Raw genomic sequence first — 461,373 nt, forward strand, 5'->3', positions numbered from 1 at the left:
ACGTAGGCGTGCAGGCGGTTGGCGCCAGGCGCGCTGCGGCCGAGCGAACCGGTGGCCACGCCATGGACCAGGATTCCCAGCGGCACGGCCAGCAGCACCGCCAGCGCCATCAGGTGACCAAGGGCGCTGGTCAGGACCGGCGCAAGCAGTGATGCGCGTACCGTCGTGCTGCCCGAGCTGACATTGCCCTGATAGAACGGCCCAAGCAGGCTGAGCCCGGCGTCACCGGCCAGCAGCCAGCCAAGGCCGAATTTCAGTGCCACCGTCATGACAGTTGCCGTGAGCGCCGCACCCAGGCCACGTGCCAGCCACTGCAGCGTGGCGCCGCCCTGCAACCAGCTCGCATACAGCAGGTACAGGCCCAGCGCCGGGATCAAAAATAGCGCATGCACTTTCACCAGGCTCATCGCGCCGAGCACGATGCCGGCAGCCAGTCCCAGCGGAACGAGGTGCCATGCGGTGCGGGTCAGCACAATCCAGCCGAGCAGGCAGAAACCGAACCAGTAGGTGGTTTCCGGCATGAAGTACATCGTGTAGACATTGAGCGGTGCGGCCGCCGCCAGCAGCGTGATCAGGCCGGCCCAGGGCGGCGTCGTGAAGCGGCGCGCGACCAGATAGACGAAGGGAAGGCCGGCCGCAAACAGGAGCAGGTTGCCGGCCCGGGCGCACTCGAGGAAGCCGGCGCCGCAGGCATTGGTGGCGCTGAACAGCCACAGGTACAGATAGGACGGCAGCAGCGAATCGGCCAGCGGCATCAGGCGCGACATCTTGCTGTAGTACCACTCGTCAGCGAAGACGGCCGGATACAGGCCGTGGTTGCGCAGGTAGACGAGGATGAGGGTGGCGGCGAGCGCCAGGAACAGTGCGCCGCGCGCACGCGCAAAGGTGGACGAGATCATGGCACTCCCGGCAAGGGACAGTGGAACCACGGACGGCATCGGCGACGCTGCCGCCGATGCCGTGGCTTGTATCGCTGACGCGCCTACCTGGCGGCGCTGGACCCGATGCTGACTTCGGCGATACCGATGCCGAGTTCGCGGTTGTCCGGCCACTCGCCCAGCGAGCTCGGCGCAATCGGTCGCGGCACGTCGATCGTCAGCGTGCGCTGCGTTCCGTCGGTGACGAAGCGCAGACGCACTTCCTGGAAGCTGGCCGGCAGGCGGAAGGTGGCGCTCGGCGCAGCGTCGCCGCTGCCCACACGCATCGTGAACGGCAGATTGGTGTTGTCGGCATACGCGCGGCCTTTCAGGATGACGTCGAGTTGCGCCGGCAATGGGCGGTCGAAGTGCAGCACGACCTGCTTGGCGTCGGACCAGCGGCCCCACGGTTCGGAAACCGACAGGCCGTCGACCTGCGTCAGCATGCTGCCCGCGCCATACGCTTTGGACAGTTCGACGGAGCCGATCGGCTGGAAGTCCGACGCCAGTTTCACCAGCGCATACTCGTTCGTTTTCGAGACGACCTCGACGCCATCGGGCAGCGCGTGGTCACCGACGACCAGCAGCCACTTGTGGCGCGCCGGCAGCTGGTAGTGTTCGATCGGCGCGCCTTTGACCAGCTCGAGCATGCCGGCGTCCTTGTCGTCGATGTGGAATTGCGCGCGCATGATGTCCATCACGCTGTCTGCAGCGATGGTGATCAGCTTGTGCTCGTTCTTCGGCACGGTGTCGCGCGCCATCTTGCCGGCGTTATCCGGTGGCCAGCCTGGCGGTGCGAGCTGGCGCAGGTAGTTCCCCGTCGCGTGCGTACCCAGCACGAGCATGGCGGGCAGCGCCACGAACAGGAAGGCCGAGCCGGCCCAGCGCGAACCGCGCGCCCACAATGCCAGCACGATCAGGTCGAGGGCGACGATGACCCAGCCGGTCCAGCTGGCCAGATGGATGGCGGCGATTTCAGGGCCGTCGATATCGGTGGCGGCGTAGCGCGGAATCATCACCAGGGCAGCCAGGACGGCGGCGCCCACCATCAGCGCCACGACGGTGCGGGCGCGCCCGGCCGTCATGCTTGCCGGGACACCGACGATGGCCGCGGCCAGCGCCAGCAGCAGCGGGAACGTGAAGCTGTAATAGCGCAGGTGCAGGCGGATGACTTCGAGCGGGCCGACGCCGGCGATCGAGGCGGTATAGGCCACCGTCATGCCGACCGTCGATCCGAGCACCAGCAGCGTGTACAGCGCCAGACGGTTGAACGGCGCGCTGGCTTCGCGGCGCGTGCTGCGGCTGACGACCGACAGCAGCAGCAAGGCCATCGGCAGCGGCATCAGCAAGGCCAGCACCATCACATGTCCGCGGCCGTTGATGAAGCCGGGCGCGACGAGGTGGAACACCGAGCGCGTGGTGCTCGAGCTGGCGGTGTTGTTATAAAAATCGCCGAACACGCTCAGCGCCGGTGCGCCGGCGAGCAGGAAGCCCAGGCCGAAGCGTACCGCCAGCGTGACCGCCACGCACAGCACGGCGCCGGCCAGGCCGGTGACGAGCCAATGGCGCGATCCCGGCTGGCGTGCCTGCAGCCAGCCGGCGCAAACCAGAAACAGCGCAATAGCGGGCAGCAGGAACATCGCGTGCACTTTCACCAGGCTCATCATGCCAAGCACGAGGCCGGCGGCCACGCTCATCGGCGCCCAGCCCCAGCCTGACCGCGTGAGCAGCACCCAGCTCAGGACGATGAAGCCGGCGTAATAGGTCGCTTCCGGCATGAAGAACGCGGTGTACAGGTTGACCGGCCCCAGCAGTGAGAACACCGTCACGGCCACGGCCATCGTCGGCCGCGCCACCGTGCGCGTGATCAGGTAAATGAACGGTCCGGCGCCAACGAACAGGATCGCATTGCCGATGCGGACACAGTCAAGAAAGCCCGTGCCGCACGACGAACTGGCGCTGAAGACCCACAGGTACAGGTACGACGGCAGGATCGACTCGCTCAGCGGCACCAGTCGCGCCATCTTGCTGTAGTACCACTCGTCGGCAAAGATGGCCGGGTTCAGGCCGAGATTGCGGTACAGCAGCCAGGCGAACACCGCGCCCAGCACCGCGACCAGGATCAGCCAGTCGCGCCTGGTCGTTACAGGCGCGGCAAGGGGGGAGGACGCAGGCAGCATCGTGGTATCCATCGTGGTGAGTGAAGCGGCGCCGCGCGCCGCGATTAGCGAAAAATCCAGAACCGGCCAAGCAGATAGCCATTGACCGCCACCAGCGGCAGCGACACGATCTTGCCGGCCATCGGGCTGTCGAACATGGCCACGGCCAGCGCAACGCAGCCGAGCGTCAGGCAGTAATTCAGGCCCACCACGCACATATAGCGCGCAAAGCTCGCCTTCGTGGCGGCCTGTGAGAACGTGACCTTGCTATGGAATGCGTAGTTCACCACCAGGCCCGCAACAAAACCGACGCTGGCCGCGCCTGCCGGGTGCACGCCGTTGGTGATCAACAGGTGCATCAGGCCGACGTCGATGGCCGCGCACAGCAGCCCCCCGGCGACGTAGATGAAGAACTGGCGCAGGCGCGCCGATTCAACCATTGCTGCGGCGCCGGAACAGCGTCTTCTTGTGCAGGGGGCGCGTCGGCACCGACGCGATGTCGTAGTTCAGGAAGCCCAGGATGAACTGCACGCCCATGATCACGGGCAGGGCAGCGAGCATCACGGTGCCGGCCGGCGTGGCGACGTCGCTCTGGGCCGAGGCGATCCAGTGGGTGATGCCGAAGACGGTGCCGAACATGCTCAGGGCCACGCCGATCGGCAGTTCGAGCGACGCCACCGACAGGTTGCGCAGGTAGTAGTTGTAGAACAGGCGCTTGAAGAAGTTGCGCACGTTCTTGGCCGCGAACTCGGTGATCACTTGCGAGACCTTCAGGTTGCTCACCTCGTCGCCGTAGACCGCGTCCATCGGCACGTCGACCGCCACCGCGCCCAGCGTATTCAGGCGAAACAGCATGTCGCTTTCGAAGAAGTAGCGCTTGCTGATTTTCTCGAACGGCAGGTAGCGCGCCGCATCGGCATGGATCGCGGTGTAGCCGTTGGTCGGGTCGAACAGATGCCAGTAGCCCGACGAGAGCTTGGTCATGAACGAGAGCATCGCGTTGCCGAACAGGCGGATCGGCGGCATCGCGCCGATGCGCTCCAGGTCGAAGAAGCGGTTGCCCTTGGTGTAGTCGGCTTCGCCGGCCAGGATCGGTGCGACGAACATCGGGATCAGCGACGCGTCCATCTGGCCGTCGCCATCGAGCTTGACGATGACGGTGGCGCCATCAAGAATCGCGGCGCGGTAGCCGGTCATGACGGCGCCGCCCACGCCCTGGTTCTCGGTGTGGGTCAGCACGGTCACGCGCGGGTCGTGGCAGTTTGCGGTGACGAACGCGCCGCTGCCGTCGGGGCAGCGGTCGTCGACGACGTAGACGCGCGACACTTCAGGGCCGATGCCGGCGATGACGCCGATGATGTGACGCGTGACGCGGTAGCTCGGGATCACGACTGCGATCTGCGCCGCCGCGAGGGCGGGCAGTGGCGCTGCCGGGGCGGTAACGTTCATATCGTTCACGGGGGAATCGGTCAAGGAGTGCATTATCGGGTATTTATTGTTGAGTTGACTACTGGTTTGCTTCCCGGCAGGGTTGTATACCAGCGCTGTCGCACCAGCGCATCGAGTGCCTGCTGCGCGCTGCCATCCCAGGTCAGCCACGGCATGCCGGTCGACGCCGGTGCCTTGCCCTCGCGGTGCAGCGCCAGCCAGGCCGTGATGGCGTCGGCCAGGTCGCTCGGGGCCAGGCCATCGAAGTACGACGCGTACTCGCCCGCCACTTCGCGGAACACCGGCAGGCTGCGCGCCAGGATCGGGATGCCATGCTGGGCCGCTTCGATCAGCGGCAGGCCGAAGCCTTCGCCTTCGGAGGCCGCCAGGAGGGCGGCGGAGCCAGCGTACAGCTTGAGCAGCATCTCGTCCGAGATGCCCGGCAGCCAGAACAGGCGCACCGATTTCTCGGGATGGGCCGCCATGCGTTCGCAGACCTTCTCGACCATCCAGCCCTGTTTGCCGACCACCACCAGGTTCACGTCCACGCCGGCTTCCCACAGCAGCTCGAATGCGGCCAGCGCCTGGGCGTGGCCCTTGCGCGGTTCGACCGTGCCGACCATCAGGAAGCTCGGGCGCGCGGCCAGTTCGGCCAGCACGTGGTCCGCTTCCGGCGGCAGGCCGAAGCTCGGCGCGCTGGCGTCGATGTCGGCGCCGAGGTGGAAGTGGGCCAGCTTGAATGGCGTGGTGCGCGTCAGATTCTGGCTGGCGATCCAGCCGGCGAATTCGTCGGCCACGGCGCGCGAGATGCACAGCACGCCGTCGGCCACCTTGTGCACGGTGCGCAGGAAGTCGCCGAAATACTGCTCGGTCCCGAACGGGAAGACTTCCGGACGCAGCATCGGCAGCACGTCGTAGATGACGAAGTACACCTCGACGCCGCGCATGCGCATGTCGAGCAGGCGTTCTTCGTTCTGCGACGTGCCGTTGGTGAACAGGTCCAGGCCAAAGAAGATGTCGCCCGGGCGGATGTCGGCCGGCGCGTCCTCGAGCACCAGGTCGGTTTCGTCGACGACCTTCATGCCGAAGCTGCGCGCGTAGATATACGGCTGGTTACCGCCGTGCGAATACACCGGTTCGATGCGCAGGCCCGGCGGCGGATTGGCGATCATCGAGCGCAGGATGCTGCGCACCACGCGCTGGATGCCGGTGCGCAGGTCGGACTGCATCAACGCCGAGACGTCCACCAGCAGCTGGCGCTGCGGCGTCGGCGCGCGGTTGAAGGCAATCGCGGCGGCCAGCGCCGGCAGGTCGGCCGCGCTGCACAGCGGCGCGGCCTGCGTCACCAGGCGGCGATACACGGCGTCGCGGCCGTTGTGCGCAAACGCTTCGATCGCTTCGGCGTACTGGCGCCCGACTTGCGCCGGCGCATGGTGGGCCGCCATGAATTCGAGGGCGTGCTGCGACAGGCGCTCGCGCAGGCCGCGGTCCAGGCGCAGGCGGCCCAGGCTTGCAGCCAGGTCGGCGGTGGCAAAGCGGTCTTCCAGCTTGATCAGCACGTCGTCCGGCAGTGCGGCGGTCGAGCCGTGGGCGTTGACGATCGTCGGCGCGCCGTACAGCAGGCAGTCGAGCACCGAGGCCGACGTCTCGCCACGCGTGACGCCGCGCAGCTGCACGGCGCCGTCGCAGGCAGCAAGCCAGTCGGCGTAGGCACCGGCATCGACGAAGCCGGTGATGCGGATGCGCGCGGCCGCGGCGCTGGCCTTGATCGTTTTCGCCAGCACCTCGCCATACGGGCCGGGATCGTTGGCGCCGACGAACACCAGGTGGCAATGCGGATCGGCCGCCAGCGGCGAGGCCAGGAAGGCGTCGAGCAGTTCGGCATTGCGCTTGGTACTGCCCAGCATGCCGAAGGTGCAGACGACGAAATCGTCGTCGGCCAGTTTCAGGCGCTTGCGCGCGGCGCGCCGCGCCTTGTGGCAGGCTTCGTCGGTGACGCAGCCGTCCGGCCGGCCACGCAGCAGCGGGATCGTGCGCCAGTCGTCGGCGGCGCCGTCGCCATACCATTCGGCGGCGAGCTGGCGCGAAAAGTCGGAATGCACGATCACGCCATTGGCGGCATCGAGCACGCCCTTATTGAGCGGGAACTTCCAGATCGACGGGTTGCGGCCTTCCTTGCGGTGCGACAGCAGGCCCGAGTAGCCATGCGACGCATACAGCGCGCGCAGGAAGCCCTTGGGCAGGTATTGCTCGCGTTCGAGGTTGTCGAGCACGCCCGAGAAGAAGAAGTCGTGCAGCACCACGACGCCTGGCACGTCGCGCACCAGCTCGAACATGTGCTGGTGGGCGTGCGAATTGCCGAAGTGGTAGACCACGCGTTCGAACTGGTGCGCGTGGGCGCGCAGCCAGGCCGGATCGCGCAGCAGCATGCCGTCCAGGCGCGCGTCGACCATCGTCTCTTGCGCGACCACGAGTTCGACGTCGTAGTATTTCGCCAGCTCGGGCACCAGTTCGGCGCTGTAGTCGGCGATGCCCGAATGAACGGGCGGCAGCGGCGACACATAGGCCAGCTTCGGCCGCCCGGTCGGGAGCGGCCGGGCCGGTGCCTCTCCCAGCGCGGACAAGCGCGCCAGCAGGCCGGCGGCATCCTGCGCGGTGTCGGCGGCGTCGTGCGCCAGCACCGGATACGGCGCATCAGCATCTGCGGCGTTGGCGCCGGCGCCGATGGCCAGTACCGCGTCGGGCGCCAGGCCTGCCACGGCATGGCGGCGCAGCAGCGCATGCACCGGGCCGGCCGGCAGGTCGAATGCGCGCACGCGGGCCGCCAGCGCCGGTTCGAGGCGCAGCAGTTCGAGGGTGACGGTGTCGTGCAGCGGGGCCGCGATCCACAGCGTGTGATGGAGGCTGTCGGCGGCCGCGAGGCGTGCCAGGGCAGTGGACAAGGCCAGGGCCGGCGCCGGCACGCTGGCGCGGTCGGCGGCGCCGAGAAGGTCGATAACGATACGCATGGAGTTCAACTGCCTGTAGGAAGATTGCGGGCGCGCTGCAGGTCGGCCAGCACGGTGCGGACCGACTCTGGCAGGCCACGCAGTTCGTCGGGCACGGGCGGCACGTCCGCCGGCAGCGGCGCAGGGGCCGTCTGCTTGATCGTGGCCAGCTGCACCGACACGCGGCGGGCCAGCCACGGGAAGCGCAGCAGCACCGGGATCAGCGTGCGGCGCAGCAGTTCGATGCGGGTCAGGCGCGTGACGACGCGGCGCAGCAGATGCGGGCGGCGCAGCCCGTGCAGCGCCGTCCCGGCGCGGCGCAGCGGACGCGTGACGCGCCACGAAGTGCTGTGCTGGATTGCGACGATGTGCGCTTCCATGCCCTTGGCCCAGTTGGTCAGGCGTTCGGCCTGCGCATGGACTTGGGCCAGGTCGTGGGTCAGTGCCGCATTGCGTTGTTCGGCGTCGTTGGCGCGCTGCGCTTCTTCGCTGGCGCGGCGCGTGGCGTGGTCGGCCCGCTCGCCCAGGTCATTGACGCGCGCATTGGCTTCGTCGAGCCGGCGGTAGGCGCCGTCGAGCTGCTCGAGCAGGCCCCTGGCCTGCGCATCGACGCGCTCGAGGTGGCCGTGCAAGGCCTGTTCGCGCGATTCGACGTGATTGATCCTGGCGGTCAGTTCACGTGCATGCTCGTTGGATTCGCCCAGCGCCTTGTTCAGTGCATGTTCGCTGGCCCAGGCTTTCTCGAGATGGTGCGAGACGAAGCCGTCGAAGACGTTGGGCTGGATGTCCAGCTGCGTCATCAGCGCGGCATGTTCCTCGGCCACGTAATACCGGTTCAGGCCATCGAACCAGGCGTAGTGATAGCGCTGGCCCAGCACCATGTGCTCCCAGCTGGCGTGGTTGGTTTCGCGGCTGTTCGGCAGCGTCGCCTCGATCACCAGCACCCATGGGCGCCAGCGTCCGAAGTCCATCCCGCGCAGCACTTCGCCTTCGAAGCCTTCGACGTCGATCTTCAGAAAATGGATCTCGCCCCGGACGTGTTCGGCGCAGATGCCGGCCAGCGTGCGCACGGGGACCGTGATCTCGGCCACGTCATGGCCTTCGGCGCGGTGCATCTCGGCGACCGATGCTTCGGGCGAGGCCCAGCCGCGCACGGCCGGTACGTCGTACAGCGTCAGTTCGCCATCCGTGGCGCCGGCGGCAACGGCCAGGTTGACGTCGCGCGGGCGCTGCTCTTCGAAGGCCTGGTGGAACGAGGGCAGCGGCTCGATGCTGATGCCGTTCCAGCCCGCGTCGTAGAACGCCTTGGTGACCGAGTGCTCGACCGGGTCGTTGGCGCCGACGTCGATGTAGTAGCCATTCTTGATGTGGCCGAGCGCGCGCCACAGCAGCACGTCTTCATTGTTCTGGGAATACGAGATGAAATAGCTCATGCGGTCTTTCATGCCTGCGCCTGCCCGAACAGGTGGGCCAGTGGCGTATTGCCGGCGTCAGTACCGGCGCCGGCGGCATCGGCCTGGCGCGCCAGCGCATGCGCGGCCGACGGTTTGTCATACACGAGCAGCAGCACCAGTGCCTGCGCCAGCAGATCCTGCTGCGCCGTGGCTTCGCGCACGAACACCGCGTCGCCCCAGCCGAGGCGGTCGCGCGAGCGCGCCGCGCTGCCGGCGCTCGGGTAACGGCACAGCGATGAAAAGTCGAGCAGGTAAAAGCCCGCGGCGCGCAGCAGCGTCTCGATCTCCGAGAACAGCGCCTGTCCTGCGTAGATCGGCGCAAACGAAACTTCGCAGTGCACGACGTTGGTCCGCGCCAGCACCGCCGTCGCGTGGCGCAGCGTCGGCAGCTCAAACCCCTGGATGTCGAGTTTCAGGAAGTCGATCGGGCCGGCATCCGCCAGCACGTCGTCCAGGCGGCTGGTAGCCACGCTCTCGGTCTGCACCGTCGCCAGGTGATCGAGGTCGCGCAGTTGCGCGGTCAGGGTCCGGTTGAACGGCAGCAGCGACGACGTGGCGTCGTCGTTGTTGATGTGGAAGGTGTGCTGGCCGCCGTCGCCGATGAAGGTCGGGTACAGCGTGACGTGGCTGTCCGGGTTGTTGCGGCGGCTCGCGTCGATCTTGTCCTGCTGCGGCTCGAAGCCGATGATGCGATACGGCAGGCCATGGCGCGTCAGCGGCGCATACACGTGGTCTTCGTTTTCCAATTCCTGGGCGCCGATGTCGACCACGGTGAGCGGGCGTGTCAGCAGCGGCGCAGCGGCGGCCGCGACCTGCGCCTTGACGGCATCGATGCCGGCCGCACCGGGCGCGCCGTGACCGAGGCCGTATTCGCTCGACGCCATCAGGGCGGCCAGCAATTCGTCGGCGGCGGCGCCTTCGGCCAGCCGCGCGCTCCAGTAAGCCAGGCCGGCCGGATCGGGCTCGCGGCCCAGGAAGCCCCGGTACAGGCCGCGCACGATGGCGGCGTGGTCCTGCCGGGATGAAGTGGAATCGTGTTCAGGCATGGTGGTATCCAATCGGGTCAGCGGATGCTGAACTTGAGCTGCGGATGCAGGTTGACCAGGCCGCCCCAGACGATCGCTGACGGATTCGGCGCGACCACGAAGCTGTGCGCCTCGTGCAGGTAGTTCAGCACTTTTTCGAATGCGCCTTCGCCATGGCCGCCGGCACCCAGGCCGACGGTGAGCGTGTACTCGTCCGGGAACAGCGACAGGTTCAGGGCGAAGCTGGCGCTGATGATCGCGCCGCGCGCGGTCGGGCCGGGCGCGTGGCGCATGCAGTAGCTGTTGGTCTCGAACAGCGTGGCGCCGTAGCGGTTGCGGATCTTGAAGCCGATGTGCGGATCGGCGACGTCTTCGTGCAGCAGGTAGTCGACCTGCAGCGTGACCATTTCGTCGGCCATCAGCGTGGCGCGCTCGGCGCCATGGCGGTCGAGCAGGCGCACGCCGACGCAATCGGCGCCGGGCGTGGTGATGCTGCCGGTCTTGCCGCCGACGACCGTCAGGTGCTCACGCTCGATCGGGGCCAGCGGCGCCGCGTCACCCTGAATCTGGATCGCATCCGGCGCCTGGTCGAGCCGGCCCAGCAATTCGGCCTGGTACAGATCGAGCGCATCGGCCGGCGAGCCATCGAAGGCGACCTTGCCGCCGCGCAGGAAAATGCAGCGATTGCAGATATTCAGTACCGTGCCGGCGCTGTGCGACACGAACAGCAGCGTGGTGCCGGCCTTGATGAAGCCTTCGATGCGGGCATAGCACTTTTGCTGGAAGAACACGTCGCCCACGGCGAGGGCTTCGTCGACGATCAGGATGTCGGGCCGCACGCAGGTGGCCACGGCAAACGCGAGGCGCACCTGCATGCCGCTCGAGTACACGCGCACCGGCTGGTCGATGTACTCGCCGATGTCGGCAAAGGCCAGGATCTCGGGCATCAGCGCTTCGACGCGCTCGGCGTCCAGACCGATCATCTGGCCAGCCATCAGCGCATTCTGGCGCCCGGTGAAGTCGGGATGAAAGCCCAGCCCCAGTTCGAGCAGGGCGGCGACGCGCCCTTCCAGGGTCACCGCACCGGTGGTCGGCTGCGTCGTGCCCGTGATGAGCTTGAGCAGCGTGCTCTTGCCGGCGCCGTTCACACCGATCAGGCCGACGGCTTCGCCCGGCCTGATCGTGAAGCCGATGTCTTCGAGCACCCACTTGAGCGTGTGGCGCTGGCCCGGCAGGGTCCAGTCGGCCAGGCGCGCCCAGCGGTTGTTATATTGTTTGTAGGCCTTGCCCAGGCCACTGGCGACGATCGATCCCATTACAGTTCATCCACGATTTCGCCGGCGCGCTTGCGGAACATGCGCAGACCGAGCGTGCACAGCAGCAGTGCGACAACCAGCGGATAGACCAGACTGCCCCAGTCCGGCGGCGTGCCCTTGACCAGCACGCCCTGCCAGGTCGCGATGATCGGGGCCATCGGATTCCAGTCGAGGATCGGGCGCACGTGCTCGGGCAGGATGCTGGCCGGATAGACGATCGGCGTGAGCCAGAACCAGAACTGCAGCGTGATCGTCATGAACTGGCCGACGTCGCGGAAAAACACGTTCAGGATGCCGACTACCATGCCGATGCCCAGCGCCAGCATCACCTGCAGCACCAGCACCGGCAGCAGGGTCACGAACACCGCGCCCGGGAAATTGCCGGTGACGATCAGGAACACGACGAACAGCCCAAAGATGATGCCGAAGTTGACCAGCGCATTGAGCGTGACGATCACGGGCAGGCAGATGCGCGGGAAACTGACTTTTTTCAGCAGATTGGATTGTTCCAGGAACATCGTCTGCCCGCGCCCGACCATCTCGGCGAACAGGCCCCAGGTCAGGATGCCGGCGCACAGGTAGATGGAATAGGCGAAGGTCGAATCCGAACCCGGCATCTTGGTGCGCATGACCTCGGCGAAGATCACGGTGTACACCAGGATCATCGCAAGCGGACTGAGCAGCGACCAGACGGCGCCCAGGATCGCATTGGCGTATTTCGACTGGAATTCGCGTTGCACGCTGCCCAGGACGAAACCGCGATAGGCCCACAGGCCGCGCAGCATCAGGGGCAGGATCATGGAATGAGGGTGTTCGGAAGCGCCTCGCAAGAGGGCGGAAGTGTTGTCGTCATAGTAATGCAGGCTGCAATAAGAGCGGAATTATACCGCACGGTCCTGCCTACAAATTGTTCAATTGTAACGACGTGTCATCGACTGTGGCAGGTGGTTTGCTTCGCCAAGGCACTTGTCAGCCACCGCTATTTGATCTCTGTTAAACCATTGGATCAGCATAAAAATCTTTCCGGTTTTGTCAGGTCTGACTCGATTACATGCACTTTCTGCAGTAATTCACCAACGAGGAGTACCTTATGACATTACGAAAAAGTCTGATTGGCGCGGGTTTCTTGCTGCCACTTTGCATGCAAGCTCAGGCGGCTGAGAAAACGACAATCTATTACGCACCGTCCGGCAATACTGTCATCGTGGTCGACGGTCTCGTTATCGGCAGGGCCACAAATTTTCAGCCTGTCAAACAACTGAAATTCCGGCCCACGATTGTTGTCGGAGATACACCCGAAGACCCCGGCGTTCCTGACACGCCCAATATTCCCGAACCAAGAGAGCCCAAACCTCCCAAGGATCCAACGCCCAAGGATCCAACGCCCAAGGATCCGCCGTGTTCAAGCGGTTGCTGCGACATTCTGTGCCCGCCTGGTCCGAAGATCGACCAGCGTGACCTGATCAAGTGGGCACCTGTCATCAAAAACACGAATGTCGTCAATATCAGCGACAGGGCGCTGAAAGGAATACGCTAGCAGTTTTCGCCGGGAGTACCCGCGGTGCCTGCCGAGGTGATCGTCACGAAGCGGGAGGGCGCGTCTGTACAGGATTCAGGATGAACCTTGTGCCAGCCGCTGCAGTGCGTCCGGATCGAGGATCACCAGGCGGTGCGCGTCCTTGAGCACGACCCCCTGCTGCGCCAGCACCAGCAGGGCGCGGGTGACCGTTTCGCGGCTGGTGTTGATCATGTTGGCGATGTCCTGGTGCGTTGGCAGGTTCTCGACCACACGCTGGCCTTCCTTGTCCTCGGTCTGCGGCATCAGCGCGATATAGGTGTAGATGCGGCGCGTCGTGTTGTTGATGCTGAGAAGCGCGCGGAATTCGGAATCGCGCTGGATCTTCTGGGCCAGGTGGCCGAGCATCTTGTGCGCCACCGACGGCGAGTGCGAGAACAGGTGCATCGCGGTCGAGGCTGGCAAGAACGCGACCAGCACCTCGGTCATGGCCACCACCGACGCCGAGCGGGTCGAGCCGTTGATCAGGGCGATCTCGCCAAAGAAGTCACCGGCCGCCAGCATGCGCAGGCCGACCGCGCGCCCGTCTTCGGTCACGTCGACCACTTGCAACTGGCCCGAAAGCAGGAACAGCAGTGCATCGGCGACGCCGCCCTTGTGCAGGACCACCGTGCGTTTCGGGAAATGGCGGTAACGCATCTCGCTCTTGACGCGCGCGATGTCTTCGTCACTCAGCTCGGAAAACAGCGGAATCTTGCGCAGGTGGACCTGGACCTGGTGTTCCTGGAGTTGCGGCGCAGCGCCAACGGCCGCTTCTTGCGCAGGCGCGGCAGCGGCGGCAGCGGCGGATTTCAGGGAAAGCTTGGCGCTGGTACTCATGGATGTGTCGGTCTCGTCAAAAATGCCCGGCCACGAAGACGGCCAGGGCGGCGCAGCCGATGCCGGCCGCATTGGCAGCCAGATCGCGCCAGCAGAAGCGGCGATCCGGCACCAGGGCTTGCAGGCATTCGATCAACCAGCCGAACACCAGCAGGCCAGCCATCCACCATGCTGCCTCGACACCGTCCTGCGCAATGCGCAGGGCCAGCACGGTCAACAGCGCGAAGGCGCCAAAATGCATCAGTTTATCGTTCGGCAGAGGCGGCAGCCAGCGGTTGGGCACCAGACACCCGGCCAACAGTCCGAGCGACGCGCAGACCAACAAAATCGCTTCCAGTCTCACCAGAGGGTCCTCTACAAATCAGGACCGCGATTGTACCGCCTATGGCGTATGCCATTGCCAGCTCAACTGCAGTTGGCGATTATTGTACTGAAAGATCGAGATGTTCTCGCGGTTGCGCACTGCGCGGGCCTCCAGAACGATACGCTGCTGCTTGCCGATCTGGTACGTCAGCGAGGCGCGCAGCACCTGCGTGCGCTGGGCGCGTACCTGGTCGATCAGGAGCTCGGGCGAATAGGGACTGGCGCTGTCCCAGCTCTGGCGGGTATAGGCCAGTTCGCCGGTCGTGCTCCAGCCGAGCGGGCGGCGCAGGTTCAGGCTGACATAGGCGCCATGCCGGTTGCCGCCGGGGCGATCGGCCAGCGCGCGGTCGGACTGTACGCCCGCAGTCAGGGTGGCGCTGAGGTCACCCGTGTAGTGGCTCAGCAGCGCGCGTGCCTCGATCAGGTTGGCGTCGAACGCGCTCAGAGTGGCGTAGTCGGTGCGAGTGGCCGCGCCGATCAGGTGCAACTGGGTGCGTGGCGGCAGCGGCACGGGTGGCGTCACGCGCACCTGGGCCTGGCCCTGGCGCTGGTACAGATGGCCGCCCATGCCCGTGAGTCCGAGCGAGGCGGTGCCGCGTACCAGCCATGTACCCAGCCGCCACGGCGATTCGACGCCGCCGAACAGTGCCGTGGTGTCGTAGTCGTGCAGGCTGTCGTAGCGCCGGCCCTGGAATTGCAGAAAACCGAGTGTGCCGTTGGCCGTGATGTCACGCAGGTAGTCGGCGCTCACTTGCGTGTAGCCGTCATGCTTGGGCAAAAAATCGGCCAGCAGTGGCAGTTCGACCGTACCGTCCGGACCTTCGACGATGAACGTCGAATTGCTTGCGCCCTGGTTCACGTTATCGTCGACGCCGCGGCTGACGCTGATGGCGGCAGTGCTCGCCGGCGTCCAGCGCACGCAGCCGGTGTCGCGCGCCTCGGCGATCAGTTCGAGGATTTCACGGCGCGGATTGAAGCGGGTTTCGACATTGGCGAACAGGCGCTCGGCTTCATCGCCCTGGCCCAGGCTGCACTGGATCAGCGCCAGGTCGAGCCAGGCGCCGGCGTGCTGCGGCACGATGCCGATCAGGCGTGTCATCTGCTCCGACGCATCGCTCTTGCGGCCTTCGGCCAGCGACTGCAGGGCTTCCTGATACAGTAGTTCTTCCGCCGTATGCCCGGATGGACGGGGCAGGGCAGCGTCTTCAGGGCTGGCGCCAGGCGACGGGCTGCCCGATTGCGCGAGCGCACCGTTGCAGGCCAGTGCCAGGCAGAGGCCCGCTATCGCGCGCACGATGAGGGTCTGGTTCACGATGCCTGCTCCGGCGCGGCGCTGCTGGCTTGCAGACTGGGTTCGAATGTATACAAAGGGGTAGCTCTTTCTTTGCCGCGCAGCAGGCGCTCGCCCAGGGCGAGGAAACGGTGGCGCTCACTGCGCTCGACCGTTCCCGGACCGATAATGACATTGTGCGTGAAATCACGCGCGACCTGCTCCAGGCGGGCGGCCGTATTGACGCCGTCGCCGACCGCAGTATAGATGCTGCGAAACATCGTGCCAAAGTCGCCCGCCATCGCGGCGCCGCTTTCGATCCCGATCCGCACCCGCAGCGGTTGGTAACCCTGACGCACCCGGCTTGCGCTGAGTTCGTCGACGCGCACCTGGATCGCGCGCGCCGCATCGAGCGCCAGGTCGGCATGCTCGGCCTGCGGCAACGGTGCGCCCCAGAACGCCATCATCCCGTCGCCCGTGTATTTGTCGAGCGTGCCCTGGTGATCGATCACGGGGCCGGTCAGGCAATCGAGGAAGTCGCGCGTGAGCGTGGCCGCTGCTTCCACCGGCAGCGTCTCGACCTGGCTCGTGTACCCTTCCATGTCGGCCACGAGCGTAGTCACGTCGCAGCGGCGCGGGCGCAGCGGGTCTTCTTCTTCGCTGCGCAGCAATTGCTCGACAACGGCTGGCGCCACGTATTGCCGCAGCGTCTGCAGCAGGTGGCGCGAGCGGCGCTGGGCCTGCTGCCAGCCGTAGGGCACCGCCACCGCCAGCAGGAACAGATTGGTGCCCAGCGGCCCCACTGGCGCGAACACCGGGTCGTGCGGCGCCACGATGTAAGCCAGTCCCAGCCACAAGGCCGAACTGGCGCCCAGCAGCAATACGCAATTGGCGGCCGACAGGCGCGGGAAGGCGAGCGTGCAGGCGACGCACGACGCCAGCGCAAACAGGCAGGCGATCAGGCGCCCCGGCCACGGCGCCGGTTGCTTGCCTTCCTGGCGGTCAAGCAGGGCCGACAGGATGGTGGCTTGTACACCGAGCCCCGGGCGGTTGGCGGCGAGCGGCGTCGAAACCCGGTCACCCATGCCCAGCGACGATGAGCCGATCAGCACCAGGCGCTCGCTGGCGCCCTCGGGGGCAATGCGCTGGGCCAGGATGTCGCCGGCACTGACCACCGTATAGGCGCGCCAGTCCCGTGTATAGGGAATGCGCATCAGGCCGGCGTTGTCGACGGCCAGCGCCGGCTGCCCGGTGCAGCAGTTGACCAGGGCCAGTCCAAGCGCCGGATACGCCTTGCCGCCAAAGCGCGTCACCAGCGGCACATGGCGCAGGGCGCCATCGGCATCGGGGATGAAACCGATCGCGCCGACATGCGGCGCCCGCGCCAGCCCCGGGTAGTTGCCGATGAAGCCGGTGGCCGGCACGCCGCCGGCCTGGCCGGCGATCGCGCCGCCCAGGTGGCCGTCGAGCACCGGCTGCGGCCGGTTGCCGGCAAAGTCGAAATCGAAGGCCTGGGCCGGCACCAGCGGACCGTGCGCGGCGAGCAGGGCCAGGCGCATGTCGCCATCGGTACCGCTCGCGGCCGGCAGCAGGATGTCGAGGGCGACGCCGCGCGCGGCGTAGCGGGTGAGCAGGATTTCTACAAGGTGCGCCAGGCGCTCGCGCGGCCAGGGCCATGGACCGAGTTCGCGCAGCGAGGCTTCATCGATATCGACGACCAGGATGCGCGCTTCGGGCGCAGTGCTGACCTGCAGGCGCAGAAACGCATCGCGCAGCCATTCATTGGGCAGGAAGGCCACCTGGTTGAGGCCAATCCGCGACCACCTGTTGTCAGATGGCGACACGCCCGCCGTGGTGCTCCACTGTGTCCAGAGAGTGACCATCAAAGCCAGCGCAGCGATGATCCAGCGGCCACGGGTACGTGCTTGCGTTCTCGGTTCAGCCACGCGCTGCGCTCTTGTCAAAGAATTGGTTGGTGAAGTGTAGTGACGCAGTATAACTGGTCGCATTGCCCGATTGCATTGTTTATTTGGAAATATCGCACACTGAAATGCCCATATCGGCACGGTTCCTTTACGATAGAATGTGATAACCGTCACAGCAGCGCGTCAAGGCGACGCGGTACAGTGGGAAGGAAAGGGGTCTATCTTGCACAAATTATTCATTACCGCCACGCTTGCATGCGCCGCGCAGTTTGCCCATGCCGCCGAGGCGGGCAAGATCATTTTCGTAACCGGCGCAGCCTCGGCCGGCGAGCGCGCGGCCGTCGAAGGCGCGCGCGTCGAAGAAGGGCAGATGCTGTCCACGGGCGCCGATGGTTATATGTATGTGAAGACAGCCGACAATGGCCTCTTCATCCTGCGCCCACAGACCCGGGCCCGCATCGTCACGTACCAGATCGACAAGCAGAACCCCGCCAACACCCGCGTCAAGTTCGAGCTGCTCAGTGGTACCGCGCGCAGCAAGTCGGGCGAGGCCGTCAAGCAGGCGCGCCAGAACTTCCGCTTCAATACGCCCGTGGCGGCCATCGGCGTGCGCGGCACCGATTTCACGGTCACGACCGACAACGACACGTCGCGCGTCTCCGTGTTTTCGGGCGGCGTCGTCGTGAGCGGCTTCGTGGGCAGTTGCCGGCCAGACGGGGCAGGGCCGTGCGAAGGCGGTGCCAGCCGTGAACTGAGCGCGGCCCAGCGCGGGCAACTCGTGCAGGTCACGCGTGGCCAGGCTGCGCCGCAGGTGCTTGAAGCGGGCGGCCAGAGCCCGGACCAGGCCGCCCCGCCGCGTCCCGATGAACCCCTGACCAAGAAGGATGCCGACCAGCCAAAGGTCAATGTCGAGGTAGCCAAGAACATCGGCCTGAACACCGCCATCGACAAGGTCGTCAATCCTGGGCCTGCCGAGCCGGCGAACCCGCCGGTCGACCTGCCTGACGTGGAAACGCCGGTCGTGGTGGTCCCGGTGCCTGAAACCCCGGTCACGCCAGGGCCTGCGCCAACGCCGGTACCCGAGACGCCGGTGTCGCCGCTGCCGCCGGTCGGTGTGCCGAACCCGGCCGAGCGCTTTGCCATCTGGGGACGCTGGCAACCGGTGAACGGCGATGCGGCGCCGTTCGACTTTGCCGCACAAGATGCAAAGAATGAACGGATTGCGCTCAATGGTTATTTCGCACTGTTCCGTACGCCAGGTAAAGAGTATGTCGCGCCAAATAACGGCAGCGTCGGATTCAGCCTGCGCAGCAGTGAGGCATATGTCATGACCGAATATGGCAACGGCATTATCGTGACCGCGCCAGCGACCTTGTCGAATGGTGCGCTGAACGTCGATTTCGCGAAACGCAGTTTCAACACCAATATGGATCTGACCACGCGCAGCGATATCGTCAAGCTGCGTGGTGACGGCACGGTCAGCAGCGACGGTCGCCTGCGAGGTGATGCTGCCGGGCGTCAGGGGTATTTGAACATTCAGGGACTGCTGACCAATGAACGGGGTTCGTCGTCGACTGCGGCAACGATCTTCGACGGGCGCATCGATGATCGCCGCACCGTCAATGGCGGTGCGACCTGGCGTTGACCTTTGTCTATCCGATAATAAAAAAACCCGGGATTCCGGGTTTTTTTATGTAATGGGAATTAATGGCTGAGTATATTTAACCTGGTTTTTGTTTCAAGATGTAACGACGAGAATGATTATCAAAGTACAAGATTCTGAGTGTACCCTGTGATAATTGAAGAGAATCTCCGGAGAGAATCGGTTTGATCCCGCAACTTTGTCTGGAAATTGTCATTTTTTAGGAAAACTTGGTCATTACTGTGATGGCCGTCACACGAGTCATGCCGACGTATCTGTCATGATGCGGCTCGTTGGACTTCAAGAGTGTCCTCGGCTCTTGCAATAAAGAATCAACATTCGATCGATCGATCTCATTTTTTTTGGAGTTACACATGGCTATCGTCACCACCCACGTTGCAGCAGTTCAACAAATGTACGTCGCTTACTTCGGTCGTCCTGCTGACACCGCAGGCCTGGACTACTGGACCAACGTCGTTGAAGCCAACGCCGGCGCAACCGCTGCAGTGTCGGCCGCTTTCGCCGCATCGCCAGAATACATCGTGACCTACTTCGGTCAGACCAACACCCAGATCGTCAACAACATCTATCAAAACCTGTTCGGTCGCGACGCTGATGCAGCTGGCCGCACCTACTGGGCAAACCTGCTGACCAACGGCACCATCAAGGTCGACACCATCGTTGCTGAAGTTGCAAAAGCAGCACTGACCACCGACGCAGAAGCCGTCGAAAACAAGGTCGCTGCTTCGACCGCCTTCACCGCTCAGCTGGACACCGCCGCTGAAAACGCAGGCTACGCTGGTAACTCGGCACTGACCCTGGCTAAAGCGTTCATCAAGTCGGTCACCACCGACGCAACCCTGACGACCGCAATCACCCCAGCTAATCTGACCGCACAAGTTGCTGCTGTCGTCAAAGCCGGCACCCCATTCACGCTGGCTGGCGGCCTGGCTGCTGTCGAAGCTGCTGATGACAACCTGGCTACTTTCCTGGAAGACAACTCGTTCGCATCCGCAGCTGCTGCTTCGACCGCAATCACGACTGCTGAAACCAACGCAATCGCTGCAGTTGACGCTGAAGTCACCGGCACCTACACCGGTGCAACCAGCTCGGTGCAAGCTGCTCTGATCGCTGATCAGCGCACTGCCAACACCAAAGCACTGGCCGATGCCAACACCGCACTGACCACCGCCAATGCTAACGCTGCTGCCATCACCGGCCTGAGCGCTGCAATCGCTAACCAGCGCGCTGCAGTTGCTGCTAACGCAGCTGCAATCGAACTGGCTGAAGAGACCCAGGTTGAACTGAACGTTGCTTCTGCTGCACTGGAAGCGCGCGTTGGTACCCTGGAATTCGCTCCAACCATCACCGCACCTGCAACCGGCTCGACCGTGGTTGTGATGTTCGACAACGCTGGTACCGACGTCAACCTGATTTCGATCAACGCTGCTGGTAACTTCGTCCTGGCACCCGGCGCGACCGAAGCCAAGTACCCAGGCGTGACCGCTCTGCGTGACGCACTGGCTGCTGACTTCACCGCTGATGCTGATGCTGTCTTCGCTGCTGACGACCTGGCCGACGCAAACGCTGACCCAGTCCTGGGTGGTGCCAATGCAGATGAAGTCGCTGCTGTCACCGCTGCTTACACCGCAATCACCGCTGCCAACACCAACATCACCGAACTGGCTGATGCGATTGCTGACCTGACCGAAGCGCGCGCTCTGAAGACCGAGCTGGCTGCTCTGAACAAAGCAATCGTCGATGCTGACGCTGCATTCACCACCGCTGGCTACGCTACCCCAGTGACCCTGGACAATGCTTCGGCAGCTGCAACCTCGGGTTCGGACATCTTCCTGCTGGGCGATGAAGCTGCTGTTACCATCAGCGCCTTCGGCCGCTCGGGTTCGGACGCTCTGGTCATCGGCAACGGCTACACCGTGAACACCGGCGCCCTGAGCACCGGCGTTGACACCGCCCTGGAAGTCTTCTTCATCCAGAACGGTACCCGTACCGAAGTCCACGTCGAAGACAAAGCCTTCGGCTCGGCTAGCGGCGACGTCACCGTCATCACCCTGATCGGTGTCGACGCAACCGACCTGCAACTGACCGACGGCATCATCTCGCTGAAGGCAGGCGCCTAATTATCCAGCCCGCTTCGGCGGGCTTGGTAACGCCAAAACCCGCCACCGCAAGGTGGCGGGTTTTTTTACGCCTGTCTTGTGTGAGTCTGTTGTGGACGCGATGCGACTGAATGTAGTCAGAAAGCTCATAATTTGTGATCTCTGTCACAAATTTTGAAGGTTATACGGCATAATGAACGCGCTAAGTGGTTGCTTGTATTCCGGCAACATGCAGGGTCAACCAGCCCTGGCCCGATTCTGCCTTCAGACCATCGTCCATGAAAAAACTGCTAAACGCTAATAACGAAATCGAACGCGCATTGCTCGCGTTCAAGAGCACCTTCATTACCATCGGGGTGTTCAGCGCGATCATCAATGTCCTGATGCTCACGCCGTCCCTGTACATGCTGCAGGTGTACGACCGGGTGCTGGCCAGCCGCAATGAGATCACGCTGCTGATGCTCACCTTGCTGATGCTGGGCGCGTTCCTGTTCATTGGCTGCCTCGAGGTCGTGCGCTCGTTCGTGCTGGTGCGTGTTGGCGCCAAGTTCGACATGATGCTCAACAAGCGCATTTACACCGCTGCGTTCGAGCAAAACCTCAAGCAGAGCGGCGGCAATGCCGGCCAGGCGCTGAGCGACCTGACCAGCCTGCGCCAGTTCTTGACTGGCAATGCGTTGTTCGCCTTCTTCGATGCGCCATGGTTCCCGATCTATTTGTTCGTCATCTTCCTGTTCGAGCCGGCACTTGGCTGGTTTGCGCTGGGCGGCACGATCATTCTGATCGTCCTGGCCGTCGTCAACGAACGCGTCACGCGCGCGCCACTGTCCGAGGCGAACTCGATGGCCGTGGCTGCCAGTGCGATGGCCACCAACAATCTGCGCAATGCCGAAGTCATCGAATCGATGGGCATGCTGCCGAACCTGATGGGCCGCTGGTTCAAGACCCATGGCAAGTTCCTGTCGCTGCAGGCCGATGCCAGCCAGAAGGCGGGCACCATTGGCGCCATCACCAAGTTCGTCCAGACCGCGTTGCAATCGCTCGTGCTCGGCTTTGGCGCACTGCTGGTCCTGGAAAACAAGATTACCCCCGGCATGATGATTGCCGCATCGATTCTGGTCGGCCGCACGCTGTCGCCGGTGCAGCAAGTGATTGGCGTCTGGAAGAGCTGGAGCAGCACCCGCAGCGCGCATGAGCGCCTGACCAAGCTGCTGGAAACCAACCCGGCACGTGCTGCCGGCATGGCGCTGCCGAAACCGGAAGGCAAGCTGACGGTCGAAGCCATCACGGCAGCACCACCGGGCGTCACCACGCCGATCGTGCGCAATCTGAGCTTTGGCATCGTGGCTGGCGACGTGCTGGGCGTGATCGGCCCGAGCGGCTCGGGCAAGTCGACGCTGGCGCGCCTGCTGGTGGGCGTATGGCCGGCGATGATGGGCAAGGTCCGTCTCGACGGCGCCGACATCTATCAGTGGAACAAGGCGGAGCTGGGCCCGAACATCGGCTACTTGCCACAGGACATCGAACTATTCAGCGGTACCGTCAGCGAAAATATCGCCCGTTTTGGCGAAGTCGATGCCGAGAAAGTCGTCACCGCCGCCCAGCGCGCCGGTGTGCACGAGATGATTCTGCGCTTGCCGAAGGGTTACGACACGCCGCTGGGCGACGCGGGTGGCGGCCTGTCCGGCGGCCAGAAGCAGCGCCTGGGCCTGGCACGCGCCATGTACGACGATCCGGCCCTGATCGTGCTCGACGAACCGAACTCGAACCTCGATGAAGTCGGCGAACAGGCACTCGTCACCGCCGTGCTCGAACTGCGCAAGCGCGGCAAGACCATCGTGTTGATCACGCACCGTCCAAGCATCCTGGGCGTGACCACCAAACTGCTGGTCATGAAAGATGGCATGGTTCAGGCCTTTGGCCCGACCCAGCAGGTAATGACGGCGATGCAGGAAGCGAGCCAGAAAGCCGTCGAAGCGGCCCAACAGCGCGTTGCACAGCAGGGTGGCGCGAAGCCGGCTGCCGAGAAAACTCACCGGTCGCGCTATGCCGTGCCCGAGCGCCTCGCCCCCGATGCCGCCGCCACGCCACCGCAAGCCCCAACCGCACCCGCTGCCCCGGCAGCCCCTGCAGCGCCTGCTGCCCCCGTTGCGACTGCAGCGCCAGCACCTGGAGAAACTAACTGATGAAGTTGCTTAAGAAAGATGCAGCGGACGTCATTACCCATGACGTGACCCCGCTCGAAGTAAAGACGGATGCGCGCGCATTTGCCCGCATCGGCTGGCTGGTCGTCCTGCTCGGCTTTGGCGGCTTCATGCTGTGGGCCCTGCTGGCGCCGCTCGACAAGGGCGTGCCATTGTCCGGCACCGTGGCCAGCGAATCGAATCGCCAGGCCGTGCAGCACCTGAGCGGCGGTACCGTTCAGGAATTGCTGGTGCGCGATGGCGATGTTGTCAAGAAGGGCCAGGTGCTGGTGCGCATGAATCCAATCGTGGCCCAGTCCGCAGTGCAAGCCACTGAAGCGCAATACCTGTCGGCTCTGGCGAGCGTTTCGCGCCTGCTGGCCGAGCGCGATGGTTCCCGCACGATCAAGTGGCCCGCCGACCTGGAATCACGCCGCAGCGAACCGCGCATCAGTGAGCTGATGAGCTCGCAAGAACAATTGCTGATGTCGCGCCAGGGTGCGCTGCAAAACGAATTGTCGGGTGTCGACGCCAGTATCGAAGGCCTCAAGATGCAGATCACCGGTCTGCAGGAATCGCGCGACAGCAAGAAGGAGCAGGTCGGTTTCCTGAAAGAGCAGCTCGGCGGCATGCGCGACCTGGCCAAGGAAGGCTACGTCGCCCGCAACCGCCTGCTTGATCTGGAGCGTACCTATGCCCAGCTCGGCGGCGCCATTTCGGAAGACATCGGCAATATCGGCCGCTCGCAGCGCCAGGTGGTCGAACTGACCATGCGCCGCGCGCAGCGCCTGCAGGAATACCAGAAGGAAGTGCGCAGCCAGCTCAACGACCAGCAACGCGAAGCCGAAGGGCAGCATGCCCGCCTGATGGCCCAGCGCTTCGAGCTGACCAACGTCGCGGTGCGCTCGCCTGCCGACGGCACCGTGGTCGGCCTGGCCGTGTTTACCAACGGCGGCGTCGTACCGTCTGGCTTCAAGATGATGGACATCGTCCCGAGCAACGCACCGTTGATCATTGACGGCCGTCTGCCGACCAATCTGGTCGACAAGGTTCATGCAGGCTTGCCGGTCGAGCTCATCTTCTCGGCTTTCAACACCAACAAGACCCCGCACATCGACGGTGAGCTGACCCATATTTCGGCCGACAGCGCCGTCGATGAAAAAACCGGTGTCCCGTATTACAAGGTGCACGTCAAGGTGGCACCGGCCGGTGAAAAGAAAATCATCGCGAACAATATGGATATCCGTTCCGGCATGCCGGTCGAACTGTTCGTCAAGACGGGTGAGCGCACGATGATGAGCTACCTGTTCAAGCCGATCATGGACCGTGCCCACACGGCCCTGAGCGAGGAGTAAGCGATGACGTCCATTCGTACCTCCCGCCTGCGCACCCTGGTGGCCGGCGCGCTGCTGGCCGCTGCTGCGGGCAGCGCCGGCGCGATCACGCTCGAGCAGGCCTACCAGGCCGCGCTCAAGAACGATCCGGTGTTTCGCATGCGCTACTTCGAGAACGAGAGCGGCAAGGAAAACCGCATTCTCGGCCGCGCGCAGTTGCTGCCGCAGATTTCGGCCAGCCATTCGTTCAACCGCAACATCACGGACCTGCTGCAGCCTACCAACGTTCCGAACGTCCAGAGCCTGAGCCACCCGCGTTACCTGAGCCGCTCGTCGGTCGTGCAGCTGCGCCAGCCGTTGTTCAATATGGATGGCATCCAGCGCTACCGCCAGGGCAAGGTGCAAAGCGAGCAGGCCGAACAAGCCTACGAAGCAGGCCTGGATGAAGTCTCGGTGCGCGTCGTCAGCGCCTATATGGACGCACTGTTTGCCGAAGACCAGCTGGCGCTGGCGCGTGTGCAGCGCGATGCCTACGTCGAGCATCAAAAAGTAAACACCCGCCTGTTTCAGCTGGGCGAGGGCACCCGCACCGACATGCTCGAAATCCAGGCCCGGCTCGACCTGGCCGAGGCCCAGCTGGTCGAGGCGCAGGACAATGTGGTCGCCGTGCGCAACACGCTGGCCGGCGTGATCGGCACCGACCCCGGCTCGCTCGACCAGCTGGCCGAGAACTTCCGTCCGGTCACGCTCAATGTGGGCAGTTTCGAAGAATGGCGCAGCCTGGCGCTGGCGCGCAACAACACGCTGGCCGCCACGCGCCTGGGCGTGGAAAACGCGCGCCTGGACATCAACCGCAACCGCGCCGGGCACCTGCCACGCGTGGATCTGGTGGCTGCCTACAGCAAGAACGACAGTGAAACGCTGAATCTTCGTGGCACCGAATCGACCAACCGCGCGGTGGGCTTCCAGGTCAACTTCCCGATCTATTCAGGTGGTTCGGTCAATGCCACCACGCGCCAGGCCGCAGCCAATCTGGGCCGCGCCCAGGCCGAGCTCGATGCACGCAGCAACGAGATCCTGATTGAGCTGCGCCGCGCGCACGACCTCGTGCTCAGCAGCGGGCGCAAGATCGATGCGCTGGTCAAGGCCGTCGATTCGGGCAAGCTCCTGATGACCGCCACCCAGCAGAGCATCAAGGGTGGCGTGCGCATCAACCTCGACCTGCTCAATGCACAGCAGCAGTTGTTCACCAGCCAGCGCGACCTGGCCCAGGCCCGGTATTCCTACCTCGTCGGCCTGATGCGCCTGCGCTCTGCCGCCGGCACGCTCGAGCCGGAATCGATTCGCGAAATCGCGGCGTTCTTCCGCTGATCCTGCCGGACGGATTTGCACTGCACTTGCCTCGATTGGATTAATATCAATTTATTACCAATCGAGGAACGCTTCCATGGCCGTCAATGCACTCGAAGTCCAGCAACTCTACGTCGCCTACTTTGGCCGCCCGGCCGATCCTGTCGGGCTCGATTACTGGATGGATACACTGGCCGGGAATGTGGTGACACCCGATGATATTTCGCGCTCCTTTGCCGAGTCAAAGGAATACCGCGACAACTACAGCCACATGGACAGCCGCACCGTGGTCACCAAAATCTACGACCACCTGTTCGGGCGCGACGCCGAAGCCGTCGGTATCACCTATTGGGCTGACCTGATCGACCGTGGCGTCATCGCGATCGACGACGCGGTCAGGGAAATTTCAGAAGCGGCGGTTGGCGCCGATGCAATCGTGTTCAACGGCAAGGCGGCTGTGGCCACCGTCTTCACGCTGCGCCTCGATACGCCGAACGAAGTAGCAGCCTACGGCCGCGATGCGGGATTGGCGCTGGCCATGGAATTTCTCGCCACCGTCAAGGATGCCAAAAGCGCGCTCGACGCGGCCGACCCGGTCGTGGTCGATGCGTGGATCGCGCGCATCGTGGGCGCCGACGGCACCGCCATCGAGGATGTGGGCCTGGTCGGCGTGGTGCCGCTGGCTTGAATCAGGCCGCGGCCTCGCCGGCTGCTGCCTCGCCGGCTGCTGCCTCGCCGGCTGCAGCCTGGCCAGCGTTGCTGCTGCCGATGCAGTGCGGGCATGACACGCCATACACATAACTCGGCGCAAGTTGCTGGCGCGGCGTCACCACGGCGCGGCAGGCGAAGCACTGCACGGTTTCGGTCGGCTCGAGCTTCGGATTGAGCGCGGTGCGGTAGTCGAACACGAAGCAGTCGCCCGTGTAGTGCGCGCCGCCGACGTCCTCGAAGTACTTCAGGATGCCGCCCTCCAGCTGGTACACGCGCTCGTAGCCGATTTCTTTCATGTGGATTGCCGCTTTTTCGCAGCGGATGCCGCCGGTGCAGAAGGTCACGACCGTCTTGCCAGCCAGTGCATCGCGGTGCTGCGCCGCGACCTCGGGGAACTCGGTGAACTTGTCGATGCGGTAGTCGAGCGTGTTTTCGAACGTGCCGACGTCGACTTCGAAGGCATTGCGCGTTTCCATCATCACAACCTCGACGCCGTCGTCATCGTGGCCCTGGTCGAGCCAGCGCTTGAGCGTGACGGGATCGACCGCCGGCGCCCGGCCCAGTTCGGGCTTGATGAGCGGCATGCGCATCGTGATGATCTCTTTCTTGATCTTGACCAGCATGCGCTTGTGCGACTGTTCGGTCGACAGGCTTTCTTTCCATGTCAGGTCGGCCAGGCGGGCATCGCTGCGCACCCAGTCCAGGTACGCGTCGATGTGCTCGCGCGTACCCGACAAGAACATGTTGATGCCTTCCGGCGTGAGCAGCACCGTGCCCTTCAGGGCAAGCTCATTGCACAGCGCCTGGTATTGCGGGCGCAAGGTTTCCAGATCGTCGAGCGTGACAAATTTGTAGGCGGCGATGTTGACGTACTGTTGAGCGGAAGACATGGCGATAAAGAAGAAAAAGCGGTGAACGGACAGGCCGATATTATAAGTCAGTCAGCCGCGCCAACCGTCAGGAGCCTGCCATATGCTTGTCGAATAGATTTACACTATTGCTTCATAGCATTGATGAATATCAAATAAGTCATTGATTTGTATGGTAGGTAACTGCCTGGCATCAAGTTTGCTTATAGGAGGGCTGCGCTGTACAAACTTTGATCAACTAGGAAAACAACAATGATCCGTAATATCGCTCTGCTGGCCCTTTCGCTGACTGCCGGTGCCGCTTCGGCCGCTACCATTCCTGCAACGCTGACCTTCAACTCGGACAGCAACACTGCCTACACCAATGTGATGCCGGCAGCCCAGAGCGGCAGCGTGCTGATCGACTTCAACTTCACCTACACGGGCGCAACGGTCGACAACAACGATTTCCTGGCTCTGTGGTTTGGCAACTCGAATAACCTGGGTCAAGCCTACAAAGGCCCGAACGTCGGCTTCAAGGCAAACTGCGGCACTGGCCGCTGCACCAATGACCTGTTCGCACGCCTGGGCGGCGAAAGCGGCCCGTTCATGAACAACAGCAACCTGGTTGCAGGCACCACCTACAACATCTTCGCGAACCTGTACAAGGCCGCTGGCTCGACGACCTACAACCGCTTCGACATGTGGCTCAATGCAACGGCTGCCGAAAAGGCGTCGCTGACCGGCGCCGACCTGAAGGCAACCGGCAACACGAACCTGGCGTCGTTCAACACGATCGGCGTTCGTACCCTGGGTCTGGACAAAGGCCTGAGCGTGAACGTGAATAATCTGCGCGTCACCGGACTCGAGTCTGAAGTGCCTGAGCCAAGCAGCGTTGCCCTGATGGGTCTGGCACTGGCTGGCCTGGCATTCACCCGTCGCAACAAGCGCGGCTGATTGCCGCACGGCGCGCCAGAAATATCGGCGCGCTGCTGACAGCAGANTACCGGGTGGCCGCGCAAGGTCGCCATATGCGTCCCGGATACGCCGTGCTAGAGTGCCTCGCATTGCCCCATCACCGACAGGAACGCCATGCACGACTGGTCCGAAGGCTACATGACCGAGTTAGCCTATACCTACGGCTACTATCCCGAACTCAACCCATTGCGTGCCCGGCTGGCCCTGCTCGAGGCAGGCATCGTCCCACCGGATGTCCAGACCGCTTGTGAGCTGGGCTTTGGTCAGGGCATGAGCATCAATATCCATGCAGTCGCGGCCGGCGCGGCCTGGCATGGCACCGACTTCAATCCGGCCCAGGTCGGTTTTGCGCGCGAGCTGGCGCAAGACTTGCCGCTGGCAGCCAATCTGTCCGATGAGGCCTTCGAGGCCTATTGCCAGCGCGCCGATCTGCCGCAGTTCGATTTCATCGCGCTGCACGGCATCTGGAGCTGGGTGTCGGACGCCAACCGCCGCGTGATTGCCAGCTTCATCGAGCGCAAGCTCAAGGTGGGCGGCGTTGTCTATGTCAGCTACAACACCCAGCCCGGCTGGGCCGCGACCGGACCGCTGACCGAGCTGATGGCCGGCTTCGACGCGGCCCTCAATCCGCCCGGTATCGGTCCTGCGGCGCGCATCGACGCGGCGCTCGACTTTGTCGACGGGCTGGTCGCGAGCGGGGCGCTGTACGGCAAGGTCAATCCCCAGGTGGCCGAGCACCTCAAGCGCCTGCGCAGCCAGGACCGGCGCTATCTGGCGCACGAATATTTCAACCGCGACTGGCAGCCGATGCCGTTTGCGCAGATGCGCACCTGGATGGAAGGGGCGCGGCTGAGCTACGCCACGTCGGCCCAGTTCATCGACCACGTGCCGATGCTGAATCTGACCGCGCAGCAGCAGGACCTGCTGGCCGCGATCCCGGATGCGGGCTTTCGCGAAACGGCGTGCGACTTCATCGTCAACCGCCTGTTCCGGCGCGATTACTGGGTGCGCGGCGCGCGCCGGCTGGCGCCAGCCGACCGCACCGAGCGCCTGCGCGCCATGCGGGTGGTGCTGGCCACGCCGGCCGCCAAGGTCAAGCTCAAGGTCAGTGGCGCGCTGGGCGAAGCGAACCTGCACGAGGACGTCTATCGCCCGATCCTCGACGCGCTGGCCGACCACCGGCCGCACAGTCTGGGCGAACTCGAAGTCACGCTGGCCCCGCACGGCGCCACGCTGACCCGGATCGTCGAGGCAGTCATGCTCCTGACCGGCGCCGGCAACCTGCACCCAGCCCAGGCCGACGAGGCCATCGCCGCGGCCAGGGCCGGCGCACTGCTGCTCAATACCCGCCTGTGCGCCATGGCGCGTTATGCCGAAGATGTCGGTTGCCTGGCCTCGCCGGTGACGGGCGGCGGCTTCCCGGTGCGCCGCATCGACCAGCTGTTTCTGCTGGCGCGCAGCGTTGGTGCGGCCAGCATCGAAGCGCTGGCCGATTTCGCGACTGCCGCGCTGCAGGCGCAAGGCCAGCGCATCATGAAGGATGGTCAGCCAGTGCTGGACGATGCCCGCCAGACCGAGATGCTGCGCAGCCAGGCGCATGCGTTCGACACAACGCGTTTGCCCGTTTTTCAGGCATTGGGCGTGGCTGTCTAGAACCCAGTCCCAAAAAGACGATTGCCGGTCGATACAGGCAACGGCGATGGCACCTTGTCAGTTACTATATTGCATTGTGCAAAAGCGCCAGGGCATGCCATGCGGTCACTGAACATCCAGTACAACCCACGTATCGATCAGCTACGCTGGCTGGCGGCGACGCTCGTGTTCCTGTTCCACTTTCACCTGGAATATCGCCGCCTCGGCGGTAATGGCCTGGTCAATCCGTGGACCTCCCTGATCATCGAAGGCCATACGGGCGTGGGCCTGTTCTTCACGCTGTCGGGCTTTTTGTTCATGCAGATCGCGCTGCGCCAGCGCCAGATCCGGTATGGCGAGTTCCTGCGTAACCGCGTGCTGCGCATTGCGCCGCTGTACGTGGTGATCTTCCTGGTGGCCACGTCGATTTCGCGCGACAAGTTCCAGCCGCAAGACCTGCTGTTCTTCTTCGCATCCAACCTCGGCATGCCGCCCACGTCGCAGACCGTGATTACCGGCGCAGCCTGGACGATCTCCCTTGAATTTTTGTTTTACCTGGTGTTTCCATTTCTGGCGCGTTTTGCGATGGAGCGGGGCGTGCGCTACCTGGCCGGCTGGCTGGTGCTGCTGCTGTTCTTCAAGGCAGCGGCATTCACCGTCAATACCAACAGCACGCTGATGTATTTCAGCACCTTCGTCGGGCGCTTCGACCAGTTCATCATCGGCATGATCGCGGCGATGACCTACGCGCGCCATGAAGCCACGTTGCGCCGCTGGGCGCCTTTCCTGGTGCTTGCCAGCGCCGCGCTGGTGGTCTTGAATACGCGGCTCATGCACATCAATGCCAGCTTCCTGACCGCGCCGCATGCGTCGTTCTGGATCATCTGGACGATGCTCGAAAGCGCCGGCTGGGCGCTGCTGATCCTGGCCTGGGTCGCCTTCAAGCCCGGTGTGCAGGGTCGGTTCGGGCGCATCTTCAGTCACGGCGGCAAGATCAGTTTTTCGTTCTACCTGCTGCACATGGCGGTGCTGCACGTGCTGGCCGAGGCGGTCGGCCTGATGCGCCCGACCGGTATCGGCTGGCTGAACGCCGCTTTCATGGCCGCGTGCGCCTATGCCGTCACCTGGGCGCTGGCCACCCTCAGCTTCAATATCGTCGAAGAGCCATTCCTGCGCGGGCGCCGCAGCTATGGGGCACTGCCTGCCGTTGGCGAGAACGCCACGCTGACCCGCCCCCCGGAACCGCCAACCCCGCCAGCCCCTCCGCGCGAAGCCCGAGCGCGGTAAAATGCGGGGATGACTTCCCCGACTTTTACCCATCTGCGCATCCACTCCGAATACTCCATCGTCGACGGCCTGGTCCGTATTGACGAGCTGGTCAAGGCGGCGGTCAAGGATGGGCAGCCGGCGCTGGCCGTGACCGATCTGGCCAATACGTTTTGCCTGGTGCGCTTCTACAAAGAGGCGCGCGGCAAGGGCGTCAAGCCGATCGTCGGGGTCGATGCCTGGATCACCAACGACGACAACCGCGACAAGCCGCACCGCCTGCTCATTTTGGCCAAGAACCACACCGGCTACCTGCAGCTGTGCGACCTGCTGGCGCGTGCCTGGCTCACCAACCAGCACAAAGGCCGCGCCGAACTGCGCGCCGAATGGCTCGAAGCGCTGGCCACGTCCACGTCCACGCTCAATCCCGGGCAGTCGCAGGCCAATGGCCTGATCGTGCTGTCGGGCGCGCATTTCGGCGACATCGGCCAGGCCATCGAGAACGGCGACATCGCCCGCGCCGAGGCCAATGCCGCGCGCTGGGCGCGCGTGTTCCCGGGCCATTTTTATATCGAGATCCAGCGCGCCGGCCAGCTCAATCAAGAGCAGCAGGTACGCCATTCGGTGGCGCTGGCCAGCCGCCTCGGCTTGCCGGTCGTGGCGACGCATCCGGTGCAGTTCCTCGACAAGGACGAATACATCGCCCACGAAGCGCGCGTCTGTATCGCCGAGGGCGAGATGCTGGCCAACGCCAAGCGCGTGCGCCGCTTCAACGAGAACATGTGCTTCAAGTCGCAGGCCGAAATGGCCGAGCTGTTCAGGGACCTGCCGGGCGCGCTGGCCAACTCCGTTGAAATCGCCAAGCGCTGCAATGTCACGCTCACACTGGGCAAGCCGCAGCTGCCGAACTTCCCGACCCCCGGCATGACGATCGACGAATTCCTGATCGCCGAAACCAAAAAAGGCCTGGAAGATCGCCTGCTGCAGCTGTACCCGAACGAGGCGGAGCGCGAACGCGAGCGCCCGCGCTACGAGGCGCGCCTGGACTTCGAGAACCAGACGATCATCAACATGAAGTTCCCCGGCTACTTCCTGATCGTGGCCGAGTTCATCCAGTGGGGCAAGAACAACGACGTGCCGATCGGCCCGGGCCGCGGTTCGGGTGCGGGGTCGCTGGTGGCGTATGCGCTCAAGATCACGGATCTGGATCCGCTCAAGTACAACCTGCTGTTCGAGCGTTTCCTGAATCCCGAACGCGTCTCGATGCCCGACTTCGACATCGACTTTTGCCAGGAAAAGCGCGAGCTGGTGATCCAGCACGTGAAAGACCTGTACGGGCGCGATGCGGTGTCGCAGATCGCCACCTTCGGCACGATGGCAGCCAAGGGCGCGATCCGCGACGTCGGCCGCGTGCTCGATTTCGGCTACAACTTCTGCGACGGCATCTCCAAGCTGATTCCGTTCAAGCCGGGCAAGCAGGTGTCGATTGCCGAGGCGATCGAAGAAGAACCGATGCTCAAGGAGCGCCTCGAGAACGAAGAAGAGGTCAAGACGCTGCTTGAACTGGCGCAGAAGGTCGAGGGCATCACCCGCAACATCGGCATGCACGCCGGTGGTGTGCTGATCGCGCCGGGCAAACTCACCGACTTCTGCCCGCTGTACACGCAGGGCGGCGATACCGGCGTGGTCTCGCAGTACGACAAGGACGACGTGGAGGCCGTGGGCCTGGTCAAGTTCGACTTTTTGGGCCTGACCACGCTGACGATCCTCGACCGCGCGGTCAAGTACATCAAGCAGCTCGATCCGGCCGAGAGCGAATTCGACCTGGCCAAGCTGGCGCTGGACGACCGCGCGTCGTACAAGCTGCTGTCCGACGCCAAGACCGTCGCGATCTTCCAGCTGGAATCGCGCGGCATGCAGGGCATGCTCAAGGATGCGCGGCCCGACCGCTTCGAGGACATCATCGCGCTGGTCGCGCTGTACCGCCCGGGTCCGATGGACCTGATCCCCGACTTCTGCAAGCGCAAGCACGGCGAAAAGTTCGACTACCCCGATCCGCGCACCGAGTCGATCCTGTCCGAGACCTACGGCATCATGGTCTACCAGGAGCAGGTGATGCAGATGGCGCAGATCGTCGGCGGCTACTCGCTGGGCGGCGCCGACATGCTGCGCCGCGCGATGGGCAAGAAGAAGGCCGAAGAAATGGCCGAGCACCGCGAGATCTTCCGCGCCGGCGCGGCCAAGGATGGCCTCACCACGGCCAAGGCCGACGAGATCTTCGACTTGATGGAAAAGTTCGCGGGCTACGGCTTCAACAAGTCGCACGCCGCCGCCTACGCGCTGCTGTCGTACCACACGGCGTACCTGAAGGTGCACCACACCGCCGCGTTCATGGCAGCCAACATGTCGCTGGCGATGGAAGACACCGAGAAGATCAAGATCCTGGTCGAAGATTCAAAAGAGGTCTGCAAGCTCACCATCCTGCCGCCGGATGTCAACGAATCGCAGTTCCGCTTCACGCCGGAAGGCGAAGCGCGCTCGAAAACAGGCAAGCAGGTCACCAATATCCGCTACGGCCTGGGCGGCGTGAAGGGCGCGGGGCAGGGCGCAATCGAAGCCATCATTGCTGCGCGCACGGCGGGCGGCAAGTTCAAGGACCTGTTCGACTTCTGCAACCGGGTCGACCGCAAGCAGATCAACCGCCGCACGATCGAATCGCTGATCCGCGCCGGCGCGATGGACGCCTTCGGCGTGGATCGCTCGGTGCTGCTGGCGTCGGTGTCGTTCGCGATGGAGGCGGCTGGCCAGGCTGCAGCGGCCATCAACCAGGTCAGCCTGTTCGGTGGCGACGATGCGGATCTCGTGGCCCCGCCCGAGTACGTGAAGGCCTTGCCATGGACCGATCGCCAGAAGCTGTCCGAAGAAAAGATCGCACTCGGCTACTACCTGTCGGGCCATATGTTCGACTCGTACGCGCAAGAGGTGCGCCGCTTTGCCAAGACGCGCATGAAAGACCTCGAGCCGTCGCGCGACCCGCGCATGATGTGCGGCGTGATCTCGGGCATCCGCACGCAGATGACGCAGCGCGGCAAGATCCTGATCGTGGCGCTGGACGACAAGACTGCCGTGCATGAGGTGACGGTCTACAGCGAAGTGTTCGAAGCCAACAAGAACGCGTTCAAGGAAGACGAATTTTTGCTCGTGGTGGGCAAGGTGTCCGAAGACCGCTTCAACGGCGGTCTGCGCATCACGGCCGAGAAAGTGTTCGACCTGGCCACGGCGCGCATCCAGTACGGGCACAAGCTGGAGATGGACCTGGACAAATCGGTCAGCGCGGCCCGCCTGGCCGAGATCCTGCAGCCGCACCGGGTGCATGACGGCATGCCGGTAAGCCTGCGATTGCAGACGCAGGATATTCCGTTCACCGTGCAACTGGGCGACGACTGGCGCGTGGCGCCATCCGATACGCTCAAGGCGGCGCTGGAGTTGTCGCTGGGTGCGAAGGACGTCGCAGTTGAGTACTAGCGCACGTTCGACCGACGGCAGATCGGCCTTTGGCCGCATCCTGATCTGCCGTACCGACAATATCGGCGACGTCGTCCTGACGCTGCCGCTGGCCGGCTACCTCAAGCAGCGCTTTCCGCAGGCGCAGATTGACCTGCTGTGCCGTGCCTACGTGGCCCCGGCCATGCGCCACAGCCGCCATCTCGACCGCGTGATCACGCTCGAAGCGTCGGACGATCTGGCCCGCCTGTTTGCCGAGGGCGACTACGACACCGTGATCTTTGCGTTTCCCGACCGGCGCCTGGCGCGCGCGGCGCAGGCAGCGCGCGTGCCTAACCGGGTGGGCACCAGCCACCGCGTGTATCACTGGTTCACCTGCAACCGCCTGGCGCGTTTCAGCCGCGCCAAGTCCGACCTGCACGAGGCCCAGCTGAACTTTCTGCTGCTGCGCCCGCTGGGCATCGATCATGTGCCGACCTTGGCCGAGATCCCGCAGTTGTACGGGCTGGATGCACCACGGCGCGCCGCCGTCGACGCCTTGCTGGCGCCGGGGCGGCGGCACATCATCCTGCATCCCAAGTCGAATGGCAGCGCCCGTGAATGGCCGCTGGCCCATTTCACGGCGCTGGCGCGTGACCTCGGAAGCGACCCGGCCATGCGCCTGTTCGTCACCGGCAGCGCGGCCGAGGGCGTGCTGCTGGCCGCGCAGGCGCCGGCCTTGCTGGCGCTGCCGAACGTGGACAATCTGTGCGGCCGGCTCGACCTCGATGAACTGCTGGCGCTGATCGGCGCCTGTGATGGCCTGGTGGCGTGCAGCACCGGCCCGATGCACCTGTCGGCGGCGCTGGGGCGGCCGACACTGGGGCTGTTCCCGCCGATCAAGCCGATGGATCCGGGCCGCTGGGCGCCGCTGGGCGCGCTGGCCGAGGTAGCGGTCGCCCGCCAGCCGTGCGCCGGCTGTGCGGACTCGGCGACCTGCTCCTGCATGCGGTCGATCACGCCGCAGGACGTTGCCGCGCGGGTGCGGGCCTGGGGTGGGGCACAGCGCGGCGTGGCCTGAGGTTCATTGGTACCTCAGTCGATCGGGACCTTGCTTAACCGCGCATAGGACTGCACGATCAGAACGCCGGGAATCCCGGCATATAGCGATACGGTGCTGTTTTGCGGTGCGAACCCAGCAAAACTCACCGCTTTTGCCACCGTGGTAACGACGCCGGAAGGCGTGATCTTTCTCACGTTTCCGGTAACGCTGTGCTTGTAGAGGTTACCTGCGGCATCGATGGCCATCGGGCCATTACCCCTGAAGAGAGCGGCGCTACCTGTGCCATCCACATCATCGACGAAATCAAAGTTCCGGTTTGTTCGACCGGCAAGCGTCGTGACTGCGCCTGCAGGGGTGATCTTCCGGATCAGCATGATATCGCTGACGTACAGGTTCCCGGCTTTGTCGGTGACGATCTGCGCTGGCCCCATGAATCGTGCCTGTGTGCCAGAGCCGTCCACCGGATTGACTTGGGGTACGCAGGTCCATCCTGGAATGGCACCGGCCTCGCAACCGCCTCCAGCAAACGTCGACAACGAACCGTCTGGCGCGATCTTGCGAACCCGCGACCCGTCGGTTGCGTAGACGGTGCCGTCCGGCGCCACCGCGACCCTCAATGTCGCGGCGGTGGCGACGCCGGAGGCGCCATCGATCGTCCCTGTTGCCGCATCATACGGCGCGGTTTGGGTCAATGTGGACACCGTCCCGTCGCCTGCGATCCGGCGGATCGCGTACGCGGCGGTGCCAATCTGGTCCACGACGTACAGCAGGCGGTCCGGCCCGAAGGCCAGCGAGATCGGTTCGCCCACGTTGGCATAGGTCGTGATGCTGCCGTCCGTTGCCACCTTCTTGATGTCCGACACGGGCGATGAATACGCGATGTACAGATTGCCGGATTGATCGGCTGCCAGGTCAACCGGGCGCGGTCCGTAAAGATAGGGCGGATCGCCGAACGGAACCTCCCACGTGACCGGCAGGGTAACCCACGGCACCAGCACCGGCGCTGGCTTCACGTTCAGCTGAATCGAGTTCGAGATGCCGCCTGCGCTGGCCGTGATCGTGACCTTGTCCGTCGCCAGGTCGTAAGGTGTCGCGTAGACGGCGGTCGCCTTGCCTGGATCCGTGTACAAGGTCTCGCCAATATTCGCCTTGGGCGTCACCGACCAGGTGACCGGCCCCGTGACACCCGTCAGCGTTGGGGTAATCTCGGCCGCCGCGCCGTTGAGCATCATCGACGTTGTCGAAGCGGCCAGTGCAATCGTCGGCGGTGGTGGCGACGATGACACCGGCGCGGTGTCATGCTTGCCGCCACCGCATGCAGTCAGGAGTACTGCCGAGAACATCGCAAGATGGCGCGCATTGAGCATGACAAGTCCTTCGTTATATGGCGATAGCATGCAGCTTACACATATGGCGCGGCGCAAAATACACGAAAACTTTCACTGGTCCCACAGTCAAACCCGTTGAGCGCTCACGGCCAGCCGCAGGAAATCCACAAACGCACGCACCCGCGCCGACATCCCGGCGCTGGATCACAAGGACTAACGCAATCCGGTTGACGATTCATGCCCACGTCATATTGAAAAAATAAGCTGGTCGGCTCTTACATGAACGGAGCTGGCATGACTTCATCGCATTCGCGTCGCACTTTCCTGGCCCAGGGCGGGGCATTGGTGGGCAGTTCGGCATTGGGCGGCACCTTGCTGCTCGGGGGCTGCGGCGGCAGCAGCCATGCGGCCATCGGTGTCAGTGAAAGCGAACGCCCGAAGATGCCATCGGGGATCCAGTTCGGCGACATTACCGATCAACGGGCGATCATCTGGAGCCGCAGCGACCGCACCGCGCAGATGATCGTCGAATACGATACCAGCGAGCGTTTCAGCAACGCCAGCCGCATCGTCGGCCCCACGGCCAGCGACGCGACCGATTTCACGAGCCGTATCGACCTGAGCGGCCTGCCCGCCGGCCAGACGGTCTTCGTGCGCGTGCGCTACGTCGATCCCAATAATGCAAAGATCGAAAGCGAAACCATCTCGGGCCAATTCAGGACCACGCCGGCTGCGGATAGCACCCGGGCCGTGAGGTTTCACTGGAGCGGCGACCAGTGCGGCCAGGGCTGGGGCATCAACACCGATTTTGGCGGCATGAAAATCTATGAAGTGATGCGCTTGCGCGACCCGGACTTTTTCATCCACAACGGCGACACGATTTATGCCGATGGGCCGATCCTGGCCCAGGTGACGGCAGAAAACGGCCAGGTCTGGCGCAATGTGGTCACGGAGGAAGTGAGCAAGGTCGCCGAAACACTGAAGGAATACCGCGGCCGCCACGCCTACAATATGCTGGATACGAACTTTCGCAAGTTTGCGGCCCAGGTGCCGCAGATCTGGCAATGGGACGATCACGAAGTCACGAACAACTACAGCGCCGCCAAGGATTTGTCGGGCGACGCACGTTATACCGAAAAAAGCATCGCCACCCTCACGGCCCGTGGTCGCCGCGCTTTCCTCGAATATGCGCCGATGCGCTACTACAAGCAAAGCGAACCGCAGCGCATTTATCGCATCATCTCGCATGGCCCGCTGCTGGACGTTTTCGTCGTGGACATGCGCACCTATCGTGGCCCGAACAGCACGAATCTGCAAACGGCGGAGGACGCGAGTTCGGCATTCATGGGCCGTGAACAGCTGGAATGGCTGATCGCCGGGCTGAAAGCCTCGACCGCCACCTGGAAAGTCATTTCCGCCGACATGCCCATTGGCCTGAACGTTGGCGACGGCAAAAATGCCCGGGGTGAAGACGTGTGGGAAGCGATCGCCAACGGCAACGATGGCGTGCCGCTCGGCCGCGAACTCGAAATGGCGCGCCTGCTCAGCAGTATCAAGGCGATCCCGAATGTGGTCTGGATCACCACCGACGTGCACTACTGCGCGGCCCACTATTACGATCCAGCCCAGGCCCGGTTCACGAATTTTTCGCCATTCTGGGAATTCGTTGCCGGCCCGATGAATGCCGGCGCCTTCGGTCCGGGCGTGCTCGACAAGACCTTCGGCCCCACGGCGGTTTTCTCGAAAAGTCCGGTGATCCAGAATTCTTCGCCGTTTTCTGGCTACCAGTTCTTTGGTGAGGTCAATATCGACCCGCGCACCAAGGCGATGAAGGTCGAGCTGTTCAATCTCGACGGCGTCTCGCAGTTTGCGCAGACACTGCCGGCGGTGGGCGTCTAAGGCCTGGTCAGGTCAGGTCAGGTCAGGTCAGTTGGGGGCAGCGTGTTCACGCAGCCCGACACTGGCCTGCGTGGTGCCGTTGACGGCGCGCTCGAGCACGGTGCGCCGGTTGCTCGATGCCTGGTCGCGCTCGGCTTCAGCGTGCCACAAATGCAGCACTTCAGTTGCCATGGCGCCATCCTTGCGCAATACGCCGGCATGGAACAGGCGCACCACGAGATCCGAATCTTCGTGGCCCCAGCCGGTAAAGCTTTCGTCGAAGCCATTGACTGCTATTAGGTCGGCCTTCCATACCCCGAGATTGCAGCTCTTGATGCGGCGCCAGCTGAACTTGCGGCGCACGCGGCCAACGTCGGGCCAGCGCACGATCGTCTGCAGCACCTTGTTCATGTCGCCAGCCAGCCGCAGGCGCAGGCGCTCGGCAACGCTCAGGCCGGCCACGTCGATGCCGCCCTGCAGCGCGCGTTCGGTCAGCGCCTGGCTGAGCAGGATGCGGCTGCCCGACACGAGGAAGCCCTGCTGGGCCAGCGCGCGGTGGCGGGCGATGAAGTCGCGCTGCGGCACGCAGTCGCCGTCGAGGAAGATGATATAGTCGCCTGTTGCCGCCAGCGTGCCGCGGTTGCGGGCCATGGCGGCGCGAAAGCCGTCGTCCGGTTGCCACACATGCTTGACGGGCACCGGGGCGCCTGCCGCCAGCCGCGTGACGCAGTCCCGCGTGTTGGCAGTCGAGCCATCATCAGCGATAATGATTTCAAAATTCTTGTCGTCCTGCAAGAAACAGGCGGCCAACACCGCCGCCAGTGCGTCGGGCCGGTTGTACGTGGTGATCACGACCGACAATGTCTGTGTTTGCTGCATGGTGTCCGATACAAATGCTCTCTAGGCCGCAAGAATAGCCCACAAGAACAAGAATGAACAATACGTCGATCATGGCCCGGGAGCCGCTGCAGTTGTTGGTTGGCTTCCAGATGTTCCTGTTTCCCCTGATTAGTCTGACCACGCCGTCCGGCATCGGTTTTTCCAGCCTCCTGTTTCTGCTCACCGCATTGTTCGTGCCGCGCAAGGCTTGGGCGGCGATGACGCCGTACTGGAAAGAGATCCGCTGGGTGCTCGCGGCCTTCGTGTTCCAGTTTGCGCTGGCCGTGGCCGCCGTGGTGCTGCGGCCCGAGGCGCACCTGGATTCGCTCGACAAACCATCACGCCTGTTGCTGGCCATGAGCGCGATGGCGCTGGTCGTGCTGGCCAGGCCGCGCGCCGCGATGCTGTGGTGGGGCGTGGTAGCGGGCGCGATCGCGGCGCTGCCGTTCGTGGCCTGGCAGCGCATCGCCATGGGCGTCGAGCGCCCGGGCGGCTTTCTCAACGCGATTACCTTCGGCGACCTGGCGCTGTGCCTGGGCCTGGTGGCGCTGGCGGCGGCGATCGATTATCGGCATCACGCCGGCAAGGCGGCGCTGGCGGGCCTGGGCGCGCTGGCCGGCCTGGCCGCCTGCCTGCTCACCGGTACCCGCGGCAGCTGGGTTGCGCTGGCGCTGGCCGCCGTGCTGTTTCTCAGTTACGCGCAGTTGCTGCACAGCCGCAAGCTGCGCCTGCTGCTGGCTGGCAGCTTCGCGCTGGTTGCCGCTGCATTCCTGGTGCCGGCCACCGGCATGCAGGAGCGCGCGCTGCAGGGCGTGGACGATGTCCAGACCTGGGTCGATGGCGGCAATGTACATACCAATGTCGGCACCCGGCTCGAGTTGTGGAAGGGCGCGGCGATCCTGATCGAACAGCGGCCGCTGTTCGGCCTGGACCGCAACACGCTGCGCACCGAAATCCGCAACATGGTCGAGCAGGGCACGCTCGATCCGGCGATCCTGTCCCTGGAACACCTCCATAATGACGGGTTGCAGGCGCTCGCTACGGGCGGCATCTTCGGGCTGCTGGCCTGGGCCGGCATCCTGGTCGCGCCGTTCGTGTTCTTCGCGCGCCAGCTCGGCCGCGGCGCGCAGGCCCAGGCGCATGCGCGCGGCGCCGGCCTGCCGCAGTTCGCGCCGGCGCTGGCGGGCATGCTGGTGGTGCTGAGCTATTTCAGCTTCGGCCTGACCGAGGTGATTTTCTGGTCGCTCAAGGGCAGCATGTTCTATGCGCTGATGGTGTTCCTGCTGATGGGACTGTGCCTGGTCGCGAAGACGCGCCAGGCGAAAGCTGCAATGGTTGAAAAGAAGGTTGAACAACGTGGAAACTAAGGTCATCGTGCGGCGCCTGCTGGCGCTCGTCAAACCGTACAAATCGCGCGCGGCGCTGGCGCTGCTGTCGATGGCGATCACCGCCGCGACGCAGCCGCTGCTGGCCAAGGCGATGCAGCTGCTGTTCGACCGCGGCTTCGAAGAGCGCGTCTCGTTCAGCCTGTGGCTGATTCCTGCCGTGCTGGTGTCGATCTTCGTGCTGCGCGGGATCGGCACCTTCGGCACCGCTTACTTCAACAACTGGGTGCTGTCGCGCGTGCTCAACGACATGCGCGCGATGGCCTTCGAGCGCGTGCTGCGCCTGCCGGTCGCGCGCTACCAGGACGAGAGCACCGGCAAGATCATCAACACGGTCGTCAACGACGTGCGCCAGGTCGTCGACATGATCCAGTCGGTGTTCGTCGCCTGCGTGCGCGACGTGCTGGTCGTGATCGGTTTGCTCGGCAGCCTGCTGTACCTGAACTGGCAGCTCACGCTGATCGCCATCGTCGTGATCCCGCTGACTGCCGTCATCGTGCGCACGACCACCAAGCGCCTGCGCAACCTGAATCGCGAAAGCCAGCGCGTCACCGCCGAGATGACCGGCGTGGTCGAGGAAGCCGCGCGTGGCCATCAGGTGATCCGTGTGTTCGCCGGCGAAGCCTACGAGCGGCGCCGCTTTCATCAACGCAGTGTCGCGCTGCGCGGTTTCTCGCAGCGCATGACGGTGGCCTTTGCCGCCACCACGCCGGTGACCCAGATCGCGACCTCGCTGGCGCTGTCGCTGGTGGTCGTGCTGGCGATGCAGGCCGACATGACCGTCGGCGAATTCACGCAGTTCGTCACCATGATGCTGATGCTGCTCACGCCGCTCAAGTCGCTGGCCGAAGTGAATGGTCCGATGCAGCGGGGGATGTCGGCCGCCGAGACGGTGTTCGGCATCATCGACGCCGAGCCGGAAGTCGATACCGGCAGCCGTGAGCTGGGCCGTGCCAACGGCCATCTGGTGTTCGAACGGGTTGCATTCCAGTACCCGAATGCGGCCGGTCCGGCGCTCGACGATGTCTCGCTCGAGGTGTTGCCGGGGCAGACCGTGGCGCTGGTGGGGGTCTCGGGTGGCGGCAAGTCGACGTTCGTGAACCTGGTCACGCGTTTTTATGATCCGCAGGGTGGCCGCGTGCTGCTCGACGGGGTGCCGTACACCGACATCAAGCTCGCGTCGCTGCGCAGCCAGCTGGCGATGGTGAGCCAGAACGTCGTGCTGTTCGACGACACGCTGGCAGCCAACATCGCCTACGGGGCCGAGCACATCGACCACGAGCGCCTGGCCGGTGCGATCCGCGCGGCGCACCTGACGGACGTCGTGGCGCGCCTGCCGGATGGCATCGACACGCGTATCGGCGAGAACGGTTCGCGTCTGTCGGGCGGCCAGCGCCAGCGCGTGGCGATTGCACGCGCGATCTACAAGGATGCGCCGCTGTTGATTCTGGATGAAGCCACGTCGGCGCTCGACAACGAGAGCGAACGCGCGGTGCAGTCGGCGCTCGACACGCTGATGGCCGGGCGCACGACCATCGTGATCGCGCACCGCCTGTCGACGATCGAGCGGGCCGACCGGATCGTGGTGATGGAAGCAGGGCGTATCGTGGAGCAGGGCACGCACGACGAACTGCTGGCCATGAAGGGCATGTACGCGAATCTGTACTATCTGCAGTTCACGGCCGAGAAGAAACAGGCGATCTAGCCTGTGTGGCGTGGACGGGAAACCCGTCTACGCTACATCAAGCTCATCGTCTCAGCGCGCGTAATGCGCCGCTTCGCCCGCCTGCCGAATGCCGGCGCCGCCGGCAGCTTCCTGCACCGCGTGCGCATAGCGCTGCAATGCATTGTCCAGCGATGGCAGCAACAGCGCACGTTCGCTGCCCAGTGCACTGAACGCCGGCCGCTGCGCCGGGTAATCGATAGCATCAGCCGCAATCTCCTGCAAGCCATCCGCTGACATCCCCGCTGCCGCGCAGGCGCGCCGCGCCAGCTCGGCCCAGCTCACGGCATCGCCATTGGTCAGGTGCCAGATGCCGCGCTCACGGTCGATCATGAGGTCGAGCGCTACCTTCACCAGGTCCGGCACATAGGTCGGCGAGACGATCATGTCGCCCGCCGCCTCGAATGGCTCGCCATTGGCCAGCGCGCCCAGCGCCTGGGTCACGAAGTTGTGCCGGTCCCATGGCCCGAAGAATGCACTGGTGCGGATCACGAGCGCCTGCGGATCGGCGTCCAGCACGCGCGTTTCGGCGTCGAGTTTGCTGCGCCCGTAGACGCCGAGCGGATTGGTCGCATCGGATTCGACATACGGCGCGCCCTTGGCACCATCGAACACCAGGTCGCTCGAGAACGTCATGAAGCGCAGCGCGTGGCGCATGCAGGCCAGCGCCAGTACGGTCGGGCCCAGCGTGTTTTCGCGCATGCAGCGTTCGCTGTCGGTCTCGGCCTCGTCGACGCGCACGAAGCCGCCTGCATTGATGATCGCCCACGGCTTGAAACGCACGATTGCCGCGTCGACCGAGGCCGGGTCGGTGATGTCCATTTCTTGCCGCGTGAGTGCGTGGCAAGCCAGGTTGCGCGCTTCGCAGATGCGCTTGAAGGCTGCGCCCAGCGTGCCGCTCGCGCCCGTGATCAGGATGGGCTGCACGGGCGCCGACTTGAACTGGCTGCGCACGGCGATGTCAGCCACCGCCGTGCGGGTGGCCACGGGTTTGCACCAGAAGCGACCCGGCCGGCGCCACCAGCCTTCGCCCTGCAGGACGGGGTTGGACAGCGCGCGCTTGCTGGCCAGTTCGCGCATCAGGGTTGCCAGCGCGGTCGGGCGGGGCGTGGGCGAGCGCACATCGAACGGGCCTGGCTCGTAGTAGCCGTGGCAGGCGGTCACCAGGCTGTTCCAGTCGAACGAGCCCAGCAGCGCCCAGACCGTGACCGCGCGGATGTCGGCGCCCTGCTGGCGCGCCTTGAGTGCGGCGTTCCAGATTTCGACGAGCCAGCGCAGCTGGTCTTCGCGGTTGGCATCGATGTGCGCTTCGGTAATCGCGATCGGGATGCCGTAACGTTCCCAGGTCTCCATCAGCAGCGGGGCAATGCCGGGCGTGGGCGTGGCCAGCGCGCGCGGCGCCTCGATATCGGCATGCGCCACGCCCCGGTACATATGGCGGTGGCTCTCGGGATAGCGTTCAGGGCGATGGTCGAGCCAGCGCTCGCTGGTGACGTAGTAGTTCACGCCGATCACATCGGGCGGGCACGGGTTGTCGCGGAACCAGCGCAGCTCGTCGGCCGTGGCGCCCGAGTCGAGCAGGTAGTCCCACAGCTTGTGGTTCGTGTCGACCATCCCGCACAGCAGGTCCCAGGCGAGCCAGCGACGCTCGTTGAAGTAGTTTGCGATGTCCTGCATCTCGGGCGTGCCGTAGGTCTTGGACAGATCGTCGGTCTGCACCAGCTTGGCGGCCGGATTGACGGCGCGGATCGCGCGCATCGACAGCACCGTCGCGCGGCACTGGATCAGCAGCGCGCGGATGAACGTGGCTTCATCGCCGCCATGCGGGTACCAGACGCCGGCCAGACCCGAGAAGCGCGCCGTCGTGCAGATCTCGTTGACGGGCGTGTAGTGCTCGACCCACGGATAACGGACGGCCACGGCGCCGGCGTACTCGGCCAGCTGAGCGGGGAAGGCGGAATCGACAAGGCTCGTGTGACGGGGGCCGCTGCCGTGGTGGATCAGGCCGACGATCGGGTTGACCCCGAGGTCGCGCAGGGCCGGCAGCCGTTCGTCGGCCCACGACCAGTCGGCCTTGTCGATGCCGTCGGGCGCAGTGCGCTCCCACAGCACCGGATAACGGATCGCCTGGATGCCGAGCGATGCGAAGCGTTCAATATCTTGCAGGCGGCCAGCATGGCCGTTGCGGTCCATCTGGCTGAAATAGTCGTCGCGTACGCGGTTAACCGTGCATTCGAGCCCGCCCCACAGGGCGAGGTCGGGCTGGGAATCGGTGCGAAGAGTCATGAAGGCTTACCTGCGTAGTGAACATGACAACAGACTAACGGTCACCGGGCAGTCACTATGTTAAGTGATTCACATAGCGGGCGTTTTTCGGACCAGTCCTACCTTCTTGCGCCGGTTTTTTCGGTAGCGTGGCAGTTCTGCAGAGCAGATCTATTCAAGCGACAATGTCTGTCATCACAATGCAGGGGGAAATCCAATGTACATGGTCTACTGGACGGTGGTGGATGGCGCAGCCACGCACGCGCATGCGCAGGGCTTCGACACGGCCGCCATGGTCCCGGCGATGGGATTCATGGAGGCGCTGCGCAAGCGCCAGCGCGAAGGCGAAGGCATACGCTTCATCACCATGTGCTCGGAGCATCCGGACGTCGTGGGTCATCCCGGCGTGGACGTCACGGGCGCCGACTACAACTGGAAGAAGCGGCGCAGTTAGCGCGATGGATCGTTCATGCCGGTCAGGCTCACGACCTGGCCGTCGGTGCGCACGACGCCGTCTTCGAACACCGTCGTCGACGCGCCGTTTACGTCCGGCAGCTTGATGGTGATGATGTCGCCACGCTGCGCGATGCTGCCTTGCGCGGCGCAGGTGCCGAACAGCGGCGTGGGCGTGACACCGGATGCGTCGGCAAGCAAAAAGTAGAACAGCGTCTCGCAGCTGTTGCCGCGTCCACCGCTGCTGGCAACCAGGATGGCCTCCTTGCCGCCGGAAAGCTTGAAGCTGCGCAGCGGGAATTGCCAGCGCGCATCCTCGCCCGTGAACAGCGCCTGGCCATCGAGCAGCAGCGTGCCGGCGCCATCGGCGCCAGTCTTGCGTTCCAGCAGGCCGGCCACGGTGCGCAGCGACGTTGGCAGGTTGTCGGCATTGCTGTCGATGCTACTTCCGCCAGTGAGCGGCGCAGTGTCTTCGGCCTGGTTGGCAGCGCGCTGCACGTCGCGCTCGCGTGTCGCGTAGTCCTGATACGCAGGGACGGCGATGGCCGCAAGGATGCCGACGACAAATACGAACACCGTGATGCCGACACCCCACTGCGACCACTTGCGCTGGACGCGGTTGAAGTGCTCGAGGCTGTCCCACTGCTTGTTTTTCCAGGCCATTTCGCGGCCCTTGAATCCCAGCCAGAACACCATGAGCCAGCCCACGTAGGGCACCAGCGCCAGCAGGCCAATCCAGGAGCGGTTGCCGATGGCCCAGATCCAGTTCAGGAAAAATGCGCCCCAGCTCCAGCCTTTGACGCCATCGGGAATATCACCGCTGGCCCCGCGAGGCGATGGTTTTTCGAGGCTGACTGCCGGCGCTGCGAGGACCGCTGCCGCCTTGCCGCACACGGCGCACGCAGCAGCATCCGGCGCCATCGGAGCGCCGCAATGAGAACAGAACATGGGAGGCTTTCGTGAAAGTGGGAGAAGGGCACAATGCTGTGCCAGTCAATGCCGCAGGACAATTATAGCGATCGTGGCACTGCGGAAGTCTCACCCAATTCCACGTATCAATATTGATGGCCGTCTATGCAGATACTCACCGTGGTGGTGGAACGAGCAAAAAAAAAGACACCAGCTGGTGTCTTTTTTCTTACTGCTCATTAAATTTTTGCCTGTCCCGCCTGCCGGCAATCACAGGGGTGATCGCTGACAGGCGGGCTGGACTGAGTTACACCGATGGTGGATCGGTTTCGCGTGCAAACACGCGGAAGCCGGCGAGCGCCGTCTTGAACGCGGCCAAGGCCGCATCGGCATTGGCAGCATCGCCCATGATCAGGCCCGGGTCATCCGAACCGTCCGGCAGCGTGGTCGGGATCATGGCCTTGGTCAGCAGGTCCGAACCGGCGCCGAACACGAGGATCGGCTTGCCATGACGGTATTGCTCGCGCAGGAATTCCAGCACCTGTGCGTTCTTGGCCAGCGTGGCCACAGCCTGGTCGCCGTCCGGCAAGATCACAGCGTCGTACATGACCGATGGGCCAGCTTCAACCGAGATCTCGACGTCGATCGGGTCACCGTCAAGCGCCTTGACCTTGCCCAGCATATTGCCGACCATGCGTGGCACGGCGCCATCCTTGAGCAGGCTGCCGTACTGGCTCTTGACTGCCTTGTCATCGACACCCGAGGCGATCAGCACCGCGACGCGGCGGCCCTTGATGCCGGTGACACCCGGACGGCTCATCAGCGACAGCGCTGGCGATGGCGGATAGGTTGGAATCGGCGCATCGGTGGCCAGTGGCAGCGGTGCAGGCACATCCATGCCCAGACCTTCGGCCACACGCGACACCAGCACGTCATCCACGTTGGCCAGCAGCGCCAGCACACGCTCGCGCACGGCCGGCGTCTGCACGCGGGTCAGCTCGAAACGGAATGCGTTGACGATGTGGTTCTGCTCTGGCGTGCTTTGGCTCTGCCAGAACAGGCGTGCCTGCGAATAGTGGTCAGCAAACAGTTCCGGGTTGCCGCGCACTTTGTCCGCTGCAATCGTCTCCGGGAAGCTGGTGAAGCCTGCAGGACCAGCCTGGTATGGCACACCGCCGCCCAGCGAATTCGGTTCGTAGTTCACGCGGCCACGGTTGATGGCCTGGCGATGGAAACCGTCGCGCTGGTTGTTCTGGATCTGGACGATCGGCGAGTTGATCGGGATCTCGTGGAAGTTCGGGCCGCCCAGACGGGTCAGCTGGGTATCCTGGTACGAGAAGTTACGACCTTGCAGCAGCGGATCGTTCGAAAAATCGATGCCCGGCACGACGTGCGAGGTGCAGAATGCAACCTGCTCGGTTTCGGCAAAGAAGTTATCCGGATTGCGGTCCAGGACCATCTTGCCCACTGGCGTCAGTGGCACGAGTTCTTCCGGAATCAGCTTGGTCGGATCGAGTACGTCGAAGGAGAAGCTGGCAGCCTGCTCTTCGGTAAAGATCTGCAGGCCCAGTTCCCATTCAGGGAAGTTGCCGGCTTCGATGGCTTCCCACAGGTCGCGGCGGTGGAAGTCGGAATCGGCACCCGAGATGCGCACGGCTTCGTCCCACACCAGCGAGTGCGTACCCTGCATTGGCGTCCAGTGGAACTTCACGAAGCGTGCTTCGCCCTGTGCGTTGATCAGGCGGAACGTGTGCACGCCGAAGCCCTGCATCGTGCGGTAGCTGCGCGGAATGGCGCGGTCGGACATCGCCCACATCAGCATGTGCGCGATTTCAGGCGACAGCGAGGCAAAGTCCCAGAACGTGTCGTGGGCGGTGGCAGCCTGCGGCATCGCGTGGTGTGGTTCCGGCTTTGCTGCGTGCACCAGGTCAGGGAACTTCATGGCGTCCTGGATGAAGAACACGGGCATGTTGTTACCCACCAGATCCCAGTTGCCTTCTTCGGTATAGAACTTGACGGCGAAACCGCGCACGTCGCGTGCGGTGTCGGTCGAACCACGTTCGCCGGCCACGGTCGAGAAGCGCAGGAACACTGGCGTGCGCTTGCCCTTCTTGGCGAACGGGACAGCGCGGGTCAGGGCGCTGAAGTTGTCGTAGGACTCGAAATAACCGTGGGCAGCCGAGCCGCGTGCGTGCACGACGCGCTCAGGGATGCGCTCATGGTCGAAATGGCTGATCTTTTCGCGCAGCACGAAGTCTTCGAGCAGGGTCGGACCACGCAGGCCGGCCTTCAGCGAATGCTGGTTGTCCGAGACCGGCACGCCCTGGTTGGTCGTCAGGTGACGGTCGGCCGGATCGACGCGCACGCGGTCGAGCGGATCGACGGTGGCGTTTTCGCCTTTTGGCGGGTTGCCGTCGCCAACCTTGTCGTTGGCGATGATTTCGGTCGTCGTGCTGCCAGTGGCGGCGTGGGTCGACGGCTTGAAGGTCTCGCCAACTGCCGGCGTGCGCGATGCGTCGCCATACTCGCTGGCCTTGTTGGCATTGAATGGACGTGCCGCTGCGAGCTCTTGCTCAGCAGGGATTTTATCGAGCAGACGATCCGCGATCGGGTTGCTGACGCCAAGGCTCTGGGGCGGCTTGGCATCGGATGGACCGGCTACCGTGCTCAGGACCGAACCGGCGCCATCGAAGGAGCTGGGGTGCTTGGATGTTGGCATGCTGTTCCTCGTTTGTTGTAGAGATAATTAAACTCCCAATAACATAGCCCAGCACGTTGGATCTCCACTGTGAGTTCACACACACACAGGAGGATCAGTATTTAATTATTCCTATGATATCGATCAGGATTTTCAATCACTGGCTTGCTCCGAAATAAACAAGATAGTCGTGCAGCATTGATGTGCATTCAACATGCATGCGGCATCGCATGAGGGTGTCAGCAGGTTATCAGGTCAGCCGATCAACGCACGTCAAAGTGGCTTGCTGCGCGATCAGGGGCAGGCGCACGACGAGGCGAGCTCCTTGCATGTGGGCACTGTTGATGGCCAGTGTGCCGCCATGCGCAGCCACTTGCTCCTGCTGCGTGGCCAGGCCAAAACTGCCGGACTTGCACGGAGCATGCGGGTTGAACCCGATACCGTTGTCGCTGATGCTCAGTTCAAGCATGCCGTCGACGCTGGCCAGATGCAGCTGAACCCGGCTGGCAAGCGAATGACGACGCACATTGTCGAGCGACTCGCGCAGCACGCGGTGTAAGCTCATCAGGATATCTTCATCGATCTGCAGATCGTCGAGATGCCCGTCGACCTGTACGTCGCAGGCGATGCCACTCGCACGGGTAAACTTGCGCGCCTCGATCTCCAGCGTGGCGACGACGCCCAGTTCAAGGCCGGCAGGCCGTAGTTCGCTCAGCAGGTGCTTGACGGTGCGCAGCGTCTCGTCGACATTGCCCAGCGCTGCACTCACCCAATCGTGCAGGCGGCCATGGTGGTCGTTCGTTTGCTGGTGCAGGGTGACAATGTCGAGCCGCAAGGCCAGCAGGTTCTGGCCAAGGCAATCGTGGATCTCGCGCGAGATCCGCTTGCGCTCAGCCTCACTGCTGGCGCGCTGGTGGGCCAGTAACGAGTGCAGTTGCTGCTCGGATGCGCGTAACGATGCTTCGGAATGCTGGCAGGCGATGATCTTTTCGACCAGCGCCTGGTTGACGAGCATTTGCCCTTCGGTCAGCTGTCGCATGGACGCTTCGAGTCCGTCATCGGCAACCACATCGGCATAGCGCGACGGCGCCAATGCATCGCGCAGTTGGTCAGGTGCTTTGCTGTGACGATTGCGGAGTCGGGTTCGCATGGCAATCACCTGTTGTTCTCGCGCGAAAAAGGGATGAGTTTCCTGCTGCCTGTTGTGAGACGCTAAGTATTTTGCTGACGCAAGTCAAGCGGAACCGATGGGAACGCACGCAAAATCACGCGCGCATGTTGGGTGCATGCTTGTTCGCAGGTGGCAGCAACGGCGCACCATGCAGCTTGGATGGACTGGATCTCAATAGGTTTGCAGGCGCGTTCGTCAAGCAGGCTGGAATCGATCTGGATCAATCTTGCTGCCTGTTGATGGATCGTTGTTCAGAGCGACGAAATGGCCTTGGTCAGATTGTCTCTGGCGCGCTGCTCCAGGCGCTGCGCGACGGCTGGCGTCGTGTAAATCTGTTCGCGATCGAGAAAGCCTTGCAGCACGGCGCGGCGCTTGACGGCGTAGACATCCGCCAGCACCCACGCGTATTCGGCCCGGATCTGACGCGTGTACTCGGCAAAGCGCGCGGCGGGCGCGCCCAGGATGGCCAGGTCGATGTCGACCAGCAAAGCCTGGTCTGGCGAAGCGGGCAGGGCAATGTGGCAGGTGGCCATGATCAGGTCATGCACGCGCTGGCAGCGGGCCGCATCGACGCCGCCCGCCTTTATTGCGTCAATGGCCCAGTGCGCCGAGCGTGCTTCGTTATCGTGGCCCTGCACGTCGTAGACGGCATCGTGGAACCACAGGGCCAGCTCGATGTCGGCAGGCTGCTCAGCGTGCACGCGCAGCGTGTCGAACAGCGCCAGGCATTCGTTGAGGTGTTGCAGTGTGTGGTAGTGGCGCTGGGGTTCGTCCCACGCGCACAGCAATTGCTCGCACAAGCCGGGGGGCGGGGCCAGGTTCAGGGCTGTCCAGGTGGCGCGCCAGCGCGCCAGGTTATCTTGATGGGGCATCAATGGCGAAAACGTCAGTTAAACACCTTGTTCTTGGGACGTACGCGACGCTATAGACACCTGATGCCGACCTGAGTCTCTCCTGCATGCGCGCCTTTCGTGCCTGTCACTATGCACTTGCTAATCTCATCGGGAAGTCGTTTTGCTAACGACACCTCGCCGAATGCACCGTAGTCGCACCTGAGCCATTTACCGTCAGGGTACTGACCATCTAGTGCGTATGTCCGTCTCCAACCCGTTTTGGTTTTCGTGGCATCGCGTTCACGAAGCACGCCGAGACGTTCCGGCGGACCATCAGCCGGTGCAGCGCTGCTCAAGTACAGCGGCGAAGAGACAAACGGTGTCCACTCCTCACCAGGCGCGGCCAGGTGAAGAGATGCCTCAGGGATCGATTGTGGACACACATAGCTTGTTGGCGCTGCGTGGGCCACGAGGTGGGCCGACAGCGAAGCTGCTGCAACTGCATATCGAATTTTCATGGATCACTCGATCACGAAAAATGCATCGGCATTGTTGGACGGGTCGATAAAGTTGCCATTACTATCTTTCCCTTTTCGACGGATGAAGCGCTTGCCGATTGCGGCCTTTGAACGCCACTGATCCATTATGTAAATGCCGTCAGATACTTGTCCCATGTAAAAGGCAGCATGATTACCATGAGACTGATTCGCATATCTGCCGTTGACAAAGGTCGCGATCGCAGTGCCCTGCGCAAGGCTGTTGGCGCTAACGACGTTGTCACCTTGTCGCCAGTTGCCGGTCCATCCAACGGACGTGTGATTTTTGACGAGCGTAACACACTCACCGTTCCCCTCCTTGGGCTTCCCTTCGAGGCTTCGAACGGCCGAATAAACTGTTGACATGATTCTCTCCTGTCGCTCAGCAGATACGATTAACAGCCAGATCCCATCCGCCGGCAGTGAGGCCTTTGGCACCACCACCAACCTTCTGCTGTGTATATCGCCACTTCACCTTCGAGTATTTGAGGCTCAAATGCTCAGACAAGATTTCGCCTTCGTTGATTTCAGGTGCTACTTCGCTCACCAGGACATTGGTCATTTCCACTTCAAAGTACTTGATCCGTTCGCCAAACCCATCGGCACGGAAAAACTCAAGGCGACCGGAGGGAATAGTCCTTCCAATTGCACAGTGTTGAAGAAGGATTGGCGTGGCCAAGTCGGAGATTTTTCGAAGTGCCAAGCTGGAATGTTCACAACGCTCCGCGGTGTGACCGCCTCCAGTGGAACTGGTAGCAGATTTAGGCTGAACGATCATCCAGTCAGCCATCGTGCATTCAATCCAACCTGGGTGCTGACTATCGGCGGATTCGCCCTTGATACCGTCTAACTGAAGATACACATCGATGGCCATGGAAGCTCCTTTAAAGGGCTTCAATGTTGCAGCGAAGTCTCTCCACTAATATTGAAATGACGCAAGGGCGCTTAACATGCGATCTCGTCGCTGCTAGCCGATGAATGGCGTGGGCAACGCAAAAACGCGTGCCTGGTGATCAGAAATGCGCAATCAGCCTTGCCCATAATTGCTACATCAAAATCACATCGTACTGTTCCTGGTGATACCCCTTCTCGACCTGCAGCGAAATGCGCTTGCCGATGAAGTCCCCCAGCATGGCCAGGTGTTGCGACTCTTCTTCCAGGAACAAATCGATCACTTCCTGTGAAGCGACGATGCGGAATTCGCGTGGATTGAACTGCTTGGCTTCGCGCAGCAGTTCGCGCAAAATTTCGTAGCAGATCGTGCGGCTGGTTTTCACTTGGCCCTTGCCCGAGCAGGCCGGGCAGGGTTCGCACAGGATGTGGGCCAGCGATTCGCGCGTGCGCTTTCTCGTCATTTCCACCAGGCCCAGTGCCGAGAAATTGCTCACGGAGACCTTGGTGCGGTCGCGTGCCAGGGTTTTCTTCAGCTCGGCGAGCACCTGGTTGCGGTGCTCGTTGTTCTCCATGTCGATGAAGTCGAGGATGATGATGCCGCCCAGGTTGCGCAGGCGCAGTTGACGGGCGATGGCGTGCGCCGATTCGAGATTCGTCTTGAAGATCGTGTCGGCAAAATTGCGCCCACCAACGTAGCCGCCCGTGTTGACGTCGATGGTCGTCATCGCCTCGGTCTGGTCGACGATCAAGTAGCCGCCCGACTTCAGGTCGACGCGGCGCCCGAGCGCGCGCAGGATTTCTTCTTCGACACCGTACAGGTCGAACAACGGGCGCTCGCCCGTGTAGTGCGCCATGCGCGACAGTACGCTCGGCGTGTAGACCTGCGCGAATTCGACGAGCTTCAGGTAGTTCTCGCGCGAGTCGACCTGGATGGTGGCGGTTTCGTCGTGCACGAAGTCGCGCAGCACGCGCTGGGCCAGCGATAGGTCTTGATAGAGCAGGGTGGTCGGCGGCCGGGTGCGGGCGCCCTGGACGATGGCGCCCCAGGTCTTGCGCAGGTAGTCGACGTCGGCGGCCAGGTCGTCGTCCGGCGCTTCTTCGGCCATCGTGCGTACGATGTAGCCACCTTTTTCGTCGGACGGCAGCATGCCTTGCAGGCGCGTGCGGAGGCGTTCACGCTCGCTTTCCTTTTCGATTTTCTGCGAGATGCCGATGTGCTGGTCTTGCGGCAGGTACACCAGCATGCGCCCTGCAATGGAGATCTGGGTCGACAGGCGCGCGCCCTTGGTGCCGATCGGGTCCTTGATGACCTGGACGGTCAGCACCTGGCCGTCGAACAGCAGCTTTTCAATCGCGGTCGGAGGAACGTTGGCGCCGTCGTGGCTGCGCGCTTCCCAGATGTCGGCCACGTGCAGGAAGGCGGCGCGTTCCAGGCCGATGTCGATGAAGGCCGACTGCATGCCTGGCAGCACGCGCACGACCTTGCCCAGATAGACATTTCCCGCCAACCCACGCGTGAGCGTGCGCTCGATGTGCAGTTCCTGCACCGCGCCTTGCAAGACCAGCGCGACGCGTGTTTCCTGCGGCGTGATGTTGATGAGAATATCTTCGTTCATGGACCCTGCCGCACGTATTGTTCAGGGTGATCATGATACACGCTCACGGCGCATCGCCGGGGCGGGAAGGCGATCAATTCAGACCGTCAGGCCCGCCTTGCGCAGCAAACTGGCGGTCTCGAACAGGGGCAGGCCCATGATGCCCGAGTGGCTGCCTTCAATGTGCTCGATGAACAGTGCGGCCGGGCCCTGGATGCCGTAGCCGCCGGCCTTGTCATAGGGTTCGGACGTCGCGCAGTAAGCGCGGATCTGTTCCGGCGTGAGTTTGGCAAAACGCACGTTCGATACCTGCGTGACCTGCTCGGCCACGCGTTCAGCGTGCACGGCAACCGAGGTCAGCACCTGGTGCGTGCGACCCGACAGGCGCTCAAGCATGGCGATCGCCTCTCGGTTATCGGCTGGCTTGCCGAGAATCTCGCCATCGATCGTGACGGTCGTATCGGCCGTCAGTACCGGGCGCAGCGGCTGGCGCCGTTGCAGCAGCAGGTTGAAGGCAAACGCGCCTTTTTCCTTGGCAACGCGCGCTACATAATGGTGCACGTCTTCGTTTGCCAACACGTCTTCGCTGACGTCCACTACGCGGGTCGGATCGCTGCGCAGCAGCATCAGCTCGAAGTCCACGCCGATCTGGCGCAGCAATTCACGTCGGCGCGGGCTTTTCGAAGCGAGGTAGATCTTGTTCTGGTTGTTTCTCATCGATTCGGACGATCAGGCAGGGCTGTCGGGCAGGTAAAGAATTACTGCAGAAGCAAAATTCAGACCCGGTGATAAGGGTGATTCTGGGTGATCGACCAGGCACGGTACAGCTGCTCGGCCAGCATCACCCGCACCATACCGTGCGGCAGCGTCATGCTGGAAATACGAATCAAGCCTTCGGCACGCGCCTTGAGCTCGGGATCGAGGCCATCGGCGCCACCGATCAGGAACGCGGTGTCGCGCCCGTCACGTTGCCAGGTTTCCAGCTGCTGCGACAGGCCGACGCTGGTCAGGTCGCGGCCACGCTCGTCGAGCGCGATGATGCGTACGCCCTTCGGCAAGACCGCCTCGATACGCTCGCGTTCGAGCGCCATCGCCGTGGCAGCGGTCTTGCTGCCGGACCGTTCGACCGGCTTGATTTCCTTGAGCACGATGCGCAGCTCGGGTGGCATGCGCTTCGTGTACTCGGTGAAACCCGACTCAATCCAGGCCGGCATCTTGTGACCGACCGCGGCAATGATCAGTTGCATGAACGCTTACTCGGCATCCTTCTTGATACGACGGATCACTTTTTTGGCCGGCGCTTCGACCGCTGGCGCTTCTTTCGGCGCGGCAGCTTTCACGGCGCGCTTCGGCGGCTTGGCCTTGGTTGCTTCGACAGCGGCGGTCTCGGTCTTGCTCGGGTTGACCTTCACGGTCTTGCCGGTTGGGACAGCCTTGGCGGCGACCTTCTTGGCAGCCGGCTTCTTGGCAGCAGCAGGGCCTTCGGCAGCGATGGTCTTGGCGACCGTGGCAGCGCGCTTGGCGGCAGGCTTGCGTTCGTTGACCGGCTTGGCCTCGACCTTGTCCTGGTTGGCGGCAAGGTGCTTCGACTTTGGCTTGGCTTCGTCGGCTTCAGCGCCTTCAGCGGTCGACTTGCGCTTGGCGGCGCCCAGCTTGACCGGCTTTTCGCCCCAGATTTCTTCGAGACGGTAGTACTGGCGAATGGCCGGCTGCATGATGTGGACGATGATGTCGCCCAGGTCGACCAGCACCCATTCGCCGGTGTCCTCGCCTTCCATGCCGATGACGTCGCCGCCGGCAGCCTTGACCTTGTCGCGCACCGATGCGGCCAGCGACTTGGTCTGGCGATTCGAAGTGCCCGAGACGACGGCGATGCGGTCGAACAGGCTGGTCAGGTGCGTCGTGTCGAACATGACGATGTCCTGGCCCTTGACATCTTCCAGGGCGTCAACGACGAGGGTTTGAAGTTTCTTGAGATCCATTAGTTTTTGTACAGGTTATGTTGTTGAATATAGTCTAGCACTTGCGCCATTGCGAGCGCGTTTGCGTCCGCTTCGAGGCCCGCGTGCAAGGCCGCACGAATGCGGCTTGACGAAATGTCGACGTCCAGCGTCGGTGCGAGGCAAACTTTTCCGTGGCTGCTTGCGCGCACGGTGTCGGGCGTCGCAAGGCGCGTCGACAATTCTTGTGCCACCGGTGGTGGCAAGGTTTCTTGCGCCAGGTCGTAACCCGGGCGCGTGGCCACCCCCAGATTGGCCAGCGCGAACAGCTCGCGCCATTCATTCCAGGTATCCAGATTGCGCAGCTGGTCGGCGCCCATCAGGAATACGATCGACGCCTGCGGGCCGAGTTCCCGCCGCAGCGCGCGCAGGGTCTCGACCGTGTAGGTTGGCGTCGTGCGTTCAATTTCCTGCAGGTCGAACACGACGTGCAACTGGTCGTTGTTCAGTGGCTTGAACGCCAGTTCGAGCATCGCGATGCGATGCGCGTCACCGGCTTCCATGCCGTTCTTTTGCCAGGGCCGGCCGGCCGGCAGGATGCGCAATTCGTCCGCCTGCAGCAAGCCGCAAAACAATTGGCCCAGCGCGACGTGGCCAAGATGCACCGGATCGAAGCTGCCGCCCAGCACGGCGATGCAGGCCATCACGGCGCGAGCCAGTCCCGGTGCGGCAAAAAGTCGGTCGCCAGGCGCGCTTCCGGGCTGCCCGGCTCGGGGTGCCAGTCGTAGCGCCATTTCACGATCGGCGGCATCGACATCAGGATCGCCTCGGTGCGTCCGCCCGACTGCAGGCCGAACAGCGTGCCGCGGTCCCACACCAGGTTGAACTCGACATAGCGGCCGCGTCGGTACGCCTGGAAATCGCGCTCGCGCTCGCCGTACGGGCGGTCCTTGTGGCGCGCCAGGATCGGCAGGTAGGCCGTGGTAAAGCTGTTGCCGACGCTTTGCATCAGCGCGCACGACTGCTCGAATCCCAGTTCGTTCAGGTCATCGAAAAAGATGCCGCCCACGCCGCGCGCTTCCTTGCGGTGCTTCAGATAAAAATACTCGTCGCACCAGTTCTTGAAGCGCGGATGCAGCGTCGGGCCAAACGGCGCCAGTGCGTCATGGCAGGTCTGGTGGAAGTGGCGCGCGTCGGCCTCGTCGCCGTAATACGGCGTGAGGTCCATGCCGCCGCCGAACCACCAGACCGGCTCTTCGCCGGCTGCGGTTGCTTCGAAAAACCGCACGTTCATGTGCACCGTCGGCGCATACGGATTGCGCGGATGCAGCACCAGCGACACGCCCATCGCTTCCCAGGCGCGGCCCGCCAGTTCGGGGCGCACGGCGCTGGCCGACGGGGGCAGGGCGGCGCCCATCACGTGCGAGAAGTTCACGCCGCCGCGCTCGAACACATTGCCTTCTTCGATCAGGCGCGAAATGCCGCCGCCGCCTTCGGGCCGTTCCCACGCATCGCGCAGGAACGGCTTGCCATCGACCTGTTCGAGGTCCTGGACAATACGCGCCTGGAGGTCGAGCAACCAGGCCTTGATGGCTGCGCTATGGAGGGAAGGCATGGAACGATCGCGGTCGGGAAATGAAAAGAGCGCAGATTGTACACCTGCGCACGTGGTGGTCACTCGTTGTGAGGATGGTGCTTACTTAATGCCGCGCCAGCCGATGTCGCGCCGGTACTGCGCGCCATTGAAGTGGATCTTCTCGACCGTTTCGTAGGCGCGCTTCTGTGCCATCTTGACGCTGTCGCCCAGACCCACGACGCATAGCACGCGGCCGCCACTGGCTTGCAGCGTGCCGCCCACGACGCGCGTGCCGGCGTGGAAGGTGACGCATTCGGGCGCTTCCGGCGGGATACCGTCGATGACATCGCCCTTGCGCGGACTGTCGGGATAGCCGGCGGCGGCCATCACGACGCCCACGGCGGTGCGGCGGTCCCATTCGAGTTCGACCGTGTCGAGCGTGCCGTTGCAGGCGTGTTCGAGCACAGTGGCGAAGTCGCTCTTCAGGCGCGCCATGATCGGCTGGGTTTCCGGGTCGCCCATGCGGCAGTTGAATTCCAGCGTGCGCGGATTGCCGTCGGCATCGATCATCAGGCCGGCGTACAGGAAGCCCGTGAACGGAATGCCGTCGCGCGCCATGCCCTGGATGGTCGGGTTGATGATTTCGCGCATTACGCGTGCATGCATCGATGGCGTCACGATCGGCGCCGGCGAATACGCGCCCATGCCGCCCGTGTTCGGGCCCTGGTCGTGATCCTTGAGGCGCTTGTGGTCCTGGCTCGTGGCCAGGGCCAGCACGTTCTTGCCGTCACACATGACGATGAAGCTGGCTTCTTCGCCGGCCAGGAACTCTTCGATCACGATGCGCGCACCGGCGTCGCCGAAGGCGTTATCGGCCAGCATATGCTCGACCGCGCCATGTGCTTCTTCCAGCGTCATGGCCACCACGACGCCCTTGCCGGCCGCCAGGCCGTCGGCCTTGATGACGATCGGAGCGCCGTTGGCGTCGATGTAGGCGTGGGCGGCAGCAGCGTCCGAGAAGGTTTCGTACTTCGCGGTCGGGATGCCATGGCGCTGCATGAACGACTTGGCGAAATCCTTCGAGCTCTCGAGCTGCGCCGCTTCGCGGGTGGGGCCGAAGATCTTCAGGCCGCGCGAGCGGAACAGGTTGACGATGCCGGCGGCCAGCGGTACTTCAGGGCCCACCAGCGTCAGCGCGATGTGCTCGGCCGTGACGAAGTCAGCCAGCGCCTGCGGCTCGTGCAGGTCGACCGTCACCAGGCGCGTGTCGAGTTCCGTGCCGCCGTTGCCGGGAGCGACGAAGACCGTCTGGACGCGTTCCGATTGGGCCAGTTTCCACGCCAGAGCGTGTTCGCGGCCGCCCGAGCCGACTACGAGAATTTTCATATTGCCTACCAGGTTATTCGTCGATCACGGCGTTGGTGAACACTTCCTGGACGTCGTCCAGGTTTTCCAGTGCATCGAGCAGCTTTTGCATCTTGATCGCGTCGTCGCCCGTGAACACCGTTTCGGTGGCGGGTTTCATGATGACTTCGGCCACTTCGGCCTTGAAGCCGGCCGCTTCGAGCGCTTCTTTCACCGATGCGAAGGCGTGCGGATCGCACAGCACTTCGAAGCCGCCTTCGTCGTCGGCCGCGACATCGTCGGCGCCGGCTTCGAGCGCCGCTTCCATCAGCTTGTCTTCGTCGACGCCCGGCGCGAACAGGAACTGGCCCGTGTGCTGGAACATGAAGGCAACCGAACCTTCGGTGCCCATATTGCCGCCGTTCTTGCTGAACGCGTGGCGCACTTCGGCCACGGTCCGCACGCGGTTGTCGGTCAGGCACTCGACGATGATCGCCGCGCCGCCGATGCCATAGCCTTCGTAGCGCACTTCTTCGTAGTTGACGCCTTCGAGCTCGCCCGAACCGCGCTGGATGGCGCGCGTGACGTTATCTTTCGGCATATTGGCATCGGCCGCCTTCTCGACTGCCAGGCGCAGGCGCGGATTGGACGGGATGTCGCTGCCGCCCATGCGCGCGGCGACGGTGATTTCCTTGATCAGGCGCGTCCAGATCTTGCCGCGCTTGGCGTCAGTTGCGGCCTTTTTGTGCTTGATATTGGCCCATTTGCTGTGTCCAGCCATGTCGAGAATTCCTTAGACGGTATGCAAGAGTGGCCGACATTCTAGCATAGCGCCCCCTTGCAAAAAGGTCCAAGGGCCATCGAGCCAGGGTCACGAATCGGCATGGAAACAACAGTCTGGCGCGCCGGTGCTTTCGCCGGCGGCGAGCACGAATACGGTATTCTTGGTGCACACAAAGGAGAACTGCATGCACGCCAAAGCAATCCGCATCGCCGCCAATGGCGGCCCCGAGGTGATGGAGTATGTCGATGTTGACGTCGGGGCGCCCGGCCCGGGCGAAATCCTGCTGCGCCAGCACGCGATCGGCCTGAACTTCATCGACGTGTACTTTCGCACCGGCCTGTACCCGCAACCGCTGCCCGGCGGCCTGGGCAAGGAAGGCGCGGGCGTGGTCGAGGCGGTGGGCGAGGGCGTGACCAATGTGCAGCCGGGCGACCGCGTCGCGTACGCCGGCGGGCCCAACGGCGCCTACGCCGATCTGCGCGTGCTGCCGGCCGCGGTCGTCGTCAAGCTGCCCGACGCGATCTCGTTCGAGACGGCAGCGGCCATGATGCTGCAGGGCCTGACGGTGCAATACCTGTTTCGCTCGACTTACCCGCTGCAGGCCGGCCAGACGATCCTGTTCCACGCTGCCGCCGGTGGCGTGGGCCTGATCGCCTGCCAGTGGGCGCGCGCCCTTGGCGTGCAGCTGATCGGCACCGTTGGCTCGAAAGAGAAAGGCGAACTGGCGCTGGCGCACGGCGCGGCGCACGTCATCAACTACAACGACGAAGACATCGTCGCGCGCGTGAAAGAAATCACGGGCGGGGCCGGCGTGCCGGTGGTCTACGACTCGGTGGGCAAGGACACGTTTGCCGCATCGCTCGACTGCCTGCAGCGGCGCGGCCTGATGGTCAGCTTCGGCAATGCCTCGGGCGCCGTGGAGCCGTTCACGCCTGGCGAATTGTCCAGGCGCGGTTCGCTGTACATCACGCGCCCGACGCTGTTCGACTACATGACCAATCAGCAGGAAGCCGAGGCGATGTCGGCCGAGCTGTTCGAGATGGTCACGAGCGGCAAGGTGACCATCAACGTCAACCAGACGTTCCCGCTGGCACAGGCGGCCGAGGCGCACCGCGCGCTCGAGTCGCGCCGCACCACCGGTTCGACGGTGCTGCTGCCATGAGGGATACCCGGGACGAGCCGCCGTTTGCGCCGCCATCGCGGCCGGCAAACGATGGGGCGCCGAAGTTCGGGCGGCTGCTGGTCGTGCTGGTGCTGGCCTTGCTGCTGGTCGTGGCCATCACGTTCGGGTCGGAGGCGTATTTCAGCTAGCGGTCAATAGACGGACGTAAAAAAAGCCAGGCAGCGTTGCCTGGCTTTTTTACGTCCGTCTTCAAGGCCTGGTCAGGTGCCCGGTTCTTTTGTGACCACCACGCGGCGCGCGACGCCCGACTGGCCAGGGAAGCCCTCGAAAGCGCTTTGCACCAGCGCCGGCATGACTTCGGGTGTCGACATATTGCGGCTCGTGTTGTGCACGGTCACTTCGAACAGGCGCTTGCCGTCGCGCGATGACTTGATCGCCACCTGCAGCTCGCGCCGGTACTGGTGCTCGATCGACGTCTGGTAGGACGGGTACGGGCCCCAGAACGGATCGTAGAACGGGCTGTACCAGCCGCCCCAGTAGCGGCGGTTGAAGCCGCCGCGATAACCGCCGTAGCCGAAGCGCGCGCTCGGATAGAAGTACGGCGTCATCACCGGTTCGATCACGCGCACTGGCACGTCGGTGGTGGTAAAGCGCATCGCCACGGTCAGCGCCGGCGTGGCGCCGTTGGCATCGCGGAAGCCCTGGCGCGCCAGCTGGGCACGCACCAGGTCCTGGTAGCTGCGCCACTCGAGGGTATCGTCCTGCGGCGACGGCACTTCAAACACATAGCTCTTGTCGGCAATCTGCGCCGGCCATTGGTGGAACGTGGTGACATCGCTGCGGATGCTCGTCGCGCAGCCGCCCAGCAGCAGCGCGAACGCGGTACCCAGAGCGATGGTGATGAAGCGTTTCATGCAAATCTCCCGTTTGTCTTGTCGGTCTTTCCCCGATCTTCAAGATTACCCCTTGTTCAGATTCAGGGGAGCCACTTTTACACCCGGTTACCGTGCCTACAAAGCGATACATGGCAATTCGTCGGCGGCGATCCAAAAGCTTGTTGGTAAAATAAGCCCCTCATCCACTGTGTCAGCCCGAGCCGATCATGCGCACCGATACGCCCCAGACCATCTTCCGCAAGGACTATACCCCGCCCAGCTATCTGGTGGATACCGTTGAACTGGGCTTCGACCTGGACCCGGCGCGCACCGTCGTGGCCAGCCGCCTGACGCTGCGGCGCAACCCGGCCGCCACTACGCGCGGCATCGAACTGCATGGCGAAGACATCGAGCTGGTGGCGCTGCGCCTGAATGGCAAGCTGCTGGGCAAGCGCGACTACACGCTGGCCAATAACCTGCTGACGATCCGTTCGGCGCCCGACGACGTGGTGCTAGAGATCGAGTCGCTGTGCGCACCCGATAAAAACACGACGCTGAGTGGCTTGTACGTGTCCAACGGCAACTTCTTCACGCAGTGCGAAGCCGAGGGCTTCCGCCGCATCACGTACTTCCCGGACCGCCCGGACGTGATGGCCAAGTTCACCGTGATGCTGCGCGCCGACAAGGCCCGCTATCCGGTGCTGCTGTCCAACGGCAACCTGATCGAAGAAGGCGACCTGGACGATGGCCGCCACTATGCATTGTGGGAAGACCCGTTCAAGAAGCCGTCATACCTGTTCGCCCTGGTCGCCGCGCAACTGGTCTGCCAGGAAGAAACCTTCCGCCTGGCCGATGGCCGCGACGCGCTGCTGCAGGTGTGGGTCGAGGATGGCAACCTGGACAAGACCGACTACGCGATGCAGTCGCTCAAGCACAGCATCCGCTGGGACGAAGAAAAATACGGGCTCGAACTCGACCTGGACCGCTTCATGATCGTCGCCACGAGCGACTTCAACATGGGCGCGATGGAAAACAAGGGCCTGAACATCTTCAACACCAAGTTCGTGCTGGCCAACCCGCGCGTGGCCACCGACATCGACTTCCAGGGCATCGAAGCCGTGGTGGCGCACGAATACTTCCACAACTGGACCGGCAACCGCGTGACGTGCCGCGACTGGTTCCAGTTGTCGCTGAAAGAAGGCTTGACGGTGTTCCGTGACCAGGAATTCACGGCCGACATGATCGGCACCGCCACCGGGCGCGCCGTCACCCGCATCGACCAGGTGCGCACGCTGCGCCAGGCGCAGTTCCCGGAAGACGCCGGCCCGATGGCGCACCCGGTGCGGCCCGACTCGTTTGTCGAGATCAACAATTTCTACACCGTGACGGTGTACGAAAAAGGCGCCGAAGTCGTGCGCATGTACCAGACGCTGTTTGGCGTCGACGGTTTCCGCAAGGGCATGGACCTGTACTTCGCGCGCCATGACGAGCAAGCCGTCGAGTGCGATGACTTCCGCCGCGCGATGGCCGATGCCAACCACCGCGAACTGGGGCAATTCGAGCGCTGGTACAGCCAGGCCGGCACGCCGGTGCTGCGCTTCGAAGGCCGCTGGGACGAAGCCGCACAGACCTACACGCTCACGCTGTTCCAGTCGTGCCCGGCCACGCCCGGCCAGCCCGAAAAACTGCCGTTCCACATCCCGGTGGCCGTTGGCCTGCTCGACGCCGCCGGCGCCGACATGCCCCTGGTCGTCGATGGCCAGCAGCGCGGCACGACTGCCGTGCTCGAACTGACCGAGGCCGAGCAGACCTTCGTCTTCACCGGCGTGACCGGGCAGCCGGTGGCCTCGGTGCTGCGCGATTTTTCGGCGCCGGTCATCCTGCAGGGCGGCTACACCGATGCCGACCTGCTGCACCTGTTCAGCCACGACAGCGACCCGGTCAACCGCTGGGAAGCAGGCCAGCGCCTGGCCATGGAACGCCTGTTGAAACTGACCGGTGAAGCAGGTAGCAAGGACGATGCAGCCGCCAGCCTGAACCTGGACGAGACCTTCATCGAAGCGCTGCGCAAGATCCTGGTCGACGAAACGCTCGATCCGGCCTTCCGCGAGCAGTGCCTGACGCTGCCCTCCGAATCGATGGTGGCCGAGCAGCTCGACTGCGTCGATCCGCTGGCCGTGCACATCGCGCGCCAGTTCGTGCGCGCCGACCTCGGCGCGCGCCTGCGCAGCGAGCTCATGGCCCAGTACGAGGCCAACGCCACGCCCGGCCCCTACAGCCCGGACGCCGCCTCGGCCGGCAAGCGCGCGCTGAAGAACCTGGCCCTGGCCTACTTGAACGCCGCGCCGGACGCCGCCAGCGTCGCACTGGCGCAGCGCCAGTTCGATGAAGCCGACAACATGACTGACCGCGCCGCGGCGCTTTCTGCCCTGGTCGCCGCGCGCGTGCCGCAGGCGGCCGACGCGCTGGCCGTGTTCTATGATGAATTCCAGAACGAGGCGCTGGTCGTGGACAAGTGGTTCGCGATGCAGGCGTCAAGCCCGACCACCGATCTGGCGGCCGTGCGCGCGCTGATGACGCACCCGGCCTTCACGCTGCGCAACCCGAACCGCGCGCGCAGCCTGGTGGCGATGTTCTGCGTGAACAATCCGGTACAGTTCCACGCGCCGGACGGCAGCGGCTACGCCTTCTGGGCCGAGCAGGTCATCGCGCTCGACGCACTGAACCCGCAAGTGGCCAGCCGTCTGGCGCGCGCGATGGATCGCTGGCGCCGTTATGCGCCGTCGCTGCAGTGGCAGATGCGCGAAGCCTTGCAGAAGGTGGCGGGGCAGGTCAAGCTGTCGAACGACGTGCGCGAGATCGTCGGCAAGGCGCTGGCCAACTAAACACATTCAACACAACCTGAGGAACCCATGAAACGCGTAAGTCTGACGCAGTACCTGGTGGAAGAGCAACGCCAGCACCAGAGCATCAATGCGGAGTTGCGCCTGCTGATCGAAGTCGTGGCCCGCGCCTGCAAGCGCATCAGCTATTCGGTGAGCAAGGGCGCGCTGGGCGAAGTGCTCGGCAGCGCCGACACTGAAAACATCCAGGGCGAAGTGCAGAAAAAGCTCGACGTGATCTCCAACGAGATCCTGCTCGAAGCCAACGAGTGGGGCGGCCACCTGGCCGCGATGGCGTCCGAAGAAATGGAAACCATCCGCCAGATCCCGAGCCGCTATCCGAAGGGCGAGTTCCTGCTGCTGTTCGATCCGCTGGATGGCTCGTCGAACATCGACGTCAACGTGTCGATCGGCACGATCTTCTCGGTGCTCAAGGCGCCGGAAGGCATGCAGGACCCGACCGAGCAGGACTTCCTGCAAGCAGGCAGCACGCAGGTGGCCGCCGGTTACGCGGTGTACGGCCCGCAGACGATGCTGGTGCTCACGACCGGCAATGGCGTGCACTGCTTCACGCTCGACCGCGAGCAGGGTTCGTGGGTGCTGACCCAGAGCGACATGCAGATTCCGGCAGCGACCAAGGAATTCGCGATCAATATGTCGAACCAGCGCCACTGGCATCCGCCGGTCCAGCGTTACGTCGACGAGCTGCTGGCAGGCTCCACCGGCCCGCGCGGCAAAGACTTCAATATGCGCTGGGTCGCCTCGATGGTGGCCGACGTGCACCGCATCCTGACCCGCGGCGGCGTCTTCATGTACCCGGCCGACCTGCGCGACACCAGCATGCCAGGCAAGCTGCGCCTGATGTACGAAGCCAATCCGATGGCGATGATCGTCGAGCAGGCGGGCGGCGCGGCCACTGACGGCAAGGGCCGCATCCTCGATATCCAGCCGACCAAGCTGCACCAGCGCGTGCCGGTGTTCCTGGGCTCGAAGGACGAAGTGGATGTTGTTACGGGCTATCACGCTGCGTGAAGACGTGCTGATAAATTAGGCAAACCGGAAATCTTGCGAAAGTGACGCGATACACACTAGCAAGGTTGCCGGTTTGTTTGCTAGAATACGGCTCTTTCGTGAGCGACGGCTTGTTTGTCGGGCATGATGGAAGGCGAAGCACAGGTTTCGCCGCTGTAGCTCAGTCGGTAGAGCAGCGCATTCGTAATGCGAAGGTCACCAGTTCGATTCCGGTCAGCGGCACCAAAATTAGTTAGTCAGATCAAAGGGTTACAGGCTTCGGCCGGTAACCCTTTTTTCTTTTTGGCGTGACCGTTGCCCGATCTGACCGCTGGCCCATCCCTGGAAAGACGATGCGCGGCGAATCCCTGGAATGTGAGCGTTCTGGCTGCCTGGTGTCTGGCTTTATCACCGTATGCCGGTATTGCCGCAGCGGCAGGCGCTCATCCTGTTCGTCTTCAGCGCGCTTGCCGCCTTTGCATTTTTCTGGACTGGCACGTCGCAGGCAATCCGTACCGCTCTCAACGGCGAGAATGGTGGCAATTCTTCAGCCGGGACTGCACATCACCGCTACGCCGCTACTGATGGTGTAGGAAGCCATGACCAGTTTGCCTGCGGCATCCACGCTCAGTTCGACATGGCTCTGGTCGGCATATTTGGCACCATATTGCAAGGAGCTGTCATCCGCTTCGACGCTGATCGATTCCTGGACCACGTTGGCATCGAACCCCAGCTGATGCTCTCCAAAAGCGACACCTGCCGAAGCTGGCTTGACGACCATCTTGCGCAGGGCGCCGCCCTCGACGCATGACATGGTGGCGCCAGCGCCGGTGAAGTATTGCGCCACCGCCGGATACAGCGGTTTGGCCGCAAGGTTTGATGCCGACGATACATTGGTGCATTGGGCTACATGTCCACCCTCGCCAAACATGGCGCTGCCGCCGCCGGCACTATTTACGATCAGCTGGAACGGCCGTTCACCGCCGCTGGCATCGAAGGTGCCTGCCGGCGCTGCGCTGCCATCGAGCGTACGTACCAAACTCATGCGCGTGCCTGTCAGGTTGATCGTCCAGTCGGCGGCAACGACCTTGCCGTCGCGTCCAATGGTGACCCCCTCTGGCGGCATGGGGCCACCGATGCCGTTGCATGTGCCGCCATAGCTGCCGGCAGCCAATCCCAGCATGGTAGCGCGGTAAGCCGGATGCTTATTGTCACCCTTGGTGACTGGAGTGGCCTGGACTGCGGCGTCATCGCCAGACGGCGCGTCGTCGGTCGATTTGCTGCATCCTGCCAGCAGCAGGGCCGCGCAGGCGACGGTCAATATGCTCTTCATCGCGCCCCCTTCGCCGACGACGCGCTGACCGCCTTGCATTGACTGCCGATGCGTGTCAGCCGCGTTACCAGGACGCTCGAACGTGTGGCGGCGCCGGCAGCGCCGGTGCCGCCGCGTTCAGCAGCAATCGCGCGCATGTCGGCCTTGTGTTCCTCCCAGTTCTCGAGCACGTAGCGCGCATCCTCACGCTCATCGGCGCTGGTGGAATTTTTCAACGCGTTTTCGAACGTTTTGCGCTGTTGATCGAAGTCGAGCAGGCCTTGTTGCCCCATACGTTCGGTGACCGATGTTTTCATTTCCCAGGTAGTGGCATTGACCTTGCGGACGGCAACGGTGGTATCGGCGCTTGGGCAGCGCGAACTGAACGTGGTGCTGCCGGCTGCATGCACTGGTGCCGAACTCGTGCATTGCTGGTCAGCTGGCGGCAACAGGCCGCTGCCCGTGGCGCCAATGCACAGTTGCCCCGGAGTGGGAAGCGCGCTGACAACGGCCGCCCCACCTGGCGCCTGGACTCGCATACTGGCCATGCCACTGGCGCTGTCGTTTTTCTGCTTCAGCACAGCGCCATTGCTTTGTATGACATTGGCATCGGCGTCGATCCGGTACAGGCCAGGCGGTGGCAAATTGACCAGGGCGGGCGCCGTCGCGGCGCTTACGTCAGTTGCGCCGAATGGCAGCAGGATTGCCGCGATCATGGCCGGCAGGCGAGGGGGAAAGGACGTGGTGAACAAATAAATCTCCTGAAAAATTGTTATCGAGCCGCTCGGTGAGGAGGTGGCTCAGCGGACGACCATTTCGACGCGTCGGTTTTTTGCGCGTCCTTCATCGCTCTCGTTGGTCGACACCGGTGCCAGATTGGCGACACCGCGCGCCACCAGTCTTGTCGAGGCGATCCCATACGTGGAGGCCAGCGCTGCACATACCGCTTCAGCACGTTTTTGTGACAACGTGCTGTTGGCGGCAAACTCGCCCTGGTTGTCGGTATGGCCAACAATGAATACTTTCATGGCCGGCGTGGCTTTCAGCACGTTCGCCATCTGGGCCAGCTGACTGGCCGAATCGCTGCGCAGGACTGCCTTGTTGGTGTCGAACTCGATACCGTACAGGGCCATCTTGCCGTCGCGCTTGAGTCCTGTCGTGATGGCCGCCGCGTCGACCTCGACGTTGCCCAACTGGGTTGCTGCCGGTTCGATGATCTGCACGAACTGGCGTTTGCGACTCATGATTCCCGAATTTGGAAAGCCGGAGACGATCCCGATCGACACGTAAGTGACGCCGGAAGGTCCTTTGCGCTGGCCACTGTAGTAATGAAAACCCGGCTGATTGGCGCTGTTGAACGTGCCAAGAACGGCATTGTCGTAGCCGTTCCAGTGCGCCTTGCGCGGAAAATTCTCTACCAGTTGCTGCACATTGGCTTGTTCGCATGCGGCGGTTTCGCAGGCATACAAGGTCTGGAAGCCTGCGGCTTCGAGCGCATGGCGGTAGTTGCGGTAGATCTCGAGCGGACTGCTGTCATCGGGCGCAAGATACAGGCGGTTGCTGATCTTGCCCTCGACCGGGATCAGTACCGGTTTGCCTTTCTGCACAGTCACGACCGACGCCTGCTCCAGGCGGCTGTCGCCGTACATGTACAGGATCGACCCCTTGTACCGGCTCAGTAGCGGACTGTCGGCGCCACCCTTGCGGTCGACGGCCGTCTTGTCGGCGGCCAGCACAGGGGCCGTCGTCAGCAGCGCTGCGCCCAACCATATGGCCGCGTGAAGCTTATTGCACACTGCGGGTGCGTCGCAGTTCCGAATTGAGTGCCTGAATATTTTTTTGATGGTCATACAACTCCTGGGTAAGTCGCTGGCTGTCGGTAGCGGATAACTTGTTGGTCTTGTTGCCGGCATTCTGCGCACGCTGCATTGCGGCAGCATACTTGCGCGCTTCAGTCGCGAGTTCTTCTTGCAGGATACCAATACGGTCGCGATCACGCCTGTCCTGTTCGGCAGCGCTGATGCGCAGCATGGGCTCGGGTGCCGCACGCACCGCCGGAGCGCCAGCGGCAGGGGAGGTCAATCCTCCATCGGCTGGTTGGGCTGGTTGCGCCAACAGGCTGTTTCGCGCTGCGGCGTTGCGGTTGACAATGACTTCGACGCCCTGGTCGTCGATGTAGCGGGTAGCTGAAATCTGTGCATGGGCCGGGCTTTGCCAGCCGATCTGGACCAGCACCGGTATCAGCAGCTTGAATATCGAGCGGGTCATAGATTGGACTCGTGAAAAGGTGATTGCATGCGTACCATTGCTTCGCTACGAATGACGATGCGCGGACCTCGGGACAACGGGCTGATGCACCCAGTGGACACCGTCGTGCCACCAGTTCCGAAAGGATCTTGCATGCCATTGGCCGACAGCACCTGCGACATCGGCGACAGCGCATTGACTCCCGCATGGATGACGCGGTCGAGCACGGGGACGATCAGGCGCAGGCAGTAGCTGACCCGCACGTGCAGTATGTTGGCATCCTGCACCGAGATTTTCGAGGCACTGCCGGGCGCGCTGTTGCGATAGCTGAGGGTATCGTTGGGCAGCTCACGCCCAGCCTGGCCGTCAACCCGCGTACGTCCGAAATCGTTCAACGCTGCGCGGTTGGGATTGAGAACATCGATGCGCGTCAGGTTCGGTGTCGTTTCGAGGTTGGCTTCCACGAGCGCGCGGCCATAGCCTGCCATGCTGGGCTGCGTGGCAAACAGCGGCGCCAGGCCCGACGCCAAGGCTGTACGCATACTGCTGTTGCTGCCGTTGTTCACCGCGCCGGCGCGCGCCGCCAGGAGCGTCGCGTTGTTCAGAGTCGCGCGCGCCTGGTAAATCAGGGCAAACTGGATGATGCCAAACACCAGAAGAATAAGCATGGGAAAGATGATCAGGAACTCGGTCATCGACTGGCCGCTCTGGGACTGTCTAGCGCTCATCAAAATCTCCTGCTGCTGCCGCCGTCATCGATGCCAGCGGCAAATGGCGACCGACAGCGATGCCGTAATACGCCGCCGCGCCAGCAGCCATTTCGAGCACGCTGTGCGCATGCCAATGGCCATCGATACGACGTGCTGGCAGGGCTGGCGTTACCTTGAGGACCGTACCATCCTTGCGCAAATACACCAGGTCGAGCGGATAGGTCATACCGATGGTATGGATCAGGCGGCACGATCGCAGCAGCATGGCCTGATCGGGGCGCAAGGGTGGCCGCCTCAACAGCCCCTGCATCCGCTCAGGCGCCGTGGCCGCTACCATGATCTCGAGCGTCTGCAGACCGCGGTCGAATTCAAAATGGAGTAGTTGCCGTTTCATGTCATCCTCAGAAAGCACCTGATTGCATGAATTTCACGGCAATCGGAAACATCAGAACCAAAAACGTCACCGGGAAAATAAATGCCACCAGCGGGAAAATCAATTTGACCGGGGCTTCCATCGCCAGCTTTTCGGCTTGCTGAAAACGCTCGGTGCGACGCTGGTCGGCCTGGCTGCGGAAGGTCGAACCGAGACTGGCGCCCATGCGCTCGGCCTGGATCACGGCGCTGATGAAGCTGGTGACCTGGGGGATGCGCACGCGTTCGTCCATGCGTCGCAAGGCATCGGCGCGGGTAAGACCGGCACGCAGATCGCGCAGCACGAAGGCGAATTCATTCTTCAGCGGGCCAGTTGGCCCTTTGGCCACGGCCTGACCGATGGCGCCTGCCATGTTCAGGCCTGCTTCCACGCCCATCGTCAAGAAATCCAGGTACACGGGCAGTGCCTTGACCATCAGCTTGCGCCGCTTCTTCAGCGATTCCTTGAGCCACATGCGTGGATAGACGAAGCCCAGCAGGGCTGCGCCCAGCAACGCCAGCATACTTTCAAATTCAACTACCCTAAGCGCCATCCAGGCCAGCAGGAAGAAACCGACCATGCCCACCAGACACAGGGCCAGAAACTGGGTAGGGCTCATCAGGTACAACAGGCCTGAGAGGCGTAATTTTTCCGCTGAACCAGCGAGGTAACGTTTGGGCAGGCGCTGACAGATGTGGTAATCGATCAAGCGCAGCAGAGGCCACAGGAACCGCAAGAGTTTTGGCAGGGGATCCAGGTACTCGCGGTTTTCGGCAGGGACTTCGGCCTTGAGGCGCATGGCGCTGTAGATCACGGCTGCGGCGAAACAGACGAACGCCAGACCGACCAGTATTGCAATGAGCAACTGTGCAATCATGAAATTATCCTACACATCAATATTGGTAATTTTGCTGATGAAGTGATAGCCGATCGCAACCGCCACCGCAATGACTGCCAGCGTGCACCAGCCATACCATTCGGAAAACAGCGGTTCCATCGCTTCGGGTTCCATGACGCGCAGGATCACGATCAGGAAGATTGGCAGGCCCGACATGACCAGTCCCTGCATTTTCCCCTGTGCAGTCAAACTGCGGATCTTGCCTTCCATCTGTAATTTGGCGCGGATCGTACGACCGATCGATTCGAGCGTTTCAGCCAGATTGGCGCCGACTTCGCGCGCCAGCGCCATACCGGCTGTGACCATGGCCAGATCCTGCAGCGGCACACGACGCTCGAGGTTTTGCAGGGCAACGCCGAAATCGGTGCCCAGCTTCATTTCGCGCAGCAGCAGTTCGAATTCTTGCGACACCGGTGGCGCGCTCTCGTTGGCCACGCTCTCGAGGGCGATCGGTAGACTCGCGCCGGCACGCAGTGCGCCGGTGATCATCGCCAGCGCATCGGGCAACTGCGCTTCGAACTGGCGCAGGCGGCGTTGCGCGATATAGCGCAATACGTAGCGCGGGGCAATGAAGGCCAGTACCATGCAAGCGGCAACGATCACGCCATTTCGCGACACGATCCACGCCAGTACCGGCAAAAAGACCAGTACGCCGATATTGATGAGCAGGATGCGATTGGCGTCGGTAAAAATGAACATCCCTTCCAGCTCGGTCTTGGCAGTGCTGGCTTGGCCCTTCTGTCGGTGCGAAAACCAGCGCGAGCCAAAATGCAGCGCCATCCAGATCAGGCCCAGCATGCAGAAGAAGATGATCGCGATGACAAAATACGGGCTGTCCATCAGAACACCCTCTTGACTGAAGCAGGTAACGACGGCGCTTCGCGCGAATAGATCGACATGTCGACCTCGATACCGCGCGAGACCAGATCCTGAATGAAATCGGGTACGTGGCCGGTAGGCACAAACCGGCCACGTACCTTGCCCTCGGGCGTGAAGCCATCCTGTTCGAAACGGAAGATATCCTGCATCGACACAATATTGTTCTCGATACCGGTCACTTCGGTGATGTAGGTGACGCGCCGGGTGCCGCACGAAAATCGTGTTTGCTGCACGATCAGATTGACCGCCGAACAGATCTGCTCACGGATTGCCTGCATGGGAATATCCAGGCCGCTCATCAGGGTCATCACTTCCAGGCGCGACAGGCAGTCGCGCGGATTATTCGCGTGCGCGGTCGTGAGCGAGCCGTCGTGCCCCGTGTTCATTGCCTGCAGCATGTCAAGCGCTTCACCACCGCGGCACTCGCCGACGACGATCCGGTCCGGTCGCATGCGCAAACAATTCTTCACCAGATCACGGATGGTAATGGCACCCTTGCCCTCGATGTTCGCCGGGCGCGCTTCGAGCGAGACAAGATTGGGTTGTGATAGCTGCAGTTCCGCGGCGTCTTCCACGGTAACGATGCGCTCGTCGTCAGGAATGAAACTCGACAGTACGTTAAGCAGTGTTGTCTTGCCGGAGCCGGTACCTCCCGAGATGACGATGTTGGCGCGCTTCTCGACTGCCACGCGCAAGAACTCGATCATGGCCGCGTTGATGGCGCCGAAGCTGATCAGATCGTCGCCAGTAAGTTTTTTGCGGGCGAACTTTCGAATCGTCACACTCGGCCCCTTGATTGCCAGCGGGGGAATGATGGCATTGACGCGCGAACCATCCTTGAGGCGGGCGTCGACCATTGGCGAACTTTCGTCGATGCGCCGGCCCAACGGCGAGACGATGCGTTCGATCGCCGCCAGCACCGAGGCGTCGTTCGAGAATGACACCGTCGAGCGGGTCAGCTGGCCATTGCGCTCGATGAAGATATCGTTATGGCGATTGACCATGATCTCGGTGACGGAGTCGTCGCTCAACAAGGCCTCCAGGGGGCCGAGTCCGACCACTTCGTTCAGCACCACGTCGCGCAGCATGCTTCGCCAATGGCGCATCGCGCCGAAAGCGGCATCGGTATCGATGATCTCGTTGATGATCTTGTGTACCGTCTCGCGCAGTTCGGCGTCTCCCATTCTCGACACGTTCACGCGCCGCAAATCCATTGCGCCGATCAGTTTCTTGTGCAAGGTGCCGCGCGCCGCAATGCCCTCCGGGCGCTCGAGCGGGTTCGGGCCTGCTTCCTGATCTGACATGCGTGGTGTCAACCGCCGTTCAACGCCGGTGGGCAGATGCAATGTGGCGGTCTGAACGACACCGGAAGCGCCCGATACCGGTTCGGGCGCCGGGGCGGCCACCGGGACCGGATGCAGCCCGTCGTCCGGCGCCACGCGCTTGACCGGCATCGCACTGATATTGACGCGAAAGCTGTAGTCGGCGAGCTCGATCACGTCGGTGCTCGACACGGGGCCGTACTCGTTAACCGCGGTCCCATTGACCTTGATTGGCGCCAGCCCACCGCCATCCTTGAGAAACACCTCGCCATTGCGCGCCGTGAGCTGCAGTTGGCGTCGTCCGACCCGCCAGCCCTGTAGTGGCATCAAGCTGTCGCCATCTTTGCCCAACATACATTCCTCGAGTTCGCACTGGGGTTCACCCAGAAGTTCCTCGCGGCGAAATACTTTTACGCGAATCATGTCATTCCTTCCGATCGAGCGGTGCGGATGGGGGGCCCAGGGGGACGGGTGCTGGTGACTGGCGGATCTTCTCTTCGAACTGGCTCTGCTGGTCCAACCCGCGCGCGCGCAGTTGACTCGACAAGCCATCGCCGGCGGAGATGACCTCTGCCTCAACAAACACGACGAGTTCAGTTTTACGGTTGCGGAAATCGTCGGAACGGAACAGGCGGCCAAAAATCGGGATATGCGATAACCCTGGGACGCGGTCGATCGTGCTCGACAGCTCACTGTTGATCAAGCCGGACAGGGCCACGATTTCTCCGGGCTTGATGCTGATTTCAGTGGCCGTATTGCGCGTGATGAAGCCCGGAATTCCGCCGACCGTCACTGAGGGGTCGATCTGTGAAAGTTCAGTCGAGAGGCGTGCAGTGATCGTGTTGCTGGCATCAATTGTTGGCTCTACTGCGAACAGAATGCCATACGGCTTGAATTCGACGGTGGTGGCGCCAAACGCGCCGGCGATCGGAATCGGTACCTCGCCACCCACTTGCAGCCTGGCCTTGCCACCGCTTTTCGCAGTCAGTTCGGGCGATGCGAGCACACGGGCATCGCCGTCACTCACGCCCAGGTTCATACGCGAGGTAATGGTCGTGGCAAGGCCAAGAAACACGCCGCCGGTGGTGCCGTTGCGGTTCAGAAAGCCCGGGTTCGGCGAAAGCAGGTTGGTACTCTCTGTTGCGGGCGCAATATTGGCATAAATACCTGTGTTTTTTGCAACACCCGAGGCACCGAAGGTGGGGCCCTGGGCATCCTTGGCCCAATTGATCCCGATCTGTTCGAGCAGCGCCTTCTTTACTTCGACAAAAGTCAGGCGAAACAATACCGAGCGGGTATAAGCACTGCCCTGGTCTTCAACGACGTTGTTGACGACATTCGGCAGGTCACCGATCAGGGCATTGAGTCTGGCCAAGGCTTCCTTGTGGGCCATGCCTGACAAGATCAGGTCAGGCCCGACCTTGGTCACCAGAATGCCCGAGTTGGCACCGATCAAGGCGTCAAGCTTGGCCCGCACGGCAACCATGTCGCGGCTGAGTACCTGGATGTTGTAGCTCTGTACCTTGTTGCCGCTCCATACGAGCAGATTGGTGTCGCCGGTTTTCTCGGCGATCAGAAGCAGGTTGCGATCGACTGAGGTGGCACTGACGATGTTGCCGTTGCCAAGCGCTACCCTGGTTATCTTGCCCGGAACCGGCAGAAGCCGGATCTCGCCCACCACGATGCTCAGGGATTCGGTCGGGGCGTAACTTTGCTGAGCCGCAGTCATTATCGGTGGCGCCGTCCTGGCCACCGGTGCGGCGCGCCTGATCGTACGCCGCACCACCGGTGGCGCGGGTGCCGCACAGTTTTGCGCCAGTGGCGGCGTGGTACACACGGGAACGGCAAGCGCGGCACTTGTCGGCACTGGCGGCTTGTTGCCGATCTTGGCCGGAGCTGGCACGAGGACCGCTGTCTTCGGTGGTAGCTTGACGGTAGCAGTGACGGACCCAGTATCTGTCTGGCTGGCCGCATGCTGACCGGACGCCAAGGCGCAGGGTGCTGCAACGGTGGCCGCAAGCGCGATCGGCAGGCCGGGCATGAGAAGGGATTGCAGTGGGCGCAGCAGGAAGCCAATCAACGTCGGGGCAGGGCTTGGCAAAGCGTTGTTTTTCATGTGGACGCGATATATTGTATTTTGAGAAAGCGGACTGGCTGCAGGCCGCGTGGCGGCGATTAGTTGCTGAAGGATGGGACCGGGCTATTGGCCCGCGTGGTCGGCATCGGTACTGTGAGCGTCATGGTGTTCGGCGCAGGCGCAGGCGCGGCAGCAGCGGCAGGTGCAACTTGCGACGCCGCGCGCGCTGGCCCCTGTCCTGCGTTGGCCTGCGCAAGCTGCTCGGCCTGACGGATGGCCTTCCCGATGTCTTGTGACGGCGCCACATCCATCTGCGAGATCAGGTTCCCCTTGCCGCCTACGATGAACTCGATCCCGCCATCTCGCTGTTTTTGCGCGCCCGGCAACAAATCGCTGCCACGCAAGGTCGCCAGACGTACCGGTGAGCGGTCTTCGGTACCGCGCAAGACGACACGGAAGCTCCCCATTTTTTGACCGACAATCAGCCTTGCTGCTTCTTTTGGGCTAACCAGTACGGTAACGGTATCGTAGGTTCTTTCCTTGCCAGGGACTTCGCCCGGGCGCGCCATCTTGGCCGCTGCGGCGTCGTCCAGTTGGTTGACGTCCTGGAAATCGGTGCCGGTCGCCAGGACCACCAGATTCTGCATATACAAGGTTGCCTGCTCGGCCGCTGATCCGTCTTCCTCACCGTTATCCCCGCTGGCGCTGCGCGGCGTCTTTGACAGCAGGAAAACGTCAATGCGATGATTCGGGCGCAAGGTCTGGGCAATCGAATTGATATTGTCGATATCGATCGTCAGGGCGCGCTGGCCAACGGGCAAGATTGAGGCGACGTCGCGGATTTCCGGCGCGGTCAGGTCGGTCAGCCGTACCGGACGGCCGCGTAATACGGGCCGGGCCAGCTTCATCCCTTCCATCGAAGCAAAATCAGCGGCCAGAATGCTGTCTGGATATACCAGGTCTGCTTCCACCGGCCGGGCAACAAAATTATTATTGTTCAGTACCGTGCCGGCTGCCACATCCTTGATCGGTACAGCAACTTCGACCCGGGGCGTGCTGGATCGCTTGCCACGAGCATCGATCTCCGCCTTCATTGTTGCCTCGCGTTGCTGCAAGTAATAGTAGGCAACCCATGCTACGAGGCCAGCCATCAAGGCTGCAGCTACCAAAAGAAACAAGGGACTTTTTAATCGAGCAATTCTTACAGCGGGAGTCGTTGCCATTTTTGCCAGTTTCACTTTCAGGAAGTCACGGAAATTGCGTAGGAATAAGCACGAAAATAATTTTTGACTGCGTCGATCAATTCTTGAATTGGCTGTGGTCCCAGCGAAACTGCTAACAGCAAGACGACACAAAACACCGCAACCACCAGGTATTCGGTCATTGCCTGCCCGCGCTGTACGGTTCGCGCTGTCACAGCTCGGTAGCCATATTGATCACGACCTTGGCGCCGCCGTCTTGAACGATGACGATCTCGACACGTTCCCGCCCGAGCTGGCCGCTGACCGTGGCACGGCTTGGCATGTCACTGTTGTCGGCACCAGTCAGGGTACGCACGCCGGACCAGCGCGCGTCCTTCAGCACCTGCTGGTAGTAGCTGGCAAGCTGCGCCACTGGCTGGCTGGCAGCCAGTACCATCGTGCTGGCCCTGCGGCCGTCGTCGTCGCTCAGCACATCCGATATGATCCGCGCCCCGCGCGGAAGCGGCAGGGCGGGAAGGCGGGCCTTTATCGGCTTGGCCAGGCGATTCACGGCCATGTAGCCAAACGATCCATCGCGTTCGATCAGCTGCAATGTGGTCAGGCATTTTTCACTCAGCGCCGAAACCACCTGCCAACCTTCGGCCTGGTTCAGCCTGACGGCATAGCCGGCGTCTTGCCACTCCTTGCTCATGCGTTTGAGCAACGTCGGCATTTTTTCACGGCCCTCGACTTGCAGGATCGATACGCCAATGGCATTTACGGACAAGCCCTCGCCGACGGAAACTGCTTTCATGCCAGAGGGAATTTTTTCGGGGCATGCCTGCGCTGCAGAGCCAAGGAGCACGACCATGGGTAGACAGGCAGCGCAGGAAGCGCGTCGCAACAGCGGTACGATCCGGATGTTTTGGCGGCTCATCGCAAACGGTCTCCGGGCACCACGTCCGGCGCTACCTTGCCGAATTCGGCATCCCAGGATTTCACATCCCATGCTTTTAATCCCAGCAATACGGCATCGGCGGCGGCCCTGGGTGCCGCCTGGGCAAACGGGACGCTCGCCTGCACCATTTCCGTAGTTGCCTGCGAGCCATTGGCGTACCAGGTATTGGACAGGATGGCGCTGGTAGCACCGAAATCCACACCATTCCACTGTTCGTTCCAGACGCTCGTGCGCGGCCACAGCACCTGGTAGGCTCGGCTGTCCTTCGCCACTTCACGAAAATCGACACGTGCCACGGCAAAGGTGTCGCGTGGTACCGGCGGTGCCAGTGAGCCGGTCACGCCGGGGATCGACAGGGCGCCCAGGGCACTGACTGCAGCGCCGGTTACATCGGCCGACAAGGTGGCGCGTTGGACCGACGACTGCTGCTGCTCATAGCGACTCAGGTAGGCTGTATTGGCATTGTCATGCCACATCGGATCGATACCATTGGCGAAGGTCGTTGCCGCGCGGTCCGTATCCGCGATGACGCTGTTGGCTTTCGAGCGGTCGTTGATGACGCGCACGCCAATCTCGCGCCCAATTTCTGTCGCGCTTTTTTGGTTGCTGGAATTAATGGTGTCGAAGGAGGTTCCGCTGTCGTCATACCATACGGTACGTTCCCACGCGCCATAGCGACCCGCCATTTGCGTGGTGTGCTGGACATCGCTGAATTTGCCAAGCACCACAATTGCAAGGAACAAAGGCACGAGGAAAAACAGTGCCGCGACGATGAATTCGACCATTGCTTGGCCGTGCTGGGCCGGACAGCGGCGGTGCATCAGGCGCGTCATGGTGCCGTCACCGAGAGCAGCAGCGCGGCTTGCGGATTCTCTACCAGTTGCGCCTGCCAGTAAGGATTGAACAAGTTCGCCATTTCAGTGCGACTGTCTTCGCGCTGCCAACCGGCACGATTGAATGCAGTGCTGTCGCGATTGGCGCGGAAAAAGTATGCAGCGCCCGATGCCATTGCGCGCATGGTGTCTCCTTTTAGCGCTTCCTCAGCCTTGATGGTTCCGGCGCCATTGCCAATCACGCGGGTGGAGGTGCGAATTTGCGTGCCTGCATGGCGCACTTCGATGGTGAATGGTTTGGCAGCGCCGTTTTCGAACGCACTCTGGTTGGCGGGTGTGGACATATCGGTAACGTCGCGATAGTAATTCTGCAAACCACCGGTGCTGGCATCCAAGCTCTGACCGGGCCCGCGGCGAAAGCGCGCCGTGCCCGGGACGGTTGTCAAACCCGTGGTGGCGCCACCAAAGTTGCGTGTCTCTGACGGGTTACCGGCAAAGCCGACCCGGGATCCATAGCCGCCGTTGGTACCTGCCAGGGCGCCAGCCGAACCACCCCGGCCATCCTGGAGCAGGGGTACTGGCAGTGGAAAGCCTGCAGGCGTAACACAGATCAACACGCCGACACCCTGGGTGGCATCGAGCGCCATCCAGCGTTGTTGATTGGCTGACAAAATCGTGCCGCCTTTGTGGTTGAAGTTATAAACGGTGAATAAAGGGACCGCAGCGCCGGCGCAGGCGCCTGGCCTGGGTACCGAGGCCCAGCTTGCTGTCAGCGTCGATTCACGGTCGCGGATAAAGGTATCGGTCGAGTCGGCATCGACGACCACGTTGGCGAAGCGGTCAGACTCGGCCGAACGATTGTTGGCGCGATGATTATTGGTGTACACCGCCCACTCCCTGACCTGATTCGCGGTGTATGCCGCAGTCTGGAAATTCATCAGGCTCACACTGGCGTCCGGATCGTTGCGCTGCACGACCTGGTTAGCGACCAGCGATACATTGACGGCAGTCGCCGTATGATGGGCTTCCTGTGCTGTCTCGAGGATTCGGATAAGTCGATCGAGCCCGACGACCAGGCCCGGCGCAGCAGCGTCATAGGCCGCCGCGATGGCCTGGATCGGCATGATCTTGGCCAACAGCCAGGCCGGCTTTATTGCAGGAACCACGTTCGATGTTGTCGTGTGCGCGGTGTTACCCATTCGTCTGTGGGTAGCAGCGGCGTCATCGACATACGATTTGAGACTAACTAGTTGCGCGACTGAAACTTGATTGGCAACCATCGCCCGATTGGTATAAGCGGCAAAATTATGATCGCGCGCCAAGAGCACGGCACCGCTATATGCGCCAGCATCTGCGGCATTTTGCAGCTGCGTCTTGGTATTTGCAAGTTTGCCGCTGTTATACAAGATCAGGCAAACAATCGCCGTTACTGCTGCAAATAACAGCGTGAATATCAGGGCCTGGCCGGCTTGCGTCTTTTTCTGCAAGCCGGCCAGACTTTCCTGAGGCAATTGGAGCGTCGAAATCATGTCGAGCGTCCGCGCTTTCCTTATTTACCGCCAGCTTGATCGTTCTGATCGTTATATTGGCTCATGCCTTTGTTCGCATTGCCACGTGTTCCGGCCGTTTCAGCAGAGGTACCTGCATTCGAGATCTGAGTGCTGGCATTTTGGCCGGCAACCTCTTTCGACAGACCGGCGGTTTGATTACGGATCGTCTTGCCAAACATACTGTAGACACCGATGGCGGCGACGGCGATCAATGCAACGATGATGATGTACTCCATCATGCCCTGGCCAAGTTGCTTATGGCTGCGATTGAATTTCATGTTCTTAACTCCTAAATTGGTTAAAAAAGGTTTGATTTTGCGACGTGGTTACAGCTTCCCGCCAGCGCAGTTACCGCCAGCGGATCTACTAGCCACCGATTCAGAAAGAACCGGCAGCGCGTTATGGTGGGTTACTGGTTTCCACCCTGATCGTTGGCGTAGTTGTACTGACCCATACCGACCTTCTGTGGATCGTTCGCGCGCCCACCTGCTGCATTTGCCGCATCGGTCGCGTTGGCGGTGCTCGCCGTTTTGCCGGCTACTTCCTGTGCCATGCCCGCCGTTTGCACGCGTACCGTGCGCCCGAGGGCCGAATAAACACCGATGGCAGCGACAGCGATCAGCGCCACGATAATGATGTACTCCATCATTCCTTGACCGGACTGACGTTCGCAGCGATAAGAGCAAATGCGATCCATGATTGACCTTATATGGTTAAGCGGGGCAATACGGGTTATCTCATCAAGCACTGTTATTACGACATAAGTCGAAAAGAAAATCCGTCGTGTGCCTGTATTTATTGGGCGTATCCTATATGAGATTTTGAACATGCACTATGCATATTCAATAGTGTGCTTCTATCAAATTGAAACTGTAAATATATTATTTTAATACTTGATTAACTCGTGTTTTTAATCCGCGGTATACGATCGGATGGAGGAAATAGTTAATATAAAAAAATGAAAATTACTTTATAAAATCTTTTGGCAGTCCTGTCCGCTTTGGGCAGTTTTCGGAAACTGCCTGGCCGCGCGACGCCTTCTCAAGCGTGAACATGCACCGACGGATCGAGAGAGTGGGGGCTGAGTTATTTGTTTCTTGCGCACGCTGATTGCAGCACACCGTTACGTGCTGCTGCCATTGCGTGTATCCGTGCGCTAGTATCTTTTGGGGGGATGCCGGCACGCTGAAAGTGGCGCTGGCAATGACGATTGCGGCGCTGGCATACCAGCGGCGCACGACCGCTGAAGTGGGCGGCTGTGCAACGTGCCAACAAGGCGGTTGCTCACGGTCGATCAGACGGGGATGGCGTCAGAGATGACATCGTCAAGTCCTGCGGGGGAGGCCGTCGTTGCGGGCAACAGGCGCTGGCAGCGGGGAGCGCCTCAGGCTTGTCGTCCATCAGGATGCGGCTGGATCGCACGGTGGCGGCGATCCGCCTGCCGGCAGCATGGGCGCCGGACGTCTTTAGCCGGGCTGGGTGGCTTCAGTCGCTGCTTCCTGCAACCCGCGTGCCAGGCTCGATACGCTCGGATTGTCGACGAACACGCAGCGCTTGCCATGGCGCTTGCAATGGTCCTTCACACGCCAATAGGCGCTGTGGCTGATGCAGCCAGTCTGGCAGATCACCAGGTCGGCGGCCGCCAGGCTGGCATCGAGCTGGCTGCTGCTGTCTTCCAGGCCGCCATCATGGTGCGCGAACTGGGCACCGACGCGCTCGATCATCGTCCGGTAGATCGGCACGCTGCTGCTGCGCCCGCCCACGCACAGCACGGCGCGGTTGTGCAGTCGTACCGGCATCGCCACGGGCACGGCGACGGGTTCCGGCGCGGGCGCTTCGTCGGCATCCGGCGCTGTGGCACGTGACGCCTTCAGCTCGGCCACCTGCGCGCGCAGGGCCTGCTCGCGCGCTTCCAGCTGCACGATGCGTTCGGCCATGCGCTCGCGGGTGTCGAGGTCTGGGATGCTGGCTTGCAGACGCGCCAGCTCGGCGCGCAGGGTGGCGACATCGCCGTCGCGGGCAATGGTGGCAGCGCGCGCCGTCATCAGGAGCTGCTCATGGCGCTCGGCGTCGAGCGCTTTTTCCTGCGTCAACACGTTGCACCGTTCCTGCAGGCGGACGACCTCGCGTTCGAGCCGGGAATGGTCGGCGACGATCGCATTGAACTTGTTGATGTCGGCGCGGGCACAGGCGCCGGCCTGGTGCTGGACCATGTGGATATCCCGGCACATCTTTTCTTCGAGCGACACCGTGCAGCGGGGATGGGACAGGCCAGCCCAGAATGCGCCAGCCACGTCACCGGCTGCAACAGCTGCCGCCCACATGGCCTCGACCTGCTCGGTGGTCTTGGCCGCGCGGAAACGCTGGACATGCTGGGCATAACGGCGTTCAAGTTCCTTCTGGACGGCATCCGCAACAGGCGTGCGCAATGCGCATTCACTGACGGTGCCGACGTGAATATCGTAATCATCATGCAGCACCTTCCCACCCGTGACCTTCTCGACCAGCTTGCGCAAGCCATTCAACGGCAATCCCACGCCCACCAGCGGACAATGCGACGCATGCGACAACTCCCAGACGCGCCGCCGCCGCGAGCTCTGAGCGCCATCGTTGGAGCAGGGTACGGTCGAAGCGTGTTTGTCGCACATGGCAGATCCTTGGCACAGAAAGTGGCAGGAGGACAGCGCCCTCCATCAAATGATAATGATTCTCATTTATTCTATCGCAGTCTGCGCGCCGTGCAAGCAGAATTTACATCTCCCTGACTATTTCCGAAAACGCATCTGACGTGATCCTGCGTGCCCGCGCGCGTGCATGAGCAACTTTGATTTCCAGATGGCTCTGTTACACTGACCCGACTTTTTTCACAGCCAGCCGTCGTCCGCGTGATCCACCTACACACCCCCAACGGCCTCCCATCCGTCCTCGTCGGTCCCCTGTTGCGCCGCCTCGAACCTGGCCGTCTCGTCCTTTGGTTGGTCGGCAGCACACCGTTGTCCTTCACCCTGGTACTGGAACCGCATGGCGGCGAGGCACAGCGGCTGGTGGTGGGTGAAGATTCGTGCCGCATCATTCCGATCGGGCGCGATGCGCACATTCACTTCATCGACGTCACGCTGCCCGCGCCACTTCCGCAGGACACGCTGATCGACTACGACCTGTTGCTGACGGATGTCGAAGGCGTCGAGCAGGGCATTGCGTCTTGGGCGCCGCACCTGGTACACGATGGCGCATCGATGCCCAACATGGTGCTGCGCAGCCGCTCCGACAACATCCTGTATGGCTCGTGCCGCAAGCCGCATCACCCGTCACGCGACGGTCTGGCGCGGGGCGACGATCTGATCGCCGGGCACGTGGATCAGGCCGGCGAGCGCCCATCGATGCTGCTGCTGGCCGGCGACCAGGTATATGCCGACGATGTGGCCGGCCCGATGCTGGGCGCCACCCACGCGCTGATCGAACGTCTTGGCCTGTTCGGCGAATGCGTCGAAGGCGCCATCGTCGCCGACAGCGACGAGTTGTACGCCCATCCCGACGGCTACTATGGCCGCCAGCGCCTGCTGCCGGCCCATAAGTCGAGCGAGGCGCTGCGCGAGAAGTTCTTCGGCGGCGTCGAAAAACCGATCTTCACGACGGCCAATGCCGACAACCACCTGATGACGCTGGGCGAAGTGCTGGCCATGTACCTGCTGGTCTGGTCGCCGGTGCCGTGGCAGGTGATTGGCGAGATCGCGATGCCCCAGCTCGACCCCAAGCACCAGGAGCGCTGGCACGAGGAAGCCGGCATCCTGCACGGCTTCTGCGACGAATTGCCGCGCGCAGCGCGCCTGATGGCGCACGTACAGACCTTGATGATCTTCGACGACCACGACGTCACCGATGACTGGAATCTGTCGTACAAGTGGGAAAAGACCGCCTACGGCCACCCGTTTTCACGCCGCATCATGGGCAATGCGCTGGTGGCCTACATGCTGTGCCAGGGCTGGGGCAACCGGCCCGATGTCTTCGGCGAGGTGCTGGACGACATGGCCGCGATGGCCGCCAGGCCGGATTCCCGGAACCGCCTCGAACCCGAACCGCATGGCGCGCTGATCGAGCGGCTGCTGACGTTCCGCCAGTGGGATTACATGCTGCGCACGCAGCCGGCCGTGATCGTGCTCGACACCCGTACGCGGCGCTGGCGCAACCAGCGCCGTCCGAGCCATCCGTCCGGCCTGATGGACTGGGAATCGCTGACCGAGTTCCAGCATGAACTGATCGATGAAACGGCGGCAGTGATCGTGTCGGCGGCGCCGATGTTCGGCGTGAAGCTGATCGAGGTGGTGCAGAAGATTGCCACGCTGATGGGCCAGGCCCTGACCGTCGACGCCGAGAACTGGATGGCGCACCGCGGCGCAGCCCGCAGCCTGCTCAATATCTTCCGCCACTCGCGCACACCGGGCAACTATGTGATCCTGTCGGGCGACGTCCACTATTCATTCGCCTACGACGTCGAAGTGCGCGACGACACCCGGCCGCCGCACATCTGGCAGATCACCAGCAGCGGCTTCAAGAACGAATTCCCCGAAGACCTGCTCAACTGGCTCGATCGCCTCAACCGCTGGCTGTATTCGCCGCGCTCGCCGCTGAACTGGTTCACCAAGCGGCGTGCGATGTCGATCACGCCGCACCTGCCCGATCAGCGCAAGCACGGCGAGCGCCTGTGGAACGGCTCCGGCATCGGCCAGGTCTGGCTCGATGCGAAGGGCCGGCCCGAACGCATCGTGCAGCACAATGCCGATGGCGGGCCTTCCACGCAGTTCTTGAAGCTGGGCGAGGAAAAGTCGGCCGAGCACGCGGTCGAGCAGCCGACAACGACCGCCTAGCCTAACCGGGCTCCCGGCCCGCCAGTGCCAGCGGCAACCCGCGCGCCCAGCGGTTCGACGACAGCGAAAACTCCAGCGCGCGCACCTGGTGGTACCAGCCGGCCGGCACATACAGCATGTCGCCCGGCCGGACGATCACTTCCACCAGCGCCGCCTGGCGCGCCAGCGGAAAGCGCGCGTCGTCCAGCGCTTCGGGGTCGACGGGTGACCCGAACAGGAGCGGATTGGCTTCCCGCGTATACAAGAACGCATCGTGGTGGGGCGGGGCCAGGAAGATGCGCTTCACGCCGCGGATCTGGGCAAAGATATTGTCGTCGTAGTCGCAGTGCAGCGGCGTGATCGTGCGCGCCGGGCCGATCCAGAAGCGGGGCGGGCCCATCTTGTCGAAATACGCCGGCCAGTGGCACAGCCGGTTCAGTTCACGCAGCGCCAGATTGCCCACGTAAGGCGGCAACCCCGATTCGACCGGGGTGGACAGATCGAGATAGTCGCGCAGCAGCATGTCCTGCATGGCCCGGTCCGGCGCGAAGGCGGTATGCACGTAGTCGCCCACGCGTGCACGCACGGGCAGGTGGCCGTACTGGGTGCGCAAGGTGGTGATGTCGAGTTGCACGATCGGCCAGCGCCCGACCACGTCCGTGACCAGAAACGGCATGCCGGCCAGCGCATGCGTACGGAATGCCGCCGCATCGAGCCGCGCGAGGCGCGGCACCTGCGTGAACGGGGGCAGCGCCCGCGCCGCTTCCTTGATCGCCTCGCGCATGGCCGGAATCGAGTCCACCCCACGCACCTGTGCATCGCGCTGCGCGCGCGCCGCGGCGTCCTGTTCTGCCTGCGCCGCGTCCGTGCGCCGCAGCGGCGGCAGGCGCGCGGCGCCCGGGTCCTTCTCTACTGCCATGTCAGGCGTTCCTGTCTGTGATGAGGGGGCGTATGGTACCGCCAGCTGCCGCAAAGTGCGCCTAAATCACCCAAAATGACCGCTTTATGAACCGATGTGATGGTTCTGTTAGTCAGCGCACGGTCTGCGCAGGGTGCCCATTGTATTTTTTGTATCGCGACGCAGTGAATCCGATACTGCGACTCGGAAAGTTGCCGCAAGGTGGCCAACCGGGATGGGACGCAAAGAAAATGTACAGAGATGCCGAGTCAAATCGATGTTGATGTAGCGCAGTCAAAGATCGTTCCCGCTTGTTGTATCGGACTTATTCAATCAAAGATGTGGTGCTAGTCGAATTTCGTTCTACTCCGCGTTGATCACTATTTTATGAGGGTTACATCATGGATAATCAAAAGTCTACCGAGGGTAAAGGCATCAACGCAACCAACGCTTCGAACCCAGGTTCGGGCAACCAGCAAAACGCGTCGTCGTCGAGCACCAGCACCGGCACCGGTTCGCTGGGCACGAGCAGCGTGACCGGCAACAGCGGTCTGGGCAACAGCGGCAGCAGCGCCAGCACCGGCGCCGGCAACACGTCGGGTTCGACCATCGGTTCGTCGTCGACCCCATCGACCTCGTCGGCTTCGTCGGCCGCATCGTCGATCAGCGACACCGCAGCAAACGCCGCTGGTAGCATCAAGGCAGCAATGTCGTCGATCACGCCTGAGAAAGCACATGGCGCCATCGACAAGGCAGCGCAAGCCGCTCAGCCAGTCGTCGACAACATCGCTTCGAAAGCACACGCAGGCGTCGAAAAGGTCACTGGCCTGATCAGCACCGCGCAAGAAAAATTCGGCGACCGTTCGACCCAGATCACCGAGAAGTACTCGGATCTGTCGGCACAGGGCAAGGAATACGTCAAGAACAACCCAGGCAGCGCACTGCTGGCTGCAGTGGGCGTGGGCTTCATCCTGGCCAAGCTGCTGGGTGGCTCGAGCGACCGTAGCGACTATCGTGACGATTATCGCAACGACTACCGCAAAGACTACAACTCGTACCGCGATTAATTCTACGCGCAATTAATCCACGGTTTATTCCGTGGATTGATTCCGGCGCATCATCGATGTGCCGATCCAAAGCCCGACCAGCATCTGCTGGCCGGGCTTTTTTCATTCTGATCTTAACGCTTTCTTAACGTCTGATTAACGTGACGATGACGGTGGGCAATCTAGCATTCGTAGCGCATCAGAAGGCGCGTTGGATCCAGGTCCGCGTGATCGATTCATCGCCGGGCAGCGCATGGCCCGGCCTATCCGACGGATTCATGAAGACAGACGAGCTCTACCTGCATGAGGCGCCCACCGCCCCGACACGCCCTGCATCTTCATGGCTGGCACGCAGCACACGCATCGCCGGCCCCTTCGCACCGCTGGTGCAGATGCTGCTCATCGGCCTCGTGCTGCTCTCGGGATTTCGCCTGGCAATGCTGGCCTGGCAATGGGACCGCGTGCATGCCACCGGCGCCGTGCTGGAGATCATCGTGCAGGGCGTGCGCGCCGACCTGATTCTGCTTGGCTATTGCCTGGCCATTCCATTGCTGCTGGCGCCGTTGCTGGCGCATCGCCGTACGGCCCGCCTGTGGCAACGCTTCACGCTGGGCTGGACGATGCTGGCCCTGATCTTCATCCTGTTCATGGAAGTCGCATCGCCGCAATTCATCATGCAGTACGACGTGCGACCCAACCGCCTGTTCATCGAATACCTGAACAATCCCCGGGAAGTCTTTTCCACGCTGTGGCATGGCTTCCGCACGGCAGTGCTGCTGGGTTGCGCAGTCACCGTGCTCGTGGGTGTCGCACTGGTGCGCCTGCTGAAAGGCGCATCCGCCGGCACGCTGATGTGGCCGGGCCGCAGGATGCTGCTGGTGTGGCCGGTCCTGTGCCTGCTCGTGTTCATGCAGATCCGCTCGACCACCGGCCACCGGCCTGCCAATCCGGCCATGTTCGCGCTCACGGGCGATGCGATGGTCAATTCGCTCGTCATCAATTCGGCATGGTCGGTGCTCGACGCGATGCGCTCGATGGACAACGAAGCCAAATCGTCCGATATCTACGGCGACTTCCCGCGCGCCAAGGTGTTTGCCGAAGTGAAAGCGGCGCCATGGCTGCGCGATTATCAGTTCGCTAACTCAGAGCAGCCGACGCGGCACTACCAGAGCGCGGCCGTCACGCGCGCCAGGCCGCTGAACCTCGTCATCGTGCTGCAGGAAAGCCTGGGCGCGACGTTCGTCGAGTCGCTGGGCGGCCTGGCCGTTACGCCAGAGCTCGAAAAGCTGAAGGGCGAGGGCTGGTGGTTCGAGCAGTTGTACGCCACCGGCACCCGCTCGGTGCGCGGCATCGAGGCAGTGGTTGCCGGTTACGCGCCCACGCCCGCGCGCAGCACGGTTAAGCTGTCGCTGTCGCAGCAGAATTTCTACACGCTGGCGGCCGGCCTGGGCGACCAGGGCTACCACACCGAATTCGTCTACGGCGGCGAAGCGCACTTCGACAATATGCGCAGCTTCTTCACCGGCAACGGCTTCCAGAAGATCGTCGATATCGGCGACATGAAACCGACCTTCGTCGCCAGCTGGGGCGCATCGGACGAAGACCTGTTCGACAAGTCGCTCGAGCGCCTGAACACCCTGCACGCCGCGAACAAGCCGTTCTTCAGCCTGATCTTCACGTCGTCGAACCACGAGCCGTTCGAATTCCCGGACGGTAAAATCGCGCTGCACGACGGCGACAAGCAGACCGTCAACAATGCCGTCAAGTATGCCGACTACGCGCTTGGCAAGTTCATCCGCGCAGCCAAACAGCAGGCCTACTGGAAAGACACGGTGTTTCTGATCGTGGCCGATCACGACAACCGCGTGTACGGCGACAGCCTCGTGCCGATCAAAAAATTCCACATTCCGGGCCTGATCCTGGGCGCGGACATCGAACCCAAGCGCATTGCAACCATCGCCAGCCAGATCGACCTGGCGCCGACGCTGCTGTCGCTGCTGGGCGTGTCGAGCACGCACCCGATGATCGGGCGCGATCTTGCGAAAGACAGCACGACGCCGGGCCGTGCACTGATCCAGTTCAACGATTATTTCGCCTACCTCGAAGGCGCCTCGGCCACCGTGCTGCGGCCCGGTCAATCGCCGCTGGCGGGCCGGTACGACGCAGCCAGCGGGCACTTCAGCCCGGGCAGCGGCAGCCCGACGCAGGCGCAGGTCGACAAGGCGATGGCGCATGTGATCCTGCCGTCGATCCTGTATCGCGAGCAGCGCTATCGCCCGCGCTGAAAACGGCGACAGATTCGCCTTACAATGACCAGCATGCGCATCCTCATCGTCGAAGACAACCCTGACATCCTGGCCAACCTGTACGGGTTCCTTGAACCGAAGGGCTACGCTGTCGATTCGGCGCGCAACGGCTACGGTGGCCTGGCGCTGGCGTCCGAAAACAACTACGACGTCATCGTCCTCGACGTCATGCTGCCCGGCCTGAGCGGGCTGGAGCTGTGCCAGAAGCTGCGCACCGAGCTGTCCAGCGCGACGCCGGTGCTGATGCTGACGGCGCGCGACAGCCTGCAGGACAAGGTGCTGGGCTTCGACAGCGGCGCCGACGACTACCTGGTCAAGCCGTTTTCCCTGGTCGAACTCGACGTGCGCCTGAAAGCGCTGGCGCGCCGTGCGGGCGGGCAGCACGCGTTCAGCCGCGTCCTGCGCTTTGGCCCGCTCGTGTTCGATCCCGACCAGCAGCAGGCTTCGCGTGACGGCGTCAGGATCGTGCTGACCAAGACCGGGTATGTCCTGCTGCGCTGCCTGATGGCCGCGGCCCCGCGCATCGTGCCGCGCGAAGCGCTCGAGCAGGCGGTCTGGGGCGAAGACCGCCCCGAGAGTGACGCGCTGCGCACGCACATCCACGCGCTGCGCCAGGCGGTCGACAAGCCGTTTGCCTCGCCCCTGGTCCATACCATTGCCGGTGTCGGCTACAAACTGGCGATGCCCGATGCGCCCGGCTAGTTCGCTCAGCCGGCCAATCGTCGGCGCCTTCATCCTGTTCGGCGTGGTCCTGTCGCTGTTCTTCGCCGTGCTGGCCGCGCTGGTGGTCGAGGGCATCGAAGTGCACCTGGTCGACGAGCGCCTGGCCGAAGTCGAAAAATGGGCGCGCCCCCGGGCCGCCGCCGGGCTGCCGGCCGACCTGCCGGCCGGCCTGCGCTTCCACCGGGGCGACGATATCCCGCTCTCGCTGCGCGCGTTGCCGACCGGCGTGTCCGAAGCCGAGGTCGATGGCATCGGCCTGCATGTGCTGGCTGGCGCCGACGAACGGGGGCCGTATGTCGTGGTCGACCATGAAAGCGATTACGAGCAGATCGAGATCCTGGTGTACTCGATGTTCGCTGCCTTTTTTGCCGGCTTCGTCACGCTGGCGCTGTTTCTCGGTCGCTTTGTCGGCAGGCGCATCGTCACGCCGCTGCGCGAACTGGCCGACGCCGTGGGTCAGGGCGCATTTGCCTTGCCGCATACCGAACGGGCCGACGAGCTGGGAACGCTGGCGCGTGCGCTGGCTGCGCACACGCGTGAGTTGCGCGAATACCTCGATCGTGAACGCCTGTTTACGGGCGACGTCAGCCACGAGCTGCGCACACCGCTGACCGTCATCATGGGCGCGGCCGAGATTCTCGTCGAAAACGGCAGGACCCCGGCGGTGCAGGCGCCTGCGCAGCGCATTTACCGGGCTGCACAGGAAGCGACAGAGTGCGTGACGGTGCTGCTGGTGCTGGCGCGCGCACCCCAGCTCGCCCTGTTTTCTCCCGTCTCGGTCAACGAGATCGCGCGCCGCGAAACCGAGCGCTACCAGGCCATGGTGACGGGCCGGCCCGTCACGCTGCGCTGTGTCGGCGATGCCGCGTTCCGCATTTGCGCGCCTGCCGAACTGTGCGTGTCGGCCATCGCCAACCTGATTCGCAACGCCTGCCAGTACACCGAGCAGGGCGAAGTCACGGTCGTGATCGAACCGGGGCGCATCACGGTCGAAGACACGGGGCGCGGCTTGCCCGATGCGGTACGGCAGACGCTGGGCGAAGGCGCACGCCCGATCCCGTCGAGCGGATCGGCCGGCACCGGGCTCGGCCTGTCGCTGGTCAAGCGCATCTGCGAATACCTGGGCGCGTCGCTCGTGTACGAGAACCGCCCGAGTGGCGGCAGCCGCTTCACGATCATTTTTCCTGTAGCGTTCACGCCATCCTAACGCCGCGTTGACGGTGGCTTGCCATCATCCTTTCTATCCTTGAAGCACTGCAGCGATGATTGCTGCAATGTCGACAAGGGCGTGAAATGGATAAACTGTTTACAAAACGGATCGATGCATCGCTGCTCGTGCTGGGCGTGGCGCTGTTGCTGGCAAGCCTGGGCAATGTCACGTTCTGGACGGTGCTGGTCCGCGCCACCGGTGGCGTGTCGCTGGCCAGCCTGCCCACGCTTGCCGGAACGTTTTTGATCGTTGTCCTGTTCTTCAATGCCTGCCTGACACTGGCCAGCTTCCGCTACCTCGCCAAGCCGGTGCTGATCGTCCTCGTGCTGGCGGCATCCGCCGCAGGCTACTTCATCGCGGCTTACGGGATCGTCATCGACAAGGCGATGATCCAGAATATGTTCGAGACCGATACCCGCGAAGCGACCGAATTGATCAGCTGGCAGATGGCCGCCAGGATCGGGTTGCTGGGCGTGCTGCCATCGCTGTGGATCGCCCGCGCGAATATCCAGTTTCCCAGCGGCGTGAAAGGGCTGCTCAAGCGCAGCAGCAATGCCGGCGGCTCGCTGCTGCTGGCGTTTGTCCTGCTGGCGCTGCTGTTCAAGAGCCTGGCGCCGACGTTGCATGAGCACCGCGAACTGCGCTTCCTTCTCACGCCCACCAATTTCATCCAAGCCGTGCACGGGTATCTGCGCAGCCGTTGGGCGGCCGAGATCGTGGTTGCGCCGCTGGGCCGCGATGCCGTGAAGGGCGCGGCCTGGGCCGGTCATCACCGCAAGACGCTGACGGTGATCGTCGTGGGCGAAACGGCGCGGGCGGCGAATTTTTCGCTCGATGGCTACGCCCGCAACACCAATCCGCTGCTGGCACGGCAAGCTGGCCTGATCAATTTTTCGCGTGTCAGTTCGTGCGGTACGGCGACTGCGGTGTCGGTGCCGTGCGTGTTTTCCGCCTTCGGCCGCAACGATTACAGCCAGTCGAAGGCAGCGAGCCAGGAAGGGCTGCTCGACGTGCTGGCGCATGCGGGTTTCACCGTGCTCTGGCGCGATAACAATTCGGGCTGCAAGGGCGTCTGCAACCGCGTCGGGTTCGAGGATCTGTCGCGGCCCGATGGCAAGAATATGCACTGCAGCGGCGACGAGTGCTACGACGAGCGCCTGCTCGATGGCTTGCCTGATTTGCTCGCCAACAGCAGCAAGGACCTGGTCGTCGTGCTGCACCAGAAAGGCAGTCATGGCCCGGCGTATGCCAGCCGCTATCCGCGCGGGTTCGGCCGCTTTGGCCCGGTCTGCACGAGCAATGACTTCGATACCTGCTCGCGCGAATCGATCCGCGCTGCCTACGACAACACGATCCTGTACACCGACTACTTCCTGAGCAAGACCATCGACGGCTTGCGCGCGATCGCCGCCGCGCAGGACGCCGATACGGCCATGCTGTACTTCTCGGACCATGGCGAGTCGCTGGGCGAGAACAATGTGTATCTGCACGGCGCGCCGTACCTGTTCGCGCCGCGCGAGCAGACCGAGGTGCCGATGATGCTGTGGATGTCCGACAGTTTCAGCGAGCGTTTCCGCATCGACCGGCGTTGCCTGGCCGCGCGGCGCAACGAGCCGCTGTCGCATGACAATGTGTTCCACTCGGTACTCGGCATGCTCGACGTGAACACGGCGGTGCTCAATCCGCGCCTGGACCTGTTCCATGCATGCGTGCGGGGAGCGTGAAATGCGTGAGATGCTTGAGATGCGTGAGCTTCATCAGATGCGGGCCGAGCCTGGGCTGCACGCGCCGCTGCTGTCGGCGCACGCCCTGCGGCGCCTGGCCATCATGCTGGCGGCGGGCGCGCTGGCCATCCTGTGGCTGGGCCGCTATACGGATCTCGACCTGGTGCTGGCCGATGCCGTGTTCGACGCAGAGCGCCGCGTCTTTCCCTGGCGCGATGCGTGGCTGACCGTCACGTTCAACCACGTGATCGTCAAGCAGCTCCTGATGCTGCTTGCCGTAGGCATCGTCGGCTACGCGCTGGTCGATGCCTGGCGGCCCCGCGCAGCGCTGGGCGCCCTTGGCCGCCTGCAGCTGCGCATCGTCGCGCTGGCGGCCATCCTGGTGCCGGCCGTGACCAGTACCCTGAAACACCTGAGCGCATCGCACTGCCCGTGGGACCTGCTGCGCTATGGCGGCGAGCAGCCATACGTGCGCCTGTTTGGCGTCTTCCCGGCCGACACGCTGCCGGGCCAATGCCTGCCTGCCGGCCATGCGTCGAGCGCGTTGTGGCTGGTGGCGCTGGCCGTCTGCTGGTTGCCGGCGCGGCCAGCGCGGGCGCGCGCCGCCGCCTTGCTGGCGATCGGCGCCGGCACCACGGTCGGTTATCTGCAGCAGCTGCGTGGCGCGCATTTCATGACGCATACGCTGTGGTCGATCTGGATCGCATGCACGATCGTCGTGGCGCTGATCGCCACCTTGCAGGGCAGGCCATCATGAGCATGCTGCGCACCGTCGTCGATCCTGCCGAGCAAGCCCTGTCACGCGGCGACCATGTTCGTCTGCAGGGCGTGGTGAACCGGCTGGCAAGGGCGTATCCACCGGACTGGCTCGAACGGTGCGGCGCGCTGTTATATGGCGCGACCATCGTGGCCAGTCTGGGATTGACTGGCCTGGTCGGCGCGCTCTGGTCGCCCTGGTGGACCTACCTGATTCCCGTCGTGTGCCCGCTGCTGCTGGCGGGCGTGCTGCCGGTCTGGCTGTTCGGCCGCGAACCGGGCCGCCCGCGCTGGGCGCATCCGCTGGCCATCGTCAGCGCCGACGATGCGGCGCTGATCGGGAGGATCGTCGATACGATGAACGAGCAAAGCAGAACCGGGCTGTTGCAGTACTGCCCGGCAAACGATGGCGCGAAGGTCTTCGCGCTCTGGCAGCTGCTGCAGGCTGCCGGCGTCGAAGAACCTCGCTGAAGGCGCGCGCTCAGGCCGGGGTGTTGTCCACCTCGACGGCCCGCGCCGGCTGGCGCCGCATCTTGCGCCCGGTGCGCTTGAGCCAATTCTCGAAGTCGTCGACATACGTGAACACGGCCGGCACGACCAGCAGGCTCAGTAACGTCGACGTGATCAGGCCACCGATCACGGCCACCGCCATCGGCGAGCGGAAGCTCGGGTCGCCCGAGAAGCCCAGCGCCAGCGGCAGCATGCCGGCGCCCATCGCGATGGTCGTCATCACGATCGGCCGGCTGCGCTTGTGGCAGGCATCGACCAGCGCGTCGAAGCGGTTCATGCCCGCCTGGCGTGCCAGGATCGCGTAATCGACCAGCAGGATCGAGTTCTTGGTCACGATCCCCATCAGCATGATCAGGCCGATCATCGTCGGCATCGACAGCGCATTGCTGGTCACGAGCAGCGCCACGAAGGCGCCGCCGATCGACAATGGCAGCGCGGCCAGGATCGTCACCGGCTGCATGAAGTCCGAAAACAGCAGCACCAGCACGCCGTAGATGCACAGCACGCCGATCAGCATCGCCAGGCCGAAGCTGGCGAACAGCGCCTGCATTTCCTGGGCGTCGCCCAGTTCGGCGATCGTCACTGACGACGGCAGCGACTGGAACACGGGCAGCGCGCGCGCTTCGGCATTGACTTCACCGAGCGAGCGGCCCGACAGCTCGACGTCGAGCGTGACATTGCGGGTGCGGTTCAGGCGGTTGATCTGCGCCGGGCCGCTTTCCATCGTGATGTCGGCCACGGTCGAGAGCAGCACCGGCCCGTTCTTGCCAGGCACCGTCAGGCGTCCGATCGCGTCCAGGTCGGCCCGCACGGCATCAGGCAGTTTCACGCGGATCGGTACCTGGCGCTCGTCCAGGTTCATCTTGGCCAGCGACTGCTCGTAGTCGCCGGCGGTGGCCACGCGCACCGTCTCGCCGATGGCCGCCGCCGTCACACCCTGGTCGGCCGCGCGCGCAAAGTCAGGGCGCACGATGATTTCGGGGCGCACGAGAGAGGCGCTCGAACTGACGTTGCCGATGCCGGGCAGGCCGCGCAATTCACGCTCGGCCTGGCGCGCCGCGGTGCTCAGCGCATTGGCATCTTCGCTGCGCAGCACCAGCTGCATCTTGGTGCCGGCGTCGGGAATGCCGACCGTGAAGCGCGCGCCGGGAATGGCGGCCACGCGTTCGCGGATCGTGTTTTCGATGACGCCCAGCTTCACGTCGCGGTCACTCCGGTCCACTGTTTTTACCGTCAGCACCGCGCGCCGCGCTTCGGCAGCGGCGCCCGGCGAGAACGCGTCGCCGCTCGAGCCGCCACCGATCGAACTGAAGACGCTCGTCACGCCCTCGACCTTCATCAGCTCCAGGCGCACCTGTTCGGCCACGGCGCGGGTCTGGGCCAGCGTGGCGCCCGGCGCCAGTTCGACATTGACCTGCGTCTGCGAGCGGTCGGCTGGCGGCATGAAGCCGGTCGGCAGCAGCGGCACCAGCGCCAGCGAGCCCGCAAAGAACACGGCTGCGCCCAGCATCGTCAGGCCACGGCGGCGCAGGCACCATTGCATCACGGCCAGGTAGCGCTGCATGATCGCGCTGTCTTTCGGCTCGTGACCGGCCACGCCGGCGTTCTTCGGCGCCTTGAGCAGGTACGCGCACATCATCGGCGTGAGCAGGCGCGCCACCAGCAGCGAGGCCAGGATCGCCAGCACGGCGGTCCAGCCGAACTGCTTGAAGAATTTGCCGGGGATGCCGCCCATGAAGGCGGTCGGAAGGAACACGGCCACGAGGGCGAACGTGGTGGCGATCACCGCCATCCCGATTTCGTCGGCCGCTTCGAGCGAGGCCTGCATCGGCGACTTGCCCATGTGGAGGTGGCGCGAGATGTTTTCGATCTCGACGATCGCATCGTCGACCAGCACGCCGATCACGAGGGCCAGCGACAGCAGCGTGACCATATTGAGCGTGTAGCCAAACAGGTACTGGCCCAGGAAGGCCGGAATCACCGACAGGGGCAGGGCGGCCGCGGCGATCAGCGTCGCGCGCCAGTCGCGCAGGAACCACCACACCACCAGCACCGCCAGCAGCGCGCCTTCGTACAGCATGTGCATCGAGGCGTCGAAGTTCTCGTCGACCGACACCGAGTTGTCGATCACTTCATTGACGATCAGCTTCGGGTTTTCTTTCTTGAGCTGTTCCATCGCGGCACGCGCGCCGGTGGCGACATCGATCTCGCCTGCCCCGCGCGTGCGGAACACTTCGAAGGCGACGACGCGGCGGCCATCCTGCTCGGCCAGCGCGCGCGGTTCTTCCACGGTGTCGAGTACGCGCGCCACCTGGTCCAGGCGCACGTGGCGTCCGTCCGGCAGCGGGATCTCCATGGCGGCCAGCGCCTGCGCGGTGCCGACGGTGGCAAGCGTGCGCACCGATTGCTCGACGCCGCTGACGTCGCCCCGGCCGCCCGGTGCTTCGCGCTGCACATTGCGCAGCTGGCGCGAGATATCCAGCGCCGAGACGCGCAGCGCCGCCATCTTCTGGTCATCGAGCTCCACGCGCATCTCGCGCGTGACGCCACCCACGCGCCGGATTTCACCGAGGCCCGGCACACCCAGCATGCGCTTGGCGACGTCGTTGTCGACGAACCAGCTCAGGTCCTGGTCGTCCAGGCCCGAGCCTTCAGCCGCGGCGATCGTGAAGGTGGAGACGACGCGCCCGGCAGTGGCGGCCTTGGTCACGGTCGGCTCACGCAGTTCGGCCGGCATGTCGGCGCGCACGCGCGAGACCGCGTCGCGCACGTCGTTGACGGCTTCGGCCGAATCGCGCTCGAGGATGAATTCGACGGTGACAGTGGCCACGCCGTCGAGCACGCGCGTGTAGATGTTCTTGATGCCCTGCAGGGTGGCGACCGAGTCTTCGATCTTGCGCGCGACTTCGGTTTCAAGCTGCGCCGGCGCGGCGCCGTCGAGGACGGCGGTGACGGTGACGATCGGCAGTTCGATGTCGGGGAAGTCCTGCACCTTGCTGGCATTGAAGGCCATCAATCCCGCCACGGTGAGCAGGACGAACAGCATGATCGCCGGGATCGGATTGCGGATCGACAGGGCGGAAAAATTCATCGTGCAGCCTTTGCCGGTGCAGCTGCCGGCGCGACTGCGGGCGTGGCAATATTGCGTACCAGGTCGCCGTCATTCAGGAACCCGGCGCCGGTGACGACGATGGGCGCGTCGGCCGCCAGGCCGCCGACAATCTCGACCCGGTCGCCCAGGCGACGACCGGTGGTGACTTTCAGCTGGCTCACGCGGCTGTCCGCATTCAGGCGGTACACATAACTGAAGCCGTCGCGCACGGCGATCGACTGCTGCGGCACGGTCAGCGCATTCGACGTGCCCAGTTCAAAACGGCCGCTGGCGAACATGCCGGCCTTGAGCGGCATGTCGCCCGACAGCGCCGGCGGCAGGTCGACATAGACCAGCGCAAGGCGGGTCTGCGGATCGACCGACGGCGCCACGACGCGCACCTTGCCCGTGACTTCGAGCCCGCTGGCGCCGCGCACGATGGCGCGCGTGCCCGCCTTGATGCGCCCAAGGTCCTGCGCCGTTACTTCGGCGCGCCATTCGAGGCGGCCCTGGCGGATCATGCGAAACAGTTCGGTACCCACGCCGACGACGGCGCCGACGGTGGCGCCCCTAGCCGAGATCACGCCGCTGTCGGGCGCCGTCACCTGCGTGTACTTCAGGCGCAGCTGCTGCTGCGTGAGCGTGGCCTGGGCCGACTGGACGCGCGCGGCGCCGGTCTGCTCGCCCGTCACGTATTGCGTGACCTGCTGGGCGCTGAGGGCGCCGGAGCTTTCCAGTGCGCGGGCGCGGTCGGCATTTGCCTTGGATTCCAGGGCATTGGCCTTCGCTTCGAGCAGCGCGGCGCGCGCGCCCTCGATGTCGGCGCGCACGGTTTCATCCGCGAACACGGCCAGCACCTGGCCCTTTTTGACCACGTCGCCGACATTGACGCGCACTTCGTTCAGGCGCAGTCCGTTCGATTCGCTGCCGATGACGGCGTCCTGCCAGGCGGCGATGCTGCCGTTGGCGGTCAGGCTGATCGGCAGGCTGGTGGTGGCGGGGCGGGTGGTGGTGACGCTCAGGGCAGGGCGCGGGGCGGCCTTTTCTTCCTTGGCGTCGGCGCGGTTGATCGTGGCCAGCGCAATGACGGCGCACAGCGACGCGGCCCCGAGGGCGATGGCAAGGGCACGTGGATGTCGAATGGTTTTCATGGTGTCTGGGTGATCGCGGCCTGGTCCAGCAATCCGGTGATCCGGCGCTCCGGCAAGCAACTGAGTGTAGCAAATGTGACGCCCCCGGCAGGGCTGCACGGGTGTCATTACAAATAGTGCAGTGCGGAAAAATGGGCGGTTTGGCAGGGCGTTCTACAAATTTACAACAGTAGATCTACCGTATTGCACTGCACAATAAAAAGAGATATATTGGACCTGTCTCCTCCAGTTTTCTCCGAAAATTGGATTTGCCGCCCGCCAACCAACAGGTTCTGCGGGCGTTTTTTTTGCTCTATTTAAGCGTTTTCGCCCTGGAACGACCCTGCGCGCCAGGTCAGCACCAGCGTATCGCGGTAACCATGCTCGCCCAGCGGCTGGATCGGTGTCGATTCGTGGATCACGGCGGCGTCGTCCAGCAACAGCAGCGTCCACGGGTCGGTCATCGTGAAGCGCTGGCCAGATGGACCATCGGCGTCAAATACGCGCGTCTCGCCGCCCTTGATGCCATGGCGCCCAATCATGATCACGGCCACGAAGTTCACGCCGTCGCGGTGCGCGCCTTCGGGTGTCGGGCGGCCGATGCCGTCCGCCGTGTCGATCCTGAACTGGTGCGCTTCGACGAACCATGGCTGTGCTGGCGTCACCGCCGAACAAACCGCTCCGAGCGCATGCAGCAGGCGTTCCCAGGCCGGGTTGGCGACGGTCGCCGTTTCCATCGGTGCGAACAGGCGGTGCATGCCGCCGTGCAGCGCGTTGTACTCGACCGGCTGCCAGTGCGCGCGGTGCGGCGTCTGCACCAGGCTGGCGCCATCGTCGATGAAGCACGAGTGACGGCGGCGCCGATAGCGCCCGCCATCCTTCAGGTAATCGTCGAGCTCGAGCCGGTCCCAGCTCGGCACGAGCGTGGCGAGCTCCTGCAGGCTGCAGCCGGCCAGCAGCGCAACGTCGTCAGGGCGCAGCAGGGCGTAGCCGGTGTCGCGCAGTGCGGCCGTCAGGTGCGACGGATCGAGATAGGGCAGGGGCGGTGTGGTCATTCCGCTAGCCTAGCACTTTCATTGCCGCCCGGCCAGACTTCACCAGGTCTTGACCAGGGTCAGGCGCAGCGAGCGCGGTTCGATCGGGTGAAAATGCACGTCCGCGACCGGCGCGGTTTCGCCCGCCAGTTGCGACTCATAGAAGTAGTCGATCGCCGAGGCGCGCCGGTTCGTCAGGTTGAACGCTTCGAGTTCCAGCTGCAGGTCCTTCGCCAACTGGTAGCCCACACGCCCGTTGAGCGTCACGCTCGCCTTCGAGCGCACGCTGTCGTCTTCGATGAGCGGGCGCGGACCGAACCAGCGCAGGCGCAGGGAACCCGACCACGGGCCGCTGCGGTCGACCGTCACACCTAGTTGCGCGACGCCTTCGATCGCGCCCGGGATCCGGTTGCCCAGCGAGCGGGCGCGCGCCCAGGCGGCGTCGAAGTCGACCGACAGCCATTTGTAGGGCCGGTAGTAGTTCGAAAACTCGATGCCGTAGCGGCGGCTCGGATCGCCCGCCTCGGTGTTGCCGGCATCGCCGATATAGGTCAGCTCGGAATCGAAGTCGAGACGGTACACGGCCAGCGACATCTGCATCTTCGGAATCGCCTCGGTGCGCAGGCCGAACTCCACGCCGCGCGAGCGCACGAGGCCCGGGGTGCGCTCCACCGCATCGAGCGTTTTCGGATCGACCGTGGCGACCGTGCCGCGCGCGTCGTTGCTGTGAAAGCCGTGGCCGTAGTTGGCATACAGCTCGGTGGAGGCCCACGGGCCGTAGGCGATGTTCAGCGTCGGCGTGACCAGGGTGTCGTGCGCCTTGCCGGCGTTTTCAGGCCGGTCGCCATCGACGCGGAAGCGGTAGTTATTCGCGCGCACACCGACGACCGTGCGCAGCGCATCGCTCCAGCGCGTCGCATTCTCGACGAACACCGCGCCACTCGTTTCGACGATGTGGTCTTCGCGCGTGGTGGCAATCCGCGCGCGCTTGCGGGTGTCGTACAGGCCGTTGTAGATATTGTCGTTCTGGAGTTGCGCGCCCACCGTCAGGTCGGACGACAGCGTGTCACTGCGGTGCATGTGCCAGGTGTGGGTGGCGTCCAGGCCCGTCGTCACGCGCCGGTCGGGCTGGGCGAACTGGTCGCCGTTGACCGGATCGTTCAAAAAGTAGGTGAAATTCGAGAACAGTTCGAGCTCGTTGCGGATCACATAGGCGCTCACTTTCGAGGCCGAATCGGTGTCCGTGCTGCGCCAGATGCCCGAGATGCTCTGGCGGCGCGCTTTGCCACCATCGCTGTCGTCGATGAGGTCATAGCGCCCGATGCGGCCATCCTCGACGGCCCGCAGCGGAATCTGGTCGGTCGAATTCCAGTGGCCGCTGTAGCTCATCGCGGTGACGTTCCAGCCATTGTTGGCGTAACCCTGGCTGTAGCGCAGCACGGCGTTGACCTTGCGGTAGCCGTCGGGGCGCGTCCATGGGCCGTCGTTCTTCATCAGTTCCAGCGCGTACAGCAGGCTGCCGCCGGCAACCTCGGGCGAACCGGCCAGCATCGTGCGGGCATAGCCGTCCTGGCCGACCGTCGCGGAAGCGATGCTTTTCACCAGACGATTGGCATAGCTGAGCGACGCCACGCCGGCCGACGAGAAATCGCCTTCGCGCGCCGAATACGGCCCCTTGCGGTAATCGAGCCGGCCCACCAGTTCGGGAATCAAAAAATTCAGGTCGGTCCAGCCCTGGCCGTGCGCGTGGCTGCGCTGGTTGACGGGCATGCCGTCGACCCAGGTGGCCAGATCGGTGCCGTGGTCGAGGTTGAAGCCGCGCAGATAGAACTGGTTGGCCTTGCCTTCGCCGCTGTGCTGGCTGGCGATCAGGCCGGGCGTGACTTCGAGCAGCTCGCCCGGCCGGTAGGCGATGCGCCCGGCCAGGTCCTTCGCACCGGCGCTGCCGGCGCCGGCCGAATCGGCGATGCCGAGCTGGCTGGCGCGGGCGCCTTCGACCAGCACGCGCTGGAGCTGGAAATCATCGGCATGGGCGGTCGATGAGGCGAACAGCGCGGCGAGCACGCAAACGATTGGGCGAAGAGGCATGGGGCAAAGCAGCATGGGCAGATTCAGAATAAGGTTCAGCGCGCAGGCTGTTCGAGCGCCTGGCGCAGGAAGGTCAGCGAACGCACGGCGCCGCCTTCGTTGAGGTTCACGGTGTTGACCTGTTCGGCCAGGAAGTCGACCAGCATCCCCTGGCGAATCACGGCCGCTGCCGACAGCGGCGTGGCGGCCAGCTCCTGGTAGATCACGACGCTTTGCGCATCGGCCGTCATGCCAACCCAGGTCACGGGCAGCTTCTTGCCGTCCTTGTCGGCGAGCCAGAAGTGGCGCTCGACGTAGGTGCGCAGCACCGCCTGGTCTTCTGCGTCGCTCAGGTCGAACTGGCGTCCGTACAGATTGAGCAGCAGCGCGTCGATATCGTGCGCCGTGTAGGTGTGGACGATTTCCGTGCTCTCGGTGCGCGCGTTGTACGAGATGTCGGTCATGCCGAAGTGGAAGCGGTGCGCGCTGGCCGCAGCACTGGCGCACAGCAGCAGGGCCAGGAGCAGCGATTTCAATCCGCGCACGTTCATTGGGCCGCCTTCGGTGCCGCTTTCAACGGCGTGGCCGCGTCGCGCATCAGGTTGTTCGGATCGCGCTCGGTCTTGAACAGCTCCAGGCGCGACGGCGTCGCCTTGCGTGGCCAGCTATTGTTGCTGACATCGATGTCGGCCGTTTCCCAGTACGGGTCCTGCGTCAGGCCGACGATCGGTTCATCGGTGACGAACAGCTTCGTGATCTTTTTGGGCGAATAGCGCCAGACTTCGGCGGGAATGCGCTCGATCGTTTTTTGGCCGCTCTTGAAGGTCAGCTCGACGATCAGTGGCATCACGAGGCCACCGCGATTGGAAAAGTCGACCAGCGTCAGGTGCTTGCCTTCCTTGAGCAGCGCCTTTTCCCAGTCTTCCAGGTCGGCCGTCGTTTCGGCAAACTTGTTGCGGTCCTTGTTGGTGACGGTGAATTCGTCGTGTTCGTTGTAGAAGTCCTTCAGCTCGGGATGCGCATCGACGCGGCGGGGCATCCCCTGGTTGCGCTGGTCGGTCACCGACACCGGCTCGGCGGCGCGGCGCGCGCGCTGCCAGGCTTTTTCGACTTCCGGGTCTTTCGACGACACCGTGTACTCGCTGATGCCGTCGACGCTGATGTCCACCGCGTCCGTCGTGTAGAACCAGCCACGCCAGAACCAGTCGAGGTCCGTGCCTGATGCATCTTCCATCGTGCGGAAGAAGTCGGCCGGGGTGGGGCGCTTGAACTTCCAGCGCTCGGCGTATTCCTTGAATGCGAAGTCGAACAGCTCGCGTCCCAGCACCGTCTCGCGCAGGATGTTGAATGCGGTAGCCGGCTTGGCATACGCGTTGGCGCCGCGCTGCAGCGTCGACTCGGCATTCGTCATGATCGGCGCCTGGTTCGTGCTGCGCATGTAGTCGACGATGTCGCGTGGCTCGCCACGGCGCGCCGGATAGTTCTCTTCCCAGGCCTGCTCGGCCAGGAACTGCAGGAAGCTGTTCATCCCTTCGTCCATCCAGGTCCACTGGCGCTCGTCCGAATTGACGATCATCGGGAAGTAGTTGTGGCCCACCTCGTGGATGATCACGCTGATCAGGCCGTACTTGGCGGCCTGCGAGTAGGTCAGTGCGCCCGTCTTGGCGTCCTTGACGGGGCGGCGGCCGTTAAACGACAGCATCGGGTATTCCATGCCGCCCACCGGGCCGTTGACCGAGATCGCCACCGGATACGGGTAGTCGAACGAGTACTTGTTGTACTGCTCGATCGTGTGGATCACGGCGGGCGTCGAGTACTTTTCCCACAGCGGATTGGCTTCGGCCGGGTAGTACGACATCGCCATCACGTCCTGCCTGCCGCTCTTGATGCCCTGCGCATCCCAGATGAACTTGCGGCTCGACGCGAACGCGAAGTCGCGCACGTTCCTGGCGTTGAAGCGCCAAGTACGGTTGCTGGTGGCGCGCCCCTTTTCGGTCGCCTGCGCTTCGGCCTGCGACACGATCATCACGGGCTTGCCCGCCTTCTTCGCCTGCTGCAGGCGCTCGCGCTGGGTGCTGCTCAAGACCTCGCCCGCGTTCTGCAGCTCGCCCGTGGCGGCCACGATGTGGTCGCCCGGCACCGTGATCGCCACGTCGTAGTCGCCAAATTCCAGCGTGAATTCGCCGTCGCCCAGGTACTGCGCATTCTGCCAGCCGGCCGCGTCGTAGTAGGCGGCCATGCGCGGGAACCACTGCGCGATTTCGTAGATGTCGTTGCCATCCTTGAAGCGCTCGAAGCCCATGCGCCGGCCCAGCACGTTCATCTCGGGGATGTTGAAGCGCCAGGCCACGTTGAACGACACCTTTGCGCCGGGTTTCAATGGTTGCGGCAGGTCGATCCGCATCATCGTCTTGTTGATCGTGTGCGCCAGCGCGCGGCCGTCGCTGCCGGTCACGCTCTGGATGTCGATGCCGCCGGCGAAATTGCCTGCCTCCAGCGTGAAGCGCAGCGCGTCGAACTTCACGCCATCGTTGCCCCTGGCCTGCCACGCGCTGCGCGACGGCAGCGTGGTGATCTTGCGGTTGTCCGAGTCGCTGCGGAACATGTTCTGGTCCAGCTGCACCCACAGGTACGACAGCGTGTCGGGCGAGTTGTTGTGGTACGTGACCGTGCCGGCGCCGCTGATCGCGCGACTGGCTTCATCGAGTGTGACGCGCAGCTTGTAGTCGGCGCGCTGCTGCCAGTAGGCGTGGCCCGGTGCACCGGCCGCGTTGCGCGTGACGCCGGGCGTCGGCAGCAGCTCGTCCAGCTGGCGGAACTTGTCGTCGAAGGCCGGACCGGCCGCGCCGGCGGTCATCGCAACGCCAAGGGTGAGGGTCGCGAAGGCCGCATGCAGGTGAGGGATATTCATGATCGTAGTACCCAAAAAATGACATCGGGCGGATCGCTCCGCCCGGGTAATGAACCAACCGGATGCTGCGTTATTCCGCCGGCGTTGGCGCCGTCTCCGGCGCTGGCGTGCCTTGCGCATCCTTCGTCTTGAGCTTCGAATTGAAGTCGCGCATCAGGTTGTTCGGATCGCGTTCGGTCTTGAACAGTTCGAGACGCGACGGCGTCGCCTTGCGTGGCCAGCTGTTGTTGCTGACGTCGACGTCGGCCGTTTCCCAGTTCGGGTCCTGCGTCAGGCCGACGATCGGTTCATCGGTGACGAACAGCTTCGTGATCTTGGTCGGCGAATAACGCCACACTTCGGCCGGGATGCGCTCGATGGTTTTCTGGCCGTTCTTCAGCGTCAGTTCCACGATCAGTGGCGTGACCAGGCCGCCCACGTTCGAGAAGTCCACCAGCGTCAGATGCTTGCCTTCCTTGAGCAGCGCCTTTTCCCAGTCTTCCAGATCGGCCGTCGTTTCCGCGAACTTGTTGCGGTCCTTGTTGGTGACGGTGAACTCGTCGTTTTCGTTGTAGAAGTCCTTCAGTTCCGGGTGCGCATCGACGCGGCGTGGCATGCCCTTGTTGCGCTGGTCCGTGATCGACACCGGCTCGGCGGCGCGGCGTGCGCGCGCCATGGCTTTCTCGACTTCAGGGTCCTTGGACGACACCGTGTACTCGGTGATCCCATCGACGCTCACGTCCACCGCATCGGTGGTATAGAACCAGCCGCGCCAGAACCAGTCGAGGTCCGTGCCCGACGCGTCTTCCATCGTGCGGAAGAAGTCGGCCGGCGTCGGGCGCTTGAATTTCCAGCGTTCGGCGTATTCCTTGAACGCGAAGTCGAACAGTTCGCGGCCCAGCACCGTCTCGCGCAGGACGTTCAGCGCGGTGGCCGGCTTGGCATACGCGTTGTTACCGAACTGCAGGACCGATTCCGAGTTGGTCATGATCGGCACCTGGTTGGTGCTCTTCATGTAGGTGGTGATGGCGCGCGGGTCGCCGCGGCCGCCCGGCCAGTTGGCTTCCCAGGCTTCCTGCGCCAGGAACTGCACGAACGAGTTCAGGCCTTCATCCATCCAGGTCCACTGGCGCTCGTCCGAATTGACGATCATCGGGAAGTAGTTGTGGCCGACTTCGTGGATGATCACGCCGATCAGGCCATACTTGGTGCGCTGCGAGTACGTCAGTTCGCCGGTCTTCTTGTCCTTGCTCGGACGCGGGCCGTTAAACGAAATCATCGGGTATTCCATGCCGCCCACCGGACCGTTGACCGAGATCGCGGTCGGGTACGGGTAGTCGAACGAGTACTTGTTGTACTGCTCGATGGTGTGGATGATCGCCTGGGTCGAGTACTTCTCCCACAGCGGATTGCCTTCCTTCGGGTAGTACGACATCGCCAGCACGTCCTGCTTGCCGCTCTTGATCGCCTGTGCATCCCAGATGAACTTGCGGCTTGACGCGAACGCAAAGTCGCGCACGTTCTTGGCCTTGAAGTGCCAGGTTTTCATGGCCGTGCTACGGACCTTCTCGGCCGCTTCGGCTTCGGCCTGGGTCACGATGATGACCGGCTTTTTCGCGGTCTTTGCCTGTTGCAGGCGATCGCGCTGGGCCGCGGTCAACACCTCGCCGGGATTTTGCAGCTCGCCCGTGGAAGCCACGATGTGGTCGCCCGGCACCGTGATGCGCACGTCGTAGTCGCCAAACTCCAGCGTGAATTCGCCCGAGCCCAGGAACTGCTTGTGCTGCCAGCCGTACACGTCGTAGTAGGCGGCCATGCGCGGGAACCACTGCGCGATTTCGAACAGGTCGTTCTTGTCGTCGAATTTCTCGTAGCCGGCGCGTCCGCCGAGCACCTTCTGCTCATTGATGTTGTAGCGCCAGTCGATACCGAAGGTCACCTTCGCGCCCGGTTTGAGTGGCTGCGGCAGGTCGATCCGCATCATCGTCTTGTTGATGGTGTATGGCAGCGGGCGACCGCCCGCATCCTTGACGGCCAGGATGTCGAAGCCGCCCGGGAAGGTGCGCCCCTCGAGCACGGTGCGCAGGGCATCGTATTTCAGGCCGGTGGTCTGGGTGCCGTTGGCCCATGCCTCGCGCGAAGGCAGGATGGCGCTCTGACGTGCATCCGAATCGGTCTTGTAGATGTTCTGGTCGAGCTGCACCCACAGGTATTTGAGGGTATCCGGGGAATTGTTGTGGTAGGTGACCGTGCCGGCGCCGGAGAGCGCGCGCTTGGCTTCATCGAGCGTGGTGCGGATCGTGTAATCGGCGCGTTGCTGCCAGTAGGCGTGGCCCGGGGCGCCGGAGGCGGTGCGGATCGTGCCTGGCGTCGGCAGCAGCTCATCGAGCTGGCGGAACTTGTCGTCGAACGGTGCTGCGGCAAACGATGATGCTGCGAGGCATAGAGCTGCTACGCCGATTGGCAAACGAAACATGATTCCCCTGGATTTGTTGTTGGAATATGACAGGAATTCTATCGTTGATATTCTTCAATTGCTTAACGTATTTGTAAAAATCCGGATACATGTGGCGCACGCCACACCAATGGCGCGCGCCTGCATGGTATTGCCCGATCAGTACATGCTCATTGCATGTTGGCCACGCGTGCATACCCCCGTACCCACGTGCCCATGACGATCTGGCCATTGTCGGCATCCTGCTGGCGCAGCTCGATGTCGCGCGACAGGACAAACAGCACCTTGTCCGATTCGGCGTACAGCGGTTCCCACTGGCCACCCTGGTTGACCATCAGCTGGCCCTTGCGCTCGGCGATGTCGAAGTCCGGCGCGCCGTCCAGCTTGTAGCGGCCCACCAGCGTGCGCTGCGTTTCCGGCGCGAGCGCGACGGCCTTGCGCAGTTTGGTCTGGTTGCTGTTCCATTGGTACTCGTAGGCGATGGCGCGCATCAGACCTGCTGCCACGTCAATGCCATTGTCGCCGTTGGTCAAGATGACCGCGCCGCTGCCGTCAGCGACGGCAGCGTAGAACACCGCCTTGAAGCCCTGGTTGCTGCCACCGTGGCTGAAGCCCTTGCCGCCGTCCTGGATGCTCAAGCCCAGCGCATAGTCGTTCTTGACTGACTGGAGCATCGTGCGCGTCATGGCGGGCGTGAGTACGCCGTCCGTTGCCCCGGCCGCGCCTTGCTGGATCGCGATCGCGAAGCGCGCCAGATCGTGCGGCGTGGTCCACAGGCCGGCGGCAGCCTGCTCGGGATAGGTGTAGGCGCCACCGGGGAAAGGCTTGCCGTTTTCGTCATGCGGCCGCGCGGCATTGGGCGCCAGATCCGGCGGAAGCGGCTGGGCATAGGTGCTGGCGGTCATGCCCAGCGGCGCCAGCACCAGTTCGTGCAGGATCGCGTCGAACGGCTGGCCGGCGCGATCGATCATCGCCTGCTGCACCACGGTGTAGCCGCCGCCCGAGTAGCGAAAGGCCGACCCCGGCGCCGCACTGACCCGGATGGCCTTCGTGTTGGCGGGGCCGGCGCCATCGAGCACCTGCTGCAGCGTCGGCACGGTCTTGCCGGCAGCGTAGCCGGGAAAGCCCGAGACGCTCATGCCGCCGGTGTGCGACAGCAGCTGGCGCAGGCTCGGCGTGCCGTCACCCTTCGGCAGCGTCCAGCTGGTGAGCGCCTGGTCGATGCCGGCGTCCAGAGCGAGCTTGCCCTGTTCGACCATGCGCAGCGTCGCCATGGCCGACACGGGTTTGCTGAGGGAGGCTGCCTGAAACAGCGTCTGCGGCGTGACGGCCGGTCCGCCGGTCCAGGCCACGCCATAGCCGCGCGTCCAGGCCACCTTGCCGTCCTTGATCACGGCCACGCTCACGCCCGGCACGTTCAGCCGTTTCATTTCGTCGATGAGGGCCAGGGGCGCTACCGGCACATCGGCCAGGGCGACTTCCGGGCGCAGGCCGGACTCGATGCGGGCGATGGCGGCGCTGTCGTCGGCGTATGCGCCGGCAGCGGCCAGCATTGCAATGCAGGCGGCGAGATAAACAACATGGGAGTGGCGGCGGGGCAGGGCGGAACGCATCTTCTTCTCCAGACATGGTTGCACAAATGGCAAACAGTATGGGTACCCGCAGTCAGGCCGGCAAGGACCGAAAGAAAGCTATGCCGCCGGCATGCTGAAGGTGAACGTGATGCGTCCGTCCGTTGATGTGACGCCGATCGCGCCGTCGTGGCCGCGCGCGATCTGGTCGACGATGTACAGGCCGAGTCCCAGGCCTTCGTCGCCGGCGCGCGAGGTGGCGCGCCAGTAGGGCTTGAACAGCTGGGCGATGATGGTCTGGCTCAGGTCGGGGCCGGCGTTGCTCACGGCGAGCACGAAGCTGGCGCCGTCGATGCGCGCGTCCACATGGATCGGCTCTTCGCTGTCGCCATGCAGCAGCGCATTCTTGAGCAGATTCGACAGCAGTTGGGCGAGCCGCTGCGGATCACTGCGCAGCGCGATGTCACGCGCGATGTCGGACCGGATCACGCGGTCGGGGTACACACCGCGCAGCTCGTCGACCACCTGGTCGAGCATCAGGTGGACGTCGGCGCTCTGGCACAGTTCGAGCGCCAGGCCCGAGCCCATGCGCCCGCGCGTGAAATCGACCACGTTGTCGACCAGGCCGGCCATGCGCAGGGCGCTGCTGCGCATGCGTTCGACGATCTTGTCGGTGGCCGGATCGGTGCTGCGGCGCTTGAGCAGTTCGGCCCCGGTCAGGATGGCACTGAGCGGCGTGCGCAGGTCGTGGCCCAGCACCGCGATGAACTGTTCGCGCAGTTCGGCCGTTTCGCGTTCGGACAGCAAATCCGAGCGGGTGGCGCGCAGCGAGCGGTCGGTTTCGAGCTGGCGCGAAATGAGTTCGGCGAACAGCGTCAGCGCCGACATTGTGGCGCCATCGCTCAATGCCGCCGGCTCGGGATCCAGGCCGCACAGCGTGCCGAAGTAGTCGCCGTCGGGACGGAAGATGGGGATCGAAAAATAGCTCTGGAACCCATACAGGCGCGGCGTGTGGTGGTCGCGGTACGAATCGCTGTCACGCACGCTGTCGATGACGATCGGCTCACGCGTCGCGCGCACTTCTTCGCACAGCGTGGTGGTGACGTCGAGCGGATCGCCCGCCTGCAGGCCGAACCCGAGTTCGTCGTGGACGGCGCAGGTGGTCCAGGTGGTGTCGGTGACGTGCGCGATGCAGACGAACCCCAGCCCGGTCATGGTCGCCACGGTTTCCAGCACGCGCGGCACGGCGGCAATGGCCTGGATTTCCCTGACATGCTGGGAGACGGTGTCTGGCATCATGGTAGCTCGGTGACTGAGGTCGAAATCATACCACCGGCCGCCGCGCGTGGTCCGGTTCAGGCCAGCCAGCGCCCGTCGGCATACACCTGCACGTCGCCCAGAAACACTGCATCGGTGACCGCGAACACGTCGATATGAAAGCGCGCATCCTTGCGCTTGAAGCCCGGCTTCGTGTACACGCCATGCTTGGCTCCGAGCGACAGGTGGATGCCGCACATGCGCTCATATGTCCCGATATCGTCCACCCGCAGGTCGCGCGTGAAGGCGCGGTTCAGCCCGAAGCCCAGCTCGCGCACCCAGACATCGCCTTCTTCGAGGCGGATGTTCTCGAGCACCTGCAGGAAGGCGGGTGTGGCGTTTTCTGTGCCGGTCACGCGGCCCGCTTCGATGATCAAGGTGACCGGTACGTCGGGATGGTTCGAGCGGTAATTGGTGTCGCCGAACACATGGATCTGGACCCGGCCATGCACGGCTTCGAGGTCTTGCGCTTCGGTGAACACTTCGCCGATCGGGAACTGGCCGCCGACGTTGTTCATCTCGCTGTAGTCGCCGATATTGAGCTTGGCCGGTTCGAAGGGCGAGGCAAACGTGAGCGTCTCGCCGCCGCCGACCACGCGGCCATGCGGCGCGCTATCGATCAGCGCCTTGAGCGCGCGCCCGGTGCCGCGGAAGTAGGCGGGGTCGTAGGCCAGCGCGTTGACATAGTGTTCGCCCTGGATGCCGGGCATGCGCGACAGGTGCACGTGCTCGATCACTTTCAGATCGAGCTTGAACAGCTCGACGCGGATGCGAAAGCCGTCGAGCCGGAAATTGGTCGACTGGACCAGCACCACCAGGTCGTGCGGGGCCATCGAGCGGAACGCCGCCAGCACCGCATCGGGCGTCACGCTGTCGAAGTCCACGAACGCGGCCTCGGGCAGATTGCGCCGGTAGCCCGCGAGCAGGGCGCGCGCCAGCGGCGTGCGCGTGTCGTACACGACCAGCGCCTTGTGCGCCGGGCCGTGTTCGAGGGCGATCGACAGCACGGCCGCCAGGTGCGCGGTCGCGGCGTCCACCACGGTGGCGGGCAGGTCGTCGTCGGAAAGGAGGGGGGCGGCAGCGGTCATCGGCGCACAGGAAGGAAGAGGGAAGCGGCCATTATACGTTCCGGTGCACCGTGAGGGATCAGGCGGCGCTACCGGGCAAACAGCGCGACGCGCGGCCGTGCGGGGCGCTATCATGCGGCCTTCGATCACGATCAAGACAGCAGTTGGCAGGCCGTCTTTCGGCATGTACGGCAACAGCGAAACACGGGGCACCATGGCACACAACGATTCCTGCATCAATATCGGCTGCGGCCGCGCGTTTCCACAGCCGGTCGATTTTTGTCCGTGGTGCGGAACGGCGCAGGCGCCGCTCAACGCCGTGCCGGCGCCGCCGGTCGTGATGCCACCCGTGCTTCCCGTGCTTCCCGTACCACCTGCGCCATCCGTGCCGCCGGCGCCAGTCATCGCGGCGCCAGTCGTTCAACCGCCGCCAGCGCCGAAGCCGATTCCGGCGCCGACGCCACCAGCACCACCAGCGCCGCCGGTGCCACCCGTGCGCGCTACCCCTCCACCACGCCAGGCCGTCCCGACGCGCAGACCGATCCGCCTGCGCTGGTGGCTCATCGGCCTGGCCCTTCTGTGGCTGGCCTGGATGCTGACCAAGCCGACCGCGGCCCGCATCGAGCGCCGCATGGCGTCAGCCATTGCCCTGGCCAAGGAGTGCAAGCCGAAGGAAGCGCAGGACGAGTTGATCGCGCTGCGCAAGACACGCGCGACGCCCGAGCAGCTGCGCCAGGTCCAGAGCGGGCTCAATACGGCGGCAGCGGCCTGCACGCGCGCCGAGCAGCGCCGCACCGCGTGGACCACCGCCAACAACGCCATCGAGCGGCTGCTGAATACGGGCAGCTTCGAACAGGCGCGCACCCGCCTTGCCACGTTTACCAAGCGCTGGGGCGAGGACGCGCGCACGCGCGAAGTCAAGGCGCGCATCGACGCCGGCCGGCGCGACCATCCGCTGGCAGATCCTTCGCGCTGAACCCGTAAGGACAGCCAGGCCGCCACGCCTTGTGTATCATCGAACGCGTTGAAATCAAGGAGCACAGCATGAACGCGACGATGACGAATACGCTGCTGGTGTCGGCAATGCTGCTGGCGCTGGCCGGCTGCGCGCGCGACGACGAAGGCAATGGCCCGGCCGAACGCATCGGCAAGGCGCTCGATCAGGCCACCGCCGGGGTGACCAATTCGGTCAAGGATGAAATCGCCCGCGCCGACGACGCCGTCGAGGATGCGCGCGACAAGGTGGGCAATGCGACAAAGGAAGCCAGCCGTGGCCTGGAGCGCGCCACCGAAGAAGTGGGCCGGTCGGTCGAACGTGCCGGCGAAGCGATGGGCAAATCGGTGGAGCGGGCCGGCCAGGAGATCCAGGAAAACGCTGGCAAGGACAAGGAAGACGACTGAGCGCCTGCCCTGTCGGCAGGCGCTAGGCGCTGGCGGCCCGCAGCATGTCCGGATCGCCGTGCACGATGGCCATGTCGACCTGGCCCGAGCGCCAGGCGTGCTCCAGGTTCTGCTCGACCACATCCAGGTTCACACGCTCGCCATCGGCGAAACCGCGCACGCCGTAAGCACGGTTGCGGCCATGCGACTTGGCCATGTACAGGGCCATGTCCACCAGGTTGACCACGCGTTCCCAGGCCATGGCCTGCTTGCCGATGGCAAGCGGGAACGGCGCGAAACCGATCGACACGGTCACTGCAATCTCCACGCCGGCATGGTCGATGACGGTGGCGTTGATGCCGCCCAGGATGCGCGCGGCCACTTCATCCATCCGATGGCGCGGCACCGAGGGCAGGAAAGCCAGGAACTCTTCGCCACCCCAGCGCACGATCATGTCGGTCTCGCGCAGGATCTCGGCCAGGTTGGCCGAGATCGTGGTCAGCACCGTGTCGCCGGCCGCGTGGCCGTGGGTGTCATTGATATGCTTGAAGTGGTCGACGTCGAGCAGGAACAGCGCGCCGACGCCATCCGTCCCGGCCGCTGACGGCGTCGATGGGGGCAGCGCGCGCATGTACTCCAGGAAGTGACGGCGGTTGTACAGGCCCGTGAGCGGATCGCGCACGCTCTGCTGTTTCAGTTCCCAGTTCTTCGCGTGCAGCTGTGCGTTCGCATGGCGCACCTTGCGGTACAACAGACCCACCACGATCGCCGCCAGTGCGATCACGACGAGCACCAGCCACCAGACACGCTGCTGCAGGCGGCGGTTGTCGATCTCGGCCGATTTGATCGTGTTTTCGCTGCGCAGCAGTTCGATCTGGCGCTGCTTGCGTTCGGCCTCGTACTTCTCTTGCAGCTCGAGCATGGCCTGCTGGCGGCGCTTTTCAAACAGTTCGTTCGACAGCGTGCGCTCGCGGTGATAGGCCTTGAGTGCCCCTGGCATGTCGCCCACGCGCTCGAGCGCCAGGCCGTATTCCACCAGCGCGGTTTGCAGTTCGGGCTTGTCGCCAATTTCTTCATAGCCGGCGATACCGGCTTCGATATGGCGCTTGCCCTCGACGAGGCGGCCGGTGGCCAGGAAGGCCTGGCCCAGGTTCAGGTGCGCGATCGCGTCGAGCCGGCGATCGTTCAGGGTTTTCAGCGCGTCGATTGCCTGCTGCGCATAGACGACGGCGTTGCGGTAGTCGCCCATCTTGAGATACCAGTCCGACAGGTTGACCAGGGTGCCGGCGATGCGATTGGTCGCGCCGATCTTGCGCTCGAGCGCGAGGCCTTCCTGCAGCGCGCGCAGGGCGCGCTCGTTCTGGCCGGTATCGATCGCCAGGCCATACTCGATCCGCTTGAGCAGCGCCGTACGTCCGGGCGAGTTGGCGCTGGCTGCGGCGGCATAGGCCTCGTCGAGCACGTCGAAACCTTTTTCGGGTTCGCGCATCTGGGTGTACAGGCGCGCCAGGGAATACAGCGCCATCACGATATGGACCGGATCGCCGTTTGAACGCGCCAGTGCGGCAGCGCCCTGCAGGCCCTGCAGGGCGCGCGGCAGATTGCCTTCCTCGGCATACGATTCACCCGACGAAATCGCGGCGCGCACGCGCAGGTCGATATCGTTCGTCGTGTTGGCCAATTTCTCGGCCTCCCAGATCAGGCGGTGGGATTCACCCGGGCGGTGCTGCGCGAACGCAGCGTACCCCTGCATCAAAAGGCCTTTGGCCAGTGCGCCGGTGTGATCGTGCTGGCGGCCCAGGACAATGAGCTCGTTGGCCAGCGCGACTGCCTGCGCATGCTGGCCCATCCCGTGGCGGGCGGCGGCCAGCTGGTTCAGGAATTCGATCCGCTGCGGCAGCGGTGCCACGCGTGCCTGGTCCTCGATGGCTTCGAGCATCGGCAGGGCGCGTTCGGGGACGATGCGGTTGACTTCGCGGATCTCGGCCAGGCGCGTGTCGAGCGCCGGGCCGTCACCGGCGAGCGCGCAGGCCGAAGCAACGCACAGTGACAAGGCCACGGCGTTGAATCGGGAGCGCGACAAGGCGCGATGCAGGATAGCGAACATGCCGTGGTTTCGTCGCACCGGGGAAGCCGGCGGAAGTTGGTTTGGAATATTATATTGCTGTTGCAAACAAGAAATTCAGTTTGTCGTGAAATGTCACAAAAATGACACAGCGGCATCGTTTCCAAGTGTCTCACGCGGCGCAGGCAAGCGTGCGTGCGCCGTCGGACCATCGACCTATACTGGCCGGACAATTATCCGGACAGAGGTCAGCCATGTGGACATCACCGTGGGTCAGGTGGGGCGTAGCACTGGGCTTTGCCCTGGGCGGTTTTTTCGACGGTATCCTGCTGCACCAGATCCTGCAATGGCACCATCTGTTCAGCCTCGTGCCCGGGATGGACGACCTGCGCCTGCAGGTGCTGTGGGATGGTTACTTCCACCTGCTGATGTACGTGGTCGCGCTCGTGGGCCTGGCGGGCCTGTGGCGCGCGCAGCGGCGTGGCGCGGTGCACTGGGGCCGGCCGCTGGCGGGCGCCATGCTGGCCGGCTTCGGATCGTGGCATGCGATCGATGCACTGCTGTCGCACTGGCTGCTGGGCATCCACCGCATCCGCGTCGACAGTCCCGATCCGCTGCTGTGGGACCTGGCCTGGCTGGTCGTGTTCGGCATCGCGCCGCTGTTGCTGGGCCTGCGCTGGCTGCGTCGGCCGGGCGCTGGTGGCACCGGCGCGCGCGGCTCGGTGGCCGGCCTGCTGCTGCTGGCTGCCGGCAGCGCGGCCCTCGGTGGCTGGGCGCTCGTGCCGCCGCCCGGCCAGAACCTCACCACGGTCGTGTTTCATCCGGGCGCCGGACCGCGCGAGGTGTTCGCCGCGCTCGACGCCGTCGACGGGCGCCTGGTCTGGAGCGACCGCGCGATGGGCGTGGTCGTGATGGCCATCCCGGCCCGGCACCACCTGACCCTGTACCGGCACGGCGCGCTGCTGGTGAGTGGGGCAGGCGCGCCGGGCGGCTGCGTCAACTGGAGCCGGCCCTGAGCCGCCCCTGAGCCTGGCCCGCCGCGAATACCCTACAGCGCGATCTGCTGCAGCAGATACAGGCGCTGGTACAGGCCGCCCTCGATGCGCATCAGTTCTTCGTGCGGCCCGGCCTCGGTGATCTTGCCGTGGTTGAGCACGATGATGCGGTCAGCGTCGCGGATCGTCGACAGGCGGTGCGCGATGGCGATGATGGTCACCTTGCCGCGCAGTTCTTCGAGTGCCTGTTGCACCACCTGTTCGGTGGCGCTGTCGATGCGCGACGTCGCTTCGTCGAGCAGCAGGATGCGCGGCTCGCCCGCCAGTGCGCGGGCAATCGCGATCAGCTGCTTCTGGCCCGACGACAGGCGCGAGCCGCCTTCGCCCAGCTGCGTGTCGTAACCCTGTTCGAGCGCGCTGATGAAATCGTGCGCATGCGCCGCGCGCGCTGCATCCATCAGGCGTTCGAGCGGCAGGCCGCGGCCCATGTCGATGTTTTCGCGCGCGCTGGCAGCCAGGATGAACGGGTCTTGCGGCACCAGGCCCACTTCGTTGCGAAAGCGCTCGTTGCCGATCTTCGCCAGCGGCACGCCGCCGATCTCGATGCTGCCCTGTTCGACGACGTAGTAGCGCAGCAGCAGCGACAGCAGCGTCGACTTGCCGCTGCCCGTGTGGCCGACGATGCCGAAGAACGCGCCCTGCGGGACGTCCAGCGACAGGTCGTGCAGCACCGGCTGGCCGGGCACGTACGCAAATTCGACGTTGCGCACACTGACTGCCGGAGCATCGGGCGAGAACGCGTTCTGGCCATGGATGCGGTCCACGTCGTGTTCGGGCGCGCCGGCTTCGTCGAGCAGCGTGTTCACGCGCGCGGCCGCGACCACCGCCTGCTGAAGGCCGCTGAACTGCATCGTGATCTGGATGAGCGGCTCGACCACGCGCGCGATGTAGCTGACGAACGCATACAGCACGCCCACTTCGACCGCGCCGATCTCGCGCTGGCCAAAGGCGAAGATCACCAGCGCCAGCAGCGCCACGTTGAGCAGGTCCAGCGCAGGGCGCAGCAGGAAGGCATTGGCGCGCAGCTCGGCCAGGCGCGCCGTGTAGTGGGTGCGGTTGGTGACCAGGAAGCGTTCGCCGAAGCGCAGCTCGGCATTGCTGGCCTGCAGGACGGTCATGCCGCCGATCGACTCGGCCATCTGCGCATTGATGTCGCTGCGCAGGGCGCGCGCACGGGTAACGGCCGGCGCCGACAGGCGCTGATACAGCCAGACGATGCCGACCACCGCCGGCACCAGCAACAGCACGATCAGCATCAGGCGCCAGTCGAGCCAGGCCATCGCGACCATCGTGCCAATCAGGACGATCGAGTTGTCGAGCATGACGTACAACACCTGAATGTAGAGCGTCTTGACGGCCTCGGTGTCGTTGGTCACGCGGCTGACCAGCTGACCGGTGATGGCGCGGTCGAAGAAGGCCATCGGCAGGCGCAGCACGTGGCCATAGACCCATTCGCGCAGGCGCTGCACCGAGCGCATCGCCACGCCGGACAGGCGGATCAGCTGCAGGTAACGCACCCAGCTCGACACCCAGCCGGTGACGACCAGGCCACCCAGCAGCAGGGCCATCTGCGGCCAGTCGAGATTGCGCGGCAGCAGGTGGTCGTCGATCAGCGCCTTGCCCAGCAGCGGACCGACCACTTCGAAGGCCGCCGCCAGGATCAGCCACAGCGTGGCGATGATCAGGTGGCGCTGTTCGGGCGCGGCGGCGCGGCGCAGCAGGCGCGTGGCCAGCTTGGCCTGGTCGCGCATGACGCCGCGTTCCAGGCTGTTGTCGGTCTTGGGCGGCGGCGTCGTGGTGGATGCGTCGGCTGTGTCCAGCGTTGCTTCAGGTTGCGTCAAGGCTGGCCTCCAGTTGTTGATAGCGCCACTGGCTGGCGTACCAGCCATCCAGCAGCAAGAGTTCGTCGTGTGTGCCGGCTTCGATCACGCGTCCGGCGCGCAGCACCACGATGTGGTCGGCCCCGACCACGGCCGACAGGCGGTGGCTGGCGATGATGGCGGCGCGCTCCGGCCGCGCACGGCGCAGCTCGGCCAGGTGTTCGAGGATGCGTGTTTCGGTGCCGGTGTCCACCGCCGACAGCGCGTCGTCGAGCAGCAGCAGCGGATTGTCGGCCAGCAGCGCACGGGCAATCGCCACGCGCTGGCGCTGGCCGCCCGAGAGCGTGATGCCTTTTTCGCCGACCGGCGTGTCGTAGCCATACGGGAAGCGCAGGATGTCGTCGTGGATGGCCGCCATGCGCGCCGCGTCTTCAATCTCGGCGCGCGTGGCGTCAGGCCGGGCCAGCGCGATGTTCTCGGCAATCGTGGACGAGAACAAAAACGACTCTTGCGGCACCCAGCTGGTGGCGCCCCGCAGGGCGCTCAGGCGATAGGCGTCGAGCGGCTGCCCGGCCCAGCGCACCTGGCCCTGTTGCGGCGTCGCCTGGCGCAGCAATACGCGCAGCAGCGTCGATTTGCCGGAGCCGGTCGGGCCGACGAGACCCAGCGTCTGGCCGGGTTCGAGCGTGACGGATACGCCGGAGAGGGCGGGCGCCTGCGCCGTGTCGTCAGCGGCCGCGCCGTCTTGGCCGGCGCCGTTCACGCCATACGTGAACGTGACGCCTTCGAGCACCAGCGGGCCCTGGCCCACCTGGTCGATGGTGCCGGCGTCTTCGACCGACAGCGGCGCCTCGAGCAGCGGCTGCAGGCGCGCCATGCCGGCGCGGCCCCGTTCGATCAGGGTGACCACCCAGCCGGCGGCGAACATGGGCCAGATCAGCTGGCCCAGGTACATCGTGAAGCTGGTCAGCGCGCCGACCGTCAGCTCGTTCTGCCAGACGAGATAGCCGCCCAGGCCCAGCGTCAGGCCGGTGGCGGCAGTCAGCGCCAGGCCAACGGCCGGCTCGTAGGCCGCTTCCCATTTCTGCGCGGTGAGGCTGGCCTCGGCCGCGTTGGCGGTCAGCACGCCAAACTGAGTGCTGCTGCGCGCTTCGAGGCCCAGGGCGCGCAGCGTGCGCACCCCCGACAGCGACTCCTGCACGTGGTCGTTCAGCTTCGAGAAACCCTTGAGTGCATCCCCCTCGGCCTTTTGGATATGGGTCGAGATGTACCAGAACGCGAGTCCCATCAGCGGGAACGGCAGCAGCGCGACGAGCGCCAGGCGCCAGTCCACGCCCAGCGTCATGATCCCGAGGACCATCACCAGCGTGAGCGTGCCGTCGAACGCGGCCAGCAGGGCTTCGCCGGCGGCCATCTCGATGGCATCGATATCGTTGGTGGCCAGCGCCATCAGGTCGCCGGTGCGCTGGCGCTGGTAGAAGGCGGGGCCTTGCGCGGCCAGGCGTGCATACAGCCGCGTGCGCAGCTCGACGCCGAGCTGGTAGGCGGCCGAATACAGGCGGATGCGCCAGCACACGCGCAGCACGTAAATGGCCACGCCCAGGCCGAGAACCTGGGCGATGCCGAGCAGGAGGTCCTGCTCGCCGAGGCGGTTGTTGGCGAGCGCGTCGACCAGTGCGCCGACCTTGCGGGGGATGAGAACCGTGCAGATCGCGACGCCGACGAGCATCACGGCCGACGAGGCATAGGACTGCCAATGACGGCGCACGAAGCCGCCGATCAGCCTGGACAAACTCATTCGAATTCCTTGCGGTTGCGCCCGAAAAAAAAGCGGGCCAGAGCCCGCTAGTGTAGTCGTTTTGCCTAGTTGGCGCAGCGCGGGGCCGTGGTGGCCGCTTGTCTACTGCCGTCCTGGCTGTGGCGTCAGGTGCCCGTTACTTGCGGCGCCGGCGTGGCGTGGCCGCCGTGGCAGGGGCGTCCGGGTCGCGTCGCTCGATCGGCGCGGCCGCTGGCGCCGGTGGCGTTGCGGCCAGGACGGCGCCGTTGCCGGCAGCCTGGGCGATCGGCGTGGGCTTGGCCGCTGCAGGGCTGGACAGCACATTGAGCGCGGCGTCATCGGGTGCTGGTTCCTGCAGCATGCTGGCCACGGCTTCGATGGTCGGGGCAGGCTGGGGCGCCGCCTCTGCCTGTGGCGCTGCTTCGACGTGCGGCTCGGGCGCTTCGGCAACCGGCGCCGGGGCGACGGCGACGGGTTCCGGCGTTGGCGCCGCTGCAACCGCATCGATCGTGCGCTCGGCTGCTGCCTGCACGGTGTCGGCGGTGGCCTTGCCGGCATCGACGACGGCCTGCGTCATCTCGGCGGCCTGCGTCATCTCGGCGACCGGTGCCATCTCGGCGATCGGCGCCGGTGCCGGCGTTGCGCTGCGCAGCAGGAATGGCTGGGCGCCGACAGCGATACCGAGCAATTCGCGGCTATACGCAAACAGGCTGTGGACCTGTTCTTCGGCATGGCTGCGCAGCACGGCGAGGTCACGCGCATCGCGCGCGCCGATCAGCTGGCGGGCAGTCTGCGCCGAGCGCTCGAGGACTTCCTGGGACGTGGTCAGATTGAGCGCCGTGATGCGGCTGGCGCTGTCGATTGCCTGGGTGGCCAGTGCATTGAGCACCGTGAGTTGGGCATTCATCGGTGCAGTCAGGTAATTGTTGGGTGCTGCGGACAACTGCTCGGAGAGTGAGGTCATGAAGTTTCCTATCTATCAAGTATGGCGCGCTGCAATAAAGTCAGTGTACCCACGATTGTTGGCCGGTGCAATGAACGTTGGTCGCTTATTCGGCGCGGATGATATTGCGTTGCAGCATTGCCATACGGTTGTGCCACAGTTGCTACAATCGGACAACCACTCAATGGAGTCACCATGGACCTCGTGATCCGCAACACCACGCTGCCCGATGGCCGTACCGGCATCGACATCGGCATTCTGGACGGCCGCATCGCGGCGCTGGCGCCGCAACTGGCAGCACGGGGCGTGCGCGAAATCGATGCCGCCGGCGACCTGGTCAGCCCGCCGTTCGTCGATGCACACTTCCATATGGATGCGACGCTGAGCTACGGCCTGCCGCGCGTCAACCAGAGCGGCACATTGCTGGAAGGGATCGCGCTGTGGGGCGAACTGAAACCGCAGCTGAGCCAGGATGCGCTGATCGAGCGCGCGTTGCGTTATTGCGACTGGGCGGTGGCGCGTGGCCTGCTGGCGATCCGCACCCACGTCGACGTCTGCGACGACCGGCTGCTGGCGGTCGAGGCGCTGCTGGAAGTCAAGCGCCGCGTTGCGCCGTATCTCGACCTGCAACTGGTCGCGTTCCCGCAAGACGGCCTGCTGCGCAGCGCCAACGCGTTCGAGAACCTGAAGCGCTCGATCGACATGGGCGTGGATGTCGTCGGCGGCATTCCCCACTTCGAGCGCACGATGGCGCAGGGCGCCGAATCCGTCAGGCTGCTGTGCGAATTCGCGGCCGAACGGGGCCTGCGCGTGGACATGCACTGCGACGAGAGCGACGACCCGATGTCGCGCCATATCGAAACCCTGGCATATGAAACGCAGCGCCTGGGGCTGCAGGGCAGGGTGGCCGGCTCGCACCTGACCTCGATGCATTCGATGGACAATTACTATGTGAGCAAGCTGATTCCGCTGATCGCCGAGAGCGGCGTGGCGGCCATTGCCAATCCGCTCATCAACATCACGCTGCAGGGCCGCAACGACACCTACCCGAAGCGGCGTGGCATGACGCGCGTACCCGAGCTGATGGCAGCGGGCGTCGACGTCGCCTTCGGCCACGATTGCGTGCTCGACCCGTGGTACGGCATGGGCTCGGGCGACATGCTCGAGGTGGCGCACATGGGCCTGCACGTGGCGCAGATGACGGGACTCGAAGCGATGCAGTCGTGCTTTACCGCCATCACCGAAACGCCCGCACGGATCCTTGGCCTGGAAGGCTACGGTCTGGCGCCGGGCTGCCACGCCGACCTGGTGATCCTCGACGCCGGCTCGACGGTGGAAGCGATCCGCCTGCGCGCCCCGCGCCGCTTCGTCTTGCGGCGCGGCCAGGTCGTGGCCGAAGCGCCATCGGCCGCCAGCCGCCTGCATCTGCCGGGCCGGCCCGACAGCGCCGACTTCCGCCTCGGCCGTGGCTAAATTGTCAATATAGCGCGTGATAATTCGTGGTTTTTCAGGCAAAATAGCGGACCGCCCTGTCCTGGCACTCCCGTAGATTGTTGTGAAAGACCTTGTTATCCGCCCTGCGCTCGAAGCCGATTTCGAGTCGATTTGGGCTATTTTTTGCGCCCATATCGAGGCGGGTGAAACCTATGTCTTCAGCACGGCGACGTCCCGCGAAGCCGGTTACCACTACTGGCTGGGCGAGGGCGTGGGCAGTTTTGTCGCCGTGAGCCCGGGCGGCCGGGTGCTGGGGATGTACCGCCTGGTGCCGAACCAGGTCGGGCGTGGCCACCACGTGGCCAATGCCTCGTACATGGTCAACCCGGCGGCGCAGGGGGCGGGCGTGGGCCGCGCGATGGGGCAACACAGCTTGGACGAAGCGCGCAGCCGCGGCTATCTGGCGATGCAATTCAACCATGTGGTCAGTACCAATGGGCCGGCCATCGGATTGTGGAAGAAGCTGGGGTTTTCGATTGTCGGCACGCTGCCCAAGGCGTTTCGCCACAAGCGCCTGGGCTATATCGATGCGTACGTGATGTACCAGTTGCTGCAGGATCCGGATCACTGGCCGACGGCTGATGACGCGCCGGGCGGGTGACGGGTGCTGCGGAGGCGGAACTTCCTGTTCGGCAACCATTCACAGTGGAGCGCTAGCTCGTGAGGTGTAGGCAGGTAGGTCACCGAGGGGGCGCCTCGGCCGGGGCCCGAAAGCCAGTTCTGCTCGTAGCGAAACGATGCTGCCTTGTCGAACGGATTCGTAGTGATGACGTTCTGTAGCTCGACTAGGTAGTCCTCGCTCAGTTCGCGCGGCTCGTGCGCCTGCTTGAGAAGTTCGACAAATTGACGAGCCTTGTCTTCAGACGGCGCCTCCTTTTCGATTGCAAAGGACGAGATGTGAGGATCAGGTCTGACATTTGGACCCGGACTCTATCTTGGTCCTTCACGAGGGCTATCACGAATGGACCTATTGTTGAGCTCGTGTCTGAATGTCAGACCTGACCCCGATTGTGGGATAGATCTATTGTTGAGCTCGTGTCTGAATGTCAGACCTGACCCCGATTGGATTGTGACCCCGATTGGATTGACCCGATTGGAGCACTTGATCCAATTGGAGCCGGGTAGCAATCACAGGGCCGCCACCATTTGAACAACGACGTTCAGCTCTCGCGCTGCACGGTGCCCTGGTCGTACTGGTCGTCGTCAGTCTCACTCGGCGGCATCGCTGCCTGCTGGTCGTCTTCAGTTGCGGCCGGCTCGCCTGCGGTGTCCTCGTTGCCTGTGCCGTCACCCATACGCTGCTGATCACGATTTGCCTGGACGTCATTGACTTCATTTTGCATCGCCATGCTGGTCTCCTTGTCATGAAATATGACCTCATGATAGTCAGGTATCTTCAGCACACGAATAGTCCCGTGGCTGGCGCGAATGTAGGATTGCACTGTCTACACTCCGCCTGCATGGCCCTGCAACGTCACCTGGATCAGGCTGACAGTTCCCGCCGAATGATCTCTGCGCCCGCGTTCAGTGCAGCCAGCTTGGCTTTCGCGACGTGCCGCGACAACGGCGCCATTCCGCAATTGGTGCAAGGGCACAGCTTGTCGGCGTCGACGAACTTCAGCGCCTTGCGCAAGGTATTGGCAACTTCTTCCGGCGTTTCGATAACATTGCTGGCCACGTCAATTGCGCCAACCATTACCTTCTTGCCGCGAATGAGTTCCAGCAGATCCATTGGGACATGCGAGTTGTGGCATTCCAGCGAGACGATATCGATGTTCGATTTTTGCAGCTGCGGGAAGATGGATTCGTATTGGCGCCACTCCGAGCCCAGTGTCTTTTTCCAGTCTGTATTGGCCTTGATGCCGTAGCCATAGCAAATATGGACCGCCGTTTCGCATTTGAGGCCTTCGATTGCCCGTTCCAGCGTGGCGATGCCCCAGTCATTGACCTCATCGAAAAACACATTGAACGCCGGTTCGTCGAACTGGATGATGTCGACACCGGCTGCTTCCAGTTCGCGCGCTTCCTGGTTCAGGATTTTTGCGAATTCCCAGGCCAGCTTTTCACGGCTTTTGTAGTGGCTGTCGTAGAGCGTGTCGATCATGGTTATCGGGCCGGGCAGGGCCCATTTGATCGGCTTGTTCGTTTGCTGGCGCAAAAATTTGGCATCGTCGACGAATACCGGCTTCGGGCGGCTGACGGCGCCAACCACGGTTGGTACGCTGGCATCGTAACGATTACGGATCCTGACCGTCTCGCGCTTCTCGAAGTCGACACCGCTCAGGTGTTCGATGAAGGTCGTGACGAAATGCTGGCGCGTCTGCTCGCCATCGCTGACGATATCGATGCCCGTCTGCTGCTGGTCTTCAAGTGACAGGCGAAGTGCATCCTGTTTGCCCTCGACCAGTTCCTCGTTCTGTAATTTCCAGGGCGACCAAAGGGTTTCTGGTTCTGCGAGCCAGGCGGGTTTCGGCAGACTGCCGGCGGTTGAAGTGGGCAATAATTTTTTCATGTCAGATCGCTTTGCGTGTTGAATCGTCAAAAGGTGTAGCTGGCTGCCCAGCGCTCGAGGATTGGCTGGTATGGCTTGATGAAATGTTCTTCAGCAAATTTCCCCTGCTTGACGGCGAGCTGGCTGCGCTCTTCCCGGTCGTACACGATCTGCGTCAGTGAATAATCCTGGTGTTTCAATTTCGGCTGAAAGTGTTTCGCTGCCGAAGCATTGGCGTTATAGATCTCGGGCCGGTAGATCTTCTGGAATGCCTCCATTGTGCTGACCGTGCCTGTCAGCTCCAGATCGGTGTAGTCACCCAGCAGATCGCCGACAAAATAGAAGGCCAGTGGCGCAACGCTATTGGGCGGCATGAAGTAGCGCACCTTCAATCCCATCTTGCCGAAGTATTGATCGGTCAGGGAGGGTTCATCCTGGAGGTATTCCACGCCCAATACAGGATGTTGATGGTCGGCGCGGTGGTACGTCTTGTTGGTTGAAATACTCAGGCAGATCACCGGCGGCTTGCCGAAATGTTCCTTGTACGCCGCCGACGCAATGAAGCACTGGAACAGCTTTCCGTGCAGGTCGCCAAAGTTATCCGGGACGCCAAAATCCTGTCGATCCTTGTTGTGATCCGACAGCAGGACGCTGAAGTCATAATCGCGCACGTACGAAGAAAAATTATTTCCCGCGATGCCTTCGATGCGCTGGTTGGTCTCGCGATCGACGATCGTGGTTTTCAGTATTTCGATCAGCGGGAACGCATCACCACCGCCTTCGGCCGACAACGCCATCTCGACCGACACGATATCGAGTTCGAGGGCATAACGATCGCCCCTGGGATTGTCAGCCTGGGCCAGCGCGTTGAAACGCGCGTCCATCATGTTCAAGGCTTTGCGCAGATTGTCCTGCCGATGTTCTCCCCTGGCCAGGTTCGCGAAATTGGTCGTGATCCGCGTGCCATCGGCCGGGCGGTAATGTTCATCGAACCGAACGGTCTTGATCGCAAACGTAAAATCTTCATTCATCATAGCCAGCTGCTCCGGGATTGAGAGCACACCTGTGTGTGCCCGGTCCGTCGATTATGACCAGCCAGTCGATTGAATAAAAGTGATGTTAACTCATTCAACGATGAAATTCGCTCATGGTTCACGTCCTGCGTTCAGGGCCCTGGCCCCTGCACGCGAGCGTTGCGTAACGCACCCAGCGGCGTCTGCGCCGGTGATACGATGGCTGCATTCTCGATCAACCACTCTTACCGAATCGACCCTGCGATGCCAGCCAACGAGTTGCTACCTGACGCTCCTTTCTTCATTGTTCTGAACGCGGGATCGGGTCATTCCGAAACCGAAATGCGCATCTCCACGATCAACGAGGTCATGGACGCCGGCGGCCGCGTGTGCCATCTGGAAGTGGTGGACGAGCCCGAGCGCATTGAACAGATCGCCAAGGACATGGCAGCCAAGGCCGTCGCCAGCGGTGGCGTGCTGGTGGCCGCTGGCGGCGATGGCACCATCAACACGGTCGCGCACCAGGCGGTGCTGGCCGGGTGTGCGTTTGGCGTGCTGCCGCAAGGCACCTTCAACTACTTCGGACGCACCCACGGGATTCCCGAAGATCTGGCCGAGGCCGTGCACGCGCTGCTGCGCGGCAAGATCAAGCCGGTGCAGGTAGGCGTGCTCAACGACAAGATCTTCCTGGTCAATGCGAGTGTGGGCCTGTACCCGGCACTGCTCGAAGAACGCGAGCACGACAAGCGCGAGTTCGGCCGCAGCCGCGTGGTCGCGTTTCTGTCAGCCATCAAGATGACGCTGCGCGCGCATCGCCACCTGCAGATCCGGCTCGAGCTGGACGGCAAGGAGCAGCGTTTGCGCACGACGACGCTGTTCGTGGGGAACAACCGGTTGCAGATGGAACAGGTCGGCATGGAACAGTTGACCGATGCCGTCGAGGATGGCCAGCTGGCGGCGCTGGCGCCCAAGCCGATGGGTAAACTTGGTCTGCTGGGCCTGCTGGTGCGCGGCGCGCTTGGCAAGCTGGGCAACGCCGACGACGTCGTGGCATTTTCGTTCAAGCGCATGACCGTGCGCACGCCGTCGCTGTACGGGCGCAAGCGCCTGAAGGTGGCCGTCGATGGCGAGGTCAGCAAGATGGCGACGCCGTTTGAATTCCGGGTGCTGGAAGGGCGGCTCAAGCTGCTGCTGGCGCCGCCACAGGCAGCCGCCGCCACACCCGACGCCGCTGCCTGAGCCAGCTGGCTTACTTCACCCGCAGCAGCCGCACGCCATGGATGTCGAACCGGTTGGCCGGTTCGGCGCCACCGGCGCCCGTGAAGGTGCGGTTGCTCTCCAGGTAGCTCATATTGTAGAAGTCCGTCATCTCCAGGCGGTAGCTGCCGGCCTGCAGGCGCGCGGCCAGCGGCGTCGAATACACGGTTGGCGTCGCGCCCTTGAACAGCGGCGTATGCGGCAGCTGGATCACGCCTTGGGCCACGATCTTGCCAGCGCTGTTCTTCAACGCCAGCCACTTCACGCCGCCACTGATCCCCAGATTCACCTGGTTCGCGCCATTGTGATAGCGCACCTGGATCCGGTAATCACCTGTGCTTTCGACGCGCATCCCGTCCACGGCAAAGCGGTCTTGCGGCCGGCCCCAGTCGCGGATCGCGGGTAGTGAAAAGCGCGCATCCGGCGCGGTGCTTGGCAGGTTCGACGTCACGCGCGGGTCGGTCACGCCGATGTCGATGCCAGTGCCAGCAACCCCGTCGATGCAACGCGGCTGGCTGTGGTGGCTGACATTGCCGCTGTCGGCAAAGCGCGCCTCCACCGCATAGCACGACGCCACGCCGGCCTTGTCGTCGGTCCAGGCGCCGGCCGGCAGCTTGTCGGCCACCAGTTTGCCGTCGCGGTACACGCGGTAGGTCACACCTGGCGCATTGCCATTCGCGCCGATCGTCAACCCCACGGCGCCGGACGATGCACGCGTCAGCGCCTCGATCACCGGTTCGCGCGGCCCGAACGTGACGGACGATTCTTCATACGGATTGGCCTGCACGCGGCGAATGCCCTGCGCGCCGGCGACCAGTTTGCCCAGCACGATCTCGATGCGATTTTCAGCTTGCAAATCACCCGTGCGCAGCGTGTCCTTGACCTGTTTGCCATTCAGCAGAGTGCGCTCGACCTGGTGATAGCCGTCGCCCTCGGCCACTGGCGGCAGGCGCAGCACCACGTCAATGCGCTTGCCGTGCAGGCGCAGGTCGTGCAAGGCAATCTCGTTGGTCGCGCCAAAGGTCTCGCGCCGCAGTTTGGCGGTCACGAACGGCCGCAGCGCAATGCCGTCGTCCTGCACGCTCACGCCAAATACATTGTCGATCACCATGCCCAGATACCCGCCGACCGACCATAACTGGCGCCGCGAGTTGATCACGGGGCCGCTCAGCGCCGGGGTCTTCTCGTCGAGCAGCAGCGGCTGGCCCGACAACCACTCGAGGTTTTCCATGTTCGACAGGTTCACCGCTGCGCCGCGCATCAGCGTTGCGTAGGCGGCATCGGCCACCGCTGCGTTCTTGCCCTGCACCGCAGCGCGCAAGCCATACGCGGTGACGAAGGGCCAGATGGCGCGGTTGTGATACACCGGCGCGCCGATCTGCTGCGGCCAGATGACCGGTGCGCCCATCGGACCATGCGGATAGCGGGCCAGGATCGATGCTGTTTGCTTGCCGTCGGCCACGCCGCTGACAATCGCCAGCGCCTGACCGAGCCAGTCGAACTTGTGCAGCGGCGCGCCGTCCAGGTGGCCGGCGGTGAGGCTGCTGTACATGCCTTCGTCGGCCAGCCAGAGTTCTTTGTTGATCGCGCGTTTCAGCTCAAGTGCCCAGCGCGTGTAGCGCGCGGCCTTTGCTGCATCGCGCTGTTCGCGCGCCAGTTGCGCCGCGAGCTTGAGGGCCTGGAAGATCACGACGTTGGTCGACAGCGCCTTCGAGCTGGCCATCGACGCCAGGTCGCCCGGGATCCACGCAGCGTAGGTCTGGTCGCGCCAGTCGAGGAACGATTCTTCGCCCGTGTACAGGCCGGTGGCTGCGTCAAATGCCGCCACGCGGTCGATCTCGAGCGTGTTCGACAGCGCCTTTAACGCCTTGCTGGCGAACGCTGCGCGTTCGGCAGCGGGCAGCGTGCGCAGTGTTTCTTCGGCCGCGAAGGCCCATGTCAGGCGGTCGGTGCTGACCGGCCAGCTGCCGCCACTGCCGGTGTCCTGCACGATCTGCAGGCCGTCCGCCGTGGCAGGGATCTGCGTCACCGGCGTGACGCCGGCGCGCCAGCCAGAGAGTTTGAAATCGAGCGAATTGCGCACGCGCTGCGGGTCGAGCAGGGCCAGGCCCAGGTCGGCCGCATACGACAGGTCGCGCGTCCACACATACGCCCACTTCTCGCCGGTGGAGAAGCACTCACAATCGATGGCGTTGCCGCCGTTGTAGTTACCGTCCTTGATCTGGCTGACCGAATTGAGGCGCATCTCGGCGCCGGCCAGCGCGAACAGCGCGTCGAAGGCGAGGTTGCCGGTGCGGGCGCGCGGCAAGCCTTCCTGCTCGGCGTAGGCCACATACTGCGGACCGGGATCGCGCAGGCTCATGGTGCTCGACTGGACATACTGGCGTAGCAGCGCCTGTGCATCGGGCGTCGAGTAGCGCACCGTCTCGGTCTTGCCATCCCACGTTGGCCAGGCTTGCGTAGCGACCGCGGCGTGGCCCGCATGCGGATCGGGCGCGTTGGCACGGTCGGCATCGGGAAGACGCGTGACCTTCAGCGCAGGTTTGGCGGGATCGCTCGCGTCCAGCGTGAAGCGGTAGGTGCCGGACGTGCGCACGAACAGGAACGTCTCCGGCCCCGACAGGCGTTCGAGCTGGTACGCGGTATCGGGCGCCACATTGACGCTCTTGTCCGGATCGATGACCCACTCGGCAGCCCAGTCGCTGCTGCCGAGTTTGAAAGCGTGGTTGCCCGGCGCGACGGCGATGTCGGCCTGGTAGATCCCCTTGCCCTTGGGCGCCAGCGCATCGGCCGTCCCCCAGCCATTGAACGCGCCACGCACGAACAAGGCGGCATCCAACTGCGCATGGGCGCCGCCGCAGGCGAGGAGGGCGGCCAGTGCGATGGCGCTGCGCATCATCGCGCTGCCTCCAGCTCCAGAATCACGGAAGCACCTGGAGGCAGTGTGAGCTTCGAGCGCAGGTCGAACGTCTTGCCGGTCAGGACATCCACGCCGCTGGTCACGCCAGTGAGCATTTCGCGGAAGCGGTCGACATCGAGCGCCATTTCTTTTGCGTTGTTGTTGAAGGCGATCAGCACCTTCTTGTCCGCGTTATAGCGGAAATAGACGTAGGTATTGTTCTGCGGCCCGTAATGCATCATGCGGCCGCTGTGGATCACCGGCTGGCTCTTGCGCCAGTTGGCCAGCTTGCGCACGAACGCCTGCGCCGCGCGCGGCTTGTCCTTCAGGCCCGTGCCGGTAAAGGCATTGACCTTGTCGCCGGCCCAGCCGCCCGGGAACGGGATGCGGTAGCTGGCGTCGTCGCGGTCTTTCGTCGGGCTGGTAAACAGCAGCTCGTCACCCACGTAGAACTGCGGGATGCGCGGCGCCGTCATCATGAACACCATCGCCATCTTGTACTTGTCGAAGTCTTCGCCGGCGACGCTGTAGATGCGCGACATGTCGTGGTTGTCCGCAAACAGCACCAGGTTGCCTGGCTCCGGATACAGGTAGTCGAGCGACAGCATCTCATACACATCCGAGAACACGTTGCCGCCTTTCTTGTCCGCCAGCGCGGTACGCATTGCCTCGGCCACCGGGAAGTCCATCAGGCTTGGCGTGTAGGCGCGGTAACCGTCAAAGTTGTCCTTGCCGCGCTGCCAGCGCGCGACGACCGGCACCTTGGTGCTCCACTCTTCGCCGACCAGGTTCAGGTTCGGGTATTCGGCCATGATGCGGCGCGTGTACTCCGACAAAAACGCGCTGTCCGAGTAGCCGAAGGTGTCGATGCGCAGGCCCGAGAGCTTCGCGTATTCGATCCACCAGATGTTGTTCTGGATGATGTAGTTGGCCAGCAGCGGATTGGACTGGTTCAGGTCGGGCATGCTCTTGACGAACCAGCCGCGCGTGAAGTTGTCGGCGTCTTCCTTCGAGCCGTACGGGTCCTGCACCGCCGTGTGGTAGTGCTGGGTCGGGACGAACTTGTCGCTGTAGTTGATCCAGTCCGGCGCCGGTACGTCCTTCATCCACCAGTGGTGCGAACCGATGTGCGACAGCACCACGTCCTGGATGATGCCGATGCCGCGCTTCTTCGCTTCGGTCGACAGGCGCACGAAGTCTTCGTTGCTGCCGTAGCGCGGGTCGATCTTGTACAGGTCCGTGGCCGCATAGCCGTGGTACGAGTAGCCCGGCATATTGTTCTCGATGAGCGGCGTCGGCCACAGCTGCGTGAAGCCCATGTCCGCGATGTAATCGAGGTGGTTGATCGCGCCCTGGATGTCGCCACCGTGGCGGCCCAGGCCACCCTTGCGGTCGGCCTTGTCGAGCATGCCGGCGACGTTGTCATTGGACGGGTCGCCATTGGCAAAGCGGTCCGGCATGATCTGGTAGATCGCGTCCTTGCTGGAAAAGCCCTGGCGGGTCGCGGAACCCGGGTCGCGCGCCAGCAGGCGGTAGGCATGCGTGGTCGTGCGGCCGGCGCCGCTGAACGTGATGTCGAACGTACCGGGCGCCACCTTCGGATCGAGCACGAGGTCGATGAACAGGTAGTTGCGGTTCGGCGTGCGCGTGACCGATGCAATGCGCGCGCCGGGGTAGGTCAGCGTTGGCGTCAGGTCGCCAATTGCCTCGCCATGCACCATCAGCTGAACCTTGTTGTCGTGCATGCCGGCCCACCAGAACGGCGGCTCCATGCGGTCGATGGCGGGGGCCTGGGCGAAGGCGGCAAGCGAAGCGCTGCCGAGCACGATGGTGGCGAGGAGTTGTCTCATGAGTAGTGGGGCTGGTGCCAGTCGTGATACTGCTGACGTAGTTGGACTACAGAGTCAGCATGTCGACGGTGGAACGCTTGGCCGGTTATTGTTGTGTTGATGGAAGGTTACTATAAACCCTGCGGCCCAACAATCATGCGGGACGGATTCGATTTCACCCCGACTACATAGGCTCAGGACAGTCCAACCTTCAGATTGCCTTCAGATCCGGTGCGAAAGTCGTATAGAGGGCCTGAAAACACCGCAAATGTGTAGCCCAAGTACAACGTGCACAATGTTGTTGTCGTGCAAAGCATGCCATGATCCTCGCCACACATTGCTGCCCTGTTCAGGCTCTAGTTTTAGTACAGAGTCGTGACCAGCAGTTAAGAAAAACCGAGGAGACACATGAACGCCACCGCTACCCGGGCCACCCAGGCCCGTCGCCGTACTGCAGCCACTTTTGCATTCCCGTTGAACCCGTTCGCCGCCGGTTGCGCCGTGCTGCTGTCGGTCCTGGCAGGTAACGCGTATGCGCAAGCCTCGGGCAGCGAAGAAGCCACCCCCGTCGCACCGAACACGCCCGTGGCCGCCGCCACGGTGCAGACGCCGGCTGAAGCACCGGCCGCTGCACCCACCGCGTTCCCGAACGGCGCCGTCTCGAAAGTGACCGTGACCGGCATCCGTACCGGCATCGAAGCGGCCATCTCGATCAAGCGCAATTCGAATTCGATCGTTGAAGCGATCTCGGCCGAAGACATCGGTAAATTGCCGGACACGTCGGTTGCCGAATCGATCGCGCGCCTGCCTGGCGTGACCGCCCAGCGTAGCCGCGGTTCGGGACGTGCATCGGAGATCTCGGTGCGCGGCCTGTCGCCAAGCTTCAATGGCACGCTGCTCAACGGCCGCGAAATGGCCTCGACCGGCAATGCCCGCAATCCTGAATTCGACCTGTTCCCATCGGAGCTGATGGGCGGCGTCGTGATCTACAAGACGCCGGACGCAAGCGTCATCGGCCAGGGCCTGGCCGCGACGATCGACCTGAAAACCGTGCAGCCGCTGGACTTCGGCAAGCGCGTCATTGCTGCCAACTACAAGCGCAGCCGCCTGGGCGTGCGCACCGCCGAAGAAGGCAGCGGCGACCGCGTCTCGTTCTCGTACATCGACCAGTTCGCCGACCGCAAGTTCGGCATCGCGCTGGGCATCACGTCGTACGACGAAACCGGCGGCGAGCAGCGCAAGTTCGACGCCTGGGGCGGCAACACGGCAGCCCTGCCATTCAACGGTCAGAACGTGCTGGTGCCGCTGGGCTTTACCGCCGACACCGAATCGACGTCGCACAAGCGTGACGGCGCCTTCATGTCGCTGCAGTTCCGTCCGAACCGCGATTTCCGCTCGACCCTCGACCTGTTCTATTCGGCCGGCGAGACGGGCCTGAAGCGCAGCGGTTTCGAAGGCGCGGTCGGCTCGAACACGTCGGGCCTGTATGACCCGGCCGGCGTGCTGCAGAACGTCGTCGTGCAAAACGGTGTCGCCACCAGCGGCACGCTGACCAACTACAAGGGCGTGGTGCGTAACCACGTCGAGACGTCGGAAGACGACCTGAAGACAGTCGGCTGGAAGAACGAACTGAAGCTTGGCGACTGGAGCACCAGTGCCGACATCACCTGGTCGAAAGCGACCAAGCTGAGCGCGCGTTACGAAACCACCGCCGGCCTGCCGGGCAATGCGAATCCGCTGGACACGATCTCGTGGACGGGCTTTAACGGCGGCAATTTCACCGACGTCGCTTGGCGCACGGGCCTGAACTATTCGGACCGCGCAGTTGCGCAACTGACCGACGTGAACGGCTGGTCGGGCACCGCCACCAACATCCTGCCGCAGGCCGGTTACCTGGCCCAGCCGTACGTGGAAGACACGCTCAAGGCAATCCGCCTGAACGCCAAGCGTCCGGTGGAGTGGGGCCCGATGTCGGCCGTGCAGTTTGGCTACAACTTCACCGACCGCGAAAAAGCGCGCAGCGGCGAAGAAGGCCGTCTCGAGATCCTGGGCGGCGCCCAGTTCGCCGCGCAGACGATGCCGGGCACGGGGACCGGCGTGGCCGGCACCACCGGCCTTCCGATCGCCACGTGGAATCCGTCCGGCTCGCTCGGCACCGTGTACCAGCTGGCCACGAAGGTCAATGCCGACATCCTGACCAAGTTCTGGGATGTCAAGGAAACGGTCCAGACCGCTTACCTGATGGGCGACCTGAACGGCGAGCTGTTCGGCTTCGAATACCGCGGTAACGTCGGCTCGCAATTCGTGCACACGAAGCAGACGGGCGGCGGCTACAACAGCGGCAACTGCACCGGCGAAACGGCCGATGCGTGCCCGGCCGTGCGCGTCGTCGACAGCGTCAGCTACTGGGACGTGCTGCCAAGCCTGAACCTGTCGTTCGACCTGAAGAACGACCAGGTGCTGCGCATGGGTCTGGCGCAAGTGCTGTCGCGTCCGAACCTGGACGACCTGCGCGGCGGCATCGGCTTTGGCGTGAACACCGGCGTGACCAACCCGTTCATCAGCGGTGGTGGCGGTAACCCGGGCCTCAAGCCGTTCAAGGCCAAGGCGTTCGACCTGTCGTACGAAAAGTACTTCGCGAAGAAGGGCTATGTCAGCGCAGCCGTGTTCTACAAGAAGCTCGACACGTTCATCCTGCGCACGCCGTCGGAATACGACTTCGCGCCATGGGCGACCTCGACCACGCCGCTGCCGACCACCGGCGACTTCGCCGGCTCGACCGTTGGCGTGCTGAACCGTCCTGAAAACGGCGAAGGCGGCAACATCAAGGGTTACGAGCTGGCGGTGAACATTCCGCTGAACATGGTCAGCGACTGGCTGGACGGCTTCGGCATCATGGCCAACCATTCGTTCACCAGCTCGGCGATCGACATTCCGGCCCTGGGCTTCGGCAACGTGCAGACCTCGGCGCAATCGATCCCGCTGCCGGGCCTGTCGCGCAAGGTCAGCAACCTGCGCGTGTACTACGAAAAGTACGGCTTCCAGATCGCCGCCGCAGCGCGCAAGCGTTCGGACTTCCTGGGCCAGTCGCCGGACTTCTCGGACACGCTGCAGTACACGTTCGTGAAGGGCGAGACGATCGTCGACTTCCAGCTGTCGTATGAAATCCAGTCGGGCTTCGCCAAAGGTTTGTCGGTGTTTGCACAGGCCAACAACTGGAACAACGCGCCGTACCAGGAGTACACGAACAGCAGTGATTCGATCACCCGTCGCGTCGACTACGGCCGCACCTACCAGTTCGGCGCCAACTACAAGTTCTGATGACCGGCAAGGCTGCCTAGCAGCCTCTGATTCGCGCCGAGACATCCCCGACAGCCTCCAGGCTGTCGGGGATTTTTTTTGTCTGTTGTAAAAATACAAAATTCATGTAGTGAAGTTACAACGTGGCGTTCAGGGCATGAATGTTTTACTACATCCTGCGCACCGATTCGGTGCAATCAAGCATAAACCGTTGCTTTTTAGAGCGTTTGTAGCCCAACTACACGCGTTAAAAACCACAGGTGAGCTGCTCATCAGTTAATAAGTCATTGTTTTTATTGGATATCGTGTCAATGGATGACCCGAGTTCGTTTGAAACCAACTCCCGTTGACAGTGCATCTAGTTTTAATACAGAATCCCGCCGAGCGTTGATGTTGAGGCGTGTCATAACAAAGTCCCGAACATGCGGTCGAAAGCTGCTCTAGGGAAATTACGTCGTTCTGAGGAGATCATGAAAACTTTCGCCAACAAGCGTTCCGCGTTCCAGCTGAGCCCAGTGGCCGCCGGGTGCGCCATCTTTGTCACCATCATGGCCGGCAGCGCGCAGGCGCAAACCGCCACGACGACTGACACCGCCATCAGCGATGCGCCGGTCACCACCGTGACTGTCACCGGTATCCGCCGCGCCATCGAAGACGCGATTGCCGTCAAGCGCGAATCGACCGGTATCGTCGAAGCCATTTCGTCGGAAGACATCGGCAAGCTGCCGGACGTGTCGATCGCCGAATCGCTGGCCCGTCTGCCGGGCCTGTCGGCGCAGCGCGTCAACGGCCAGGCCCAGTCGATCAGCATCCGCGGCACCTCGGGCGACCTGTCGACCGCGCTGCTCAACGGCCGCGAACAAGTCACCACCAGCTCGGACCGTACCGTCGAATACGACCAGTACCCATCCGAACTGATCAGCGCCGTCACCGTGTACAAAACCGGCGACGCCGCCGTGATCGGCCAGGGCCTGTCGGGCACGGTCGACCTGCAAACCATCAAGCCGCTGTCGCTGCGCGAACGCGTCGTCACCGTCAATGTGCGCGGTGAAAAGAACTCGAAAGGCGAAATCAGCGCCGGCTCGCCGGACACCGGCAGCCGCGTCAGCGCGTCGTACATCGACCAGTTCGCCAATCGCACGCTTGGTGTGGCCATCGGCTACGCACGCCAGGACAAGCCGAACGTCGGCGAACAGTTCGAAACGTGGGACTGGGTGGACGACACCAATGTCGTGCCAGGCTCGACCGTCAAAGTGCCAAAGGGCATGAAGTCGATCGCCACCACCGGCAACCAGGTGCGCGATGGCCTGATGGGTGTGCTCGAATGGCGTCCTAACCGCAACTTCAGCTCGACCTTCGACGTCTACCACTCGCGTTTCGACCAGGAAGAAATCCGCCGCGGCATCGAAATGCCACTCAAGGACGACGGCGAAGTGCGTTTCTCGAACCCGACCGTCGTGAATGGCACGATGATCAGCGGCACCGCCAACAACGTCAATCCGGTCGTGCGTAACAACCGCCTGACGCGCGACGACAAGCTGACCGCCTTCGGCTGGAACAACCGCTACACGACGGGCGACTGGGTCGGCATCGTCGACATCAGCCGCTCGAAGGCTGATCACAAGGAACAGCTGATCGAGATCAACGCCGGCCGCGCTGCGCGCCAGACGCTGAACTACAGCTACAACGGCGGCACGATTCCAGTGCTGGGCCTGTCGGGCACCTACGACGATCCGTCGCAGATCGCCATCGGCGGCCAGTTCGGCGAAGGCTATGTCAACGCCCCGAACATGACCGACAAGATGACCTCGTTCCGCACGAGCATCGAGCGCAAGTTCGACAACGCGCACTTCAGCAGCATGGAAGTCGGCTTCAACTACTCGAAGCGCGAAAAGGAAAAAGCGCACCTGGAAACGGGCTTCTCGAAGATCGGCAACGGCACCTTCGGCGCCAATGTGCTGAACGATTCGCAAGCGCTGTACGGCCTGCAGAACAGCCTGAGCTGGGACATCGACGGCGTGCTCGCCAACAACTTCGGCCCATTCACGCCAGCCGTGCTGGTGCCATGGGGCGCGACCAAAAACTGGACCATCGAAGAGAAGGTCAAGACCGGCTACGCCAAGCTGAACATCGACACCGAACTGATGTCGATGCCACTGCGCGGCAATATCGGCATGCAAGTCATCGAAACCGACCAGAGCTCGACCGCGAACACGCTGCGCGCCTGGCCATTCGCCGACCTGGTGCCACTGACCGACGGCAAGAAGTACACCGACTATCTGCCAAGCATCAACCTGGCATGGAGCCTGCCTGACCAGCAATTCCTGCGCTTCGGCGCCGGCAAGACGCTGGCCCGCGCCAAGCTGAACCAGCTGAACGCGGCGCTGGAAGTGGGCCTGACCGCCCAGACCACCGGCACCCCATACGGTAACGGCGGCAACGCGCAGCTCGATCCATGGCGCGCCAAGCAGGTCGACTTGTCGTACGAAAAGTACTTCGGCAACAAGGGCTATATCTCGGCCGCTGGTTTCTACAAGGACCTGTCCTCGTACATCTACAGCGTGACCGTGCCGCGTGACTTCTCGGAGTTCAACCTGCAGGGCGCCCTGACCAACATCGGCACCATCACCCAGCCGCGCAACGGCGAGGGCGGTAGCCTGCGCGGTCTGGAGTTTGCGGCATCGACCCCGCTGGACATGATCCACCCGATGCTCGACGGTTTCGGCATCACCGCCAACGCGTCGTTCACCAACAGCGAAATCTCGATTCTCGACCAGCGCTTCGGCAATGTCGCGATTCCGCTGCCAGGCCTGTCCAAGCGCGTGTTCAACTTCACGGCGTATTACGAGAAAGATGGCTTCTCGGCACGTATCAGCCAGCGTTATCGCAGCGATTTTGTGGGTGAAATCGGCGGAATTGGTGGTGCAACCGAGCTGACTTACGTAAAAGCTGATAAAGTAGTCGACCTGCAATTGGGTTATGACTTCAAGCAAGTCGAAGGTCTGTCCGTGCTGTTCCAGGTCAACAACCTGACCGACACCGCCTTCCGCAGCTACGCTGGTACCGAAGACCGTCCGCGCGGCTATGCCAAGTATGGCCGCCAGATGCTGTTCGGCCTGAACTACAAGCTGTAATCCGGTATCAAGCGAAGGTAGCGCCACCCAACGGGGCGCTGTCGCGATCGCCAATGCCCTTGCAGGTGTGCCTGCAAGGGCATTTTTCATTGTTCGGATTCTGTGGTTTCGGCCGCCCGGTCCATTGTATTTAGCGCCCCCAACGAAGCAACGGTGTAAACTGTCGCATTCGTACTTACTTAATAAGAGCAACTTCCTCTATGTCAGACACCCCAATCCCATCGTTTTCCGACCTCAATCTTTCGGCGCCTGTCCTGAAAGCATTGAAAGACGTCGGATACGAAACGCCGTCGCCGATCCAGGCAGCCACCATTCCCCTGTTGCTGGAAGGGCGCGACGTGCTGGGACAAGCGCAGACCGGTACCGGTAAAACCGCCGCCTTCGCACTGCCAATCCTGTCGAACATCGACGTCAAGCAGACCGCGCCGCAAGCGCTGGTGCTGGCGCCGACGCGCGAACTGGCGATCCAGGTCGCCGAAGCATTCCAGAGCTACGCCGCCCACATCAAGGGCTTCCACGTGCTGCCGATCTACGGCGGCCAGAGCTACGGCCCGCAACTGTCGTCGCTGCGCCGCGGCGTGCACGTCGTCGTCGGCACGCCAGGCCGCGTCATCGATCACATCCAGAAGGGCTCGCTCGACCTGTCGAAGCTGACCACCCTCGTGCTGGACGAGGCCGATGAAATGCTGCGCATGGGCTTTATCGACGACGTCGAGCAGATCCTGCAAAAGACCCCGGCCACGCGCCAGACCACGCTGTTTTCGGCCACCATGCCGCCAGCGATCAAGCGCATTGCCAAGACCTACCTGCGCGAGCCGCAAGAGATCACGGTCGCGGCCAAGACCGGCACCGCCGACAATATCCGCCAGCGCTACTGGCTGGTGGCCGGCATGCACAAGCTCGACGCGCTCACCCGCATCCTCGAAGCCGAAGCCTTCGACGGCATGATCATCTTCGCGCGCACCAAGCTGGGCACCGAAGAGCTGGCGACCAAGCTGCAGGCACGCGGTTTCTCGGCCGCTGCCATCAACGGCGACATCGCCCAGCAGCAGCGCGAGCGCACGATCGATAACCTCAAGAAGGGCAAGATCGACATTCTGGTTGCGACCGACGTTGCCGCGCGCGGCCTGGACGTCGAGCGCATCAGCCACGTCATCAACTATGACGTGCCGTCGGATCCTGAGAGCTACACCCACCGCATCGGCCGTACCGGCCGCGCTGGCCGCAGCGGCGAAGCGATCCTGTTCATCACCCCGCGTGAGCGCAGCCTGCTCAAGCTGATCGAGCGCACGACCCGCCAGCCGGTGTCGCCACTCGAGCTGCCGACCGTCAAGGCCGTCAACGAAGTGCGCATGACGCGCTTCAAGGACCAGATCCGCGCCACGCTGGCCGAAGGCAACCTCGAAGTCTTCCGCGCCCTGATCGAAGACGTCGAGCGCGACGACAATGTGCCGGCGATCGACATCGCCGCCGCCCTGGCCAAGATGGCACGTGGCGACGAGCCGCTGCTGCTGACCAAGCCTGACCGTGACGTGCGTCCTGAAAGCATGCCATCGCAGCGCGAATTTGGCGGCAGCCATGAGCGCGCTCCACGCGAGCCGCGTGGCGACTGGGAAGAGCGTCCAGCGCGCCCTGCGCGCGAGCCGGGCTTCAAGAAAGAGCGCGTCATGCGCGACCCTGAGCCGGGCATGGCCACCTTCCGCATCGAAGTGGGCTTTGCCCACGGCGCCAAGCCGGGCAATATCGTCGGCGCGATCGCCAACGAAGCGAACATCCCGTCGAAGCAGATCGGCCGCATCGAGATCTATGACGATTACTCGACGCTCGACCTGCCATCGGACATGCCGGCCGAGCTGTTCACGCAGCTCAAGTCAATCTGGGTCGCCGGCCGCCAGCTGTCGATCACGCGTGACGGCGAAACGCCGGCCGTGCCAGCCGCCGGCGCCAAGAAGCCGTTCACGAAAAGCGGCGCCGACCGCCGCGTGACGGACAAGCCGATGCCGGGCAAGAAGCCGCATCGCAAGGGCGAGGGCAGCAAGGACTGATCCTTTCACCGTAAGCTGAAAAACGTCGCTCCCGCGCAAGCAGGAGCGACGTTTTTGCATCTGCACGTCGAATGACAGGCGTTACTGCCCATGTTGTTTGACTACAAAACCCGACATGTTCCGCAGGTGTCTCACCCATCTCACTATGAGATCTCCACGATTGACACCCCGATACCCCCATGTTATTTTGCTACAGATACGCTGGCAGGATTGTTGTCTGTTCCGGCACGCCTCTGCATCAACGGCGCGCACCACCAGTGCGCCGCGCATTCACATAACAGCGCCCGCTCCCGTGTCGGGCCAGATTGGGGACACACATGGATATGCAATCGACCGTGCTCAAACCACGCCTGTCGTTCTGGCAGCTGTGGAACATGAGCTTCGGTTTCTTCGGCATCCAGTTCGGCTTCGCACTGCAGAACGCGAATACCAGCCGCATCTTCGCCACGCTCGGCGCTGACCCCGAAAACTTTTCCCTCTACTGGCTCGCTGCGCCCGTTACCGGCTTGCTGATCCAGCCGATCGTCGGTTACCTGAGCGACAACACCTGGCACCCGAAGTGGGGCCGCCGCCGGCCGTTCTTCTTCATTGGCGCCGTTCTGGCCGCCATTGCGCTGTTCCTGATGCCCAATTCTACTGCGCTGTGGATGGCCGTGGCCGTGCTGTGGATGATGGACGCTGCGATCAACGTGTCGATGGAGCCGTTCCGTGCCTTTGTCGGCGACAAGCTCGATCCGTCGCAGCAAACCGCCGGCTACGCGATGCAGACCTTCTTCATCGGTTGCGGGGCGGTCATCGCGTCGCTCTTGCCGACCTTCTTTGAAAGCATGGGCGTGTCGAATGCCGTCATCGGCGGCGTGATCCCCGACACCGTGCGCTACTCGTTCTACGCCGGTGGCCTCGTGTTCTTCCTGGCCGTGACCTGGACCGTGGTGTCCGCCGACGAGCTGCCGCCGCCCGACATGGAAGCGTTCAACAAGGAGCGCGCCGCCTCGCGCAGCGTGGGCGTGGCCATCGCCGAGATCTTCGGCGGCTTTGGCAAGATGCCGCGCACGATGGTGCAACTGGCGTTCGTGCAGTTCTTCACCTGGATCGCGCTGTTCGCGATGTGGATCTATACCGGCACTGCCATTGCCGACAGCGTCTACGGCACCACCGACGCGCAGTCAACTGCGTACCAGGACGCCGGCAGCTGGGTCGGCATCATGTTCGCCGTCTACAGCGGCGTGTCGGCACTGGCCGCGTTCATCCTGCCCGTGTTTGCCCGCATGACCAGCCGCAAGATCGTCCATGCGACATGCCTGACCATCGGCGGCCTGAGCCTGGCCAGCGTATTCCTCATCACCGACAAGAACATGCTGGTCGTGCCGATGATCGGCATCGGCATCGCCTGGGCCTCGATCCTGACGATGCCGTACGCGATCCTGGCCGGCTCGCTGCCCGCCAAGCGCATGGGCTACTTCATGGGCCTGTTCAACTTCTTCGTCGTGATTCCACAGATCGTCAGCGGCCTGCTGCTGGGTTTCGTGACCAAGCACCTGTTCGATGGCCACGCGGTGCTCACGCTCGTGCTGGGCGGCGTCTGCATGCTCATCGCCGCGCTGCTGACCCTGCTGGTGACGGACAAGGCGGCGCCGGTACGCGCTGCCGTGTGACGTCAGGCGTACATGGTGCGCGTGTGCGCGCCTTGAATCCGGCGTCTGTCGTATCGTAACGTTTTATCAACATTGTCCGGCTCTGTCCGGCGATGTTGTGAACGCTTACATTGACAGGAGTAGAGCATGACCATCCAGACCGTCGCGACCACCCCGTTCGCCGGCCAGCGGCCCGGCACATCGGGCCTGCGCAAGAAAGTGACCGAGTTCCAGCAACCCGGCTACCTCGAAAACTTCGTCGAGTCGATCTTCCTGACGCTGGGCGAAGGCGCGTGCCGTCACCTGGTCGTCGGCGGCGATGGCCGCTACTTCAACCGCGACGCGATCCAGACCATCCTGCGCATGGCGGCCGCGCACGGCGTCGAGCGCGTGCTGGTGGGGCAGGGCGGCATCCTGTCGACGCCAGCGGTCAGCTGCGTGATCCGCAAGCACGGCGCCCAGGGCGGCATCGTGCTCTCGGCCAGCCATAATCCGGGCGGCCCGGACGGCGACTTCGGCATCAAGTACAACATCGACAATGGCGGTCCGGCGCCCGAGAAAATCACCGACGCCATCTTCGCGCACACGCAGACGGTCACGCAGTACCGCATCAGCGACGCAGCGGCCGTTGACCTGGACGTGCTGGGCACCACGCATCTGGAAAACATGCAGATCGAGGTGATCGACCCGGTGGCCGACTACGCCGAGCTGATGAAAGGCCTGTTCGATTTCGACGCAATCCGCGGCCTGTTCGCGAGCGGCTTCCGGATGCGCTTTGACGCGATGCACGCAGTGGCCGGCCCCTACGCGACCACGATCCTCGAAGGCATTCTCGGGGCACCGGCCGGCACGGTCGTCAATGGCGTGCCGAGCGAAGACTTCGGCTGCGGGCATCCCGACCCGAATCCCGTCAACGCTGCCGAGCTGATCGCAGCGATGGCTGCGCCCGACGCGCCGGACTTCGGCGCCGCCTCGGACGGCGACGGCGACCGCAACATGATCGTCGGGCGCGGCATCGCCGTCACGCCTTCGGACAGCCTGGCCATCATCGCCGCCAACGCCACCGTGGCGCCGGGTTACGCGGGCGGCATCAAGGGCATCGCGCGTTCGATGCCCACGTCGATGGCGGCCGACCGCGTGGCCGAAGCACTGGGCATCGCCTGCTTCGAGACGCCTACCGGCTGGAAGTACTTCGGCAACCTGATGGACGCCGGTCTCGTCACGCTGTGCGGCGAAGAGAGCTACGGCACCGGCTCGTTCCACATCCGCGAAAAAGACGGCGTGTGGGCCGTGCTGTTCTGGCTCAATCTGCTGGCCGTGCGCGGCCAGACGGTCGAACAGCTGCTGGCGGCGCACTGGGCCCGCTTCGGCCGCAATTACTATTCGCGCCACGATTACGAAGCCGTGGATGCCGGCGCTGCCGGCGCCATGATGGACGCGCTGCGCGCGCGCCTGCCCGAGCTGGCAGGGCAGACGCTGGCCGGCCACCAGATTGCGCTGGCCGACGACTTTGCCTACACCGACCCGGTCGACGGCTCGGTGTCCACGAAGCAGGGCATCCGCATCATCATGGCGGACGGCTCGCGCATCGTGTTCCGCCTGTCCGGCACCGGCACCGAAGGCGCCACCGTGCGTGTGTACCTCGAACGCTACGAAGCCGATCCGGCGCACCACAACCTCGATACGCAGGCCGCGCTGCAAGGCCTGATCGATCTGGCCGACAGCCTGTCCGATCTGCGCCAGCGCACCGGCCGCAGCGAACCCACGGTCGTCACCTGACCTCTTCACCACACAGGAACCCCGCATGAAACTACCCGTCCTTGCTTCCGCCATGCTGCTCGCCTTCGGTGCGATGGCCTCTGCCAGCGCCCAGTTACCCGGCCCGGCGCCCGCCGCCAAGCCGTTCGTCTGGGAGAACGCAACCGTCTACTTCCTGCTGACGGACCGCTTCAACAACGGCAACCCGGCCAACGACAAGGCCTATGGCCGCAAGGACGATGCAGCGCCGCTGCGCGGTTTCATGGGCGGTGACATCGCCGGCATCACGGCCAAGATCAAGGAAGGGTATTTCACCGACCTGGGCGTGAACGCGATCTGGCTGACGCCCGTGATCGAACAGATCCACGGCGCGACCGATGAAGGCACCGGCAAGAGCTACGCCTTCCACGGCTATTGGGCCAAGGACTTCACGGCGCTCGACGCTGCGTTTGGCACCGAGGACGAGCTGCGCACGCTGGTGGACACGGCGCACGCGAATGGCATCCGCATCGTGTTCGACGTGGTGATGAACCACACCGGCCCCGTCACGCCGCAGGATAAAGTCTGGCCGGCGTCGTGGGTGCGCACCGGCCCGACCTGCACCTACAAGGATGCGCGCACGACGGTCGATTGCACGCTGGTGGCGAACCTGCCGGACTTCTTGACCGGCAGCGACAAGCCGGTCGACCTGCCGCCGCATCTGGTGGCCAAGTGGAAGAAGGAAGGGCGCTACGAGCGTGAGGTGAAGGAGCTCGACGCCTTCTTCAAGCGCACCGGCTACCCGCGCGCACCGCGTTACTACCTGATGAAATGGCATGCCGACTGGGTGCGCAAGTTCGGTATCGATGGCTTCCGCGCCGATACCGTCAAGCACACCGAGCCTGGCTTGTGGAAAGAACTTAAAAAAGAAGCGAGCCTGGCGCTGGCGGACTGGAAGCGCGCCAACCCGGCCAAGAGCATCGACCAGAAGCCGTTCTGGATGGTGTCCGAGGTCTACAACTACGAGATCAAGCACGCGCGCAAGTTCGATCTGGGCGGCGGCGAATTCGTCGACTACCTGGACCAGGGCTTCGACAGCATGATCAGCTTCAGTCTGCGCAGCGACGCCAAGCGCCCGTACGAACAGGTGTTCTCGGAATACTCGACTATCCTGCACGGCGAGATGAAGGGCTTCTCGGTGCTGAACTACATCAGCTCGCACGACGACAGCAGCCCGTTCGATCCGCTGCGCCAGCAGCCGTTCGAGTCGGCCAACAAGCTGCTGCTGGCACCTGGCGCGGCGCAGATCTACTACGGCGACGAAACGGCGCGCATCCTGAAGTTCGATGGCGCCGAGGGCGACGCCAACCTGCGCACCTTCATGAACTGGGACGAGCTGGCGTCGAACGCCGAGCGTGGCCTGCACCGCGTGGCCGATATCCGCGCGCACTGGGCGCGTCTGGGGCGCTTCCGCGCCGCACATCCGGCCGTCGGCGCCGGCAAGCACCAGATGATCGGCTCGAGCCCGTACACGTTCAAGCGCACGTGGGAACAGAATGGCGTGAGCGACCGCGTGGTCGTCGCGCTGGGCCTGTCGACGCAGCAGCCGGTGGCCATTTCGGTGGGTGGCGTCTTCAACGACGGCGCCACGGTGCGCGACTGGTACACCGGCAACACCGCCGTGGTCAAGGACGGCAAGGTGCGGTTCGCGACGGCCGCACAGGTGGCGCTGATCGCGCAGGACTGACCGGGTTCCGGGGTAGACTGGCCGTTCTGTTAACTCTCCGGCTGCCAGTCTGCCCACCTCCATGCCCGTCTTTACGCACATTGCCCGCGCCATCGCGGGCCTGAGTCTCGTCCTCGCGCTGGCCCCGGCGCAGGCACAATCGGCCGCCGCGCCAGTCTACGGCGCCGAACTCGAAGAATTCGCCTATCCTGCACCGACGCAGCAATACCGCTTCACGTCGCAGCGCGTCGACCTGCAGATGACCTATATGGACGTCAAGCCGGCCAGCCCGAATGGCCGCACCGTCGTCCTCATGCACGGCAAGAACTTCTGCGGCGCGACCTGGGCCGGCACCACCAAGGCACTGAGCGACGCCGGCTACCGCGTCGTGGTGCCCGATCAGATCGGCTTTTGCAAATCCACCAAGCCGCAGCACTACCAGTACACGTTCCAGCAACTGGCCGACAACACGCGCAAGCTCCTGGCCTCGATTGGCGTGAAAAAGGCGATCATCATCGGTCACTCGACTGGCGGCATGCTGGCCACGCGCTATGCGCTGATGTATCCCGAACTGACGGACCAGCTGGTGATGATCAACCCGATCGGCCTGGAAGACTGGAAGAACCTGGGCGTGCCGTCGCTGGGTGTCGATCAGTGGTACGAGCGCGAGCTGAAATTGTCGGCCGAGCGCGTGCGCGAGTACGAGCGCACGACCTACTACAACGGTCAGTGGAAGCCGGAGTATGAGGTGTGGGTCCAGATGCTGGCCGGGATGTACCGTGGCAAGGGCAAGGAGCTCGTGGCCTGGAATTCGGCGCTCATCTACGACATGATCTACACGCAGCCGGTCGTGCACGAATTCCCGCTGATCAAAACGCCGACCTTCCTGCTCATGGGCTTGAAGGACACGACCGCGATCGGCAAGGATGCGGCGCCCGCTGACGTGCGCCCGACACTGGGCAACTACAAGGTGCTGGCCGAGACCACGCGCAAAGCAATCCCGGGCTCGGTGCTGGTGACATTCCCCGAGATGGGGCACGCGCCGCAGATGCAGGACCCGGTACAGTTCCACAAGGCGCTGCTCAAGGGGCTCGTGCGCTGATCAGCGGCCATTCTTTTGTCATTCGGTCAATGGTATCCTTGTGGTATGACAGAAGACCCTGATCCGAAGAGCAAACCACCGCGCGCCGCCTTTGCCGACGGCCCGCGCCTGCTGGCCGACATCGGCGCTACCCATGCGCGCCTGGGCCTCGAGACCGCGCCCGGCGTGCTGGGGCAGGTTGCCGTGCTGTTGTGCGACGACTTCGACGGCATCATCCCGCTGCTGCACGCTTATCTCGAACAGCATCCGGGCGGGCGCATTCACCATGCCGCCTTTGCGCTGGCCAATCCGATCAGCGGCGATTTCATCCGAATGACCAACCGCGACTGGCAGTTTTCGACGGATGCCGTGCGCCGCGCGCTGGGCCTGTCGACGCTGTTGATCGTCAACGACTTCACCGCGCTGGCAATGGCGCTGCCGGGTTTTCAGCCGAAGGACCTGCTGCAGATCGGCGGCGGCGCGCCGCAGACCCATGCCGTCTCGGGCGTGCTGGGACCGGGCACGGGCCTTGGCGTTTCGGGTGTCATTCCGACCATCGACGGTTTCGTCACGCTGGGCAGCGAGGGCGGGCACGTCAACTTCGCACCGAGCGACGAGCGCGAGTTCGCGATCCTGCAGTACGCGTGGCGCGAGTGGAAGCATGTGTCGAACGAGCGCCTGATTTCCGGCCCCGGCATCGAATTGATCTACCGCGCGCTGGCCGAGCGCAATGGCGTCGCGGCGCCGCCGCGCAGCACCGCCGACATCGTCAGCGCGGCGCTCGATGCGCACGATGCGCTCTGCCTCGAGGTGCTGGAAACCTTCGCCGGCATGTTGGGCAGCGCGGCCGCGAATCTGGCCGTGACCCTGGGCGCGTTTGGCGGCATGTTCATCGGCGGCGGCATCGTGCCGCGCATGGGTGCCTGGTTTGCGCAGTCGCCGTTCCGTGCGCGTTTCGAAGCCAAGGGGCGATTCCGGGACTACATCGCCCAGATCCCGACTTACATCATCATGACGCCCAACCCGGCGCTGTACGGCGTCTCGGCGATCCTGTCCGAGCACCTGCGCGGGCGCAGCGGCGCCAACACGCTCACCGACCGTGTGCAGCAACTGCTGCACGAGCTCTCGCCGGCCGAGCAGCGCGTGGCCGCGCTCGTGATCGAGCATCCGCGCAAGATGCTGTCCGAGCCGATCGCCGAGATCGCGCGCCTGGCCGACGTGAGCCAGCCGACCGTGATCCGCTTCTGCCGTTCGCTGGGCTTCCAGGGCCTGGCCGAATTCAAGCTCAAGTTCGCCGGCAGCCTGACCGGCACCATCCCCGTGCGCCACAGCCAGGTGCGCATGACCGACAGCACGCATGACCTGTCGGCCAAGGTGATCGACAACACGGTCTCCGCGATCCTGAAGTTTCGCGATGCGCTCGACGTGCACGCGATCGACCGCGCCATCGAACTGCTGCGGCGCGCGCGCCGGGTCGAGTTCTACGCGCTGGGCAATGCGCGTGCGGTGGCGCTCGACGGCCAGCACAAGTTCTTCCGCTTCCGCATCCCGGCGGCGTCGTATGGCGATTCGCACCTGCTGAACCTCGCGGCCGGTTTGCTGGGGCCGGGCGACGTCGTCATCGCCATTTCCACCGGCGGGCAGCTGCCCGAGCTGCTCGAGGCGGTCGACACGGCACGCGCACGCGGCGCTGACATCATCGCCATCACGGCCAGCCGCTCGCCGCTGGCGAAAAAGGCCAGCGTGTGCCTGGCGGTGGACCACAGCGAAGACAGCACGAGCTTCCTGTCGATGATTTCGCGCATCCTGCAACTGCTCCTCATCGACATCATGTCGGTCGGGATTTCCCTTGGCACGCAAGGGGAGGGCAGCCCGGACCACCAGGGCGACATCGATGCGCGCCGACTGCTGATCTCGCATCTGGACATCTGACAGCGCATGTCACGCGCATGTCACGCGCGCTGACGAGAATGCGCTGCATCGGGTCACGCATGGCTTGTGCGCATGCTTTTGTACCGATGTATCGCTAAAAGTTGTCAAAAAAACGTCAACGCCACGCGACGCACGGGACGGAACGTGTAGTTTCCGCACGGCACTGCGTGCTACCATTTCATGTGGCTCCCCCAATCCCCGGCGCCGTGTCGACAGGGCCGTCCTGCCTTGTCGTCTCCGCTCCGGACCATGGAAGAGGTTTTATCATCGTCAGCCAAATGTTAATTGAACAGGCCCGCCTTGCCGCGCTGGCCGAACTGCAGATTCTCGACACCCCTGCCGAGACCCGCTTCGACCGCTTTACCCGCTTGGCCGCCATGACGTTCGATGTGCCGATTGCGCTGGTGTCGCTGATCGATGCTGAGCGCCAGTGGTTCAAATCGCACCATGGCCTGGAAGCCTCGGAAACCCCGCGCTCGCTGTCGTTCTGCAGCCACGCGGTACAGGCACGCGCGCTGCTCGTGATCGAGGACGCGGCGCAGGATCCCCGCTTTGCCGAGAACCCGCTGGTCACCGGCGAGCCGCATATCCGCTTCTACGCCGGCCATCCGGTCTACAGCGATGGCGAAGCCGTGGGCACGCTGTGCATCATCGACCGCGCGCCGCGCCGTCTGAACCAGGAGCAGCGCCAGGTGCTGGCCGACCTGGCCGGGCTGGTCGAAATCGAAATCAATCACCTGAAGGCAGTCACCGCGCGCATGCTCGCCGAACAGGCGCTCAAGTCGCTCAATACCGATCTGGAAGCGCGCATCGTCGCGCGCACCGCCGAACTGGAAGACAAGGTCGGGCAACTGTCGCGCGAAGTGACGCAGCGCGAAGCGGCCGAAGCGCTGCTGCGCGAGAGCGAAGCCTGGAACCGCACGATCATCGACTCGTCGTTCAGCGGCTTCATTGGCGCCGACAGCAACGGCGTGGTGGTGGCGTGGAACACGTCGGCCGAGCGCATCTTCGGCTGGTCGGGCGAGTACGCGCGCGGCCGTCAGCTGTCCGAGCTGGTGATGCCGGCGCAGCAGCGCGAAGCGCATGACGCGAACATCCGCAGCCTGCTCGATACCGGCGCCGGCCCGTACCTGAACCAGAATGTCGAACTGCCGGCGCTGACCCAGAGCGGGCGCCAGATCACGATCCAGATGACCGTGGCGGCCCACGAGTGGAACGGCGCGCGTTATATCGGCGCCTTCGTCAACGACATCTCGGAGCGCATCCGCACGCAGCAGCAGCTGGAAGAAAAACAGGAACTGCTCGACGCGGTGCTCGAATCGATCGATGTCGGTGTGGTCGCCTGCGACGCCGTCGGCAACCTGACGCTGTTCAACCGCACGGCGCGCGCCTTGCATGGTCACGACCTGAAGGCGATCGCGCCATCGGAATGGCCGCAGTTCTACTCGCTGTATCACGGCGATGGCCAGACCGCGATGGCGATGGACGACGTGCCGCTGGTGCGCGCGCTCAAGGGCGAAGTCGTGCGCGACGGCGCGATGGTCATCGCGCCGGCCGGCCGCGCGCCGTACACGCTGCTGGCCAGCGGCCGGCCACTGCGCAGCGCTCAGGGCAAGACCCTCGGCGCGGTGGTGGCGATGAAGGACATCACCGAACTGAAGGCATCGCGCGACCGCCTGGCCGACAGCGAAGAGCGCCTGCGCACGATTACCGACAACCTGCCGGTCCTGATCGCGCATCTCGACCAGGATCACCGCTACATGTTCGCCAATGCGGTGCATCAGTCGTGGCTTGGCAAGGCGTCCGAGCAGGTCGTCGGCCAGACCATGGTGGAAGCCTTCGGTGAAGACTTCTACCTGCAGCAGAAGGAAGCGCTGGACGACGCCTGGCTCGGCAAGGCGTCGCAGTGCGAGCATGACATCGTGCGCAAAAAGCACATCCGCATCGTCCACTCGACCTTCCTGCCGCATCTGCGCGACGGCGAAGTGGTGGGCGTGTATATCCTGACGACCGACGCCACCGCCGCCCGCATGCACGAACGCAACCTGCACGCGCTGGCCCATACCGATGCGCTGACCGGCATCCCGAACCGGCGCCAGTTCGAGCTGGCGCTGCAGGGAGCCGTCGAACGTGCGCCGCAACGCGAGCGCGCCTTTGCCCTGTTCTATCTCGACATCGATTTCTTCAAGCGGATCAACGATACGTACGGCCACGCGGTGGGCGACATGGTGCTGGTCGAATTTGCGCGGCGCGTGCGCAAGGTGGTGCGCAGCTCCGACATGGTGGCGCGCCTGGCCGGCGACGAATTCACGGTGCTGCTCGACGAAGTCAATTCGCCGCGCGACGTCGAGCTGGTGGCCAAGAAGATCATGCAGGCGATGGAAGCGCCGTTCATGCTCGGCTCCCAGCCAATTTCCGTCAGTGCGACGATCGGCATTGCGCTGGCCGACGCACCGGGCGTGACGGCGCTGACGATCAGCGAGCTGGCTGACAGCGCCTTGTATGAGGCCAAGGACAAGGGGCGCAACACGTTTGCGATTGCGCGGCTGGCGATGGTGGCGGCGCCGGCGCCCGTGCTGGAGCACGCTGGCTGATCCCGCTGCCAGCGATCACCGCGTGGACGGCGTAGCCGTTCACCCTACTCGACGAATACGACCGCCGTGCGCGGCGGCACCGTGAAGGTGCCGCTGGCGCTGTCGAAGCGCGCCTTCAGCGCGCGCTTGTCGGCCGCGCCAGGTGCGCTGTGCACCGGATGCAGCTTCAGGCGCTTGCCGCGCAGCGTGGCGTCCTTGATCGTGTGCGCCCGTTTGTCGACGTTCACCAGGTAACCCATCCCGGCAAAGCCGGCCCCCGGATAGCCTTTGCCATCGAGCCAGGCAGCCAGCACGGTCGGCTCCTGCTGCGGCCCCGTATTGAAGAAGCGCAGGCGCGTGTTGATGTCGTCGGCCGTGCGCAGGCGCAGCAGCGTGCTGCTGGCGCGGATGCGCAGCAGGTCGCGGAACGCGTCGCGCGCGAACGCGATGTCGGCGGGCGCCGGCTTCAGCGCGGCATTGGCCAGCAACGGCTTGAACAGCGGCCAGTCTTTGGCATTGTCCGGCGCCGGCGGCAGGCCGGTACCGAAGAAGTTGTCCTGGTAGGTCCAGTCGATGCGGTTGAACCAGTCGCCCGAATTGAAGCTGTTGCGGTCCAGCGATTTCGAGCGCAGCGTATCGATGCCGGCGTGGTAATACGCCACGCCCTGGCTGAACGCATTGATCGCCATCCCCAGCACCTGCACCCGCGCGCGCTCCGCGCTGCTCGTTGCCACGGGCAGCTTGAGCACGTTGATGTCGTACAGCGTCTGATTGTCGTGGTTCTCGACGTAGTTGACCGCCTCACCCGGCTCGCTCGCGTAGCCGGCCGGCTGGTTGCCGCCGTAGACCATGGCCTGCAACTGGCGCACCTGGCCATCGTGCGCCTGCATCGGATACGTGCGCACCGAGCCGGCCAGGCCGACGCGGATCAAATCCGCTGCGCGCAGCAGGTCAGCCTTCTTTGCATCGCCGCCAAGGGCGTTCGCGTCGTACACCAGGCCATTGATATAGCCCTGCTGCCTGATCACGGGCTCGCCCGAGTCGCCGGGCGAGCCGCCGCGCACGGCGTCGCGTGCGCGGTCGCTGAAGGTGCCGATGCCGGTGCCGTTCAGCGACAGCTGCGACGCCTGCACGAAGCGCGCGCCGTCGGCCACTTCACCGAAGTTCCAGCCTTCGCCGATCAGTTGCACGTGGCGGCCCGCCGCCGCATCGACGGCCTGTTGCAGCCGCACCATCGCCTCACGCGGCTGGTGGCCCATCAGGTCGAAGCGGAACGAATCGATCTTGTACTGGCGCGTCCACAACACCGACGAGTCGATCATCAGCTTGGCCATCATCGTGTTCTCGGTCGCCGTGTTGAAGCAGCAGGTCGACGCTTCGATGCCGCCGACCGCGTTCAGGCGATGGTAGTAGCCCGGCACCACGCGGTCGAGGATCGATTTTTCTTCCTGGCCGGCGATGAAGGTATGGTTGTAGACGACGTCGGTGCCCACGCGCAGGCCGGCCTTGTGCAGGTCCATCACCATCTGGCGGAACTCGATGATGCGGCGCGCGCCGTCCTGCGGGTCGCTCGCGTAACTGCCTTCGACGGCGTTGAAGTGCTGCGGGTCGTAGCCCCAGTTGAAGCAGTCGGTGTGGGCGGTCTTGACCACCAGCGCCTGCTGGCTCTCGCCATCCGGCGCGCCGGCAGGGGCGGGCTGCGCGCACGCCACTTCGGGGATGCTGCCAATGTCGTACACGGGCAGCAGGTGGATGTCGGTGAGGCCTGCCTGTGCCAGCGCGCGCAGATGCCGCATGCCGTTCGAATTGGCTTCGCCGAACGCGCCGTACTTGCCGCGTTTGGCCGGCGGCACCGTCTGGTCGATCAGCGAAAAGTCGCGCACGTGCAGTTCGTAGATGACCATGTCGGTCTGCGCCTTGACCGTGGCCGGTGGCTGCGTGCCATCCCAGCCGGCGGGCTTCAGGTGCGGCGCGTCCAGGTCGGCGATGTAGCTGCGTTTGGATTCCGCATTCAGGCTGACCGAATACGGGTCGGTCACGAGATTGCGTACCAGCCCGGCGCCATCGGCGACGACGTCGACCGCGTACTTGTAATAGGTGCCGGACAAATCGCGCGGGACACTGGCAGCCCAGGCGCCGGTACGGGCGTCCAGTGCCATTGGCAGCACGGCGTTCGCGCGCCCCGTTGCGCTGTCATACGTGCACACCGCGACATCGCGCGCGGTTGGCGCCCACAGCTTGAAATCGGTCTTGCTGCCGGTGGGCGTCGCGCCCATGTCCGGGATGCGTTCAGCCGCCGCATACAGGTCGTCGAGCGCGCCGGCCGCCTGCACGCGCGTTGCGTCGCGCACGGTGCCATCCGGGTTCTCGTGGACCAGCACCAGCTGTTCGCGGTGCAGGGCAGGCAGGCGCGCCAGGTCGGCTTCCTGCACGCTCAGGGTCGGGCCGCTGGCGACCCATTTGAAGCGGGTGGCGACGGCTTGCGGCACCGCGACGCGCGAGACGGCCAGCGCGATCGAACCGGCGCTGCCGGTGACCTTGCTGCCGGCCGTGGCCTGGATGCCGCCGGCAGGGGAGTGGTACAGCCGATACACGCCATCGGCAGCCGCGCCGGGCCAGCGCACGAGGCGGCGGTCGAGCCAGACGGCGCGCGCATCGAGCTTGGTGGCGGAGGCGCTGAGCACCTCCTGGAAGGCCGGACTGTCGCAGGTGGCGAGAGGAACAGCAGCGTACGCGCTGGAGGACAGCGATGCTGCCAGCAGGACAAGGTGACGTTTCATGGACCGCTTACCCCGCGACGCTGCTGCGATAGTGGTCGACCATGCGGTAGCGCGTCGCATACCACCCGAACGCCGCCGCCGACAGCAGCGCAAACGCGGCAAAGAAGTACATCTGGAACGCCATCACCCCCACGCCCGAGCCTTCGATATACGCGATCACCGTTTCATTCTTGACGCTGGCATTGACGATCAGCACCCACAGGTTGCCGACCGTGACGGCCAGGTACCACAGCGCCATGATCACGCCCTTCATCGAGGCGGGCGCCTGGCTGTATGCGAATTCGAGGCCCGTGGCCGAGACCAGCACTTCACCCAGCGTGAGCAGCGCATACGGCGCGATCTGCCACGCGATCGAGACGGCGTCGCCGGCGTCGAGCGCCACCTGCAGATTGCCCACGACGATCCAGGCCGCAGCCGACAGTGCGATGCCGGCCGTCATGCGGCGCAGGGGTGTGGGCTCGACGCCCATCTTGCGCATCAGCGGGAACAGCGCGAGGTTGTTGATCGGGATGAGCAGCATCACGAGCAGGGGGTTCAAGGCCTGCATCTGGGCCGGAATCACGTCGAAGGTCCAGCCCAGCAGGTTCACCTGCGTGGTCATCGTGTTGGCCTGCACGATCCAGGTCGAGGCCTTCTGGTCGAACAGCGACCAGAACGGCGTGACGAGCGCGAACACGATCAGGATGCGCAGCACGGCGCGCACGCCGTCCACGGCGTCGTCCGGATGCAGGCCGCGTGCGCGGTCCAGCTGCATCGAGGTGCCCATGCCGCCAAAGGCCATCAACAGCACCAGGGCGGTACAGGCGGCGATCACGAAGCCCCATTGCGCGGCCATGGCCAACGACGCCAAGGCGCCGGCTGCACCCAGCAAGGCCAGGTTCAGGCCTGGGCGGCCCTGGCCGGGCTGCCTGGCCAGCAGCGCGCTTTTCGCCACGCGCATGAAGGAGTGCGGATTGGCCGGTGCCGGCGGTACGTGCACGTACTTCTTTTTACCGCTCCAGAACACCATCGTCGCGATGAACATCAGGATGCCAGGCACGCCGAAGGCCCAGGCAGGACCGTAGTCGCGCAGCAGCAGCGGCATCAGGAGCGAGGCGAAGAACGAGCCGAAATTGATGATCCAGTAGAACGCGTCGAAGACGACTTTCGCTTTGTCCTTGTTGGTGTGGTCGAACTGGTCGCCCACGAAGCTGGCCACCAGCGGCTTGATGCCGCCCGAGCCGAGCGCGATCAAGAACAGGCCGAAGTAGAAGCCGTTGACGTTGTCTTCAAAGATGGCCAGGCAGGCGTGACCCAGGCAATACACGAGACTGAGCCAGAACACCGTGTTGTACTTGCCGAAGTAGCGGTCGGCCAGCCAGCCACCCAGCAGCGGGAAGAAGTAGACACCGATGACGAAGGTGTGGAACACGTGCTTCGCTTCGCCGGTGCGCATGTCTTCCGGCAAAAACATCAAGAGGGTCGTGATCAGGAACGGCGTCAGGATGTTGCGCATCCCGTAAAAACTGAAGCGTTCGCACCCCTCATTGGCAATGATGTAGGGGATTTGCCGGGGCATGCGCCCGGTGCCTGGTTTTGCGAGAGATGTCATCGAACCGCTTCCTTGAATTGGCAAACAGACGCGATGCTATGACGGGGACGCCTCTCTTTGCAACATAAAAATTGTCGTGAAACAAACTAGAAACAAAGTGGCAACATGGCCACGTAGTTTAGGTACGGGAGCGGAATTGAAACAATCGCGTTTTACAGTGCAAGTCATTGAAATAGAAAGATTAAATACGATTTATTGCTGACTGGCTGGAATTGTCAAGACGAGTCGCCTGATGTATATTGCCTAGAATTCCACATCACGCATCCGCCCGGACCAGCCAATGACCCAGATCTCGACGACCGACAACCCGAACTGGTGGCGCGAAGCCATCATCTACCAGGTGTACCCGCGCAGCTTCCTCGACACCAACGGTGACGGGGTCGGCGACCTGGCCGGTGTGACCGAAAAGCTCGACTACATCGCGAGCCTGGGCGTGGACATTGTCTGGCTGTCGCCGTTCTTCAAGTCGCCGATGGCCGATTTCGGCTACGACATCGAAGACTATTGCGACGTCGATCCGCTGTTCGGCGACCTGGCCGACTTCGATCGCATGGTCGCCAAGGCGCACAGCCTGGGCCTGAAGATCATGATCGACCAGGTCATGTCGCACACGGCCGAGACGCACAAATGGTTCGTCGAAAGCCGCGCCAGCCGCGACAATCCGAAGTCGGACTGGTATGTGTGGGCCGACCCGCTCCCGGACGGCAACCCGCCCAACAACTGGCTGTCGGTATTCGGCGGCTCGTCGTGGCAGTGGGACACGCGCCGCAAGCAGTACTACCTGCACAACTTCCTGGTGAGCCAGCCGCAGCTGAACTTCCACAACCCGCTGGTGCAGCAGGCGCACCTCGATGCGCAGCGTTTCTGGCTCGAGCGCGGCGTCGACGGCGTGCGCATGGATGCGTGCGTGTTCCACTTCCACGACCGTCAGTTGCGCAGCAATCCGCCGGCGCTGGTGCGCGACACGTCGACCGTGACGGACGTGAACCCATACGGCATGCAGGCGCACCTGTATGACAAGACGCAGCCCGAGAACATCGCGTTCCTCGAGCGCGTGCGCGCACAACTGAATGAATTCGGCGCCGTCTCGATTGGCGAGATCAGCTCGGATGATGCGCTGGCCCAGATGAGCGAGTACACCGAAGGCGGCAACAAGCTGCACATGGCCTACAGCTTCAACCTGCTCACGCCGGTCTTCAACGCCGGGCATGTACGCCGCCAGGTCGAGGAATTCAATGAGCGCGTCAAAGATGGCTGGGCGTCCTGGTCGGTCGGTAACCATGATGCGATCCGCGTCGCCACGCGCTGGGGCGGCGTCAACCCGGCGCCTGGTTTCACCAAGCTGGTGCTGGCGATGCAGCTCTCGCTCAAGGGCACGCCATGCCTGTACCAGGGCGATGAACTCGGCCTGACCGAAGCCGATGTGCCCTACGAACTGCTGCAGGACCCGTACGGCAAGACCTTCTGGCCCGAGTTCAAGGGCCGTGACGGCTGCCGCACGCCAATGCCATGGGTGGCTGATGCGCCGCACGCGGGCTTTACCGACGGCCAGCCGTGGTTGCCTGTGGACGCCGCGCACGTCAAGGCCGCCGTCGATCTGCAGGACCGCGACCACGATTCGATGCTGAACTTCCAGCGCCGCTTCATCGCGCTGCGCCGCAGTCTGCCGCAACTGACGCGCGGCGAGATCGCGTTCTTCGATGCGCCCGAGCCGGTCCTGGCGCTGCGCCGCGACCTGGCCGGGCATGACAGCGTGCTGGCGGCGTTCAATCTGTCGGGTGAGGAAGTCAGCTTCGACTGGCCGGCAACCGACGGCGTGGCGCAGATGCCGGTCGATGGCCTGCAGGGCAGCGCGCAGCAGGGCCGCATCACGCTGGCGCCTTTCGGCGCCTGGTTCGGCACCGTGGCGGCGAACCGCTGATGGCCGGCGCGCAGCCCGAGAAATTCGCGCGCACGGCGTTTGCCGATGGCCCGCGCCTGCTCGCGGACATTGGCGCCACGCATGCGCGCTTTGCGCTGCAATGCGCGCCCGGCGTGTTTCGCGACGTGGCGGTGCTGCGCTGCGACGACTTTGCCGGCATCGTGCCGCTGCTGCGCCATTACCTGCTCGACCACCAGGACGTCACGCTGCACCACGGCGCCTTTGCGGTGGCCAACCCGATCAGCGGCGACTACGTGCGCATGACCAACCGCGCGTGGGAGTTTTCCACCGATGCGGTGCGGCGCGAGTTGGGCCTGGCCACGCTGTTGATCGTCAATGACTTCACGGCGCTGGCCACGGCCTTGCCCAATTTTGCGCGCGACGACCTGATGCAGGTCGGCCCGGGTAAGGCGGTGCCGGGCGCCGTCATCGGCGTGCTGGGCCCGGGCACAGGTCTGGGCGTCTCGGGCGGCATTCCGACCGCCGACGGTTTCGTCACGCTGGGCAGCGAAGGCGGGCACGTGAACTTCGCGCCGTTCGACGAGCGCGAATTCGCGATCCTGCAATACGCCTGGCGCGAGTGGCCGCACGTGTCGAACGAACGCCTGATTTCCGGGCCCGGGATGGAAGTGATCTACCGCGCGCTGGCCGATCGCAATGGCATCGACGCCGCGCCGCGCACGGCCGCGACGATCGTGGCCGGCGCGCTCGAACAGAACGATGCGCTGTGCCTGGAAACGCTCGAGTGCTTCTGCGGCATGCTGGGCGGCGCGGCGGCCAATCTGGCCGTCACGCTCGGCGCCTTTGGCGGCGTGTACATCGGCGGGGGCATCGTGCCGCGCCTGGGCGAGTGGTTTGCCAGCTCGCCGTTTCGCGCGCGCTTCGAAGCCAAGGGCCGTTTCTCGGATTATCTGGCCGACATTCCGACCTGGGTGATCACGACCCCGAATCCCGCCTTCCATGGCGTGGCCACCATCCTGGCCGAACACCTGCGCGGACGCAGCGGCGCCAACACGCTGATGGAGCGCATCACGCAGCTGCGCCACGAGCTCTCGCCGGCCGAAGGGCGCGTGGCCAGTCTCGTGATCGACCAGCCGCGCATGGTGCTCAATGAACCGATTGCCGAGATTGCGCGCCTGGCCGACGTGAGCCAGCCGACCGTGATCCGTTTTTGCCGCTCACTGGGGTTCCAGGGTCTGGCCGACTTCAAGCTCAAGTTCGCCAGCAGCCTGACCGGCTCGATCCCCGTGCGCCACAGCCAGGTGCGCCTGAGCGACAGCACGCACGATCTGTCGGCCAAGGTGATCGACAACACGGTGTCGGCGATCCTGCGTTTTCGCGACCAGCTCGACGTGCGCTCGCTGGACCGCGCGATCGAGATGGTCAGCCGCGCCAAGCGCGTCGAGTTCTACGCGATGGGCAATTCGCGCGCGGTGGCGCTCGATGGCCAGCACAAGTTCTTCCGATTCCGCATTCCTACAGCGCTGTATGGCGACGCGCACCTGTTCACGCTGGCCGCCGAATTGCTGGGGCCGGGCGACGTGGTGATTGCGGTATCGAATTCGGGCGGCTTGCCCGAACTGCTGGAGGCGGTGGACATCGCGCGCGCGGCCGGCGCCGACGTCATCGCGATCAGCAACAGCCAGTCACCGCTGGCGCGCAAGGCCAGCGTGTGCCTGGCGGTCGATCACGCCGAAGACAGCACGAGCTTCCTGTCGATGATTTCGCGCATCCTGCAGTTGCTGCTGATCGACATCATGGCCGTCGGGATCTCGGTCGATGGCCAGCATGGACCGGCGCCGGGCCAGGATCCGCGCCGGCTGCTGATCTCGCACCTGGATAGTTAATCCGCGCTTTTCAGGTTGACGCGCTCGATCGTGCGGCGCCATTCCTGCAGGCTGAGGAGGGTGTCGGATTCGGTATCGTCGACGAGGATTTCGCTGCCGTCCTGCGCAACCAGGAAGCTCTCGTGGCGCCGCGCGTCCTGCGCGCGGTTCTCGACAAAACTCAGCTGGTAGTACGTCTTGCCGTTCACTTCGCGCGGCGCCGGGTTGTCCTCGACCACGGCGCCATGCGCCTTGCCGCCGGTGCGCCGTTCGATCTGCGCTGACCAGGCCTTCAGTTCCGGTAACGCCAGCAATGCGGTCATTGCCTGTTCCTTGCTCTGCACAGGTGCCTGCACGACAGGTGCGGCCGGCGCCGGGGCGGGCGGCGGCGCAGGCCGCTCGGCCCGCTGGCAGGCAGCAACTGCGCAGCACAGGGCAAGCGTCGCAAGAGTCGTGCGCAGGGTAGGGAAGGCGGCGGTGCGAGGGGACATGGCAGGTTCCGGGAGATAAGACGGCCATACTAAACCATGCTTGTTTTAGCGGCAATATGCGCCGTCTGCAACGTCCATACGGACGTTATTATTTCCACATGGAAATGCTTTCGTGGTTTTCGCCACGCTCTGCATGTGTTTCATGTTGGCATCTGATTTAGTTGATGTGAGTAATGATATTCTGTAGGAACATTCCTACCAGTCAGTACACCGCATGGACAACCGCGCTACTTACCAACGTCGTCTCGAACGAAGCTCCCACCGCGAAAAACGCCTGATGACGCTTGCCGTGCTTGGCGTTGCCGCCGGTGTGGCCGGCGTGGTGCTGCCATCGCCATCGATCAGCTGGCCAATGTTCGGACCGGCGTCGAACGCGACCCCGGTCGCTGGCGCACCGGCGCATGCATTGAGCGCGACGCCGCCAACGGCGCAGCAGACAGCTGTGGCACGGCGCATTTACCGGCACTCGGTCGTGCCGGGCGGCGTGGCGGACAAGGTCGAACTGGCGCAGATCTTGCGATCCGACCGGCTCGTGGCGGCGCACTATGCGAGCTTCAATGTCGGCAATGCCCGTGCCGTGACGGTGACGGCCCCGCGCGCAGTCTATGTGTCGTACCGGAAGAACGATCAAATCTACTGGACCTCGAAGAAGGTCATGCTCGAAAAGGGCGAGACGCTCCTGACCGACGGCGAGCACGAGATCCGCGCCCGCTGTGCCAACCGCATCTCGGACGTGCCGCAATATCCGGTCGAACCCCACGGGCCAACCGAAGCCGAACTCGATACCGTGGTTGCTGTCGGCAACTTCTCCGATACGGCTGGCGCGATTGGTGAGGAAGGCAACATGCTGCCCGTGGGCATGGACGACCTGATCACCAGCGAGGAAGGGGGGCAGCGCTACAATGCCATCAGCTTCCCCAATGGCGCTGGTCTGCTGACGCCGGAAAATACGACGCCAATGCCGACGCCGTCCCGCCAGGGTCAGCCACCTGGCGTGCCGAACTGGTATGGCACGCCGATCTATGCTGGCGGCGTGCTGGGCCCTGCCAGCCCTGTCGGCGGTCGCGATGACGTGCCAGCGCCGGCCACGGATGGTGGCGGAAGCACGGTGCCGGGAAGCGTCAGTCCGACAGTCGGCGCCGGTGACACGGGTGGCACGGATCGCCCCGGCGTTAAAGAGGTCCCGCCCCCGGTTCCCGTACCGGACGGCGGCGGCAATGACGTGCCCGAACTGCCGGTCAAGACGCCGCCGTCCCCGCCGACGCCAGGCACCGGTATCGACACGCCGGGGACTCCTGGCACGCCGGGGACCCCTGGTACGCCGGGGATCCCTGGTACGCCGGATACTCCTGGTACGCCAGGTATCCCGACTGTACCGGCGACGCCAACGACGCCAACCACGCCAACCACGCCAACGACGCCAACGCCGCCGGGCGACACCGTGGTCGAACCGGAGGTACCGACCGAAGTGCCTGAGCCAGGCACGCTGTGGCTCGGCGGTATCGCACTGGCTGCGCTGCTGTGGCTGCGTCGCAAGGGTCCGCGCGCCCGCTGAAAGACGCAGACAACACAGACAACAAAAAACCCGCGAGGTGTGAACCTCGCGGGTTTTTTATCGTGGGTAGCTGGGGCGAAGCCTGCAGCGTGCTTCGCCCGGACTGCCCCGGCAATTACATCATGCCGTCCATACCACCCATGCCGCCCATGCCGCCCATACCGCCCATGCCACCGGCTGGCTTGTCTTCAGCCAGTTCCGACACCATGCAATCGGTGGTCAGCATCAGGCCGGCGATCGAGGCTGCATTCTGCAGTGCCGAACGGGTGACCTTGGCTGGATCCAGCACGCCCATTTCGACCATGTCGCCGTAGGTGCCGTTGGCTGCGTTGTAGCCGTAGTTGCCGGTGCCGGCCAACACTGCTGCAACGACGACCGATGGCTCTTCGCCGGCGTTCTGGACGATCATGCGCAGTGGCTCTTCCATTGCGCGCAGGACGATCTTGATACCAGCGTCCTGGTCAGGGTTGTCGCCCTTGACGGTGATGTTGGCACGAGCGCGCAGCAGGGCCACGCCGCCGCCGGCAACGATGCCTTCTTCCACGGCAGCGCGGGTAGCGTGCAGTGCATCTTCGACGCGTGCTTTCTTTTCCTTCATCTCGACTTCGGTGGCTGCACCGACGCGGATCACGGCAACGCCGCCGGCCAGCTTGGCCACGCGCTCTTGCAGTTTTTCGCGGTCGTAGTCCGAGGTCGCTTCTTCGATCTGGGCGCGGATCATCTTGACGCGGCCTTCGATCGATTCAGCCTGGCCGGCGCCGTCGATGATGATGGTGTTTTCCTTGCCGACTTCGATGCGTTTGGCCTGGCCCAGCTCTTCGAGCGTGACCTTTTCGAGCGTCAGGCCGACTTCTTCAGCGATGACCTGGCCGCCGGTCAGGACAGCGATGTCTTCCAGCATGGCCTTGCGACGGTCGCCAAAGCCTGGGGCCTTGACAGCAACGGTCTTCAGGATGCCGCGGATGTTGTTGACGACCAGAGTCGCCAGCGCTTCGCCGTCGATGTCTTCAGCGACGATGACCAGTGGACGGCCAGCTTTCGCGACTTGTTCCAGTACCGGCAGCAGGTCACGGATGTTCGAGATTTTCTTGTCGCACAGCAGGACGAATGGGTTTTCGTGCACGGCGACTTGCTTGTCCGGGTTGTTGATGAAGTACGGCGACAGGTAGCCGCGGTCGAACTGCATGCCTTCCACGATGTCCAGCTCGTCGTTCAGCGACTTGCCGTCTTCCACGGTGATGACGCCTTCCTTGCCCACTTTTTCCATCGCTTCAGCGATGCGCTCACCGATCGAGGTTTCCGAGTTGGCCGAAATGGCGCCGACTTGTGCGATCTCTTTGGTGGTGGTGGTTGGCTTGGCGATCTTGCGCAGTTCTTCGACGGTGGCAGCAACTGCCTTGTCGATGCCGCGCTTCAGGTCCATCGGGTTCATGCCGGCGGCAACGAACTTCATGCCTTCGCGAACGATGGCTTGTGCCAGCACGGTCGCGGTGGTGGTGCCGTCACCGGCGTTGTCGCTGGTCTTGGAAGCAACTTCCTTGACCATCTGCGCGCCCATGTTCTGCAGCTTGTCTTTCAGTTCGATTTCTTTGGCGACCGAGACACCATCCTTGGTGACGGTCGGCGCGCCGAACGAGCGCTCGAGCACGACGTTACGGCCTTTCGGGCCCAGGGTGACTTTGACTGCATTGGCGAGGATGTTGACGCCTTCGACCATCTTGGCGCGCGCTGCGTCGCCGAATACTACTTCTTTAGCTGCCATTTGTTATTTCTCCGAAATGTTCGTGAGTGGGGTCAGAAATTACAGTGCGACGATCGCGAGGATTTCTTCTTCGCGCAGCACCAGCAGTTCCTGGCCATCGATCTTGACGGTCTGAGCGCCATACTTGGAGAACAGCACGCGATCGCCGACTTTCACTTCCAGAGGGCGGAGCTGGCCGTTATCTTGCACTTTACCGTTACCAACGGCGAGAACTTCGCCTTGGTCCGGCTTCTCTGCCGCGGCATCAGGGATGATCAGGCCGGACGCAGTTTTGGTTTCCTGGTCGAGACGCTTCACGATTACGCGATCGTGCAGAGGGCGAAGGTTCATGCAAAACTCCTTAATATTCAATGGATTAACTGGCGTTTTTGACGCCGTCGCAGCAATTTCATGATGCTGCGCCGGTCTGCAAAGAGTTGTTAGCACTCTCAGCTAACGAGTGCTAATTATAGGGACGATAACCTGCCTTTTCAAGGCGCATGATGGCGAAAACATTTTAAACACTTGATATAGCGCAATCATGACATTGGCATATGCGCAATGTTTGCCGGCGTTTGTCCGCCGCACATGGCACGACAGAAGGGCGGCAGCGTACACCGCCAGCCACATCGACGCCGCACGCCAGCGTGCTATTACTGCCGCACGGCAATGGGCACCGGTTGACGGAAAAAGCAACTCGATCCTATAGTGTCGGATGATTTCCGAATTCCAAGACCTCTCAGACAAAATCGACCGGCTTGCGCAACTGACCCAGTCGTTGCGCGCCGAGAATTACCTGCTCCGCCAGGCCAATACCTTGCTCAGCACCGAGAACCTCGCGTTCAAGGAGCGCCTGATCGAGGCGCAGCGCCGCGTCGAAGCATTGCTCGACGAATTGCCGAAGCCGCCGGACGCATCGGACGAGGCCGACGAATCTGCCGCGGACGAACCAGCCGACGAAGCGCCGCCCGATCCCAATGCGCCGATCCCGCCGCATCTCGCCCACGCTCGTCGTCAGGGGGCGCTATGATCCATCTCGACGTGCATATCATGGGCCAGTCCTATCGCCTCGCGTGCCGCGACGGCGAACAGCGCACGCTGCGTGAAGCGGTGAGCTACCTCGATGGCAAGATGTGCCAGCTGCGCGATTCCGGCAAGGTCAAGGGCACCGACCGCATCGCCGTGATGGCGGCGCTGAGCGTGGCCGCCGAATTCCTGTCGGTGAAATCGCCGCAGGGGCCGCTGTCGGACATGTCGATCCTCGAGGTCAAGCAAAAACTCGAGTCGATGCACACGGCCCTCGACCGGGTATTGGCGGGCCAGGAAAATCTGTCCTGAAAGGCCGAATCCGTTTGACAGGGCTGGTCAAAGGAGTAAACTCTCTTCTGCCCTGCGGTGTTCGAGATTTGCCATATATTCCTTGAACCATTCTTACGCATAGGTCGTGGAACAAGTTCGATGGGTGTGAGCGTCGCTAGTCCGACGAACCCGAAATTGATCTGACCGTGACCGCCTTGAACCGTTGTGGTTCAGGATGCCGGCAAAAACGGCACAGGCGGGGACTAAACATACAAGCGGTTGCGCACTCGGTACGCAGCCGCTTTTTTTATGTGCGCATTCACTGATGCATCCGGTGCATCGTGTGCTGGCAGGGAGAACAGCGCGATGCGCTACTGGTTGATGAAATCCGAGCCCGACGAAGTCAGTTTCGACGACGTCCTCGCCGCCCCCGGCGCCACCGTGGCCTGGTTTGGCGTACGCAACTACCAGGCGCGCAACTTCATGCGCGATGCCATGGCCGTCGGCGACGGCGTGCTGTTCTACCACTCGGGCGGCAAGCTGCCCGGCGTGGCCGGCATCGCCGAAATCGTCAGCGGCCCGTACCCGGACGCCTCCCAGTTCGACGCCGCCAGCCATTACCACGACCCGAAGGCCACGCCCGAAACGCCGCGCTGGATCTCGGTCGACGTCAAGGCAGTCGAAGCGGGCCGCTTCGTGCCGCTGGCCGAACTGCGCACGGTGGCTGCGCTGGACGACATGGTGCTGCTGCAGAAGGGCAGCCGGCTGTCGATTTCGCCGGTCACCAAGGCCCAGTACACGACCATTGTCGCCCTCGTGCGCGGCAAGGGAACGACATGATGGCGCCCGCATTCGATCCGCTGCTGATCCTGGCCCTGCTGGCGATGGGCGCGTTTGGTGGCTTCGTGGCTGGCCTGCTTGGCGTCGGCGGCGGCATGATCCTCGTGCCGTTCATCACGATGATCTTCACGGCGCGCGGCTTCCCCGAAGAACTCGTGGTGCACATGGCGATCGCCACGTCACTGGGCACCATCTTCTTTACCTCGTTGTCGTCGGTACGTGCGCATCACAAGCACGGCGCCGTGCTGTGGCCGATCGTACGCCTGTTCACGCCAGGCATCCTGCTCGGTGCGTGGATCGGGCCCTGGATCGGCAAGCAGATGAACACGTCGGTGCTGGCCTTCTTTTTCGGCTGCTTCGTGGCGTACTCGGCGATCCAGATGCTGATCGGGAAAAAACCGGCAGCGGCGCGTGAGCTGCCCGGCAAGCCGGGCATGTTTGCCGCGGGCAGCGTGATCGGTATCCTGGCGGGGCTCGTGGGGGCCGGCGGCGCCTTCGTCTCGGTACCGTTCATGACGCGCTGTAATGTGCGCATCCATAATGCGGTGGCCACGAGTGCGGCGATCGGCTTTCCGGTGGCGCTGATGGGCACCCTGTCGAACGTCTATTTCGGCTGGGGCGAACCCGGCTTGCCATCCTGGTCGCTGGGCTTCATCTACGTGCCGGCGCTGGCGATCATCGTGCTGGCCAGCGTGTCGATGGCGCCGCTGGGCGCGCGCACCGCGCACAAGATGCCAGTACGCCAGCTGCAGCGCATCTTCAGCGTCATCCTGTGCGCGCTGGCCGCCTACATGTTCTGGAAGGCGTTCAACTAGACTGTAGCTAGGCCTTGCGCACCCGCGCGCGGTCCAGCGGCAGGTCGCGCATGCGCAGGCCGCAGGCGTCGAACACCGCGTTGGCAATCGCCGCTGCGGCCGGGCCCTGCGCCGCTTCGCCGGTGCCCAGGAACGGCTGGCCGGGGCGGTCGATCAGGTGCACGTCGATCTGCTCCGGCGCCTGGGCAAAGCGCAGGATCGGGTACGACGCCCAATCCACCGTCAGCACGCGCGACTCGTCGAAGCGCACCTGTTCCAGCAAGGTCCAGCTGGCCGACTGGATGATGCCGCCCTCGATCTGGTTGCGCACGCCATCCGGGCTGACGATCTCGCCGCAGTCGACGGCGCTCACCGCGCGCGTGATGCGCACCAGGCCCGTCTCGCGCGCCACCTCGACTTCCACCGCGATGGCGCAGTACGAGGCCAGGTTCTTGTAGCGCGCAAACGCGAAGCCGCGCCCGCGCCGGGCAGGGCGCCGGTAGCCATCCCAGCCGAACTTTGCTGCCGCCAGCTTGACCACGTCAAGGGCGCGTGGATCGTCCAGATGCCGCAGCCGGAACGCAACCGGGTCGCTGTTCGCGGCGCGCGCCAGTTCATCCATGAAGCTTTCGATGGCAAACACATTGCAGTAGGCGCCCAGGCCGCGCAGCGCCGATGAGCGCAGGACCGGCTTTGGCTGGAAGTGGTGCACCACGCGCGCATTGGGCAGCACGTAGTACGGAATCGCATTGCGGTCGCCACTGCCTTCGGGTTGCGGCGCAGGCTTGGCAACAGGTGGCGCAAACGGGCGCGCCAGGTGCGTGGCCGCCAGCAGGTTGCCGGCCTTGCCGGGGCGGGTGTTGTGCGGCGGCGTGAAGACGTCGTGCTGCCAGTCGGCGATGCGGCCCGTGCTGTCCAGTGTGGCGGCCACCTGCACCACCATCGCCGCGCCGAACGGCTCCCACGCGTGTTCTTCTTCGCGCATCCACTGCACGCGCACCGGCCGCCCCGGCAGGGCGCGCGCGAGCAGGATGGCGTCGGCCGCGACATCGTCGGCGCCGTTGTGGCCATAGCAGCCCGACCCTTCGACGTGGATGCAGCGGATCGTGTCTTCGTTCACGGCGATCAGTTCGGCCAGGGCCGTGCGCAGCGGGTAGACGCCCTGTGCGTGGGTCCAGACCGTGTAGCGGCCGTCGACCAGCTGCGCCACGGCGCACGAGGGGCCGATGGACGCGTGCAGCTGGAACGGGCGCGTGTAGCGGGCGGCAAATCTGCGGCCCGCTTGGCCTGCTGCGCCACGCGCCAGGATCGGCAGCGCCTCGGCGGGCTGGGCGCGGATGAACGCATTCACGTCGGGATGCGCCGGCAACGATGCCGGCGTCTCCCAGCGCGTGGCCCGCGCCAGCGCCGTCGCCGCCTTCACGGCGCGGTACTCGCCCTCGGCGATCACGGCGAGAAAGCGCCCGTCCTGCACCACCTTGAGCACGCCCGGCAGGCGTTCGATCGCGGCGACGTCGACGGCGATCAGGCGCGCGGCCTGCGACGGTGGCCGCACGATCCGCGCATGCACCATTTGCGGCAGGCGCAGGTCCTGCACATACGCTGCGCCGCCCGTGACCTTGGCGGGGATGTCGACGCGCGGCACCGACTTGCCGATGGCCGTGCGCGGGCCTGGCGGGGGTGGTGCGGGCGTCGGCGTGGCGCGCAGGTGCAGTTCCTGGCCCGTCACCAGCTGGCCGAACGTGACGCGCCGGCCGCCCGCGCTGAATGCGCCATCCTTGAGCGCCAGGCTGCCCGCGGGCGCGCCCAGGCGCGTGGCAGCCAGTTCGCCCAGGCGCAGACGCACCTGGCCGGCCGCATGGCGCAGCGCCGTGCCACTATCCTTCATCGAGTTGCTGCCGGCGGTGATGCCTTCGTCCGGCGTGCGCGCCGTGTCGGCAGTGACGAGCTGCAAGCGACCAGGCGCCAGGCGAAGTTCGTCGGCCACCACCTGCAGCAGCGCAGTCTTGATGCCTTGGCCCAGTTCGGCCTTGCCGGTAAATACCGTGATACGTTCATTGGCCTCGATGCGGATCCAGGCGTCGAGCCACGGCGACTTGTCCAGGCTCTTGGGCAGTTCGCCGGGGGTGGCAAAGGCTGCCCCCGGCATCGCGAACGACAGTGTCAGCGCGCCGCCGCCAGCGAGAAAGGCACGGCGGCCGGTATCGATCATCATGGCTTGCCCTTCGCTGCCAGCGTATTGGCGGCGCGCCGCACGGCGCGCAGGATGCGCATATGCGTGCCGCAGCGGCACAGGTTCGACGACATGTGGGCGCGGATCTGGGCATCGGTCGGCGCCGGCGTCTTTTCGAGCAGCGCCGTGGCCTGCATCAGCATGCCGGCGATGCAGTAGCCGCACTGGGCAGCCTGCTCGTCGATGAAGGCCTGCTGCAGCATGCCCGGGGTGGTGGCATTGCCCAGACTTTCGACTGTGCGCACTGGCCGCTGGCCAACGACCGATACGGGCACCATGCACGACATCGCCGGCTTCCCGTCCAGCAGGACGGTGCACGAGCCGCACTGGCCCAGGCCACAGCCGAACTTCGCGCCATTGAGTTCCAGGTCATTACGCAGCACGTACAGCAGCGGCGTATCGGCATCCTGGTCGACGGCGTGCACCTTGCCGTTTACCTGCAGGCGGTAGGTCGTCATTCTTTGCTCGCTTTGCGCACGGCCTTGTCCAGATCGGGCCACACGGGTTGGTTCGCGCCGTACTTGCGCAGGTAGGCTGCCAGGGCGCCAGTCTGTTCGTCGGTGAGGATCGTTTTAAAGGCCGGCATGAAGCGCGACGGTTCGCCATCGGGCGGGGTGATGCCATCCAGCGTGATGTGAATCAGGTCGCGCGGGTCGGGGTCATACAGCGCGATCGCCTTTTGCAGCGGCAGCGCGGTGCCGGAACTGGCGTCGCGTCCGGCGTCATGGCAACGCGCGCACGCATTGTCGTAGACCGCGTAGCCGAGCGTCATGCGCTGCAGGTCGGGATCGTCCTTCGCGGGCTGAGGCAGAGGGCCGGCCTGCTGCGCCGGTGTCTTGCGCGGCGGCGCCTTGGCTAATTGGCTGTGGGTCCAGGCGGCCAGCGCCGCCACGTCGCGCTCATCGGCTTGCGCCAGGTGTGTCACCACATCCTGCATCGGCCCGGCTGCCATCGCGTGGTCGCGCGCGACGCCGGTGCGCAGATACGCGTGCAGCTGGTCACGGGTCCATGGCAGGGGCGACGGCGAATGTTCGTTCAGCGCCGGCGCGTACCAGTCGTCGGCTTCGCCGCCGCCAAGCTGCTTCTTCAGATCGGGGCCGCCCAGCAGCGTGCGCGGCGTATGGCAGGCCGCGCAGTGCGCGACGGCGTCTGCCAGGTACGCACCACGGTTCCATTCGGCCGATTGGCCGGCGACCGGCTGCCATGGTGCGTCGTCCAGGTACAGCACGTTCCAGAACGCCACCAGTGGGCGGAACCCGAACGGGAACGTCATCCGGTTCTCGCGCGCCGGCGCCACGATCGCGGGGCGCGTCATGAAGTAGGCGTATAAATCCTGGATGTCGCCGTCTGTCATCCGCACGTAGTGGTTGTACGGGAAGGCCGGATACAGCAGGTGGCCATCGCGCGCGACGCCTTCGCGCATCGCGCGTGTAAAAGCCGCTTCGCTCCAGGCGCCGATGCCGGTGCTGGTGTCGGGGGTAATGTTGGTGCTGTGAACCGTGCCGAACGGGGTGTTCATCGGCTTGCCGCCGGCGAAGGGCCGCGACAGATCCGGCGTGTGGCACGAGGCGCACATGCCAAGGCGCGCCAGGTTGGCGCCGCGCCCGATGCGGGTGGTGTCGAAGGATGATTGCGCGGTCTGCGGCGCCAGTGCGGGGCGCCACATGATGGCAAACGCGATGCCGCTGGCGACGATGACGGCTGCGAGCAGCAGCCACCAGCCGGTATGTCGTTTGCGCTGGACTTGAACCATCGGGACTCCGTGTCGGGGAGGCCCATTGTGGATGCAGCAAGGGTGGGCGCTCTGTGCGTTCGCCCACCCAGGGGGTACTTATGCCGTCACGGGGCGCGCCGGCGCTTTGCGGTATGCCCACACCAGCATGGCCAGCGCAGCGACGATCATCGGCAGCGACAATACCTGGCCCGACGTGATCGGCAAGCCGAACACGGTGGTTTCCCAATCCGGCACGCGGAACCATTCGGTGAAGAAGCGCGCGCAGCCATACAGCAGCGTGAACATGGCGCCGACGGCCAGACGCGGACGCGCCTTGCGCGCGAACAGCCACAGGATGATGAAGACCAGCACACCGTCGATCAGCGCCTGGTACAGCGGCGACGGATGGCGCGGGCCGGTCACGCCCGGCCACAGCATGGCCCACGGCAGGCTTGGATCGGCCAGGCGACCCGGCAGTTCGGCGTTGATGAAGTTGCCCATGCGGCCGGCGGCATACCCGAGCGGCACGAGCGGCGCGATGAAGTCGTACACGTCGAGGATGTTGCGGCGGCGCTTGCGGGCCCACAGCGCCATCGCGATCAGCACACCCAAAAAGCCACCATGGAACGACATGCCACCGCGCCAGATCATGAAGATCTCGAGCGGGTGGGCCAGGTAGTACAGCGGCTGGTAGAACAGCACTTCGCCCAGCCGGCCGCCAATGATCACACCGAGCATCCCGTAGAACAGCATGTCGTCCAGGTCATCCTTGGTCCAGCCCTGCACTGCCACGTGCGGCATGCGGATGCGCACGCGGCCCAGCATGATGAACAGGGCAAAGGCGACCACGTACATCAGGCCATACCAGTGGATTTGCACCGGCCCGAGCGCGAGCGCGATCGGGTCCGGCTGCGGATGAATCAGCATAATCAGTCTTTCTTCAATAGGTCCAGGAAGCCCTTGAGGACGGGCGAATCGTTATCGCGCCGCCATGCCAGGCCTGTTTCGGCCAGCGGCGCGGCGTCGCGCAGGGCACGGTATTCTACGCCGGGGCGCATCAGGTTCGACACGGATTGTGGCACAAGTGCCAAGCCCATGCCGCCGGAAACCAGGCTGACGATGGTCTGCATCTGGATTGCCTCCTGCCCGATCGTGGGCAGCACGCCGGCGGCGCGGTAGCAGGCCAGGATCGCATCGTGCAGGCTGGGCGCCACCGTGCGCGGGAAGATCACCAGCGGCAGCGGGGGCAGGTCGCGCAGCCACACTGGCCCCGGTGCGGCCAGCGCCGCCAGTCCGCTGGGCGCGCACAGCACCAGCGGCTCGTCGAGCAGCTTGCGGTAGTCGAGTGCAGGATCGGCCATGCCCGCCGGTGCGCCCGGCTGCAGCGGGATCACGAAGCCGGCATCGATGCGGCCGGACAGCAGGTCGTCGAACTGCACGTCGGACGTCGCCTCGTGCAGCACCAGGCGTACGCCTGGGAACGCAGCGCGGTAGCGGCGCAGTACGTCGGGCAGCATGCCCAGGCCGGCCGTGGAAACAAACGACAGCGCCAGGCGGCCCGCCTCGCCGCTGGCCGCGCGCCGCACCAGTTCGGGCAGTGCGCCGGCTTCGTCGAGGATGCGGCGTGCTTCGGGCAGCAGCGCGCTGCCGGCCGCCGTCAGGCCGACCATGCGGCGATTGCGCAAAAACAGCGGTGCGCCGAGCAGGTCTTCGAGATTGGCGATGCTTTGCGAGAGGGGCGGCTGCGTCATGTGCAGGCGCTGCGCGGCGCGGCCGAAATGCAGCTCTTCGGCCACGGCGACAAAATGGCGGAGCTGGCGCAGTTCGGGGTGCATTGATGACTTGATGATTGGACAGGACTCGGTGAGTTGTCCAATGTATCACAGCACAAGTATCACAGCGCAACCGTGGCAGCGCCGGGGTCTTGTCAGCGGCGCTTTTCCAGCGACTTCTTCACGCGGTCGGTGCGGCGCTGTTCATCGACATCGTGCGCCTTGCGCTTGTCCAGGCCCAGCGCCTTTTCGATGTACTCGAACCAGATGAAGGCGACCACCATCAGGCCGATGATGTACCACCAGGACAGGTCGGCAAAACGCCAGACCTCAAAGCCACGCAACGCGGCAAGCAGGGCGATCAAGAGGATCAGGGGCATGGTGAAAACTCCTTGTAGCCACACATCTTACGGCGTAAATGATGCCCGTGGGAAAATCTGGCAGTTTTCTGTTACACCGTATGAGCAAATGTGGTGATCGCGTTACAGAGTGTATCGCTTGCAGATGCCCCGGAGGATTGCCGGTAAAATTCACTCAGTCACTAATCCGGAGAATTCCATGAAGCGGTCCCTGTTGTTGTGTGTCGTGCTGTCGGCGTTTGCGTCCGGCAGCGCCCTGGCCCAGGCCGACCTGGCCAAGGCCAAGAATTGCATGGCCTGCCACACCTCAGCCACCAAGCTGGTTGGCCCGGCCTACAAGGACGTCGCCGAGAAATACGCGGGCCAGAAGGGCGCCGAAGACAAGCTGGTGCAGAAGGTGCTCAAGGGCGGCTCGGGCACCTGGGGTCCGATCCCGATGCCGGCCAATCCGCAGGTCAGCGAGGCCGAAGCGCGCTCGCTGGTCAAGTGGGTGCTCGCGACCAAATAAGCCAGCCGGCTGCTGCACGACATGAAGCGCGCCTGCGTGAGCAAGGCGCGCTTTTTCATTGGCGGTTGCACAGGCGGCGTGGTGTAAGATCGCCCCTTGTTCGCCTGCCACCCCACTGACCAAAGCATGACCACCATCGATTCCGCCGCACCCTATACGCCCCGCCAGGTCGTCAAGCCCACCATCGGTGTCTACCGCCGCCACCTGCTCGTGTGCACCGGCCCTCGCTGCAATGCCGATGGCGCTGCACAGGCGCTGTTCGACAGCCTGGGCGAGAAGTTCAAGGCCAGCGGCCTGGATGGCGGCCCGCTGCGCGTCAAGCGCAGCCGGGTGAGCTGCTTCGCGGCGTGCAAGGGCGGGCCGATCGTCTGCGTCCAGCCGGACGGCACCTGGTACTACGACGTCACGCCGGACAATATGGACCGCATCATCGACCAGCACCTGTGCAAGGGTGAGCGCGTGGAAGACCTGGTGTTCCACCAGGCGGGCACGGAGGCGTGACGACGATGGCGCACCGCTTCGACGACGCCCAGGTCGACGGCGTCTACCGCGCGATCGCCGAGCGGCGTGACGTGCGCCACTTCATCCCCGGCGCGATCGACGAGGCAGTGTTGCTGCGCCTGCTGACGGCGGCGCACCAGGCGCCCAGCGTCGGCATGATGCAGCCATGGCGCTTCATCCGTATCGCATCAACGCTGCTGCGTGAGCAGATCTGCGCTTTGGTCGAAGCGGAGCGCGTGGCCACCGCCGATGCCCTGGGCGAGCGCGGCACCGAATTCATGCGCCTGAAGGTCGAGGGCTTGCGCGAATGCGGCGAGGTGCTGGTCGTGGCGCTGATGGACGGGCGCGAGCGCCACGTGTTCGGGCGCCGCACGCTGCCGGAGATGGACCTGGCCTCGGTGTCCTGCGCGATCCAGAACATGTGGCTGGCGGCGCGCGCCGAAGGGTTGGGGATGGGATGGGTGTCGCTGTTCGATCCCGTGCAGCTGGCAGCCTTGCTCGGGATACCGGAAGGCGGCAAGCCGGTGGCGATCCTGTGCCTGGGCCATGTCGCCGAGTTTTATCCGAAGCCGATGCTGGAACTCGAAGGCTGGGCCCAGCGGGGTACGCTGGGTGACTTTGTCACGCTCGACCGCTGGTAGCGAGCGCCGGTAGTAAGCCCCGGTAGTGAGCGCCGATGCAGCGTCAGCTCGCAAACATCTTGAGTAATGCCACGGCCGGGGCCGCCGAGCCGATGCGCCGGTTGGCTTGCGCAGCTTCCAATACCTCTACCAGTTCATCGTATTTGTCGGCCTGACGATCATTCAGGTTGATCATGTTCATGCTCCAGCGCGGGAATGTGCGAAACTTGGCTGGTTCGTTATAGAGAACGCGCGAATTCTTGTGGCGGGGATCGAGTTCAATCTTCTGGTACAGCTTGTCGAGCGTTGCTACCGGACCCTCCAGCACCTGGAGGAACCAGCCGCCGTTGTAGAACAAACTTCCGGTCACGTCGAGAGGGGCGTTGTTATTCTTCGCCGTGTCCTGGATTGCTGCCAGGTCGGTAGGGGACATCTTGCGGGTGGCCTGGCTGACGTAGACGAGTTGATTGATCGACATAACAGAATTTCTTTCTTATTGGAAAGAAAGAACGATAGCGCGACATACAGCGGTTGTCGATGCAATGTTGCCGATTGGAAAATTGGAGCGGGTCAAAGATGCGCGCTGCATCCGTCGGTGCGACGCCCGCTATCGCACCCATCAACATTGCCAATCCACGAGTACACGAAGTTTTTCTATAATTTTGTCAAATCTTACCGATCAGACAGGAGAAACAAATGAGTGTGGACAATATCCCGGCCAAGTGCCCGTTCAGCGGCGCAGCCGGCACCGGCACCACCAATCGTGACTGGTGGCCAAAGGCGCTGCGTCTCGATCTGTTGGCACAGCATTCGGCCAAGTCCGACCCGATGGGGAGCGACTTCGATTACCGCGCTGCCTTCAACAGCCTCGACCTCGAGGCAGTCAAGGCCGATCTGGCCAAGGTGATGACGGATTCCCAGGACTGGTGGCCGGCCGACTTCGGTCACTACGGCGGCCTGTTCGTGCGCATGGCATGGCACAGCGCCGGCACCTACCGCATCGGCGACGGCCGTGGCGGCGCTGGTCGCGGCCAGCAACGCTTCGCGCCGCTGAACAGCTGGCCCGACAACGTCAGCCTCGACAAGGCACGCCGGCTGATCTGGCCGGTCAAGCAGAAGTACGGCGAAAAGATTTCGTGGGCCGACCTGATCATCCTGACCGGTAACGTCGCCCTCGAAACAATGGGCTTCAAGACCTTCGGCTTTGCCGGCGGTCGCCAGGACGTGTGGGAACCCGACCTCGACGTGTACTGGGGCCGTGAAAACAAATGGCTGGGCAGCGACGAGCGCTACACGGTAGGTTCGCCCGGCGTCGAAGGCCGCGGCGTCATCGACAAGGACGACGACAGCGAGATTACCCATTCGCGCGACCTCGAAAACCCGCTGGCGGCAGTGCAGATGGGCCTGATCTACGTGAACCCGGAAGGCCCGGACGGCAAGCCCGACCCGGTCGCATCGGCGCGCGATATCCGCGACACGTTCGGCCGCATGGCCATGAACGACGAAGAAACCGTGGCGCTGATCGCCGGCGGCCACACCTTCGGCAAGACGCACGGCGCGGGTCCGTCCGAGCACGTCAAGGAAGAGCCGGAAGCAGCCGGCCTGCACGCCCAGGGCTTCGGCTGGCAGAACAGCTTCGGCAGCGGCAAGGGCCCGGACACGATCACCAGCGGCCTGGAAGTCACCTGGACCAGCACGCCAACGCAGTGGGGCCACGACTACTTCACGTACCTGTTCGGCCACGAGTGGGAACTGACGAAAAGCCCGGCCGGCGGCCACCAGTGGGTCGCCAAGGACGCCGATGCCACCGTCCCGGATGCGTATGACGCCGCCAAGCGTCATCGTCCGACGATGCTGACGTCCGACCTGGCACTGCGCATGGACCCGGCCTACGAGGCGATTTCGCGCCGCTTCCTGGAAAACCCGGACCAGTTCGCGGACGCCTTCGCCCGTGCCTGGTTCAAGCTGACCCACCGCGACATGGGTCCGCGCGCCCGCTACCTCGGCCCGGAAGTTCCGGCTGAAGTGCTGATCTGGCAGGATCCGGTGCCGGCCGCCCAAGGCGCGGCGATTGACGACGCCGATGCGAAAGCACTGAAAGACAAGGTGCTGGCCTCCGGCCTGGGCATCGGCGAGCTGGTGTCGACGGCGTGGGCCTCGGCCGCAAGCTTCCGCGGTTCGGACAAGCGCGGCGGCGCCAACGGTGCCCGCATCCGCCTGGTCCCGCAAAAGGACTGGGCCGCCAACGAGCCGGAACAGCTGGGTCGTGTGCTGGCGCAGCTCGAAAGCATCCAGGGCGAGTTCAACGGGGCGCAGACGGGCGGCAAGCAGGTGTCGCTGGCTGACCTGATCGTCCTGGCTGGCAATGCAGGCGTCGAGGCAGCAGCCAAGGCGGCGGGCCACGACATCACCGTGCCGTTCACACCGGGTCGCACCGATGCGTCGCAGGAGCAGACCGATGTGGAATCGTTCCATGCCATGGAACCGGTCGCAGATGCCTTCCGCAACTTCGAGAAAGCCCTGTACAGCATACCGGCTGAATCGCTGATGATCGACCGCGCCCAGTTGCTGACGCTGACGGCGCCGGAAATGGCCGTGCTGGTGGGTGGCCTGCGTGTACTGGGCGCCAACACGGGCGGCAGCGCCGATGGCGTGCTGACGCAGCAGAAGGGTGCGTTGACGAACGACTTCTTCGTCAACCTGCTCGACATGGCCACCGAATGGCGGCCTGCCACGCGGCCGGGCCAGGGTGTCGAACGCTTCGAAGGCCGCGATCGCAAGACCGGCGAGAAGAAGTGGACTGCGTCGCGCGTCGACCTGGTGTTCGGCTCGAATGCGCAGCTGCGTTCGATCGCCGAGGTGTATGCCAGCGCCGACGCCGGCCAGAAGTTCGCGAAGGACTTCGTTGCGGCCTGGACCAAGGTGATGGAGCTGGATCGCTTCGACGTGAAGTAATATTGGACTGACGTCCTACCCGGCGCCTGCGGGCGCCGGGTTGTCGTTCAGCGAATCACATCCATCCGCGTACGCTTGCCGCCCTGGTAGGTGTACAGCGTCAGCGCGCCATTCAGAATGTCCCCCGACGGGTCGAACTGGATCGTGCCGGTCACGCCCTCGTACCTGATCTTCTTCAGCTCCGGCAGATACTTTGCCGGCTCCGCCGATTTTGCGTTCTGCATGGCGGTCGCCATCACCATCACCGAGTCGTACACATACGGCGCGTACAACTGCACTTCCTGGCCCGTCTTCTGCTTGAAGCGCGCGCGGAACTCGGCCATCTTCTGCTCTTGCACGCCTTTCACGCCACCGGCTTCGGCGCACACCACCTTGCCATCGCCCACCGCGTCGCCTGCCAGGCGGCCCAGCGCTTCGGTGCACATGCCGTCGCCGCCCATGAAGCGGGCCGTGATGCCCAGCGCCTTCATCTGCTTGAGCATCGGGCCGGCCACCGCATCCATGCCCCCAAAGAAAATCAGGTCGGGCTTCTTGGCGCGAATCGCCGTCAGGATGGCGGTGAAATCGGTCGCGGTAGCGCTGGTGAACTGCTTGTCGACGATGCGCACGCCGGGCCCCCGGGCCGCTTTCGCAAATTCGGCAGCCACGCCCTGGCCGTAGGTGGTGCGGTCGTCGATGATGGCAATGTTCTTGACCTTGAGCGTCTCGACCGCATACTTGCCCAGCGTGCCGCCAAGCTTGGCGTCGTTGGCCACCACGCGAAACACGCCGGGGAATTTCTGCTTGGTGAACTGGGTCGCGGTGGTGGCCGGCGAGACCTGTACCAGGCCGGCATTGTGATAGATGCGCGAGGCCGGCACGCTGGTGCCCGAGTTCAGGTGACCGACAATGCCATTGACCTTGGCATCGACCAGTTTCTGGGCCACTGCCGTACCCTGTTTCGGGTCGCTCGCGTCGTCTTCGGCCAGCAGTTGCAGCTTGACCTTCTGGCCGTTGATGGTGAAACCCTTGGCGTTGAGTTCATCGATCGCCGTGCGCGCGGCGTTCTCGTTGTCCTTGCCGAGGTGTGAATTGGGCCCGGACACCGGGCCCACGTGCCCGATTTTGACGACCTGCTGGGCGCTGGCGCCGCCGGCAAAGGCGATGGCGATGGCGAACGGGATAAGCCTGGTGCAAAACCGCATGGAGAGTCTCCGCAAGATGGTGATGGTCACGACGCCGCAAACGCGGCGCAAGGCCCGTTACAGGACGACGTTACAGCAAATCCCAGGCGGCGCAAAGTGATCGAGAAGTGATTTACAACGGCGCGGGGCGGCGAGCACCGGAGCAGTGCGGCGCTGCGAAATGGCGGTGCGCGCATGGTGCAAACGTGACAATGCCCCGCGCTGTGGCGGGGCATCGGCTGGCAAAGCAGTCAGCGTGACCTGGGCAGATCAGCGCGTGATGCGGCGCTTGGCGACATCGGCCAGCACCTTCGACAGCCCCTGCGCATCGGCCTCGCCCGTCGCCGCGATATAGCCGCGCACATAGGCCGCCTGCTTGGCGACCTGGCTGCTGCCACCCTTGAGTTCTTCGAGCAGCTGGTCAGCCACGGCCAGGTCGTTCAGCGCGCCCAGGCGGTCCTGCAGCTTTTCGAGATGGCCCAAGTAGCGCTTGACGCGCTGCGCCGGCAGCAGATCGCGGAAGAATTCGGCCGCATAGCGCGCCTTCTTGGCCGCGATGCGCACGCGGTGACGACCCGGTGCATCGGCTTCTTCCAGCCCGTCGATGCGTTTGGCCAGCCGCTTCTCGGCCGTGCGCAGCAGGGGCAGGGCGCTTTTCGCGGCGCGTTCGAGCAGCGGCGACTCCTTCGGCAGGCCACCTTCGGGCTGCCAGCGGCGCTCGCCCAGCCAGTCCTTCAGTTGCGCCATCAATTCGGTATAGCGCGCATCGCGCAGCACGTGCAGGATCTGCGCGTGGTGGCCCGTGGCGCGGTCGTGCGCGGCCTGGCGCAGTGCGTGCGCATCGATGCCCGGCACACGCTTGATGGTGGAATCGGCCAGCACGTCCCAGTCGCGCGCGGGACCGAGTTCGCCGGACAGCCACTCGATGCTTGCATGCAGCGGCACCGGTGGCGGCGCCAGTTCCTCGAACATCGCCAGCAACGCGCGCAGGCGGCGCAGGCCAACGCGCATCTGGTGCAGGCTCTCGACGTGCTGTTTCAGCACGCCCGGCACGTTTGCTTCGATCTGCGCCACGCAGTTGAGGCCAATGGCCTGGAACGCGTCTTCGAGCGTCATGCGCCCGCGCAGGTGGACCGGCTCGGCCTTGACGGCGCCGATCGGCGCTTCTTTGACGTCGGGTGCTGGCTCGGTTGGCAGCGGCTGGTCCGTTTGCGGTTCGTCGGCTGCCTCGGCCACATCGGTGTCCTCCGTGATGGTGACTGCCTCCGTCAGGTCGGGTGTCGCGACCGCCGCGATCCCGGGCGTCAGGTGCTTCGTTTTGTGGTGCTTGCTCATGCTGGTGCCTCTCGTGGACAGTGGATGATTCCATCATACGCCTGAGCACTCATCCGTTCACGTCTCCATGACAGGCACGTGACATTGCGCACGGCAAGACGGGCCAGCTTACTTGCCGATCCGGTAAATCACGTCCACGCCCTGCACGAATTTCTGCACGCCCACCAGCAGCGGATCGCGTGGCGACGACAGCGATGGGTAGCGGGGCGCATCGCTGGCCAGTCCCATCGCGTTGGACAGGTTCTTCAGTGGTGCCAGCGCCACGCCACCCGCCGGACCCAATTTGGCGCCAATGCCGCGGGCGATGTTCTGCGCTTTCACGCGTGCCGCCCCCAGCGCCTGGCTGACCAGTTCCGCCTCGATCCTGTCGGCGTCGCTGCGGCTGAAGGCCACGGCCAGCGCTTCGACATTGGGCAAACCCAGCAGGCTCTGGATCAGCGCCGTCCACCCGTTCAGGTCGCGCACTGTCGCGTGCACGGCGGCGCGGGTTTCGATCGCCGTCACCCGCTCGCCCTCCTTGAGCGGGCGTCGCAGCACGTCCTGCACCGAGATGTCCTCGACCTTCACACCCTGTTCGGCCAGTAGCGCGCGGCTCGCTGTCAGGCGCTCGTGGACCAGCTTCCATGCGGCGTCCAGGTCGGCGTCGGTGGTAACGATCTCGAAGTCGATCTCGCCGGTATCCGGCATCACGTGCAGGTCGGCAGCGGCCGTCACGTGGATGAAGGGGTAGGCGGGCAGATCGGCGGCGCGGGCAGCCGCAGCGTGCAGCATGGCGGCGACAGCCAATGCGGTAGCAAACATCTTGAGCATGATGGTCCTTGTCGTAGCGGGAACATTCCCGTGGCAAGGCCAGCGTAAAGCTTCTAGACCTTGATGTCTATATAAAGTAGATCTCAAGGTCTAGATTATGTGACGTGCATGACGACAGTTGGCCGCCGGTGCGCGTCTACTCGATCTCGAACGCCAGGTCGCGGCTGTTCTGCGCCACCTGGCCCGCATAGTCGGCGGCGTGGATGCGCAGCAGGTACTCGCCGGGTGCCAGGTCGGCGATGCGCCAGCTGCCCGTCTCGATCCTGCCATCGCGCAGGCGGTTGTTGAGGGCGTAGTCGAACTGGGTCGATGCGCTGCCGTAGACCGTGATGCCACTGGTCGGTGCATAGACCGCTTTCACGGCGTCAGGATTGCGCGGCAGGCGGTCGTAGACCTGCGTGATGACCGGCTGCTCGAAGCCGGGCAGCGGCGTGCCGTCGGCGCGCAGCACCTGGTAGCCCAGCTTGTACAGGCCCAGCTTGCGGCGCGCCAGGTTGCCATCCACCTGGTCGTAGGCATTCACGACGATCTGCAGCTCGCCCAGCGTACGGTCGAGGCGCAGGGGCTGACCCTTTTTCGCCATGATGCGCTTGCCGGCCGTGTCGTACAGCGCGATGCGCGAGATTGTCGGCGTCACCGTGTCGACAAAGCCGGTGAACGGCAGCGTGAGCGCATTGACGAGCGTGCCGCCCTGGTAGTAATCGAGGTGCACGTGCGACAGCGCATTGAGCGTGCCGAGCTTGTCGCCCACGGCAAAGCGGGTGCCGCGCGGCACCCGCACGCGCACCGCCTTGCCGGGTTTGCCATTGGCGGTTTCTTCGCGCTGGATCTGGAAGCGCGGATCGAGCGCGCGGCCTTGTGGATCGCGGCCCACGCGCATGTGGATGTAGGACAGCGGCCCCACGCTCATGCCCTCGCCGAGGTTGTTGAACCCCCAGTTTGCATACGGATCGGTCACCTTGGCCGGCAGGATCGCCAGCACGGTTGCGCCGACGTCGCCGCGCACATCCAGGCCCGCGTGGAAATGGTCGCGGCTGTCGCCGCCATATGTACCGCGCACTTCGCCCATCACGCCCACGACTTCATGGACCATGTCTTGCGGGCCAAGCGGCCAGGGCATCGGTGCCGTACGCCGTTGCAGCGGTGGGCGCGCCAGCACGGGCGCGGCTTCGCCCGCACGCGGCGGCGCCAGACGGTGCAGGCGATGGGCGTTGGCGTCGGCGACCACCAGGCTGCCGTCGCGCGCAACGGCAATGCCGCGCGGGCCGTTGAGCTGCACGGTGCCGTCGCTGCCGAAACCGTTCGGCTCAAGCGGGTGGTCGGTATCCTCCAGCGGGCGGAATTCGCCCGTTGGCGTCATTTGCAGGATGCGCCCGCCGGCACTGGCGACGATGTACAGGTAGCCATCGCGTGTGACGGCCAGGCCGACCGGGCGGCGCAGCGCAGGCCGGCGTTCGGCCTCGGGTGGCAGCGCGAGCGTGTCGACCGTGCCATCGGGCCGCAGGCGGCGCACTGCGTTGTTGCCGGTGTCGGCGATGTACAGGTTGCCATCGTGATCGACGGCCAGTGCGCTTGGGGTATCGAAGGCGGCGGCCGTGCCGGGGCCGTCGAACAGGTTCGGCTTGCCGGTGCCGGCCAGCGTGGTCACCGTGCCATCCTGGGCGATACGGCGGATGCGGTCGTTGTAGGTGTCGGCCACATAGACGATGCCGGCGTCATCCACTGCAATGCCGACCGGGCCGTTGAACTGGGCAGCACGGCCGATGCCATCCACGTAGCCGGGACTGCCGTTGCCGGCCAGCGTCGTCACGGCGCCACCCGGCGCGATGCGGCGGATCGCATGGTTGCCGGTGTCGGCCACGTACAGGTTGCCCAGGTGGTCGAGCGCGATGGCGGACGGCGTGTTGAAGGCCGCAACCGCGCCCAGGCCATCGACAAAGCCTTCCTTGCCGCCAGCCAGCGTCGAGACTGCGCCATCGGGCTGCACGACGCGGATGCGGTTGGCCTCGCCCCCGTCGGCAACGTAGATTGCGCCGCGCGGGCCAATGGCCACGCCGTACGGATCGCTGAAGCGACTGGCCAGTGCCGCGCCATCGAGCGCGCCGTCCTGACCGTCGCCAGCCAGCAGGTGCACGCGGGCAGGCCAGAACGGTTGGGTGCTGGCCACCGGGGCGGTCAGTACCGGGGTGGCGCCGGTGTGGGGTTCGACCCGGTCGGTGTACCAGAAGACGGTGCCGACGGCCAGAATGGCGGCGCCGGCGAGTGCTGCGATGAGGGGAGTGCGTTTCACGACGACGACCGGCTGATTGCTGAAGTTGCAATCTTAGCCGAAACACGTGAATGGATGGGGCGGGCAAAAATGCGAACGCCGCCGGACGAACGTCGCGGCGGCGTGCAGGTCTTGCGTATTTACGAGGCTCAGATGCGCAGGTCGTCCAGCGACTTGCCTTTGCCCAGAGCATCGACGACCCATTTTGGTTGACGGCCACGGCCGGTCCAGGTCTGGGTATTGTCCGCCGGGTTGTGATATTGCGGATTGACTTTGGCGCCGCCCGTCTTCTTGGCTTTGGTACCGCCCTTGGCCAGCAGTTCCTCGACCGAGATTCCCATATTCTGGGCGATCTCGAGAATTTGCTCACGCGCTTTCTTGACGTCTTGATGCTGGCGGTTTTTGATCTCCTTTTCGATATCGAATTGAAGACCTTTCAGTTCGGCGAGGTTATAACCCGACAGATTGATGTTTGCCATTTTGTTTCTTCCTTGATTAGGTGATTCGATTCGTTTCGAAGAGCCGCGCAGGGATTTTACTATTGAACCGCCAATTTGGAATGACAATCGTGCGCGGGGTTAATTTCGAATCAAATGGAAGGCAGAGCAACATGTAGCGCCGGTTTATTTTTCCAGCATTCTGATGTGTGCAATTTCTTGCGAAACTGCGCGCGTCACGACATCGCTCAGCGTTTCGCCGAGGCTGTTGCGAATATCGGCCGAGAAATTGGTCATTGCTTTGTCGACGGCATCGGCAATACCGTCGCGCAGGCGCTGTTCGAGCACGAAATCGATCCGCCCCTGCAATTGCTGCAGGATGCGCTCGGTAACACGTCGCTCCATGACGCTCCATTGCTCACCGCTCCAGTGGTCGACAGCGCGCCGTTCCAGTGCCTCTGGCGCATCCTCCGGTGCGGCCACCACGGGCGCAGGCGGTGGCGGGGCCTCTGCCTCAACGATCGGCGCCGGCTGCGCGACTGGCGCGCCCGGCGCGTTTGGTTCCGCGACCACTTCGGTCAACACGGGAATACTGGCATCGAAAGCGGGATCGTGGTTCATGATTGTCCTGCGACGAAGTGGGTCAGCGGATAGGATTCTTTTTTATACGCGACATAGCGTTTGCGGCCTTCGGCGGCATCTTCTTCATCGATCGAGATAATTTCAAACACGCGCGCGAATTGCGTGAAATTGCGCGGCCTGCGACGCGTCAGGTTCACGAGCATATCGTGGTGCGGCAGCTCGCTGTCTTCATTATCGGTAATCACGATCGGCGTTTGCGCCGCCAACCCGTCGCCTGCCATCACGTGCGGAATGAAATCAGTATCCGATACGGTCCACATGGCGGCATTCAAGGCGTCGGCTTGTTCGGGGCTATCGGCCAGCACCACGATTTTGGCGCGCGCGCCATATGCCTTGCGCGCAAGGCGGCAGGCATAGGCCAGCTTATCCGGGATATTGGTATGAAAGTCGATGCGGGTCATGGGCGCTTATGGAAAATCGGGAGTGCGCTGGCACTCCCGACAGGGTCAATCCAAATGGTCAGGCATTCATGCCGCTATGGCGCAGCAAGGCATCGATCGATGGCTCGCGGCCGCGGAAGGCCTTGAATGAATCGAGCGCCGGCCGCGAACCGCCCACCGCCAGAATCTCGCGCTGGAAGCGCCGGCCCGTTTCGAACAGGTCGGCGCCGCCATCGACAACGGCTTCTTCGAATGCGGCATAGGCGTCGGCCGACAGCACCTCGGCCCACTTGTAGCTGTAGTAACCGGCCGCGTAACCGCCCGCGAAGATGTGGCTGAACGAATGCAGGAAGCGGTTGAACGACGGCGGCGTGATCACCGCGAAGTTGCGGCGCACGTCATCGATCAGCGCCTGGACTTCCCCGTTGTGCGCGTCGAAGTCGTAGTGCAGGTGCATGTCGATCAGCGAGAACTCGACCTGGCGCAGTGTCTGCATCCCGGACTGGAAGTTCTTTGCGGCCGTCATCTTGTCGAACAGCGCGCGTGGCAGCGGCTCGCCGGTTTTCACGTGCGCCGTCATCTGCTGCAGCTTGTCCCACTCCCAGCAGAAGTTTTCCATGAACTGCGACGGCAACTCCACCGCATCCCATTCGACGCCCGAGATGCCCGAAACCGACAGCTCTTCGACTTCGGTCAGCATATGGTGCAGGCCGTGGCCGAATTCGTGGAACAGCGTGGTCACTTCGTCGTGCGTGAACAGCGACGGCTGCAGCACGCCATCTTTCATTGCCGGCGGCGTGAAGTTGCAGACCAGGTACGCCACTGGCGTCTGCACGGTGCCGCCGTGCAGCAGGCGGCGGCCGCGCGCATCGTTCATCCACGCGCCTTGCGCCTTGCCGGCGCGCGCATACAGGTCGAGGTAGAACTGGCCGACCAGCTGGCCATCGCGCTCGATGCGGAAGAAGCGCACGTCCGGGTGCCAGGTTGGCGCGTCGTCCGGACGCACGGTCACGCCAAACAGCTCCTGGATCACGCCGAACAGGCCCGCGACCACCTTCGGCTCGGGGAAGTATTCCTTCACTTCCTGGGCCGAGAACGCGTAACGCTGCTCGCGCAGCTTTTCGGAGGCGAAGGCCACGTCCCACGATTGCAGGTCGTCGATCGCCAGCTCGTCGCGCGCAAACGCGCGCAGTTCGGCCAGGTCTTTCTCGGCATACGGGCGGGCGCGGCGCGCCAGGTCTTCGAGGAATTCGATCACGTGCTGCGGGCTTTGCGCCATCTTGGCCACCAGCGAGATATCGGCAAAGCTGCCGTAGTCGAGCATCTTCGCTTCTTCATTGCGCAGTTGCAGCAACTTGACGATGTTCGACGAGTTGTCCCACTTCGCGACATCGGTAAACATGATGCCGGCGTCGGACGCCTTGGTCGCGGTGGCGCGGTAGATCGTTTCGCGCAGCGCGCGGTTGGTACTGAACTGCAGGATCGGGAAGTACGACGGGAAGTGCAGCGTGAACAGCCAGCCGGTCTTGCCATCGCGTTCGGCGGCGGCCTTTGCAGCAGCCTTCACGTCGTCCGGCAGGCCGGCCAGTTCGGCTTCGCTGTCGACCACGAGCTTGTAGTCGTTGGTGGCGTCGAGCACGTTTTCCGAAAAGCGCGTCGACAGTTGCGACTGCTGTTCCTGGATCTCGGCGAAGCGTTCTTTTTTATCGGCGGCCAGTTCGGCGCCCCCCAGGCGGAAGTCGCGCAGCGCGTTCTCGACGATGCGCTTGCGGGTGTCGCTCAGCGCCTCGAAACCGGCGCTTTCGCGCAGCTGCTTGTATTTGGTGAACAGTGCTTCGTTCTGGCTAAGGGCGGTCGAGAACTCGACGACCTTCGGCTGGTTCTCATTGTAGGTGGCGCGCAGCTCGGGGGTGTCGACCACGTGGTTCAGGTGGCCGACCACGCCCCAGGCGCGGCCCAGGCGCTCGCCGACGTCGTCGAGCGGGGCCAGCGTGGCCCAGGTAACCTCATCCAGCGGCGCCTCGAGCTGCGCCACAACGGCGTTCGCCTCGGCGATCAGACTGTCGATGGCGGACGTGACATGTTCGGGCCTGATCGCGTCAAAGCGCGGCAAGTCGGAAAAGTCGAGGAGGGGATTGCTCGTTTCGTTCGTCATCAATAGTCCTTCCAGATTGGTTAGCGTTGGTTCTTCAGTTCGCGTTCCGCCGATTCCACCGTGTTTTGCAGCAGCATCGTGATCGTCATGGGGCCCACACCGCCCGGCACCGGGGTGATGTGGCCGGCGACTTCACGCACGCCGGCAAAATCGACGTCGCCGCACAGCTTGCCCGCGTCGTCGCGGTTCATGCCCACGTCGATCACGATCGCGCCCGGCTTGACCATATCGGCGGTCAGGGTATTGCGGCGGCCGACAGCGGCCACCACGACATCGGCCTGGCGGGTGTGGTAGCCCAGATCCGCGGTCGCGCTATGACATATGGTCACGGTGGCATTGGCTTGCAAGAGCAGCATGGCCATTGGTTTGCCGACGGTGTTGCTGCGGCCGATCACGACAGCGTGCTTGCCGCGCAGGTCGACACCCGTGGTTTCGATCAGCTTCATGCAGCCGTATGGGGTGCATGGGCGGAAGCCTTCCAGGCCCGTCATCAGTTCGCCGGCCGACAGCACCGAGTAGCCGTCGACATCCTTGGCCGTCGAAATCGCTTCGATGACCTTGTTCGGGTCGATGTGCTTTGGCAGCGGCATTTGTACCAGGATGCCGTGGATGGCCGGGTCGGTATTCAATGCTGCAATGCGATCAAGCAGGGCGGCTTCGCTCAGGTCGGCGTCGTATTTTTCGAGCACCGAGTGGAAACCCACGTCGCCGCAGGCCTTGACCTTGTTGCGCACATAGACCTGGCTGGCGGGATCTTCGCCGACCAGGATCACGGCCAGGCCGGGCTGCTTGCCGGCTTCAGTAAGCCTGGCGGTACGCGCGGCGATGTCGGCGCGCAGTTGTTGGGAAAGCAGGATTCCGTCGATGTGTTGGGCTGGCATGGTGGGAGGCTCGTCGCTGGGCAAAAACAGAATTATACGGCCCGCGCCTGCCTTGCCGTTCGCTGTCGCCCGCTCCGCATGGCTGAAAATGGCCTTTTTTGCCGTGTTTCAGGCGCTTCGGTATACAGTGATTGGTGGCAGGAAGTTCAACATTTCCCTATACAAATTGTGCAGTTGCAGCATAGTTTTTCACATTATGAAATCGAATATCATAGTTTGAAAATGCGGAAGTCCACTGTTAGAATCTGATGGTTTAGCTAAAAGTTAGTTCGAATTTCATCAACCGCCGCCAGCCTGCGCAGGGATCGGATGGGGCGTACCACACTAGGAGACGCATGACATGGCAGCTCAACTCGACCAGTTGACCTCGCAAACCGCCAACGATCCGGATGCAATCGAGACCAAGGAATGGCTCGATGCGCTGGAGGCGGTGATCGAACATGAAGGAACGGAACGCGCCCATTACCTGATGGAGCGCCTGGTGGACCTGGCGCGCCGTCGCGGCGCGCACGTCCCGTTCTCGAGCAACACCGCGTACGTCAACACGATTCCCGCGCACCTGAACCAGAACTCGCCCGGCAACCTCGAATACGAAGAGCGCCTGCGCTCGTGGATGCGCTGGAACGCGATGGCGATGGTGGTCAAGGCCAACCGCGCCGACGGCGACCTCGGTGGGCACATCTCGTCGTTCGCCTCGCTCGCCAATATGCTGGGCACGGGCTTCAACCACTTCTGGCACGCCCCGACCGAAGACCACGGCGGCGACCTGCTGTACATCCAGGGCCACTCGTCGCCAGGCATCTACGCCCGCGCCTTCCTCGAAGGCCGCCTCACCGAAGAACAGCTGCTGAACTTCCGCCGTGAAGTCGACGGCAAGGGCCTGTCGTCGTACCCGCACCCGAAACTGATGCCGGACTTCTGGCAGTTCCCGACCGTCTCGATGGGCCTGGGCCCGCTGATGGCGATCTACCAGGCGCGCTTCCTGAAGTACCTGCACGCACGCGGCATCGCCAAGACCGACAACCGCAAGGTCTGGGTCTTCTGCGGCGACGGCGAGATGGATGAGCCGGAATCGATGGGCGCAATCGGCATGGCCGCGCGCGAGCAGCTGGACAACCTGGTCATGGTCGTCAACTGCAACCTGCAGCGCCTGGACGGTCCGGTGCGCGGCAACGGCAAGATCATCCAGGAACTCGAAGCCGACTTCCGCGGCGCCGGCTGGAACGTCGTCAAGGTCATCTGGGGCTCGCAGTGGGATCCGCTGCTGGCCCAGGACAAGGACGGCATCCTGCAGCGCGTGATGATGGAATCGGTCGACGGCGAATACCAGAACTACAAGGCCAAGGACGGCGCCTACGTGCGCAAGCACTTCTTCGGCAAGGATCCGGCGCTGCTCGAGATGGTGTCGAAGATGAGCGACGACGACATCTGGCGCCTGACCCGCGGTGGTCACGATCCGCACAAGATCTACGCCGCGTTCAAGAACGCGCAAGAAAACAAGGGCACGCCAACCGTCCTGCTGGTGAAGACCGTCAAGGGCTTCGGCATGGGCAAGTCGGGCGAGGCGCGCAACACCGCGCACCAGACCAAGAAGCTCGATGACCAGGCGATCCGCGACATGCGCGACCGCTTCAACATCGCGATTCCCGACGACCAACTGGCCGACATCCCGTTCTTCAAGCCGGCCGACGATGCGCCCGAAATGGTGTACCTGCACGAGCGCCGCAAGGCACTGGGCGGCTACCTGCCACAGCGCCGTGAAAAGTCGGACGAAAAGCTGACGGTGCCGGCACTGGCGTCGTTCAAGGGCGTGCTCGAGCCAACTCCGGAAGGCCGTGAAATCTCGTCGACCCAGGCGTATGTGCGCGTGATCACGAGCCTGCTGAAGGACGAAAGCATCGGCCAGCGCATCGTGCCGATCCTGGTCGACGAATCGCGTACCTTCGGCATGGAAGGCCTGTTCCGCCAGATCGGCATCTTCAACCAGCAGGGCCAGTTGTACGAGCCGGTCGACCGCGACCAGGTGATGTACTACCGCGAAGACAAGGCAGGCCAGATCCTGCAAGAGGGTATCAACGAAGCGGGCGGCATGAGCTCGTGGATCGCCGCGGCGACGTCGTACTCGTCGAACAACCGCACGATGATCCCGTTCTACACGTTCTACTCGATGTTCGGCATGCAGCGCGTCGGCGACCTGGTCTGGCTGGCGGGCGACATCCGCGCGCGCGGCTTCCTGATGGGCGGCACTGCCGGGCGCACGACGCTCAATGGCGAAGGCCTGCAGCACGAAGATGGCCACAGCCACATCATCGCTGCGACCGTGCCGAACTGCCTGCCGTACGATCCGACCTTCGGTCACGAAGTCGCGGTCATCATCCAGGACGGTCTGCGCCGCATGGTGGAAGAACAGGAAGACGTGTTCTACTACATCACCATCATGAACGAGAACTACCCGCAGCCGGGCCTGAAGCCTGGCCAGGAAGCCGGCATTCTCAAGGGCCTGTACTTGCTGCAAGAGGGTGGCAAGGACAACGCCCAGCGCGTGCAGCTGATCGGTTGCGGCACCATCCTGCGCGAGTCGATCTTTGCGGCCGAACTGCTCAAGAACGACTGGAACGTCGATGCGGACGTGTGGTCGGCGCCGTCGCTGACGCTGCTGGCACGTGACGGCAACGATTGCGAACGCTGGAACATGGTCAATCCGGAGCAGCCGCAGCGCGTGCCGTACGTGACCGAGATGCTGGGCGCCACCAGTGGCCCGATCGTCGCGACGACCGACTACATGCGCATGTTCGCCGAGCAGATCCGCGGCTTCATGCCGAAGGACCGCACCTATAAAGTGCTGGGTACGGACGGCTTTGGCCGCTCGGATTCGCGCGTCAAGCTGCGCGAGTTCTTCGAAGTGAACCGCTACTACATCACGGTGGCTTCGCTGCGCGCACTGGCCGACGAAGGCAAGATCGACCGCGCCATCGTGTCGCAGGCGATCGCCAAGTACGGCATCGACCAGAACAAGCCGAATCCGGTGACCCAGTAATGCTCACGTCCGCCACCCCGCGCTGTTCGGGGTGGCGGGTCGAGGCTAACTCACATAACAATTGGAGCTAACACTATGAGCATTGTGGAAGTCAAAGTCCCTGATATCGGCGACTTCAAGGAAGTGGAAGTGATCGAGCTGATGGTCAAGCCGGGCGACACCATCAAGGTGGACCAGTCCCTGGTGACCGTCGAGTCGGACAAGGCCAGCATGGAGATTCCGTCGAGCCACGCCGGTGTGGTCAAGGAAATCAAGATCAAGGTCGGCGACAAGGTTGCCGAAGGCTCGCTCGTGCTGCTGCTCGAAGAAGCGGGCGGCGCGGCTGACGCGCCAGCTGCTGCCCCGGCTGCCGAAGCTGCACCTGCTGCTGCACCGGCTGCCCCTGCGCCAGCTGCCGCAGAAGCGCCAGCCGCTGCGCCAGCGGCATCCGGTGGCCTGGTCGACGTGACCGTGCCGGACATCGGCGACTTCAAGGAAGTCGAAGTCATCGAACTGATGGTCAAGGTAGGCGACACGATCAAGGTCGACCAGTCGCTGCTGACCGTCGAATCGGACAAGGCCAGCATGGAGATCCCGTCGAGCCATGCCGGCGTGGTCAAGGAAATCAAGGTCAAGGTTGGCGACAAGGTGGCCAAGGATTCGCTCGTGCTGGTCGTGGAAGCGACTGGCGGCGCACCTGCCGCTGCTGCGCCTGCGCCAGCCGCTGCTGCAGCACCGGCCGCCGCGCCTGCTGCACCGGCACCGGCCGCTGCGCCTGCACCAGCCGCCGCACCAGCACCTGCACCAGCCGCACCAGGCGTGACCGGTTCGAAAGCGCACGCGTCGCCATCGATCCGCAAGTTCGCGCGCGAACTGGGCGTGGATCTGGGCCGTGTGCCGGGCAGCGGTCCGAAAGGCCGCATCACCCAGCAGGACGTGCAGAACTTCGTCAAGGGCGTAATGGCAGCACCACCTGCTGCAGCACCGGCAAAAGCCGGCGGCAGTGGCGTCGGTCTGGATTTGCTGGCCTGGCCATCGCTGGACTTCTCGAAATTCGGTCCGACCGAAACGGTGCCGCTGTCGCGCATCAAGAAGATCTCGGGTCCGAACCTGCATCGCAACTGGGTCATGATCCCGCACGTGACGCACTTCGACGAAGCCGACGTGACCGACCTGGAGCAGTTCCGCGTCGACACCAACGCGTCGCTGGCCAAGCAGAAGTCCGCCGTCAAGCTGACCATGCTGGCCTTCGTCATCAAGGCAAGCGTCGCCGCGCTGAAGAAATTCCCGCAATTTAATGCGTCGCTGTCGGGCGATGGCGCAGCGCTGATCACGAAGCAGTACTACAACATCGGCTTCGCGGCCGACACGCCGAACGGCCTGGTGGTCCCTGTCGTCAAGGATGCGGACAAGAAGACCATTTCGCAGATCGCCACTGAAATGGGCGAACTGTCGGCGCAGGCGCGCGACGGCAAGCTGCCGCCGACCGCGATGCAGGGCGCAACGTTCACCATCTCGTCGCTGGGCGGCATTGGTGGTACCGCGTTCACCCCGATCATCAACGCACCGGAACTGGCGATTTTGGGCCTGTCCAAGTCGGCGATGAAGCCGGTGTGGGATGGCTCAAGCTTCCAGCCGCGCCTGATGCTGCCGATGTCGCTGTCGTACGATCATCGCGTGATCGACGGCGCCGGCGCCGCGCGCTTCTCCGCCTACCTGGGCGAAGTGCTGGCGGACCTGCGCAAGACCCTTCTGTGATTGGAGCGCACTGATGAGCACTGTTGAAGTGAAAGTCCCGAATATCGGTGACTTCAAGGACGTCGAAGTCATCGAGTTGATGGTCAAGGCCGGCGACACGATCAAGGTCGACCAGTCCCTGGTCACCGTGGAATCGGACAAGGCCAGCATGGAAATCCCGTCGACGCACGCGGGCGTGGTGCAGTCGATCACGGTCAAGGTCGGCGACAAGATCAATGAAGGTACGCTGCTGCTGACGGTGGAAGAGGGCGCCGCTGCCCCGGCCGCGGACAAGCCAGCCGACAAACCAGCCGACAAACCAGCCGACAAGCCGGCTGCCGCGCCTGCGCCCGCTGCTGCTTCAGGCGGGCCAGCCGCGCCGACCGAATCGCAGGCGCCCGCCAAGCCGGCCCCTGCGCCGGCGCCAGCCGGTCCTGCACCGACCCCGTCGAGCTACACCGGCGCGGTCGACATCGAATGCGACATGATGGTGCTGGGCGCCGGTCCTGGCGGCTACTCTGCTGCGTTCCGCGCGGCCGACCTGGGCATGAACACCGTGCTGGTCGAGAAGTACGCAACGCTGGGCGGCGTGTGCCTGAACGTGGGCTGCATTCCGTCGAAGGCGCTGCTGCACGTGGCGTCCGTCATGGATGAAACGGCGCACATGGCTGACCTGGGCGTGGCGTTCGCCAAGCCAGAAGTCGACATCGACAAGCTGCGCGGCTACAAGGATGGCGTGATCAAGAAGATGACCGGTGGCCTGGCCTTCATGGCCAAGGCGCGCAAGGTCAACACGGTGCAGGGCGTGGGCCAGTTCGTCAGCCCGAACCACATCGAAGTCACGGCAGCCGATGGCGGCAAGAAGGTCATCGCCTTCAAGAAGGCCGTGATCGCGGCCGGTTCGTCGGTGGTCAAGCTGCCGTTCGTGCCGGAAGACCCGCGCATCGTCGATTCGACGGGCGCGCTGGAATTGCGCCAGGTGCCGAAGAAGATGCTCGTCATCGGTGGCGGCATCATCGGCCTGGAAATGGCAACCGTGTATTCGACGTTAGGTGCGCGCATCGACGTGGTCGAGATGATGGATGGCCTGATGCAGGGCGCGGACCGCGAGGCCGTCAAAGTCTGGCAGAAGTACAACGCGCACCGCTTCGACAACATCATGCTGAAGACGAAAACCGTCGGCGTGGAAGCGCTGCCGGAAGGGATCAAGGTCACGTTCGAAGCCGCTGAAGCCGGCGCCACCGCACCGGAACCGCAGCTGTACGACCTGGTCCTGGTGGCCGTGGGCCGCAGCCCGAACGGCAAGAAGGTTGCAGCCGACAAGGCCGGCGTGACGGTGAGCGACCGCGGCTTCATCGCCGTGGACAGCCAGATGCGCACCAACGTGCCGCACATCTTCGCCATCGGCGATCTGGTGGGCCAGCCGATGCTGGCGCACAAGGCGGTGCACGAGGCGCACGTGGCGGCCGAGGCGGCTTTTGAGAAGAAGACGCACTTCGACGCCAAGGTCATTCCATCGGTGGCCTACACCGATCCGGAAGTGGCATGGGTCGGCCTGACCGAAGACGAAGCCAAGCAACAGGGCATCAAGGTCGAGAAGGGTCACTTCCCGTGGAACGCCAGCGGGCGCGCCGTGGCCAATGGCCGCGACGAGGGCTTCACCAAGCTGCTGTTCGACGCTGAAACGCACCGCATCATCGGCGGCACGATCGTCGGCACGCATGCCGGCGACATGATCGGCGAGATCGCGCTGGCGATCGAGATGGGCGCCGACGGCGTGGATATCGGCAAGACGATCCACCCGCACCCGACGCTGGGCGAGTCGATCGGCATGGCAGCCGAAGCGTACGAAGGTGTCTGCACCGATTTGCCGCCACCGCGCAAGCGCTGATCGGCAACGTGGCAGGCGAGACCGGGACCTTTATGGTCCCGGTTTTTTTTTGCAGCGTGCGTGCCGCTTGCAGCACGCCGCCAAAGGTCTAAGATGAAGTGATACGGCGGCAGCAGCGTTGCCGCCTTTCTCGCAACATGCCGGAGGGCATATGGACGAGTACAGCAATGAATACATCGGCACCGTATACGTGCTGCCGCAATCGCACGCATTCGAACTTCATACCGTGCTCCACGGCGCAGCCACCGTCATCACCGGCACCGTTGCCCAACCGTTGGCGCAGCAACTGGCCGATGCCATACCGGGCGGTGGCGGCGTCGCCGATCCATGCCAGCTTGCCCTGCGGCCGCGCCGTGTCGAGGTGGTTACGCGTGTACTCCACGAACGTCACCGGGCGCCACACAAGATGCACTTCCTGACCCGCGTTCACGAGGTCGAAGAGCAGGGCAGGCCAGTCCCACTGTCGGCCGTCTGAAGGCGTTCCACAAAAAAAATGCCGCCCGGTTTGTACCGGGCGGCATGCATGGAGACGTATCGCAGGCTTCAGGCGAAGCTGACGAAACGCTCCGGAATATCGATTGCGCCATTCTTGGCGGCTGCTGCGTAGGTACGCATGTCAGCGATGACTGCTTCGAGCTGGTCATCGCCCGGATTTTCGATAAAACTCTTCATACGCTCTTGCAGGGCAGCTGCCTGATCACGCCATTCATATCTGGACGACTTGCTCATACTTTCTCCTCGCGGTCACACCGCTCTTATTTGAATTCACGACACCCGTTGTGAACATTTACATAATGACATAGTTTAGTGGTAATAGTCGGTACGATGGCACACTGAACTTTCCACCAAGCTACATGCATAAGCTCAGCCGGGTTTGAGCACGCTGCTATAGAACAGTTCCATCCGTGCCGCCAGTTGGCGTTGCGCTTCCTCGCCCGACGGCTCGGCATCCGGAAACAGGAAACGCCCGACCGGATCGCCGTTGATGCAGCCGATCAAGTGCGTCAGCATGACCGACGGCGGCACGTCGTCGCGCAGTTGCTGTCGAATATCGGCACGTGCGAAAAAGCGCGCCAGCATGTCGCGCGTCATGCGCGGGCCGCCCTCATAAAACGCTTCGGCCAGTTCGGGATTCGTGCTCGCCTCGGCGATCACTACCCGCTGCAGGGCGATGGCATCGGGCTCGATCAGCAGCGCGTAGAAATCGCGCGCAAATTCATCGAGGATCGTGCGCAGCGGACGCGTGTCGAGATCCATATTGCGCTCTGCAAACAGGCGCTCGCGCCGCGACGCGAGCACGGCCTTGAGCAGGCCGGCCTTGCCGCCGAACTTGACATAGATGGTGCGCACGGCTACCCGTGCTTCGCGCGCGATCGATTCCAGACTGGTACGCGTGTAGCCGTTTTTCAGGAACAGCCGACAGGCAGCCTCAATCAGTTCCTGATTGCGCGTTTCGACGTCGGCTGCCTTGGGCCGCCCGGCAGATTTTATACATGTCAATGCTGTGTTCATACATTGGACTCTAGAGCAAAATAAAATGAAATGCAACCGTTTCATTTCTTGACTTCGTTGTATTGATGGCGAATAATGCGACGAATCCATTTCATTTCATTTCGGAGCAGCACCATGGCAGAGAACGACATCACGGCACGGCAGGCGAGCGCAGCGCAACCGAAGGCGGACGCTCCCGCCGCCAAGAAGCCGCCCAACAAGCGCGTGCTGATCGTCGTCGGCCTGATTGCACTGCTGGCCATCGGTGCCGGTGGGCGCATGTGGTATCGCAGCTCCCATTTCGTGGAAACCGAAAACGCCTACGTGACCGGCCGCATGCACCAGGTCTCGTCGCGCGTGGCGGGCGTGGTCACCAAGGTGCTGGTGGAAGACAACCAGATGGTCAAGGCGGGCGATGTGCTGGCGCTGCTCGATCCGGCCGACCAGGCCGTGCGCGTCGAGCAGATCCAGGCGCAGATCGCCAGCATGGAGCAGCAGGTCAAGCAGTCCGATGCCCAGCTGCTGCAGGTGCGCGCCCAGGCCGGCGCCGCCGGCGCCCAGGTACGCCAGGCCGAAGCCCAGTTGCTGCGCGCCCGTCAGGACGCCGAGCGTTTCGGCCAGCTGTACAACGACACAATGAAAGCCGTGTCGAAATCCGAAGTCGATGCATCGAGCGCAGCACGTGCGGGCGCCGTGGCCGACGTGGCCGCGCGCCGCGACAACGCCGCCGCCGCGCAGGCACAAATCGGCGCCGCCGAAGCGGGCCGCGACGTGCTCAAGGCCGAAATCAAGGTGTTGCAGGCGCAGCTGAAAGACGCGCGCCAGCAGCTGGCCTACAACAGCATCGTGGCGCCGGTGGCAGGCCGTATCGGCCGACGCAGCGTCGAAGTCGGTGCGCGCGTGCAGCCGGGGCAAGCGATGCTGGCCGTGGTCGAAGACAACGTCTGGGTCGTCGCCAACTTCAAGGAAACACAGCTGGGCGGCCTCGCGCCAGGCCAGGCGGTGAGCCTCGAAGTCGATGCGCTGCCTGATCATCACCTGGTTGGCCGCGTGGACAGTTTCTCGCCGGCGTCGGGCAACCAGTTCGCACTGCTGCCGGCCGATAATGCAACCGGCAACTTCACCAAGATCGTCCAGCGCGTGCCGGTCAAGATCACGCTCGATCCGCAGGACGTCAAGAAGTACGCGGGCCGCCTGGTGCCGGGCATGTCGGTCGTAGCCGAAGTGGAGCTGGGCCAGGACGTGAAGCCGACGCAGACTGCAGCCGCGCGCTAAGCACACCATGACCAGCTTGAGCAAATCAGCCCCGTCGGGCGCGATGGGCAGCGGCATGCCGGGCGCACCCGCGAATGGCGCCGCGGTGGACCTGCGCACCTGGGTCGCGATCGCCGCCGGCATGCTGGGCGCCTTCATGGCGGTGCTCGACATCCAGATCACCAATTCGTCGCTGCGCGACATCCTTGGCACGCTGTCGGCCACGCAGGAAGAAGGCTCGTGGATCTCCACCGCCTACCTGTGCGCCGAGATCGTCGTGATCCCGATGACGGCGCTGTTCACCCGCGCCTTCGGCATGCGCAACTACATGATGGGCACGACCGCGCTGTTCCTCGTGTTTTCGACGCTGTGCGGCGCCGCCTGGAGCCTCGAGAGCATGATCGTGTTTCGCATGCTGCAGGGCTTCACCGGCGGCGCGCTGATCCCGATGGCGATGATGCTCGTGATGACGCGCCTGCCGCCCTCAAAGCGCGCCACTGGCATGGCCATCTTCGGCCTGACCGCAACGCTCGCGCCGGCCATGGGTCCGACGCTGGGCGGGTATCTGACCGAGCTGTATGGCTGGCCGTCGGTCTTCTACATCAACTGGGTCCCGGGCGTGCTGCTCATCGCCGGCATGATGTGGGGGATGGATGCGGAGAAGTCCAACGTCCGCACGCTGATCAAGGCCGACTGGCTCGGCATCGCGCTGATGGCCATGGGCCTGGCCTGCCTGACGATCTTCCTCGAAGAAGGCAACTCGAAGGACTGGTTCGATTCGAGCTTTATCGTGACCTTCGCCGCGCTGTCGCTCACCGGCATCCTGGGCTGGATTGCGCTGAGCTTTACGCGCCCCGATCCGTTCGTGAACTTGGCGCTCTACGGCCAGCGTAACTTCCTGGTGGCGACCACGCTGTCGGCGGTGATCGGCATGGGCCTGTATGGCTCGGCCTACCTGCTGCCGCTGTACCTGGGCCAGATCGCCGGCTACACGCCGATGCAGATCGGCGAAGTGATCGCCTGGGTCGGCCTGCCGCAACTGCTGGTGATGCCGTTCGCGGCCAAGCTGTCCTCGAAAGTGGACAATCGCATCCTGTGCAGCTTCGGCCTGTTCATGTTTGGCATTTCGTGCATCATGAATTCGTACATGGATGCGACGACCGGCTACGACCAGCTGATGTGGACGCAGGTCGTGCGCGCCATCGGCCAGCCGTTCGTGATGCTGACGCTGTCGAACTTCGCGATGTCCGGCCTGCCGCCGCGCGAAATGGGCTCGGCCTCGAGCCTGTTCAACATGACGCGCAATCTCGGCGGCTCGGTCGGCATCGCGCTGCTGGCCACCACGCTGACCAACCGCGAACACTTTCACTCGGCGCGCCTGGGCGAGGCCGTGTCGACTTATGCGCCGGCCACACAGGAGCGTCTCGACATGCTGACCCAGGCCTTCATTGCCAAGGGCATCGACCCGGCGGCTGCGGCCAACCAGGCGCTGGGCGTGGTCGACCGCCTCGTACGGCGTGAATCGTATGTGATGGCCTACAACGACGGCTTCTGGATCATCGGCATGATCCTGCTCGGCTGCATCGCGGCGATCTGGATGGCCGACAAGGTCAAGTCGCCCGGCGGTGGCGGCGGTGGCCATTGAACCCGCATTCAATTGAAGAGACAAACCATGTTCAAGCCTGTACTTAACGGCGTCCTCGCGATCGCCATCAGCACCCTGTTCGCCGGCTGCACCACGCTGGGCCCGGATTTCAAAGCGCCGCCGGCGCCCGCCGATGCGGCATTCCGCCATGTCGACGCCAGCACGGACGGTGCGCGCCTGCCGGCCACCTGGTGGCAGGTGTTTGGCGATGCAACGCTCGATACGCTGGAGATGCGCGCCTTGCGCGACAACCCGGGCGTCGAGGCGGCAGCGCAGCGCCTGCTGCAGGCGCAAGCGCAACTGGGCGTCGTGCGCGCAGGGCAGCTGCCGTCGGTGTCGGTGGGCGCGGGCGTGTCCAATGCCCGCACGTCGAGCGAGACGTCGCAGGGCCTGGCCCTTGGTGGCCGCTCGATCGAAGGCAATAACTACAGTGTGGCTGCGTCGTTCTCGTATGAGCTCGACCTGTGGGGCCGCGTGCGTCGCATCGTCGAAGCCAGCGACGCGCAGGCACTGGCTGCGCAGATCGATCGCGATGGCGTGCTGCTGATGCTCTCGGGCCAGGTGGCGTCGAACTACTGGCAGTTGCGCGGGCTGGACGCCGAGCTGGCGATCCTGCGCGACGCGCTGGCCACGCGGCGCGAATCGCAGGATCTGATCGAAGCGCGCTTCAATGCCGGGCTGTCGAACGAGCTCGATGTGTCGCGCACCCGCATCGAGCGCGCCAACGCCGAAGCCGACCTGCACGAAGTCCAGCGTCAGCGCAACCTGGTCGAACACGCGCTGGCCACGCTGGTGGGTGCTTCGCCCACTGCGCCGCTGCTGCCCGAGACGGCAGCCGGCGCATTGCCGCAGCCACCAGCGATCCCGGTGGGCCTGCCGGCCAGCCTCGTGGGCCAGCGCCCTGATCTTGCGGCCAGCGTGGCGCAGCTGAAGGCGGCCAATGCGCAGATCGGCGTGGCCGAGGGCGCGTTCTATCCGGCGCTGTCGCTGACGGGGAATTTCGGCTATGCGTCGCAAAGCCTGAACGACCTGACCACCGGCGGCGCGCGCCAGTTCTCGGCCGGGCCGTTGGCCCTGTCGCTGCCAATCTTCGACGGTGGCCGCAACCGCGCCAATCTGGCGCTGGCGCAGGCACGCTACAACGAGGCGCGCGCGAATCACGACACGCGCCTGCTGACGGCGCTGCGCGAAGTGGAAGATGCGCTGTCGGACGTCGAGCAGCGCTCCAAACAGGGTGATGTGCAGGCCCAGTCGCAACAGGCGGCGGCGCGCGCGCTGCTGGTGGCACAGGCGCGCTACGACCGCGGCGTCTCGACCTATCTGGACGTGACCGACGCCCAGCGCAGCACGCTGGCCGCCGACCGCGCCGCGGCGCAGATCCGCACTCAACGCCTGCTGGCAACGGTGGCGGTGGCGCGTGCCCTGGGCGGTGGCTGGGAGCAGGGCGCGGCATTGGCCACCGTGCGCTGAGACGCGCCGACCCGTGGTTGTCACGACCAACCATGGGCAGGTGTTGCATAATGGTGCACACGAGGTGCACACGATTCAGATTTGATTCCAATGGGCAATATCGGGTGATATATTTGCGCTCGCTGAAAGAAAACAGACAGTTTTCTTTGCGACCCACTGATCTCGACCCCCCCCATGAAAAACAAGAACCTCACGATCGGCGCCCGGCTGGCTTTCGGCTATGGCGTCGTCTTTTTGCTGATGATTGTCCTGGTTGCGCTGGGCGCGAGCCGCGTGGGGCGCATCGAACATGTCCTGAATTACATCAATGACGTCAACAGCGTCAAACAGCGCTACGCAATCAATTTCCGCGGCAGCGTGCATGACCGCGCGATCGCCTTGCGCGACGTGGTACTGGCGGCCGACCCGGCTGGCGCCGCGACGCCCATCGCGCTGATCAAGACGCTGGACGACAACTACGCGCGTTCGGCCGGCCCGCTGGACGCCCTGTTCGCCGAGCGCACCGACATGCTCCCCGAAGAGAAGGACGCGCTGGCCGCCATCAAGGCGCAGGAAAGCCTCACCAAGCCGCTGATCGAGCGCGTGGTCGCGCTGCACGCCGCCGGCCAGGGCGTCGAAGCCGCGGCGCTGCTGTCGCAATCGGCCGCACCGGCCTTTACCGGTTGGCTCGCCAGCATCAACCGCCTGATCGACCTGGAAGAAAAACTGAATAACGAAGCGGCCGCCGATGCACGCGCGATGGCCAAGGGCTTCGTTGGCTGGATGGCGCTGCTGTGCCTGGGCGCGATTGCCGCCGGTTCGCTGGCGGCCTGGTACACGGCCCGCGGCCTGCTGCGCCAGTTGGGCGGCCAGCCGGATTACGCGGCGTCGATCGCTTCGGCCATCGCCGGTGGCGACCTGGGCGTGGCAATCGTCACCCGTCCGGGCGACAACACGAGCCTGCTGTTTGCGATGCAGGGCATGCGCGACAGCCTGGTGCGCATCGTCTCGCAAGTACGCAATGGCACGTTGGCAATCAGCGCCGTGTCGACGGAAATCGCCGACGGCAACCGCGACCTGTCGAGCCGCACCGAACGCCAGACCGGCACGCTGCACGCCACCGCTACGTCGGTCACCCAACTGACCGGCATCGTGCGCCAGAACGCCGAGAATGCACGCCAGGCCAACAGCCTGGCCGAGTCGGCATCGGCCGTGGCACTGCGCGGTGGTGAAGTCGTCGCGCAAGTGGTCGACACGATGGCGTCGATCAACGAATCGTCGAAAAAGATCGTGGACATCATCGGCGTCATCGATGGCATCGCGTTCCAGACGAACATCCTGGCACTCAATGCCGCCGTCGAAGCAGCACGCGCCGGCGAGCAGGGCCGTGGCTTTGCCGTGGTCGCCACCGAGGTGCGCAACCTGGCCCAGCGCTCGGCCGCAGCAGCAAAGGAAATCAAGGTGCTGATCGGCAGTTCGGTCGAGCGTGTCGATGCGGGCGCCGTGCTGGTCGACCGCGCTGGCGCGACCATGGGGGAGATCGTCACGGGTGTGCGGCGCGTCACCGATATCATGGCCGAGATCAGCCATGCGACCGTCGAGCAGAATGCCGGTATCGAGCAGGTCAATGGCGCGATCGCACAGATCGATGAAGCCACACGCCAGAACGCGGCGCTGGTGCAGCAGGCCAGCGGCTCGGCCGCCACGCTCGAGGATGAATCGCAGCGCCTGGCGCAACTGGTGAGCATCTTCCGGCTGAACGACGGCGCACGCGCCGTACCGAAAACATCAGGCTATCAACCGCATTTGCTTAATTGATTTTTTTGCAAGTGTACGGTGTCGCACAGAGCGGTTGTTGAGGATGGCGTTTAATGGCTACACCAACAACCTAATAAGGGACTTCACCATGAAATCGTTCATCGCCACCTTGATCACCGCCGCTGCTTTCGCCGCCGTTGGTATCGCACCTGCAGCTGCCCAGACCGTCAACAAGGCTGCGCACAAAACGGCCATGGACAAGGCCAAGGCCGACTACAAAGTCGCCAAAGACAAGTGCGACGCCATGAGCGGCAACGCAGAAGACATCTGCGAAGATGAAGCCAAGCTGATGCGCGCCAAGGCCGAGCACGATGCAGCGGTGAAGTTCGACAACACCGGCAACAACGTGATGAAAGCCCGCGGTAACGTCATCGAAGCCGAGTACGACCTGGCCGACGAAAAATGCGACGCCCTGAAAGGCGATGCAGAAGACAAGTGCGAAATGCAAGCCAAGTCGACCCGCGACGCAGCACGTGACGCCAACAAGGCAAAGTAATTCCTGACCCGGGCCTGGCCGCACCTCACTGCGGCCGGCACCTGTCATGAAAACGCCGTCCCCGGACTAGTTCTGCGGACGGCGTTTTTTTATTCGGCGTACGTGTGGCCTTGACGCCACAGTTGGCACCTACCAGGCATGCCGGGCGCAGACACGCCCGGTGGGGCAGATGGCGGGCGCTATAATCGCCCGGTGAATAAACTCGAAGCCTTTGGATATATCGCCGCGCAAGCTGTTCGCGGCGAAATCACGTTCCCCACCAGCGTCAATGCCGTGCTGCGCCTGCAGCAGGCGCTCGACAATCCCGATTGCCATATCGATGAGGCCATCAGGCTGGTGCTGGCCGAACCACAACTGGCCGCGCGCACGGTCGCCCTGGCCAACACGGCCGCATTTGGCGGCGGTGGCTCGGTACCCGTGACCAATGTCCGCACCGCCGTGACGCGCATCGGCTACCGCCGCCTGCAGGCGCTGGTCGCGAGCCTGGTGGTGCGTCAGTTCGGCAACCGCATCAACGATCCGCAACTGCGCGCCAAAGCCGAACAATTGTGGGAGCACACGACCCACATGGCCGCGATCGCCTATTCGCTGGCGCGGCGTGTGACGGGCGTCAATCCCGACACCGCTCTGTTTGCTGGCATCGTGCACGAGGTGGGCGCTTTTTACCTGCTGGCGCGGGCCGATGAATTTCCCGGCCTGCTCGACGACGATGCCGACAACTGGGGCGCGCTGTGCGAGGACGTGGTCAGCGCCGAAGTCATGAAGAAGCTGTCGATTCCACCGGCTGTCTCCGACGCCATTGCCGACATGCGCGGCGGCTGGCTCAACATGCCGCCCGGCACGCTGCTCGACACGCTGCTGATGGCCAATCAATATGCGCCAGTGCCATCGCCGCTCGATAGCCGGCGCGAGCCATTGCCGCCGCATGGTGAAAACGCGATCGACTTCGTGTTCGATGAAACCACGCTGGCCGAGATCCTGGAAGAAGCGGCCGAGACCGCTCGCGCGATGGGTGGCATCTCGTTGGTGTGATCTGATTTCTGTGTAAATACAATGTTGGAAGTGATACTATTGATCATTACCAATTCCCACATGGAACTATCGTGATCAAGCTTGGCGTATGTCTGACGGCGTTACTGGCAATGACCGGTGCACACGCAGGTGTGCTCGATATCGGTTCGGTCATGGGCGGCGCAAATGTCTTCACCGCGGGCAGTTTTACGGCCAATTCAAGCGACGTCGAAGGCGCCATCGTTTCGGGCGGCAATGTCTCGATCGCCAATTACGCGGTCAACCAGAACGGCAAGGCTGCATTTGGCGGTTATTCAGTGGCTGCTGGCGGCAATCTGTTTCTGCAAAATGGCGCCATCAGCAACGGCAAGACCTATGCCGGCGGCACGACTACCCTGAACAATGCGGCGCAAACACCGGCGACCAATGTCAGCCCGGTCGATTTTGCCGCTGCAGCCCAGCAGTTCAAGAATATCGCCAGCGGCCTGAGCATGATTGCATCCACCGGCACGATCACGCGCGAGTACAGTGCCAACAAGGTCACCGGCAGCGGCAAGGGCGGCGTCGACGTGTTCAATGTGAATGCCGACTTTTTCAATGGCGGCAACAACTGGATGCTGACTGGCCTGAGTGCAGGGCAGACGCTGATCTTCAATATCGGCGGCAAGCAGGGCGGGTTCAATGGCGGCAATATCGGCTTTGATCCATTGAGCGGCTACAACGTGCTGTTCAACTTCTATGAAGCCGAGTCGGTCAACGTCAAGGGCATCATCGGCAGCGTATTGGCGCCGTATGCCACGGTCGAAAATGGCTGGGGCGTGATCAATGGCCAGGTCATTGCCAATACGTGGAACTCGAGCGTCCAGGTGAACTCGAACCATTACTTCAAATCGGTGGAAGTCGCAGGCTTCGAGCTCGTCAAGGACGTGCCGCCGACCGATGTGCCCGAGCCGGGCACGCTGGCATTGATGCTGGCCGGCGCCGCAGGTGTCGCCGGCGTTGGCGCCTCGCGCAGACGCCGTCTGCGCGAAGCCTGCGCCTGAATCGATCTGGCCGTTACGCCGGCGGCGAGGTGGCCGGCTGCGCTTCGCCCAGCATGCGCTCGACCGTCCGGGCCAATTCGCGTGCCTTCCAGCGGCGACGCGTCAGCATCAACGCCGTCAAGACCACACCACACAGCGCCATTGCCGCTGCGACCCACTGCGGCGCAGTGTAGGCAAAGCCCAGCGTCAGCGGAATCCCGCCCAGCAGGGCGCCCAGCGCATTGCCGACATTGAAACCCGCCTGGCCCAGCGACGAGCCCAGCATCTCCGCTTCGCGCGAATGCTCGATCAGGAGCACCTGCACCGGTGGACCAATGGCCAGCGCATTGGCGCCGGTCAGGAACGCCAGCACCACCATTGCGATCTTCGACTCGGCCATCAGGCCATTGCACAGCAGCAGTACCACCATCGAGACCATCAGGATCAACAGGGCTGGCAGCGGATGGAACTTGTCGGCCAGATAACCGCCAAACTGCACGCCGACCGTCATGCCCACACCAACCGCCGTCATGATCAGCGGCAGCGCACTCGTGCTGAAGCCCGTGACATCGGTCAGCAGCGGCGCGATATAGCTGAACCACGCAAAGAAGCCGCCGGTGCCGATCGAGACGATGCCCAGGGCCAACCACAGATCCAGGTGCCGGAAGATGCGCAGGTCTTGCATGAGGCCCGTACGTTTGCTTGGCGCGATCGGTGGCACCCACTGATACAGGCTCCACATGGTAAGTAAACCAATGACCGCGACGATCAGGAACACCATGCGCCAGTCGAACGCATGGCCGATCCAGGTGCCGAGCGGCACGCCCAGCACGTTGGCCAGCGTCAGGCCGGTAAACATCATGGCCATCGCCGCCGCCGTCTTGCCGGGCTCGGCCAGGCGGCTGGCGACGACCGCGCCCACGCCGAAGAAAGCGCCATGCGGCAAGCCGGCCAGGAAGCGCGACGCCATCATCGTCTCGAAGTTCGGCGCGAACGCCGACATCGCGTTGAACACGGCAAACATCAGCATGAACCAGATCAGCACGGTGCGCGGCGGACGGCCGGCGACAATGGTGACGAGGGTGGGCGCACCGACCACGACACCGAGCGCGTAGGCGGTGATGAGATAGCCGGCTTGCGGGATCGTGATCTGCAGACCACGGGCGATATCGGGCAGGATGCCCATCATGACGAATTCGGTCATGCCAATGCCGAAGCCGCCAAGGGCGAGGGGAAGTAGGCTTTTCTTGATCACAGGGGAGGTGGTTGTACTGCGGTGGAAAATGATCCCTGCCGACGGAGGAATTTGCGGCTGGGTCTGTCACTATACCGGCTGCAAGAGCAAACGTCCGCTCACCAGTCGTGATGACAGGTATAGGGTGCCCGAATGGGCCGCCTCAAGCGGGCAGTGGCTCGTCGTCGTCCGGCGGCCAAACAATGCGGCCATGGCCCACGTCGCCCAGCCGCGCGCGGATGTCGTCAGCGTCGCTTGCCGGCAGGCTGAACGTGAACTGCACGTCGTCGCCGTGCGCTACCTCATCGAGCGTGGCGCCGGCCGCATCGAGCTCGCGCCGCAGCATCCCTTCCATCGCATACGGCGCGCTGCAGCGCAGCTGGCGCAGCTTGATGATCGGGATCTTCGGCGCGCCGAGCAGCGCCTGCGCCACACTGTCAGTGTAGGCCCGCACGAGGCCGCCCGCGCCAAGCTTGACGCCGCCGAAGTAGCGTACCACTGTGGCCAGCACACCATCGAGATCCTGATGGCGCAGCACATCGAACATCGGCCGCCCGGCAGTGCCACTCGGCTCACCATCATCGACCGCCGCTGACTGGCCGCCGGCCAGCAACGCCCAGCACACATGCGCCGCGCCAGGATGCTGCGCGCGCAGCGCCGCCACGACCTGTTGCGCACCAGCACGGTCAGCCATCGGCTGCACGCACGCGATGAAGCGGCTTTTCTTGATGATCAGTTCGTGGTGGACGGCGCTAGCAATGGTCTGGGGCATGGGGCGCGCAGTAAAAGGGGAACGAAAACGACAACGCCAACCCGAAGGTTGGCGTTGTCGATGAATCTTTGGTAGGCCGTGCGGGATTCGAACCTGCGACCAACGGATTAAAAGTCCGCTGCTCTACCAGCTGAGCTAACGACCCGAAGAAGACGAGATTATAGCGGCACTTGGCAGATTTACCAAGTGCTTCCGCTCATTCTTTCTTTTTGTCTACGTCAGCGTGGTAGTCCTCGCCCTGTTCTTCGGCGTGTTGCTCACCTTCTTCGGATACATCTTCGCCTTCGATGACCTTGTCTTCAGCCTGCACATCGTGCATGGCATGCGGTTCAAGTTCTTCGGCGCTGACGTTCATCCGGACGAACAGACCCCAGGTAGCGAGCAGGGCGGCAGCAGCCACACCAATCGACGCTGCGTGCGGCAAGTATTCCGGGCTGCCATGGACGAACTGGAACACCCCGATCAGGCACTCTACCGACAGGGACACGACGACCACGATCAGGAAGCGCGACAAGAAGCGACGCACGCGGGTAGGCGAGCTGATGTTGGCTTCGCGCTGGATTTCTTCTTCCAGCACGGTTTGACCAAGACCGAGCGCGGCAACGGCGATGGTCAGCATGCCGATGCATTCAAGGATGAGGTCGAAGCGTTCGCGGGCAACGGTATCGGCGGAAGGGCTGAGGGCAGACCAGATTTCGACGCCAGCCAGCACGACGAGGCCGATGCCGCAGGCGAAGAACAGGATGACGATGAACACGTAACCGAGTTCGAAGAGTTTTGTTATGGCTTTCACGGGGGGAGCGGTGGTTGTAAAGATGCGAGACTTTAGCAGTAAAGGCTGAGTTGGCGATGTTCAGGAGGTGGTGGGTGTGGACGTTGTGCGACAGCGGGTGGCGGGCATGCGTGACAAGCAGGTGAAACCGGCCCCTCAATTGGTGTGCCTATGCGTTAGAGTCAATCTGCAATTGCAATCTGTAACACTCGGAGTAAATTTTCATTTCTAGCTCCAGCCCTTCCAGCATCAATATCAACGGAGATGTTTTCACAGATACAGTATTCATTATCCAAAGGGATCGATCTTAGAATGCTCCAGCAACTCACGCACTGATAGAACGTCCGGTCCGAAACTGGTAAAGCCGCTCCGGCTAAGTAATTTAGGTCTACAATTTTCAACTTATTCTTTGTCATAGTAGCAACTCCCGCATGCCTTTTACTGCATTATGCTACTGGCATTTCTGCCGTACGCCTTGAACGCTTCCGTCTTGGGGAACCAAATTATCCTACAGTCTGGCTTCATCATCAGGGTATTCTACCTAAAAGTAAAAATGGATTTTTATTTATTCTTTAAGACTGCCTCAATTTGCATAATCTCATAATCTACAAGGCTATCGCAACCAAACTCCAACCCATATTCAAAATCAAGTTTTGCATAGATTTCGCCAGTACTTAATTTTATTTTTCCGATTTCTGCTCCTGGCATCGCGATCCATTCGACTTTGGATTTTAATTTTGATGCAAGATCTTTCATTATTGATCTAAATTCATTTAAATTAATTTTTTCATCAACCAAAAATTGCGATACTCTTGGTTTCTTAGTGGTTTTTATATATTTCATATGTGCATTTCAATGACAGCCAAATTTTTCTGGATCGATTTCGAAACTTGGTCGCAGTCCGCATCTCCTATTATTTTTTTTTCACGCTCCCACGGGATTGCTGTGCCGAGCCCATAATATATTCATAGGCTTCAGAACCAGTTTTTTCCTTACTTTCACCTTTGCCATCGCCTGTTTCCAAGTTAGCATTGGTTCAGGTTTTCCTGTTGTTGAGCCGGTGTAAAGGTCAATCGCTTTTTGCCGATCCTCCATCAATAACCGAGCTCTAATTCTGGCCTCATTCCTCAATCTATGGGCTTGTCTAGCCTTTTTTTTTAGGTCTGCTATGCACTGCTTTCCAATTGCCATATTTTTTAGACTCACTCAGATGGTTAGCGTCTGTTTCGATGACTTGCCATCTACTCCAGGGCAAGCAAAAACTATTATTCTACTCAATCTTTCTGACAAATACTCTCATCGAGGTTTCATGAAAATGGCTACATCAAAGGAACGTATCTCATAACTCAAATTTAGTTGACCCCACTTGAAAAGCCACGTACGCGTCCCGGTTCTAATATTATTGGGTGAGGCTCCGATGTTCTTCTTCATAAAATTCGATAGTAGATGATATTCATCTGTCATCGCCTTTTCACTTACGTCATCCCAACTTTTAATAGGACGGTCTAACCATCGCAGTAGCAGCCACTTAATACTCGTTTCTTGCAAGGAGATGAAAACGCCAAACCTCATTGTATCCTCTTGAGCCTCTACGTAGTAATAAATACCTCCCGCGCATTCTCGTTTTTCAATCAAGTATTTTTCGGCAAGGTTTTCCAACTCCTCATAATTGGATGAGACTGATAATATTTTCTCGCCAATATTGATTTTCCCTTCGGTAAAGTCAATCATGGGATTATCGACTCCGTCAGTGGATCTTCTTCAATAATGATACGATACTTTAAATTGATGCAATACTATTGCACGCCTTATTGGTTCATTGACTAACTTGTACGCTCTTCCTACACAAGGACCTCTGTTTAATATGAATGATTTTATCTCTGCTTCAGACTAAATAAAAATAATATCGAATGCGCGAACTGCCCCTGCCGGCCTAGTCGAACCGTTGGCCCGAATGGCTGACCTAACACCCTTGCCTTGCCACGAGCACAAACATTAATTCTTGAGCCCGCATGCGTAATATTCACATTAGTACCGACGATATTCGTCCCAACTTGTTAGGTCAACATTGGTACTGTTTTCAAAGCTGTCACAACCGACTAATATTGAGTTGCCACAAGGGTCATATATGCTCGCCATATACCCGCCCGGCGTCATTGCCAAAAAATCAAAATGAACTTCTTGCTCACGTAGTGACATACAATATTCGGGGAAGTCATTTTTGATATTGAACTTAAATAACGGATTTTTACTTGGATCAATCTTGATTTCTGAATATTGCAACTGCCCGCGAACAGTTCTAATATTATTTACTAAGAACTCGCTTCCATTTATTGTGAAACGAAGAATCTGACCGTAGAAGTTCTTCATCTGCGCCATCATTCCCTTACTCACTGGGATGAAAATTGTAATCACTTCATCTTCTTCCATATCGTCCCTTTGATGCTGGTCTGTCACTAACGCTAGTGTCATTTCGCGCCTCCTTTGCGGCGCATCGATTTGGCGGAAATATTTTCGCTCCAATTCTGCCAAGCGCCTTTTTTTCAGCGGCGTAGAATGGACTTCTGTTGGCAGCCGAATCGTTTCCTATATCAATGAATTTGTAGCCTTCTGCTGCTCGTTCACGAATCCAAATAGCGTTTCCACCAACTGCTTTTTCCTCCCAAACTTTTGATCCAAATTTCGCTTCAAAAGCGCCTGAACTTCGTATTATGTCGCTCCAGTCTTTTTTAATGGTCCTAAACTCCTCGCACGGGTATTTTTTACGCATCGCTTTAGCATAAGCCTCAATTGATGATTGGCCTTCACCAATGATCACATATTTGGTCAAGCCTAGAGGATCGATAAATGCAGTCGGGTTTGGACTATATTGGTACGAGTTGATGCCACCCGAAAGCTTTATCGGATCGCTCGACAAATATCTTCCTAGAAGCGGGTCGTAGTAACGATACCGGTTGTAGTGTAGCCCCGTTTCTTCATCAAGATGCTGCCCCTGAAATCGTACTGGATTTCTCACCCCCGTCTTAAACGCAGCCTCGCTGATCGCTTCCCTCGCCTGTCCCCACGCCTTGTATTGAGCCGACCACGCAACCTTGCCCTCATGGTCGGTTAATTCCTGCGGCGTGCCTAGATGATCACATTGAAAGAAGGTGATTTCATCTTTGCCAAATGGTCCGGCGTCTTGCTCAAGTTCGCCGTTCCATAGAGGATCAAGCTCAATATCGTACTTGCCATAGTTACCTGCTATTAGCGCCTTGACATCAGTGCTGGACGCCAGTCGTAGCGCCTGGCTTCTAGTCGCCTGCGCGAGAGGTACAAAACTATCGCGCTCGTATACATAGTGAACGGTTCGTTCGACCGCGGTATGGCCCCCATACACGCTGCTTTCCAGCGCCAGCGTGTCGCCATCCCAGCCGTACATTGTCCGAGTTGGCTCCCGGAAAGCACCACCATCCATCGCAGTATGGTGCTTGGCGATGCGCCGCCCCAACGGATCATAGGCAAAGGTGGTGACGCCTTGCGACGTCGTGCCGCGGTTCATTCGGTTGAACGCATCCCATGCATACTCGGACCGCTTGCCGTGCTGCGTGTGCTCCACGAGATTGCCGCGTTCGTCGTAGCGATAACTGACGCCCGCATATTCCTTGAGCAGGTTGTCGAGCAGTTTCGGTAGCGGGGCGCGTTGGGAAATGGGCCCCTGCTGCTCGGTATCGGGTACCTGTATGTTCCCCGCTGGATCGAAAGCGAAGGTTTCGTAGCCCATTGCACTGTTTGCCGCCAGAAGCCGTCCAACCGGGTCATAGCGGTATTCAATGTGGCCGCGCCGGTTGTCTTCGACGCTGGCCAGTTGGCCGGACGGGTCATAACGGTAGCGGCGGACGATTGCGGCGCGCATGCCGACCTGAACGTCGGGACGGTACGTATCGGGGTAGAACAGCCGATCCTTCTGGCCGACCTGGGCGATAGGGCCGAGCTGCTGTTCGATCAGGCGGCCCACCGGGTCATATTTCATCGTTTGCCGCAGGCCGTTAGCCTGGGTGCGGCTGGTTTCCTGGTACAGCGCGTCGCGTTCGAAGGCCACCAACTCTTGCCCGTCGAGCAGCAGGCCATGCACGTGGCCAGCGCCGTAGGTCAGCCATTCGGTGCTGTGGCCGTCGGGACGGACCGTGCCGATGCGGCCGTTCAATTCGTCATGCTGGTGGTGCCAGACTGCGGTGCCTTTATCTGGATGGAACGGCCCCTGGTAGTGCTGGTGCTCGCGCACCAGGTTGCCAGCGGGGTCGTAGAACCATTGCAGTCTGGCGTGTTCGTTCTGTGCTTCGGCCAGTTGGCCATTGGCGTTGTAGGCGAAGGTTTCGGTTTGCTCCGGCTGGCCGGGGGCGGCGGCCCGGCGTTGCACAAGCCGGCCCATGGCGTCGAAGTTGAGGCGCGTGGTCACGCCGGCGTCGACGGTCTCCATTAGCACGCCACTATCGTCGTCGTAACGGTACTCGGTGACCTTGCCGTCAAAACCTTGTTCCTGCAACAGGCGGCCGGCCGGGTCATACCGGAAGCGGTAGACGCTGCCATTTTCGTTTTCCAGCGCGGCCAGGCGGCCGAGCGCATCCCAGCGATAGTGCAGGCCATGTCCAAGGGCGTCGATGCGCCTGGCGATCAATCCGGCTGCGGTGTAGCGGTAGGCGGTGGTGCGTGCGAGAGCGTCAGTGTGCGCGAGCAGCCGGCCTTCGGCGTCATGGACCAGCTGCTCTTGCTTGCCATCCGGGTAGATGACGGCTTCGAGCTGTCCGGGATGGTTGCCCCTGTCGCTACCGTCATTGCGGGCTTGCGCCAGCGTGTCGGCGCTAAGAGGTGTGTAGCGGTATCGGGTGACATTACCGGCGGCATCGATGCTCTTGGTAAGCCGTTTGCGATCGTCGTATTCCCAATGGCTGCTGTGTCCTGAACAGTCGGTGTAGCTGGCGAGTCCGCCGTCCAGGTTGTACGTGAGTTTCGAGATGCCACCCTTGGCGTCAATGATCTCGATGGGCTGGCTGCGCTTGTCGTACACATACTGCGTCTTGTTGCCGCGCGGGTCTGTCTCTTCAACCAGATGGCTCTGGACATTGTAGTCACGCTTCCAGGTGCCACCTTCGCCATCGCGGATGCCGGTGACGCGGTGCTGGTTGTCATACTCGAAGTGGACTTGACTGCCGTCAGCGCGCGTATGCGTGAGCAGGTTGCCATGGGCATCGAAACGGTAATGCTCGCTGCTGCCGTCGGCGTCGATGTGGCGCACGACGTTCTTGGCGGCATCGCGATAGAACCATTCCTCGCCCCCGTCCGGGTACACGATGCGGTAGGTGTAGCCTGCGATGTCATAGTAGTAGCGGCTCTCTTGATCAAGCGCATCGATGACGTAGGCCAGCCGAATGTTCTTGTCCCACTTGAGCCGGGTGTCGAAGCTGCCGTCATCAGCCCACTCGCGGATCGCCTTCGCATTGGCGCCGCTGTCAGTGCTGGTGTCGTAGGCGAGGTTCATACCGCGCCCGGTGCGGTCGGTGTAGCGGGTAATGAGATGACGATCGTACCCGTACTGCCAGGTGGCGCCGTTGTCGTCCTGGGCGCGGACCAGGTCGCCGTGCTCGTCGTCATAGTCGTAGGCGGCGAGCTGGCGCACCAGCTTGCCGTCCCGGATTTCCCACAGAGCGCGGATGCGGCCGCTATTGGCGTCGACCTGGGTGCCAGCATGGGCGATGATGGTCTCGCCTTGCTTGCTGATGATGTCGCTGAGCACCGCTTCGCCGGCATGGGGACCATGGGCAACGACGTGGTCGTAGCGCAGGCCGAGGGCGGCGCCGTCGCGGGCATGCAGCGCGATCAGTCTGAAGTGCTGTTTGCCCATCTCGGCGGCCTTGGCGCGTACGGTGTCGATCAGCTCGTAGGTTTCGCGCCAGGCGCTGGCTTCGCCTTCTGGCAGGAACTTGCCGAAGTCGAGCGCGAGCAGGGAGACGCTGATGCGCGTGAGCGTGATCAGCTCGACCGGATCGTGGTGCCGCTGGCCGATGTCAAGGCACGGGTAGCGGTGACTGCGGCCATCGGCGGCGTGATAGAGCAGGGCGGCGCTCTTGCCCTGGCCAACCACGTCGACACGCGTGCTGTACGGGGTAAGCCAGCGCGCGCCGAGATGGCCGTGGTCATAGGTGGTCAGCTGGCTGCGGTAGGTGCGGCTCCATTCGATGGGAAGCGGCGCATCAAGGACGAAGTCGGTATGCGTGAAGGTTTCGGCGCCGGTGGCGAAGCTGATCGAGTGCGCGGTACCGCCCTTTGCCGGACACAGCTTGCAGGCATTGGCGTCGCCCTTGGCCGGAACTTGGCGGCCGATGGCGCCCAGTTCGTGGCCGGGATTGTCCTTCTGGTGCTGCGCGCCCTTGCTTGACGGGACCAGTGCCGGATAGCGCTTCTTGTGTTTTTTAACCGCATCGCGCAGCCGCATCAGTATCCAGCGGATGCTCATCTGCTCCTGTTCGTCGGCCAGTGCCGCGAGCTTGCCGCGAAACATCGGCTTGAAGTCGGTCAGGTGGTTGACCATGCCGCTCACGCCCTCTACGGCGCTTTGCGGCAGGTGACGGGCTGCCACGGCAACAATATAGTTGGCGCTCTTTTTGTATTCTTGGCCAAGTGCGCCAAGCATGCGCAGCAAGCTGCTCTTTGCCTTGGGATCGTACACCCTGGTCTCCACGTCAGCCGGGGTGGCCACGTCGAACAGTGGTTCCTTGCCGATGCAGCTATTGAGAACCTTGATCAGGTCATCGGCAACGCCGTCAGCAGTAGTGGCGCATTCACTCAGAATGGTGGGCAGCTTGTCCATCGCTTTGTCGACAAAGGTGTCGATCTCGCCGGCCAGCTTGGCGTTAAGGTGCATGATCAGCACTTCGATGAGCGCGCTGCCGAGATCCTTAACACCCGATGCCAGCTTTTGTCGGACCAGATGCAGTGTTGGCCGCAGGGTCATGCGCGCTGCGCCACCCGCTCCTGGGACCACACCGATCAGGTTGATACCCAGGCTGACCCACTGCAGGATTTCGATTTCTTTCTTGTTGATGAGCTTCTGGATCACGCCCACGATGTCCATGACGGCGTCGATCAACGCCATGATGTTGCCAATCACCGGCAAGCTGCCCGCTACGGTGAGCAAGCGCTCCAGCGTGATGTAATCATGGCTGAGCTCGCGCAGCCATTTGTCGAAGGCGGCAGCGCCGGCACTGACGTCTTGCTGGTCGATGGTGTCGAGCGGCGCCACCGCAACTTCTGGCGCGCGTTGGGCGGGCTTGGATGGGGCTTGCGCGGGTTCGGTCATGGTGGCTTCTTATTGAAAGGACTTTTTCAGGGCCGAGGTCACGACGTCGGCACCAATGCGCGGCAACGATCCGGGCAACCCGATGGCCTCTGCGCCGCCCGGGAGCTTGCCCGCAACATGGGTCATGGCCGCCTGGCCAGCCTGCGCCAGCAAGACTTGCGCGCCGCCCTGTTTCAACGACTGCACCGCGCTCGCCCCTTGCTCTGCTAGCTGCGCGACCGCGCCTGATTTGTCGGCTGTGTCCTCTGGACTGCCTGTCACCGTGTCGGCGCCCGCCTTGGACTGCGCCACGACCGGCCATTCGGTTCCATCACCGAAATAGCTGCCTTCGTCCCACGGGTCGCGCGGGTCCCTGCCATAGCTGACGGTGGCCATTCCCATCGGCAGACCGGCCACGCTGGCAATGCCCTCGCTATCGAGCGTCCCCTGGTGGACGCCACCTTCGGCGTCGACGACGGTGTAGTCGCCTTGCCCGACGCCTTGCTTCTTGCTGCCTTCCTGGTTCACATACCGGTGAAGCAGGTCGAGCTGTCCCAGCGGCAGCTTCACGGTCTGCGGCAAGGCTGGCGTGCCTTCGCTCTTGCCAGGATCGAGGTTGTGCTGCGCCGCGTGCTGGCGCCAGACGCCGCTTGTGCCATGGACGATGCCGGACGCGTTCCAGCGGCTGAAGCTGGTTCCGCCGTTGATCACCACTTCTTCTTTTGCCGTGATCGTGATCCGGTTGGCGGTATGGGTGATGTTGAGCTTGGCCAGGATGTTGACGCTGTCCTTCAGGGCGGTGATGTCGATGTCGGCGCCCGCCGCCACCAGCTTCATGCCGGCCTTGTAGGCGAACATGCGCACTGCTTCCTTGACACTGACGAGCAGGCTCTTGCCCGCGCTCAGGCTGGCATGGCCACCACTGGTCAGGGCGGTGTGTTCCATGCTCATCAGATGGGTTGAACCCTGTGTGCTGGTTTCGATGCCGGCGGGGCTTGCCAGAACCAGGTGAGGCGCCTGGAATTCCGGGAATTCACCTTGTGCAGGCTCGCCGCCCTGGCCTTTGACGGCATCGACCTGCGATTTCAGAGCGGCGGCGACCTGGTCCTGGTCGCCCGGCTGATGCGCCTGCGCCTGCTGTGCGACCTGCGACAGGCTGTCGTGCAATGCCTGGCCCTGCGCCATATGCGCCAGCGTCTCGGCCATATCGGTGATATGGGCGCGGGCGTTGGGCCGGGCTTCAGTACTTATTAAGAGGCCTTGCTGCGCGCGCAGCACGCCATGGCCATCGGTGCGCAGCTCGAAGCCCTGGCCACGTGGGCCCTTGCGGCCGGCGTTGTCGTCGATGCGGTTGATATGGCCCAGGCTGAGCTGGCTGGCCAGATGATCGCTCTTGAGCTGCGCCTGGATCTGTCCTTCCGTGTCATCCAGCACCACGTGGTTGCTGCGCCCGCCAGGCGAGTTGCCGCCGCTGGTGGTCAGCTCGCGGCTTCTGAGCCCTGTCAACGCCCGCTGGCCGGGCAGCTTCCACGGCGGCATATAGCCCTGGTTGTAGACGGAGCCAGTCACGATCGGGTGATCGGGATTGCCGTCGAGCCATTGAACGATGACTTCCGAGCCGACCCGCGGATGGCTGGCCAGGCCCTTTTCGCCGCCGGCCCAGTTGCTGCCTACACGTACCCAGCAACTGCTGGTTTCGTCCCGATCCCAGTGAAACCTGACCTGGATACGGCCGTACTCGTCGACATTCAGGCTGCTCTGGCCTTCCGGGCCGACCACGATGGCGGTCTGCAGGGCCAGCAGCCTGGTCGTCGTGCTGTTGAAGCCGCGCCCGGGAAACCAAGGCACGGTCTTGTTCTGGCAAAGCACGCGATTCTTGTACTCGGCAAGTACATTCTTGCCTTGCAAATAATTGTTGCTGGCTTCGTGATGCACTTCCAGAATCAGGAATTCGCTGTCTTCGCTTTCACTGAAATGGTCAAGCAGCTTGAACCACCTGCCGGCAGCGATGCGCCGATTATTGCCGCGTGCTTCGTACAGCTCGCCGCGGGCTTCGATTTCCTCCATGCGCAGCCGTGAAAGCCGGGATGCGCCCGGGTGGTGCAGGAAGCCGTAGTGGCCCTCATAGCTGTGCACCTCGAGTTTCGGTACATCGCCCTGCTGGGCAATGGTGACGGTACCGGCGTGGATCGGGTAGGGATGCTTGAAGTCGAAGCCGCTCACCGTCGCTTGGCCGGACGCCCACTGGCGCAACGCACTCCAGTCGCTGAATGCATCCTCTTCGATTGCGCCACCGGCGCCATGGAAGCGGATGCCGGGCGAGGGCCCGTCGATCGGGTCTGCGGTGCGCGTGTCGTCGCAGACCTTCAGCACGTGACCTTCGCCCGTATGCTCGTACCAATAGCTGTAGCCGGCGGCTTCCCAGCGCCGGCACAAGTAGTTGTGATCGGTCTCGTCCCACTGCGTGGCCATCGTGAACTGCGGCTGCTCACCGGCGACCTTCCAGTCATAGTCCGGCAGGCTGCCGTAGCCGGCAAAGATCTTCTCCGTTTGCTGGCGCACGCTTTGCCTATGGAACAAGCGGTTGTTGCGGCGCAGGCGCGTGTACGCCAGCCATGGCCGCAGGATGGCTTCGTAGAACGCCACGCCGCCGTCCGTCTTGACCAGTTTGAACGAACTCACATAACCGGTGAAGGGACGCAGGCTACCGTCAGCCTGTACGAGCGAGATGCACAGCAGCTTGCCGTGGATCGCTTCGCGTTCGATCCTGGCGTCGTCGCTCAGGAGTTCCACCGTGTAGGCGAAGTCACGGGACACGTATTCGGTGCCGACGAACTGGTTTACCATCAGCATGGCTTGCGGGCCATCGTTCTCCGGAAACGCCATGCGCAGCAGGCGGGTGTTCTGGTGGGCGTCCAGCAGTGCGTGCAAGTCAGTCATCGTCTCGCTCATCGGTTGAGCTGCGGATTGTTGACGTCGGGCTGCGCGCGTGGCGACGTAAGCGCGCTTGAACGTACGACGAATTTCTGACTGTAGTTATTGAGTTGCGGGAACTTACTGATGAGGCGCAAGGCCGTGCGACGTTGCGCCGCGTAGTAGCCAAGGTGGGTATGCCGAGCCCTCAGGCGCTACGACGGCATGGTGCAAGCGTTGTGAAAATCGGACGAGCCAAAACAAAAAAGGCGTCACGATTTCTCGTAAAGCCCTCATTGCAACAACGAATTTTGGCAGGCAGCTTGGCGGCGACGTGGTAGTGATCCTATGACGTCATCCCGTGCGACATCGACCTGCCAGGCGTCGATGCTGCGGGCCCGCAGTGTGGTGGAACACCGCGACGATCAGGCGCCGATTTTCTTGCGGCATTCTTTGATGGCTGCCTGAAGGCGGATCTGCACATTCTTGTCCATGTTCGGGGGTGCCGGCGTACCCAGAAACATGCTGTTAAGTTCTGGCTTGGTGAAGTTGTCGAAGTGGGTCTCATAGACACAAGTGCAATAAGGCTTCGCCAACTTGGGATCCTTGGGCGCATCTTTGTCTATCTGGATAACACTCATGCATCCATCGATGTTCCCTTTCTTCAGTATGTCCAACTTCTCATCTGCATGGGCGGGAAGATGCAGGGCGATGGCAGCGATCATGCCGACGAGTTTCAATCCGTGTTTCATGTCGTTCCTTTGATGAATAGCTTCTGGAATGGATGGGTGCAGTTGGTCTGCCCGCGAATCAGGTGCGTTTGACCAGTTCGACGCGTCGGTTTTTGGCACGTCCCGTGTCGTCCTGATTATCAGCCACGGGCTTGGCCTCGCCCAGACCCACGGCACTGAGGCGGTCCTTGGCAATACCCCCTGCAAGCAGTGAACCCATCACGGCATCCGCTCGCTGCTGTGACAAGGCCTTGTTGTGGGCCGGATCGCCAACATTATCCGTATGGCCTTCGATGGTCAGCTTAAGGGAAGTGTCCTTCTCCATGAGTTTGGCGATCTCGTCTACAGCCGGCCGGCCGTCCGGGCGAATGGTGGCCTTGTCCGTATCGAAGTTGATATACAGGGCGATGTGTCCGACTGAAGCCAGTTGGCTTTGCATTGCATCAGCCGTGACAAAGGCAATCGTCTGCTTGAACGGCTGTTCGGCTACGACGAGTGTGCTGACAGCGCTTCTGCCCGACATGAGCACGATCCATACTAACTGGTCGGGTTTCCGTACCAGATAGACGTCGTAAGTCATACCCAGGTCCGCGAAGCGGGTTTTCTGCTCGTTTGCCGTATTCTCCGCGCTTAAGGCGGGAGCCAGTTCGGAAGGTGTCGCACTGTTGACCTTCACACCGCCCATTTGTGCGATCAGGTTTTCGTAGTTTCGTCGCGCTTCCGCTTCGCTCATGTTGACATCACTGAGGTAAAACTTGTGGGATTCGAAACGACCTTCCACTTTCCTGAGTTGCTTCCCAACGACTACATGGAGCGAGTCAAAATTCGCCTTGTTAGTAAAGCGTCCCTCTTCACTGAGACCTGAAGGATATTCGAGATACGGAAAGGGGGGCATCACACCGCTGCTGACCGGGACTTTTTCGATATCGAATTGTGCCTGGGATGCTGGCGTGCCGCTGGCGACCGGTGCGTCAGTCGTGCCATTCTCTTCTTGCGAAGAGGTCACTGTGGTGGCTGGAGCGTCTGAGTTTGGCGAAGATGTTTCAGGTTTGCAGGCGACCAAAGAGAGGCTTATGACGATCAGAGCACTGGCTGCGGAATATTTTGGCATATTTTTTTTTGCAAAATGGAATCCGCTGGATTCTAACGGATTTTAGTCAATGTCATCACAGGGAGTAATGTCATTTTCTCGACAAAATGCATCAATTAACGTTCGGCAACCCTCAAATATCTTCTTCTTCCAAATCGCTTACTAAATTCTGATAAATGAATTCTATGAGCACTACGGGTGAGCCAATCCAGAGTTTGATCAAGTGATATTTTGTGATATTTTTTTATGGAAATATAAAAGTCTACATGGATGTATTTCTAATTTTTCCCAAGTAAGAAAGGCGTTAAAGTTCGCCTGGAATAACCCTGCATCAGCCATTTTGCATAGAAAATTGCATGATTGTTAAAACCTGCGCATGGTTATCCGTCGTATTGATTAATTATTATCTTCGACTGAGTGGCTCGGAAAGATGTTCTTATCCCATTGACGTCAGGTTTGTTATATAGGCCACGGTAGCCGGAATTTTTTGACAATGATTTAGATACAGAGATGTTCTGACCTGACGACGGATTACCCAATTTGGGTCACGCACAGGCAAACCCGCATGGCCTACGGGCGTCGGATTTTTGCACAGGTGTTATTTAGGGAATTCACGCCGATGCCTGCAGCAAGAAGACGCGACAGGATCTGCGAAACAGTACTAACAGATGCTCATGCGGATCGGCTTACCCGAAGGGCATCCAGGTTACTTGGAACCTGGCGACGCCAGGCGTTATCCAAAGCAACCAGAGCGTGACCAAAACGCAAAAAGCCCACGAACCGAAATTCGTGGGCTTCTCGATAATTCTTGGTAGGCCGTGCGGGATTCGAACCTGCGACCAACGGATTAAAAGTCCGCTGCTCTACCAGCTGAGCTAACGACCCAAGGAGGCAGCATTATAGCGGGCGATCCGGCATCGCGCTAGGTCTCTCGCATAAATTTCTTTGAGGAACTGCTCAAGACAACGCCGACGTCACCTTCAGCACCTCGTCCGCCGTGGTCACGCCTTCGACCACCTTCATCGCGCCGGCAATGCGCAGTGGCTTCATGCCATCGAGAACACTCTGCTGGCGCAGCGCCACCAGGTCGCCCGCACCCCGCATCAGCTTGCCAAATCCCTCGCTCACGCTCAACAGCTCATAAATCCCGGTCCGCCCCCGATACCCGGTCTGCCGGCATTCTGGGCAACCAATCGGCCGGTATACGATCGCAGGCTTGGGAATCTTCCACGCACCGCCAACGCTGTCCCACACATCGTCGCTCAACTCGCCACCGGGCGTCTTGCAGGCAGGGCAGAGCGTGCGCACCAGGCGCTGGGCCATCACGCCGATCAGGGTGGCTTCGAGCAGGTAATCCGGCACGCCCAGTTCGATCAGGCGCATCACCGCTGATGGGGCGTCGTTCGTGTGCAGCGTCGAGAACACCAGGTGCCCGGTCAGCGCGGCCTGGATCGCCATCTCAGCCGTCGGCAGGTCGCGAATCTCGCCGACCATGATGATGTCCGGGTCCTGGCGCATCAGCGAGCGCACGCCGTCGGCGAACGACAAATCGATTCCCGGCTGCACCTGCATCTGGTTGAAGGCCGGTTCGACCATCTCGATCGGGTCTTCCACCGTGCAGACATTGACTTCGCTTGTCGCCAGCGCCTTGAGTGTCGTGTACAGCGTCGTGGTCTTGCCCGAGCCAGTTGGGCCGGTCACGAGGATGATGCCGTGCGGGCGCTTAGTCAGGCGATCCCAGCGCAGGGCGTCGTCAGCCGGAAAGCCCAGCTCGGGCAATGTCTTGACGACGACTTCAGGGTCGAAAATACGCATCACGAGCTTTTCCCCGAACGCGGTGGGCATCGTCGACAGGCGCAATTCGACTTCCTGGCCGCCGGCGGTGCGGGTTTTGATGCGGCCATCTTGCGGGCGGCGCTTTTCAATGACGTCCATCCGCCCCAGCAATTTGATCCGCGCCGTCATCGCAATCATGACCACGGCCGGTACCTGGTAGACCTGGTGCAGCACGCCGTCGATGCGAAACCGTACGACAGCAAATTCACGCTTCGGTTCCAGATGAATGTCCGAGGCGCGCTGCTCGAAGGCGTAACCCCACAGCCAGTCGACGATATTGACGATGTGCTGGTCGTTGGCATCGAACTGCTTGTTCGCTTTGCCCATTTCGACCAGCTGCTCGAAGTTGTTGCGCATCGCGACGTCTTGCCCACTGCTGCGGTTGGCGTCGCGGATCGACTTGGCCAGTGCAAAGAATTGCGAAATATACTGGGCGATGTCGAGCGGATTGGCCAGCACCAGTTCAATGCGGCGCCGCGCGACTTTCGCGATCTCGGCTTCCCATTCTGTCAGCGCCGGATCGGCCGTGGCCACCACCAGCGTCGTGGCCGTCATTTCCACCGGCAGAATATTGAAGCGCGCCGCATAGCCGGCCGACATCACATCGGCCACTTTCGTGAAATCGATCTTGAGAGGATCGATCCGGATGAAGGGCAGGCCGACCTTGGCCGCGCACCATTCGGTCAGCACGTCCAGCGTGAGCAGGCGATTGGGGGGCAGTTCCGAAACCAGCTTGCATTGCGCGACCGCCGTAAGCGGGTGCATCGAGCCGGGCGCATTCTTGAGAATGCCCTGGGCTTGGGCAAATTGCGCCCTGACGTTGTCCTTCGTGACGATCCCGTCGGCCAGCAGCCACGAAAAAATCGATTGCAGGTCGAGCTTGCGCAGACTGGCGGGTTTTTGCGGGATGGCGTTCACGGTGGCCCTTGGCAAATCAATCGGTGGCGAACAATCCCTTGACCCAGGACGCGGCGGGCAACTTGGTCTGGAGTTTGATCTGCGCTGCCCGTTTGGTCAGCGCGTCCTCGTCGAGCGTGGGGCGGGTCTTGAAGCACAGCGCGACCACATTACCATCGTGCACCTCGGGCAGGCACAGCACGTGGCCGAAGGCGAACTTCATGGCCTTGAGGTTCTTGGCAAAGCTCGGGTGGTCACCAAACAGGTTGACGGTCATGATGCCGTCGTCGGTCAGGCAATTGGCGCAGGCCACATAGAACTCGGGCGTGTCGAGTACCGGGCCGCGCGCGGTAGCGTCGTAGAGGTCGCATTGGAACACGTCGAACGCGTTGTGGTGTTCTGGGTCTTCGACGAAGTCCAGCGCATCCATCTCGAGCACCGTCAGGCGTTCGTCCAGGCCCGGCAGCTTGAACATCGAGTTGCAGATGGCGATGACCGACGGGTTCAGTTCGATGGCGGTGACGGTGGCCTCGGGAAACTGGCGGTAGCAGAACTTGGTCATCGTGGCCGCGCCCAGGCCGAGCTGGACGATGGCGCGTGGCGACTCGATGAACAGCATCCAGGCCATCATCTGCTGCGCGTACTCAAGTTCCGGCCAGTCAGGCTTGCGGATGCGCATGGCGCCCTGGACCCATTCGGTGCCGAAATGCAGATAGCGCACGCCCTCCTGTTCGGACAGCGTGACGGGCGCGTACTTGGGTTTGCGGGAAGGGCGGCGCGACGATTCGGCCTGTTCGATGGATTTGCGTTTGATGAGCATAAGACTGCCTGATGGAATCGCCCTATTATCGGCGGTTGCGTTCCCGCAGCGCAAGCTCGGTCCACGATCCGCACCCTGCATACGACAACGCGGCCACTGGGGCCGCGTTGTTGTTCATGAATGACGAATCTTAGCGCTGATACTGGCTGTAGGCCTGGCCGTCGTCGTAGCTGTCCAGTGGCTGGACCGACACGCGCAGGCGCACGCGGTTGCCCGGGTCGTTGCGCATCAGCGACGTGTAATTCTGGCCACGGTATTCGTAGGTCACGTTGTAGCCGGCAGTGCGCGATTCGATGGCTTCCACGGTGCGGCATTGCTGCACCGCTTGTTCTTGCACGCTGCTGCCCTGACGGCCATTGTTCTGGACGCGGTCGCCCACCATGGCGCCGGCGATGGCGCCAGCGGCCGACGCGGCCACTTTACCGTTGCCGCCGCCGATCTGGCTGCCGAGCAGCGCACCGGCGATACCGCCGACGATCGTGCCGCCCGCGTTGCGTTCTTGCTGCACCGGAACTTGCACGTATTCAGTACGGCATTCCTGGCGCGGGGTGCGGACTTGTTCGACGCGTGGCTCGACGCGCACCACCCGGCCGAAATCTTCAAAGTCGGCAGCCTGTGCCAGCGGCAGGGTGGCCACACCCAAGGCTGCGATGATCAGTTTGGCTTGGAATTTCATGATGGTCCTCGTTCAGTGGTGCGATGTTGGTTGAGACAATAAATACAGTCTTCGTTCAAGTCTTGATAGTACGCCGATCGCAAAAACGCATCGAGTCCCCGTGGCAACAAAATGTAACAGCCAATGGCGACGCAGTTGAAGCGCGCCAGAATGAATCCGCCCGATTTGCCTTGTTTTTGAGGCACTCGAGGTGGTACCGATTCTTACAAATGACTATTCGCAATGCACATTTGGGTTGCTTCCAATACCACAAAACGTTACCCTTACACAAATCATGGACTTATTGGCGTATAGCAACGACAGCGAGGTAAGCGGCAGCAACGCCCCATGGCGTCGCGACAGGTTGCGCGATGGCGCGTTATTGACAGGTCAACTTGAGGAAAAAATGAGTTTGTTGATGAGAGTGGCGCCGAATATTGTGCAAGCGATCCGCGCGTTTAACGTTGGCGATCTGCAACAGGAGGCGGGGCAACTCGGACATCATTTTCTGTACGCACATTGCGCCAACACGCTCACCAAACAACAAGTCTGCGCCCGCATCGGCGAACAATTTTATTTCCCCAAGCCCTGCAGCAAGAACTTCGATGCGCTGCGCAAATGCCTGACCGAAACCGTCCACGAAGCAGGTCCGCAGCCGGGCTTCATCGTGGTGCTGGAGCAGCTGCCAAGCGCCCAGAAGTTCGACAAGGAAGCGCGCGAAAACCTGCTTGACGTATTTCGCGATGCGGCCGAATTCTGGGCCGAAAAGAAGGTCCCGTTCCGCGTGTTCTACTCGTTCGCGACGGTGCCGCCAACCGCCTGAGCCAGGGCCGAGGTCGTCATTTCAGGCAGCATTTGGTGCCCGTCGTTACGGTACAATGCCGGCTATGAAAAATATCGTGATCCTGATTTCGGGCCGCGGAAGCAATATGGAAGCGGTCGTGCGAGCGCTTGATGCCGAAGGTTGGCCAGCCCGTATCGCCGCCGTTATCAGCAATAAACCTGAGGCTGGCGGCCTGACGTTTGCGCAGGCGCGCGGCATTCCCACTGCGGTGGTGCCCAGCAAATCGTTCGCCACCCGCGCCGAATTCGACGCCAAGCTGCAGGAAACCATCGACGTCTTCGAGCCCGACCTGGTCGTGCTGGCCGGTTTCATGCGCATCCTGACGGCGCCGTTCGTCGAGCATTATGCAGGCCGGATGCTCAATATTCACCCGTCGCTGCTGCCGCTGTTTCCGGGATTGCACACGCACCAGCAGGCGCTCGACGCCGGTTGTGTCGAGCATGGCGCGACGGTCCATTTTGTCACGGCCGAACTCGATCACGGCCCGGCTGTCTTGCAGGCACGCATTCCCGTGCTGCCGGGCGATACCGAAGCCACGCTCGCTACCCGCCTGCTGGTCGAAGAACACAAGATTTACCCGCGCGCGGTGCGCCTGTTCGTTGAAGACCGTCTGGTCGTCGAGAACGGTGCGGTGCGCATCGTCGAGCCTGGCTTTGACGCCATTAGTACTTAAAACGCATTGTTTTAAGTAAGCAGTTTACAACCCAAGGATTTACATGAGATTGCCTCCAGCGATCGTCGCCAAGACTGAAGAAGTCCTGCGCGAGATTCTCCGTTTTACCTCCCCAGCCGACGTCACCCTGTCGCGTTTCTTCAAGGACAACCCGCGTTTTGGCGGCCGTGAGCGTGGCGTGATTGCCGAAGCCGTGTATTCGGTGCTGCGTAACAAGTCGTTCTTCACCGATTTCGCTGGCCATGGCAGCACGCCATCGATGCGCCGTCTGGCGCTGCTGGGCCTGGCCGAAACGGCTGGCATCGATTCGATCGGTGGCCTGACCGAAGATGAAACCCACTTCCTGACCCGCATCAAGGAAGTCGACCGCACGCTGCTGCCAGGTCCGGTGCAAGCCAACCTGCCGCAATGGCTGTACGACAAGCTGGTGGCCCAGTTCGGCGAAGCCGAAGCCCTGGAACTGGCTGCCGTCCTCAACACGCCGGCGCCGCTTGACCTGCGCGTCAATTCGATCAAGGCCGAGCGTGACGCCGTCATCGCCACGCTGCTCGAAGCGCCGATCGTCGCCGAGCCGATGCCGTATGCGCCGCTGGGTCTGCGCGTCAAGCAAAAGCCTGCGCTGCAGAATCTGCCGCTGTTCAAGGAAGGCGCGATCGAAGTGCAGGACGAGGGCAGCCAGGTGCTGTCGCAGATCGTCGGCGCGCGCCGCGGCGAGATGGTGGTCGACTTCTGCGCCGGTGCTGGCGGCAAGACGCTGGCACTGGGCGCACTGATGCGCAATACCGGTCGCCTGTACGCGTTCGACGTGTCCGAAAAGCGTCTGGCCAAACTGAAGCCACGCATGGCGCGCAGCGGTTTGTCGAACGTGCATCCGGTGCTCATCGCGCACGAGCGCGATGCCAAGGTCAAGCGCCTGGCCGGCAAGATCGACCGCGTGCTGGTCGATGCACCATGCTCGGGCCTGGGCACCTTGCGCCGCAATCCGGATGTCAAGTGGCGCCAGCAACTGGGCGCGATTGCCGAGATGCAGGAAAAGCAAGCCGCGATCCTGGACGGTGCTGCGCGCCTGGTCAAGAACGGTGGCCGCCTCGTGTATGCCACCTGCAGCCTGCTGAATGAAGAAAACGACGTCATCGTCGAAGGCTTCCTGGCAACGCACCCCGACTTCGATCTGGTGCCGATGAGCCAGGTGCTGGCCGAGCAAAAGATTCCGCTCGAGATGGACAAGTACCTCAAGCTCTTGCCGCACAAGCACCAGACCGACGGCTTCTTCGCTGCCGTGCTGCAACGCAAGGCGCTGGTCAAGGCTGCACCAGTCAAGGCAGATGCCGATGCTGACGCCGATGTGACGGCAACCGACGAAGAATAAGGAAACCTGCGATGCCCTTGTCCGACCTCTGGAATGTCATGATTGTCGACATCCGCAACCCGGCCCTGTTGTGGCAGGCGCTTGCACTTGTCTTCTGTGTGGCGGCGGGCTGGGGGTTGGCAGGGTTGATCGGGCGGTCGCTGCTCAAGAACCGGGATGAACAGGGCCGCTTGATGCGTGTCGGGCTGGGCGGCGTTGCCCGTGTGCTAGGGCCGCTGTTGACGGTGGCGCTGCTGTCGCTGAGCAAGGTCATTCTGGAACACTTCCAGACCGTGAACCTGCTGCGGGTGGCGCTGCCGCTGTTTGTGTCGCTGGCGGTCATCCGCACCTTCTTCTACCTGCTGCGCCGCGCTTTTGCGCGCCGCGGTCAGGTGGGCGAGGCGCTGCAGACGTTCGAGCGCGTGTTTGCCTTCACGGCCTGGATCATCGTGGCGCTGCACCTGACCGGCATCCTGCCGGACGTGTTGCGTGCGCTCGAGACGACCAAGTTGCCGGTCGGGGCCAAGTCAACGTCGCTGCTCGACCTGTTGCAGGGTATCGTCTCGATCGTCGTGCTGATGATCCTGGCGCTGTGGGCCGGCGCCGCGCTCGAAGAACGGCTGATGCATGTCGAGCGCATGCACTCGTCGCTACGCGTCGCGTTGGCGCGCGTGGGCCGTGCCGCGCTGATCCTCGTTGCTGTGTTGTTCAGCCTGTCGCTGGCGGGCCTCGACCTGACCGTGCTGTCGGTGTTTGGCGGCGCGCTTGGTGTGGGTCTGGGTCTGGGCATGCAGCGCATTGCCAGTAATTATGTGTCCGGTTTCATCATCCTGTTCGAGCGCAGCCTGGCGATTGGCGATCCGATCACGCTCGACAAGTATTCCGGCAAGGTCTCGCGCATCAATACGCGCTACACGGTGTTGCGTAGCGCCGACGGTACGCAGACCCTGTTGCCGAACGAAATGCTGATCACGGGCGTGGTGCTGAACCAGTCGGTGACGAACAAGAACGTACGCGCCGTCACCAAGCTGGTGGTGTCGTACGACAGCGATCTGTCGGTCGTGATGCCGTTGCTGGAAGAGCAACCGAAAGGCGTTGACCGCGTGCTGGAGACGCCGGCGCCGAACGTGCTGCTGACCGCGTTTGTCGCCGATGGCTACGAGCTGGAAGTCGGTTTCTTCCTGGGCGACCCGGAAAACGGGCAGGGCGGGCCGATCTCGGAAGTCAACCGCAAGATTTATGCGCTGGTACATACGGGCGCCATCAAGCTCGGCCATCCTTCGATGGACACACGGCTGCTCGATGCGCACATTACGTCGATGATGGCGCGTACCCCGGAGGGTGCGTCAGACGCTACCGAAGGTGGCGTAAAACAGACTGGCGCGGATTTAGGCAAAAATTGAAGACGTGCTGCTGCCGTGCGGCAGTAGAAACACGTAAAATGCAAGGGTTATGCATGTGCGATCTTCCTGATCGACGTCATACAAGCCCTGCATTGGAGACTGAATGAATTTCTTTAACGACACTTTGCACGCTGTGCTGTCGTTCTTGTCGACCGGCCTGCTGGATTTTTCGGCATGGGAAGTCGTTCTGTACACGCTGGTGGTCACGCACATCACCATCATCAGTGTCACTGTGTACCTGCACCGCCATCAGGCGCACCGCGCGCTTGACCTGCATCCGATTCCAAGTCACTTTTTCCGCTTCTGGCTGTGGCTGACCACTGGTCAGGTCACCAAAGAGTGGGCGTCGATCCACCGCAAGCACCACGCCAAGTGCGATACCGAAGAGGATCCGCACAGCCCGCAAACGCGCGGCATCCGCAAGGTGCTGTTCGAAGGCGCCGAACTGTACCGCGCTGAGAGCAAGGTTCAGGAAACCATGGACAAGTATGGCCATGGCACGCCGGACGACTGGATGGAGCGCCACGTATATACCGGCCGCAGCATGATGGGTGTGGTCGCGATGCTGGTGATCAACATTGCGCTGTTTGGCATCATCGGCTTGTCGGTGTGGGCCGTGCAGATGATGTGGATTCCGATCACCGCTGCCGGCATCATCAATGGTCTCGGCCACTGGTGGGGCTACCGCAATTTCGATTGCAGCGATGCCGCGACCAACATCTTCCCATGGGGCATCCTGATTGGTGGCGAAGAGTTGCACAACAATCACCACACGTATGCCACGTCGGCCAAACTGTCGAGCAAGTGGTATGAGTTCGACCTGGGCTGGGGTTATATCCGCATGCTCGAGATGGTGGGCCTGGCCAAGGTCAAGAAAGTGGCGCCGAAGCCAAAGCTTGCAAAGAACAAGGAACAGGCTGACTTCGACACGCTGCAATCGGTGATCGCCAACCGTTACGACGTGATGGCCAAGTACGCGAAATCGGTGCGTCACGCGTTCCATGAAGAATTTGAGCAGCGCAAGCACGCAAGTGGCCTGGAAACGCGCTTCCTGAAAAGCTCGCGCAAGCTGATGCAACGTGAACCTGCGAAGCTGGAGTTGTCGCAGAAAGAGCAGCTGGTCGAGCTGTTCCAGCACAGCAAGGCGCTCGAAACCATGCACACTATGCGTGTGGAACTGGGCGCAATCTGGGAACGTTCGCACCACACCCGCGATCAGTTGCTGCATCAGTTGCAAGACTGGTGCAACCGCGCCGAGGCGTCGGGCATCAAGGCGCTTCAAGAGTTCTCATTGCGCCTGCGCACCTATGCCTGATTCCGTATCAGCGCATTAAAAAGAAACGGCTCCTTCGGGAGCCGTTTTGCATTTGGCCGCTCCCGCACACCACAGCCGGGGTCAGGTCTGACATTCAGACACGACCTCAGCTTTAGCCACTTCTACAGCCGGGGTCAGGTCTGACATTCGGACACGACCTCAGCTTAAGCCACTTCCTATGGTGTCTCGCCCATCGTTAGCAGGTAGCAGTTCCGCCTGTTTTCGACTACCCGACTACTTGACTGTCGAGATCGTGTCCGAATGTCAGACCTGACCCCGGCTTTTTATGGGTCTGACATTCAGACACGACCTCAGCCTTTGCCACTTCTACAGCGGGGGTCAGGTCTGACATTCGGACACGACCTCAGCTTTAGCCACTTTTTGTGGTGTCTTACAGCGGGGGTCAGGTCTGACATTCGGACACGACCTCAGCTTTAGCCACTTTTTGTGGTGTCTCGCCCATCGTTAGCAGGTAGCAGTTCCAGCTGTTTTCGACTACCCGACTACTTGACTGCCGAGATCGTGTCCGAATGTCAGACCTGACCCCGGCTTTTTTGACCCCGGCTTTTTTTGCGCATTGGTGGCAAGGTCAGATAGGTCAGTGCGCGCCAGAGCCATTCGGCTGGGCCGTACTGGTAACGTGCCAGCCACCAGTGGCTCAGGCCGATCTGCAGCGCGCATAGTCCTAGCGCAATGCCGACTTGCGCTGTCCGCCCGATGCCCCATAGCCCCATTCCGTGGGCATAGAACAACAGTGAAAATACGAGCGATTGCGTCAGGTAATTGCTCAGTGCCATGCGTCCGAACGGCGCCAGCAGGCGGATTCGTGTCAACGCGCCATGGCTGTACAGCATCAGCATAATCAAGCCAATATAGCCAAGCGCGGCGGGCAAGCTGCCCAGTGACAGCAGGGCGTGGGCAAGATCATGGCCACCGTCGTTGACGCCAGGCGGCCGGCCCGTCGCGATCAGGCTGCCAAGCAGGCCAAGTCCGATGCCTAGCGGGATCCCAACAATGGCGAGGCGTCGGTAGAGCGGTTTGTGCTCGGCTGCATGTGCAATCACCCCCGATCGCACGAACCAGATACCGATCAGGAACACGCCCACCAGCAACACCGAGAACCCGACCTCGTCCACCATGCGTTCGTCCAGTTGCTTGAACCGCATTGCGACTGCATCCGGATAGCTGCCCTGCGTCAGCACGACGCGTTCTTCAATGCTGCGTGCGACTTGTTCTTGGTAGCGCAAAACGCGGCCACTGTCGGCAGACAGGGACTTGCCATCAGCATGGGCGCTACCAGCGCTCCCAACGCTATCGGTGCTGCTGGCGCCCGCGGTCTGCCCAACGGCAGGTGCAAAGTGCCGCATGCCGGCTTCTACCGCGATCAGGCAATAGGTCAGCATCACGATCTGGACGCCGATGCGTAGCGGCTTCTGCTCGGCCGGTCCGCGCCATAAGGCAAGGAGGCCAAGGCCCGTGAAGATGGCGCCCACCGCGGTCAGCATCGTTGTGTCGTCGCCCTTGCTGCCCGAGGCGGCGATCAGTGCCGCCAGCAACATCAACAGACCGGCGCCGATCGTCACCAGTGGAAACAACCAGGCTTGCCGCGTGCGCAGGTACAGCGCGACCAGCGATGCCAGGACGACGGGTGCCAGCAGCCAGCCCAGCAGGCCCAGCCCTGGAACTTGCGGCAGCGCGAGGCAGGCAATGAGGGCAATCACCAGCACGCGCGCTGGCGCCAGCAGGGCGAGCATCAACGCGAGCGCGCCAGCCGCATAACTGATCAGGATATCGCCGCTCCACAGCAAGGTGTGGTGCAACAAGCCGATCGCCAGCAGCACGCCGACCCGGCGGCCGTACGTGGGTGCAAACGGCCGCCCGGCCACGCGGGCGCGCTCGAGCATCAGCGCGAAGCCAATGCCGAACAGCAGCGAAAAGATCGTCCAGAACTTGCCGCTGACCAGGTACGCGACAAGAAACGCCACGAGCCAGTCCAGGCCGTAGAGGCCAGCTGGGATGCCTTGCCCGGATTCGACCACGGGCCGGTTGAAAAATTCGACGTTGGCGATGCAGATGCCGATCAGCGCAAAGCCGCGCAGTACATCCAGGGCGTCGAGGCGGTCGTTGGTGGGGGAGAGGGCGGGCAGGGAAGAGCTGGTCATGCCGCCATGGTAACGCGGACGGTCTCCGGCCATAAAAAAAGCCGCCAGGCTTGCGCCAGCGGCTTTTTGAAAGACAACAGGATCGATTACTTGATCTTGGTTTCTTTGTAGATCACGTGCTTACGTGCCTTAGGGTCGAATTTGGTAATTTCCATTTTCGCCGGCATCGTGCGCTTGTTCTTGGTGGTGGTGTAGAAGTGACCCGTGCCTGCAGTCGATTCCAGCTTGATTTTGTCGCGGCCAGTTTTTGCCATGATAGCTCCCTAATTAAACTTTTTCGCCACGAGCACGCATGTCGACCAGCACGGCATCGATGCCGAGCTTGTCAATCAGGCGCAGGCCGGCGTTCGACAAACGCAGCGAAACCCAGCGGTTTTCCGATTCGACGTAGATACGACGATTCTGCAGGTTAGGCAGGAAACGACGCTTCGTTTTGTTGTTAGCGTGGGAGACGTTGTTACCAACCATCACACCCTTGCCGGTTACTTGGCAAACACGTGCCATAGTGCACTCCTTAAATATGTTCCAGGACTGGAAAAACGAGAGTATAGCGCGAAAAATGAAGCGGAATCAATCACTTGCGAAAAACAATGGTTAATTGGACTTGATAAAAAATTTAACAATCAAGAATTCGAGCACATTTGCACGGGTAAGCCCCTGTTTACTCGATGTAATTCATGCCAATGACCAGGCCAGGCGCCGGTAGCAAATCCGTCACAACTGCCCATTCTCGGCAAACGAATGCACATGACTGCCCGCCACCACGAAATGGTCCAGCACCCGGATCTCGACCAGTGACAGCGCCTGCGTGAGCGCGCTTGTCAGCCGCAGATCCGCGTCGCTTGGCTCGGCCACGCCCGATGGATGGTTGTGCGCCAGGATCACGGCCGCCGCGTCGCGCCGCAGCGCCGCCTTGACGACTTCGCGGGGATAGACGCTGGTATGCGTGAGCGTGCCCCGGAACATTTCATCGCAATTGATCAGGCGATTCTTCACATCCAGAAACAGCACGATGAACGATTCATGCGTGCGCAGTGCGAAGTGGCTGCGCAGATAGTGCCGCACCGCCTCGGGCGAGCACAGCGCCTCGCGCCGGAATTGTTCGGCCACCGCGCGCCGCGCCAGCTCGAGCGCTGCCTGGAGCTGCGCATACTTGGCCGGCCCGAGCCCGTGCAGTTGCCCGAACTCGCCGGCATCGGCATGCAGCAGCCGCTGCAGCGAGCCAAAGTGGGTGAGGGTGTCGCCCGCCAGCGTCACGGCGCTTTTCCCGGCCACGCCTACGCGCAAAAAGATCGCCAGCAATTCGGTGTCGGACAATGCCCCCGGGCCGTCGCGCAGCAAGCGCTCCCGGGGGCGGTCCTGCTCGGGCCAGTCACAAATTCCCATCGTGATTCCTCGCCAAAAAAAGAGGCAGCCCGGGCGCAAGCTGCGCGCGTGGCTTACAATAGCGGTTTGCCCCACCGGGGCTGCCCGCACTCATACGAAACGTCGCAAAGAACATGGCCAACGCTGCTCCTGTCGTCAATGAATCCTCGTACCTGACACTGCATTACCGCCTGGCTGTTGCCGGTGGTTCTGATGTGATCACCACCTTCAATGGCACGCCGGCCACGCTGTTGCTCGGTCAGGGCCAGCTCGCGCCATTCCTCGAAGAGCGCCTGATCGGCCTGCCCGAAGGCACGCACCAGACCTTCGAGCTCAGCGCGCAGGAAGCGTTCGGTGAACGTAACCCTGAGCTGATCCAGTCGGTGTCGAAAGCGACGCTGGAAGAAAATTCGGTGCCGGGCGCCGATTATCTGGTCGGCGAAGTGGTCGAGTTCAATGCGCCGAAGGGCGGCCGGTTTGCCGGCGTGCTGCTTGAAATGCGCGATGACTCGGCCCTGTTCGACTTCAACCATCCGATGGCTGGCCGGGCGCTCCAGTTCGAAGTGAAACTGATTTCGGTGCTGTAAAGGAAGACTATGGAAAACGAAATTCTGCTTGCCCAGCCACGCGGCTTTTGCGCTGGCGTGGACCGCGCCATCGAAATCGTCGAGCGCGCCCTGACCCAATTCGGCGCCCCGATCTATGTGCGCCATGAAATCGTGCACAACGCCTATGTCGTGGCCGACCTGCGCACCAAGGGCGCGATCTTCATTGAGCAGCTCGAAGACGTCCCGCCGGGCAACACCCTGGTGTTTTCGGCCCATGGCGTCTCGAAAGCGGTGCGGGCCGATGCCGAAGCGCGCGGCCTGACGATCTTCGACGCCACCTGTCCATTGGTGACCAAGGTGCACGTCGAAGTGGCCAAGATGCGCAAACTCGGCGCCGAGATCATCATGATTGGCCACGACGGCCACCCGGAAGTCGAAGGGACGATGGGCCAGGCTGAAGAAGGCATGCACCTGGTCGAGACGGTTGCCGATGTCGAGAACCTGCAGGTGCGCAACCCTGACCTGCTGGCGTATGTGTCGCAAACCACGTTGTCGGTCGACGACACGGCCGACATCATCGACGCGCTCAAGGTGCGCTTCCCGAACATCATCGAGCCGAAAAAAGGCGACATCTGCTACGCCACCACCAACCGCCAGGAAGCCGTCAAGTTCCTCGCGCCGCAGGTCGAAGTGGTGATCGTCGTCGGTAGCCCCAACAGCTCGAACTCGAACCGCCTGCGCGAAGTGGCCGACAAGATGGGCACGCCTGCCTATATGGTCGACAACGCTGCCGCCATCGATCCGGCCTGGATCTCCGGCAAGAAACGCATCGGCGTCACCGCCGGCGCATCGGCGCCCGAGGTACTGGTGCAAGCCGTGATCGACCGCCTGAAGCAACTGGGCGCGGCCAGTGTGCGCGCCCTCGAAGGCGTTGAAGAGAATGTCACGTTCCCGCTGCCGAAAGGCCTGGATGGCGTTCGGCAGGTTGCCTTCAAGGCGGAAGGCTGAACATTATTTTTCGTTCTGGCAGAAAACAAAAATTAGCTACTGCCGCCATTTACCGTTGTTAGTTTTCCGGCAGCCAAGCTATGATGGCGGCGCTCGGATTTGTCGTAGCGATGCGCCCACCAGCGCGCCGTTCGGCCGCAGACAACGGTAAAGCAGCAGCTTCAGACCATGAGCGGCACGTCGGGATACCCCGGCGTGCCGTTTTTTGTTATTGCACAACAGGCGGAATGATGGAAACCTTTATCCAACAACTACTGAACGGGCTCGTGCTCGGCAGTATGTATGCGCTGGTCGCGCTCGGCTACACGATGGTGTACGGCGTCCTCAACCTGATCAATTTCGCCCACGGCGACGTGTTGATGATCGGCGCAATGATCGGCCTGACCATCCTGCAATTGCTTGAAGCTTATGTGCCTGGCCTGCCTGGCTATGTACAGCTGGCACTCGCGATCCTTGGCGCCATTCCCGTCACCATGCTGGTCAATATCCTGATCGAACGCATTGCCTACCGCCGCCTGCGCAATGCACCGCGCCTGGCGCCGTTGATCACGGCCATCGGCATCTCGATCCTGCTGCAAACGTTCGCGATGATGATCTGGGGCCGCAGCCCGTTGCCGTTCCCGCAGTTGCTGTCGTCCGAACCGATCATGATCGGCGGCGCCATGATCTCGCAGACCCAGGTCTTGCTGCTCGTGCTGGCCGCGCTGGCGATGGGCAGCCTCGTGCTGCTGGTCGAGCGTACGCGAATGGGCCGCGCAATGCGCGCCGTGGCCGAAAACCCGCGTGTGGCTGGCCTGATGGGCATCGATACGAACCGCGTGATCGTCGCCACCTTCGCCATCGGCGCGGCGCTGGCCGCCGTGGCCGGCGTCATGTGGGGCGCCAACTACGCGTCGATCACGTTCACGATGGGCGTGCTGCCGGGCCTGAAGGCATTCTGCGCCGCAGTGCTGGGCGGGATCGGCAATATCTATGGCGCCATGATCGGTGGCCTCGTGCTGGGCATCATCGAAGCGCTGGGCGCCGGCTATATCGGCGACCTGACCGGTGGCTTCCTCGGCAGCCACTACCAGGACATCTTCGCCTTCGTGGTGCTGATCCTCGTGTTGACCCTGCGCCCGTCCGGCATCATGGGCGAACGCGTGGCCGACCGCGCTTAACCGGAGCACACCATGGCACTCCTGACGTTCGACACCCAGCACAAGCCGCGCCAGGCCTACACTAGCATGGCGATCGTGCTGGTGCTGCTCCTGATCTTCCCGTTCTTTGCCGCGCAATTCGGTAACTCGTGGGTGCGCATCATCGACATCGCGCTGCTGTACATCATGCTCGCGCTTGGCCTGAACATCGTGGTGGGCTTCGCCGGCCTGCTCGACCTGGGCTATATCGCGTTCTTCGCCGTCGGCGCCTACCTGGTCGGCCTGTTCTCGTCGCCGCAGTTCGCCGCGCTGCTGGAATCGGTGATCTATTACTCGCCCGCCATCGGCGAGGCACTGGTCGCGTTCTTCGGCCCCGAGATCCAGCAGAACGGCATCCACCTGTCGCTGTGGGCGATCGTGCCGCTGGCAGCCTTGTCCGCCGCGCTGTGCGGCGCGCTGCTGGGCGCTCCGACGCTCAAATTGCGCGGTGACTACCTCGCCATCGTGACGCTGGGCTTTGGCGAGATCATCCGGATCTTCATGAACAACCTGAACGACCCGATCAACTTCACCAACGGGCCGCAGGGGATCAATATGATCGACCCGATCCGCGTCTTCGGGGTGTCGCTGGCGGGCGAGGCGGGCTCCAACGCCACCGTGCACATCGGCAGCTACGCGATGCCGTCCGTGAACGCGTATTACTTCCTGTTCCTGGCGCTGGTGATTGCGTCGATCTTCATCACCGGTCGCCTGCAGCATTCGCGCCTGGGCCGCGCCTGGGTGGCGATCCGCGAAGATGAGATCGCCGCCAAGGCGATGGGCATCAATACCCGCAACGTCAAGCTGCTTGCCTTTGCGATGGGCGCCTCGTTTGGCGGCGTGGCCGGCGCGATGTTCGGCGCGTTCCAGGGTTTTGTTTCGCCGGAATCGTTCTCGCTGACCGAGTCGATCGCCGTGCTGGCCATGGTGGTGCTCGGCGGCATCGGCCACATCCCGGGCGTCGTGCTGGGCGGCGTGTTGCTGGCGGCCCTGCCGGAAGTGCTGCGCCACGTGGTCGACCCGGCCCAGCAGGCGCTGTTCGGCAAGGTGATCATCGAAGCCGAAGTGCTGCGCCAGTTGCTGTACGGCCTGGCGCTGGTATTGATCATGCTGGTGCGCCCGGCCGGCCTGTGGCCGTCGCCCAACAAGGAAGAGCGGCCCAACGCCGCGCTGGCGCGTGACGACGAAGAAGCGAGTACCACATGAGCGAACAAGTCATTCTCAATATTGCCGGCGTCAACAAGCGCTTCGGCGGCCTGCAGGCGCTGACCGATGTCGGCATCCGGATCAAGCAGGGCCAGATCTACGGCCTGATCGGCCCCAACGGGGCCGGAAAGACCACGTTCTTCAATGTGATCACGGGCCTGTACCAGCCCGACAGCGGCACGTTCGAGCTGGCCGGCAAGGCGTATTCGCCGTCGGCCCCGCACGACGTGGCCAGGGCCGGTATTGCGCGCACGTTCCAGAACATCCGCCTGTTCGGCGAAATGAGCGCGCTGGAAAACGTCATGGTGGGCCGCCATGTTCGTACCAAACAGGGCGTGCTTGGTGCGATCCTGCGCCACAAGGCGGCGCGTGAAGAAGAACGGGCTATCCGTGTGCGCGCCCAGGAACTGCTCGATTTCGTGGGCATTGGCCAGTTCGCCAACCGCACGGCAAAATTTTTGTCGTACGGCGACCAGCGCCGCCTGGAAATTGCGCGCGCGCTGGCGACGGATCCGCAATTGCTGGCGCTGGACGAGCCGGCGGCCGGCATGAACGCCACCGAAAAACTGGGTCTGCGCGAACTGCTCGTCAAGATCAAGGCGCAGGGCAAGACCGTGCTGCTGATCGAGCACGACGTCAAACTGATGATGGGTCTGTGCGACCGTATCACGGTGCTCGAATACGGCAAGCAGATCGCCGAAGGTGTGCCGGCCGAGATCCAGAAGAACCAGGCGGTGATCGACGCCTATCTGGGAGGTGCTCACTGATGGACGCAACGATGGACGCAATGAAGAGTGAAACGATCCTGCAAATATCGGGTCTGAAGGTGGCGTATGGCGGCATCAAGGCGGTCAAGGGGATCGATCTGCAAGTGGCGCGCGGCGAACTGGTTACACTGATTGGCGCGAATGGCGCCGGCAAGACCACGACCCTGAAGGCCATCACCGGCACGCTGCCGCCATGCAAGGTCGAAGGCGACATCAGCTACCTGGGGCAGCCGCTGCGCGGTACGCAGTCGTTCCGCATGGTCCAGCAAAAGCTGGCCATGGTGCCGGAAGGGCGGGGCGTGTTCACCCGCATGTCGATTCACGAAAACCTGTTGATGGGCGCCTACACGCGCAATGACAAGGCCGGCATCGACGCCGATATCGAAAAATGGTACAGCGTGTTCCCGCGCCTGAAGGAACGTGCGGCCCAGTTGGCGGGGACGCTTTCGGGCGGCGAGCAGCAGATGCTGGCAATGGCGCGCGCGCTGATGTGCCATCCGACGCTGCTGTTGCTCGACGAGCCGTCGATGGGCCTGTCGCCGATCATGGTCGAAAAGATTTTCGAGGTGATCCGCGATGTATCGCAGCAGGGCATCACGATCCTGCTGGTCGAGCAGAATGCCAAGCTGGCGCTGCAGGCCGCGCACCGCGGCTATGTGATGGAGTCGGGCGAGGTCACCATGACTGGCAATGCGCGCGACATGCTGACCGATCCGCGCGTGCAGGCGGCGTATCTGGGCGAATAAAGTACGCGCACGTAAAAATGGCCGGGACGCTTGCGCGCCCCGGCCATTTTTTTACCGGTCAGTGATGCTGCAGTATTACGCAGCAGCAGCCGTTGCGGCGTTGGTGGCTTTGGCAGCGGTGGCCGAGAATTGCGACACGGCTGCGTTCACATTGGTTTCGATGGCTTCGACAGCCTGCTTCGAGGTCTTGCTGAACTGCTCGTAACCGGCATTGGCGTTGCTGATGGCGGTCTTGACGGCGGCGACGAAGTTCTCCGAACCGGCCGGTGCATTCTTGCTCACTTCGTCGACCAGCGAAATCACCTTGCGGTTGGCTTCGACGATCTGGCTTTCGGCTGCTTTCGAGAATTCAGCGCCGGTGCCGCTGGCGATCGACGCCAGCTGACGGCTGTAGGCCATGGCTTTTTCAGCGTTTGGCTGTGCCTGGGTAGCGGCCAGCGAGAAGAATTCTTGTGGATCCTTGGCGCTCAGCAGCTTGCTGGTGAGTGCCGACGATTCTTCGAGGCTGGCGCGTGCGGTGCTGATGTTCAGGGCGACCAGTTTTTCCATGCTTTCGAACGTCTTCGACGTCAGCGACGAAAACAGGGCGAACTGCGACTCCAGGCTGGTCTTGGTGGCGGTCGAAAACTGCTCAGGGATTGCAAACATGTGTCTCTCCAAAATGTTACGTTTCGTGAATGGACTATTGCTCGGGTGGGGCAGGCTCTTCGGCAAACGCGATGAAACTCTTCTTTTGTGCACCGCAACAGGGCAGATTTTGTGCCACTTCGTTTGAGGCGTCAAGCGATTTTGATGCGATGCACAATCCGTGGTACAGAAGTGACAAGAATGCATTTGCTATGAGAAAGCTCAATTGATCTACCGCAAACGAACATTCTTTTTCGCTGTTTAATTGCACTAAAACGGTGTGCTAGACTCGGTTCTTGTCTTTACCTTAACTCTGTCATTTCTTTCGGGACATTACTGCGCTCATGTCACAGCCTGCCATTCTGCCGCCGGTTACCGCTCCCGTCCCGACTGCTCCATGGCTGTCGCCGGTACCACTGTTTTTTGTCCTGTTGTGGAGCACCGGCTTCATCGTCGCCAAATTCGGCCTGCCCTATGCGCCGCCGCTGACCTTCCTGATCGTGCGCTGCCTGGGCGTGCTGGCCGTGCTGCTGCCGATCGTGCTGATCTGGCGTGCACCCTGGCCGCGCGGCCAGGTAATGCACGTCGCACTGGCTGGCTTGCTGTTACAGGCGGGGTACCTGGGCGGCGTCTGGGCAGCCATCGACCTGGGTATGCCGGCTGGCCTCACGGCGCTGATCGTCGGCATGCAGCCCATCCTGACCGCTGCAGCCGCGCCGCTGATCGGCGAGCGCGTGCGGCGCCTGCAGTGGCTGGGCTTGCTGTTGGGCCTGTCCGGTGTGGCCCTCGTCGTGTATGCCAAGCTGGGCGTTGCCGGCATGTCGCCGGTCGCGCTGGCCCTGTGCCTGTTTGCGCTGCTGTGCATCACGACCGGCACGCTGTATCAGCGCCGTTTCTGCCCACAGTTCGATCTGCGTACCGGCACCGCGATCCAGTTCAGCGCCACGGTGCTTGTGCTGATTCCACTGGCCATCTGGCTGGAAGACCTTGATCCCGGGTTCAGCCGCATCACCTGGAGTGCCGACTTTATCCTGGCGCTGGTGTGGTCGGTGCTGGCGCTGTCGATCGGCGCCATCTTCCTGTTGTTTACCCTGATCCGGCGCAGCCAGGCCACGGAAGTGACGAGCCTGATGTACCTGACCCCGCCCACCACCGCCATCATGGCCTGGCTGCTGTTCGGCGAATCGTTCAGTCTGCTCGGGCTAGTCGGGATGGTCGTTGCCGTGACCGGCGTCGCGTTTGTCGTCAAGAAACCAAGGAACCCTCAATGATCAGCAGTCCCAGCCAGGAAGCGGTCGATGCCGCCATCACGTCGCGCCGCTCGATCCGCGCTTTTCTCGACAAGCCGGTGGAACGCGACGAGATCGCGCGCATCCTCGACGTTGCCGCGCGGGCGCCGTCCGGCACCAATACGCAGCCGTGGAAGGTGTATGTGCTCACTGGCGCGGCGCGTACGCGGCTGTCGAATGCGATCCTGGCGGTCAATGCCGATCCCGAACAAGCGCGCGGGCACACCGAGGAATACGCCTACTACCCGCGCGAATGGACGTCGCCGTATATCGACCGCCGGCGCAAGGTCGGCTGGGATCTCTACAGCTTGCTTGGCCTGGGCCGCGACAACAAAGCCGGCATGGCGGCCCAGCATGCCCGCAACTACGCGTTCTTCGATGCGCCGGTGGGGTTGATCTTCACGATCGACCGCATCATGGCGCAGGGTTCGTGGCTCGACTACGGCATGTTTTTACAGAACATCATGGTGGCAGCGCGCGCGCGGGGCCTCGACACCTGCCCGCAAGCGGCGTTCACGCAGTATCATCGGATCATCAGCGCCGAACTTGATCTGCCGGCCAGCGAGATGGTGGTGTGCGGCATGGCGCTGGGCTGGGCCGATCCAACGCGCATCGAGAATACTCTGATGACCGAGCGCGAACCGATCCACGGCTTCGCCCGCTTCATGGAGTAATGTAAATACCGTCAATATCCTGTTGATATCAAAAGGAAAATGGTTAACAGCTTCTTGTTGTATTAAGTCGCTTATTGCCGCACGGAATGTGAATTTTGCTTGCGATCGGACGTCGTTCCGCTACACTTCACTACGTATCTCATCTGTTCGGGTCAGGGGCTTCATCATGTTCAAACTTGCTGTGGCTGCTGTGGTTGCCGCTTTATTTGCCTTTTCCCCAGTCCAGGCCGCCGGTGCTGGCGCAGGCGCGGGTGCGGGCGCCACCGAGCAGGCGAAGAAATCGTCTGCCGCCAAGAAAAAAGTCAAACGCAAGGTCGTGCGCAAAACCACGGCCACACGCACCAAAAAAGCCAAACGTCAGGAACTCGCCGCCGCAGGCGACCGTCCGCGCATGATCCGCCGCGTCAAGACAGTGCGCGGCAAGCGCGTTGTTACTTACCAGCCGGTGCGCACTGCTGCCGCTGCGGTTGCAGTTGGCGTTGCCGCCAAAACCGTCGGCGACATGGCTGGTCTCGACAACACCGTCGATCCGCTGGCGCTGCGCTCGAATGTGGCTTACGTGGTCGATCAGAACAGCGCCGAAGTGCTGTTCGAGAAAAACGCCAATGTCGCACTGCCGATCGCGTCGCTGACCAAGCTGATGACGGGCATGGTCGTGATGGACTCCAAGCAAGACCTCGACGAAGTATTGCGCGTGACCGATGACGACGTCGATCGCCACAAGTTCAGCAGCTCACGCCTGCCGGTCGGCGCCAGCATGACGCGCCGCGAATTGCTCCATATTGCCCTGATGAGTTCCGAGAACCGCGCCGCGTCGGCGCTGGGCCGCAACTATCCGGGCGGCATCAGCGCCTTCGTCGGCGCGATGAACGCCAAGGCACGCCAGCTGGGCATGCGCGATACCCATTACGTCGACTCCAGCGGCCTGTCGAGCCGCAACGTCTCGAGCGGGCGCGACCTGGCCAAGCTCGTCATGGCGGCACATGGCGACCCGGTACTGCGCGAATTCTCGACCACGCCCAACTCCACCGTGCAAGCCAGCGGCCGCACGATGCACTATCGCAATACCAACTATCTGGTATCGCTGCCTGACTGGAATATCGGCCTGCAGAAGACCGGCTTCATCAACGAAGCAGGGCGCTGCCTGGTGATGCAGGCCATGATCCATGGCCGCAATGTGGTGATGGTGTTCCTGGATTCGAAGGGCAAGATGTCGCGTACGGCCGACGCCGGCCGGATTCGCCGCCTGATCGAGTCGCTGCCCGACCGCATGGATGTCGATGCGATCCGGCCATCGACCATTACCGCCAGCGCGCCAGGCCTGGCGCGCTAAACAACAAGGGCAGGCCGCGCGCCTGCCCTTGTTGTGTCTGCTCTCGTGTTTTACACCGTCGGCATCGGCCGATAGCCGAGCGTCGCCGAAATGCGCGCCGCCGTCTGCACCAGATCATCGAGCCAGTCTTCCTGCAGGCGGTCGGCCGGCGCCGAAATCGACAAACCCGCCACCAGCTTGCCGCTGTCATCATGGATGCCTGCCGCCATGCAGCGCACACCCAGTTCAAGCTCTTCATTATCGCGCGCATAGCCGCGCGAGCGCACCAGGCTCAGCTCGCGCTCCAGCCGCGCCAGCTCGGTGATCGAATTGCGCGTGTGGCCCGAGAGGCCCGTGCGGGTCGCGTAGGCGCGTGTGGCTTTCACATCGTCCACGGACAAAAACAGCTTGCCGGTGGAGGTCAGGTGCAGCGGACCGCGCCCGCCAATGGCGCGCACGACCTGCATCCCGGAACGCTCCGAGAACGCCCGGTCGATGTACACGATTTCGTCACCCTGACGCACCGACAGATTGACCGTCTGCTGCGTCTTGCGGTGCAGGGCGCGCATGGCGTCGAGCGCCGCTTCGCGCACCGACAGCCGGCTCTTGACCACATTGCCCAGTTCCAGCAGGCGCATGCCGAGCCGGTAGGTGCCTGGCTCGACACGGTCGACGAAGCGCGTGACCACCATATCGTTGAGGATCCGGTGCGCCGTGGACGGGTGCAGACCCGATACGCGCGCCAGCTCCTTGAGGCTGACCGGGTCGGAATAGGTGGCCAGGGCGTCCAGAAGTAAGGTCATGCGTTCGATCACCTGGATCGAGGTCTTGGCGGGTTGGGGCGTTTCCATTTTCATATGATGGTTGTGCGGTGCAGTAGGCCCATTCTTTATACCATGATGTGAAACGCTCGCGCAAACCCGCCCTTGCATTGTGGGCCTGCATGCCACATGCTGATCGGGAGGCGGCATAATGGTGTTCCTGCATCCTCACTGGACAACGATGGACAACCCGATCAGCGAATTCAAGACCTTGCGCGGCCTCGAGCGTATTGGCGCGGCGTGCCGCAACACCTGGGACGGCCTGCGCTGGGCCTGGCGCAGCGAAGCGGCGTTCCGGCAAGAGGTGGTGCTGATCGTCGTGGCCAGCGTGATCGCACTGCTGTTGCCGGTCTCGGGCTTCCAGCGTCTGGCCATGATCGGCGTGCTGATCGTGGTGCTGATCGTCGAGCTGATCAATTCAGCAATCGAAGCGGTCGTCGACCGTATTTCGCTCGAGCGCCATCCATTGTCGAAAGCGGCCAAGGATATCGGCAGCGCTGCCGTCGCACTGACGCTGCTGCTGGCGTTCGCGACCTGGGCCGTCGTCCTCTACAATCGCTTCATGTAGACCATGCAACGCGCCGTCCGTGCCGGATGGCGCTCCGAACAAGTTTGATCAATCACAGGAGATGACCATGACCTTACGCCTCGGCGATACCGCCCCCGATTTCGAACAAGACTCCAGCATTGGCAAGATCCGTTTCCACGAATGGGCAGGCGACTCGTGGGTCGTGCTGTTTTCGCACCCGGCCGACTTCACGCCGGTCTGCACCACCGAACTGGGCCTGACCGCCAAGCTCAAGCCTGAATTCGACAAGCGCAATGTCAAGGCGATCGCGCTGTCGGTCGACGCGGCCGAACAGCATCGCGACTGGATCCGCGACATCGAAGAAACCCAGCAAACTGTGGTGGGCTTCCCGATCATCGCCGATGCCGACCGCTCGGTCTCGACGCTGTACGACATGATCCACCCGGAACAGTCGGCCACTGCCACCGTGCGTTCGCTGTTCATCATCGATCCGAACAAGAAAGTGCGCCTGACCATCACCTACCCGATGAGCACCGGCCGCAACTTCGACGAAGTGCTGCGCGTGATCGACGCCCTGCAACTGACCGACGGCTACACGGTCGCCACGCCGGGCAACTGGAAAGATGGCGACGACGTCATCATTCCGCTGACCGTGACCGATCCTGACGTGATCAAGCAAAAGTATCCAAAGGGCTTTGAAGCGCCGCGTCCGTATCTGCGCATGACGCCGCAGCCGAACAAGTAAGCATCTCTTTGCGGTGCCAGAACGGTGGATTGGGCAATTGCCTGACCACCGTTTTTTTATTGTACCTACGAATTTTTACGCATATCGCCATGCAAGCGCTGCACGTCTACATAGCGTTTCGTGTCTATACAAATAAGGATTGCTTCGTTTGCGTTATAAAGTTCACGTGAGAATATAAGCGTCCGATAGAAGAATTTGTAATAAGGACTCGCATGACATCGCTTGCCATGCCAGGCAGCACGGCAGCGTCGAAGTCGTCGAAAGCACCGGGCCGGGTCATTCCCGGCTTTGGCATTTCGCTCGGCTTTACGCTGTTTTACCTGGCGCTGATCGTTCTCATCCCGCTGTCGGCGGTGTTCCTCAATACCTTCAGCATGACCTGGGCCGAGTTCTGGGCCACCGTCACGTCCGATCGCGTCATGGCGTCCTATCGCCTCAGCTTTGGCGCGTCGCTGATCGCAGCCGCCCTGAACGTCGTGTTCGGCGGCATCGTCGCCTGGGTTCTGGTGCGTTATAAATTTCCCGGCAAGCGCTTCATCGATGCGCTGGTCGATTTGCCGTTCGCGCTGCCCACCGCCGTGGCCGGCATCACGCTGACTGCCCTGTATGCGCAGAATGGCTGGATCGGCCAGTACCTGGCCACATGGGGCATCAAGGTTGCGTTCACGCCGCTGGGCGTCGTGGTCGCGCTGACCTTCATCGGTCTGCCATTCGTCGTGCGCACGGTGCAGCCGGTGCTTGAAGAAGCCGAACGCGAGCTCGAAGAAGCCGCTGCCAGCCTGGGCGCGCCGCCGCTGCAGACGTTTACCCGCGTGGTGCTGCCAACGATCGTGCCGGCGCTGCTGACCGGCTTTGCGCTGGCCTTTGCGCGCGCCACCGGCGAATACGGCTCGGTCATCTTCATCGCCGGCAACCTGCCGATGGTGTCCGAGATCACGCCGCTGCTCATCATCTCCAAACTCGAACAGTACGATTACGCCGGTGCCACCGCGATTGCCGTCGTGATGCTGGTGTTTTCGTTCATCCTGCTGCTGACGATCAATCTGCTGCAGGCCTGGACACGCAAACGGGCAGGCAAATCATGAGCGCCGTTCTGGATAAAGCCACGCCGCCACGCCCACCGGCGGCCCGGGGCAAGCGCCTCGACACGAGCGTGCTCGAGCCGCGCTGGGTCAGCTATGTGCTGATTGCCATTGCGCTGGTGTTTCTCACGCTGTTCCTGTTCATCCCGCTCGCGGCGGTGTTTACCGAAGCGCTCAAGAAGGGCTGGGAAGTGTATGTCGAGTCGGTCATCGATCCGGATGCGATCTCGGCCATCAAGCTCACGCTGATCGCCGCCGTGATCTCGGTGCCACTGAACCTCGTGTTCGGCGTGGCCGCCGCCTGGGCGATCACCAAGTTCGAGTTCCGTGGCAAGAGCATCCTGCTCACGCTGATCGACCTGCCGTTCTCGATCTCGCCCGTGATCGCGGGCCTGATGTACGTGCTGCTGTTTGGCGCGTCGGGCTGGTTCGGTCCGTGGCTGGCCGAGCACGACATCAAGATCCTGTTCGCGGTGCCGGGCATCGTGCTGGCCACCGTGTTCATCACGTTCCCGTTCGTGGCGCGCGAGCTGATTCCGCTGATGCAGCAGCAGGGCACCGAAGAAGAAGAAGCGGCGCTGGTGCTGGGGGCGTCGGGCTGGTCGACGTTCTGGCGCGTGACGATGCCGAACATCAAATGGGGCCTGCTGTATGGCGTGATTCTGTGTAACGCCCGTGCGATGGGCGAGTTCGGCGCCGTCTCGGTGGTCTCGGGCCACATCCGCGGCGAGACCAACACGATGCCGCTGCACGTCGAGATCCTCTACAACGAATACAACTTCACGGCCGCTTTTGCTGTGGCGTCGCTGCTGGCGCTGCTCGCGCTGGTGACGCTGGCCATCAAGTCCTTTATCGAATGGCGTCTGCACCAGGCCAAGTCGGCCTCGCTGGACGCCCCTCACTGAATATACGCCGGAGCCACGCATGACGATTGAAGTCCAACATATCCGTAAAAATTTCGGCCAGTTCAAGGCGCTCGACGACGTGTCGCTGCAGTTCCCGGACGGCGAACTGACCGCCTTGCTCGGTCCGTCGGGCTGCGGCAAGACCACGCTGCTGCGCATCATCGCGGGCCTGGAATACCCGGACTCGGGCACCGTGCTGCTCGATGGCCAGGATTCGTCGCACCGCCACGTGCGCGAGCGCCAGGTCGGCTTCGTGTTCCAGCACTACGCGCTGTTCAAGCACATGACCGTGTTCGAAAACGTCGCGTTCGGCCTGCGTGTGAAACCGCGCAGCGAGCGCCCGAGCGAAGACCAGATCCGCGACAAGGTCAAAAAGCTGCTCGAACTGGTGCAGCTCGACTGGATTGCCGACCGCTATCCGCCGCAGCTGTCGGGGGGCCAGCGGCAGCGCATCGCCCTGGCGCGCGCGCTGGCCGTCGAGCCGCGCGTGCTGCTGCTCGACGAGCCGTTCGGCGCGCTCGACGCCAAGGTGCGCAAGGAACTGCGCCGCTGGCTGCGCCGCCTGCACGACGACCTGCACGTGACGTCGATCTTCGTCACGCACGATCAGGAAGAAGCGCTCGAAGTGGCCGACCAGGTGGTCCTGATGAACAAGGGCCGCGTCGAGCAATTGGGCAGCCCCGACCAGGTCTATAACCATCCGGCGTCGCCGTTCGTCTACGGCTTCCTGGGCAACGTCAACCTGTTCCACGGCCGCATCCACGAAGGCGTGCTGGCCAGCGGCGACGTCAACTTCCAGGCGCCGCAGCACATCGATGTGCGCGACGGCGCCGGCATCGGTTACGTGCGCCCGCACGATCTGGATGTCGAGCGCTACACCCCGGGCGCCGCAGGCGTCGTGGCCAAGCTGCGCCGCGCACATGCGATCGGACCGCTGGCCCAGCTCGATCTGGAGCGCGCCGACAATGGCCAGATGATCGAAGCGGTGCTGCCGAACGAACGCTTCGCCAGCCTTGGCCTGAAAGAGGGCGACACGCTGGTGGTGCGCCCGCGCCGGATCGAAGTGTTCGTCGATCACGGAAGCGCCGCATGAACTTCCAGCAGCTGCGCTCGGTGCGCGAAGCGGCCCGGCGCGACTTCAACCTGACCGACGTGGCCAATGCCCTGTTCACGTCGCAACCGGGCGTGTCGCGCCAGATCCGCGAACTCGAAGATGAGCTGGGCGTCGTGATTTTCGAGCGCAACGGCAAGCGCCTGACAGGCCTGACGCCGCCCGGCAAGGGCATCCTGCGCATCGTCGAAAAGCTGCTGGTCGAAGCCGAGAACCTGCAGCAGGCCAGCCGCGAATTCGCCGGCCAGGACAGCGGCACGCTGACGGTGGCCGTGACTCACACGCAGGCTCGTTACGCGCTGCCGCAGGTGGTGCAATCGTTTCGCGCCGCGTTCCCCAATGTGCGCATCGCCTTGCAGCAAAGCGCGCCGGAACACATCGCGGAATGGGTCGCCTCAGGCAAGGCCGATATCGGTATCGCGACCGAAGGCCTGTCGGCGTTTCCCGACCTGGTGTCGTTCCCGTGCTACCGCTGGAGCCACGTGATCGTGGCGCCGGAAGGCCATCCGATCTTTGCCAGCGGCTCGCCGCTGCGCCTGGAAGACCTGGCCGAGCATCCGCTCATCACGTACGACCAGGGCTTTACGGGCCGCAGCCATATCGATGCGGCCTTCCTTGAAGCCGGGCTGGCGCCGGACATCGTGCTCACGGCGATGGATTCGGACGTGATCAAGCAGTACGTGTCTCTGGGGATGGGCGTGGGAATCGTGGCGTCGATGGCCTTTGACCATGGCCGCGACAAGGGCCTGCGCGCGATCGAGGCATCGCACCTGTTCGCGCAGAACGTGACGCGCCTGGCGGTGCGGCGCGGCTCGTACCTGCGCTCTTACGCGTTTCACTTCATCGAGCGCTTCGCGCAAGGCTATACGCGGGCCGATATCGAAAAGGCGATTGCGACTGCGGAATAGGGTGGTGCTGCCGGCACGCCACACTGGCGCGCCGGCCGGGTTTACTTCTTCTTTTGTTCGCGCAGCGCGTCCGCGCAATCACGCACCAGGCCCGGCCCGGCGTAGATCAAGCCACTGTACAACTGCACCAGCTTGGCGCCGGCCGCGATTTTTGCACGTGCATCGGCGCCGCGCATGATGCCGCCCACGCCGATGATCGGGATGTCGTCGCGCAGCTCGGTCTTGAGCGCGCGGATCACGATGTTCGACTGCTCGAACACGGGCGCGCCCGACAGGCCGCCTGCTTGCTGCGCGTGCTTCATGCCCTCGACATCGCGCCGGTTGAGCGTGGTATTGGTCGCGATGACGCCGTCGATCTTGTGGCGCAGCAGGGCGCCGGCAATATCGCGGATCTGGTCGCCGTCGACGTCCGGTGCAATCTTGAGCGTAAGCGGCACGTAGTGGCCGTGCTGGTCGGCCAGGCGTATCTGCTCCTGCTTGAGCTGCGACAGCAGGGCGTCGAGTTCGGACGCGCCCTGCAACTGGCGCAGGTTCTGCGTGTTTGGCGACGAGATATTGACCGTCACGTAGCTGGCATACGGGTACACCTTGCGCAGGCATTCGAGGTAGTCGTCGGCGGCCCGCTCAATGGGCGTATCGGCGTTCTTGCCGATGTTCAGCCCCAGGACTCCCTGCTTTTCCTGGAAAAAGCGCGACGCCTGCACATTGGCCACGAACGCGTCGACGCCGCCATTGTTGAAGCCCATGCGATTGATGATGCCGCGCGCACGCGGCAGCCGGAACATGCGCGGTTTCGGATTGCCGGCCTGGCCGCGCGGCGTGACCGTGCCGATTTCAATGGAGCCGAAGCCCAGTGCCGCCAGGCCATCGATATACGCGCCATCCTTGTCCAACCCGGCGGCCAGGCCGACAGGGTTGGGAAACGTGATACCCATGACGGTGCGCGGATCGGGCCGTGGTTTCCGGAATGCGCCTGTCAGGCCAAGCGCAGCTGCGCGACGCAGCATGGGCAAGGTCAGGTTGTGCGCCGCTTCGGGATCGAGCGAGAACAATGCGGGACGAACGAGGGTATACAGAATTTTGTCTGGCATGGGGTACTCGGTTGACGTATCCCCATCATTCTAACGTGCGGCGAGGGGACGTACGTAACGAAGTATCAAGGCAATTGTTAGCGGTTGTGTCCGCGGACCCGGCACGCAACAGGTTCAGGCGTCCAGAACGCCCCATTGTCCGTCGATGCGTGCTTCGAGTGGTCGGAAGTTGATCTTGTAGGCCATCTTGGGGCTTTGCGCGATCCAGTAGCCCAGATACACATGCGACAACCCGAGTTCGTGCGCCTGGTTCACCTGCCACAGAATGTTGTAGGTGCCATACGACGCGTTCTCGACATCCGGATCGAAGAAGGTGTACACCGACGACAGGCCGTCGGACAGCACGTCGATGATCGACACCATGCGCAAGGTGCCATCGGGCTCGCGAAATTCAACCAGGCGCGTATTGACGCGGCTTTGCAGCAAAAACTGCGCGTACTGGTCGCGGCTGTCCTGGTCCATGCCACCGCCCACGTGGCGCGTGGTCTGGTAGCGCAGGTAGAGTGCGTAGTGCTCGTCCGAAAACGCCAGGTTGGCGACCATCGCGACCAGGTTGCCATGGCGCTTCCAGGCGCGGCGCTGGGTGCGGTTGGGGGTGAAGTCGGCACATTTGACGCGCACCGGGATGCAGGCCTGGCAACCATCGCAATACGGGCGGTAGGTGAAGATGCCGCTGCGCCGGAAGCCATTTCTGACCAGCTCGGAATACACATCGGCATTGATCAGGTGCGAGGGCGTCGCGACCTGCGAGCGCGCCTGGCGTGCATCGAGATAGCTGCACGGGTAGGGCGCCGTGGTGTAGAACTGCAGCGTGGCAAAGGGCAGGTCGTGTAGGTGCGTCATGCAAGGAGCTCTCGGGACGACGTGGGGTTGCCGCCTATTCTAGCGAAAACCGCGCTGCGATTCCGTTAGCCAGGCAACGGTGCCGCCACTGTCCATGACCCGATGCCCGGCCTGGCGGTCGCGCGGTGGACGTGCTCGAGAAAGCGGCTGCGCGGGATCGGCGCCGCGCCGAGCGAAGCCAGGTGGCCGGTCTCCTGCTGGCAATCGACCATCTCGACGCCATGGCGCTGCAAAAACGCCACCAGATAGGCCAGCGCGACCTTGGATGCATCGGACACGCGCGCAAACATCGATTCGCCATAGAACATGCGGCCGATGCACACGCCATACGCGCCGCCCACCAGTTCGCCGTCGAGCCAGACTTCGGCCGAGTGCGCGTAACCCAGCGTGTGCAGGCCCGTGTAGCCGGCGATGATCTCATCCGAAATCCAGGTGCCTGGCCCGTCGCGCCGCGGGGCAGCGCAGGCGCGCATCACGTCGTCGAACGCGCTGTCGAAGCGCACGTCCCAGCGCCCGCCATCGAGGCGGCTGCGCTCGATCTTGCGCAGCGTTTTTGCCAGGCTGTTACTGACCTTGAACTGGTCGGTGTAGAGCACCATGCGCGGATCGGTGCTCCACCACAGGATCGGCTGGCCTTCGGAAAACCACGGGAAGATGCCGTTGCGGTAGGCCTGCAGCAGGCGCGCCGGCGACAGGTCTGCGCCGGCCGCCAGCAGGCCCGGTGCTTCAACGGTCAATGCCTTCGACACGTCGGGGAACGGCGTATCGATGTCGAGCCAGGGGATCATGTCAGTCCGGTTCGCGTGGGGCCATCATGGGGCGGTTGACGGCCACGCTGTGAAAGCCGAAGTCGCCACCCTCGCGCACTTTGATCCGGTCGGCAAAGAACAGTTCCAGCGTCGTGCGGATCGTGGGGAAGGCCAAATCGTCCCAAGGGATGGTGGCTTCGGTGAACAATTGCACGTCCAGGCTTTCAATGCCCGCCGCATAGTCGAGGTCACGCAGGCGCGCCAGGTAGAACAGGTGGACCTGGTGCACGTGGGCGACGTTCAGCAGCGAAAACAGCGGGCCAAGTTCGATATTGGCACCGGCTTCTTCTTCGGTCTCGCGCTGCGCCGCCTGTTCGGTGGTTTCTTCGTTTTCCATGAATCCGGCCGGCAGCGTCCAGTAGCCGTAGCGCGGCTCGATCGCGCGCTTGCACAGCAAGATCTGGAGTTCGCCATCACGTTCCCATACGGGAATCGAACCGACGACCAGCTTCGGGTTCTGGTAATGGATCGTGTTGCAGTGCGTGCACACGTAGCGCGGCCGGTTGTCGCCTTCGGGAATCGCCAGCACGACAGGGTGGGCGCACTCGGAGCAGAATTTCATGGTGGATAGGGCAGGTTGGTCGTGGCAATACTGTACACCGAATGCGGCGTCGACAGGGGCAGGGGGCGCGTTCGCAGCTGGCGCCCGCGCGCTCCACCGAGATATAAGTTTCTTCAATAAGCCATGCAATGAGGATTGGATTTGCTAAATGACGCGTGGGGGCGTATAATTCATTTCACAGACGCGGGGTGGAGCAGTCTGGCAGCTCGTCGGGCTCATAACCCGAAGGTCACAGGTTCAAATCCTGTCCCCGCAACCAAGATTAGAGGCCGTTGATTCGAAAGAATCAGCGGCTTTTCGTTTTTCTGACGTCGTTCCAAGGGCTTTTGCTTGGCTGTAACGGCCTCGATCCAGCGCAACGTCACGCGCCTCTGCTGCAATGCACGGCAGCTTGCCAGGTCCAACTTGCAACGGACGACAAGTCAGGGGCAAGCCATGATCGATGTAGACGACATCAACCAATCCTGGGGCTGGGTCGGCATGAGCGCGGTCGAAGTGCTCGGCGCCAATGCCTTCGGCAATCTCATCATCCGCGACGAGGATGACCGGTTCTGGTGCCTGCGCCCGCACGAACTGTGCTGCGAGCCGCTGGCCAGCAACCGCGCCGCGCTCGATGCGCTGTCGTACAACCAGGATTTTCTCAACGACTGGTACATGCCCGAGGCAGTGTGCCTGGCCGAAGCCGCGCTGGGGCCGCTCACCGACGGGCGTACCTACTGCCTGAAGATTCCCAGTGCGCTCGGCGGCAAGTACGGGTGCGATAACCTGGCCACCGTACCACTGGCGGCGTTGATCCGGTTTTCGGGGGAGGGCGCGCAGCAGTTTGATGGGCTGCCGCGCTGGAATTAGCTCTGCCTGACTGTATTCTTCATCCTGCCTTCGGCCAGGCAAGTGCGCAAACAACTGGAAGAACGGCCGCAGTGCAGATGCGGCCGCCCAAAACTGGGTTAATCGTCGTTTACTTCTGAATCTGTATCCTGATCGCCCTGATACCGTTCATTGTTCGGATTGAGTTGCTCCGAACGATTGTCCTGGCTTGCATCGTAGGCATTGTTGTTTGGGTTCAGATTATCACTGCGGTCATCGTTCGGTGTTCGTCCCATGATCTTCTCCTGAATTGGCCAGAAAATACCGGCATGCTTCATTTTGCGCGACAGCGGTTTTGCATGTCGCACTTGTCAGCACCGGTCTTAATCTACGCTGCGTGATTCACTGAAGAAAAAGTTCATTGCCCATCGAACGCACCAATCTGATACCGTAATTGCGTGCCATTTCTTCCATTATGTAGAAAATTCGAAGATGGTTAAATATGCGGTTGTGGTTGATAAGCAGACTCTTGTGCGCAATAAGATGGTCAAGCGCCGCCGGCGTTGGCGAAATCCGTTGAGACAACGAGAGTGAACCATATCGCTGCACATACGGTGGAATGAGATTTTCTGGCAATTCCTTGCTCGACGACTGCATCAGCCCGGCAGCAAACAGCTCGCAATCGGACCAGCTTTGACGGTGCACTTCAAGACTTCCGTCCAGGTGAGTCAGGCGCGGATGCTCGATATGGACGAACCAGCTTGCCGGAATCGAGCGCGTAATGACACCAGAGCGCCAACGGTTCCACACCAGCTCGGCCTGATCTTCGAGAAGTGCCAAAGGCACACGTTGTTCAACGGGATAGCTGCCGTCAAACACGTAATCCTCATCGGCCAGCAGTTCGCAGTCTTCCTGAAGTTCGATTGTGATTACCAGCGGAAATGCCATCGGTGCAGCAGGCAGCACCAGCTTGCGGATATCTGCTGGAGCGACCACGGAACAGATTGCCGCCTTGATCATTTCTGGTTCATGCATATAACCAGCGATTTCGGCCGCGAAGTTCGCATACGCGCCAAAATAGGCGGTTAATTCTCCCACATAGACACCTTGAGTCTCCGGTGCAAGTTCGATCGTTGACCGGTCATCATTACGCTGCGCATTCGGGATCAACCCAGTTTCAAGGATGCTCCGGATTCGCGCGAGCGAAGTACCATGCTTGATCAGAGTGCCTTTTTTCAAAACGAACTTCGCCATATTAATACCTGTTACCCCATCGAATTATAGGATGACGAGAATATGTACCTCGTCAGCTTGGCTGGTTGAATCGCGCCAGCACGTGGGACACATTATGTCCATCAAATTCAATAAGGAAACTTATGTTGCATTAGGGGCGTGGCATGCGCTGATTGGTAGCATCTGGTGGTACTGCCCGGGGGAGACTGATGAACGTGCGCGCGACGAGTTCGTGAAGCCGTATAGCCTTGGTCAAGTCTCAGGCTTTTTATTCCCAAGACCTGCTGGCGATGTTGTCAGGGGCTTGAAGCCGGTCAATTCGCAGCCTGCGTGTCGGCCAGACTCGCCCACAGGTAGGCCGCTGCCATCGTGCGGTGCGGCGCGTAGCGCGCCAGCATGCGCTCGGCGTCCGCGACGGTTGGCCGGGCTGCGCTGCCAGAGAGCTTGTGCAGCGCGGCGCGTACGGCGACGTCGCCTTCCAGCGAGCAATCCGGATAGCCATAGCCGCGCAGCAGCACGTAATTGACGGTCCAGGGGCCGATGCCCTTGATGGCCAGCAGTGTTTCGCTGACCTCGGCGCTTGCCGAGCCAGAAATATCCTCCACGCCAGCGTGCCGTTCAAGCACCAGGCTGCCATCGACCACCATGCGCGCCACGCGCAGGATCGTCTCGGCCTTGGCATTTGAAAACTTGCGGCCCGTGAGTTCGCCGATGTCGAGCCGTGCCACATCGGGCGCCTCCGGATAGCACCACAAGCCGGACGAATGCGCGCGGCCCGCCAGTTGGATCAGCGTGCGGCGCAGCGCGATGGCAAATGTCAGGTTGATCTGCTGGCCGATGATGGCCCAGGTCAGCGCCTCGAAGATCGTGGCCGACTGCACGATGCGCAGGCCCGGCTGGCGCGCCACGACCGGCCCCAGCCATGGATCGGCCAGGACGGCTGCGCCGAATGCTGTCGGATCGATCCGCAGGCCGAGCACGTTCAGCAGCGCCTCGTGCGCCTGCGCCTCCAGGGCTGGCGTGACCGGCCCGTCGAACGTCACGCGGCAGTGCGCTGCGCCGTCCTCGAACCGGATGGCGAACAGCGTCGGCACGCCACCGAGCAGCACGCCCTTGCGCAAGCCATCGGCGTCGACCTGCTCGGCCACGCGTTCAGGATCGCGGCCGTGAAATGCTAGCACGTCGGCGACGCGGTAGCCGGGCGGCAGGGCGATCGCATTGGATGCAGTCATCAAATTCCCGTTGGCGCCGGCACGCGCCGCCAGGTTGGCTTGAATCCGGTCACCAGCGCCGTGCCGAGCAGGACGATCGCCGAACCGGCGATCGTGTGCCAGCCGATCACCTCATGCAGGAACAGCGAGCCCCACAGGATGCCGAACACGGGGCTGAGGAACGTGACGGTCAGCGCCGACGTGGCGCCGACATCCTCGATCAGCTTGAAATAGACGATGTAGGCGATGCCGCTGCAGACCACGCCCAGCGTCACCACGGCAGCCATGATGCCAGCGGTCGGCTCGCCCGGCGCCGGGAAGAACGCGACGAGCGGCAGCACCAGCAGGGCCGAGGCCCACATCGAGCCATGCGCATTGGCGAATGGCGCCACGCCGCCCTTGCTGGCAGCGGCCGACTTCGTGTACTGGCTGGCGACGCTGTAGCTGAACGCGGCGATCAACGCTGCAGCCACGGCCAGGCCTGCACCGGGCCGCTCGGCCACGTGATCGAAGCCGACCAGCAGCGCGACGCCGGCGGTGCCCAGCAGCAGGCCGAGGGCGCTGCGCCGCGTGACCTGCTGGCGCGCCCACACGGCGCCGACGAGCGCGCCCCACATCGGCGCGGTGGCGTTGAGCACCGCCAGCACCGACGCCGACAGCGTGCGCGCCGCAAACGCGAACAGCAGGAAGGGCAGAGCAGAGTTGAACAGGCCCAGGATCAGGTAATGCTGCCAGTGGCGCCGCACGTTCAGCGGCGCGCCGCGCCCGCGCAGATGCAGCACCCAGCTCACCAGCGCAAGAAACACGGCCGCCAGTGCGAGCCGGTATTCGATCAGCACGGCCGGGCCGAGCACCGGCGCGGCGATGCGCATGAAGAGGAAGGAGCCGCCCCAGATGGCGGCCAGCGCAACGAGGCGCAGCATGTTCGCGGTGTTCATGAGGTCGAAAAAAAATGGCCAGTTGTCAGGCTGACCATTGTGGCAGGGCCGGCATCAATGTGCCAGCCGCTTCTTGCCATCGATACCCGTGCGTCAGGCGGCGCTGGCGAGTGTCAGCGCGGCCGCATGCGGCATGAGTAGGGTCTGTGGCACCGCGTTCTTCACTGCCGTCATTTCGGCCATGATCGAGACCGCGATTTCAGCCGGCGTCTTGCTGCCGATGTACAGGCCGATCGGCCCATGCAGGCGCGCGAGTTCCACATCGGTCAGATCGAACAGCTTGAGACGCTCGCGCCGCTTGGCGTTGTTGGCGCGCGAGCCGATCGCGCCGACGTAGAAGGCTTCGGACTTGAGCGCTTCCATCAGCGCCAGGTCGTCCAGTTTCGGGTCGTGCGTGAGCGCCACCACGGCGCTGCGCGCATCGAGCTTGGCGTCGATCACCAGATCGTCGGGCATCGCATGCACCAGCGTTACGCCGGGGATGTGAAAGCCGCTGCGGTATTCTTCGCGCGGGTCGCACACGGTGACGCGGTAATCCATGCCGGCGGCGATCTGCGCCAGGAAGCGCGACAGCGGGCCGGCGCCGATGATGTACAGGCGCCAGCGCGGACCGTGCAGCGTGTGCAGCACGCCATCCTCGACGCGCTGGATGGCGGTGGCCTGCGCCGTGGACAGCGTGACGGCGCCGGTATCCAGCTGCACGCTGCGCTCGACCAGTTCACCCTCGCCGAGACGCGCGAGCAGCTCCTTGATGCCGCTGTCGACCGACAGCGGTTCGATGGCCAGCTCGATGGTGCCGCCGCAGGGCAGGCCGAAGCGGTGCGCTTCGTCGGCGCTGATGCCGTAGCTGATGATGTCGGGGAGGGTGATTTCGATGCCGTTGTCGCGCACGCGGGCGATCAGGTCGTCTTCGATGCAGCCGCCGGAGACCGAGCCGACCACCTGGCCATCTTCGCAGATGGCCAGCGTGGCGCCCACCGGGCGTGGGCTGGAACCCCAGGTCTTGATGACCGTGACCAGCTGGCAGCGCTGGCCGCCGTCAAGCCAGGCGGCGCAGGTTTTCAGTACGTCGAGGTCGATGCTGTCCATGGTGTTCGTGTCGCCGGGGCGGGTGAATAAGATGGACAATCATACAAAAAAAGCGCCGCACGTGTCGGCGCGCAGGCCAGCCGTCAAGGCACCAGCGGTTTCTTGGCGCTTTGCTTGGCCTTGACTTCCGCCACGGCCTTGTCGATCGCCGCCACGCGCATTGGCATGGCTGGGTGGTTCGCCGTGTAGCCATTGAGGATCTTGGCCGGGTAGGTCGCCGCCAGCCGCTTCCAGAATGCGGACGCACCCTCGTAACGGTAACCGGCGCGCGCCAGCAGGTAGACCGCAAGGCGGTCGGCCGCCACGTCGTCGGCCGCCGGCGTCGCCCTGATGCCGCCGCTGCCGATGAGCATCGAGGTATCCGGCGTGATGGCGGTGAGGTTGTCGATGATGCTGCCGATGGTGGCCGCATTGCGCTGCGTGGCCGCGTGGCCCAGCATATTGTGCGCCATCGTGCGCGCCACCACGTACGCCAGTTCGTCGTCGTTCTGGGCGAAGCCCAGCATGCCGCGCGTGACCATCACGCGGCTGCCGTCGGCGTACGCGTTGATGTTGTCGGCGTTGCCCAGCTCAATGGCGAAAGCGCAGGCGCGCGTGACGGGAATGGTCAGGTCGCGCGGCTTGCCGCTGCGCTCGATCGATAGTGGCAGGCTGGCCTGCTTGGCCATGATCGGGCCGAACACGGCGCCGGCCTTGCTCAGGGCATTCGGCCCCACCGGGAGCGGCGTGCCAGCGGCGGCCAGCAGGCGGTCGCCCTGACGCAGGCCGGCCTTGGCTGCGCCGCTGCCGTTCAGGACATTCGTGACCTGCAGGTGCTCGTCCATGCCCAGCACCACCCACGCTGCCTCGTTGTACTGGCCCGGATAGGTGTAGCGGTTCTTCGCGGTGAAGCCCAGCAGGTTGCGCGCGTGCTTGGTGCACAGCGCGGCATTGTCGATCAGGAGGGGGGCGGCGACGCGGTACAGGCGGTCGTGTTGCGTTGCCATGCGCTGGAGTACCTCGGCGGCAGCGGCCATCTGCGGCGTGACCTCGGGCTTGCCCGACGCCTGTTCGACCGGCACGGCGCCCGGTTCGGTCGACGATTGCATTGGCCCCGGCGTGCTGCAGGCAGCGAGCAGCGCTGCCGTGGCGACGATCAATGCCGGGGAAGTGAATCGGTGCAGACGCTGGATGCGCATCAGGGTGCTCCTCATGGTTTGTTATTGTTTGCCGGTGCTGCCGAAGCCACCGACGCCACGGTCGCTCGACGCGAAGTCGGTCACCACGTTGAAAGCCACTTGCAATACCGGCACGATGATCAGCTGCGCGAGCCGATCCATTGGTTGCAGCACGAAGGCGGTGCTGCTGCGATTCCAGGTAGAGACCATCAGCTGGCCCTGGTAATCGGAGTCGATCAAGCCTACCAGATTGCCCAGCACGATGCCGCTCTTGTGGCCAAGGCCACTGCGCGGCAGGATCATCGCGGCGTAACCCGGATCGCCGATATGGATCGCCAGACCGGTGGGCACCAGCACGGTTTCGCCCGGCGCGATGGTCAATGGCGCATCGAGGCAGGCGCGCAAGTCGAGGCCGGCGCTGCCCGGCGTGGCGTAGGCCGGCAGCAGGTCCTGCATGCGCGGGTCGAGGATTTTGAGGTCGATATGTTTCATTGCAATTTCTGGGTAATCAGGTGAGCAGGGAGCGCTGTTCGAGGCGTTTGCCGATCTCGGACACCAGCTGGCGCGCCAGCGTGAGCTTGTCGGCGCGCTCGAGCAGCACGTGGCCGTGTTCATCGAACAGGATGATCGTGTTGTCGTCCTGGCCGAAGGTCTGCGGGCCGATATTGCCGACCAGGAGCGGGATGCCCTTCTTTTCGCGCTTGGCCGCGCCGTAGGCTTCGAGCTGCTCGGATTCGGCGGCAAAGCCCACGCAATACGGCCAGCCCGACAGCGACACGGTTGCCGCGACCGAGGCCAGGATGTCCGCGTTCTGCGCGAACTCCAGCGCCGGCGGGGCGCCATCAGGCGTCTTCTTGAGTTTCTGGTCGCTGGCATTGACCACGCGCCAGTCGGCCACCGCGGCCACGCCGATGAACACGTGCTGGCCCGTGACGCCGGCCATCACCGCGTCGTGCATCTGCTGCGCGGTGAGCACGTCGATGCGGCGCACGCCATGCGGCGTGGGCAGCGACACCGGCCCGGAGACCAGCGTGACGTCAGCGCCGGCTTCCCGCGCAGCGCGCGCGATGGCGTACCCCATCTTGCCGGACGACAGATTGGTGATGCCGCGCACCGGATCGATCGGTTCGAACGTCGGCCCGGCCGTGATCATCACGCGCCGGCCCGCCAGCACCTTCTGCTGGAACGAGGCAATCAGCTCGTCGACCAGTTCATCCGCTTCGAGCATGCGCCCCATGCCCGTTTCGCCACACGCTTGCGCGCCGCGGCCCGGGCCGAACAGGCAAATACCGTCAGCGCGCAGCTGCGCCACATTGCGCTGCGTGGCCGGGTTGTCCCACATCTCGACGTTCATCGCCGGCGCCACGTGCAGCGGCACGTGACGCGGGCGCGCCACGCACAGCAGCGACAACAGGTCGTCGGCGGCGCCGTGCACGAGCTTGCGGATGAAATCGGCCGAGCAGGGCGCGATCAGGATCGCATCCGCATTGCGGGTCAGGTCGATGTGGGCCATGTTGTTGGCCATGCGCGCATCCCACTGGTCCAGATAGACCGGGTTGCCCGACACCGCCTGCATGGTGACCGCACCGATGAAATGCGTTGCCGCCTCGGTCATCACCACTTGCACGCTGGCGCCGTGCTTGACCAGCGCGCGACACAGTTCGGCCGCCTTGTAGCAGGCGACACCACCAGTCAGGCCCAGAACGATGCGCTTGCCTTTCAGGTCCATGCTCATGGCTTCGTCCCGGTCACGACTTGTTCACGCGCCGGAATTCATCCAGCACGAACAGCACGGCGCCGACCGAAATGCCGATGTCGGCGATATTGAAGGCCGGGAAGTGGCCGATGCCGGTCCAGTAGAAATCGAGGAAGTCGATCACGTGGCCGTGCACGACACGGTCGATGCCGTTGCCGACCGCGCCGGCCATGATCAGCGCGAGCGCGAAACAGAACAGGCGCTGTGTCGCGTTCTTGCTCATCATGTACAGGCAGAACACCACGGCGCCAATGGCGATACCCAGGAACAGCCAGCGCTGCCAGCCGCTCGCGTCGCCCAGGAAGCTGAATGCCGCCCCCGGGTTGTACACCTTGATCAGGTTGAAGAAGCCCGTGATCGGCACCGTCTCGGCGTAGGCAAACGTGCGTTCGACGGTGAGCTTGGTGACCTGGTCGAGCAGGACAATGATCAGGGACAGCCCGATCCAGGGGAACATGCTGGCGCCGACGCTCTTGTTCGTGCTGCGCTTGATCAGGGTGGCGCCGGACGGCGCTGGTTTCTTTTTGGTTGCCATGGTGTCTGGACCCGGTACTTATGCGAAGCGGCGCGCTTCGCCGGCGCCGAAGAGGTTGCTCGTGCAGCGGCCGCACAGCGTTGGATGTGCAGGGTCGTGGCCGACGTCGCGGCGGTAGTGCCAGCAGCGCTCGCACTTCTCGGCGTCCGACGGCACCACGGCCACGGCTTCTTCAGCCTCGCTTGCCACTTCCGTGACGCTCGCCTGCGATGTGATGAAGACGAACTTCAGGTCGTCATCCAGGCTGGCCAGCGCGCGGTACTTCTCGCCCGAGGCCTTGATCGCCAGTTCGGCCTGCAGCGACGAACCGATCGCGCCCGAGGTGCGCACTTCTTCCAGTTGCTTCGTCACGTCCAGGCGCACCTGGCGCAGCAAGGCGTACTTGGCCAGCAGCGCATCGCCATCCGGCAGCTCGGGGAAGGTCCACAGCGTCTGCGTGAAGATGGTTTCATCGCTGGCGTTGAACGTTTCCTGGTCCGCAAACACGGCCCACGCTTCTTCGGCCGTGAACGACAGCACCGGCGACATCACGCGCAGCAGCGCATGCGCGATGTGCCATAGCGCGGTCTGCGCGGAGCGGCGTGCTGCCGAATCGATGCCGGTCGTGTACAGGCGGTCCTTCAGGATATCCAGGTAGAAGCCGCCCAGGTCTTCCGAGCAGTAGTTCTGCAGGCGCGAGACGACCGGGTGGAATTCGTAGCGCTCGAAGTGCGCCGCCACGTCCTTCTGCAACTGCGCCATCGAGGCAATCGCGTAGCGGTCGATCTCGAGCAGCTCGCCCATCGGCACCGCGTGCTGCGCCGGGTTGAAGTCCGACGTGTTGGCCAGCAGGAAGCGCAGCGTGTTGCGGATGCGGCGGTACGATTCGGTCACGCGCTTCAGGATCTCTTCGCCGATCGACAGCTCGCCCGTGTAATCGGTCGAGGCCACCCACAGGCGCAGGATGTCGGCGCCGAGCGTGTCGGAGATTTTCTGCGGTGCCATCGTGTTGCCGAGCGACTTGGACATCTTCTTGCCATGCTCGTCGACCGTGAAGCCGTGCGTGAGCAGCGCCTTGTACGGTGGCTCGCCATTGAGCATCGACGACGTCAGCAGCGATGAGTGGAACCAGCCGCGGTGCTGGTCCGAGCCTTCCAGGTACAGGTCGGCCGGGAAGCCCAGCTGCTCCTTGTGCGAGCCGCGCAGCACGGTCTGGTGGGTTGCGCCCGAATCGAACCAGACGTCCAGCGTGTCCCTGTTCTTTTCGTAGATGGCGGCGTCGTCGCCCAGCAGCGTGACCGGGTCGAGCGTATGCCAGGCGTCGATGCCGCCCGTTTCGAACAGCTTGGCCACTTGCTCCAGCAGTTCCGGCGTGCGCGGGTGCAGCGTGCCAGTTTCTTTATGGATGAAGAAGGCCATCGGCACGCCCCACTGGCGCTGACGCGACAGGGTCCAGTCCGGGCGGTTCTCGATCATGCCGTGCAGGCGCGCCTGGCCCCAGTCCGGGAAGAACTGGGTCTTGGCGATGCCGGCCAGCGCGGTCTGGCGCAGGGTCTGGCCGCCATCCTTCGGCGTGAGGTCCATGCCGGCAAACCACTGGCTGGTGGCGCGGTAGATGATCGGCGTCTTGTGACGCCAGCAGTGCATGTAGCTGTGATCGAACATCTTGAGTTCGAACAGCGCACCGGCTTCGGTCAGCGCGGCGCAGATCGGTTTGCTCGCTTCCCAGATCGTCAGGCCGCCGAACAGCGGCAGCGTCGACACAAAGCGGCCGTCGCCCATGACCGGCTTGAGGATGTCGTCGTCCTGCATGCCGTGCGCCTTGCACGACACGAAGTCTTCCAGACCGTAGGCCGGCGCCGAGTGCACGACACCGGTACCGCTGTCGACCGTGACGTAGTCGGCCAGGTACAGCGGCGAGAGGCGGTCGTAGAACGCATCCTGCGCATGCAGCGGGTGCTTGAAGTTGATGCCGGCCAGCTTTTCGCCGACGGTGGTAGCGACAACCGTGCCTTCGAGCTTGTAGCGCGCCAGGCATGATTCGACCAGCTCGGAACCGAGGATCAGGAGCAGCGGCTTGCCGTCACGCTCGGCCTGCACCAGCGAATACTGGACTTCCGGACCGGCGTTGAGCGCCTGGTTCGACGGGATGGTCCAAGGGGTCGTGGTCCAGATGACGATGAAGCCGTCACCCGCGGGCAGTTTGTCCAGGCCGAAAGCAGCAGCGATTTTTTCCGGTTCGGCAAACGGGAAACCGACGTCGATTGCCGGGTCGCGCTTGTCCTGGTATTCGACTTCGGCCTCGGCCAGGGCCGAACCGCAATCGAAGCACCAGTTCACGGGCTTGAGGCCCCGGTAGACATAGCCTTTTTCGAGCAGCGTGCCGAGCGCGCGCAGCTCATCGGCCTCATTGCTGTAGGCCATGGTCATGTACGGGTTGTCCCATTCGCCGAGCACGCCCAGGCGGATGAAGCCGGCGCGCTGACGGTCGATCTGTTCGAGCGCGTAGGCGCGGGCCTTTTGCAGCACCTCGGCCGTCGGCAGGTTCTTGCCGTACAGTTTTTCGATCTGGATCTCGATCGGCATGCCGTGGCAATCCCAGCCCGGCACGTACGGCGCGTCGAAGCCGGCGATCGTGCGCGACTTCAGCACCATGTCTTTCAGGATCTTGTTGACGGCGTGGCCCAGATGGATGTCGCCATTCGCGTACGGCGGCCCGTCATGCAGGATGAAGGTCGGACGGCCCTTGGCGGCCTTGCGCACGCGCTCGTAGATTTTCTTGTCTTGCCATTGCTTGACCCAGCCCGGTTCGCGCTTGGCGAGGTCGCCGCGCATCGGGAACGGGGTGTCGGTCATATTGACCGGGTATTTGCTCTCCGGCTTTTTGCCGCCCTTGGCAGGGTTGTGCTGTTTGGTATCGGACATAAGGTTCTTTTGTTGGGTGTTCGTGTGCACGGCGCCGTGCGCCGCGTCGAATGGGGTCTGGCAAACAGGGGAGAGGCGCTTCCTGCCAATCGTCGACTGGCCGGGAAGCGCACTCAAATTCGGTCGGTCGCGTTCAGCGCGCCGTTACGCCGGTCGAAGAACGCGCGTGCCTGCAGCGCATCGTTGTCGATCGCAGCCGTGAGCAGGGCCAGGTCGGCGTATTTTTCTTCATCGCGCAGCTTGGCGAGAAACTCCACGCGCACGAGCTTGCCGTAACACTGGCCGGCATAGTCGAACACATGCACTTCAAGCAAGGTGCGGCCGGCGTCTTCGACGGTGGGGCGCACGCCCAGGCTGGCCACGGCCGGCAGCGGATGCTCGGCCAGGCCATGCACCTGTACGACGAAGATGCCGGACAGGGCAGGGCGATGCGTGACGCGCAGGTTCAGGGTCGGGAAGCCCAGCGTGCGGCCGAGCTTGGCACCATGGATCACGTGGCCCGACATCGCGTAGGGATGACCGAGCAGCCGGCTGGTGGCGCAAAAGTCGCCATCGGCCAGCGCCGCGCGCACGGCCGACGATGAGATGCGTTCGTCGCCATGCATCACGGTGCCGAGCGTGTGAACCTCGAACCCGTGTTCACGGCCGGACTCGGTCAACATGGCAATGTTGCCGGCGCGGCGCGCGCCGAAGCAGAAGTCGTCGCCCACCATCAGCCATTTGACGTGCAGACCGTCGACCAGCACACGCTGGACGAAATCCTGCGGCGACATGGCGGCAAACTGTTCGTTGAAATGTTCGACGATGACGCGGTCGATGCCGGCCTGGTCCAGGTCTTCGAGCTTGTCGCGCAGATTGGCCACGCGCGCCGGGGCTTTGGACGGGTCGCCCAGCTTGTGGGCAAAGTATTCGCGGGGATGGGGCTCGAACGTCATCACGGCCGCGTCAAGACCGAGCCGGTCAGCTGCGCCGCGTACTTGCGCCAGCAAGGCCTGGTGGCCGCGATGGACGCCGTCGAAATTGCCGATCGTGAGTGCGCAGGGTGCGCGCGCCCTGTCGTTGGGAAGTCCGCGAAATACCTTCATCAAGTCTGGTTCCGGTTGCGCGCCATGCTGTCGGTATGCGGCGCCAAAAGCCTGATTATACGGGAACTGCGCGGCAACTCCGACGTTGCATAGAAGGAATGGTTTGTATTCACCTTCGTGCACGGTGGCCTTCAGATGCCGACCAAATGAAAACGCCGCCCGAAGGCGGCGTTTTTGGTCGATTGCAAGGCCGTCGACCGCATATGCGGATGACGGCAACGTGCGCTTACGACAGTGGGTGGTTGACTGCCAGGATCCAGTAGCGGGCCAGTTCGGCAGTGCCGTCCTTGCCGCCAACGGTCTTGAACGCAGCGATGGCTTGCTGCTTCTTGCCAGCAACGGCGTAGGCTTCGCCCATGCGCAGCTTGGCTTCTTCGGCATTGCGCAGGCCGCCGGCCTTGATCGCTGCTTCCATCATCTTCAGGCCCTTGTCGGCCTGGCCAGCCTGCACCATCGCGTAACCCAGGCCAACCATCTGGTCTGCGTCCTTGGCGGCGGTGTACTCGGCTTCGAGCGCAGCAAAGTTCTTGTTTTGCTCGGCCAGGTTTTTCTCGGCCAGTTCCTTCAGGCGCTGGTGGCGCGCGGCATCGGTGCCGGTGCCCAGTGCGCCGGCCTTGTAGCCGCGGTCGATGATCTTGAGCGCTTCGGCCGGGGCTTTCGCCTGCAGCACCAGCTGGGCCATTTCCATGAACTCGCTTGGCTTCTTGAGCAGGTTATTGGCCAGCTTCAAGCGGTAGACGTCGATGTTCAGACGCTGCGAGTAGCCTGGCTGACGCTGCACGCGGTTCAGCAGGTCGGTCCAGTACTGGGCTTTCGGATAGCTTGCTGCCAGCTTCTCGATGGTGCGGACATAGCCGGCCGTATCGTTTTTCTTGAGCTGGATATTGGCGAGCATGCCGAGCTGATCTTCGCTCAGGCGGCCGCTTTTTTCGATGGTGCGCAGTTCCTGCTCGAGCGCAGCGGTGTTGCCTTGCTTGTAGTAGTTCTGCAGCAGGTAAGCGCGCAGCTTCGGATCATCCTTCTGCTTGAGCAGGGACTGGATCGTGCTGTTGGCTTTGTTCAGATCGCCGGCGCGCATATAGATGCCGACCAGGCCTTCCGAGAATTGCGAACGCTCGCTGGCGTTCAGCTTGCCCGAATCGAGCAGTGCTTCAAACGATTTGGCGGCGGTATCGAAATCACCGGCCGACGAGGCTGCAGCGGCGCGCACGCGCTCGATCGTGTAGGTTTCGTTGGCGGTCTTGTTGCCCACTTTGTCCAGTCCACGCAGGGTCGCCAGTGCGTCCTTGTGCTTACCTTGTTTCATTTGTGCCTGGGCTTGCTGCAGTGGTTTGCCGATCTCCGCACGCAGTGCTTCTGCAGCGACAGCGGAGGACAGGCCGATCACCGGAGTGGCGGCAACGAAGCCGAGTGCGGCCATCGCGATACTGAGGTGAGCGAGACGGAACTTGATCATCTGAAAAATCCTTATTTCAAAATGGACACGGCAGGGGGTAGCCCTGCCGTGTTGGTCAAAACATGGAACGATTACTGGAATTGCTCGTTACCGACCATGCCGATTTTGGTGACGCCGAGGCGCTGGGCAGATGCCATCACGCCGGCTACAACTTTATACTCTACCAGCTTATTTGGACGCAGGTGCACTTCAGGCTGGTCAGCCATCGCTGCGACTGCATTCATCTTTGCTTCGAGGGCTGCACGATCCGGAATCACTTCGCCATCCCAGAGGATGGTGCCGTCAAAGTCCACGTCGATGGTGACCACGACCGGCTTGACATCCGTCAGCGGTGGCGGGGTACCCGTCGGCATGTTCAGATTGACCGAGTGGTTCTGCTTCGGAATCGTGATGATCAGCATAATGATCAGAACGAGCAGGACGTCGATCAACGGCGTCATGTTCATTTCCATCATCGGTTCCGGATCAGCATCCTTAGCGGAGCTCGAACCTACGCTCATACTCATGGTGTTTCCTTTTCAAATGTCCGGAGAAGGGCGCGGCGCCCGGCTCGATGAGCCTGACGCCGCGTGCAGGGCTATCAGCCCGGTGGCTCGATCACGAAGCCAACCTTCTGCACCCCGGCACGTTGTGCCGTGTAGATGACCCGACCGATTGCTTCGTAGCGTGCTTCCTGATGGCCACGAACTTTTACTGCCGGTTGCGGCACCTTCACCGACTGCTCCGCGAGAAACTTGAACAGTTCATCCGTGTTCGCGAGGTGCAGCTGGTTATAGTACATATCGCCGTCTTTAGTGACGGTGATGTTAATGTCTTCCGGTTTGGTCAACGTGACCTGGTTCTCTTCTGCAGGCAGTACAACCTGTTGCAGCTTCAGAACCACCGGACTCGTGATCAGGAAGATGATCAGAAGAACCAACATGATGTCAACGAGTGGCGTCGTGTTGATCTCTGAATTCAGCTCATCTTCTCCGTTATCGGATCCGACACTCATCGACATAATTTATCCAATCTTCTTGGCGCTGATTGCTGCGTTCGAGGTCGACATTGCGCCCGAGATCAGGACCGAGTGCACGTCAGCCGAGAACGAGCGGATGTCTTCCAGCGCGGTCTTGTTACGACGAACCAGCCAGTTGTAACCCAGGACGGCAGGAACTGCAACGAACAGACCGAAGGCGGTCATGATCAGTGCTTCACCGACTGGACCTGCAACCTTGTCGATCGATGCGTTACCCGACATGCCGATGGCGGTCAGTGCGTTGTAAATACCCCAGACGGTACCGAACAGACCGATGAACGGTGAGGTCGAACCAACGGTTGCCAGGAACGACAGGCCATCTTGCAGACGCGACTGAACACGGTCAACAGCGCGCTGGATCTGCATGGTAACCCAGGTCGACAGGTCGATCTGCTCGAGCAGGGCGCCATCGTGGTGCTGGGTAGCCTTGGTGCCGGTTTCAGCGATGAAGCGGAATGGCGAACCTTCTTTCAGCGTAGCCGAACCAGCGACGATCGACGGTGCTTTCCAGAACTTGGCTTTCATGTCTTTAGCCTGGTTCATCACTTTTTGCTGATCGATCAGCTTGGTGATGATGATGTACCACGAACCGATCGACATCAGCGACAGGATGATCAGGGTGCCCTTGTTGACGAAGTCGCCGTGTTCCCACATAGCCTGCAGGCCGTACGGGTTGTAGACTTCTTCGGTTTTTTCGGTGCCTGGTGCAGCAGCTGGCGCGCCGGCATCGGCCGGAGCAGCGGTAGCAGCAGCATCAGTAGCAGGCGCAGCAGCCGGATCAACGGCTGGTGCAGCTGCGTCGGTCGCCGCTGGAGCAGCTGCGTCGGTTGCCGGGGTTTGCGCGAAGGCTGGTGCCGACACCAGCGCCGATGCTGCGGTTACCGACAACAGGACAGCCGCCAGGAAAGCGGACAAACGGGTATTCTTAAACATGCTTCCTCCAAAATATTTAAATAGACAGTTCGCTGAACTTACGACAACGACAATCAAAGTTTGAGACGGTGTTTTGTCCCGGTTTTATTCCAGCGTCCAGACGTACTGCACCGCTGTCCACGCCTGTTCCGGCTTGCCATCGATCATGGCTGGCTTGAATCGGCATTTGCTCAGAGCCGATTGCGCGGCCCGGTCCAAGTCTCGGAAGCCACTTGACTTCGCCAGCTTGGCTTCCAACACGCGACCATCGACACCAATCAGGAATTGCAGGGTCGTGGTACCCGTTTCTTCATTGCGTTGCGACGAACGCGGATATTCCGGACGTGCGCAAGTATTAAAGTCTGCTACTGCTTCGCTACGGCTGACGCCACGCGGTGCCGGTGGTGCTGGCGGCGCCGATGGTGCCGGTGGTGCAGGCGGTGCCAGCGACGTGGTCGGTGGCGGCGTCTGCGTCGCAGCGGCGATCACGTTTTGCGGCGGTGGCGGCTGCTGCACCTGCACTTCGACCGGCGGGATGAATGGAGGCGGTGGAGCCTTCATTTCCGGCGGTGGCGGCGGTGGCGGGGTTTCCGGTGGTGGCGGCGGAGCCACTTCTTCAATCAGCTTGGTCTCCACAGCTTCGGTCACCGTGCTGACGATCCGGGTCCCCAGGCCAGCAACGAGTGCCCAACCCACGAGGATGTGGAAGATGAGCACAACGATGAATCCTGTGAAATTTTTCCCGGGTTGCTTTTCGTTCGAAAAATTCATGCCATATTTCTCCAATGCCAACTCTTTTTTGTTGCTACCAAACCCACTAAATACGACGGAAACCTAGAGCCGCATCCGGGACATTCGAGGAATTATACCTACGAATTCTTTTTTGCACATACATTTTTACAGCAGCGAAAGGACCGCTAACTGCTTGTAAAAGCAGGCAAACCTGCTCATCTATACAAGAACGGATGGGCTGTACAGCGGGGTTTGGAGGTCCGGAAAATGTGTCGTCTTATCTATGGATTCTCCTCATTACGTGGAAGATCAATGCTCAGGCTGGTTTAGCCAAATTATTGTCGTTAATTGTGCAGTTTGGCAAATTTCCTATGAGTAAGCGACGGCTTTTGTACAAACTATCGCTGTTCGCCGGGTCTTGCATCGGAGAACGAATCACCTGGAACAGGTACCTTCCTTCACAAGCTATAGATAAAAGTTATACGACTTCTCACCATTGAGATAACTCAACCGTGCGCCTAACAGAGGTTCAACTTGGCAGGAATAAAAGCTGCGAGCCTCTACACCTGCTTCGCCAAACTATATTACTTAGTTTTGCTAGGTACTTCACCACCATATTGCCATGACGTAGATGTGACAGCGCCAACATGTGATGACGGCAACATACCATGAAATTCCGATATTGGCGATACCAAGCGTACACGAGTACGTACGTGTTCCTACGCACGCGTGGTATTGACAGGTGATGAGGGCTGAAGAGCGGGGCGGGAAGGATCGGCGTGAACGCCGATCCTGTATAGGGACAGGCAATCAGCGCGTGCGTTTTTCGCGCCGGCAATCGATGAAGCTGACCACGTGGCCATCGGGATCGGCCGTCTCGAGGCGCACGTCGAAGCCCCACAGGCGGGCCACGTGCTTGAGGACCTCTTGCGCCTGCTGATTGAGCGGGCGCCGGTTGTACTGCGTATGACGCAGCGTCAGCGCGCGGTCGTCGCGTGTATTGACTTGCCAGACCTGGATGTTCGGTTCGCGGCTGCCCAGGTTGTATTGTTCGGCCAGCTTGTGACGCACGTAGCGGTAGCCGGCGTCATCGTGGATGGCCGAAATCGAGAGTTTGTCGCTGCGATCGTCGTCCAGCACGGCAAAGAAGTGAAATTCGCGGATCAGCTTTGGCGACAGGTACTGCGCAATGAAACTCTCGTCCTTGAAATTGCGCATCGCAAAGTCCAGCGTCTTGCGCCAGTCGCTGCCGGCGATGTCAGGGAACCAGGTACGGTCTTCGTCAGTGGGATGTTCGCAGATGCGGCGGATGTCGCTCATCATCGCGAAGCCGAGCGCATACGGGTTGATCCCGCTGTAATAAGGGCTGTTGGCCGGCGGCTGGTAGACGACATTGGTGTGGCTTTGCAGGAATTCGAGCATGAAGCCGTCGCCGACGATACCTTCCTGATACAGGTCCTGCAATATCGTGTAGTGCCAGAACGTGGCCCAGCCTTCATTCATCACCTGCGTCTGGCGCTGTGGATAAAAGTATTGCGAGATCTTGCGCGTGATGCGCACCAGCTCGCGCTGCCATGGCTCCAGCAGCGGGGCATATTTTTCAATGAAGTACAGCAGGTTTTCTTCGGGCTCGGGCGGAAAGCGCACGGGCGCGGCGCTGTGCACCTGCTCTTCGCGCAGCGGCAGCGTGCGCCAGATGGCATTGACCTGCGACTGCGCGTACTCTTCACGCTCCTTGGTGCGCGCCGCCTCTTGCGCCACTGACAGCTTGGCCGGGCGCTTGTAGCGGTCGACGCCATAGTTTTGCAGCGCGTGGCACGAATCGAGCAATTCTTCCACCGCATCGATGCCATGCCGCTGCTCGCATTCGGCGATGTAATTCTTGGCAAACACCATATAGTCGACGATGGCGTCAGCGTCAGTCCAGCTTCGGAACAGGTAGTTGCCCTTGAAAAAGGAGTTGTGGCCGTATGCCGCGTGCGCGATCACCAGCGCCTGCATCGTCAGGCTGTTCTCTTCCATCAGGTAGGCGATGCAGGGATTGGAATTGATGACGATTTCATAGGCCAGGCCCATCTGGCCACGGCGGTAGCTTTTCTCGGTGCTCAGGAAATGCTTGCCGAACGACCAGTGGTTGTATGACACCGGCATCCCAACCGAGGTGTAGGCATCCATCATTTGCTCGGCGGTGATGATCTCGAGCTGGTTCGGGTAGGTGTCGAGGCCGTAGCGTTTGGCCACACGCCTGATTTCTTCGTGCGCCTGCTCGATCAGGTCGAAAGTCCATTCCGACTGTTCGGGCAGGGCGCGCGGGTTGTCCGGATCTCTTGGCATGAGGCACCTCGCTGCTGTTGGCTGGTTGGGCTGTTCGCGCGGCTACTTGGCCTGCTTTTTAAACAGTTCCCGGAACACCGGATAGATATCGGCCGGGGTCACGATCTTTTGCATCGCGAAGTTGCGGTGCTGGCTGGCGACGTCGCAGTATTGTTCCCACAGATTCTGTGGCGGGCCGTCCGTGATTTCGACATACGTGTAGTACTGAACGCGCGGCATGATCGCATTGGACAGGATCTGCTTGCACAGCACCGAATCGTTGTCCCAGTTGTCGCCATCGGAGGCTTGCGCCACGTAGGCATTCCAGTCGGCGCTGCCGTAGCGTTCGTTGATGACTTTTTGCAGCAGGTGCAGGGCCGACGACACGACGGTGCCGCCCGACTCGCGCGAATGAAAGAACTCGTTCTCGTCGACCTCGGCCGCCGCCGTGTGGTGGCGAATGAAGACCACATCGATTTTCTCGTACACGCGTTTCAGGAACAGATACAGCAGGATGAAGAAGCGCTTGGCGGTGTCCTTGCGGGTTTCGTCCATCGAGCCTGACACGTCCATGATGCAAAACATCACGGCCTGGGTACTTGGCTTGGGAATCTTGATCCGGTTGGCGTAGCGCAGGTCGAACGGGTCGATGAACGGAATCGCATTGAGCCGGATCCGCAAATGGTGAATGCGATCCCGTAGTTCGACGACGCCTTGGTCGTCGGCCGGTGCACCTTCGTCGAACAACGCCTGCAATTGTTCCTGGGCTTCGGCCAACTGGCGCCGGGTCGGCCCGCCCACGGCGATGCGCCGGCCCAGGGCCCCGCGCAGCGAGCGCAGCACGTGGATATTCGAGGGCGTGCCCGAGACGTTGTAGCCAGCGCGCTGATTCTTGTACTCAATGGTCTGGGTCAACTGCGTCTTGACCATATTCGGCAGCTCAAGATCTTCGAAGAAATAATTCATGAATTCTTCGCGCGACAATTCAAAGATGAAATCGTCTTCGACGGTCTGGTCGCTGTTGCCGGGGCGGCCGCGGCCAGCGCCGGCGCCACCGCCGCGCGGGCGGCTGAACTGGTCGCCTTTTTGATATTCGGTATTGCCGGGGTTGACGGTTTCCCAGACGCCGCCATGGGCGTGGCCGAAGTGGGGCTCGTTCACGTCCTTGACGGGGATGGTGACCTTTTCGCCGTTTTCGATGTCGGTGATCGAGCGGCCCTTGATGGCGCGGCCGACGGCATCCTTGATCTGCGCCTTGTAGCGGCGCAGAAAGCGTTCGCGGTTGACCGCAGACTTGTTCTTGCCCTGCAAGCGACGGTCGATGAGGTAAGTCAAAACAGGCCTCCTGCTCAATGTAAGCGCGGATCTGGCGTTTTGGACACGCCCGTTGGCGCTGTGGCGCTGCCTTTAAACAGCAGCGCCCTTATCTTAATACGCTACGCGAACGGACGTGCGACGCACGTACAGCGCGGGACGTTGCCGGCGGGCGGCCTGCGGCCAGCCGGCAACGCTGTTACTTATATACTGCTGCTTGTACGCTGTTGCTTACGACGATTTGCGCACGCGCAGATACCACTCGCACAGCAACCGCACCTGCTTCGGCGTATAGCCTTTCTCGACCATGCGCGCCACGAAATCGGCGTGCTTGTTCGCATCCTCGGTATTCGCCTTTGCATTGAATGAAATCACCGGCAGGAGTTCCTCGGTATTCGAGAACATTTTTTTCTCGATCACGCTGCGGAACTTTTCATAACTGGTCCAGGCGGGATTTTTGCCGGCATTGGTGGCGCGCGCACGCAGGCTGAAGTTGACGATCTCGTTGCGGAAATCCTTCGGATTCGAAATCCCGGCCGGCTTCTCGATCTTTTCCAGTTCGGCGTTGAGCGACTCGCGATCGAAACTCTCGCCGGTATCGGGATCGCGAAATTCCTGGTCCTGGATCCAGAAGTCGGCGAACGTGACGTAACGGTCGAAGATGTTCTGTCCATATTCGGAATAGCTTTCCAGGTACGCTGTTTGAATCTCCTTGCCGATGAAGTCGACGTAGCGCTGCGCCAGGTGTTCCTTGATATACGACAGGTAGCGCTGCTCGGTCTCGGGCGGGAATTGCTCGCGCTCGATCTGTTGCTCGAGCACGTATAGCAGGTGCACCGGATTGGCCGCCACTTCGGTATTGTCGAAATTGAATACCTTCGACAAAATCTTGAAAGCAAAGCGGGTCGACAGGCCGTTCATGCCTTCGTCCACGCCTGCGTAATCGACATATTCGTGCAGCGACTTGGCTTTGGGGTCGGTGTCCTTCAGGTTGTCGCCGTCATACACGAGCATCTTGGAATAGATGCTGGAATTGTCGGGATCCTTCAGGCGCGACAGCACGGCAAACTGCGACATCATGCGCAGCGTACCCGGCGCGCAGGGCGCCTTGTCGAGCGACGAATTGCGCAGCAGCTTGTCGTAGATTTTCACTTCGTCCGACACCCGCAGGCAATACGGCACCTTGACGATATAGATGCGGTCAAGGAACGCCTCGTTATTGCGGTTGTTGCGGAAGGTCTTCCATTCGGACTCGTTCGAGTGCGCCAGCACGATGCCGTCGAACGGGATCGCGCCAAAGCCTTCGGTGCCCTTGTAATTGCCTTCCTGCGTCGCCGTGAGCAGCGGGTGCAGCACCTTGATCGGCGCCTTGAACATCTCGACGAATTCCATCAGGCCCTGGTTGGCCAGGCACAGGCCACCCGAATAGCTGTAGGCGTCCGGATCGTCCTGCGAAAAATCCTCGAGCTTGCGGATATCGACCTTGCCGACAAGGGACGAGATATCCTGGTTGTTTTCGTCGCCCGGTTCGGTCTTGGAAATGGCGACCTGCTTGAGGATCGACGGATAGCGCCGCACGACGCGGAACTTGTTGATGTCGCCGCCGAATTCGTGCAGGCGCTTGACGGCCCAGGGACTCGGCACCGCGCGCAGGTAGCGGCGGGGAATGCCGTAATCCTCTTCGAGGATCTTGCCGTCTTCGTCTTCGCTGAACAAGCCCAGGGGCGACTCGTTGACGGGCGAACCCTTGATCGCATAAAAGGGCACCAGCTCCATCAGGCTCTTGAGCTTTTCGGCAATCGACGACTTGCCGCCACCCACCGGGCCCAGCAGATACAGGATCTGCTTGCGTTCTTCCAGGCCTTGCGCCGCGTGGCGGAAATACGAAACGACCTGTTCGATCACTTCTTCCATGCCATAAAACTCGCGGAACGCCGGATAGATCTTGATGACCTTGTTGGCGAAGATGCGCGACATGCGCGAATCGAGACGGGTATCGACCAGCGTGGGTTCGCCAATGGCGGCGAGCATGCGCTCCGGTGCGCTGGCATACGTCAGCGGGTCACGCTTGCACATCTGCAGGAACTCGGACATCGAGTATTCCTCTTCGCGAGTACGCTCATAGCGGGCCGTGTAATTTTCAAAGATGCTCATTGAATTTCCTTTAATGTGCCAACAACGAATCACTGTCACAGCAGCGCATGGCGCTGCCCGGGGGCCCGGTTATTTTTGGCGTACTCCTTGTTCGGTCGTCACGTGCGGCGCCAGTGTGGTCGGCGTCGTGGATGGTGCGCGTGCGATTGCTTGTTGTCGATCCGGAAATATCGAACTAACCGCAGTATGGAGAGCGTCTTTTTGCGTTACTGAAATTTATTATGTGCCTAATAGTTTCCGAAGTCAAAGTCGTGTTGCACGACCTGATGAAGTGGTAACAAGTGCTTGATTCAACTACAAAAAGTTGGCTTTTTACCTTCGCCATACGTGCGTGCGGGCCGTGCTGCAAAGCGTAGCGAGTTTTCGTCAACGGTACAACAGGCGGTGCACGCGCATCGTGCGCGGCCCCATGATGAACTCACGCTTTTTCGCTGTGGCATGAGCCGATTGCACGCATGCGTTACACTTGCCGGTCGCCTCAACGCGACCTTATTCACTGAACACCTGTTGGAGAACACCATGCTTGACGATCGCTTGCGCACCCTGCTGCAGAACATGCCCAAGGCTGAACTGCACATCCATATCGAGGGCTCGCTCGAGCCAGAACTGATTTTTGCTCTGGCACAAAGAAACAACGTCCAGCTGGCCTATGCCTCGGTCGAAGCGTTGCGCGACGCCTACGCTTTCAGCGATCTGCAATCGTTCCTCGACATTTATTATGCAGGCGCCAGCGTGCTGCTGACCGAGCAGGACTTTTATGACATGACCGCCGCCTACCTGGCGCGCGCCCATGCCGACAATGTCCGCCATACCGAAATCTTCTTCGACCCGCAAACGCATACCGCGCGCGGCGTGCCGTTCGAGACCGTCATCAACGGCATCTGGCGCGCCTGCCAGGATGCGCCGCTGAGCGCTGAACTGATCATGTGCTTCCTGCGTCACCTGTCGGAAGACGACGCGATCGCCACGCTGGACGAGTCGCTGCCGTACCGCGACAAGTTCATCGGCGTGGGCCTGGATTCGTCCGAGGTCGGCCATCCACCCGAGAAGTTCGCGCGCGTGTTCGAGCGTGCCCGCAATCTGGGCCTGCGCCTGGTCGCGCATGCCGGCGAAGAAGGCCCGCCGGCCTATATCGAAAGCGCACTCGACGTGCTCAAGGTCGAGCGCATCGACCACGGCGTGCGCAGCCTGGAAAGCCCGGCGCTGGTCGAGCGCCTGGTGCGCGAGCAGATGGCGCTGACCGTATGCCCGCTGTCGAACATCAAGCTGCGCGTATTCGATGTCATGGGGTCGCACAATCTGCGCACCTTGCTCGACGCTGGCCTGGCCGTCACGGTCAACTCGGACGATCCGGCCTATTTCGGCGGCTACGTCAACGAGAACTACTTCGCTGCCTTCGACGCCTTGCCGCTGGATGTGACGCACGCGCGGCAACTGGCGCGCAACAGCTTCCAGGCCGCCTTCATCGACCCGGAGCGCAAGCGCGCCTTCCTGGCCGAAGTCGACGACTTCTTCGCCAACGCCTGACCTTAACCACGGAGCGACGCCATGTTCGTCCAGGCACTTCGCATGACGGCGCGCGACTGGCGCGCCGGTGAACTGCGCTTCCTGCTGGTGGCGCTCATCGTCGCCGTGGCGGCGCTCACGTCGGTCGGCTTTTTCACTGACCGCATGCGCGCCGGCATGGACCGCGACGCGCACCAATTGCTGGGCGCCGACCTTCTGGTCAAGACCGATGACCCGGTGCCCCAGGCCTGGCGCGATGAAGCGGCGCGGCGCGGCCTGCTGCTGGCCGACACCGTCACTTTCCCGAGCATGGCGCAGGCAGGCGAGGGCGATGATTCGCTGGCGCAGCTCTCGTCGATCAAGGCGGTATCAACAGGCTATCCGCTGCGCGGCCAGATGAAGATCACGACCGACCCGGTCGCGGCCAGTGGCGCGCGCGGCGAACCGACGCGCGCCGTGCCGGCGCCCGGCACCGTGTGGGTCGACCCTGGCCTGCTCGCGCAGCTGTCCACGCAGGTGGGCGGCATGCTCACGCTGGGCAACAGCCAGTTGCGCATCACGCAGCTGATCGCCACCGAGCCCGATAAAGGCGCGTCGTTCGCGAACTTCGCGCCGCGCGTGATGCTGTCGATGGCCGATCTGAAGGCCACGGGCCTGGTGGACGATTTCGCGCGCGTGGACTTCAGGCTGCAGATTGCCTCGACCAACCGCAACGACCTGGCGGCCATCAAGGCCTACGAAACCTGGCTGCGCGCGCAGATCAGGGACGGCAACCTCAAGGGCGTGCGCATCGAGACGCTGGAGAACGGGCGTCCCGAAATGCGCGCGACGCTCGATCGGGCCGGTTTGTTTTTGTCGCTCGTGGGCCTGTTATCGGCGATGCTGGCGGCGGTGGCCGTGGCGATGGCGGCGCGCCGCTTCATGAGCCGCCACCTGGATGCCTGCGCCATGCTGCGCTGCCTGGGCCTGACCCAGAACCAGGTCACCGTGATGTACGTGACTGAATTCGCCCTCGTCGGCTTGCTGGGCAGCGTGCTCGGTGTGCTGGTGGGTTTTGGCGCGCACTTCGTGCTGCTCGAACTGATCGCATCGCTGATCCGCACCGAGCTGCCGCCGGTCTCGATCCTGCCGGCGCTGCAGGGCGTGGCCACCGGCATGCTGCTGCTGGTGGGCTTTGCGCTGCCGCCGATTCTGCAATTGCGCAATGTGCCGCACAACCGCGTGATCCGGCGCGAAGCCGGCGCGCCGCAACCGGCCGCGCTGGTGACCTATGGCCTGGGCGTGGGCGCGTTCGTCCTGCTGCTCTACTGGCAGGCGCGTGACCTGACGCTGGCGCTGATCACGGCCGGCGGCTTCCTCGGCGGCTTCGCCGTGTTCGCGCTCGTGGCCTGGCTGGGCCTCAAGCTGTTGCGCCGCATGCGCAACCTGTTCCCGCAGCAGGCCTGGCGCTTTGCCGTCACGTCGCTGCAGCGCCGGCCCGGCGCCACGGTCGTGCAGGTGGTCTCGCTGTCGCTGGGTCTGATGGCGCTGCTGCTCCTGACCGTCGTGCGGGGTGACCTGATGGCGGCCTGGCAGTCGGCCACGCCGGCCGATGCGCCGAATCGCTTCGTCATCAACATCCTGCCCGAGCAGACGAAGGGCGTCGAAGACCAGCTGCAGGCGGCCAACGTGAAGGAGCCGGTGCTGTTTCCGATGATCCGCGGGCGCCTCACGGCGATCAACGGCGCCGCCATCAAGAGCGACACCTTTGCCGATGGCGAGGCGCGCCGCCTGGCCAACCGCGAATTCAACCTGTCGACGACCAATGCGCTGCCGGAGGGGAACGAGGTCGTCGAAGGCGCGTGGTTCAAGGATGCGCCCGGCCTGGCCGAAGCGTCGGTCGAGAAAAGCATCATGGACCGCCTTGGCCTGAAGCTGGGCGACAGCCTGCGCTTCGACATGGCGGGGCTGATGGTGGACGCGAAGATCACCAGCGTGCGCAAGCTCGAATGGGGCTCGATGCGCGCCAACTTCTTCGTCATCATCAATCCGGCCGCGATGGCCAATGCGCCGACCACCTACATGACGGCATTCCACGTGCCGGCCGAAGGCGCGAACCTGGGCAATGCGCTCACGCGTGCATACCCGAACCTGACCGTGGTCGATGTTTCGGGCATCATCCGCCAGCTGCAGGACGTGCTGGACCAGGTGGTGGTCGCGGTCGAATTCCTGTTCCTGTTCACGCTGGCCTCGGGCGTGCTGGTGCTGTATGCGGCGTTGATGGGATCGACCTCCGAGCGCACGCGTGAAGGCGGCCTGCTGCGGGCGCTGGGCGCGACGCGCCAGCAACTGGCGCGGGCGCAGCGGATCGAGTTCGTGCTGGTGGGCGGGCTGTCAGGCCTGCTCGCCGCGACGGGCGCCGCAGCGCTGGGCTGGGCGCTGGCGACGTACCAATTCAAATTCCCGTGGACGTTCGCGCCAGGCGTGTGGCTGGCTGGCCTGGTGGTGGGCATCCTGTGCGCGATCGTCGGCGGCTGGTTCGGCCTGCGCGGCGTGCTGCGCCAGCCGCCGCTGCAGACGTTGCGGGAGGCGTGAGCATGCAAGATACCCAAGCCGACACGCCAACGCTGTACGAGGTCATGGGCGGCGCTGAGCGCCTGCGCGCGCTGGTGGACCGCTTCTATGACCTGATGCAGCTGGAGTCGGAGTTCGCCAACATCCACGTGATGCACCCGGTGCCCAACGACAGCTCGCGCGACAAGCTGTTCATGTTCCTGTCCGGGTGGATGGGCGGCCCCGACCTGTATATCGAACGCTATGGCCATCCGCGCCTGCGCGCGCGCCACCTGCCGTATGCGATCGGCACCAAGGAGCGCGACGCGTGGCTGCGCGCGATGGCGTGGGCGATGGAAGACCTGGGCTACGATGAGGCGCTGCGGGTGCGCCTGCTGACGTCCTTCTTCGAGACCGCCGACTGGATGCGCAACAAGGCCGATTGACACGATGACGACAGCAGAAATCCTGATCCTGGTGGGCCTCGCGCTCATCATCGCGTTGCTGGTACTGGTCTTGCTACGCCTGCGCCTGCGCGGCAGCGGCAGCGGCGACGGCAACGGCGCGCACATCGAACGGCTCGAGCGCGAGCTGCGCCAGGAACTGCAGGCCAGCGCGCAATCGACGCGCCAGGAGACCGCCGGTCACCTGGCCCAGTACCACAATGCCTCCGTCCAGCAATTTGACAGCATGCGTCAGCAGATGCAGCTGCAATCGAGCAGCGGACGCGAAGAGCAGGCGCGCGCGCTCAAGCGCTTCGCCGACACGCTGCAGCAAACGCTGGGAAACCTGACCGAATCGAACGCCCAGCGCATGCTCGAAGTGCGCAACACGCTCGAATCAAAAATTCGCGACCTGCAGGCAGACAACGGCAAGCGCCTGGAAGAGATGCGCCAGACGGTCGACGAAAAGCTGCACGCGACGCTCGAGACGCGGCTGACGGAATCGTTCCGCCAGGTGTCGGAGCGGCTGGAAAAAGTCCACCAGGGCCTGGGCGAGATGCAGCAGCTGGCGATCGGCGTGGGTGACCTCAAGCGCGTGCTCACGAATGTGAAGACGCGCGGCACGTGGGGCGAGGTGCAGCTGGAGATGCTGCTCGAGCAGGTATTGACGGTCGAGCAGTATGCGAAGAACGTCGAGACAGTGGCAGGCTCGAACGCGCGGGTGGAGTTCGCGATCAAGCTACCAGGCACCGTCGACGGCGGCGCGCCGTTGTGGCTGCCGATCGACGCCAAGTTTCCGAAAGAGCAGTACGAGCGCCTGCAGGCCGCGGCCGACATTGCGGATGCCGAAGGCGTCATCCGCGCCGGCGCCGAACTGGAACGGGCAGTGCGGCGCGAGGCGCAAACGATCTGCGACAAATACGTCTCGCCGCCACAGACAACGGATTTCGCGATCCTGTTTCTGCCGACCGAAGGCCTGTACGCCGAAGTAATGCGGCGCCCGGGCCTGGCCGACGACCTGCAGCGCACGCTGCGCGTGACGATCGCCGGCCCTTCGACGCTGAGCGCCTTGCTCAACAGCCTGCAGATGGGCTTCCGCACGCTGGCGCTGGAAAAGCGCTCATCCGAAGTGTGGCAGGTGCTGGGCGCGGTCAAAACCGAATTCACAAAGTTCGGCGACGTGCTGGCCGCCACCAAAACGACGCTGGAGCGGGCAGCGAAAAACATCGAAAACGCCGAAGTGCGCAGCCGCCAGATGGCCCGCAAACTCAAATCCGTCGAAGCCCTCCCAAGCGAAGCCGCCCAATTACTCCTGGGCTCTGACGGCCTGGAACGCGAAGACTGACAGCACCCCTACAATGTCCCCCAGGTTACAAAAACAATGAGGGTCAGAGTAGAATTAATGGGCAATTACCCAATGTTGTCAAACAATTCGACTCTGACCCCAATTGTTTTGTAAGGGTATGGGGGCAACAACTTGGTGGTTGCGGTAGGTGTGGCGCTGCGTTTGGGGGTTAGAACAGGCCTTCGAATGGCAGGATGTCGACCATGTCGCCGGCGGCCACGCTGCCTTGCTCGTCGTGCAGTACGACCATGCAGTTGGCTTCGGACATTGAGCGCAGAATGCCGGAGCCTTGGGCGCCGGTGAGGCGGACTTCGGCGGTGCCGTCGGCGCTGCGCGTGACGATGCCGCGCTGGTATTCGGTGCGGCCTGGCTTTTTGCGGATCGCTTCGGACGAGCGCGCCTGCAGTAGCGGCAATGGGGCGTTCGCGCCCATCATCTGCAGCAGTGCGTCGCGTGCGAAGAAGTAGAACGACACCATGACGGCGACCGGATTGCCCGGCAGGCCGAACAGGAAGGCGCTGCGGCCGTTCGATGTGACGCGTCCGAATGCCAGCGGGCGGCCCGGGCGCATGCCCACTTTCCAGAATGTCACGTCGCCCAGCTGCGCCATCACCTGTTTGGTGTAGTCGGCCGCGCCGACCGAGACGCCGCCCGACGTGATGATCGCGTCGGCGTTTTCGCAGGCGGTGCGCAGCGCGTCTTCCAGTGCTTGAGGGCTGTCGCGCACGACGCCCATGTCGATGATCTCGCAGCCCAGGCGCTGGAGCATGCCGTAGATCGTATAGCGGTTGCTGTCGTAAACGCAGCCTTCGTCCAGCGGCTCGCCGATCGAGCGCAGCTCGTCGCCAGTCGAGAAGAACGCCACGCGCAGGCGCCGTTGCACGGGGATTTCGGCAAAGCCCAGCGATGCGCACAGGCCCAGGTCGGATGGCCGGATGATGCGGCCGGCCTTCAGGGCTGCGCTGCCGGCTTTCAAATCTTCGCCCGCCAGCCGGCGGTTGTCGCCGGCGCGGATGGCGCCGGCGCGCACGGTCATCGTGACGTCGTCGCCGCTGTCGGTAAATTCCTGCGGCAGCACGCTGTCGCAACCGGCCGGCATCACGCCGCCCGTCATGATGCGCACGCACTCACCGGGGCCGGGCACGACAGCGGACGGCTTGCCCGCATAGACAATATCGACCACCTTGAACGTCGCCACGCCAGCCTGCGGCAGGTCGGTGCCGCGCAGTGCGTAGCCGTCCATTGCCGAATTATCGTGCGCCGGTACGTTGATCGGCGAGACCAGGTCGCGCGCCAGCACGCGGCCCAGGCTTGCGCGCAGCGCCACCATCTCGACGGCGCGCACCGGCTGGACGAATTCGCGGATGATGCGCTGGGCGTCGCGCACCCGCAGCGCGTCCGGATCATAGCCATTGATGCAGCTGGCCACCTGGGCCAGGCTGGCGGGGAAGGTGGGTTGTTCGAGCCTGCGCAGCTCGTCGAGCGTGTTGATATTGCGGAACGCGTCGGCGTCATCGAATACGACCTCGACCGCGTTGAGATCGCGCAACCAGCCCTCGACGCTGCGACCGCTGCCCGCGAGATAGGCTGACAACGAAGCCAGCCGGTCAGCGCGCACCAGGCAGAACACCGGATGCGGCTGGACCAACATGCCTGCTTCTTGCGTCGCGGCATAGGCCACGTCGGCGTTGTGCTCTTGCAGCGCAGCGAACAGGCGCTCGGCCAGATCAGGTGGCAGGAATGGGGAATCGCATGGTACCGTCAGCAGATACGGTGTGGCGCAGTGGCGCAAGCCCGTTTCGAGCCCGGCCAGCGGGCCCGGAAAATCCGCCATCTCGTCAGTCAGCACCATCGCGCCAAACGCGCGGTACGTGTCGAGATTACGGTTGGCGCTGATCGCCAGCGGCCCCACCTGTGGCCGCAGCCGCGCCAGCACGTGCTCGACCATGGTGCTGGAATGGAACGGCTGCAAGCCCTTGTCCACGTTGCCCATGCGCGAGCCACGCCCGCCCGCCAGAACCAATCCGCTGATCAAGTGTGCTTGCATCGTCAATTAGCCACCGATATACGACATTTCAACCCGCCGCGGCCCATCCAGCTGGCCGGTACCTGTCTCAGCCGAGCGGGTTTCGGAATAGCGGTCAGCCCGGCCGCGCCAAAGTTGCGCGATGGCGCCACTGAGTGCCAGATCGTCGTGCCCTTCGCGCAGCAGCGCGCGCATATCGTGGCCGCGCGTGGCAAACAGGCAGGTATACAGCTTGCCTTCGGTCGACAGACGCAGACGGCTGCAGTCACCGCAGAACGCCTGCGTGACGCTGGAAATCACGCCGATCTCACCGTCGCCATCGAGATAGCGCCAGCGCGAGGCGGTCTCGCCGCTGTAGTTGGCGGCCACCGGTACCAGCGGCAGCTCGGCCGAGATGCGGCGCACCACGTCGCCCGACGGCACGACGTCGCGCATGTCCCAGCCGTTTGACGCGCCCACATCCATGAATTCGATGAAGCGCAGGATCGTCGGCGAACCCTTGAAGTGGCGCGCCATCGGCAGAATCTGGTCGACATTGGTGCCGCCCTTGACGACCATATTGACCTTGACCGGCCCCAGGCCCACCGCATGCGCGGTATCGATGCCGTGCAGCACATCGGCCACTGAAAAGTCGACATCGTTCATGCTGCGGAACACGCCGTCGTCGAGCGCGTCGAGCGAGACCGTGACCCGGTCCAGCCCCGCGTCTTTCAGGGCTCGCGCCTTGCGCGCCAGGATCGAGCCGTTGGTCGTTAAGGTGAGGTCGAGCGGACGGCCACTGGGCGTGGGCAACGCGCGCAGCATGCCGACCAGGCGTTCGAGATTCTTGCGCAGCAGCGGTTCGCCGCCCGTCAGGCGCAGCTTTTCGACGCCGTGCGCGACGAACAGGCGCGCGACGCGCGTGATCTCTTCGAACGACAGCAGGTCGCCGTGTGGCAGGTATTGGTAATCCTTGTCGAACACTTCCTTCGGCATGCAATACACGCAGCGGAAATTGCAGCGGTCGGTGACGGAAATGCGCAAGTCGTGCAGCGGCCGGCCGAGCGCATCGCTCAGCAGGCCCGTAGGTGCTTCCGGCACGGCCGGGACCCGCAGCTTCGATGAGCGCAGGTCATTGATAAGGATGATTTTTTCAGCCATTCCAATACGATAGCATGCGCCCGGGAATACTGCCGGGCGCGCTGCTGCATGGAGAGAAGGGATGGGGTCCGGCGTACGTTGTTCGCGCCTGCGCGAGGGGCGACGTACGCCGGATGTACTACCTGGTGCTTACTGACGGCTGGTATCGACCTGTACCAGCGGCTCGTCGACCGGCACGACGACCGGCTTGCGGGCACGGCCAACGCGCACCGGCGTGGCCGCCTGTGCTGCTGCGGCCTGGGCGGCGCGCAGCTTTTCAGGATCGGTCGCGGCCAGTTGCAGGCCCGCTTCGGCCAGCATGTCGTCCAGCTTTGGCGCAGGGGTAGCAGCCACTGGCGCAGGCGCCGTGGTCACTTCCGCTGCTGCCACTGGCGCTGGCTCGACTGCCACGGCTGTAACAGGCTCGACAACTGGCGCAGGGGCGACTTCCACCACCGGCGCCGGCTCGACAGGCGCTGGTGCATGCGCAGCCTCGGCCATGACCGGTTCAGCAACATGTTCAGCCGCCACCGACGCCGCCGTCGGGAACATGACCGGCTCGGTCGATGCCGGTGCCGGTGCTGGTGCCGAAACCTCTGCCGGCGCCCCCATCGATGCCGCCGTCGGGAAGTTGACCGGCTCGACATTGGCAGGCGCCACATCAGCCGTCGTTGCCGCCATCGAGGCCGACGTCGGGAACATATTGCCTTCGACCAGCGCCGCTTGCGCAACCACCGGCGCAGTTGCTGGCGCTGGTGCTGCAGCTGCAGCTTGCGCCGCATCATCCTTGGCCGCGATCGATGCCGAGGTCGGGAACGGCCACGGCGCCTGGGCACCGGACTGCGCCTGCTTGCCCTTCGCGGCGCGGGCAGCGGCTGCCACCTTGGCCACTTCTTCGTCCGCTACCGGCGCGAAGGCTGGTGCGTCTTCATTGCCTTCGCCGCCTTCGCCTTCGATCTGATCACGATCGCGACGGTTGCGGTTACGGCCACCGCGACGACGACGACGGCGTGGCTCGTCGCCATCCATCTCGACTTCTTCGCCATCCGGGCCGATCGTGGTCACCGATTTGATGACTTGCTGCACGACTTCCTGGCTGCCTTCCGGACCGGTGGTGGTCACGGCGACGGTGGTGTTCGACATCACCTGGCTGACATTGATTTCGTCGAGCTTGGCTTCGATGACCTGGGTGGTGCGTTCCGTACGCTCGGTGCGCTCGCGCGGCTGACGTGGCTGGCGCTCTTTGCGTTCGCCGCGTTCAGGACGCTCGCCACGTTCAGGACGCTCGGCGCCTTCGGCACGTGGCGCGGCGTCGGCCGGCTCGCGTGGTTCACGCGGCTCGCGGCCTTCGCGCGGTGGACGTGGAGGACGCGGCGGGCGTGGTGGACGCGCTTCGGCGTCCGGGCCCTTGGCCAGCTCTTCGCCCGGTGCGGCCGCCTTGGCAACCGGCTCGCGCTCTTCGCGTTCACGGCCTGGCTTGCCACCTGGACGGCCACCGGTACGGCCATTCTTGGTGCGGTTGTTGCGGTCGCGCTCTGCCTGCGCAGGGGTGGTGACAGGCACTTCCACCAGCACGGCGGGTGCGGCGCCTTTTGGTTCTGGCTTGCCGAAGAAGAAGTTGCGCAGTTTGGCGAAGAAACCTTCTTCTTCCACCGGTGCAGCCACCGGCACCGCAACAGAAGGGGCGGCGGCGGGCTTGGCTGGCTTGGCCGCTTCGCTGCGGTCGACCAGCGGCGCAGGCTGGGCCGGGGTGATCGTCTTGACGACGGCTTCCTGGCGCGGCTTGGCTTCTTCTTTCTGGCGCTTCGCGTAGGCCATGTCGGTATCGGCCGACTCGGCCATCGCGTAGCTGGCGTGTGCGTCTTCGAGGCGTGGATCGTCGTGCTTGATGCGCTCGAGCTTGTAATGCGGCGTGTCCAGATGCTTGTTCGGGATCAGGATCACGGTGATGCGATGGCGGTTCTCGATCTTGAGCACTTCGCCACGCTTTTCGTTCAGCAGGAAAGCAGCGACATCGACGGGCACCTGCACGTGGATGGCGGCCGAATTTTCCTTCATCGCCTCTTCCTGGATGATGCGCAGGACTTGCAGGGCCGACGATTCGGTATCGCGGATGTGGCCGGTGCCCGAGCAGCGCGGGCAGGTCACGTGGGAGCCTTCGGACAGCGACGGACGCAGGCGCTGGCGCGACAGTTCCATCAGACCGAAGCGCGAAATCTTGCCCATCTGAACGCGGGCGCGGTCATGGTGCAGCGCATCCTTGAGGCGCTGTTCGACTTCGCGCTGGTTCTTGGCCACTTCCATGTCGATGAAGTCGATCACGATCAGGCCACCCAGATCGCGCAGGCGCAACTGGCGCGCCACTTCGTCGGCTGCTTCGCAGTTGGTGTTGAAGGCGGTCGTTTCGATGTCCGAACCACGCGTGGCGCGGGCCGAGTTGACGTCGATCGAGACCAGCGCTTCGGTGTGGTCGATCACGATGGCGCCGCCCGATGGCAGCGGCACGGTGCGCGCGTAGGCGGTTTCGATCTGGTGTTCGATCTGGAAACGTGAGAACAGCGGCACGTCATCGCTGTAACGCTTCACGCGGTGCGCCATGTCGGGCATCACGTGGCTCATGAACTGCTGCGCCTGTTCATAGATTTCGTCGGTGTCGATCAGCACTTCGCCGATGTCCGGCTGGAAGTAATCGCGGATCGCGCGGATGACGAGCGACGATTCCTGATAGATCAGGAACGCGCCGTTGGACGACTTGCCGGCGCCTTCGATCGCGCGCCACAGTTGCATCAGGTAGTTCAGGTCCCACTGCAGTTCTTCGACATTGCGGCCGATGCCGGCAGTGCGGGCAATCACGGACATGCCTTGCGGCAGGTCGAGCTTGTCCATCGTTTCGCGCAGTTCCTGGCGCTCTTCGCCTTCGACGCGGCGCGAGACGCCGCCGCCACGCGGGTTGTTCGGCATCAGGACGAGGTAGCGGCCGGCCAGCGAAATGAACGAGGTCAGGGCAGCGCCCTTGTTGCCGCGTTCTTCTTTTTCGACCTGGACCATGATTTCCTGGCCTTCGCGCAGTGCTTCCTTGATGGAGCAATTGCGCACGTCAACACCTTCACGGAAATACGTGCGGGCGACTTCTTTGAAGGGGAGGAAACCGTGGCGGTCTTCGCCGTAGCTGACGAAGCAGGCTTCGAGGGAGGGTTCGATGCGGGTGATGACACCCTTGTAGATATTCGACTTGCGCTGTTCGCGACCGGCAGTCTCGATATCGATGTCGATCAGCTTCTGGCCATCGACAATAGCGACGCGCAGCTCTTCTTGCTGCGTCGCGTTAAACAACATGCGTTTCATTTTTAGTACTCCGTGACCCGGGGGCCGTGTGAAGGCCGCCCTCGCGGGCAGCGCAGCTACAGGGATGTATGCGGGGACGGGTGACAGGAGGGGGTATGCCCGGGCGTGCGGTACAGCAAAGTAATTTCGCTGCCGCAACGGGGCGCTGTGGGGCCGAACGTCATTGTCTAAACACGCCGCAACTTTTGTCCGTTACCTGCCACCACATTGGGGTTGGCACAGCAACGAACAAGGGAGGGTGTGCCACAGCCAGCCGACCCTGGGCGCCAGCAACCGACCGGCCTGGAGGCGAAGAGACAGCCTTGCTCAAGCGGTGTGGATGCTGCAGCAGCGGGGTCGGCGAAAACGACAAGCGTTATCGACACCATCAACCGGCAAGCACTTTGTTAAGGATGCTTGCTGGTACTTATCCTTAAGAATCCTGACAATCCAATCCGGCATCATTGCGCGCAATCCGATTACAAATCGGTTGCAACCTTGATTGGCGCAAGGATGTGCGTACACGTTCTTTCCATCGAATTTGCACTTGGCGGGGCCGATGGGGCGTGCCCCAGTGTAAAATTTCATTTTAATTCTTACACCAGCAGAGGTTTGACCGCCGCCTGTCGATTATATATTCAAAATGAAGGACTTAGAGAGAATTTCTGGGAAGACAGACCGAATGGCAATGCAGAACGATAGTGTCCCCCCTTCATCCCCCGCAGCACTGCAAGCGCAGTTCGTGACAATCGACGAAGAAGAAGCCGGCCAGCGCATCGACAACTACCTGTTGCGTGTCTGTAAAGGCGTACCAAAGAGCCACATTTACCGCATCCTTCGCTCCGGCGAAGTCCGTGTCAACAAGGGCCGCATCGACCAGTTGTACCGCCTGGTTGCCGGCGACACCGTCCGTATTCCACCGATCCGCATCGCCGAAAAGTCGGCCGAGCACGCCGCACCGGGCGCCGAATTTGCCGTCGTCTATGAAGACGCGCATCTGCTCGTGATCGACAAGCCCTGCGGCGTGGCCGTGCATGGCGGCTCCGGCGTGTCGTATGGCGTGATCGAACAATTGCGAGCCGCGCGCCCGCAAGCGAAGTTCCTGGAACTGGTGCACCGGCTCGACCGCGAAACCTCGGGCCTCCTGTTGATCGGCAAGAAACGCAGCGCGCTGACGCACCTGCATGACCAGATGCGCGAAGGCACGACCGACAAGCGTTACTATGCCGCTGTGAAAGGTGACTGGGTCAACAAGCGCCAGCACATCCGCTTGCCGCTGCATAAATACACGAGCGCGGAAGGCGAGAAGCGCGTGCTGGTCCAGGCCGGTGGTCAGGAAGCGCACACGATTTTCAGTTTGTTAAAAAAATGGCACAATTTCGCCTTGCTCGAAGCCGAGCTCAAGACAGGGCGCACGCACCAGATCCGGGTGCACCTGGCCTCGTCGGGCTTTCCGATCCTGGGCGACGAAAAGTACGGTGATTTCGCGTTCAACAAGCAATTGCACAAAGCGAATGAAAGCCGTGGCGCGCTCAAGCGCATGTTTTTGCACGCGCACCAGATCACGTTCACGCATCCGGACTCGGGCGAGCGCATGACCTTGCGCGCGCCGATGCCGGCCGAGTGTGAGCGCTTCCTGACAAGTCTGGGCGCCCCGGTGTAATACCGTCAGGCGCAGAGCAACCACATCGCGCAAGTACGACAGCGCACCAATAAAAAACAACAGGGGACCGGCGGCCTGGCCGCCACTAATTATGGCTAGAAAACAATTCGACCTGATCGTCTTCGATTGGGACGGCACCTTGATGGACAGTACCGCCGCCATCGTCAAGTGCATCCAGGCGGCCGCGCGCGACCTGGGCTTGCCGGTGCCAACCGACTCGTCGGCCGCGCACGTCATCGGCCTCGGCCTGGCCGAAGCGATGCAGGCGGTGATGCCCGATATCCAGCCGGCGCTGTATCCGCGCATGGTCGAGCGTTACCGGCACCATTTTCTGACCAAGGACCACCAGCTGGTGCTGTTCAAGGGCGTGCCCGAGATGCTCAATGCGTTGTCGAACGAAGGTTATTTTTTGGCGGTGGCGACCGGCAAGAGCCGGGTCGGTCTGAACCGCGCGCTCAATGCGACCGGGCTGCTGTCGATCTTCGATGCAACACGTTGCGCCGATGAGACATTCTCCAAGCCGCATCCGGCGATGCTGCAAGAGCTGACGCGCGAGCTTGGTCAGGATTTGCGGCGCACGGTGATGATCGGCGACACGACGCACGACCTGCTGATGGCCACCAATGCCGGCGCGGCCGGTATCGCGGTGGAGTTCGGTGCCCATCCGGTCAGCCAGCTCCACGCCTGCCAGCCACTGTTCTCTGCCAAGAACATTCCCGAGCTGCATGACTGGCTGCTCGAGCACGCCTGAGGTCGGGCTCACTGAAGCCTGAGAGCGGCTGAAGTGGACCAGCGGCGTACGGGTGGTCTTGCCGACCGTACGCGAGGGCGCTGGCACGATATACTGATTGCCGCACGAACAGCCCCGCGCGTGACGCGCGGGGACGGCGTTTCGTCGTCCACCTTCCCGACTTTATGAGTGACCATACGAGCATTGACCAACCCGGCGACAGCCGGCTCGCGTCGAATCCGACGATGAGCAACTGGGAGCGCGACACGCTCGAGAAACTGGTATTTGCCACCGTCCAGGAGCGCCGCTCTGCGCGCCGCTGGAGCATCTTCTTCAAGCTCGGCTTCCTGATCGTGGCGCTGCTGGCCCTGTGGGCCTACTACGACTTCAACTTCGCCAGCGGCGACACCGAAAACCTCGGCCGCCATACGGCGCTGATCGAAATCAACGGCGAGATCGAAGCCGAAGGCAGCGGCGCGGCCGACACCGTCATCCCGTCGCTGAACAAGGCGTTTTCCGATCCAGGCTCGGCCGCTGTCGTGCTGCGCATCGACAGCCCGGGCGGCAGTCCGGTGCAGGCCGGCATCATCGTCGATGAAATCCAGCGCCTCAAGCGCGGCTATCCCGATAAACCACTGTATGTCGTGGTCGACGAGATCTGCGCTTCGGGCGGCTACTACATCGCCTCGGCCGCCGACCGTATCTACGTCAACAAGGCCTCGATCGTCGGCTCGGTGGGCGTGCTGATGGACAGCTTCGGCTTTACCGGCACGATGGAAAAGCTGGGTGTCGAGCGCCGCCTGCTGACGGCCGGCGAGAACAAGGGGTTTCTCGATCCGTTCAGCCCGCAATCGGAAAAGCACCGCGAACATGCCCAGGCCATGCTCAACGAAATCCACCAGCAGTTCATCTCGGTGGTGCGCGCCGGGCGCGGCAAGCGCCTGAAAGAGACGCCCGAGACGTTCTCGGGCCTGTACTGGACCGGTGCACGCGCGGTCGACATGGGCCTGGCCGATGCCTTTGGCACCGTCGATACGGTGGCACGCGACATCGTCAAGGCCGAAGACATCGTCGACTACACGGCGCACGAAGGCTTGCCGGAACGGGTGCTGAAGAAATTTGGGGCGTCGGTGGGCGAGAGCGCCGTCCGTGCGGCGTATCACAGCGCCGTGCCCAAATTGCGCTAAGCATGTTGTCCTTGAAACCAGAGGATATGCGGCTATAGTGAAACGGTGGCCGACGCTGCGGTGGATCAGTCAAGCTGCTTGCCCATTGATCCCGGACGGTGAACGCTGGCGACCGCACCCCTGTGCGGTTTTCGAGAGAATTTTTATTCCTCGCGGTAAGACTGTCCCGGGCGCGTGCATGCGCGCGGCGGGAATGGAAACGACGGCTCAGGCCGTCGTTTCCTTTTGGTGGACCAGTTGTGCATCGATGCGTGCAACTCGCCTTTGCATGTCATGGAGCGATGTTGGTTTGAACGCGTGGGCGGCGCAGCCGCCCACCCTACGTCTGCCGACCAGGCTGCTGTGTTTTTTTTGGTGGACAGGGGAGTGCGGCTGGCGCTGCGGTGACGGGCGTTGCAGGAATCAGGTCAGGCTGCCGCACTAGCGGCGTCGCCATCGCGGCCGGTGCGGCGTGACGGGTGGTCCAGATCGTTGTCGTTGCAGTGGTCGGTCATGGTGTCATTCGCCTGAGGCGTCGAAGGTGACACGAGGCGCGGCGGGTGCCACATGGTGGGCTGGCGCAGTGGGGGCAAATCGTCATGCTGGGCAAAGCCGCCGCGTTCGAGCCAGTCCTGATGGTCGCCGCCAACGCGCGCAAACCACGCAGCACGCAGCCGGAACTGGTCGTGATGTGGCAAGGGTCGGGCGCCGCTGCTCCAGCGCGACAATGCCATCAGCGTGGGAAAAAGCGCCGCATGTACTCGTGCGACGCGCTGGCGCGCGCAATGCACTTCGTGCGGTGAAAGCTTTTCATAGCAGGTGTCGAGATCATCGTTCACGTTCAGTCCTGTTCTCTGGCGGAATTGCACCTTGATGTATGGCAAACAACCATCATGGTCGTTAGGCGGATTCCTAACATGTTGAAGTCTATCAATAAGAATTTCTGCAGACTTGACGCTGCTCAAATGAACCGCGGCATGCAAGTTGACTAAAAAACATTGCTCTAATTGTCAGTCTGTCCGCGCCGGACCTGTTCTGGTAAAGTCTCGCCCCATGAGTAAACTGTCCCTAGACCGCATCCTGCAATCGCAGGGATTCGGCACCCGCAAATACTGCCGCGCCCTGATCGAGGATGGCGACGTCACCATCAATGGCGAGGTCGCCGATAATTTCAAGGCCACGTTCGAGACCGACGGCCTGGTGCTGACCGTCTTCGACGAAGAATGGGCGTACCGCGAGCATGTCTATATTGCGCTGTACAAGCCGGCCAACTTCGAATGCTCGCGCAAGCCGAGCCACCATCCGGGCGTCCTGACCCTATTGCCAGAGCAATTTACCTGGCGCGATGTGCAGCCCGTCGGCCGGCTCGATCATGACACCACCGGCCTGCTCCTGATGTCGGACGACGGCCCGTTCATCCACGCGCAATCGTCGCCCAAGCGCCACGTACCGAAGGTGTACCACGCCACGACGGCTGAGCCGGTGACCGAGGAACTCGTCGCCAGGCTGCTCGCCGGCGTGCAACTGCACGATGAGCCGGCGCCATTGAAGGCAGTGTCGTGCGTCAAGCTGGGCGAACAATCCATCGAGATCGTGCTGGAGCAGGGCAAATATCACCAGGTCAAGCGCATGCTGGCAGCTGCCGAGAATCACTGCAGCGCGCTGCATCGGGCCCAGATCGGCGGCTTGACGCTGGCCGCGCTGGGACTCGAAGAAGGCGAGTGGTGCTTCCTCGACCAGGCACAGCTCGACCTGCTCGTACCAGGCTGACATACCACATCCGCATGCTGTTGTGGAAATTTCACAACGGAACATGCTTAACCACAATATTCGTGCGACATAGTCAGCCGATTTCCGCGACACTCCGTTCCGACGGCGTCCGGGCACCGGTTGTCGCACGAATGAATTTTCCAGAAAAATAACCATGTACGCATACCGACCGAGCCTCTCCCATTCCCTCGCCCTGATTCCATTGCTGCTGGCCCTGCCAGTCATGGCACAGAGCCAGCCGGCCACCCTGGCCGAATGCACCCCGATCCTCGACAGCGCCCAGCGCCTGGCCTGCTTCGACCGCGTTGCGAGCACCGGCAGCGCCGCTGCCGCGAGCACCGCATCGACCCCGGTTGTCGCACCGGCCGTGGCTGCCCAGAGCGCGTTCGACGCACCGCTGAACAGCGCCGTCGATCACACCGCCACCGTCGATCCAACCGTCCAGGCCGCCGCTGAATACACGCTGAGCAGCCATTGGGAACTCGATCCACGCGACAAGCGCGGCGCGTTCAAGTTCCGTCCGCACCACCCGAACTACCTGATCGCGACCCGTACCCACCGCCCGAACGAAGCGCCGTACGCCGACTTCCTGGCGACCGACCCGGATGCCGAAGGCTTGTCGAAGGCCGAACTGGAATTCCAGCTCAGCGTGAAGATGAAGCTGGTCGAGACCCTGTTCGAGCAACCGATCGACGTCTGGTTCGGCTATACCCAGAATTCGTTCTGGCAAGCGGCCAACCACAAGGCATCGAGCCCGTTCCGCGAAACCAATTACCAGCCGGAGATCATGGCAGTCATGCCACTGGACTTCGCCCTGGCCGGCATCAACGTGCGCTTCCTGAACCTGGGCTTCGTGCACCAGTCGAACGGTCAGTCGTCGAGCCTGTCGCGCAGCTGGAACCGCTACTACGCCCAGGTCGGCCTGGAACGTGGTCCGCTGACCATGACCGCCAAGCTCTGGAAGCGTGTCAATGAATCGCTGGAAGATGACAACAACCCGGACATCACCGATTTCATGGGCCGCTTCGAACTGGCCGGCAATTACCGCATGGGTAGCGGCCATGAAGTCTCGGCCCTCGTGCGCCGTAACTTCAGCACCGACAAGGGTGCAGTCCAGGTCGGTTGGGCATTCCCGCTCGTCGGCCCGATCAAGGGTTATGTCAATGCGTTCGCCGGCTATGGCCAGAGCATGATCGACTACAACTACTTCCAGCGCAGCCTGGGCGTCGGTGTCATCGTCAAGTATTGATCGTTTCACACCTGCCGTACCGTAGAATGGCGGGCTTGTTCCCACGAGCCCGCCCATGAAACTTGCCTCGCTGGACGACGGCACCCGCGACGGCCAACTGGCCGTGGTGTCGCGCGACCTGTCCACTGCCCACATTGCCGATGGCATCGCGCCAAGCTTGCGCGCCGCGCTCGATGACTGGGTTTTCATTGCCCCGCAACTCGATGCACTCTACCGTCAATTGAACGACGGCAAGGGCGACGCCAAAGCGCGCCGCGCATTCGACTTCGACCCGACCCAATGCATGGCGCCACTGCCGCGCGCCAGCGCCCGCGTGTGCGGCGCCACCTATCTGCACCACCACGACCTGGAACAGCGCGCACTTGGCAGCAGCTTGCCGGCCGCATGGCGCGACGCGCCGCAGCTGCGCCAGGCCGCAGCCGATGGGTTGCTTGGCCCCACGCAGGACCTGGTGCTGGCGCGCGAAGAATGGGGTATCGACTTCGGCGCCGAGCTGGCTATTGTGAGTGGCGACCTGCGCCAGGGCGCGACGCCCGATGCGGCGCTGGGCCAGATCCGCCTGTTGTTGCTGGCCAATGACATCACGCTGCGCAACCTGGCGCCGGATGCGCTGGCGGCGGGTTTCGGCCTGCAAGCCAAACCGGCCACCGCGTTTGCGCCAGTGGCGGTCACGCCGGACGAGCTGGGCGACGCGTGGACGGCCGCAAAAGTTGCGCTGCCGCTGCGCGTGCGCTTCAACGGCAATCCGGTTGGCACGCTCGAGGCGGGCGAAGACATGACGTTCAATTTTGCGCAGCTGCTGTCAGCGCTGGCAATGACGCGGCCAGTAACGGCGGGGACGATTGTCGGCTCGGGCATCGTGTCGAACCGGGCAACCAGGCGCCATACGCCGGGCTATGCCAGCCTTGCCGAGGCGCGCTGGATCGAGATGGCCACCGGCGGCGACGCGGTCACGCCGTTCATGCGCTTTGGCGATACGGTGCGCATCGAGATGCTCGACGAGAAAGGCAGATCGCTGTCCGGGGCGATCGAGCAGACGCTCAGGGCCGCGGTGGCTTGACGCCGGGCTCGTCCCAGAAGCCGTCATTATCTGGCACGCCACGCAGATCGACGCGCACCGGCCGGCTGATCCGGCGCAGCGCATCGGCGCGCACCAGCCGCCCATCCGGTTCATGCAGCCGGTACCAGAGAAACGCCACGCCGGACAAGGCCAGCCGCTCGCCCGTGAACAGGTGATCGCGCTGTACGGCAAGGCCTTCGAGACGCAGATCGACATCGAGCACCAGCGCGCCGGCGCTGCGTTCGGCCTGGCCAAGATAGCGCGCCGTCGTCAACAAAGGACTCTTGTCGCTGACTTCGCCAGCGCGCAGAGCGTCGATGAAGCTGTCGACTGCCTTGAGCTGTACCGTCGCAGCGGCCGCAATAGCGGCGAGCTCTTTTTTGCGCTCGCCCTTGGCGGAGGCGGCCAGTGCGTCGAGTGCGTCGATGTGCTGCGCGAGCGCGGCGCGTTCCAGCCCCACCAGCCGCACCCGTTCCAGCAGCGCCGCATGGCGCGTGACGTCGAGTTCGCCCATATAGCCGCCACTCAGGCCAGCTAGGCGGGCAGGGCAGCTGCGCGCCATGGCACTGGCAAACAGGGCGCGGGCGCCGTCGCCGTAGGCGGCGCCGGCCAGCGTGGTGTCGGTCTTGAACAGGCTGGCCAGGTCGGCCCCGGCGCGCAGGATCATCGTCGGCGCCGTCAGCCAGGCCAGCAGCAGGGCGCTGCGGCGGCGCGCGGCCGCCGGCGTGCTGGCCTCGATGTAGCGTTGTAGCGCGGCATTGCGCACGGCCAGCTCTTGCGCCTGGCGGACCAGCGTGGCATCGACGGTGCGTGCCACCACGATGCCCTGGCTGACAAGCGGGTCATACAGGATGACGACACGGTCGGGCGGCAACATGTGGCAGACCACGGCTGCCAGTTCGAGCGTCAGGTCGAACGCACGCGCCAGACCGGCGGCGCCGAAGCCGCGCGTATCGACGCTGCCGCCCAGCGCTTTGGCTTGCGCCGGTGGCAGGCGCGCCAGCAATTCGGCGCGCTCTGCTTCGGCGATTGCCTGCCTGGCTTCGGCTTCCTGCAGCCGCGCCCGTGCTTCGAGCAGGTCGGACGACGTAGAGCTCTGGGCCATTGAATGTGCAGAATGTACAACGCCCAGACATAACATGACGATCGAATAGAACGCTCGTACGGTTGAATATCGACGCGCCATGATTCGCCCCAATTGGGTAATAAGAAATAAATCTATCTAAATATCACTATGGAAAAGTGTAACAATTTGTGGAGAAATGGTAGGAGAAGTATCTGTACTATTGATTGTTGCAGCGCAACGTACCTAAAATCACTAAATAAGTCTTTGATAATCAAGGGCTTGCAATGCACCATTAATGATGAGTGAAATTGCGTGAGAAACCCTGCAGCAACACGATTGGGGAAGAAATGACCCGAAATGCGATAGAATTGACGAGTTAACAAAGTGGTTCTATGAGTATTTATAACCTGCCATTAGCCGGCCTCGAAATCGGCTTCGCCACATCGCTGATCGTATCGCTCCTGCTCGTGCTCACGACACGCTGGCATGGCCGCTACTCGCTTGATGCAACGCGTGGCGTGCAGAAATTCCATATCACCCCAACCCCGCGCATCGGCGGCGCCGCCATCATGACCGGCCTCTGGCTGGCGCTGGGCGTGTTGCCGCAGGCGCAGCGCGATTTGCTGCTGCCGGTCCTCATTGCCTCGCTGCCAGCCTTTGTCTTTGGCCTGGCCGAAGACCTGACCCGCACCGTCTCTGTGCGCACCCGCCTGCTGGCCACGATCGGCAGTGGCGTGGTGTGCTGGTTCCTCACCGGCGTCACGCTGCAGCACACGGGCATGCCACTGCTCGATGGCATGCTGGGCTGGCTGCCATTCTCGGTGCTGTTTACCGCGTTTGCCGTTGGCGGCGTGGCCAATGCCGTCAATATCATCGACGGTTTCAATGGGCTGGCCAGCGGCACGGTCGTTATCGGGCTTGGCACGCTGGGCCTGATCGCCATGGGCGCCGGCGATATTCACCTGGCGCAGTTGTGCTTCGTGATCTGCGCCGTGACCGCGGGCTTTTTCGTTGTCAATTTTCCGTTAGGCAAGCTGTTCCTCGGGGATGGCGGCGCCTATCTGCTTGGCTTCCTGCTGGCCTGGCTGTCCGTGATGCTGGTCTACCGCAATCCGTCGGTGTCGGCCTGGGCGCCGCTGCTGGCCTGCGCTTACCCGGTTTTTGAGACCGTCTTCACGATCATGCGTCGCCTGTGGTGCCGTCGTCATCCGGGGCATCCGGACAGCTGGCACCTGCACAGCCTGGTCAAGACGGCGATCACGGCGCGCTACCTGCGCATGCTGCCACCGCCGCTGCGCAATGCCTTCGTCTCGCCGGTCTCGTGGGGTATCGCCCTGGTGCCGGCGGCGCTCGCCGTCAATTACGCGGGCGATCCGGCCGTGCTGGTACAGGGCGCACTGGCCAGTTTCGCGCTGTATCTGGGCGTGTACGCGCTGGTCGTTTCGGCCTGGCGTGCCCGCCGCCGCCATGCGCCGTTCATCATGCCGGTCGCGACCGCGCCGCTGGCACCGAAGGCGGCTACCGTCGCCGTCAAGCCGGTGGCAGTCAGCCCCCTCATTACGACCAGCAGCAATGGCCAGGGCGCCACGTCCGGCCTGGTTGCTGCCCGCATTGCTGCCAATCCCTCCGCCAACCAGCCTGGCGGCCTGGCCGATCACAGCCACAAGCAGGCAGCGCCGGTTCTCGCGCGCCGCCGCATGTAATCTCCCACGCAATCCGCAGTCCGTAGTACGCACGACGCCGCCCCTGAACTGGGGCAGGTTTCCCCGCTTGTTCTCGATCTGTCTGCACGGCAATTTCAGCGATAATCTCGCACGCGCAGTACAAAGGCGCCGGTGAGACATTCAAGAGCAATCGAGCGGGGGCACCATGTCGGATGATAGCGACGCAGAAAAGACCGAAGACGCATCGCCCAGAAAGATCGAGAAAGCGCGCGAAGAAGGCGACGTTCCCCGATCGCGCGAGCTGGCGACGTTCACTGTCCTGATGACGGCCGGCGCCTGCCTGTGGGCATTTGGTGGCATGCTTGTCGGCAGACTGGCGACCTCGCTGAAGTCCGGTCTCACGCTCGACCGCGAACAGATCTTCAATCCCAATATCCTGCTCGAACGCATTCTCAACGACATCGTCAGCGTCATGCTGGCCTGCCTGCCGATTGCCGGGGCCGTCATGCTCATCGCCCTGATCTCGCCGATGTTGATCGGCGGCTGGCTGTTCTCGTCGAAGGCGTTCATGCCCAACTTCGGCAAGCTCAACCCGATGAAGGGGATCGGCAACATGTTCTCCAAGAACGCACTGGTCGAGCTGCTCAAAGCCATCATCAAGACGATCGTCATTGGCGTGGTCGCGTGGATCGTTGTCAGCGGCCAGAAGGAAGCGATGCTGGGCCTGGCGGTCGAGCCGCTCAATGAAAGCAGCGCCCATGTCGGCGACATGATTGGCCGCTCGTTCCTGTTCATCACCGGCGCGCTGGGGGTAATTGCCCTCATCGACGGGCCGTATCAGTTGTGGCATTGGAAAGACAAACTGAAAATGACGCGCCAGGAAATGATCCAGGAATCGAAAGAATCGGACGGCAATCCTCAGATTAAGGGGAAGATTCGGCAGATGCAGCGCGAAATGGCCCGGGGCCGGATGATGCAAAATGTCCCTACTGCTGATGTGATCGTCACTAATCCGACGCACTACGCAGTCGCACTGAAGTATGCGGATGGCAAGGGAGCACCGCGGGTAGTGGCCAAGGGCGTCGATGACGTCGCGGCCAAGATCCGCGAAATGGGCGCCGAGAACAAGGTGCCCATGCTCGAAGCCCCGGCCCTGGCCCGCGCCCTGTTCAAGCACACCGAGATCGATGAAGAGATTCCGGAAAAGCTGTACTCGGCGGTGGCGGAAGTGCTGGCCTACGTGTACCAGCTGCGGGCTTACAAGAAAGGCGAGGGCGACTATCCGGATCGCCCGACCAGGTTGAAAGTACCTGCCGAGATGGACCCGCTGAACCCGGCCTCGCAACAGCGACCGGCACCCGATAATGGAGCAACTGAATGACCAACAGCATGAAACTGCCAGCCTGGATGAGCGGCCTTGGAGCACAAGGCGGCAAGGCGGCAGCCCCGATCCTGATCATCATGCTGTTGGCGATGATGATCTTGCCGTTGCCGGCGTTCGTGCTGGACGTGTTTTTCAGTTTCAATATTGCGCTGTCGATCATCGTGCTGCTGACCGCGCTGTACACGGTCAAGCCGCTCGACTTTCTGGCCTTCCCGGCCATCCTGCTGGTCTCGACGATGCTGCGCCTGGCGCTGAACGTCGCGTCGACCCGTATCGTACTGACCGAAGGCCACACGGGCGGCGCTGCTGCCGGCAAGGTCATCGAAGCATTCGGCCACTTCCTGATTGGCGGTAACTACACCGTCGGTATCGTCGTCTTCATTATCCTGACCATCATCAACTTCTCGGTCGTGACCAAGGGCGCGGGCCGTATCGCCGAAGTCGGCGCACGCTTCGCGCTGGACGCAATGCCGGGCAAGCAGATGGCGATCGACGCCGACCTGAACGCCGGCCTGATCGGTGAAGACGAAGCGCGCAAGCGCCGCCAGGAAGTCTCGCAAGAAGCCGAATTCTATGGCGCGATGGACGGTGCCTCGAAGTACGTGAAGGGCGATGCCGTCGCCGGTATCATGATTACCGTCATCAACATCATCGGCGGCCTGATCGTTGGCGTCGTGATGCACGACCTGGCCATTGGCGAAGCGACCAAGATCTACACGCTGCTGGCCATCGGTGACGGCCTGGTGGCCCAGATTCCATCGCTGATCATCTCGATCGCGGCCGGTATGGTGGTCTCGCGCGTAGCCAACGATGAAGACGTCAGCTCGCAGCTGACCACGCAACTGTTCGCCCGCCCTGAATCGCTGTACATCACGGCCGCCATCATCGGTGGCCTGGGCATGATCCCGGGCATGCCGAACTTCGTGTTCCTGCTGCTGGCGGGTTCGCTGGCTGCCGGTGGTTATTTCATCTCGAAGCGCAAGAAGGAAGCACCGGCGCAGGCGGAAGCCGCCGCCGTGGCCGATGCTGCCGCCGCTGCCCGTACGGCGCCGGCTGAAAGCGAAGAAGCGACCTGGCAGGACGTGATGCCGGTCGATACGCTGGGCCTGGAAGTGGGCTACCGCCTGATTCCGCTGGTCGACAAGAACCAGGGTGGCGAGCTGCTCAAGCGCATCAAGGGTATCCGCAAGAAGTTTGCGCAAGAAGTGGGCTTCCTGGCGCCGCCAGTACACATCCGCGACAACCTGGAACTCAAGCCATCGGCTTACCGCATCACGCTCAAGGGCGTCGAAGTGGGCAGCGGCGAAGCACTCAACGGCCAGTTTTTGGCGATCAACCCCGGCATGGCCAGCGGCACGCTGCCAGGCGTGGTCACCACCGACCCGGCCTTCGGCCTGCCGGCGACCTGGATTGAAGCCAGCCTGCGTGACGAAGCGCAAAGCATGGGCTACACGGTGGTCGATGCCGGCACTGTCGTTGCCACGCACCTGAACCACCTGATCACGCTGCACGCGTCGGAACTGCTGGGCCGCATGGAAGTGCAGGCACTGCTGGACCACCTGGGCAAGGAAACGCCGAAGCTGGTCGAAGACCTGGTGCCGAAAGTCGTCTCGCTGTCGACGCTGCAGAAAGTGCTGCAGAACCTGCTGGTCGAAGGCGTGCACATCCGCGACATGCGCTCGATCATCGAATCCCTGTCGGAGCACGCCGGCATGACGCAGGACCCGGCCGAACTGACCGCCGTGGTGCGCGTGTCGCTGGGCCGTGCGATCGTCCAGCAATTGTTCCCGGGCGAGAACGAGTTGTCGGTAATGACCCTGGACAACCGCCTCGAGCGCCTGTTGATGCAGGCGATGGGCGCGGGTGGCGACGGTACCGGCATCGAGCCAGGCCTGGCCGACACGATCGCCCAGCAGGCAGCGCACGCCGCCAACCAGCAAGAGCAGATGGGCCTGTCGCCCGTGCTCTTGGTACCGGCGCCGCTGCGCGTGCTGCTGTCGCGCTTTTTGCGCCGCGCCGTGCCTGCGCTCAAGGTGCTCTCGCATGCCGAAGTGCCCGAGACCAAGACGATTCGCGTGACGAGCCTGGTGGGTGTGCCGATGTAACAGGGATGGGGCAGCGCAGGCGCTTCCCCCGTGTTCATCATGCCGGAGCAGGGCGATGGACGTGACGCCAGACCAGCCAGCCAAGCGTCGTGACCGTCAGAATTGCGCCCAAGGCCAGCCCCAGGGCGACGAGTATTTCAAGATCGGCCAGCTCTTCGCCATCCCTTGAGCCGTACAGGTCGATCAGCCAAATTGCCCACGCTTCCGGGAACGGTGGGAAAAGGTCGTGATGGAGAATCAGAAAACGAGCGAGCACAACAGTGCCAGCAAGGATCCAGATGATCAGAGACAGTCGTATCAGTGCTCTCTTCATTGGACAGTGACTCGGCCATAAGCGTGTAATGAGGTGCCTGGAATGAGAACCTGACCGCCTGCGATGAGTTGATGTCGCAGTACGTCGAAGTCAGTCCGGGTTGTCAGCGTAATGCACCCTTGACTGATGCCGCGCGTACCTGCCGGATGCAGCCTGAAATTTCCTCGTTTCACGGTATTGCAAAAGACTTCATCGTCAATGTGCTTGTCGGCTGCGTACAGGGCAAACCAGTCGGACCTGTCCTTGATGAAATCAAGTAGCGGACCGAGCCTGCCGCCTGACTGACGATTCACGATGTAGTAGGCCCCTGGCGGAATTGGGCCGACGCCTGCTGCACAAGCGAACTCGCGTCGATTTTTATGTTCGCCAAGGCCCGAGAAGGCTGGAAATCTTAACGAGCTCATTTCAAACGTACTCAGCGGTTTACCGTTGAGTTTGAATGTACATTCGACCATGGAGAACTCCTTGAAGCCTGATTGAGAAGCTTCTGATCATAGGTAGCTGATGCAGGCACCCGCTGACGTGCCACAACGATGCCGCTGCCAGGTTCCAGGGCCAGGTGGCCTATTCCATCACGATCTGCTTCTCGATGAAACCGAGGTCGGTAATCGTGACAAGAATGTGCAGCGGACTGTCCCAGTCGACATGCAGATGAAACTCGACACCGCCGGGACCGCCTTCGGGATCGTGCGGCCCGATATTGGTGACATACACATTGGCCTCGCCCAGGTGAGGGCGGCCGGGCGGTGAATCGAAGGGGTCGGCTGTAGGCTTCCATTCTGCCGCCGTGATCAGCACGGCCGAGCTTTCGGTGAGACCGGGCCAGTTGAAATTGACGCGTACACGGCCCTGTACATTGCGGTAGATCAGCCGGATCGAGCGTGCCATGGGGTTCTCCTGATGAGCGTTTGCGGCACGCCAGCCGTGCCAGTCATGATTCGACCTGGCCGGCGTTCGCAAGATCGGCGCCCGAACGCCACCTGTTTGCGCCAGCACAAACCCGGGCGGCCGCCGCACCAATCCTGTCTGATTTCAATAAACCGGTATCACTTTTTCTGGTTGCGGGGAAATAGGCCCTTTTCCCCATCCTTCTCGGTTGATCGTTTCCGCACGGCATCGACAATAATGATTCCTATCGATGGGCATGTGCCCGTCATGCAGAACATAGATTGAAGTGCGGAGAACCACGATGAAAGTGAAGAAATTTACAGCGGCAACTTCCCGGGATGCCTTGCGCAAGGTGCGCGAAGCCCTAGGCCCGGATGCCGTCATCCTGTCCAACCGTCCGGTCGACGGCGCCGTCGAAATCCTGGCACTCGACAATGACGATGTCGCGTCGCTGTCCGCGCCCGTGGCCGACTCCGAGATGGCGCAGCCAAAACCGCAGCTGCAGCACTTCGACGAACTTGCACCAACCGCGCCGCGCGCTACCCCGGCACGCCGCTACCAGGATGCCGGTCCGGTCATGAACGCGCCGGTCGCGCCAGCCTACGTCGCACCCGTGGCGCCGTTGGCCCCGGTCGAGCCGGCCGCAACCTACGCCGAACGCCGTGCCCCTGCGCCTGAACCGACCATCGACATGGCCGCGATGACCGCCATGATGAGCGCCGCCATCACCCAGGCCAAGGAATCGGCGACCTCGGAAGTCAGCAACATGATGAGTGAGATCCGGGCCATGCGCGGCCTGATGGAAACCCAGCTGGCCGAACTGTCGTGGGGCTCGACCGCCCAGCGCGAGCCGCACAAGGCCACCGTGCTGCGTGAAATGCTTGCTGCCGGTTTCTCGGCCACGCTGGCACGCTATATCATTGAAAAAATGCCAGCCATGAACGACGCGGCGCAAGCGATGCGCTGGGTGAAGACCGTGCTGGCACGTAACCTGGCGACCATCGGCAACGAAGACGCGATGCTGTCCGAAGGCGGCGTGTTCGCACTGGTCGGCCCGACGGGCGTGGGCAAGACCACCACGACGGCCAAGCTGGCCGCGCGCTGCGTGATGCGCCACGGCCCGGACAAGCTGGCCCTGATCACCACCGATGCTTACCGTATCGGCGGTCACGAACAACTGCGCATCTACGGCAAGATCCTCGGCGTCATGGTGCACTCGGTGAAGGACGAGGCCGACCTGCGCATCGCCCTGAAAGAACTGCGCAACAAGCACACGGTGCTGATCGACACCATCGGCATGTCGCAGCGCGACCACATGGTGGCCGAGCAGGTCGCGATGCTGTCGGGCTCGGGCGCCGAGGTCAAACGCCTGCTGTGCCTGAACTCGACGTCGACCAACGAGACGCTCAACGAAGTCGTCCGCGCCTACCAGGGCAGCGGCCTGCACGGCGCGATCATGACCAAGATGGACGAGGCGGCCTCGACCGGCGGCGTGCTCGACATCGTGATCCGCCAGAAGCTCAAACTGCATTACGTCTCGAACGGCCAGCGCGTGCCGGAAGACCTGCACGTGGCCGACAGCGCGATGCTGATCGACCGCGCGTTCCGCAACCGTGGCACCGCCCCGGCGGACGCCGATCTGCCGATGCTGATGGCAGCCACCGCCCAAGCCAACCGCCGCGAGGTGTCGCATGGCTAGTTTCGACTTCGACCAGGCTGAAGGCCTGCGCCGCATGCTGCAAGGCCCGCGTCCGCGCGTGGTCACGTTTCTGTCGGCCACGCCGGAAGACGACAAAGGCGCGATGCTGGTGAACCTGGGCGCCTCGCTGGCCCAGGCCGGCAACGAAGTGCTGATCGTCGATGCCTGCAATGTCGAATACGGCGTCGCCCGCCGCCTGGGCCTGAACCGCGGCGCCTCGCTGCTGCAGGTCGCGCGCCAGGAAAGCGCGCTGAACCAGGTGATCCATCCAGCCCCGCAAGGCTTCGCGGTGGTGCCCATGGGCACGCCCGAATCGGCCGACGATGTGCGCCGCCTGAGCAAGACCTTCGACGTGCTGGCCACGCAGGCGGGCATCGTGATCGTCGATGGCGAACTGGGCCCGGACGGCGAATTTCCGGTGCCCCTGATGTCGAGTTCCGAGATCGTGATCCAGGTGTCGACCAGTGCGGCCTCGATCACCAATGCCTACTCGCTCATCAAGCGCCTGACGCAGGAACTGGGCCGCCGGCCATTCGGCATCCTGGTCACCGGCGCGACTGAGGGGGAGGCCAAGGTGGTATACGATAATATGTCATTGGCAGCAACACGTTACCTGGCCGTCAAGCTCAGTTTCATGGGCGCCGTGCCGGCCGACGAATACCTGCACCGCGCCGCGCGCCTGGGCCGGGCCGTGGTCGATGCCTTCCCGCTGGCCGGCGCATCGGTTGCGTTCCGCCAGCTGGCCGGCAAGTTCGCACTGCCTGCACTGCCGCAGTTCGGCCGCCAGGGCAGCGCGTCCATCGGTTCCTGACACAGTCGCCATCGACATATAAAGAAAAAGACATACGCCAGCATGTATACGGTCAAAGGGAAAGCGGACAAGAATTCTTTGCTGACGGAGCATATGCCGTTGGTAAAGCGTCTTGCCCACCACATGAAGGCGAAGCTGCCGCCTTCGGTGGAGGTCGATGACCTGATCCAGGCCGGCATGATTGGGTTGCTCGACGCGATCAACCGCTACGAAGACGACCACGGCGCGCAGTTCGAGACCTATGCCGTGCTGCGCATCCGCGGCGCGATGCTCGACGAGCTGCGTTCGAGTGACTGGATGCCGCGCAGCACGCGCCAGAACATGCGCAAGGTCGAGGGCGCGATGCAGTCGCTGCAGCAGCGTCTGGGCCGCCCGCCCAGCGAATCCGAAGTGGCCGCGTCGCTCAAGATCTCGCTCGACGAGTACCAGGACATGCTGGCCGATTCCGGCGGCCACCAGCTGCTGTACTACGAAGACTTCCACGCCGACGAAGGCAGCGACAATTTCCTCGACCGCTACGCAGTTGACGATGCCGACCCGCTGCGCAGCCTGATGGAAACCGATTTCCGCCAGGCCGTGATCGACGCGATCGACAAGCTGCCGCCGCGCGAAAAACTCCTGATGGGCCTGTATTACGAAGAAGAACTGAACCTGAAGGAAATCGGCGCCGTGATGGGCGTGAGTGAATCGCGGGTGTCGCAGCTGCACACCCAGGCCGTCGCACGTTTGCGCACCACCTTACGGGAGCAATTATGGACTGGGCCAGCGTAATCGGCCTGGTGCTGGCAATCGCCGGCATCTTTCTCGGTTACACCCTCGACGGCGGCAAGTTCTCGTCGTTGATCCAGCCTGCCGCATTTGCCATCGTGGTGGTCGGCACCTTCGGCGCCGTGCTGCTGCAAAGCGAGACACGCACCTTCTTGCGCGGCATCACCATGCTGCGCTGGGTGTTCGTGCCACCGAAAAACGGGCGCCAGAAACTGTCGCGCGAGATCGCGCTATGGAGCCTGACGGCGCGCCGCGATGGCTTGCTCTCGCTCGAACAATTCATGAACAAGGCCGACCCGTTCGTCGCCAAGGGCTTGCGCCTCGTGGTCGACGGCATCGCGCCCGAGAAGGTGCGCAGCCTGCTCGAACACGAAATCAACGGCTACGAATTCGCCCAGCGCCAGGCGGCGCGCATCTGGGAATCGGCCGCCGGCTACTCGCCGACGATCGGGATCCTGGGCGCCGTGCTGGGCCTGATCCACGTGATGGAAAACCTGTCCGATCCGGCCCGCCTGGGCTCGGGCATTGCGGTGGCGTTCGTCTCGACCGTGTACGGCGTGGGCATGGCCAACCTGTTCTTCTACCCGGTCGGCAACAAGCTCAAGGCCATCGTCAGCGACAAGGTGTCGCAGTACGAGATCCTGGCCGAAGTGTTCTCTGACCTGGCCAGTGGCGACCATGGCCGCGTCGTCGACGAGCGCGTCGCCAGCCTGCTCACGCACCACTAGGCCAGCGCCATGGCCCGCAAGCGCTACGACGACGATGTCCCCACCGAAAACCACGAACGCTGGCTGATTTCGTACGCCGACCTGATCACGCTGCTGTTCGCGTTCTTCGTCGTCATGTACGCCATCTCCATCGTCAACGAGGGCAAGTACCAGGTGCTGTCCGATGCGCTCGGCGATGCGTTCGGCGGCCGTGGCGCGGCCACGAAGGTCAACACCAATGTCGAACCGGTGCTGCCACTGTCGCACATCATCAACCGCCGCCGCAACGAAGCAGCGCGGCGCGAGCAGGAAAAGATGGGCGTGATGGCACGCGAACTGTCGGCGACCTTGCTGCCGCTGGTGAAGTCGGGGCAGGTGCGGGTGATCCAGAACGCGCGCGGCATCAGCGTCGAGATCAACGCCAGCGTGCTGTTCCCGCAGGGCGAAGCAGTGCTGGACGGCGAAGGCCAGGAAATCCTCGCGCAGGTGGCCGGCCTGCTCAAGAACGACACGCACCGCATCGAGGTCGAAGGCCACACCGACGACCTGCCGATCGCCAATCCGCTGTATCCATCGAACTGGGAACTGTCGACCGCGCGCGCGAGCAGCGTGGTGCGGCTGTTCGCCGCCAACGGCGTGCCCGAGGTGCGCCTGTCGGCGATCGGCTTTGCCGCGACGCGGCCGGTGGCGCCCAACACCGACGAGGTGGGCAAGGCGCGCAATCGGCGCGTGGCGGTGATGATCCTGGCGGCGCTGCCCGAGACCGGCGGTAACATACTTCCGTGAATGTATTGAAGGAATCATGTCATAATCGACAGGCAGCGTCGCGCGGGTGACGCCTGCCGTGAATCCTCGAGGAGTCGCAATGCATGTCAAACGAAGCTCGCCGGCGGCCAAGCTGGCAATGGTGCTGTCGCTGGTCGGCCTGGTTGGCGTGGTCAAGGCCGTGGAGGCCAAGGTGAACGTCCAGCATCGGCTCGAAGTGGAAACCGGGGCCGGCAAGGTCAAGGTGCGGGTGCTGATCGAGAACCGGGGCGATGTACCGATATGGATCCCGCGCGAGATCGCGCTGGGCGACGATCTGAGCGCTCCCCGTTTTGCGCTCAGCTCACTGACGGACACGGTCGCCTACACGGGCCGCATGGTCAAGCGCGGTCCGCTCGGGCCAGCCGACTATCTCGAGGTCAAGCCGCAGACGACTTATCTGAACACGCTCGACATCACGCAGGCCTATGCGTTCAAGCCGGGCCAGCACAGTTACGAGATCCGCTACGCCGGCCCATGGGTGACCGATTTGCGCAAGCTCGACGCGGGTGGCATCAAGAGCAGCCCGGCGCTACCGGTGAAGTTTTCGCACACGGTCAGGATGGCCGCGCGCTGATTCAAGGCGCTTTGCAGTTGGTGGCGCTGGCAATCAGCGTCGCGCCACAACTCGTCTTGTCGCCATCGAAGGCAATCAACTTGCCGTCGATTTTGTGCTGCGCCGAGCCGCTGACGATCTTGCAGCCATTGTGACCTTTGATGGGGCAACTGCAGGTGTCGCCCACGCACGCCACGGGAATACCGCCCACCTTCACATGCCGCGCGCTGACGCTGAGGACCTTGCCGCCATGCGACGTGGCGTCGCCGAGCCTGATGATGTTGCGCATGATTGAGCCTTTCTTGTGACGGTGATTCAGTCGGATGGGGTCTCGTGTTCGGGAATCGCGTCGGCGCCCAGTACCGACGCCACTGTCGGTGGCTTGTAGTTGTCCGGGTCGATCGACGGCTGGACAATGTGCTTAAAGATGTTTGGGCCTTGCGACTCGCGCCGTTCCTTGCTCGGCGGGCTGATGAACACGATGCTGGCGCCGGTCGGATCGCGCAGATTGATCGCGGCCGAGGCGCCGCCGTCGATATAGCTGCCCATCACGCCCACCGCCATCTGGACGAAGAAGGTCGCGGCGCCGGTATTGCCCATGCGCTGGTCGGTATCGATGAACTGCGACGTCTTGCCGGTGTCGATGTCCGGGCCACCCTTCGCGGCATACGCGTGCAGCGTGCCTGCCAGCGCGATCTTCTGTTCGGTGTCGTGGTTGAACGCGGCGATGATGCGCGCCGGACCTGCAGCGCGCTGCGCTTCGGGCAGCGTTTGCAGCGCCTGCTGCCAGCCGGCTTCCAGCAGCGTTTGACGCGCGTCGCGGCGCTTGACCGGCTTGCCTTGCTCATCCTCGAACTTGACGAACACGGGGCGGTGGATGAATCCCATCGAGGGGAGGGCGTCGAAGGCGGCAAGCTGATTGCGGTTCCACGGGACCGGGAACCAGGGGGTGGGCTTCCAGTCTTTCGGAGGCGGATTGGCCCAGCGCTTGTAGTCGTCGAGCAGAGTGCTTTCGGGGCGGTCGAAGACGGGGTGTTTGGCGAATTTGGCGGCGGCGGGGAGCCATTCGTCGACGGTGGGTTGTCTGGTGATGCCCGGGAATCTCTCCGCTACTCTGGCAGGTATTGGCACATTGTCTTGAAGCTGGTAGTACATCTGGCGCAGGGTCTCTTGCAGATAGTCGTTGTCCGGATCGTCCCACGTATAGGGTCGCAATGGCTCAACACGTTCACGTCGAGCCAGTATGAAGACTGCACTGGCGTCGGTATATTCTGGGATGTAATAACCATCCTGAACACGAAATTCTTTGCCGGCCGCTTTCCCGTAGTCACGACTTGAATCGCTGTCCGTACTAAGCAAAACCAGATACGGAAGGTCAGGGTTTGCATCGAAAAATGTGAATGCTTGCTCCAGTAGTTGGTCCGGGCGTTCACCGAGTCGCCAAGGACCGATCGCAAATAGATGCCATGCCATGCCGGTGCCTTCTGCGTTACCCGCCAATCCAGCCATTGGCCAGGTTTCACTAGGCTGCTTCTCAGGGTCGTCCATGGGACCACGTGCATACATCGATGGCATGCCCCAAAACATCGGTGACGCATCTGCACCATTTTCCAAAGCATCATTAGTGCGATTGCCAGTCTGGCCGCTCTTGGCCGTCCCGGACCATGGGTACTTGTTGGGATCAGGCTCGCGAATGCTCGTATTGGGCCTTCCATGTTGCAGTACATTCCATAGTTTGCCTTGGCGATGCTGTTCGACCGTGACGCCCAGTCCCAGCACTTCCAGCACGTATTCACGTTTCAATTGTTCGGATGTTGCAGCGGAGTTCAGTTTCTCTAGCTGTTGCGTTTTCAGCTGCCACTCACGTGCGCGGCTATCAGCTGCGTGCGCGTCCATCAGCCACTTGCCACCAAAAATCGTAGTCACCAACAGCAGAGGAATCCCGAGCCATCTAACTTTATTCATTGTCGTCCCCATGTCGATATTGAGAAGCTCAGGGCGCAAGACCCAAATATCAAAAAGCATCCAAAGTAAAGATAGAACTGGATATGCAATTAGCGCTCCCAACACGTATTTCCATGTCGCGTGGCGCTTGTAGGTGATGCTGTGTGTTGATGTGCTGTTCATGACTTTCCTTTCGATTGGGATGCCATTACGCGCGCCCCTGTTATCGTCTCGGAAATAACGATCTCCCATAATTTCCCTGTCAATAGCGGTAATCCCGCTGGAAGAGCACCACGTGAGTAATATTTCGCATTGCCTTCGATCGTCTGCTTACGCCAATCGGGTTCACCCGCAAGGTATGTATGAAACAAGGTGAGGAATTTGTCCCAAATGAGTATCCCGTCTCGCGGCTGCCCATCGTTGTCCATAATCTTGAGACGCCAATCCGCCACCGCGCACAAATATGCGCGAAACGTCGGATCACTCACTGCTTTGCCACTCCCAATCGATAAATCGTATGCAGTGACCTGCCGATGATTCTTGCTACTTGCGAAAATCACGCTATGAAACGATTTCGGACTTAACTCTTTCTGCCAGCGTAGCCTTGCCGCATTAGGGCTCTCCTGTATCTGTGCCTTGATCGAACCGTTAGCGAAACGTTCGCCTGACACAATGCGTTCCCTATCCTCGGGGTTTGTGTTGCCGGGACGCTTGACCTGGTTGTACGCGGCTTCGAGCCTCTTCAGATCAGACTCCACTACATCGCCGGTCCTCCATGTCCGCAATGATGCAATGACAGTCGCCTGTAGCCCTTCATCCCTGACCTGAAGACCTTTATTGCTTGTGACGGCAGTGGCGGCGTCAATCGCATCAACTTCCTCGCAAGGCCCGCGATCCTTGGATTCGATGCTGGATAGCATCGAATGTGCCGGAATCTTGTGGGCATCAATTTGATTACCCTGAATGTCGGGTTGGCATGGTGTTTTGAGCGCCTCGCCGTTGATCGTCCTGACACCTCGCCGGTCAATTTCCCGCTCGAGCGTCGCTGATGACGTCACCGGCAATGACTCGCGCAGGGTGCGGCCGCTTGCCGCAACGTGGGCATGGTCGTCTTCGTTCGGTAGCCTCAGGATGAAATCGTGCGGCGCTTGGCCTACTAGCACTGGCGCGGCCTTTCCCGTTCCCGAATGTGGTCGCAGCTTTGCTGTGAACACCCTCTGACGGAAGGCAAGGCCGAGTTCGCCAAGAGCCTTGCGCCGCCGCGGCGTAGGTGCATTGTCATGACTTCTGGCGTAAGCTCTTACCTCTTCCGAGGTGACTACGTTTGCAACGGTATCCGGCACGCCTTGCCAGCCAATGCCGCGCATATTGTCGAGTGCGACCGTCATATCCTCTGGGCTGAAATATAAGTAGACCTTGCCACGGTTGTCTCGGTCAGAATTCGGTTTCCAGCGGCCATGCACCATGCCGCCGGAGTCTGTTTCACTAATGCGGGCGAATACGGGTGACGTTGTCTTGGACTTCGCGACGCCTGTAACGATATTGACTAGTGTCTCCAAGCGAGCCCTGATCGTTTGTCTGTCAGAGATCAGGTCATAGAAATTGCTCATGGCTTCGTCCATATCGCCCTTGACGAATGCGGCAGTCCGCATCGACAAACCTATCCCTTGATCCAGGCTATACGGCGGATGCATCAGAATCAACGTATCCGCCGTACGCTCACCCATCTCCATCAGGAAAGCCTGTGCCAGCAAGCTGATCAAACAACCCTGGCTGTGCGCGACGATGTTGACAGTGTCAGTGGGCTCATACTGGCGAATCATCGCGACCAGCGCCGCCAGGCGCCGGGCCGCAAGCACCATGTACATTCGCCCCGGTCCATTCTTGACAGGTCGGAGCGGGTCACCCGCTGGATCGAATGGAGCATATATGCCCTTGTTCCACATATCGGGCAGGGTGCTGGTGGCATTGCCAAACGGGCCGCCTCCTTTGGACAGGTCCTTGTCGAGGCGATTGCCGTTGCGGTCTGTCTTCTGACCATTCACGGTCTTCGTCAGATTGCCCACTTCACGAAAGCCCCAGTAAAACGGGATCACCGGACTATCCGTGTCGGACGCCGTGTTGCGCTTGAAAAACACCGCATCAGGATCATCCAGCAGCGTCTCCTTATCCTTCGCGCCAGGCATCCGGTACGTCCCGGGCTTGAACTTGCGCAGCAGGCGATCCTGCAGTCCCGCGCACAGCCCTTCCTCGACTGCGCTATAGCTGGTGCCCACATCATTTACGCCATGTACCACGATGATGTTGCATGGCTGCTCGCGTGGTACATCGACAATTTTGTCGCCGATGCGACAAGGTTGCAGCAGCGCGTTATCGCGTTTAATAACGTATTCACTTTTCAGATATTTGCCGGCCATCTCGGTCTCCTATTGGTCTTCGCCGCCGCGCGACAGCACGATTTCTGCCATGTGCATCGCATCGCGTGCCATCAGTTCGGACTTGCCCTGCGCATCGCTGACACCCTCCAGGCTCGTGCCGTCGCTGAGCGCCACGTGCATCTTCATGTCCTTCACCAGCGCGCCCAGCGGCTCGGCGCCGTCGTCGTCCGCCACGCCCCGTGGATAGCGCAGTTCCAGTTTCTGATCCGCACCGCCGGCGCCAAAATCAGGGAACTGCGCCGCCATCGATTCAGGCCCGTCGAACGTGTAATCCGGCGCATGAAACCGCAAAGGCGCCTTGCTGCCCAGCACAGGCGGGCCGTCGCCCAGCTTGAGGAACGAGCCGTCCGCTGCCACCAGCAGGATGACCTTGCCTGTCACCGTCACCGTGCCCTCCGTCGCCGTGAGCTGCATGTTCTGCGCCGATTCGATGGCCGTGTCGTCGTGCTGGCTTTGCATCAGGAGCTTGCCGTGGTGGGCGATCGCATGCAGCCCGCCGTGATGCGCGAACAGCGACAGCCCTTTGCCAGCATTGACCGAGAACCGCTGGCCCGCGGTCAGTTGCATGTGCTGCTGCGCGGCTGTGTCGACGTTGGTGCCCGCGTAGCTGACCACGGCTTTCGAGCTCGCAAAGCCGATCCCTGCCGGGGATGTCACGGCGATCACCGGTTCGCCCGACTGCGCTGCCTCCGGCTTGGTATTGCTGCCGTCCTCCCACCCCGTGAAGCGCGCGAGCAGCGCCTCTTGCTCGGCCGTGTCGATGGCCAACGCATTGTGCTGCGCCGCGTAGTTGCCCAGTGACGCGCACAGTTCGCCGCAGTCGCGCAGCAGGCCAAGATAATCGTCGCGGGCCAGCTGCACACCCTTGTCGCCGCCACCCAGCAGCTTCCAGGCGCTGAGCAGGATGCCGCGCGCCGCGTGCAGTGCAATGGCTTCCTCGGTACGTAATTCGGCCCCTTCGCCGCGCGCCCTGGCACTGCCTCCCTGGCGCGGTTCGGTCAGGTAGCCCAGATTGAGTTCGCTGGCACCATGGTCGCTCTCCAGCTGTGCGCTGATCTGTCCGGACGTGTCATCGAGCCGCAACTGGTTGCCACGCTGGCCGTGGATTTCGCGGCTGCGCAGGCCCGACTGAAAGCGGTTGGCGGGCAGGCCGTCTTCGCGCCGGAAGGCCGGTGGTGGGGCGGCGCCGTTGTAGACCTGGGCGATGATGACCGGCTTGTCGGGATCGCCACCGGCGAACGCCACCAGCACCTCGGCGCCCACGGGTGGCAGCAGGCGCGCGCCACACTGGTTACCGGCGCCGTTACCCGCCCAGCCGGATGCGACGCGCACCCAGGCCGAGTCGCGATCCGAACCCGACGCGCCGGCGCCGTCCGCGTGTTCCTGTGCGCGCGTCGCCGGGAAGCGGATCTTGACGCGCCCCAGGTGATCGCACCACACGGCCTCGTCCTTCGGACCAACGACGATCGCGCTTTGCAACTGCGGCTGCGGAATCACCGGTGGTGGCGGCACGATCCGTATGCCGCGCCGCACACAACTGAAGCTGGACCGGTAGCGTAGCGCTTGCGCGGTGTCGTCAAGCCGCACGATGTCCCAGCCGCTGCGCGCAAACAGCCGTTCGACTTTGGCACTGATGTCCGCCGGCAGGTTATTGGTGGTATCGATGCGCTGCGCGGTCACCACGAATTCACGCTCCTCGGGCTGGTGCTTGTCGATCTCGGGATGGCCGGTCAGAGCGAACCACTGGCCAACGGCCAGGTCGCGTACCGCGCCTTCGCCATGGAAGCACTTGCCGACGAATTCGTGGTACGCCACCAGCGCATCGCTGATGGCCAGCATGTCGGGCCAGTTGTCGCCAAGATGCGGCGCCGTCACCTGGTAGTGTTCCAGACCGGCAGCCAGCGCATTCCCGGTCTTGCCCTGATCGAAGCGCAGCGGCGAACTGGTCGTCGATCCGCCCTTGCCGGGGTTCAGGTAATCCCAGCTGTGCAACGACGTATGGCCCGGCACCAGCGTGCGCTCGGCGCTCCAGAGCGTGATCGCGTCGCGCTCCTCGGTCGCGCCGTCGCGGTGAAAGCGGATGGCGCCGGCCGCATTGCGCTCCAGTTCCCTGTCATCGTCGAACAGCACCAGCGTGTGGCCGATGCCGGCGACATCGCCGCCGGCCTGACTCTGCCTGTCGGTTCTGCCCGGGCGGAAAAACCAGGCGATGCCGCGGCGCTGCATCAGGCGGCGCACGAAGCCTGCATCCGATTCGTTCATCTGCATCGTGAGCGCGCGCTTCGGGAGATTGCGGTTGAGCAGGCCGCTGTGGATATCGAAGTCGAAGGTCGACGCGATCACGGGATTGTTTCTTTGCCACTCTTTGAGAACCAGTTCGATGATCTCGAGCTCACTCTTGTCGCGGAAAACGCGCGTGGTGCGCGTCGCGTCCATCACCGACAGCGCGTCGCGCACGGTCAGCCTGTAGCTCGCGATGCCGCCATCGCTGTGGCCCGACGCAGCCGCCGTGACGATCCCGCACAGCCTGCGCAGGTGGCCCCGGTCGGTCACGATCTGCAGTTCGCACGGCACGCCGATGAAACGCTTCAGTTCGAGCGTTGCGTTTTCGGACAGGCACAGAATCTGAAGCTCGAGGCCGCCGCACACCGCTTCGCTGGCGCTGGCATGGTGTGGCAGCAGGGCATTCGCATCGGCGGCGCCGGCCAGGCCCAGCACCATGCGCAGGGGCCGGTTTCGCGTGTCGAGCCGGTAGTCAGCCAGGGCGGCGGCAAGGGTCGTTGGAAGCAGTGTCATGGTCGATCACTCCCCGGCAGCCTTGGCCACAGTCGCCTGCCGCGGCGTGTTCTCGCCGAAATACTCGTACGAATCGGCGTTGTTGATTGCCCGCTGCGGCGCGCTGCGCGCCATCTCCGCCGCCGCAGCCTGGCCGTACACGTGGTCATCGGTCGCCGCCACCACGTCGAAGTGGCTCAGTTCGTGCAGCAGGGTGCCGCCGCGCGAATCGGTCCCTGTCGCCGCTGCGGCCCAGAACGCCTTGCACACCCAGACCGTGTACGGCCGCGCGGGATACACGTAGGCAAAATACGGCTCGTCGCAATCGCAGTCGATCTTGAGGGGCTTGTTCTCGAACGCATCCTTGATCGCCGTGACATTGGCCGTGACCTTCGCGCCGCGCGCAGCGTCCTGCGCCCCGAACCACATCGCATACCGCGCGCCGTATGGCGCCCCCGAGGTCAGGTAGGTCTGGCTGTCGGCCGCCATCGCGCGGGCGGCGTCGATGGCCGTCACCAGATGCTCCTGCTGCGCATTGCTGCAATTGGCAAACCCCGTGGCAGGAGCCGCTGCCTCCGGCAGGATCGTCGTCCTGCTGCCGCGCGGCAGGCGGCCGTCGATCCAGATCGTGACGGGGTTGGAGGCCAGCTCGCCCACCACCGCGCCGACGGTCGTGCCCGGCGACGGCATGGCCGGACTGCGATAGCGGATCGTGTAGTTGCCGGTAATGGTCATCTCGTAGAACCGCGAGAGCTCGACCGTGTGCGTGAGCGCCGCGCCCGGGGCCAGTTGCAGGTAATCAGCCGGCCCCGGCGCGGCGCGCTTGATGCGGCGGCCCAGGTAGCGCACCGGCTGACCGTCGCGTTGCACCTCGAACAGCGGCGCCTCCAGCACCTGCTGCGGCGTGCGCCAGCGCAGCAGGTGCTGGACCGTGTTCGAGGTATTGGTCAGCGTGACGCTCACCAGAACGTTGTCGCCGCGACCAACCGCCGGCTGCGCCTGGCTCAGCGTGACGTTGACCTGGGCATGCGCCGCGCCAGCCCCGCACACAATAACGAGTGCGCCAGCGGCGCGCGACAGCAGAAAGCCTGGATGCATGGTGGACTCCGGTTGGGTTGGACCGGACAACTCTCACCTTATTTTTTCTGCCCATATTGAGCCGCTGCAGCATCGGGCAATGGCGAGCTTGAATCGTGTCTTCTGCTACACAAAAATCTCATACGAAATAACAACAGAGGAGCGACAACCATCGCCTGAGCAGGCTTAGTTTGCTATTATGCAACAATCGTATCCAACAAAAAATAACACTCGATTACGTTGCATAGCTACAGGTGCTTCCCATGATGATCCAGCCGAATGAGACTTCCGCACCGCAAGCTTTTGCGGCAACCAACCTGGGCGCCACAACCGGCCAATTCGCCTGGGACACCAGCGAAGCGCATGCGCTGCGTGACGCCCATGCTCTGCTCGGTCACAACCGCAACTACCTCGAGCAGGTGATCGACGGCATGCCGGCAGGTTTGCTGGTCATCGACGCCGAGCGCTGCGTGCGCTCGATGAACCGCATGATGGCCGAGCTGATCGACGCACCGGAAGAGTCGGCCAGCGCCGGCCATCCACTCGCGCGCTGGCTGCCCGACGCCGGCCTGGCCGCGCGCGTCAGCGATGCACTGGCTACCGGCATGCCGCAGGACCACGTGCTTGTTTCGCTCGAAGGCCATCCGGACGGCGTGCGTCATCTCGAATTCAATATCCGCCGCACCGAGCAGCCCGGTGGCTGCATGCTGTTGCTGATCGGGCAGGACATCACCTTCCGCCGCAAGGCGCGCCTGCGCCTGCAGGAGAGCGAGGAATTTTTCCGCCTGACCTTCAGCCAGGCGGCGGTGGGCATCGTGCTGCTGGGCCCGGACGGGCGCCTGCTGCGCGTGAACGGCAAGATGGCGCAGATCCTGGGCTACACCGAAATCGAACTGCTGCAGCGCTTCTTCCAGCAACTGACGCACGTGGACGATCTGCCGGACGAGCTGACGCTGGTCAAACGCTTGCGCGACGGCGAGATCAGCGACTACCAGCGCGAGCGGCGCCTTCTGCGGCGCGACGGCACGCCGATCTGGGTCAATGTCAGTGTTTCGACGATGCGCGACGCCTATGGTAACCAGCGTTTCATCTCGGTGGTGGAAGACATCTCGCGCCGCAAGGGCGCCGAAGAAGCGCTGCTGCGCGTGATCAACCACGACGCCCTGACCGGCCTGCCGAACCGCGTGCTGCTGCAGGACCGGCTCGAGCGCGCGATTGCCCACGCGCACCGCGCCGGGAGCCAGGTGGCGGTGATGTTCATCGACCTGGACCGTTTCAAGCACGTCAACGACACGCTCGGGCACGACGCGGGCGACCAGCTGATCGTCGAGATCGCACGCCGCCTGTCGAGTTCGCTACGCGAGAGCGACACCGTTGCGCGCCAGGGCGGCGACGAATTCGTCGTCGTGCTGCCCGAGATGAACGGGGAGACCGACGCCGCGCGCGTGGCCCGCAAGCTGCTCGACAACCTGTTCCAGCCGCTGCTGCTGTGCGGGCAAGAGGTGTTCCCGACCGGCTCGATCGGCATCGCCATGTACCCGCGCGACGGCACCGACAGCGCCACGCTGCTCAAGTGCGCTGACAGCGCCATGTACGGCTCGAAGGGCGAGGGCGGCAACGGCTTCAGCTTCTACATGGCCGACATGGGCGCGCAGACCGCGCTGCACCTGCGCATGGAAAGCGAGCTGCAACGCGCGCTGCAGCGCCGCGAATTCGTGCTGCACTACCAGCCGGTGGTCGACATCGCCACGGGCCACCTGGGCGGCGTCGAAGCGCTGCTGCGCTGGCAGCCGCTGGGCAAACCGATGGTGTCGCCGGCCGACTTCATCCCGCTGGCCGAAGAAACCGGCCTGATCGTGCCGATCGGCGAGTGGGTGCTGGAAACCGCGATGGCCCAGCAAGTGGCCTGGCAGCAGGGCGGCCTGCCGCCGGTACGCGTCAGCGTGAACCTGTCGGCGCGCCAGTTCCTGGGCCAGGACGTGGCCCAGCGCGTCGCCGTGTTGCTCGAGAAAACCGGGTGCGACCCGCGCGCGCTGACGCTGGAAATCACCGAGAGCGTGCTGATGCAGAACCCGGTGGCGGCCACAGCCACGATGGCGCGCCTGGCGGCAATGGGCGTGCAACTGGCGATCGACGATTTCGGTACCGGCTACTCGAGCCTGGCCAGTCTGAAACGCTTCCCGATTCACAGCCTCAAGATCGACCGCTCGTTCGTCAGCGACCTGATCGACGATGCCGATGACGCCGCCATTGTCGACGCCGTGATCGGCCTGGCCCACTCGATGAAGCTCAACGTGATTGCCGAAGGCGTCGAAACGGCGGACCAGCTCGCCTTTTTGCTGGCCCACGGATGCGACCAGATGCAGGGCTTCTGCTACAGCCGGCCGGTGGCGCCGGACGCCATCGAAGCGCTGCTGCGCGCGGCACCTGCTGTGCAGGGTCAGCAAGGCCATATCACGGCCGCTGCGTAGGCGTACGCGCAAGCGTACGGACGTCTTGCTGTGGGCGATTACCCTTGCATTCAGCCGGTCGTTGGACTCATCGTAACAGTGCACCAAGGCGCAAGAGTCCCAGCTACACTGATCATTCCCATTTACGGCAAGCCTGGCAACGTCATTGCAGGCAGCGACTTCTTACGGAAACCGATCATGCACCGCACCCGCTCGAGCAACTGCCGCACCGGCCGCACCCGTCGTACGCTCCCCATCCTGCTGGCTTGCCTGTCGGCGCTGACGCTGCTGTCATCCGCCAGCATCGATGCCGTGGCACAGCCAGCGACCGCCGATACGCGCTATGAACGTGTCGCACCCAGCCCGGATGGCATCGGCAAGCGCTACATGGGCCGCGAAATCTCCGGTGTGATGGGATGGGAGGGTGCGCAATGGCTCGAGCGCGAAAGCCGCGCACACGAGGAGCGGCCGGCATTGCTGTTGCGGGACCTGGCGCTGGCGCCCGGCATGACGGTGGCCGACATCGGCGCCGGCACCGGCTACTACACCTGGCAGCTGGCGAAAAAAGTCGGCCCCAATGGGCGTGTGTACGCCGTCGATGTGCAGCCGCAAATGATCGCGATGCTCGACAGCCAGATGGCGAAGCGCGGCGTGCGTAATGTGGTTTCGGTACTGGGCAGCGAAACCACCGTCAAACTGCCGCCGGCCAGCGTCGACCTGGCAATCATGGTCGATGTCTATCACGAGCTCGCCTATCCCGCGGAAGTCCTCGAGAGCATCGTCGCTGCCCTCAAGCCGGGCGGGCGCGTTGTCTTCGTCGAATATCGCGCCGAGGATCCGGCAGTTGCGATCAAGCCGCTGCACAAGATGAGTGAGTCACAGATACGGCGTGAAGCCACGGCGCATGGCCTGACGTGGGAGCGCAGCATCAAGTCGTTGCCGATCCAGCATGCGGTCGTGTTTCGCAAGCCCTGAGCGCCAGGTTTTCTGGCTGCTGCTGTCGATGGGGCGCGGCCAAGGGCGGAAGTGGCATGGCTAAGACATGGGCTATTTTGTAGATTCTCCATCCTTTACGGCAAGTGTGGTCGGGCCAGCGCTCTGGGTAGTCACGATCAGCGTCCGCGTGTCTCGTTGGGTTGACGCGCTTTGCTGTACAACCTGCACTGCGACCACACGGCCATCAACGACCGGCTTTGGATAAAAGAAATTAAACATCGGGTCCCGAGAGTGAAGGTATGGAGTCAAACGAAAATGCATGGGGTCACGGTTAAACCTGCCCAAATGAGGTCTCGGTAATCTCTGCTTCACGGCGCTGATGCGCGCGCAGCATTGCTGGAACTGCGGTCAGGGGCGCCCCGGCGTGGATCACGATCAACCACCACAGGCTATGCGTCATGGCATAGGCGATCGTGAAGACAAAGGCCGCGACAATTGACGCGATCAGCTGTTTTGGATTCGTATATCCATGACCGATACCATACGCAAGAGCTGAGATGGCAATGGCGAGCGGCATGCCGGTCGTTGGCGTCAGCAGCAGCAGAACGAAACCACGATAAAGAATTTCCCACGTGGCGGTCATGAGCGACATGCTGATGACGAAGGCCAGCGTCTCGGCGCCGTTTCGCGGCCAGGGGAGCGACGAATCGAGCAGCTTGCGTTCGTTTTCTGCGCGAACCTGCGGCGTCTTGCGCTTTTCGATGATGCTGCCTGCCGCCCAAAGGCCACCGAGAAGCAGCACGGCAAGGCACAGGCCCCAGACGCCAGCCCTGGACAGGGGGAGATCGAAGCCGATGTCCCGTAATGTATAGCCTGCCTGCCAGGAACCGCACCACAGCACGGCCAGCAGTACCAGGGCATGCCAGCTCATTGACCAGTAACGACGCAGCAGCGCACGAGGCGGCTTGTCACTTTTCGGACGCAGGCTACGCCACATGTTAAGTGCGGGAGACAACACCAACAGGTAGGCCGCGAGTAGGATGTTCAGCATGGCCGAGGCGGGATAGGAAAGCGGAATGCACAAGGCCGTGGGCGGTCGGGAAACGCCCGGCGATGAACGCGTGAGCGCGAGGATAGCATCCGCACAGGCATCGAAAATTCAACAATTCCCACGCCTGCATACTACCGCTGTTGCCCGATAACCGACCGTCAGCACGGCTCAGTGCATGGCCATGGCGCGCCAGGGTAATTGGCAGGCGCGCTGGCAAACTGCGGTCGCTCTGGCAGAATTGATTCTCTTGCGGCGAATTTCGTCAGCACGGCATACTGTCCAGGCAGATGTCAGGATTACCTCAACGAAACCTACAGACTATCCGGCATTGACAGAATACCTATAGTGCCCGGAGAATGTGGCGACATGTCACATTTTTGCGACCTAGTCACCATAAAATAGAAGCAACGCCGCATGAGCGGCCGACGCCGTTCGTCCACGACAATTCTCAGGTTCGCGCAGCGCCCAGGGCGCCGCGCAGCCACCGACACCTTTACCAGGAACTGCAGGCATGACTATCCTCGTGACTGGCGGAGCGGGCTTTATTGGCTCGAACTTCGTCATCGACTGGCTCGCTCACAATGATGAACCTGTCGTCAACCTCGACAAGCTGACATACGCCGGCAATCTCCAAAACCTGACGAGCCTGGAAGGCGACAGCCGCCATCACTTCGTGCACGGCGACATTGGCGATGGTGCCCTGGTGGCGCGCCTGCTGGCCGAGCACAAGGTGCGGGCCGTGCTGAACTTTGCGGCCGAGAGCCACGTCGACCGTTCGATCGAAGGCCCGGGCGCCTTTATCCAGACCAATATCGTCGGCACCTTCAACCTGCTCGAAGCCGTGCGCGCCTATTGGAATGGTCTGGACGAGCAGGCCAAGGCGGATTTTCGCTTCCTGCACGTGTCGACCGATGAAGTGTATGGCACGCTCGAGAGCGATGCGCCGGCCTTCACCGAGCAGCACCGCTATGAACCGAACAGCCCGTACTCGGCCACCAAGGCAGCGTCCGACCACCTGGTGCGTGCCTACCACCACACCTACGGCCTGCCGGTCCTGACCACCAACTGCTCGAACAACTACGGCCCGTACCACTTCCCGGAAAAGCTGATCCCGCTCGTGATCCACAACGCGCTGGCCGGCAAGCCGCTGCCGATCTACGGCGATGGCCAGCAGATCCGCGACTGGCTCTATGTCACCGACCATTGCAGCGCGATTCGCCGCGTGCTCGAAGACGGCCGCCTGGCCGAAACGTACAACGTCGGCGGCTGGAACGAGAAAGCCAATATCGACGTCGTGCGCACGCTGTGCGCGATCCTCGACGAACTGCAGCCGCGCGCCGACGGCGCGTCGTACGCAACGCAGATGACGTTCGTGAAAGACCGCCCAGGCCACGACCGCCGCTACGCGATCGATGCCGGCAAACTCGAGCGCGAACTGGGCTGGCGCCCGGCCGAAACCTTCGACACGGGCATCCGCAAGACGGTCGAGTGGTACCTGGCCAACGGCGCCTGGGTCGAGAACGTCACCAGCGGCGCCTATATGGAATGGGTCGACCGCCAGTACACGGCAGAAAACGCCGCCGCATGAAGATCCTGCTACTGGGTAAAGATGGCCAGGTCGGCTGGGAACTGCAACGCGCGCTCGCGCCGCTGGGCGAACTACGCGCGCTGGGCCGTGCCGACGCCGATTTCACCGATCCCGAATCGCTGCGCGCAGTCGTGCGCGCGTTTGTGCCTGATGTCATCGTCAATGCCGCTGCCTACACCGCGGTCGACAAGGCCGAGAGCGATGCGGCCATGGCGCACAACGTCAATGCCGTCTCGCCGGGCGTGCTGGCCGAAGAAGCCGCCGCCGGCAATGCCTGGCTCGTGCATTACTCGACCGACTATGTCTTCGATGGCACGAAAGAGGGCGCCTGGGTTGAAACCGACGCCGTCAATCCGCTGTCGGTGTATGGCCGTACCAAGTACGACGGCGAGCAGCGCATTGCCGCCAGCGGCGCGCGCCACCTGATCCTGCGTACCAGCTGGGTGTTCGCACCGCGCGGCGGCAACTTCGCCAAGACGATGCTGCGCCTGGCCAAAGAGCGCGAGACGCTCAACGTGGTCGCCGACCAGCATGGCGCCCCCACCGGCGCCGAGTTACTGGCCGACGTCACCTCGTTGGCGCTGCACCGCATCGCTGCACCGGGCACGGATGCGCAGGGGTTGTCGGGCTTGTACCACCTGGCCGCCGCCGGCGCCACCACCTGGCATGCCTACGCCCAGCACGTGCTGGCACAGGCGCAAAGCCACGGCGCCGTGCTCAAGGCCGGGCCGGATGCCGTGCAGCCAATCGCGGCCAGCGCGTTCCCGACCCCGGCTGCGCGGCCTGCCAATTCGCGGCTCGACTGCAGCAAGTTCAGCGCCAATTTCGGTGTGAGCCTGCCCGACTGGCGCCACCACGTCAACCGATTGATCGCCGAACTGTCGGCGCAAGGAAATCTATGAGCAACGCTATGCAACGCAAAGGCATCATCCTCGCCGGTGGCAGCGGCACGCGCCTGCACCCTGCCACGCTGGCAATTTCAAAGCAGCTGCTGCCCGTGTTCGACAAGCCGATGATCTACTACCCGCTGAGCACCCTGATGCTCGGCGGCATCCGCGACATCCTGATCATCTCGACGCCGCAAGACACGCCGCGCTTCCAGCAACTGCTGGGTGACGGCGCGCGCTGGGGCCTGAATCTGTCGTACGCGGTGCAGGAGTCGCCCGACGGCCTGGCGCAAGCCTTCATCATCGGTGAAGACTTCATCGGCAATTCGCCATCGGCACTGGTGCTGGGCGATAACCTGTTCTACGGCCACGATTTCAACCAGTTGCTCGAGCGCGCCAATGCCCGCGCCGAGTACGCCAGCGTCTTCGCCTACCACGTGCAGGATCCCGAGCGCTACGGCGTCGTGGAATTCAGCGACGACGGCAAGGCCATCAGTCTGGAAGAAAAGCCGGCCACGCCGCGCTCGAACTATGCGGTGACGGGCCTGTATTTCTATGACGAGAACGTCGCGAAGATGGCGCGCACGCTCAAGCCGTCGCCACGCGGCGAGCTCGAGATCACCGACCTGAACCGCATGTACATGGACATCGGCAAGCTCAACGTCGAGATCATGGGCCGCGGCTACGCCTGGCTCGACACCGGCACCCATGAGTCGCTGCTCGACGCCGGCCAGTTCATCGCGACGATCGAACGGCGCCAGGGCCTGAAAGTGGCTTGCCCCGAAGAAATCGCGTTTCGCAAGGGCTGGATCAACGCCGCCCAGCTCGAAGAACTGGCAGCACCCCTGCGCAAGAACGGCTACGGCCAGTATCTGGTGCGTGTTTTGAATGAAAAGGTATTTTGATGCAGATTACTCGCTTGGCAATTCCAGATATCCTGAAGATCGAACCGCGCGTGTTCGGCGACGACCGCGGCTTTTTCTACGAAAGCTTCCACCAGGCCCGCTTTGAAGAAGCGGTAGGCCGCAAGGTGTCGTTCGTGCAGGACAACCATTCGAAATCCACCAGCAACGTGCTGCGCGGCCTGCACTACCAGATCAAGCACCCGCAGGGCAAGCTGGTGCGCGTGGTCTCCGGTAGCGTCTACGACGTCGTGGTCGACCTGCGCCGCGCGTCGCCGACGTTCGGCCAGTGGGTCGGTGAAATCCTGAGCGCCGAGAACAAGGCCCAGCTGTGGGTGCCCGAAGGTTTCGCGCACGGCTTCGTCGTGCTGTCCGAAACCGCCGAGTTCGTCTACAAGACCACCGACTACTACGCGCCCGAGCACGAGCGCTGCATCGTCTGGAACGATCCGAGCCTGGCGATTACCTGGCCGATCAGCGCGCCGCCATCGGTGTCGGCCAAGGACGAGAAGGGCACCATGTTCGCTACCGCGGAAGTGTTCGAGTAAGTGGTCGCATAGACCCGGGGCCCTGGCACGGCCCTAGCGCTTCCTGCCTTTCTTCTCGCCGCCGGCGAACAGCTCGATCTTCTTGGTCGGGCCCGACACGATCAACAGGTCGCCCGGCAGGATGCGGGTCTCGCCCAGCGCATGCTGGAAGTCTTCGTTGAGCCGTTTCACGCCCACCACCGTCACGCCAAAGCGCGCGCGCACGTGCGATTCGGCCAGCGTGATGTTGTGCGTCTCGGCCGGCGCATTGATCTTCGCGATCGCAAACCCGTCTTCGAACTCGATGAAATCCATCAGCCGCCCGGTGATCAGGTGGGCCACGCGCGCGCCCATGTCGGCCTCGGGGTAGACCACGTGATGGGCGCCGATGCGCTGCGCGATCTGGCCGTGCTCGGGCGTCATCGCCTTGACCCAGATATCCTTGATGCCCAGTTCGGACAGCACCATCAGCGTCATCAGGCTGGCCGCGAGGTCCGAGCCGATGGCGACGATGGCGTGCGAAAAGTCGGCCACGCCCAGCTGCAGCATCACGTTCTCGTTGGTGGAATCGGCCTGCACGGCGTGCGTGAGCCGCTCGCTCCAGAGCTGCACCAGCTCTTCCTTGCGGTCGATGCCCATGACATCGTGCCCCAGGCGCATCAGCGATTGCGCGACCGCGCCGCCGAAGCGGCCCAGTCCGATCACGACGACGCTGTCGCCCGCCGAAAAAGCGAACTGTTCTGTGAAAATTCTACCCAACAATTGGATGGTCCTCCGGATAACGATAGGGCATGCGCCGCTTGCCCAGAACGAGCGAGGTCGCGAGGGTGATCGTGCCGACCCTGCCGATGAACATGAGTAATGCCAGTACCACCTGGCCGGATGCCGGCAGCTGGGCAGTGATGCCGGTGGACAGGCCCGCGCTGCCGAAGGCCGCGATGACTTCAAAGATAATCTGATCGGTCGGAAAATGCGAGATCCGCAGCAGCGCCACCGTGCCCAGCGCCACGATCACGCTGCCCAGTACCAGCACGGTCACGGCCTGGCGCTGCGCCGCCATCCCCACCCGCCGGCCGAAGGCCTCGGTGTCAGACTGGCCGCGCGCCTCGGCCACGACGAGCAAAACCAGGATCATGACAGTGGCCACCTTGACGCCGCCCGCCGTGCCTGCGCTGCCGCCGCCGATGAACATCAGCAGATAGTGCAGCGCCCAGGTTTCGGGCGTCAGCACGCTGTAGTCGACCGTATTGAAACCCGCCGTGCGCGACGCCACCGAGATGAACATGCTGTTCATCAGTTTGTCTGGCGTCGACAGGGCGCCCAGCGTGGCGGCGTTGTTCCACTCGAACAGCAGCACCGTGACGAAGCCGCCCACGAGCAAGAATAGCGTGCCGGTGAGGGTGAGCTTGGTGTGCAGCGACCAGTGGCGCGGATCGCGCAAGCGGTGGCGCAGATCGTGCAGCACCGGGAAACCAATGCCGCCGACCACGATGGCGATCATGATCGGCAGCAGCACCAGCGCATCGCTCGCATAGCGGGTGAGACTGTCGGCATGCAGTGAAAAGCCGGCGTTGTTGAACGCCGAGACGGCGTGGAAGAGGGCGCTCCAGGCCGCATCGCCCCACGCCAGATCGTGCCCGGCGCGCAGGCGCACGAACAGGATGACGGCGATCACGAGCTGCAGCAGCACCGACACGGTCAGCACGACCCGGGCCACGCTCGCGATGTCGCCCATGCCGAGCGAGCGCGTTTCGGTCTGCGCGATCAGGCGCGTGCGCAGGCGCGACGAGCGGTTGACCATCAAGCCGAGCAGCGTGGCGGCCGTCATCATGCCGAAGCCGCCCAGCTGGAACAACACCATGATCGACGCCTGGCCGAACCCCGACCAGTAGGTGCCCGTATCGACCACGGCCATGCCGCTGACGCACACGGCCGATACCGCCGTGAAGAATGCCACCATGAACGGCGCGCCATGGCCGCTGGCGCTGGCCAGCGGCAGCATCAACAGCAGCGTGCCGGCCAGGATCGCGCCTGCAAACAGCAGGACGACGACCCTGGCCGGATGCAGGATGGTGGTCATGCCGTCCGGGCTGGCCCGGTGTCCGTGGTGCCGTCATCGAAGTCCATGGTGTCCGGATCGGTATCGCCTTCGGCCGGCGCGCCGAACAGCTTGAGCCAGACGAAGCCCAGGATACCCGCCGTCAGCGACGCCGCCAGGATCGCCATCTTCGACGCGTTGATGATCTCGGCCTCACCGACAAAGGCCAGGTTGGTGATGAAGATCGACATCGTGAAGCCGATCCCGCCCAGCAGGCCGGCGCCAATCACGTGGCGCCATGCCAGATCGAGCGGCAGGCGGCATACACCGAGCATCACGGCGGCAAAGGTGAACAGGAAGATGCCGACCGGCTTGCCGGCGACCAGACCGGCGATGATGCCCATGCTGTTCGACGACATCAGCTCGCCGGCCCAGCCGGCGCCGATCACGATGCCGGTATTGGCCAGCGCAAAGATCGGCAGGATCAGGAAAGCGACCGGCGTGTGCAGCACGTGCTCCATCCGGTGCGCCGGCGACGCAGGATCGTCCTGCGTGTGCGAATACGGGATCGTGAAGGCCAGCAGCACGCCGGCAATCGTCGCGTGCACGCCCGACATCAGCATCAGGAACCACATCACGGCACCGCCCAGCAGATAGGGCCACAGCGCCAGTACCCGCAGGCGGCGATTCATCAGGAACAAGGCGACGAACATGCCCAGCGCGCCGACCAGGTAGCCGACCTTGAGCTCTGCCGTATAGAACACGGCGATGACGATGATGGCGGCCAGATCGTCCATGACGGCCAGCGCGGTCAGGAAAATCTTGAGCGACGCCGGCACCCGGCTGCCCAGCAGGGCCAGCACGCCCAGCGCGAACGCGATGTCGGTGGCCATCGGAATCCCCATGCCCGGCTGGGTGTGGGTGCCGCCATTGAGCGTGAAGTGAATCAGCGCTGGCACCGCCACGCCGCCTGCCGCGGCAATGATCGGCAGCAGCGCATTGCGCAGGTCGGACAGCTCACCGTTATTCAGTTCGCGCTGCAGTTCAAGGCCGATCAGCAGGAAGAAGATGGCCATCAGCGCATCGTTGATCCACAGTTCGACGCTCAGGCCGGCCAGGTTGATCTGCCAGAATGCCAAGTAGGGCGCGCCCCACGGTGAATTGGCGACCATCAGCGACAGGATGGTGCACAGGATCAGGATCGTGCCGCCCGCTTTGCCAGATGCGGCGAATGCCTTGAACGTGTTCGATAGACGCTTTTCAATGCGCATGGTGGATCTCCAAAAGTGCTTGGGCGTCATCTGGCAACCCCCGTGTGGAATGAGGCGGCGCAGCTGCTGCCGGGGCGCTCGTGAAAGTAGGGTATGACGTGAGGTGTGACGAGTGGTATGGCAAGACCCGGCCATGGTGGCCGATCGGATCGTGGACAGCGGATGTTGGCCCGTAAGCCTGGTAGAAGTGCAGGTGCATGGTGGTCGCGTAGTGGCCCGCGTGGCGGCCCGACCAGCGCAAATCCTGTCATGCCTGGCGGCATGAACACCCTGGTCGGATTATAACGTAATTATTTGACATGCCGCCCACGCTACGGCGCGGGTTGCGCGTCATGGCGCACGCTCGGGCGGTTCGCCCGGACTCGCCGGGTGAACGGGGCGCGGCGGCAACTGGATCGTCGCCAGCGCGCTGTACAGCGGCGGCGTGAGCACGCGCGAGACCGTACTGGCAACGACCGCGCAGGCCATCAGGCTGAGCACCATGCTGTGGCCATCGACCATTTCCATGACGATGATGAAGGCCGTCAACGGCGCCTGCGTGGCGGCCGCCAGAAAACCCACCATGCCCAGCGCGATCAGCGCCGCGCCATGCGGGTAACCGGTGAGCGAAGCAATGTTCTGACCCATGGCCGCGCCAATGGACAGCGATGGCGCGAAGATACCGGCCGGCACGCCCGACCAGGCGGTGAGCCAGGTCGCGACGAACTTGAAGAGCGCAAACGCCGCCGGCACGTTGGCTTCGTTCTCCAGCAGGCTGCGCGTGGCTTCGTTGCCGCTGCCATAGGTCGCCCCGCCGCTGAGTACGCCGATGACCGCGATCAGGAAGCCGCAGCCCAGTGCGAAGCGCACCGGATAGCGGGCGCGCCAGCGCGTGGGCAGGTCGGGCGAGACACCCCGCAGGCTGGCAATCAGCACGCGCGCGAACAGGCCACCGGCAAAGCCGCAGACGACGGCGGCCAGCAAGCCCGGCCACAGCAGCGACAACCCGATCGGCCCCGGATGGATGACGCCGAAATGCGGGCCATTGCCATGGACGGACACCGCGATCAGACCAGCCAGCACGATCGCCGCGACGATCAGGCCGCTGTTGCGCTGCTCGGGTGCGCGCGACAATTCTTCGATCGCGAACATGATCCCCGCCAGCGGCGTGTTGAACGCGGCCGCGATACCCGCCGCGCCGCCTGCCACCAGCAGCGAATGGGCGCTGATGCCGCTGCCGCGCGGCAGCCAGCGGCGCGCGGCGAGCATCACGCCGGCAGCGATCTGGACCGACGGCCCTTCACGACCGAGCGACAGGCCGCCCAGCAGGCCAGCCGAGGTCAGGCCGATCTTGGCAAAACTGATTTTCAGCGACACGAGCAGGGGCCGCCGGCCGCCGGATATAGCCGGGTCGAGCGCCGCCATCACTTGTGGAATACCGGAGCCGCCGGCGCCGCGCACGAAGCGCCGCGTGACCCAGACGATGGTGGCGCACAGGAGCGGCGTCCAGATGAGGGGCACCCACCAGGCGAAGTCGGCAATCTTGTTGAACTGGGCGAATGCCGACTCGGCCAGCCAGGTAAATGCCACGACCACGAGGCCGGCGATGGAGGCCGTGCCGACGACGACGATGCGGGTGCGCCAGAGATTGGCAGAAATGAGTTCGCGTTTGAAGGCGGATCGTACGTCGTGCGGAGAGGGGTCGTGGGACATGGTGGGCTCGAGGGGACGAGGCCGTATTATATAGATTTGTGCGAATGTATTTGCGCCCACACTGTTGTAATGACACAAATATGGAAGGAATTCTGCACGCATCGCCAGCCAGGCCGTTACGAACAGTTACAGACCATACAGGCCAGTATGACCTGCCGGGGTGGTGACGGTTCTATACTCGGAACCATGATCAACGATTCCATTGCGCGCAACCGCCTGGGCCTCGGTGCGCGACCGGACGACCAGCCCGTTGCCGATCTACTGCGCTGGTTGCTGGCGCAGCTCGATGATTACGAGCCGTTGCCGGTTCCATGGCGTTCCATCGAGCGCACGTCAAAGCGCGCCGCGCAGTGGACCGAGCAGCAAGCCGCCATCCGCAACGCACCCGAGGCGCAGCGTGCGAGCGTCCGTGCAGACTACCAGCGCGCGGGCAGGGCAGCCTATCTGGCCGGCGTGGAAGCACGCACGAACAGTGCCTTGCAGAGCAGCACGCCGTTCGTCGAGCGCCTGGTCCACTTCTGGGCCAACCATTTTGCGATCTCGGTCGACAAAGTACCGGTGCTTGGCTTCGCCGCCAGCTTCGAGGCCGACGCCATCCGGCCCCATGTACTGGGGCGGTTCGAGGATTTGCTGCTCGCCACGGCGCGCCATCCCGCCATGCTGTTGTATCTCGACCAGTCCGCCTCGACCGGGCCGGACAGCGTTGCCGCGCGCCGGGCCAGCGCGAAAGCGCCGGACCGCCCGACCCGTGGCCTGAACGAGAACCTGGCGCGCGAAATTCTCGAACTGCACACGCTGGGCGTGCGCAGCGGCTACACCCAGGCCGACGTGCTGGAATTCGCCCGCGCGCTGACCGGCTGGACGCTGCCTGGCCAGCAGTCGCTTGAGGACGCCGAGCAAACCTTCCGGTTCCAGGCAAACCAGCACGAGCCCGGCGTGCGGACGGTGCTTGGCCGCAGCTATGCCGACGATGGGCAGCAGCAGGCAACGGCCATCCTGCGCGATCTGGCCAGAGCGCCTGCCACAGCCAGCCACATCGCCACCAAGCTCGCGCGCCACTTCATCACCGACGATCCACCGCCGGCATTGGTCAAGCGGCTGGCGGAGCGGTTTCTGCAGACCGGCGGCGACTTGCCGGCGCTGTACCGGGAACTGGTGAGCGCAGCAGGTGATTTGCCGCCAGTGGCCGCCAAGTTCAAGTCGCCCTGGGACTGGACGCTGTCCGGTCTGCGCGCCATGGGCGTGCAGACCGTGCCGGCGGCGCGCATCCAGTTTCTGATGGCCCGGCTTGGCCAACCCGTCTGGCGGCCTGGCTCGCCGGCCGGCTATGGCGACGTGACTGCCACCTGGGCGGCGCCCGATGCGCTGCTGCGCCGGGTGGAAATCGCGCAGCGCCTGGCCACGGAGTTTGGCAACAAGATCGACGCGCGTGCGTTGGCGCCGCGTGTCCTGCCGGGTACCTTGAGCGGCGCGACCGCCACCGCGATTGCCCAGGCAGAAAGCCCGGCCAATGCGCTTGCGTTGCTATTGGCATCGCCTGAATTCCTGAGAAGGTAAAACATGCTCAACCGACGAGGTTTTATTTCCAGCGCAGCCGCATTGCTTGCCGCGCCCCGGATCGTATTCGCAGGCGCCGAGACCGAGCGCCGCTTCGTGTTCATCATCCAGCGTGGCGCTGCCGATGGCCTGCATACGGTGATCCCTTACGCCGATCCCGCGTATGCCAGGTTGCGCGGCGCGCTTGCCATCGATCCTGCCGAAGCATTGAAGCTGGACGGCACGTTTGCGCTGCACCCATCGCTGACCGGCATTGCCGATCTGTACAAGGCAGGGCAGGCCAGCCTGTTCCATGCGGTGGCGTCACCGTACCGCGATCGCTCGCACTTCGACGCGCAAAATGTCCTCGAGACGGGCGGCAAGGCGCCATTCGACATCAAGGATGGCTGGATGAACCGGCTGGCCGGCATGCTGCCACGGCGCAGCAATCAGGCCATCGCCTTTGCGCCCACATTGCCGCTGGCGCTGCGCGGCGCGATCGATGTCGCGTCGTACGCGCCATCCGGCCTGCCGCACGCCAACGACGATCTGCTGCTGCGCGTGCAGAAGCTGTACGAAGGCGATGCCCAGCTGAGCGGACTCTGGTCGACGGCGCTCAAGGCGCAGGGCATGGCCGGCGCGGCTGCCGGCGGCAAGGGCCAGCAGTCGCCGGCTGAACTGGGCAAGGTCGCTGCCGGCTTTCTGGCGCGCGCAGATGGCCCCCGGATTGCCATGATCGAAACGAACGGCTGGGATACGCACAGTGCGCAAAAAGGGCGCATGGCCACGCAGCTGACCAACCTCGATAACTTGATCAGCGGACTGCAGCAGGGGCTTGGCGATGCGTGGCGGCAGACGACGATTCTCGTTGCCACCGAATTTGGGCGCACCGTCGCGGCAAATGGCACGGGCGGGACCGACCATGGGACTGCATCGGCTGCCATGCTGATTGGCGGCGCGGTGAAAGGCGGGAAGATCGTCGCAGACTGGCCGGGACTTGCTGCCGCTGACCTGCTCGACAATCGTGACTTGCGACCGACCCTCGGCCTTGACACGCTGGTAGCGCAAGCCTGCGCAGATGCGTTTTTGCTTGATCCGCAACGCACTGCGCAGGTGTTGTTCCCTGACTCGCGGCCGGACAAGGCGTCATCGCGTCTATTGCGCGGCTGAGCCAGGTAGCGGCCGCGTATCGACACATGGCCGCCATTGCTTCAGCTCAGGGAAGCAGCCGGCGCTTTTCACGTTTCCCATGCTCCAGGTAGTGCTGCTCTGGATCGACGCCAGCTGCAGCCACGTCCGGATTGGCCAGCACGTATAGCTGGGGATCAAAGACGGGCGCGGCATGCCAGTTTGTTTGACCCGGCGCTGTCGCTTCAATAAAACTCTCGGGTATCTCATACCCGGCGACACGGTTGGGGACAGATTCACCGGTCACGATATTGGTGAGCGTGCGGAACGCGATGCTGCCATAAAAGGGGTCGGACATCATCGGCGTGTAATACGCGCAGTCGTCGAAAAAGTAATGGGTAACCTGTGACCAGCGGGTGCGGCTCGGATCGAGTTGCTTCGTGCCGCCATGCATCAGGTTGGCCGCCCAGATCAGCGCCTGTCCCTTCTTCGCATGGAAATAATCTGGCTGCGCATCATGTGCTTCTACCAGGTCGCGCCACATTGACTCGTAAATGGCCTGTGACTTGGTACCTTCCAGCTCCGCAATACATTTGCCGATGTGTTCGTTCGTATAGATCGGCCAGCGATGGCTGCCGGGGAAGTACATCAGTGGACCGTTGGACGCATCGATATCTTCCATGGCGACCCAGACACCGCACATGAAGCGTTCAGGGCTGGAGCTGAAGTGGATCGAATCGGTGTGAAAGTGCTGCTGGGTACCCACCGGGAAGTTCAGCGTTTGGAATGGCCAGGCTTGGCGGCCATACAGTTGCGACAGCAGGGCCAGCACCTTCTCGTTGCACGCAATGCGCTTGACGTTGTCGTCGAACTCCCATGCGTCTTGGACGCGTAGGCTGATGCCGGCTTTGTGGCCGTGGTCACGCCATCCCTCGAAATCGTAGTGGGGGTGAAGCTTCTGCTTGATCGACTCGGCCATCGAATTGAAATCCTGGTCGGGGAAGTCCAGTACTGCGTAGCCTTTTGTTGCCAGTTCGAAGGCTATGCGACGGGTTTCTGGATCGATGGATTCGTCAAAGATGCGGGCGAACAAAGGGTGTTCAACGTTGGGAACGCCGGGCAGCGAGTTTTTAACGGTCGTCATAGGAATCAAGCTTTTATAATATTGACATGATAAGCCAATAATTTATGGTCAGCCTATTTATTTATGAAAAGGGGTTTTAAAGTTGCGTTTTTGGGTTGATAAATTAGTGGTGGCTATACATATAAACATGCGCAAGCGTCGACGATTTTTTTATGGTGGTGATTGATCCTGCCACCGGTTACAGTAATAATCGTGCTCGGAATATTCGTAGTGAGTATAAGGCCTACCCGTTTAGAGCAATCTGGCAAGAAAACTGGTCACGTTAATGCTATTGATGTGATGCTGTTTAAATAACCTGGCTGGTGACGATAATTTTTAATGAAACTGTACAGGGCGATGGCTGCCGGGGGTAAGCGTGATCACGTACGAAAGGCTGGAGTCGCCATTATCTGCCATTATCTAGCTCAAAAGGCCTACTAAGGCAAGACGGCAATCGTGTAGAATTAGACGAATCTGACTCTGCCATACAACTAAGCGCTATGACGCCCAAGTGTACGGGTATCGGTTGGGCTTAAGCTGAAGTAGTTTGCATTTGTGTTAAATTCCACTCCGCGCTTACTGATAAGTTTGCTGTTCCGAAGAGCCAGTTGAAGGTTGTACAGCTGCAGTTTAAAGAAGGAAACCATGGCGGAAAACTTCACGGCAGTGTTGATCGATTTAGCACGCTTATGATGTACACTAAGCAATTGCTAAGATCAAATCAATTTTCGATTTTTGTTTCATCCCAATGATTCTTGTAAATATACAAGTCCTTCCAGTTCATTATCTTGTGACGGAACTCTGGATCTGCCCAAGTTACATCTAGACTCAGATGCAATAAATCTGAAGTAGAAGATGCTCTGGCTTGAAAAATCGTGCCTTTCGGAATTCTAATAAATTCATTCAAGCTGAGTTCATCTGTCTGTCCTAAAACGCATTTGATTGCCGTCGGAGAATTTGCTTGCCACATCGTTCCACCTTTTCCAAAACCGTAGGAAAGTCTCATATAGTCTGACCAAGGGATGGTCCGGTTGCCAAACGAACTAGTGTTATTCTGGAAATCGGCATCTTGAAAATTAAGCTCTAGACGAGTGCTAACAATCGGATGAATAGGTACCTTTACTCCCTCCTGTGGCTCAGCTGCAGAATATAAATAAGAAGGGTCTATAGGAAGATCTATCTCATCGCTCAAACGTTTTATCATCTCTTTGTATAGAACTTGAGACGGATGTGAAGGAATTAGGAAGAGTCTTTGTTTACGGTACTCCCGTGCGATATAATCCGAAATTATGACATTACAATCACCTAATTTTTCGTTTTGACGTAATGTTTCTGAAGTTGCTTCCAGATTTTCAAATATGTAATCACCTTCGCTAAAGTGCTTATCGAATTGAGCTAAGTAAGAATCGAAGTTCTCATATTTACTAGCAAGGTCCACGGCTATAGGGTAATGCCAAAAAGGCATATTAATAAAATATTCCTCTTTAATGTGAGGGAAATAACCGCGCCATTCTAGATATGGATAACAAACATATTTAACATTTTTTTTAATGCATTCCTCTATTAGCCGTGAGGTTTCATATCCAGGGTAACGAAATATTGGGTTGAAAACGATAATATCCCACTCTGAAATCGACTCATACGGAAAAGGAATTTTGTCACGAATAATTTGGTAGTTAGTAATCTTATCGAAGGAATATGAGTAGTCTGTGCAGAAGGTTTCAAATATCCGTGCAAAAACTGATGCATGACATGCCCCATAAAATAACACTCGCTTTTTATTGGCGGAAGGCAATGTTCGTCCACGAGTTATAATTCCGCTACGATCTATTAACAATTTCAAATCCTCCAATAATTCAATACTACTATTTATATATTATATTTTTGGACAAACAAAAATTTTTTAGCCTTATATATTCAAGTTAAATTCTAAGTCTCAGAAGATTGGCCGTTGTATGAATTTATTCTCTTTAAAAATTTATGCAACGACCGTTAATTCTGAAGAATTTTTTTTGCAAAGCTAACATCACGAATCAAAATCGCTGGGGATATTTTATCAAAAGTAGAAGTTAAGCTAGTTGCCATCAGTAGATTTAACTATACTCCTACTTCGGAAAACGCAGCGCCTGTTTGGCGAGCTTGTGCATTTACAATAAGAAACCTATAGGCTTAGGTTGTTCGATCATCACACAACCCTGATCCAAAAATATATTCTCTCCGAAGAGCCTCAAGCTTCCGATTTGTAGGCATAGTGATTTTTACAGGGTATTAGCTTACTCATCAAAAATTAATTTGAAACGTACATTCTCCATTGCGGAAGCAACACTTATGCTATTTTCTTGCGAAACTTCAGAGATTGTGCTTAATACACCAGTAGTTTCAGCATATTTTACTATTTCTAAAAAACGATCATGATCAAAATTGTTCAAACTTGAATTCAAACCCTCTAAACCGGAATCCGAGAGAAGGTCGAAATTCTTGCGAGTGTCACCAATATTTATAAATGGTACATTTGCTTTCATCGAAAAAACTATTCCGTGATATTTCATCGTGATAACAAGCGCTGCCTGAGATTTTATAATATTATAAATATCGCTGGCACCAAGATATTTGTCTATTAATGCCACTGAGGCTCGATTTTTCATCTTCGAAACGACATCCGCGGCAAATATATTGTCTCGGCTATCATGCCACATACTCATTGGAACGCAGATTATATTGTAAAACTGCGATAAAAAATCTAGTGCTCCAGCTAATTTGTATTTAAAAGATTCAATCGTGAAATGCCGGTCTAGCTCTGTCGCACGATAGTGATCAGACAGCAACAGAATCATATTCTTACGATCCACTTTGATTCCAACAGGCGGAACCTCACAGTAGCCAAGTATTTCTTCGAGGGAAATAAATCTATCAGCAAAGTCGTGAGAAAATATTAAATCCGGAACATATTGGGCTTGTGGGAATAATTTTTTTGCAGCAATGGTATCGCGTTTACTTCTTAGATAGATATCGGATATCTTGTCAGCTAAGGGGACTAGTAACTCTACATCTCCATCGCCATACGGCAACGAGCATCCATAAAGACTAAGCCGATCATATGAGTCAGGAAGACGACTAATAAAGTAATCGTTAACTATAGCACCACCTCCCAAGATAGCATTTTCGGCATTGCTTCCTTGAAGATTTCTAGAAAGTGACGAAGTTGGAGCTCCCATGCTGTTTTTCCAGAAATCGAAGAATGCATCATCACCAGCATTTTGATAACCGAAATAACCGAGTACAGAAGTTTTATCTTTAGGATTTTTCATCGCTTATGCCTTAGTCGCTGAAATTAATTTTTGAGATGATATCCGTGCAAGACGATTTTCTTGCCTGCCATGATCCTCATAATGCTTGATCAGAATATCGTGGTCTGTTTTCGACCCATTCTCAAGGTCTGAATAAGATGAAATGTATTCATTGCTATCGAAGAATTGTCGAAAATCGCTGAGTAGCAAACGATTAAAATCATCAGTTGATAAGGTCGAAACTAATCTAACAACTTCCAAAAATTTAGAAGAAATTTGCTCTTTTGCTTCAATAAACACTTCGTTGTAGACATCTTCGACAACTTCCTTGTATGCACTGTTCCAAACAGCGATCACTAATGCAAAGCGTTCTAAGAAGCATTTTGAAGAAAATCGATTTGCTGTAGTTGCCCATCTAATTAGATGGGGAGTCTTAAGAGGAGCGAAAATACTCGCGAGATGTGAATAACTCTTCGTTTTCAGCATCGCAAAAACATATGCTTGATTTGCATTTAGATGAGCCGGTATCACCCAGTACTTACATTCTTCACCTTTTGCATTTTGCTCGAAAATAGCTAGTAGAGTGCGTGCAAACGAGTAATTCTCATATGCAAGAACTGGATTAGCTTGTGACAGTTTAACCAAACCCGTTACAAATCCTGGCTCGAAATGCTGCTGGAATAATATGTTCGCAAATTCCAGAAGTGCTTCTTCACTCCAAGTAAATAAAGGCTCTGGACCGCGTGTATCTTTGTCATACTGAAGGATGTCGTGCACACCAAGCAAGGTGTCACTTTCCGGCTGCGATTTTAATGACTCACTAAATTCGATGATTTCACGGATATAGTCTTTGGACATATAGGCTTGCGCATATTGCTTGGCTTGATCTCCGAGACTAATTCTCAATTCTGGGCGGCTGGCCAAATCGAAAACGGCAGTTTGTAAGGCGGACCGATCTTCGATATCGGCTATTTTAATAACACCAGAGTCCACCTCTGAGAATATTCCGCTATCAAGAACAATTACTGGTTTGTTAGAAGCCATCTGCTCAATCAGTGAGCCCGAACCTCCTTCTGTATTCGGATAGCGCATATTTACAAAAAAATCAGATGCTTCCTTAATTTCTTGAAGCCGCTCATGAGTTACGTTAACTTCTATACGGAAAATGGCGCCGTTGGAATGTCCTGAAACTAATCTGTTCAAATATTCTACATATTCCTTATCTGAAGGTTTTCCAGCTATTATGACGCTTTGAATTAAATCTACTAAATGCGGAGCATCGAGAATAGCCTCTATCAAGCGGTGTATCTGTTTTCCACGTTGGATATGGCCGATCAAACCAATTGTAACCCTATTTTTTCTCGACGTTTCTTGTTTCCATCGCGATATTGCCTCAGAAGATGGCGACTCTTTTTCGTCACCAGGAAGTCGGATTTTCAAGATCGGGCCTTGGTATACTTTTTCAATCGCACGCTTCGCCATATCTGAGTGAACCACGATCCCTTTATACATAGGATTCATTACGATTGCTTCTATTAAAGGATAGCGACTGGTTAAATCGGTATCCCAAATACCTATCCTTGCTTCCCGTGTCCTCATGATTTGCGAGGCATATACACTTTTTAACCCTGCGGCACCATAATGTCGGCCAATGAGATAAGCATACACATTTGGAGCACCGTAATCCGCAAAGATCCTCCCGGCGAGATAATGCTGATAGACATAGTCATGTAAGATAGCTACACCGGGTACCAAGTTTGATAGCTTGAATATCTCGTTGTGATTCTCTTTATTATTTCCGAGATTGTAGAAGATATGATCGTAGTGTTTCGAGAAAAGACTAATCGAATCCTTAGAATTAAGAATTGACTCGATCCCCAAGCAATTGCTTGAAGAGCTATACCTCTGACCATTTTCATTAATGATTACATCAATCGTGGTTTTTGAGCTTAATATCGAATCACTATTATTACTCTCGATTAAAGAGTGAGAGAATTCGCTGATCGATGAGGCTGCGGAGAACGGGGTGCACCAAGCTATTTTCTTCATTTTGTCAGCAGTTCAAGAAAGGCCATTCGGTTGGTCTCGAAGTTAGGAAGATAACGACGTTGGGCCGATAGAATTGACTCAAAAAACATAGGGTTAGATAATAAGTGCGCAATGAATGCATCGAGTTCATTAAATTCCGGATTGCGCTTGTCAAGGGAGAAATAACCAATGCAGTCGGTGGGCATCCATCGCCCTCCATTTTTGGCGACACCATCATACGCAATTTGTATAACAACCGAGCCCGCTGCTGAAGCGTCGATGATTCTGAGAGGGGTGCAATCGGACCGGTCGCCACCTAAGTAGATTTGAATTTTTGGTCTTGCCGGAACCGGGTTTATAGTCGATAGGCGCATTCCAACGGCACTATTTGCGTGCAGCGTCTGAGACGGTGTTACATATAAGATCGGACTAAAAATTCGAAGGTAGCTTAGCAGTTCTTCATGGTCGACCAGCTCATCATCGCTAGCGATCACGCCCACTCCTTCTAACGTTAGCTTCGATATTGCATCACTAAATGTTGAAGGAATTTGAGATAAATAGATATGCTTTGAGTGATGCAATTGAGTATCCAAACGGCATTTTTCCGTAAGAGAAATTACACGTGTAGCTTTGCTCAGGATATTATGCACATCTATGTACATTCTTTTCTGTTCGTCAATTTCAACTCCTGAATTCTTGATAGTCAAATAAGGAGACTGAAAGAACACATACGAAGTATTCTTTAACTTTGAAAAGGATAGGGCCGATTCAAGATCCGTGCAGATCACTTTCTGACGGCTTAACGGAGAAAATCCAGTTGCCTCTTCACTTGAAATCAAGTTAACCCGAAAATCTGAACTGAAAAGCGAATTTTTAATTAGTTCAGCAAATACTTGGCCCTGATTTATGCCGTATGCCAAAAGTAGATTGAGGCGAGTATCTTTTTTATACCAATTCATATTACGATTTTTCTTTCTTGTTAAGTTCTCGTTCAATGCATTCTATGCGAGAGAGATAGTTGCTAGCCACTGAAAATGAGGAATAGGTAAACATCGTATTAGTTCCCTCCGATACTAGCTTCTCCGATAAAGATTTACTGCTTGAAATTCTTATCATCGCATTCGCAGCATCATTGATGTCAGGATCGGCCCAGGTCCCATTATTTACATGAGGATAATCGCCGGGATTGATTTCGCTGGGGGTGTAGCTTACTGCGATGCTATTTTTTTTATTGGTAAATGTGCAATTTCCGGAGTAATCCGTAACGATGACTGGTTTCTTCAACAGCATCGCTTCAGCGATATTTCGGCCGAACCCCTCAGCTCGATGCAGAGAGATGAAGCAATCACATACCGCGTAGAGATCAAGCAAATCTGAACGCATTAGAGATTGGCTAATTAAATAAATTCGCCTGTCGTTTGAAACTAGGCTCTTCAATTCTTCCCACTGCTCATTGAAATCTGTCGGAATTAGGGTTTTTATCACTAGAGCAACGTCGTCGGATTCGGGAAATGCCCTTGTAAATGCTTGTACACAGGCCATCGGATTCTTACGGGAAGATGACGATCGAAAATCGTATGAAAAATAGAATAAAAATTTTTCCTTTGGTAAAGAGAAATCGTATCGAGTTTTTCTTCTCACAGGAGAAATTTCGACGGCCATAGGCATATATAGGACCATGACGGGCGACTTTAGGCTGATAGAATCTCTAGTGTATTCGCTTGATGACCAAATTTCGTCGACTAAAGAGAATAGGTGAACCCACTGTCCCGGCCAGTGCGATATTTCCCAAGGCCAATATCCGATGTTATAACGTTTTACTATCCAATTTAAACCTCGCTCTGCCAAGAATCGCGCATGCTCTAATACGGGAAAACAGAACATGTTGATCGAGTGCAAATTTTCAGTGGGATGTTGCTTCAATGAATTTCGTGAGCAGTCCACGATTTGCGTAGGTATTGATGTATTGGATAATGCAGAAAGCATCATGCGTGAATCTTCAGCGATTCCCGAGATTTCCGAAGCGTATCCTACGACATTCACTCCGAAGCTAATTGTTGATTCTTTTTCAGTCTTTCGAGTCAGGACTTTATCATTTTTTATTGAATTTAATTTTTTGCCTTCCACCGACTGTGAATACCAATCTTTAAAATCTTGAATATTCTCGATCTTGAATAGTTTTCTTAAATCTGATCGGCTTCTTAGTAAGATATTCTGGTGATTGTTTATACTTGACGGTAGCAGTTCCAGCAAAAAGTCCAATTGCCAAGGTTCTAAAAACAAATTTTTTTTAGATTCAAAAATTCCGTGGCTTAGATACCAGAGTAATAGTTTGTCACGTCCGTTAGAATTTTCAAGATTGAAATCAAGGTCCGGGCGAGTTGTTAATGTTAGTACCATTAACCAAGATAATGCCCTTGAAGCGTCTTGCTTGGGATAATCGCTTTCATTGAACGCTGGCTTAGAAAGAGCTTCCCAGAAACCATCGCATTCTCGTATCAACTGGTACTCATTCGCACCGGATGTCATGCACCAACATAAAAATTCCAACCGATTCTGAGATGTATCAAGCGGATATAAGACTTGAAGGTCTTGATCTCGTAGCTGCCATACGAGTAGCATTGCGCCATAAATCGGTACCGGCAACCCTTCCGATAAAGATTCAATTGGCTCAAAGTAAGCATATGCCGGATGTGAATCTTTGTGTTTTGTACGGAATTCTTGTATTGCCAGATTAAGGTTTTCAATGACCTCAATTTCTCTCGAAAGTTTGCAGTATTTATTCACAATATTTTTGAGGGTTCAATTCATCGAATATCAAATTATGTCCAGGTTATAGATTGTAATAATTTCGCTAACCTCCATTTTCAATATCTTAATTATTGAGGTTGGCTTATTATGTTAAGCCGTCGCTTTCTGCATCGAGGCGGAATTGTAAGGCCTCCGAAACCGTGGCTGTTGGGGTCAAGATTCAAGGATGGGTTATATGAGGGATCTGAAGTTAGCACGTGTCCCCATTTTTTAATCAATCCATTTAGCTCTCGCGCTGCTCTCGCTTTCTTTTGCAAAGTATCTTCGTTTCCCCGACTAGCTGATTCAGCATGTAAAAGCTTTGCGTATGGTGTCCACGCAATAGTTTTGCCTGATGCACGTATCTTCAAGCACAGGTCCACATCGTTGAACGCAACAGGAAAATCATCGACGGCCATTCCTCCAGAACTCATAAAATCGCCTCGACGGATAAAGAGGCAGGCTGCAGTGCAACCGCTAACTTGCTGTGTCATCTGATTTCGACCGTGGTCACCCCAATCAGCGTCGGCTAACCGATTGCCGAAATGACCAGCGACGTTTCCAACACCCAGCAGTATTCCGCCATGCTGCACCATCCCATTCGGCCAAAGTAACTTCGCACCGACCGCACCAACGCCTGGCCGCAATAGCTGCGAGACAATCTCGTCAAGCCAGCCATCATGCAAAGCCTCAATGTCGTTGTTCACGAGGCCAATAATCTCGCCATTCGCCTGGGCAATTGCCCGATTGTTCAGGTCCGCGTAGTTAAATGGTCCCGGCATTGGCAACACCCGCACACCCTGCTGCGCAACTTCCGCGAAGTAAGCATGCGTCTCATCGTCGGTCGAGCCGTTGTCGATGATGACGATTTCAAGGTTCGGCCAGTCGGTAAAGCGCTGGATCGAACTAATGCAGCGCTGCAGCAGGTCGACACGGTCACGCGTCGGGATCACCAGGCTGATGGTCATGTCCCGCGCGCCTTCCGGCAGCGCATGACGCACACGCCGCGCTGCCCAGGCAACGCCTTGCGGTGCGTTCGGCAACGGCTCAAGCACTGCCTGCGGCTGCACTGCCAGCGATGCACGCTTGGCGGCTGCAAAACGCGCACTGCGCTCTTCGGTATTCAATGGCGACGACACGCGCAGCAGCACGCGCGGCACGTGCACGACGCTGGTGGCGCTGTCGTGCCATACCGCAGTTAGTGCATCCCATGCGAAGCCGGCGGCATGCTCGATGTCTGACAAGCCCTGCGCAACGTCGCTGCGCACCAGGAGGAAATCGAGCGGATAGTCGCTCGCGAACGCGTAATCGGGATTCCATGCCGGCTTGAACCACGGCCGGCCTTCAAATTCGCTGTCGGTGTACACGACCTTCGCATCCGGCAGGGCAAAGCCTTCCAGCGCGTACGCCAGTGCGTGCGTCGTCAGGGTGTCGCCGGCGCGTATGCAGCCGATGACGTCACTGCCGGATGCCAGTGCCTGCGCCAGCAGCGCCGGGAATGGTTGTCCGGAGAAGGTCTGCGCGGTCATGCCGTGCTGCGCTTGTATGCTCGCGATCGTACGTTCCAGCTGCGCCGCATCGGCGTCGCCGGTGATGATGATGGCGGTGCTCAGGGTCGGCAGCGTCGCCGGTCCCTCGCGGTCGAAGCGGGCCGACCATTCCGGCCAGGCCGACATGGGCAGGCTGCGTGGCAGGTGTCGCTGGTAGATGTCGGCAACGTTCACCAGCAATTCGTCGGCGTCAGCCGGCAGCAGGCCGGCCAGGCCATCGAGGGCGCAGCAGATCGTCAGTGGGCTGCCGTTCAGTGGGCGGCCATCGTCGTCCACGACGCGCACGCTGTGCATGGCGCCGTCCGCCAGCGAGGCGGGCAGGGCGAGGTCGAAGCCATGGGCGCCGTCGATATGGCCGCGCATCGATGGGAAGATGATGTTGGCGGTCGCTTGCGCCACCATGTCGTTGCCGACAAAGGCGCGCACCGTCAGCGTTCGGTTCGGATCGGCCGGGTCGAGCGCCCAGCCGTGCAGGCGCAGGCCGCCGTCGCCGACCACGCTGTTGACGGCTGCCGCTGGCGGCAAGGTCGGCTGACGCAGGCGCACGTGGCCGGTCAGTGGTGCGGTGGTGTTGGCGATCCGCGCCGAAATCACGCCGGCCGAATGTGCCGGCAGCGCGCCAAGATCGGCCACGAAGCCGTGGCAGACGTCGGTGGCGCCGAGTGCCGTCAGACCTTCGATCAGGTCGGATCGGGCCACGTCGGCGATGATGCAGGCGATGGGTTCGTCATCGAGGCACACTTCGACGACGACGCGGCTATTGGGCCGTTCTGCATCAATGGCCCAGCCATACACCAGTTTGTCGTGAAGGCCATCTACAACGCCATGCCATCGCACCGCGACTGCGGTAGCGCCATCAGGTAATACAGATTCGGTGTTCATTACGAGAAAGGGAAGTCAGGCAGCCTTGGCACCTGGGTTGCGGGACATCCAGTTGTTCAGCCACGCGGCAGCATCGAAGCTGTCGTCGAGAAGTACAGGGCGTACCCGGGAGGGCAAGCCCGCTGGGGAAGCAGTCAGCACGGCGCGGCAGCCGGCCACCTGGAGCAGGCGCAGATCGTCCAGCAGCGGCAGGGCTTCGCCGAGCAGCGCCGGAACCTGGTCGACCACGCCGGTATGCAGCAGTGCGTCGCTGGCGCCGCCAAGAATCAGCAGGCGCAGCCGCAGCTGCGGCCGGCTGGCAATCATGCGCGCCAGCGCCAGTACCTGGCGCGCCATCGGCGCGAGCGGATCGTGGCGCCAGACGGCGATGCGGTCGTATGACGAGGCCAGTGCCGGCAAGTTCGCCGGTATCGGTTTTTTCGCGACGGTGTTGGGCAGCGCGGCTGTGTATTCGGCCGTCTCGGCCTTGCGCAGCCACGCGGCCGCGCGCGATTGCGCGAGCGCGTTGCGCAGCAGGTCACGCGCGCCGCAGAGCGGATCGTTGCGCTGGAATGCGGCGAACTCGCCGTAGTAATCGGGATAGCGCGCCACGACCACGCCGCGGTTCTGCGCCACGCGCAGGGTCTTCTCGGCGCGGAACGAGACCGTGCCTTCGTGGGCCACGAAGACGCCGGTGGCTTGCAGATGGCGCCACCCGGCGGCGCGCGCGCGCATGCACCAGTCGACTTCTTCGCCGTAGCCGCGGTTGAGCGCGGTGCCGTCGAGCATGCCAACGGCGTCGAGTACCGTGCGGCGGATCAGCATCGTGAAGCCGCAGCATGACGGCAATTCGATGTCGGCGCCGCCCGGTGCGGCGCGCACGGCGGCGGCGGTCTGGTCGATCAACGCGAGTTCGCGTGTATCGGGCGCCGGTGCGGCCTGGCTGATCACCGGGAAACTGCTGATCTCGCCATTGTTGGTCCATGGCGTCACCGACGCCACATCCGGCGTGGCATACAGGGCCGTGGCCAGGCGGTCGAGCCAGTCGCCGTGGACCTGCGTGTCGGCATTGAGCAGCAACACGTCATGGTCATCGAACATGCGCATGCCGCGGTTCACTGTTTCGATAAAACCGAGGTTACATGGATTGCGCAGCAGCGTGATCGCACCGCTGATGGCTTGCTTGTCGAGCCAGGCCGAGACGGCCGGCTCGGGGCTGGCATCATCGACCACGACGATGCGGGCCGGCGTGCGGTTCAGCGGGAGGCTCGTGCGGACGCTCTCGATGCAGGCGCGCACCAGGGCCAGGTCGCGGTACACCGGCACCACGATCGATACCGGGCGTGGGGTCGCCGTCACGGCGGCGTCGGGCGCAGCGTCGGCACGGATCGATGGCGCGGGATAGAACGCCAATGGCGAGCCGGGCAGCAATTGGCGGCGGCCATCGGGTTGCACCAAAGTGATCGACCAGACCGCACCGGGGCGGGGCGGGTTCAAGCGTGCCCGCGTGCCGTCGCCGGGGATCTCGAACTGGTATTGAGTGGTTTCGTCGGAGAGCAGCAGGGTCGCGCGTGGCGCGGTCGCACTGCTGGTGCCAAGAAAGACCATGACGTCGATGGCGTCGCCTTCAGTCCAGCAGGCGCCGGTATGGGCGACGCCGGCCGTGCGCAAGATGGGCAGCAGGCTGGCGTGCTGGCCTGCGCGGCAGCGCGCAGGCAAAAATGCAGGGCCCAGGCTGGCGACGTCGGCACGGCCGCCGTTCTTGAGCCAGCTCTGCAGCATGATGTCTTGTAATAACGGGTTTTCAGCTTCGGTCATCCATGCGGCATGCCATGCGCGGGCGGCTAACGATGGATAGCCCGTCTGCAGGATCTTGGCGCGCAAGATGGCTGGAATGCGTTTCATGGGAAAACGGCGACAGACGTACTCGGCAGCCAGCAACGCATCGGCGTGGTGGCCCGCCGCGAACAGTTCAAGCGCTCGCGTCAGTAATGCATCGTCCCGCAAGCGGGACGTGCACGAAGTGAGGAAAAAGGGGGCGGGGCCCCCTTTTGGATGCTGCATAGTACGACTGCTTAGCCGATTGGATCGACGATGGTGACGCTACCGACGATTTCGGTTTCGATACCCGACATCACTGCTTCGACGAACTCGACAGCGACTGCAGCGCGCGACATGCCGGCGGTCAGCTGAGCCGTCCAGAATGCGGTGCCGGCGGCATCGCCATCACGGTCCAGCAGGCCGTCATACAGTGCATCGATGAATTGCGCGTTGGTCTGCGTTTCACCGGTGTACTCGGCAGCGTCCATGAAGCCCATGGCGATCGAGGTCAGAGCAGCCCCTGCATCAGCACGGTCGAACCAGAAGTCGAGGCCACCAGCATCAGCGGTACGACCCAGCAGCGCCTGGTAGATATGGGCAACGACGGCCTGGTCAGCGTTGTCTGCGAAGATCAGCGCGTCGGTGCCGTTCAGCTGGACGAAGTCGACATCGGTGAATTCAACCGACACGTTGGTCTTCGTGTTGGTGATTTTCGACATGCCATTGTTGGTGATGATGGTGAAGTCATCTTCAACGCCAGCGGTCACGATGACTGTTTCGTCGTTACCGGTCACTTTGCTGGTGCCCTGGGTTGCGTTCACGACCAGTTGGCCCGTGCCTGCAACGACCGTGTCTTTATCGCCAACGATGACTTGGGTGTTCTTGCCGTCAACGATGGTGATGGTGTCGGCGCCTGCGGTGCCCACGATGACGCGCTCGATGTCCACGCCAGCAACGGTTGCCAGCGATGCGCCAGCTTCAGCGGTGTTAGCAGTAGGAGCGGTACCGACAGTAGCATTCACGCCACCAGCGCCCTGGAAGAACACGACTGGCGTATCACCGGTCAGGGTGACATTCGTCACTGCGTTTGGCGCGGTGTTCACGAACAGGACTTCAACACCAGCAGCGCCGGTAACGGTGGCGTTGTTGGCGACGGTGGTGGTGTCGACGACGACTTTGGTGTCGGTTGGCGACGTCACCAGCGACAGGATCTGTTGGATCGTGGCGGCGTTGAAGACTTCGGTCGAGGTGGCGGTCAGCGCGCTGCTAACTGCTTGGGCGTTGCTATCGTACATTCACTACTCCTAAAAGGATTAAAGTTTCCCGGTTTCGCCGGGTGCTCCAGGGGACAAGCATGCACGGCCAGGGCTGGCCAGTACGCGACGTACCTAAGAATTATTCAGTGTGGATATGGCAGAGCGTTCAGGACATCTGTTCTAAAAACCAACACGATCCTGTTCAGATTCTACAGAGAAATTGTGCGGATATTCTCACCAAATGTCTCAACATCCAACTAATTGTCACGCACCCAGATTGGGTGAAAACACCGTAAATACAGAGAGTTGGTGCATGTTCATCTGGAGTAACTTTACTGTGGAGGGTGCAGAATTCAATGTTTAATCGTGCAGTGCAGCACGTTTTTCGTTCAATAACCAAAAAATACAACACTTTCCGACAGTTGGTATCCGTGCTGGATAGCAATTTTATTGAGAGATGTTGAACGATGATGCAAGCGGCGTTGGCGCAGAAAAGGCGGGGCTGCGCGTCAACGACAACGCGCGGCAGGGCGCCGCGCGTAAGAGTGTTGCAAAAATGTGAAACGGCGGAAACGAAAGTCCGCCGTTCGTGTGCTGAATCAGCGATCGCGCCCGGATTCCGACGCCGATGTATCGGCGCCACCATCTGCTGCCGCACCACCCGGCTCACCCGGCGCCTTGGGCCGCGAGCCACCCGGCACGTCACCCGTCGCGTGTCCATGACTGGCCTGCGGCGCGCCGGCTGGGCCCACATTACTCTCCGGCGAGGCCTTCGCGAAATTGCTGTTGATGCCCGAATGGCTGTCGCCCTTCGCAGCATGGCCGATGCTCGAATCGCCGTCGGCGTCATTCGCCACAAAGCCGGCGTATGAATCAGGACCGCCGCCGCGCAGGCCGCCGTCACGCACGTCGGTATCTTTTGGATTGTTGGTATTGTCGTTGTTCATGCTGCTCTCCTGGATGCGTTGGTATGCAATACATCTGGGTGCACCATCCTGGCTTCCCAATAGGAGCAAAGAGCGTCCCGACGTAGGACTGGTCGCTCAGCGGCTGGCGCTGACCTTCGACGCCGGCCGCACGGCGTGCAGCGGCGGGGCCAGTGCAATTACCTGGTCGCGCCCGGCCGACTTGGCGGCGTACAGCGCGGAGTCGGCGCGCGCCAGCGTCGTCTTGAACGGTTCCCCGTCCAGCGTGACAGTCGCGCCAATACTCAGGGTCAGCCGGCGTTGCGCGGCCGGCATCGTGCTGGTGACCGCGCGCAGCGCCTCCGCCAGCGCCTTGCCCACCGTGCTGGCGCGCGCCAGATCCGCGCCTGGCAGCAGCACCGCGAATTCATCGCCGCCCAGGCGGGCGATGCAGTCGACGGCGCGCAGCGTCTCGCGCGCGCTGGTGGCCACCAGCTGCAACGCGATGTCGCCCGCTTCGTGGCCGGCGCTGTCGTTGATCGCCTTGAAATGGTCGAGGTCGATGAGCATCAGTGCCAGTGGCTGGCGCCGGTGCCTGGCGCGCGCCGTCTCGCGTTCGGCGATCTCGAAGAACGCCTTGCGCGACCAGGCGCCGGTCAGGTGATCGTGGTTTGCGATGTATTCAGCCTGGTGCACGATGTGGCGGTGCAGGGTCAAGAGTCCGCCGAGGGTCAGTGCGGGCAGTGCCAGTGCGGCGACGGTCAGGATCGCCAGGCTGACGGTGCTTGGCTGCAGCAGCGAGGTCGGTGGATTGGCCGCGACCAGCAGCCAGAGCATGCGCACGCCATGGCCGCCGGCCACCAGCACGCACATGAGCAGCACGAAGCGCTGCACGTGCTGCTGTCCGGGGCCTTGCAGGTGCACCTGGCCGTGCGAGCGGCGCTGCTGCTCGCCGCGCCCGGCAAGCACGCTGTGCGCGATGTCCACGCAGACGCCGGCCTGGAACAGCGAGACGACGGCGCTGCGCAACGTGAACGAGTCGAACCAGTCATGAAACACCACGGTCAGGACGCCGACCGCAGCGACCAGCAAAGTCAGCGACTTGACAGGCGCCTGGCGGCCGGCCAGCTGGCGATAACCGGCGGCAAGGGCCGCGCCGGCGCCGGAATAGGTCATGTTCGCCAGTTCGTAGCCCAGCAGGGTCGGCAGTTCACGGCCAAAGGCATAGAGCAGGTTGCCAAGCAGTCCCAACAGCGCGGCGGCGCGCATTGCACGCATGCCGCGCAGCGATTGCGAGCCCGCCGACACCAACGCAAGATAGACGAGAAAGCAAAGCAGGGACGCGATCAGGAAGATCTGCTGAGTGGCGAGCATGGCGAACGGGCCTGGCGCAATGGGATGCGCAGTGATGGACAAAGAGGGGGCAAACCGAACTGAGCCGGTATTATGCCGTCGTTGTATCCAGGCCGTGCGCTTATTTGGCGCCGTTGTTCAATTACTTTATTTTAACGTGGCGAGCCGCTACAGCGGCCTTGCCCGCGCCGGCTTTCAGCCGATGACGTAGCGTTTGGAGACGCCCACGCCCATGGTCTGACCGCTGGCGCCGTAGATGGTGCCGGTCGGTGCGTTGGTCGGGGTGCGCAGGGCGTTGAGCACGCCCTGGTTGTGCGCCAGCTGCTTGTTGATCAGCATGCCATTGACGCGGTTGAGTTCTTTTGCTTCGCGCGCAGCGTCGAGCATGCGCTCCCATTGTTGCCGTACGTCGCCGTCATCATTGACTGCCAGCCAGGGTTCCATACCCGCTTCCGATGCATCGCAGCCCGCCGCGGCCAGTGCCGCGTGGCGCTGTTGCGACAACGAGGCCAGGTCGGCCAGCATCGCATTCTTGCGCGTGGTCAGCTCGGCCAGGGTGTCGGCATCGAGCGACACCAGGGATTGCTGCTCTTGCTTCATCAACGCCAGCAGGGCGGTGAGGTGATGGTGTTCGGCGGCGAGGGTCTGGAACGGGCTGGTGGTCATGGTTTAGCGTTGTCTCGAATGGAGCAAGTCGCGTACGGTGTCTAGCAAGCCGTCAGCCACTTTCTCGGAGTTGACTTGGAACTGGCCATCGGCGATGGCCATCTTGATACGTTCTACTTTCTTGGCGTCGAATACGGCTGCGCCGCCGCCGACGCTGCTTGCCATGGCCTGGCCTTGCGGGGACAGGCGCACGCTGTCGGTTTGCGCACCGGTCAGGGGCGCGGTGGTTGCCGCCTTGTCAGCGCCACGCGCATTGTTCGTCTGCGTGGTGGCGGGTTGAAGGCCAGGGTTGCTCTTGAGTGTATCGTTGATTTTCACGGCTTCATCCTTCTCGGTGCGCGGAGCACAAGCTCCGGGATCTGCTCATTGTAACGGCCGCGCCTTTACAAACTTTAGCAATCAACACCGATTCGACGAAGAGAACAACGCAATTCCTATAAAACGATTTCCACGGTCCCGCCATCGCGCGCGGTGCCGCTGATGATCCGGCCGGCCGTCGTGCGCACCTGGACGATCTGGCCATCGCTGGCATTGTTGATCGCCTTGGCTTCGCTGCTTACCGAAAAGTTCGAGCCGCGCGATACCAGCCGTACTGCCTGACCCTGCTTGATGACGGCCTGGCTGCGCAGGGCGTCCACGCGCAGCGCCGTGCCGGCAGGCAGCGATACCGTAGGTGCACGGCCCAGCGCCTGCGCCATGTCGGTGATGATCCCGTTGGGCATGGCGGCGATATCGCCTTTCACCATCACCAGCTGACCCGGCAACAGTGGCTGGCCCTGGGCCAGCGGCACGCCGGCCGCCACATACTCGGCCACCACACTGACCTGGGCCTGCACATACAGCGTCCATGCCGGCGCGGTGCAGCGCACGCCCACCGTGGTCTTGCCCCAGGGGCGGGCGCCCGGTTGCTGGAAGGCTTCCGGCGCCGGGCAGGCGGGCAGGCTCAGGCGCTGATCGATCGCGCCGACCTTCACGCTTACCTGGCCCGGCAGGCCGGCGCTCTGGGTGGTCAGGAACTGCTCCGCCACGGCGCGCACGGCCTCGGGCTGCTGGCGGCTGTTTGCCCCCTGCTGGGCCTGCGCACCACTGTATACAAGTGCCAGCAGCGAAAAAGCGACAAGTTGGGATGTCATGGTCTGGTGTTCAGGCTGAGATTCGGGAATGCTGCTATCTTAGGTCGAATGATTCCGTAGTGAAACTTTGAATAGCGGGGGGAATGGTCGCTCTTCTCCGTCGATTGGTGTGGCGAACCGAACCGTATGATCGCTTCTGTCCCAACAAAGCACAGCCCGGAGGCGGCATGATCGGCAAACTCGACGACTACATGCGTTTTAATGAAACGGCATTGTCCCTGCGCTCACAGCGCCAGGAACTGCTGGCGTCCAATATCGCCAATGCCGACACCCCCAACTACAAGGCGCGCGACATCGATTTCGCGGCAGCATTGCAGGGGGCGATGGCAGGCAGCAAGCCGGGCGGTGCGATGAACACCACCAACACCAACCACATGGCGCATGGCGCTCCCACCGGCGACACGCTGGCCAACGGCACGCCGGTGCTGTACCGCGGCGTGGTGCAGGGCAGTGTCGACGGCAACACGGTCGACATGGACGTGGAGCGCAATCAGTTTGCCGACAACGCGCTGCGCTACGAGGCCGGGATCAATATGATCAACAGCCAGATCAAGGGCCTCCTGAGCGCAATCCAGGGCCAATAAGGAAACTCGCCATGTCGCTGTTTAATATTTTTAATGTGTCCGGTTCGGCCATGAGCGCCCAGGCGCAGCGCCTGAATACGGTGGCCAGCAACCTGGCCAATGCCGACAGCGCCACGTCGCCGTCGGGCGAAGCCTATCGCGCCAAGTCGGTCGTGTTCGAGTCGGTACCCACCGCCTCGGGCGCGACCGGCGTGCGCGTGCGCGAAGTGGTCGAAGACCCGTCGCCGCTCAAGCAGGTGTACGACCCCAAGCATCCGATGGCCGACGACAAGGGCTATGTATCGATGCCGAACGTGAACGTGGTCGACGAGATGGTCAATATGCTGTCCGCCTCGCGCTCGTACCAGACCAACGTCGAAACCATGAATGCAGCCAAGACCATGCTGCTCAAGACCCTGACCATCGGCCAGTAAGCGCCTCACAGATCGATACCATGACCAGCCCAATTACCAGCTCGACCGCAACGTCCGATATTTCCAGCCTGCAGGCGACCATGAACGCCAAGGCGAAGACCGCCGAAGACGGCGTCCAGGCCGACACCGACAAGTTCATGACGCTACTCGTGACCCAGTTGAAGAACCAGGATCCGCTCAATCCGATGGACAACGCGCAGATGACGAGCCAGCTGGCCCAGTTGCAGACCGTCACCGGCGTAAATAAGCTCAATACCACGCTGGAGTCGCTGAAGGCCAGCTACCAGTCGAGCGAATCGCTGTCGGCGACGAATCTGATCGGCCACGGCGTGCTGGTCGAAGGCAATGGCATCCTGCTGTCGAAGGGCCAGGCGATCCTGGGCGTCGAGCTGGACAGCCCGGCCGACAAGCTGCAGGTCGTGGTCGTCGACAAGGCCACGGGCAAGGATGTGGCGGCGATCGACCTGGGCGAGCAGAAAGCCGGGATCGTGCCGGTTGCGTGGGATGGTGTCCCCGACCCGAACAACCTGGACGCCAATGGCAAGCCGGTCGTGCTGCCAGATGGGAACTACACCTTCCGCGTGATCGCAACACGCGCGGGCGAACAGCTCACCGACGCCAAGACCCTGTCATTCGACAGCGTGGCCAGCGTCACGACGAATGGCAAGGACGGCGTCAAGCTGAACCTGCCGGGCAAGGGCGCTGTTTCCCTCGCCGACATTAAACAAGTTCTGTAAGCCAGGCCGCTTACTCTCTCACCTTATACTGGAGCATCACCATGTCTTTCCAACAAGGCTTGAGCGGCTTGAACGCTGCTGCCAAATCGCTCGACGTTATCGGTAACAACATCGCCAACGCCAGCACGGTCGGCTTCAAGGGGTCGACCACCCAGTTTGCCGACGTCTACGCCAATGCGCTCAACGGCGCGGGCGGCATGACTGCCGGTATCGGCGTGAAGACCGCCGCCATCGCCCAGCAGTTCACGCAGGGTAACGTCGAAGCCTCGAGCAACCCGCTCGATATCGCCATCAACGGCGCCGGTTTCTTCCGCATCGAGCAGGCCGGCGTGACGCAATACTCGCGCAATGGCCAGTTCTCGCTCGACAAAGAGGGCTTCATCGTCAACGCCCAGGGCGCCAAGCTGACCGGCTATGGCCTGGGCGCCAACGGCCTGCTGGCCGCCGGCACCGCCGTGCCGCTCAAGATCGATACCGCCGACCAGCCACCGAAGGTCACGTCGGAAGTGCAGATCCAGCTCCAGCTCGATTCGCGTGCCAGCACGCCGAAGAAAACCGAATTCGATCCGGCCGATCCGGACACCTACAACAAGCAGGTGCCGATGAGCGTGTACGACACGCTGGGCAACTCGCACACGCTGTCGACCTTCTATGTCAAGTCGCCGACCGGCGACGGTACCTGGAACGTGTACGCGGCCAAGGACGGCACCGAGATCGGCGCGCTGGACGCGGTCGGCAAGGCCCAGACCGACCCGACCGCGGTCGCCTCGCGCAACGCCTGGGATACGGCAAGCAAGGTCGTGCCGCCTGTGGCCGCCACGCTGGCCACGGCCATTGGTACCTACGCCACCGACGCCGCCAATGCGGTCGTGACGGGCGCCGGCAACCTGGCCACCCCCGACAACCTGACCGAAGTGCGCGCGGCCGCAGCGGCCGCCGCCGCGATCCCGGGCGCCACCCCGGTGCAGATCGACGCCGCGATTGCCAAGGCGCTCAAGATGGAGCCGAAATCCATCGGCACGCTCAAGTTCGACACCAATGGCGCGCTGAACCTGGCCAGCACGGGTACCGCCGGCAGATTCAATATCAATATTCCAATCGTGCCATCGACCGGCGCCGAACTGAAATTGCCGGTGCAGATCGATTTCGCCGGCACCACCCAGTACGGCACCACCACCAGCGAAAAGTTCCTGGCGCAGGACGGCTACAAGCCGGGTTCGCTGCAGCGCTTCTCCACCGGCGCCGACGGCAGCATCCTGGGCCAGTACAGCAACGGCCAGACCAAGGTCCTGGGCCAGGTCGTGCTTGCCAACTTCACCAACCCGAACGGCTTGCAGCCGCTGGGCAACAACGCCTGGGCCGAGTCGTCCAACTCCGGCATCCCGCTGATGGGGACTGCCGGTACCGGTGGCCTGGGCGTGCTGCAGGCGTCGGCCACCGAAGCATCGAGCGTCGACCTGACCGCCGAGCTGGTCAACATGATCACCGCGCAGCGCGTCTACCAGGCCAATGCGCAAACGATCAAGACGCAGGATTCGGTGTTGCAGACGCTGGTGAACCTGCGTTAAACACATCTAGGAAAACACCATGGACCGCCTGATCTACACCGCCGCCTCCGGCGCCAAGCACATCCTCGAGCAGCAAGCCACGACGTCCAACAACCTGGCCAACGTGAGCACGACGGGCTTTCGTGCCCAGATCGACATGTTCCGTGCGGCGCCGGTGCAGGGGCCGGGCATGCCGACCCGCGCGTTCGTCGTCGACTCGACCGCCGGCAACGACTTTGCGGCCGGTCCGCTGCAGGCCACGGGGCGCGATCTGGATGTGGCGGTGAAGGGGCAGGGCTGGCTGGCGCTGCAGATGCCCGATGGCACCGAGGCCTACACCCGCAACGGCTCGCTTCAGATGAGCCCGAACGGCGTGCTGCAAACGCCGGGCGGCCAGACGATTGCGGGTGAAGGCGGGCCGATCACGGTCCCGCCCGACGCCACGGTGACGATCGGCGGCGACGGCACCATCTCGACCATCTCCAACGTCGACACACCGGCCGCGCCGACGGTGATCGGCCGCCTGAAGCTGGTCAATCCGCCGCAGGGCGACATGGTGCGCGGCGACGACGGACTGTTTCGCGTCAAGAACGGCGCGCCGGTCCAGGCCGACCCGACCGTGCAGGTGGCGGGCGGCGCGCTCGAGGGCAGCAACGTCAATCCGGTCGATTGCATGGTCGACATGATTGCTCTGGCACGTTCTTTTGACACGCAAATGAGCTTGCTGAAGAACGCCGAGAACAACGCGGCGAAAGCCACCCAGATCCTCGCTTTGAATTAAGTGTTGCCGCTGCATAATTCTATTGTCCGTGGAGGCATTCGCCTGCCACCAATAGGAGAATGCAATGATCCGTTCGCTCTACATCGCCAAGACCGGCCTGGAAGCCCAGCAGACCAATCTCGACGTCATCTCGAACAACCTCGCCAACGTCAGCACCAACGGCTTCAAGAAGTCGCGCGCCGTGTTCGAGGACTTGCTGTACCAGAATGTGCGCCAGCCAGGTGCGCAATCGTCCCAACAGACGAATCTGCCGTCGGGCCTGCAGATCGGTACCGGTGTGCGCACCGTCGCCACCGAGCGCATCCACACGCAGGGTAATCCCCAGCTGACCGGCAACGACAAGGACGTGATGGTCAACGGTCCTGGCTACTTCCCTGTGTTGATGCCGGACGGCACCCAGGCCTACACCCGCGACGGCTCGTTCCAGAAAGACCAGAACGGTCAACTGGTGACTTCGAGCGGCTTCGTCATCCAGCCGCCGATCACTGTGCCGGTCAATGCCCAGTCGATCACGGTGGGCCGTGACGGCACCGTATCGGTCACTGTCTCCGGCGAAACCGCCACCACCCAGATCGGCGCGCTGCAACTGGCCACCTTCATCAACCCGGCCGGCCTCGAGTCGCGCGGCGAGAATCTGTACACCGAAACCACCGCATCGGGTAACCCGAACCTGAACGTGCCGGGCACGAATGGCGCCGGCAACATCATGCAGGGCTATGTGGAATCGTCGAACGTCAATGTGGTCGAGGAAATGGTCGCGATGATCCAGACCCAGCGCGCGTATGAGATCAACAGCAAGGCGATCACGACATCCGACCAGATGCTGCAAAAACTGTCGCAGCTTTAATTTTCTACAGACATCATGAAAATCCTGACTTCGTTCGCTGCGCTGGTATTGCTCGCCGGTTGCGCCGCCACCCCCACCACCATCGTGCAGGGCCCGACCAGCGCGCGTCCGATGCTGGTCGATGGCGCTCCGGCCACCGATGGCGCGATCTTCAACGTCAACAGCTACCGGCCGATGTTCGAAGACCGCCGCGCCCGTCATATCGGCGACCTGTTGACCGTCAATATCAGCGAGCGCACGACGGCAACCAAGGCCGGCGCGAGTTCGGGCAACAAGACCGGCAGCGCGAGCTTCACCGCACCGGGCGTGCTGGCTGGCGTGATCGGTGCCGGCGTGGCGCTGGAATCGGGCACCAAGTTTGCCGATGGCGACAACCAGAGCGCGTCGAACAACTTCACCGGCACGATCGGCGTGACCGTCACCGAAGTGCTGCCGAACGGGAACCTGATCGTGGCCGGCGAAAAGCAGGTCGCGATGAACAAGGGCACCGAATTCATCCGCTTCTCGGGGATGGTCAGCCCCGACACGATCCAGGCCGGCAACATGGTCTCGTCCAACGTGATCGCCGATGCGCGCGTCGAATACCGTACCAACAGCCGCCTGGATCGCGCCGAAGTGACGTCGATGCTGTCGCGTTTCTTCCTGTCGATGCTGCCGTTCTAAAAGGCCACACCCATGCGTAAATTTGCTTCCGTTGTCTTGCTGGCTGCCGCTTTTGGCGGCATCGCCCCCCTGGCCCAGGCCGAGCGCCTGAAGGACCTGGCCACCATCGCCGGCGTGCGTCAGAACCAGTTGTCCGGCTACGGCATCGTCGTGGGCCTGGATGGCACCGGCGACCAGACCAGCCAGACGCCGTTCACCGTGCAGTCGATCCGCGCGATGCTGCAACAGAAGGGCGTCAACCTGCCGGCCGGCACCCAGCTGCAACTGAAGAACGTGGCGGCCGTGATGGTCACGACCTCGCTGCCGGCGTTTGCCCAGCCGGGCCAGACGCTCGACATCACCGTGTCGTCGATCGGTAACGCCAAGAGCCTGCGTGGCGGCACGCTCCTGATGGCGCCGCTGCATGGCGCCGATGGCCAGGTCTACGCCATGGCCCAGGGCAACCTGGTGGTCGGCGGCGTGGGCGTGCAGGCGCAGGGCGGCGGCGCGCAGGTGCAGGTCAATCACCTCGCCGTCGGCCGTATCTCGGCCGGCGCCACGGTCGAGCGCGCCGTCGCATCGAACCTGGGCGAGAACAACCAGATTCGCCTGGAACTGAAAGAGACCGATTTCGCCACTGCCGCGCGCGTCGTCGACGCCGTCAACGACCAGTTCGGTCCCGGCATCGCCACGGCCCTGGACGGGCGCGTGGTGCGCGTGCGCACCCCGTCGTCGAGCGACCAGCGCGTGGCCTTCCTGGGCATGCTCGAACAGATCGACGTCAATCAGCCGCTGGCCTCGGCCAAGGTCATCATGAACGCCCGCACCGGGTCGGTCGTGATGAACCGCGCCGTGATGCTGGATAACTGCGCGATTTCGCACGGCAACCTGTCGATCACCATTGGCTCGGATACGCAGGTGAGCCAGCCGAACGCACTGGCCGGCGGCCAGACCGTCGTCACGCAGAACCAGTCGGTCGAGATCAAGAAAGAACCTGGCCAGATGATCAACGTGAAGGGCGGGGCGTCGCTGGCCGAAGTGGTCAAGGCGATGAACTCGATCGGCACCACCCCGCAAGACTTGCTGGCCATCCTGCAAGCGCTCAAGGCCGCCGGTTCGCTGCGCGCCGAGCTCGAAATCATCTAAATCGAGAGACACGCCATGATCGCATCGCCCAACCTTGACCAGACCAGCAAGCTCGCGCTCGACACCAACAGCCTCAACGGGCTGAAGAACAGCGCGAAAGCCGGCACGCCGGCCGCCATGAAAGAAGCGGCGACCCAGTTTGAGGCGATGTTCATCAATATGATGATGAAGAGCATGCGCGACGCGACGCCCCAGGAAGGCATGCTGGACAACCAGCAGACCAAGACCTTCACGACGATGCTCGACCAGCAGACCAGCCAGAACTTGGCCAAGCGCGGTGTCGGCCTGGCCGACGTGCTGGTGCGCCAGCTGAGCGCGAATCAGATGGGGCAGCAGGCGCTGGCCATTGGCGCCGATGGCATGGGTGGCGATACTGCTGCTGGCGCTGGTCGCCTGACGCCGTCGCTGAACAACGCCGCGGCCATGTATGGCAATGGCGCAGCGCTCGGTGCTGGCGCGGCCGCCGCCAGCAAGGCGCCGCCGCTGCCGGCAACGACCGAGACGGGCCGGGTGCAGGCGCCGCACGTGCGCGCGTTCCAGGAAAAACTGCACGAGCACGCGCATGCCGCCGAGCAGACGACGGGCGTGCCGGCCAAGTTCATGCTGGGCCAGGCCGCGCTCGAGACCGGCTGGGGCAAACGCATGATCAGGAACGCCGATGGCAGCAACAGCAACAACCTGTTTGGCATCAAGGCCGGGGCCAGCTGGAAAGGCAAGGTCGCCACCGCTGTCACCACCGAATACGTGAATGGCAAGCCGCAGACGAAGGTCGAGAAATTCCGCGCCTACGACAGCCCGGCCGATTCGTTCCGCGATTACGCGAACATGATCGCGAAGAACCCGCGTTACGAAAAAGTTATCGGCAGCAGCGACGCGGCCACCTTTGCCCAGGGCCTGCAGCGCGCCGGCTATGCCACCGATCCGAACTACGCGGCCAAGCTGACCCGCCTGATCAAGAATTCGCTGGCGTAATGTACACATGCGCACATGCGCCCGTTGACGCCATTCTTATGTCAGCCAACCGTCAAGTTTTCTGAAAAACTGCCGTTGACTGTACTGTCACAGAGAGAAAAAAATTATGTCAGGTAGCCTCCTCGCCATCGGTAAGACAGGGTTGTATGCAGCACAGGCAGCCCTCGCCACGACCGGCCACAACATCGCCAACGCGAACGTGGCGGGTTTCTCGCGCCAGACCGTGGTCCAGGCCACGTCGGCCGCGCTCGATACGGGTGTCGGCTTCCTGGGCACCGGGACCGAGATCGCGCAGATCAAGCGCTACAGCGACAACTTTTTGAACACGCAGGTGCGTAACGCCCAGGCCAGCACCAGCGGCCTGGAATCGTACTATTCGCAGATCAAGCAGATCGACAACCTGCTGGCCGATACCACGTCGGGCCTGTCGCCGGCGATGCAGGGTTTCTTCAAGGGCGTGCAGGACATGGCGGCCAACCGCGCGTCGGTGCCGTCGCGCCAGGCGATGCTGTCGAGTGCCGAAACGCTGGCCACGCGCCTGCAAGACCTCGATTCGCGCCTTGGCGAAATCCGCACCGGCGTGAACGGCGAAATCGAAGCGAGCGTCACCGCGATCAACACCTATGGCACGCAGATCGCCAAGCTCAACGAGCAGATTTCCAATTTCGCCTCGTCGGCCACGCGTCCGCCGAACGACCTGCTCGACCAGCGCGACCAAGTGGTGCTCGAGCTGAACAAGTTCGTCAAGGCCACCGTCACACCGGGCGACAACAGCAGCCTGACGATTTCCATCGGCAATGGCCAGCCGCTGGTGGTGGGCAATGACTCGTTCCAGCTGGCGGCGATGGTGTCGCCAACCGACCTGACGCGCATGGAAGTGGGTTACCAGGTAGGCTCGAAAGTGGCGGTGCTGCCTGATGGCGCGCTCTCCGGCGGCAAGCTGGGCGGCCTGCTCGAGTTTCGTACCGAGACGCTCGATACCGCCCAGAGTTCGCTCGGCAAGATCGCGATCGGCATGGCCTTCGAATTCAACGCCCAGCACCAGTTGGGCCTGGACCAGAACGGCAACAAGGGGCAGCCGTTCTTCAACGTGGCGCCGGCGTTTGTCGGCGCGAGCATCAACAATGCCAAGGGCACCAGCACCGATCCGGCGGCCGAGCTGACCGCCAAGGTGACCGATCCGAGCAAGCTCAAGGACAGCGACTACGAAGTCACGTTCAACGGCACCAATTACAAGGTCGTGCGCCAGTCCGACAACACCGACGTGGGCACCGTCACGCCGGGCGCAAATGGCGTGGCCACGTTTGAAGTCGATGGCGTCGAGTTCAGCTTCAAAAACAATGCGCGCAACAAGGATACGTTCCTGGTGCGCCCGACCATCGACGGCGCTGCCAACTTCAATGTGCTGGCCAACGATGTTTCGCAGATCGCGGCCGCAGCCCCGATTCTGACCAGCATGCCGCTGACCAATACCGGCACCGGCAAGATCAGCGAAGGCAAGGTGTCCAAGGATTTCCTGACCGCACCTGCCGCGTTGCCGGTGACGCTGGAATTCGATGAAACCAACGGCAATCTGACGGGCTTCCCGGCAGGCATGGTCACCGTGGTCGACAGCAAGGGCGTCTCGAGCCAGGTCAATTCTGCCAACGTCAAATTCGACAACGGCTCGACCTACAGCTTTGGCGGTGTGAGCGTCACGCTGACCGGCAAGCCAGGCGACAACGACAAGTTCACGATCGCGGCCAACAACAGCGGCGTGGGCGACACCCGCAATATCGCTGCGCTGGGCGAGCTGCAGACCAAGAATATCTTCAACAACGGCACCGCCACGCTGACGTCGTCGTACGCACAGATGGTCAGCCAGGTGGGCAACAAGACGCGCGAAGTGCAGGTCAATGCGCAGGCCGGCAATGCCTTGCTGGCACAGGCCGAGGGCGCCCAGGCCGATGTGTCGGGCGTGAATCTGGATGAAGAAGCGGCCAATCTCATCAAGTACCAGCAGGCTTATCAGGCGTCGAGCAAGGTGATGCAGATCGCCGGCACCATCTTCGACACGCTGCTGTCGATCAGCCGCTAACGTAGCGAAAGAACATCATGCGTATCAGTACCGCGAACCTGTATTCCACCTCGACCAACCAGCTCAACACGCTGCAAAGCGCGCTCGCGCGCACGCAGATGCAGCTGTCGACCGACCGCCGCCTGTTGACCGCCGCCGACGATCCGGTCGCTTCGGCGCGCGCGCTCGAAGTGAGCCAGTCGCAGGAAATCAACGCCCAGTTCGCCACCAACCGCAACAGCGCGAAGTCATCGCTGGCGCAGGTGGAATCGACGCTGCAAAATACGGGCGATGTGCTGCAGGACATCCAGACGCTGGCCGTCACGGCCGGTAACGCCACGATGCTGCCGAGCGACCGCGAAAAGCTGGCGACCGAACTCGAAGGCCGGCTGGCCGATCTCCTGGGCATCGCCAATACCGCCGACGGCTCGGGTGGTTTCCTGTTTTCGGGTTACATGACCACGACGCAGCCGTTCACCAGCACCCCAACCGGCGCCGCCTACCAGGGCGATCAGGGTGTGCGCCAGTTGCAGGTGAGCGATTCGCGCAAATTGCCGCTGTCGGCATCGGGCAGCGCCATTTTCGAGGCGATCCCGACCGGCAACGGCAACTTCCAGACCCAGGCCGGCAGCGCCAACAAGGGCGCGGCGCTGATCTCGTCCGGTTCGGTCGTGGACCGCCAGGCATTCAATAGCACCAAGTACGGGATCGAATTTGCGGTCAGCACCGCCACGCCGCCGGTGACCACGTATTCGGTCTACAACACGAGCAGCAATCCGAAAGCCGTGGTCAGCAGCGGCAATGCCTATGAAGCCGGCAAGCAGATCACCTTTGGCGGTATGGCCCTGGACATCAAGGGCGTGCCGGCCAATGGCGACACCTTCAGTGTCGAGCCAAGCCAGAAGCAGTCAGTGTTTACGACCGTGACCGACCTGATCGCCACACTGCGCCTGCCGGGCGAAGGCTCGGCCGGCAAGGCAGCGCTGACCAATGGCCTGAACACGGCCATCGACAACCTGAAGAATGCGCACGACAACGTGCTGACGGTACAGTCATCGGTCGGCGCCCACATGAAAGAGCTCGATTACCTCGACAGCACCGGCGACGACCTGGACATCCAGTACGCATCCACGCTCGACGACCTGGTGGGCCTCGACACCGTCAAGGCCATCTCGGACTTCTCGCAGCAGCAAATGACGCTGCAGGCGGCGCAGATGTCGTTCAAGACGATGTCGGGCCTGTCGCTGTTTAACTACCTTTGATCTTCGGCGCGACCTTACCGTTCACCTTCGGTGGTTCTTTCGCGGCGCGGATCTCTGCACCGCAGTTCGTGTCGGGCGCCTTGTCGACGTTGATCAACGGGAGCAGGGCGGCCAGCGGATTGATCGCTGCCAGCGCCACAGCTGCACCGGCCTTGAGCGCCAGCGGCCCGGCATGCGGACCCACCTTCGGATCCTTGAACGTGCCGCGCGCATACAGTGGCGTCCGCAGCGACAGGATCCGCGCACCCTTGGTTTTTGGCCGCACGTCGACGTCCAGCTTCTCGGTCGCCAGGTCCACATAGCCGGTCGCGTTCACCACCGCATCTTCACTGTCGAGCACGAAACGATCGATGTTCGCGCGGCCATTGCGCACCGTGGTGGTCGCTGCCACGCAGTTGAGCATGGTTTGCTTGTCGCCGAAAATCTTGACGTAGACGGCGTTGGCCACGTTCAGGCCGGCCAGTTCAAGGACGAACTGGCTGACCGTGCCCTCGGTAACCACGGCATTGATCTCGCCCTGCGACGTGCCCAGCATGGCCGCCACGGTATTGCCCTTGCCGACCAGCGCCCCATCGCCATTGATTTCACCAAAGGTCGCCTGCATCGATTGCAGCTTGGGGAACAGTTCGCGGATCTTCACGCCGCGCGCCGCCAGCCGGGCCGATGCATCCAGCACTTTCTCGCGACCGTCCAGGCGGATATTCGACGTGATGCGCCCGCCGGCCAGCGCAAAGCTCAACGGAGTCAGCGTCAGGACCTTGTCCTTCATGCGGATCGTGGTCTCGATGTCACGCAGCGGAATGTCGGCCGTGCGCAGGATCTGTTTACCAGTGAATTTGACCTCGGCATCGAGTGCGCCCCACTTGGCCGTGTTGAACTGGTCGACCGGCAGGGCCTTGCCCGGCGCCGGCGCCGTGACCTTGCCCGCGGCCTTCGTGCCTTCGCCCGTATCCGCGCCCACGGTCGGACCCAGATCGGCGAGGCGCAGTTGCTTCGAAGTCAGTGCACCCGTCAGCAGCGGCCGCGGCTTGCGCTGGGCGTAGGCGAGCGTACCCGCGATATCGCTGGCGCCGACCTTGCCGGTGAAATCTTTATAGGTGAAGGTCCAGAAGTCGCCGTCCTTCTTGCCCAGCAAGGTGCCCTTGGTGGCATATGGCGGCGTTTCCGGCAGCAGCACGCCGGTCAGACCGTACAGGTCGGCCATGCTGGCGCCGGCCAGTTGCATCTGCAGGGCAAAGCCCGACAGCGAGCGCGGATCGCGGATGATGCCGCGCAGGCCAAGCTTGTTTTCGCCGGCCGTGGCTTCCGCTTCGATCGGGAAGCTGGTGTCGTCGCCGGTGAGCGAGAGCACCGCGCCGGCCTTGCCGCCACCGGTGATCTTCGCCTTGTTGTAGGTGCCGGCCAGTGTGAACGTCAGGCCATACGGCGGCACGCCTGCTGCCGTGGAGGCGGTTTCGCCGCCCTTGATCGAATCGGCCGTGGCGCGCAGGTCCAGGCCGACCGGCTCATCGACGTAGCGCACCTTGGCGCTGTCGAAGGCCAAGCGCTGCAGATCGACCTTCCATTCTGATGGGCCGTTGTCCTTGAAGGTCCACGAATTGCTGCCATCGGCGCGGCGCTGGACGGCGATGTCCGGATTGGCCAGGCGCAGGTCGGTGATCACGACATCCTTCGTGAGCAGCGGCAGGATGCGCACGCCCGCTTCGATGCGCTGGGCGGCGGCCATCTGCGTGCCGACCGTGCTCCAGGCGGGATTGCTCATGTACACGTTGTCGGCCGTGATATGCGGCTGCGGCACGAAGCGCCGCCAGCCCGTTTCGCCGTTGCGATCACGCTGGAACTTGACGTCCAGGTCACCGCGGATGGCAAATTCACGCCCGGTTGTCTCTGACACCTTGCGGTTGACGTAGGGACGCAGCATGTTCCAGTCGAACAGCATGAGGAACAGGATCACTGCCACGGTGATGGCCAGCAAGATCCAGCCGGTAATTTTGAGAGGTCTGGAAAGAGTCATTGTCGATCGTGCCCATGAGTGGGTCAGCGGCTGGCGCAGCGAGGCACCGGGATGGTCAGGCTAGCAGGGTCCAGGCAATATTGTTGGTTGGCTAAGTCGCACTACTGCACAATTAATTGGTATTTTTTTACGCTTTACGGGAGGAGAGGGGAAATCCAGGACGAGGAGTGCCACGTGATTTTATGCTTTCTGGTTATCTCGATGCGGCTTCCATCGGGCTATACTGATTTTCTCCTTACCCGTTTGTCACGCTCATGCACACCGACAATCTGCTCGCCAATGCCTCCACCGCCGACCGGGTCGTCGCAACGGGTTTTGCAGCCACGGCCCCTGACACGACTGCGCCGAGAATAGTCTCGGTCAGCGCGACCGTCGACGGACCCCTCACGATCGTGTTCGATGAAGCGATCCAGGTGCACGGCGGCAGGCTTTGGCTGATTGCCGGGAATTATTCGACGACACTCGAATTGATCGACATGACCGGCCCTGCGGTGACGGTCAGCGGCAACACGCTCACCTACACCCCCGATCATCTGCTGGCGGTGCGCAGCTATAACGTGAGCTTAGGCACCGGCAGCATTGCTGATGCTAGCGGCAACCTCAACAACGATTTTCTATCCATGGGACCGTTCGAGATCAACACACTGCGTAATGGCGACACCGCGGTTTCCGGCCTCGGCGCCGAAACTCGCGGTCGTGTGATGGGTACCGATGCCAACATGCGCGACACGGCAGTCTTTCCCAGAGCTCTATCCGACTTCACATTCACCAAGACGGAGACCGGCAATACCGTGCCGATCCCCTGGGGCGGATATTCGGTGGAGCTGACCAGTATCGAACGCGCCCTGTTCACTGAAAGCAAGGACGCGCTGGCCCTGTCCATGGCGGGCAACCTGGGCCAGGTTTACCGCCTGTACCGGGCCGCGTTCGACCGTACACCCGACAAGATCGGTTTCGGTTTCTGGCTAGCGGTCAGCGACGCGGGCCAGACGTTGACGGCGATCTCGCAGAGCTTCATCGACAGCGCGGAGTTCACCGACCTGTATGGCGCCAATACCAGCAATATGGCCTTCATCGACGCGCTGTATGACAACGTACTGCATCGCGACGGCGAAGCGTCCGGTGTCGCATTCTGGAATGCTGCGCTGGACCATGGAACCAGTCGCGCGGACGTACTCATTGAATTTGCCGAGAGCGTGGAAAATCGCGCGCAACTGGCAGACGTGATTGGCAATGGCTTTACCTACACGCCGTATGGGTGAATCGCTCGCGCTCTGGTAAGGCGCAGTATTGAATATCTGATCAATCACTTCCCTGTTTCACACGAGGAAAAACTCGAGGCCACGCGCCATGGCCGGGAAGGTTGCCGAACCGTGATCTTCATGCGCCAGCAGGTGGAACTGCACACGCGCCAGGGTGTTGGTCTTTCGTAGCCGCTCGCCCAGTTCGCGCGCGTTGTCCACCATGCGGCGCGCAGCGGCGATGGCGTCACGGCCCTGCAGCGGGCCGTTTGCCGTTGACGGTTGTTCCAGTTCGCCCACGGCCAGCATCAGCGACGGCTTCGCGGGCAGGGTGGCAACGCGCCGATTGAAACCGTCCATGCCATCCAGTACCACACGCTCGCGGTACCAGATCGATGGGCTGGCCGCCAGGTACGTCTGGAACATTGCCGGGCGGGTGAACAAAGCGTGCAATGTGCACAGCCCGCCGTACGAATGACCATACAGCGCCTGGCGCGCCGGATCGAGCGGCGCCAGCGTGGCGATCAGCGGCTTGAGTTCGCGTTCGATAAAGTCGAGGAACAGATCGGCGCCGCCTTCCTTCGCAGGACCGCCCGCACCCGAGGGTGGCGTGTAGTCGCGACCGCGCCCCATCCCGTAATCGAACTCGCCCGGATAGCCGATGCCGACGACAACGGGCAGCGCAGCGCCCCGCGGCAGAATCGTGCGCGCCATCACCGCCAGCGTCGGGAAGGTCGCGTTGCCGTCGAGCGCGTAGACGACCGGGTAGCCGGCGGGTGGGGGCGGGGTCGTCGGGATACTGACGAAGATGCGGTAGGTCTGGCCGGTGGTGGGTGAGGTGATGTCGAGCTGCCGGGCCTGGTGCAGCGTGGCGGGTTGCCACTCAACTGCGGCGCGGGCCAGTGGGGTGGCGAGGGCGGTCAGTGCGACAGCGGCGCCGAGGATGCGGCGGCGTGGGAAGCAGGTGGGAACGGCAGCAGGAGTGGCCATGCGCATGTTGAAAGATGAGAATGATTCTCATTGTAACGCAGCGCGCTGGCTGCCGTTACCCTGGCGCTGGCACCACCGGCGTCGCTGCCGGCTGCGCACCCGCAGTCCCCGGCTGCGGATTGCTGGCGCGCGGCAATGATCTGCTGACTTCAATGCCCTGGTTGAACAGGTTGACGATCGGCGCGCCGAGGTACGGCAGCACCAGGCTCAGCGTCAGGAAGCCCACGCCCAGCGTGATCGGAAAGCCGATGCCGAAGATGTTCAGCTGCGGTGCGGCGCGCGTCAGGATGCCGAGGGCGACCTGCGTGATCAAGAGCGCAGCGATGATCGGCATGGCGATCTGCAGCCCGGCCGAGAAGATGCGGCCGCCCCAGCGCACCAGTTCCAGCGCCGTGTTCGATGAAAACGGGGTGTCGGTGATGGGCATCGTGATGAAGCTTTCGGCCAGTGCCTCGAGCAGGATCAGGTGACCATTCACGGCCAGAAAGGCCATCGTCGCAACCAGTGCCATGAACTGGCTGATGGCCGACGAGCGCCCGCGCGTGCTGGGGTCGAAGAACATCGCGAAGCCCAGGCCCATCGTCTGGCTCGAGACTTCGCCGGCGTACTCGATCGCGGCAAATACGATGCGCATCGCGAAGCCCATCGCCAGTCCGATGATCATTTCCTTGGTCAGGATAAGGAGGCCCGCCCACGAGGTCGGGTCGGCCGCCGGCACGGCCGGCACGAGGGGCGCGATGACGATCGCCAGCAGGATGCCCAGCGAGAGCTTGGCCCGCACCGGCACGCTGGCGTTGCCGAACAGCGGGGCGGCAGCGATCAGGCCGAGAATGCGCGACAGCGGCCACAGCAGACCGGCGATCCAGGCATTCATTTCCGCCGAGGTCAGCGTCAGCATCGGGCGCCTCCGGGCGTGCGCACGCGGGCCTTAGCCGATCAGGCCGGGAATACCCGTGAACACCTGGCGCATATAGTCCAGCATCACCGACAGCATCCACGGGCCGGCCACCACCAGCGTGACGAACACGCCGACCAGTTTCGGGATGAACGAGAGCGTGGCCTCGTTGATCTGGGTCGCGGCCTGGAAAATACTGATGACCAGGCCGACGATCAGCGCCACCAGCAACAGCGGCGCCGAGACCATCAGGGTCACTTCCATGGCCGTGCGGCCCATCGTCATTACGCTCTCGGGAGTCATCGCGCGGCGTCCTCTAATAGAAGCTCTGGGACAGCGAGCCCAGCAGAAGTTGCCAGCCGTCGACCAGCACGAACAGCATCAGCTTGAACGGCAGCGCGATGACGGCCGGGGACATCATCATCATGCCCATCGCCATCAGGACCGACGCCACCACCATGTCGATGATCAAAAACGGAATGAAGATCGCAAAGCCGATCTGGAACGCCGTCTTGAGTTCACTGGTGACGAACGCCGGAATCAGGACCCGCAGCGGAATGTCTTCGGGGCCCTGCAGCGCCGGCGAGCGCGAAATCTTGACGAACAGCGCCAGGTCGGATTCGCGCGTCTGCTTGATCATGAATTCCTTCAGCGGCACGGCGCCCCGGTTCATGGCCTCGGTCATCTGGATCTGGTTGTTCTGCAGCGGCAGATATGCTTCGCTATAGATGCGGTCGAACGTTGGCCCCATCACGAAGAACGTCAAAAACAACGCCAGCCCCACCATCACCTGGTTCGGCGGCGCGGTCTGGGTGCCAAGTGCCTGGCGCAGCAGCGAGAGCACGATGATGATGCGCGTGAAGCTCGTCATCATCAGCAGTGCGGCCGGTAAAAAGGTGAGCGAGGTGAGCAGCAGCAGCGTCTGCACCGGCAGCGAATACGCGGTGCCGCCGTTGGCTGCCGGGCTGCTCTGGAAGGCCGGGATGCCGGGCTGGGCCGCCGCGATCAGCGGCAGCAGGGCCAGGCCAGCGGCCAGCCACAGGTGTTTATGACGCATTGCGTTTGTCCATCGTGTTCTTGAGCCAGTCGGCAAAGCGTGTGGCGGGGATAGTGCCTTGTCCGGCGCCCGTGCCTGCACCCAGGTCGACGTCCTGGCGCGGCATCGTGTGCAGCGCGTTCACGCGGCCCGGGGCGGCGCCGACGACGATCCACTGGTCGCCCACTTCCACCACCATGATGCGTTCGCGTCCGCCGATATTCAGCGCCCCGACCACGCGCAGGTTGGCCAGACCGCCGCCCGGCTTGGGGCCGTAGCGCTTGAGCAGCCAGGCCAGGCCGATCAACAGGCCCAGCACGAGCAGCAGCGCGAAAATTGTTTGCAGCAGGCCGGCCGCGCCGGAGCCGCTGGAGGCCGGCAGCGCGACTTGCGGCGGCGGGCGCATCGGCGTGATGGCAGGGGCGGTGGTCGTGGTGGATGGCGCCGGCGTGGCCGCTGTCACTGCCGCAGCTTCTACAGGTTCTGCAGGCACGGCAGCATCGCCCGGCAGCGCGGCAACCGGCGGCGCGGTCACGGCGGGCACCGTGGCCGGCGCCGGTACCGCGGGTGTCGCCGGCCGGCCGGTGGTGGTCTCACTGGCTGGCGCCGCCTGCTGCGCCAGCGCGAGCGGCGCCGCCAGCAGCAGCGCCGCAATGGTCGAAAAATAGCTGGCGGCGGCGCGGCGTGCGGTCATTTATTGAGTTTGCGAATCCGCTCGGATGGCGTGATGATGTCGGTGAGCCGGATGCCGAACTTGTCGTTCACGACCACCACCTCGCCCTGGGCAATCAGGCAGCCATTGACGAGCACGTCCATCGGTTCACCCGCCAGGCCATCGAGCTCGACGACCGAACCCTGGGCCAGTTGCAGCAGGTTCTTGATGGCGATCTTGGTGCGGCCCAGTTCGACCGTCAGTTGCACCGGGATGTCGAGGATGAAGTCGATGTCGTTCGGCGTTTCGTTGCGCGCGCCCTTGTTCGAAAAATCCTTGAACACGGCTGCGGCGGCCACCGGTGCGGCGGCCGCAGAGGACGTCTGGCGTTCGAGTGCTGCCGCTTCGGCCGCGGCCTGTTCGGCAATGGCTGCGCCCCAATCGTCGTCGATGTTTTCCTGGTCTTCCTGATTGTCGGACATGGTGTTCTCCTGTGCGGCGGGCGCTGCGCGCCTCGCCAATATACCGATTACTTGTTGAATGTGTCGCTATTGGCGAGCAGCTTCTCGACCTTCAGCGCGTATTGTCCGCTGAAGACGCCATAGCTGCAGTCCATCACGGGTACGCCATCGACGGTGGCCTGCACCATCTCGGGCACCACGATCGGGATGACGTCGCCGATTTTCATGTTGAGGATTTCGTCGAAGTTGGCCTTGCCGTGACCCAGCACCGCGACCAGCTCGACTTCGGCGACCTGGATCTGCTGCGTCATCAGGCGCACCCAGCGCTTGTCGACTTCCAGCGCTTCGCCCTGCAGGCTCGAGGTCAGGGCATCGCGGATCGGCTCGATCATTGAATACGGCATGCAGAAGTGGATCTGGCCTGACACCGAGCCCAGTTCCACCGTGAAGGTGCACGACACGACCACTTCGTTCGGCGTGGCGATGTTGGCGAACTGCGTGTTCATCTCGGACCGGATGAACTCGAATTCGACCGGGAACACCGGCTCCCACGACTTGGCGTACGCCTCGAAGATGATGTCGAGGATACGCATGATGATGCGCTGCTCGGTCTGGGTAAAATCGCGGCCTTCGACGCGGGTGTGGAAGCGCCCGTCGCCGCCGAACAGGTTATCCACCAGCAGGAACACGAGGCCCGGATCGAGCACCATCAGTGCCGTGCCGCGCAGCGGCTTCATGTGCACCAGGTTCAGGTTGGTCGGGACCACGAGGTTGCGGATGAACTCGCTGTATTTTGACACCCGCACCGAGCCGACCGACACTTCGGCGCTGCGGCGCAGGAAGTTGAACAACCCAATCCGCAAATACCTGGCGAAACGCTCGTTGATGATCTCGAGCGTCGGCATGCGGCCGCGCACGATGCGCTCCTGCGTTGCCAGGTTGTAGGTGCGGACCCCCGAGGTGTCTTCAGGCGCCGAGATGTCGTCCTGATCGCCGTTGACCCCTTTTAAGAGGGCATCGACTTCTTCCTGGGAGAGGAAATTATCGGCCATGTTTGTCTGGATTTACTGGATGATGAACGAGGTGAATAATACGTCGGACACTTCCTGTTCGTCGCCATCTTTCTCGAAGGGTTCGGTAATGGCCGTCCGGATCTCGGTGGCGAGCTGCTGCTTGCCCTCGACGGTGCTGATCTCGGATGCCTTTTTGCTCGACAGCAGCAACAGCATGCGATTGCGCACGATCGCCATATTGTCCTTGACCAGCGTGGCCTGCTCGGCGCCCGCCACTTGCAGCGTGAACTGCACTTGCAAATACTGTTCACCGTTTTCCGGTTGCAGGTTCACGGTGAACGACTCGATCGGCACGTACTCGGCTTTCGCGTCCGGGTTCTTCTTTTTCTTTTTCTTGTGTTCCTTGGCCGGCGCGTCTTCTTCTTCGCCATGGGCCGCTGACCCCTGCGTGAAGTACCAGCCTGCACCGGCGCCTGCGCCCAGTACCAGCACGGCGGCGAGGATCATGATGATCAGCTTTTTCTTCGAGCCGGAAGGTGCCGCTGCGGTGTCCGCTTTCGGATCAGCTTTCATTTTCGGATTCGCTTTCAAGATGTGTCTTTGCCGCTGGTTGGTGAGGGTTCATCATTATGGCATTGTCGTGGAAAGATGCGTCCCAGCAAGCCTCGAATAGAGGGTGGAAGCCGTGGTAATCCGTGTGATTGTTGCTGAGGCGCGATGACAGAATAGAAAAGGGCGGCCGCGCGGCCGCCCCCGGGACACCAGTGCGGCATCAGGCGAACAGATCGACCATGCCATGGTCGCCGATCGAGACGGTGCGCGTACGCGGCGCGACCTCGTTCACGGCCGGCGCGGCATCCTGGCCGTCACCCGTCAGGCCACCGGCGCCGCCCTGGCCGCCCTGCGCCCGGCGGTCACTGTCCTGCTGCTGCTGGCGCTGGTCGGGCACATTGGCGTCGACCGTAGCGTTGCCGAGCGCGATGCCGCTTTCGCTCATCATTTCGCGCAGGCGGGGCAGGGCGTTTTCAAGCGCCTGGCGCACGTCGAGCTGGTCGGACGAGAAGGCGACGGTGGCCTGGTCGTTGGTCACGTTCAGCACGATCTGCACCGGGCCCAGGTCGGGCGGGTTCAGGGTCAGCGTGGCCGCTTGCTCCTTGCCGACCATGTACACGATGCGCTGGCTGACCTGGTTGTCCCAGGCCTGGGTGCCCAGGCGTGCCGGGATGCGGTCGCCCGGCATCGCCGGATTGCCCGTGGCATCGACCTTGGCCGCCTGGGCCTGCAGTGCAGCCAGCGGGGCCGGGGCTTCTTCGGCCACTGGCAGTTGCTGCTGTTGGGTCTCGCGCAGCTGGGCCTGGAACTGACCGACATCCTGCTCGCCCTGTGGCAGCGCGGTGCCGGGTGCCTGGGTGGTGCGCAGGTCGGCAGGTGCCTGCTGCACGCCGCTGGCGAGTGCCTGGCCCTTGCCGCCGGCGGCGTCCGTGTCGTCGGTGGCGCCGGTGGTCATGGCTTTCATGTTGTTGAGCGCCGTTTCGAGCGCGGTCAGCTGTGCGTCGCCTTCCGTGGCGGCACCGGCTGCGGCGGCGTCGGTGCTGATGGTGGCAGCGGCGCTGGCCGGCTGGTTCAGGCTGGCCATGAAGGCGAGCATGTCGGTGACCGGCGTGGTGGCTGCCGCTGCGGCCGCGGCCGCTTCTGCTGCGGCCGCGTCGTCGGCATCGCTTGCTGCATCTGCCGTGTTGCTGCTGGCCGCCTGCGTGGACTTGGCGTCACCGTCGTGCATTGGCGGGCGGATGGTCGAGCGGGTCGGGCCGTCGCGTACCGGATCGCGGTTGGCCGGTTTGTCGGCGTTTGCCGGTTTTGGCCCTTGCGCCGGTTTAGGTTGCGCCGCTGGTTGCGGCGGCGCTGCCGGCTGGCGCGTGGCCATTTCACGGTTCAGCGTGGCGCTGAATCCGCCAGTGCCGCTACTCCGTGCTGCGTCGGCCAGGCGATCGGGCGTGGCCGGACGCTGCGTCGTGGCGTTGGCGCCGGTGATCTGGAACGGGAGGGTGTTGGTCTGCATCGTCATGGTGGACTCGACTATCGACGTTGGTTCAGCGTTGTTTGTAACGGGCGCCACGGGCTGCGTGGTCATCCATCTGCTTCTGGTCGCGCTTGTTCTCGACCTTGAGTGCTTCGCTTGCTGCGCGTTCGTTCAGCGTGCGGTAGGACAGGCGCTTGCGCTCGCTTTCCTGCCAGGTCGTGCGCTCGAACGTCGCCTTGTTCTGCGCGTGTTTGAGCACTTCGCGCTGGCCATTCAATGCGTGGTCCAGCTTGCCGATGAAGGCAACGAAGTTGTGGTACGCGAAAGGCGTGATGCCGTCCATCTGGGCGGTGTCGAGCTTGCGCGCGTATTCGTCGCGGTAACCGACCAGCATGGCCAGCTTCTGCTCGGCGTCCTCGACCAGTTTCAGGGCCGCACCAAGCCGCTTGGCGGCCGCGTCGGAGTCGCGTTGCGCCAGGTCGATCAGTGTTTCGAGAGCGGAAGCTTGTGCCATGGTGAATTACATTCTACCGGCATGACGTTGCCCGCAATCACTAGAATAACGTGGTCAATCGCCCCAAGCTCTCGGGAAGCGACGCGTTGTCGTGGATTTCCTGGCACAGGAATTCCTCGATCTCGGTGTTCTTGGCAATCGCCATGTCGAGCACCGGATCGCTGCCGGCCGCATACGCGCCCACACTGATCAGGTCGCGCGAGCGCTGGTAGCGCGAGTACAGCTGCTTGAGCTTGCGCGCTGCCAGCTGGTGCTCGTGCGTGGTGATCGAGTGCATGGCGCGCGAGATCGATTGCTCGATGTCGATCGCCGGGTAGTGACCGGCTTCGGCCAGGTGGCGGTTGAGCACGATGTGGCCGTCGAGAATACCGCGCGCCGCATCGGCGATCGGATCCTGCTGGTCGTCGCCCTCGGACAGCACGGTATAAAACGCCGTGATCGAGCCGCCGCCTTCGAGGCCGTTGCCGGCCCGTTCGACCAGCACCGGCAGCTTGGCGAACACGGACGGCGGATAGCCCTTGGTCGCCGGCGGCTCGCCGATCGCCAGCGCGATTTCGCGCTGCGCCATCGCGTAGCGGGTCAGCGAATCCATGATCAGCATGACGTTCTTGCCCTGGTCGCGGAAGTACTCGGCAATCGCGGTGGCGTAGGCCGCGCCCTGCAGGCGCAGGAGCGGCGGCGAGTCGGCTGGTGCGGCCACCACGGCCGAGCGTGCGCGGCCTTCCGGGCCCAGGATCTGGTCGATAAATTCCTTCACCTCGCGGCCCCGTTCGCCGATCAGGCCGACGACGATGATCTCGGCCTCGGTGTAGCGCGCGATCATGCCGAGCAGGACCGATTTGCCGACACCGGTACCGGCAAACAGGCCCAGACGCTGGCCGCGGCCGACCGTCAGCATCGAATTGATGGCACGCACGCCGACGTCGAGCGTGTCCTTGATCGGCGCGCGGTCGAGCGGATTCACGGGGCGGGCATTCAGCGGCGCCATGTCGGACGTGCCAAGCGGCCCCAGGCCATCGAGCGGCCGGCCGGCGCCATCGACGACGCGGCCCAGCAGCTGGATACCCACCGGCAGGTGGCGCGCGCGGTCTTGCGGCCGGCGCCGCCCGTGCGGCACGCTGCCCGGCGGCGGCAGCACGCTTTCGACGGGGAACACGCGCGAGCCGGGCACGACGCCTTCGGTGTCGCTTTGCGGCATCAGGAACAGGCGCTCGCCCTCGAACCCGACCACTTCGGCCTCGATCTGGCCGCTGGCGGTGGGGATCGTGCAGGCCGCGCCCACGGCCAGGCGCAGGCCGACGCATTCCATCACCAAGCCCGCCACGCGCGTGACGCGGCCCGAAATCTGCAGCGGCTCGGCAAAGCTGACGAGCGTGTCGCAGTCGCGGATATACGCTTTCCAGCGCGCCGTGTGGCGGTCGTGCGAAGACACCTCGGGCGGGTGCAGGGTGGTGTGGTCGTCCATGTTACGGGCTCAGCCAGTCGACATTGGCGGCCAGTGCGTGGGTCAGGCGTTGCCAGCGGGCCTCGACCTGGGCATCGATCTGGTTGCTGGCCGTTTCAACGCGGCAGCCGCCGCGCGCGATTGAGCCATTCTCGACGATGCGCCAGCCACCGGTGGCCAGTTCTTCGGCCATGCCATGGCGCACCAGTTCGGCGTCTTGCGGATTGAGCATCAGAAGGGCGGGCTGCTGCAGGATCGGCAGCTGGTTGATGGCGTCGCGCACCACCGACATGATCAGTTCGGGCCGCACGTCCAGGCCGGTGCGTACCATGCCGCGCGCAAGGCGCAGCGCGAGGTCGAGCACATCCTTGGCGATTGTCTCGTCGGCCTGCGCCACGGCATTGCCGAAGCTGGCGGCGACCGTGCGCAATTGTTCGAGTTCTTGCATGGCGGCCTGTTCGCCCTCGGCGCTGCCGGCGGCGAAACCTTCGGCATGCCCTTCGGCGTGGCCTTCAGCGTGGCCCTGCGTGCGGCCTTCGTCCAGGCCCTGCGCAAAGCCTTCCTGGCGCGCTGCCTCGCGCATCGCTTCGAGTTCTTCGACGCTGGGCAGCATCACGTTCGGCGGCAGGCCGAGGCCGAGGCTATTGAGCGACACGCCCGCCGGCGCTGGGGGCGGGGATGGCTGCTCAGCAGCGCGCCGGGCAAGCGTGCTGGGGCGCTCGTCGCCAAACGAGGCCATCTCCCAGCGCTGGTAGGCGCTCTGCTGTTCTTTTGAAATTGCCATCAGACGAACGAATCCTCTCCTTTACCACCCAGGACGATCTGGCCTTCATCGGACAGTCGCCGCACGATCTGCAGAATTTGCTTCTGCTGGGATTCCACTTCAGACAAGCGCACGGGACCTTTCGACTCCAGGTCTTCGCGCATCATTTCGCTGGCACGCTGCGACATATTCTTGAACACCTTCTCGCGCAGATCCTGCGAGGCGCCCTTGAGCGCAATGATCAGCATGTCCGACTGTACTTCACGCAGCAGCAACTGGATACCACGATCGTCGATATCGATAATGTTGTCGAACACGAACATCTCGTCCATGATCTTCTGCGCCATGTCGTTGTCGTAGTTCTTGATGTTGTCCATCACGGCCGATTCCTGCTCGCCGCTCATGAAGTTCAAGATCTCGGCCGCCGTACGCACACCGCCCAGCGACGACTTCTTGATGTGCTCATTGCCCGACAACAGCTTGGTCAGCACGTCGTTCAGTTCGCGCAGCGCCGCCGGTTGTACGCCGTCGAGCGTCGCGATGCGCAGCACCACGTCGTTGCGCAGCCGTTCCGTAAAGTTTGCCAGAATTTCACAGGCCTGGTCGCGCTCGAGGTGGACCAGGATCGTGGCGATGATCTGCGGGTGCTCGTTGCGGATGAGTTCAGCAACCGACACCGAGTCCATCCACTTCAGGCTCTCGATGCCCGACGCGTCCTTGCCGCCGAGAATACGGTTGAGCAGCACGGCCGCCTTGTCGTCGCCCAGCGCCTTGGTCAGCACCTGGCGGATGTACTCGTCCGAATCCAGGCCCACGGTCGAGTGCAGATTGGTCTCGGTGACAAAGTCTTCGAGCACTGTGACCACCTGTTCGTGCTGCACTGCCTTCATCTGCGCCATCGCGGCGCCCAGCTTGAGCACTTCGCGCGGGCCGAGGAACTTCATCACCTCGGCCGCTTCGGCTTCGCCCAGGGCCAGCATCAGGATGGCGGCCTTGTTGGTATTGTCTTTGTCTTTATCACTCATTTGAACCCAACCATCCCTTGATCACGTTGGCGACGATGCGCGGATCCTTGCTTGCCAGCTCTTGCGCCATTTTCAGGTTGGCGCGGTAGCCCATGTCCTGGCGTATCTTTTCTTCTTCCTTGATCGCTTCTTCGGCTGGCGTGTCGGCGACTTCTTCTTCGGCGTTCTCGTCCTTTTCTTCTTCCTTCGGCTCTTCCGGCACGGCGGTGGCTTCGTCGAACTTCTTAATGGCCGGACGCAGCAGAGGACGCAGGAAGCGGAAGTACAGGAAGGCGATCACGGCAGCCACGAAGGCATAGCGGGCCAGGTCCTTGAACAGCGGGAAGTTCGCCGGATCGCTCCACCAGGTCGGTTCTACCACTGCCTCGGCCGGTTTGTCCACGCCGTCGAACGGCGCGTTGGTCACGTTCAGCGTGTCGCCGCGCGCCTGGTTGTAGCCCATCGCCTGCTTGACCAGCTCATTGATCTGGGCCACTTCGGCCGCGGCCAGCGGACGCACGGTCACCTTGCCTGTGGCCGGGTCGACGATGCGGCGGTGGTTCACGACCACGCCGACCGTCAGGCGCTTGATGCCGCCCATCGGGCGCTGCTCGTAGCGGATGGTCTTGTCGACTTCGTAATTCGTCGTCGAGTTCTTGCTGGTCGGGGCGCTCGGCTGCGCGCCTTCGGCCGGCGGTGCGCCTTCGATCGGCGCCGTGTTCACGCCCGGCGGCTGGTTCGACAGCGCGCCCGGCACGCCGGATGCCGCGCCGCCCGCGCCGACCACTTCCGAACTCTGCGTGCTGCGGATTGCCTGCGGCTCGGGTGGCGAATTCGGCTTGTACATCTCGGCGGCCGTATCGACTTGCGCGAAGTCCACTTCGGCGGTGGCTTCGGCGCGCACATTGCCTTCGCCGACGAGCGGCTTGATGATCGACTCGACCTGCTTGATGATGTTCTGCTGGACCTGATCGACGTACTTGAGCTGGGTCGGATCGAGCGACTTGCCACCCGCGCCCTTGTTGCTGGTATCGGACAGCAGCGCGCCGTTCTGGTCGACCACGGTGACGTTGCCGGTGGTCAGTTCCGGCACGCTCGAGGCGACCAGGTGGACGATGGCGCTGACCTGGCCCGGATCGAGCGCGCGGCCCGGTTGCAGGTTCAGCAGCACGGACGCGGTCGGCTTTTGCTGGTCGCGCACGAAGACGGATGGTTTTGGCAACGCCAAGTGGACGCGTGCGGCGGCGACCGAACCCAGCGACTGGATCGAACGCGCCAGCTCGCCTTCGAGCGAGCGCTGGTAATTGACCTGTTCCAGAAACTGCGAGACGCCCAGCTTCTGGTTTTCCATCAGCTCGAAGCCGACGTTGCCGCCTTTCGGTAAGCCCTGGGCCGCAAGCTTCAGGCGCAGGTCGTGGATCTGCTCGGCCGGCACGAGGATCGCGTTGCCGCCTTCTGAAAACTTGTACTGCACACCCATCTGGTCGAGCGACGCGGTAATGGCGCCGCCATCACGGTCGCTGTAATTGGCGAACAGGATCCGGTACTCCGGCGCCTGGCTCCACATCCAGACCGCAATCATCAACGCCAGAATGAGCGCGACACCACCACCCACGGCAACGCGCTTGCCCATGGTCGTCTGGAAAAACGACGGGGTAGCGGGGGCCGGCGTGCCTGGTGGCGTGTCGATAAGGTTTTCAGCAGTTGCTGCCATGGTGGAGGGGCCTGGTCAAAATGGGTGGGGACAGCACGCATTATGGAGCCACCGGGCAACATTCAAACCCCGAAATAGCGGGCGTTTACGGGCCTGATTCGCAGGTCAAATTCGCTTTTGCGCTGCTATTCTGCTTTCCTGAGTGCATTTGTAGAGTTTTCTGCAAGGCGAACACAAGCGGAGGGCAAGATGAGTATTGGCGGCATCGGCGGGATTGATACAAGCCGGATCCAGGCCATGATGGAGCAGCTCAAGGCGGCAGCGACCAAGGCGTCGGCAGCGCCCGAGGTGGCCAATGGCCTGGGCGGCGCGAGCGCGATCGGGGGCAAACCCACGGTCAAGCTCGATTTTGCGGAAGCCCTGCACAGCACGCTGCAGGGCGTGAGCGACCGTTCGGCCGAGGCGCAAGCCCTGAGCAAGCGGTTCACGATGGGTGACGATACGGTCAGCCTGTCGGACACGATGGTGGCGATGCAAAAATCGAGCATTGCGTTCCAGGCGACTGTGCAGGTACGCAACAAAATGATTTCCGCCTATCAGGACATCATGAACATGCAGGTGTAGTGGGGTTAGCGGTGGCTCAGTCAGAGTTATCTGTTGATGACGCTGATTGCAATGCGCATCAATTGTTCTGGTGAAATGACTCGGCCGCCATCCAGAGCCCAGCGCCACCCCAAGTAATTGCTCAGATAGCGTGACGCCACGCCGCGAAAACCCAGTAGCCAGGCCTTGAAGCGCGCGTGATAGGCATTCACGTTCTGCACGTGGATGGCGCCGGCCAGTCCACGCCTGACCCTTACGCCAGCGCGCAGGTTGACCGTTTCATGCGCGATCTTGTGCCTGCGTGCAAAGGCCCGATAGGCGGCGTTGCTGTCACTTACCAGTAGTGACTGCGGATCGAGCCTGGGCAGCAAGTCGCGTTCGAGGTGTGCCGCCTTCAGCGCACCCCGGCCCGTTACAGCGTCGAGCGTGCGCCCGTTGCGGTCACGCGCTACCAGGATGCAGTCCAGTTCGCGCGAAATGCCGGGCTTGGTGGCGCGCCCGCCGCGCTGGCGCGCAGGACGATCCAGCGTGCGCGCGCCTTTTTGCGATTCGAGCAAAAACGTTTCGTCGGCTTCGACGATGCCATTCAGCGATGCCGGCCGGTCGAGCTTGACCCAACGCAGGAAGCGATGACGCCAGCGAAAAGCGGTATTGCGGTGCACGCCGACCCGGTCCGCTGCCTTGCGCACGGGCAGTGAATCGAGTAGCACCTGCGAATAAGCGAGCCATTTGGCCTTGTGCCTGAGTCGCGCCAGCGGCGTGCCGCTCAGGTCGTTGAAGGTACGACCGCAGACGCAACAGCGAAAGCGTTGCAGGTCGTTCGCAAATCCGTGCCGGTGACAGCGTTCGTTGCCGCAACTGGGGCAGCAGCGTCCTGGCGCCCGGGCTTGCGCAATCAACGCGACAACTTGGTCGAGACCGGCTGCAGGATGCAGGGCATCAAGCACTTGCCGGCATTGTGGTCCGTTCAGCGACGGCAGGCTGGCGAACCAACGCTTGAAACGGGGCGCTTTCATGATCGACTCCTGACGTTGGCGACAGGGGTTGGACCACGAGACTGCTCATCAGTTCAAAGCTCGGCCCTATTTAATGTTGACTGCGCCTTAGCGGTCGAGCGTGTCGAGCTTGCGGTCGAGCATATCGCCGCGCGTGCGCATCGTCTGCTCGGCCTGCTGGAGCGTGCGTTCCGTGACGCCATCGATGGCCGGGCCACTGGACGGCACGATGCGCGGCGTGATGACGACAATCGTTTCGGTGGCAGCGCCGCCGTCGTCGGTGCTGCCAAAGGCGCCGCCAATCACCGGAATATCCGACAGCAACGGGATACCCAGGCGCCGGTAGGTGCGGCTGCGCTTGATCAGGCCGCCGATCAGCACCGGCTGCCCGTCGCTGGCCACCAGCTGCGTATTCACTTCGGTGGTCTTCTTCGATGGAATGCCGGCCGATACCGAACCTGAGCTGACCTCAGGCCGGATCTTCATCATGATGCGCCCGTCGGCGTCGACCGACGGCGTCACGCGCAGGATCACGCCGGTGTCGAGGAACTCGATCGATTCGGACGTGACGTTGTTGATCGTCGTCGTCAGGCGATAGCCCAGCTGGTCGCCGACATTCGTGCTCGCTTCCTGATCCTCGAGGGCCAGCAGGCGCGGCGTGGCCAGCGTGTGCACGCGGCCCTTGTTGCTCAGCGCGCTCAGATAGGCTTCGATATTCCCGTTCACCAGATTCAGGAAAAAGCGCGGGCCGGCGCGCGTGGCAAAGCCCGTCGTGCCCACCGTGTCGGGACCGTCGCCGCTGAACACGCGTGACCAGTCAACCCCGAAGTTCTCGTTCTGGTCGAGCGTGATTTCCAGGATCTTCGCTTCGATCAGGATCTGCTGCGGCGCGCGGTCGATTTCGCGCAGCACCAGTGCGGCGCGCTCCAGGCCCGCCGCTGTCGCTTCGACCACGAGCGTCTTGGTCTGGTCGAGCACGGTCACCGTGCCTGGCACGCCGATCTGGCGCGCCAGGATGGCGCCCACCTTGGTTACATCGGCGTAGCGCACCTTCATCGCCTTCACCTGCAGAATGGCGCCGCGCTCAGGCAGCGCCACCTTCGGGTCCGAAATCAGGAAGCCGCCCGCACGTTCCGTCACCGCAAAGCCGCCGGCTTCGGCGATTGCCTCGATCGCCTCGCGCACCGTCATGTCGTACAGGTTGATCGAGACGTTGCCGCCAACCCCCTTGCCCAGCACGATATTGATGCGCGCGCTGCGCGCAATCATGTTGAACAGTTCCTCGATGGGCGTGTCGCGGAATGTGTACGACATCGTCACCTGGGCCAGCGGTACCGGTGCGGTGGCCGTGCTCTTCGTCACCACGGCCGGCGCGGCCGTGTTCGCGGCTGCGGGCAGTGCGAGCGAGGCCCATGCTGCGCACAGGGCGACGAGCAGGAAGCGTGGCGTCATTGGGCGTCCTTGTCCTGCATGGTCAGCAGGTGCTGGTTGCCGGCGTGCGCCAGCAGCACACCGCGCGCATCGATGCGCACGACCGTATAGCCGGCGACGCGCTCGCCGGCGGCCACGACATTGCCGTCGAGATTGGCCAGCGACTGCGCGCCGTTGAGCACCACCGCGCGCAGGCGTGGCGGCGTGGCGGGCACGGGCGCAGGCGCATCAGCGGCCAGTGGCGCGCTGGCCGGGAGCCGGCTCACGAACGGATCGCGCACGATGCGGGGCGGCGTGGCCAGCACATTGGCTGCCAGGCCGGCAAGAACCAGCGCCAGCGTCGGCATCAAGATGTGTTTCATGGTGGTGGTGTTCCAGTGTCGTGGATGACAAGCTGCAGGGTGATGGCGCGGTCGTCGGTATCGTCGGCGGCTTCCACGGTCAGTCGGTGAATGCCCACGGTTGGCTGCTGCCGTTCGATGGCGGCGAGCCAGTCCAGCAGGGCGGTGTAGCGGGCGCTGGCCACGATCTCGACCGTGAGCAGGCGCACGCCGCCCACGGTGCGCTGCGTGCCTTGCGCTGCCGACAACACGGCCACGTCGGACGCTGCAGCAATGCGACTGACCGCCGCGATGAGGGCCAGCGGCTCCGGGGGCGCTGGTGCCGGCGTGATGGCGGCGGGGAAGCCCATCGGCGGTACAGCGCCTGGTGTGGCCGTGCCCGCTGCTTCGAGTGCGACCAGCGCTGCCTTGTGCTGCCGGTAGGCGGCCAGCGGCGCACGCAGGGCCAGCGTCCAGGCCAGCAGCAGCGCGATGACGATCGCGCCGCCGACGATGAGATTGAGCTGGCGCGCGGGCAGGGCGGCGAGCAGGTCGCGCAGTTTCGGGCTCATGGCGCCTCCGCCGGCGGGACCAGCATGACCACGGCGCGGAAATCGATCGCCGCCGTCGACGGATTGGCGCTGCTCGAAAGAAGTTCGACGCCATGCATGCCGGGCATGCGTCCCAGGTTCGACAGGAAATCCGTGATGCCGTTGTAATCGGCAGCCTGACCGGCCAGCTCGACGCTGCTGATCATCACCAGCGTGCCGCCATCGGCGTTGCCGGTGGCGAATGTCGTTGCCCGGCTGTCCGGGGCCGCAGCAGTGGCCGGGGCCGCAGCGGTGGCCGGGGCGGCCGCCGTGGCCAGTTGCAGGTCGCGCTGCAGATTGATGGCGGTCAGCCAGGCATTCGCGGGCAGGGCGCTGTCGATGGCGGCGGCCAGCGCGGCCAGTTCGCCTTCGCGCCGCAGCGCGCGCAGCAGGCCCTGCTGCTGCACGAGACGTTCGCGCGCCGCGTACGCGGTGGCCGCCTGCGCCTGGCTGGTCTGCGCCGCGCTGGCCGCCTGCTGCAGCGTGGCCGTGCGGCGCTCCAGCGCGGCGCTCTGCCAGCGCAGTGCCCCGCTACCTGCCGCCGCGGCGAGAACGATTGCCGTCAGCGCCATGCCGGCGCGGCGCAGCGTGCGACGCACGCGCACGCCGTCGCGATAGCTGCGCGGGATCATGTCGATATCAGCCATCGGCGCCTCCGCGCAGTGCCAGGCCGGTGGCCAGCGCGAGCGATGTCGTCGCCTGTTCGCCTGCCGTGCCGTGTGCCATATTTTGGGCCGACTCGGGGAAAGCACCGAACGGATCGAGCAGGTGCACCGGCACGTCGATCAGCTCGGCGATCCGGGACTGGATATCGGGGTAGCGTGCCAGGCTGCCATTGAGGTACAGGCGGCTGATCGAACTGCCGCGCGTGCGCGAGGCGACGTACACCTGGGTATGGGCGAGTTCGTCTGCCAGTGCCTGGCAGGCCGGGTGCAGGATGGCGCGGATCGCGCGCCGCAGCTCGATGTGCGGATCGTCGACCGCCATGCCGGGGCGTGCGCCGATGCCGTGCTGGCGCAGCAGGCTGGCGGCCGTATCGGGTTGCAGGTCGAGCGCGCCCGCAACAGCCCCCGCCAGCATGTCTTCGCCAAACGCAATCTCGCGATCGAGCATCAGGCGCCGGCCCCAGATCACGGTCAGGTAGCTTTTGGCAGCGCCGAAATTGAGCAGCGCGACCGACTGGCCGACGTCGCTGCCGTGCAGCGTGGCCAGCAGGCGGCCAATGGCAGCAGGGCCGATGTCGAGCGCGACCGGTTCGAGGCGTGCGTGTTCCAGCATCGTCAGGTAGTCGAGCACCCGGTGCTTGAGCGCGGCAGCGACCAGCACCTGCCGCTCGCCGCCGTCCATGTCGGCGCCACGCACCTGGTAATAATCGATGACGTGCTGCCCGGCGCGCTCGCCCAGTTGCTCGCTCACCGCGCGGCCCACTGCCTGCGCCTCGGTCTGGCCGGTGGCGACGTGCACGGTGAGCGGCAGGATGCGCACGTCGGCCGGGGGCAGCGCGGAAATCACGCGGCGGCCCTGGAACGGCGCCTGCGCCAGCGCAGCATCGACGAATTGCACCAGCGCCTTCGGGGAGGCCAGCAGCACGTCACGCGGCATCGGATAGGGCAGGGAACTGGCGGCGCGCAGGCGCCAGCCGCCATCGCGCCAGTCGGCCTGCACCAGGTTGAGCCGGTTGGCCGCGAAGTCGGCGCCAATGGGCCGCGCTGCGGATGGCCGCAGCCGGTGCTGGATGGTCGTGACGAGTTGGCGCAGTGTCATGATGGGCTCAAGTCGATCATCAGCACTTCTTGGCACGCACGATCCGCAGCAGCGGGCGCGTGCCGGAGAGGGGCGCTTCGCGGCTGTAGAAGTTGACCGCCTGGTCGGCGTCGACCAGGCGCAGCAGCACGCCAATGGGGGGCAAGCGCTCGCCGGCCCAGCCATCGAACAGGCCGGTCAGGTCCCAGTTGACAGCGACGCTGCCGACGCCCGCCGAGGCCAGCACGGTGTCCGTGTAGGCGCCGCCGTTCCAGTTCGACGCTGGACGCGCCTTGATCCAGGTGGCGCCCTTGTCCCATTCTGTCGTCACGCGATGCGCTGCGACCTGGCGCACCACACCGCTGATGGTGGTCGGCACCATGTTCAGCGTGGCCGACACCACCAGCACGTCATCGTCGATTTCGTCCACGCCCCATTTCATCAGGATGTGCGACTTGCCGGAGACCAGACGCAGCGTCTGCTCTTTCTCCAGCGCTCCCGCGCTAGGGTTAACGATGGTGGTGTCGGTTGTTTCGTCAGAGATGTCGACGCGCTCGGTCTGCCTCAAATCGTACAGCTGCAATCCGTTGCGCGTCACCGTGCGCATCGCCTCGTTAACGGTGGCGGTGGCAGTGACGTCGATGATGTCTTCCTTCTTGATCTCCACGGTCACAGTGCCGCCGCCCAGGGCAATGGGGCCGACGGGCCGTGTCACGCAGTCGCCGACCTGCCCCGACCATCTGGCAGCAGCAACACCCGCTTCGGCCAGATAGGCGGCGGCGCGGCCCTCGTAGTCGTCGTTGATCGAGCGCAGTTCGACACTGCCGGCACGGTTGATGCCGAACGCCAGCGCCGCGAGCGTGGCCAGCAGCAGCGCGACCATCAGCAGCAATGCGCCATCCTGGCGCCGCGGCATCATGGCGTTGCCCCGAGTCGGACGGTGCGCGCATACGCGACGCTGCAGTCCTGGCCGCCGCTGGCGTCGCAATCCGGACGGTCGAATACGAGCTCGATGCGCAGGACGGGACGCCCGGCGCCGACGTCCGCCAAGCGCAGGTCGAATGCCCGCACACCGGTGGCGAGCACCGAATTGCGCGCTGTCTTGCCTTCCAGAATGGTTTCGACCAGGGCGCCATTCGTGAGTGCGTATGGCAGGGTCGCGAGCCAGGCTGCAAGGTTGCCGGTATTTTTGGCATTTTGTGGTGGTGCCTCCGCGGCTTTCGCGACGATGCGGCCGATGGCGAAACGGGCATCCGCGTTCTGGTCCAGGCCGGCGCGCACGAAGCGCGCGCTGTCGGCGCCGGCGCGCAGCATCTCGCTCAGCGGCAGCATCACGAGCGCCGCGATGGCCAGGCCAATCAGCAGTTCGAGCAGCGTGTAGCCGTGCGCAGGGCGGGGCATCGTCATCGCGCCACCAGCGTGGTCAATGGCCAGCGGCCGGCCGGGGCGGCCAGCGCCGTGGTTACGCGCAGCAGATGCTCGCCGGTGCCTCCCAGGCCGATCCTGCGGGTGCTGTCGATGCCGTAGCGGGTGATGGTGACGGTAAGGGGCGGGCAATGGCCCGGCATCGTCGGCGCGCGGGCGCCATCCGGCGTCGAATAGGCCGATGGCGTATTGGACGCACCGGCGGCGCTGAGCAGGTCGGCGTAGTGTTCGGCCAGCACGGTGTCCATCAGCGTGCTGACGCAGTCGAGTTCGCGCGCTGCCAGAGCGCTGTCGGCGGGCACATTGATGGCGCCGCGCAGCGCATTGGCGGCCGGGATCAGGCAGACCGACAGCAGCAGCAGCGCGAACACTGCTTCGAGCAGCGTCATGCCGGCGGCCCTGGTGCGCGATGGGAGAACATGCATGATCGGCAAGATGATCAGGAAACCGTGATGCGACCGGTGGCGTCGATAGTGATCGTGCGCTCGACATTGCCGGCGCCCAGCACGACCTGCCCCGCACGCAGCGCACGATCGCGCGCCGCGCCGCTGCCTGCACCACGCAGCAGCTTGCCGGCTGCATCGAATGCGACGGCAGCAGCGGTCGAGTTATCCTCGAAGGTAAAGGTGCAGCGCACGAGGGCCATGGTGTTTCCGGCGGGGGCAGCGTTCAGGGTCAGCTGATATGGTGCGCGGTTGAATGGGTGTTCGACGGGCATGTTCGACGCCGTGGTGGTGGTCCTGGCAGTAACCAGGGCGTACACGGCGATCGCGTTGGCCGACGCATCGCAGTCAAACAGCCGTTGCTCGCCACTGTGCTGCGCGTCTTCGCGGGCAAAGCGCAGCGCATTCACCACTTCGCCGGCGGCTGCATCGGCGCGAAACTCCGCCACCGGTTGCGCCGTCGGGATGGCAACGGCGGCGGCGATGGCGAGGATGGCGACCACAATCAGGAGTTCGGTCAGCGTGTAGGCTGCGCAATGGCGTGCGTACATGCTGACTGACTCAGGATCAGTGGGCCGAGAAAGCCCGGCCGTCAGGACCCACAGCGTTGCTGTTCATAACAAACTGGCCGGAACGGATGTCATAGGCCCAGCCTCCGATAGCAGCGGTCGGGACGATCGGCACACCGGTGTTGGTGACCGTAATGGTGGCGACGTTATTGATTGGCTCGTTAGGGACACCCTGGCGCAGATAGGGACCGAAGCGGAATTCACCGCCAGCGACCGAACATGTCTGACCTCGTGCATTGGATGCAAACTGCATCTGGTCCCTGAAAGCCTGGAACGAGCCTGCTTCACCAGTGCCTTGTGCTGCGCCGGCTGGGCAAGTGCCACCGCTCGAAGCGTTGACGCCAGGGTAGATGAAACCAGTATGCTGGGCGCGGTACTGTTCAATGGCGTTGCGAACCGACGCCAGGTTGGCATCGAGTGCCGAGTTCTGCGCATCGGCCGTCGCCGCCGAAAACTGCGGAATCGCAATCGCAGAAATAATTGCCAGAATAATCACAACAATCAGCAATTCGATCAGGGTAAAACCGGCTGCGGCGGTGCGCTTGAATGAACGGAACATGGCTTTTCTCTTGGGTTGAACCACACTGCCCGGCAGTGATGGCTTGTTAAAATTCACAATGCCGTAGAGTAACATGACGATGTTTCCGCACGGAATGTCGAAATGTATCGTGTGAAGAATGTGTGGTTTTTGAGAAACGATTCAGTGCACAGCGCGTGATAATTTAAATATCGGCAAGATGAGCGAACTGACAATGGTGCCGACGAGGACACCCATTACCAGCAGCATCACGGGCTCCGCCATCTTCGTCAGGCGTGCCAGCAGGCGCGTCAATTCGCGGTCGTACGAGTCGGCCACGCGGGTCATGACGCGGCCCAGCGTGCCGGTCGCCTCGCCGGTGGCGATCATCTGGCGCACCGACAGCGGCACGAAATCGCTGTGCTCAAAGCCGGCAGCGATGCCCTTGCCCTCGGTGACGTCGCGTTCAAGGTCGAGGATGAAGCGCTGAAAGTCGGCATTGGTCACCACTGCGCGGCAGGCCTCGAGCGTGGCCAGGATCGTCACACCGTGTTCGAGAGAAATGCCCATCACGCGCAGCAGGCGCGTCAGATAGATCTTGGCGAACACGTCGCGCACGACCGGCAGGCGCAGCTTGGCGCGGTCGATCGCGACGCGCACCCCGGGCTGACGCATCAGCACCCAGCCCGCGCCAACAGCGCCGGCCGTGAGCGCCGCGACAATCGCGCCATGCCCCGTAAGTACCTCGCTCACCACCAGCAGCACGCGCGTGGTGATCGGCAACTGGTCATGGATCGACGCGAACATGACGGCAAACTTGGGGAACACGAACGTCAGGATGAACACCACCACCGCGAACGAAAACGTCAGCAGGATCACCGGATACGACAGGGCCGAGACCAGCATCGCGCGCAGGCGCTCTTCTTTTTCGTCCAGCTCGACCAGTTGCACCAGCACCTCGGCCATGAAGCCGCCGGCCTCGCTGGCCGCGATCAGGTTGACGTAGCTGCCCGGAAACAGCGCATGGCGCCCGAGCGCCGACGAAAAGCGTTCACCCGCCAGGATGTCGTCGCCGATGGTCCCGATCATCGTGCGCAGCTGGCCCGGCTCGGTCTGATCGTGCAGCGATTGCAGCGCCGTGTGCAGCGGCACGCCCGTCTCGAGCAGCAGCGCCAGGCGCTCGGTAAACAGCGCCCGTTCGCGCATGCCCGGCGGGCGCGCGCCGAGGGTCCACCACGAGGCAGCGGGGGAGGCGGTCTTGATGGCCGGGTCGGGGCCTGTGCCGGCGGCGTCGAGTTCGATCGGCATGGCGGTTACAGCGAATGCACGACGCGCGCGATTTCCTCGGGCGTCGTATGGCCGTCGAAGGCGCGCGCCATGCCATCGGCGTACAGGTCGTGGTGGCCGGTGGAGGCCACGTGCGCAGCCAGCTGGTCCTTGCTGGCATTGGCCACGATCATCCGCTGCAGGTCGGGGCCGACTTCGAGCAGCTCGTAGATGCCCATGCGGCCCTTGTAGCCCGAGTCATAGCAGGCCGGGCAACCGCGCCCGCGCATCAGGCGCAGGTCGCCCTGGCCGCGCCAGCGGTAAGCCGCCGCCGCTTCGGGCGTGGCCAGGTAGCTGGTGCGGCACCCCTGGCACACGCGGCGCACGAGACGCTGCGCCATCACGCCGATCAGCGCCGACGACAGCAGGTACGGCTCCACGCCCATCTCGACCAGGCGCGAGACTGCGCCCAGCGTGTCGTTGGTGTGCAGCGTGGTCAGCACCAGGTGGCCGGTCAGCGCCGCCTGCACCGCGATCTCGGCGGTCTGGCGGTCGCGCACTTCGCCGATCATGATGATGTCCGGGTCCTGGCGCAGCACGTGTTTCAGGATCTTCGGGAAGCTCAAGCCGATCGCGTCATTGACCTGGTTCTGGTTGATGATGTCGAGCTGGTATTCGACCGGGTCCTCGATCGTGACGATGTTCTTTTCGATGCTTTTCAGGTGGCTGATCGCCGCGTACAGGCTGGTGGTCTTGCCGCTGCCGGTGGGGCCGGTCACGAGGATCAGGCCATGGCTGCGACCCAGCAGGCGCTTGAACGCGCCGACCGCATGCGCATTCATGCCGAGCTTGCCGACGTCGAGGATCGACTGGTTCTTGTCGAGCACGCGCAACACGACCTTTTCGCCGTAGATGCCGGGCAGTGACGAGAAGCGCAGGTCCACGGTGCGGCCCTGGGTCGCCACCTGGATGCGGCCGTCCTGCGGCAGGCGGCGCTCGGCGATGTCGAGGTTGGCCATGACCTTCAGGCGCGAGACGATCGCCGGGTGCTGGTCGACGCGTGGCGACATGACTTCGTACAGCACGCCGTCGATGCGCAGCCGGATGCGGGCGCGATTGCGCGAGATCTCGATGTGGATGTCGCTGGCGCCATCGCGGATCGCGCGCTGGATCACGGCGTTGACCATATTGATGACCGGGCTGGCGCCGGCCATTTCGTCGATCTGCGTGTAGTCGTCGGGGATCGTCGACTCGATCAGTTCCAGGTCGCTGGCCTCGGTCTGCACGAAATCGGGCAGGGCGCCGCCATACGCTTCGTCGGCCAGGCGCCGGATATCGGCCGGCGGCGCGACCACGATGCGGATGCGCACGCCCGTGCGGGCGCGCAGTTCGTCGATGCTGTGGATCGCCTGCGGTTCGGCGCTGGCCACGGTCAGCGTGCCCTGCACCTGGAACAGCGGCAGCACGTTCAGGCGCCGCGTGACATCGCGTTCGAGCAGCGCCAGTGCGCCCGGGTCGTACAGGCCGGTGCGCAGCTGCACGTACGGCAGGCCCAGCTGGTCGGCCAGCGCCTGGTACAGCGCCGCTTCGGTGATCCATTTGCGCTCGACCATGATGAGGCCCATGCGCTTGCCGGTCTGGTCCTGCAGGCGCGCCGCCTCGGCCACCTGCTCGGCGCTGGCCGCGCCGCGCTCGACCAGGATGTCGCCCAGCTTGCTGCCCGGCTCGCGCACGCGGCGCGGCGCGGTGGGCCGCGCATCGAACAGCGGCAGCTGTTCGAGCAGGCCCGTGGCCGCGAGGATGTCCTGCAGCAGGGCATTCGGGTACGCCAGCTTGAGCCAGCCGCCAAGCTCACCGAGGCGCTCGCCCATGTCGGCCATCATGCTCAGCGCGCGCCCGGACAGCAGCGTGACCTTGCCCAGGTCGACCACGATCGATACCTGGTGCTGGGCCACGCACTCGTTCAGCGCCGCCTGCAGCGTCTGGACGGCCTCGTCGGCCACCAGCGCCGTCAGCGGCGCCAGATACGTCATGGCGCCGATGCGGCTGCGGGTGATCCGCTCGGGGGCAGCGGTCTCGCTCATGCGGTGACGGCGACCTGGGCTGGCGCTGGTGTCGGCACCGGATCGCGGGCGATGCGGAACTCGGCGATCCAGCCCGGCTCGGCGCGGCATACCGTTTCGAACATCGCCACCACGCCCGGGTCGAGCTGGGTGCCGGCGCAGCGCGCGATCTCGGCCATCGCCACTTCATGGCTGCGCCCGGCGCGGTAGGCGCGCGAGCTGGTGATCGAATCATAGGTGTCGGCCACCGCGATGATGCGCGCGTTGTACGGAATGTCGTTGCCTGCCAGGCCATGCGGATAGCCGGTGCCATCGTACTTTTCCTGGTGGTGGCGCGCGCCCGGCACCGCGCCCTTGAGGCGGTCGATGTGGCGCAGGATTTCGTAGCTGCGCTCGGGATGGACCATGATGAAGGTGAATTCATCGCGCGTCAGGCGCCCCGGCTTGCACAGCACGGCGTCGGGGATGCCGATCTTGCCGACGTCGTGCAGCAGCGAGCCCCAGAACAGGTTGTCCAGTTCGCGCGGCGGCAGGCGCAGGGCGCGGCCGATTTCCATCGCGATGTGGTGCACGCGCTCGCTGTGGCCGCGCGTGTACGGGTCTTTCGCTTCGACGGCCTCGATCAGCGCGGCCGCCATCTGCTGGTTGAACTTGCTCGTTTCGGCCAGCATGCTGTGCATGCGCGACAGGCTCGACAGGTGATTGGCCAGCACTTCGCCCAGCTTGCGGTCGCTGTTGCTGAAGTCTTCCTTGTTCGCATGGTTGAGCAGCACCAGGATCGCCACGACCGACTTGTCCTGGAAGACCGGGCAGCACAGAATCTTGAACGGCATGTCGGTGAAGATGTAGGCGCGGCGTGGATCGTCGGGCTCGTTCATGACGATCGGCTGGCGCGACGAATGCGAGAAGCGGTACAGGTCGCCGCGCATCTCGACCAGCACCAGATCCAGGTTATGGATCGGCGCCGACAGGTTGGTGGCCGACACGCACAGGTTCTCGCCCGGCTTGATGAAGGCGGCGACGTCGGCGTCCATGTGGCTGGCCCAGCTTTCGAGCAGCTCGCCGAACAGGTCTTCGCCCGTGGTCATGTCCTGCACCTGGCGGTCGATCGCATACACCAGGTGCAGCTCTTCGTAGCGGTCCGACAGTTCGTCGGCCATCGCATCGAGCTCGCCCTGCGTGCGGCAGTCGTCGGCAATCGTGCTGGCAATGTCTTCGAGCGCTTCGGCCAGTGCATCCCACGCAAACGGCACATCGGTGGCCGTCGTGGCCGCCGTGTTCGCACGGACCGCGAGGTAGCCGATCAGGCCGCTTTTGGCGATGATCGGCGTATAGAGCAGGGTAGCATCGCCGGCATCGTGGCGCTGCATGCCGTCGCCCGTGGACGGCCAGGCGAAGCCGCCCGTATTGAGCGCCGTGATCCACGATGCGAGCGTCGTGTCGCCGGGTGCGCTCCAGCAGGGCGCGCCAGCGGCGTCGCAGACGGCCAGTGAATAATCGCTCCCGGTGCTGCGGCGCAGCCAGCGCTCGTGGCGGGTGTAGTCGAGGGTCGGCAGAAGATCAAGGGACATGGGCAGGCTTCGGTGGCTGGCGTGGCGTTACGCCAGGGCCGCAAAATGGCGGGACAACCGCGCCACCAGCTGGCGCGGGCTCAGGGGTTTTTCAAGGAATTCGGTATTGGCCAGTTCACGCGCCCAGGCACGCTCGTCGAGCGCGGTCATCGACGTCATGACCAGGATCAGGAACGGGTGGTCCGGATAGGTGGCGCGGGCCAGCGGGCACAGCGTGCGCCCGTCCATGCCGTCCATCTGGATATCGCTGATCAGGACGTCGGGCAGCTGCTGCGCCATCGCGGCCAGCGCGGCGTTGCCATCGCTGGCCGTGGCCACGATATAGCCTTCGCGTTCGAGCGACAGGCGCAGCACGCGCAGGACATGGGGCTCGTCGTCGACGAGCAGGATGTGGCGCGCGCTCATAGCACGGCAGCGCCGGCGGGCGCGGAAACGATTTTCAGGTGCACCGAGAAGGTGCTGCCCACGCCGGGTTCGCTCTCGACGACCAGGCGGCCGTGATGCAGCTCGACGATCTGGGCCGCCAGGTACAGGCCCAGGCCGTGGCCGCCGCGCTGGGTGGCCGCGCCCGCTTCGCTGACGCGGTAGAACTTCTCGAAGATGCGGTCCTGGGCTTCCGGCGCGATGCCGATACCGGTGTCGCGTACGCTGATCACGATTTCATTGTCCTCATTGCGGGCCGCCAGCGTCACGCTGCCGCCCGGGCGGTTGTATTTGATGGCATTGGTCAGCAAGTTGTTCAGCGCAATGCGGAACAGGTCCTTGTCGATCGCCACGGCCTCGAGTTCGCGCGGCAGGTCGAGCAGCACGCGCAGCTGCTTGCCTTCGGCGCGTGGCAACGCCTGCTCATACGCGTCGCGCAGCATGTCATCGAGCCGCACGCGATTGCGTTCGGGACTCATGCTGCCGGTTTCCAGCTTGCTTACGTTGAGCAGGTTGCCGACCAGCGCATTCATGCGCTCGATCTCGTCCTGGATCACGTTCAGCGATTCGACCCGCATGCTTTCGTCGTCGCTGTCGGCCAGCATCTCGGCGTACATGCCGATGACGTTGAGCGGCGACTTGAGTTCGTGCGAGACGTGGGCGACGAAGTCATTGCCCGCCTGGCGCGCCAGGTATTCGCGGGTGACGTCGCGCAGCACGACCAGCGTGCCGAACGACATCGTGCCGTGTCCGCCGCTGAGCGGTTGCGCGGTGGCGCTCAGCTGCCGGCCTTCGACATTCAGCGGTGCGAAGTCGATCTTGTGCGAGCGGGCGTTGTCGCGCAGGTCGCCGCTGTAGCGGCCGAACAGCGTGCGCAGCGCCGGATCGCAGCACCAGGCATCGAGCGGCTGCCCGAGGATCTGGTCCATCGGGATGCCCAGCAGGGGCTCGACCTTGCCGGAGGCGAACGTGACGTCGCCGGCCGGATCGAGCATCAACAGGCCGTCCGGCAGCGACTGCAGCGCGGCATTGAGCTTCTTGCTGCCGTATTGCAGCAGGCGGTTGTCGGCAGTGGTGTTGAGCGAGCCTTCCTCGAGCTGGACGATGCGGGCGCCGGCCTGGTCGAGATAGTGCTGCATATTGGTGATCAGTTCGCGCATGTCGTCAGCGCCTGGCTGATCCGGCCTGCCGGGCGCGGCGAGCTGGCGCAGCTGGCCCCGCAGCTGGTGGCTGAGCGCCGCCAGCGGCGCCATCTCGCGCTTGATGACGACGTACATGACCGGCACGACCAGAAACATCATCAGTGCCAGCAGTGCGAGGAACGACACATCCTGCGCCAGCACCGTAAAGCCCGGCTGGTGGAAACCGACGCGCACGAACGCCTTGCCGCCGCTGCCGTCGGCCAGCGGGCCATAGAATTCGCGCAGCGGCTCGCTGCCGCCGGTTGCCGGCAGCGTGCGCTCACCGAAGCCGGCCTGCGCATCGGCAGGCAGCGGCGTGGCAGGCGCGATGCTGCCGCTGCCCGCGATCTCGGCCAGCGTGCGGCCGGTCGCATCGCCAATTGTCACATAAGCAAAGTCGCTGCCGTCGTTCGAGGCAAGCACTGCGGCGAGCACGCCGCTGCGGCCGCTGCTGTCGGCAAGAAGGGCCATCGGGACGGTGCTGAGCGCCTTGACCAGTCCGACACCTTTGTTGCGCACCTGCGCAGCCTGGCTGGCCTGCTGCCGGACCACGAGCAATGCGACGACGAGGGTAATGGCCGCCAGCGCACAGGCGATGAGGATGATGCCGATGCGGTTGAGTTTCATGCGGATGGACTTGGCGAAATGGAATCTAGCGAACTGTAACGATCGAACTATAGGTTGGTGGTTGCAAACAGGCAAATAAAATTCCTATTGTGCGCAACATTTCCTTGAAAAAATAATTGCGTGACAACGGCGATTGTTGTTTTCACGTTGTCTTCACGTCCACCGCCAATCCATTGGATGTGTCATGGCGTCGTCACGATGCGGGCGTACGCTGGCGCCGTCTTGCATCATGTCGGCAAGACAATAAATTGCAACATAAATTTCCCGGCTAAAACATTCACGTCTTTGGATACGCCCCTATGACTTCACGACGCAGTTTCCTGCGCAACAGTGCGCGCGCGGGTATCGCAGCCGGCACGTTTGCCGCCTTTCCACCTGCCATCCAGCGCGCCCTTGCCATCCCGGCCAATAACGCGACGGGGACCATCCGCGACGTCGAGCACGTCGTGATCCTGATGCAGGAAAACCGCGCGTTCGACCATTACTTCGGCACCCTCAAGGGCGTGCGCGGCTTCGGTGACCGCTTCACGATCCCGCTGCCCGAAGGGCGCAGTGTCTGGCAGCAGCGCCTGGCCAACGGCAACGTCGTCATGCCGTTCCACCTGGACGCCAGCCGTGGCAACGCCCAGCGCGTCAACGGCACGCCCCACGATTGGCTCGACAGCCAGCTGGCCTGGGACAACGGCCGCATGGACCAGTGGCCGCGCTACAAGAATCCCATCTCGATGGGCTACTTCAAGGAAAGCGAGATTCCGTTCGCGTTTGCGCTGGCCAATGCGTTCACTGTCTGCGACGCCTACCACTGCGCGATGCACACGGGGACCGACGCGAACCGTTCGTTCTTCCTGACCGGCACCAATGGCGCCGGGCCCACCGGCACGGCCTTTGTCTCGAATGAATGGGATGCGATCGACGGCCTGCCGGGCGGCGTGAACACCGGCTATACCTGGACCACGTATGCCGAGCGTCTCGAGAAGGCGGGCGTGAGCTGGATCAGCTACCAGAACATGCCCGACGAATGGGGCGACAACATGCTGGGCGCGTTCCGCCAGTTCCGGCGCGCCAATATCGCGTCGGGCTATCCGGTGTCCAGCGGCGGCGCCCCCGGCCAGCCATACACCAACACGGGCCAGGCGCTGCCGTACCATGCCTACGATGCGGCCACCGACAACGCGAAGAACCCGCTCTACAAGGGCATCGCCAACACCTTGCCGGGTACCCAACCCGAGCAATACCTGGACGCCTTCAGGCGCGACATCCGCGAAGGCAAGCTGCCACAGGTGTCGTGGATCAACGCACCGTCGATCTATTGCGAACACCCGGGCCCATCCAGCCCGGTGCAGGGCGCCTGGTTCCTGCAAGAGGTGCTCGATGCGTTGACGGCCAATCCCGAGGTCTGGAGCAAGACGGTCCTGATCGTCAACTTCGACGAGAACGATGGTTATTTCGACCACGTGCCGTCGCCCTCGGCGCCATCGCCTGACGGCAAGGGCGGCTACGCCGGCAAGACGACGCTGTCGCCTGGCGCGCTGGGGCCGGAATACTACACGCACCCCCGGCCTGCCGGCAGTACCCGCCAACCGGCAGCGGACGGGCGCGTCTACGGACCCGGTCCGCGTGTGCCGATGTACGTGATTTCGCCGTGGAGTCGCGGCGGCTGGGTCAATTCGCAGGTCTTCGACCACACGTCGGTGCTGCGCTTCCTGGAAACGCGCTTCGGTGTCATCGAGCCCAACATCAGCGCGTACCGCCGCGCCGTCTGCGGCGATCTGACGAGCGCCTTCAACTTCGCGACACCGAACGACGAGGCGCTGCCCGCACTGCAGGGCCGCACCAATCGCAGCCAGGCCGACGCCCTGCGCGCCGCGCAGCAGCGCCTGGCGCAGATCGCGCCGCCAGCGTCGCCGCAAATGCCGCTGCAGGCCCCGGGCACGCGGCCCTCGCGCGCGCTGCCGTATGAACTGGCCACCACCTGCCAGGTGCAGCCCGGCGCCACGATGGCTGCCGTGCAGGTCACGCTGAACTTCATCAACACTGGACGCCAGGGCGCGGTCTTCCACGTCTACGACCGCAAGAACCTGGCCGCCGTGCCGCGCCGCTATACCGTCGAGGCAGGCAAATCGCTGGCCGACAGCTGGACGCCTGCTGTGGGTGGCGCCTACGATTTGTGGGTGCTGGGTCCGAACGGCTATCACCGCCACTTCACGGGCAGCGCGCTGCGCGCCGTCGCGGCAGGGCAGGCGCGTCCGGACGTCCACGTGCGCTGCGACGCTGCCACGGGCGAACTGGCGCTGCGCCTGCTGAATGCCGGCGCGGCGCCGTGCACGTTCAACCTGAATGCGAACGCCTATGCTCAGGTGCGCCAGCTGCACACGCTGGCGCCGCGCACCGAACTGCTCGTGCGCATTCCGCTGGCGGCCAATGGTTACTGGTACGACCTGAGCGCCACGGTCTCGGGCCAGCCCGACTACCTGCGCCGCTTTGCCGGGCGCGTCGAGACCGGCCGCCACACGGTCAGCGAACCGGCGCTGGGCCTGGTCTGACCATGTTCGCTTCCATCACCACCAACAGGAATTCCATGCATCCCATGCTTCGTAACGCGGCCGCAGCCGTCGCCTTCGCGCTGTGCGCACCCTTCGCCTCGGCCACCGTGCTCGACTTCGACGATATCGTCGGTGCTGATGGCTACGCCGCCGTCGCCCCCAACTACGGTGGCCTCGACTGGTCGGGCGCCGGTCTGAATGTCTTCACGAGCGAGCAAGACCCGTTTGCCGCCCATTCGGGTGCCGGCCGTGTCACCACCGACTGGACCGACGGCGGGCCAGTCGCCAGCACCATCCGCTTCCTGGCGCCCACCGTCTTCGAGGGCGCCTGGTTCTCGGGCTACGAAGACAGCAGCGTGCGCTTCGACCTGTACTTCCAGGGTCTGCTGGTCGCCAGTACGTCGGCGCTGCAACTGTCCGGCGTGGCCGCCTTCCTGGACGCCGGCTGGGATGGCGCGATCGATACGGTCGTCGTCTCCAGCGGCGTGCAGGGTTCGTATGCGATGGACGACTTCAGCTTTGTCGGTGTGACCGCGGTGCCGGAACCGGGGTCGCTGGCGCTGCTGCTGGCTGGCCTGGGCATGGCCGGTGTGCTGCGGGTGCGCCGCGCGTCGTTTTAAATCAGTCCCAGCGTCAGCGCGCGCAAGGTCGCGGCGGCGCGGGTCGAGCATCCGAGTTTGCCCAGGATGCTCTCGACATGCGTGCGCACGGCGCCGGTACTGATGCGCATCGCGCGCGCGGCGTCCTTGCCGGTCTCGCCCAGGCTGAGGCGCTGCAGCACGTCGACCTCGCGCGCTGACAATACCTGGCCCACCGGCGCCAATACGGTTGCCGTGGCAGCGGCCGCCAGCACGGCGTCCACCGCAGCGCGATCGAGGCGTCCACCCGTCACCTGCGCTTCGAGCAGCGCCCGCGTCGATGCCGGTTCGTGCGCAGCGCGCCACGGCCGCGGCGAGCGCAGGGCGACGTGGACGGTCGCTGCCGCCAGCAGGCATTGTGGAATGCCAAGCGTGGCGGCGTCGAGACTGCGATAGTAGCCGCTGCCATCGAGCCGTTCATGGATTTGCGAGGCCAACTGCGCATCGGCCTCGATGCCGTCGACACGGTTGCCGATGCGCGCCGTCCAGAAGGGCGCGCGGCGGATGGCTTCCCAGTCGGCGTCACCCGGTTTGCTTCTGCGTTCCCAAACCGTGTTCGACACGGCGGCGCGCCCGATCCCGTGCAACAGTGCCGCGCGCGCCAGGCTGCGCTGGTCGGCGTCCGGCAGCCCCAAGCCCTGTGCGGCCCCGTGCGCCAGCAGCGCCACGCGGCGCGAATGACCGGCCAGCCAGGGCAGCTTCAGTTCGACGGTATCGGCCACCAGCGTCAACGGTACCGACAGCGGCAGGAAGTCGCTGGGCAGCGCGGGTTCTTCCAGTGTGTCGGGTGCGTCGAGCCACGCCTGTGCGTGCGGCGCCACCTGCGCCACCAGCGCCGCCGGATACCTGACGCCACCCAGACGCGTGACCATCGCCAGCGCCGCGCTGAATCCATGCGCGCGTGTGAGGATCTCGATGTCGCCGGCCAGCACCACGTGGTACACGACGGCCGGCACCCCGTTGCCTTCCAGGCCACGCGGCAGGCCGCGGCCATCGACACGTTCGAACAGGTGGCGCAGACCGTGTTCGACCGGGGCCGGCAAGCCCAGCATGGCCGCGATGTCGCCCGCGATTTCGCAGTGGATGGTGGCCAGCGGCGTGAGGTGATTTCGCAGCGTGTCCAGGCGTGCGGCTTGCTGCGCATTGAGGGTGCGTTTCAACATCGCCTGGCGGCCATCGATGTCGTCGCCCAGCAGCGCGGCAAAGCCGGCGGCCGTGGCGGTGCTGCCGGACCAGCGCAAGCGGGCCGCCATGTGCGCGTGCGCAGCCGCTGCAGTGTCGCCACCGGCAGCCAGTGCGATGCGCGCGGCCAGGCGCGCAGCACGCGCGGAGGCGTCGATGGGCTGGCCCATGGCCAGGTCGCCCACGATCGCGAGTAACCCCATGGCCTGCGCCAGCGTCACCGTGTCGTGGCCGTGCAGGCTGGCGCTGGCGGGCGAGAGAGAAGGCCGGGGTGCCTGGTTGGTCGTGTGCATGAAGCCGATCGTATCGCCAAGGCCATCCCCGCATCTGCGGGGTTGGCCGCAGTCAGGCCAGCCCGGCCAGCTTCGCGTTGCGTTCGCGTTCGAGCTTGGTGATGTAGCGCTGCACCCCGGCCAGCGCGCCGCGCGAGATGTCGACGAACTGGCAGCCGATGCGGCGCGTGGTCTTGTGGTTCAGCAGGGTGAGGTCGAGCGAGTTGCGGATCTCGAGCGAGGTGGCGATCGGCCCGATCTCGGGCAGTTCGATGCGGCAGTTGGCGATCACGCGCCCGAGCGTCGTATCGAGCAGCAGCTTGCTGTCGAGAAGTGCAATGCCGCCAACGCTGATGTCATGCAGCGCGAAGACGCTCATGCCGCCGGTACCGCCATCCATCGGCACCGGAATCAGTGCGCGCACCGGATTGGTGACGGGCGTGGCCATGCGGTAGTACTCGCGCCGCTGCAGGCGGATCAGGGTGGGGGGAATGTCGGCCCGCAATGCCGGTTCGCCGCGCCACACTGTCGGGGCCAGGTTGGCGGCGGCGAACAGGATGCGGATCTTGTCGAGCGTGGTTTCGCATTTCGCGCGCGCTGCGCCCGTCATGCGCTGGTTCTGCGCCGGATCGACCGAGCGATCGAGCACGAGCGTGTTGCTGTCTTCGTCCACGGCCAGGATCGAGGTTACGCAGACGTCGGCCTCACCCCTGATCAGCAGACGGATCAGCTGGTTGTGTTCGCCGATCTGGCGCAGCAGCGAAACGATCTCGCGGCGCGATGCGACTTCGTAGTCGTGCCAGTCTTCCAGTTCTGCTTCATCCATTGCTAGGCTTTATGTCCTTGACGCTTGTTCCGGGGGGAGGTGAGGCGTCGGATCAGGTGCGGTGGGCATTGACTCACCGTTCTTTTTAGCCGACTCAATATGATATAGCCATGCCAACAGTTCCGCAATTGCTCGATACAGCGTTGGGGGAATTTCGCGGTCCAGATCGACCTGCATGAGCAGCGAGACCAGCTCTTTCGATTCGTGCACGAACACGCCCGCATCCTGGGCGCGCTGGATGATCTGTTCGGCGATCATGCCTGAGCCCTTGGCCACGACCGTCGGCGCTTTCTCGCCAGCGCTGTAGGCCATCGCCACCGCGCTCTTGATGCGCTGGTTGGCCAGTTTATTCATGGTCGCCATCGCCATCGTCATCATGCTTCGGCGCCGCAGCGGCCCGCGCGCGCGCATCAAACCCCGCCAGCGGCGTGCCCACCGAATCGAGTGCGCCGGCCAGGTTCGGCACGTGCTGGCGCAGCAGGGCGGCGGTGGCGTCGTCGCCGGTTGCGAGCCCGATCTGCAAGGCGCCGCCCACCATCCGCAGCTGCACATCGAGTTCGCCCAGTTCGGGGAACCGCAGGCGCAGGCGGCTGTTCCAGATCGCCCCGTCATCGTCGCTGCCGCCACCGTGCGCTTCGCGCTGCACATCCCATTCCATCGGCTGGCCGGGCCACAGCTGGCCTTTCCACGCCAGTTGCGATTGCTCCTGTGCCGCCAGCTGCATGCTGATGAACTGCGCGGTGGCGGGATCCTGCGGGTTCGGGCGCGCGCCGTTTTGTGCGGCCTGCTGCTGCGGTTCGTTCGCCAGTTCGGCCAGTGCGCGCGAACCCTGCGCCCATTCGGCCACGTGCGATTCGTAGAACAGGCCGCTCTTGCCGAACGCCTGCTTCAGGCCGGCAGCCAGCGCCGCCGGATCGGCGTCCGGCGTGGCCACCAGTGGCGCACTGCCAGTGACGGCGGTGAGCACCGTCTCGGCTTTCTGGGCGGCCGCCAGCACGCCGGCCAGGGCCTGGGCGGTAGGACTGAGCGTGGTGTTTTTTGCTTCGGTGCCGCCGGCAAACGCCTGCGCGCCCAGTCCGGCGCTGGAGGCCAGCAGGGCGCCTGCGCGGCCGAGGGCGGCGCCTTCGCGGTAGCCCAGCGGCGCGCCTGGCGCATCCGTTTCGGCTTGCGGGGCGGGGCCGGCTTCGGCAAAGCCGGTGGCAGTGGTTTGGGCGCCGACCTGAAAGGTAGGGCGGGGATGCAGGCCGATCAGCGTGAGCGGCACGTCGGCGCCGACCAGCGCGCCCGGGGGCAGTTGCATGCGCGCCTGGGTGTCGGCGAACTTGACGATGAAGGTGCCGTCGGTGAGTTTGGCCTGGATTTCGCCGTGGATCGCCTTGCCCAGCAGTGGCGCGACGGCGCGCGCAAAGGCTTGCTGACGCGGATCGACGGCCTGCTCGGCGGCCTGGCCCGGCGTGACGCGCGTGACGGCGCCAATGAGATCGCGGGGCAGCATCAGTCAACCCCCGCCGGGCGCATCAGATGCCGTAGGCGCGCGCGACGCGGCGTTCGGTCGATTTGCTGTTGATCAGGGACGACAGGTGCGCCATCCATGGGCTGGTCAGGTCGCGGATGCGGCGGTCGGCGTCGAGCATGCGGCGGATTGCATTGACCTTGCGCACGCGTTCCTGGCCGGCCAGCGGGGCCACGCCTTCGTTGGCCTTCAGGCGGCGCGCATGGGCAGCGCATTCCTGTTCGAGTTCGGCCAGGCGATCCCATTCGCTGGCAGTGGCCGCGTCGAGCATGCGCTCGGTGATGCCGACCATCGCTTCGTAGACCGTCACCACTTCTTGTCCATTCATCGTCATCGTCATCGTCAACCTTATGCGCTCATCAGGGTAGGGGTACGCTGGATGGCCGGCACGGTCTGCTCGGCCGTATCGCTCTTTTCGCCGATCGCGACCCAGGCTTCGCGCAGATCGGACATCAGGCCATGGACTTCTTCGATGATCGCGATATCGTTCTTCATATTGGCCTGCAACAGGCGGCGGCTCATGTAATCGTACAACGCATCGAGATTCTGTGCGATCTCGCCGCCAGCTTTCTGGTCGAGCGAGGCGCGCAGGCCATTGTCGATGATCGTGATGGCCTTCGAGATCGACGCGCCCTTGGCGGCCACGTTCGACGACTTGATGTGGTTGATCGCGCTGAGCAGGGCGACGATCACACCGTCGTACAGCATGACCACCAGCTTCTGTGGCGACGCGGCAGCAACGCCGGTCTCCAGACCAACCGTTGCATAGGCGCCGACGCCGCGTTTCGGGGTTCCAAACATATGAGATTCTCCGGTGATGCTGAAATTATGAGTTGGCCGCGATGGACGCCAACTGCTGGGTTAGGTAGTCCGAGGTCGATTGCATCGACGTCATCATCGAGTCGAGTGCGACGAACTGGGCGCGATAGCGTTTTTCGATGCTTTCCAGGCGCGTTTCAAAACGCGCTGCCTGGTCGGCGACCGATTTGATCGATACGTTCAGACCATCGGTTTTGCTCTTGAGCAGGCTGTCCTTGCCGACGAAGCTGGTGGCCAGATTGTTGAGCTGGAAGGCGAAGCCTTGCGAGAACGTTACGGTGCCGCGATCGCCGAGGATGCCGCTGGTGATTGACACCTGGATGCCTTCCGCGTTCGAGCCTGGCGCTGCCGTCAGCGCCTGCCCGTTGCCGGTGGCGGCCACGCCGCCGATCGTGCCTGCGACATCGGTGCCTTTGCTTGGTGCGGCGCCGCCGAAGATCAAGGCGACCGAGCTGCCGCTGACACCGGCGAGCGAGATGTTCGACGTCGATCCATACTTGCTCGACGACAGCGTCAGGATGCCGTCTTCGCCGACCTTCGATTCGGCCGTGTCGCCAGCGCCGGCAAAGACGGCATTGCCATTGATGGATGAGCGCAGCAGCGCAGCCAGGTCATCCTTGCTGTACGTGCCGGCGGGCAGCTTGATTTCCTGCGTCTTGCTGTCGGTGACCGGATCGGTATCGTTCAACGTCACGCGCCATACCGTGTTCGGGGCGATCGTCGTAGTCGTGCCAAGTGCAGCGCTGCTCGCCAGCGTACCCTGCGTGGCAAGGCTGGTGATATTCAGGCCGTACGTGCCTGCCTTGGTCGCAGCGGTCGATTTGTCGAACTTGACCAGACCATCGGTGGTTGAACCCATCGCCGCAAACAGCCCGCCGAAGTCAGCCGCATTGTCGGTGATCGCCTTGTTCAACTTGCTCGAATCCACCTTCAGGCTGCCGTCCTGCTGGAACGCAATGCCGATCTGGCTCAGTGAATTGAGCTTGCCACCGGTGCCCTCGACGACAGCGCTGATCTGCCGGCGCATCTGGCTCTGGATCGCGCGCACACTGGCGTCGCCCTGCAGGACGGCGCCCTTCTTGGTTTCAGCGTTGTACTTGGTCAAACCGCTCATCGTCGAGTTCAGCGTGTTGTATGCCTTGACGAAGTCGTTGACGGCCGTGCTGATGGCTCCCGTGTCCTTCGTGACCGTGAGCGTGCTGCTGCCGACTGCGCTCACGTCGAGCGTGACGCCCTGGATTGCATCCTTGACGCTGGTGCTGTCGCTCTTGATTTCGATGCCGTTCATGTTCAGCAGCGTGCTCTGTGCCCCGGCGGTCTGGGCCATGCCTTGCACACCGGTCGGATCGTAGCCCAGCAGGGCCGCGAGGGCCGGGTCGGCTTCTGAACCGTCTTCACCCGAGACGCCAATCTTCATCGACGTGGCTTCGCCGGTCTTGTTCGACGTGACGACAAGGTGGAAGGGTTTGCTGCTGCCGTCGGACACGATGGTCGCAGTCACGCCCATGTCAGCCTTGTTGATGGCGTCGCGGATGCCTTGCAGCGACTGGTCACCCGCCTCCAGCGTAATGGTTTTGCTGTTGATTGCACCATTGAGCGAGAAGCCGGAACCCTGGTGCGATCCAACGCTGCCTGCAGTAAAGCCAGCAGACGCCGGGTTGTTGCCGCCGATCAGGATCTGGTTGCCGTCGTTCGAGCGCAGCGTGACGCCAGCGGTGGCTGTCGTGGTCGCGCCGGTGTTGGTATCGGTGGCAGCATGCTTGATGCCACCCTTCACAGTGCCGGTCACGGTTTCGGTCACGTCGATGGTATTGCCGTCGGCGGCCTTGAATTGCAGCGTACCTGCGGCGGCGCTGCCGCTCACGGTGATGTTGGCTGCGGCCAGCGCATTGCGCGTGCCGGCGCTTGCCAGCGTGGTATCGAGACTGGCGCGGGTGATCGACGTGGTATCGGTATTCAGGTTGGCCAGCTGGACGCCGCCCACCGACAGTGCATAGCTGGAACCGGCAGTCACGCTGACATCGCCGAAGCCGGCGAACAGGTCGGCGGCGGTTTCGCTGCTGCCAGCAGTGGCGACTACGCCGGTTTTTTCGCTCTGCGCGTTAATGGCCTCGGCCAGCGCGCGGGCGCTGCGGGTGGTCGGACTGGTGCTGATCGCCACGCCGTTCAGGCTCAGCGAACCGTTGGCGATGCCGCCCGCGGCCGCGGCCAGTCCCAGCGCAGTGCCGGTGGCGCCGAACGTCCCGCCGGTCACAGTGCCGAACTGGAATGTCAGGTTGGTTGGCGCACCGGCGCCGATGGTACTGGTGCTGCTGGCCATGCCCGTTGTCTTGAGGCTCTGCGACTGGGCCAGTTGGGTAACGTTGACCTTGTACTTGCCCGGCACAGCGCCTTCACCGGCGGTGCCGGTGAAGATATCCTTGTTGGAGGCGGTGGCGCTCAGACCCTGGAAGGTGTTCGACTGGTTCAGCAACGAAAGCGCGCCCTGGAACGCGCCCACGGCAGAGCTCACTTGATTCAAGGCAGAGTTCTTCGCTTGCAATGCTGCCGTTTTCTTGGCGTAATTGTCGAGCGGCCTTGCTTCAGCTTGCATCAGTTTGGTAACGATGCCTTCGATGTCGAGTGCCACTTGTTTCTCCGGTGAAAGCAATAATGTAAGTCATTATCGGCAGAAACAAACCGTACTTAAGAGCGGTAAAGGCGGCTCTCTTTTTATTTTGGTGGGGATCGTCACCACTGATGTCGCGGCGCCATGTAAAAAGCGCCGCACCTGGTGGGGTGCGGCGCTTCGCGTGAGGAGCAGATCGCGTCAGGCACGTTGGTTCAGCAGGCGCCCCACCATCTTGTCGATCGATTTGGCCATTTCGAGCGCCTCCTTGGTCGGCATCTGGCGGACGACTTCCTTCGTGTCGCGGTCGATGATCTTGACCACGAGGTCCTTGCTCTCTTCGTCAATCTCGAATTGCAGGCTCTGCGCCGATTGTGGCAGCGCTTCATTGAGCTTCTTGACGGCGGACGACACCTCGTCCCGGGCTGGCTGGGCTTCAGCCTTCTCCGGTGCTGCCCGTGGTGCCGGGGCAGCCGGCCCGCTCGCGACCGCTGGACGTTCGTCCAGTTTGGCGAGGGGTGACGTTGCAACGGATGGAATTTGCATGGCGTATCCTAACGAAAATTCCCCAGCCAAATTGCTTCAGCCGGGGAACCGCTTACCAAGTGGTGCTGTTACTACGCGTTAGCGATTAGCCACGCAGGAGCGACAGAACACCGTTCGGCAGCGAGTTGGCCTGGGCCAGCATCGACGTACCAGCCTGCTGCAGGATCTGACCGCGGGTCATTTTCGCAGTTTCCGAAGCAAAGTCGGTATCGACGATGCGGCTACGCGATGCCGACAGGTTCTCGGTGGACGACGACAAGTTCGAGATCGCCGATTCGAAACGCGACTGCAGTGCACCGTATTCAGCGCGCTGACCGTTGACCGCACCCAATGCAGCGTCAGCGATCTTGATGGCTTGCTGGGCCCCTTCGAAGGTGCTGACATCCAGGTTTGCCACCGACTTCAGATCGGAGGAGCCGCCGACGCCCCAGCCGCTAGTATCAGCGACCGAGAAGCTCTTCTCGGAATCCATAGCGATGCGGCCTTTGGCGGTAGCTGCACCACCTGGCGTAGCGGGAACAATAGGTGGCCCAGGTTGCTCTGGGGTACCAATTGCCATGGTTGGCGCTGCGGTCGTTGTGATTGCTACGCCTTTGTCGTCCAAGGTCGACAGCGAACCAGTTGCGCCAGTTGCAGTCGAATTGTTGGTCAGTGCGATGTCATTGCCTTCTGCATTGGTCAGCTTCAGACCACCGTTGGTTGCATCATAAGACGCGGTAACGCCGGTTTTTGCAGTTTGTGCATTAACAGCGCTGATAGCCGAAGCGTAACCATTTGCATCTGTCTGCTTACCGATTGAAAACGAGATATTTACTGCATCGGCATTATCGGATTTCAGGGCAACCACATACGATTTGTCAGCAACGCCTTTGAAGACTGCTTCCGTCTTTGCAGTCGCAGTCACGCCAGTATCGCCGCTGACGGCATTGATCTTGGCGACCGATGCCTTCGCAGATTCGTCGGCGGCAACGGCAACATTCTTAGAACCTTGCGAACCATTGATGCTAATCGTACCTGCAGCGAGCGCGCCTGTTGCTGTCGCCTGCAAGGCACTCTTATCCATACGATTGTTGCCGTAGGTCGAAGTGGTGAAATTCGCGCCGTTCATCGAGATCAGCTGGCCTGCATTGGCGCCAACCTGGAAGTTCGCGGTGCCCATCGAACCGTCCATCAGCTTCTGGCCGTTGAATTCGGTGGTGTTGGCGATACGGTTCAGTTCCGAAGTCAGTTGGGTGACTTCAGTCTGCAGTGCTTTGCGGTCGCTGGCCGAGTTCGACGAGTTCGACGACTGGACAGCCAGTTCGCGGACACGTTGCAGGATGTCGCCCGAGCTCGACAGAGCGCCTTCAGCGGTTTGCGCCATCGACACGCCATCGTTGGCGTTACGGGTCGCTTGCGTCATACCCTTGATTTGCGAATTCATGCGGTCCGAAATCGCCAGACCAGCGGCGTCATCCTTCGCGCTGTTGATGCGCATACCCGACGACAGGCGTTGGATCGAGGTATTCAGCTGCGATTGCGAGGTCGACAGGTTACGCTGCGAGTTCAGGGATGCGACGTTGGTGTTGATTACTGATGCCATGGTGTTTCTCCAGACTAGGTCTTACTAGGGGTGCAGCGACCGTGCTGCTGTTCACTTTGGTCCGTCGCGTTATTCCGTGACGTTCAAACCGCTGTTGTTGCCGGTAACGGTGCCCTGTGGAAAAAGTTTAGGGCCGGACGCAAAATAAATCGTTTTTTTTACCTGTCTGGAAAAACACCTGTTCAGAACTTGTCATTCCGCCACGACTACCCGATTCTTCCCGCTGCTCTTGGCCTGATACATCGCTTTATCCGCCCGCGCCATCAGCGACGCCTGCTCTTCGTTCTGCATCCGCAGCGCTACACCGCACGAAAAGGTAATCAGCATCTTCTCGTTATCGTGCAAGAAGAAGTGCCGGGTCAGTTCGCGCTGCACCCGCACCATGGCCGCCGCGGCCGCGTCGACGGTCGTCTCGGGCAACAGGATCAAAAATTCCTCGCCGCCGAAGCGCGCGATCACGTCCATCGCGCGCAGCGTCTCGCGCACGACCTTGACCAAGTGCTTGAGCGCGGCGTCGCCCGCCATGTGCCCGTAGGTGTCGTTCAGGCGCTTGAAGTTGTCGAGGTCCAGCAGCGCCACGCACAGCGGCGTGTTGCGGCGGTCGGCGCGCGCGCTTTCGCGCTCGAACACGTCGTCCAGGCCGCGGCGGTTCAGGCTGCCAGTCAATTGATCCTCTCGCACCAGCTCGCTCATATGCTGCAGCTCGGCTTCCAGTTCGCGGATGCGCTGCTCGGCTTCCTGCACTTCGCGGTGTGCGCCGACCATACGGTCGCGCGAGGCCAGCGCTTCGTCCTGCGCGTGGCGCGTCTCGCGCAGCACGTCGTTCAGCAGGGTATTGAGTTCGTTGATGTCGGTCGCGCCGCCGATGCGCTCGGAAAAGTCGCCCAGCTTGGCGTGGTAGTCGCCGGTCGCGGCGGCCACCGAGCCCAGGCGCTCGACAAACGTCATCATCATGTTCTTCATCGTCGCACGCACATCGGCGATGCCATGTTTCAGATGACTTTGCTTGATGATCACGTCTTTCAGGCTGCGCGTGGCGTCTTCCAGCGCGCGCGTTTCCAGTGGTCCGGCGATCAGTTCCTGCACTGCCACGACCTGGCCTCGCATATAGTTGTCGTCCTCGAGCAAGCCTTCGATATTGTCGAGCAGCAGGCGGAACAGCCGCAGCAGCAGTTCCTGCTGGCCGGCGCTGTCGTCCTTGCGCAGTTCGATCTGGAAGCACAACTGCTTCAGGCGCGCCTCGATGTCCTGCAGTTCGCTTTCGCCAACCGCCGTCTTGACCAGTGCGCCGAGCGCTTCGGCCTCCTTGACCTGTTCCGGGTTGTCGCTCAGCAGCGAAGCGCAGGCGAACGACAGCGTGCGCGCCAGCATGTCGCGCAGCAAGCGCGTCTGGGGCTCTTCGTCGCCCATTGCCATCACCGGCGTGTTGCGCCGCAGATGGCGCTCGCTCAACTGGCCCAGTGCCTGGGTGTAGCCGCTCCAGTCGCCCGTCTTGACGGCGCGCGTCATGCGCCGGCCGTAGTCGGCCAGTTCGCCCGGCGTATCGAGCAGGCGGCGCGCGAACCCGTTCAGTACCTCGATGGCGCCAGCATCCGGCGCCGGCGCGGGCGGCGGCGGCGGGGTGCCGGCGATCTCGTCATAGATGGCGCGATAAGCGTCCGGCGTCGGCGCGATACGGCGCGTGGCCAGGCGGCGGAACGCCTCGCGTGCAATGTCGGCCGGATTCGCTGCGGGAGCGGCAGCGGAACCAGCGCCGGATACAGCGGGAACGGGTGTGGACGGAGTGGACATGGGTTGCAGCGCGGTGCCGGGTTTGCGGGATTGACGACATGATAGGCAGTTTATTTGCCTGGCATCAACAACTATTCAATGGCAAGACACGCGGCAGGGGCGTCAGTCGACCAGGCCGTTGCGGATCGCATACGTGGTCAGCTCGGCACTGCTCCGCAGTTTCATCTTTACCAACAGACGCGCGCGGTATTCGCTGATCGTCTTGACCGACAGCGACAATTCGCCTGCGATCTGCGTGACGGTCATGCCCGACGCGATCATTGTCAGCGTCTGGTATTCGCGGTCGGACAAGCCTTCGTGGGCGGCGCTTTCGTGGTCTTCGCCGATGGCGCTGGCCAGCGTTTGCGCGAGCGCGGCGCTGACATACTTTTGTCCCCCCGCCACCAGGCGAATGGCCGTGACCAGTTCGCGCGGCGCGCTCTGCTTGGTGATGTAGCCGGCGGCGCCGGCCTTGAGCGCGCGGATTGCGTACTGGTCTTCGCGGTGCATCGACAGCATCAATACTGACAACTCGGGCTTGTCCTTCTTGATCTGCTTGAGCACATCGATGCCATTGCGGTCGGGCAGCGAGATATCGAGCAGCATCACGTGGCAGCGCGTCTTGCCCGCCAGGCGCACGGCATCGTGGCCATCCTCGGCCTCGCCGGCGACAACGATGTCGCGCTCGTCGGCGAGGATCTGCTTGAGTCCTTCGCGCACGATGGCATGGTCATCGGCGATGCATACCCGGATGGTTACTTTTTCACTCATTCTGCTTCTTGTTCTGTGCCGGGGCCACGGACGGCGCCAGCCTGGTCTTGACGGTCAACATCGTGCCACCTCCAGGCGCTGGCGACAAGGACAGCACGCCGCCAAGCGCGCTGGCCCGTTCGTGCATGCCGCGCAGGCCGAACGCGTGCGGCCGGGTGCGCGCGGCCGGGTCGATGCCGCAGCCGTTGTCGCAGATGGCCAGCGTGAGCTCGCCGCCGTCATCTTCCAGCGTCAGCGTGACCTGCGTCGCGCGTGCATGCTTGGCAACATTGGTCAGCGCTTCCTGGGCGATGCGAAAGAGGGCGTCGGCGTGCTCCGGCGCCGGCTCTGGCGTTAGTGCATCGGGACAGTGCCTGATCACGGCGATGCCGGTTTGTCGCGCGAACTCGTCCGCCTGCCATAGGAGCGCGCCCGCCAGTCCCAGGTCAAGCGCGGTGGCGCGCAAACCGAACGAGATGCGATGCACCGTCTCGATGGTGCGATCGACGAGCTCGTCGATGTACCCGGCCTGGCCGGCCAGACCGGGCTGGTCGGCCGGCACACGCGCCGCCAGCCGCGCCAGCGCCATCTTGATGGCGATGAGGTTGCCGCCCAGGTCATCGTGCAGTTCGCGCGCGATTCGGGTACGCTCGGCCTGACGGGCGGCGTCGTCGCGGTCGTGCTGGAGCAGGGTGGGTTGGCGCATGGTCGAATGATACGACAAGGGCGCGCAAGTCTCGTTACAATGCATCCATGAACAAGGCATTTGTAAAAGAGTCGGACAACGACGACGATGATGAAGCCCTGGTGCTGGCACAGGCGATTCCTGACGGCGCCAAGAACTACATCACCCCGGCCGGCTACCAGCGCATCAAGGATGAGCTATTGCAGCTGATCGACGTCGACCGCCCCGAAGTCGTGCGCATCGTGCACTGGGCCGCCTCGAATGGTGACCGCTCCGAGAACGGTGACTATATCTATGGCAAACGCCGCCTGCGCGAAATCGACCGCCGCATTCGCTTTCTCACCAAGCGCATGGATTCGGCGTTCGTCGTCGATCCGAGCATCCAGCATGGCAACGACCAGGTGTTCTTCGGCGCCACGGTCCGCTATGTCAACGGGGCCGGTGAAGAGCACACGATTACCATCGTCGGCATCGACGAGCTCGATCCACTGCATGGCAAGATCAGCTGGGTCTCGCCCGTGGCGCGTGCACTGACCAAGTGCCGCGAAGGCGATGTCGCGCAGCTGCACACACCGCTGGGCATGGACGAGCTTGAAATCATCTCGGTCGACTATCCCGAGCCCGTCACCGACTGAGCTCGCGGCCCGGTGCTACTATGTGCGCATGAACCGACCTCATGAAGCGGCGCACAGTCCGATGCACCAGCAGACAGACCCCCTGGCGGCGCTGCGCGCCGCAACCAACGAACAACACGAACGGCTCGACAGCGGCCTGCCGTTATCCGGACCTGCTCCCGACCTGAACGACTACGCGATGCACCTGACGATGGTGCGCGACTGGCTGGCACCATTGCAGCCGTGGCTGGATTCGTTTCCGGACGGGCCGCAGCTGGTCTTGCCGCCGGTAGAGCGCCTGGCACTGATCGAAGCCGACCTGAACGAGCCGGGCATGCCGCCGCTGCGTATCCCCACGCTCGCATACACGTGGCCGCGCGATGCCAGTGCGGCCTACCGCTGGGGCGTGTGCTATGTGATCGAAGGCTCGCAGCTGGGTGGCAAGGTGCTGTACGGGAAACTGGCCGGCACGCTCGCGCCACATCCGCTGCGCTATCTGAAGGGCAGTGACGCCGGGCCGGGCCCGCGCTGGCGCGCGTTCATGCTGGCGCTGAAAGAGCATGTGAGGTCGGCGGACGAGATTGCCGACGCCTGCGAGGGCGCATGCGCGGCGTTTGACAGTATTTTGAAGCTGGCCGTCATGCGCTGATATTGGCGGCCCGGCCGCCAATATCGGCAACATCCCGAAAAACGCGGATTACGTCCGCTCGCGTTCCACCCGATTCACCCCGGCCACGCGGCGCAGATTGCGAATCAGTTGCGCCAGGTGCACCCGGTCGGCGATCTGGATCGTGAAACGCAGCTGCGTCATCATGTTTTCGTCGTCTTCGTCCATGCCCACATACGTGATGTTGGCGTCGGACTCGCCGATCTCGGCAGCCACGCGGGCGAGGATGCCTTTTTCATTGTTGATCAGCAGGCGGATACGGCAGTCGAAGCGGCGGTTGAGATCGTCGCCCCACTGCACGGCGATCCAGCGGTCGGGTTCTTTCGCCAGCAGGCGCTTGGCCGTCTGGCAATCGCAGGTGTGCACCACCAGCGCCTGGTCGCGGCGCAGCTGGCCCGTGATCTGGTCGCCCGGGATCGGCAGGCAGCACGGCGCCAGCTGGACCGCCACGCCTTCGCTGCCATAGATCGTCACCGGGGCGATATCGCTGGCTGGCAGCGGTTTGCTCGACGGCAGCAGATCGGGGTCGCCCTCCATCAGACCGAAAATCTGGCGCGCCACCAGCGTCGGCATGCGCTTGCCGATGCCGATGTCGGCGTACACTTCTTCCATCGAATTGGCCGACGACTCGCCCAGCAGCCGCTCGACGACGCTGGCCGGCAGATCGGGCTTGATGTTGCGTACGGCCAGCGCCTGGGTCAACAGTTCGAGACCCAGCTCGGCCGACTCGTTGACGTCGACCAGGCGCAGGTGATGGCGGATCGCCGAGCGCGCCTTGCCTGTGCGGACAAACGTCAGCCAGGTCGGACTCGGGCGCGAATCGGGCTGCGTAATGATCTCGACGATGTCGCCGTTGTGCAGTTCGGTGCGCAGCGGTTGCTCTTCGTGGTTGATCTTGACGCCCACCGTATGGTCGCCGATGCCGGTGTGAATCGAGTAGGCGAAGTCGAGCGCCGTCGCGCCGCGGGGCAGGGCGATGATCTTCGACTTGGGCGTAAACACATACACCGAATCGGGGAACAGGTCGACCTTGACGTGTTCGAGGAACTCGGCCGAGTCGCCCGTTTGCTGCTGGATGTCGAGCAGCGACTGCAGCCACGCATGGGTGCGCTGCTGCAGGTCGGACATATTCGATTCGCCCGTCTTGTACAGCCAGTGCGCCGCCACGCCACTTTCGGCGGTGCGGTGCATGTCCTGGGTGCGGATCTGGAATTCGACAGGCGTGCCGTACGGGCCGATCAGCGTCGTGTGCAGCGACTGGTAGCCGTTGATCTTGCCGATGGCGATGTAGTCCTTGAACTTGCCCGGCATCGGCTTGTACAGCGCATGCAGGGTGCCGAGGGCCACATAACACTCGGCCACGCTGTCGACGACGACGCGGAAACCATACACGTCGAGCACCTGCGAGAACGACAGGTGCTTGTTACGCATCTTCTTGTAGATGCCGTACAGGGTCTTTTCGCGGCCGTGCACTTCGGCTTTCAGGCCGCCGGCCTCGAGCTGGTTCTTGACCGCTTCGAGGATTTTCTTGACCACTTCGCGCCGGTTGCCGCGCGCCGACTTGATCGCCTTGGACAGCGTCTGGTAGCGCACCGGATACAGGTGCGAGAACGACAGGTCCTGCAGCTCGCGGTAGATATTGTTCAGGCCGAGGCGGTGCGCGATCGGCACATACACTTCCATCGTCTCGCCGGCGATGCGGCGCTTCTTGGCCGGAATCATGAAGCCGAGCGTGCGCATATTGTGCAGGCGGTCGGCCAGCTTGATCAGGATGACGCGCACATCCGACGCCATCGCCAGCAGCATCTTGCGGAAGTTTTCCGCCTGCGCTTCGAGCTGGCTCTGGAATTCGATTTTCTCGAGCTTGGACAGGCCGTCGACGAGGTTGGCGACCTGGGCGCCAAAGCGCTCGATCAGCTCATCCTTCTTGACGTCCTGGTCTTCGATCACGTCATGCAGCAGCGCGGCCATGATGGCTTGCGCATCGAGTTTCCACTCGGCGCAGATCTCGGCAACGGCAATCGGATGGGAGATATAGGGCTCGCCCGACTTGCGGACCTGGCCCAGGTGCATCTCATCGGAGAAGCGGTAGGCTTCCTTGACTTTTTTAAGCTCGGCGGGGGTGAGGTATTCGGACAGCTTGGTGATCAGCTGCGTCACCGAGGCCACGCCGGGCACGATGGGGCCGGCGGGCTCGATGAAATCGGGCGGACGATTGTCGGCCCTCCGCTCGCGCGGAGCGGGGTTGCGTGAAGCGGGTGAATCTGGAGGTAACAGGTTCATTACGTTAATCGTCTGGCTGCGGTGAGATCAGAATAACAGAAGACGGGATAACGCAAATTCAGGCAACCCCGAATGGGATTACATCGGGACTTTTTTCAGCATTTCGATGCCGACTTTACCAGCGGCGATCTCGCGCAGGGCGACGACGGTTGGCTTGTCCTTGGCTTCGACCTTCGGAGTGTGGCCTTGCAGCAGCTGGCGCGCACGATACGTTGCTGCCAGGGTCAGCTGGAAACGGTTCGGGATGTTCTTGAGGCAGTCTTCGATGGTAATGCGGGCCATGTGTGCTCCTGGGTTGCTGAATGTTGGATGACAATGAGTGCGACAAAGAGTGAAAACAACGCGTGCGGCGCGCCTGCAACGGCGCGCTCGTCAAGATTGTGGTTGATTCGCGTGGATTCCCAGCTGGGCAAACAGCGTAGCGTTGCGGGCAGCTTGTTGGGCAAATCGGCAACGTGTCGCTTTGACAATCGCCTGCAGCTCAGCCAGGGCGACGTTAAACTCTTCGTTGATGATAGCATATTCGAAGTCGGGTGCGTGAGCGATCTCGCCACCCGCCGCCAGCAGGCGCCGCGTGATGATGTGCGGTTCGTCGGTGCCACGCTTGTGCAGACGCTGTTCCAGCGCTTCGATCGATGGCGGCAGGATGAAAATGCCGGCCGCGTCCGGGAACAGCTTGCGCACCTGGCGCGCGCCTTGCCAGTCGATTTCCAGCAGAATATCCGTGCCGTTTTTCATCTCCTGCTCGACCGACAGGCGGCTCGTGCCGTAGTAATTGCCGTGCACTTCAGCCCACTCGAGAAACTCGCCGCGGTCGGCGCGCGTGACGAAGTCGTCGGCGGTCGTGAAGTGGTATTCGCGGCCATCCTGCTCGCCCGGGCGCGGTGCGCGGGTGGTGGTGGAGATGGACAGCTTGATGCCCGGTTCGTTCGCCAGCAAGGCGTTGACCAGGGTCGATTTGCCGGCGCCGGATGGCGCGGCGACGACGAACAGGCTGCCGGAAAAGGCTTGTGGGAGCATGGCGGGGGTCCTTTGTCAGTACGGGTATATGCGCGAGCATGGTGTCGCGGGTGGTCATGTTAACGTTGAACGCGTGGACGGGAAACCCGTCCACGCGTTCAACCGGCGCTGGTATCGCTACCGATTCAATTCTGGTGCTTACTCGAGGTTCTGCACCTGTTCACGCATCTGCTCGATGAGCAGCTTGAGCTCCATCGACGCATCGGCCAGTTCCTTCACCGACGCCTTGGCGCCCAGCGTGTTGGCTTCGCGATTGAGCTCTTGCATCATGAAGTCGAGGCGCTTGCCGACCTGGCCGCCTTTTTTCAGGATGTGGCGCGTTTCGTTCAGGTGCGCCGACAGGCGCGACAATTCTTCGGACACGTCGATCCGGATGCCGTACAGGGTCACTTCCTGGCGAATCCGCTCCAGCACTTCCTGGCGCGTGAGCGTCGACGGATTGCCGTGACCGGCCAGCCCCAGCGCATCCTGCATGCGGTCGATGGCCTTGTTCTGGAATTGCGAAATGACTTGCGGGATCAGCGGCGTGATGCGCTTGACGATCGCTTCCATCGATTCGATGCGCGATTGCAGCATCGTTTCGAGCGCGGCGCCTTCACGCCGGCGGCTGTCGACGAACGCGGCGATGGTGGTGACCGTGAGCGCAGCGACGTCGGCCTGGAGCGACTCCTGGCCGATGGTCGATTCTTCGATGACGCCTGGCCAGCGCAGCAGTTCGGCCACGGTCATCGGCGCGGCCTGGGCGAAGTGACGCGACACTTCGCCTTGCAGGCGAGCCAGGTCGGCTAGCAGTTCCTGATTGAGCGCCGCCGCGCCGCCACTGACCTTGCGGCCGAACGAGACACGCACTTCGACCTTGCCGCGCTGGATGGCGGCCATGATGGCCGTTCGCAGATCGGGTTCCAGCGCGCGCAAATCGTCATTGATGCGGAACTGCAAATCGAGGAAGCGCGAGTTGACGCTCTTGATTTCGATCGTGAGGGTTCCCGCAGCGCCTTCGCTGGTGGCGACCGCATAACCTGTCATGCTTGAAATGCTCAATGAAATCCCCGGTTTTTATTCTTTACAAAGCCGACATTTATCCACACAATCGCGCTGTTTAGCAAGGAAACTCAATTGGATGGCTGCACAGAATAACGCTCCTCTGCCCGCAGGACTCGAAATTGCCGGATACCGCATTGTAAAGAAAATTGCGTCCGGCGGGTTCAGTATTGTTTATCTTGCCTATGACAGCGAGGGCAATGCAGTAGCCATCAAGGAGTACCTGCCAAGCGCGCTGGCGCTGCGTCAGCCGGGGCAATTGATTCCCGTGGTGGCCAAGCCGCACCTGGCGGTGTTTCGCATCGGCCTGAAGTGTTTTTTCGAAGAAGGCCGCGCCCTGGCGCGCATCGTGCATCCCAACGTGGTGCGCGTACTTAATTTCTTTCGCGCCCATGAGACCGTGTATATGGTCATGGCCTACGAGTCCGGCCACTCGCTGCAGGAACACATCGCGCGCGCAGCTGCCAAAGGCAATGGCCTGAGCGAAAACTTCGTGCGCCAGGTGTTCCACGGCGTCTGCAGCGGCCTGCGCGAAGTCCACGCCAACAAGCTGCTGCACCTCGACCTCAAACCGGCCAACATTTATCTGCGTACTGACGGCTCGCCGCTGCTGCTCGACTTCGGCGCCGCGCGCCAGACGCTGCACACCGACGCCCCGATGCTCGCGCCGATGTACACGCCGGGCTTCGCTGCGCCCGACCTGTATACACGCGGCGCGGCGCTCGGCCCCTGGACCGATATTTACAGCCTGGGCGCTGCCATGCTCGCCTGCATGAGCCGCTCGACGCCGCCGCCAGTCGATGCACGCCGCATGGACGATCACGTGCCGCGCCATCTGGCGCGCCTGGCAGGCTATTATTCGCCGGAGCTGGTCAAACTGGTGGCCGCGTGCCTGGCGCTCGACCCATTGATGCGGCCGCAAAGCGTGTTCGAGATCCAGAAGGTGCTGCAGGCGGCGCCGGCCGCGCCGCCCCCGGCGCGGGCCACGGTCCCATCGGCAGCCGGCGTCTCGGACGAGGTGGTGGACGCACATGAAGCACGCGGCGGCTGGCGCGGCTTGGTCGACCGTCTCGGCGCATTCCGGCGCGATTAAAGGAAGTCATGCAATTCTCGGTGTATCAACAAAGCCATATTGGCGGACGCAAGGTCAACCAGGACCGGATGGGCTATTGCTACACGCGCGACGCCTTGCTGCTGCTGCTGGCCGACGGCATGGGCGGCCACCTGGGTGGCGAGATCGCCGCGACCATCGCGCTGCAGACGGTGTCGGCGATGTTCCGCCTGCAAGCGCGTCCGTATGTGAAAAAGCCCGAGCGCTTCCTCGAAGAAGCGTTGCTGCAGGCGCACCACGATATCCAGGCCTATGCCGTCACCCACGGCCTGTCCGAGATCCCGCGTACTACCGTCGTGGCCTGCCTGATCCAGCACAACTGCGCCGTGTGGGCGCACGTCGGCGACTCGCGTCTGTATTGGGTGCGCCGCAAGCAGGTGCTGGCCTGCACGCGCGACCACTCGCACTTCGAGTACCTGCTCGAGCGCGGCCGCGCCGACCCGTCCGAGCGCAACACGCACCCCGACCGCAACAGGCTGTATAACTGCCTGGGCGCTTCGAGCGCGCCGAAGATCGAGCTGTCGCAGCAGCACAGCCTGCAGCATGGCGACATGCTGCTGCTGTGCTCGGACGGCTTGTGGTCGACCCTGCCTGAAACCGAGATCGTGCATCGCCTGGCCACGAGCGGTGTCGTGCAAGCGGTGCCGGAACTGGTGCAGATGGCCGCCGCCATCGGCGGGGCGCAGGCCGACAACACGACCGCGCTGGCCATTGCCTGGCAGGGCGCGGCCGGCACCATCGATGCCGACGCGCTCAATGTGATCTCGACCCAGATGCTGGCCGAAGATGCCGTGAGTTCCACCATCGTCGCGGGCGACCCGCTGCCCGAGGGCAGCGATGCGTTCGACGAAGACGATATCGAAAAAGCCATCGCCGAGATCCGCGAAGCGATCGAAAAATCCTCCCAGCTGCTCAAGTAAGGACCGACCCCATGACCTACCCACCGCGCCCGAGCGGTCGCGCGCCAGACCAGTTGCGCCCGATCGTCATCACCCGCAACTACACGCGGCACGCCGAAGGCTCGGTGCTGATCGAGTTCGGCGACACCAAGGTGATCTGCACGGCCAGCATCGAGGACAAGGTGCCGGCCTTCCTGAAAGGGAAGGGCCAGGGCTGGCTGACCGCCGAATACGGGATGCTGCCACGCTCGACGCACAAGCGCATGGACCGCGAAGCCGCGCGCGGCAAGCAGAGCGGGCGCACACAGGAAATCCAGCGCCTGATCGGCCGCTCGCTGCGCGCCGCATTCAACCTGCACGCGTTTGGCGAGCGCACGCTGCATCTGGATTGCGACGTGATCCAGGCCGACGGCGGCACCCGCACCGCCGCCATCACGGGCGCGATGGTGGCTGCGCACGACGCCTTCAGCACGCTGCTGTCGTCGTGCGCGATCACGGCGCTGCCCGTAAGGCATTTCGTCGCCGCCGTCTCGGTCGGCATGGTGAACGGCATGCCGGTGCTCGACCTGGACTACCCGGAAGATTCGGACTGCGATACCGACATGAACGTGGTGATGAACGACCAGGGTCATTTCATCGAAGTGCAGGGCACGGCCGAAGGCGCCGCGTTCGACCGCGCCGCCATGGACCGCCTGCTCGACCTGGCGCAGGCGGGCATCGCCGACCTGATCCATTTGCAGAAGCAGGCGCTGCGCGTGGGCTGACCGGTTCTCGGGCGGCAGGTGCGCGAAGCCGGTAAAATGACCGGTTTCCTCACCAGCACCGTGACCACCATGACCCAGCGCCTGATCCTCGCCTCCAACAACGCCGGCAAACTCAAGGAGTTCGCGCAGCTACTCGGGCCCATCGGCCTCGACCTGCATCCGCAGGGCGAATTCGACGTCCCGGAAGCAGAAGAGCCGTTCGGCACCTTCGTTGAAAATGCGCTGGCCAAGGCGCGCCACGCGTCGCGCCTGACCGGCTTGCCGGCGCTGGCCGACGATTCGGGCGTCTGCGTCAATGCCCTCGGCGGCGCGCCCGGCGTGTATTCGGCCCGCTATGCAAATCTCGCAAACCCCGGCGAGCCCAAATCCGACGCCAACAACAGCCGCAAGCTCGTCGCCGATCTGGCCACGCTCAGCGACAAGTCGGCCTACTACTATTGCGTGCTGGTCTACGTACGCCACCCGGAAGACCCGCAGCCGATCATCGCCGACGGCCGCTGGAATGGCGAAATCATCGCCACGCCGCGCGGCGAGAACGGCTTCGGCTACGATCCGTACTTCTTGATTCCGTCGCTGGGCAAGACCACAGCCGAACTGGCGCCGGACGAGAAAAATGCGTTGTCGCACCGTGGCCAGGCGCTGCGCGCTTTGGTCGAGAAACTGAAAAACACCTGACATGATCCCCATTAAATTCGTCGGCGAGAATGTACCGCAACCGTTGGCCGGCGAGCCCCGTTCGCCCGCGACGGCCGCGCTGCAATACCTGCAGCCGGGCGCGCTGAACCTGACGGCGCTGCCGCCGCTGTCGCTGTACGTGCACTGGCCGTGGTGCGTGCGCAAATGTCCGTACTGCGATTTCAATTCGCACGAAGGCAAGGGCGAGCTGCCCGAGAAGGATTACCTGGACGCGCTGCGCCTCGACCTGGAACAGTCGCTGCCGCTGATCTGGGGCCGCAAGATTCACACCGTCTTCATCGGCGGCGGCACGCCGAGCCTGATGTCGGCCGCGGGCCTGGATCGCCTGATGTCAGACTTGCGCACCCTGCTGCCGCTGGAACTCGACGCCGAGATCACGATGGAAGCCAATCCCGGCACTTTCGAGGCCGAGCGCTTCAAGAGTTATCGCGAGAGCGGCATCAACCGCCTGTCGATCGGCATCCAGAGTTTCAACCCGGCGCACCTGAAGGCGCTGGGCCGCATCCATGACGGCGACGAAGCGCTGCGCGCAGTCGAGATCGCAAAAAACACGTTCGACAACTTCAATCTCGACCTGATGTACGCGCTGCCGTCGCAGACGCTGGCTGAGGCGCGCCACGACCTGGAAACGGCGCTCGCGTTCGCGCCGCCGCACCTGTCGCTATACCACCTGACGATGGAGCCGAACACGGTCTTTGCCAAGTACCCGCCGGCGCTGCCGGACGACGACCTGAGCGCCGACATGCAGGACATGATTGCCGAAGTGACGGGCGCCGCCGGCTACGATCACTACGAAGTGTCGGCCTATGCCCGGGCCGGTCGGCGCGCGCGCCACAACCTGAATTACTGGCAGTTTGGCGACTACCTGGGCATCGGCGCTGGCGCGCATTCGAAGATCTCGTTCCCGCACCGCATCCTGCGCCAGGCCCGCTACAAGCAGCCGGCATCGTTCATCGAGGCGGCAAAGCGCGGCAATCCGGTGCAGGAAGAGCACGAAATCGGCCGCACCGACATGGGTTTTGAATTCATGCTCAACACGCTGCGCCTGACCGGTGGCTTCGATCCGAACCTGTTCGGCGAGCGCACCGGGATGAGCATCAACACGATCACCAAGTCGCTCAACGAGGCCGAGGCCAAGGGGCTGATCTACCGCGATCACAAGCTGATCAAGCCGACGGAACTGGGCCAGCGTTTTCTGAACGATTTGCAGGAAATGTTTTTGGCCGAGTAAGCGTCCCGGTTTTTCAGGCCTGCACCACGCCTGCCATCGCGGTGAGCGTGCGTGTGAGGCCGGCCACGACGCGCGCCAGGCCATCGAATTCGCCCGACTGCTGCGCCTCGTCGGTTTCATCGGCGGGCGACGGTGCGGTGTAGAAATAGGGGTAGCCGAGAAAGTCGCTGCCGGTAATCACGAGGGTCGTCGTAGCGGGGCTGTCATCGCCATCGCTATTGCCACCGCGCGAGAGCGTCAAGCCCATCACGTGGGCCGAGGTCGCCAGCCCGTGGCGCATCAGCTGCGGGTCGCTGCGTAGTGCTGCAAAGGCTTGGTGCACGCGCTGCGCCCCATCAGGCGTGCCGGTGAATGCGATGAAGTTGCCGGCGTCCGTGTCCTCCGCACCTGATTCCGCAATCCCCATGAAGAACACGAAGCGGATCTCCGTCCCCGGTGCGGGCCGCAGATCCTTGACGGCGCGCGCCAGTTCGAGCACGGCAGCGGCGCCGACATCGCCGCCTGGTCCGACGCGGGCGCCGATCACGAACGTGCGGATCGGCTTGGCGCCTGGCGTCACGCTTGCAATCGTTGCCTCCATGCTGTGGGCGGCATGGCTGGTGTCGTCGCGGTCGATCCGCTGCCTGTGCAGCACATAGCCATACCGGCGCAGCGATGTGTCGACGTATTGCATGGGGCTGCCTGGCGCATCCGGTGCCAGAGCCCGGGCATGGGCCTGCAGGCGCGCCGCCAAAGGCGCGGTGTCGGACCGCGTCTCGACGGTCAGCGTTGCCAGCACGATCGCAAGCAGGATCGCGAGGATGACTTTCCAGTGCGAGTTGAAGAAATGTCTCATGGCGTCACACGGCGCCGTGCGGCGCATCGTCGGCGATCGATGCAGCCAGTGTAGCCAATCTCGCAAACTTCGGCGTCGCCGGGGGAGGGCAATGCCGCGCTACAACGTACTGCGGCGTGGATGTCACAACGGGAACAAGAGCCGGGCAAAAAAAACCGGGCCACACAGGCCCGGTTCTCATTCACGACAGTAGCGTCGCAACTTACCTCGCCGCCACCGGCGCCCCATCAGCTTGCGCCGCCGGTTCCACCCAGCCGCCGCCCAGCACGCGATACAACGCGACCTGGTTCTGCAGACGCAGCAGATTGGCCTGCACCGACAACTGCTGCGACTGGAACAGCGAACGCTGTGCATCGAGCAGGTCGAGCTGGCTGGCGGCGCCGCTGCGGAAGCGCAGGTCGGACAGGTTGAAGCGGTCGGCTTCGGCTTCGGTCACGGCTGCTTGCGCGCGCAGCTGTTCGCTGTACGTTGCCTGGCCGGCCAGGGCGTCCGCCACTTCGCGGAACGCGGTCTGGATCGATTGCTCGTAGCGCGCCACGGCGATGTCGCGCTGGGCACGGGCGGCGCCCAGCGTGGCGGTGTTGCGGCCGTAGTCGAAGATCGGCAGGATCGCCTGCGGTGCGAACGACCAGCCCCAGGTGCCGCTCTCGAACAGGCCCGACAGCTCGGTGCTGGCGCTGCCGGCGCTGGCCGTCAGCGAGATGCGCGGGAAGAAGTTCGCACGCGCCGCACCGATATTGGCGTTGGCCGCGATCAGCTCTTGCTCGGCCGCGCGGATGTCCGGGCGGTTGGCCAGCAGGTCCGATGGCAGGCCGGCTGGCAGGTCAGGCAGCTCGGTCTTGGCCAGCGTGGCACCGGTCGAGACGTCGGCCGGCAGCGGCTGGCCAACCAGCAGCGTCAGCAGGTTGATGTCCTGGGCGCGGAAGCGCTGTTGCTGCGCCAGCGTGGCCAGGGCCGTTTCAACGAGCGAACGCGATTGCTGGATGTCCAGGCGCGATGCGACACCGTTATCGAAACGCAGCTGCGTCAGACGATCCGAATCCTGGCGCGTCTTGAGCGTGTCCTGCGTGATGCGCAGCAGCTCTTCGTCGGCCAGCAATTGCAGATAAGCGTTGGCGACCGACGCGATCAGGCTGATCTGCGTGGTCTTGCGCGCTTCTTCGGTGGCCAGGTATTGCGCCAGTGCGGCTTCGCTCAGGTTGCGCACCCGGCCGAACAGGTCGAGCTCGAACGACGTGACTTGCAGGCCTGCCTGGTACTGACTGTTGATCGGCTGGTCTTCACCGACGGTCTGGCGGTTGCCGCTCACACCCAGGCCCACTGACGGCAGGCGATCGGCGCGCGTGATGCGGTACTGCGCACGCGCCTGCTCGATGTTGGCGATGGCGATGCGCAGGTCACGGTTGTTGACCAGTGCCTGGTCGATCAGCTGACGCAGGCGTGGATCGGCAAAGAACTGCTGCCAGGCGACTGCGGCAGGCGCCTGGGTGATTACCGGGCTGGTCGATGCCGTGGCGGCCTGTGGCACGGCCGGGAAGGTACCCGCCACCGGGGCAGCAGGGCGCTCATAGTCCGGCGCCAGCGACATGCAGCCGGCGAGTGCCATCGACAGCGCCAGTGGCGTGACGATCAGTTTGATGTGCTTGATCATACTTGTTTCCCTTCTTCTGCGGCCTGGCGTTCCTGTTTCTCCAGGGCATGCTGTTTTTCCTGCGCATGGGCGTACATCTTGTTCTGGCGCTCGCTGCCCTTGAAGAGCGTACGGATCACGACAAAGAACACTGGCACGAAAATCACGCCGAGCACGGTGGCCGTAATCATACCGCCCATTACGCCGGTACCGATGGCGCGCTGCGATGCCGAACCGGCGCCGCCCGCGAGGACCAGCGGCAGCACGCCGAGGATGAAGGCGAGCGACGTCATGATGATCGGGCGGAAGCGCAGGTGAGCCGCTTCGAGCGCCGCGTCGAACGGTGACTTGCCTTCGGCCTGCAGGTCCTTGGCGAATTCGACGATCAGAATCGCGTTCTTCGCTGCCAGGCCAATGATGGTGATCAGGCCGACCTTGAAGTAGACGTCGTTCGACAAGCCCCGCATATTGGCCGCCAGCAGCGAGCCGAGAATACCCAGCGGTACCACCAGCAGCACGGCCACCGGGATGGTCCAGCTTTCATACAGCGCGGCCAGGGCCAGGAACACCGCGAGCAGCGCGAAGCCGATCAGGATGAACACGGTCGATCCGGACAGCAGTTCTTCGCGCGACTGGCCGGTCCACTCGTACGAGAAACCAGCCGGCAGGCGTTCTGCCAGACGCTGCATCTCGTCCAGCGCTTCGCCGCTCGAGTAACCCGGCGCGGCTTCACCGGTCAGCTTCATCGCCGGATAGCCGTTGTAGCGGTTGGTCTGCATCGGGCCGGTGGTCCATTCGGTCGTCGCGAACGACGACAGCGGCACCGGCTGGCCCTGGGTATTCATCGCGTTGATGCGCAGCAGATCGTCCGGCTGCATGCGCTGTGGCGCATCGGCCTGCACGATCACACGCTGCAGGCGGCCGGCGTTCGGGAAGTCGTTGACGTACGACGAACCCATCGACGTCGACAGCGCCGTATTGATCGCGGCGAAGCTCACGCCCAGGGCTTGCGCCTTGTCGCGGTTGATGTTCAGCTTGAGCTGCGGTGCATCTTCCAGACCTTCAGGACGCATGCCCGTCAGGATCTTGCTCTGCGACGCCATGCCCAGCATCTGGTTACGCGCGGCCAGCAGGGCGGCGTGGCCGTTGCCGGCACGATCCTGCAGGCGGAACGAGAAGCCGGTACCGGTACCCAGTTCCGGGATTGGCGGCGGGCTCACCACGAAGATGAACGAGTCGCGCAGCGCGCCCATGTGGCCCATGATGCGCCCTGCGAACGATTGCGCGTCCTGACCGTCGCCCTTGCGCTCGTCCCATGCTTTCATCGGGATGAACGCCAGACCCATGTTCTGGCCCTGGCCCGAGAACGAGAAGCCGGTCAGGGCCACGATGTTCGCCGTTTCCGGCTGCTTCATCACGAACTCTTCCATTGCACGCATCACGGCGCCGGTACGTTCGGCCGTCGCGCCTGGTGGCAGCTGGACGTTGGCGATCACATAGCCCTGGTCTTCGTTCGGCAGGAACGAATTCGGCAGGCGCGTGAACATCACACCGACCACGACGACCAGCACGGCAAACACGACCATCCAGCGGCCGGCACGCTTCATGAGAGCGCCGACGAAGCCTTCGTACTTCTTGGCGCCGGTGGTGAACTTGCGGTTGAACCAGCCAAAGAAGCCCTTCTTGGTGTGATTGTGGCCGGCTTCGATAGGTTTGAGCAGGTGCGCACACAGCGCCGGGGTCAAGGACAGCGCCAGGAACGCCGAGAAGGCGATCGAGGTCACCATGACCACCGAGAACTGGCGGTAGATGTTACCGACCGCGCCGGCGAAGAACGCCAGCGGCACGAACACGGCAATCAGGACCACGGTCACGCCGATGATGGCGCCCGAAATCTGGCCCATGGCCTTGCGCGTGGCTTCCAGCGGCGGCAGACCTTCTTCGCTCATGATGCGCTCGACGTTCTCGACCACCACAATGGCATCATCGACGACGATACCAATCACCAGCACCATGCCGAACATGGTCAGCACGTTGATCGAGAAGCCCATCGCCAGCAGGCAGGCGAACGAGCCCAGCAGTGCGATTGGCACCACGATGGTCGGGATCAGCGTATAGCGGAAGTTCTGCAGGAACAGGTACATCACCAGGAACACCAGCACGATCGCTTCGATCAGCGTGTGCACCACTTGCTCGATCGAGATCGAGATGAAGGTGGTGGAGTCGTAAGGGATCGAGTACTTCACACCGGCCGGGAAGAGCTTCTGCAGCTCGGCCATGCGGGCCTTGATCAGATCGGCGGTTTCAAGGGCATTGCCGGCTGGCGCCAGCTGCACGCCGATACCGGCCGATGGCTTGCCGTTCAGGCGCGCCGAGGTCGCATACGACTGGCCGCCGACTTCGATGCGGGCGACGTCCTTCAGGCGTACGGTCGAGCCGTCCTGGTTGGCGCGCAGCACGATGTTGCCGAATTGTTCGACGTTCGACAGCTGGCCAGTGACGATGACGGTGGCACTGATCTGCTGGCCTTGCGCGATCGGCAAATCGCCGATCGTGCCCGATGCGACCTGGGCATTCTGCTGCGAGATTGCGCTCGTGACGTCGGCTGGCGACAGGTTAAAGCCGACCAGCTTGGTTGGATCGATCCAGATCCGCATCGCCTTTTCCGTACCGAACAGCTGGGCCTGGCCAACGCCGGTAATACGCTGGATTTCAGGCAGCACATTGCGCGACGCGTAATCGCCCAGCGCAATATTGTCCATCTTCGGGTCATCCGACGACAGGATCGTAAACAGCAGGAAGTTCGAGCGCGACTTGTCGACGCGCACACCTTGCTGCGTCACTGCCGGTGGCAGACGCGGGGTCGCGCGCGACAGGCGGTTCTGAACGTCAACCTGGGCCAGTTCCGGATCGGTGCCGGTCTCGAAGGAAATGGTAATCGAGCCAGTGCCGTTGGCCTGGCTGGTCGATTCCATGTAGATCATGCCCTGGGCACCGTTCATCTCGCGTTCGATAATCGAGATGACGGAATCCTCCAGAGTCTGCGCCGACGCACCCGGGTAGGTGACGTTGACGACGATCGCGGGTGGCGCCACGGAGGGGTATTGGGCGATCGGCAACTGCTTGATCGCAACAGTACCCAGCACCATGATGAACAGCGCGATCACCCATGCAAAAATTGGGCGGTCAATAAAAAAACGTGCCATTGAAAAGTCCTGTTCGTTTTATTCTTAGCGGCTGCTGTTGGCCGGGGTCGTTGCACCCGCTGCCGGCGAACCGGAATTCGGGGTGCGCGCACCGGGTGCATTCGCGCCAGCGGCGGGCTGGGCGCCGGCAGCGTTCGGCTGGGCAGCCGGGGCACCAGCCTGGGCCGGGGCCTGGGCGGCGACCGGGGTCCATGGCACCGGTTTGACCGGCGTGCCTGGCGGCAGCATCTGCAGCTTCTGGAAGCCATCGACCATGACTTGTTCGCCTTCTTTCAGGCCGTCGGTGACGATCCAGCTCTCGCCTTGCTGCGAAGCGATCTTGACGGTGCGGGACACTGGCTTGTTGTCGGCGCCGATGACCATCACGGTATCGCCGTTCTGGCCGCCACGGGTGACCGCTTGCTGCGGCACCAGGATGCCGCGCGTTTCCGACTGCGACAGGCGCACGCGTGCGTACTGGCCTGGGAGCAGGGCGTTGTCCGGATTGTCGATGGCGGCGCGCAGCGTGACCTGGCCGCTCGTTTCGTCGACAGTCACGTCCGAGAACAGCAGCTTGCCCTTGCGCGGCAACACGGTACCGTCGTCGAGCACGACCGTGACCGGCAGCTCGGCATCGATCCTGCCGCCGGCCTGCTTGCGCAGGCGCTGCAGGTCGTTCGCCGACTGGGTGATGTTCAGGTACATGCGGTCGGTCTGCTGGATCAGGGCCAGCTCGGTCGACTGGGTTGCCGAGACCAGCGCACCTTCGGTGACCAGCGAACGGCCGATGCGGCCGGAAATCGGTGCGTTGACGTTGGTGTAGCCCAAATTGATCTGCGCCACACGGACCTGCGCGCGGGCTGCGGCCACTTCGGCCTCACCCTGGCGTTGCGCTGCGACGGCGTTGTCGAATTCCTGTTTGCTGACGGCAGCGGCTTCGACCAGTGGCTTGTAGCGATCGGCAATCGACTTGGCCGCCACCAGATTGGCCTGGGCGCGCGCCAGGTCAGCCTGGGCGGAAGCGACCTGGGCCTGGTACGGCGCAGCGTCGATCTGATACAGCGCCTGGCCCTGCTTGACCATGCTGCCCTCGGTGAACAGGCGTTTCTGGACATTGCCATCGACGCGCGCGCGAACCTGGGCGGTGCGGATTGCCTCGACGCGGGCTGGCAGCTCGGTCTGCAATGCGACGGTTTCGATCTTGGTGGTGATGACACCGGCCTGGACGGCTGGAGCTTGCTGGCCGCCAGGGGCGGCGCCGGCTGGGGCTGCATCTTTCTTGCCGCAGGCGGACAACAGAACCAGGGCTGCCAGAGTGGCGGCAGCGACCCGGGTCAGGGACGGGGACGAGGATTGGGCAGGGCGCATTACGTGTGCTTCCTTCTAGTTAGTAACGCGTCGACGTCACCCGCCGCTCAGGAAAACATGGCGAAGGGTGATATCAACACTGGCTTTTGCAAATAGTTTTATATACTATCACGACTGTATGTAAAATGTTTGCCCCCTTGTAATTTTGGAGTAGCCCCCGAATATGGTCCGCAGGACGAAAGAAGAAGCCGCCGCAACACGCGATAGCATCCTTGACGCAGCAGAAATTTTGTTCGCAAAACATGGCGTTTCAAGAACAACTTTACAGCATATTGCTACCGCGGCGGGCGTGACGCGCGGCGCAATTTATTGGCATTTTGTCGACAAGGGCGCCGTGTTCAGCGCCATGATGGAACGCGCCACGATGCCGATGGATGCCGCCGTGAAGCTGGCAGGCGAACGCGCGGACACCGATCCGCTGCAAAGCCTGCGCAACGAAATGCTGGCCGTGCTGCAGATCGTGGAAGGCGACGAGAAGGCGCGCCGCGTGTTCGAGATCGCCACGCTCAAGACTGAATTCACCGACGAGGTCGATTCGGCGCGCGCGCACAAGCGCGAATCGGTAGCGCGCTGGCGCGGCCGGCTGCAGGATCAGTTCACGCAGGCCGTGGCCGACGGCACGTTGCCAGCCGCGGTCGACCCGCGCAAGGCGTCGATGTCGGTCTGGGTCATGCTCGACGGCCTGATCCGCAACTGGATCTTCGAGCCGGGCGCATTCGAGCTGGTCGACCTGGGAGCCGAGCTGATCGATACCTACATGGCAGGCTTGCGCGCCCGCTAAACCCTGGTTTTACAAATGTAAAAACAAGAAAAGCGGGGGTCAGGTCTGACATTCGGACACGATCTCAACAGTCGATCAAAAAAAGCGAGGGTCAGGTCTGACATTCGAAGTAGAAGCGGGGGTCAGAAGCGGGGGTCAGAAGCGGGGGTCAGGTCTGACATTCGGACACGAGCTGGACAGTCGGGCCAGTCGGAATTAGCTGGCAGCGGGCCATGCTAATACCATGTGAGAGATCATTGGAAGTTGCTAAGGCTGAGGCCGTGTCTGAATGTCAGACCTGACCCCGGCTGTGCGGCTGTGTTTCAAGTGGCTAAGGCTGAGGTCGTGTCCGAATGTCAGACCTGACCCCAGCTGTGTTCACCGTGCTTAGCGCATGCCTTCGATCATCACCTTCAGCTTGATCGAATCGGCCACGAACGCGCGGATGCCTTCGGCCAGCTTTTCGGTCGCCATCGCATCTTCATTGAGCATGAAGCGGAACGTCTTTTCGTCGATCGCGATCTTCTCGATATCGGCGCTGTCGTCCTTGACCAGCTTGCGCTCGAATGGTGCGTCGCTGTCGGCCAGCTTTTGCAGCAGGTCCGGCGAGATCGTGAGCAGGTCGCAACCGGCCAGTTCCAGGATCTGCGACGTGTTGCGGAAGCTTGCGCCCATCACTTCGGTGGCGTAGCCGAACTTGCGGTAGTACTGGTAGATGCCCTTGACCGACTGCACGCCCGGATCGTCGGCGCCCTGGTAATCGGTGCCGGTCGACTTCTTGTACCAGTCGTAGATACGGCCGACGAACGGCGAAATCAGCTTGACGCCCGCTTCGGCGCAGGCCACGGCCTGGCACAGCGAGAACAGCAGCGTCAGATTGCAGTGGATGCCGTCTTTTTCCAGGATCTCGGCGGCGCGGATGCCTTCCCAGGTCGAGGCGATCTTGATCAGCACGCGCTCGCGCGACACGCCGGCCGCTTCATACAGCGCGATCAGTTCGCGGCCCTTGGCCACCGTGGCCTCGGTATCGAACGACAGCGCCGCATCGATCTCGGTCGACACGCGGCCCGGCACGAACTTGAGGATTTCCACGCCGAAGGCGATCAACAGGCTGTCGATGATGCCGTCGATCGACGCGTCGGGCGCGTTGGCGATGGCTTTTTCAAGCAGCGGACGGTATTCCGGCTTCTGCACGGCCTTCAGGATCAGCGACGGGTTGGTGGTCGCGTCCTGCGGCGTATAGGCCTTGATCGACTGGAAGTCGCCGGTGTCGGCGACGACGGTGGTGAATTGCTTGAGCTGTTCGAGTTGGTTCATGGTGGTCTCTTGAATATTCTTAGAAATCGGTGCCCGCGACAAACGCGGCCAGCATGGCTTCCAGGCCGGCGCGGTCTTCGTCGCTGAAGCGCTCGAGCTTCGGGCTGTCGATATCGAACACGCCGATCAGCCGGTCATCCTTGAGCACCGGAATCACGATCTCGGACGCCGACGCCGAATCGCAGGCGATATGGCCCGGGAATGCATGCACGTCGGCGACCACGATGGTCTCGCGCTTGACGGCGGTGGCGCCGCACACGCCGCGCCCGAACGGGATGCGCGCGCAGGCGGGCTTGCCCTGGAACGGGCCGACCAGCAGATCGTTGCCTTCGCCTTTTTTGGACGGCACGGTGAAGTAGAAGCCAGCCCAGTTCAGGTCGGCGATGGTGTCGTAGACGAGGGCCGAGAACTGCGACGCATTGGCCGTCAGGTCGCGTTCACCTTCGAGGATGCTCGTGACCTGGCGTACCAGCAGGTCGTAATCGGGGCGGTCGCTGCGTTCTGGATTGATGTGCATGGCGTTGCCATTTGGCGGTCAATAAAGGAACTATTTTAGCCCAATGGCTTCGCTTGCGGTTGCGTGCACCCCGGGTTCAGCGCCTGAACGTGGCCAGCGCCCGTTGAAGCACCGGATCAGTGCCGGCGCGGACCGACTTCACGGTCGGGAAGGCTTCGATGTCCGGCGCCAGGCCGCGGCCCACCAGCTTGCCCCCGTCAGGCAGCAGATCGCGCTTGTAGCAAATGCGTCCCCACCCGCCGCCCGGCAACTTGATCCTGATCGGCTGCCCGGTGCTGCCGGCGGTCGTGGCGCCGATCGTCGTGCCGCGTTCGAGCGCGTTGAAGGCAAGGACGAAGTCCTCGGCAGCCGAAAAGGTTTGCTCGCTCGTCAGCACGACGACGGGGCCGGCGAAGACCTTGCCGAACCGGTTGCGCGCGGGCGCCGTCGCCGGCATGGGTTCCCACGTCAGTGTGCGTGACGATTCCGTGCTGGCGATGCTGGGGCCGCGCACGAAACTGAGCGCGCGTGGAATAGGCTGATTGGTCAGGCGCTGCAGGATCGATTCGCCATGGGCGGTGGAGCCGCCGCCATTGCCACGCACGTCCAGGATCAGCCCTTTGGCACGCATGATCTGCGGCGCGTGCATCGCGAACGCGATCACGCCACCGTCGCTTTCGAAGTGGTCGAGCGAGAGATAGGCGATGTCGCCAGCGAGCATGCGAAACGCGAACGGTTCACGCTTGCCAGGGGCGTCTGCGCTACCGCGCGCGATGGTTTCTTCGCGCTGGCGTCCGGTGCCGTCACGCAGCGTCAAGCGCACCGGCACCCCCGCGTCGCCCGTCAGGAGCTGATAGGAATACATGCGCAGCGCGCGGTCCTGCGCGGTCGAACTGCTGACGTACGGCGCGACCTTTTGCTCGGCATACTGTTTGACCGGCATGCCGTCGATGGCGACGATTTCATCGCCGACGCGCAAGCCCCCAGCCAGTGCGGGATCGTGTACGGCGATGACCAGGACCGCATCCTCCACCAGCGCCGTCATGATCGGCGGACGCGCGTACAGCCGGTCCTTCAACTGATCGGGCGGGAAGATATTGGTGTGGCCGTCGCGCAGCAGCGGCGCGAACTGCATCAACACCTGGTAATACGCGACGGTGGTGTCGGCCGCGATCACCCTGGGCAAAAATTCCAGGTAAGCCTGGTTCCAGTCGAGAGTGGGCGCATTGTCGAAGTGGACGAAGTACTGCCTGGCGTCGGCCCAGAATTGGGTGAGGCCGGCGATGCGTTCTTCGACCGTGAGCCGTTCGCGGTAGGTCGAGCCGGCGCCGAAGTCCTTCAGCATGCGCAGAGGCGTCGACCATGTCGCCCGGATGGCTTGAAAGCGCGGCTCTTCCCGCAAGGCTGCAAACGCCTCATCGGCCAGTATCGGCTCGGTGGCGTCGCCAAGCCAGCCATAGCGTCCCATGGTTTCCAGCGCATCGAGGGCTTTGTCGGTCTGGCCCAGCCGGGCATAGACCACGGCCAGATCGCGCTGGACATCGAGGCCGCGGAAATACAGGTAGCGCGAGCCGGTGCCCAGATCGCGCGTCAGCGGCGTGTCGAGCCAGTCGATCAATCCTTCGAGCCGTTGGGCCGCCTGCTCGAGGGCGACCCGGTCCGATTTGTCCTTGAGCTGCGTGCTTACTTCGTTGCGCACCGTCTGGGCATAGTCGTAGCCGGCTTGCGCCGGCGACGGTGCGGCGCGGTCGTCAGCGCCGGCAGGCAGCGCGAGGCAGGCGCACAGCAGGGCGGCGAGGGACAAACGTGGCATGCGATTCCTTGTGACAGCGGGCGAGCCGGCCAGTCTACAAGGGTGAAAGGGGGGAAAGGCTCACCCATTATCACGTGAGGGCGCTTAGCCAATAAACGAATCGAACTGCATGTCGAACTCCTGCAGCGCCTTCTGCGCGTTCTGCATCTTCTTGCGAAACTCCGGCCCGCGCCGCAGCGCCAGGCCCACTGCCAGCACGTCGATCACGACCAGGTAGGCCAGGCGCGCCGAGATCGGCGTGTACGGGTCGGTCGCAAACACCAGGTCGATCGGGATCAGGAGCGTGGCCATCTCGGCCAGCGGGGTGCCCGATGGCGCCAGCACGATCACCTGCGCGCCGCCGGCCTTGGCCAGCTTGGCCGAACGGGTCAGCGCAGGATTGTTGCCGCGCTGCGAAATGGCGACCACCGCATCGCCTTCGCGCAGCAGGGCCGCCGCGATCGAGTGAATCGCCGGGTCGGTGTAGGCCACCGTCGGCACGCCCGAGCGGAAGAACTTGTGCTGCGCGTCGGCCGCCACGAAGCCGGATGTGCCCTGGCCGTAGAACTCGATCTTGTTGGCACGCGCGAGAATCTCAAGGGCCTGCTGGACCAGCTCCGGCTTGAGGTTGTTGCGCAGGTCGAGCAGCGTGTTGATCGAGCGGCTGCAGATCTTGTTGATCAGGTCCGACGCCAGATCGTCCTGGTGCGGCGCCTCGTTGGCGCCGGGCAGAGCCAGCGCCAGGCCTTGCGCCAGCTTCAGCTTGAACTCGTGCCAGCCGTCGTAACCGAGCGTGCGGCAAAAGCGCACGACGGTCGGTTCCGACACGCCCGCGTTGCGCGCCAGTGCCGTGATGTTCTGGCTCACGGTGCCGGACGGCGCGGCCAGCACCGCGAGCGCCACCTTGCGCTCCGATTTGGAGAGCGTGTCGAGCTGGGTGCGGATCGAGTCGAGCAGCATGGGTCAGCCTCAGTCTTCGGGCAGCGATTCTTCGCGCCATTGCAAGCCGTCGCGCCCGATCAGGGCGCTGGCCGCAGCCGGGCCCCACGTGCCGGACGTGTACGGGGCGGGGGAGGTATCGTCCTGCTCCCAGTGTTCCAGGATCGGTTCGACCCATTCCCACGCCGCTTCCAGCTCGTCGCCGCGCATGAACAGCGTCAGTTGGCCGCGCAGCACGTCGAGCAGCAGGCGCTCGTACGCTTCCATGCGCGGCGACGTGAACTGCTCGCGGAAATCGAGTTCGAGTTCGGCCTGTTTCAGGCGCATCGAATCGCCCGGCGTCTTGGCCATCAGATTCATCGACAAACCTTCATCGGGCTGCAGGCGAATCACCAGACTGTTGGGCTGGAAGCTCGACGTCGGCTGGTTGAAGATCGAATGCGGGATCGGCTTGAAGCGCACGACGATTTCGGCCAGGCGGTCGGACATGCGCTTGCCGGTGCGCAGATAGAACGGCACGCCGGCCCAGCGCCAGGTGTCGATTTCGGCCTTCATCGCCACGAAGGTCTCGGTGCGCGAACTCTTTGGCGCATCCGGTTCGTCGCGGTAGCCGGGCACCGGCTGGCCGTCGATATAGCCCGAGCGGTACTGGCCGCGCACGATATTGTGGGTCAGCGTCGTCGGCGTGAAGCGTTTCAGCGAGCGCAGTACCTGCAGCTTGGCGTCGCGCACCGCGTCCGGCGCGATCGAGGCCGGCGGCTCCATCGCCACGATGCACAGCAGCTGCAGCAGGTGGTTCTGCAGCATGTCGCGCAGCGCGCCCGAGTTGTCGTAGTAACCCATGCGGTTGCCCACGCCGATCTTCTCGGCGATGGTGATCTGCACGTCCGAAATCCATTCGCGGCGCCACAGCGGCTCGAACAGGATGTTCCCGAAGCGCAGGGCCAGCAGGTTCTGCACGGTCTCCTTGCCCAGGTAATGGTCGATGCGGTAGATCTGCGATTCGGCGAAGACCTTGCCCACGTCCAGGTTGATCTGCTTGGCCGAGGCCAGGTCGCGGCCCAGCGGCTTTTCGAGCACCACGCGCGAATTGGGCGTGGCCAGGCCCGTGGCGGCCAGGTTGTCGCAGATCTTGGCGAAGATCTGCGGCGGCGTGGCCAGGTAGTACACGCGCGTGAGCGACGCATCGGCGCGCAGGGCCGCGACCAGGTCGCCGAAGGTGCTCGCGTCGGTGGCGTTCAGTGCCACATAGGTGATGCGGCCGAGGAATTTGTCCCAGTTGGCACCAGACGGCGCTTCCTTGATGTGCGGCTTCGAGTTGGTCTCGACCATGTGCAGGAATTCTTCCTGCGTGGCGTCGTCGCGCCCGACGCAGATGATGCGGGCACTGGCCGGCAGGTCGCCGGCCACGTCGCGCGCGAACATGGCAGGCAACAGCTTGCGCATCGCAAGGTCGCCACTGCCGCCAAAGAATACGAGGTCGAAATCGGGAATCGCCATAATGGGTCGGATCTGCGTCAGTAAAAGGGTTTTGTAAATTTACTACATAATTTATGTGGTATCAAGAAAATCTACTACGTTCGCGCCCTATGACGACCTATGGTGCCATATTCGCCGCGCGCGCAGCGCAGGCAGGCGTGTCACCCGCGGGGCAGGGATACCTGCCAGGTACTTTGCTGCGTATGCACCTGCTGGCCCAGCCAGTCGGCAAACGCGCGCACGGTCGAGGCCAGATGCCGGTCTTGCGGATAAATCAGTGACAGCGGAACGGGCGGCCCCTGGACTGCCGGCAGGATGCGCACCAGGCGGCCGGCTTTCAGGTGCGGCAGCGCCACGTAGCTGGCGACCCGGATCAGCCCCAGCCCTTCCAGGCCGCAGCCCAGATAGGCGTCGGTGTCATTGACGATGAGCCGCGCGCCGGTCGCAATAGTGCGCTCGGCGCCATCGACCGTGAAGCGCCAGTCGGTCGCGCGGCCGGTGGCGGCTGACTGGTAGCCGATGATGTCATGCCCATCGAGCGCATCGAGCGAGTGCGGCGTGCCGCAGCGTGCCAGGTAATCCGGCGAGGCGCAGGTGATCCAGTCGAAGCTGCCGAGATGACGCGCCACCAGCAGCGCCGATGACGCCGGCGTGCCGGCCCGCACCACGCAATCGACGCCTTCCTGAACCAGTTCGACCGGGCGGTCGCCCAGCGTCAGGGTCAGGTCGATGGCCGGATACCGGGTCTGGAATTCGCGCAGGACCGGCAGCACGACGGCCCGTGCAAACGAGGAGGTCATGTCGATGCGCAGCCGTCCGCGCGGTGCGGTCGTGCCGTCGGACAGCGCTGCCTCGACCCCTTCGATGGCACTCAGGATGCGCTGGCAGTGGTCGTAATACAGGCTGCCGTTGGGCGTGACGTGCAGGGTGCGCGTCGTGCGCTGCAGCAGCCGCACGCCCAGGGACGCCTCGAGTTCCTGGATCGCGCGGCTGATCGTCGAGCGCGGCACTGCCAGGATGTTGGCGGCGCCGGCAAAACTGCGTGCTTCGACGACGCGCGAAAAAATCTGCATTGCCCGTAACTTGTCCATCGTTCCTGCCTCGCTGATCTGCCCCGATCGTCGATTATCCCACCCATCACAATTCTGAAATGCCGGCGGGCGGGCTTACGCGCGGGAGGGCAGGTGACCATACTTCACGCCTTTGATCACGACAGGAGCTCGCATGACGACCCACGACAATGCAAACAATGCCCCGCACACGCTGGTGCTTGGCGCCGGTGAACTCGGCATGGCCATCCTGCGCCATCTGGCGCCGCGCCAGAAGGCTGCGGGGCGCGCGCTGGCCGTTCTGGTCACGCCCGGCTCGATCGACGCGCCAACCGCGCGCCAGCGGCAGGATCACGCCACGCTACGCGCGCTGGATGTGGCACTGGTGCCGTTCGACCTCGCACAGCGCAGCGAAGAAGAACTCGTCGCCTTGCTGCGCCCGTTCGACACCGTCATCAACTGTACCGGCTTCGTCGCCGGCCCGGGCACCCAGCTGCGGCTGACCCGGGCGGTGCTGGCTGCCGGCGTGCGGCGGCATATTCCATGGCAGTTCGGGGTCGATTACGACATTGTCGGCAAGGGCAGTGGCCAGCCCGTATTCGACGAGCAGTTCGACGTGCGCGGCTTGCTGCGCGGGCAGCACCGGACCGAGTGGATCATCATCTCGACCGGCATGTTCACCAGTTTCCTGTTCGAGAAGACGGCCGGCATCGTCGACCTGGATGCCGGCATCGTGCGCGGCCTGGGTAGCTGGGCCACGCAGGTGACGGTCACCACGCCCGATGACATCGGCCGGTGTACCGCCGCGATCCTGTTCGAAATGCCCCGCATCGCGAACCAGGTCGTGTATCTGGCCAGCGACACCGTCTCGTACGGGCAGCTGGCGGACATCGTCGAGCAGGTGACGGAGCGCGCCGTCGAACGTACCTTGCTGACCCGCGAAGCGCTGCAGGCCGGTCTCGCCGCACAGCCAGACGACGCCAAGGCGCGCTACCGCCTCGCCTTCGCGCGCGGTGACGGTCTGGCCTGGAGCAAACAGAATACCTACAACGCGCAGCGTGGTATCCCGACCTCGGACATCCGCACCTGGCTCACGCAGTTGTCGCGCCGCGCAGACAATCAGCCCTCTGGCATCCATGATGAATGACAGCCCGGTCGAATGGGACTATAGTTTCCACAGGTAAATACTGCAGCCGTTCGAGCTGAGGATGAGGGAGGCATGATGGGCTGGATGCAAAGTCTGGGACGGGCGCTGTCGCCGTTCGGTGGGCGGGCCGCGGGCGGTAGTGTGGGCGGCAGCATGCGCGCGCTGGTGGTCAAGGCCCGCGATGGCAGCATCCGCACGGCGATCAATGCCGCGCGCCTGCGCAAGGAAGTCGATCAGGCCCAGGCCCAGGCCGCGCGCCAGCATCAGGCGGCCGGCGCGCTGGCCGCCGCAGCGCGCGAAGTCACCGACCTGTCGGCCGATGTCAATGCCGGTACGCTGCGCATTGCCGACACCGCCCAGCGCAACCTGCACACGGCGCGCGAGTCGATGGATGAACTGACACGCCTCGAAGCGCGCATGCGCACCATCGAGGCGCAGGTGCATGGTTTTTCCGACACCGTCTCGCAGCTGGTCGGACACCTGCACGAGATCGGCGAATTCGGCACCGTCATCGAGAACGTCGCCAACCAGACCAATCTGCTGGCGATCAATGCCGCGATCGAGGCGGCGCGCGCCGGCCCGGCCGGACGCGGGTTCGCCGTGGTGGCGTCCGAAGTGCGGCGCCTGTCGCAGGTGGTCAACACCGAAGCCGTCAAGATCGCGACCGCCAGCAGTGCGATGCGCGGGCTGGTGGCATCGACCTCCAGCGCGACGGCCGATATCCTCGAAGGCGTGAACGTCTCGGCGCGCGAGGCCGGCAGCGCGGCGAGTCACCTGACGACGTTCGTGGCCGATTTTGAGCGCATGACCGCGACCGTGGACCAGATGGCGCTGGCGATGCAGTCGCTCGATGGCGTCAACCAGCAGATCGGGGCGCGTGTCGGCGAAGTGGCGAGCAATGCGTCCGGGGCGGCAGCAACGATGCAGGATGCGTCGCGCCGGGTGGACGAGGTGCGGCTGGCCACCGAGGAGCTGCAAGGCGTGCTGGCGGGTTTCCGCACCGGTGGCACGCCGTTCGACGCGCTGGTCGACGCCACCACCGTGCTGCGCGAAGAGGTGCTGGCCTGTCTGAAGCGGCATGCCGCGGGCGGCGCCAACGTGTTCGACCAGAATTACCAGCCGATCGCGCAGTCCGATCCGCCACGCTTTACAACGTCGTACGACCGCATTGTCGAGCGTGACCTGCAAATGCTGTTCGACCGCGTGCTGACCGATTTGCCGGGCGCCGCCTACGCGCTTGCCGTGGACAACCGCGGCTTCGCGCCGACCCACAACACCAAGTTCTCACGCCCGCCCAACGGGCAGCGCGAGCACGACCTGGTGTATTGCCGCAACAAGCGGATCTTCGACGATCCGGTGGGTATCCGGCTGGCGAAGAACCGCGAGCCGTTCCTGCTGCAGACCTATCTCCGCGATACGGGTGAGGTGATCAACGATCTGTCGATGCCCATCGTAATCGACGGGAAGCACTGGGGTGCGGTGCGGATCGGCTACGATTCGGCCCGCATGATGGGCTGAGGGGGGCCTGCTTCTATCTGCCGGTTCCCGATATAAGCATAGGCAAAATCGATATTGGCAACGTAATTGGAGGTTTGTTAAGCTTCGCGTCCCTTCGGCGGTCGAGGTACCGCCGTCACCGACCAGAAGAAGAGAAGCCCCCATGAGCTGCAAGCACCATCACGCCAACCCGCATCGCGCGGTCCTGATCCTGAGCCTGATCGCGACCCTCGCACCGACCGCCGCGCTGGCCCAGGAGACGCCGCCGCCGGCGCCGGCCGCCCAGGACGTGCAGACGATCGTCGTCACCGGCACCCGTTCACTGAACCGCCGCACGCTCGATTCGGAGTCGCCCGTCGACGTCATCGGCAACAAGGAACTGCTCAGCACCGGCTCGGGCGAGCTGGCCACCGTGCTGTCGCGCCTGCTGCCATCGATGAATTTCCCGCGCCCGAGCGGCGCCGACGCCAGCGATGCAGTGCGTCCGGCGCAGCTGCGCGGCCTGTCGCCCGACCAGACACTGGTGCTGGTCAACGGCAAGCGCCGCCACACGTCGGCCGTCGTCAACGTCAACGGTACGCTGGGCCGCGGCTCGGCCCCGGTCGACCTGAATGCGATTCCGCTGGCGGCGATCGAGCGCATCGAAGTGCTGCGCGACGGCGCCGCGGCCCAATACGGCTCGGACGCCATCGCCGGCGTGGTCAACATCATCCTGAAGCGCGGCGCCAAGGGCGGCGAAGCGGAAGTGGTGTATGGCCAGTATGACGCGGGCGACGGCGAGCAGGCCACCGTGCGCGGTTCGGCCGGCTTCGACCTGGGCCAGGATGGCTGGGTGCGCATCGCCGTCGAAGCGGCCGACCGCAACGCCACCAACCGCTCGTTCGCCGATCCGCGGCCGTCCGCCGGTCCACGCCAGGGCCTGAGAACCCAGCGCTACGGCGACCCGGACAGCCGCCCGCGCACGCTGTTCGTCAACAGCGAAGTGCGCATCAACGACGACGTCGACTGGTACGCCTTTGCAAGCTACGGCGAGCGCGACACCTCGTCGGCGGCGACCTTCCGCACCGCCTTCACCGACAACACCCGCACCACGCTGCGCTCGCCCCTGTACCCGGAAGGCTTCCAGCCGCTGCTGGGCAGCACCTCGGTCGATGCCTCGATCGTGACGGGCCTGCGCGGCGTGGCCGCCGGCTGGCGCTGGGATGCGAGCCTGAACCACGGCCGCAACCGCTTCACGCTCGACGTGAATGACACGGTCAACTACAGCCTGGGCGCGGCCAGTCCTACCAGCTTCTATGCGGGCGAACTGACCTCGAAGCAAAGTCTGGCCAACCTGGACGTGGCGCGCGAGATTCCCGTGTCGTTCATGAGCGGCCCGCTGACGGTGGCCCTGGGCCTGGAAGCGCGCCATGAATCCTACGAGATCGGCGCGGGCGAAGCCGGTTCGTACTTCGGTTCCGGCGCGCAGGGCTATTCGGGCTTCCGCCCTGAGAATGCAGGCGAAAACAGCCGCAACAACAAATCGGTGTACCTGAACCTGGAAGGCGACATCACGAGCGCACTGTCGGGCGCCCTGGCGCTGCGTCATGAACGCTACAGCGACTTTGGCAGCACGAATTCGGCCAAGGCATCGGCTCGCTATGCATTCACGCCAGCCTTCGCGCTGCGCGGCACGGCCTCGAACGGTTTCCGCGCGCCGTCACTGGCCCAGTCGTTCTACACGATCACCACCACCAATACGCTGCTCGTGAACGGCGCCAGCGCGCTGGTGGAGACGGGCACCTTCCCGGTCGGCAGCGCTGCCGCCCGTGCACTGGGTGCACAGCCGCTCAAGGCCGAAAAGGCGCGCAACCTGAGCATCGGTGCGCAGTGGCAGCCAACGCGCAACTGGACCACGACGGTCGACCTGTACCGCATCGATATCGACGACCGCATCGTGTTCTCGTCGAACCTGCAACTGGCCAATGCACCGGCGCTGTCACGCGCGCTTGCGGCCCAGGGCGTGTTCGTCGGCGCGGCGCGCTACTTCACCAACGCGGTCGACACGCGCACCAAGGGCGTCGACGTGGTCAGCACCTACCGCCTGAACTTCGCGCAGGGCGCGCGCGCCGACCTGACGCTGGCCTACAACCATAACGACAATGAGGTGCAGGGTGTGGCGGCGTCGCCGGCGGTGCTGTCGGGGCAGGGACTGTCGCTGGTGGACCGCCAGAGCATCAACCGCCTGACGGTGGGTTCGCCGAAGGACAAGCTGGGCCTGACGGGTGACTTTACGCAGGGTGCGTGGAATGGCCGCGCCGTCGTGACGCGTTACGGCGAATTCACGGTGCCGCAGAACGATCCGGCGCTGGATCAGAACTACGATCCGCAGTGGGTGCTTGATCTGGCAGCGAGCGTGCGCCTGAACCAGTGGCGCCTGACGGCCGGCATCGACAATGTGACCAACCGCTATCCTGCGCAGGTCACGTCGCGGGCCAACCTGAACGTGAACGGCACCCAGCCGTACAGCGTGTGGGCGCCGAACGGCTTCAATGGCCGCTACTTCTATGTGAAGGCCGGCTACACCTGGTAAGCAGGTGCGGGCCCGGGTTCAGATAGCGTACTCGGGCTCTTCGCGGCCGGCGACATCGAGCCGCACCGACAGTACCTTGCCAGTGTGCGGATACTGCGCGATCTCTTCGCTCGACCGGCCCTGGCTGGCGCTGGTGATGTACAGCGTGCGCAGGTCGGGCCCGCCGAAGCAGACCGACGTCGGGCAGCGCACGGGCAGTTTGATCTCACGCAGGATCTCGCCGGTTGGCGAGATGCGCAGCACGCGACCGCCTTCGAACATCGCGACCCAGTACATGCCTTCAGAGTCGATTGTCGCGCCATCGGGCCGGCCGCCGTAGTCCGGCGCCGTTTTATCGGTCGGGAAGGTGAGGATCGTGCGGCGGTTGCTGTGCTCACCGGTGGCCACATCGAAGTCGTAGCAGTCGATGCGGTGCGTGGTGGTATCGGCATGGAACATCGTGCGGCCGTCCAGGCTCCAGGCCAGGCCGTTCGAGTTGGTCATGCCGCCGCGCCAGGCGCAGCGCAGGTTGTCGCGCGCGAGCACGTACATCTCGGCGGCCGGCTGGTCGCGCGGCTCGTACATGGTGCCGATCCAGAACCGGCCCGCCGGGTCGACGCGGCCATCATTGAAGCGCACCTTCGACGTATCGTAGGGCGCGTCGGCGATCGGGGTTTCCGCGCCGTCGGTCGTGTTCAGGCGCAGCAGGCGCTCGCGTGTGGCCACGACCAGGAAATTGTTGTCGTCGATGGCCAGCGCCGACGGGTTCGACCCCATCTTCCAAGAGCTGAATTTGCCGCTGGCCGCGTGCAGTCGGTTGACGGTCAGGCCTTCGATATCGACCCAGTACAGGGCCGACTCGACTTCGTGCCAGATCGCCGATTCGCCTACCAGCATCGGCGCATCGTGTACCACTTCAAATTTTTCGGTTGCCATAGTCTCGGTCTCAAAAGTTCGGGATCAGACGGCGGCTTTCGCGCGCGCGATCAAGCCGTTGGTGGAACTGTCGTGCAGGTTGGGCAGCGGCTCACCCGCCAGTTCGGCCTCGATCTTCTTGGCCAATACCTTGCCCAGCTCGACGCCCCACTGATCGAAGCTGTTCACGTCCCACAGCACGCCCTGGACGAACGTCTTGTGCTCGTACAGCGCGATCAGGGCGCCCAACGTGGTGGGCGTCAGGCGCTCCATCAGGATCGTGTTGCTCGGGCGGTTGCCGGGGAAGGTCTTGTGCGGCGTGAGGCGCTCGACTTCGTCTGCCGGCAAGCCTTGCGCCGTCAGGTCGGTGCGCACTTCGTCGGCGGTCTTGCCCTTCATGAAGGCTTCAGACTGCGCGAAGCAGTTCGCCAGCAGGGCAGTGTGGTGGTGGTCCATCTCGTGCGCCGGACGCAGGGCCGCGATGAAGTCCATCGGCGTCACGTCGGTGCCCTGGTGCAGCAGCTGGAAGTAGGCGTGCTGGCCATTGGTGCCGCACTCGCCCCAGATCGCCGGGCAGGTTGGCGTGTCGACGGGCTGGCCGTCGCGCGTGACGCGCTTGCCGTTGCTTTCCATGTCGAGCTGCTGCAGGTAGGCCGGGAAGCGGTTCAGGTCCTGGTGGTACGGCGCGATCGAGACCGAGCCGCACTCGAGGAACTGGCGGTTCCAGAAGCCGATCAGGCCCAGGAGCGCCGGCAGGTTCTGCTCGAGCGGCGCGCTGCGGAAGTGTTCATCCATGTCGTGGGCGCCGGCCAGGAAGTCCTTGAAGTAGCCGAAGCCCACGGCCAGCGCGACCGGCAGGCCGATCGCCGACCATACTGAATAGCGCCCGCCAACCCAGTCCCAGAACGGGAACATATTGGCCGGGTCGATGCCGAAGGCCTTGATCGCCTCTGTGTTGGTCGATGCGGCGACGAAGTGTTTCGCCAACGCCTCTTCAGGCGCGTGCGCCAGGAACCAGCGGCGCGCGGTCTGCGCGTTCATCATCGTCTCGGTGGTGGTGAAGGTTTTCGAGGCGACGATGAAGAGCGTCGTTTCGGGATCGACCTGGCTCAGGGCGGCGTCCATGTCGTGACCATCGACGTTCGAGACGAAGTGCATGCGCAGACGCGGATGCGCGTAATGGCGCAGGGCCAGCACGACCATCTTCGGGCCAAGATCCGAGCCACCGATGCCGATATTGACGATGTCCGTGATCGGTCTGCCGGTGTGGCCCAGCCATTCGCCGCTGCGCACCGCGTCGGTGAAGGTCTTGATGCGATCGAGCACGGCGTGGATGTCGGCATTGATGTCCACGCCGTCGACGACGTGCGACGCACCGCGCGGGGCGCGCAAGGCGGTGTGCAGCACGGCGCGGCCTTCGGTGTTGTTGATGCGCGCGCCCAGGAACATCGCATCGCGCCGCGCTTCGACGCCGCGCTCGCGCGCCAGCTGCATCAGCAGTTCAAGCGTGCGCCCGTCGAGGCGATTTTTTGAATAGTCTAGGAACAGGCCTGCAGCCTCGTCACTGAATCGCTCGAAGCGCTGTGGGTCGGCGGCAAACAGATCGCGCATCTGCCACGTGGTGGCAATGTCGGCGTGCTGGGCGAGGGCCTGGAAGCTGGCGGTACTGGTCAAGGATGGCTGGCGCATGGGGTCCGGGGTGCGTGGCACAATGTTGTCGTTAACAGATTATCGAATAATACAATTATCTGCGCGTAAATTCACTACATAAAAGCGCGTGTGCGCCGCCAGGATACCAACGAACGGCGCTTTTCGGCACGCGCCTCCACGCTCATCCATACAGCATCGGGCATCGCTGAAGAGCGCAGCGGTCCAAATTGTAGTAAAATTTCAGATACTAAATTCAGGAAGGAACGAACATGGCGCTCCACCCCGTAGTCGAACAGGTTACCAATCGCATCATCAAGCGCAGCGGCCCGTCGCGCGCAGCCTATCTGGCGCACCTCGAGGCGGCCCGCATCCAGGGCGTGCAGCGCGGCGCGCTGTCGTGCACGAACCTCGCCCACGGGTTCGCCGCGTTCCCGGCTAACGACAAACTGAAGCTGCGTGAAGTCAAGCAGCCGTCGGTGGCGATCGTTTCTTCCTACAACGACATGCTGTCGGCGCACCAGCCGTTCGAGAGCTATCCGACCATCATCAAGGACGCCGTGCGCGAAATCGGCGCCGTGGCCCAGTTTGCCGGCGGCGTGCCCGCCATGTGCGATGGCGTCACGCAGGGCCAGCCGGGCATGGAACTGTCGCTGTTCTCGCGCGACACCATCGCCATGGCCACCGCTGTCGGCCTGTCGCACAATATGTTCGATGCCAGCCTGTACCTGGGCATCTGCGACAAGATCGTGCCGGGCCTCCTGATCGGCGCGCTGCACTTCGGCCACATCCCGGGCATCTTCGTGCCAGGTGGCCCGATGACGTCGGGTCTGTCGAACAAAGAGAAAGCACGCGTGCGCCAGCTCTATGCGCAGGGCAAGGCTACGCGCGAAGAACTGATGGAATGCGAAGCCGCGTCGTACCACGACGCCGGCACCTGTACCTTCTACGGTACCGCCAACAGCAACCAGATGCTGATGGAAGTGATGGGCCTGCACCTGCCGGGCGCCGCGTTCATCACGCCGGGCACCGAACTGCGCGACGCGCTGACCAGGAGCGCAGCGCGCCAGGCAGTGGCGATCTCGCAGCAGGGCGGCACCTACATGCCGATCGGCCGCATCGTCGACGAGAAATGCATCGTCAACGCCATCGCCGCGCTGCACGCGACGGGTGGCTCGACCAACCACACGCTGCACCTCGTGGCGATCGCACGCGCGGCCGGCATCGTGATCGACTGGGACGACTTCGACCAGCTGTCGAAGGTCGTGCCGCTGCTCACGCGCATCTACCCGAACGGCGAAGCGGACGTGAACCACTTCCAGGCCGCCGGCGGCCCGGGCTTCATCATCCGCGAACTGCTGGACGCTGGTCTGGCGCACGAAGACGTCAATACGGTGCTGGGCCACGGCCTGCGCGCCCACTGCAAGGAGCCGTTCCTGGGCGAAGATGGCAAGACCATCTGGCGCGATACGCCGGCCCAGAGCGGCGACGAAACCGTGCTGCGGCCGGCATCGAACCCGTTCAGCCCCAACGGCGGCATGGTGCTGGTGCAGGGTAATCTGGGCCGCGCCGTGATGAAGATCTCGGCCGTCAAGCACGACTACCACGTGATCGAAGCACCGGCGATCACGTTCGATTCGCAGGAAGATTTCATGGGCGCCTACAAGGCCGGCCAGCTCAATCGCGATTTCGTCGCCGTGGTCCGGTTCCAGGGCCCGCGCGCCAACGGCATGCCGGAACTGCACGCCCTGACGCCAGCCCTGTCGAACCTGCAGGATGCCGGCTTCAAGGTGGCGATGGTGACCGATGGCCGCATGTCGGGCGCGTCGGGCAAGGTGCCGGCCGCGATCCACGTGTCGCCGGAAATCCTGGCCGGCGGTCCGCTGGGCCTCGTGCGCGACGGCGACATCATCCGCGTCGACGCCACCACCGGCACGCTGCAGGCGCTGGTGCCGGCCGACGAGTGGGCTGCGCGCAAGCAGGCCACGACCGATTTGAGCAAGAGCCACATCGGCATGGGCCGCGAACTGTTTACGATGTTCCGCGCCTCGATCAGCGCCGCGGAGCAGGGCGCGGCGACGTTCCCGCTGCCGTCGCCGATCCCCACCATCGTGCCGCTGCACGAAGGCCTGGACGCCAATGAGGTCGTGCCGGGTTCAGACGAAGACTTTCTCTTTAGGACGCAGAAATGACCTTACTTGAAATTATGCGCTCGGCGAGCGTGATCCCTGTCATCGCCATCGACGATCCGGCGCACGCCGTGCCACTGGCCAGGGCGCTGGTCGCCGGCGGCATCCGCGTGCTTGAAGTCACGCTGCGCACGGAGCACGGCCTGGGCGCGATCCGCGCCATGAGCGAAGTCGAAGGCGCCATCGTGGGCGTTGGCACCCTGACGTCGCCCGAAGAATTCGTCGCCTCGCGCGACGCCGGCGCCGTGTTCGGCGTCTCGCCGGGCCTGACGCCAGCGCTGATCGCCGCCGCCAAATCGAGCGGCCTGCCGCTGCTGCCGGGCGTGATGACGCCATCCGAAGTGATGGCCGCGCGCGAAGCGGGCTTCCGCCAGGTCAAGCTGTTCCCGGCCATGCAGGCAGGTGGCGTGGGTATGCTCAATGCGATCCGCGGCCCGCTGTCGGACATGACGTTCTGCCCGACCGGCGGCATCACGATCGAGACCGCACCTGCCTTCCTGGCCTGCAAGAACGTCGCCTGCGTGGGCGGTTCGTGGCTCACGCCGAAGGACGCGATCGAGGCCGGCGACTGGGCCCACATCACCGCGCTGGCCAAAGCCGCCGCGGCGCTGCGCGCCAGCTGACCGGCGGCGGGCGACACATCGTGCGCTCGAACTTTCGCCCCCTGAGCGAAGGTGAAATCAGGTTGGCGTCGCTGCTGTTCGGCGACGCCATCGATGTCACCCGCGTGCGGATCCACAACCGCCGCTACATGCCGTTCCAGCCACGGAACTGCTGCATGACGCCGAATGGCAGCATGTATTTTCACCACTCCTGTTTTCTCCCCGACTATGCGCGCGGCGATCCGCCTGCGATCCACTGGTTCGTGCACGAGATGGTGCACGTCTGGCAGCACCAGCTCGGGTATCCGGTGCGCCTGCGCGGCGCGTTCCGGATCGGGCTATCCTATGGCTACACGCTGACCGAAGATGCGACGCTGGAGGACTTCAATATGGAAGCGCAGGGGGATCTGCTGGCGGATTACTTCGTACTCAAGCACTTGTGCCGGCCCGAGGCGATGCGCCAGCAGCGCTACCGCGACAGCCTGGCGTTGTACGAGAAGGTACTGGCGCTGTTTCTGGCCGATCCTGCCAGCCGCGCAAGTTTGCCCCGTGGGCCGGCGCGCTGGCTGGTCGCATGATGCGCCCGTTTTCCGTGGGCGCGATGCTGGCCGCCATGGTCCTGTGCGCGCCCGCGCTGGCCAGCAGCTGCTTCGGTAATAGCGGGAGCGGGCGCATCGAAGGCGCGGTCGCCTTGCCGCTTGCGGGCGCCAACTTCGCGGCCTACTCGGAACTCGGTCTCAAGCTTGGCCGCACTTACGTTCATGCGCAGGTACGCGACGTCGTGCTGGGCGCGTATTCGACACTGTCCCGCAGCACGCCAGACGTGCAGTACGTCTATGGCGAGACGGGCCTGCGCACCGGCGGCCCGATGCCGCCCCATCGCACGCATGAGAACGGGACATCGGTGGACTTCATGGTGCCGGTGCGCGGCCGGGATGGCCGGCCGGCGCAGTTGCCGCGCACCGCGCAAAACCATTATGGATACGATCTGGAGTTCGATGACGCAGGCAAGCTTGCGGACTTGCGCATCGATTTCGCCGCCATTGCCGCGCATCTGGCGCAGCTGGATATGGAAGCACGGCGCCATGGGTTCGGTATCGCGCGCTTCATTCTGGCGCCAGAGTACATTCCGAAAGTACTTGCCACACCTGCAGGCCAACGTCTCAAGTCACTGCCGTTCATGAAGACAAAGCCCTGGGTTCGTCACGACGAGCATTACCATGTCGATTTCGCGGTCAAGTGCACCAGGTAGATCGGCTGCGTTGATCGTCGTTTGCCGCAACTGGCCAGGCAGCCAGCTGCGGCTGACATCATCAGATCAACAGCCGCTATAGTTCTTGTTCCCGCTGGCGGTCAGCGTATACGTTCCGCCCCGGGGGCCGGTGTAGCAAGTTGGTCCGGTGGAGGTATCCGTCAAGCGTTGGCGAGGCTGCGGTTTGGTGCTTGTTTTCTGCACCTTGTGCGAGCTGCTGGGTTCATCTGCGAGAAGGTGGCTTGGCATTGGCGCGACTGCCTGCTGTGCGCGATGGCAGTGATAATCACCCGTTTTCCTGTTGTTATGACACCCTTGCGCGTTCAGCCCGCCGCCATGCGCGAATGCTTGCGACGCGGCTAACAGGCCAACTGCCATGACCATGCACCGAAGATGAATTTTCCGTCGTGTAGTTCCTTTTGATGCCAGCGTCGCCTGTTGCATGTCGTCTCCATTCTTATTGAATGAACGTCATGCTACGTGGAAATTTGATCGCCGCACTAGTTGTTATTTAAAAAAAACAACCAACAGTTGCATGTCGTAGTCCTTATCGTTGCCTGGCCCGGGCCACCGGTGTGCGCGTCCAGTAGCCCGGCACGCTCAGAACGTATGCCGCAACCCGATATTGAAAGCCCGGTCGCCCGAACCCGCCTCGGCATTGTTACCCACCGTATAACCAGCCCCATTCCGGTTGTCGATCATGCCGTACGACGTATAGGCACTGGTCCGTTTGGACAGTGCATGCACATAGCCCACCGCATACTGCGCTGCATCCTGGTTCAGCGCAGTCTTGTCATTCTTGCGGATGTAGGAGGTCATGATGGTGCCCGCCGGGCCAACGGGGATGGTGACACCGACCAGCGTGTCGTCGCCGCGCAGGCTTGGTCGGAACACCTTGCCATAGGGGAGTGGTGTCGCATTGTTCAGTGGCGCGCTGTTGAGTCCTTTGTCGTTGCTGTAGGCGAAGAAGACCTTGACCACCTTGAAGTCGACGTTGGCCACGAACAGGGTGTTGCGACCGCTGTCGGTACCGGTGAGGGTGGCGCTGTCGTTGTTGCGATGGTTGTGCGCCAGCCGGGCGTTGACCGGCCCCTTGGCATAGTTGATGCTGACGTTGTACTGGCTGCCGGCCTGGCTGTCGCCGGCGGTCTCGCCCAGCGAGTACAGCAGTCCTGCGCTGAAGCCATTCTTTACCGGCGTCGTGTAGATGATCGAGTTGTTCGCGCGCAGATTGGCGCCCGCGACCGGGAACAGGTTCTTGGCGCTGCCCGACAGGCCGCTGCCGAACGGATCGCCGACCTGACCGAGCGCGTTGTAGGTCAGCGTGTACTGGCGCCCGACCGTCAGACTGCCGGCGTCCTTGCTGGCCAGCCCCACGAAGGACTGGCGGTTGAAGGCCTGGCCGGACGAGGCCAGCGCACCGGTGTCGATCGAGATCCCGGCCTCGAGCACGAACAGCGCCGAGACGCCCGCGCCCAGCTCTTCCGATCCCTTGAATCCCAGGCGCGAGGCGGATGCGACGCCGCTGCTGACTTTGGTGACGTTGCCGGCTGCGCCCCCGCGCTCGTTGACGATACCGGCGTCGGCGATGCCATAGATCGTGATATTGGATTGGGCCGTGGCTGCGCCGCTGGCAGCAAGCAGCATGACGATCGGAATCGCCGGTGATAATTTCATGTTTGTCTCCGTGTGTTTTTATGGGGTACAGCGTGATGGAATGTCGACTCAGTCGAGTTCCATATCGAGCAGCATCGAGCTGAGCGACTTGCCATGGGCATCCAGGGCCAGCGAGCGCGTCACGCCGCCGCCCAGCGCCTGCTGCATGACGAAGTTCATGGCGCCCAGTTGCGGCAGCAGGTAGCGGGTTACCTCGCCGTGCACGATGCCGGCAAAATGCAGGCGTACCCGTTCGGCGGTGACCTGCTGTTCCAGCAGCGCGTAATCGGCCGCGTGAAACGCGATTAACGACAGGTTGGAAATGTCGCCCTTGTCGCCGGCGCGCGAATGCGCGATGTCGCGTAGTTTCATGTCAGGTTTCCTCGAAATGGATCGTCGCGCTGACCTGCGCGGCAGGCAGCAGCGTGGAGCGGATCGCGATCACCTCGCGCGCCGACCGGGTGGCGCCGCCGCCGCCCGCCGGCCCGCAGGTGTACAGGGTTTCGACTTCGTTGCCGATGCGGATCGCTTGCTGCAGGCTGTCGGTACGGCCGATGACGCGCAGCCGCACCTCACGCGGTTCGGCATCATGGGGCCCGTCGCGGTCGCCATGCAGCGCATTCACGCCGATCAGGTCATAGCGCACCTCGGTCAGTGCGACGCCCGTCAGTGCGAACCGTTCGGCGACAATTGCCTGCGCCAGGCGCGCGCGCGCCAGTGCGCCTGGTCCCGCATACGAGATCTGGCCTTCGCCGATGTAGCTGTCGATGTAGCCGATCGAGACTTTCAGCATGCCGCTGCATGGATGGCCGCTGGCGCCCTGCAGGCTGACGCGGTCCGGTGCGCACTCGGTCATCGTCACCGCCGAGAAATCGGCCACGACGTCCGGCGTGTAGTACGCAGCAGGGTCGTGGATTTCGTACAGCAGCTGCTCGGTGCAGGTGGCGCGGGTCACGTAGCCGCCCGAACCGGCCACCTTGGTGATCTCGACGCTGCCGTCCTCGCCGATCACGGCGAGCGGGAAACCCAGTCGCGCCAGGCTTGGTACGTCCTTGACGCCGGGGTCGGCGAAGTAGCCGCCGCACACCTGGCCGGCGCATTCGAGCAGGTGCCCGGCCAGCGTGCCCTGGCCCAGGCGCTGCCAGTCGTCCATCGCCCAGCCGAAGGCGTGGATGGCCGGCGCGAGCACCAGCGCCGGGTCGGCGATACGGCCGGTGATGACGATGTCGGCGCCTTGCGCCAGCGCGTCGACCAGCGGCTGCGCGCCCAGATACGCGTTGGCCGACAGCAGCCGGCTGCCCAATGCCGCCACCGGTTCGCCGGTGTCGTCGAGGTAGTCGCCCTGGCGCAGCTGCTCGAGGACGTCGTCGCCCGTGATGGCGGCGATTTTCAGGTGGCCAAGGCCGAGCGAGACAGCGATCTGTCTGGTCTTGGCGGCCGCTGCGAGCGGATTGGCCGCGCCCATGTTCGTGATGATCTTGATGCCCCTGTCGGCGCAGGGCTTCAGTACTGCCAGCATGCGCGCTTCGAGCAGTGGGTCGTAACCGAGCGCCGGATCTTTCATCCGGGCTTGCTGGGCGAGGGCGATGGTGCGTTCGGCCAGGCATTCGAACACGAGGTAATCGAGGTCGCCATGCTCGGCCAGTTCGAGCGCCGGTTCGATGCGGTCGCCCGAATAGCCGGCGCCGCAGCCGATGCGTAGGGTTTTCATGGTGCAGTCTTTCGAAAGGGTCAGTGGGTTCGTCAGAACGGGAACAGCCCGATCAGCGCGGCGACGCAGGTCATGAATACCGTGGTGGCGAACAGGTAGGGAATCGTGAAGCGCTGGTGTTCCCCGAGGTCGATGCCGACCAGTCCGACCAGCAGGAACGTGGCCGGCGTCAGGGGACTGACCGGGAAGCCGGTGGTCATCTGGCCCATCAGCGCGGCCTGGGCCAGCTGCACCGGCGGCACGCCGAGCGCCGTGCCGGCTTCGGCCAGTACGGGCAGCACGCCGAAGTAGAACGAATCCGGATCGAAGATCAGGCTCAGTGGCATCGACACCAGGCCGGTGACGAACGGCAGGTGGCTGGCCAGGCTGGCCGGGATGCTGGCAGCGAGCAGCTGGGCCATGGCGGTGAGCATGCCGGTGCCTTTCATGATGCCGGTGAAGACGCCGGCCGCGAACAGGATGCTTGCCATCATCAGGGCCGCCTTGGCATGCGCATCGACGCGGTTACGCTGTTCGGCGACGTCCGGGTAGTTGATCAACAGGGCCAGTACGGTGCCGAACATGAAGCAGGCCACCGGATCGAGCACGTTGGAGATCATCGTGCCCAGGACAACGATCACGAGCAGTACGTTGGGGATGAAGCGGCCCGGCCGGCGCAGCTTCAGCTGGGCTTCGTCGATTTCCTGCACATGATAGTCGGGGGTGCCGGCGCCAGAGCCCCCACTGGCCAGCATGGCGCCGGTCAGGCCCAGGCGCCGCTGCTCGCGCACGCCCATCATCCAGGCGCAGCCAAAGACGAACAGCATGCCGGCGATCTGCACCGGCACCATCGGCAGGTAGAGCTCGGACATCGGCAGATGCAGCGCAGCCGATGCGCGCAGGGTCGGGCCGCCCCACGGCAGCGCATTGGCCACGCCGGCCGACATGGCGACGACGCAGGCCAGGATGCGCTTGTCCATCTTCAGCTTGATATACAGCGGCAGCATCGCGGGCACCACGACCAGGAAGGTCACGGCGCCGGAGCCGTCGAGGTGGACGATTGCCGCCAGCACGGCGGTGCCGAGCGTGATGCGGGCCGGGTGGTTGCCGACAACCTTCAGGATGCGGTTGACGATCGGATCGAGCATGCCGGCGTCGGTCAGCACGCCGAAGAACAGGATGGCAAACACCAGCATGCCGGCAATCGGCGCGATGGCCTTGATGCCATTGGTGATGTAGGTGCCGATCTCGGCGCCGAAACCACCGATGAGCGCGGTGAGCACCGGGATCGCAATCAGCGCGACAAGGGCGGACATCTTCCTGCCAAGGATGACGTACAGCAGGGCGAAAATAGTAAGAAAGCCGAGGAAGGCCAGCATGAAAGTCTCCAATTTATTGTATGTGCTGATCGATGCAGCACTTGAGCCCATTCTGGGGGGCCTTGGTTTTTGTTGTAAAATGGATTTTTCCGATTGATTGTGCGGCTTTTTCGATGAGTGGCCTGTGCGATGCTTCCAAATATCTCCACCAAGCAGTTGCAAGCGTTTCTGGCACTCGAGCAGCACCGGCATTTCACCCAGGCGGCCGAGCGTTGCCACCTGTCGCAATCGGCGTTCAGCGCGGTGATCCAGAAGCTCGAAGCGACTGTCGGCGCCAAGCTGGTCCAGCGCGACACGCGCAACGTCACCCTGACCACCGAAGGCGAACTGTTCGTGGAAGTGGCGCGCGCCTTGCTGGCCGACCTCGACGCAGCCTTCACCGACATGGGCGACTTCATCGCACGGCGCAAGGGCAGGGTGGCGCTGGCCGTGCTGCCATCGCTGGCGGCCAATGGCATACCTGAGGTCATCGCGCACTACAAGGCCACCTATCCCGGCATCACGGTGCAGCTGTTCGACGCGCTGTCGGACCAATGCCTGCACCTGCTGCGCCAGGGCAGGGTCGATCTGGCGCTGACGGCGCCCGGTGCGAATCTGGCTGAATTTTCAACCCGCACCCTGTGCAGCGATCCGTTTTTCTTCGTCTGCCGGCGCGACCATCCACTCGCGCGCAAGCGCAAGATCCGGATGCCCGACCTCGTGGGCTGCGAACTGATTCACCTTGCGCCATCGACCAGCGTGCGCCAGCACGTCGACCAGCTGACGCGGGGGCTCGACGTGCGCCATTCCGGTCTTGAGGTCGAGCACCTGGCCACGGTGGCGGGCCTGATCGGGCAGGGACTCGGGGTGAGCCTGGTGCCGGAACTGACGCTGTTCCAGTTCCGCAGCCTGGACCTGATTGCCATTCCGCTCGATGCGGCGGCCGTGGTGCGCCCGATCCTGATCGTGCAGCGCAAGGACCGGGCGTTATCGCATGCCGCCCAGGGCATGCTTGAATTGATCGAAGCGCGGCTGTCGGCCAATGGCAGGCAGCGTGGTGCGAAGCCGGTCGATGCGGGGTTGCGACTCTAGGCAACGCGCCGCAGCAAGCCAGGGCGGCTTGCCGCGGCAGACACCATCAGGCGATGGCGCCTTCGTATTCCTTGATCAGCTTGGCCCCGGCACGTGCCGGCGCCGGCGCACGCAGCGCCAGTGAGCGGCTGGCACCAACGCGCGGTGCGTCGCCGTGTCCCAGATTGAACACGCTGACCAGCTCGGCCAGCGATGTCGCCTGCTCCTGCAGCGCCGCCGCCGCGGCTGCCGCTTCCTCGACCAGCCCCGCATTCTGCTGCGTCACGCCGTCCATTTGCGTGATGGCTTCGTTGACCTGCTCGATGCCGGTCGTTTGCTCGGCACTGGCCGACGCGATCTCGGCCATGATGTCGGTCACGCGCCCGATGCCCTGCACGATTTCCTGCATCGTCGTGCCTGCCTCACCGACCAGGCGGCCACCGGCATCGACCTTGGCGACCGAGTCGCTGATCAGGCCCCGGATTTCCTTCGCCGCAGCGGCCGAGCGCTGCGCAAGGTTGCGCACTTCGCTGGCCACGACCGCAAAGCCGCGACCCTGTTCACCGGCGCGCGCCGCTTCCACGGCGGCATTCAGGGCCAGGATATTGGTCTGGAAGGCGATGCCGTCGATGACGGCGATGATGTCGCCGATCTTCTTCGACGAGGCGTTGATCGACGCCATCGTGGACACCACCTGCGACACCACGTCACCGCCATGCAGCGCGATCTGCGAGGCGTTCTTGGCCAGCACATTGGCCTGACGCGCGTTGTCGGCATTCTGGCGCACGGTGCTGGTAATTTCTTCCATCGACGACGCCGTTTCCTCCAGCGAGCTGGCCTGCTGCTCGGTGCGCGAAGACAGGTCCATATTGCCCGACGCGATCTGGCGCGATGCGGTGACAATGGTTTCCGTACCGGCGCGCACTTCGGTCACGGTCTTGTGCAGGCTCGCGCTCATCGTCTTGAGGGCGTCCAGCAGGTCACCGACCTCATCACGGGACTCGGTGCGGATTTCGGTGGTCAGGTCGCCGGCGGCAACCTGACGCGCCAGGCTCACGGCACGTTTGAGTGGCGTGGTGATGCTGCGTGCCAGCATCATCCCGAGCACGATACTGACGACCAGCGCGACCGCAGCCAGTACGATCAGCGAGCGTCGTGCAGCCTGGTCAAGAACCTCGATATGATCATTGGCTCTCTTGAACAGCATCTGCTGGAAGGCCGCGACTTTATTGACGCTTTCGGTGTAGGCGAGCATCGCTGGCATCACTTTTTGTTCAAAGTATGTCTGGACCTGCGGATTGTCCGGGCCCAGTTCTCGCTTGAGCTTGTAAGCCGCATTGCGCGCGTCGATGTAGGCGGTGCGGCGGGTTGCCACGGTAGCGATCAATGCCTTGCCTTCGTCACTTTTGATCAGCGATTCCAGTTCGTCCTGTACCTTGCTGACGTTGGCGCTGACCGCCTTCATTTCCTTCTCGTGGTAGGTCTCGTCTTCGGGGGAGGTGCTCTTGAAGCGGGCAATGGTGCTGACCCGGTTGACCGCCACACCCTGGCGCCATTCTGTGGCCAGCATGAATTTTTCAGAGGCCTCTGACATCTCTGTCTTCGCATTTGAAATCTGGAAGAGTTGCCATAGTGCGATGCCCGCCATGAGAGCCATGAGGCCCACGATGATGGCGAGCGTCGCACCCAGACGGGTACCAATCTTGAGGTCCTTGATGTTCATTTCTATTCCATTCCTGACAATAGGGGAGACGATCGTGGGGCCTTCAAGTAATCGTACTTACAGGCAACCCTTGTTGCAGAATAATCTCGGATTGAGGGGAATTGTCAGCGGGAATGAAAAATTCGTTGAATGTGTTGCTGGGAGTAAACGAAATAATATGTGAACATTACCTTGGGCAGGTAACACGCATAATAACGTTGTAAAGATGATTATTTCAGGCGCCACAACGGGCCAGGGCGGCCCGTTGCGGCAGACAGCATCAGGCGATGGCGTCTTCTTCTTCCTCGATCCGTTCCACATCGGCGCGCGATGGCGCGGCGCGGTGTACAGCCAATGAACGCCCGGCCACTGCAGGCTGCGCAGCCTGGCGCACATCCCCCGGCCTGCCATTGCCGACATCGAACACGCTGACCAGCTGTGCCAGCGTCATCGCCTGCTCCTGCAGCGATGCGGCGGCAGCGGCGGCTTCCTCCACCAGCGCCGCATTCTGCTGCGTCACGCCATCCATCTGCGTGATCGCTTCGTTGACCTGCTCGATGCCGGTCGACTGTTCGGCGCTGGCCGACGTGATGTCCGCCATGATGTCGGTCACGCGCCCGATGCCCTGGACGATTTCCTGCATCGTCACACCGGCCTCATCGACCAGGCGGCCACCGGCCTCGACCTTCGTGACAGAGTCGCTGATCAGGCCGCGGATTTCCTTGGCCGCCGCGGCCGAGCGCTGCGCGAGGTTGCGCACTTCGCTCGCCACCACCGCAAAGCCGCGACCCTGCTCACCGGCGCGCGCTGCTTCGACCGCTGCATTCAGGGCCAGGATGTTCGTCTGGAACGCGATGCCGTCGATAACGGCGATGATGTCGCCGATCTTCTTCGATGACGCGTTGATCGACGCCATCGTGGCCACCACCTGCGACACCACTTCACCGCCATGCGCCGCGATCTGCGACGCATTCTTGGCCAGTACATTGGCCTGGCGCGCATTGTCGGCGTTCTGGCGCACGGTGCTGGTCAGTTCTTCCATCGACGACGCCGTCTCTTCGAGCGAGCTGGCTTGCTGCTCGGTGCGCGACGACAGGTCAAGATTGCCCGAGGCGATCTGCTGCGATGCCGTGACGATGGTCTCGGTGCCGGCGCGCACTTCGGTCACGGTCTTGAGCAGATTGTCATTCATGGCCTTGAGCGCCAGCACCAGGTCGCCCACTTCGTCACGCGATTCGGCGCGGATATCCGCCGTCAGGTCGCCCGAGGCCACCTGGCGCGCCAGGCCCACCGCGTGTGCCAGCGGTCGCGTGATGCTGCGGGTAAGCAACCAGCCGCAGGCCGCACCGATGGCCAGCGCCGCGATGCCCAGGCCGATCAGGATACGCGTTGCCGACACGACGATGGCGTCGATGCTGGTGTCCGCATCAGTGAACAACTGCTCCTGGTAGGCCGCGAGTTTTTCGATGGTGGCAACGTAGATGCGCATTTCTGGGATGACTTTGGTCTCGAAGAACGCCTTGACTTCGGCGCTGTCGGCGCCAAGCGCGCTCTTCATCTTGAAGCCTTCGTTGCGCATGACCGAATACTTGGCGCGTTCGGTCGCGATTTCCGCCAGCAGCGCCTTGCCCTGTTCGCTCTGGACGAGGGATTCGAGCTCTTTCTGCAGCTTGCCGGCCCTGTCGCTGATGACTTTCATCTGCGCGTCGTGGTACTTCTCGTCAGCCGGATCGATGCTCTTGTATTTGGCAACGGTGCTGACACTGTTGGTGACGGTGCCCTGGCTCCATTCCTTGGCCAGCTTGGCGCGGTAGGACGTTTGCGCCATGGTCTGCTTGGCGTCGGCGATCCGTTCGAGCTGCCAGAAGGCGACGCCCAGCATCAGGACCATCAGGGCGAGCACGGCGGCAAAAGCGCCGCCGAGGCGGACGCCTATTTTGAGATCGTTGATTTTCATAGTATCCGTTCAGGTAGCAAGTGAGGCCCCGACAACCTGGTGAAGCCGGGGCGTGCATCGTGCCGGGAACGCAAGTGCACAGTGGCAAGCGTAAACGCAGGCAAGCTGATTGGACATCAAAAAATCCGGCAATATCGATAATTGTTGCTTGTGCGAAACAACATGATACTTGGTTGTTATTATCCGATAACGATTGCATATTGGAGTTGTCGACGAGCCAATGTCGATGAATGTATCGGCCATAACGCGAGGCTATGGCAGGGCGATCTGTTCACTGCGCCGCCTTGGCTGCCGCGTCCAGAACACGCAGCAGATTGCCGCTCCACAGCTTGCCGAGATCTTCGTCCGACATGCCGCCCGCCTTGAGCCGCGCCGTGATGCGCGGTAGCAGCGACACATCGGCCAGCCCCGGGAAACCGCCGCCCCCGTCGAAGTCCGCGCCCATGCACACGTGATCGATGCCGGCGACGTCGATCAGGTGCTGCAGCGAGGCCATGTATTGGTCGAAGCTCGTGCTCCACATCGGCGTGGCCGCTTCGAGCGCGAGCCACTCCTTGCCCAGCGCCGCCTGCTGCGCCGGGGTCATGCCGCCGATGTGATCGATCTGGTCGAACAGTTCGCTGCGTCGTGGACTCATGCGCATCGTGCCCAGGTAGATGGTCGACGCGCAGACCGCGCCGCCGGCCGCAGCGATGCGGCGGATGCGCGCATCGTCCAGGTTGCGCGGATGGTCGAAGCTCGTGCGCGAACTGGTGTGCGACAGCAGCAGCGGGGCGCGCGACAGGTCCAGCAACTGATCGACGACGGCATCGGACGCATGGCTCGCGTCGATCACCATCCCGAGCCGGTTCATCTCGGCCACCCAGTCGCGCCCCAGCGGGCTCAGACCATTCCAGCGCGGCTTGTCGGTCGACGAATCGGCAAACTGGTTGTTCAGGCTATGCACGACGCCGACCAGGCGCACGCCCTGGCGCTGGAATTGCGCCAGCGCAGTCACGCTCTCGCCAAGGGGATAGCTGTTCTCGATGCTCTTGAATGCCACCAGCTTGCCGGTCGCGTCGAGGCGGCGTGCTTCGTGCGCGCTCGTTGCCACGCCGATGCGGTCTGTATGGCGCGCGAGCGTGGTGTCGATCAGCGCAGAGCGTTCCAGTGCGTGGCGGCGCGCGGCGGCGAAGCCGTCCGCCGTCAGCGGCCCCTGCTCGGTGTAGATCACGAAGAAACCGCCATCGAGGCTGCCGTCGGCCATGCGGGGCAGGTCGAGTTGCGCGATCTCGGTGGCCGGATCGTGACGCGCGCCAAAATCCCAGCCCGCGCGGCCGAAATGCACGGGCGTGTCGAGGTGCGCGTCGAGTGTCAGCAATTTGCGGTGCGTCGGATCCACTGGCTTTGGTGTCGACGTCGGCGCCGGTGTGGCGCAGCTGGCCAGCAGTGCGCAGGCCAGTGTCATGGTGGACGTCATGGTGCGGTTCATTCGGGCGCCTTGATCGGGGTGAAGTTCAGGTCCGCGTAATCCCAGCTGAAATCGGCAATGGGCGAGACGGGCTTGAGGCTGATGCGTTCGACCTTGCCATCCTGGTCGAATGCAAAGCTCAGGTACGCAGGCTCGATGGTCTCGTCGTCGAAGCGCGCGATCCAGGTATTGTATTGCCAGTGCACGAGCGGGCCCGCCATGCGCGGCGTCGAGCCGAAGTCGACCCGCAAACCATGCTTCGCCGCCGCGATGGTGATCTTGCCATACCACGGGTCGGCATACGTTCCGGCCAACGCCGCCGGTGCTACCAGGGGCTTTGAACGCACCGGTTTGGCGGCGCTGCTCTTTTGCAGCGCGAGGCCCTGTGCGATCTTCTTCGCCTTGTAGGTTTCGAACGTGGCCGGCCAGTCGGCCTTTGGCTTGGCCAGGTAGTGGTCGGCCAGCTCGTACATCAGGCCCCGCACCAGCTCCCCGTCTTCGCTGTTGATCGCAATCGCAAAGCCCACCTTCTGCTCGGGCAGCATCACCACGGCCGTACCAAAGCCCAGCACCGCGCCGCCATGCCAGACCATGCGCGCGCCGCGGTAGTCCACCAGGTCCCAGCCCAGGCCATAGTTGGCGAAGGTCGACTCGATGAGTTTCAGTTCCGGCGGCATCTCGTCAAGCGGCACGGTCATCGACGGCGCCCACATCTGCGCGTGCGTGGCCTTGCTGAAGACGCGCTTGCCATCTGGCGCGACGCCGCCGGCCAGCTGCGTGTGCAGCCACGCCGCCAGGTCGTTGGCGCTGCTGGCCACGCCGCCGGCGGGCGCCGCGTTGCGGCCCAGGTCATCGCGTTCGTCCAGGCGCACCTGGGTGCCGGCGCCACGCAGCCCGCCGTCCATCCGCGCGTGCGGGAAGGCGCGGTTGGCGGTGGCGAAGTTGTCGACGTTGTCGGTGGTGGACAGTCGCATGCCGCTCGGGCGCAGCACGTGCTCGCGCGCATAGGCCTCCCACGGCTGGCCGCTCACTTGCTCGATCAGCTGGCCCGCCACGACATACATCAGGTTTGAATACGCGTAGGTGCTGCGAAAGCTGGTGGCCGGCTTCAGGTAGCGCACGCGGCGCACGGTCTCGGCGCGCGACAGGTTCGTGCGCGGCACGAACAGGAGGTCGCCCGCGCCGTAGCCCAGGCCGGCGCGGTGTGTCAGCAGGTCGCGGATCGTGAGTTCGCGCGTGACCCACGGGTCGTACATCTGGAAGGCGGGCAGGTGGTCGGTTACCTTGTCATCCCATGTGATCTTGCCGGCATCGACCAGCGTGGCCAGTGCGGCCGTCGTCATCGCCTTGGTGGTCGAGCCGATCGGGAACAGCGTGTCGCCGTCGACGGGCGCCGGCGCGCCCAGCTGACGCACGCCGAAGCCGCGCGCCAGCGTCGTCTTGCCGTCTTCGACGATGGCAATGGCCAGGCCCGGCGTGCCCACGCGCTGGCGCAGCGTCTCGACGCGGGCCTCGAAGCCGGCCGGCGGCGCGGCCAGCGCAGGAGTGCAGGCAAGCGCCAACAGGATGGAAGGAACAAGGCGAGGGCAGTTCATGGCATCTCCAGGCAAGCATCGAGCAGGCGCTCGAAATCGGCGCCGCCGCGCATCGGGTCGGCAACAGGGTACGGCAAACGGCGGGCATGTGCCTCGATGGCGGCCTGCGCGGCGATGGCGTCCATGCCGCCGGTATTGAGCGCGATGCCGATGCAGCGGATCGCCGGATTGGTCACGCGTCCGAGCACGATCGTCTGTTCGATGACGGTCTCGATCGACGGCAATGGCGAACCCGGATACCCGAGCTGGTGGCTGCGCGCCGGGTCGTGGCAGACCACGAACATGTCGGGCTGGCTGCCATGCAGCAAGCCGAGCGAGACACCGGCGAATGCGGGATGAAACAGCGAGCCCTGGCCCTCGATCACGTCGATGTGTCCGGGCGCCGCAGCTGGACTGAGGATCTCGGCCGCGCCGGCCACGAAGTCCGACACCACCGCGTCGATCGGCATCCCGCTGCCGGCGATCATGATGCCGGTCTGGCCGGTGGCGCGAAAGGTCACGTCCAGGCTGCGTGCGGCGAGGCCGCGACTGAGCGCGAGCGCCGTGTATTTCTTGCCCAGTGCGCAGTCGGTGCCGACCGTGAGGATGCGCCGGCCCGCGCGTGGCCGCCCGCTGGCGATGGCGATGTCGGCGGGCGGCGTGCGCACGTCGATCAGGCGCCGGCCGTGGCGCGCTGCGGCGTCCTTCAGCACGGCGAACTGGTCGAGGCGTACGTGCATGCCCGAGACGATGTCCAGGCCTGCCGCCAGCGCCTCGGCCAGCGCCGGCACCCAGCTTGCGGGGATCGTGCCGCCCGGCGCTGCCACGCCGATGACGATGGCGGTCGCGCCCTGCGCCGCGGCCTGCCTGGCGCTGAGGCCGGGCAGGCCGGTGGTCACCGTGGCACCTGGCAGGCGCAGCTCGCCCACGCAGCGCTCACCGGCCCAGTCGCGCAGCCCAAAGGCAGTCTTGGCGAAACCGGATTCGGTCACGTCGCCGAGAAACAGCAGGCAGCGGCCAACGGCGCGTGCGTCGTTCGGTGCGGGCGCCATCAATACTCCCTGGTCAGCGTGAAGCCGAGCGTGCGCGGCGCGATCACGCCGGTGCCGAGCGCGCCATTCGGATAGACGAAGCCGCCGTTGGCCAGCAACGATGCGGTGGACGTCCTGCCGTCGCTGTTGCCCAGGTTCTTGCCGTACAGTTCAACCGTCCAGGTGCCCAGTTCGACGCCGGCATGGGCGTCGAACACGTTATAAGACGGGATCTCGCGCTGGCGGCCATTGGCCGTGCGGTAGTCGAAGTCGAACGATGCGAACTGCCCCGCGATGCGGCGCACCGAGACGCCGGCGTAGGCGGGCGTGGTGTCGCGGATCGTCCAGCGATAGTCGGCCAGCAGCGCGGCCGTGTACTTCGGCGAGAAGGGCAGGCGGTCACCCTTGAAGCCGCCCACCAGCGGATCGGTCGCACCATCGAGGCGCGCCTTGTTCCAGGCGCCGTTGGCCGACAGGCGCAGGCCGCGCATCGGCCGAAAGCCCGCGCTGATCTCGACGCCGTCGGCGGTGGCGCCGGCGCCGTTGGTGTTCACGCCAAACCCGTTGACCACCGCCAGCAGCTGGATGTCCTTCCATTTGATGTGGAAGGCCGACAGGTCGAGGGACCACATGCCGTCCACCGTCTGGGTCTTGATGCCGGCCTCGTAGCTCATCACGCTGTCCGAATCATAGGTGGCTGGCGTGCCGGGTCCGGGATTGGGCGGCAGCACGTTCGGCCCGCCGGGCCGGAAGCCCTTGGCCGCGCGCGCATACACGGCGCTGCGTTCGCTGAACTTGCGCTTGAGCGCCACGGCATAGGTAAACACGCCTTCGGACGAATCGGCGCGGTTGTCAGCCGGGCCGCCGGCCAGGGCGCCGTCGCCGATCTGGCGGGCGTCCTGCTTGTTGTGGCTATAGCGCCCGCCGACATCGAGGTCGTAGACGGGCGTGAGGTGAATGGTCGTGTTGGCAAACGCCGCCACCTCGCGGTAGTTCGAGCGCAGGCGGATGTCGGCCAGCAGCGGCAGGCCGGTTGCCGGTGTCATCGAGCCTGGCACGACGGCGTGGTAGCGCTGCGCGATGGCGCCTTTTTCATCGGTGTAGTACAGACCGGCCAGCCAGTCGAACGTCTTGCCGGCGTTGGAACTCAGGCGCAGCTCCTGCGTGAATTTTTTCAGTTCGGTTTCCTGGCCCAGATAGAGCTCATTGGGTACACCGAACACACCTTCGACCAGCTCGCTCAGGTTGAAGCTGACGTCTTCGCGCGCGAACTGCTTTTGCGTGCTGTAGCTGGTCGACGAGGTCAGGCTGGCTGCGCCCAGGTTCCAGTTGGCGGTGCCATTGAAGACCCGGTAGTGGATGTCGCGCATGTGCGGTATGAACTGCGATTGCGTCGGGCGGCCATACAGCGTCTCGAGCGTGTCCGCGTCGCTCTCCACGGTGCCGGGTGCATCGGTGGCGATGTTCTGCGCCACGGCGCTCAGGCGCAGGTCGAATGTGGTACTCGGCTTGTACAGCAGCGACGCGCGGCCCCCGTAGTTGCGGGCGCCATTGATGTTTCGTTCGATGTCCGAGCCGGCGGTGCCGATCGAATCGATGAAGCCCGGCTCCTTCTGGTACGAGCCGGACATGCGCAGCGCCACCGTGTCGCTGAGCGGCGTATTGACCACCAGGTTCGAGCGGTACGACACCTTGCCGCCGTCGACGGTCGCCGCGCCCAGCCGCGCGCGCAGTGCAAAGCCATTCAGGTCTGGTGCATTGGTCACGAACTTGACCAGGCCACCGAGCGAGCTGGCGCCGTACAGCGCGCCCTGCGGCCCGCGCAAGACCTCGATGCGGGCCAGGTCGAACGTGTCGAAGTCGCCCGCCAGGATCGCGCCATTGGCCAGGCCACTGCTCGAACCGAACGGCGTTTCGTCGAGGTAGACCGCGACGGTGGACGCCACGCCGCCCGTGTCCAGCCCGCGCAGCACCAGCCGGCCTTCGCCGGGCGTGCTTTGCACCAGCTGCAGGCTGGGCACGAGTTTCAGGTAATCGGCAAAGCCGGTGGCCTGGTGCTTGTCGAGCGTGTCGCCGCCCACCACCGACATCGACTGCGGCACGTCGACCATCGTCTGTGCGCGTTTTTGCGCCGTCACGACGACTTGCTGGACGTCGTCCTGCGGCGCGGCCTGGTCTGCGGCGAAGGCTTGCGATACGGCGCCCGATACGGCCAGCGCCATGGAAGTCACTGCGATACGGCCTGCTACTGTTGCCATGTGAATCTCTCCCGGTAGTCGTTGTGATTAGGGTGCGGATGGTGCGGGCGTCATTGCGTGCAGCCGGTCCGCCGCCTGCATCGGCTGGTGCAGACGCCACAGCAGGCCGGCGGCGATCGCCGACAGCAGCGCGAGCAGGGCGAAGAACGCGCCAGGGGTGAAGAGGCTCCACAGGCTGCCCACCAGGCCGGCCGCCAGGCTGCCGGAGAAGGTGACGAGGAACCACGCCGCCACCGTCGTGCTGCCCAGATGGCGCGGCGCCAGGCGTGCAAACAGGCCCAGGCCAGTCGGCAGGATGAACAGCTCGCCGATCGTCAGCACCAAAAAGAACAGCACGAGCCAGATCCAGCCGGTGACCTGGCCATTGGCGGTCCAGCCCACCGCCGCCAGCAGCAGATAGGCCAGCGCCACGATCAGCGCGCCACACGCCATGCGCCGCAGCGGTGCCTGGTCGATGCCGGCCGCCGCCCGGCGGTGCCAGTAAGCCAGCAGGGGCGGCGTGAGCAGCATCACGAACAGTGGATTGAGCGACTGGAACCAGGTCATCGGAATCAGAAAGCCCCCGGCCGCACGATCGACGCCGCTGTCGGCCCATAGCGCGACCGTGTTGCCGACCTGCTCGTAGGCGGCGCGAAACACGGTGACGGCCAGGCCGATCCCGATCAGCACCATGATTGTTTCGCGGCCCAGGCCGCGCGGTGCGTCGGTCGTCGCGGTGGACCTGGCGGGCAGGGTCTCGGGCGGCAGGTAGCGCGCCCCGCCGACATAGATGGCAAGGCCGAGCAGCATGCCGATGCCGGCCAGGCCGAAGCCGTAGTGCCAGCCATACAGCTCGCCCACCGTGCCGCAGATCAGCGGCGCGAGGAAGCCGCCGATATTGATCCCGACGTAATACACGTTGAAGGCCCAGCCACGGCGCGCGTCGCCGCGCGCATACAGGTCGCCGACCTGGCTTGGCAGCGTGGGCAGGAACAGGCCGTTGCCCAGCGCGATGGTGGCCAGCGCCAGGTAGAACAGGGCGTCGAAGGTCATCATGAAGTGGCCGGCCGCCATGACCGAGGCGCCAATGATGATGGCGCGCCGCTTGCCCAGGACGCGGTCGGCCAGCATGCCGCCGAGGATCGGCGTGAAATAGGCGGCGGCCGTGTAGGCGCCGTAGATGAACGAGGCGTGGGCCTGGCCGAACAGCAGTTCCTTGGTCATGAAGTAGACCAGCAGCGCGCGCATGCCGTAGTACGAGAACTGTTCCCACATATTCGTCAGGAACAGCACCGTCAGGCCGCGCGGATGGCCGAACCACGTGAGCTGGATCTGTGTGCCGGTCATGCCGTGGCCTTTGCCGTGCTACCGCCCCAGACGTCGGGACCTGACCAGACATTGCCGGCAACGTACTCGACGCCCGGTCGGCGATCGGCCGCCAGAAAGATCGGGCCGTCCAGGTCGACGATGTCGCATTCCTGGCCCAGCACGAAGCTCGGGGCCATCGCCAGGCTCGAGCCGCCCATATTACCGACCATGACCTGCAGGCCCAGGCGCCGCGCTTCCTGCGCCATCAGCAGGCCCTCGGTCAGGCCGCCGCATTTGTCGAGCTTGATGTTGACGATGTCGTAGCGCCCGACGCTGGCGGCGATGTCGTCCAGCGACTGGATGCTTTCGTCACCCGCGAGCGGAATCGGCGAGCGCAGGCCTTCCAGGCTGGCTTCGTCACCGCGCGCCAGCGGCTGTTCGAGCAGGGCCACGTCCTGTTCCACGAGGCCGGCAATCAGCGCATCGAGCTGGCCTACCGTAAAACCCTGATTGCCGTCGACGCCGAGCCAGACCTCGGGCCGCGCGGCGCGGATCGCCGCCACGCGCGCCAGGTCGAGTGCCAGGTCGCCCGTCAGCTTGATCTTGATCGAGCGTGCCTGCGCGTGGCGCTGCGCAGTGGTGGCCATCGCCGACGGCGTGTCGGCGCCCAGCGTGAAAGTCGTGCGCAGCGGCCGTGGCGCGGTTTTGCCGGCCAGCTGCCAGACCGGCACACCGGCGCGCGCTGCCTCGAGCTCCCACAGCGCGCAGTCGACGGCATTGCGCGCGCCGCCAGGTGGCAGGATCGCGCGCAATGCGTCGCGCGTCGGGCCGGCGGCGATCGCGGCGCTGGCGCCCTCGAGCTGCGCCAGCATGTGCGGCACGTCGTCGCCCAGGTAGTACACGCCGCCGCCTTCGCCGCGCCCGCTGTGGCGGCCATCGCCCAGCGTCACGACGACGACGTTGAACGCGTCGAACAGATAGCCCGAGATGCGAAACGGCGTGGTCAAGCGCAGCTTCTCGACGGCGACCGTCACGGTGAGGCGGGCCATCAGTAGGCCACCGTCATGGACAGCAGGCCGAAGCGCAGGCAGACATAAGCGATCAGCAGTGCGGAGGCCAGGAACAGCACGCTCCACACGCGGCGCAGGCGCCCCTGGCCAGGTGCGAACGCCAGTTGCAGATTGCGCGCGCCGGCCAGCAGCGCCGCCACGAAGGCCAGCAAGCCGCCGATCTGCAGGAGCCACAGCCACGGGTCGAGCGAGGCGGTGGCATATTTGAGGCTGATATCTAACACCGACACGATGCCGACCCAGCCTGCCAGCACCGCCAGGCAGGCCGCAGCCGCAATGCGCGTGGCCAGCGCCGCCTTGCGCGCTGGTCCCGTCAACGCATGCTGCAGCTTGAAGC

The 461,373-nt window shown here is 63.1% G+C and carries 382 protein-coding genes, 4 tRNA genes, 1 other RNA gene and 1 pseudogene (2 of these 388 only partly in view); 147 read left to right on the forward strand and 241 right to left on the reverse strand.

Annotated features, from left to right (window positions below; genetic code table 11):
* The 9 genes from IFU00_02645 to IFU00_02685 form a co-directional block, all read right to left on the reverse strand.
* Positions 1 to 899 carry the start of a hypothetical protein gene (locus tag IFU00_02645; GenBank protein ID MBD8541178.1) on the reverse strand. Its footprint begins 1,186 nt before the window's first position, so 899 of the gene's 2,085 nt are visible here — the first part of the coding sequence; its start codon is at positions 897 to 899; the stop codon falls past the left edge of the window.
* An 83-nt stretch (positions 900 to 982) separates the two neighbouring features.
* Positions 983 to 3,097, reverse strand: a complete 2,115-nt coding sequence (locus tag IFU00_02650) for a hypothetical protein (GenBank protein MBD8541179.1) — start codon at positions 3,095 to 3,097, stop codon at positions 983 to 985.
* Positions 3,098 to 3,141: 44 nt separating this feature from the next.
* A complete protein-coding gene (locus IFU00_02655) occupies positions 3,142 to 3,516 on the reverse strand; it encodes a GtrA family protein (GenBank protein ID MBD8541180.1) in 375 nt (124 codons plus the stop codon).
* Positions 3,509 to 4,525 (reverse strand): glycosyltransferase family 2 protein, encoded by a 1,017-nt coding sequence (locus tag IFU00_02660; protein MBD8541181.1) that lies wholly within the window; start codon positions 4,523 to 4,525, stop codon positions 3,509 to 3,511. The genes IFU00_02655 and IFU00_02660 overlap by 8 nt, the downstream gene beginning before the upstream one ends.
* Positions 4,526 to 4,557: 32 nt before the next feature.
* Entirely contained in the window at positions 4,558 to 7,512 is a 2,955-nt protein-coding gene (locus tag IFU00_02665) for a glycosyltransferase (protein ID MBD8541182.1), read from the reverse strand.
* A gap of 5 nt (positions 7,513 to 7,517) precedes the next feature.
* Positions 7,518 to 8,924 (reverse strand): FkbM family methyltransferase, encoded by a 1,407-nt coding sequence (locus tag IFU00_02670; GenBank protein ID MBD8541183.1) that lies wholly within the window; start codon positions 8,922 to 8,924, stop codon positions 7,518 to 7,520.
* Positions 8,925 to 8,932: 8 nt separating this feature from the next.
* Positions 8,933 to 9,991 carry an FkbM family methyltransferase gene (locus IFU00_02675; GenBank protein MBD8541184.1) on the reverse strand — a complete coding sequence of 353 codons (1,059 nt, stop codon included), beginning with the start codon at positions 9,989 to 9,991 and terminating at the stop codon, positions 8,933 to 8,935.
* A 17-nt stretch (positions 9,992 to 10,008) separates the two neighbouring features.
* Entirely contained in the window at positions 10,009 to 11,286 is a 1,278-nt protein-coding gene (locus IFU00_02680; GenBank protein MBD8541185.1) for an ABC transporter ATP-binding protein, read from the reverse strand.
* Positions 11,286 to 12,071, reverse strand: coding sequence for an ABC transporter permease (locus IFU00_02685; GenBank protein ID MBD8541186.1), 786 nt, complete (start codon positions 12,069 to 12,071; stop codon positions 11,286 to 11,288). The genes IFU00_02680 and IFU00_02685 overlap by 1 nt, the downstream gene beginning before the upstream one ends.
* A 305-nt stretch (positions 12,072 to 12,376) precedes the next feature.
* Between IFU00_02685 and IFU00_02690 the strand changes: the two genes are divergently transcribed.
* On the forward strand, positions 12,377 to 12,823 hold the full coding sequence (locus IFU00_02690) for a hypothetical protein (protein ID MBD8541187.1): 447 nt from the start codon (positions 12,377 to 12,379) through the stop codon (positions 12,821 to 12,823).
* 75 nt (positions 12,824 to 12,898) lie between these two features.
* Here the strand turns inward: IFU00_02690 and IFU00_02695 are convergent, their stop codons facing one another.
* From IFU00_02695 to IFU00_02710, 4 genes are read right to left on the reverse strand one after another with little or no spacing between them, the layout of a single operon-like run.
* Positions 12,899 to 13,681, reverse strand: a complete 783-nt coding sequence (locus IFU00_02695) for a Crp/Fnr family transcriptional regulator (protein ID MBD8541188.1) — start codon at positions 13,679 to 13,681, stop codon at positions 12,899 to 12,901.
* 16 nt (positions 13,682 to 13,697) lie between these two features.
* Complete coding sequence (locus IFU00_02700; GenBank protein MBD8541189.1) at positions 13,698 to 14,024, reverse strand: hypothetical protein; 327 nt, start codon at positions 14,022 to 14,024, stop codon at positions 13,698 to 13,700.
* A 39-nt stretch (positions 14,025 to 14,063) separates the two neighbouring features.
* Positions 14,064 to 15,341 (reverse strand): tetratricopeptide repeat protein, encoded by a 1,278-nt coding sequence (locus IFU00_02705; GenBank protein MBD8541190.1) that lies wholly within the window; start codon positions 15,339 to 15,341, stop codon positions 14,064 to 14,066.
* A gap of 11 nt (positions 15,342 to 15,352) precedes the next feature.
* Positions 15,353 to 17,197 carry an adenylate/guanylate cyclase domain-containing protein gene (locus tag IFU00_02710; GenBank protein ID MBD8541191.1) on the reverse strand — a complete coding sequence of 615 codons (1,845 nt, stop codon included), beginning with the start codon at positions 17,195 to 17,197 and terminating at the stop codon, positions 15,353 to 15,355.
* Positions 17,198 to 17,462: 265 nt separating this feature from the next.
* Between IFU00_02710 and IFU00_02715 the strand changes: the two genes are divergently transcribed.
* The 6 genes from IFU00_02715 (at position 17,463) to IFU00_02740 (ending at position 26,556) form a co-directional block, all read left to right on the forward strand.
* Positions 17,463 to 18,884 (forward strand): FecR domain-containing protein, encoded by a 1,422-nt coding sequence (locus IFU00_02715; GenBank protein ID MBD8541192.1) that lies wholly within the window; start codon positions 17,463 to 17,465, stop codon positions 18,882 to 18,884.
* A gap of 371 nt (positions 18,885 to 19,255) precedes the next feature.
* Positions 19,256 to 21,022: a DUF4214 domain-containing protein gene (locus tag IFU00_02720; protein MBD8541193.1), complete on the forward strand. Its 1,767-nt coding sequence runs from the start codon at positions 19,256 to 19,258 to the stop codon at positions 21,020 to 21,022.
* A gap of 257 nt (positions 21,023 to 21,279) precedes the next feature.
* The gene (locus IFU00_02725) at positions 21,280 to 23,187 is read left to right on the forward strand and encodes a type I secretion system permease/ATPase (GenBank protein MBD8541194.1); all 1,908 of its coding nucleotides are present in this window, start codon (positions 21,280 to 21,282) and stop codon (positions 23,185 to 23,187) included.
* On the forward strand, positions 23,187 to 24,539 hold the full coding sequence (locus tag IFU00_02730) for an HlyD family type I secretion periplasmic adaptor subunit (GenBank protein MBD8541195.1): 1,353 nt from the start codon (positions 23,187 to 23,189) through the stop codon (positions 24,537 to 24,539). Before IFU00_02725 ends, IFU00_02730 begins: the two co-directional genes overlap by 1 nt.
* A 3-nt stretch (positions 24,540 to 24,542) precedes the next feature.
* Positions 24,543 to 25,889, forward strand: a complete 1,347-nt coding sequence (locus IFU00_02735) for a TolC family outer membrane protein (protein ID MBD8541196.1) — start codon at positions 24,543 to 24,545, stop codon at positions 25,887 to 25,889.
* Positions 25,890 to 25,965: 76 nt separating this feature from the next.
* Positions 25,966 to 26,556 carry a DUF4214 domain-containing protein gene (locus tag IFU00_02740; protein MBD8541197.1) on the forward strand — a complete coding sequence of 197 codons (591 nt, stop codon included), beginning with the start codon at positions 25,966 to 25,968 and terminating at the stop codon, positions 26,554 to 26,556.
* 73 nt (positions 26,557 to 26,629) lie between these two features.
* Here IFU00_02740 and IFU00_02745 read toward each other — a convergent pair.
* A pseudogene (locus IFU00_02745) lies at positions 26,630 to 27,469 on the reverse strand (sulfurtransferase).
* 231 nt (positions 27,470 to 27,700) lie between these two features.
* Between IFU00_02745 and IFU00_02750 the strand changes: the two are divergent.
* The 5 genes from IFU00_02750 (at position 27,701) to IFU00_02770 (ending at position 35,867) form a co-directional block, all read left to right on the forward strand.
* Positions 27,701 to 28,384 carry a PEP-CTERM sorting domain-containing protein gene (locus IFU00_02750; GenBank protein ID MBD8541198.1) on the forward strand — a complete coding sequence of 228 codons (684 nt, stop codon included), beginning with the start codon at positions 27,701 to 27,703 and terminating at the stop codon, positions 28,382 to 28,384.
* A 135-nt stretch (positions 28,385 to 28,519) separates the two neighbouring features.
* Entirely contained in the window at positions 28,520 to 30,058 is a 1,539-nt protein-coding gene (locus tag IFU00_02755) for a class I SAM-dependent methyltransferase (GenBank protein MBD8541199.1), read from the forward strand.
* Positions 30,059 to 30,157: 99 nt separating this feature from the next.
* The gene (locus IFU00_02760; GenBank protein ID MBD8541200.1) at positions 30,158 to 31,324 is read left to right on the forward strand and encodes an acyltransferase; all 1,167 of its coding nucleotides are present in this window, start codon (positions 30,158 to 30,160) and stop codon (positions 31,322 to 31,324) included.
* Between the two features lie 9 nt (positions 31,325 to 31,333).
* A complete protein-coding gene (dnaE, locus tag IFU00_02765) occupies positions 31,334 to 34,828 on the forward strand; it encodes a DNA polymerase III subunit alpha (protein MBD8541201.1) in 3,495 nt (1,164 codons plus the stop codon).
* Positions 34,716 to 35,867 (forward strand): glycosyltransferase family 9 protein, encoded by a 1,152-nt coding sequence (locus IFU00_02770; protein ID MBD8541202.1) that lies wholly within the window; start codon positions 34,716 to 34,718, stop codon positions 35,865 to 35,867. The genes dnaE and IFU00_02770 overlap by 113 nt, the downstream gene beginning before the upstream one ends.
* Before the next feature lie 14 nt (positions 35,868 to 35,881).
* On the opposite strand, the gene IFU00_02775 is transcribed toward IFU00_02770, so the two are convergent.
* Positions 35,882 to 37,216 carry a hypothetical protein gene (locus IFU00_02775; GenBank protein ID MBD8541203.1) on the reverse strand — a complete coding sequence of 445 codons (1,335 nt, stop codon included), beginning with the start codon at positions 37,214 to 37,216 and terminating at the stop codon, positions 35,882 to 35,884.
* Positions 37,217 to 37,471: 255 nt separating this feature from the next.
* On the opposite strand from IFU00_02775, the gene IFU00_02780 reads away from it, so the two are divergent.
* Complete coding sequence (locus tag IFU00_02780; GenBank protein ID MBD8541204.1) at positions 37,472 to 39,076, forward strand: alkaline phosphatase D family protein; 1,605 nt, start codon at positions 37,472 to 37,474, stop codon at positions 39,074 to 39,076.
* A gap of 27 nt (positions 39,077 to 39,103) precedes the next feature.
* Here IFU00_02780 and IFU00_02785 read toward each other — a convergent pair whose 3' ends face one another.
* Entirely contained in the window at positions 39,104 to 39,934 is an 831-nt protein-coding gene (locus IFU00_02785; GenBank protein MBD8541205.1) for a glycosyltransferase family 2 protein, read from the reverse strand.
* Positions 39,935 to 39,987: 53 nt separating this feature from the next.
* On the opposite strand from IFU00_02785, the gene IFU00_02790 reads away from it, so the two are divergent.
* Positions 39,988 to 41,301, forward strand: coding sequence for an O-antigen ligase family protein (locus tag IFU00_02790; GenBank protein ID MBD8541206.1), 1,314 nt, complete (start codon positions 39,988 to 39,990; stop codon positions 41,299 to 41,301).
* Entirely contained in the window at positions 41,291 to 43,024 is a 1,734-nt protein-coding gene (gene msbA, locus IFU00_02795) for a lipid A export permease/ATP-binding protein MsbA (GenBank protein MBD8541207.1), read from the forward strand. Before IFU00_02790 ends, msbA begins: the two co-directional genes overlap by 11 nt.
* 51 nt (positions 43,025 to 43,075) lie before the next feature.
* Here msbA and IFU00_02800 read toward each other — a convergent pair whose 3' ends face one another.
* Positions 43,076 to 45,328: a sugar nucleotide-binding protein gene (locus tag IFU00_02800; GenBank protein MBD8541208.1), complete on the reverse strand. Its 2,253-nt coding sequence runs from the start codon at positions 45,326 to 45,328 to the stop codon at positions 43,076 to 43,078.
* A gap of 196 nt (positions 45,329 to 45,524) precedes the next feature.
* Here IFU00_02800 and IFU00_02805 point away from each other — a divergent pair, with 196 nt between their 5' ends.
* Positions 45,525 to 45,761, forward strand: a complete 237-nt coding sequence (locus IFU00_02805; protein MBD8541209.1) for a hypothetical protein — start codon at positions 45,525 to 45,527, stop codon at positions 45,759 to 45,761.
* On the opposite strand, the gene IFU00_02810 is transcribed toward IFU00_02805, so the two are convergent.
* From IFU00_02810 to IFU00_02875, 14 genes are all read right to left on the reverse strand, one after another.
* The gene (locus IFU00_02810) at positions 45,758 to 46,708 is read right to left on the reverse strand and encodes a zinc ribbon domain-containing protein (protein MBD8541210.1); all 951 of its coding nucleotides are present in this window, start codon (positions 46,706 to 46,708) and stop codon (positions 45,758 to 45,760) included. The two genes, IFU00_02805 and IFU00_02810, sit on opposite strands and share 4 nt — an antisense overlap.
* A 268-nt stretch (positions 46,709 to 46,976) precedes the next feature.
* Entirely contained in the window at positions 46,977 to 49,388 is a 2,412-nt protein-coding gene (locus IFU00_02815; protein ID MBD8541211.1) for a catalase, read from the reverse strand.
* A gap of 229 nt (positions 49,389 to 49,617) precedes the next feature.
* Entirely contained in the window at positions 49,618 to 50,517 is a 900-nt protein-coding gene (locus IFU00_02820) for a hypothetical protein (GenBank protein MBD8541212.1), read from the reverse strand.
* Between the two features lie 272 nt (positions 50,518 to 50,789).
* Positions 50,790 to 51,410, reverse strand: a complete 621-nt coding sequence (locus tag IFU00_02825; GenBank protein MBD8541213.1) for an N-methyl-D-aspartate receptor NMDAR2C subunit — start codon at positions 51,408 to 51,410, stop codon at positions 50,790 to 50,792.
* A 482-nt stretch (positions 51,411 to 51,892) separates the two neighbouring features.
* Complete coding sequence (locus IFU00_02830) at positions 51,893 to 52,273, reverse strand: BPSL0067 family protein (GenBank protein ID MBD8541214.1); 381 nt, start codon at positions 52,271 to 52,273, stop codon at positions 51,893 to 51,895.
* Positions 52,274 to 52,289: 16 nt separating this feature from the next.
* Positions 52,290 to 52,781 carry a type VI secretion system tube protein Hcp gene (locus tag IFU00_02835; protein MBD8541215.1) on the reverse strand — a complete coding sequence of 164 codons (492 nt, stop codon included), beginning with the start codon at positions 52,779 to 52,781 and terminating at the stop codon, positions 52,290 to 52,292.
* Between the two features lie 172 nt (positions 52,782 to 52,953).
* A complete protein-coding gene (gene rng / locus IFU00_02840) occupies positions 52,954 to 54,417 on the reverse strand; it encodes a ribonuclease G (GenBank protein ID MBD8541216.1) in 1,464 nt (487 codons plus the stop codon).
* 78 nt (positions 54,418 to 54,495) lie between these two features.
* On the reverse strand, positions 54,496 to 55,113 hold the full coding sequence (gene maf, locus IFU00_02845; protein MBD8541217.1) for a septum formation inhibitor Maf: 618 nt from the start codon (positions 55,111 to 55,113) through the stop codon (positions 54,496 to 54,498).
* A gap of 59 nt (positions 55,114 to 55,172) precedes the next feature.
* The gene (rlmH, locus tag IFU00_02850) at positions 55,173 to 55,643 is read right to left on the reverse strand and encodes a 23S rRNA (pseudouridine(1915)-N(3))-methyltransferase RlmH (protein MBD8541218.1); all 471 of its coding nucleotides are present in this window, start codon (positions 55,641 to 55,643) and stop codon (positions 55,173 to 55,175) included.
* A gap of 6 nt (positions 55,644 to 55,649) precedes the next feature.
* Positions 55,650 to 56,378, reverse strand: a complete 729-nt coding sequence (gene rsfS, locus IFU00_02855; GenBank protein MBD8541219.1) for a ribosome silencing factor — start codon at positions 56,376 to 56,378, stop codon at positions 55,650 to 55,652.
* The gene (locus tag IFU00_02860) at positions 56,378 to 57,040 is read right to left on the reverse strand and encodes a nicotinate-nucleotide adenylyltransferase (protein ID MBD8541220.1); all 663 of its coding nucleotides are present in this window, start codon (positions 57,038 to 57,040) and stop codon (positions 56,378 to 56,380) included. Before IFU00_02860 ends, rsfS begins: the two co-directional genes overlap by 1 nt.
* Complete coding sequence (gene hemF, locus IFU00_02865) at positions 57,040 to 57,951, reverse strand: oxygen-dependent coproporphyrinogen oxidase (protein MBD8541221.1); 912 nt, start codon at positions 57,949 to 57,951, stop codon at positions 57,040 to 57,042. The genes IFU00_02860 and hemF overlap by 1 nt, the downstream gene beginning before the upstream one ends.
* 81 nt (positions 57,952 to 58,032) lie before the next feature.
* The gene (gene purD, locus IFU00_02870; protein ID MBD8541222.1) at positions 58,033 to 59,298 is read right to left on the reverse strand and encodes a phosphoribosylamine--glycine ligase; all 1,266 of its coding nucleotides are present in this window, start codon (positions 59,296 to 59,298) and stop codon (positions 58,033 to 58,035) included.
* A 13-nt stretch (positions 59,299 to 59,311) separates the two neighbouring features.
* The gene (locus tag IFU00_02875; GenBank protein MBD8541223.1) at positions 59,312 to 60,037 is read right to left on the reverse strand and encodes a YebC/PmpR family DNA-binding transcriptional regulator; all 726 of its coding nucleotides are present in this window, start codon (positions 60,035 to 60,037) and stop codon (positions 59,312 to 59,314) included.
* A gap of 187 nt (positions 60,038 to 60,224) precedes the next feature.
* Here IFU00_02875 and IFU00_02880 point away from each other — a divergent pair, with 187 nt between their 5' ends.
* Entirely contained in the window at positions 60,225 to 61,202 is a 978-nt protein-coding gene (locus IFU00_02880; protein ID MBD8541224.1) for a quinone oxidoreductase, read from the forward strand.
* Entirely contained in the window at positions 61,199 to 61,351 is a 153-nt protein-coding gene (locus IFU00_02885) for a hypothetical protein (GenBank protein ID MBD8541225.1), read from the forward strand. Before IFU00_02880 ends, IFU00_02885 begins: the two co-directional genes overlap by 4 nt.
* A 72-nt stretch (positions 61,352 to 61,423) precedes the next feature.
* Here the strand turns inward: IFU00_02885 and IFU00_02890 are convergent, their stop codons facing one another.
* Positions 61,424 to 62,077: a DUF4136 domain-containing protein gene (locus tag IFU00_02890; protein MBD8541226.1), complete on the reverse strand. Its 654-nt coding sequence runs from the start codon at positions 62,075 to 62,077 to the stop codon at positions 61,424 to 61,426.
* A 188-nt stretch (positions 62,078 to 62,265) separates the two neighbouring features.
* Here IFU00_02890 and pepN point away from each other — a divergent pair, with 188 nt between their 5' ends.
* The 3 genes from pepN (at position 62,266) to IFU00_02905 (ending at position 66,177) form a co-directional block, all read left to right on the forward strand.
* Positions 62,266 to 64,923, forward strand: coding sequence for an aminopeptidase N (gene pepN / locus IFU00_02895; protein MBD8541227.1), 2,658 nt, complete (start codon positions 62,266 to 62,268; stop codon positions 64,921 to 64,923).
* A gap of 27 nt (positions 64,924 to 64,950) precedes the next feature.
* Complete coding sequence (locus IFU00_02900; GenBank protein MBD8541228.1) at positions 64,951 to 65,952, forward strand: class 1 fructose-bisphosphatase; 1,002 nt, start codon at positions 64,951 to 64,953, stop codon at positions 65,950 to 65,952.
* 149 nt (positions 65,953 to 66,101) lie between these two features.
* Positions 66,102 to 66,177: transfer RNA gene (locus tag IFU00_02905), tRNA-Thr, on the forward strand.
* A 301-nt stretch (positions 66,178 to 66,478) separates the two neighbouring features.
* Here the strand turns inward: IFU00_02905 and IFU00_02910 are convergent.
* The 17 genes from IFU00_02910 to IFU00_02990 all read right to left on the reverse strand — a co-directional run bounded on the left by IFU00_02910 (position 66,479) and on the right by IFU00_02990 (position 82,958).
* Positions 66,479 to 67,264, reverse strand: coding sequence for a hypothetical protein (locus IFU00_02910; GenBank protein MBD8541229.1), 786 nt, complete (start codon positions 67,262 to 67,264; stop codon positions 66,479 to 66,481).
* Positions 67,261 to 67,995: a hypothetical protein gene (locus tag IFU00_02915; GenBank protein MBD8541230.1), complete on the reverse strand. Its 735-nt coding sequence runs from the start codon at positions 67,993 to 67,995 to the stop codon at positions 67,261 to 67,263. The genes IFU00_02910 and IFU00_02915 overlap by 4 nt, the downstream gene beginning before the upstream one ends.
* 48 nt (positions 67,996 to 68,043) lie before the next feature.
* Positions 68,044 to 69,039: an OmpA family protein gene (locus IFU00_02920; protein MBD8541231.1), complete on the reverse strand. Its 996-nt coding sequence runs from the start codon at positions 69,037 to 69,039 to the stop codon at positions 68,044 to 68,046.
* Positions 69,029 to 69,511 (reverse strand): hypothetical protein, encoded by a 483-nt coding sequence (locus IFU00_02925; GenBank protein ID MBD8541232.1) that lies wholly within the window; start codon positions 69,509 to 69,511, stop codon positions 69,029 to 69,031. The genes IFU00_02920 and IFU00_02925 overlap by 11 nt, the downstream gene beginning before the upstream one ends.
* Complete coding sequence (locus IFU00_02930; protein MBD8541233.1) at positions 69,508 to 70,185, reverse strand: pilus assembly protein; 678 nt, start codon at positions 70,183 to 70,185, stop codon at positions 69,508 to 69,510. Before IFU00_02930 ends, IFU00_02925 begins: the two co-directional genes overlap by 4 nt.
* 22 nt (positions 70,186 to 70,207) lie before the next feature.
* On the reverse strand, positions 70,208 to 70,594 hold the full coding sequence (locus IFU00_02935) for a DUF192 domain-containing protein (protein ID MBD8541234.1): 387 nt from the start codon (positions 70,592 to 70,594) through the stop codon (positions 70,208 to 70,210).
* A gap of 7 nt (positions 70,595 to 70,601) precedes the next feature.
* Positions 70,602 to 71,489: a type II secretion system F family protein gene (locus IFU00_02940; GenBank protein MBD8541235.1), complete on the reverse strand. Its 888-nt coding sequence runs from the start codon at positions 71,487 to 71,489 to the stop codon at positions 70,602 to 70,604.
* 9 nt (positions 71,490 to 71,498) lie between these two features.
* Positions 71,499 to 72,350, reverse strand: a complete 852-nt coding sequence (locus IFU00_02945) for a type II secretion system F family protein (GenBank protein ID MBD8541236.1) — start codon at positions 72,348 to 72,350, stop codon at positions 71,499 to 71,501.
* Positions 72,350 to 74,134, reverse strand: coding sequence for a CpaF family protein (locus IFU00_02950; protein MBD8541237.1), 1,785 nt, complete (start codon positions 74,132 to 74,134; stop codon positions 72,350 to 72,352). Before IFU00_02950 ends, IFU00_02945 begins: the two co-directional genes overlap by 1 nt.
* A 1-nt stretch (position 74,135) precedes the next feature.
* Complete coding sequence (locus tag IFU00_02955) at positions 74,136 to 75,827, reverse strand: pilus assembly protein N-terminal domain-containing protein (protein MBD8541238.1); 1,692 nt, start codon at positions 75,825 to 75,827, stop codon at positions 74,136 to 74,138.
* Positions 75,828 to 75,886: 59 nt separating this feature from the next.
* Positions 75,887 to 77,026: a Flp pilus assembly protein CpaB gene (gene cpaB / locus IFU00_02960; GenBank protein MBD8541239.1), complete on the reverse strand. Its 1,140-nt coding sequence runs from the start codon at positions 77,024 to 77,026 to the stop codon at positions 75,887 to 75,889.
* A 175-nt stretch (positions 77,027 to 77,201) separates the two neighbouring features.
* Positions 77,202 to 77,906, reverse strand: a complete 705-nt coding sequence (locus tag IFU00_02965) for a hypothetical protein (protein MBD8541240.1) — start codon at positions 77,904 to 77,906, stop codon at positions 77,202 to 77,204.
* Positions 77,903 to 78,760 (reverse strand): pilus assembly protein, encoded by an 858-nt coding sequence (locus tag IFU00_02970; GenBank protein MBD8541241.1) that lies wholly within the window; start codon positions 78,758 to 78,760, stop codon positions 77,903 to 77,905. The genes IFU00_02965 and IFU00_02970 overlap by 4 nt, the downstream gene beginning before the upstream one ends.
* Positions 78,757 to 80,289: a hypothetical protein gene (locus IFU00_02975; protein MBD8541242.1), complete on the reverse strand. Its 1,533-nt coding sequence runs from the start codon at positions 80,287 to 80,289 to the stop codon at positions 78,757 to 78,759. The genes IFU00_02970 and IFU00_02975 overlap by 4 nt, the downstream gene beginning before the upstream one ends.
* Positions 80,290 to 80,309: 20 nt before the next feature.
* A complete protein-coding gene (locus IFU00_02980) occupies positions 80,310 to 80,588 on the reverse strand; it encodes a pilus assembly protein (protein MBD8541243.1) in 279 nt (92 codons plus the stop codon).
* Positions 80,589 to 80,719: 131 nt separating this feature from the next.
* Positions 80,720 to 81,007 carry a pilus assembly protein gene (locus IFU00_02985; protein ID MBD8541244.1) on the reverse strand — a complete coding sequence of 96 codons (288 nt, stop codon included), beginning with the start codon at positions 81,005 to 81,007 and terminating at the stop codon, positions 80,720 to 80,722.
* 769 nt (positions 81,008 to 81,776) lie between these two features.
* Entirely contained in the window at positions 81,777 to 82,958 is a 1,182-nt protein-coding gene (locus IFU00_02990; protein ID MBD8541245.1) for a DUF2325 domain-containing protein, read from the reverse strand.
* Positions 82,959 to 83,249: 291 nt separating this feature from the next.
* Here IFU00_02990 and IFU00_02995 point away from each other — a divergent pair, with 291 nt between their 5' ends.
* Positions 83,250 to 85,175, forward strand: a complete 1,926-nt coding sequence (locus tag IFU00_02995) for an alkaline phosphatase D family protein (protein ID MBD8541246.1) — start codon at positions 83,250 to 83,252, stop codon at positions 85,173 to 85,175.
* A gap of 1 nt (position 85,176) precedes the next feature.
* Here IFU00_02995 and IFU00_03000 read toward each other — a convergent pair whose 3' ends face one another.
* Complete coding sequence (locus IFU00_03000) at positions 85,177 to 86,073, reverse strand: cupin-like domain-containing protein (protein MBD8541247.1); 897 nt, start codon at positions 86,071 to 86,073, stop codon at positions 85,177 to 85,179.
* A gap of 380 nt (positions 86,074 to 86,453) precedes the next feature.
* Between IFU00_03000 and IFU00_03005 the strand changes: the two genes are divergently transcribed.
* The 7 genes from IFU00_03005 (at position 86,454) to IFU00_03035 (ending at position 94,288) form a co-directional block, all read left to right on the forward strand.
* Positions 86,454 to 87,119, forward strand: coding sequence for a hypothetical protein (locus tag IFU00_03005; protein ID MBD8541248.1), 666 nt, complete (start codon positions 86,454 to 86,456; stop codon positions 87,117 to 87,119).
* Positions 87,120 to 87,376: 257 nt separating this feature from the next.
* The gene (locus IFU00_03010) at positions 87,377 to 89,383 is read left to right on the forward strand and encodes a sulfatase-like hydrolase/transferase (protein MBD8541249.1); all 2,007 of its coding nucleotides are present in this window, start codon (positions 87,377 to 87,379) and stop codon (positions 89,381 to 89,383) included.
* Between the two features lie 33 nt (positions 89,384 to 89,416).
* A complete protein-coding gene (locus tag IFU00_03015; protein ID MBD8541250.1) occupies positions 89,417 to 90,106 on the forward strand; it encodes a response regulator transcription factor in 690 nt (229 codons plus the stop codon).
* Positions 90,093 to 91,334: a HAMP domain-containing histidine kinase gene (locus tag IFU00_03020; protein ID MBD8541251.1), complete on the forward strand. Its 1,242-nt coding sequence runs from the start codon at positions 90,093 to 90,095 to the stop codon at positions 91,332 to 91,334. The genes IFU00_03015 and IFU00_03020 overlap by 14 nt, the downstream gene beginning before the upstream one ends.
* An 86-nt stretch (positions 91,335 to 91,420) precedes the next feature.
* A complete protein-coding gene (locus tag IFU00_03025; protein MBD8541252.1) occupies positions 91,421 to 93,061 on the forward strand; it encodes a phosphoethanolamine--lipid A transferase in 1,641 nt (546 codons plus the stop codon).
* A gap of 103 nt (positions 93,062 to 93,164) precedes the next feature.
* Complete coding sequence (locus tag IFU00_03030) at positions 93,165 to 93,818, forward strand: phosphatase PAP2 family protein (GenBank protein ID MBD8541253.1); 654 nt, start codon at positions 93,165 to 93,167, stop codon at positions 93,816 to 93,818.
* Positions 93,815 to 94,288, forward strand: coding sequence for a hypothetical protein (locus tag IFU00_03035; protein MBD8541254.1), 474 nt, complete (start codon positions 93,815 to 93,817; stop codon positions 94,286 to 94,288). The genes IFU00_03030 and IFU00_03035 overlap by 4 nt, the downstream gene beginning before the upstream one ends.
* Before the next feature lie 10 nt (positions 94,289 to 94,298).
* Here the strand turns inward: IFU00_03035 and IFU00_03040 are convergent, their stop codons facing one another.
* The 10 genes from IFU00_03040 to IFU00_03085 form a co-directional block, all read right to left on the reverse strand.
* The gene (locus IFU00_03040) at positions 94,299 to 97,418 is read right to left on the reverse strand and encodes an efflux RND transporter permease subunit (protein ID MBD8541255.1); all 3,120 of its coding nucleotides are present in this window, start codon (positions 97,416 to 97,418) and stop codon (positions 94,299 to 94,301) included.
* On the reverse strand, positions 97,415 to 98,569 hold the full coding sequence (locus IFU00_03045) for an efflux RND transporter periplasmic adaptor subunit (GenBank protein ID MBD8541256.1): 1,155 nt from the start codon (positions 98,567 to 98,569) through the stop codon (positions 97,415 to 97,417). The genes IFU00_03040 and IFU00_03045 overlap by 4 nt, the downstream gene beginning before the upstream one ends.
* Positions 98,570 to 98,865: 296 nt before the next feature.
* Entirely contained in the window at positions 98,866 to 99,603 is a 738-nt protein-coding gene (locus IFU00_03050) for a 2OG-Fe dioxygenase family protein (GenBank protein ID MBD8541257.1), read from the reverse strand.
* 39 nt (positions 99,604 to 99,642) lie between these two features.
* The gene (locus IFU00_03055) at positions 99,643 to 101,670 is read right to left on the reverse strand and encodes a TonB-dependent receptor (protein ID MBD8541258.1); all 2,028 of its coding nucleotides are present in this window, start codon (positions 101,668 to 101,670) and stop codon (positions 99,643 to 99,645) included.
* Between the two features lie 35 nt (positions 101,671 to 101,705).
* The gene (locus IFU00_03060) at positions 101,706 to 102,200 is read right to left on the reverse strand and encodes a hypothetical protein (protein ID MBD8541259.1); all 495 of its coding nucleotides are present in this window, start codon (positions 102,198 to 102,200) and stop codon (positions 101,706 to 101,708) included.
* Positions 102,197 to 104,560, reverse strand: a complete 2,364-nt coding sequence (locus IFU00_03065; GenBank protein ID MBD8541260.1) for a M1 family metallopeptidase — start codon at positions 104,558 to 104,560, stop codon at positions 102,197 to 102,199. Before IFU00_03065 ends, IFU00_03060 begins: the two co-directional genes overlap by 4 nt.
* 70 nt (positions 104,561 to 104,630) lie before the next feature.
* The gene (locus IFU00_03070) at positions 104,631 to 107,015 is read right to left on the reverse strand and encodes a M1 family metallopeptidase (GenBank protein MBD8541261.1); all 2,385 of its coding nucleotides are present in this window, start codon (positions 107,013 to 107,015) and stop codon (positions 104,631 to 104,633) included.
* Between the two features lie 149 nt (positions 107,016 to 107,164).
* Positions 107,165 to 108,607 (reverse strand): beta-lactamase family protein, encoded by a 1,443-nt coding sequence (locus tag IFU00_03075; GenBank protein ID MBD8541262.1) that lies wholly within the window; start codon positions 108,605 to 108,607, stop codon positions 107,165 to 107,167.
* 78 nt (positions 108,608 to 108,685) lie between these two features.
* The gene (locus tag IFU00_03080; protein MBD8541263.1) at positions 108,686 to 109,861 is read right to left on the reverse strand and encodes a GAF domain-containing sensor histidine kinase; all 1,176 of its coding nucleotides are present in this window, start codon (positions 109,859 to 109,861) and stop codon (positions 108,686 to 108,688) included.
* 59 nt (positions 109,862 to 109,920) lie between these two features.
* Positions 109,921 to 110,970 (reverse strand): hypothetical protein, encoded by a 1,050-nt coding sequence (locus tag IFU00_03085; protein ID MBD8541264.1) that lies wholly within the window; start codon positions 110,968 to 110,970, stop codon positions 109,921 to 109,923.
* A gap of 193 nt (positions 110,971 to 111,163) precedes the next feature.
* Between IFU00_03085 and IFU00_03090 the strand changes: the two genes are divergently transcribed.
* Positions 111,164 to 111,925 carry a hypothetical protein gene (locus IFU00_03090; GenBank protein MBD8541265.1) on the forward strand — a complete coding sequence of 254 codons (762 nt, stop codon included), beginning with the start codon at positions 111,164 to 111,166 and terminating at the stop codon, positions 111,923 to 111,925.
* Positions 111,926 to 111,993: 68 nt separating this feature from the next.
* On the forward strand, positions 111,994 to 112,350 hold the full coding sequence (locus tag IFU00_03095; GenBank protein ID MBD8541266.1) for a hypothetical protein: 357 nt from the start codon (positions 111,994 to 111,996) through the stop codon (positions 112,348 to 112,350).
* 22 nt (positions 112,351 to 112,372) lie between these two features.
* On the opposite strand, the gene IFU00_03100 is transcribed toward IFU00_03095, so the two are convergent.
* Positions 112,373 to 114,436 carry a diguanylate cyclase gene (locus tag IFU00_03100; GenBank protein ID MBD8541267.1) on the reverse strand — a complete coding sequence of 688 codons (2,064 nt, stop codon included), beginning with the start codon at positions 114,434 to 114,436 and terminating at the stop codon, positions 112,373 to 112,375.
* Between the two features lie 212 nt (positions 114,437 to 114,648).
* Between IFU00_03100 and IFU00_03105 the strand changes: the two genes are divergently transcribed.
* Positions 114,649 to 115,410 carry a DUF2243 domain-containing protein gene (locus IFU00_03105; GenBank protein MBD8541268.1) on the forward strand — a complete coding sequence of 254 codons (762 nt, stop codon included), beginning with the start codon at positions 114,649 to 114,651 and terminating at the stop codon, positions 115,408 to 115,410.
* Positions 115,411 to 115,442: 32 nt separating this feature from the next.
* Here the strand turns inward: IFU00_03105 and IFU00_03110 are convergent, their stop codons facing one another.
* The 3 genes from IFU00_03110 to IFU00_03120 all read right to left on the reverse strand — a co-directional run bounded on the left by IFU00_03110 (position 115,443) and on the right by IFU00_03120 (position 120,010).
* Positions 115,443 to 117,200: an ATP-binding cassette domain-containing protein gene (locus tag IFU00_03110; protein MBD8541269.1), complete on the reverse strand. Its 1,758-nt coding sequence runs from the start codon at positions 117,198 to 117,200 to the stop codon at positions 115,443 to 115,445.
* A gap of 76 nt (positions 117,201 to 117,276) precedes the next feature.
* Positions 117,277 to 119,067, reverse strand: a complete 1,791-nt coding sequence (locus IFU00_03115; GenBank protein ID MBD8541270.1) for an ATP-binding cassette domain-containing protein — start codon at positions 119,065 to 119,067, stop codon at positions 117,277 to 117,279.
* A 136-nt stretch (positions 119,068 to 119,203) separates the two neighbouring features.
* On the reverse strand, positions 119,204 to 120,010 hold the full coding sequence (locus IFU00_03120) for a phasin family protein (GenBank protein ID MBD8541271.1): 807 nt from the start codon (positions 120,008 to 120,010) through the stop codon (positions 119,204 to 119,206).
* A 174-nt stretch (positions 120,011 to 120,184) separates the two neighbouring features.
* On the opposite strand from IFU00_03120, the gene IFU00_03125 reads away from it, so the two are divergent.
* Together IFU00_03125 and IFU00_03130 are read left to right on the forward strand one after the other, a co-directional pair.
* Complete coding sequence (locus tag IFU00_03125; protein MBD8541272.1) at positions 120,185 to 121,462, forward strand: amidohydrolase family protein; 1,278 nt, start codon at positions 120,185 to 120,187, stop codon at positions 121,460 to 121,462.
* Positions 121,463 to 121,544: 82 nt separating this feature from the next.
* Positions 121,545 to 122,084 (forward strand): GNAT family N-acetyltransferase, encoded by a 540-nt coding sequence (locus IFU00_03130; GenBank protein ID MBD8541273.1) that lies wholly within the window; start codon positions 121,545 to 121,547, stop codon positions 122,082 to 122,084.
* A 559-nt stretch (positions 122,085 to 122,643) separates the two neighbouring features.
* Here IFU00_03130 and IFU00_03135 read toward each other — a convergent pair.
* From IFU00_03135 to IFU00_03145, 3 genes are all read right to left on the reverse strand, one after another.
* Entirely contained in the window at positions 122,644 to 122,832 is a 189-nt protein-coding gene (locus tag IFU00_03135; protein MBD8541274.1) for a hypothetical protein, read from the reverse strand.
* Positions 122,833 to 122,966: 134 nt separating this feature from the next.
* Positions 122,967 to 123,995: a methionine synthase gene (locus tag IFU00_03140; protein ID MBD8541275.1), complete on the reverse strand. Its 1,029-nt coding sequence runs from the start codon at positions 123,993 to 123,995 to the stop codon at positions 122,967 to 122,969.
* A gap of 26 nt (positions 123,996 to 124,021) precedes the next feature.
* Entirely contained in the window at positions 124,022 to 125,005 is a 984-nt protein-coding gene (locus tag IFU00_03145; GenBank protein MBD8541276.1) for a DUF1852 domain-containing protein, read from the reverse strand.
* A 246-nt stretch (positions 125,006 to 125,251) separates the two neighbouring features.
* Here IFU00_03145 and IFU00_03150 point away from each other — a divergent pair, with 246 nt between their 5' ends.
* Entirely contained in the window at positions 125,252 to 126,226 is a 975-nt protein-coding gene (locus IFU00_03150) for a diacylglycerol kinase (protein ID MBD8541277.1), read from the forward strand.
* Between the two features lie 10 nt (positions 126,227 to 126,236).
* Here IFU00_03150 and IFU00_03155 read toward each other — a convergent pair whose 3' ends face one another.
* On the reverse strand, positions 126,237 to 129,143 hold the full coding sequence (locus IFU00_03155) for an esterase (GenBank protein MBD8541278.1): 2,907 nt from the start codon (positions 129,141 to 129,143) through the stop codon (positions 126,237 to 126,239).
* Positions 129,140 to 130,993: a glycoside hydrolase family 13 protein gene (locus tag IFU00_03160; GenBank protein ID MBD8541279.1), complete on the reverse strand. Its 1,854-nt coding sequence runs from the start codon at positions 130,991 to 130,993 to the stop codon at positions 129,140 to 129,142. Before IFU00_03160 ends, IFU00_03155 begins: the two co-directional genes overlap by 4 nt.
* Before the next feature lie 387 nt (positions 130,994 to 131,380).
* Here IFU00_03160 and IFU00_03165 point away from each other — a divergent pair, with 387 nt between their 5' ends.
* The 9 genes from IFU00_03165 (at position 131,381) to IFU00_03205 (ending at position 150,155) form a co-directional block, all read left to right on the forward strand.
* Positions 131,381 to 134,293 carry a TonB-dependent receptor gene (locus IFU00_03165; GenBank protein MBD8541280.1) on the forward strand — a complete coding sequence of 971 codons (2,913 nt, stop codon included), beginning with the start codon at positions 131,381 to 131,383 and terminating at the stop codon, positions 134,291 to 134,293.
* A gap of 449 nt (positions 134,294 to 134,742) precedes the next feature.
* Positions 134,743 to 137,406 (forward strand): TonB-dependent receptor, encoded by a 2,664-nt coding sequence (locus IFU00_03170; protein ID MBD8541281.1) that lies wholly within the window; start codon positions 134,743 to 134,745, stop codon positions 137,404 to 137,406.
* A 200-nt stretch (positions 137,407 to 137,606) separates the two neighbouring features.
* Entirely contained in the window at positions 137,607 to 139,451 is a 1,845-nt protein-coding gene (locus tag IFU00_03175; GenBank protein ID MBD8541282.1) for a DEAD/DEAH box helicase, read from the forward strand.
* A 317-nt stretch (positions 139,452 to 139,768) separates the two neighbouring features.
* Positions 139,769 to 141,106, forward strand: a complete 1,338-nt coding sequence (locus tag IFU00_03180; GenBank protein MBD8541283.1) for an MFS transporter — start codon at positions 139,769 to 139,771, stop codon at positions 141,104 to 141,106.
* 126 nt (positions 141,107 to 141,232) lie between these two features.
* Entirely contained in the window at positions 141,233 to 142,864 is a 1,632-nt protein-coding gene (locus IFU00_03185; protein MBD8541284.1) for an alpha-D-glucose phosphate-specific phosphoglucomutase, read from the forward strand.
* 25 nt (positions 142,865 to 142,889) lie between these two features.
* Positions 142,890 to 144,569, forward strand: a complete 1,680-nt coding sequence (locus tag IFU00_03190; protein ID MBD8541285.1) for an alpha-amylase — start codon at positions 142,890 to 142,892, stop codon at positions 144,567 to 144,569.
* 61 nt (positions 144,570 to 144,630) lie between these two features.
* Positions 144,631 to 145,650: an alpha/beta hydrolase gene (locus tag IFU00_03195; GenBank protein MBD8541286.1), complete on the forward strand. Its 1,020-nt coding sequence runs from the start codon at positions 144,631 to 144,633 to the stop codon at positions 145,648 to 145,650.
* A 45-nt stretch (positions 145,651 to 145,695) separates the two neighbouring features.
* Complete coding sequence (locus IFU00_03200) at positions 145,696 to 147,561, forward strand: glucokinase (GenBank protein ID MBD8541287.1); 1,866 nt, start codon at positions 145,696 to 145,698, stop codon at positions 147,559 to 147,561.
* A gap of 278 nt (positions 147,562 to 147,839) precedes the next feature.
* Entirely contained in the window at positions 147,840 to 150,155 is a 2,316-nt protein-coding gene (locus IFU00_03205; GenBank protein MBD8541288.1) for a diguanylate cyclase, read from the forward strand.
* Positions 150,156 to 150,199: 44 nt separating this feature from the next.
* Here IFU00_03205 and IFU00_03210 read toward each other — a convergent pair whose 3' ends face one another.
* Together IFU00_03210 and IFU00_03215 are read right to left on the reverse strand one after the other, a co-directional pair.
* Positions 150,200 to 152,914, reverse strand: a complete 2,715-nt coding sequence (locus IFU00_03210; GenBank protein ID MBD8541289.1) for a DUF3372 domain-containing protein — start codon at positions 152,912 to 152,914, stop codon at positions 150,200 to 150,202.
* 7 nt (positions 152,915 to 152,921) lie between these two features.
* A complete protein-coding gene (locus IFU00_03215; protein MBD8541290.1) occupies positions 152,922 to 154,472 on the reverse strand; it encodes an MFS transporter in 1,551 nt (516 codons plus the stop codon).
* Positions 154,473 to 154,785: 313 nt separating this feature from the next.
* Here IFU00_03215 and IFU00_03220 point away from each other — a divergent pair, with 313 nt between their 5' ends.
* Both IFU00_03220 and IFU00_03225 read left to right on the forward strand, forming a co-directional pair.
* Positions 154,786 to 156,426: an alpha-glucosidase gene (locus IFU00_03220; GenBank protein MBD8541291.1), complete on the forward strand. Its 1,641-nt coding sequence runs from the start codon at positions 154,786 to 154,788 to the stop codon at positions 156,424 to 156,426.
* The gene (locus tag IFU00_03225) at positions 156,426 to 158,273 is read left to right on the forward strand and encodes a glucokinase (protein ID MBD8541292.1); all 1,848 of its coding nucleotides are present in this window, start codon (positions 156,426 to 156,428) and stop codon (positions 158,271 to 158,273) included. Before IFU00_03220 ends, IFU00_03225 begins: the two co-directional genes overlap by 1 nt.
* Here the strand turns inward: IFU00_03225 and IFU00_03230 are convergent.
* On the reverse strand, positions 158,270 to 158,743 hold the full coding sequence (locus IFU00_03230) for a hypothetical protein (GenBank protein ID MBD8541293.1): 474 nt from the start codon (positions 158,741 to 158,743) through the stop codon (positions 158,270 to 158,272). The genes IFU00_03225 and IFU00_03230 overlap by 4 nt on opposite strands.
* A gap of 214 nt (positions 158,744 to 158,957) precedes the next feature.
* On the opposite strand from IFU00_03230, the gene IFU00_03235 reads away from it, so the two are divergent.
* Positions 158,958 to 160,298: a PEP-CTERM sorting domain-containing protein gene (locus IFU00_03235; protein MBD8541294.1), complete on the forward strand. Its 1,341-nt coding sequence runs from the start codon at positions 158,958 to 158,960 to the stop codon at positions 160,296 to 160,298.
* A 115-nt stretch (positions 160,299 to 160,413) separates the two neighbouring features.
* Here IFU00_03235 and groL read toward each other — a convergent pair whose 3' ends face one another.
* Both groL and groES read right to left on the reverse strand, forming a co-directional pair.
* Positions 160,414 to 162,060, reverse strand: coding sequence for a chaperonin GroEL (groL, locus tag IFU00_03240; GenBank protein MBD8541295.1), 1,647 nt, complete (start codon positions 162,058 to 162,060; stop codon positions 160,414 to 160,416).
* A 39-nt stretch (positions 162,061 to 162,099) separates the two neighbouring features.
* The gene (groES, locus tag IFU00_03245) at positions 162,100 to 162,390 is read right to left on the reverse strand and encodes a co-chaperone GroES (GenBank protein MBD8541296.1); all 291 of its coding nucleotides are present in this window, start codon (positions 162,388 to 162,390) and stop codon (positions 162,100 to 162,102) included.
* 364 nt (positions 162,391 to 162,754) lie between these two features.
* On the opposite strand from groES, the gene IFU00_03250 reads away from it, so the two are divergent.
* The 5 genes from IFU00_03250 to IFU00_03270 all read left to right on the forward strand — a co-directional run bounded on the left by IFU00_03250 (position 162,755) and on the right by IFU00_03270 (position 164,993).
* Positions 162,755 to 163,069 carry a hypothetical protein gene (locus tag IFU00_03250; protein ID MBD8541297.1) on the forward strand — a complete coding sequence of 105 codons (315 nt, stop codon included), beginning with the start codon at positions 162,755 to 162,757 and terminating at the stop codon, positions 163,067 to 163,069.
* The gene (locus IFU00_03255) at positions 163,066 to 163,377 is read left to right on the forward strand and encodes a cell division protein ZapA (protein ID MBD8541298.1); all 312 of its coding nucleotides are present in this window, start codon (positions 163,066 to 163,068) and stop codon (positions 163,375 to 163,377) included. Before IFU00_03250 ends, IFU00_03255 begins: the two co-directional genes overlap by 4 nt.
* Before the next feature lie 46 nt (positions 163,378 to 163,423).
* Positions 163,424 to 163,605, forward strand: a non-coding RNA gene (gene ssrS, locus IFU00_03260) — 6S RNA.
* 99 nt (positions 163,606 to 163,704) lie between these two features.
* Entirely contained in the window at positions 163,705 to 164,178 is a 474-nt protein-coding gene (locus tag IFU00_03265) for an EVE domain-containing protein (GenBank protein ID MBD8541299.1), read from the forward strand.
* Positions 164,178 to 164,993 carry a sulfite exporter TauE/SafE family protein gene (locus IFU00_03270; GenBank protein MBD8541300.1) on the forward strand — a complete coding sequence of 272 codons (816 nt, stop codon included), beginning with the start codon at positions 164,178 to 164,180 and terminating at the stop codon, positions 164,991 to 164,993. Before IFU00_03265 ends, IFU00_03270 begins: the two co-directional genes overlap by 1 nt.
* 7 nt (positions 164,994 to 165,000) lie before the next feature.
* Here the strand turns inward: IFU00_03270 and IFU00_03275 are convergent, their stop codons facing one another.
* The 6 genes from IFU00_03275 to IFU00_03300 form a co-directional block, all read right to left on the reverse strand.
* Positions 165,001 to 167,187, reverse strand: a complete 2,187-nt coding sequence (locus IFU00_03275; GenBank protein MBD8541301.1) for a xanthine dehydrogenase family protein molybdopterin-binding subunit — start codon at positions 167,185 to 167,187, stop codon at positions 165,001 to 165,003.
* Complete coding sequence (locus tag IFU00_03280; protein MBD8541302.1) at positions 167,184 to 167,663, reverse strand: (2Fe-2S)-binding protein; 480 nt, start codon at positions 167,661 to 167,663, stop codon at positions 167,184 to 167,186. The genes IFU00_03275 and IFU00_03280 overlap by 4 nt, the downstream gene beginning before the upstream one ends.
* A complete protein-coding gene (locus tag IFU00_03285) occupies positions 167,660 to 168,958 on the reverse strand; it encodes a cytochrome c (GenBank protein MBD8541303.1) in 1,299 nt (432 codons plus the stop codon). Before IFU00_03285 ends, IFU00_03280 begins: the two co-directional genes overlap by 4 nt.
* 78 nt (positions 168,959 to 169,036) lie before the next feature.
* A complete protein-coding gene (locus IFU00_03290) occupies positions 169,037 to 169,846 on the reverse strand; it encodes a prolipoprotein diacylglyceryl transferase (GenBank protein ID MBD8541304.1) in 810 nt (269 codons plus the stop codon).
* Positions 169,847 to 169,848: 2 nt separating this feature from the next.
* The gene (locus IFU00_03295) at positions 169,849 to 170,754 is read right to left on the reverse strand and encodes a LysR family transcriptional regulator (protein ID MBD8541305.1); all 906 of its coding nucleotides are present in this window, start codon (positions 170,752 to 170,754) and stop codon (positions 169,849 to 169,851) included.
* A 92-nt stretch (positions 170,755 to 170,846) separates the two neighbouring features.
* Positions 170,847 to 171,071, reverse strand: a complete 225-nt coding sequence (locus IFU00_03300; GenBank protein ID MBD8541306.1) for a TIGR04438 family Trp-rich protein — start codon at positions 171,069 to 171,071, stop codon at positions 170,847 to 170,849.
* A gap of 178 nt (positions 171,072 to 171,249) precedes the next feature.
* On the opposite strand from IFU00_03300, the gene IFU00_03305 reads away from it, so the two are divergent.
* The 3 genes from IFU00_03305 (at position 171,250) to bluB (ending at position 172,700) form a co-directional block, all read left to right on the forward strand.
* Positions 171,250 to 171,558, forward strand: coding sequence for a c-type cytochrome (locus IFU00_03305; GenBank protein MBD8541307.1), 309 nt, complete (start codon positions 171,250 to 171,252; stop codon positions 171,556 to 171,558).
* 126 nt (positions 171,559 to 171,684) lie between these two features.
* The gene (locus IFU00_03310; protein MBD8541308.1) at positions 171,685 to 172,059 is read left to right on the forward strand and encodes a (2Fe-2S) ferredoxin domain-containing protein; all 375 of its coding nucleotides are present in this window, start codon (positions 171,685 to 171,687) and stop codon (positions 172,057 to 172,059) included.
* A 5-nt stretch (positions 172,060 to 172,064) separates the two neighbouring features.
* Entirely contained in the window at positions 172,065 to 172,700 is a 636-nt protein-coding gene (gene bluB, locus IFU00_03315) for a 5,6-dimethylbenzimidazole synthase (GenBank protein MBD8541309.1), read from the forward strand.
* Positions 172,701 to 172,743: 43 nt separating this feature from the next.
* Here bluB and IFU00_03320 read toward each other — a convergent pair whose 3' ends face one another.
* Entirely contained in the window at positions 172,744 to 173,157 is a 414-nt protein-coding gene (locus tag IFU00_03320; protein MBD8541310.1) for a BLUF domain-containing protein, read from the reverse strand.
* Between the two features lie 218 nt (positions 173,158 to 173,375).
* Between IFU00_03320 and katG the strand changes: the two genes are divergently transcribed.
* The gene (gene katG / locus IFU00_03325) at positions 173,376 to 175,634 is read left to right on the forward strand and encodes a catalase/peroxidase HPI (protein ID MBD8541311.1); all 2,259 of its coding nucleotides are present in this window, start codon (positions 173,376 to 173,378) and stop codon (positions 175,632 to 175,634) included.
* A 47-nt stretch (positions 175,635 to 175,681) separates the two neighbouring features.
* Here the strand turns inward: katG and IFU00_03330 are convergent, their stop codons facing one another.
* From IFU00_03330 to folD, 9 genes are all read right to left on the reverse strand, one after another.
* Complete coding sequence (locus IFU00_03330; GenBank protein MBD8541312.1) at positions 175,682 to 176,818, reverse strand: branched-chain amino acid ABC transporter substrate-binding protein; 1,137 nt, start codon at positions 176,816 to 176,818, stop codon at positions 175,682 to 175,684.
* Positions 176,819 to 177,067: 249 nt separating this feature from the next.
* Positions 177,068 to 178,132: a CHAD domain-containing protein gene (locus IFU00_03335; protein ID MBD8541313.1), complete on the reverse strand. Its 1,065-nt coding sequence runs from the start codon at positions 178,130 to 178,132 to the stop codon at positions 177,068 to 177,070.
* A 108-nt stretch (positions 178,133 to 178,240) separates the two neighbouring features.
* A complete protein-coding gene (locus IFU00_03340) occupies positions 178,241 to 178,942 on the reverse strand; it encodes an SIMPL domain-containing protein (protein MBD8541314.1) in 702 nt (233 codons plus the stop codon).
* A gap of 136 nt (positions 178,943 to 179,078) precedes the next feature.
* Positions 179,079 to 181,232, reverse strand: a complete 2,154-nt coding sequence (locus IFU00_03345) for a gluconolaconase (protein MBD8541315.1) — start codon at positions 181,230 to 181,232, stop codon at positions 179,079 to 179,081.
* A 128-nt stretch (positions 181,233 to 181,360) separates the two neighbouring features.
* On the reverse strand, positions 181,361 to 181,690 hold the full coding sequence (locus IFU00_03350) for an H-NS histone family protein (GenBank protein MBD8541316.1): 330 nt from the start codon (positions 181,688 to 181,690) through the stop codon (positions 181,361 to 181,363).
* Positions 181,691 to 181,834: 144 nt separating this feature from the next.
* Entirely contained in the window at positions 181,835 to 182,269 is a 435-nt protein-coding gene (locus tag IFU00_03355) for a hypothetical protein (protein ID MBD8541317.1), read from the reverse strand.
* Positions 182,266 to 182,691, reverse strand: a complete 426-nt coding sequence (locus IFU00_03360) for a DNA polymerase III subunit chi (GenBank protein ID MBD8541318.1) — start codon at positions 182,689 to 182,691, stop codon at positions 182,266 to 182,268. The genes IFU00_03355 and IFU00_03360 overlap by 4 nt, the downstream gene beginning before the upstream one ends.
* A gap of 58 nt (positions 182,692 to 182,749) precedes the next feature.
* On the reverse strand, positions 182,750 to 184,825 hold the full coding sequence (locus IFU00_03365) for a M3 family metallopeptidase (GenBank protein MBD8541319.1): 2,076 nt from the start codon (positions 184,823 to 184,825) through the stop codon (positions 182,750 to 182,752).
* Positions 184,826 to 184,845: 20 nt separating this feature from the next.
* Complete coding sequence (gene folD, locus IFU00_03370) at positions 184,846 to 185,706, reverse strand: bifunctional methylenetetrahydrofolate dehydrogenase/methenyltetrahydrofolate cyclohydrolase FolD (GenBank protein ID MBD8541320.1); 861 nt, start codon at positions 185,704 to 185,706, stop codon at positions 184,846 to 184,848.
* Between the two features lie 340 nt (positions 185,707 to 186,046).
* Here folD and aceE point away from each other — a divergent pair, with 340 nt between their 5' ends.
* The 4 genes from aceE to IFU00_03390 all read left to right on the forward strand — a co-directional run bounded on the left by aceE (position 186,047) and on the right by IFU00_03390 (position 192,825).
* Positions 186,047 to 188,743, forward strand: a complete 2,697-nt coding sequence (gene aceE, locus IFU00_03375; GenBank protein ID MBD8541321.1) for a pyruvate dehydrogenase (acetyl-transferring), homodimeric type — start codon at positions 186,047 to 186,049, stop codon at positions 188,741 to 188,743.
* Positions 188,744 to 188,818: 75 nt separating this feature from the next.
* On the forward strand, positions 188,819 to 190,480 hold the full coding sequence (aceF, locus tag IFU00_03380) for a dihydrolipoyllysine-residue acetyltransferase (protein MBD8541322.1): 1,662 nt from the start codon (positions 188,819 to 188,821) through the stop codon (positions 190,478 to 190,480).
* 13 nt (positions 190,481 to 190,493) lie between these two features.
* Positions 190,494 to 192,350, forward strand: a complete 1,857-nt coding sequence (gene lpdA, locus IFU00_03385; GenBank protein ID MBD8541323.1) for a dihydrolipoyl dehydrogenase — start codon at positions 190,494 to 190,496, stop codon at positions 192,348 to 192,350.
* A gap of 151 nt (positions 192,351 to 192,501) precedes the next feature.
* A complete protein-coding gene (locus IFU00_03390) occupies positions 192,502 to 192,825 on the forward strand; it encodes a hypothetical protein (protein ID MBD8541324.1) in 324 nt (107 codons plus the stop codon).
* Positions 192,826 to 192,893: 68 nt separating this feature from the next.
* Here the strand turns inward: IFU00_03390 and IFU00_03395 are convergent, their stop codons facing one another.
* A complete protein-coding gene (locus IFU00_03395; protein MBD8541325.1) occupies positions 192,894 to 193,079 on the reverse strand; it encodes a hypothetical protein in 186 nt (61 codons plus the stop codon).
* A gap of 135 nt (positions 193,080 to 193,214) precedes the next feature.
* The gene (locus IFU00_03400; GenBank protein MBD8541326.1) at positions 193,215 to 193,862 is read right to left on the reverse strand and encodes a TetR/AcrR family transcriptional regulator; all 648 of its coding nucleotides are present in this window, start codon (positions 193,860 to 193,862) and stop codon (positions 193,215 to 193,217) included.
* Between the two features lie 114 nt (positions 193,863 to 193,976).
* Here IFU00_03400 and IFU00_03405 point away from each other — a divergent pair, with 114 nt between their 5' ends.
* From IFU00_03405 to IFU00_03435, 7 genes are all read left to right on the forward strand, one after another.
* Positions 193,977 to 195,116, forward strand: a complete 1,140-nt coding sequence (locus IFU00_03405) for an HlyD family secretion protein (protein MBD8541327.1) — start codon at positions 193,977 to 193,979, stop codon at positions 195,114 to 195,116.
* Between the two features lie 7 nt (positions 195,117 to 195,123).
* Complete coding sequence (locus IFU00_03410; GenBank protein MBD8541328.1) at positions 195,124 to 196,740, forward strand: DHA2 family efflux MFS transporter permease subunit; 1,617 nt, start codon at positions 195,124 to 195,126, stop codon at positions 196,738 to 196,740.
* Between the two features lie 27 nt (positions 196,741 to 196,767).
* On the forward strand, positions 196,768 to 198,210 hold the full coding sequence (locus IFU00_03415) for an efflux transporter outer membrane subunit (GenBank protein ID MBD8541329.1): 1,443 nt from the start codon (positions 196,768 to 196,770) through the stop codon (positions 198,208 to 198,210).
* 174 nt (positions 198,211 to 198,384) lie between these two features.
* Positions 198,385 to 200,007 carry an MCP four helix bundle domain-containing protein gene (locus IFU00_03420; protein ID MBD8541330.1) on the forward strand — a complete coding sequence of 541 codons (1,623 nt, stop codon included), beginning with the start codon at positions 198,385 to 198,387 and terminating at the stop codon, positions 200,005 to 200,007.
* Between the two features lie 88 nt (positions 200,008 to 200,095).
* The gene (locus IFU00_03425) at positions 200,096 to 200,503 is read left to right on the forward strand and encodes a cell envelope biogenesis protein TolA (protein ID MBD8541331.1); all 408 of its coding nucleotides are present in this window, start codon (positions 200,096 to 200,098) and stop codon (positions 200,501 to 200,503) included.
* Positions 200,504 to 200,641: 138 nt separating this feature from the next.
* Positions 200,642 to 201,535 (forward strand): HDOD domain-containing protein, encoded by an 894-nt coding sequence (locus tag IFU00_03430; GenBank protein ID MBD8541332.1) that lies wholly within the window; start codon positions 200,642 to 200,644, stop codon positions 201,533 to 201,535.
* A gap of 110 nt (positions 201,536 to 201,645) precedes the next feature.
* On the forward strand, positions 201,646 to 202,557 hold the full coding sequence (locus IFU00_03435; protein ID MBD8541333.1) for a choice-of-anchor A family protein: 912 nt from the start codon (positions 201,646 to 201,648) through the stop codon (positions 202,555 to 202,557).
* A 13-nt stretch (positions 202,558 to 202,570) separates the two neighbouring features.
* Here IFU00_03435 and IFU00_03440 read toward each other — a convergent pair whose 3' ends face one another.
* The 15 genes from IFU00_03440 to IFU00_03510 all read right to left on the reverse strand — a co-directional run bounded on the left by IFU00_03440 (position 202,571) and on the right by IFU00_03510 (position 221,592).
* Entirely contained in the window at positions 202,571 to 203,791 is a 1,221-nt protein-coding gene (locus IFU00_03440) for an MFS transporter (protein MBD8541334.1), read from the reverse strand.
* A gap of 142 nt (positions 203,792 to 203,933) precedes the next feature.
* Complete coding sequence (locus tag IFU00_03445) at positions 203,934 to 204,542, reverse strand: YigZ family protein (GenBank protein ID MBD8541335.1); 609 nt, start codon at positions 204,540 to 204,542, stop codon at positions 203,934 to 203,936.
* A gap of 69 nt (positions 204,543 to 204,611) precedes the next feature.
* Positions 204,612 to 204,687 (reverse strand) — tRNA-Lys (locus IFU00_03450).
* A gap of 51 nt (positions 204,688 to 204,738) precedes the next feature.
* Positions 204,739 to 205,335 (reverse strand): hypothetical protein, encoded by a 597-nt coding sequence (locus tag IFU00_03455; GenBank protein MBD8541336.1) that lies wholly within the window; start codon positions 205,333 to 205,335, stop codon positions 204,739 to 204,741.
* A gap of 540 nt (positions 205,336 to 205,875) precedes the next feature.
* On the reverse strand, positions 205,876 to 206,157 hold the full coding sequence (locus IFU00_03460; GenBank protein MBD8541337.1) for a hypothetical protein: 282 nt from the start codon (positions 206,155 to 206,157) through the stop codon (positions 205,876 to 205,878).
* Between the two features lie 453 nt (positions 206,158 to 206,610).
* The gene (locus IFU00_03465; protein MBD8541338.1) at positions 206,611 to 207,045 is read right to left on the reverse strand and encodes a hypothetical protein; all 435 of its coding nucleotides are present in this window, start codon (positions 207,043 to 207,045) and stop codon (positions 206,611 to 206,613) included.
* 297 nt (positions 207,046 to 207,342) lie between these two features.
* The gene (locus tag IFU00_03470; protein ID MBD8541339.1) at positions 207,343 to 207,744 is read right to left on the reverse strand and encodes a hypothetical protein; all 402 of its coding nucleotides are present in this window, start codon (positions 207,742 to 207,744) and stop codon (positions 207,343 to 207,345) included.
* A complete protein-coding gene (locus IFU00_03475; protein MBD8541340.1) occupies positions 207,731 to 212,650 on the reverse strand; it encodes an RHS repeat protein in 4,920 nt (1,639 codons plus the stop codon). The genes IFU00_03470 and IFU00_03475 overlap by 14 nt, the downstream gene beginning before the upstream one ends.
* A 9-nt stretch (positions 212,651 to 212,659) precedes the next feature.
* On the reverse strand, positions 212,660 to 215,476 hold the full coding sequence (locus tag IFU00_03480) for a type VI secretion system tip protein VgrG (protein MBD8541341.1): 2,817 nt from the start codon (positions 215,474 to 215,476) through the stop codon (positions 212,660 to 212,662).
* A gap of 491 nt (positions 215,477 to 215,967) precedes the next feature.
* On the reverse strand, positions 215,968 to 216,294 hold the full coding sequence (locus IFU00_03485) for a hypothetical protein (protein MBD8541342.1): 327 nt from the start codon (positions 216,292 to 216,294) through the stop codon (positions 215,968 to 215,970).
* A gap of 58 nt (positions 216,295 to 216,352) precedes the next feature.
* Positions 216,353 to 217,384, reverse strand: a complete 1,032-nt coding sequence (locus IFU00_03490) for an OmpA family protein (GenBank protein MBD8541343.1) — start codon at positions 217,382 to 217,384, stop codon at positions 216,353 to 216,355.
* A 788-nt stretch (positions 217,385 to 218,172) separates the two neighbouring features.
* Positions 218,173 to 218,248 (reverse strand) — tRNA-Lys (locus IFU00_03495).
* A gap of 72 nt (positions 218,249 to 218,320) precedes the next feature.
* Positions 218,321 to 220,117, reverse strand: coding sequence for a Flp pilus assembly complex ATPase component TadA (tadA, locus tag IFU00_03500; protein ID MBD8541344.1), 1,797 nt, complete (start codon positions 220,115 to 220,117; stop codon positions 218,321 to 218,323).
* Between the two features lie 16 nt (positions 220,118 to 220,133).
* Positions 220,134 to 220,916 (reverse strand): spermidine synthase, encoded by a 783-nt coding sequence (locus IFU00_03505; protein ID MBD8541345.1) that lies wholly within the window; start codon positions 220,914 to 220,916, stop codon positions 220,134 to 220,136.
* Between the two features lie 130 nt (positions 220,917 to 221,046).
* On the reverse strand, positions 221,047 to 221,592 hold the full coding sequence (locus IFU00_03510) for a glycine zipper 2TM domain-containing protein (GenBank protein ID MBD8541346.1): 546 nt from the start codon (positions 221,590 to 221,592) through the stop codon (positions 221,047 to 221,049).
* Positions 221,593 to 221,977: 385 nt separating this feature from the next.
* Between IFU00_03510 and IFU00_03515 the strand changes: the two genes are divergently transcribed.
* The 5 genes from IFU00_03515 (at position 221,978) to IFU00_03535 (ending at position 227,154) form a co-directional block, all read left to right on the forward strand.
* Complete coding sequence (locus IFU00_03515; protein ID MBD8541347.1) at positions 221,978 to 222,394, forward strand: barstar family protein; 417 nt, start codon at positions 221,978 to 221,980, stop codon at positions 222,392 to 222,394.
* 64 nt (positions 222,395 to 222,458) lie between these two features.
* Complete coding sequence (locus IFU00_03520) at positions 222,459 to 223,088, forward strand: phosphoribosylglycinamide formyltransferase (protein ID MBD8541348.1); 630 nt, start codon at positions 222,459 to 222,461, stop codon at positions 223,086 to 223,088.
* A 49-nt stretch (positions 223,089 to 223,137) separates the two neighbouring features.
* On the forward strand, positions 223,138 to 224,457 hold the full coding sequence (locus IFU00_03525) for an RsmB/NOP family class I SAM-dependent RNA methyltransferase (GenBank protein ID MBD8541349.1): 1,320 nt from the start codon (positions 223,138 to 223,140) through the stop codon (positions 224,455 to 224,457).
* 11 nt (positions 224,458 to 224,468) lie between these two features.
* Positions 224,469 to 225,839, forward strand: a complete 1,371-nt coding sequence (locus tag IFU00_03530) for a mechanosensitive ion channel (GenBank protein ID MBD8541350.1) — start codon at positions 224,469 to 224,471, stop codon at positions 225,837 to 225,839.
* 103 nt (positions 225,840 to 225,942) lie between these two features.
* Entirely contained in the window at positions 225,943 to 227,154 is a 1,212-nt protein-coding gene (locus IFU00_03535) for a fatty acid desaturase (protein ID MBD8541351.1), read from the forward strand.
* A gap of 533 nt (positions 227,155 to 227,687) precedes the next feature.
* Here IFU00_03535 and IFU00_03540 read toward each other — a convergent pair.
* The 4 genes from IFU00_03540 to radC all read right to left on the reverse strand — a co-directional run bounded on the left by IFU00_03540 (position 227,688) and on the right by radC (position 230,702).
* The gene (locus IFU00_03540) at positions 227,688 to 229,316 is read right to left on the reverse strand and encodes a DUF418 domain-containing protein (protein ID MBD8541352.1); all 1,629 of its coding nucleotides are present in this window, start codon (positions 229,314 to 229,316) and stop codon (positions 227,688 to 227,690) included.
* A gap of 86 nt (positions 229,317 to 229,402) precedes the next feature.
* Complete coding sequence (gene rpmG / locus IFU00_03545) at positions 229,403 to 229,570, reverse strand: 50S ribosomal protein L33 (protein ID MBD8541353.1); 168 nt, start codon at positions 229,568 to 229,570, stop codon at positions 229,403 to 229,405.
* A gap of 13 nt (positions 229,571 to 229,583) precedes the next feature.
* Positions 229,584 to 229,820: a 50S ribosomal protein L28 gene (gene rpmB, locus IFU00_03550; protein ID MBD8541354.1), complete on the reverse strand. Its 237-nt coding sequence runs from the start codon at positions 229,818 to 229,820 to the stop codon at positions 229,584 to 229,586.
* Positions 229,821 to 230,030: 210 nt separating this feature from the next.
* Positions 230,031 to 230,702: a DNA repair protein RadC gene (radC, locus tag IFU00_03555; GenBank protein ID MBD8541355.1), complete on the reverse strand. Its 672-nt coding sequence runs from the start codon at positions 230,700 to 230,702 to the stop codon at positions 230,031 to 230,033.
* Between the two features lie 113 nt (positions 230,703 to 230,815).
* Here radC and IFU00_03560 point away from each other — a divergent pair, with 113 nt between their 5' ends.
* From IFU00_03560 to IFU00_03585, 6 genes are all read left to right on the forward strand, one after another.
* Positions 230,816 to 231,268, forward strand: coding sequence for an FKBP-type peptidyl-prolyl cis-trans isomerase (locus IFU00_03560; GenBank protein ID MBD8541356.1), 453 nt, complete (start codon positions 230,816 to 230,818; stop codon positions 231,266 to 231,268).
* Between the two features lie 9 nt (positions 231,269 to 231,277).
* A complete protein-coding gene (gene ispH, locus IFU00_03565) occupies positions 231,278 to 232,237 on the forward strand; it encodes a 4-hydroxy-3-methylbut-2-enyl diphosphate reductase (GenBank protein ID MBD8541357.1) in 960 nt (319 codons plus the stop codon).
* 230 nt (positions 232,238 to 232,467) lie between these two features.
* A complete protein-coding gene (locus tag IFU00_03570) occupies positions 232,468 to 233,397 on the forward strand; it encodes a branched-chain amino acid ABC transporter permease (protein ID MBD8541358.1) in 930 nt (309 codons plus the stop codon).
* Between the two features lie 12 nt (positions 233,398 to 233,409).
* A complete protein-coding gene (locus IFU00_03575; GenBank protein ID MBD8541359.1) occupies positions 233,410 to 234,621 on the forward strand; it encodes an ABC transporter ATP-binding protein in 1,212 nt (403 codons plus the stop codon).
* Complete coding sequence (locus IFU00_03580; GenBank protein MBD8541360.1) at positions 234,618 to 235,388, forward strand: ABC transporter ATP-binding protein; 771 nt, start codon at positions 234,618 to 234,620, stop codon at positions 235,386 to 235,388. The genes IFU00_03575 and IFU00_03580 overlap by 4 nt, the downstream gene beginning before the upstream one ends.
* A 20-nt stretch (positions 235,389 to 235,408) precedes the next feature.
* The gene (locus IFU00_03585; GenBank protein MBD8541361.1) at positions 235,409 to 236,134 is read left to right on the forward strand and encodes an ABC transporter ATP-binding protein; all 726 of its coding nucleotides are present in this window, start codon (positions 235,409 to 235,411) and stop codon (positions 236,132 to 236,134) included.
* A 75-nt stretch (positions 236,135 to 236,209) separates the two neighbouring features.
* On the opposite strand, the gene phaP is transcribed toward IFU00_03585, so the two are convergent.
* Entirely contained in the window at positions 236,210 to 236,782 is a 573-nt protein-coding gene (phaP, locus tag IFU00_03590) for a TIGR01841 family phasin (protein MBD8541362.1), read from the reverse strand.
* 323 nt (positions 236,783 to 237,105) lie between these two features.
* Here phaP and IFU00_03595 point away from each other — a divergent pair, with 323 nt between their 5' ends.
* From IFU00_03595 to pbpG, 3 genes are all read left to right on the forward strand, one after another.
* On the forward strand, positions 237,106 to 238,032 hold the full coding sequence (locus IFU00_03595) for a DMT family transporter (GenBank protein ID MBD8541363.1): 927 nt from the start codon (positions 237,106 to 237,108) through the stop codon (positions 238,030 to 238,032).
* Complete coding sequence (locus IFU00_03600; protein ID MBD8541364.1) at positions 238,029 to 238,724, forward strand: nitroreductase; 696 nt, start codon at positions 238,029 to 238,031, stop codon at positions 238,722 to 238,724. Before IFU00_03595 ends, IFU00_03600 begins: the two co-directional genes overlap by 4 nt.
* A gap of 166 nt (positions 238,725 to 238,890) precedes the next feature.
* Positions 238,891 to 240,057: a D-alanyl-D-alanine endopeptidase gene (gene pbpG, locus IFU00_03605; protein MBD8541365.1), complete on the forward strand. Its 1,167-nt coding sequence runs from the start codon at positions 238,891 to 238,893 to the stop codon at positions 240,055 to 240,057.
* 50 nt (positions 240,058 to 240,107) lie between these two features.
* Here pbpG and IFU00_03610 read toward each other — a convergent pair whose 3' ends face one another.
* A complete protein-coding gene (locus IFU00_03610) occupies positions 240,108 to 240,893 on the reverse strand; it encodes an IclR family transcriptional regulator (GenBank protein ID MBD8541366.1) in 786 nt (261 codons plus the stop codon).
* A gap of 175 nt (positions 240,894 to 241,068) precedes the next feature.
* On the opposite strand from IFU00_03610, the gene IFU00_03615 reads away from it, so the two are divergent.
* The 6 genes from IFU00_03615 to IFU00_03640 all read left to right on the forward strand — a co-directional run bounded on the left by IFU00_03615 (position 241,069) and on the right by IFU00_03640 (position 246,137).
* The gene (locus tag IFU00_03615) at positions 241,069 to 241,425 is read left to right on the forward strand and encodes a diacylglycerol kinase (GenBank protein ID MBD8541367.1); all 357 of its coding nucleotides are present in this window, start codon (positions 241,069 to 241,071) and stop codon (positions 241,423 to 241,425) included.
* Positions 241,426 to 241,492: 67 nt separating this feature from the next.
* Positions 241,493 to 242,131, forward strand: coding sequence for a peroxiredoxin (locus IFU00_03620; GenBank protein ID MBD8541368.1), 639 nt, complete (start codon positions 241,493 to 241,495; stop codon positions 242,129 to 242,131).
* Positions 242,132 to 242,343: 212 nt separating this feature from the next.
* Entirely contained in the window at positions 242,344 to 243,216 is an 873-nt protein-coding gene (cysT, locus tag IFU00_03625; GenBank protein ID MBD8541369.1) for a sulfate ABC transporter permease subunit CysT, read from the forward strand.
* Positions 243,213 to 244,118, forward strand: a complete 906-nt coding sequence (gene cysW, locus IFU00_03630; GenBank protein ID MBD8541370.1) for a sulfate ABC transporter permease subunit CysW — start codon at positions 243,213 to 243,215, stop codon at positions 244,116 to 244,118. Before cysT ends, cysW begins: the two co-directional genes overlap by 4 nt.
* A 19-nt stretch (positions 244,119 to 244,137) precedes the next feature.
* Complete coding sequence (locus IFU00_03635; GenBank protein MBD8541371.1) at positions 244,138 to 245,211, forward strand: sulfate ABC transporter ATP-binding protein; 1,074 nt, start codon at positions 244,138 to 244,140, stop codon at positions 245,209 to 245,211.
* Complete coding sequence (locus IFU00_03640; protein ID MBD8541372.1) at positions 245,208 to 246,137, forward strand: CysB family HTH-type transcriptional regulator; 930 nt, start codon at positions 245,208 to 245,210, stop codon at positions 246,135 to 246,137. The genes IFU00_03635 and IFU00_03640 overlap by 4 nt, the downstream gene beginning before the upstream one ends.
* A gap of 41 nt (positions 246,138 to 246,178) precedes the next feature.
* On the opposite strand, the gene IFU00_03645 is transcribed toward IFU00_03640, so the two are convergent.
* From IFU00_03645 to IFU00_03660, 4 genes are all read right to left on the reverse strand, one after another.
* Positions 246,179 to 247,228 (reverse strand): quinone-dependent dihydroorotate dehydrogenase, encoded by a 1,050-nt coding sequence (locus IFU00_03645; protein MBD8541373.1) that lies wholly within the window; start codon positions 247,226 to 247,228, stop codon positions 246,179 to 246,181.
* A gap of 114 nt (positions 247,229 to 247,342) precedes the next feature.
* A complete protein-coding gene (locus IFU00_03650; GenBank protein MBD8541374.1) occupies positions 247,343 to 248,071 on the reverse strand; it encodes an arginyltransferase in 729 nt (242 codons plus the stop codon).
* A gap of 65 nt (positions 248,072 to 248,136) precedes the next feature.
* Positions 248,137 to 248,859, reverse strand: coding sequence for a leucyl/phenylalanyl-tRNA--protein transferase (locus IFU00_03655; GenBank protein ID MBD8541375.1), 723 nt, complete (start codon positions 248,857 to 248,859; stop codon positions 248,137 to 248,139).
* A 1-nt stretch (position 248,860) separates the two neighbouring features.
* A complete protein-coding gene (locus IFU00_03660; GenBank protein MBD8541376.1) occupies positions 248,861 to 249,442 on the reverse strand; it encodes an NUDIX hydrolase in 582 nt (193 codons plus the stop codon).
* A 182-nt stretch (positions 249,443 to 249,624) separates the two neighbouring features.
* On the opposite strand from IFU00_03660, the gene IFU00_03665 reads away from it, so the two are divergent.
* Both IFU00_03665 and IFU00_03670 read left to right on the forward strand, forming a co-directional pair.
* A tRNA-Met gene (locus IFU00_03665) sits at positions 249,625 to 249,701 on the forward strand.
* A gap of 176 nt (positions 249,702 to 249,877) precedes the next feature.
* Complete coding sequence (locus tag IFU00_03670; protein MBD8541377.1) at positions 249,878 to 250,291, forward strand: DUF1851 domain-containing protein; 414 nt, start codon at positions 249,878 to 249,880, stop codon at positions 250,289 to 250,291.
* Between the two features lie 98 nt (positions 250,292 to 250,389).
* Here IFU00_03670 and IFU00_03675 read toward each other — a convergent pair whose 3' ends face one another.
* The 19 genes from IFU00_03675 to IFU00_03765 form a co-directional block, all read right to left on the reverse strand.
* Positions 250,390 to 250,617 carry a hypothetical protein gene (locus IFU00_03675; protein MBD8541378.1) on the reverse strand — a complete coding sequence of 76 codons (228 nt, stop codon included), beginning with the start codon at positions 250,615 to 250,617 and terminating at the stop codon, positions 250,390 to 250,392.
* A 34-nt stretch (positions 250,618 to 250,651) separates the two neighbouring features.
* Positions 250,652 to 251,503 carry a hypothetical protein gene (locus tag IFU00_03680; GenBank protein ID MBD8541379.1) on the reverse strand — a complete coding sequence of 284 codons (852 nt, stop codon included), beginning with the start codon at positions 251,501 to 251,503 and terminating at the stop codon, positions 250,652 to 250,654.
* Positions 251,504 to 251,796: 293 nt separating this feature from the next.
* A complete protein-coding gene (locus IFU00_03685; GenBank protein MBD8541380.1) occupies positions 251,797 to 252,714 on the reverse strand; it encodes a DNA-3-methyladenine glycosylase 2 in 918 nt (305 codons plus the stop codon).
* Entirely contained in the window at positions 252,714 to 253,616 is a 903-nt protein-coding gene (locus IFU00_03690; protein MBD8541381.1) for a DMT family transporter, read from the reverse strand. Before IFU00_03690 ends, IFU00_03685 begins: the two co-directional genes overlap by 1 nt.
* A 108-nt stretch (positions 253,617 to 253,724) precedes the next feature.
* Positions 253,725 to 254,720, reverse strand: coding sequence for an XdhC family protein (locus tag IFU00_03695; GenBank protein MBD8541382.1), 996 nt, complete (start codon positions 254,718 to 254,720; stop codon positions 253,725 to 253,727).
* Between the two features lie 83 nt (positions 254,721 to 254,803).
* Positions 254,804 to 255,913, reverse strand: a complete 1,110-nt coding sequence (locus tag IFU00_03700; protein MBD8541383.1) for a peptidase M48 — start codon at positions 255,911 to 255,913, stop codon at positions 254,804 to 254,806.
* Positions 255,914 to 255,919: 6 nt separating this feature from the next.
* A complete protein-coding gene (gene dut, locus IFU00_03705) occupies positions 255,920 to 256,369 on the reverse strand; it encodes a dUTP diphosphatase (GenBank protein ID MBD8541384.1) in 450 nt (149 codons plus the stop codon).
* Positions 256,370 to 256,385: 16 nt separating this feature from the next.
* Positions 256,386 to 257,606: a bifunctional phosphopantothenoylcysteine decarboxylase/phosphopantothenate--cysteine ligase CoaBC gene (coaBC, locus tag IFU00_03710; protein MBD8541385.1), complete on the reverse strand. Its 1,221-nt coding sequence runs from the start codon at positions 257,604 to 257,606 to the stop codon at positions 256,386 to 256,388.
* 19 nt (positions 257,607 to 257,625) lie between these two features.
* Positions 257,626 to 258,168, reverse strand: coding sequence for a lipoprotein signal peptidase (locus IFU00_03715; GenBank protein ID MBD8541386.1), 543 nt, complete (start codon positions 258,166 to 258,168; stop codon positions 257,626 to 257,628).
* An 18-nt stretch (positions 258,169 to 258,186) separates the two neighbouring features.
* Positions 258,187 to 261,072 carry an isoleucine--tRNA ligase gene (ileS, locus tag IFU00_03720; protein MBD8541387.1) on the reverse strand — a complete coding sequence of 962 codons (2,886 nt, stop codon included), beginning with the start codon at positions 261,070 to 261,072 and terminating at the stop codon, positions 258,187 to 258,189.
* 113 nt (positions 261,073 to 261,185) lie between these two features.
* The gene (locus tag IFU00_03725) at positions 261,186 to 262,157 is read right to left on the reverse strand and encodes a bifunctional riboflavin kinase/FAD synthetase (protein ID MBD8541388.1); all 972 of its coding nucleotides are present in this window, start codon (positions 262,155 to 262,157) and stop codon (positions 261,186 to 261,188) included.
* Positions 262,158 to 262,383: 226 nt separating this feature from the next.
* Positions 262,384 to 263,613, reverse strand: coding sequence for a hypothetical protein (locus tag IFU00_03730; GenBank protein MBD8541389.1), 1,230 nt, complete (start codon positions 263,611 to 263,613; stop codon positions 262,384 to 262,386).
* Between the two features lie 71 nt (positions 263,614 to 263,684).
* The gene (locus tag IFU00_03735) at positions 263,685 to 264,119 is read right to left on the reverse strand and encodes a biopolymer transporter ExbD (GenBank protein MBD8541390.1); all 435 of its coding nucleotides are present in this window, start codon (positions 264,117 to 264,119) and stop codon (positions 263,685 to 263,687) included.
* Between the two features lie 74 nt (positions 264,120 to 264,193).
* Positions 264,194 to 264,613 (reverse strand): biopolymer transporter ExbD, encoded by a 420-nt coding sequence (locus IFU00_03740; protein MBD8541391.1) that lies wholly within the window; start codon positions 264,611 to 264,613, stop codon positions 264,194 to 264,196.
* Positions 264,614 to 264,616: 3 nt separating this feature from the next.
* Entirely contained in the window at positions 264,617 to 265,285 is a 669-nt protein-coding gene (locus IFU00_03745; GenBank protein ID MBD8541392.1) for a MotA/TolQ/ExbB proton channel family protein, read from the reverse strand.
* 363 nt (positions 265,286 to 265,648) lie between these two features.
* Positions 265,649 to 266,314, reverse strand: coding sequence for an energy transducer TonB (locus tag IFU00_03750; GenBank protein MBD8541393.1), 666 nt, complete (start codon positions 266,312 to 266,314; stop codon positions 265,649 to 265,651).
* Between the two features lie 771 nt (positions 266,315 to 267,085).
* Positions 267,086 to 268,609: a SpoVR family protein gene (locus tag IFU00_03755; protein ID MBD8541394.1), complete on the reverse strand. Its 1,524-nt coding sequence runs from the start codon at positions 268,607 to 268,609 to the stop codon at positions 267,086 to 267,088.
* A gap of 42 nt (positions 268,610 to 268,651) precedes the next feature.
* Positions 268,652 to 269,923 (reverse strand): YeaH/YhbH family protein, encoded by a 1,272-nt coding sequence (locus IFU00_03760; protein MBD8541395.1) that lies wholly within the window; start codon positions 269,921 to 269,923, stop codon positions 268,652 to 268,654.
* Positions 269,924 to 270,133: 210 nt separating this feature from the next.
* Complete coding sequence (locus IFU00_03765) at positions 270,134 to 272,056, reverse strand: PrkA family serine protein kinase (protein MBD8541396.1); 1,923 nt, start codon at positions 272,054 to 272,056, stop codon at positions 270,134 to 270,136.
* Between the two features lie 519 nt (positions 272,057 to 272,575).
* Here IFU00_03765 and IFU00_03770 point away from each other — a divergent pair.
* From IFU00_03770 to rmuC, 4 genes are read left to right on the forward strand one after another with little or no spacing between them, the layout of a single operon-like run.
* Entirely contained in the window at positions 272,576 to 273,583 is a 1,008-nt protein-coding gene (locus IFU00_03770; protein MBD8541397.1) for an adenosine deaminase, read from the forward strand.
* A 21-nt stretch (positions 273,584 to 273,604) separates the two neighbouring features.
* Positions 273,605 to 276,136, forward strand: a complete 2,532-nt coding sequence (locus tag IFU00_03775) for an FtsX-like permease family protein (protein ID MBD8541398.1) — start codon at positions 273,605 to 273,607, stop codon at positions 276,134 to 276,136.
* A gap of 2 nt (positions 276,137 to 276,138) precedes the next feature.
* On the forward strand, positions 276,139 to 276,540 hold the full coding sequence (locus tag IFU00_03780; GenBank protein MBD8541399.1) for a group II truncated hemoglobin: 402 nt from the start codon (positions 276,139 to 276,141) through the stop codon (positions 276,538 to 276,540).
* 4 nt (positions 276,541 to 276,544) lie between these two features.
* The gene (rmuC, locus tag IFU00_03785) at positions 276,545 to 277,882 is read left to right on the forward strand and encodes a DNA recombination protein RmuC (GenBank protein MBD8541400.1); all 1,338 of its coding nucleotides are present in this window, start codon (positions 276,545 to 276,547) and stop codon (positions 277,880 to 277,882) included.
* Between the two features lie 169 nt (positions 277,883 to 278,051).
* Here rmuC and mobA read toward each other — a convergent pair whose 3' ends face one another.
* From mobA to IFU00_03800, 3 genes are all read right to left on the reverse strand, one after another.
* Positions 278,052 to 279,929 (reverse strand): molybdenum cofactor guanylyltransferase MobA, encoded by a 1,878-nt coding sequence (mobA, locus tag IFU00_03790; GenBank protein MBD8541401.1) that lies wholly within the window; start codon positions 279,927 to 279,929, stop codon positions 278,052 to 278,054.
* Positions 279,930 to 279,935: 6 nt separating this feature from the next.
* Positions 279,936 to 281,048: a GTP 3',8-cyclase MoaA gene (gene moaA, locus IFU00_03795; protein ID MBD8541402.1), complete on the reverse strand. Its 1,113-nt coding sequence runs from the start codon at positions 281,046 to 281,048 to the stop codon at positions 279,936 to 279,938.
* A 129-nt stretch (positions 281,049 to 281,177) separates the two neighbouring features.
* A complete protein-coding gene (locus IFU00_03800) occupies positions 281,178 to 284,372 on the reverse strand; it encodes an Rne/Rng family ribonuclease (GenBank protein ID MBD8541403.1) in 3,195 nt (1,064 codons plus the stop codon).
* A 661-nt stretch (positions 284,373 to 285,033) separates the two neighbouring features.
* On the opposite strand from IFU00_03800, the gene IFU00_03805 reads away from it, so the two are divergent.
* The 3 genes from IFU00_03805 (at position 285,034) to IFU00_03815 (ending at position 287,931) form a co-directional block, all read left to right on the forward strand.
* Positions 285,034 to 286,014 (forward strand): RluA family pseudouridine synthase, encoded by a 981-nt coding sequence (locus IFU00_03805; protein ID MBD8541404.1) that lies wholly within the window; start codon positions 285,034 to 285,036, stop codon positions 286,012 to 286,014.
* Positions 286,015 to 286,105: 91 nt separating this feature from the next.
* On the forward strand, positions 286,106 to 286,765 hold the full coding sequence (locus IFU00_03810) for an HAD-IA family hydrolase (GenBank protein MBD8541405.1): 660 nt from the start codon (positions 286,106 to 286,108) through the stop codon (positions 286,763 to 286,765).
* Positions 286,766 to 286,929: 164 nt separating this feature from the next.
* Complete coding sequence (locus IFU00_03815) at positions 286,930 to 287,931, forward strand: S49 family peptidase (protein MBD8541406.1); 1,002 nt, start codon at positions 286,930 to 286,932, stop codon at positions 287,929 to 287,931.
* Between the two features lie 407 nt (positions 287,932 to 288,338).
* Here the strand turns inward: IFU00_03815 and IFU00_03820 are convergent, their stop codons facing one another.
* Entirely contained in the window at positions 288,339 to 288,749 is a 411-nt protein-coding gene (locus IFU00_03820; protein MBD8541407.1) for a hypothetical protein, read from the reverse strand.
* A gap of 214 nt (positions 288,750 to 288,963) precedes the next feature.
* Between IFU00_03820 and IFU00_03825 the strand changes: the two genes are divergently transcribed.
* The 3 genes from IFU00_03825 to IFU00_03835 all read left to right on the forward strand — a co-directional run bounded on the left by IFU00_03825 (position 288,964) and on the right by IFU00_03835 (position 291,989).
* Positions 288,964 to 289,680, forward strand: a complete 717-nt coding sequence (locus tag IFU00_03825) for a 16S rRNA pseudouridine(516) synthase (protein MBD8541408.1) — start codon at positions 288,964 to 288,966, stop codon at positions 289,678 to 289,680.
* A 154-nt stretch (positions 289,681 to 289,834) separates the two neighbouring features.
* On the forward strand, positions 289,835 to 290,929 hold the full coding sequence (locus IFU00_03830; protein ID MBD8541409.1) for a phospholipase A: 1,095 nt from the start codon (positions 289,835 to 289,837) through the stop codon (positions 290,927 to 290,929).
* Between the two features lie 55 nt (positions 290,930 to 290,984).
* A complete protein-coding gene (locus tag IFU00_03835) occupies positions 290,985 to 291,989 on the forward strand; it encodes a fumarylacetoacetate hydrolase family protein (protein MBD8541410.1) in 1,005 nt (334 codons plus the stop codon).
* Here IFU00_03835 and IFU00_03840 read toward each other — a convergent pair.
* The gene (locus tag IFU00_03840) at positions 291,970 to 293,130 is read right to left on the reverse strand and encodes a hypothetical protein (GenBank protein MBD8541411.1); all 1,161 of its coding nucleotides are present in this window, start codon (positions 293,128 to 293,130) and stop codon (positions 291,970 to 291,972) included. The two genes, IFU00_03835 and IFU00_03840, sit on opposite strands and share 20 nt — an antisense overlap.
* Positions 293,131 to 293,447: 317 nt before the next feature.
* Between IFU00_03840 and IFU00_03845 the strand changes: the two genes are divergently transcribed.
* The 3 genes from IFU00_03845 to flhA all read left to right on the forward strand — a co-directional run bounded on the left by IFU00_03845 (position 293,448) and on the right by flhA (position 298,208).
* A complete protein-coding gene (locus tag IFU00_03845; GenBank protein MBD8541412.1) occupies positions 293,448 to 294,758 on the forward strand; it encodes a glycosyltransferase family 4 protein in 1,311 nt (436 codons plus the stop codon).
* Positions 294,759 to 294,924: 166 nt separating this feature from the next.
* Complete coding sequence (gene flhB / locus IFU00_03850; protein ID MBD8541413.1) at positions 294,925 to 296,100, forward strand: flagellar type III secretion system protein FlhB; 1,176 nt, start codon at positions 294,925 to 294,927, stop codon at positions 296,098 to 296,100.
* Entirely contained in the window at positions 296,097 to 298,208 is a 2,112-nt protein-coding gene (flhA, locus tag IFU00_03855; protein ID MBD8541414.1) for a flagellar biosynthesis protein FlhA, read from the forward strand. The genes flhB and flhA overlap by 4 nt, the downstream gene beginning before the upstream one ends.
* 37 nt (positions 298,209 to 298,245) lie before the next feature.
* On the opposite strand, the gene IFU00_03860 is transcribed toward flhA, so the two are convergent.
* The 3 genes from IFU00_03860 to IFU00_03870 form a co-directional block, all read right to left on the reverse strand.
* The gene (locus tag IFU00_03860) at positions 298,246 to 298,521 is read right to left on the reverse strand and encodes a hypothetical protein (GenBank protein ID MBD8541415.1); all 276 of its coding nucleotides are present in this window, start codon (positions 298,519 to 298,521) and stop codon (positions 298,246 to 298,248) included.
* A complete protein-coding gene (locus IFU00_03865) occupies positions 298,518 to 298,976 on the reverse strand; it encodes a DUF2778 domain-containing protein (protein ID MBD8541416.1) in 459 nt (152 codons plus the stop codon). Before IFU00_03865 ends, IFU00_03860 begins: the two co-directional genes overlap by 4 nt.
* A gap of 109 nt (positions 298,977 to 299,085) precedes the next feature.
* Positions 299,086 to 299,409, reverse strand: coding sequence for a hypothetical protein (locus IFU00_03870; GenBank protein MBD8541417.1), 324 nt, complete (start codon positions 299,407 to 299,409; stop codon positions 299,086 to 299,088).
* Positions 299,410 to 299,710: 301 nt separating this feature from the next.
* Here IFU00_03870 and flhF point away from each other — a divergent pair, with 301 nt between their 5' ends.
* The 6 genes from flhF (at position 299,711) to IFU00_03900 (ending at position 304,775) form a co-directional block, all read left to right on the forward strand.
* Positions 299,711 to 301,108 (forward strand): flagellar biosynthesis protein FlhF, encoded by a 1,398-nt coding sequence (gene flhF / locus IFU00_03875; GenBank protein MBD8541418.1) that lies wholly within the window; start codon positions 299,711 to 299,713, stop codon positions 301,106 to 301,108.
* On the forward strand, positions 301,101 to 301,919 hold the full coding sequence (locus tag IFU00_03880) for an antiactivator of flagellar biosynthesis FleN protein (protein ID MBD8541419.1): 819 nt from the start codon (positions 301,101 to 301,103) through the stop codon (positions 301,917 to 301,919). Before flhF ends, IFU00_03880 begins: the two co-directional genes overlap by 8 nt.
* Positions 301,920 to 301,961: 42 nt before the next feature.
* Positions 301,962 to 302,690, forward strand: coding sequence for an RNA polymerase sigma factor FliA (locus IFU00_03885; protein MBD8541420.1), 729 nt, complete (start codon positions 301,962 to 301,964; stop codon positions 302,688 to 302,690).
* The gene (locus IFU00_03890; protein ID MBD8541421.1) at positions 302,672 to 303,415 is read left to right on the forward strand and encodes a flagellar motor protein; all 744 of its coding nucleotides are present in this window, start codon (positions 302,672 to 302,674) and stop codon (positions 303,413 to 303,415) included. Before IFU00_03885 ends, IFU00_03890 begins: the two co-directional genes overlap by 19 nt.
* Before the next feature lie 9 nt (positions 303,416 to 303,424).
* Entirely contained in the window at positions 303,425 to 304,180 is a 756-nt protein-coding gene (gene motD / locus IFU00_03895; GenBank protein MBD8541422.1) for a flagellar motor protein MotD, read from the forward strand.
* Between the two features lie 79 nt (positions 304,181 to 304,259).
* Entirely contained in the window at positions 304,260 to 304,775 is a 516-nt protein-coding gene (locus IFU00_03900; protein MBD8541423.1) for a hypothetical protein, read from the forward strand.
* A gap of 1 nt (position 304,776) precedes the next feature.
* On the opposite strand, the gene IFU00_03905 is transcribed toward IFU00_03900, so the two are convergent.
* The 5 genes from IFU00_03905 to IFU00_03925 are packed head-to-tail and all read right to left on the reverse strand — an operon-like array spanning position 304,777 to position 313,009.
* Positions 304,777 to 305,043 (reverse strand): PAAR domain-containing protein, encoded by a 267-nt coding sequence (locus IFU00_03905; GenBank protein ID MBD8541424.1) that lies wholly within the window; start codon positions 305,041 to 305,043, stop codon positions 304,777 to 304,779.
* A 26-nt stretch (positions 305,044 to 305,069) separates the two neighbouring features.
* Complete coding sequence (locus tag IFU00_03910) at positions 305,070 to 306,881, reverse strand: DUF2875 family protein (GenBank protein MBD8541425.1); 1,812 nt, start codon at positions 306,879 to 306,881, stop codon at positions 305,070 to 305,072.
* On the reverse strand, positions 306,878 to 309,115 hold the full coding sequence (locus tag IFU00_03915) for a DUF3274 domain-containing protein (GenBank protein ID MBD8541426.1): 2,238 nt from the start codon (positions 309,113 to 309,115) through the stop codon (positions 306,878 to 306,880). The genes IFU00_03910 and IFU00_03915 overlap by 4 nt, the downstream gene beginning before the upstream one ends.
* Positions 309,116 to 309,124: 9 nt before the next feature.
* Complete coding sequence (locus IFU00_03920) at positions 309,125 to 311,932, reverse strand: type VI secretion system tip protein VgrG (GenBank protein ID MBD8541427.1); 2,808 nt, start codon at positions 311,930 to 311,932, stop codon at positions 309,125 to 309,127.
* A gap of 6 nt (positions 311,933 to 311,938) precedes the next feature.
* Positions 311,939 to 313,009: a peptidase M35 gene (locus IFU00_03925; GenBank protein ID MBD8541428.1), complete on the reverse strand. Its 1,071-nt coding sequence runs from the start codon at positions 313,007 to 313,009 to the stop codon at positions 311,939 to 311,941.
* Between the two features lie 410 nt (positions 313,010 to 313,419).
* Between IFU00_03925 and IFU00_03930 the strand changes: the two genes are divergently transcribed.
* Together IFU00_03930 and IFU00_03935 are read left to right on the forward strand one after the other, a co-directional pair.
* A complete protein-coding gene (locus IFU00_03930; protein MBD8541429.1) occupies positions 313,420 to 315,459 on the forward strand; it encodes an EAL domain-containing protein in 2,040 nt (679 codons plus the stop codon).
* A gap of 177 nt (positions 315,460 to 315,636) precedes the next feature.
* Positions 315,637 to 316,413 carry a methyltransferase domain-containing protein gene (locus IFU00_03935; GenBank protein MBD8541430.1) on the forward strand — a complete coding sequence of 259 codons (777 nt, stop codon included), beginning with the start codon at positions 315,637 to 315,639 and terminating at the stop codon, positions 316,411 to 316,413.
* Between the two features lie 292 nt (positions 316,414 to 316,705).
* Here the strand turns inward: IFU00_03935 and IFU00_03940 are convergent, their stop codons facing one another.
* The gene (locus tag IFU00_03940; GenBank protein MBD8541431.1) at positions 316,706 to 317,425 is read right to left on the reverse strand and encodes a CPBP family intramembrane metalloprotease; all 720 of its coding nucleotides are present in this window, start codon (positions 317,423 to 317,425) and stop codon (positions 316,706 to 316,708) included.
* Between the two features lie 511 nt (positions 317,426 to 317,936).
* Between IFU00_03940 and rfbB the strand changes: the two genes are divergently transcribed.
* Genes rfbB through rfbC form a run of 4 tightly spaced genes read left to right on the forward strand, consistent with a single transcriptional unit; the run spans position 317,937 to position 321,350 of the window.
* The gene (gene rfbB / locus IFU00_03945; GenBank protein MBD8541432.1) at positions 317,937 to 319,013 is read left to right on the forward strand and encodes a dTDP-glucose 4,6-dehydratase; all 1,077 of its coding nucleotides are present in this window, start codon (positions 317,937 to 317,939) and stop codon (positions 319,011 to 319,013) included.
* Complete coding sequence (rfbD, locus tag IFU00_03950) at positions 319,010 to 319,915, forward strand: dTDP-4-dehydrorhamnose reductase (GenBank protein ID MBD8541433.1); 906 nt, start codon at positions 319,010 to 319,012, stop codon at positions 319,913 to 319,915. The genes rfbB and rfbD overlap by 4 nt, the downstream gene beginning before the upstream one ends.
* Before the next feature lie 8 nt (positions 319,916 to 319,923).
* Positions 319,924 to 320,805, forward strand: a complete 882-nt coding sequence (gene rfbA / locus IFU00_03955; protein ID MBD8541434.1) for a glucose-1-phosphate thymidylyltransferase RfbA — start codon at positions 319,924 to 319,926, stop codon at positions 320,803 to 320,805.
* The gene (gene rfbC / locus IFU00_03960; protein MBD8541435.1) at positions 320,805 to 321,350 is read left to right on the forward strand and encodes a dTDP-4-dehydrorhamnose 3,5-epimerase; all 546 of its coding nucleotides are present in this window, start codon (positions 320,805 to 320,807) and stop codon (positions 321,348 to 321,350) included. The genes rfbA and rfbC overlap by 1 nt, the downstream gene beginning before the upstream one ends.
* Before the next feature lie 33 nt (positions 321,351 to 321,383).
* Here the strand turns inward: rfbC and IFU00_03965 are convergent, their stop codons facing one another.
* The 4 genes from IFU00_03965 to IFU00_03980 form a co-directional block, all read right to left on the reverse strand.
* Complete coding sequence (locus tag IFU00_03965) at positions 321,384 to 322,088, reverse strand: TrkA family potassium uptake protein (protein MBD8541436.1); 705 nt, start codon at positions 322,086 to 322,088, stop codon at positions 321,384 to 321,386.
* Positions 322,081 to 323,409 (reverse strand): TrkH family potassium uptake protein, encoded by a 1,329-nt coding sequence (locus tag IFU00_03970; protein MBD8541437.1) that lies wholly within the window; start codon positions 323,407 to 323,409, stop codon positions 322,081 to 322,083. The genes IFU00_03965 and IFU00_03970 overlap by 8 nt, the downstream gene beginning before the upstream one ends.
* Positions 323,406 to 324,638, reverse strand: coding sequence for a Na+/H+ antiporter NhaA (gene nhaA / locus IFU00_03975; protein MBD8541438.1), 1,233 nt, complete (start codon positions 324,636 to 324,638; stop codon positions 323,406 to 323,408). Before nhaA ends, IFU00_03970 begins: the two co-directional genes overlap by 4 nt.
* A gap of 330 nt (positions 324,639 to 324,968) precedes the next feature.
* A complete protein-coding gene (locus IFU00_03980; protein MBD8541439.1) occupies positions 324,969 to 326,330 on the reverse strand; it encodes a chloride channel protein in 1,362 nt (453 codons plus the stop codon).
* A 186-nt stretch (positions 326,331 to 326,516) separates the two neighbouring features.
* Here IFU00_03980 and IFU00_03985 point away from each other — a divergent pair, with 186 nt between their 5' ends.
* Entirely contained in the window at positions 326,517 to 327,887 is a 1,371-nt protein-coding gene (locus IFU00_03985) for a DUF1800 domain-containing protein (protein MBD8541440.1), read from the forward strand.
* A 3-nt stretch (positions 327,888 to 327,890) separates the two neighbouring features.
* Positions 327,891 to 329,036: a DUF1501 domain-containing protein gene (locus IFU00_03990; protein ID MBD8541441.1), complete on the forward strand. Its 1,146-nt coding sequence runs from the start codon at positions 327,891 to 327,893 to the stop codon at positions 329,034 to 329,036.
* Between the two features lie 46 nt (positions 329,037 to 329,082).
* Here IFU00_03990 and IFU00_03995 read toward each other — a convergent pair whose 3' ends face one another.
* The 14 genes from IFU00_03995 to flgA all read right to left on the reverse strand — a co-directional run bounded on the left by IFU00_03995 (position 329,083) and on the right by flgA (position 347,767).
* Complete coding sequence (locus tag IFU00_03995; GenBank protein MBD8541442.1) at positions 329,083 to 330,138, reverse strand: phytanoyl-CoA dioxygenase family protein; 1,056 nt, start codon at positions 330,136 to 330,138, stop codon at positions 329,083 to 329,085.
* A 700-nt stretch (positions 330,139 to 330,838) separates the two neighbouring features.
* Positions 330,839 to 331,912: a hypothetical protein gene (locus IFU00_04000; GenBank protein MBD8541443.1), complete on the reverse strand. Its 1,074-nt coding sequence runs from the start codon at positions 331,910 to 331,912 to the stop codon at positions 330,839 to 330,841.
* Between the two features lie 478 nt (positions 331,913 to 332,390).
* Positions 332,391 to 333,425 (reverse strand): polysaccharide pyruvyl transferase family protein, encoded by a 1,035-nt coding sequence (locus IFU00_04005; GenBank protein ID MBD8541444.1) that lies wholly within the window; start codon positions 333,423 to 333,425, stop codon positions 332,391 to 332,393.
* A gap of 3 nt (positions 333,426 to 333,428) precedes the next feature.
* Complete coding sequence (locus tag IFU00_04010; protein ID MBD8541445.1) at positions 333,429 to 335,453, reverse strand: glycosyltransferase family 4 protein; 2,025 nt, start codon at positions 335,451 to 335,453, stop codon at positions 333,429 to 333,431.
* A complete protein-coding gene (locus tag IFU00_04015; GenBank protein MBD8541446.1) occupies positions 335,450 to 336,391 on the reverse strand; it encodes a hypothetical protein in 942 nt (313 codons plus the stop codon). Before IFU00_04015 ends, IFU00_04010 begins: the two co-directional genes overlap by 4 nt.
* A gap of 1 nt (position 336,392) precedes the next feature.
* Positions 336,393 to 338,219, reverse strand: coding sequence for a glycosyltransferase (locus IFU00_04020; protein MBD8541447.1), 1,827 nt, complete (start codon positions 338,217 to 338,219; stop codon positions 336,393 to 336,395).
* A gap of 92 nt (positions 338,220 to 338,311) precedes the next feature.
* Positions 338,312 to 340,654 (reverse strand): glycosyltransferase, encoded by a 2,343-nt coding sequence (locus IFU00_04025; protein MBD8541448.1) that lies wholly within the window; start codon positions 340,652 to 340,654, stop codon positions 338,312 to 338,314.
* Positions 340,655 to 340,669: 15 nt separating this feature from the next.
* On the reverse strand, positions 340,670 to 342,538 hold the full coding sequence (locus IFU00_04030) for a glycosyltransferase (GenBank protein MBD8541449.1): 1,869 nt from the start codon (positions 342,536 to 342,538) through the stop codon (positions 340,670 to 340,672).
* Between the two features lie 170 nt (positions 342,539 to 342,708).
* The gene (locus IFU00_04035) at positions 342,709 to 343,749 is read right to left on the reverse strand and encodes a DUF4214 domain-containing protein (GenBank protein MBD8541450.1); all 1,041 of its coding nucleotides are present in this window, start codon (positions 343,747 to 343,749) and stop codon (positions 342,709 to 342,711) included.
* 560 nt (positions 343,750 to 344,309) lie between these two features.
* Complete coding sequence (locus tag IFU00_04040; protein ID MBD8541451.1) at positions 344,310 to 344,657, reverse strand: hypothetical protein; 348 nt, start codon at positions 344,655 to 344,657, stop codon at positions 344,310 to 344,312.
* A 96-nt stretch (positions 344,658 to 344,753) separates the two neighbouring features.
* Positions 344,754 to 345,989, reverse strand: coding sequence for a GGDEF domain-containing protein (locus IFU00_04045; protein ID MBD8541452.1), 1,236 nt, complete (start codon positions 345,987 to 345,989; stop codon positions 344,754 to 344,756).
* Positions 345,990 to 346,163: 174 nt separating this feature from the next.
* The gene (locus IFU00_04050; GenBank protein ID MBD8541453.1) at positions 346,164 to 346,634 is read right to left on the reverse strand and encodes a flagellar protein FlgN; all 471 of its coding nucleotides are present in this window, start codon (positions 346,632 to 346,634) and stop codon (positions 346,164 to 346,166) included.
* A gap of 3 nt (positions 346,635 to 346,637) precedes the next feature.
* Positions 346,638 to 346,952 carry a flagellar biosynthesis anti-sigma factor FlgM gene (gene flgM / locus IFU00_04055; protein ID MBD8541454.1) on the reverse strand — a complete coding sequence of 105 codons (315 nt, stop codon included), beginning with the start codon at positions 346,950 to 346,952 and terminating at the stop codon, positions 346,638 to 346,640.
* Positions 346,953 to 347,068: 116 nt separating this feature from the next.
* Positions 347,069 to 347,767: a flagellar basal body P-ring formation protein FlgA gene (gene flgA / locus IFU00_04060; GenBank protein MBD8541455.1), complete on the reverse strand. Its 699-nt coding sequence runs from the start codon at positions 347,765 to 347,767 to the stop codon at positions 347,069 to 347,071.
* Between the two features lie 167 nt (positions 347,768 to 347,934).
* On the opposite strand from flgA, the gene flgB reads away from it, so the two are divergent.
* From flgB to flgL, 11 genes are all read left to right on the forward strand, one after another.
* A complete protein-coding gene (gene flgB / locus IFU00_04065; protein ID MBD8541456.1) occupies positions 347,935 to 348,351 on the forward strand; it encodes a flagellar basal body rod protein FlgB in 417 nt (138 codons plus the stop codon).
* Between the two features lie 11 nt (positions 348,352 to 348,362).
* Positions 348,363 to 348,764 carry a flagellar basal body rod protein FlgC gene (gene flgC / locus IFU00_04070; protein MBD8541457.1) on the forward strand — a complete coding sequence of 134 codons (402 nt, stop codon included), beginning with the start codon at positions 348,363 to 348,365 and terminating at the stop codon, positions 348,762 to 348,764.
* A gap of 20 nt (positions 348,765 to 348,784) precedes the next feature.
* Positions 348,785 to 349,501, forward strand: a complete 717-nt coding sequence (locus IFU00_04075) for a flagellar hook assembly protein FlgD (GenBank protein MBD8541458.1) — start codon at positions 348,785 to 348,787, stop codon at positions 349,499 to 349,501.
* Positions 349,502 to 349,542: 41 nt separating this feature from the next.
* Positions 349,543 to 351,069: a flagellar hook protein FlgE gene (locus IFU00_04080; GenBank protein MBD8541459.1), complete on the forward strand. Its 1,527-nt coding sequence runs from the start codon at positions 349,543 to 349,545 to the stop codon at positions 351,067 to 351,069.
* A gap of 19 nt (positions 351,070 to 351,088) precedes the next feature.
* Positions 351,089 to 351,829, forward strand: coding sequence for a flagellar basal-body rod protein FlgF (gene flgF, locus IFU00_04085; GenBank protein MBD8541460.1), 741 nt, complete (start codon positions 351,089 to 351,091; stop codon positions 351,827 to 351,829).
* Positions 351,830 to 351,893: 64 nt separating this feature from the next.
* Positions 351,894 to 352,676, forward strand: coding sequence for a flagellar basal-body rod protein FlgG (gene flgG, locus IFU00_04090; protein MBD8541461.1), 783 nt, complete (start codon positions 351,894 to 351,896; stop codon positions 352,674 to 352,676).
* Between the two features lie 15 nt (positions 352,677 to 352,691).
* The gene (locus tag IFU00_04095; GenBank protein ID MBD8541462.1) at positions 352,692 to 353,339 is read left to right on the forward strand and encodes a flagellar basal body L-ring protein FlgH; all 648 of its coding nucleotides are present in this window, start codon (positions 352,692 to 352,694) and stop codon (positions 353,337 to 353,339) included.
* 12 nt (positions 353,340 to 353,351) lie between these two features.
* Complete coding sequence (locus IFU00_04100; protein ID MBD8541463.1) at positions 353,352 to 354,464, forward strand: flagellar basal body P-ring protein FlgI; 1,113 nt, start codon at positions 353,352 to 353,354, stop codon at positions 354,462 to 354,464.
* Between the two features lie 15 nt (positions 354,465 to 354,479).
* Positions 354,480 to 355,436 (forward strand): flagellar assembly peptidoglycan hydrolase FlgJ, encoded by a 957-nt coding sequence (gene flgJ, locus IFU00_04105; GenBank protein ID MBD8541464.1) that lies wholly within the window; start codon positions 354,480 to 354,482, stop codon positions 355,434 to 355,436.
* A 106-nt stretch (positions 355,437 to 355,542) separates the two neighbouring features.
* Positions 355,543 to 357,513, forward strand: a complete 1,971-nt coding sequence (gene flgK / locus IFU00_04110) for a flagellar hook-associated protein FlgK (GenBank protein MBD8541465.1) — start codon at positions 355,543 to 355,545, stop codon at positions 357,511 to 357,513.
* 17 nt (positions 357,514 to 357,530) lie between these two features.
* Positions 357,531 to 358,754: a flagellar hook-associated protein FlgL gene (flgL, locus tag IFU00_04115; protein ID MBD8541466.1), complete on the forward strand. Its 1,224-nt coding sequence runs from the start codon at positions 357,531 to 357,533 to the stop codon at positions 358,752 to 358,754.
* On the opposite strand, the gene IFU00_04120 is transcribed toward flgL, so the two are convergent.
* Entirely contained in the window at positions 358,741 to 360,768 is a 2,028-nt protein-coding gene (locus IFU00_04120; protein MBD8541467.1) for an AsmA family protein, read from the reverse strand. The two genes, flgL and IFU00_04120, sit on opposite strands and share 14 nt — an antisense overlap.
* Before the next feature lie 254 nt (positions 360,769 to 361,022).
* On the opposite strand from IFU00_04120, the gene IFU00_04125 reads away from it, so the two are divergent.
* On the forward strand, positions 361,023 to 362,030 hold the full coding sequence (locus tag IFU00_04125) for a DUF4214 domain-containing protein (protein ID MBD8541468.1): 1,008 nt from the start codon (positions 361,023 to 361,025) through the stop codon (positions 362,028 to 362,030).
* Between the two features lie 57 nt (positions 362,031 to 362,087).
* On the opposite strand, the gene IFU00_04130 is transcribed toward IFU00_04125, so the two are convergent.
* The 14 genes from IFU00_04130 to fliF all read right to left on the reverse strand — a co-directional run bounded on the left by IFU00_04130 (position 362,088) and on the right by fliF (position 374,515).
* Complete coding sequence (locus tag IFU00_04130) at positions 362,088 to 362,999, reverse strand: alpha/beta hydrolase (protein ID MBD8541469.1); 912 nt, start codon at positions 362,997 to 362,999, stop codon at positions 362,088 to 362,090.
* 55 nt (positions 363,000 to 363,054) lie between these two features.
* On the reverse strand, positions 363,055 to 363,897 hold the full coding sequence (gene fliR, locus IFU00_04135; protein ID MBD8541470.1) for a flagellar biosynthetic protein FliR: 843 nt from the start codon (positions 363,895 to 363,897) through the stop codon (positions 363,055 to 363,057).
* A gap of 30 nt (positions 363,898 to 363,927) precedes the next feature.
* Positions 363,928 to 364,197, reverse strand: a complete 270-nt coding sequence (gene fliQ, locus IFU00_04140) for a flagellar biosynthesis protein FliQ (GenBank protein ID MBD8541471.1) — start codon at positions 364,195 to 364,197, stop codon at positions 363,928 to 363,930.
* Between the two features lie 13 nt (positions 364,198 to 364,210).
* Entirely contained in the window at positions 364,211 to 364,951 is a 741-nt protein-coding gene (fliP, locus tag IFU00_04145; protein ID MBD8541472.1) for a flagellar type III secretion system pore protein FliP, read from the reverse strand.
* Positions 364,941 to 365,624, reverse strand: a complete 684-nt coding sequence (fliO, locus tag IFU00_04150; GenBank protein ID MBD8541473.1) for a flagellar biosynthetic protein FliO — start codon at positions 365,622 to 365,624, stop codon at positions 364,941 to 364,943. Before fliO ends, fliP begins: the two co-directional genes overlap by 11 nt.
* Positions 365,621 to 366,064 (reverse strand): flagellar motor switch protein FliN, encoded by a 444-nt coding sequence (gene fliN, locus IFU00_04155; GenBank protein MBD8541474.1) that lies wholly within the window; start codon positions 366,062 to 366,064, stop codon positions 365,621 to 365,623. Before fliN ends, fliO begins: the two co-directional genes overlap by 4 nt.
* Positions 366,065 to 366,111: 47 nt before the next feature.
* Positions 366,112 to 367,095 (reverse strand): flagellar motor switch protein FliM, encoded by a 984-nt coding sequence (fliM, locus tag IFU00_04160; GenBank protein MBD8541475.1) that lies wholly within the window; start codon positions 367,093 to 367,095, stop codon positions 366,112 to 366,114.
* A gap of 12 nt (positions 367,096 to 367,107) precedes the next feature.
* Positions 367,108 to 367,629 carry a flagellar basal body-associated protein FliL gene (gene fliL, locus IFU00_04165; protein MBD8541476.1) on the reverse strand — a complete coding sequence of 174 codons (522 nt, stop codon included), beginning with the start codon at positions 367,627 to 367,629 and terminating at the stop codon, positions 367,108 to 367,110.
* Between the two features lie 199 nt (positions 367,630 to 367,828).
* Positions 367,829 to 369,121 carry a flagellar hook-length control protein FliK gene (locus IFU00_04170; protein ID MBD8541477.1) on the reverse strand — a complete coding sequence of 431 codons (1,293 nt, stop codon included), beginning with the start codon at positions 369,119 to 369,121 and terminating at the stop codon, positions 367,829 to 367,831.
* Positions 369,122 to 369,146: 25 nt separating this feature from the next.
* On the reverse strand, positions 369,147 to 369,590 hold the full coding sequence (fliJ, locus tag IFU00_04175; GenBank protein MBD8541478.1) for a flagellar export protein FliJ: 444 nt from the start codon (positions 369,588 to 369,590) through the stop codon (positions 369,147 to 369,149).
* 40 nt (positions 369,591 to 369,630) lie between these two features.
* The gene (fliI, locus tag IFU00_04180; protein ID MBD8541479.1) at positions 369,631 to 371,055 is read right to left on the reverse strand and encodes a flagellar protein export ATPase FliI; all 1,425 of its coding nucleotides are present in this window, start codon (positions 371,053 to 371,055) and stop codon (positions 369,631 to 369,633) included.
* Between the two features lies 1 nt (position 371,056).
* Complete coding sequence (locus IFU00_04185; GenBank protein MBD8541480.1) at positions 371,057 to 371,818, reverse strand: flagellar assembly protein FliH; 762 nt, start codon at positions 371,816 to 371,818, stop codon at positions 371,057 to 371,059.
* Positions 371,818 to 372,822, reverse strand: a complete 1,005-nt coding sequence (gene fliG, locus IFU00_04190; protein ID MBD8541481.1) for a flagellar motor switch protein FliG — start codon at positions 372,820 to 372,822, stop codon at positions 371,818 to 371,820. Before fliG ends, IFU00_04185 begins: the two co-directional genes overlap by 1 nt.
* Positions 372,815 to 374,515 (reverse strand): flagellar M-ring protein FliF, encoded by a 1,701-nt coding sequence (gene fliF / locus IFU00_04195; protein MBD8541482.1) that lies wholly within the window; start codon positions 374,513 to 374,515, stop codon positions 372,815 to 372,817. The genes fliG and fliF overlap by 8 nt, the downstream gene beginning before the upstream one ends.
* 189 nt (positions 374,516 to 374,704) lie before the next feature.
* Between fliF and fliE the strand changes: the two genes are divergently transcribed.
* The gene (gene fliE / locus IFU00_04200; GenBank protein ID MBD8541483.1) at positions 374,705 to 375,079 is read left to right on the forward strand and encodes a flagellar hook-basal body complex protein FliE; all 375 of its coding nucleotides are present in this window, start codon (positions 374,705 to 374,707) and stop codon (positions 375,077 to 375,079) included.
* Between the two features lie 26 nt (positions 375,080 to 375,105).
* On the opposite strand, the gene IFU00_04205 is transcribed toward fliE, so the two are convergent.
* The 16 genes from IFU00_04205 to IFU00_04280 all read right to left on the reverse strand — a co-directional run bounded on the left by IFU00_04205 (position 375,106) and on the right by IFU00_04280 (position 390,222).
* Complete coding sequence (locus IFU00_04205) at positions 375,106 to 376,074, reverse strand: IS1595 family transposase (GenBank protein MBD8541484.1); 969 nt, start codon at positions 376,072 to 376,074, stop codon at positions 375,106 to 375,108.
* Positions 376,075 to 376,161: 87 nt separating this feature from the next.
* Positions 376,162 to 377,505, reverse strand: coding sequence for a type II secretion system protein GspD (locus IFU00_04210; protein MBD8541485.1), 1,344 nt, complete (start codon positions 377,503 to 377,505; stop codon positions 376,162 to 376,164).
* Complete coding sequence (locus IFU00_04215; protein MBD8541486.1) at positions 377,502 to 377,846, reverse strand: hypothetical protein; 345 nt, start codon at positions 377,844 to 377,846, stop codon at positions 377,502 to 377,504. Before IFU00_04215 ends, IFU00_04210 begins: the two co-directional genes overlap by 4 nt.
* Positions 377,843 to 378,376, reverse strand: a complete 534-nt coding sequence (locus IFU00_04220) for a hypothetical protein (GenBank protein ID MBD8541487.1) — start codon at positions 378,374 to 378,376, stop codon at positions 377,843 to 377,845. Before IFU00_04220 ends, IFU00_04215 begins: the two co-directional genes overlap by 4 nt.
* Positions 378,373 to 379,041: a PilN domain-containing protein gene (locus IFU00_04225; protein MBD8541488.1), complete on the reverse strand. Its 669-nt coding sequence runs from the start codon at positions 379,039 to 379,041 to the stop codon at positions 378,373 to 378,375. The genes IFU00_04220 and IFU00_04225 overlap by 4 nt, the downstream gene beginning before the upstream one ends.
* On the reverse strand, positions 379,034 to 380,158 hold the full coding sequence (gene pilM / locus IFU00_04230; protein MBD8541489.1) for a pilus assembly protein PilM: 1,125 nt from the start codon (positions 380,156 to 380,158) through the stop codon (positions 379,034 to 379,036). Before pilM ends, IFU00_04225 begins: the two co-directional genes overlap by 8 nt.
* A 19-nt stretch (positions 380,159 to 380,177) precedes the next feature.
* The gene (locus IFU00_04235) at positions 380,178 to 381,056 is read right to left on the reverse strand and encodes a DNRLRE domain-containing protein (protein ID MBD8541490.1); all 879 of its coding nucleotides are present in this window, start codon (positions 381,054 to 381,056) and stop codon (positions 380,178 to 380,180) included.
* Complete coding sequence (locus tag IFU00_04240; protein ID MBD8541491.1) at positions 381,053 to 381,544, reverse strand: prepilin-type N-terminal cleavage/methylation domain-containing protein; 492 nt, start codon at positions 381,542 to 381,544, stop codon at positions 381,053 to 381,055. Before IFU00_04240 ends, IFU00_04235 begins: the two co-directional genes overlap by 4 nt.
* Complete coding sequence (locus IFU00_04245; protein ID MBD8541492.1) at positions 381,541 to 381,987, reverse strand: hypothetical protein; 447 nt, start codon at positions 381,985 to 381,987, stop codon at positions 381,541 to 381,543. Before IFU00_04245 ends, IFU00_04240 begins: the two co-directional genes overlap by 4 nt.
* Before the next feature lie 14 nt (positions 381,988 to 382,001).
* Positions 382,002 to 382,556: a prepilin-type N-terminal cleavage/methylation domain-containing protein gene (locus tag IFU00_04250; GenBank protein ID MBD8541493.1), complete on the reverse strand. Its 555-nt coding sequence runs from the start codon at positions 382,554 to 382,556 to the stop codon at positions 382,002 to 382,004.
* A gap of 16 nt (positions 382,557 to 382,572) precedes the next feature.
* Positions 382,573 to 383,133, reverse strand: coding sequence for a prepilin-type N-terminal cleavage/methylation domain-containing protein (locus tag IFU00_04255; protein ID MBD8541494.1), 561 nt, complete (start codon positions 383,131 to 383,133; stop codon positions 382,573 to 382,575).
* Positions 383,134 to 383,274: 141 nt separating this feature from the next.
* Positions 383,275 to 384,399, reverse strand: a complete 1,125-nt coding sequence (locus tag IFU00_04260; protein MBD8541495.1) for a type II secretion system F family protein — start codon at positions 384,397 to 384,399, stop codon at positions 383,275 to 383,277.
* 5 nt (positions 384,400 to 384,404) lie between these two features.
* Positions 384,405 to 386,441, reverse strand: coding sequence for a Flp pilus assembly complex ATPase component TadA (gene tadA / locus IFU00_04265; protein ID MBD8541496.1), 2,037 nt, complete (start codon positions 386,439 to 386,441; stop codon positions 384,405 to 384,407).
* Positions 386,438 to 387,991, reverse strand: a complete 1,554-nt coding sequence (locus IFU00_04270) for an HD domain-containing protein (GenBank protein MBD8541497.1) — start codon at positions 387,989 to 387,991, stop codon at positions 386,438 to 386,440. The genes tadA (IFU00_04265) and IFU00_04270 overlap by 4 nt, the downstream gene beginning before the upstream one ends.
* A 27-nt stretch (positions 387,992 to 388,018) precedes the next feature.
* A complete protein-coding gene (locus tag IFU00_04275; GenBank protein ID MBD8541498.1) occupies positions 388,019 to 388,396 on the reverse strand; it encodes a response regulator in 378 nt (125 codons plus the stop codon).
* Positions 388,393 to 390,222 (reverse strand): PAS domain-containing protein, encoded by a 1,830-nt coding sequence (locus tag IFU00_04280; protein MBD8541499.1) that lies wholly within the window; start codon positions 390,220 to 390,222, stop codon positions 388,393 to 388,395. Before IFU00_04280 ends, IFU00_04275 begins: the two co-directional genes overlap by 4 nt.
* Positions 390,223 to 390,521: 299 nt before the next feature.
* Between IFU00_04280 and IFU00_04285 the strand changes: the two genes are divergently transcribed.
* On the forward strand, positions 390,522 to 392,765 hold the full coding sequence (locus tag IFU00_04285) for a phospholipase C, phosphocholine-specific (GenBank protein ID MBD8541500.1): 2,244 nt from the start codon (positions 390,522 to 390,524) through the stop codon (positions 392,763 to 392,765).
* A 2-nt stretch (positions 392,766 to 392,767) separates the two neighbouring features.
* Positions 392,768 to 393,385: a PEP-CTERM sorting domain-containing protein gene (locus IFU00_04290; GenBank protein MBD8541501.1), complete on the forward strand. Its 618-nt coding sequence runs from the start codon at positions 392,768 to 392,770 to the stop codon at positions 393,383 to 393,385.
* Here IFU00_04290 and IFU00_04295 read toward each other — a convergent pair.
* The 12 genes from IFU00_04295 to IFU00_04350 form a co-directional block, all read right to left on the reverse strand.
* Positions 393,382 to 394,878 carry an HD domain-containing protein gene (locus IFU00_04295; protein MBD8541502.1) on the reverse strand — a complete coding sequence of 499 codons (1,497 nt, stop codon included), beginning with the start codon at positions 394,876 to 394,878 and terminating at the stop codon, positions 393,382 to 393,384. The genes IFU00_04290 and IFU00_04295 overlap by 4 nt on opposite strands.
* Positions 394,879 to 394,930: 52 nt before the next feature.
* Positions 394,931 to 395,683, reverse strand: coding sequence for a flagellar brake protein (locus IFU00_04300; protein MBD8541503.1), 753 nt, complete (start codon positions 395,681 to 395,683; stop codon positions 394,931 to 394,933).
* Between the two features lie 9 nt (positions 395,684 to 395,692).
* Complete coding sequence (locus tag IFU00_04305) at positions 395,693 to 396,037, reverse strand: EscU/YscU/HrcU family type III secretion system export apparatus switch protein (GenBank protein ID MBD8541504.1); 345 nt, start codon at positions 396,035 to 396,037, stop codon at positions 395,693 to 395,695.
* Positions 396,030 to 397,178 carry a flagellar hook-length control protein FliK gene (locus IFU00_04310; GenBank protein ID MBD8541505.1) on the reverse strand — a complete coding sequence of 383 codons (1,149 nt, stop codon included), beginning with the start codon at positions 397,176 to 397,178 and terminating at the stop codon, positions 396,030 to 396,032. The genes IFU00_04305 and IFU00_04310 overlap by 8 nt, the downstream gene beginning before the upstream one ends.
* A 22-nt stretch (positions 397,179 to 397,200) precedes the next feature.
* Positions 397,201 to 397,530: a flagellar protein FliT gene (locus IFU00_04315; protein ID MBD8541506.1), complete on the reverse strand. Its 330-nt coding sequence runs from the start codon at positions 397,528 to 397,530 to the stop codon at positions 397,201 to 397,203.
* Positions 397,531 to 397,544: 14 nt separating this feature from the next.
* A complete protein-coding gene (fliS, locus tag IFU00_04320) occupies positions 397,545 to 397,997 on the reverse strand; it encodes a flagellar export chaperone FliS (GenBank protein MBD8541507.1) in 453 nt (150 codons plus the stop codon).
* Positions 397,998 to 398,022: 25 nt separating this feature from the next.
* Positions 398,023 to 400,608: a flagellar filament capping protein FliD gene (gene fliD / locus IFU00_04325; protein ID MBD8541508.1), complete on the reverse strand. Its 2,586-nt coding sequence runs from the start codon at positions 400,606 to 400,608 to the stop codon at positions 398,023 to 398,025.
* Positions 400,609 to 400,824: 216 nt separating this feature from the next.
* Positions 400,825 to 401,169: a flagellar protein FlaG gene (locus IFU00_04330; GenBank protein MBD8541509.1), complete on the reverse strand. Its 345-nt coding sequence runs from the start codon at positions 401,167 to 401,169 to the stop codon at positions 400,825 to 400,827.
* Positions 401,170 to 401,254: 85 nt separating this feature from the next.
* A complete protein-coding gene (locus IFU00_04335; protein ID MBD8541510.1) occupies positions 401,255 to 402,751 on the reverse strand; it encodes a flagellin in 1,497 nt (498 codons plus the stop codon).
* Between the two features lie 192 nt (positions 402,752 to 402,943).
* Positions 402,944 to 404,542 (reverse strand): diguanylate cyclase, encoded by a 1,599-nt coding sequence (locus tag IFU00_04340; protein ID MBD8541511.1) that lies wholly within the window; start codon positions 404,540 to 404,542, stop codon positions 402,944 to 402,946.
* Between the two features lie 102 nt (positions 404,543 to 404,644).
* Entirely contained in the window at positions 404,645 to 405,292 is a 648-nt protein-coding gene (locus IFU00_04345; GenBank protein ID MBD8541512.1) for a response regulator transcription factor, read from the reverse strand.
* Positions 405,285 to 406,037: a sensor histidine kinase gene (locus IFU00_04350; protein MBD8541513.1), complete on the reverse strand. Its 753-nt coding sequence runs from the start codon at positions 406,035 to 406,037 to the stop codon at positions 405,285 to 405,287. The genes IFU00_04345 and IFU00_04350 overlap by 8 nt, the downstream gene beginning before the upstream one ends.
* On the opposite strand from IFU00_04350, the gene greB reads away from it, so the two are divergent.
* Together greB and IFU00_04360 are read left to right on the forward strand one after the other, a co-directional pair.
* Positions 406,025 to 406,591: a transcription elongation factor GreB gene (greB, locus tag IFU00_04355; GenBank protein MBD8541514.1), complete on the forward strand. Its 567-nt coding sequence runs from the start codon at positions 406,025 to 406,027 to the stop codon at positions 406,589 to 406,591. The genes IFU00_04350 and greB overlap by 13 nt on opposite strands.
* A gap of 28 nt (positions 406,592 to 406,619) precedes the next feature.
* Positions 406,620 to 407,219 (forward strand): biliverdin-producing heme oxygenase, encoded by a 600-nt coding sequence (locus IFU00_04360; GenBank protein MBD8541515.1) that lies wholly within the window; start codon positions 406,620 to 406,622, stop codon positions 407,217 to 407,219.
* A gap of 48 nt (positions 407,220 to 407,267) precedes the next feature.
* Here the strand turns inward: IFU00_04360 and IFU00_04365 are convergent, their stop codons facing one another.
* From IFU00_04365 to IFU00_04380, 4 genes are all read right to left on the reverse strand, one after another.
* Positions 407,268 to 409,520 carry a bifunctional (p)ppGpp synthetase/guanosine-3',5'-bis(diphosphate) 3'-pyrophosphohydrolase gene (locus IFU00_04365; protein MBD8541516.1) on the reverse strand — a complete coding sequence of 751 codons (2,253 nt, stop codon included), beginning with the start codon at positions 409,518 to 409,520 and terminating at the stop codon, positions 407,268 to 407,270.
* Between the two features lie 78 nt (positions 409,521 to 409,598).
* Entirely contained in the window at positions 409,599 to 409,802 is a 204-nt protein-coding gene (locus IFU00_04370; GenBank protein ID MBD8541517.1) for a DNA-directed RNA polymerase subunit omega, read from the reverse strand.
* 90 nt (positions 409,803 to 409,892) lie between these two features.
* On the reverse strand, positions 409,893 to 410,540 hold the full coding sequence (gmk, locus tag IFU00_04375) for a guanylate kinase (GenBank protein MBD8541518.1): 648 nt from the start codon (positions 410,538 to 410,540) through the stop codon (positions 409,893 to 409,895).
* A gap of 138 nt (positions 410,541 to 410,678) precedes the next feature.
* The gene (locus IFU00_04380) at positions 410,679 to 411,566 is read right to left on the reverse strand and encodes a YicC family protein (protein ID MBD8541519.1); all 888 of its coding nucleotides are present in this window, start codon (positions 411,564 to 411,566) and stop codon (positions 410,679 to 410,681) included.
* Positions 411,567 to 411,660: 94 nt separating this feature from the next.
* On the opposite strand from IFU00_04380, the gene IFU00_04385 reads away from it, so the two are divergent.
* The 5 genes from IFU00_04385 (at position 411,661) to IFU00_04405 (ending at position 416,282) form a co-directional block, all read left to right on the forward strand.
* The gene (locus IFU00_04385) at positions 411,661 to 412,674 is read left to right on the forward strand and encodes a serine/threonine protein kinase (protein MBD8541520.1); all 1,014 of its coding nucleotides are present in this window, start codon (positions 411,661 to 411,663) and stop codon (positions 412,672 to 412,674) included.
* Positions 412,675 to 412,682: 8 nt separating this feature from the next.
* Positions 412,683 to 413,612, forward strand: coding sequence for a serine/threonine-protein phosphatase (locus IFU00_04390; protein ID MBD8541521.1), 930 nt, complete (start codon positions 412,683 to 412,685; stop codon positions 413,610 to 413,612).
* 11 nt (positions 413,613 to 413,623) lie between these two features.
* Entirely contained in the window at positions 413,624 to 414,355 is a 732-nt protein-coding gene (rph, locus tag IFU00_04395) for a ribonuclease PH (protein MBD8541522.1), read from the forward strand.
* A 69-nt stretch (positions 414,356 to 414,424) separates the two neighbouring features.
* Positions 414,425 to 415,030 carry an RdgB/HAM1 family non-canonical purine NTP pyrophosphatase gene (gene rdgB / locus IFU00_04400; protein ID MBD8541523.1) on the forward strand — a complete coding sequence of 202 codons (606 nt, stop codon included), beginning with the start codon at positions 414,425 to 414,427 and terminating at the stop codon, positions 415,028 to 415,030.
* Between the two features lies 1 nt (position 415,031).
* A complete protein-coding gene (locus IFU00_04405) occupies positions 415,032 to 416,282 on the forward strand; it encodes an oxygen-independent coproporphyrinogen III oxidase-like protein (GenBank protein MBD8541524.1) in 1,251 nt (416 codons plus the stop codon).
* Between the two features lie 13 nt (positions 416,283 to 416,295).
* On the opposite strand, the gene IFU00_04410 is transcribed toward IFU00_04405, so the two are convergent.
* The 4 genes from IFU00_04410 to IFU00_04425 form a co-directional block, all read right to left on the reverse strand.
* Positions 416,296 to 417,117 (reverse strand): hypothetical protein, encoded by an 822-nt coding sequence (locus tag IFU00_04410; GenBank protein MBD8541525.1) that lies wholly within the window; start codon positions 417,115 to 417,117, stop codon positions 416,296 to 416,298.
* Positions 417,118 to 417,319: 202 nt separating this feature from the next.
* Positions 417,320 to 418,768: an efflux transporter outer membrane subunit gene (locus IFU00_04415; GenBank protein MBD8541526.1), complete on the reverse strand. Its 1,449-nt coding sequence runs from the start codon at positions 418,766 to 418,768 to the stop codon at positions 417,320 to 417,322.
* Positions 418,765 to 421,953, reverse strand: coding sequence for an efflux RND transporter permease subunit (locus IFU00_04420; GenBank protein ID MBD8541527.1), 3,189 nt, complete (start codon positions 421,951 to 421,953; stop codon positions 418,765 to 418,767). Before IFU00_04420 ends, IFU00_04415 begins: the two co-directional genes overlap by 4 nt.
* Positions 421,954 to 421,977: 24 nt before the next feature.
* Positions 421,978 to 423,300, reverse strand: a complete 1,323-nt coding sequence (locus IFU00_04425) for an efflux RND transporter periplasmic adaptor subunit (GenBank protein ID MBD8541528.1) — start codon at positions 423,298 to 423,300, stop codon at positions 421,978 to 421,980.
* A 163-nt stretch (positions 423,301 to 423,463) separates the two neighbouring features.
* On the opposite strand from IFU00_04425, the gene IFU00_04430 reads away from it, so the two are divergent.
* Positions 423,464 to 424,081, forward strand: coding sequence for a TetR family transcriptional regulator (locus IFU00_04430; protein ID MBD8541529.1), 618 nt, complete (start codon positions 423,464 to 423,466; stop codon positions 424,079 to 424,081).
* A gap of 366 nt (positions 424,082 to 424,447) precedes the next feature.
* Here the strand turns inward: IFU00_04430 and tal are convergent, their stop codons facing one another.
* From tal to IFU00_04460, 6 genes are all read right to left on the reverse strand, one after another.
* Entirely contained in the window at positions 424,448 to 425,377 is a 930-nt protein-coding gene (gene tal, locus IFU00_04435) for a transaldolase (protein ID MBD8541530.1), read from the reverse strand.
* A 19-nt stretch (positions 425,378 to 425,396) separates the two neighbouring features.
* Entirely contained in the window at positions 425,397 to 425,894 is a 498-nt protein-coding gene (locus tag IFU00_04440) for a GAF domain-containing protein (GenBank protein MBD8541531.1), read from the reverse strand.
* A 76-nt stretch (positions 425,895 to 425,970) separates the two neighbouring features.
* Positions 425,971 to 427,686 carry a hypothetical protein gene (locus IFU00_04445; protein MBD8541532.1) on the reverse strand — a complete coding sequence of 572 codons (1,716 nt, stop codon included), beginning with the start codon at positions 427,684 to 427,686 and terminating at the stop codon, positions 425,971 to 425,973.
* Positions 427,687 to 427,770: 84 nt separating this feature from the next.
* Complete coding sequence (locus tag IFU00_04450) at positions 427,771 to 428,625, reverse strand: SIS domain-containing protein (protein MBD8541533.1); 855 nt, start codon at positions 428,623 to 428,625, stop codon at positions 427,771 to 427,773.
* A gap of 9 nt (positions 428,626 to 428,634) precedes the next feature.
* Complete coding sequence (gene zwf, locus IFU00_04455) at positions 428,635 to 430,104, reverse strand: glucose-6-phosphate dehydrogenase (protein MBD8541534.1); 1,470 nt, start codon at positions 430,102 to 430,104, stop codon at positions 428,635 to 428,637.
* A gap of 140 nt (positions 430,105 to 430,244) precedes the next feature.
* Positions 430,245 to 431,174, reverse strand: coding sequence for a LysR family transcriptional regulator (locus IFU00_04460; GenBank protein ID MBD8541535.1), 930 nt, complete (start codon positions 431,172 to 431,174; stop codon positions 430,245 to 430,247).
* A gap of 133 nt (positions 431,175 to 431,307) precedes the next feature.
* On the opposite strand from IFU00_04460, the gene IFU00_04465 reads away from it, so the two are divergent.
* From IFU00_04465 to IFU00_04475, 3 genes are all read left to right on the forward strand, one after another.
* The gene (locus tag IFU00_04465; protein ID MBD8541536.1) at positions 431,308 to 432,279 is read left to right on the forward strand and encodes an aromatic alcohol reductase; all 972 of its coding nucleotides are present in this window, start codon (positions 431,308 to 431,310) and stop codon (positions 432,277 to 432,279) included.
* A gap of 75 nt (positions 432,280 to 432,354) precedes the next feature.
* A complete protein-coding gene (locus IFU00_04470; protein MBD8541537.1) occupies positions 432,355 to 433,797 on the forward strand; it encodes a hypothetical protein in 1,443 nt (480 codons plus the stop codon).
* Positions 433,798 to 433,939: 142 nt separating this feature from the next.
* Positions 433,940 to 436,348: a TonB-dependent receptor gene (locus tag IFU00_04475; GenBank protein ID MBD8541538.1), complete on the forward strand. Its 2,409-nt coding sequence runs from the start codon at positions 433,940 to 433,942 to the stop codon at positions 436,346 to 436,348.
* An 18-nt stretch (positions 436,349 to 436,366) separates the two neighbouring features.
* Here the strand turns inward: IFU00_04475 and IFU00_04480 are convergent, their stop codons facing one another.
* Together IFU00_04480 and pgi are read right to left on the reverse strand one after the other, a co-directional pair.
* Positions 436,367 to 437,224: an SMP-30/gluconolactonase/LRE family protein gene (locus IFU00_04480; GenBank protein MBD8541539.1), complete on the reverse strand. Its 858-nt coding sequence runs from the start codon at positions 437,222 to 437,224 to the stop codon at positions 436,367 to 436,369.
* A gap of 63 nt (positions 437,225 to 437,287) precedes the next feature.
* Complete coding sequence (gene pgi, locus IFU00_04485; protein ID MBD8541540.1) at positions 437,288 to 438,931, reverse strand: glucose-6-phosphate isomerase; 1,644 nt, start codon at positions 438,929 to 438,931, stop codon at positions 437,288 to 437,290.
* Between the two features lie 230 nt (positions 438,932 to 439,161).
* On the opposite strand from pgi, the gene IFU00_04490 reads away from it, so the two are divergent.
* From IFU00_04490 to IFU00_04505, 4 genes are all read left to right on the forward strand, one after another.
* Positions 439,162 to 441,081 carry a phosphogluconate dehydratase gene (locus IFU00_04490; GenBank protein MBD8541541.1) on the forward strand — a complete coding sequence of 640 codons (1,920 nt, stop codon included), beginning with the start codon at positions 439,162 to 439,164 and terminating at the stop codon, positions 441,079 to 441,081.
* Positions 441,078 to 441,701, forward strand: coding sequence for a bifunctional 4-hydroxy-2-oxoglutarate aldolase/2-dehydro-3-deoxy-phosphogluconate aldolase (gene eda / locus IFU00_04495; protein MBD8541542.1), 624 nt, complete (start codon positions 441,078 to 441,080; stop codon positions 441,699 to 441,701). The genes IFU00_04490 and eda overlap by 4 nt, the downstream gene beginning before the upstream one ends.
* 62 nt (positions 441,702 to 441,763) lie before the next feature.
* A complete protein-coding gene (locus tag IFU00_04500) occupies positions 441,764 to 442,258 on the forward strand; it encodes a Rhs element Vgr protein (GenBank protein ID MBD8541543.1) in 495 nt (164 codons plus the stop codon).
* The gene (locus IFU00_04505; GenBank protein ID MBD8541544.1) at positions 442,255 to 442,932 is read left to right on the forward strand and encodes a penicillin-insensitive murein endopeptidase; all 678 of its coding nucleotides are present in this window, start codon (positions 442,255 to 442,257) and stop codon (positions 442,930 to 442,932) included. Before IFU00_04500 ends, IFU00_04505 begins: the two co-directional genes overlap by 4 nt.
* Positions 442,933 to 442,998: 66 nt before the next feature.
* On the opposite strand, the gene IFU00_04510 is transcribed toward IFU00_04505, so the two are convergent.
* The 5 genes from IFU00_04510 to IFU00_04530 all read right to left on the reverse strand — a co-directional run bounded on the left by IFU00_04510 (position 442,999) and on the right by IFU00_04530 (position 447,657).
* Positions 442,999 to 443,316: a YHYH domain-containing protein gene (locus IFU00_04510; GenBank protein MBD8541545.1), complete on the reverse strand. Its 318-nt coding sequence runs from the start codon at positions 443,314 to 443,316 to the stop codon at positions 442,999 to 443,001.
* A gap of 216 nt (positions 443,317 to 443,532) precedes the next feature.
* Positions 443,533 to 444,609, reverse strand: coding sequence for a porin (locus IFU00_04515; protein MBD8541546.1), 1,077 nt, complete (start codon positions 444,607 to 444,609; stop codon positions 443,533 to 443,535).
* Positions 444,610 to 444,657: 48 nt separating this feature from the next.
* On the reverse strand, positions 444,658 to 444,960 hold the full coding sequence (locus IFU00_04520; protein ID MBD8541547.1) for a hypothetical protein: 303 nt from the start codon (positions 444,958 to 444,960) through the stop codon (positions 444,658 to 444,660).
* A gap of 1 nt (position 444,961) precedes the next feature.
* A complete protein-coding gene (locus tag IFU00_04525) occupies positions 444,962 to 446,299 on the reverse strand; it encodes a DUF1446 domain-containing protein (GenBank protein MBD8541548.1) in 1,338 nt (445 codons plus the stop codon).
* 32 nt (positions 446,300 to 446,331) lie between these two features.
* Entirely contained in the window at positions 446,332 to 447,657 is a 1,326-nt protein-coding gene (locus IFU00_04530) for a citrate transporter (protein MBD8541549.1), read from the reverse strand.
* 129 nt (positions 447,658 to 447,786) lie between these two features.
* On the opposite strand from IFU00_04530, the gene IFU00_04535 reads away from it, so the two are divergent.
* Positions 447,787 to 448,728, forward strand: coding sequence for a LysR family transcriptional regulator (locus IFU00_04535; protein MBD8541550.1), 942 nt, complete (start codon positions 447,787 to 447,789; stop codon positions 448,726 to 448,728).
* Between the two features lie 46 nt (positions 448,729 to 448,774).
* Here the strand turns inward: IFU00_04535 and IFU00_04540 are convergent, their stop codons facing one another.
* The 9 genes from IFU00_04540 to IFU00_04580 all read right to left on the reverse strand — a co-directional run.
* The gene (locus IFU00_04540; GenBank protein ID MBD8541551.1) at positions 448,775 to 450,430 is read right to left on the reverse strand and encodes a HAMP domain-containing protein; all 1,656 of its coding nucleotides are present in this window, start codon (positions 450,428 to 450,430) and stop codon (positions 448,775 to 448,777) included.
* A 259-nt stretch (positions 450,431 to 450,689) separates the two neighbouring features.
* Positions 450,690 to 452,366 carry a HAMP domain-containing protein gene (locus IFU00_04545; GenBank protein MBD8541552.1) on the reverse strand — a complete coding sequence of 559 codons (1,677 nt, stop codon included), beginning with the start codon at positions 452,364 to 452,366 and terminating at the stop codon, positions 450,690 to 450,692.
* A 271-nt stretch (positions 452,367 to 452,637) separates the two neighbouring features.
* Positions 452,638 to 453,825: a membrane dipeptidase gene (locus tag IFU00_04550; GenBank protein MBD8541553.1), complete on the reverse strand. Its 1,188-nt coding sequence runs from the start codon at positions 453,823 to 453,825 to the stop codon at positions 452,638 to 452,640.
* Positions 453,826 to 453,833: 8 nt separating this feature from the next.
* The gene (locus tag IFU00_04555; protein MBD8541554.1) at positions 453,834 to 455,411 is read right to left on the reverse strand and encodes a serine hydrolase; all 1,578 of its coding nucleotides are present in this window, start codon (positions 455,409 to 455,411) and stop codon (positions 453,834 to 453,836) included.
* A complete protein-coding gene (locus IFU00_04560) occupies positions 455,408 to 456,442 on the reverse strand; it encodes a DUF1611 domain-containing protein (protein ID MBD8541555.1) in 1,035 nt (344 codons plus the stop codon). Before IFU00_04560 ends, IFU00_04555 begins: the two co-directional genes overlap by 4 nt.
* The gene (locus IFU00_04565) at positions 456,442 to 458,679 is read right to left on the reverse strand and encodes a TonB-dependent receptor (GenBank protein ID MBD8541556.1); all 2,238 of its coding nucleotides are present in this window, start codon (positions 458,677 to 458,679) and stop codon (positions 456,442 to 456,444) included. The genes IFU00_04560 and IFU00_04565 overlap by 1 nt, the downstream gene beginning before the upstream one ends.
* A 27-nt stretch (positions 458,680 to 458,706) precedes the next feature.
* A complete protein-coding gene (locus IFU00_04570) occupies positions 458,707 to 460,005 on the reverse strand; it encodes a peptide MFS transporter (GenBank protein MBD8541557.1) in 1,299 nt (432 codons plus the stop codon).
* Positions 460,002 to 461,015: a dipeptide epimerase gene (locus IFU00_04575; protein ID MBD8541558.1), complete on the reverse strand. Its 1,014-nt coding sequence runs from the start codon at positions 461,013 to 461,015 to the stop codon at positions 460,002 to 460,004. The genes IFU00_04570 and IFU00_04575 overlap by 4 nt, the downstream gene beginning before the upstream one ends.
* On the reverse strand, positions 461,015 to 461,373 hold the 3' portion of the coding sequence (locus IFU00_04580) for a beta-lactamase family protein (protein MBD8541559.1). The gene runs 1,675 nt beyond the window's last position; only the last 359 of its 2,034 coding nucleotides appear in the window; the start codon falls outside the window, past its right edge; its stop codon occupies positions 461,015 to 461,017. Before IFU00_04580 ends, IFU00_04575 begins: the two co-directional genes overlap by 1 nt.

Source organism: Oxalobacteraceae sp. CFBP 8761 (assembly GCA_014841595.1).
In the GTDB taxonomy this organism is placed as follows: domain Bacteria; phylum Pseudomonadota; class Gammaproteobacteria; order Burkholderiales; family Burkholderiaceae_D; genus Telluria.

What these genes read in the sequence shown, in the direction of transcription:
- IFU00_02650 (MBD8541179.1), bottom strand. Translation starts at nt 3,097, where the DNA reads ATGCTGCCTGCGTCCTCCCCCCTTGCCGCGCCTGTAACGACCAGGCGC.
- IFU00_02655 (MBD8541180.1), bottom strand. Translation starts at nt 3,516, where the DNA reads ATGGTTGAATCGGCGCGCCTGCGCCAGTTCTTCATCTACGTCGCCGGG.
- IFU00_02660 (MBD8541181.1), bottom strand. Translation starts at nt 4,525, where the DNA reads ATGAACGTTACCGCCCCGGCAGCGCCACTGCCCGCCCTCGCGGCGGCG.
- IFU00_02665 (MBD8541182.1), bottom strand. Translation starts at nt 7,512, where the DNA reads ATGCGTATCGTTATCGACCTTCTCGGCGCCGCCGACCGCGCCAGCGTG.
- IFU00_02670 (MBD8541183.1), bottom strand. Translation starts at nt 8,924, where the DNA reads ATGAGCTATTTCATCTCGTATTCCCAGAACAATGAAGACGTGCTGCTG.
- IFU00_02675 (MBD8541184.1), bottom strand. Translation starts at nt 9,991, where the DNA reads ATGCCTGAACACGATTCCACTTCATCCCGGCAGGACCACGCCGCCATC.
- IFU00_02680 (MBD8541185.1), bottom strand. Translation starts at nt 11,286, where the DNA reads ATGGGATCGATCGTCGCCAGTGGCCTGGGCAAGGCCTACAAACAATAT.
- IFU00_02685 (MBD8541186.1), bottom strand. Translation starts at nt 12,071, where the DNA reads ATGCTGCGCGGCCTGTGGGCCTATCGCGGTTTCGTCCTGGGCAGCGTG.
- IFU00_02690 (MBD8541187.1), top strand. Translation starts at nt 12,377, where the DNA reads ATGACATTACGAAAAAGTCTGATTGGCGCGGGTTTCTTGCTGCCACTT.
- IFU00_02695 (MBD8541188.1), bottom strand. Translation starts at nt 13,681, where the DNA reads ATGAGTACCAGCGCCAAGCTTTCCCTGAAATCCGCCGCTGCCGCCGCT.
- IFU00_02710 (MBD8541191.1), bottom strand. Translation starts at nt 17,197, where the DNA reads ATGGTCACTCTCTGGACACAGTGGAGCACCACGGCGGGCGTGTCGCCA.
- IFU00_02720 (MBD8541193.1), top strand. Translation starts at nt 19,256, where the DNA reads ATGGCTATCGTCACCACCCACGTTGCAGCAGTTCAACAAATGTACGTC.
- IFU00_02725 (MBD8541194.1), top strand. Translation starts at nt 21,280, where the DNA reads ATGAAAAAACTGCTAAACGCTAATAACGAAATCGAACGCGCATTGCTC.
- IFU00_02730 (MBD8541195.1), top strand. Translation starts at nt 23,187, where the DNA reads ATGAAGTTGCTTAAGAAAGATGCAGCGGACGTCATTACCCATGACGTG.
- IFU00_02735 (MBD8541196.1), top strand. Translation starts at nt 24,543, where the DNA reads ATGACGTCCATTCGTACCTCCCGCCTGCGCACCCTGGTGGCCGGCGCG.
- IFU00_02740 (MBD8541197.1), top strand. Translation starts at nt 25,966, where the DNA reads ATGGCCGTCAATGCACTCGAAGTCCAGCAACTCTACGTCGCCTACTTT.
- IFU00_02750 (MBD8541198.1), top strand. Translation starts at nt 27,701, where the DNA reads ATGATCCGTAATATCGCTCTGCTGGCCCTTTCGCTGACTGCCGGTGCC.
- IFU00_02755 (MBD8541199.1), top strand. Translation starts at nt 28,520, where the DNA reads ATGCACGACTGGTCCGAAGGCTACATGACCGAGTTAGCCTATACCTAC.
- IFU00_02760 (MBD8541200.1), top strand. Translation starts at nt 30,158, where the DNA reads ATGCGGTCACTGAACATCCAGTACAACCCACGTATCGATCAGCTACGC.
- dnaE (MBD8541201.1), top strand. Translation starts at nt 31,334, where the DNA reads ATGACTTCCCCGACTTTTACCCATCTGCGCATCCACTCCGAATACTCC.
- IFU00_02775 (MBD8541203.1), bottom strand. Translation starts at nt 37,216, where the DNA reads ATGCTCAATGCGCGCCATCTTGCGATGTTCTCGGCAGTACTCCTGACT.
- IFU00_02780 (MBD8541204.1), top strand. Translation starts at nt 37,472, where the DNA reads ATGACTTCATCGCATTCGCGTCGCACTTTCCTGGCCCAGGGCGGGGCA.
- IFU00_02785 (MBD8541205.1), bottom strand. Translation starts at nt 39,934, where the DNA reads ATGCAGCAAACACAGACATTGTCGGTCGTGATCACCACGTACAACCGG.
- IFU00_02790 (MBD8541206.1), top strand. Translation starts at nt 39,988, where the DNA reads ATGAACAATACGTCGATCATGGCCCGGGAGCCGCTGCAGTTGTTGGTT.
- IFU00_02800 (MBD8541208.1), bottom strand. Translation starts at nt 45,328, where the DNA reads ATGACTCTTCGCACCGATTCCCAGCCCGACCTCGCCCTGTGGGGCGGG.
- IFU00_02805 (MBD8541209.1), top strand. Translation starts at nt 45,525, where the DNA reads ATGTACATGGTCTACTGGACGGTGGTGGATGGCGCAGCCACGCACGCG.
- IFU00_02810 (MBD8541210.1), bottom strand. Translation starts at nt 46,708, where the DNA reads ATGTTCTGTTCTCATTGCGGCGCTCCGATGGCGCCGGATGCTGCTGCG.
- IFU00_02815 (MBD8541211.1), bottom strand. Translation starts at nt 49,388, where the DNA reads ATGCCAACATCCAAGCACCCCAGCTCCTTCGATGGCGCCGGTTCGGTC.
- IFU00_02820 (MBD8541212.1), bottom strand. Translation starts at nt 50,517, where the DNA reads ATGCGAACCCGACTCCGCAATCGTCACAGCAAAGCACCTGACCAACTG.
- IFU00_02825 (MBD8541213.1), bottom strand. Translation starts at nt 51,410, where the DNA reads ATGCCCCATCAAGATAACCTGGCGCGCTGGCGCGCCACCTGGACAGCC.
- IFU00_02830 (MBD8541214.1), bottom strand. Translation starts at nt 52,273, where the DNA reads ATGTCAACAGTTTATTCGGCCGTTCGAAGCCTCGAAGGGAAGCCCAAG.
- IFU00_02835 (MBD8541215.1), bottom strand. Translation starts at nt 52,781, where the DNA reads ATGGCCATCGATGTGTATCTTCAGTTAGACGGTATCAAGGGCGAATCC.
- rng (MBD8541216.1), bottom strand. Translation starts at nt 54,417, where the DNA reads ATGAACGAAGATATTCTCATCAACATCACGCCGCAGGAAACACGCGTC.
- maf (MBD8541217.1), bottom strand. Translation starts at nt 55,113, where the DNA reads ATGAGAAACAACCAGAACAAGATCTACCTCGCTTCGAAAAGCCCGCGC.
- rlmH (MBD8541218.1), bottom strand. Translation starts at nt 55,643, where the DNA reads ATGCAACTGATCATTGCCGCGGTCGGTCACAAGATGCCGGCCTGGATT.
- rsfS (MBD8541219.1), bottom strand. Translation starts at nt 56,378, where the DNA reads ATGGATCTCAAGAAACTTCAAACCCTCGTCGTTGACGCCCTGGAAGAT.
- IFU00_02860 (MBD8541220.1), bottom strand. Translation starts at nt 57,040, where the DNA reads ATGGCCTGCATCGCCGTGCTGGGCGGCAGCTTCGATCCGGTGCATCTT.
- hemF (MBD8541221.1), bottom strand. Translation starts at nt 57,951, where the DNA reads ATGCCTTCCCTCCATAGCGCAGCCATCAAGGCCTGGTTGCTCGACCTC.
- purD (MBD8541222.1), bottom strand. Translation starts at nt 59,298, where the DNA reads ATGAAAATTCTCGTAGTCGGCTCGGGCGGCCGCGAACACGCTCTGGCG.
- IFU00_02875 (MBD8541223.1), bottom strand. Translation starts at nt 60,037, where the DNA reads ATGGCTGGACACAGCAAATGGGCCAATATCAAGCACAAAAAGGCCGCA.
- IFU00_02880 (MBD8541224.1), top strand. Translation starts at nt 60,225, where the DNA reads ATGCACGCCAAAGCAATCCGCATCGCCGCCAATGGCGGCCCCGAGGTG.
- IFU00_02885 (MBD8541225.1), top strand. Translation starts at nt 61,199, where the DNA reads ATGAGGGATACCCGGGACGAGCCGCCGTTTGCGCCGCCATCGCGGCCG.
- IFU00_02890 (MBD8541226.1), bottom strand. Translation starts at nt 62,077, where the DNA reads ATGAAACGCTTCATCACCATCGCTCTGGGTACCGCGTTCGCGCTGCTG.
- pepN (MBD8541227.1), top strand. Translation starts at nt 62,266, where the DNA reads ATGCGCACCGATACGCCCCAGACCATCTTCCGCAAGGACTATACCCCG.
- IFU00_02900 (MBD8541228.1), top strand. Translation starts at nt 64,951, where the DNA reads ATGAAACGCGTAAGTCTGACGCAGTACCTGGTGGAAGAGCAACGCCAG.
- IFU00_02910 (MBD8541229.1), bottom strand. Translation starts at nt 67,264, where the DNA reads ATGAAGAGCATATTGACCGTCGCCTGCGCGGCCCTGCTGCTGGCAGGA.
- IFU00_02925 (MBD8541232.1), bottom strand. Translation starts at nt 69,511, where the DNA reads ATGACCCGCTCGATATTCAAGCTGCTGATACCGGTGCTGGTCCAGATC.
- IFU00_02930 (MBD8541233.1), bottom strand. Translation starts at nt 70,185, where the DNA reads ATGACCGAGTTCCTGATCATCTTTCCCATGCTTATTCTTCTGGTGTTT.
- IFU00_02935 (MBD8541234.1), bottom strand. Translation starts at nt 70,594, where the DNA reads ATGAAACGGCAACTACTCCATTTTGAATTCGACCGCGGTCTGCAGACG.
- IFU00_02940 (MBD8541235.1), bottom strand. Translation starts at nt 71,489, where the DNA reads ATGATTGCACAGTTGCTCATTGCAATACTGGTCGGTCTGGCGTTCGTC.
- IFU00_02945 (MBD8541236.1), bottom strand. Translation starts at nt 72,350, where the DNA reads ATGGACAGCCCGTATTTTGTCATCGCGATCATCTTCTTCTGCATGCTG.
- IFU00_02950 (MBD8541237.1), bottom strand. Translation starts at nt 74,134, where the DNA reads ATGATTCGCGTAAAAGTATTTCGCCGCGAGGAACTTCTGGGTGAACCC.
- IFU00_02955 (MBD8541238.1), bottom strand. Translation starts at nt 75,827, where the DNA reads ATGAAAAACAACGCTTTGCCAAGCCCTGCCCCGACGTTGATTGGCTTC.
- IFU00_02965 (MBD8541240.1), bottom strand. Translation starts at nt 77,906, where the DNA reads ATGAGCCGCCAAAACATCCGGATCGTACCGCTGTTGCGACGCGCTTCC.
- IFU00_02970 (MBD8541241.1), bottom strand. Translation starts at nt 78,760, where the DNA reads ATGACGCGCCTGATGCACCGCCGCTGTCCGGCCCAGCACGGCCAAGCA.
- IFU00_02975 (MBD8541242.1), bottom strand. Translation starts at nt 80,289, where the DNA reads ATGATTTCGACGCTCCAATTGCCTCAGGAAAGTCTGGCCGGCTTGCAG.
- IFU00_02980 (MBD8541243.1), bottom strand. Translation starts at nt 80,588, where the DNA reads ATGAAATTCAATCGCAGCCATAAGCAACTTGGCCAGGGCATGATGGAG.
- IFU00_02985 (MBD8541244.1), bottom strand. Translation starts at nt 81,007, where the DNA reads ATGGATCGCATTTGCTCTTATCGCTGCGAACGTCAGTCCGGTCAAGGA.
- IFU00_02990 (MBD8541245.1), bottom strand. Translation starts at nt 82,958, where the DNA reads ATGTGCGACAAACACGCTTCGACCGTACCCTGCTCCAACGATGGCGCT.
- IFU00_03000 (MBD8541247.1), bottom strand. Translation starts at nt 86,073, where the DNA reads ATGGCAGTAGAGAAGGACCCGGGCGCCGCGCGCCTGCCGCCGCTGCGG.
- IFU00_03005 (MBD8541248.1), top strand. Translation starts at nt 86,454, where the DNA reads ATGGATAATCAAAAGTCTACCGAGGGTAAAGGCATCAACGCAACCAAC.
- IFU00_03010 (MBD8541249.1), top strand. Translation starts at nt 87,377, where the DNA reads ATGAAGACAGACGAGCTCTACCTGCATGAGGCGCCCACCGCCCCGACA.
- IFU00_03015 (MBD8541250.1), top strand. Translation starts at nt 89,417, where the DNA reads ATGCGCATCCTCATCGTCGAAGACAACCCTGACATCCTGGCCAACCTG.
- IFU00_03020 (MBD8541251.1), top strand. Translation starts at nt 90,093, where the DNA reads ATGCGCCCGGCTAGTTCGCTCAGCCGGCCAATCGTCGGCGCCTTCATC.
- IFU00_03025 (MBD8541252.1), top strand. Translation starts at nt 91,421, where the DNA reads ATGGATAAACTGTTTACAAAACGGATCGATGCATCGCTGCTCGTGCTG.
- IFU00_03030 (MBD8541253.1), top strand. Translation starts at nt 93,165, where the DNA reads ATGCTGGCGGCGGGCGCGCTGGCCATCCTGTGGCTGGGCCGCTATACG.
- IFU00_03035 (MBD8541254.1), top strand. Translation starts at nt 93,815, where the DNA reads ATGAGCATGCTGCGCACCGTCGTCGATCCTGCCGAGCAAGCCCTGTCA.
- IFU00_03040 (MBD8541255.1), bottom strand. Translation starts at nt 97,418, where the DNA reads ATGAATTTTTCCGCCCTGTCGATCCGCAATCCGATCCCGGCGATCATG.
- IFU00_03045 (MBD8541256.1), bottom strand. Translation starts at nt 98,569, where the DNA reads ATGAAAACCATTCGACATCCACGTGCCCTTGCCATCGCCCTCGGGGCC.
- IFU00_03050 (MBD8541257.1), bottom strand. Translation starts at nt 99,603, where the DNA reads ATGACCACACCGCCCCTGCCCTATCTCGATCCGTCGCACCTGACGGCC.
- IFU00_03055 (MBD8541258.1), bottom strand. Translation starts at nt 101,670, where the DNA reads ATGCCTCTTCGCCCAATCGTTTGCGTGCTCGCCGCGCTGTTCGCCTCA.
- IFU00_03060 (MBD8541259.1), bottom strand. Translation starts at nt 102,200, where the DNA reads ATGAACGTGCGCGGATTGAAATCGCTGCTCCTGGCCCTGCTGCTGTGC.
- IFU00_03065 (MBD8541260.1), bottom strand. Translation starts at nt 104,560, where the DNA reads ATGAATATCCCTCACCTGCATGCGGCCTTCGCGACCCTCACCCTTGGC.
- IFU00_03070 (MBD8541261.1), bottom strand. Translation starts at nt 107,015, where the DNA reads ATGTTTCGTTTGCCAATCGGCGTAGCAGCTCTATGCCTCGCAGCATCA.
- IFU00_03075 (MBD8541262.1), bottom strand. Translation starts at nt 108,607, where the DNA reads ATGCGTTCCGCCCTGCCCCGCCGCCACTCCCATGTTGTTTATCTCGCC.
- IFU00_03080 (MBD8541263.1), bottom strand. Translation starts at nt 109,861, where the DNA reads ATGCCAGACACCGTCTCCCAGCATGTCAGGGAAATCCAGGCCATTGCC.
- IFU00_03085 (MBD8541264.1), bottom strand. Translation starts at nt 110,970, where the DNA reads ATGACCGCTGCCGCCCCCCTCCTTTCCGACGACGACCTGCCCGCCACC.
- IFU00_03090 (MBD8541265.1), top strand. Translation starts at nt 111,164, where the DNA reads ATGGCACACAACGATTCCTGCATCAATATCGGCTGCGGCCGCGCGTTT.
- IFU00_03095 (MBD8541266.1), top strand. Translation starts at nt 111,994, where the DNA reads ATGAACGCGACGATGACGAATACGCTGCTGGTGTCGGCAATGCTGCTG.
- IFU00_03100 (MBD8541267.1), bottom strand. Translation starts at nt 114,436, where the DNA reads ATGTTCGCTATCCTGCATCGCGCCTTGTCGCGCTCCCGATTCAACGCC.
- IFU00_03105 (MBD8541268.1), top strand. Translation starts at nt 114,649, where the DNA reads ATGTGGACATCACCGTGGGTCAGGTGGGGCGTAGCACTGGGCTTTGCC.
- IFU00_03110 (MBD8541269.1), bottom strand. Translation starts at nt 117,200, where the DNA reads ATGCGCGACCAGGCCAAGCTGGCCACGCGCCTGCTGCGCCGCGCCGCC.
- IFU00_03115 (MBD8541270.1), bottom strand. Translation starts at nt 119,067, where the DNA reads ATGAGTTTGTCCAGGCTGATCGGCGGCTTCGTGCGCCGTCATTGGCAG.
- IFU00_03120 (MBD8541271.1), bottom strand. Translation starts at nt 120,010, where the DNA reads ATGACCTCACTCTCCGAGCAGTTGTCCGCAGCACCCAACAATTACCTG.
- IFU00_03125 (MBD8541272.1), top strand. Translation starts at nt 120,185, where the DNA reads ATGGACCTCGTGATCCGCAACACCACGCTGCCCGATGGCCGTACCGGC.
- IFU00_03135 (MBD8541274.1), bottom strand. Translation starts at nt 122,832, where the DNA reads ATGGCGATGCAAAATGAAGTCAATGACGTCCAGGCAAATCGTGATCAG.
- IFU00_03140 (MBD8541275.1), bottom strand. Translation starts at nt 123,995, where the DNA reads ATGAAAAAATTATTGCCCACTTCAACCGCCGGCAGTCTGCCGAAACCC.
- IFU00_03145 (MBD8541276.1), bottom strand. Translation starts at nt 125,005, where the DNA reads ATGAATGAAGATTTTACGTTTGCGATCAAGACCGTTCGGTTCGATGAA.
- IFU00_03150 (MBD8541277.1), top strand. Translation starts at nt 125,252, where the DNA reads ATGCCAGCCAACGAGTTGCTACCTGACGCTCCTTTCTTCATTGTTCTG.
- IFU00_03155 (MBD8541278.1), bottom strand. Translation starts at nt 129,143, where the DNA reads ATGATGCGCAGCGCCATCGCACTGGCCGCCCTCCTCGCCTGCGGCGGC.
- IFU00_03160 (MBD8541279.1), bottom strand. Translation starts at nt 130,993, where the DNA reads ATGAGACAACTCCTCGCCACCATCGTGCTCGGCAGCGCTTCGCTTGCC.
- IFU00_03165 (MBD8541280.1), top strand. Translation starts at nt 131,381, where the DNA reads ATGAACGCCACCGCTACCCGGGCCACCCAGGCCCGTCGCCGTACTGCA.
- IFU00_03170 (MBD8541281.1), top strand. Translation starts at nt 134,743, where the DNA reads ATGAAAACTTTCGCCAACAAGCGTTCCGCGTTCCAGCTGAGCCCAGTG.
- IFU00_03175 (MBD8541282.1), top strand. Translation starts at nt 137,607, where the DNA reads ATGTCAGACACCCCAATCCCATCGTTTTCCGACCTCAATCTTTCGGCG.
- IFU00_03180 (MBD8541283.1), top strand. Translation starts at nt 139,769, where the DNA reads ATGGATATGCAATCGACCGTGCTCAAACCACGCCTGTCGTTCTGGCAG.
- IFU00_03185 (MBD8541284.1), top strand. Translation starts at nt 141,233, where the DNA reads ATGACCATCCAGACCGTCGCGACCACCCCGTTCGCCGGCCAGCGGCCC.
- IFU00_03190 (MBD8541285.1), top strand. Translation starts at nt 142,890, where the DNA reads ATGAAACTACCCGTCCTTGCTTCCGCCATGCTGCTCGCCTTCGGTGCG.
- IFU00_03195 (MBD8541286.1), top strand. Translation starts at nt 144,631, where the DNA reads ATGCCCGTCTTTACGCACATTGCCCGCGCCATCGCGGGCCTGAGTCTC.
- IFU00_03200 (MBD8541287.1), top strand. Translation starts at nt 145,696, where the DNA reads ATGACAGAAGACCCTGATCCGAAGAGCAAACCACCGCGCGCCGCCTTT.
- IFU00_03205 (MBD8541288.1), top strand. Translation starts at nt 147,840, where the DNA reads ATGTTAATTGAACAGGCCCGCCTTGCCGCGCTGGCCGAACTGCAGATT.
- IFU00_03210 (MBD8541289.1), bottom strand. Translation starts at nt 152,914, where the DNA reads ATGAAACGTCACCTTGTCCTGCTGGCAGCATCGCTGTCCTCCAGCGCG.
- IFU00_03215 (MBD8541290.1), bottom strand. Translation starts at nt 154,472, where the DNA reads ATGCCCCGGCAAATCCCCTACATCATTGCCAATGAGGGGTGCGAACGC.
- IFU00_03220 (MBD8541291.1), top strand. Translation starts at nt 154,786, where the DNA reads ATGACCCAGATCTCGACGACCGACAACCCGAACTGGTGGCGCGAAGCC.
- IFU00_03225 (MBD8541292.1), top strand. Translation starts at nt 156,426, where the DNA reads ATGGCCGGCGCGCAGCCCGAGAAATTCGCGCGCACGGCGTTTGCCGAT.
- IFU00_03230 (MBD8541293.1), bottom strand. Translation starts at nt 158,743, where the DNA reads ATGTCCCCTCGCACCGCCGCCTTCCCTACCCTGCGCACGACTCTTGCG.
- IFU00_03235 (MBD8541294.1), top strand. Translation starts at nt 158,958, where the DNA reads ATGGACAACCGCGCTACTTACCAACGTCGTCTCGAACGAAGCTCCCAC.
- groL (MBD8541295.1), bottom strand. Translation starts at nt 162,060, where the DNA reads ATGGCAGCTAAAGAAGTAGTATTCGGCGACGCAGCGCGCGCCAAGATG.
- groES (MBD8541296.1), bottom strand. Translation starts at nt 162,390, where the DNA reads ATGAACCTTCGCCCTCTGCACGATCGCGTAATCGTGAAGCGTCTCGAC.
- IFU00_03250 (MBD8541297.1), top strand. Translation starts at nt 162,755, where the DNA reads ATGATTTCCGAATTCCAAGACCTCTCAGACAAAATCGACCGGCTTGCG.
- IFU00_03255 (MBD8541298.1), top strand. Translation starts at nt 163,066, where the DNA reads ATGATCCATCTCGACGTGCATATCATGGGCCAGTCCTATCGCCTCGCG.
- IFU00_03265 (MBD8541299.1), top strand. Translation starts at nt 163,705, where the DNA reads ATGCGCTACTGGTTGATGAAATCCGAGCCCGACGAAGTCAGTTTCGAC.
- IFU00_03270 (MBD8541300.1), top strand. Translation starts at nt 164,178, where the DNA reads ATGGCGCCCGCATTCGATCCGCTGCTGATCCTGGCCCTGCTGGCGATG.
- IFU00_03275 (MBD8541301.1), bottom strand. Translation starts at nt 167,187, where the DNA reads ATGATGATCGATACCGGCCGCCGTGCCTTTCTCGCTGGCGGCGGCGCG.
- IFU00_03280 (MBD8541302.1), bottom strand. Translation starts at nt 167,663, where the DNA reads ATGACGACCTACCGCCTGCAGGTAAACGGCAAGGTGCACGCCGTCGAC.
- IFU00_03285 (MBD8541303.1), bottom strand. Translation starts at nt 168,958, where the DNA reads ATGGTTCAAGTCCAGCGCAAACGACATACCGGCTGGTGGCTGCTGCTC.
- IFU00_03290 (MBD8541304.1), bottom strand. Translation starts at nt 169,846, where the DNA reads ATGCTGATTCATCCGCAGCCGGACCCGATCGCGCTCGCGCTCGGGCCG.
- IFU00_03295 (MBD8541305.1), bottom strand. Translation starts at nt 170,754, where the DNA reads ATGCACCCCGAACTGCGCCAGCTCCGCCATTTTGTCGCCGTGGCCGAA.
- IFU00_03300 (MBD8541306.1), bottom strand. Translation starts at nt 171,071, where the DNA reads ATGCCCCTGATCCTCTTGATCGCCCTGCTTGCCGCGTTGCGTGGCTTT.
- IFU00_03305 (MBD8541307.1), top strand. Translation starts at nt 171,250, where the DNA reads ATGAAGCGGTCCCTGTTGTTGTGTGTCGTGCTGTCGGCGTTTGCGTCC.
- IFU00_03310 (MBD8541308.1), top strand. Translation starts at nt 171,685, where the DNA reads ATGACCACCATCGATTCCGCCGCACCCTATACGCCCCGCCAGGTCGTC.
- bluB (MBD8541309.1), top strand. Translation starts at nt 172,065, where the DNA reads ATGGCGCACCGCTTCGACGACGCCCAGGTCGACGGCGTCTACCGCGCG.
- IFU00_03320 (MBD8541310.1), bottom strand. Translation starts at nt 173,157, where the DNA reads ATGTCGATCAATCAACTCGTCTACGTCAGCCAGGCCACCCGCAAGATG.
- katG (MBD8541311.1), top strand. Translation starts at nt 173,376, where the DNA reads ATGAGTGTGGACAATATCCCGGCCAAGTGCCCGTTCAGCGGCGCAGCC.
- IFU00_03330 (MBD8541312.1), bottom strand. Translation starts at nt 176,818, where the DNA reads ATGCGGTTTTGCACCAGGCTTATCCCGTTCGCCATCGCCATCGCCTTT.
- IFU00_03335 (MBD8541313.1), bottom strand. Translation starts at nt 178,132, where the DNA reads ATGAGCAAGCACCACAAAACGAAGCACCTGACGCCCGGGATCGCGGCG.
- IFU00_03340 (MBD8541314.1), bottom strand. Translation starts at nt 178,942, where the DNA reads ATGCTCAAGATGTTTGCTACCGCATTGGCTGTCGCCGCCATGCTGCAC.
- IFU00_03350 (MBD8541316.1), bottom strand. Translation starts at nt 181,690, where the DNA reads ATGGCAAACATCAATCTGTCGGGTTATAACCTCGCCGAACTGAAAGGT.
- IFU00_03355 (MBD8541317.1), bottom strand. Translation starts at nt 182,269, where the DNA reads ATGAACCACGATCCCGCTTTCGATGCCAGTATTCCCGTGTTGACCGAA.
- IFU00_03360 (MBD8541318.1), bottom strand. Translation starts at nt 182,691, where the DNA reads ATGACCCGCATCGACTTTCATACCAATATCCCGGATAAGCTGGCCTAT.
- IFU00_03365 (MBD8541319.1), bottom strand. Translation starts at nt 184,825, where the DNA reads ATGACGAACGAAACGAGCAATCCCCTCCTCGACTTTTCCGACTTGCCG.
- folD (MBD8541320.1), bottom strand. Translation starts at nt 185,706, where the DNA reads ATGCCAGCCCAACACATCGACGGAATCCTGCTTTCCCAACAACTGCGC.
- aceE (MBD8541321.1), top strand. Translation starts at nt 186,047, where the DNA reads ATGGCAGCTCAACTCGACCAGTTGACCTCGCAAACCGCCAACGATCCG.
- aceF (MBD8541322.1), top strand. Translation starts at nt 188,819, where the DNA reads ATGAGCATTGTGGAAGTCAAAGTCCCTGATATCGGCGACTTCAAGGAA.
- lpdA (MBD8541323.1), top strand. Translation starts at nt 190,494, where the DNA reads ATGAGCACTGTTGAAGTGAAAGTCCCGAATATCGGTGACTTCAAGGAC.
- IFU00_03390 (MBD8541324.1), top strand. Translation starts at nt 192,502, where the DNA reads ATGGACGAGTACAGCAATGAATACATCGGCACCGTATACGTGCTGCCG.
- IFU00_03395 (MBD8541325.1), bottom strand. Translation starts at nt 193,079, where the DNA reads ATGAGCAAGTCGTCCAGATATGAATGGCGTGATCAGGCAGCTGCCCTG.
- IFU00_03400 (MBD8541326.1), bottom strand. Translation starts at nt 193,862, where the DNA reads ATGAACACAGCATTGACATGTATAAAATCTGCCGGGCGGCCCAAGGCA.
- IFU00_03405 (MBD8541327.1), top strand. Translation starts at nt 193,977, where the DNA reads ATGGCAGAGAACGACATCACGGCACGGCAGGCGAGCGCAGCGCAACCG.
- IFU00_03410 (MBD8541328.1), top strand. Translation starts at nt 195,124, where the DNA reads ATGACCAGCTTGAGCAAATCAGCCCCGTCGGGCGCGATGGGCAGCGGC.
- IFU00_03415 (MBD8541329.1), top strand. Translation starts at nt 196,768, where the DNA reads ATGTTCAAGCCTGTACTTAACGGCGTCCTCGCGATCGCCATCAGCACC.
- IFU00_03420 (MBD8541330.1), top strand. Translation starts at nt 198,385, where the DNA reads ATGAAAAACAAGAACCTCACGATCGGCGCCCGGCTGGCTTTCGGCTAT.
- IFU00_03425 (MBD8541331.1), top strand. Translation starts at nt 200,096, where the DNA reads ATGAAATCGTTCATCGCCACCTTGATCACCGCCGCTGCTTTCGCCGCC.
- IFU00_03430 (MBD8541332.1), top strand. Translation starts at nt 200,642, where the DNA reads ATGCCGGGCGCAGACACGCCCGGTGGGGCAGATGGCGGGCGCTATAAT.
- IFU00_03435 (MBD8541333.1), top strand. Translation starts at nt 201,646, where the DNA reads ATGACCGGTGCACACGCAGGTGTGCTCGATATCGGTTCGGTCATGGGC.
- IFU00_03445 (MBD8541335.1), bottom strand. Translation starts at nt 204,542, where the DNA reads ATGCCCCAGACCATTGCTAGCGCCGTCCACCACGAACTGATCATCAAG.
- IFU00_03460 (MBD8541337.1), bottom strand. Translation starts at nt 206,157, where the DNA reads ATGAAATATATAAAAACCACTAAGAAACCAAGAGTATCGCAATTTTTG.
- IFU00_03465 (MBD8541338.1), bottom strand. Translation starts at nt 207,045, where the DNA reads ATGATTGACTTTACCGAAGGGAAAATCAATATTGGCGAGAAAATATTA.
- IFU00_03470 (MBD8541339.1), bottom strand. Translation starts at nt 207,744, where the DNA reads ATGGAAGAAGATGAAGTGATTACAATTTTCATCCCAGTGAGTAAGGGA.
- IFU00_03475 (MBD8541340.1), bottom strand. Translation starts at nt 212,650, where the DNA reads ATGACCGAACCCGCGCAAGCCCCATCCAAGCCCGCCCAACGCGCGCCA.
- IFU00_03480 (MBD8541341.1), bottom strand. Translation starts at nt 215,476, where the DNA reads ATGGTAAACCAGTTCGTCGGCACCGAATACGTGTCCCGTGACTTCGCC.
- IFU00_03485 (MBD8541342.1), bottom strand. Translation starts at nt 216,294, where the DNA reads ATGAAACACGGATTGAAACTCGTCGGCATGATCGCTGCCATCGCCCTG.
- IFU00_03490 (MBD8541343.1), bottom strand. Translation starts at nt 217,384, where the DNA reads ATGCCAAAATATTCCGCAGCCAGTGCTCTGATCGTCATAAGCCTCTCT.
- IFU00_03505 (MBD8541345.1), bottom strand. Translation starts at nt 220,916, where the DNA reads ATGCTCATCAAACGCAAATCCATCGAACAGGCCGAATCGTCGCGCCGC.
- IFU00_03510 (MBD8541346.1), bottom strand. Translation starts at nt 221,592, where the DNA reads ATGAAATTCCAAGCCAAACTGATCATCGCAGCCTTGGGTGTGGCCACC.
- IFU00_03515 (MBD8541347.1), top strand. Translation starts at nt 221,978, where the DNA reads ATGAGTTTGTTGATGAGAGTGGCGCCGAATATTGTGCAAGCGATCCGC.
- IFU00_03520 (MBD8541348.1), top strand. Translation starts at nt 222,459, where the DNA reads ATGAAAAATATCGTGATCCTGATTTCGGGCCGCGGAAGCAATATGGAA.
- IFU00_03530 (MBD8541350.1), top strand. Translation starts at nt 224,469, where the DNA reads ATGCCCTTGTCCGACCTCTGGAATGTCATGATTGTCGACATCCGCAAC.
- IFU00_03535 (MBD8541351.1), top strand. Translation starts at nt 225,943, where the DNA reads ATGAATTTCTTTAACGACACTTTGCACGCTGTGCTGTCGTTCTTGTCG.
- IFU00_03540 (MBD8541352.1), bottom strand. Translation starts at nt 229,316, where the DNA reads ATGACCAGCTCTTCCCTGCCCGCCCTCTCCCCCACCAACGACCGCCTC.
- rpmG (MBD8541353.1), bottom strand. Translation starts at nt 229,570, where the DNA reads ATGGCAAAAACTGGCCGCGACAAAATCAAGCTGGAATCGACTGCAGGC.
- rpmB (MBD8541354.1), bottom strand. Translation starts at nt 229,820, where the DNA reads ATGGCACGTGTTTGCCAAGTAACCGGCAAGGGTGTGATGGTTGGTAAC.
- radC (MBD8541355.1), bottom strand. Translation starts at nt 230,702, where the DNA reads ATGGGAATTTGTGACTGGCCCGAGCAGGACCGCCCCCGGGAGCGCTTG.
- IFU00_03560 (MBD8541356.1), top strand. Translation starts at nt 230,816, where the DNA reads ATGGCCAACGCTGCTCCTGTCGTCAATGAATCCTCGTACCTGACACTG.
- ispH (MBD8541357.1), top strand. Translation starts at nt 231,278, where the DNA reads ATGGAAAACGAAATTCTGCTTGCCCAGCCACGCGGCTTTTGCGCTGGC.
- IFU00_03570 (MBD8541358.1), top strand. Translation starts at nt 232,468, where the DNA reads ATGGAAACCTTTATCCAACAACTACTGAACGGGCTCGTGCTCGGCAGT.
- IFU00_03575 (MBD8541359.1), top strand. Translation starts at nt 233,410, where the DNA reads ATGGCACTCCTGACGTTCGACACCCAGCACAAGCCGCGCCAGGCCTAC.
- IFU00_03580 (MBD8541360.1), top strand. Translation starts at nt 234,618, where the DNA reads ATGAGCGAACAAGTCATTCTCAATATTGCCGGCGTCAACAAGCGCTTC.
- IFU00_03585 (MBD8541361.1), top strand. Translation starts at nt 235,409, where the DNA reads ATGAAGAGTGAAACGATCCTGCAAATATCGGGTCTGAAGGTGGCGTAT.
- phaP (MBD8541362.1), bottom strand. Translation starts at nt 236,782, where the DNA reads ATGTTTGCAATCCCTGAGCAGTTTTCGACCGCCACCAAGACCAGCCTG.
- IFU00_03595 (MBD8541363.1), top strand. Translation starts at nt 237,106, where the DNA reads ATGTCACAGCCTGCCATTCTGCCGCCGGTTACCGCTCCCGTCCCGACT.
- IFU00_03600 (MBD8541364.1), top strand. Translation starts at nt 238,029, where the DNA reads ATGATCAGCAGTCCCAGCCAGGAAGCGGTCGATGCCGCCATCACGTCG.
- pbpG (MBD8541365.1), top strand. Translation starts at nt 238,891, where the DNA reads ATGTTCAAACTTGCTGTGGCTGCTGTGGTTGCCGCTTTATTTGCCTTT.
- IFU00_03610 (MBD8541366.1), bottom strand. Translation starts at nt 240,893, where the DNA reads ATGAAAATGGAAACGCCCCAACCCGCCAAGACCTCGATCCAGGTGATC.
- IFU00_03620 (MBD8541368.1), top strand. Translation starts at nt 241,493, where the DNA reads ATGACCTTACGCCTCGGCGATACCGCCCCCGATTTCGAACAAGACTCC.
- cysT (MBD8541369.1), top strand. Translation starts at nt 242,344, where the DNA reads ATGACATCGCTTGCCATGCCAGGCAGCACGGCAGCGTCGAAGTCGTCG.
- cysW (MBD8541370.1), top strand. Translation starts at nt 243,213, where the DNA reads ATGAGCGCCGTTCTGGATAAAGCCACGCCGCCACGCCCACCGGCGGCC.
- IFU00_03635 (MBD8541371.1), top strand. Translation starts at nt 244,138, where the DNA reads ATGACGATTGAAGTCCAACATATCCGTAAAAATTTCGGCCAGTTCAAG.
- IFU00_03640 (MBD8541372.1), top strand. Translation starts at nt 245,208, where the DNA reads ATGAACTTCCAGCAGCTGCGCTCGGTGCGCGAAGCGGCCCGGCGCGAC.
- IFU00_03645 (MBD8541373.1), bottom strand. Translation starts at nt 247,228, where the DNA reads ATGCCAGACAAAATTCTGTATACCCTCGTTCGTCCCGCATTGTTCTCG.
- IFU00_03650 (MBD8541374.1), bottom strand. Translation starts at nt 248,071, where the DNA reads ATGACGCACCTACACGACCTGCCCTTTGCCACGCTGCAGTTCTACACC.
- IFU00_03655 (MBD8541375.1), bottom strand. Translation starts at nt 248,859, where the DNA reads ATGATCCCCTGGCTCGACATCGATACGCCGTTCCCCGACGTGTCGAAG.
- IFU00_03660 (MBD8541376.1), bottom strand. Translation starts at nt 249,442, where the DNA reads ATGAAATTCTGCTCCGAGTGCGCCCACCCTGTCGTGCTGGCGATTCCC.
- IFU00_03670 (MBD8541377.1), top strand. Translation starts at nt 249,878, where the DNA reads ATGATCGATGTAGACGACATCAACCAATCCTGGGGCTGGGTCGGCATG.
- IFU00_03680 (MBD8541379.1), bottom strand. Translation starts at nt 251,503, where the DNA reads ATGGCGAAGTTCGTTTTGAAAAAAGGCACTCTGATCAAGCATGGTACT.
- IFU00_03685 (MBD8541380.1), bottom strand. Translation starts at nt 252,714, where the DNA reads ATGACTGCATCCAATGCGATCGCCCTGCCGCCCGGCTACCGCGTCGCC.
- IFU00_03690 (MBD8541381.1), bottom strand. Translation starts at nt 253,616, where the DNA reads ATGCTGCGCCTCGTTGCGCTGGCCGCCATCTGGGGCGGCTCCTTCCTC.
- IFU00_03695 (MBD8541382.1), bottom strand. Translation starts at nt 254,720, where the DNA reads ATGGACAGCATCGACCTCGACGTACTGAAAACCTGCGCCGCCTGGCTT.
- IFU00_03700 (MBD8541383.1), bottom strand. Translation starts at nt 255,913, where the DNA reads ATGAGGAGCACCCTGATGCGCATCCAGCGTCTGCACCGATTCACTTCC.
- dut (MBD8541384.1), bottom strand. Translation starts at nt 256,369, where the DNA reads ATGAAACATATCGACCTCAAAATCCTCGACCCGCGCATGCAGGACCTG.
- coaBC (MBD8541385.1), bottom strand. Translation starts at nt 257,606, where the DNA reads ATGGACCTGAAAGGCAAGCGCATCGTTCTGGGCCTGACTGGTGGTGTC.
- IFU00_03715 (MBD8541386.1), bottom strand. Translation starts at nt 258,168, where the DNA reads ATGGCAACCAAAAAGAAACCAGCGCCGTCCGGCGCCACCCTGATCAAG.
- ileS (MBD8541387.1), bottom strand. Translation starts at nt 261,072, where the DNA reads ATGTCCGATACCAAACAGCACAACCCTGCCAAGGGCGGCAAAAAGCCG.
- IFU00_03725 (MBD8541388.1), bottom strand. Translation starts at nt 262,157, where the DNA reads ATGAAGGTATTTCGCGGACTTCCCAACGACAGGGCGCGCGCACCCTGC.
- IFU00_03730 (MBD8541389.1), bottom strand. Translation starts at nt 263,613, where the DNA reads ATGATCAAGTTCCGTCTCGCTCACCTCAGTATCGCGATGGCCGCACTC.
- IFU00_03735 (MBD8541390.1), bottom strand. Translation starts at nt 264,119, where the DNA reads ATGAGTATGAGCGTAGGTTCGAGCTCCGCTAAGGATGCTGATCCGGAA.
- IFU00_03740 (MBD8541391.1), bottom strand. Translation starts at nt 264,613, where the DNA reads ATGTCGATGAGTGTCGGATCCGATAACGGAGAAGATGAGCTGAATTCA.
- IFU00_03745 (MBD8541392.1), bottom strand. Translation starts at nt 265,285, where the DNA reads ATGTGGGAACACGGCGACTTCGTCAACAAGGGCACCCTGATCATCCTG.
- IFU00_03750 (MBD8541393.1), bottom strand. Translation starts at nt 266,314, where the DNA reads ATGAATTTTTCGAACGAAAAGCAACCCGGGAAAAATTTCACAGGATTC.
- IFU00_03755 (MBD8541394.1), bottom strand. Translation starts at nt 268,609, where the DNA reads ATGCCAAGAGATCCGGACAACCCGCGCGCCCTGCCCGAACAGTCGGAA.
- IFU00_03765 (MBD8541396.1), bottom strand. Translation starts at nt 272,056, where the DNA reads ATGAGCATCTTTGAAAATTACACGGCCCGCTATGAGCGTACTCGCGAA.
- IFU00_03770 (MBD8541397.1), top strand. Translation starts at nt 272,576, where the DNA reads ATGCTTGACGATCGCTTGCGCACCCTGCTGCAGAACATGCCCAAGGCT.
- IFU00_03775 (MBD8541398.1), top strand. Translation starts at nt 273,605, where the DNA reads ATGTTCGTCCAGGCACTTCGCATGACGGCGCGCGACTGGCGCGCCGGT.
- IFU00_03780 (MBD8541399.1), top strand. Translation starts at nt 276,139, where the DNA reads ATGCAAGATACCCAAGCCGACACGCCAACGCTGTACGAGGTCATGGGC.
- rmuC (MBD8541400.1), top strand. Translation starts at nt 276,545, where the DNA reads ATGACGACAGCAGAAATCCTGATCCTGGTGGGCCTCGCGCTCATCATC.
- mobA (MBD8541401.1), bottom strand. Translation starts at nt 279,929, where the DNA reads ATGCAAGCACACTTGATCAGCGGATTGGTTCTGGCGGGCGGGCGTGGC.
- moaA (MBD8541402.1), bottom strand. Translation starts at nt 281,048, where the DNA reads ATGGCTGAAAAAATCATCCTTATCAATGACCTGCGCTCATCGAAGCTG.
- IFU00_03800 (MBD8541403.1), bottom strand. Translation starts at nt 284,372, where the DNA reads ATGAAACGCATGTTGTTTAACGCGACGCAGCAAGAAGAGCTGCGCGTC.
- IFU00_03805 (MBD8541404.1), top strand. Translation starts at nt 285,034, where the DNA reads ATGGCAATGCAGAACGATAGTGTCCCCCCTTCATCCCCCGCAGCACTG.
- IFU00_03810 (MBD8541405.1), top strand. Translation starts at nt 286,106, where the DNA reads ATGGCTAGAAAACAATTCGACCTGATCGTCTTCGATTGGGACGGCACC.
- IFU00_03815 (MBD8541406.1), top strand. Translation starts at nt 286,930, where the DNA reads ATGAGTGACCATACGAGCATTGACCAACCCGGCGACAGCCGGCTCGCG.
- IFU00_03825 (MBD8541408.1), top strand. Translation starts at nt 288,964, where the DNA reads ATGAGTAAACTGTCCCTAGACCGCATCCTGCAATCGCAGGGATTCGGC.
- IFU00_03830 (MBD8541409.1), top strand. Translation starts at nt 289,835, where the DNA reads ATGTACGCATACCGACCGAGCCTCTCCCATTCCCTCGCCCTGATTCCA.
- IFU00_03835 (MBD8541410.1), top strand. Translation starts at nt 290,985, where the DNA reads ATGAAACTTGCCTCGCTGGACGACGGCACCCGCGACGGCCAACTGGCC.
- IFU00_03840 (MBD8541411.1), bottom strand. Translation starts at nt 293,130, where the DNA reads ATGTTATGTCTGGGCGTTGTACATTCTGCACATTCAATGGCCCAGAGC.
- IFU00_03845 (MBD8541412.1), top strand. Translation starts at nt 293,448, where the DNA reads ATGAGTATTTATAACCTGCCATTAGCCGGCCTCGAAATCGGCTTCGCC.
- flhB (MBD8541413.1), top strand. Translation starts at nt 294,925, where the DNA reads ATGTCGGATGATAGCGACGCAGAAAAGACCGAAGACGCATCGCCCAGA.
- flhA (MBD8541414.1), top strand. Translation starts at nt 296,097, where the DNA reads ATGACCAACAGCATGAAACTGCCAGCCTGGATGAGCGGCCTTGGAGCA.
- IFU00_03860 (MBD8541415.1), bottom strand. Translation starts at nt 298,521, where the DNA reads ATGAAGAGAGCACTGATACGACTGTCTCTGATCATCTGGATCCTTGCT.
- IFU00_03865 (MBD8541416.1), bottom strand. Translation starts at nt 298,976, where the DNA reads ATGGTCGAATGTACATTCAAACTCAACGGTAAACCGCTGAGTACGTTT.
- IFU00_03870 (MBD8541417.1), bottom strand. Translation starts at nt 299,409, where the DNA reads ATGGCACGCTCGATCCGGCTGATCTACCGCAATGTACAGGGCCGTGTA.
- flhF (MBD8541418.1), top strand. Translation starts at nt 299,711, where the DNA reads ATGAAAGTGAAGAAATTTACAGCGGCAACTTCCCGGGATGCCTTGCGC.
- IFU00_03880 (MBD8541419.1), top strand. Translation starts at nt 301,101, where the DNA reads ATGGCTAGTTTCGACTTCGACCAGGCTGAAGGCCTGCGCCGCATGCTG.
- IFU00_03885 (MBD8541420.1), top strand. Translation starts at nt 301,962, where the DNA reads ATGTATACGGTCAAAGGGAAAGCGGACAAGAATTCTTTGCTGACGGAG.
- IFU00_03890 (MBD8541421.1), top strand. Translation starts at nt 302,672, where the DNA reads ATGGACTGGGCCAGCGTAATCGGCCTGGTGCTGGCAATCGCCGGCATC.
- motD (MBD8541422.1), top strand. Translation starts at nt 303,425, where the DNA reads ATGGCCCGCAAGCGCTACGACGACGATGTCCCCACCGAAAACCACGAA.
- IFU00_03900 (MBD8541423.1), top strand. Translation starts at nt 304,260, where the DNA reads ATGCATGTCAAACGAAGCTCGCCGGCGGCCAAGCTGGCAATGGTGCTG.
- IFU00_03905 (MBD8541424.1), bottom strand. Translation starts at nt 305,043, where the DNA reads ATGCGCAACATCATCAGGCTCGGCGACGCCACGTCGCATGGCGGCAAG.
- IFU00_03910 (MBD8541425.1), bottom strand. Translation starts at nt 306,881, where the DNA reads ATGAACAGCACATCAACACACAGCATCACCTACAAGCGCCACGCGACA.
- IFU00_03915 (MBD8541426.1), bottom strand. Translation starts at nt 309,115, where the DNA reads ATGGCCGGCAAATATCTGAAAAGTGAATACGTTATTAAACGCGATAAC.
- IFU00_03920 (MBD8541427.1), bottom strand. Translation starts at nt 311,932, where the DNA reads ATGACACTGCTTCCAACGACCCTTGCCGCCGCCCTGGCTGACTACCGG.
- IFU00_03925 (MBD8541428.1), bottom strand. Translation starts at nt 313,009, where the DNA reads ATGCATCCAGGCTTTCTGCTGTCGCGCGCCGCTGGCGCACTCGTTATT.
- IFU00_03930 (MBD8541429.1), top strand. Translation starts at nt 313,420, where the DNA reads ATGCCGGCAGGTTTGCTGGTCATCGACGCCGAGCGCTGCGTGCGCTCG.
- IFU00_03935 (MBD8541430.1), top strand. Translation starts at nt 315,637, where the DNA reads ATGCACCGCACCCGCTCGAGCAACTGCCGCACCGGCCGCACCCGTCGT.
- IFU00_03940 (MBD8541431.1), bottom strand. Translation starts at nt 317,425, where the DNA reads ATGCTGAACATCCTACTCGCGGCCTACCTGTTGGTGTTGTCTCCCGCA.
- rfbB (MBD8541432.1), top strand. Translation starts at nt 317,937, where the DNA reads ATGACTATCCTCGTGACTGGCGGAGCGGGCTTTATTGGCTCGAACTTC.
- rfbD (MBD8541433.1), top strand. Translation starts at nt 319,010, where the DNA reads ATGAAGATCCTGCTACTGGGTAAAGATGGCCAGGTCGGCTGGGAACTG.
- rfbA (MBD8541434.1), top strand. Translation starts at nt 319,924, where the DNA reads ATGCAACGCAAAGGCATCATCCTCGCCGGTGGCAGCGGCACGCGCCTG.
- rfbC (MBD8541435.1), top strand. Translation starts at nt 320,805, where the DNA reads ATGCAGATTACTCGCTTGGCAATTCCAGATATCCTGAAGATCGAACCG.
- IFU00_03970 (MBD8541437.1), bottom strand. Translation starts at nt 323,409, where the DNA reads ATGACCACCATCCTGCATCCGGCCAGGGTCGTCGTCCTGCTGTTTGCA.
- nhaA (MBD8541438.1), bottom strand. Translation starts at nt 324,638, where the DNA reads ATGCGCATTGAAAAGCGTCTATCGAACACGTTCAAGGCATTCGCCGCA.
- IFU00_03980 (MBD8541439.1), bottom strand. Translation starts at nt 326,330, where the DNA reads ATGTCCCACGACCCCTCTCCGCACGACGTACGATCCGCCTTCAAACGC.
- IFU00_03985 (MBD8541440.1), top strand. Translation starts at nt 326,517, where the DNA reads ATGATCAACGATTCCATTGCGCGCAACCGCCTGGGCCTCGGTGCGCGA.
- IFU00_03990 (MBD8541441.1), top strand. Translation starts at nt 327,891, where the DNA reads ATGCTCAACCGACGAGGTTTTATTTCCAGCGCAGCCGCATTGCTTGCC.
- IFU00_03995 (MBD8541442.1), bottom strand. Translation starts at nt 330,138, where the DNA reads ATGACGACCGTTAAAAACTCGCTGCCCGGCGTTCCCAACGTTGAACAC.
- IFU00_04005 (MBD8541444.1), bottom strand. Translation starts at nt 333,425, where the DNA reads ATGAAAAATCCTAAAGATAAAACTTCTGTACTCGGTTATTTCGGTTAT.
- IFU00_04010 (MBD8541445.1), bottom strand. Translation starts at nt 335,453, where the DNA reads ATGAAGAAAATAGCTTGGTGCACCCCGTTCTCCGCAGCCTCATCGATC.
- IFU00_04015 (MBD8541446.1), bottom strand. Translation starts at nt 336,391, where the DNA reads ATGAATTGGTATAAAAAAGATACTCGCCTCAATCTACTTTTGGCATAC.
- IFU00_04025 (MBD8541448.1), bottom strand. Translation starts at nt 340,654, where the DNA reads ATGAACACCGAATCTGTATTACCTGATGGCGCTACCGCAGTCGCGGTG.
- IFU00_04030 (MBD8541449.1), bottom strand. Translation starts at nt 342,538, where the DNA reads ATGAAACGCATTCCAGCCATCTTGCGCGCCAAGATCCTGCAGACGGGC.
- IFU00_04035 (MBD8541450.1), bottom strand. Translation starts at nt 343,749, where the DNA reads ATGTACGATAGCAACGCCCAAGCAGTTAGCAGCGCGCTGACCGCCACC.
- IFU00_04040 (MBD8541451.1), bottom strand. Translation starts at nt 344,657, where the DNA reads ATGAACAACGACAATACCAACAATCCAAAAGATACCGACGTGCGTGAC.
- IFU00_04045 (MBD8541452.1), bottom strand. Translation starts at nt 345,989, where the DNA reads ATGCTCGCCACTCAGCAGATCTTCCTGATCGCGTCCCTGCTTTGCTTT.
- IFU00_04050 (MBD8541453.1), bottom strand. Translation starts at nt 346,634, where the DNA reads ATGACCACCAGCCCGTTCCAGACCCTCGCCGCCGAACACCATCACCTC.
- flgA (MBD8541455.1), bottom strand. Translation starts at nt 347,767, where the DNA reads ATGACATCCCAACTTGTCGCTTTTTCGCTGCTGGCACTTGTATACAGT.
- flgB (MBD8541456.1), top strand. Translation starts at nt 347,935, where the DNA reads ATGATCGGCAAACTCGACGACTACATGCGTTTTAATGAAACGGCATTG.
- flgC (MBD8541457.1), top strand. Translation starts at nt 348,363, where the DNA reads ATGTCGCTGTTTAATATTTTTAATGTGTCCGGTTCGGCCATGAGCGCC.
- IFU00_04075 (MBD8541458.1), top strand. Translation starts at nt 348,785, where the DNA reads ATGACCAGCCCAATTACCAGCTCGACCGCAACGTCCGATATTTCCAGC.
- IFU00_04080 (MBD8541459.1), top strand. Translation starts at nt 349,543, where the DNA reads ATGTCTTTCCAACAAGGCTTGAGCGGCTTGAACGCTGCTGCCAAATCG.
- flgF (MBD8541460.1), top strand. Translation starts at nt 351,089, where the DNA reads ATGGACCGCCTGATCTACACCGCCGCCTCCGGCGCCAAGCACATCCTC.
- flgG (MBD8541461.1), top strand. Translation starts at nt 351,894, where the DNA reads ATGATCCGTTCGCTCTACATCGCCAAGACCGGCCTGGAAGCCCAGCAG.
- IFU00_04095 (MBD8541462.1), top strand. Translation starts at nt 352,692, where the DNA reads ATGAAAATCCTGACTTCGTTCGCTGCGCTGGTATTGCTCGCCGGTTGC.
- IFU00_04100 (MBD8541463.1), top strand. Translation starts at nt 353,352, where the DNA reads ATGCGTAAATTTGCTTCCGTTGTCTTGCTGGCTGCCGCTTTTGGCGGC.
- flgJ (MBD8541464.1), top strand. Translation starts at nt 354,480, where the DNA reads ATGATCGCATCGCCCAACCTTGACCAGACCAGCAAGCTCGCGCTCGAC.
- flgK (MBD8541465.1), top strand. Translation starts at nt 355,543, where the DNA reads ATGTCAGGTAGCCTCCTCGCCATCGGTAAGACAGGGTTGTATGCAGCA.
- flgL (MBD8541466.1), top strand. Translation starts at nt 357,531, where the DNA reads ATGCGTATCAGTACCGCGAACCTGTATTCCACCTCGACCAACCAGCTC.
- IFU00_04120 (MBD8541467.1), bottom strand. Translation starts at nt 360,768, where the DNA reads ATGACTCTTTCCAGACCTCTCAAAATTACCGGCTGGATCTTGCTGGCC.
- IFU00_04125 (MBD8541468.1), top strand. Translation starts at nt 361,023, where the DNA reads ATGCACACCGACAATCTGCTCGCCAATGCCTCCACCGCCGACCGGGTC.
- IFU00_04130 (MBD8541469.1), bottom strand. Translation starts at nt 362,999, where the DNA reads ATGGCCACTCCTGCTGCCGTTCCCACCTGCTTCCCACGCCGCCGCATC.
- fliR (MBD8541470.1), bottom strand. Translation starts at nt 363,897, where the DNA reads ATGCTGACGCTGACCTCGGCGGAAATGAATGCCTGGATCGCCGGTCTG.
- fliQ (MBD8541471.1), bottom strand. Translation starts at nt 364,197, where the DNA reads ATGACTCCCGAGAGCGTAATGACGATGGGCCGCACGGCCATGGAAGTG.
- fliP (MBD8541472.1), bottom strand. Translation starts at nt 364,951, where the DNA reads ATGCGTCATAAACACCTGTGGCTGGCCGCTGGCCTGGCCCTGCTGCCG.
- fliO (MBD8541473.1), bottom strand. Translation starts at nt 365,624, where the DNA reads ATGACCGCACGCCGCGCCGCCGCCAGCTATTTTTCGACCATTGCGGCG.
- fliN (MBD8541474.1), bottom strand. Translation starts at nt 366,064, where the DNA reads ATGTCCGACAATCAGGAAGACCAGGAAAACATCGACGACGATTGGGGC.
- fliM (MBD8541475.1), bottom strand. Translation starts at nt 367,095, where the DNA reads ATGGCCGATAATTTCCTCTCCCAGGAAGAAGTCGATGCCCTCTTAAAA.
- fliL (MBD8541476.1), bottom strand. Translation starts at nt 367,629, where the DNA reads ATGAAAGCTGATCCGAAAGCGGACACCGCAGCGGCACCTTCCGGCTCG.
- IFU00_04170 (MBD8541477.1), bottom strand. Translation starts at nt 369,121, where the DNA reads ATGACGATGCAGACCAACACCCTCCCGTTCCAGATCACCGGCGCCAAC.
- fliJ (MBD8541478.1), bottom strand. Translation starts at nt 369,590, where the DNA reads ATGGCACAAGCTTCCGCTCTCGAAACACTGATCGACCTGGCGCAACGC.
- fliI (MBD8541479.1), bottom strand. Translation starts at nt 371,055, where the DNA reads ATGGACGACCACACCACCCTGCACCCGCCCGAGGTGTCTTCGCACGAC.
- IFU00_04185 (MBD8541480.1), bottom strand. Translation starts at nt 371,818, where the DNA reads ATGGCAATTTCAAAAGAACAGCAGAGCGCCTACCAGCGCTGGGAGATG.
- fliG (MBD8541481.1), bottom strand. Translation starts at nt 372,822, where the DNA reads ATGAGTGATAAAGACAAAGACAATACCAACAAGGCCGCCATCCTGATG.
- fliF (MBD8541482.1), bottom strand. Translation starts at nt 374,515, where the DNA reads ATGGCAGCAACTGCTGAAAACCTTATCGACACGCCACCAGGCACGCCG.
- fliE (MBD8541483.1), top strand. Translation starts at nt 374,705, where the DNA reads ATGAGTATTGGCGGCATCGGCGGGATTGATACAAGCCGGATCCAGGCC.
- IFU00_04205 (MBD8541484.1), bottom strand. Translation starts at nt 376,074, where the DNA reads ATGAAAGCGCCCCGTTTCAAGCGTTGGTTCGCCAGCCTGCCGTCGCTG.
- IFU00_04210 (MBD8541485.1), bottom strand. Translation starts at nt 377,505, where the DNA reads ATGACGCCACGCTTCCTGCTCGTCGCCCTGTGCGCAGCATGGGCCTCG.
- IFU00_04215 (MBD8541486.1), bottom strand. Translation starts at nt 377,846, where the DNA reads ATGAAACACATCTTGATGCCGACGCTGGCGCTGGTTCTTGCCGGCCTG.
- IFU00_04220 (MBD8541487.1), bottom strand. Translation starts at nt 378,376, where the DNA reads ATGAGCCCGAAACTGCGCGACCTGCTCGCCGCCCTGCCCGCGCGCCAG.
- IFU00_04225 (MBD8541488.1), bottom strand. Translation starts at nt 379,041, where the DNA reads ATGGCTGATATCGACATGATCCCGCGCAGCTATCGCGACGGCGTGCGC.
- pilM (MBD8541489.1), bottom strand. Translation starts at nt 380,158, where the DNA reads ATGACACTGCGCCAACTCGTCACGACCATCCAGCACCGGCTGCGGCCA.
- IFU00_04235 (MBD8541490.1), bottom strand. Translation starts at nt 381,056, where the DNA reads ATGATGCCGCGGCGCCAGGATGGCGCATTGCTGCTGATGGTCGCGCTG.
- IFU00_04240 (MBD8541491.1), bottom strand. Translation starts at nt 381,544, where the DNA reads ATGACGATGCCCCGCCCTGCGCACGGCTACACGCTGCTCGAACTGCTG.
- IFU00_04245 (MBD8541492.1), bottom strand. Translation starts at nt 381,987, where the DNA reads ATGCATGTTCTCCCATCGCGCACCAGGGCCGCCGGCATGACGCTGCTC.
- IFU00_04250 (MBD8541493.1), bottom strand. Translation starts at nt 382,556, where the DNA reads ATGTACGCACGCCATTGCGCAGCCTACACGCTGACCGAACTCCTGATT.
- IFU00_04255 (MBD8541494.1), bottom strand. Translation starts at nt 383,133, where the DNA reads ATGTTCCGTTCATTCAAGCGCACCGCCGCAGCCGGTTTTACCCTGATC.
- IFU00_04260 (MBD8541495.1), bottom strand. Translation starts at nt 384,399, where the DNA reads ATGCCGATCGAACTCGACGCCGCCGGCACAGGCCCCGACCCGGCCATC.
- tadA (MBD8541496.1), bottom strand. Translation starts at nt 386,441, where the DNA reads ATGAGCGAGACCGCTGCCCCCGAGCGGATCACCCGCAGCCGCATCGGC.
- IFU00_04270 (MBD8541497.1), bottom strand. Translation starts at nt 387,991, where the DNA reads ATGTCCCTTGATCTTCTGCCGACCCTCGACTACACCCGCCACGAGCGC.
- IFU00_04275 (MBD8541498.1), bottom strand. Translation starts at nt 388,396, where the DNA reads ATGAGCGCGCGCCACATCCTGCTCGTCGACGACGAGCCCCATGTCCTG.
- IFU00_04280 (MBD8541499.1), bottom strand. Translation starts at nt 390,222, where the DNA reads ATGAAACTCAACCGCATCGGCATCATCCTCATCGCCTGTGCGCTGGCG.
- IFU00_04285 (MBD8541500.1), top strand. Translation starts at nt 390,522, where the DNA reads ATGACTTCACGACGCAGTTTCCTGCGCAACAGTGCGCGCGCGGGTATC.
- IFU00_04290 (MBD8541501.1), top strand. Translation starts at nt 392,768, where the DNA reads ATGTTCGCTTCCATCACCACCAACAGGAATTCCATGCATCCCATGCTT.
- IFU00_04295 (MBD8541502.1), bottom strand. Translation starts at nt 394,878, where the DNA reads ATGCACACGACCAACCAGGCACCCCGGCCTTCTCTCTCGCCCGCCAGC.
- IFU00_04300 (MBD8541503.1), bottom strand. Translation starts at nt 395,683, where the DNA reads ATGGATGAAGCAGAACTGGAAGACTGGCACGACTACGAAGTCGCATCG.
- IFU00_04305 (MBD8541504.1), bottom strand. Translation starts at nt 396,037, where the DNA reads ATGAATAAACTGGCCAACCAGCGCATCAAGAGCGCGGTGGCGATGGCC.
- IFU00_04310 (MBD8541505.1), bottom strand. Translation starts at nt 397,178, where the DNA reads ATGCTGCCCCGCGATCTCATTGGCGCCGTCACGCGCGTCACGCCGGGC.
- IFU00_04315 (MBD8541506.1), bottom strand. Translation starts at nt 397,530, where the DNA reads ATGACGATGAATGGACAAGAAGTGGTGACGGTCTACGAAGCGATGGTC.
- fliS (MBD8541507.1), bottom strand. Translation starts at nt 397,997, where the DNA reads ATGTTTGGAACCCCGAAACGCGGCGTCGGCGCCTATGCAACGGTTGGT.
- fliD (MBD8541508.1), bottom strand. Translation starts at nt 400,608, where the DNA reads ATGCAAGCTGAAGCAAGGCCGCTCGACAATTACGCCAAGAAAACGGCA.
- IFU00_04330 (MBD8541509.1), bottom strand. Translation starts at nt 401,169, where the DNA reads ATGCAAATTCCATCCGTTGCAACGTCACCCCTCGCCAAACTGGACGAA.
- IFU00_04335 (MBD8541510.1), bottom strand. Translation starts at nt 402,751, where the DNA reads ATGGCATCAGTAATCAACACCAACGTCGCATCCCTGAACTCGCAGCGT.
- IFU00_04340 (MBD8541511.1), bottom strand. Translation starts at nt 404,542, where the DNA reads ATGTCCACTCCGTCCACACCCGTTCCCGCTGTATCCGGCGCTGGTTCC.
- IFU00_04345 (MBD8541512.1), bottom strand. Translation starts at nt 405,292, where the DNA reads ATGAGTGAAAAAGTAACCATCCGGGTATGCATCGCCGATGACCATGCC.
- greB (MBD8541514.1), top strand. Translation starts at nt 406,025, where the DNA reads ATGAACAAGGCATTTGTAAAAGAGTCGGACAACGACGACGATGATGAA.
- IFU00_04350 (MBD8541513.1), bottom strand. Translation starts at nt 406,037, where the DNA reads ATGCCTTGTTCATGGATGCATTGTAACGAGACTTGCGCGCCCTTGTCG.
- IFU00_04360 (MBD8541515.1), top strand. Translation starts at nt 406,620, where the DNA reads ATGAACCGACCTCATGAAGCGGCGCACAGTCCGATGCACCAGCAGACA.
- IFU00_04365 (MBD8541516.1), bottom strand. Translation starts at nt 409,520, where the DNA reads ATGAACCTGTTACCTCCAGATTCACCCGCTTCACGCAACCCCGCTCCG.
- IFU00_04370 (MBD8541517.1), bottom strand. Translation starts at nt 409,802, where the DNA reads ATGGCCCGCATTACCATCGAAGACTGCCTCAAGAACATCCCGAACCGT.
- gmk (MBD8541518.1), bottom strand. Translation starts at nt 410,540, where the DNA reads ATGCTCCCACAAGCCTTTTCCGGCAGCCTGTTCGTCGTCGCCGCGCCA.
- IFU00_04380 (MBD8541519.1), bottom strand. Translation starts at nt 411,566, where the DNA reads ATGACAGGTTATGCGGTCGCCACCAGCGAAGGCGCTGCGGGAACCCTC.
- IFU00_04385 (MBD8541520.1), top strand. Translation starts at nt 411,661, where the DNA reads ATGGCTGCACAGAATAACGCTCCTCTGCCCGCAGGACTCGAAATTGCC.
- IFU00_04390 (MBD8541521.1), top strand. Translation starts at nt 412,683, where the DNA reads ATGCAATTCTCGGTGTATCAACAAAGCCATATTGGCGGACGCAAGGTC.
- rph (MBD8541522.1), top strand. Translation starts at nt 413,624, where the DNA reads ATGACCTACCCACCGCGCCCGAGCGGTCGCGCGCCAGACCAGTTGCGC.
- rdgB (MBD8541523.1), top strand. Translation starts at nt 414,425, where the DNA reads ATGACCCAGCGCCTGATCCTCGCCTCCAACAACGCCGGCAAACTCAAG.
- IFU00_04405 (MBD8541524.1), top strand. Translation starts at nt 415,032, where the DNA reads ATGATCCCCATTAAATTCGTCGGCGAGAATGTACCGCAACCGTTGGCC.
- IFU00_04410 (MBD8541525.1), bottom strand. Translation starts at nt 417,117, where the DNA reads ATGAGACATTTCTTCAACTCGCACTGGAAAGTCATCCTCGCGATCCTG.
- IFU00_04415 (MBD8541526.1), bottom strand. Translation starts at nt 418,768, where the DNA reads ATGATCAAGCACATCAAACTGATCGTCACGCCACTGGCGCTGTCGATG.
- IFU00_04420 (MBD8541527.1), bottom strand. Translation starts at nt 421,953, where the DNA reads ATGGCACGTTTTTTTATTGACCGCCCAATTTTTGCATGGGTGATCGCG.
- IFU00_04425 (MBD8541528.1), bottom strand. Translation starts at nt 423,300, where the DNA reads ATGCGCCCTGCCCAATCCTCGTCCCCGTCCCTGACCCGGGTCGCTGCC.
- IFU00_04430 (MBD8541529.1), top strand. Translation starts at nt 423,464, where the DNA reads ATGGTCCGCAGGACGAAAGAAGAAGCCGCCGCAACACGCGATAGCATC.
- tal (MBD8541530.1), bottom strand. Translation starts at nt 425,377, where the DNA reads ATGAACCAACTCGAACAGCTCAAGCAATTCACCACCGTCGTCGCCGAC.
- IFU00_04440 (MBD8541531.1), bottom strand. Translation starts at nt 425,894, where the DNA reads ATGCACATCAATCCAGAACGCAGCGACCGCCCCGATTACGACCTGCTG.
- IFU00_04445 (MBD8541532.1), bottom strand. Translation starts at nt 427,686, where the DNA reads ATGCCACGTTTGTCCCTCGCCGCCCTGCTGTGCGCCTGCCTCGCGCTG.
- IFU00_04450 (MBD8541533.1), bottom strand. Translation starts at nt 428,625, where the DNA reads ATGCTGCTCGACTCGATCCGCACCCAGCTCGACACGCTCTCCAAATCG.
- zwf (MBD8541534.1), bottom strand. Translation starts at nt 430,104, where the DNA reads ATGGCGATTCCCGATTTCGACCTCGTATTCTTTGGCGGCAGTGGCGAC.
- IFU00_04460 (MBD8541535.1), bottom strand. Translation starts at nt 431,174, where the DNA reads ATGGACAAGTTACGGGCAATGCAGATTTTTTCGCGCGTCGTCGAAGCA.
- IFU00_04465 (MBD8541536.1), top strand. Translation starts at nt 431,308, where the DNA reads ATGACGACCCACGACAATGCAAACAATGCCCCGCACACGCTGGTGCTT.
- IFU00_04470 (MBD8541537.1), top strand. Translation starts at nt 432,355, where the DNA reads ATGGGCTGGATGCAAAGTCTGGGACGGGCGCTGTCGCCGTTCGGTGGG.
- IFU00_04475 (MBD8541538.1), top strand. Translation starts at nt 433,940, where the DNA reads ATGAGCTGCAAGCACCATCACGCCAACCCGCATCGCGCGGTCCTGATC.
- IFU00_04480 (MBD8541539.1), bottom strand. Translation starts at nt 437,224, where the DNA reads ATGCTGGTAGGCGAATCGGCGATCTGGCACGAAGTCGAGTCGGCCCTG.
- pgi (MBD8541540.1), bottom strand. Translation starts at nt 438,931, where the DNA reads ATGCGCCAGCCATCCTTGACCAGTACCGCCAGCTTCCAGGCCCTCGCC.
- IFU00_04490 (MBD8541541.1), top strand. Translation starts at nt 439,162, where the DNA reads ATGGCGCTCCACCCCGTAGTCGAACAGGTTACCAATCGCATCATCAAG.
- eda (MBD8541542.1), top strand. Translation starts at nt 441,078, where the DNA reads ATGACCTTACTTGAAATTATGCGCTCGGCGAGCGTGATCCCTGTCATC.
- IFU00_04505 (MBD8541544.1), top strand. Translation starts at nt 442,255, where the DNA reads ATGATGCGCCCGTTTTCCGTGGGCGCGATGCTGGCCGCCATGGTCCTG.
- IFU00_04510 (MBD8541545.1), bottom strand. Translation starts at nt 443,316, where the DNA reads ATGGTCATGGCAGTTGGCCTGTTAGCCGCGTCGCAAGCATTCGCGCAT.
- IFU00_04515 (MBD8541546.1), bottom strand. Translation starts at nt 444,609, where the DNA reads ATGAAATTATCACCGGCGATTCCGATCGTCATGCTGCTTGCTGCCAGC.
- IFU00_04520 (MBD8541547.1), bottom strand. Translation starts at nt 444,960, where the DNA reads ATGAAACTACGCGACATCGCGCATTCGCGCGCCGGCGACAAGGGCGAC.
- IFU00_04525 (MBD8541548.1), bottom strand. Translation starts at nt 446,299, where the DNA reads ATGAAAACCCTACGCATCGGCTGCGGCGCCGGCTATTCGGGCGACCGC.
- IFU00_04530 (MBD8541549.1), bottom strand. Translation starts at nt 447,657, where the DNA reads ATGCTGGCCTTCCTCGGCTTTCTTACTATTTTCGCCCTGCTGTACGTC.
- IFU00_04535 (MBD8541550.1), top strand. Translation starts at nt 447,787, where the DNA reads ATGCTTCCAAATATCTCCACCAAGCAGTTGCAAGCGTTTCTGGCACTC.
- IFU00_04540 (MBD8541551.1), bottom strand. Translation starts at nt 450,430, where the DNA reads ATGAACATCAAGGACCTCAAGATTGGTACCCGTCTGGGTGCGACGCTC.
- IFU00_04545 (MBD8541552.1), bottom strand. Translation starts at nt 452,366, where the DNA reads ATGAAAATCAACGATCTCAAAATAGGCGTCCGCCTCGGCGGCGCTTTT.
- IFU00_04550 (MBD8541553.1), bottom strand. Translation starts at nt 453,825, where the DNA reads ATGACGTCCACCATGACACTGGCCTGCGCACTGCTGGCCAGCTGCGCC.
- IFU00_04555 (MBD8541554.1), bottom strand. Translation starts at nt 455,411, where the DNA reads ATGAACTGCCCTCGCCTTGTTCCTTCCATCCTGTTGGCGCTTGCCTGC.
- IFU00_04560 (MBD8541555.1), bottom strand. Translation starts at nt 456,442, where the DNA reads ATGGCGCCCGCACCGAACGACGCACGCGCCGTTGGCCGCTGCCTGCTG.
- IFU00_04565 (MBD8541556.1), bottom strand. Translation starts at nt 458,679, where the DNA reads ATGGCAACAGTAGCAGGCCGTATCGCAGTGACTTCCATGGCGCTGGCC.
- IFU00_04570 (MBD8541557.1), bottom strand. Translation starts at nt 460,005, where the DNA reads ATGACCGGCACACAGATCCAGCTCACGTGGTTCGGCCATCCGCGCGGC.
- IFU00_04575 (MBD8541558.1), bottom strand. Translation starts at nt 461,015, where the DNA reads ATGGCCCGCCTCACCGTGACGGTCGCCGTCGAGAAGCTGCGCTTGACC.